General features: G+C 63.5%; 411 protein-coding genes, 1 other RNA gene and 3 pseudogenes (2 of these 415 cut by a window edge). 239 read left to right on the top strand and 176 right to left on the bottom strand.

What is annotated here, in order from left to right; translation table 11 throughout:
- Positions 1-818, bottom strand: partial view of an oligopeptidase A gene (gene prlC, locus CAG44_RS02900; RefSeq protein WP_085691549.1) — the 5' end (the start) only. It extends 1270 nt beyond the left edge of the window; the window shows 818 of its 2088 coding nt (coding positions 1-818); the start codon lies at positions 816-818; its stop codon lies off the left edge, out of view.
- 66 nt (positions 819-884) lie between these two features.
- Here prlC and CAG44_RS02895 point away from each other — a divergent pair, with 66 nt between their 5' ends.
- Complete coding sequence (locus CAG44_RS02895) at positions 885-1433, top strand: gamma carbonic anhydrase family protein (protein WP_003261048.1); 549 nt, start codon at positions 885-887, stop codon at positions 1431-1433.
- A gap of 119 nt (positions 1434-1552) precedes the next feature.
- On the top strand, positions 1553-2203 hold the full coding sequence (locus CAG44_RS02890) for an HAD family hydrolase (protein WP_085691548.1): 651 nt from the start codon (positions 1553-1555) through the stop codon (positions 2201-2203).
- Positions 2204-2320: 117 nt separating this feature from the next.
- On the opposite strand, the gene CAG44_RS02885 is transcribed toward CAG44_RS02890, so the two are convergent.
- On the bottom strand, positions 2321-3394 hold the full coding sequence (locus CAG44_RS02885) for an aminopeptidase (protein WP_085691547.1): 1074 nt from the start codon (positions 3392-3394) through the stop codon (positions 2321-2323).
- A gap of 85 nt (positions 3395-3479) precedes the next feature.
- Between CAG44_RS02885 and CAG44_RS02880 the strand changes: the two genes are divergently transcribed.
- Both CAG44_RS02880 and CAG44_RS02875 read left to right on the top strand, forming a co-directional pair.
- The gene (locus CAG44_RS02880) at positions 3480-3893 is read left to right on the top strand and encodes a hypothetical protein (RefSeq protein ID WP_015268455.1); all 414 of its coding nucleotides are present in this window, start codon (positions 3480-3482) and stop codon (positions 3891-3893) included.
- Between the two features lie 55 nt (positions 3894-3948).
- Positions 3949-4362 (top strand): hypothetical protein, encoded by a 414-nt coding sequence (locus CAG44_RS02875; RefSeq protein WP_013970286.1) that lies wholly within the window; start codon positions 3949-3951, stop codon positions 4360-4362.
- 95 nt (positions 4363-4457) lie between these two features.
- Here CAG44_RS02875 and CAG44_RS02870 read toward each other — a convergent pair whose 3' ends face one another.
- Together CAG44_RS02870 and CAG44_RS02865 are read right to left on the bottom strand one after the other, a co-directional pair.
- Positions 4458-4691, bottom strand: a complete 234-nt coding sequence (locus CAG44_RS02870; RefSeq protein WP_003261043.1) for a DUF1161 domain-containing protein — start codon at positions 4689-4691, stop codon at positions 4458-4460.
- 73 nt (positions 4692-4764) lie between these two features.
- The gene (locus tag CAG44_RS02865) at positions 4765-5190 is read right to left on the bottom strand and encodes an OsmC family protein (protein WP_013970285.1); all 426 of its coding nucleotides are present in this window, start codon (positions 5188-5190) and stop codon (positions 4765-4767) included.
- A 152-nt stretch (positions 5191-5342) separates the two neighbouring features.
- Here CAG44_RS02865 and CAG44_RS02860 point away from each other — a divergent pair, with 152 nt between their 5' ends.
- The gene (locus CAG44_RS02860; RefSeq protein WP_085588901.1) at positions 5343-6347 is read left to right on the top strand and encodes an LLM class flavin-dependent oxidoreductase; all 1005 of its coding nucleotides are present in this window, start codon (positions 5343-5345) and stop codon (positions 6345-6347) included.
- A gap of 99 nt (positions 6348-6446) precedes the next feature.
- Here the strand turns inward: CAG44_RS02860 and CAG44_RS02855 are convergent, their stop codons facing one another.
- Together CAG44_RS02855 and CAG44_RS02850 are read right to left on the bottom strand one after the other, a co-directional pair.
- The gene (locus CAG44_RS02855; RefSeq protein WP_003261041.1) at positions 6447-6668 is read right to left on the bottom strand and encodes a DUF1161 domain-containing protein; all 222 of its coding nucleotides are present in this window, start codon (positions 6666-6668) and stop codon (positions 6447-6449) included.
- Between the two features lie 101 nt (positions 6669-6769).
- Positions 6770-6985: a dodecin gene (locus CAG44_RS02850; RefSeq protein ID WP_013970282.1), complete on the bottom strand. Its 216-nt coding sequence runs from the start codon at positions 6983-6985 to the stop codon at positions 6770-6772.
- Between the two features lie 150 nt (positions 6986-7135).
- On the opposite strand from CAG44_RS02850, the gene CAG44_RS02845 reads away from it, so the two are divergent.
- A complete protein-coding gene (locus CAG44_RS02845; RefSeq protein WP_003261039.1) occupies positions 7136-7459 on the top strand; it encodes a YqjD family protein in 324 nt (107 codons plus the stop codon).
- On the opposite strand, the gene CAG44_RS02840 is transcribed toward CAG44_RS02845, so the two are convergent.
- Positions 7456-8352, bottom strand: coding sequence for a LysR family transcriptional regulator (locus CAG44_RS02840; RefSeq protein WP_085691546.1), 897 nt, complete (start codon positions 8350-8352; stop codon positions 7456-7458). The genes CAG44_RS02845 and CAG44_RS02840 overlap by 4 nt on opposite strands.
- 107 nt (positions 8353-8459) lie before the next feature.
- Between CAG44_RS02840 and trpB the strand changes: the two genes are divergently transcribed.
- Positions 8460-9677 carry a tryptophan synthase subunit beta gene (gene trpB, locus CAG44_RS02835; protein WP_015268451.1) on the top strand — a complete coding sequence of 406 codons (1218 nt, stop codon included), beginning with the start codon at positions 8460-8462 and terminating at the stop codon, positions 9675-9677.
- On the top strand, positions 9674-10483 hold the full coding sequence (gene trpA / locus CAG44_RS02830) for a tryptophan synthase subunit alpha (RefSeq protein WP_015268450.1): 810 nt from the start codon (positions 9674-9676) through the stop codon (positions 10481-10483). The genes trpB and trpA overlap by 4 nt, the downstream gene beginning before the upstream one ends.
- A gap of 120 nt (positions 10484-10603) precedes the next feature.
- On the opposite strand, the gene CAG44_RS02825 is transcribed toward trpA, so the two are convergent.
- Entirely contained in the window at positions 10604-10936 is a 333-nt protein-coding gene (locus CAG44_RS02825; protein ID WP_013970278.1) for a DOPA 4,5-dioxygenase family protein, read from the bottom strand.
- A gap of 52 nt (positions 10937-10988) precedes the next feature.
- On the opposite strand from CAG44_RS02825, the gene CAG44_RS02820 reads away from it, so the two are divergent.
- Positions 10989-11606, top strand: a complete 618-nt coding sequence (locus tag CAG44_RS02820) for an NAD(P)-dependent oxidoreductase (RefSeq protein WP_085588897.1) — start codon at positions 10989-10991, stop codon at positions 11604-11606.
- Between the two features lie 131 nt (positions 11607-11737).
- Here the strand turns inward: CAG44_RS02820 and CAG44_RS02815 are convergent, their stop codons facing one another.
- Positions 11738-12637, bottom strand: coding sequence for a LysR family transcriptional regulator (locus CAG44_RS02815; RefSeq protein WP_085664219.1), 900 nt, complete (start codon positions 12635-12637; stop codon positions 11738-11740).
- A gap of 108 nt (positions 12638-12745) precedes the next feature.
- Here CAG44_RS02815 and betC point away from each other — a divergent pair, with 108 nt between their 5' ends.
- The 3 genes from betC (at position 12746) to CAG44_RS02795 (ending at position 16916) form a co-directional block, all read left to right on the top strand.
- The gene (gene betC / locus CAG44_RS02810; RefSeq protein ID WP_085691545.1) at positions 12746-14263 is read left to right on the top strand and encodes a choline-sulfatase; all 1518 of its coding nucleotides are present in this window, start codon (positions 12746-12748) and stop codon (positions 14261-14263) included.
- Between the two features lie 14 nt (positions 14264-14277).
- Complete coding sequence (gene choX / locus CAG44_RS02805) at positions 14278-15207, top strand: choline ABC transporter substrate-binding protein (protein ID WP_013970274.1); 930 nt, start codon at positions 14278-14280, stop codon at positions 15205-15207.
- A 143-nt stretch (positions 15208-15350) separates the two neighbouring features.
- Positions 15351-16916, top strand: coding sequence for a SulP family inorganic anion transporter (locus tag CAG44_RS02795; RefSeq protein WP_085691544.1), 1566 nt, complete (start codon positions 15351-15353; stop codon positions 16914-16916).
- Between the two features lie 138 nt (positions 16917-17054).
- On the opposite strand, the gene aroE is transcribed toward CAG44_RS02795, so the two are convergent.
- Together aroE and hemF are read right to left on the bottom strand one after the other, a co-directional pair.
- Entirely contained in the window at positions 17055-17879 is an 825-nt protein-coding gene (aroE, locus tag CAG44_RS02790) for a shikimate dehydrogenase (RefSeq protein ID WP_025337190.1), read from the bottom strand.
- Positions 17880-17904: 25 nt separating this feature from the next.
- Entirely contained in the window at positions 17905-18816 is a 912-nt protein-coding gene (gene hemF / locus CAG44_RS02785) for an oxygen-dependent coproporphyrinogen oxidase (protein ID WP_019098072.1), read from the bottom strand.
- 134 nt (positions 18817-18950) lie between these two features.
- Here hemF and CAG44_RS02780 point away from each other — a divergent pair, with 134 nt between their 5' ends.
- Positions 18951-19928, top strand: a complete 978-nt coding sequence (locus CAG44_RS02780; RefSeq protein ID WP_025337189.1) for an NADPH:quinone reductase — start codon at positions 18951-18953, stop codon at positions 19926-19928.
- Positions 19929-20087: 159 nt separating this feature from the next.
- Here the strand turns inward: CAG44_RS02780 and CAG44_RS02770 are convergent, their stop codons facing one another.
- From CAG44_RS02770 to dprA, 3 genes are all read right to left on the bottom strand, one after another.
- Complete coding sequence (locus tag CAG44_RS02770; RefSeq protein WP_178076904.1) at positions 20088-20396, bottom strand: hypothetical protein; 309 nt, start codon at positions 20394-20396, stop codon at positions 20088-20090.
- Between the two features lie 445 nt (positions 20397-20841).
- Complete coding sequence (locus CAG44_RS02765; RefSeq protein ID WP_085588893.1) at positions 20842-21399, bottom strand: L-threonylcarbamoyladenylate synthase; 558 nt, start codon at positions 21397-21399, stop codon at positions 20842-20844.
- A gap of 42 nt (positions 21400-21441) precedes the next feature.
- Entirely contained in the window at positions 21442-22539 is a 1098-nt protein-coding gene (gene dprA / locus CAG44_RS02760) for a DNA-processing protein DprA (protein WP_075046836.1), read from the bottom strand.
- Between the two features lie 207 nt (positions 22540-22746).
- On the opposite strand from dprA, the gene def reads away from it, so the two are divergent.
- From def to CAG44_RS02735, 5 genes are read left to right on the top strand one after another with little or no spacing between them, the layout of a single operon-like run.
- Positions 22747-23253, top strand: a complete 507-nt coding sequence (gene def / locus CAG44_RS02755) for a peptide deformylase (protein ID WP_003260000.1) — start codon at positions 22747-22749, stop codon at positions 23251-23253.
- Positions 23254-23313: 60 nt separating this feature from the next.
- The gene (fmt, locus tag CAG44_RS02750; RefSeq protein WP_085691543.1) at positions 23314-24246 is read left to right on the top strand and encodes a methionyl-tRNA formyltransferase; all 933 of its coding nucleotides are present in this window, start codon (positions 23314-23316) and stop codon (positions 24244-24246) included.
- Positions 24243-25553, top strand: a complete 1311-nt coding sequence (rsmB, locus tag CAG44_RS02745) for a 16S rRNA (cytosine(967)-C(5))-methyltransferase RsmB (RefSeq protein WP_013970265.1) — start codon at positions 24243-24245, stop codon at positions 25551-25553. Before fmt ends, rsmB begins: the two co-directional genes overlap by 4 nt.
- A gap of 23 nt (positions 25554-25576) precedes the next feature.
- Positions 25577-26950, top strand: a complete 1374-nt coding sequence (gene trkA, locus CAG44_RS02740) for a Trk system potassium transporter TrkA (protein WP_013970264.1) — start codon at positions 25577-25579, stop codon at positions 26948-26950.
- 11 nt (positions 26951-26961) lie between these two features.
- Positions 26962-27276 carry a tetratricopeptide repeat protein gene (locus CAG44_RS02735; RefSeq protein ID WP_085691542.1) on the top strand — a complete coding sequence of 105 codons (315 nt, stop codon included), beginning with the start codon at positions 26962-26964 and terminating at the stop codon, positions 27274-27276.
- 152 nt (positions 27277-27428) lie between these two features.
- Here CAG44_RS02735 and CAG44_RS02725 read toward each other — a convergent pair whose 3' ends face one another.
- Positions 27429-28316, bottom strand: coding sequence for a lysophospholipid acyltransferase (locus tag CAG44_RS02725; RefSeq protein WP_015268436.1), 888 nt, complete (start codon positions 28314-28316; stop codon positions 27429-27431).
- A gap of 41 nt (positions 28317-28357) precedes the next feature.
- A complete protein-coding gene (locus CAG44_RS02720) occupies positions 28358-28909 on the bottom strand; it encodes a DNA-3-methyladenine glycosylase I (RefSeq protein ID WP_003260004.1) in 552 nt (183 codons plus the stop codon).
- 83 nt (positions 28910-28992) lie between these two features.
- On the opposite strand from CAG44_RS02720, the gene glyQ reads away from it, so the two are divergent.
- The 4 genes from glyQ to CAG44_RS02700 are packed head-to-tail and all read left to right on the top strand — an operon-like array spanning position 28993 to position 33351.
- Positions 28993-29940, top strand: coding sequence for a glycine--tRNA ligase subunit alpha (glyQ, locus tag CAG44_RS02715; protein WP_025337182.1), 948 nt, complete (start codon positions 28993-28995; stop codon positions 29938-29940).
- On the top strand, positions 29937-31988 hold the full coding sequence (glyS, locus tag CAG44_RS02710; protein ID WP_085588885.1) for a glycine--tRNA ligase subunit beta: 2052 nt from the start codon (positions 29937-29939) through the stop codon (positions 31986-31988). Before glyQ ends, glyS begins: the two co-directional genes overlap by 4 nt.
- 3 nt (positions 31989-31991) lie before the next feature.
- Positions 31992-32519, top strand: a complete 528-nt coding sequence (gene gmhB / locus CAG44_RS02705; protein ID WP_025337180.1) for a D-glycero-beta-D-manno-heptose 1,7-bisphosphate 7-phosphatase — start codon at positions 31992-31994, stop codon at positions 32517-32519.
- A 46-nt stretch (positions 32520-32565) separates the two neighbouring features.
- Entirely contained in the window at positions 32566-33351 is a 786-nt protein-coding gene (locus CAG44_RS02700) for a 1-acyl-sn-glycerol-3-phosphate acyltransferase (RefSeq protein WP_025337179.1), read from the top strand.
- Positions 33352-33715: 364 nt separating this feature from the next.
- Here CAG44_RS02700 and CAG44_RS02695 read toward each other — a convergent pair whose 3' ends face one another.
- Positions 33716-35335 (bottom strand): MFS transporter, encoded by a 1620-nt coding sequence (locus CAG44_RS02695; RefSeq protein ID WP_025337178.1) that lies wholly within the window; start codon positions 35333-35335, stop codon positions 33716-33718.
- 98 nt (positions 35336-35433) lie between these two features.
- Positions 35434-37080 carry a GMC family oxidoreductase gene (locus CAG44_RS02690; protein WP_085691540.1) on the bottom strand — a complete coding sequence of 549 codons (1647 nt, stop codon included), beginning with the start codon at positions 37078-37080 and terminating at the stop codon, positions 35434-35436.
- A 221-nt stretch (positions 37081-37301) separates the two neighbouring features.
- Here CAG44_RS02690 and CAG44_RS02685 point away from each other — a divergent pair, with 221 nt between their 5' ends.
- Positions 37302-38189: a LysR family transcriptional regulator gene (locus CAG44_RS02685; RefSeq protein WP_013970255.1), complete on the top strand. Its 888-nt coding sequence runs from the start codon at positions 37302-37304 to the stop codon at positions 38187-38189.
- Here CAG44_RS02685 and CAG44_RS02680 read toward each other — a convergent pair.
- The 3 genes from CAG44_RS02680 to CAG44_RS02670 are packed head-to-tail and all read right to left on the bottom strand — an operon-like array spanning position 38178 to position 41188.
- Complete coding sequence (locus tag CAG44_RS02680; RefSeq protein ID WP_085691539.1) at positions 38178-38996, bottom strand: sulfite exporter TauE/SafE family protein; 819 nt, start codon at positions 38994-38996, stop codon at positions 38178-38180. The genes CAG44_RS02685 and CAG44_RS02680 overlap by 12 nt on opposite strands.
- Entirely contained in the window at positions 38993-40264 is a 1272-nt protein-coding gene (locus CAG44_RS02675; RefSeq protein WP_085691538.1) for an FAD/NAD(P)-binding oxidoreductase, read from the bottom strand. The genes CAG44_RS02680 and CAG44_RS02675 overlap by 4 nt, the downstream gene beginning before the upstream one ends.
- Before the next feature lie 39 nt (positions 40265-40303).
- Entirely contained in the window at positions 40304-41188 is an 885-nt protein-coding gene (locus CAG44_RS02670) for an MBL fold metallo-hydrolase (protein WP_085691537.1), read from the bottom strand.
- A gap of 222 nt (positions 41189-41410) precedes the next feature.
- Here CAG44_RS02670 and CAG44_RS02665 point away from each other — a divergent pair, with 222 nt between their 5' ends.
- Both CAG44_RS02665 and CAG44_RS02660 read left to right on the top strand, forming a co-directional pair.
- Positions 41411-42703: a sigma-54-dependent Fis family transcriptional regulator gene (locus CAG44_RS02665; RefSeq protein WP_085691536.1), complete on the top strand. Its 1293-nt coding sequence runs from the start codon at positions 41411-41413 to the stop codon at positions 42701-42703.
- 227 nt (positions 42704-42930) lie between these two features.
- A complete protein-coding gene (locus tag CAG44_RS02660) occupies positions 42931-43338 on the top strand; it encodes an RcnB family protein (RefSeq protein WP_015268427.1) in 408 nt (135 codons plus the stop codon).
- A gap of 63 nt (positions 43339-43401) precedes the next feature.
- On the opposite strand, the gene gyrB is transcribed toward CAG44_RS02660, so the two are convergent.
- From gyrB to dnaA, 4 genes are read right to left on the bottom strand one after another with little or no spacing between them, the layout of a single operon-like run.
- Positions 43402-45822, bottom strand: a complete 2421-nt coding sequence (gyrB, locus tag CAG44_RS02655) for a DNA topoisomerase (ATP-hydrolyzing) subunit B (RefSeq protein WP_013970249.1) — start codon at positions 45820-45822, stop codon at positions 43402-43404.
- A gap of 4 nt (positions 45823-45826) precedes the next feature.
- Positions 45827-46930, bottom strand: a complete 1104-nt coding sequence (recF, locus tag CAG44_RS02650) for a DNA replication/repair protein RecF (protein WP_003260018.1) — start codon at positions 46928-46930, stop codon at positions 45827-45829.
- Positions 46931-46943: 13 nt separating this feature from the next.
- Entirely contained in the window at positions 46944-48047 is a 1104-nt protein-coding gene (gene dnaN / locus CAG44_RS02645) for a DNA polymerase III subunit beta (RefSeq protein WP_003260019.1), read from the bottom strand.
- A 40-nt stretch (positions 48048-48087) separates the two neighbouring features.
- Positions 48088-49626: a chromosomal replication initiator protein DnaA gene (gene dnaA / locus CAG44_RS02640; RefSeq protein WP_025337171.1), complete on the bottom strand. Its 1539-nt coding sequence runs from the start codon at positions 49624-49626 to the stop codon at positions 48088-48090.
- Positions 49627-49794: 168 nt separating this feature from the next.
- Here dnaA and CAG44_RS27505 point away from each other — a divergent pair, with 168 nt between their 5' ends.
- From CAG44_RS27505 to glmS, 22 genes are all read left to right on the top strand, one after another.
- Positions 49795-50136 (top strand): hypothetical protein, encoded by a 342-nt coding sequence (locus tag CAG44_RS27505; RefSeq protein WP_143493811.1) that lies wholly within the window; start codon positions 49795-49797, stop codon positions 50134-50136.
- An 85-nt stretch (positions 50137-50221) separates the two neighbouring features.
- Entirely contained in the window at positions 50222-50356 is a 135-nt protein-coding gene (rpmH, locus tag CAG44_RS02635) for a 50S ribosomal protein L34 (RefSeq protein ID WP_003253163.1), read from the top strand.
- 13 nt (positions 50357-50369) lie between these two features.
- Positions 50370-50774 (top strand): ribonuclease P protein component, encoded by a 405-nt coding sequence (rnpA, locus tag CAG44_RS02630; protein WP_003253166.1) that lies wholly within the window; start codon positions 50370-50372, stop codon positions 50772-50774.
- Positions 50767-51012 (top strand): membrane protein insertion efficiency factor YidD, encoded by a 246-nt coding sequence (gene yidD, locus CAG44_RS02625; RefSeq protein WP_015268406.1) that lies wholly within the window; start codon positions 50767-50769, stop codon positions 51010-51012. Before rnpA ends, yidD begins: the two co-directional genes overlap by 8 nt.
- A 2-nt stretch (positions 51013-51014) precedes the next feature.
- Positions 51015-52697 carry a membrane protein insertase YidC gene (yidC, locus tag CAG44_RS02620; RefSeq protein ID WP_025341164.1) on the top strand — a complete coding sequence of 561 codons (1683 nt, stop codon included), beginning with the start codon at positions 51015-51017 and terminating at the stop codon, positions 52695-52697.
- A gap of 88 nt (positions 52698-52785) precedes the next feature.
- A complete protein-coding gene (gene mnmE, locus CAG44_RS02615; protein ID WP_085588876.1) occupies positions 52786-54156 on the top strand; it encodes a tRNA uridine-5-carboxymethylaminomethyl(34) synthesis GTPase MnmE in 1371 nt (456 codons plus the stop codon).
- A 571-nt stretch (positions 54157-54727) separates the two neighbouring features.
- Positions 54728-56620 (top strand): tRNA uridine-5-carboxymethylaminomethyl(34) synthesis enzyme MnmG, encoded by a 1893-nt coding sequence (gene mnmG, locus CAG44_RS02610; protein ID WP_015268403.1) that lies wholly within the window; start codon positions 54728-54730, stop codon positions 56618-56620.
- The gene (gene rsmG / locus CAG44_RS02605; protein ID WP_085691535.1) at positions 56617-57267 is read left to right on the top strand and encodes a 16S rRNA (guanine(527)-N(7))-methyltransferase RsmG; all 651 of its coding nucleotides are present in this window, start codon (positions 56617-56619) and stop codon (positions 57265-57267) included. Before mnmG ends, rsmG begins: the two co-directional genes overlap by 4 nt.
- Positions 57268-57285: 18 nt before the next feature.
- Complete coding sequence (locus CAG44_RS02600; RefSeq protein ID WP_012274913.1) at positions 57286-58077, top strand: ParA family protein; 792 nt, start codon at positions 57286-57288, stop codon at positions 58075-58077.
- Positions 58078-58086: 9 nt separating this feature from the next.
- Positions 58087-58959 carry a ParB/RepB/Spo0J family partition protein gene (locus tag CAG44_RS02595; RefSeq protein ID WP_075046821.1) on the top strand — a complete coding sequence of 291 codons (873 nt, stop codon included), beginning with the start codon at positions 58087-58089 and terminating at the stop codon, positions 58957-58959.
- Positions 58960-59108: 149 nt separating this feature from the next.
- Positions 59109-59516: a F0F1 ATP synthase subunit I gene (locus CAG44_RS02590; RefSeq protein WP_008092225.1), complete on the top strand. Its 408-nt coding sequence runs from the start codon at positions 59109-59111 to the stop codon at positions 59514-59516.
- Positions 59517-59532: 16 nt separating this feature from the next.
- A complete protein-coding gene (atpB, locus tag CAG44_RS02585) occupies positions 59533-60402 on the top strand; it encodes a F0F1 ATP synthase subunit A (protein WP_003260030.1) in 870 nt (289 codons plus the stop codon).
- Positions 60403-60546: 144 nt separating this feature from the next.
- Positions 60547-60804, top strand: coding sequence for a F0F1 ATP synthase subunit C (gene atpE / locus CAG44_RS02580; RefSeq protein WP_003097235.1), 258 nt, complete (start codon positions 60547-60549; stop codon positions 60802-60804).
- A 56-nt stretch (positions 60805-60860) separates the two neighbouring features.
- Positions 60861-61331, top strand: coding sequence for a F0F1 ATP synthase subunit B (locus CAG44_RS02575; RefSeq protein ID WP_003260032.1), 471 nt, complete (start codon positions 60861-60863; stop codon positions 61329-61331).
- 12 nt (positions 61332-61343) lie between these two features.
- Positions 61344-61880: a F0F1 ATP synthase subunit delta gene (locus tag CAG44_RS02570; protein WP_003253191.1), complete on the top strand. Its 537-nt coding sequence runs from the start codon at positions 61344-61346 to the stop codon at positions 61878-61880.
- 21 nt (positions 61881-61901) lie between these two features.
- Positions 61902-63446 (top strand): F0F1 ATP synthase subunit alpha, encoded by a 1545-nt coding sequence (gene atpA, locus CAG44_RS02565; protein WP_013974906.1) that lies wholly within the window; start codon positions 61902-61904, stop codon positions 63444-63446.
- Positions 63447-63494: 48 nt separating this feature from the next.
- Positions 63495-64355, top strand: coding sequence for a F0F1 ATP synthase subunit gamma (atpG, locus tag CAG44_RS02560; RefSeq protein ID WP_013974905.1), 861 nt, complete (start codon positions 63495-63497; stop codon positions 64353-64355).
- A 27-nt stretch (positions 64356-64382) separates the two neighbouring features.
- Complete coding sequence (gene atpD, locus CAG44_RS02555; protein WP_013974904.1) at positions 64383-65759, top strand: F0F1 ATP synthase subunit beta; 1377 nt, start codon at positions 64383-64385, stop codon at positions 65757-65759.
- 43 nt (positions 65760-65802) lie between these two features.
- On the top strand, positions 65803-66222 hold the full coding sequence (locus tag CAG44_RS02550; protein WP_003260039.1) for a F0F1 ATP synthase subunit epsilon: 420 nt from the start codon (positions 65803-65805) through the stop codon (positions 66220-66222).
- Between the two features lie 121 nt (positions 66223-66343).
- Entirely contained in the window at positions 66344-67711 is a 1368-nt protein-coding gene (gene glmU, locus CAG44_RS02545; RefSeq protein ID WP_061550207.1) for a bifunctional UDP-N-acetylglucosamine diphosphorylase/glucosamine-1-phosphate N-acetyltransferase GlmU, read from the top strand.
- Positions 67712-68017: 306 nt separating this feature from the next.
- A complete protein-coding gene (locus tag CAG44_RS02540; protein ID WP_015268400.1) occupies positions 68018-68794 on the top strand; it encodes a DeoR/GlpR family DNA-binding transcription regulator in 777 nt (258 codons plus the stop codon).
- 3 nt (positions 68795-68797) lie between these two features.
- On the top strand, positions 68798-70633 hold the full coding sequence (gene glmS / locus CAG44_RS02535) for a glutamine--fructose-6-phosphate transaminase (isomerizing) (RefSeq protein ID WP_075046819.1): 1836 nt from the start codon (positions 68798-68800) through the stop codon (positions 70631-70633).
- 126 nt (positions 70634-70759) lie between these two features.
- On the opposite strand, the gene lpdA is transcribed toward glmS, so the two are convergent.
- A complete protein-coding gene (gene lpdA, locus CAG44_RS02530) occupies positions 70760-72160 on the bottom strand; it encodes a dihydrolipoyl dehydrogenase (protein WP_085691534.1) in 1401 nt (466 codons plus the stop codon).
- A 207-nt stretch (positions 72161-72367) separates the two neighbouring features.
- Between lpdA and cfaB the strand changes: the two genes are divergently transcribed.
- Positions 72368-73552, top strand: a complete 1185-nt coding sequence (gene cfaB / locus CAG44_RS02525; protein WP_085691533.1) for a C17 cyclopropane fatty acid synthase CfaB — start codon at positions 72368-72370, stop codon at positions 73550-73552.
- Positions 73553-73693: 141 nt separating this feature from the next.
- Here cfaB and cls read toward each other — a convergent pair whose 3' ends face one another.
- Positions 73694-75133, bottom strand: coding sequence for a cardiolipin synthase (gene cls / locus CAG44_RS02520; protein WP_085588871.1), 1440 nt, complete (start codon positions 75131-75133; stop codon positions 73694-73696).
- Positions 75134-75264: 131 nt separating this feature from the next.
- Here cls and CAG44_RS02515 point away from each other — a divergent pair, with 131 nt between their 5' ends.
- Complete coding sequence (locus CAG44_RS02515; protein WP_015272374.1) at positions 75265-75792, top strand: DUF3617 domain-containing protein; 528 nt, start codon at positions 75265-75267, stop codon at positions 75790-75792.
- Here CAG44_RS02515 and folE2 read toward each other — a convergent pair.
- Positions 75776-76681, bottom strand: a complete 906-nt coding sequence (gene folE2 / locus CAG44_RS02510) for a GTP cyclohydrolase FolE2 (RefSeq protein ID WP_085691532.1) — start codon at positions 76679-76681, stop codon at positions 75776-75778. The genes CAG44_RS02515 and folE2 overlap by 17 nt on opposite strands.
- A 200-nt stretch (positions 76682-76881) precedes the next feature.
- Between folE2 and zigA the strand changes: the two genes are divergently transcribed.
- The 3 genes from zigA to CAG44_RS02495 are packed head-to-tail and all read left to right on the top strand — an operon-like array spanning position 76882 to position 79725.
- Entirely contained in the window at positions 76882-78090 is a 1209-nt protein-coding gene (zigA, locus tag CAG44_RS02505) for a zinc metallochaperone GTPase ZigA (RefSeq protein ID WP_085588870.1), read from the top strand.
- Positions 78087-78713, top strand: coding sequence for a DUF1826 domain-containing protein (locus CAG44_RS02500; protein WP_085691531.1), 627 nt, complete (start codon positions 78087-78089; stop codon positions 78711-78713). Before zigA ends, CAG44_RS02500 begins: the two co-directional genes overlap by 4 nt.
- 40 nt (positions 78714-78753) lie before the next feature.
- A complete protein-coding gene (locus CAG44_RS02495; RefSeq protein WP_085691530.1) occupies positions 78754-79725 on the top strand; it encodes a GTP-binding protein in 972 nt (323 codons plus the stop codon).
- Here CAG44_RS02495 and CAG44_RS02490 read toward each other — a convergent pair whose 3' ends face one another.
- On the bottom strand, positions 79726-80118 hold the full coding sequence (locus tag CAG44_RS02490) for a DUF3301 domain-containing protein (protein ID WP_015272369.1): 393 nt from the start codon (positions 80116-80118) through the stop codon (positions 79726-79728). It abuts the gene before it with no gap.
- Between the two features lie 120 nt (positions 80119-80238).
- On the opposite strand from CAG44_RS02490, the gene pdxY reads away from it, so the two are divergent.
- Positions 80239-81111: a pyridoxal kinase PdxY gene (pdxY, locus tag CAG44_RS02485; protein ID WP_085664245.1), complete on the top strand. Its 873-nt coding sequence runs from the start codon at positions 80239-80241 to the stop codon at positions 81109-81111.
- On the opposite strand, the gene CAG44_RS02480 is transcribed toward pdxY, so the two are convergent.
- The gene (locus CAG44_RS02480; protein ID WP_003260046.1) at positions 81108-81593 is read right to left on the bottom strand and encodes an acyl-CoA thioesterase; all 486 of its coding nucleotides are present in this window, start codon (positions 81591-81593) and stop codon (positions 81108-81110) included. The genes pdxY and CAG44_RS02480 overlap by 4 nt on opposite strands.
- A gap of 344 nt (positions 81594-81937) precedes the next feature.
- Between CAG44_RS02480 and CAG44_RS02475 the strand changes: the two genes are divergently transcribed.
- Positions 81938-83698 carry a cation:proton antiporter gene (locus CAG44_RS02475; RefSeq protein ID WP_085691529.1) on the top strand — a complete coding sequence of 587 codons (1761 nt, stop codon included), beginning with the start codon at positions 81938-81940 and terminating at the stop codon, positions 83696-83698.
- 318 nt (positions 83699-84016) lie between these two features.
- Here CAG44_RS02475 and CAG44_RS02470 read toward each other — a convergent pair whose 3' ends face one another.
- The 5 genes from CAG44_RS02470 to zwf all read right to left on the bottom strand — a co-directional run bounded on the left by CAG44_RS02470 (position 84017) and on the right by zwf (position 89843).
- Complete coding sequence (locus tag CAG44_RS02470) at positions 84017-84424, bottom strand: SMI1/KNR4 family protein (protein WP_085691528.1); 408 nt, start codon at positions 84422-84424, stop codon at positions 84017-84019.
- Positions 84425-84538: 114 nt separating this feature from the next.
- Positions 84539-85393, bottom strand: coding sequence for a Tim44 domain-containing protein (locus CAG44_RS02465; protein WP_013974842.1), 855 nt, complete (start codon positions 85391-85393; stop codon positions 84539-84541).
- A gap of 287 nt (positions 85394-85680) precedes the next feature.
- Positions 85681-87867 carry a DNA helicase II gene (gene uvrD, locus CAG44_RS02455; RefSeq protein ID WP_085691527.1) on the bottom strand — a complete coding sequence of 729 codons (2187 nt, stop codon included), beginning with the start codon at positions 87865-87867 and terminating at the stop codon, positions 85681-85683.
- 130 nt (positions 87868-87997) lie between these two features.
- Entirely contained in the window at positions 87998-88312 is a 315-nt protein-coding gene (locus tag CAG44_RS02450) for a hypothetical protein (protein WP_085588863.1), read from the bottom strand.
- A gap of 88 nt (positions 88313-88400) precedes the next feature.
- Positions 88401-89843: a glucose-6-phosphate dehydrogenase gene (zwf, locus tag CAG44_RS02445; protein ID WP_085588862.1), complete on the bottom strand. Its 1443-nt coding sequence runs from the start codon at positions 89841-89843 to the stop codon at positions 88401-88403.
- Positions 89844-89946: 103 nt separating this feature from the next.
- Here zwf and hexR point away from each other — a divergent pair, with 103 nt between their 5' ends.
- The gene (gene hexR / locus CAG44_RS02440) at positions 89947-90813 is read left to right on the top strand and encodes a transcriptional regulator HexR (RefSeq protein WP_011536461.1); all 867 of its coding nucleotides are present in this window, start codon (positions 89947-89949) and stop codon (positions 90811-90813) included.
- A 149-nt stretch (positions 90814-90962) separates the two neighbouring features.
- Complete coding sequence (locus CAG44_RS29060; protein ID WP_080563834.1) at positions 90963-91181, top strand: PA3496 family putative envelope integrity protein; 219 nt, start codon at positions 90963-90965, stop codon at positions 91179-91181.
- Here CAG44_RS29060 and CAG44_RS02430 read toward each other — a convergent pair.
- On the bottom strand, positions 91123-92085 hold the full coding sequence (locus CAG44_RS02430; protein WP_046615347.1) for a LysR family transcriptional regulator: 963 nt from the start codon (positions 92083-92085) through the stop codon (positions 91123-91125). The two genes, CAG44_RS29060 and CAG44_RS02430, sit on opposite strands and share 59 nt — an antisense overlap.
- A gap of 189 nt (positions 92086-92274) precedes the next feature.
- Here CAG44_RS02430 and CAG44_RS02425 point away from each other — a divergent pair, with 189 nt between their 5' ends.
- From CAG44_RS02425 to CAG44_RS02410, 4 genes are all read left to right on the top strand, one after another.
- Positions 92275-93690 (top strand): acetyl-CoA carboxylase biotin carboxylase subunit, encoded by a 1416-nt coding sequence (locus tag CAG44_RS02425; RefSeq protein WP_013974837.1) that lies wholly within the window; start codon positions 92275-92277, stop codon positions 93688-93690.
- A gap of 11 nt (positions 93691-93701) precedes the next feature.
- Positions 93702-95510 carry a sodium-extruding oxaloacetate decarboxylase subunit alpha gene (gene oadA / locus CAG44_RS02420; protein ID WP_085691526.1) on the top strand — a complete coding sequence of 603 codons (1809 nt, stop codon included), beginning with the start codon at positions 93702-93704 and terminating at the stop codon, positions 95508-95510.
- A 217-nt stretch (positions 95511-95727) separates the two neighbouring features.
- On the top strand, positions 95728-97053 hold the full coding sequence (locus CAG44_RS02415; RefSeq protein WP_085691525.1) for a type II toxin-antitoxin system HipA family toxin: 1326 nt from the start codon (positions 95728-95730) through the stop codon (positions 97051-97053).
- Positions 97050-97328: a helix-turn-helix transcriptional regulator gene (locus CAG44_RS02410; RefSeq protein ID WP_085588857.1), complete on the top strand. Its 279-nt coding sequence runs from the start codon at positions 97050-97052 to the stop codon at positions 97326-97328. The genes CAG44_RS02415 and CAG44_RS02410 overlap by 4 nt, the downstream gene beginning before the upstream one ends.
- Positions 97329-97378: 50 nt before the next feature.
- Here the strand turns inward: CAG44_RS02410 and CAG44_RS02405 are convergent, their stop codons facing one another.
- The 3 genes from CAG44_RS02405 to CAG44_RS02395 are packed head-to-tail and all read right to left on the bottom strand — an operon-like array spanning position 97379 to position 99145.
- Complete coding sequence (locus CAG44_RS02405; protein WP_085691524.1) at positions 97379-98050, bottom strand: GNAT family N-acetyltransferase; 672 nt, start codon at positions 98048-98050, stop codon at positions 97379-97381.
- Between the two features lie 7 nt (positions 98051-98057).
- Positions 98058-98504: a GNAT family N-acetyltransferase gene (locus tag CAG44_RS02400; RefSeq protein ID WP_085691523.1), complete on the bottom strand. Its 447-nt coding sequence runs from the start codon at positions 98502-98504 to the stop codon at positions 98058-98060.
- 11 nt (positions 98505-98515) lie between these two features.
- Positions 98516-99145, bottom strand: a complete 630-nt coding sequence (locus CAG44_RS02395) for an FMN-binding negative transcriptional regulator (protein WP_085691522.1) — start codon at positions 99143-99145, stop codon at positions 98516-98518.
- A 90-nt stretch (positions 99146-99235) separates the two neighbouring features.
- Between CAG44_RS02395 and CAG44_RS02390 the strand changes: the two genes are divergently transcribed.
- Entirely contained in the window at positions 99236-100780 is a 1545-nt protein-coding gene (locus CAG44_RS02390) for a PLP-dependent aminotransferase family protein (protein ID WP_085691521.1), read from the top strand.
- Positions 100781-100912: 132 nt separating this feature from the next.
- Here the strand turns inward: CAG44_RS02390 and CAG44_RS02385 are convergent, their stop codons facing one another.
- The 4 genes from CAG44_RS02385 to aspA form a co-directional block, all read right to left on the bottom strand.
- Positions 100913-102016, bottom strand: a complete 1104-nt coding sequence (locus CAG44_RS02385) for a polyamine ABC transporter substrate-binding protein (protein ID WP_085691520.1) — start codon at positions 102014-102016, stop codon at positions 100913-100915.
- Entirely contained in the window at positions 102016-103059 is a 1044-nt protein-coding gene (locus tag CAG44_RS02380; protein ID WP_085691519.1) for a histone deacetylase family protein, read from the bottom strand. The genes CAG44_RS02385 and CAG44_RS02380 overlap by 1 nt, the downstream gene beginning before the upstream one ends.
- A 225-nt stretch (positions 103060-103284) precedes the next feature.
- The gene (locus tag CAG44_RS02370) at positions 103285-104277 is read right to left on the bottom strand and encodes an AraC family transcriptional regulator (protein WP_085691518.1); all 993 of its coding nucleotides are present in this window, start codon (positions 104275-104277) and stop codon (positions 103285-103287) included.
- A 245-nt stretch (positions 104278-104522) separates the two neighbouring features.
- Positions 104523-105947, bottom strand: coding sequence for an aspartate ammonia-lyase (gene aspA, locus CAG44_RS02365; RefSeq protein ID WP_003260072.1), 1425 nt, complete (start codon positions 105945-105947; stop codon positions 104523-104525).
- Between the two features lie 182 nt (positions 105948-106129).
- On the opposite strand from aspA, the gene CAG44_RS02360 reads away from it, so the two are divergent.
- The 5 genes from CAG44_RS02360 to CAG44_RS02340 all read left to right on the top strand — a co-directional run bounded on the left by CAG44_RS02360 (position 106130) and on the right by CAG44_RS02340 (position 109742).
- Entirely contained in the window at positions 106130-107062 is a 933-nt protein-coding gene (locus CAG44_RS02360; RefSeq protein WP_161797629.1) for a LysR substrate-binding domain-containing protein, read from the top strand.
- Between the two features lie 171 nt (positions 107063-107233).
- Positions 107234-107725 carry a 5-(carboxyamino)imidazole ribonucleotide mutase gene (purE, locus tag CAG44_RS02355; protein WP_003253304.1) on the top strand — a complete coding sequence of 164 codons (492 nt, stop codon included), beginning with the start codon at positions 107234-107236 and terminating at the stop codon, positions 107723-107725.
- A gap of 10 nt (positions 107726-107735) precedes the next feature.
- Positions 107736-108818 carry a 5-(carboxyamino)imidazole ribonucleotide synthase gene (locus tag CAG44_RS02350; protein ID WP_025341133.1) on the top strand — a complete coding sequence of 361 codons (1083 nt, stop codon included), beginning with the start codon at positions 107736-107738 and terminating at the stop codon, positions 108816-108818.
- A 96-nt stretch (positions 108819-108914) separates the two neighbouring features.
- Positions 108915-109160 (top strand): GlsB/YeaQ/YmgE family stress response membrane protein, encoded by a 246-nt coding sequence (locus tag CAG44_RS02345; protein ID WP_012274863.1) that lies wholly within the window; start codon positions 108915-108917, stop codon positions 109158-109160.
- A 48-nt stretch (positions 109161-109208) separates the two neighbouring features.
- The gene (locus tag CAG44_RS02340; RefSeq protein ID WP_178076905.1) at positions 109209-109742 is read left to right on the top strand and encodes a DUF3299 domain-containing protein; all 534 of its coding nucleotides are present in this window, start codon (positions 109209-109211) and stop codon (positions 109740-109742) included.
- A 62-nt stretch (positions 109743-109804) separates the two neighbouring features.
- Here CAG44_RS02340 and CAG44_RS02335 read toward each other — a convergent pair whose 3' ends face one another.
- Entirely contained in the window at positions 109805-110701 is an 897-nt protein-coding gene (locus CAG44_RS02335; RefSeq protein WP_085691516.1) for a D-hexose-6-phosphate mutarotase, read from the bottom strand.
- A gap of 71 nt (positions 110702-110772) precedes the next feature.
- Positions 110773-111171 (bottom strand): acyl-CoA thioesterase, encoded by a 399-nt coding sequence (locus CAG44_RS02330; protein ID WP_003253317.1) that lies wholly within the window; start codon positions 111169-111171, stop codon positions 110773-110775.
- Positions 111172-111531: 360 nt separating this feature from the next.
- On the opposite strand from CAG44_RS02330, the gene CAG44_RS02325 reads away from it, so the two are divergent.
- The 8 genes from CAG44_RS02325 (at position 111532) to CAG44_RS02285 (ending at position 122154) form a co-directional block, all read left to right on the top strand.
- Positions 111532-112821, top strand: coding sequence for an MFS transporter (locus tag CAG44_RS02325; protein WP_015272351.1), 1290 nt, complete (start codon positions 111532-111534; stop codon positions 112819-112821).
- A 217-nt stretch (positions 112822-113038) separates the two neighbouring features.
- Positions 113039-114037 (top strand): phosphate ABC transporter substrate-binding protein PstS, encoded by a 999-nt coding sequence (locus CAG44_RS02320; protein WP_056793940.1) that lies wholly within the window; start codon positions 113039-113041, stop codon positions 114035-114037.
- Positions 114038-114176: 139 nt separating this feature from the next.
- A complete protein-coding gene (locus tag CAG44_RS02315) occupies positions 114177-116465 on the top strand; it encodes an ABC transporter permease subunit (protein WP_085691515.1) in 2289 nt (762 codons plus the stop codon).
- A 71-nt stretch (positions 116466-116536) separates the two neighbouring features.
- Entirely contained in the window at positions 116537-118153 is a 1617-nt protein-coding gene (pstA, locus tag CAG44_RS02310; protein WP_176240879.1) for a phosphate ABC transporter permease PstA, read from the top strand.
- A 72-nt stretch (positions 118154-118225) separates the two neighbouring features.
- Positions 118226-119059, top strand: coding sequence for a phosphate ABC transporter ATP-binding protein PstB (gene pstB / locus CAG44_RS02305; protein WP_003258171.1), 834 nt, complete (start codon positions 118226-118228; stop codon positions 119057-119059).
- 168 nt (positions 119060-119227) lie between these two features.
- Positions 119228-119998 (top strand): phosphate signaling complex protein PhoU, encoded by a 771-nt coding sequence (phoU, locus tag CAG44_RS02295; RefSeq protein WP_013974818.1) that lies wholly within the window; start codon positions 119228-119230, stop codon positions 119996-119998.
- A gap of 164 nt (positions 119999-120162) precedes the next feature.
- The gene (locus CAG44_RS02290) at positions 120163-121059 is read left to right on the top strand and encodes a response regulator (RefSeq protein WP_025341128.1); all 897 of its coding nucleotides are present in this window, start codon (positions 120163-120165) and stop codon (positions 121057-121059) included.
- Between the two features lie 198 nt (positions 121060-121257).
- A complete protein-coding gene (locus CAG44_RS02285) occupies positions 121258-122154 on the top strand; it encodes a M23 family metallopeptidase (RefSeq protein ID WP_013974816.1) in 897 nt (298 codons plus the stop codon).
- A gap of 117 nt (positions 122155-122271) precedes the next feature.
- Here CAG44_RS02285 and CAG44_RS02280 read toward each other — a convergent pair whose 3' ends face one another.
- From CAG44_RS02280 to phoB, 3 genes are all read right to left on the bottom strand, one after another.
- The gene (locus CAG44_RS02280; protein WP_013974815.1) at positions 122272-123612 is read right to left on the bottom strand and encodes a hemolysin family protein; all 1341 of its coding nucleotides are present in this window, start codon (positions 123610-123612) and stop codon (positions 122272-122274) included.
- Between the two features lie 173 nt (positions 123613-123785).
- Positions 123786-125093 (bottom strand): phosphate regulon sensor histidine kinase PhoR, encoded by a 1308-nt coding sequence (gene phoR, locus CAG44_RS02275; protein ID WP_025341127.1) that lies wholly within the window; start codon positions 125091-125093, stop codon positions 123786-123788.
- Positions 125094-125141: 48 nt separating this feature from the next.
- Positions 125142-125831 carry a phosphate regulon transcriptional regulator PhoB gene (gene phoB, locus CAG44_RS02270; protein WP_003253341.1) on the bottom strand — a complete coding sequence of 230 codons (690 nt, stop codon included), beginning with the start codon at positions 125829-125831 and terminating at the stop codon, positions 125142-125144.
- A 172-nt stretch (positions 125832-126003) separates the two neighbouring features.
- On the opposite strand from phoB, the gene CAG44_RS02265 reads away from it, so the two are divergent.
- A complete protein-coding gene (locus tag CAG44_RS02265) occupies positions 126004-126375 on the top strand; it encodes a hypothetical protein (RefSeq protein WP_075046770.1) in 372 nt (123 codons plus the stop codon).
- Positions 126376-126495: 120 nt separating this feature from the next.
- Here the strand turns inward: CAG44_RS02265 and ubiA are convergent, their stop codons facing one another.
- Positions 126496-127386: a 4-hydroxybenzoate octaprenyltransferase gene (gene ubiA / locus CAG44_RS02260; RefSeq protein ID WP_015272345.1), complete on the bottom strand. Its 891-nt coding sequence runs from the start codon at positions 127384-127386 to the stop codon at positions 126496-126498.
- Entirely contained in the window at positions 127386-127943 is a 558-nt protein-coding gene (locus CAG44_RS02255; RefSeq protein WP_085691514.1) for a chorismate lyase, read from the bottom strand. The genes ubiA and CAG44_RS02255 overlap by 1 nt, the downstream gene beginning before the upstream one ends.
- A 231-nt stretch (positions 127944-128174) precedes the next feature.
- Between CAG44_RS02255 and CAG44_RS02250 the strand changes: the two genes are divergently transcribed.
- The 4 genes from CAG44_RS02250 to CAG44_RS02235 all read left to right on the top strand — a co-directional run bounded on the left by CAG44_RS02250 (position 128175) and on the right by CAG44_RS02235 (position 130516).
- Complete coding sequence (locus tag CAG44_RS02250) at positions 128175-128342, top strand: rubredoxin (protein ID WP_003253349.1); 168 nt, start codon at positions 128175-128177, stop codon at positions 128340-128342.
- Positions 128343-128358: 16 nt separating this feature from the next.
- Positions 128359-129507 (top strand): NAD(P)/FAD-dependent oxidoreductase, encoded by a 1149-nt coding sequence (locus CAG44_RS02245; RefSeq protein ID WP_085588827.1) that lies wholly within the window; start codon positions 128359-128361, stop codon positions 129505-129507.
- 186 nt (positions 129508-129693) lie between these two features.
- On the top strand, positions 129694-129993 hold the full coding sequence (locus CAG44_RS02240; protein WP_013974808.1) for an HU family DNA-binding protein: 300 nt from the start codon (positions 129694-129696) through the stop codon (positions 129991-129993).
- A gap of 148 nt (positions 129994-130141) precedes the next feature.
- Entirely contained in the window at positions 130142-130516 is a 375-nt protein-coding gene (locus CAG44_RS02235) for an SCP2 sterol-binding domain-containing protein (RefSeq protein WP_025341122.1), read from the top strand.
- A 129-nt stretch (positions 130517-130645) separates the two neighbouring features.
- Here CAG44_RS02235 and CAG44_RS02225 read toward each other — a convergent pair whose 3' ends face one another.
- From CAG44_RS02225 to exbB, 6 genes are all read right to left on the bottom strand, one after another.
- Entirely contained in the window at positions 130646-132049 is a 1404-nt protein-coding gene (locus tag CAG44_RS02225) for an aminoacyl-tRNA deacylase and HDOD domain-containing protein (RefSeq protein ID WP_085691513.1), read from the bottom strand.
- 78 nt (positions 132050-132127) lie between these two features.
- Complete coding sequence (gene recG, locus CAG44_RS02220) at positions 132128-134206, bottom strand: ATP-dependent DNA helicase RecG (protein WP_025341120.1); 2079 nt, start codon at positions 134204-134206, stop codon at positions 132128-132130.
- Between the two features lie 3 nt (positions 134207-134209).
- The gene (locus CAG44_RS02215; protein ID WP_013974805.1) at positions 134210-135136 is read right to left on the bottom strand and encodes a hydrogen peroxide-inducible genes activator; all 927 of its coding nucleotides are present in this window, start codon (positions 135134-135136) and stop codon (positions 134210-134212) included.
- Positions 135137-135230: 94 nt separating this feature from the next.
- Complete coding sequence (locus CAG44_RS02210; protein WP_085588821.1) at positions 135231-135962, bottom strand: energy transducer TonB; 732 nt, start codon at positions 135960-135962, stop codon at positions 135231-135233.
- Positions 135959-136387, bottom strand: a complete 429-nt coding sequence (gene exbD, locus CAG44_RS02205) for a TonB system transport protein ExbD (protein ID WP_013974803.1) — start codon at positions 136385-136387, stop codon at positions 135959-135961. The genes CAG44_RS02210 and exbD overlap by 4 nt, the downstream gene beginning before the upstream one ends.
- A 3-nt stretch (positions 136388-136390) precedes the next feature.
- On the bottom strand, positions 136391-137365 hold the full coding sequence (gene exbB / locus CAG44_RS02200; protein ID WP_085691512.1) for a tonB-system energizer ExbB: 975 nt from the start codon (positions 137363-137365) through the stop codon (positions 136391-136393).
- Between the two features lie 190 nt (positions 137366-137555).
- Here exbB and CAG44_RS02195 point away from each other — a divergent pair, with 190 nt between their 5' ends.
- On the top strand, positions 137556-138413 hold the full coding sequence (locus tag CAG44_RS02195; RefSeq protein WP_085691511.1) for an SDR family oxidoreductase: 858 nt from the start codon (positions 137556-137558) through the stop codon (positions 138411-138413).
- Between the two features lie 130 nt (positions 138414-138543).
- Here the strand turns inward: CAG44_RS02195 and CAG44_RS02190 are convergent, their stop codons facing one another.
- From CAG44_RS02190 to CAG44_RS02170, 5 genes are all read right to left on the bottom strand, one after another.
- Positions 138544-139275 (bottom strand): hypothetical protein, encoded by a 732-nt coding sequence (locus CAG44_RS02190; protein ID WP_085691510.1) that lies wholly within the window; start codon positions 139273-139275, stop codon positions 138544-138546.
- 59 nt (positions 139276-139334) lie between these two features.
- Positions 139335-139715, bottom strand: coding sequence for a RidA family protein (locus CAG44_RS02185; protein WP_009684531.1), 381 nt, complete (start codon positions 139713-139715; stop codon positions 139335-139337).
- Positions 139716-139738: 23 nt separating this feature from the next.
- Positions 139739-141847, bottom strand: a complete 2109-nt coding sequence (gene spoT, locus CAG44_RS02180) for a bifunctional GTP diphosphokinase/guanosine-3',5'-bis pyrophosphate 3'-pyrophosphohydrolase (protein ID WP_013974799.1) — start codon at positions 141845-141847, stop codon at positions 139739-139741.
- A 59-nt stretch (positions 141848-141906) separates the two neighbouring features.
- Positions 141907-142170 (bottom strand): DNA-directed RNA polymerase subunit omega, encoded by a 264-nt coding sequence (gene rpoZ, locus CAG44_RS02175; RefSeq protein ID WP_003253383.1) that lies wholly within the window; start codon positions 142168-142170, stop codon positions 141907-141909.
- A gap of 249 nt (positions 142171-142419) precedes the next feature.
- A complete protein-coding gene (locus CAG44_RS02170; protein ID WP_013974798.1) occupies positions 142420-143292 on the bottom strand; it encodes a LysR family transcriptional regulator in 873 nt (290 codons plus the stop codon).
- Between the two features lie 207 nt (positions 143293-143499).
- Here CAG44_RS02170 and CAG44_RS02165 point away from each other — a divergent pair, with 207 nt between their 5' ends.
- The 3 genes from CAG44_RS02165 (at position 143500) to CAG44_RS02155 (ending at position 147315) form a co-directional block, all read left to right on the top strand.
- A complete protein-coding gene (locus CAG44_RS02165) occupies positions 143500-144882 on the top strand; it encodes a glutamine synthetase family protein (RefSeq protein WP_015272334.1) in 1383 nt (460 codons plus the stop codon).
- Positions 144883-144886: 4 nt separating this feature from the next.
- The gene (locus CAG44_RS02160; RefSeq protein WP_046613698.1) at positions 144887-145660 is read left to right on the top strand and encodes a gamma-glutamyl-gamma-aminobutyrate hydrolase family protein; all 774 of its coding nucleotides are present in this window, start codon (positions 144887-144889) and stop codon (positions 145658-145660) included.
- A gap of 113 nt (positions 145661-145773) precedes the next feature.
- Positions 145774-147315 carry an APC family permease gene (locus CAG44_RS02155; protein ID WP_013974795.1) on the top strand — a complete coding sequence of 514 codons (1542 nt, stop codon included), beginning with the start codon at positions 145774-145776 and terminating at the stop codon, positions 147313-147315.
- 164 nt (positions 147316-147479) lie between these two features.
- Here CAG44_RS02155 and gmk read toward each other — a convergent pair whose 3' ends face one another.
- Together gmk and CAG44_RS02145 are read right to left on the bottom strand one after the other, a co-directional pair.
- Positions 147480-148100, bottom strand: coding sequence for a guanylate kinase (gmk, locus tag CAG44_RS02150; protein ID WP_085588808.1), 621 nt, complete (start codon positions 148098-148100; stop codon positions 147480-147482).
- Positions 148101-148113: 13 nt separating this feature from the next.
- On the bottom strand, positions 148114-148977 hold the full coding sequence (locus CAG44_RS02145) for a YicC/YloC family endoribonuclease (RefSeq protein ID WP_025341114.1): 864 nt from the start codon (positions 148975-148977) through the stop codon (positions 148114-148116).
- A gap of 228 nt (positions 148978-149205) precedes the next feature.
- Between CAG44_RS02145 and rph the strand changes: the two genes are divergently transcribed.
- On the top strand, positions 149206-149928 hold the full coding sequence (gene rph / locus CAG44_RS02140; RefSeq protein WP_013974792.1) for a ribonuclease PH: 723 nt from the start codon (positions 149206-149208) through the stop codon (positions 149926-149928).
- A 23-nt stretch (positions 149929-149951) separates the two neighbouring features.
- Positions 149952-150320: a DUF4870 domain-containing protein gene (locus CAG44_RS02135; protein ID WP_003258195.1), complete on the top strand. Its 369-nt coding sequence runs from the start codon at positions 149952-149954 to the stop codon at positions 150318-150320.
- Positions 150321-150450: 130 nt separating this feature from the next.
- On the opposite strand, the gene CAG44_RS02130 is transcribed toward CAG44_RS02135, so the two are convergent.
- Complete coding sequence (locus CAG44_RS02130) at positions 150451-151230, bottom strand: exodeoxyribonuclease III (RefSeq protein ID WP_003253401.1); 780 nt, start codon at positions 151228-151230, stop codon at positions 150451-150453.
- Positions 151231-151310: 80 nt separating this feature from the next.
- Between CAG44_RS02130 and pyrE the strand changes: the two genes are divergently transcribed.
- Complete coding sequence (gene pyrE / locus CAG44_RS02125; RefSeq protein ID WP_003253405.1) at positions 151311-151952, top strand: orotate phosphoribosyltransferase; 642 nt, start codon at positions 151311-151313, stop codon at positions 151950-151952.
- Positions 151953-152132: 180 nt separating this feature from the next.
- Here the strand turns inward: pyrE and argB are convergent, their stop codons facing one another.
- From argB to coaBC, 4 genes and pseudogenes are all read right to left on the bottom strand, one after another.
- Complete coding sequence (argB, locus tag CAG44_RS02120) at positions 152133-153038, bottom strand: acetylglutamate kinase (RefSeq protein WP_003258198.1); 906 nt, start codon at positions 153036-153038, stop codon at positions 152133-152135.
- A 30-nt stretch (positions 153039-153068) separates the two neighbouring features.
- Positions 153069-154436 (bottom strand): annotated as a pseudogene (locus CAG44_RS02115) (phosphomannomutase/phosphoglucomutase); the annotation flags it as partial.
- Positions 154437-154580: 144 nt separating this feature from the next.
- A complete protein-coding gene (gene dut, locus CAG44_RS02110; protein ID WP_015272329.1) occupies positions 154581-155036 on the bottom strand; it encodes a dUTP diphosphatase in 456 nt (151 codons plus the stop codon).
- A 5-nt stretch (positions 155037-155041) separates the two neighbouring features.
- On the bottom strand, positions 155042-156253 hold the full coding sequence (gene coaBC / locus CAG44_RS02105) for a bifunctional phosphopantothenoylcysteine decarboxylase/phosphopantothenate--cysteine ligase CoaBC (RefSeq protein ID WP_003253409.1): 1212 nt from the start codon (positions 156251-156253) through the stop codon (positions 155042-155044).
- Between the two features lie 128 nt (positions 156254-156381).
- Between coaBC and radC the strand changes: the two genes are divergently transcribed.
- Positions 156382-157062, top strand: coding sequence for a DNA repair protein RadC (radC, locus tag CAG44_RS02100; RefSeq protein WP_025341108.1), 681 nt, complete (start codon positions 156382-156384; stop codon positions 157060-157062).
- Between the two features lie 123 nt (positions 157063-157185).
- Here radC and CAG44_RS02095 read toward each other — a convergent pair whose 3' ends face one another.
- Positions 157186-158793, bottom strand: coding sequence for an ABC transporter substrate-binding protein (locus CAG44_RS02095; RefSeq protein WP_085691509.1), 1608 nt, complete (start codon positions 158791-158793; stop codon positions 157186-157188).
- Between the two features lie 361 nt (positions 158794-159154).
- Here CAG44_RS02095 and rpmB point away from each other — a divergent pair, with 361 nt between their 5' ends.
- Positions 159155-159391 (top strand): 50S ribosomal protein L28, encoded by a 237-nt coding sequence (gene rpmB, locus CAG44_RS02090; protein ID WP_003258972.1) that lies wholly within the window; start codon positions 159155-159157, stop codon positions 159389-159391.
- A 10-nt stretch (positions 159392-159401) separates the two neighbouring features.
- Positions 159402-159557: a 50S ribosomal protein L33 gene (gene rpmG / locus CAG44_RS02085; protein ID WP_003253507.1), complete on the top strand. Its 156-nt coding sequence runs from the start codon at positions 159402-159404 to the stop codon at positions 159555-159557.
- A gap of 169 nt (positions 159558-159726) precedes the next feature.
- Here rpmG and CAG44_RS02080 read toward each other — a convergent pair whose 3' ends face one another.
- Entirely contained in the window at positions 159727-160086 is a 360-nt protein-coding gene (locus CAG44_RS02080) for a cupin domain-containing protein (protein WP_003258971.1), read from the bottom strand.
- A 196-nt stretch (positions 160087-160282) separates the two neighbouring features.
- Here CAG44_RS02080 and CAG44_RS02075 point away from each other — a divergent pair, with 196 nt between their 5' ends.
- Positions 160283-161776 (top strand): aldehyde dehydrogenase, encoded by a 1494-nt coding sequence (locus tag CAG44_RS02075; protein ID WP_013974786.1) that lies wholly within the window; start codon positions 160283-160285, stop codon positions 161774-161776.
- Between the two features lie 200 nt (positions 161777-161976).
- Positions 161977-163116, top strand: a complete 1140-nt coding sequence (locus CAG44_RS02070; protein WP_085691508.1) for an MFS transporter — start codon at positions 161977-161979, stop codon at positions 163114-163116.
- A 117-nt stretch (positions 163117-163233) separates the two neighbouring features.
- Here CAG44_RS02070 and CAG44_RS02065 read toward each other — a convergent pair whose 3' ends face one another.
- Both CAG44_RS02065 and CAG44_RS02060 read right to left on the bottom strand, forming a co-directional pair.
- Complete coding sequence (locus CAG44_RS02065) at positions 163234-164790, bottom strand: phospholipase D family protein (protein ID WP_085691507.1); 1557 nt, start codon at positions 164788-164790, stop codon at positions 163234-163236.
- 60 nt (positions 164791-164850) lie between these two features.
- Positions 164851-166281 carry a PLP-dependent aminotransferase family protein gene (locus CAG44_RS02060; RefSeq protein ID WP_170929250.1) on the bottom strand — a complete coding sequence of 477 codons (1431 nt, stop codon included), beginning with the start codon at positions 166279-166281 and terminating at the stop codon, positions 164851-164853.
- A 178-nt stretch (positions 166282-166459) separates the two neighbouring features.
- On the opposite strand from CAG44_RS02060, the gene CAG44_RS02055 reads away from it, so the two are divergent.
- Entirely contained in the window at positions 166460-166690 is a 231-nt protein-coding gene (locus tag CAG44_RS02055) for a DUF1127 domain-containing protein (RefSeq protein WP_085615949.1), read from the top strand.
- A 144-nt stretch (positions 166691-166834) separates the two neighbouring features.
- On the opposite strand, the gene CAG44_RS02050 is transcribed toward CAG44_RS02055, so the two are convergent.
- Positions 166835-168127, bottom strand: a complete 1293-nt coding sequence (locus CAG44_RS02050; protein WP_085691506.1) for an FAD-binding oxidoreductase — start codon at positions 168125-168127, stop codon at positions 166835-166837.
- A gap of 199 nt (positions 168128-168326) precedes the next feature.
- Here CAG44_RS02050 and CAG44_RS02045 point away from each other — a divergent pair, with 199 nt between their 5' ends.
- Positions 168327-168680 carry a YkgJ family cysteine cluster protein gene (locus CAG44_RS02045; protein ID WP_013974780.1) on the top strand — a complete coding sequence of 118 codons (354 nt, stop codon included), beginning with the start codon at positions 168327-168329 and terminating at the stop codon, positions 168678-168680.
- A 2-nt stretch (positions 168681-168682) separates the two neighbouring features.
- On the opposite strand, the gene dadR is transcribed toward CAG44_RS02045, so the two are convergent.
- Positions 168683-169171, bottom strand: coding sequence for a transcriptional regulator DadR (gene dadR / locus CAG44_RS02040; RefSeq protein ID WP_003258963.1), 489 nt, complete (start codon positions 169169-169171; stop codon positions 168683-168685).
- Positions 169172-169327: 156 nt separating this feature from the next.
- Here dadR and dadA point away from each other — a divergent pair, with 156 nt between their 5' ends.
- The 5 genes from dadA to CAG44_RS02015 all read left to right on the top strand — a co-directional run bounded on the left by dadA (position 169328) and on the right by CAG44_RS02015 (position 175160).
- Positions 169328-170632 carry a D-amino acid dehydrogenase gene (dadA, locus tag CAG44_RS02035; protein WP_013974779.1) on the top strand — a complete coding sequence of 435 codons (1305 nt, stop codon included), beginning with the start codon at positions 169328-169330 and terminating at the stop codon, positions 170630-170632.
- A gap of 148 nt (positions 170633-170780) precedes the next feature.
- Positions 170781-171854 carry an alanine racemase gene (gene alr, locus CAG44_RS02030; RefSeq protein WP_085691505.1) on the top strand — a complete coding sequence of 358 codons (1074 nt, stop codon included), beginning with the start codon at positions 170781-170783 and terminating at the stop codon, positions 171852-171854.
- 109 nt (positions 171855-171963) lie between these two features.
- Positions 171964-172512, top strand: a complete 549-nt coding sequence (locus CAG44_RS02025) for a cupin domain-containing protein (protein ID WP_013974777.1) — start codon at positions 171964-171966, stop codon at positions 172510-172512.
- A gap of 154 nt (positions 172513-172666) precedes the next feature.
- Positions 172667-173071, top strand: a complete 405-nt coding sequence (locus CAG44_RS02020) for a cytochrome c5 family protein (protein WP_038408395.1) — start codon at positions 172667-172669, stop codon at positions 173069-173071.
- A 226-nt stretch (positions 173072-173297) separates the two neighbouring features.
- A complete protein-coding gene (locus CAG44_RS02015) occupies positions 173298-175160 on the top strand; it encodes an acetyl-CoA hydrolase/transferase C-terminal domain-containing protein (RefSeq protein ID WP_085691504.1) in 1863 nt (620 codons plus the stop codon).
- Between the two features lie 121 nt (positions 175161-175281).
- Here CAG44_RS02015 and CAG44_RS02010 read toward each other — a convergent pair whose 3' ends face one another.
- Together CAG44_RS02010 and rep are read right to left on the bottom strand one after the other, a co-directional pair.
- Positions 175282-175854: a xanthine phosphoribosyltransferase gene (locus CAG44_RS02010; protein WP_003253535.1), complete on the bottom strand. Its 573-nt coding sequence runs from the start codon at positions 175852-175854 to the stop codon at positions 175282-175284.
- A 64-nt stretch (positions 175855-175918) separates the two neighbouring features.
- On the bottom strand, positions 175919-177928 hold the full coding sequence (gene rep, locus CAG44_RS02005) for a DNA helicase Rep (RefSeq protein ID WP_025341098.1): 2010 nt from the start codon (positions 177926-177928) through the stop codon (positions 175919-175921).
- 254 nt (positions 177929-178182) lie between these two features.
- Between rep and CAG44_RS02000 the strand changes: the two genes are divergently transcribed.
- The gene (locus CAG44_RS02000) at positions 178183-179850 is read left to right on the top strand and encodes a bifunctional diguanylate cyclase/phosphodiesterase (protein ID WP_085691503.1); all 1668 of its coding nucleotides are present in this window, start codon (positions 178183-178185) and stop codon (positions 179848-179850) included.
- 83 nt (positions 179851-179933) lie between these two features.
- Here the strand turns inward: CAG44_RS02000 and CAG44_RS01995 are convergent, their stop codons facing one another.
- Positions 179934-181322: a NorM family multidrug efflux MATE transporter gene (locus tag CAG44_RS01995; protein WP_085691502.1), complete on the bottom strand. Its 1389-nt coding sequence runs from the start codon at positions 181320-181322 to the stop codon at positions 179934-179936.
- Between the two features lie 155 nt (positions 181323-181477).
- Here CAG44_RS01995 and CAG44_RS01990 point away from each other — a divergent pair, with 155 nt between their 5' ends.
- Positions 181478-182404, top strand: a complete 927-nt coding sequence (locus CAG44_RS01990) for a LysR substrate-binding domain-containing protein (RefSeq protein WP_085691501.1) — start codon at positions 181478-181480, stop codon at positions 182402-182404.
- Positions 182405-182517: 113 nt separating this feature from the next.
- Here CAG44_RS01990 and CAG44_RS01985 read toward each other — a convergent pair whose 3' ends face one another.
- Positions 182518-183912 (bottom strand): VOC family protein, encoded by a 1395-nt coding sequence (locus CAG44_RS01985; RefSeq protein ID WP_085691500.1) that lies wholly within the window; start codon positions 183910-183912, stop codon positions 182518-182520.
- A 221-nt stretch (positions 183913-184133) separates the two neighbouring features.
- A complete protein-coding gene (locus tag CAG44_RS01980) occupies positions 184134-185024 on the bottom strand; it encodes a LysR family transcriptional regulator (protein WP_085691499.1) in 891 nt (296 codons plus the stop codon).
- Between the two features lie 136 nt (positions 185025-185160).
- Here CAG44_RS01980 and CAG44_RS01975 point away from each other — a divergent pair, with 136 nt between their 5' ends.
- Both CAG44_RS01975 and CAG44_RS01970 read left to right on the top strand, forming a co-directional pair.
- Positions 185161-186651, top strand: coding sequence for an aldehyde dehydrogenase family protein (locus tag CAG44_RS01975; RefSeq protein WP_003253547.1), 1491 nt, complete (start codon positions 185161-185163; stop codon positions 186649-186651).
- Between the two features lie 134 nt (positions 186652-186785).
- Positions 186786-188072: an FAD-binding oxidoreductase gene (locus CAG44_RS01970; protein WP_013974769.1), complete on the top strand. Its 1287-nt coding sequence runs from the start codon at positions 186786-186788 to the stop codon at positions 188070-188072.
- Positions 188073-188180: 108 nt separating this feature from the next.
- Here the strand turns inward: CAG44_RS01970 and CAG44_RS01965 are convergent, their stop codons facing one another.
- On the bottom strand, positions 188181-189608 hold the full coding sequence (locus CAG44_RS01965) for a mechanosensitive ion channel family protein (protein WP_085588777.1): 1428 nt from the start codon (positions 189606-189608) through the stop codon (positions 188181-188183).
- Positions 189609-189927: 319 nt separating this feature from the next.
- Here CAG44_RS01965 and ycaC (CAG44_RS01960) point away from each other — a divergent pair, with 319 nt between their 5' ends.
- From ycaC (CAG44_RS01960) to CAG44_RS01945, 4 genes are all read left to right on the top strand, one after another.
- The gene (ycaC, locus tag CAG44_RS01960) at positions 189928-190557 is read left to right on the top strand and encodes an isochorismate family cysteine hydrolase YcaC (RefSeq protein WP_085691498.1); all 630 of its coding nucleotides are present in this window, start codon (positions 189928-189930) and stop codon (positions 190555-190557) included.
- A gap of 114 nt (positions 190558-190671) precedes the next feature.
- Entirely contained in the window at positions 190672-191238 is a 567-nt protein-coding gene (locus CAG44_RS01955) for an antibiotic biosynthesis monooxygenase (protein ID WP_085691497.1), read from the top strand.
- A 39-nt stretch (positions 191239-191277) separates the two neighbouring features.
- The gene (locus CAG44_RS01950; RefSeq protein ID WP_075046744.1) at positions 191278-192096 is read left to right on the top strand and encodes an alpha/beta fold hydrolase; all 819 of its coding nucleotides are present in this window, start codon (positions 191278-191280) and stop codon (positions 192094-192096) included.
- Positions 192097-192474: 378 nt separating this feature from the next.
- Positions 192475-194316, top strand: coding sequence for an amidohydrolase (locus CAG44_RS01945; RefSeq protein ID WP_178076908.1), 1842 nt, complete (start codon positions 192475-192477; stop codon positions 194314-194316).
- A gap of 168 nt (positions 194317-194484) precedes the next feature.
- On the opposite strand, the gene CAG44_RS01935 is transcribed toward CAG44_RS01945, so the two are convergent.
- From CAG44_RS01935 to CAG44_RS01920, 3 genes are all read right to left on the bottom strand, one after another.
- Positions 194485-196083, bottom strand: coding sequence for an MFS transporter (locus tag CAG44_RS01935; RefSeq protein ID WP_085691495.1), 1599 nt, complete (start codon positions 196081-196083; stop codon positions 194485-194487).
- A 1-nt stretch (position 196084) separates the two neighbouring features.
- Positions 196085-197347, bottom strand: a complete 1263-nt coding sequence (locus CAG44_RS01930) for an OprD family porin (protein WP_085691494.1) — start codon at positions 197345-197347, stop codon at positions 196085-196087.
- Between the two features lie 203 nt (positions 197348-197550).
- Positions 197551-198462 carry a LysR substrate-binding domain-containing protein gene (locus CAG44_RS01920; protein ID WP_025341085.1) on the bottom strand — a complete coding sequence of 304 codons (912 nt, stop codon included), beginning with the start codon at positions 198460-198462 and terminating at the stop codon, positions 197551-197553.
- Positions 198463-198742: 280 nt separating this feature from the next.
- On the opposite strand from CAG44_RS01920, the gene ycaC (CAG44_RS01915) reads away from it, so the two are divergent.
- The gene (gene ycaC / locus CAG44_RS01915; RefSeq protein ID WP_085691493.1) at positions 198743-199372 is read left to right on the top strand and encodes an isochorismate family cysteine hydrolase YcaC; all 630 of its coding nucleotides are present in this window, start codon (positions 198743-198745) and stop codon (positions 199370-199372) included.
- 196 nt (positions 199373-199568) lie between these two features.
- Here ycaC (CAG44_RS01915) and CAG44_RS28815 read toward each other — a convergent pair whose 3' ends face one another.
- The 4 genes from CAG44_RS28815 to CAG44_RS01890 all read right to left on the bottom strand — a co-directional run bounded on the left by CAG44_RS28815 (position 199569) and on the right by CAG44_RS01890 (position 204112).
- Entirely contained in the window at positions 199569-200147 is a 579-nt protein-coding gene (locus CAG44_RS28815; protein ID WP_158091093.1) for a PBECR2 nuclease fold domain-containing protein, read from the bottom strand.
- Between the two features lie 157 nt (positions 200148-200304).
- The gene (locus CAG44_RS01905) at positions 200305-200598 is read right to left on the bottom strand and encodes a hypothetical protein (protein WP_085588769.1); all 294 of its coding nucleotides are present in this window, start codon (positions 200596-200598) and stop codon (positions 200305-200307) included.
- Positions 200599-201109: 511 nt separating this feature from the next.
- Positions 201110-202897 (bottom strand): monovalent cation:proton antiporter-2 (CPA2) family protein, encoded by a 1788-nt coding sequence (locus tag CAG44_RS01895; protein WP_025341083.1) that lies wholly within the window; start codon positions 202895-202897, stop codon positions 201110-201112.
- Between the two features lie 237 nt (positions 202898-203134).
- Complete coding sequence (locus CAG44_RS01890; RefSeq protein ID WP_085691491.1) at positions 203135-204112, bottom strand: GlxA family transcriptional regulator; 978 nt, start codon at positions 204110-204112, stop codon at positions 203135-203137.
- A 180-nt stretch (positions 204113-204292) separates the two neighbouring features.
- On the opposite strand from CAG44_RS01890, the gene CAG44_RS01885 reads away from it, so the two are divergent.
- The gene (locus CAG44_RS01885) at positions 204293-204655 is read left to right on the top strand and encodes a helix-turn-helix domain-containing protein (RefSeq protein WP_084785302.1); all 363 of its coding nucleotides are present in this window, start codon (positions 204293-204295) and stop codon (positions 204653-204655) included.
- A gap of 73 nt (positions 204656-204728) precedes the next feature.
- A complete protein-coding gene (gene ycaC / locus CAG44_RS01880; protein ID WP_085691490.1) occupies positions 204729-205355 on the top strand; it encodes an isochorismate family cysteine hydrolase YcaC in 627 nt (208 codons plus the stop codon).
- Between the two features lie 116 nt (positions 205356-205471).
- Here ycaC (CAG44_RS01880) and CAG44_RS01875 read toward each other — a convergent pair.
- Positions 205472-210519, bottom strand: a pseudogene (locus tag CAG44_RS01875) (AAA family ATPase).
- 238 nt (positions 210520-210757) lie between these two features.
- On the opposite strand from CAG44_RS01875, the gene CAG44_RS01870 reads away from it, so the two are divergent.
- Entirely contained in the window at positions 210758-211750 is a 993-nt protein-coding gene (locus CAG44_RS01870) for a response regulator (RefSeq protein ID WP_085691489.1), read from the top strand.
- Entirely contained in the window at positions 211747-212115 is a 369-nt protein-coding gene (locus CAG44_RS01865) for a response regulator transcription factor (RefSeq protein WP_075046733.1), read from the top strand. The genes CAG44_RS01870 and CAG44_RS01865 overlap by 4 nt, the downstream gene beginning before the upstream one ends.
- A gap of 609 nt (positions 212116-212724) precedes the next feature.
- Here CAG44_RS01865 and CAG44_RS01860 read toward each other — a convergent pair.
- Both CAG44_RS01860 and CAG44_RS01855 read right to left on the bottom strand, forming a co-directional pair.
- A complete protein-coding gene (locus CAG44_RS01860; RefSeq protein WP_085615912.1) occupies positions 212725-214215 on the bottom strand; it encodes a YifB family Mg chelatase-like AAA ATPase in 1491 nt (496 codons plus the stop codon).
- 139 nt (positions 214216-214354) lie between these two features.
- Positions 214355-214621 (bottom strand): accessory factor UbiK family protein, encoded by a 267-nt coding sequence (locus CAG44_RS01855; RefSeq protein ID WP_085691488.1) that lies wholly within the window; start codon positions 214619-214621, stop codon positions 214355-214357.
- Positions 214622-215136: 515 nt separating this feature from the next.
- Between CAG44_RS01855 and glnK the strand changes: the two genes are divergently transcribed.
- The 3 genes from glnK to sutA all read left to right on the top strand — a co-directional run bounded on the left by glnK (position 215137) and on the right by sutA (position 217612).
- Positions 215137-215475: a P-II family nitrogen regulator gene (glnK, locus tag CAG44_RS01850; protein ID WP_002555808.1), complete on the top strand. Its 339-nt coding sequence runs from the start codon at positions 215137-215139 to the stop codon at positions 215473-215475.
- A 46-nt stretch (positions 215476-215521) separates the two neighbouring features.
- Positions 215522-216853, top strand: coding sequence for an ammonium transporter (locus tag CAG44_RS01845; protein ID WP_025341075.1), 1332 nt, complete (start codon positions 215522-215524; stop codon positions 216851-216853).
- A gap of 429 nt (positions 216854-217282) precedes the next feature.
- Positions 217283-217612 (top strand): transcriptional regulator SutA, encoded by a 330-nt coding sequence (gene sutA / locus CAG44_RS01840; RefSeq protein WP_013974748.1) that lies wholly within the window; start codon positions 217283-217285, stop codon positions 217610-217612.
- Between the two features lie 171 nt (positions 217613-217783).
- Here sutA and CAG44_RS01835 read toward each other — a convergent pair whose 3' ends face one another.
- The 6 genes from CAG44_RS01835 to CAG44_RS01810 are packed head-to-tail and all read right to left on the bottom strand — an operon-like array spanning position 217784 to position 222403.
- A complete protein-coding gene (locus tag CAG44_RS01835; protein ID WP_025341074.1) occupies positions 217784-218479 on the bottom strand; it encodes an HAD family hydrolase in 696 nt (231 codons plus the stop codon).
- Entirely contained in the window at positions 218476-219375 is a 900-nt protein-coding gene (gene xerC / locus CAG44_RS01830; protein ID WP_013974746.1) for a tyrosine recombinase XerC, read from the bottom strand. Before xerC ends, CAG44_RS01835 begins: the two co-directional genes overlap by 4 nt.
- The gene (locus CAG44_RS01825) at positions 219375-220085 is read right to left on the bottom strand and encodes a DUF484 family protein (RefSeq protein ID WP_015272252.1); all 711 of its coding nucleotides are present in this window, start codon (positions 220083-220085) and stop codon (positions 219375-219377) included. Before CAG44_RS01825 ends, xerC begins: the two co-directional genes overlap by 1 nt.
- Before the next feature lie 13 nt (positions 220086-220098).
- Positions 220099-220929: a diaminopimelate epimerase gene (gene dapF / locus CAG44_RS01820; protein WP_075046727.1), complete on the bottom strand. Its 831-nt coding sequence runs from the start codon at positions 220927-220929 to the stop codon at positions 220099-220101.
- Positions 220930-220933: 4 nt separating this feature from the next.
- Positions 220934-222181 carry a diaminopimelate decarboxylase gene (lysA, locus tag CAG44_RS01815; RefSeq protein WP_013974743.1) on the bottom strand — a complete coding sequence of 416 codons (1248 nt, stop codon included), beginning with the start codon at positions 222179-222181 and terminating at the stop codon, positions 220934-220936.
- A 9-nt stretch (positions 222182-222190) separates the two neighbouring features.
- Positions 222191-222403, bottom strand: coding sequence for a lipoprotein (locus tag CAG44_RS01810; RefSeq protein WP_052970498.1), 213 nt, complete (start codon positions 222401-222403; stop codon positions 222191-222193).
- A 297-nt stretch (positions 222404-222700) separates the two neighbouring features.
- Between CAG44_RS01810 and cyaY the strand changes: the two genes are divergently transcribed.
- The 3 genes from cyaY (at position 222701) to rnk (ending at position 223816) form a co-directional block, all read left to right on the top strand.
- On the top strand, positions 222701-223033 hold the full coding sequence (cyaY, locus tag CAG44_RS01805) for an iron donor protein CyaY (RefSeq protein ID WP_004575827.1): 333 nt from the start codon (positions 222701-222703) through the stop codon (positions 223031-223033).
- A 1-nt stretch (position 223034) separates the two neighbouring features.
- Positions 223035-223259 (top strand): DUF1289 domain-containing protein, encoded by a 225-nt coding sequence (locus CAG44_RS01800; protein ID WP_013974742.1) that lies wholly within the window; start codon positions 223035-223037, stop codon positions 223257-223259.
- A gap of 146 nt (positions 223260-223405) precedes the next feature.
- On the top strand, positions 223406-223816 hold the full coding sequence (gene rnk / locus CAG44_RS01795) for a nucleoside diphosphate kinase regulator (protein ID WP_025341069.1): 411 nt from the start codon (positions 223406-223408) through the stop codon (positions 223814-223816).
- 116 nt (positions 223817-223932) lie between these two features.
- Here the strand turns inward: rnk and CAG44_RS01785 are convergent, their stop codons facing one another.
- Positions 223933-226788 (bottom strand): class I adenylate cyclase, encoded by a 2856-nt coding sequence (locus CAG44_RS01785; RefSeq protein ID WP_085691487.1) that lies wholly within the window; start codon positions 226786-226788, stop codon positions 223933-223935.
- 172 nt (positions 226789-226960) lie between these two features.
- Here CAG44_RS01785 and CAG44_RS01780 point away from each other — a divergent pair, with 172 nt between their 5' ends.
- On the top strand, positions 226961-227413 hold the full coding sequence (locus CAG44_RS01780; protein WP_085592371.1) for a YaiI/YqxD family protein: 453 nt from the start codon (positions 226961-226963) through the stop codon (positions 227411-227413).
- A gap of 128 nt (positions 227414-227541) precedes the next feature.
- Here the strand turns inward: CAG44_RS01780 and elbB are convergent, their stop codons facing one another.
- Positions 227542-228210, bottom strand: a complete 669-nt coding sequence (gene elbB, locus CAG44_RS01775) for an isoprenoid biosynthesis glyoxalase ElbB (protein ID WP_085691486.1) — start codon at positions 228208-228210, stop codon at positions 227542-227544.
- A 112-nt stretch (positions 228211-228322) separates the two neighbouring features.
- Between elbB and CAG44_RS29055 the strand changes: the two are divergent.
- A pseudogene (locus CAG44_RS29055) lies at positions 228323-228949 on the top strand (sterol desaturase family protein); the annotation flags it as partial.
- 501 nt (positions 228950-229450) lie between these two features.
- On the opposite strand, the gene CAG44_RS01765 reads toward CAG44_RS29055, so the two are convergent.
- Positions 229451-230095 carry a DedA family protein gene (locus CAG44_RS01765; RefSeq protein WP_085704029.1) on the bottom strand — a complete coding sequence of 215 codons (645 nt, stop codon included), beginning with the start codon at positions 230093-230095 and terminating at the stop codon, positions 229451-229453.
- Positions 230096-230308: 213 nt separating this feature from the next.
- Between CAG44_RS01765 and ppk1 the strand changes: the two genes are divergently transcribed.
- Positions 230309-232552: a polyphosphate kinase 1 gene (ppk1, locus tag CAG44_RS01760; RefSeq protein ID WP_085592377.1), complete on the top strand. Its 2244-nt coding sequence runs from the start codon at positions 230309-230311 to the stop codon at positions 232550-232552.
- Here the strand turns inward: ppk1 and ppx are convergent.
- Positions 232539-234041: an exopolyphosphatase gene (gene ppx / locus CAG44_RS01755; RefSeq protein WP_085592489.1), complete on the bottom strand. Its 1503-nt coding sequence runs from the start codon at positions 234039-234041 to the stop codon at positions 232539-232541. The genes ppk1 and ppx overlap by 14 nt on opposite strands.
- A 256-nt stretch (positions 234042-234297) precedes the next feature.
- Here ppx and trxA point away from each other — a divergent pair, with 256 nt between their 5' ends.
- The 5 genes from trxA to CAG44_RS01730 all read left to right on the top strand — a co-directional run bounded on the left by trxA (position 234298) and on the right by CAG44_RS01730 (position 239792).
- Positions 234298-234624 (top strand): thioredoxin TrxA, encoded by a 327-nt coding sequence (trxA, locus tag CAG44_RS01750; protein WP_012274768.1) that lies wholly within the window; start codon positions 234298-234300, stop codon positions 234622-234624.
- A 373-nt stretch (positions 234625-234997) separates the two neighbouring features.
- Entirely contained in the window at positions 234998-236257 is a 1260-nt protein-coding gene (gene rho, locus CAG44_RS01745) for a transcription termination factor Rho (protein ID WP_003253661.1), read from the top strand.
- A gap of 205 nt (positions 236258-236462) precedes the next feature.
- A complete protein-coding gene (gene ubiD, locus CAG44_RS01740; protein ID WP_085691484.1) occupies positions 236463-237929 on the top strand; it encodes a 4-hydroxy-3-polyprenylbenzoate decarboxylase in 1467 nt (488 codons plus the stop codon).
- Entirely contained in the window at positions 237929-238897 is a 969-nt protein-coding gene (locus CAG44_RS01735) for a CDP-6-deoxy-delta-3,4-glucoseen reductase (protein WP_085691483.1), read from the top strand. The genes ubiD and CAG44_RS01735 overlap by 1 nt, the downstream gene beginning before the upstream one ends.
- Positions 238898-239141: 244 nt before the next feature.
- Complete coding sequence (locus CAG44_RS01730; protein ID WP_025341060.1) at positions 239142-239792, top strand: gamma-glutamylcyclotransferase; 651 nt, start codon at positions 239142-239144, stop codon at positions 239790-239792.
- A gap of 132 nt (positions 239793-239924) precedes the next feature.
- Here the strand turns inward: CAG44_RS01730 and CAG44_RS01725 are convergent, their stop codons facing one another.
- A complete protein-coding gene (locus CAG44_RS01725) occupies positions 239925-240902 on the bottom strand; it encodes an NADPH:quinone oxidoreductase family protein (protein ID WP_085691482.1) in 978 nt (325 codons plus the stop codon).
- A 169-nt stretch (positions 240903-241071) separates the two neighbouring features.
- On the opposite strand from CAG44_RS01725, the gene CAG44_RS01720 reads away from it, so the two are divergent.
- A complete protein-coding gene (locus CAG44_RS01720) occupies positions 241072-241476 on the top strand; it encodes a flagellar basal body-associated protein FliL (protein ID WP_025341058.1) in 405 nt (134 codons plus the stop codon).
- A 283-nt stretch (positions 241477-241759) separates the two neighbouring features.
- On the opposite strand, the gene CAG44_RS01715 is transcribed toward CAG44_RS01720, so the two are convergent.
- From CAG44_RS01715 to CAG44_RS01700, 4 genes are all read right to left on the bottom strand, one after another.
- A complete protein-coding gene (locus CAG44_RS01715) occupies positions 241760-242872 on the bottom strand; it encodes an ABC transporter permease (RefSeq protein WP_085691481.1) in 1113 nt (370 codons plus the stop codon).
- A gap of 1 nt (position 242873) precedes the next feature.
- A complete protein-coding gene (gene rbbA / locus CAG44_RS01710) occupies positions 242874-245594 on the bottom strand; it encodes a ribosome-associated ATPase/putative transporter RbbA (protein ID WP_085691480.1) in 2721 nt (906 codons plus the stop codon).
- Positions 245591-246550 (bottom strand): HlyD family secretion protein, encoded by a 960-nt coding sequence (locus tag CAG44_RS01705; RefSeq protein WP_085691479.1) that lies wholly within the window; start codon positions 246548-246550, stop codon positions 245591-245593. The genes rbbA and CAG44_RS01705 overlap by 4 nt, the downstream gene beginning before the upstream one ends.
- Before the next feature lie 227 nt (positions 246551-246777).
- Positions 246778-247227 carry an EVE domain-containing protein gene (locus tag CAG44_RS01700; RefSeq protein ID WP_025341054.1) on the bottom strand — a complete coding sequence of 150 codons (450 nt, stop codon included), beginning with the start codon at positions 247225-247227 and terminating at the stop codon, positions 246778-246780.
- A 178-nt stretch (positions 247228-247405) separates the two neighbouring features.
- Between CAG44_RS01700 and CAG44_RS28895 the strand changes: the two genes are divergently transcribed.
- Positions 247406-247558 carry a hypothetical protein gene (locus CAG44_RS28895; protein ID WP_013974724.1) on the top strand — a complete coding sequence of 51 codons (153 nt, stop codon included), beginning with the start codon at positions 247406-247408 and terminating at the stop codon, positions 247556-247558.
- A gap of 18 nt (positions 247559-247576) precedes the next feature.
- Here the strand turns inward: CAG44_RS28895 and CAG44_RS01695 are convergent, their stop codons facing one another.
- The 4 genes from CAG44_RS01695 to CAG44_RS01680 form a co-directional block, all read right to left on the bottom strand.
- Positions 247577-248185: a 5-formyltetrahydrofolate cyclo-ligase gene (locus tag CAG44_RS01695; RefSeq protein WP_085691478.1), complete on the bottom strand. Its 609-nt coding sequence runs from the start codon at positions 248183-248185 to the stop codon at positions 247577-247579.
- Between the two features lie 79 nt (positions 248186-248264).
- A non-coding RNA gene (gene ssrS / locus CAG44_RS01690) (6S RNA) lies at positions 248265-248444 on the bottom strand.
- Positions 248445-248461: 17 nt separating this feature from the next.
- Positions 248462-248782: a cell division protein ZapA gene (locus CAG44_RS01685; protein ID WP_003259368.1), complete on the bottom strand. Its 321-nt coding sequence runs from the start codon at positions 248780-248782 to the stop codon at positions 248462-248464.
- Positions 248779-248961, bottom strand: a complete 183-nt coding sequence (locus CAG44_RS01680) for a TIGR02449 family protein (RefSeq protein ID WP_029886233.1) — start codon at positions 248959-248961, stop codon at positions 248779-248781. Before CAG44_RS01680 ends, CAG44_RS01685 begins: the two co-directional genes overlap by 4 nt.
- 181 nt (positions 248962-249142) lie before the next feature.
- Between CAG44_RS01680 and CAG44_RS01675 the strand changes: the two genes are divergently transcribed.
- The 10 genes from CAG44_RS01675 (at position 249143) to gcvP (ending at position 261648) form a co-directional block, all read left to right on the top strand.
- On the top strand, positions 249143-249697 hold the full coding sequence (locus tag CAG44_RS01675) for a YecA family protein (protein WP_003259367.1): 555 nt from the start codon (positions 249143-249145) through the stop codon (positions 249695-249697).
- A gap of 21 nt (positions 249698-249718) precedes the next feature.
- A complete protein-coding gene (gene pepP, locus CAG44_RS01670; RefSeq protein ID WP_085691477.1) occupies positions 249719-251053 on the top strand; it encodes a Xaa-Pro aminopeptidase in 1335 nt (444 codons plus the stop codon).
- A complete protein-coding gene (gene ubiH, locus CAG44_RS01665) occupies positions 251050-252249 on the top strand; it encodes a 2-octaprenyl-6-methoxyphenyl hydroxylase (protein WP_085691476.1) in 1200 nt (399 codons plus the stop codon). The genes pepP and ubiH overlap by 4 nt, the downstream gene beginning before the upstream one ends.
- Complete coding sequence (locus CAG44_RS01660) at positions 252246-252731, top strand: DUF4442 domain-containing protein (RefSeq protein WP_025341050.1); 486 nt, start codon at positions 252246-252248, stop codon at positions 252729-252731. Before ubiH ends, CAG44_RS01660 begins: the two co-directional genes overlap by 4 nt.
- A 9-nt stretch (positions 252732-252740) precedes the next feature.
- Complete coding sequence (locus tag CAG44_RS01655) at positions 252741-253958, top strand: 2-octaprenyl-3-methyl-6-methoxy-1,4-benzoquinol hydroxylase (protein ID WP_178076906.1); 1218 nt, start codon at positions 252741-252743, stop codon at positions 253956-253958.
- 212 nt (positions 253959-254170) lie between these two features.
- On the top strand, positions 254171-255172 hold the full coding sequence (locus CAG44_RS01650) for an extracellular solute-binding protein (RefSeq protein WP_085691474.1): 1002 nt from the start codon (positions 254171-254173) through the stop codon (positions 255170-255172).
- A 185-nt stretch (positions 255173-255357) separates the two neighbouring features.
- Positions 255358-256938, top strand: coding sequence for an iron ABC transporter permease (locus CAG44_RS01645; RefSeq protein WP_178076909.1), 1581 nt, complete (start codon positions 255358-255360; stop codon positions 256936-256938).
- Positions 256939-257063: 125 nt separating this feature from the next.
- A complete protein-coding gene (gcvT, locus tag CAG44_RS01640) occupies positions 257064-258146 on the top strand; it encodes a glycine cleavage system aminomethyltransferase GcvT (RefSeq protein ID WP_085691472.1) in 1083 nt (360 codons plus the stop codon).
- 51 nt (positions 258147-258197) lie between these two features.
- Complete coding sequence (gcvH, locus tag CAG44_RS01635; RefSeq protein WP_046613622.1) at positions 258198-258581, top strand: glycine cleavage system protein GcvH; 384 nt, start codon at positions 258198-258200, stop codon at positions 258579-258581.
- A gap of 193 nt (positions 258582-258774) precedes the next feature.
- Positions 258775-261648 (top strand): aminomethyl-transferring glycine dehydrogenase, encoded by a 2874-nt coding sequence (gene gcvP / locus CAG44_RS01630; protein WP_085691471.1) that lies wholly within the window; start codon positions 258775-258777, stop codon positions 261646-261648.
- A 111-nt stretch (positions 261649-261759) separates the two neighbouring features.
- Here the strand turns inward: gcvP and CAG44_RS01625 are convergent, their stop codons facing one another.
- From CAG44_RS01625 to CAG44_RS01615, 3 genes are all read right to left on the bottom strand, one after another.
- Positions 261760-262074, bottom strand: coding sequence for a DUF2388 domain-containing protein (locus tag CAG44_RS01625; RefSeq protein WP_003259356.1), 315 nt, complete (start codon positions 262072-262074; stop codon positions 261760-261762).
- Between the two features lie 89 nt (positions 262075-262163).
- On the bottom strand, positions 262164-263849 hold the full coding sequence (locus CAG44_RS01620) for a GspE/PulE family protein (RefSeq protein WP_085691470.1): 1686 nt from the start codon (positions 263847-263849) through the stop codon (positions 262164-262166).
- 206 nt (positions 263850-264055) lie between these two features.
- The gene (locus CAG44_RS01615) at positions 264056-264361 is read right to left on the bottom strand and encodes a hypothetical protein (protein ID WP_003259353.1); all 306 of its coding nucleotides are present in this window, start codon (positions 264359-264361) and stop codon (positions 264056-264058) included.
- 126 nt (positions 264362-264487) lie between these two features.
- On the opposite strand from CAG44_RS01615, the gene CAG44_RS01610 reads away from it, so the two are divergent.
- Positions 264488-264958, top strand: coding sequence for an Lrp/AsnC family transcriptional regulator (locus tag CAG44_RS01610; RefSeq protein WP_085691469.1), 471 nt, complete (start codon positions 264488-264490; stop codon positions 264956-264958).
- Between the two features lie 117 nt (positions 264959-265075).
- Here CAG44_RS01610 and CAG44_RS01605 read toward each other — a convergent pair whose 3' ends face one another.
- On the bottom strand, positions 265076-266443 hold the full coding sequence (locus CAG44_RS01605; protein WP_003259352.1) for a CYTH domain-containing protein: 1368 nt from the start codon (positions 266441-266443) through the stop codon (positions 265076-265078).
- 220 nt (positions 266444-266663) lie between these two features.
- Between CAG44_RS01605 and argE the strand changes: the two genes are divergently transcribed.
- Positions 266664-267806 carry an acetylornithine deacetylase gene (argE, locus tag CAG44_RS01600; protein ID WP_085592402.1) on the top strand — a complete coding sequence of 381 codons (1143 nt, stop codon included), beginning with the start codon at positions 266664-266666 and terminating at the stop codon, positions 267804-267806.
- Positions 267807-267930: 124 nt separating this feature from the next.
- A complete protein-coding gene (gene argA / locus CAG44_RS01595; protein ID WP_013974710.1) occupies positions 267931-269229 on the top strand; it encodes an amino-acid N-acetyltransferase in 1299 nt (432 codons plus the stop codon).
- Between the two features lie 151 nt (positions 269230-269380).
- On the opposite strand, the gene CAG44_RS01590 is transcribed toward argA, so the two are convergent.
- Positions 269381-270757 carry a glutamine synthetase family protein gene (locus CAG44_RS01590; RefSeq protein ID WP_015272222.1) on the bottom strand — a complete coding sequence of 459 codons (1377 nt, stop codon included), beginning with the start codon at positions 270755-270757 and terminating at the stop codon, positions 269381-269383.
- Between the two features lie 574 nt (positions 270758-271331).
- Here CAG44_RS01590 and CAG44_RS01580 point away from each other — a divergent pair.
- The 7 genes from CAG44_RS01580 (at position 271332) to CAG44_RS01550 (ending at position 279801) form a co-directional block, all read left to right on the top strand.
- Complete coding sequence (locus tag CAG44_RS01580; RefSeq protein ID WP_013974708.1) at positions 271332-272690, top strand: glutamine synthetase family protein; 1359 nt, start codon at positions 271332-271334, stop codon at positions 272688-272690.
- 46 nt (positions 272691-272736) lie between these two features.
- Positions 272737-274098 carry an aspartate aminotransferase family protein gene (locus tag CAG44_RS01575; RefSeq protein WP_085691468.1) on the top strand — a complete coding sequence of 454 codons (1362 nt, stop codon included), beginning with the start codon at positions 272737-272739 and terminating at the stop codon, positions 274096-274098.
- Between the two features lie 331 nt (positions 274099-274429).
- Entirely contained in the window at positions 274430-275527 is a 1098-nt protein-coding gene (locus CAG44_RS01570; RefSeq protein ID WP_023660780.1) for a polyamine ABC transporter substrate-binding protein, read from the top strand.
- A gap of 158 nt (positions 275528-275685) precedes the next feature.
- On the top strand, positions 275686-276780 hold the full coding sequence (locus CAG44_RS01565) for a polyamine ABC transporter substrate-binding protein (protein WP_084785299.1): 1095 nt from the start codon (positions 275686-275688) through the stop codon (positions 276778-276780).
- A gap of 71 nt (positions 276781-276851) precedes the next feature.
- Complete coding sequence (potA, locus tag CAG44_RS01560) at positions 276852-277994, top strand: polyamine ABC transporter ATP-binding protein (RefSeq protein ID WP_013974704.1); 1143 nt, start codon at positions 276852-276854, stop codon at positions 277992-277994.
- Positions 277991-278911 (top strand): ABC transporter permease subunit, encoded by a 921-nt coding sequence (locus CAG44_RS01555; RefSeq protein ID WP_013974703.1) that lies wholly within the window; start codon positions 277991-277993, stop codon positions 278909-278911. Before potA ends, CAG44_RS01555 begins: the two co-directional genes overlap by 4 nt.
- The gene (locus tag CAG44_RS01550) at positions 278908-279801 is read left to right on the top strand and encodes an ABC transporter permease subunit (RefSeq protein WP_003258560.1); all 894 of its coding nucleotides are present in this window, start codon (positions 278908-278910) and stop codon (positions 279799-279801) included. Before CAG44_RS01555 ends, CAG44_RS01550 begins: the two co-directional genes overlap by 4 nt.
- Positions 279802-279950: 149 nt before the next feature.
- Here CAG44_RS01550 and CAG44_RS01545 read toward each other — a convergent pair whose 3' ends face one another.
- Positions 279951-280406: a transposase gene (locus CAG44_RS01545; RefSeq protein ID WP_085691467.1), complete on the bottom strand. Its 456-nt coding sequence runs from the start codon at positions 280404-280406 to the stop codon at positions 279951-279953.
- 505 nt (positions 280407-280911) lie between these two features.
- Here CAG44_RS01545 and CAG44_RS01540 point away from each other — a divergent pair.
- From CAG44_RS01540 to CAG44_RS01445, 19 genes are all read left to right on the top strand, one after another.
- Complete coding sequence (locus CAG44_RS01540; RefSeq protein ID WP_256575194.1) at positions 280912-281190, top strand: DUF3077 domain-containing protein; 279 nt, start codon at positions 280912-280914, stop codon at positions 281188-281190.
- A gap of 213 nt (positions 281191-281403) precedes the next feature.
- A complete protein-coding gene (locus CAG44_RS01535) occupies positions 281404-282492 on the top strand; it encodes an efflux RND transporter periplasmic adaptor subunit (RefSeq protein WP_085691465.1) in 1089 nt (362 codons plus the stop codon).
- Positions 282489-283556: an efflux RND transporter periplasmic adaptor subunit gene (locus CAG44_RS01530; protein WP_085691464.1), complete on the top strand. Its 1068-nt coding sequence runs from the start codon at positions 282489-282491 to the stop codon at positions 283554-283556. The genes CAG44_RS01535 and CAG44_RS01530 overlap by 4 nt, the downstream gene beginning before the upstream one ends.
- A complete protein-coding gene (locus CAG44_RS01525) occupies positions 283553-286606 on the top strand; it encodes an efflux RND transporter permease subunit (RefSeq protein WP_085691463.1) in 3054 nt (1017 codons plus the stop codon). Before CAG44_RS01530 ends, CAG44_RS01525 begins: the two co-directional genes overlap by 4 nt.
- A 248-nt stretch (positions 286607-286854) precedes the next feature.
- Entirely contained in the window at positions 286855-287037 is a 183-nt protein-coding gene (gene oscA, locus CAG44_RS01520) for a sulfur starvation response protein OscA (protein WP_003258557.1), read from the top strand.
- Between the two features lie 48 nt (positions 287038-287085).
- Positions 287086-288093, top strand: coding sequence for a sulfate ABC transporter substrate-binding protein (locus CAG44_RS01515; RefSeq protein ID WP_085592416.1), 1008 nt, complete (start codon positions 287086-287088; stop codon positions 288091-288093).
- A 185-nt stretch (positions 288094-288278) separates the two neighbouring features.
- Positions 288279-289097 (top strand): sulfate ABC transporter permease subunit CysT, encoded by an 819-nt coding sequence (gene cysT / locus CAG44_RS01505; protein WP_046613605.1) that lies wholly within the window; start codon positions 288279-288281, stop codon positions 289095-289097.
- Positions 289098-289108: 11 nt separating this feature from the next.
- On the top strand, positions 289109-289981 hold the full coding sequence (gene cysW / locus CAG44_RS01500; RefSeq protein ID WP_025341027.1) for a sulfate ABC transporter permease subunit CysW: 873 nt from the start codon (positions 289109-289111) through the stop codon (positions 289979-289981).
- Between the two features lie 3 nt (positions 289982-289984).
- A complete protein-coding gene (locus CAG44_RS01495; protein ID WP_013974693.1) occupies positions 289985-290974 on the top strand; it encodes a sulfate/molybdate ABC transporter ATP-binding protein in 990 nt (329 codons plus the stop codon).
- Between the two features lie 367 nt (positions 290975-291341).
- Positions 291342-292133 carry an energy transducer TonB gene (locus CAG44_RS01490; protein ID WP_025341026.1) on the top strand — a complete coding sequence of 264 codons (792 nt, stop codon included), beginning with the start codon at positions 291342-291344 and terminating at the stop codon, positions 292131-292133.
- Positions 292134-292163: 30 nt separating this feature from the next.
- Positions 292164-292883, top strand: coding sequence for a MotA/TolQ/ExbB proton channel family protein (locus CAG44_RS01485; protein ID WP_085615853.1), 720 nt, complete (start codon positions 292164-292166; stop codon positions 292881-292883).
- Position 292884: 1 nt separating this feature from the next.
- Positions 292885-293286 carry a biopolymer transporter ExbD gene (locus tag CAG44_RS01480; protein ID WP_025341024.1) on the top strand — a complete coding sequence of 134 codons (402 nt, stop codon included), beginning with the start codon at positions 292885-292887 and terminating at the stop codon, positions 293284-293286.
- A gap of 272 nt (positions 293287-293558) precedes the next feature.
- Positions 293559-294140 (top strand): alpha/beta hydrolase, encoded by a 582-nt coding sequence (locus CAG44_RS01475; protein WP_013974692.1) that lies wholly within the window; start codon positions 293559-293561, stop codon positions 294138-294140.
- A gap of 64 nt (positions 294141-294204) precedes the next feature.
- On the top strand, positions 294205-295035 hold the full coding sequence (locus CAG44_RS01470; RefSeq protein WP_085691462.1) for a sigma 54-interacting transcriptional regulator: 831 nt from the start codon (positions 294205-294207) through the stop codon (positions 295033-295035).
- A gap of 175 nt (positions 295036-295210) precedes the next feature.
- Positions 295211-295996, top strand: coding sequence for a MetQ/NlpA family ABC transporter substrate-binding protein (locus tag CAG44_RS01465; RefSeq protein ID WP_025341021.1), 786 nt, complete (start codon positions 295211-295213; stop codon positions 295994-295996).
- Between the two features lie 303 nt (positions 295997-296299).
- Positions 296300-296965: an amino acid ABC transporter permease gene (locus CAG44_RS01460; protein ID WP_085616074.1), complete on the top strand. Its 666-nt coding sequence runs from the start codon at positions 296300-296302 to the stop codon at positions 296963-296965.
- A complete protein-coding gene (locus CAG44_RS01455) occupies positions 296946-297605 on the top strand; it encodes an amino acid ABC transporter permease (protein ID WP_085691461.1) in 660 nt (219 codons plus the stop codon). The genes CAG44_RS01460 and CAG44_RS01455 overlap by 20 nt, the downstream gene beginning before the upstream one ends.
- On the top strand, positions 297602-298375 hold the full coding sequence (locus CAG44_RS01450; protein ID WP_085691460.1) for an amino acid ABC transporter ATP-binding protein: 774 nt from the start codon (positions 297602-297604) through the stop codon (positions 298373-298375). The genes CAG44_RS01455 and CAG44_RS01450 overlap by 4 nt, the downstream gene beginning before the upstream one ends.
- A complete protein-coding gene (locus CAG44_RS01445; protein WP_015272203.1) occupies positions 298372-299244 on the top strand; it encodes a transporter substrate-binding domain-containing protein in 873 nt (290 codons plus the stop codon). Before CAG44_RS01450 ends, CAG44_RS01445 begins: the two co-directional genes overlap by 4 nt.
- Positions 299245-299373: 129 nt before the next feature.
- Here the strand turns inward: CAG44_RS01445 and CAG44_RS01435 are convergent, their stop codons facing one another.
- Entirely contained in the window at positions 299374-300192 is an 819-nt protein-coding gene (locus CAG44_RS01435; protein ID WP_085691459.1) for an alpha/beta fold hydrolase, read from the bottom strand.
- Positions 300193-300256: 64 nt separating this feature from the next.
- Complete coding sequence (locus tag CAG44_RS01430; protein ID WP_085691458.1) at positions 300257-302620, bottom strand: penicillin acylase family protein; 2364 nt, start codon at positions 302618-302620, stop codon at positions 300257-300259.
- A gap of 86 nt (positions 302621-302706) precedes the next feature.
- Here CAG44_RS01430 and CAG44_RS01425 point away from each other — a divergent pair, with 86 nt between their 5' ends.
- Complete coding sequence (locus CAG44_RS01425; protein WP_085691457.1) at positions 302707-303273, top strand: sugar O-acetyltransferase; 567 nt, start codon at positions 302707-302709, stop codon at positions 303271-303273.
- On the opposite strand, the gene CAG44_RS01420 is transcribed toward CAG44_RS01425, so the two are convergent.
- Entirely contained in the window at positions 303252-303821 is a 570-nt protein-coding gene (locus CAG44_RS01420) for a DUF6436 domain-containing protein (protein WP_085691456.1), read from the bottom strand. The two genes, CAG44_RS01425 and CAG44_RS01420, sit on opposite strands and share 22 nt — an antisense overlap.
- A gap of 215 nt (positions 303822-304036) precedes the next feature.
- On the opposite strand from CAG44_RS01420, the gene CAG44_RS01415 reads away from it, so the two are divergent.
- The gene (locus CAG44_RS01415) at positions 304037-304963 is read left to right on the top strand and encodes an alpha/beta hydrolase (RefSeq protein WP_085691455.1); all 927 of its coding nucleotides are present in this window, start codon (positions 304037-304039) and stop codon (positions 304961-304963) included.
- On the opposite strand, the gene CAG44_RS01410 is transcribed toward CAG44_RS01415, so the two are convergent.
- Complete coding sequence (locus CAG44_RS01410; protein ID WP_003258544.1) at positions 304964-305716, bottom strand: DUF2059 domain-containing protein; 753 nt, start codon at positions 305714-305716, stop codon at positions 304964-304966.
- A 113-nt stretch (positions 305717-305829) separates the two neighbouring features.
- On the opposite strand from CAG44_RS01410, the gene CAG44_RS01405 reads away from it, so the two are divergent.
- Positions 305830-306462 (top strand): 2OG-Fe(II) oxygenase, encoded by a 633-nt coding sequence (locus CAG44_RS01405; protein ID WP_084785356.1) that lies wholly within the window; start codon positions 305830-305832, stop codon positions 306460-306462.
- Positions 306449-306952: a DUF523 domain-containing protein gene (locus tag CAG44_RS01400; RefSeq protein WP_085691454.1), complete on the top strand. Its 504-nt coding sequence runs from the start codon at positions 306449-306451 to the stop codon at positions 306950-306952. The genes CAG44_RS01405 and CAG44_RS01400 overlap by 14 nt, the downstream gene beginning before the upstream one ends.
- A gap of 122 nt (positions 306953-307074) precedes the next feature.
- Here CAG44_RS01400 and CAG44_RS01395 read toward each other — a convergent pair whose 3' ends face one another.
- Positions 307075-307563 (bottom strand): ABC transporter substrate-binding protein, encoded by a 489-nt coding sequence (locus CAG44_RS01395; protein ID WP_085592439.1) that lies wholly within the window; start codon positions 307561-307563, stop codon positions 307075-307077.
- Between the two features lie 223 nt (positions 307564-307786).
- On the opposite strand from CAG44_RS01395, the gene CAG44_RS01390 reads away from it, so the two are divergent.
- A complete protein-coding gene (locus CAG44_RS01390) occupies positions 307787-308263 on the top strand; it encodes a DUF4399 domain-containing protein (protein ID WP_025341008.1) in 477 nt (158 codons plus the stop codon).
- A 167-nt stretch (positions 308264-308430) separates the two neighbouring features.
- On the opposite strand, the gene serA is transcribed toward CAG44_RS01390, so the two are convergent.
- Complete coding sequence (serA, locus tag CAG44_RS01385) at positions 308431-309660, bottom strand: phosphoglycerate dehydrogenase (protein WP_003258542.1); 1230 nt, start codon at positions 309658-309660, stop codon at positions 308431-308433.
- Positions 309661-309830: 170 nt separating this feature from the next.
- Here serA and CAG44_RS01380 point away from each other — a divergent pair, with 170 nt between their 5' ends.
- The 4 genes from CAG44_RS01380 (at position 309831) to CAG44_RS01365 (ending at position 314017) form a co-directional block, all read left to right on the top strand.
- The gene (locus tag CAG44_RS01380; protein ID WP_085592443.1) at positions 309831-311228 is read left to right on the top strand and encodes an FAD-binding oxidoreductase; all 1398 of its coding nucleotides are present in this window, start codon (positions 309831-309833) and stop codon (positions 311226-311228) included.
- A 25-nt stretch (positions 311229-311253) separates the two neighbouring features.
- Positions 311254-311919, top strand: a complete 666-nt coding sequence (locus tag CAG44_RS01375; RefSeq protein ID WP_019472496.1) for a fumarylacetoacetate hydrolase family protein — start codon at positions 311254-311256, stop codon at positions 311917-311919.
- Between the two features lie 184 nt (positions 311920-312103).
- The gene (locus tag CAG44_RS01370; protein WP_085691453.1) at positions 312104-313024 is read left to right on the top strand and encodes an SdiA-regulated domain-containing protein; all 921 of its coding nucleotides are present in this window, start codon (positions 312104-312106) and stop codon (positions 313022-313024) included.
- Between the two features lie 90 nt (positions 313025-313114).
- Positions 313115-314017 (top strand): SdiA-regulated domain-containing protein, encoded by a 903-nt coding sequence (locus tag CAG44_RS01365; RefSeq protein ID WP_085664327.1) that lies wholly within the window; start codon positions 313115-313117, stop codon positions 314015-314017.
- A 104-nt stretch (positions 314018-314121) separates the two neighbouring features.
- Here CAG44_RS01365 and rpiA read toward each other — a convergent pair whose 3' ends face one another.
- A complete protein-coding gene (gene rpiA / locus CAG44_RS01360) occupies positions 314122-314796 on the bottom strand; it encodes a ribose-5-phosphate isomerase RpiA (RefSeq protein WP_085691452.1) in 675 nt (224 codons plus the stop codon).
- Between the two features lie 134 nt (positions 314797-314930).
- Between rpiA and ilvA the strand changes: the two genes are divergently transcribed.
- Complete coding sequence (gene ilvA, locus CAG44_RS01355; RefSeq protein WP_013974671.1) at positions 314931-316445, top strand: threonine ammonia-lyase, biosynthetic; 1515 nt, start codon at positions 314931-314933, stop codon at positions 316443-316445.
- 148 nt (positions 316446-316593) lie between these two features.
- The gene (locus CAG44_RS01350; RefSeq protein WP_015272187.1) at positions 316594-317019 is read left to right on the top strand and encodes a DUF2269 domain-containing protein; all 426 of its coding nucleotides are present in this window, start codon (positions 316594-316596) and stop codon (positions 317017-317019) included.
- 130 nt (positions 317020-317149) lie between these two features.
- Here the strand turns inward: CAG44_RS01350 and CAG44_RS01345 are convergent, their stop codons facing one another.
- A complete protein-coding gene (locus CAG44_RS01345) occupies positions 317150-317806 on the bottom strand; it encodes an HAD family phosphatase (RefSeq protein ID WP_085691451.1) in 657 nt (218 codons plus the stop codon).
- A gap of 141 nt (positions 317807-317947) precedes the next feature.
- Between CAG44_RS01345 and CAG44_RS01340 the strand changes: the two genes are divergently transcribed.
- The gene (locus CAG44_RS01340) at positions 317948-318427 is read left to right on the top strand and encodes an RNA pyrophosphohydrolase (RefSeq protein ID WP_003249017.1); all 480 of its coding nucleotides are present in this window, start codon (positions 317948-317950) and stop codon (positions 318425-318427) included.
- Between the two features lie 22 nt (positions 318428-318449).
- Positions 318450-320729: a phosphoenolpyruvate--protein phosphotransferase gene (ptsP, locus tag CAG44_RS01335; RefSeq protein ID WP_085691450.1), complete on the top strand. Its 2280-nt coding sequence runs from the start codon at positions 318450-318452 to the stop codon at positions 320727-320729.
- Positions 320730-320862: 133 nt separating this feature from the next.
- On the opposite strand, the gene CAG44_RS01330 is transcribed toward ptsP, so the two are convergent.
- Entirely contained in the window at positions 320863-321609 is a 747-nt protein-coding gene (locus CAG44_RS01330) for an NRDE family protein (RefSeq protein WP_085691449.1), read from the bottom strand.
- Between the two features lie 129 nt (positions 321610-321738).
- On the opposite strand from CAG44_RS01330, the gene CAG44_RS01325 reads away from it, so the two are divergent.
- From CAG44_RS01325 to CAG44_RS01315, 3 genes are read left to right on the top strand one after another with little or no spacing between them, the layout of a single operon-like run.
- Positions 321739-322521 carry a sulfite exporter TauE/SafE family protein gene (locus tag CAG44_RS01325; RefSeq protein ID WP_024087873.1) on the top strand — a complete coding sequence of 261 codons (783 nt, stop codon included), beginning with the start codon at positions 321739-321741 and terminating at the stop codon, positions 322519-322521.
- 16 nt (positions 322522-322537) lie between these two features.
- Positions 322538-323344: a prolipoprotein diacylglyceryl transferase gene (gene lgt, locus CAG44_RS01320; RefSeq protein ID WP_013974665.1), complete on the top strand. Its 807-nt coding sequence runs from the start codon at positions 322538-322540 to the stop codon at positions 323342-323344.
- 51 nt (positions 323345-323395) lie between these two features.
- Positions 323396-324367, top strand: a complete 972-nt coding sequence (locus CAG44_RS01315; RefSeq protein ID WP_061550295.1) for a thymidylate synthase — start codon at positions 323396-323398, stop codon at positions 324365-324367.
- 130 nt (positions 324368-324497) lie between these two features.
- Here CAG44_RS01315 and cadR read toward each other — a convergent pair whose 3' ends face one another.
- Complete coding sequence (gene cadR / locus CAG44_RS01310) at positions 324498-324941, bottom strand: cadmium resistance transcriptional regulator CadR (RefSeq protein ID WP_085691448.1); 444 nt, start codon at positions 324939-324941, stop codon at positions 324498-324500.
- Positions 324942-325025: 84 nt separating this feature from the next.
- Here cadR and CAG44_RS01305 point away from each other — a divergent pair, with 84 nt between their 5' ends.
- From CAG44_RS01305 to CAG44_RS01280, 6 genes are all read left to right on the top strand, one after another.
- On the top strand, positions 325026-327239 hold the full coding sequence (locus tag CAG44_RS01305) for a heavy metal translocating P-type ATPase (protein ID WP_085691447.1): 2214 nt from the start codon (positions 325026-325028) through the stop codon (positions 327237-327239).
- Positions 327240-327248: 9 nt separating this feature from the next.
- A complete protein-coding gene (locus CAG44_RS01300; protein WP_015272181.1) occupies positions 327249-328118 on the top strand; it encodes a LysR family transcriptional regulator in 870 nt (289 codons plus the stop codon).
- Positions 328119-328349: 231 nt separating this feature from the next.
- Positions 328350-329408 (top strand): putative 2-aminoethylphosphonate ABC transporter ATP-binding protein, encoded by a 1059-nt coding sequence (locus CAG44_RS01295; RefSeq protein ID WP_085691446.1) that lies wholly within the window; start codon positions 328350-328352, stop codon positions 329406-329408.
- A gap of 1 nt (position 329409) precedes the next feature.
- Positions 329410-331134: a putative 2-aminoethylphosphonate ABC transporter permease subunit gene (locus CAG44_RS01290; protein WP_085691445.1), complete on the top strand. Its 1725-nt coding sequence runs from the start codon at positions 329410-329412 to the stop codon at positions 331132-331134.
- Between the two features lie 18 nt (positions 331135-331152).
- A complete protein-coding gene (locus CAG44_RS01285) occupies positions 331153-332178 on the top strand; it encodes a putative 2-aminoethylphosphonate ABC transporter substrate-binding protein (RefSeq protein WP_085592463.1) in 1026 nt (341 codons plus the stop codon).
- Positions 332179-332292: 114 nt separating this feature from the next.
- Complete coding sequence (locus CAG44_RS01280) at positions 332293-332841, top strand: phosphonate degradation HD-domain oxygenase (RefSeq protein ID WP_085592465.1); 549 nt, start codon at positions 332293-332295, stop codon at positions 332839-332841.
- A gap of 125 nt (positions 332842-332966) precedes the next feature.
- On the opposite strand, the gene CAG44_RS01275 is transcribed toward CAG44_RS01280, so the two are convergent.
- On the bottom strand, positions 332967-334331 hold the full coding sequence (locus tag CAG44_RS01275) for a GTPase/DUF3482 domain-containing protein (RefSeq protein ID WP_085691444.1): 1365 nt from the start codon (positions 334329-334331) through the stop codon (positions 332967-332969).
- Complete coding sequence (locus CAG44_RS01270) at positions 334324-335715, bottom strand: DUF2868 domain-containing protein (protein WP_085691443.1); 1392 nt, start codon at positions 335713-335715, stop codon at positions 334324-334326. The genes CAG44_RS01275 and CAG44_RS01270 overlap by 8 nt, the downstream gene beginning before the upstream one ends.
- Positions 335716-335769: 54 nt before the next feature.
- On the opposite strand from CAG44_RS01270, the gene CAG44_RS01265 reads away from it, so the two are divergent.
- On the top strand, positions 335770-336285 hold the full coding sequence (locus tag CAG44_RS01265) for a dihydrofolate reductase (RefSeq protein ID WP_013974654.1): 516 nt from the start codon (positions 335770-335772) through the stop codon (positions 336283-336285).
- A 121-nt stretch (positions 336286-336406) separates the two neighbouring features.
- On the opposite strand, the gene CAG44_RS01260 is transcribed toward CAG44_RS01265, so the two are convergent.
- Positions 336407-337798, bottom strand: a complete 1392-nt coding sequence (locus CAG44_RS01260) for an L-cystine transporter (RefSeq protein ID WP_085691442.1) — start codon at positions 337796-337798, stop codon at positions 336407-336409.
- Between the two features lie 244 nt (positions 337799-338042).
- On the opposite strand from CAG44_RS01260, the gene CAG44_RS01255 reads away from it, so the two are divergent.
- Complete coding sequence (locus tag CAG44_RS01255) at positions 338043-339098, top strand: phosphorylcholine phosphatase (RefSeq protein WP_025340989.1); 1056 nt, start codon at positions 338043-338045, stop codon at positions 339096-339098.
- Between the two features lie 192 nt (positions 339099-339290).
- On the opposite strand, the gene ilvD is transcribed toward CAG44_RS01255, so the two are convergent.
- From ilvD to CAG44_RS01240, 3 genes are all read right to left on the bottom strand, one after another.
- Positions 339291-341132, bottom strand: a complete 1842-nt coding sequence (ilvD, locus tag CAG44_RS01250) for a dihydroxy-acid dehydratase (RefSeq protein WP_025340988.1) — start codon at positions 341130-341132, stop codon at positions 339291-339293.
- Positions 341133-341402: 270 nt separating this feature from the next.
- Entirely contained in the window at positions 341403-342599 is a 1197-nt protein-coding gene (locus tag CAG44_RS01245) for a class I SAM-dependent rRNA methyltransferase (RefSeq protein WP_013974648.1), read from the bottom strand.
- 201 nt (positions 342600-342800) lie between these two features.
- A complete protein-coding gene (locus CAG44_RS01240) occupies positions 342801-343340 on the bottom strand; it encodes a type 1 glutamine amidotransferase domain-containing protein (RefSeq protein WP_025340987.1) in 540 nt (179 codons plus the stop codon).
- 191 nt (positions 343341-343531) lie between these two features.
- Here CAG44_RS01240 and CAG44_RS01235 point away from each other — a divergent pair, with 191 nt between their 5' ends.
- Entirely contained in the window at positions 343532-344350 is an 819-nt protein-coding gene (locus tag CAG44_RS01235; RefSeq protein ID WP_170929260.1) for an HDOD domain-containing protein, read from the top strand.
- Positions 344351-344353: 3 nt separating this feature from the next.
- Positions 344354-345166: a bifunctional DNA-formamidopyrimidine glycosylase/DNA-(apurinic or apyrimidinic site) lyase gene (mutM, locus tag CAG44_RS01230; protein ID WP_010955661.1), complete on the top strand. Its 813-nt coding sequence runs from the start codon at positions 344354-344356 to the stop codon at positions 345164-345166.
- Between the two features lie 111 nt (positions 345167-345277).
- Here the strand turns inward: mutM and CAG44_RS01225 are convergent, their stop codons facing one another.
- The 5 genes from CAG44_RS01225 to CAG44_RS01205 form a co-directional block, all read right to left on the bottom strand.
- Positions 345278-345529 (bottom strand): YfhL family 4Fe-4S dicluster ferredoxin, encoded by a 252-nt coding sequence (locus tag CAG44_RS01225; RefSeq protein ID WP_013974644.1) that lies wholly within the window; start codon positions 345527-345529, stop codon positions 345278-345280.
- Positions 345530-345637: 108 nt separating this feature from the next.
- Positions 345638-346117: a pantetheine-phosphate adenylyltransferase gene (gene coaD, locus CAG44_RS01220; RefSeq protein ID WP_014861498.1), complete on the bottom strand. Its 480-nt coding sequence runs from the start codon at positions 346115-346117 to the stop codon at positions 345638-345640.
- Positions 346118-346229: 112 nt separating this feature from the next.
- Complete coding sequence (locus CAG44_RS01215; RefSeq protein WP_085691441.1) at positions 346230-347828, bottom strand: GMC family oxidoreductase; 1599 nt, start codon at positions 347826-347828, stop codon at positions 346230-346232.
- Positions 347829-347848: 20 nt separating this feature from the next.
- On the bottom strand, positions 347849-348334 hold the full coding sequence (locus CAG44_RS01210; RefSeq protein WP_085691440.1) for a twin-arginine translocation pathway signal protein: 486 nt from the start codon (positions 348332-348334) through the stop codon (positions 347849-347851).
- Positions 348335-348344: 10 nt separating this feature from the next.
- Positions 348345-349775: a coniferyl aldehyde dehydrogenase gene (locus tag CAG44_RS01205; RefSeq protein WP_085691439.1), complete on the bottom strand. Its 1431-nt coding sequence runs from the start codon at positions 349773-349775 to the stop codon at positions 348345-348347.
- 151 nt (positions 349776-349926) lie between these two features.
- Here CAG44_RS01205 and CAG44_RS01200 point away from each other — a divergent pair, with 151 nt between their 5' ends.
- Complete coding sequence (locus CAG44_RS01200) at positions 349927-350592, top strand: TetR/AcrR family transcriptional regulator (protein WP_085691438.1); 666 nt, start codon at positions 349927-349929, stop codon at positions 350590-350592.
- 47 nt (positions 350593-350639) lie between these two features.
- The gene (locus CAG44_RS01195) at positions 350640-351494 is read left to right on the top strand and encodes a sulfurtransferase (protein WP_025340980.1); all 855 of its coding nucleotides are present in this window, start codon (positions 350640-350642) and stop codon (positions 351492-351494) included.
- A 128-nt stretch (positions 351495-351622) separates the two neighbouring features.
- Here CAG44_RS01195 and CAG44_RS01190 read toward each other — a convergent pair whose 3' ends face one another.
- The 6 genes from CAG44_RS01190 to CAG44_RS01165 form a co-directional block, all read right to left on the bottom strand.
- Positions 351623-352615 carry a hydrolase gene (locus CAG44_RS01190; RefSeq protein ID WP_085592481.1) on the bottom strand — a complete coding sequence of 331 codons (993 nt, stop codon included), beginning with the start codon at positions 352613-352615 and terminating at the stop codon, positions 351623-351625.
- Positions 352616-352674: 59 nt separating this feature from the next.
- Complete coding sequence (locus CAG44_RS01185; RefSeq protein WP_178076907.1) at positions 352675-354000, bottom strand: pitrilysin family protein; 1326 nt, start codon at positions 353998-354000, stop codon at positions 352675-352677.
- A 71-nt stretch (positions 354001-354071) separates the two neighbouring features.
- On the bottom strand, positions 354072-355415 hold the full coding sequence (locus tag CAG44_RS01180; RefSeq protein WP_085691436.1) for a pitrilysin family protein: 1344 nt from the start codon (positions 355413-355415) through the stop codon (positions 354072-354074).
- A 71-nt stretch (positions 355416-355486) separates the two neighbouring features.
- Entirely contained in the window at positions 355487-356089 is a 603-nt protein-coding gene (gene rsmD / locus CAG44_RS01175; RefSeq protein ID WP_085691435.1) for a 16S rRNA (guanine(966)-N(2))-methyltransferase RsmD, read from the bottom strand.
- A complete protein-coding gene (locus CAG44_RS01170) occupies positions 356089-357579 on the bottom strand; it encodes a pitrilysin family protein (RefSeq protein WP_085691434.1) in 1491 nt (496 codons plus the stop codon). Before CAG44_RS01170 ends, rsmD begins: the two co-directional genes overlap by 1 nt.
- Positions 357572-358927: a pitrilysin family protein gene (locus CAG44_RS01165; protein ID WP_085691433.1), complete on the bottom strand. Its 1356-nt coding sequence runs from the start codon at positions 358925-358927 to the stop codon at positions 357572-357574. The genes CAG44_RS01170 and CAG44_RS01165 overlap by 8 nt, the downstream gene beginning before the upstream one ends.
- Positions 358928-359157: 230 nt before the next feature.
- Between CAG44_RS01165 and ftsY the strand changes: the two genes are divergently transcribed.
- The 4 genes from ftsY to rpoH all read left to right on the top strand — a co-directional run bounded on the left by ftsY (position 359158) and on the right by rpoH (position 363343).
- Positions 359158-360684: a signal recognition particle-docking protein FtsY gene (ftsY, locus tag CAG44_RS01155; protein ID WP_085691432.1), complete on the top strand. Its 1527-nt coding sequence runs from the start codon at positions 359158-359160 to the stop codon at positions 360682-360684.
- Positions 360685-360686: 2 nt separating this feature from the next.
- Entirely contained in the window at positions 360687-361358 is a 672-nt protein-coding gene (ftsE, locus tag CAG44_RS01150; RefSeq protein ID WP_013974630.1) for a cell division ATP-binding protein FtsE, read from the top strand.
- The gene (gene ftsX, locus CAG44_RS01145) at positions 361355-362377 is read left to right on the top strand and encodes a permease-like cell division protein FtsX (protein ID WP_085587707.1); all 1023 of its coding nucleotides are present in this window, start codon (positions 361355-361357) and stop codon (positions 362375-362377) included. The genes ftsE and ftsX overlap by 4 nt, the downstream gene beginning before the upstream one ends.
- 111 nt (positions 362378-362488) lie before the next feature.
- Positions 362489-363343, top strand: coding sequence for an RNA polymerase sigma factor RpoH (gene rpoH, locus CAG44_RS01140; RefSeq protein ID WP_015272155.1), 855 nt, complete (start codon positions 362489-362491; stop codon positions 363341-363343).
- Positions 363344-363448: 105 nt separating this feature from the next.
- Here the strand turns inward: rpoH and mtgA are convergent, their stop codons facing one another.
- Positions 363449-364159: a monofunctional biosynthetic peptidoglycan transglycosylase gene (gene mtgA, locus CAG44_RS01135; protein WP_085691431.1), complete on the bottom strand. Its 711-nt coding sequence runs from the start codon at positions 364157-364159 to the stop codon at positions 363449-363451.
- Positions 364160-364223: 64 nt separating this feature from the next.
- Here mtgA and CAG44_RS01130 point away from each other — a divergent pair, with 64 nt between their 5' ends.
- The 4 genes from CAG44_RS01130 (at position 364224) to trmB (ending at position 366479) form a co-directional block, all read left to right on the top strand.
- Positions 364224-364595 (top strand): DUF423 domain-containing protein, encoded by a 372-nt coding sequence (locus CAG44_RS01130; protein ID WP_015272153.1) that lies wholly within the window; start codon positions 364224-364226, stop codon positions 364593-364595.
- A 103-nt stretch (positions 364596-364698) separates the two neighbouring features.
- Positions 364699-364899 (top strand): sulfur carrier protein ThiS, encoded by a 201-nt coding sequence (gene thiS, locus CAG44_RS01125; protein ID WP_003257817.1) that lies wholly within the window; start codon positions 364699-364701, stop codon positions 364897-364899.
- Between the two features lie 53 nt (positions 364900-364952).
- Positions 364953-365747 (top strand): thiazole synthase, encoded by a 795-nt coding sequence (locus CAG44_RS01120; RefSeq protein ID WP_075046653.1) that lies wholly within the window; start codon positions 364953-364955, stop codon positions 365745-365747.
- 9 nt (positions 365748-365756) lie between these two features.
- Positions 365757-366479 (top strand): tRNA (guanosine(46)-N7)-methyltransferase TrmB, encoded by a 723-nt coding sequence (gene trmB / locus CAG44_RS01115; protein ID WP_013974624.1) that lies wholly within the window; start codon positions 365757-365759, stop codon positions 366477-366479.
- Between the two features lie 265 nt (positions 366480-366744).
- Here trmB and CAG44_RS01110 read toward each other — a convergent pair whose 3' ends face one another.
- The 9 genes from CAG44_RS01110 to CAG44_RS01070 form a co-directional block, all read right to left on the bottom strand.
- Positions 366745-367071 carry a DUF3392 family protein gene (locus tag CAG44_RS01110; RefSeq protein ID WP_085691430.1) on the bottom strand — a complete coding sequence of 109 codons (327 nt, stop codon included), beginning with the start codon at positions 367069-367071 and terminating at the stop codon, positions 366745-366747.
- Between the two features lie 9 nt (positions 367072-367080).
- Positions 367081-368256, bottom strand: a complete 1176-nt coding sequence (gene hemW / locus CAG44_RS01105; RefSeq protein WP_075046652.1) for a radical SAM family heme chaperone HemW — start codon at positions 368254-368256, stop codon at positions 367081-367083.
- Positions 368253-368849, bottom strand: a complete 597-nt coding sequence (rdgB, locus tag CAG44_RS01100; RefSeq protein WP_003257822.1) for an RdgB/HAM1 family non-canonical purine NTP pyrophosphatase — start codon at positions 368847-368849, stop codon at positions 368253-368255. Before rdgB ends, hemW begins: the two co-directional genes overlap by 4 nt.
- A complete protein-coding gene (locus tag CAG44_RS01095; protein ID WP_085691429.1) occupies positions 368846-369280 on the bottom strand; it encodes a DUF4426 domain-containing protein in 435 nt (144 codons plus the stop codon). The genes rdgB and CAG44_RS01095 overlap by 4 nt, the downstream gene beginning before the upstream one ends.
- A 22-nt stretch (positions 369281-369302) precedes the next feature.
- Entirely contained in the window at positions 369303-369923 is a 621-nt protein-coding gene (metW, locus tag CAG44_RS01090) for a methionine biosynthesis protein MetW (RefSeq protein WP_015272149.1), read from the bottom strand.
- 7 nt (positions 369924-369930) lie between these two features.
- Positions 369931-371070 carry a homoserine O-acetyltransferase gene (locus CAG44_RS01085; RefSeq protein WP_025340970.1) on the bottom strand — a complete coding sequence of 380 codons (1140 nt, stop codon included), beginning with the start codon at positions 371068-371070 and terminating at the stop codon, positions 369931-369933.
- A 99-nt stretch (positions 371071-371169) separates the two neighbouring features.
- Entirely contained in the window at positions 371170-371760 is a 591-nt protein-coding gene (locus CAG44_RS01080; protein ID WP_013974619.1) for a YggT family protein, read from the bottom strand.
- A 10-nt stretch (positions 371761-371770) separates the two neighbouring features.
- Positions 371771-372589, bottom strand: coding sequence for a pyrroline-5-carboxylate reductase (gene proC, locus CAG44_RS01075; RefSeq protein ID WP_025340969.1), 819 nt, complete (start codon positions 372587-372589; stop codon positions 371771-371773).
- A gap of 38 nt (positions 372590-372627) precedes the next feature.
- Positions 372628-373314: a YggS family pyridoxal phosphate-dependent enzyme gene (locus tag CAG44_RS01070; RefSeq protein WP_085587719.1), complete on the bottom strand. Its 687-nt coding sequence runs from the start codon at positions 373312-373314 to the stop codon at positions 372628-372630.
- 65 nt (positions 373315-373379) lie between these two features.
- Between CAG44_RS01070 and CAG44_RS01065 the strand changes: the two genes are divergently transcribed.
- Complete coding sequence (locus tag CAG44_RS01065) at positions 373380-374378, top strand: type IV pilus twitching motility protein PilT (protein WP_085691428.1); 999 nt, start codon at positions 373380-373382, stop codon at positions 374376-374378.
- A 127-nt stretch (positions 374379-374505) separates the two neighbouring features.
- Here the strand turns inward: CAG44_RS01065 and CAG44_RS01060 are convergent, their stop codons facing one another.
- The gene (locus CAG44_RS01060) at positions 374506-375141 is read right to left on the bottom strand and encodes a C40 family peptidase (RefSeq protein ID WP_085587723.1); all 636 of its coding nucleotides are present in this window, start codon (positions 375139-375141) and stop codon (positions 374506-374508) included.
- 166 nt (positions 375142-375307) lie between these two features.
- Between CAG44_RS01060 and CAG44_RS01055 the strand changes: the two genes are divergently transcribed.
- The gene (locus CAG44_RS01055) at positions 375308-375727 is read left to right on the top strand and encodes a TM2 domain-containing protein (RefSeq protein WP_013974614.1); all 420 of its coding nucleotides are present in this window, start codon (positions 375308-375310) and stop codon (positions 375725-375727) included.
- A gap of 144 nt (positions 375728-375871) precedes the next feature.
- Here the strand turns inward: CAG44_RS01055 and CAG44_RS01045 are convergent, their stop codons facing one another.
- The 3 genes from CAG44_RS01045 to CAG44_RS01035 form a co-directional block, all read right to left on the bottom strand.
- Entirely contained in the window at positions 375872-376570 is a 699-nt protein-coding gene (locus CAG44_RS01045) for an SPOR domain-containing protein (protein WP_025340965.1), read from the bottom strand.
- Between the two features lies 1 nt (position 376571).
- The gene (gene argS / locus CAG44_RS01040; protein WP_085691427.1) at positions 376572-378308 is read right to left on the bottom strand and encodes an arginine--tRNA ligase; all 1737 of its coding nucleotides are present in this window, start codon (positions 378306-378308) and stop codon (positions 376572-376574) included.
- Between the two features lie 218 nt (positions 378309-378526).
- Positions 378527-380746: a primosomal protein N' gene (locus tag CAG44_RS01035; protein ID WP_085587728.1), complete on the bottom strand. Its 2220-nt coding sequence runs from the start codon at positions 380744-380746 to the stop codon at positions 378527-378529.
- Between the two features lie 167 nt (positions 380747-380913).
- Between CAG44_RS01035 and rpmE the strand changes: the two genes are divergently transcribed.
- The 3 genes from rpmE to CAG44_RS01020 all read left to right on the top strand — a co-directional run bounded on the left by rpmE (position 380914) and on the right by CAG44_RS01020 (position 383399).
- A complete protein-coding gene (gene rpmE, locus CAG44_RS01030) occupies positions 380914-381129 on the top strand; it encodes a 50S ribosomal protein L31 (RefSeq protein WP_003257833.1) in 216 nt (71 codons plus the stop codon).
- Positions 381130-381131: 2 nt separating this feature from the next.
- Complete coding sequence (locus CAG44_RS01025; protein ID WP_025340962.1) at positions 381132-381953, top strand: thermonuclease family protein; 822 nt, start codon at positions 381132-381134, stop codon at positions 381951-381953.
- Between the two features lie 177 nt (positions 381954-382130).
- Positions 382131-383399, top strand: a complete 1269-nt coding sequence (locus CAG44_RS01020) for a malic enzyme-like NAD(P)-binding protein (protein ID WP_024087853.1) — start codon at positions 382131-382133, stop codon at positions 383397-383399.
- 189 nt (positions 383400-383588) lie between these two features.
- On the opposite strand, the gene CAG44_RS01010 is transcribed toward CAG44_RS01020, so the two are convergent.
- Entirely contained in the window at positions 383589-386039 is a 2451-nt protein-coding gene (locus tag CAG44_RS01010; protein WP_371858030.1) for a penicillin-binding protein 1A, read from the bottom strand.
- Positions 386040-386246: 207 nt separating this feature from the next.
- Between CAG44_RS01010 and pilM the strand changes: the two genes are divergently transcribed.
- The 11 genes from pilM (at position 386247) to CAG44_RS00950 (ending at position 401335) form a co-directional block, all read left to right on the top strand.
- Positions 386247-387128: a type IV pilus biogenesis protein PilM gene (gene pilM, locus CAG44_RS01005; RefSeq protein WP_085691426.1), complete on the top strand. Its 882-nt coding sequence runs from the start codon at positions 386247-386249 to the stop codon at positions 387126-387128.
- Positions 387125-387661, top strand: a complete 537-nt coding sequence (locus CAG44_RS01000; RefSeq protein WP_085587737.1) for a PilN domain-containing protein — start codon at positions 387125-387127, stop codon at positions 387659-387661. The genes pilM and CAG44_RS01000 overlap by 4 nt, the downstream gene beginning before the upstream one ends.
- 11 nt (positions 387662-387672) lie before the next feature.
- Entirely contained in the window at positions 387673-388674 is a 1002-nt protein-coding gene (locus CAG44_RS00995) for a pilus assembly protein PilP (RefSeq protein WP_085587983.1), read from the top strand.
- The gene (locus CAG44_RS00990) at positions 388598-389866 is read left to right on the top strand and encodes a type IV pilus secretin PilQ (RefSeq protein WP_085691425.1); all 1269 of its coding nucleotides are present in this window, start codon (positions 388598-388600) and stop codon (positions 389864-389866) included. The genes CAG44_RS00995 and CAG44_RS00990 overlap by 77 nt, the downstream gene beginning before the upstream one ends.
- Positions 389867-389870: 4 nt before the next feature.
- The gene (gene aroK, locus CAG44_RS00985; protein WP_085691424.1) at positions 389871-390389 is read left to right on the top strand and encodes a shikimate kinase AroK; all 519 of its coding nucleotides are present in this window, start codon (positions 389871-389873) and stop codon (positions 390387-390389) included.
- A 96-nt stretch (positions 390390-390485) separates the two neighbouring features.
- Entirely contained in the window at positions 390486-391583 is a 1098-nt protein-coding gene (gene aroB / locus CAG44_RS00980; protein WP_085587742.1) for a 3-dehydroquinate synthase, read from the top strand.
- 15 nt (positions 391584-391598) lie between these two features.
- Positions 391599-393233: an SPOR domain-containing protein gene (locus CAG44_RS00975; protein WP_075046643.1), complete on the top strand. Its 1635-nt coding sequence runs from the start codon at positions 391599-391601 to the stop codon at positions 393231-393233.
- A 372-nt stretch (positions 393234-393605) separates the two neighbouring features.
- On the top strand, positions 393606-398051 hold the full coding sequence (gene gltB, locus CAG44_RS00965; protein WP_085691423.1) for a glutamate synthase large subunit: 4446 nt from the start codon (positions 393606-393608) through the stop codon (positions 398049-398051).
- 106 nt (positions 398052-398157) lie between these two features.
- On the top strand, positions 398158-399576 hold the full coding sequence (locus CAG44_RS00960; protein WP_013974599.1) for an FAD-dependent oxidoreductase: 1419 nt from the start codon (positions 398158-398160) through the stop codon (positions 399574-399576).
- Between the two features lie 230 nt (positions 399577-399806).
- Positions 399807-400871, top strand: a complete 1065-nt coding sequence (gene hemE, locus CAG44_RS00955; RefSeq protein WP_085691422.1) for a uroporphyrinogen decarboxylase — start codon at positions 399807-399809, stop codon at positions 400869-400871.
- Positions 400872-400987: 116 nt separating this feature from the next.
- Positions 400988-401335, top strand: coding sequence for a NirD/YgiW/YdeI family stress tolerance protein (locus CAG44_RS00950; RefSeq protein WP_039612521.1), 348 nt, complete (start codon positions 400988-400990; stop codon positions 401333-401335).
- A 100-nt stretch (positions 401336-401435) separates the two neighbouring features.
- Here CAG44_RS00950 and CAG44_RS00945 read toward each other — a convergent pair whose 3' ends face one another.
- On the bottom strand, positions 401436-402623 hold the full coding sequence (locus tag CAG44_RS00945; protein WP_371858526.1) for an MFS transporter: 1188 nt from the start codon (positions 402621-402623) through the stop codon (positions 401436-401438).
- A 164-nt stretch (positions 402624-402787) separates the two neighbouring features.
- Between CAG44_RS00945 and CAG44_RS00940 the strand changes: the two genes are divergently transcribed.
- Both CAG44_RS00940 and CAG44_RS00935 read left to right on the top strand, forming a co-directional pair.
- Complete coding sequence (locus tag CAG44_RS00940; protein ID WP_085691420.1) at positions 402788-403699, top strand: LysR family transcriptional regulator; 912 nt, start codon at positions 402788-402790, stop codon at positions 403697-403699.
- Positions 403700-403865: 166 nt separating this feature from the next.
- On the top strand, positions 403866-404639 hold the full coding sequence (locus CAG44_RS00935; RefSeq protein WP_025340949.1) for a ParA family protein: 774 nt from the start codon (positions 403866-403868) through the stop codon (positions 404637-404639).
- Here CAG44_RS00935 and trxC read toward each other — a convergent pair.
- The 7 genes from trxC to betI form a co-directional block, all read right to left on the bottom strand.
- Positions 404636-405070 carry a thioredoxin TrxC gene (gene trxC / locus CAG44_RS00930; RefSeq protein WP_025340948.1) on the bottom strand — a complete coding sequence of 145 codons (435 nt, stop codon included), beginning with the start codon at positions 405068-405070 and terminating at the stop codon, positions 404636-404638. The two genes, CAG44_RS00935 and trxC, sit on opposite strands and share 4 nt — an antisense overlap.
- Before the next feature lie 188 nt (positions 405071-405258).
- A complete protein-coding gene (gene selO, locus CAG44_RS00925) occupies positions 405259-406719 on the bottom strand; it encodes a protein adenylyltransferase SelO (RefSeq protein ID WP_085691419.1) in 1461 nt (486 codons plus the stop codon).
- Between the two features lie 180 nt (positions 406720-406899).
- Entirely contained in the window at positions 406900-410235 is a 3336-nt protein-coding gene (mscK, locus tag CAG44_RS00920) for a mechanosensitive channel MscK (RefSeq protein WP_085587750.1), read from the bottom strand.
- 35 nt (positions 410236-410270) lie between these two features.
- Complete coding sequence (locus CAG44_RS00915; protein ID WP_085691418.1) at positions 410271-412013, bottom strand: potassium/proton antiporter; 1743 nt, start codon at positions 412011-412013, stop codon at positions 410271-410273.
- A 267-nt stretch (positions 412014-412280) separates the two neighbouring features.
- A complete protein-coding gene (betA, locus tag CAG44_RS00910; RefSeq protein ID WP_085614616.1) occupies positions 412281-413978 on the bottom strand; it encodes a choline dehydrogenase in 1698 nt (565 codons plus the stop codon).
- Between the two features lie 77 nt (positions 413979-414055).
- On the bottom strand, positions 414056-415528 hold the full coding sequence (gene betB / locus CAG44_RS00905; protein WP_025340943.1) for a betaine-aldehyde dehydrogenase: 1473 nt from the start codon (positions 415526-415528) through the stop codon (positions 414056-414058).
- A 39-nt stretch (positions 415529-415567) separates the two neighbouring features.
- Positions 415568-416224 (bottom strand): transcriptional regulator BetI, encoded by a 657-nt coding sequence (betI, locus tag CAG44_RS00900; protein WP_025340942.1) that lies wholly within the window; start codon positions 416222-416224, stop codon positions 415568-415570.
- Positions 416225-416757: 533 nt separating this feature from the next.
- On the opposite strand from betI, the gene CAG44_RS00895 reads away from it, so the two are divergent.
- Together CAG44_RS00895 and CAG44_RS00890 are read left to right on the top strand one after the other, a co-directional pair.
- A complete protein-coding gene (locus tag CAG44_RS00895) occupies positions 416758-418704 on the top strand; it encodes a BCCT family transporter (protein ID WP_249352862.1) in 1947 nt (648 codons plus the stop codon).
- Between the two features lie 120 nt (positions 418705-418824).
- Positions 418825-423471 carry a dermonecrotic toxin domain-containing protein gene (locus CAG44_RS00890; protein WP_085691417.1) on the top strand — a complete coding sequence of 1549 codons (4647 nt, stop codon included), beginning with the start codon at positions 418825-418827 and terminating at the stop codon, positions 423469-423471.
- Here the strand turns inward: CAG44_RS00890 and CAG44_RS00885 are convergent.
- From CAG44_RS00885 to gpmI, 4 genes are all read right to left on the bottom strand, one after another.
- A complete protein-coding gene (locus CAG44_RS00885; protein ID WP_085691416.1) occupies positions 423455-424243 on the bottom strand; it encodes a divergent polysaccharide deacetylase family protein in 789 nt (262 codons plus the stop codon). The two genes, CAG44_RS00890 and CAG44_RS00885, sit on opposite strands and share 17 nt — an antisense overlap.
- Positions 424244-424251: 8 nt before the next feature.
- The gene (locus CAG44_RS00880; RefSeq protein WP_023660970.1) at positions 424252-425568 is read right to left on the bottom strand and encodes a S41 family peptidase; all 1317 of its coding nucleotides are present in this window, start codon (positions 425566-425568) and stop codon (positions 424252-424254) included.
- 78 nt (positions 425569-425646) lie between these two features.
- The gene (locus CAG44_RS00875) at positions 425647-426951 is read right to left on the bottom strand and encodes a murein hydrolase activator EnvC (RefSeq protein WP_015272119.1); all 1305 of its coding nucleotides are present in this window, start codon (positions 426949-426951) and stop codon (positions 425647-425649) included.
- A 240-nt stretch (positions 426952-427191) separates the two neighbouring features.
- The gene (gene gpmI, locus CAG44_RS00870) at positions 427192-428727 is read right to left on the bottom strand and encodes a 2,3-bisphosphoglycerate-independent phosphoglycerate mutase (RefSeq protein WP_025340940.1); all 1536 of its coding nucleotides are present in this window, start codon (positions 428725-428727) and stop codon (positions 427192-427194) included.
- Between the two features lie 206 nt (positions 428728-428933).
- Here gpmI and CAG44_RS00865 point away from each other — a divergent pair, with 206 nt between their 5' ends.
- From CAG44_RS00865 to secB, 3 genes are read left to right on the top strand one after another with little or no spacing between them, the layout of a single operon-like run.
- Positions 428934-429347, top strand: coding sequence for a rhodanese-like domain-containing protein (locus CAG44_RS00865; RefSeq protein ID WP_003259887.1), 414 nt, complete (start codon positions 428934-428936; stop codon positions 429345-429347).
- A 1-nt stretch (position 429348) separates the two neighbouring features.
- Positions 429349-429603: a glutaredoxin 3 gene (grxC, locus tag CAG44_RS00860; protein WP_003249204.1), complete on the top strand. Its 255-nt coding sequence runs from the start codon at positions 429349-429351 to the stop codon at positions 429601-429603.
- Between the two features lie 39 nt (positions 429604-429642).
- Complete coding sequence (secB, locus tag CAG44_RS00855) at positions 429643-430128, top strand: protein-export chaperone SecB (RefSeq protein WP_013974581.1); 486 nt, start codon at positions 429643-429645, stop codon at positions 430126-430128.
- Between the two features lie 163 nt (positions 430129-430291).
- Here secB and trmL read toward each other — a convergent pair whose 3' ends face one another.
- Positions 430292-430753 (bottom strand): tRNA (uridine(34)/cytosine(34)/5-carboxymethylaminomethyluridine(34)-2'-O)-methyltransferase TrmL, encoded by a 462-nt coding sequence (trmL, locus tag CAG44_RS00850; protein ID WP_013974580.1) that lies wholly within the window; start codon positions 430751-430753, stop codon positions 430292-430294.
- Between trmL and CAG44_RS00845 the strand changes: the two genes are divergently transcribed.
- A complete protein-coding gene (locus CAG44_RS00845; RefSeq protein WP_075046617.1) occupies positions 430752-431189 on the top strand; it encodes a hypothetical protein in 438 nt (145 codons plus the stop codon). The genes trmL and CAG44_RS00845 overlap by 2 nt on opposite strands.
- Positions 431190-431648: 459 nt before the next feature.
- Here the strand turns inward: CAG44_RS00845 and ntrC are convergent, their stop codons facing one another.
- From ntrC to glnA, 4 genes are all read right to left on the bottom strand, one after another.
- Positions 431649-433085, bottom strand: coding sequence for a nitrogen regulation protein NR(I) (gene ntrC, locus CAG44_RS00840; RefSeq protein WP_013974578.1), 1437 nt, complete (start codon positions 433083-433085; stop codon positions 431649-431651).
- Entirely contained in the window at positions 433082-434167 is a 1086-nt protein-coding gene (gene glnL / locus CAG44_RS00835; RefSeq protein WP_025340937.1) for a nitrogen regulation protein NR(II), read from the bottom strand. Before glnL ends, ntrC begins: the two co-directional genes overlap by 4 nt.
- Before the next feature lie 272 nt (positions 434168-434439).
- Positions 434440-434883: a cupin domain-containing protein gene (locus CAG44_RS00830; protein ID WP_085587762.1), complete on the bottom strand. Its 444-nt coding sequence runs from the start codon at positions 434881-434883 to the stop codon at positions 434440-434442.
- Between the two features lie 173 nt (positions 434884-435056).
- A complete protein-coding gene (gene glnA / locus CAG44_RS00825) occupies positions 435057-436463 on the bottom strand; it encodes a type I glutamate--ammonia ligase (RefSeq protein ID WP_025340936.1) in 1407 nt (468 codons plus the stop codon).
- Positions 436464-436933: 470 nt separating this feature from the next.
- Here glnA and thiI point away from each other — a divergent pair, with 470 nt between their 5' ends.
- Both thiI and typA read left to right on the top strand, forming a co-directional pair.
- Entirely contained in the window at positions 436934-438388 is a 1455-nt protein-coding gene (gene thiI, locus CAG44_RS00820) for a tRNA uracil 4-sulfurtransferase ThiI (protein ID WP_025340935.1), read from the top strand.
- A gap of 127 nt (positions 438389-438515) precedes the next feature.
- Entirely contained in the window at positions 438516-440336 is a 1821-nt protein-coding gene (gene typA / locus CAG44_RS00815; protein ID WP_085691415.1) for a translational GTPase TypA, read from the top strand.
- A 184-nt stretch (positions 440337-440520) separates the two neighbouring features.
- Here the strand turns inward: typA and CAG44_RS00810 are convergent, their stop codons facing one another.
- Positions 440521-440925, bottom strand: coding sequence for a YkgJ family cysteine cluster protein (locus tag CAG44_RS00810; protein WP_003259873.1), 405 nt, complete (start codon positions 440923-440925; stop codon positions 440521-440523).
- Positions 440926-441110: 185 nt separating this feature from the next.
- On the opposite strand from CAG44_RS00810, the gene CAG44_RS00805 reads away from it, so the two are divergent.
- The 5 genes from CAG44_RS00805 (at position 441111) to CAG44_RS00785 (ending at position 446469) form a co-directional block, all read left to right on the top strand.
- On the top strand, positions 441111-443561 hold the full coding sequence (locus CAG44_RS00805; protein ID WP_085691414.1) for a glycogen/starch/alpha-glucan phosphorylase: 2451 nt from the start codon (positions 441111-441113) through the stop codon (positions 443559-443561).
- Between the two features lie 249 nt (positions 443562-443810).
- A complete protein-coding gene (locus tag CAG44_RS00800) occupies positions 443811-444821 on the top strand; it encodes a class 1 fructose-bisphosphatase (protein WP_025340932.1) in 1011 nt (336 codons plus the stop codon).
- 3 nt (positions 444822-444824) lie between these two features.
- Positions 444825-445421 carry a DUF924 family protein gene (locus CAG44_RS00795; protein ID WP_085587764.1) on the top strand — a complete coding sequence of 199 codons (597 nt, stop codon included), beginning with the start codon at positions 444825-444827 and terminating at the stop codon, positions 445419-445421.
- Between the two features lie 224 nt (positions 445422-445645).
- A complete protein-coding gene (bamE, locus tag CAG44_RS00790) occupies positions 445646-445900 on the top strand; it encodes an outer membrane protein assembly factor BamE (RefSeq protein ID WP_003249234.1) in 255 nt (84 codons plus the stop codon).
- Positions 445897-446469 carry a lipocalin family protein gene (locus tag CAG44_RS00785; protein WP_085691413.1) on the top strand — a complete coding sequence of 191 codons (573 nt, stop codon included), beginning with the start codon at positions 445897-445899 and terminating at the stop codon, positions 446467-446469. The genes bamE and CAG44_RS00785 overlap by 4 nt, the downstream gene beginning before the upstream one ends.
- 116 nt (positions 446470-446585) lie before the next feature.
- Here CAG44_RS00785 and CAG44_RS00780 read toward each other — a convergent pair whose 3' ends face one another.
- Complete coding sequence (locus CAG44_RS00780; RefSeq protein ID WP_085691412.1) at positions 446586-447950, bottom strand: formimidoylglutamate deiminase; 1365 nt, start codon at positions 447948-447950, stop codon at positions 446586-446588.
- 145 nt (positions 447951-448095) lie between these two features.
- Here CAG44_RS00780 and hutC point away from each other — a divergent pair, with 145 nt between their 5' ends.
- From hutC to hutI, 6 genes are all read left to right on the top strand, one after another.
- Positions 448096-448806: a histidine utilization repressor gene (gene hutC / locus CAG44_RS00775; RefSeq protein ID WP_013974563.1), complete on the top strand. Its 711-nt coding sequence runs from the start codon at positions 448096-448098 to the stop codon at positions 448804-448806.
- Positions 448803-449375, top strand: a complete 573-nt coding sequence (locus CAG44_RS00770; RefSeq protein ID WP_013974562.1) for a HutD family protein — start codon at positions 448803-448805, stop codon at positions 449373-449375. Before hutC ends, CAG44_RS00770 begins: the two co-directional genes overlap by 4 nt.
- A gap of 255 nt (positions 449376-449630) precedes the next feature.
- Positions 449631-451304, top strand: coding sequence for a urocanate hydratase (hutU, locus tag CAG44_RS00765; protein WP_013974561.1), 1674 nt, complete (start codon positions 449631-449633; stop codon positions 451302-451304).
- 107 nt (positions 451305-451411) lie between these two features.
- Positions 451412-452944 (top strand): histidine ammonia-lyase, encoded by a 1533-nt coding sequence (hutH, locus tag CAG44_RS00760; RefSeq protein WP_003259868.1) that lies wholly within the window; start codon positions 451412-451414, stop codon positions 452942-452944.
- Positions 452945-453097: 153 nt separating this feature from the next.
- The gene (locus tag CAG44_RS00755) at positions 453098-454501 is read left to right on the top strand and encodes an amino acid permease (protein WP_023663049.1); all 1404 of its coding nucleotides are present in this window, start codon (positions 453098-453100) and stop codon (positions 454499-454501) included.
- Positions 454502-454517: 16 nt separating this feature from the next.
- Positions 454518-454597, top strand: partial view of an imidazolonepropionase gene (hutI, locus tag CAG44_RS00750; RefSeq protein ID WP_085587773.1) — the 5' portion only. 1126 nt of this gene lie beyond the right edge of the window; 80 of the gene's 1206 nt are visible here — the first part of the coding sequence; it begins with the start codon at positions 454518-454520; its stop codon lies off the right edge, out of view.

Below are 454597 nucleotides of genomic sequence, written 5' to 3'. Positions count from 1 at the left end.
ACCGGGCCGTTGTCGAACTGGCCGGCATTCGGGCCCTGGTCCGAGGCGCGGGTGCAGTAGGCGGCGTACAGCTCTTCGCGCAGGGCGCGGTCGCTGGCGTAGGTCATCACCGCGTAGTAGCTGGGGAATTCCAGGGTGATCAGCCAGCCGTCGAGGCCCTTGGCCTGGGCGGCGGCGGCCATCTGCGCCTTGGCCGAGTCGGTCAGGCCGGCCAGCGCGGCTTCGTCGGTAACGTGCTTGGTCCAGGCCTGGGTGGCGTCGAGCAGCTGGTTGGAGAAACGGCTGCCCAGCTCGCTGAGCTTGCTCTGCACTTCGGCGTAGCGTTGCTGTTTATCCGCCGGCAGGTCGATACCCGACAGGCGGAAGTCACGCAGGGCGTGCTGGAGGATAGTCTTTTGCGCCACGTCGAAACCGGCGGCCTCGGGGCTGTCGATCAGCGCCTGGTAGGCTTCGAACAGCGCACGGTTCTGGCCCAGTTCGGTAGAGTAGGCGCTCAGCGCTGGCAGGCACGACTCGTAGGCTTCGCGCAGCTGCGCGCTGTTGCACACCGCATTGAGGTGGCTGACCGGGCTCCAGGCGGCGCCCAGGCGGTCGTTCAGCTCGTCCATGGCCAGCACCAGGCCAGCCCAGGTAGGGTTCTTGCCCTGCTTTTCGAGGATCTCGGCAATGGCTTTACGGTTGTCGGCCAGGATCGCTTCGATTGCCGGCAATACGTGTTCGGCACGGATTTGCGAGAAGGGCGGCAGATCGTAGGACTGCAGAAGCGGGTTGTTCGCACTCACGGTTTGGATACCTTGGCAGAAGAAACACTGCCCCATCTTAATTACAATCGACGCCGACCGCAGCAGGCAGCCTGCCTATCGGCACAGATGAGAGACGCTATCATGGCTATCCGAAGCTTCCAGCAACACACTCCGAAAGTTGGGCCCAGGGCCTTCGTCGACCGATCGGCGGTAGTGCTGGGCGATGTGGAAATCGGTGAAGACAGCTCCGTCTGGCCGTTGACCGTGATACGCGGCGACATGCACCGCATCCGCATTGGCGCGCGTACCAGCGTGCAGGACGGCAGCGTGCTGCACATCACCCATGCCGGCCCGTTCAACCCGGACGGCTTCCCGCTGATCATCGGTGACGAAGTGACCATCGGCCACAAGGTCATGCTGCATGGCTGCACCCTGGGCAACCGCATCCTGGTCGGCATGGGCAGCACCATCATGGACGGCGCCATCGTCGAGGACGAAGTGATCATCGGCGCCGGCAGCCTGGTACCACCGGGCAAGCGCCTGGTCAGTGGCTACCTGTACATGGGCAGCCCGGTGAAACAGGCCAGACTGCTGAACGACCAGGAACACGCATTTTTTGCCTACAGCGCCAGTAACTACGTGAAGCTCAAGGACCAGCACCTGGCCGAAGGCTACGATCAACCGGAATAACCCCTTCGCGGGCGCGCCCGCTCCCACAGGTCTAGCGAAGCCTTCAAGGCCAGTGCCGTACCTGTGGGAGCGGGCAAGCCCGCGAAGAAGGCCACGCAGCACTCAAGTGGAACCCGCAAATGCACCAGCAAAACATCCTCTTCGACCTCGACGGCACCCTGACCGACCCGCGCCAGGGCATCACCCGCTCGATCCAGTATGCCCTGGCCAAACTGGGCATCGACGAGCCGGACCTCACCCGCCTCGAGCACTTCATCGGCCCACCCCTGCTGCAGGCCTTCATGCAGTTCTACAGCTTCGACGAAGCCAAGGCCTGGGATGCGGTGAACTTCTATCGGGAACGCTTCAGCGTCACCGGCCTGTACGAAAACCTGGTGTTCGAAGGTGTGCCGGAGCTGCTCGAGGCCCTGAACGGCCAGGGCCGCACGCTGTACATCGCCACCTCCAAGCCGTGGAAGTTCGCCCGTGAAATCGCCCGGCACTTCGCCTTCGACCACCACTTCAAGGTGATCTACGGCAGTGAGCTGGATGGCACGCGCACCAACAAGGTCGAGCTGATTCGCCACCTGCTTGATGAAGAAGGGCTGGACCCGGCGCAGACGCTGATGATCGGCGACCGCAAGCATGACTTGATCGGTGCACGCAGCAATGGCTTGCAGGCGGTGGCGGTAGGGTACGGGTTTGGTAGCCAGGAAGAACTGGTGGCGGAAGAGCCGGCCTACCACTTTGCTACCTTGGCCGAGATGCATCAGGCTTTCCTCAAGGCTTGATGGCCCTGGGGGCTACTTTGCAGCCCATCGCGACACAAGGCCGCTCCTACAGGCGATCGCGTATCTTCTGTAGGAGCGGCCTTGCGTCGCGATGGGCCGCAAAGCGGCCCCAAATTCTCACAGGTTCACCATCAACCGCTGCAACGCCACTTTCCTCTCTTCAATCGGCAACCGCCCCAGTTGCTCGACCCGCTGATAAAACCGCGCCCAGTCGCCACCCACCTCACGGAACACCGCCGCAAACGCCGGTACCCACTGGTCATACAGCCCGAACGGCAGCAACTTGGCATTGCTCATCGGCCCATACATCCAGGCGTCATAGCGCTTGTCACCACCCCACTGGGCATCACGCACCTGCCGGTATTCCCGCCTAAGCCGCTCGAACTCCGCCTGCTTGGCCGCCCGCTTCTGCACATCATCCAGAGGCCCGGCATAAATCGCCTGCAACCGCTCGCGGCTGGCCAGCACCAACCGGATGAACTGCTCACGCTGCTGCCCCTGCTCCCCGCCAGAGGCAGCCATGCCCCGCGCCACGCGCCATTGCCGCGTGCCTTCCTGCTCGACGAAGGAAGCAAACGACTCGTTGAACTCGGTGTCGTCCTGCACATAGAAGCGCTGGTGGGCCAGCTCATGGAAGATCAGCGTGGCCAGGCGCTCGTCGCTCCAACCCACCATCGACGACAGGATCGGGTCGTCGAACCAGCCCAGGGTCGAATAGGCCTCCACGCCGCCCACGTATACATCCATGCCGTCCTGGCGCATCAACGCCGCCGCCCCACGCGCCGCGCCTTGCTGGTAATAGCCGCGATAGGCCACACACCCTGCGATCGGGAAGCAGTGCGTCACTGGCTGCAACGACAGCTCGGGGGTGGCGAACACATTCCATACCACGTAAGGCCGGCCAAGGTCGGCGTACACCCGGTAGCTGCGGTTGTCCGGCAGCTTCAGCTGCTGGCTGGCAAATGCCCGTGCCTGCTTGGCGTGTTCCAGGCGCGCGCGCAATTGCGCTGAAGTGGCCGGGTTGGCCACTACCTGATCCACCGGCTGCCGTGCGCGTAGCAGCTGCCACTGGCCCTCGGCCAACTGCCCATAGTAGGCGGCGCTGCTGCAACCGTTCAGCAGGAGCACCGCCAGCAGGGGAACCAAACGGGTGAAAACAAGGTCGAGTGGCCCAGGGCCTGAGCGCTGCATAAGAATAAGTCGAAGCATCCGGGACTGTCTGACTCGCTCAAGGCCGATTCACTCCAAGACTATCTCGCCAAGGGGGAGTTTCGCCATGCGTGCACTGTTGGTCACCGGCTCACTGTTGCTGATATCCGCCTGTTCGACCTTGCCAGACCCGGACCCGAACCAGGCCTGGATCGACCTCACGCCCTACGACAACACCTCGCTGCACGCCGTGCAGGTAGATGAGCGCGACTGGGCCGACAGCCGTTACTTCGAAGTACAGCCCGGCAGCCACGAGCTGACCGTGCGCTACCAGTTTCCGGTTACCCCCAGCAATATCGGCCCGGTCGAGGAGCCGTTGTGGCGGGATTGCCAGGTCAAGCTGACCTTCAAGGATTTCAGTGCCGGCCAGCGCTACCAGCTGCAGGCTGGCAGCATCGGTTTCCGCCCCTGGATCAAACTCTACGACCATCAGCAAAAACTGGTTGGCCAGGGCTTGCCTGCAGGCTGCCAGCGCACCTGAAACGCACAAACGGCGCTATGCTTGTAGCCTATGAATCGCAAGTGGGAGTCTTGCCATGCGCCAGCCCATGATGCTGATCGCCCTCAGTGCACTGGGGGCTTGCGCCAGCCCCTTGCCGCCCGTCGACCCCAAGCAGGCCTGGGTCGACCTGTACACCATGACTCCCGGCAGGGTGATCATGGCCGACCGCCTCGACGGCAAGCGCCTGGAGGATGGCCGCTACTTCCAGGTGACGCCAGGCAAGCACGAACTGGTAGTGCGCTTCGATTACGAGATATATGGGGGCGGCCTCATGACCCAGCCCAGGGACCGTACCTGCTACCTGACCGTGCGCTTTGACAACTTCAAGGCCGGTGAACGCTATCGCCTGGAGGCACGGGCGCCGGTGATGGAACCGCAGGTGCTGCTGTATGACGGCAGCCGCAAGGTGGTGGTGAACGAGCCTAGCGAGGTGTTCTGCATTCCTTGACCTGGGGCTGCATTGCTCCTACGGAGATACGCGATCCCTGTAGGAGCGGCCTTGTGTCGCGATAGGGCCGCAAAGCGGCCCCCAAAATCCTGAACCTACCGATCATTCTTCTGATAAATGATCTTCTTGGTCCCACCATCGCAAGTCCCGACGACCATGTTCTGGTCCTTGACCTCGCTGTTGGGCACGATCTCCAGGGTATAGGACGAAACACCCTGGGCCTGGATCTTGGCCTCGATCTCGGCTTTGAGCTCCTCGCACGGCTTGACCGCCGCCAACGCAGATGTGGCGACCAGGGAAGCCAACACGGTGATTGCTACGCGAATCATGAAACGGCTCCTGAAAGGGCAGCGTGCTGCCGACGCTGTTTAGACTACAACAAACCGCCCTCATTGCACTGCTTCAACCCACCAGCGCCGCATCCAGGCTGATCTTCGCGTTCAGCACCTTGGACACCGGGCACCCGGCCTTGGCCTTGTCGGCGATCTGCAAGAACTGCGCTTCACTCGCCCCAGGCACCTTGGCCCTGAGCACCAGATGCACCGCCGTAATGGCAAAGCCATCAGCTTGCTTGTCGAGTGTCACTTCGGCAGCGGTGTCGATCCTGTCCGGGGTGAACCCCGCTTCGCCCAGCATCATCGACAGTGCCATCGAGAAGCAGCCGGCGTGCGCCGCGCCGATCAGCTCCTCCGGGTTGGTCCCGGGCGAGCCCTCGAAACGGGTATTGAAGCCGTAGGGGTTCTGCTTTAGCGCGCCGCTTTCGGTAGAAAGCAGGCCTTTGCCGTCCTTCAGGCCACCTTGCCAGATCGCCGATGCTGTCTTTTTCATGATGCCTCCTGGTCTCGGGTTACATGCTTATGGCTTCAGAGGTCAGCCGCCTACGGCAAGTTCAGAGCAATCGCACGGCAAGCATTGAATCCGTCGAATGTGCCCATACAGAGTTGAAAAGGCCTGTGGCCAAATACCTTTGCGGAGGCTCCATGACGCAGCTGCGTGACCTGAAGATTTCCACCCTCGACCTGGTGCCAGTACGCGCCGACGCCGGCCCGGCGCAGTCGCTGCGCAACTCGCTGGACCTGGCGCAGCACGTCGAGCGCTTTGGCTACAACCGCTTCTGGGTGGCCGAGCACCACAACATGGACGGCATCGCCAGTTCGGCGACTTCGGTGCTGATCGGCTACCTGGCGGGGGGTACCTCGAGCATTCGCGTGGGCTCTGGCGGGGTCATGCTGCCCAACCATGCGCCGCTGGTGATCGCCGAGCAGTTCGGCACCCTGGCCAGCCTGTACCCGGGGCGCATCGACCTGGGGTTGGGCCGCGCGCCGGGTTCCGACCAGATGACCGCCTACGCCCTGCGCCGCGACCGCGCCGGCGGCCCGGATGACTTCCCGGACGATGTCGAGGAACTGTCACGCTACCTCGGCCCGCGTACCGATGATCAAAAAGTGATCGCCGTACCAGGGCACGACACCGACGTACCGATGTGGCTGCTCGGCTCCAGCCTGTTCAGCGCTCAACTGGCCGGCATGCGCGGCATGCCCTACGCCTTCGCCTCGCACTTTGCGCCGCGCTACATGCACGAGGCGATCCGCGTGTACCGCAACCACTTCAAGCCCTCGACCACATTGGACAAGCCGTATGTGATGCTGGGCATCCCCATGGTGGTGGCGGAAACCGACGAAAAGGCCGAGTACCTGGCCACGTCGGTGTACCAGCGCATCCTCGCGCTGATTCGTGGGCAGAGCCTGATGCAGAAGCCGCCGGTGGAAAGCATGGACGGGTTGTGGCTACCCCATGAACGGGATGCGGTGGGCAGCTTCCTCGGCCTGGCGATGATCGGCAGCCCGCAGAAGGTGCGGGCCAAGGTGGAAGTGCTGCTGGAGCAGACCGGGGCGGATGAGCTGATCTTCACCTGTGATTTGTATGAGCATGCGGACCGTATTCGGTCCTATGAACTGATGGCGCAGGCTCTCAAGACCGCGTGATCTTCTTCGCGGGTAAACCCGCTCCCACAGGTACAGCGTCGCTCTCAGGCCCTGTGATATCCCTGTGGGAGCGGGCGAGCCCGCGAAGAAGCCAGCACATTAGCCGCGCCGGTACACAATCTCCTTGGTACCAGCCTCGCAGCTGCCAATCACCTTGCCGGCCGGGTCGCCCTTGTCGACGATCTCCAGCTTGTAGCCGGTAACACCCTTGGCATCCAGCTTGGCCGCAATCTCTGCCTTGAGCTCCTCGCACGGCTTGCCCGCCGCCAGCGCACCACCGGCCAGGGTCATCAGGCCCAGCGCCAGAATCAGTTTGTTCATCACTCGCTTTCCTTGTGCAGATGAAATCAGAAAGGGCGCCCGCCAAGGCGCCCCCTCCCTAAATACCCCATCATGCCGGGCTCATCCAGCCCGGCAGTGTTTCAGCTATTGGCGATACGGAAGCCGACCTTCAGCGTGACCTGGAAGTGCGCCGCCTTGTTGTCACGGATATGGCCACGGGTATCTATCACTTCGAACCACTCCAGGTGCTTGATGCTCTTGCCGGCTTCGGCCAGGGCATTGTTGATCGCCTCTTCGATGCTGGTGGTCGAAGACCCCACCAGTTCGATCTTCTTGTAGGTGTGATGATCGGTCATGAGCGCTCTCCTCGGATGATGGTGAGATTGAGCCTAGCAGCGCAGGCCTGGTTTACCTGCGAGCGGTCACCATTGGCGAAAGTTCGATCGCACTTTCCTGCGGGCCCAGGGTCGCAATCCTTACAGTCCATACTGCAAAGGAGAGTCAACATGCACCGCAATTCGCTGCGTAGAACGTCCCTGGAAAGCATGGAAGCGGAGATCGAGAGCCTTCTGAAAAGCCTGGAAAACCTCAAGCATGATGCGTCGGAGGAGTCCCAGAAATCGGTGAAGGCAATCCGCAGCAACGCCGAGAGTGCCCTGCGCCATTCGCGCCACCTGTTGAGCGATGCCTACGAGGAAGTGAAGCACCGCACCCGCCAGACCGGCATCGCCACCCGCGACTATGCCCAGGAACACCCGTACACCACCGCCGGCGTCGCCATTGGCGCGCTAGGCCTGCTGGCGGCGTACCTGATGTGCAAACGCAACTAAGCGCCCTGTCGCGCCAGTTCTGCCCTTAGCCACTGCGCCAACTGCTCGGCGCGCCCGTCCGCGGCGCGCCTGGGCACCCACAGCGCCAATGCCGCAGGGGTAGGTGAAAAGCCCCACGGCGCACTCAAACGGCCCGCCCGCAGGTCATCAGCGACCAGCGGCTGCGGCGCAATCGCCACACCCAACCCGGCCACCGCAGCTTCCAGCAGGTAATACAGGTGCTCGAAAGCCTGGCCATAGTGCAGGGTCGCCGGCTCCAACCCCTGTTCCAGCGCCCAGGTCGGCCAAGCCTGCGGGCGCGAGGTGGTGTGCAGCAAGGCTTCGCCCAGCAAGGCCTTGGCCGGCGCGCCCTGCAAGCGCTCGAAACCGGCGAAATGCGGGCTGAGCACCGGCCCGATGCGCTCCTCGGCCAGCACATGCACCTGCATGTCCGCCGGCCATGGCGGCTCGGCATACACCAGCAGCGCATCCAGCCCTGGCCGCCGCGGGTCCAGATCGCCTTCACCGGCCGACAGGTGCAGGCGCAGCTCAGGCAAATCCGCCTGCAACCGCCCCAACCGCGGGATGAACCAGCGCGCCAGCAGGCTGCCCGAGCAGCCCAGCACAAACGGCGCCTCGCTGACATCGTGGCTGAGCTCGGCGCACACGCTGCGCAGGCGGTCGAAGGCTTCGCTACTGGCATCGCGCAGACGTACGCCGGCATCTGTGAGTTTGATGCCACGCCCGTCCTTCATGAACAGCGCTACGCCCAGGTGCTCTTCAAGTACCTTGATCTGCCGGCTGACGGCGCCATGGGTGACGTGCAGCGCTTCGGCCGCCTGGCTGACGCTGTTGAGCCGTGCGGTAGCCTCGAAGGCCCGCAGGGCGTTTAGGGGAGGGAGGTCGTGGGCCATACCTGTGAGTTTTTCTGACAAGTTTGCGCAATCTTATCGGTTTTCAGCCGGGCTTGCCGTGGTTAGAGTAAAGCCCATCACTCATTCATTACGCCCTGGAGCGCCCCATGACCCAGTCCCAATACCGCCCCGGCCCCGACGCCAACGGCCTGTTCGGCTCGTTCGGCGGCCGCTACGTGGCCGAAACCCTGATGCCACTGGTGCTGGACCTGGCCCGCGAATACGAAGCGGCCAAGGCAGACCCCAAGTTCCTCGAAGAGCTGGCCTACTTCCAGCGCGACTACATCGGCCGCCCCAACCCGCTGTACTTCGCCGAGCGCCTGACCGAGCACTGCGGCGGCGCGAAGATCTTCTTCAAGCGTGAAGAACTCAACCACACCGGCGCGCACAAGGTGAACAACTGCATTGGCCAGGTGCTGCTGGCCAAGCGCATGGGCAAGAAGCGCCTGATCGCCGAAACCGGCGCCGGCATGCACGGCGTGGCCACCGCCACCGTCGCTGCCCGCTTCGGCCTGCCTTGCGTGATCTACATGGGCGCCACCGACATCGAGCGCCAGCAGGCCAACGTGTTCCGCATGAAGCTGCTGGGCGCCGAGATCGTCCCGGTCACCGCCGGCACCGGCACCCTGAAGGACGCCATGAACGAGGCTCTGCGCGACTGGGTCACCAACGTCGAAGACACCTTCTACCTGATCGGCACCGTGGCCGGCCCGCACCCGTACCCGGCCATGGTCCGCGACTTCCAGTCGATCATCGGCAAGGAAACCCGCGCCCAGCTGCAAGAGAAGGAAGGCCGCCTGCCAGACAGCCTGGTTGCCTGCGTCGGTGGCGGCTCCAACGCCATGGGCCTGTTCCATGAGTTCCTCGAAGAGCCAAGCGTGCAGATCATCGGCGTCGAAGCCGGTGGCCATGGCGTGCACACCGACAAACACGCCGCCAGCCTGAACGGCGGGGTACCGGGCGTGCTGCACGGCAACCGCACCTACCTGCTGCAGGACGAAGACGGCCAGATCACCGACGCCCACTCGATTTCCGCCGGCCTGGACTACCCGGGCATCGGCCCGGAGCACGCTTACCTTCACGAAGTGAAGCGTGTCGAGTACGTCAGCATCACCGACGACGAAGCGCTGGATGCGTTCCACGCCACCTGCCGCCTGGAAGGCATCATCCCGGCCCTGGAAAGCTCCCACGCCCTGGCCGAAGCGATCAAGCGCGCACCGAAGCTGCCCAAGGACCACCTGATGGTCGTGTGCCTGTCGGGCCGCGGCGACAAAGACATGCAAACCGTCATGAACCACATGGCCGCCCAGGAGAAACAGGCATGAGCCGTCTTGAACAACGCTTCGCCGAGCTGAAGGCCGAAGGCCGCTCGGCACTGGTCACCTTCGTCACCGCGGGCGACCCGGGCTATGACGCCTCGCTGCAGATCCTCAAGGGCCTGCCGGCAGCCGGTGCCGACGTGATCGAGCTGGGCATGCCGTTCACCGACCCGATGGCCGACGGCGTGGCCATCCAGCTGGCCACCCTGCGTGCCCTGGAAGCCGGCCAGACCCTGGCCAAGACCCTGCAGATGGTTCGCGAATTCCGTGTGGATAACCAGGCCACACCGATCGTACTGATGGGTTACTACAACCCGATCCACCGCTTTGGCGTGGAGAAGTTCGTGGCCGAAGCCAAGCAAGCGGGTGTCGATGGCCTGATCATCGTCGACCTGCCGCCAGAGCACGACGCCGAACTGGCGACCCCGGCCCAGGCTGCGGGTATCGACTTCATCCGCCTGACCACCCCGACCACAGACGACGCGCGCCTGCCGCGCGTGCTGGAGCGCAGCTCCGGGTTCGTCTACTACGTGTCGGTGGCCGGTGTGACCGGCGCCGGCTCGGCGACCACCGAGCACGTGACCGAAGCCATTGCCCGCCTGCGTCGGCATACCGATCTGCCGATCAGCGTTGGTTTCGGCATTCGTACGCCGGAGCAGGCTGCGGCCATTGCCCGCCTGTCGGACGGCGTGGTGGTGGGCTCGGCACTGGTCGACAAGATTGCCCAGGCCAAGAGTGCCGAGCAGGCAGTCAACGATGTATTGAGCCTGTGCTCGGCACTGGCTGAAGGGGTGCGCGGCGCCCGGCGCTGAACCGCGTCGCCTTCATCGCCGGCAAGCCAGCTCCCACAGGTACAGCGCCGCCCTCAGGCCCTGTGATATCCCTGTGGGAGCTGGCTTGCCGGCGATGAGGCCAGTACAGACCATGAAGATCTAACCCCCGAAAATCGACAGATCCAGCGGCCGCACCGCCCCCATCCAGATCGCATGGTCACGGTGGTCCGCCAGTTCATCACCGGTCAGCGGGTGCATGAACACCACCAACCCCTTCCGATACAGCGCCAACCACGGCAGCACCACCCCCACAAACTCCGGCTCGAAGGCCAGCTGGCAGCTCCAGTCCGGGTGCGGCCCCACCGGTTTCTGGTGCATGCGCCCCATGGTCACGGGAAACAGCCGCGCCGCCTCCTCGCACAGTTCACGGGCCTGGTCCATGGTCGCTGCGTCGTAGTAAACGTGGGCGTGGTAACCCTTGATCCTCTGCACGATAACTCCTGATTGCGGTCCAACCATCACCACCTGCAAAGGGAGTGATGCAGTGAAAAACGCCGAAACCCCAGTGTTCAAACTGGTCCTGTTCGGGCCTGAAAGCAGCCTGGGCAACGCCCTGATGGTAGAGCTGCTGTCGCGCCAGCACGAAGTCACCGCCGTGGTCGACGACCTCAACCGCCACGCGCCGCGCCCCGGCCTGCATTTCAAGATAGGCGGGCTGGGCGATGCCGACCAGGCGGAGCAGGGCGCGGCAGGCGGGTCGGCAGTAATTGCCCTGTTGTCTACGCTGGCGCCGGGCGATCTGCCCGGGCAAGCCCGCATGAGCGAGGCGCTGGTGGCGGGGCTGAAGCGTACGACTATACGCCGGCTGCTGCTGGTGGGCGATTTCGATGTGCTGGATGAGCCGGGCAAGTACAGCGAGGCGGAGCGGGAGTGTGTGGACCAGGTGGTGGACGGGTTACAGCGCAGTGCGTTGCACTGGACGCTGATCAATGCCCCGCAGGAACTGGCCGGGTTGGGGATGGAGCATTTTCGCAGCACCGAAGGTACGCTGGAGCCGGGGTTGGCCGAGCCGTTGCGGCACCTGGCCAGGGTCGCGGCAGGGATGGTGGATATGCTGGAGCTGGATTTGCACCGGGGCGAGCATCTGAACTTCGTGGTCTAGATTGCCGGGGCTGCTGTGCAGCCCATCGCCGGCAAGCCAGCTCCCACAGGGACGGCGCCATGCCCCAGGCTTGTACAGCACCTGTGGGAGCTGGCTTGCCGGCGATGGGCCGCAAAGCGGCCCCGGGGATGTCACAGGCTGCGCTCGCGCTCCAGCCAATCCACAAACCGCTCGATCAACGCCCCACGCCGCTTGCGTGGTGGCAGCACCGCGTAATACCCACGCGCCGAGCGCAAACTCCCCTCCAACGGCCGGCACAGCAACCCCTGCTCCACCAGCCCATCCACCAGGTGCCCCCAGCCAATCGCCACCCCTTGCCCGGCAATCGCCGCCTGGATCAACAACGTATAGTTATCAAACCGCAACTGCCCGGCCGGCGGCGGGCTGGCCACACCAAACCCGCGAAACACCCCCGCCCAGTCAAACCAACGGCTAGCCTGCTCGCCCTTCAAGTGCAGCAAGGGCAATCGTTGCAAAGCCACGGCTGACAAGGGTTTGCCATGAATCAGCCGGGGGCTGCACACAGGGAAAACCTCCTCATCGAAGAGCCAGCGGCTCTCGCCCTGGTGAAAACGCCCGTCGCCAAACAGCACCGCCACATCGATGTCCGGTCGCAACATGCCCTGACTGCGCTCACCGGTCACCAGGCTCACGTCCACCTGTGGATAAGCCTCGTGAAAACGCTGCAGCCGTGGCATCAGCCAGAACGCCGCAAAGGCGAAGTCGGTAGCCACCTGCAGCACTTCGCGCTGGCCGCGCCCACTGGCCTGGGCGATGCCGTCCTCCATGGCCTGCAGGCCCTGATGCACCTGTTCGAACAGCACCTGGCCAGCCTCGGTCAGCTCGATACCCCGGTAAATGCGGTCGAACAGGCGCGTGCCCAACTGTGCCTCCAGCCGTTTTACTTGCTGGCTCACCGCTGGCTGCGTGGTACCCAGCTCCAGCGCCGCGGCGGTAAAGCCGCGCAACCGTGCGGCGGCCTCGAACACGCGCAAGGTATCCAGCGACAGCTCGGCAAGGTGGTCAAACATAAGCGTGGCTAATCCCAGTCATTGCCCACCGTGGGCTTTACCCATGTTATCCAAAGTCGCATCTTGATAGGCAAGCGGTTCGCATAACCCTCAACGATGGAAGCCACCATGACGCGCCCGAATATCCTGTTCATCATGGCCGACCAGATGGCCGCGCCCTTGCTGCCGATCTACGCCTCTTCGCCGATCCAGATGCCGCACCTGAGCCGCCTTGCCGAACAGGCGGTGGTGTTCGACTCGGCTTACTGCAACAGCCCGTTGTGCGCGCCGTCGCGCTTTACCCTGGTCAGCGGCCAGTTGCCCAGTCGCATCGGCGCCTACGACAACGCCGCCGACTTCCCCGCCGATGTGCCGACCTACGCCCACTATCTGCGCCGCCTTGGCTACCGCACCGCGCTGTCGGGCAAGATGCACTTCTGCGGCCCGGACCAACTGCATGGCTACGAAGAACGCCTGACCAGCGACATCTACCCCGCCGACTACGGCTGGGCGGTGAACTGGGATGAGCCGGACGTGCGCCCGAGCTGGTATCACAACATGTCCTCGGTACTGCAGGCCGGCCCGTGCGTGCGCACCAACCAGCTGGATTTCGACGAGGAGGTGGTGTTCAAGGCGCGCCAGTACCTGTACGACCATGTGCGCGAAAACGATGGTCGACCGTTCTGCCTGACCGTGTCGATGACCCACCCGCACGACCCCTACACCATCCCCCGGCGCTATTGGGATCGCTACGAGGGTGTGGATATCCCCATGCCCCGCGCCGAATTCGACCAGGCAGAACTCGACCCGCACTCACAGCGCCTGCTGAAGGTCTACGACCTGTGGAACAAGCCGCTGCCTGTGGACAAGATCCGTGACGCCCGCCGTGCCTACTTCGGCGCCTGCAGCTACATCGATGACAATATCGGCCTGCTGCTGCAGACCCTGGAGGAATGCAACCTGGCCGACGACACCCTGATCGTGTTCTCCGGCGACCACGGCGACATGCTTGGCGAGCGTGGCCTCTGGTACAAGATGCACTGGTTCGAGATGTCGGCGCGGGTGCCGCTGCTGGTGCACGCGCCGAAGCACTTCGCGCCAGCCAGGGTCAGCGCCTCGGTGTCCACCTGCGACCTGCTGCCGACCCTGGTCGAGCTGGCCGGAGGTGCTGTGGATAACCACCTGCACCTGGATGGCCGCTCGCTGGTCGGCCACCTGCAAGGGCAGGGCGGCCATGACGAAGTGATCGGCGAATACATGGCCGAAGGCACCGTCGGCCCGCTGATGATGATCCGCCGCGGGCCGCACAAGTTCGTGTACAGCGAAGACGACCCATGCCTACTCTATGACCTGAGCCGCGACCCGCACGAGCGGGAGAACCTCACCGGCAGCCCGGAACACCAGGCGCTGCTGCAGGCATTTGTCGATGAAGCACAGCAACGTTGGGATATCCCCAGCCTGCGCCAGCAGGTTCTTGCCAGCCAGCGGCGCCGCCGCCTGGTGGCCGAGGCGCTGGCCATCGGCAAGCTGAAAAGCTGGGACCACCAACCGCTGGTGGACGCCAGCCAACAGTACATGCGCAACCACATCGATCTCGACGACCTCGAGCGCAAGGCACGTTATCCACAGCCCGCCCCCCTGGATTGAGAAGAGAGGCCGCCATGCACAAGTTCTCCGCCGCCGTGTTCGCCCTGGCCCTGAGCCTGGGTACCGCCACGGCCCACGCCGCCGACAGCGACGCGCAATGCACCACCGTGAAGATGGCCGACCCCGGCTGGAGCGACATCGCCACGACCAACGCCTTGGCCCGCCTGCTTCTGGAAAGCCTGGGTTACCAGGTGAAAATCGACAGCCTGGCCGTGCCGATCATCTACGGCGGCCTCAAGGATGGCCGCGTCGATGCCTTCCTCGGCAACTGGATGCCGGCACAGCAGGGCTTTCATGACAAGTTCATCGCCAACGGCGATGTGCAGCAGCTTTCACGCAACCTGGAAGGAACCGAGTTCACCCTGGCAGTGCCCGACTATGTGTGGAATGCCGGGGTGAAGGATTTTGCCGACTTGCAGAAACACGCCGACCAGTTCGACAAGAAGCTGTACGGGATCGGTTCCGGGGCACCGGCCAACCTGTCGTTGAAGGAAATCATCGACAAGAATGAATTCAACCTCGGCCAGTGGAAGCTGGTGGAGTCCAGCGAGCAGGCGATGCTGGCGCAGGTCGACCGGGCGGTGAAGAAACAGCAGTTCATCACCTTCCTCGGCTGGACCCCGCACCCGATGAACGTGAAGCTGAAGATGCATTACCTGAGCGGCGGGGAGAAGTGGTTTGGCAGCAAGGGCGAGGTGTATACCCTGACCCGCAAGGGTTATCCACAAGCCTGCCCGAATGCGGCCAAGCTGCTGGGCAACCTGAAGTTCACGCTGGACATGGAAAACACCATCATGGCCGAAGTTGTGGACAAGAAGATCAGCTTCGATGATGCGGCCAAGGCTTGGCTGAAGGCGCACCCCGAGTTGCTGGAAGGGTGGTTGGCCGGGGTGACGACCAAGGCCGATGGCAATGCGCTGGAGGCCGTCAAAGCCAAACTGTAACCTCACAAGCAAACCTCTATCCCTGTGGGAGCGGGCATGCCCGCGAACACCGGCGAAGCCGGTGCCATCCACCGCGGCGGCTTCTTCGCGGGCGCGCCCGCTCCCACAGGAATTGGCGAAACAGTAAGGAATGTGGATAACCCATGCATCGCCTCACTCACCTGCTGCCCTTCCTCTCCTGGCTCCCCCGCCAATCGGGCCGCAGCCTGCGCCAGGACCTGCTGGTGGGCCTGAGCGGTGCAATCCTCGCCCTGCCGCAATCCATCGCCTATGCCCTGATCGCCGGCCTGCCGGCCGAGTACGGACTGTACGCCGCCATCGTGCCAGTGCTGATCGCCTGCCTGTGGGGCTCGTCCTGGCACCTGATCTGTGGCCCGACGGCTGCCATCTCCATCGTCCTCTACGCCAGCATCAGCCCGCTGGCCGTGACAGGCAGCGCCGACTACGTCACCTTGGTGCTGCTGCTGACCTTCGTCGGCGGCATCTTCCAGTTGCTGCTGGGGCTTTTGCGCTTCGGCGCACTGGTCAATTTCGTCTCCCATTCCGTGGTGCTCGGCTTCACCCTGGGCGCCGCTGTCGTCATTGCCCTGGGCCAGCTGCCCAACCTGCTGGGCATGGACCTGCCAAGCCAGGCCACGGCGCTGAAGACCGTGCAGGACCTGGCCAGCCATGCCGGCGAGGTCGACCTGCCTTCCTTGATTCTGGGCCTGGCCACAGTGGCGATCGGCGTGGCCTTCAAGCTCTGGCGCCCACGCTGGCCCAGCCTGTTGATAAGCCTGATTTTGGTAAGCCTTCTGGCCTGGCTGCTGCCTGGGTTCTTTGGCCATGTGCCGCGTGTGCCGGCATTCACCGGCCAGCTGCCACCCTTCAGCCCACTGCCCTTGCTGGATGTGGAACTGATCCTGCGCCTGCTGCCCAGCGCCGTGGCAGTGGGCATGCTCGGGTTGGTCACCAGTCTGTCGATTGCCCGCTCGTTGTCGGCACGTTCAGAGCAGTTGATCGACGCAGACCAGGAAATACGCGCACAGGGCCTGTCGAACATCGTCGGTGCGTTTTTCTCTGGCTACCTGTCTTCCGGCTCCTTCACCCGCTCCGGGCTGAGCTACGACGCCGGCGCCCGCTCGCCCATGGCCGGGGTATTCTCGGCGCTGTGGGTGGCGGTGTTCGCCGTTGCCGGGGCCGGTCTGATCGCGCACCTGCCGATTCCGGCCATGGCCGGCAGCATCCTGCTGATCTGCTGGGGGTTGGTGGACCACCGGGGGATTCGTGCGCTGTTCCGGGTCAGCCGCTCGGAGTTTCTGGTAATGGCGCTGACGGCGGCAGCGACCTTGTTGCTGGAGCTGCAGACGGCGATTTATGCCGGAGTGCTGGCGTCGCTGTTCTTCTATCTGAAGCGCACTTCACGGCCACGGGTACAGCAGAGCCGCGAAGGGGAGGCGGACGTGCTGCGGGTGGGCGGGTCGATCTTCTTTGGTGCGGCGCATTACCTGCAGGTGCGCTTGCAGCGCTGCCAGGGGCCGCATGTGGTGATCGATGCGCGGCAGGTGAACTTCATCGATTACTCGGGTGTGGATATGTTGCACCGCGAGGCGCGGCGGTTGCGGCGGGCGGGGGGGAGTCTGACCCTGCACCGGGCCAGGCCGCAGGTGATCGAGGAGTTGCAGAAGCTGGAAGGGGTGGAGCTGTGCCCGATCCGGTTTGAGGAGTGAGGCTGAGATATTGGGGCTGCTTTGCAGCCCATCGCAGGCAAGCCAGCTCCTACAGGGACAGCGCCGGCCTCAGGCCTTGTGATATCCCTGTGGGAGCTGGCTTGCCTGCGATGGGCCGCAAAGCGGCCCCCAACAATCTCAGCCCCGAGCCAGCTGCCGGCGCAACTCAGCCAACACTGGCGCCGTATCCGGCCGCACCCCACGCCAGATAAAGAAAGCCTCAGCCGCCTGCTCAGCCAGCATCCCCAGCCCATCCAGCACCTTGGCCGCCCCCAGCTTCTCTGCCCACTGGCAAAACGGCGTAGGCTCCTTGCCATACATCATGTCGTAGCAAACCGTGCGCCCCGCCTCGACCAGGCTGTCGGCAATCGGCGGCAACTCACCGGCCAGGCTCGCCGAGGTGGCATTGATGATCACATCCACCGGTTCCTGCAACCAGGCAAACCCGCTGGCTACCACCGGCCCCAGCTCATCGAACTCACGCGCCAGCTGCTCGGCCTTCTCCACAGTCCGGTTGGCAATCACCAGCGACTGCGGCTTGTGCGCCAGGATCGGCTCCAGCACGCCACGCACCGCACCACCAGCACCCAGGATCAGAATGCGTTTGCCCGCCAGCTCGACCCCCGCATTCACCGTCAGGTCGCGCACCAGGCCAGCGCCATCGGTGTTGTCGCCCTGCAGGCTGCCATCGGCCAGCTTGCTCAGCGTGTTCACCGCGCCAGCGCGCTGGGCACGCGGGGTCAGGCTGTCGCACAGGCGGAAGGCCTCTTCCTTGAACGGCACGGTGACGTTGCCACCGCGGCCTTGCTTGAAGAAGCCGCGCGCGCAGTCGCTGAACTCGTCCAGCGGCGCCAGCAGGGTGGCGTATTCCAGGTCCTGGCCGGTCTGTTCGGCGAACAGGCGATGGATCAGCGGCGACTTGCTGTGGCCGATGGGGTTACCAAAAACGACGTACTGGTCCATGACGGCTCCTTGATTATCCACAGGCTTACTGGCCGAGCCAGTCGCGGTCCTGCAGGAAGTACTCGGTCAGGCGCGCTTCTTCACTGCCGGGCGCGGCCTTCCAGTCGTAGCCCCAGCGCACCTGCGGCGGCAGCGACATGAGGATGGACTCGGTGCGGCCACCGGACTGCAGGCCGAACAGGGTGCCACGGTCGTAGACCAGGTTGAACTCCACGTAGCGGCCACGGCGGTATTCCTGGAACTCACGCTGCTGCGGGGTGTAAGGGGTGTCCTTGCGGCGCTGGATGATCGGCAGGTAGGCGTTGACGTAGGCGTCGCCGATGGCGCGGATGAAGGCGAAGCAGGTGTCGAAGTCCCACTCGTTCAGGTCATCGAAGAACAGGCCACCGATGCCGCGTGGCTCGCCACGGTGCTTGAGGTGGAAGTAGCGGTCGCACCAGGCCTTGTAGCGCGGGTACACGTCGGCGCCGAACGGCGCACAGGCCTGCTCGGCCACACGGTGCCAGTGGATGCAGTCTTCCTCATTGCCATAGTACGGGGTCAGGTCGAAGCCGCCGCCGAACCACCAGACCGCCTCTTCACCTTCCTTTTCGGCGATGAAGAAGCGCACGTTGGCGTGGGAAGTGGGCACATGCGGGTTGTGCGGGTGGATCACCAGCGACACGCCCAGGGCCTCGAAGCCACGGCCCGCCAGCTCGGGGCGGTGGGCACTGGCCGACGGCGGCAGACCAGCGCCGAACACGTGGGAAAAGTTGACCCCGCCTTTCTCGATCACCTTGCCATCGCCGATCACCCGCGTGCGGCCCCCGCCACCGGCTTCGCGCACCCAGGCGTCCTCGACGAAGCGGGCGCCGCCGTCTTCAGCTTCGAGGGCAGAGCAGATGCGGTCTTGCAGGTCGAGCAGGTAGGCTTTCACGGCCTCGGTGCGGCTAGTCATCGGGTCACCAGGAACGGGCAGGGAAGAATTCGCCGCGTAGCATACCACCCCCAGCCCGCGCGCCGCAGTTGACGGCGATCAAGCAAAGGCGTCCGATAGAAGGCCTTTCCCGACCCATACGACAGGAGTGCGAGATGGCCAAGCGTATCCAGTTCAGCCAGCATGGCGGCCCGGAAGTGCTGCAGTTTGTGGAATTCGAACCAGCCCCGCCAGGGCCACAGCAGGTGCGTGTGCGTAACCATGCGATCGGCCTGAACTTCATCGATACCTACTTCCGCAGCGGGCTGTATGCACCGCCATCCCTGCCTTCGGGGCTGGGCACTGAAGCGGCTGGCGTGGTCGAGGCCGTGGGCGAGGGCGTGACCCGGCTGAAAGTGGGTGACCGCGTGGCCCATGCCGGCGGCCCGCTGGGCGCGTACAGCGAGGTGCATACGCTGCCGGAAGCCAACCTGGTGAAGCTGCCCGACAACATCAGCTTCGAGCAGGCGGCGGCGGTGATGCTCAAGGGTTTGACCGTGCAGTACCTGCTGAAGCAGACCTATGAGGTGAAGGCGGGTGACGTGATCCTGTTCCACGCAGCAGCTGGCGGCGTGGGTTCGTTGGCGTGCCAGTGGGCCAAGGCCTTGGGCGCCAAGCTGATCGGGACAGTGAGTTCTGCCGAAAAGGCCGAGCGGGCCAAGGCGCTGGGGGCGTGGGCGACCATCGATTACAGCCGTGAAGACGTGGCCCAGCGGGTGCTGGAGCTGACCGACGGCAAGAAATGCCCGGTGGTGTATGACGGTGTGGGTGCCGACACCTGGCTGACCTCGCTGGACTGCCTGCAGCCGCGCGGATTGATGGTGAGCTTTGGCAATGCCTCGGGGGCAGTGAGCGGGGTGAATCTGGGGATTCTGGCGCAGAAAGGGTCGCTGTATGTGACCCGGCCGACTTTGGCGACCTATGCCAACAATGCCGAGAATACCCAGGCCATGGCCGATGACCTGTTTGCGATGATTGGCAGCGGCAAGCTGGTTGTGGATATCCAACAGCGGTATCCGCTCAGCGAGGCGGCCAAAGCACAGGCGGAGCTGTCGGCTCGGCGGACTGTGGGTTCCACAATTCTGCTTCCTTGAGTTCACTCCCACAGGTACTGCGTCGGCGTTGAATACAGCGCTATCCCTGTGGGAGCGGGCATGCCCGCGAAGCAAGCACCGCGGTGCATGGCACCGGCTGCGCCGGTGTTCGCGGGCGCGCCCGCTCCCACAGGTACTGCGTCGGCCTTGAATATGGCGCTATGCCTGTGGAGGACGGGTGGTTGGCATCGACTCGATACCATCGAGAATCGCCTCCACCAATCCCTCCGCCAATTCAATGGAATGCAGGCTCGACCAATACATGCCACGGCCTTCTTCGCGCAGGTACTCGAGGGCTTTCGAACCCGTTTCGTAGGCGCCTCGCAGATACAGAGCTACATGAACCAAGGCGTCCTCGGCGGAAATGTTCGGGTTTACGGTGAACAGCGGTTCGTGGCCGGCGTCGCAGCGGCCGAAGGGGCGGGTGGATGTGCAGGGTAGGGGTGGATCGGGGACAATCTTCTTCATCACTAGATCTCGCTTCATGGCACCACCCAGTCGTTACCACACGAATAGGTGGCAGCTGTACGCAGGGTGGTAAACCGGGTGGGAGATCTAAAACCCAGCAGGCACGAAGCCTCCTGCGAACAGCCGCCATGGACTGCCAAGATCACCCAGAACCCGGGTTACCACACCCGATCGCCGAGTTATTCGGCGACGGCTGAAGCCTAAGGGCAGAGGTTCCCAGTGAGAAGGTGATGGCAGAGGACGCGGCTCGTAGGATATTTCCCAAGCCGCAAGCTGGACAGCCATTCGAGACAAAATCAGAAAAATCTGCGGGGTTCTGGGGCCGCTTTGCAGCCCAATCGCCGGCAAGCCAGCTCCCACACCGACCGCACCGATTTCAAGTCATGTGCAGTACCTGTGGGAGCTGGCTTGCCGGCGATCGAGGGCGAAGCCCTCGCCAGCGGTATCAGCCCGGGCGAACGACTTCGCCAGTCACCAGGTCACGAATCACACTCGGGTTCTTCCTTCCACCCAACGCCCCACCCAGCACCAGATCCAGCTGGCCATGGAAGTACTGCTCCACCCGCAACCGGGTCTTCGCCGCCGGGCGCCCGCCCGGGTTGCACGAAGTGGAAATCAACGGCCCCACCAACGCACACAGCTCGCGCACCAACGGGTGGTCACTGACCCGCAGTGCCACGGTGTCATGTTGCCCGGTAACCCATTCGGGCAACAGGTCCTGGTGCGGCACCAGCCAGGTGTTCGGCCCCGGCCAGGTGCTGCCCATGCGGTCTATCCAGTCTTCGGGGAAATCCTCAAACAAGAAGTCGAACTGGCGGATGTTGTCGGCTACCAGAATCAGGCCTTTATCCACAGGCCGCGACTTCAGCGCCAGCAGGCGATACACCGCGTCCTCGTTCCACGGGTCGCAGCCCAGGCCCCAGACCGCTTCCGTCGGGTAGGCGATCACTGCACCCGCCCGGATCTCACGTGCGGCTTGTTGCACACGAAAACTGCTCACCATTTCTGTTACTCCGCCTATATACCTTGCTTGTGAGCAGTGTACTTAGCCCGCGCGGGCAAACCAACGCCCGGCTTCATTGCTGACCCGGCCTTCCAGCTCCAGTTCGGTCAGCTGCGCCAGCACGTCGGCCAGCGGCAGCTCGCTGCAGTGGGCCAGGCTTTCGCTGGTTTGTGGCGCAGCATGCAGCAGGGCGAGCAGGGGATGGTCGAATTTATCCACAACCGCAGGCGGCAGGTTCTGCCAGCCCTGCAGGCTTTCCAATATCTGCTCCACGCTCTCCACCAGCAGCGCGCCGTCACGGATCAACTGGTGGCAGCCCTTGGCACCGGGGTGGTGAATGGAGCCCGGTATGGCATACACCTCGCGGCCTTGCTCGGCAGCCAGGCGTGCGGTGATTAGCGAGCCACTGGCCAGGCTGGCCTCGACCACCAGCACGCCCAGCGACAGGCCACTGATGATGCGATTGCGCCGCGGGAAGTTGCCGGGCAGCGGCCCGGCATCCAGCGGGTACTCGGAAACCAGCGCGCTACCGTTGTCGATCATCGCTTGCGCAAGCGACTTGTGGCGCTGTGGATAAAGTTTTTGCAACCCCGTACCGAGCACGCCAACCGTGCCCCCACCAGCCTGCAATGCGGCCCGATGAGCGGCACCGTCGATGCCCACGGCCAAGCCGCTGGTAATGGTGAAACCGGCCTGCGCCAGGTAGCGGGAAAATGCCGCAGCAGTATCGAGCGCCGGGGGTGAAGCACGCCTGCTGCCCACAATTGCCAGCTGTGGGCGCTCGAGCAAGGCCGGGTTGCCAGCGACGAAAAGCAGCGGAGGGGCATCGTCGATTTCCGCCAATAGTGGCGGGTAGCCAGGGCCGTCCCACATCAGTAAATGCTGGCCCGGGCGCTCTAACCAGGCCATTGCGGCCAGTGCGCCCTCACGTACTTCGGCACTGCGCCGGGCATCGATGGTGGCCTGTGGTATGCCCAATGCGCGCCACGCGCCGGCCGGTGCGCACAGTGCCGAAGAGGCACTGCCAAAGGCCTCCAGCAAGGTGTTAAAACGACGCAATCCCGTTTCCGGCAGCCGGTGCAGGCGTAATCGCGCCTCCAGTTCGGCAGGCGGAAGAGGCGACGAATGGTAGGTCTGCATGGGGATCATCCTTGATCGAAATGGGGCCATCGACGTGGCACAAACTGTGGATAACTTTGTTGATAACGCTTTGACAACCTGTCCATCGAATGGGCTATAAGCGGCCCTTGAAAACCCTAGCCGAGCTTTGCCAGGTGCTGAAATCCCCGTTTCCCTTTATTATGTGTGCTCAGTTTTCAACCGAACGCACAGTGACTGCCTGACCTTATGGCCATCTTGAACATTCTCGAATTCCCGGACCCGCGCCTGCGCACCATCGCCAAGCCGGTGACGGTGTTCGACGACGCCCTGCGTCAGCTGATCGACGACATGTTTGAAACCATGTACGAAGCCCCTGGCATCGGCCTGGCGGCCACCCAGGTCAACGTGCACCAGCAGGTCGTGGTCATGGACCTCAGTGAAGACCGCAGCGAGCCGCGCGTCTTCATCAACCCCACGGTCGAAGAGCTGACCCATGACATGGGCCAGTACCAGGAAGGCTGCCTGTCGGTACCTGGCTTCTACGAGAACGTCGACCGCCCGCTGCGTGTGCGGGTCAAGGCCCAGGACCGCGACGGCAAGCCGTACGAACTGGAGTGCGAAGGCCTGCTGGCGGTGTGCGTGCAGCACGAATTCGATCACCTCAACGGCAAGCTGTTCGTCGACTACCTGTCGCAGCTCAAGCGCGACCGGATCAAGAAAAAGCTGGAAAAGCAGCACCGCCAGCAAGCCTGATCCCCACCTTCCAGAAGGCTTGCTCCGGCAAGCCTTTTTCTTTTTTGAAGCGAGAACTCCATGCGCATCGTCTTTGCAGGCACTCCAGAGTTTGCCGCCGAACACCTCAAGGCCTTGCTCGACAGCCCCTACGAGATCGTGGCCGTCTACACCCAGCCCGACCGCCCGGCCGGCCGCGGCCAGAAGCTGATGCCGAGCGCGGTCAAGCAACTGGCTGTGGCCCATGACATCCCGGTGTTCCAGCCGCCGACCCTGCGCAACGCCGAAGCCCAGGCCGAACTGGCCGCGCTGAAGCCGGACCTGATGGTGGTGGTCGCCTATGGCCTGATCCTGCCGCAGGTGGTGCTGGATATCCCGCGCCTGGGCTGCATCAATAGCCATGCCTCCCTGCTGCCACGCTGGCGCGGTGCCGCACCGATCCAGCGCGCCGTGGAAGCCGGCGACGCCGAGAGCGGTGTGACCGTGATGCGTATGGAAGCGGGCCTGGACACCGGCCCGATGCTGCTCAAGGTGGTCACCCCGATCAGCGCCGAAGACACCGGCGGCAGCCTGCACGACCGCTTGGCCGAGATGGGCCCGCCCGCAGTCGTCCAGGCCATTGCCGGCCTGGCCGACGGTTCGCTGCAAGGCGAAGTGCAGGACGATGCCCTGGCCACCTACGCGCACAAGCTGAACAAGGACGAAGCACGCATCGACTGGAGCCGCCCGGCCGTCGAGCTGGAACGCCTGATCCGTGCCTTCAACCCGTGGCCGGTTTGCCACAGCACCCTCGATGGCGAAAGCGTGAAAGTGCTGGCCGCCAACTTGTCCACAGCGACAGGCACCCCCGGCGAGATCCTCTCCGCCAGCAAGGACGGCCTGGTGGTCGCTTGCGGTGACCAGGCGCTGAGCCTGACCCGTCTGCAACTGCCCGGCGGCAAGCCGCTGAACTTCAGCGACCTGTTCAACAGCCGTCGCGAGAAATTCGCCAGCGGCAAGGTGCTGGGCCAATGAACCCACGCCTCGCCGCCGCCCGTGCCCTTGCCGCTGTGCTCAGTGGCAAGGCCTCGCTGAACAGCTCGCTGCCGGCGCAACTGGACAAGGTCGATGAACGCGACCGCGGCCTGACCCAGGACCTGGCGTTCGGCACCGCGCGCTGGCAGCCACGCCTCGACCTGCTGGCCGCGCAACTGCTGCAGAAGCCGTTCAAGGCCGCCGATGCCGATGTGCAGGCGCTGCTGCTGGTCGGCCTGTACCAGCTGTTCTACAGCCGTATCCCGGCCCACGCGGCCATTGGCGAGACTGTCGGATGTGCCGACAAGCTGAAGAAGCCGTGGGCCAAGGGCCTGCTCAATGCCGTGCTGCGCCGTGCCCAACGCGAAGGCGAAGAGTTGCTGGCCGGCATGGAGCGCGACCCGGTGGTACGCACCGCCCACCCGCGCTGGCTGCAGAAGTCGCTCAAGGCCTTCTGGCCGGAGCAGTGGGAGGCCATCTGCGCCGCCAACAACGCCCACCCGCCGATGATCCTGCGGGTCAACCGCCGCCACCACAGCCGCGATGCCTACCTGGCACTGCTGGCCGAGGCAGGTGTTGGCGCCAGCGCCTGCCAGTACAGCCGTGACGGTATCGTGTTGGCCGAAGCCTGCGATGTGCGCGGCCTGCCAGGCTTTGCCGAAGGCTGGGTGAGCGTTCAGGACGAAGCCGCGCAACTGTCCGCCGACCTGCTGGAACTGGCCCCCGGCCAGCGCGTGCTCGACGCCTGCTGTGCACCAGGCGGCAAAACCTGCCACCTGCTGGAAGCCGAAGCCGGCCTGGCCCACGTGGTGGCCATCGACCTCGAAGCCAAGCGTCTGACCCGCGTGCGCGAGAACCTCGACCGCCTGCAACTGGACGCCGAGCTGATCGCCTGCGATGCCCGCGACACCGCCAGCTGGTGGGACGGCAAGCCGTTCCAGCGCATCCTGCTCGACGCACCGTGCTCGGCCACCGGCGTGATCCGCCGTCACCCGGACATCAAGCTGACCCGTCAGGCCGACGACATCCCGGCCCTGGCCACGCTGCAAGGCGAGCTGCTCGATGCCCTGTGGCCGACCCTGGAAGTGGGCGGCATGCTGCTGTACGCCACCTGCTCCAGCCTGCCGACCGAGAACACCGAAGTGATCGATGCCTTCCTCGCCCGCACCCCGGGCGCCCGTGAGCTGGACCTGGCCACCGAAGCCGGCCTGCGCCAGCCTCACGGCCGCCAGTTGCTGGCCCAGGAAGGCGGCCACGACGGTTTCTACTATGCCAAGCTGATCAAGATCGCCGCCTCGCGCGGATAAGAACAAAAGGTAGGGAGTAGCGGATGAAGATCATCATCCTCGGCGCAGGGCAGGTAGGCGGTACGCTGGCGGAGCACCTGGCCAGCGAAGCCAACGACATCACCGTGGTCGACACTGACGGCGACCGCCTGCGCGACCTGGGCGACCGCCTGGACATCCGCACCGTGCAAGGCCGCGGCTCGCTGCCTACGGTGCTGCGCCAGGCCGGTGCCGACGACGCCGACATGCTGGTGGCGGTAACCAACAGTGACGAGACTAACATGGTCGCCTGCCAGGTGGCCTATTCGCTGTTCCACACGCCGACCAAGATCGCCCGGGTGCGCGAGTCGGCCTACCTGACCCGCGAAGAGCTGTTCGACAACGACCATATCCCGGTCGACGTGCTGATCAGCCCCGAGCAGGTAGTGACCAACTACATCAAGCGCCTGATCGAGCACCCGGGCTCGCTGCAGGTAATCGACTTCGCCGAAGGCAAGGCCCAGCTGGTGGCAGTGAAGGCGTACTACGGTGGCCCGCTGGTAGGCCAGCAATTGCGCCAGATCCGCGCGCACATGCCCAACGTCGACACCCGCGTGGCGGCCATCTTCCGCCGCGACCGCCCGATCACCCCGCGGGGCGACACGGTGATCGAAGCAGACGACGAAGTGTTCTTCATCGCCGCGAAGAAGGACATCCGCGCGGTGATGGGTGAGCTGCGCCGTATCGACGAAACCAACAAGCGTGTGGTCATCGCCGGTGGCGGGCAGATCGGCGAACGCCTGGCCGAGGCTATCGAAAGCCGCTACCAGGTGAAGATCATCGAGATGAGCCCGGCCCGTTGCCGACACCTTTCCGACACCCTGGAAAGCACCGTAGTGCTGCAGGGCAGCGCCTCGGACAAGGACCTGATGCTGGAGGAGAACATCGCCGACGCCGACATCTTCCTGGCCCTGACCAACGACGACGAGGCCAACATCATGTCGTCGCTGCTGGCCAAGCGCCTGGGTGCGCGCAAGGTGATGACCATCATCAACAACCCGGCCTATGTCGACCTGGTGCAGGGTGGCGACATCGACATCGCCATCAGCCCGCAGCTGGCCACCATCGGCACCTTGCTGGCGCATGTGCGCCGGGGCGACATCGTCAGCGTGCACTCGCTGCGCCGTGGCGCGGCCGAGGCGATCGAGGCGGTGGCGCACGGGGATTCGAAGTCGAGCAAGGTGGTCGGCAAGGCGATCGAAGACATCGCCCTGCCGCCGGGCACTACCATCGGCGCGATCATTCGTGACGAAGAGGTGATGATTGCCCACGACGACACCATGATCGAATCGGGCGACCATGTGATCCTGTTCGTTGTGGATAAAAAGCATATTCGGGATGTGGAGAAGCTGTTCCACGTCGGCTTGAGTTTCTTCTAGGAGCACAGGGCATGCGCGAATCGCTGGAGAAGATGCTGGCCAAGGGTGTGGATAACCCGTTGTTGAGGTTCGGCCTGGGCAAGGCCTGGCTGGACGAAGGCAATGGTGCTGAAGCGGCGGTGCATCTGGCACGGTGCGTGGAACAGGACCCGAAGTACTCGGCGGCGTGGAAGCTGCTGGGCAAGGCGCATCAGCAGCAGGGTGACCTGGCGGCGGCGCGCAAGGCCTGGGAGGAGGGGATCGTGGCGGCGCAGGCCCATGGGGACAAGCAGGCCGAGAAAGAGATGACCGTGTTCCTGAAGAAGCTCAACAAGACATCAGGTTAACGCGGTCCCTGTGGGAGCGGGCGTGCCCGCGAAGAATTCAACGCGGTGACTGGCACCGGCTGCGCCGGTGTTCGCGGGCACGCCCGCTCCCACAGGGTCCCTGCTAAAACAGGCAGAGTTGTATTCAGCCTGCTACAGGGACAGTTGAAATCTCAATACCAGCGCGCCTCGCCAGCCGGGCGCTTCTTGAAGCGCTTCATGCTCCACATGTACTGGCTCGGGTACTCGCGCACATAGCGCTCGACCACCTTGCTCATCGCCGCTGCCGACACGGTCACGTCGGTGCTGTACATCTCTTCCGGCGCCGCCTCCAGGAACACCTTGAAGCCCGAGCCATCCGGCAGCCGCAGGGCATGCAGGAACACCCCCACCGCCTTGCCCCCGGCCAGCATGTTCGGCACGAACTTGCTGGTCAGCGCCTGGGTACCCAGGAACGGCACGAACACCCCCGCCGACTCTGCCGGCTCCGGGTCGGCAGGAATACCCACCTGGCCACCACGGCGCACCTCCTTGATCACGCTGAGGATGCCTTCCTTGGTCGAAGGCGCCACGCGGTTGCCCATCTGCACCCGCTGCTCGCGCAGCAGGTCATCCACCGCCTTCAGCTTCGGCGGGCGGTAGAAGATGATCGGTTTGCACTGGTTGCAGTAGAAGTGGTTCAGCACTTCCCAGTTGCCCAGGTGGCTGGTGATGCCGACCACGCCCTTGCCTGAGGCCAGGGCCTGCTCCAGCACTTCCAGGCCGTGCACTTCCTTGACCAGCTCCAGCGAGCGCTGCGGCGGCCAGATCCAGGCACAGGCACTTTCGACGAAGGATTTACCGATATCCTTCAACGCGCGGCCAACAAGCTGCTCGCGCTCGGCCGGGTCCATCTCCGGGAAGCACTTGGCCAGGTTGATGCGCACGACATTGCGCGAGCCGTTGGGGATCTTCCACATCAGCCAGCCGATACCGGCGCCGACGCGCTGCACAGCGCCCCAGGGCAGCTTGGCAAACAGACGCAGCACCCCGACCATCAGGGCGCCCTTGAACTTTTCCACAGGCGAATTCCTTATTTCAGCAAGGCGCGCATTGTAACCCCTCAGCGCAACAAGGCGGCGTAGCGATCGCAATCGGTGGTGTGGTCCATGACCATGCCGGTGGCCTGCATGAAGGCATAGCAGATGGTCGGGCCAACGAACGTGAAGCCGGCTTTCTGCAGGGCTTTGCTCATCGCCTTGGCTTCATCGGTAACCGCTGGCACCTCGCTGCGGCCCGTGAAGTGATTGATCTTCGGCGCACCACCAACGAATGACCAGAGCCAGTCGGCGGGGTTGTCCACAGCCAGCCAGGCCTGGGCATTGCGCCTGGCAGCCTTGAGCTTGAGGCGGTTGCGGATGATGCCGGCATCCTGCATCAGCTCCTCGATGCGTTCGTCGCTCATGACGGCGAGTTTCACCGGATCGAAGCCGTGCATCACCTCGCGATAACGCTCGCGCTTACGCAAAACGGTGATCCACGAAAGCCCTGCCTGGAACCCTTCGAGCAAAAGCATCTCGAACAGCAACGCCGGGTCACGCTGGGGCGTTCCCCATTCCTGGTCATGGTAGGCCTGGTACAACGGATCGTCGGTACACCAAAAGCAGCGTGGCATAAGGCTCCAATGAGTAGAGGGCGAGGCGAATCAGGTTATACTCCCGCTCTTTACATCCGCATCCCCAGATACAGGTGAATTTCGTGAGCCAGCCTACGCCAGCCGTGCGTACCTTCCAAGACCTGATCCTCGCCCTGCAGAACTACTGGGCCGAGCAAGGTTGTGTGGTGCTTCAGCCCTACGATATGGAAGTAGGCGCCGGCACTTTCCACACCGCTACATTCCTGCGCGCCGTGGGTCCAGAAACCTGGAACGCCGCCTATGTGCAGCCTAGCCGTCGCCCTGCCGACGGGCGGTATGGCGAAAACCCCAACCGCCTGCAGCACTACTACCAGTTCCAGGTGGTACTGAAGCCCAACCCGGCCAACTTCCAGGAGCTGTACCTCGGCTCGCTGAAAGCCATCGGCCTGGACCCGCTGGTCCACGACATTCGCTTCGTCGAAGACAACTGGGAATCGCCGACCCTCGGCGCCTGGGGCCTGGGCTGGGAAATCTGGCTCAACGGCATGGAAGTCACCCAGTTCACCTACTTCCAGCAGGTAGGCGGTATCGAGTGCTACCCGGTCACCGGTGAAATCACCTACGGCCTGGAGCGCCTGGCCATGTACATCCAGGGCGTCGACTCGGTGTACGACCTGGTGTGGGCCGACGGCCCGTTCGGCAAGGTCACCTACGGCGACGTGTTCCACCAGAACGAGGTGGAGCAGTCGACCTACAACTTCGAGCACGCCAACGTCGAGAAGCTGTTCGAGCTGTTCGACTTCTACGAAAGCGAAGCCAACCGCCTGATCAAGCTGGACCTGCCGCTGCCGACCTATGAAATGGTGCTGAAGGCCTCGCACACCTTCAACCTGCTGGACGCCCGCCGTGCCATCTCGGTAACCGAGCGCCAGCGCTACATCCTGCGTGTACGTACCCTGGCCCGGGACGTGGCGCAAAGCTATCTGCAAGCCCGCGCACGCCTGGGCTTCCCGATGGCCACCCCTGAACTGCGTGACGAAGTGTTGGCTAAGCTGGAGGCTGCACAATGAGTGCTCAAGATTTCCTGGTAGAACTGGGCACCGAAGAGCTGCCACCGAAGGCCCTCGCCAGCCTCGGCGAAGCCTTCCTGGCTGGTATCGAGAAAGGCCTGCAGGCCGCTGGCCTGAACTACACCGGCAAGCAGGTTTACGCCGCGCCGCGTCGCCTGGCCGTGCTGATCCGCCAGCTGGACGTGCAGCAGCCTGACCGCAGCATCAATATCGATGGCCCGCCCCTGCAGGCTGCTTTCAAAGACGGCGAGCCGACCCAGGCTGCCTTGGGCTTTGCCAAGAAATGCGGTGTGGATCTGTCGGAAATCGACCAGACCGGCGCCAAGCTGCGTTTCTCCCAGCACATCCCGGGCAAGGCCACCGCTGGCCTGCTGCCGACCATCGTCGAAGATTCGCTCAACGACCTGCCGATCCCCAAGCGCATGCGCTGGGCGGCCAGCCGTGAAGAGTTCGTGCGCCCGACCCAATGGCTGGTGATGCTGCTGGGCGACCAGGTGGTCGACTGCACCATCCTGTCGCAGAAGGCCGGCCGTGAATCCCGTGGCCACCGCTTCCACCACCCGGAAAACGTGGTCATCACCACCCCGGCCAACTACGTCGAAGACCTGCGCAAAGCCTACGTGCTGGCCGACTTCGCCGAGCGCCGCGAGCTGATCAGCAAGCGTACCGCCGAACTGGCCATGCAGCAGGAAGGCAGCGCCATCGTGCCGCCGGCACTGCTGGACGAAGTGACCGCCCTGGTCGAGTGGCCAGTGCCGCTGGTGTGCTCGTTCGAGGAGCGTTTCCTCGAAGTGCCACAGGAAGCCCTGATCACCACCATGCAGGACAACCAGAAGTACTTCTGCCTGCTGGACAGCGAAGGCAAGCTGCTGCCGCGCTTCATCACCGTGGCCAACGTCGAGAGCCGCGACCCGAAGCAGATCGTGCAAGGCAACGAGAAGGTCGTGCGCCCACGCCTGACCGATGCCGAGTTCTTCTTCAAGCAGGACAAGAAGCAGCCGCTGGAAACCTTCAACGAGCGCCTGAAGAACGTGGTGTTCCAGGCTCAGCTGGGTACCGTGTACGACAAGGCCGAGCGCGTTTCCAGGCTGGCCGCCTTCATCGCCCCGCTGATCGGCGGCGACGCCCAGCGCGCCGGCCGTGCCGGCCTGCTGTCGAAGTGCGACCTGGCCACCGAGATGGTCGGCGAGTTCCCTGAAATGCAGGGTGTGGCCGGTTACTACTACGCGCTCAACGACGGTGAGCCGGAAGATGTGGCCCTGGCCCTGAACGAGCAGTACATGCCGCGCGGTGCTGGCGCCGAGCTGCCGCAGACCCTCACCGGTGCTGCCGTGGCCATCGCCGACAAGCTCGACACCTTGGTCGGCATCTTCGGCATCGGCATGCTGCCTACCGGCAGCAAGGACCCGTACGCCCTGCGCCGTGCCGCCCTGGGCGTGCTGCGTATCCTGATCGAGAAACAGCTGGACCTGGACCTGACCGGTGCGGTCGAGTTCGCGGTCAAGCAGTTCGGCACCAAGGTCAAGGCCGCCGGCCTGGCCGAACAGGTGCTGGAGTTCATCTTCGACCGCCTGCGTGCGCGTTACGAAGACGAAGGCATCGACGTGGCCACCTACCTGTCGGTACGTGCCCTGCAGCCAGGTTCTGCCCTGGACTTCGACCAGCGCGTGCAAGCCGTACAAGCCTTCCGCAAACTGCCGGAAGCCGAGGCCCTGGCCGCGGTGAACAAGCGCGTGTCGAACCTACTGAGCAAGGCCGAAGGCGCCATCGCCGATCACGTCGAGCCGAAGTACTTCGACAACGCCAACGAGTTCTCCCTGTACTCGGCCATCCAGCAGGCCGACCAGGCCGTGCAACCGATGGCTGCTGCACGCCAGTACAGCGAATCGCTGGCCCGCCTGGCGGCCCTGCGTGACCCGGTCGACGCCTTCTTCGAGGCGGTGATGGTCAACGCCGAGGATGCCAAGGTACGCGCCAACCGTTATGCCCTGCTCAGCCGCCTGCGCGGCCTGTTCCTGGGCGTGGCCGACATTTCGCTGCTGGGGTAAGCCTTGAAACTGCTGATTCTCGACCGTGACGGAGTCATCAACTACGACTCCGACGCCTACATCAAGACGCTGGACGAGTGGGTGCCGATCCCTGGCTCGGTCGAAGCGATCGCGCAGTTGAGCAAGGCGGGCTGGACGGTGGCCGTGGCCACCAACCAGTCCGGCATTGCCCGTGGCTACTATGCGCTGGCAACCCTCGAGGCCATGCACGCGCGCCTGCGCGCGCTTGTGGCCGAGCAGGGTGGCGAGGTGGGTCACATCGTGTATTGCCCGCACGGGCCGGACGAAGGCTGCGATTGCCGCAAGCCCAAGCCTGGCATGCTGCGGGCGATCGCCGAGCATTACCAGGTCGGCCTGGAAGGCGTCTGGTTCGTTGGCGACAGCAAAGGTGACCTGGAGGCCGCCCTGGCCGTCGGTGCACAACCCGTGCTGGTGAAAACCGGCAAGGGCGAGCGGACCCTGGAAAAAGGCGTCCCGGAAACTACACTGATTTTCGACGATCTGGCAGCTATCGCCAGAGAACTAATTTAAATAGTGCGCCTTCGGGCGCATTTTTCTCAGGCGGGCATGCCCCGCAATGGTACAAGCCACTATGTCGATCCTGCAGGCGATCAGAATCTTTCTTTTTTACCTGCTGCTGGGCACCAGTTCGCTGCTGTGGTGCTCGCTGAGCTTCTTCGTCGCGCCGTTCCTGTCGTTCCCCAAGCGCTACAAGTTCATCAACGTGTACTGGTGCCGTTGCGCGTTGTTCCTGGTGCGCACCATCCTGGGTATCGACTACAAGATCACTGGCGCCGAGAACGTGCCTGATGAGCCTTGCGTGATCCTGTCCAACCACCAGAGCACCTGGGAAACCTTCTTCCTTTCCCAGTATTTCTCGCCGCTGAGCCAGGTGCTCAAGCGCGAGTTGCTGTACGTGCCGTTCTTCGGTTGGGCCATGGCCATGCTGCGGCCGATCGCGATCAACCGCGATAACCCCAAGGAAGCCCTGCGCCAGGTAGCCAGCAAGGGTGACGAGCTGCTCAAGCAGAAGACCTGGGTGCTGATCTTCCCGGAAGGCACCCGCGTGCCATTCGGCACCATGGGCAAGTTCTCCCGTGGCGGTACCGCGCTGGCAGTGAATGCCGGGCTGCCGGTGCTGCCGATTGCCCATAACGCCGGCAAGTTCTGGCCGAAGACCGGTTGGGGCAAGCGCGCTGGCACCATCGAGGTGGTGATTGGCGAACCGATGTACGCCAACGGCACCGGGCCACGGGCCATCGCCGAGCTCAACGACCGCGCCGCGGCGTGGAACGAAGCGACCCAGCGGGCCATGGGTTCGCTGCCGCCAGCAGAGGAAAAACCCCAGGAACAGATGGCCTGACCATCTGTGGATAACTTGTGAACTGTTTTTGGATTAAAAGCCTGAAGTGATAGCTAAGTGTTTGAATTAGCTGTTTATTTCCGTGTATGACATTTTTCTGAAAATCGTGCATAAGTTTTTTCGGGGCATAAGAAAACCGGCTTTTACAGCCGGTTTTTTTATGGGCTCGGTAGCAGGGTTGCACCATCTGTGGGAGAAGACTGTGGGAGCGGCCTTGCGTCGCGAAAGGGCCGCAAGGCGGCCCCAGCAATTCATGCATCACAGCTGAAATCCTGGGGCCGCTGCGCAGCCCAATCGCGACACAAGGCCGCTCCCACAACAAGCGCTTCAACGCCTGAGCATTTGGTGCAGGCCTTGAGCTGCGTCAGATCTTGTCGATATCCACATCCTTGGTTTCTTTCAGGCAGAAGATCCCCACCACCAGGCTGACCCCGGTCACCAGCACCGGGTACCACAGCCCGTAGAAGATATCCCCGGTATACACCACCAGTGCGAACGACACCGTTGGCAGGAAGCCACCGAACCAGCCGTTGCCAATGTGGTAGGGCAGCGACATGGAGGTGTAGCGGATGCGGGTCGGGAACAGCTCGACCATCACCGCCGCCAGCGGGCCATAGGTCATGGTCGCGATCAGGATCATCGCCACGATCAGTACCACCACCATCACCTGGTTGACCTGCCCAGGGTCGGCCTTGGCCGGGTAGCCGGCCTGTTCCACCGCAGCACGCATGGCTGCTTCGTCAAAGCCGTTGATAGTCTTGTCACCGATGTTGACCACCACATCGCTGCCGGCCACATCCACAGAGCTGTACGGTAGGCCTTGCTTGACCAGGAAGGTCTTGACCTTGTCGCACGGGCTGTCGAATCGCGCCTTGCCCACCGGGTCGAACTGGAAGGTGCAGCCTTGCGGGTCGGCAGTGACAACGATCGGCGCCTGGCGGCTGGCCGCGTCGATCTGTGGGTTGGCGTAATGGCTCAGCGCCTTGAACAGCGGGAAGTACAGCACCGTGGCCAGGAGCAGGCCGAGCATCAGGATCGGCTTGCGGCCAATACGGTCGGACAACCAGCCGAAGAACACGAAGAACGGCGCACCAATGACCACGCTGATGATCAGCAGGGTGTTGGCCTGGGCCGGGTCCATCTTCAGCATCTGGGTCATGAAGAACAGCACGTAGAACTGCGCCGTGTAGAAGGTCACAGCCTGCCCGGCGTTGATGCTGAAAAGGGCGGTGAGCACCACTTTAAGGTTCGGCCAGGAGGTGAACGACTCACGGATCGGCGACTTGCTGACCTTGCCCTGGGCCTTCATTTTCACGAAGGCCGGCGACTCGTGCATGCTCATGCGGATCCAGGTGGAAATCGCCAGCAGCACGATCGACAGCAGGAACGGCAGGCGCCAGCCCCAGGTTTCGAACTGGTCGCCACTGATATAGCGGCTGCCCAGCACCACCACCAGCGACAACAACAGGCCAAGGGTGGCGGTGGACTGGATGAAACCCGTGTGGAAACCGCGCTTGCCGGGCGGTGCATGCTCGGCCACATAGGTGGCCGCGCCGCCGTATTCACCACCCAGCGCCAGCCCCTGCAGCATGCGCAAGACCACCAGGATGATCGGTGCCGCGATGCCGATGCTGGCGTAGGTGGGCAACAACCCCACCGCGAAGGTGGACAGGCCCATCAGCACGATGGTGACCAGGAAGGTGTACTTGCGCCCGATCATGTCGCCCAGGCGGCCGAACACCAGCGCGCCGAATGGCCGCACCAGGAAGCCGGCGGCAAAGGCCATGAGGGCGAAGATGAAGGCGGTGGTGTCGTTCACGCCAGCGAAGAACTGCTTGCTGATGACCGCTGCCAGCGCACCATAGAGAAAAAAGTCATACCACTCGAAAACAGTCCCGAGGGATGACGCGAAAATGATCTTGCGTTCTTCACGACGGCTGGAGCTGCTGGCCGCCGCACCCTGCTCTTGGATGTAATCCGACATCGTTGCTGTCCTCGGCCCGCAGGCCACAGTGATTATTCTTGTTGTTCCACTGTCGGCAGCTTCTGACCGCCAGCTGCCGATACTGCACGCACCCGGGGTCAGGGCGTCGGTATCGCGTCTTCGTTCAGATAGGTCTGGGTGGCAGCTCCTCTGAGGATCAGTTGCGCCGCCTTCTCGGCGATCATCAGGGTGGGTGAACAAGTATTGCCGGAGGTGATCTGCGGCATGATCGAGGCGTCCGCCACGCGCAGGCCAGGGATGCCGTGTACGCGCAACTGGTTATCCACAACGTCCAGTTCGCCATTGCCCATGCGGCAGGTGCCTACCGGGTGGAAGATGGTGGTGCCGATCTTGCCGGCGGCTTCGAACAGCTCTTCTTCGGTTTGCAGGGCTGGGCCCGGCAGGTATTCCTTTGGGTCGAACGCAGCGAGGGCAGGGGCCTGGACGATACGCCGGGTAAGGCGAATGGAATCGGCGGCGACGCGCAGGTCCTGGGGGTCGCTGAGGTAGTTGGGGTCGATCAGCTGTGTGCTGTTCATGTCGCTGCTGCGGATATCGATACGCCCGCGGCTGGCCGGGCGCAGGTTGCACACCGAGGCGGTAAAGGCCGGGAACCTGTGCAGTGGCTCGCCAAAGCGCTCAAGTGACAGCGGCTGCACGTGGTACTGCAGGTTGGCGGTGGCCTGCTCCGGGCTCGAACGCACGAACGCACCCAGTTGGCTCGGCGCCATGGCCAGCGGGCCACTGCGGTCATAGAGGTAGCGCAGGCCCATGCCCATCTTGCCCCACAGGCTGTTGGCCATCTGGTTCAGGGTACGGGTATTGCGGATCTGGTAGATCAGGCGCAGTTGCAGGTGATCCTGCAGGTTGCCGCCAACACCGGGCATGTCGTGACGCACGCCAATGCCCAGGCTTTCCAGTAACTGCCGCGGGCCGATGCCGGAGCGCTGCAGGATACCGGGAGAGCCCACAGCACCCGCACAGAGGATGATCTCGCGACGTGCCGCAAACTCGTGCCAGGCACCCTGCCAGAACGCCTTTACCGCCCGTGCACGGGTGTTGTTGAGCAGCACCTGGTCAACCTGAACGCCGGTCAGCACGGTGAGGTTGGGGCGGTCCTTGATCGGCCGCAGGAAAGCTTTGGAAGCGTTCCAGCGCACACCGCTGCGCTGGTTGACCTGGAAATATCCACAGCCCTGGTTGTCGCCGGTATTGAAGTCATCGACCTTGCCGATGCCGCTTTGCTCGGCGGCATCACGGAAGGCATCGAGGATCGGCCAGCTGTAGCGCTGGCGCTCGACCCGCCATTCGCCATCACCACCGTGGTGCTCGCTGGCGCCGGCAAAATGGCTTTCACTGGCCTTGAACAGCGGCAGTACGTCCTTCCAGGCCCAGCCGTCGTTGCCTTGCTCGGCCCAACGGTCGTAGTCGGCGGCCTGGCCGCGCATGTAGATCATGCCATTGATCGAGGAGCAGCCACCCAGCACCTTGCCGCGTGGATAGCCCAGCGCACGACCGCCCAGGCCGGGCTGCGCCTCGGTCTTGAAGCACCAGTCGGTGCGCGGGTTGCCGATGCAATAGAGGTAACCGACGGGGATATGGATCCAGGGATAGTTGTCGCGCCCACCCGCTTCCAGCAGCAGCACTCGGCAGGAAGGGTCGGCGGACAAACGATTGGCCAACAGGCAACCGGCGGGACCGGCCCCTACGACCACGTAGTCGAAGACAGAATCGGCTGATGGCATGTGCAACCTCGGGCCTGATTATTATTCTTGTCCCGATCCATCTTAGTGAGTAATTTCGTGGAGGAAACACGAGATTTCGCGCAGCCGCTGTGCGTTTTAGCACAGTGGTAAGTCTGTACTGGCCTCTTCGCGGGCACGCCCGCTCCCACAAGGTAACGCGATCCCTGTGGGAGCGGGCGTGCCCGCGAAGAGGCCGGAACGAACTGCCAAAAAGGATCAGCATGTTCGACTGGAACGATCTGCGGTTTTTCCTCGAGTTGCAGCGCAGCGGCCGCCTGCTTACCGCCGCCAAGCGCCTCAACACCACCCACAGCACCGTGGCCCGGCACATCGAGAGCATCGAGCAAAGCCTGGGTACTGCGCTGTTCGTGCAGCATGCCCAGGGCTATGAACTGACCCCCTCGGGCCAGGCCCTGCTCAAGCACGCCGAAGCCATGGAAAACGTCGCCCTGCTGGCGCAGGAAGAAATCACCCAGGCCATCACGCCGCTGGGCAAGATTCGCCTGGGGGTGACCGAAGGCATCGGCATCATGTTCTTCACCCCGCGCATGAATGCGCTGTTCGACCGCTACCCCGGCCTGGAAGTGGAGCTGGTGGCGGTGCCGCGCTTCGTCAGCATCCTCAACCGCGAGGCGGAGATCAGCATCCACCTGGAACGGCCCAACGCCGACCTGCTGATCACCCGCAAGCTCACCGACTATCGCCTGGCCCTGTACGCCAGCCAGGACTACCTGGATCGCGCGCCCCCGCTGCGCAACCGCGAGGACCTGGCCCGGCACAGCTGGATCGGCTACGTCGACGACTTGCTGTTCAGCCAGGAACTGCTGTTTCTCAACAGCTTCTGCCGGGCCCCCAACGTGGTGTTTCGCAGCACCAGCGTGATCGCCCAGCAAACCGCCGCCCGCGCCGGGTTGGGCATCGCCGTACTGCCCAACTACATGGCCCGCCACGACCCGACACTAGTGCGCGTGCTGCCTGGCGAAACCATCCAGCGCAGCTACTGGATCTGTACCCGCCGCGAACTGCACAAGTCGGTGCGCCTGCGGGTAGTTTGGGACTACCTGCTGGCGCTGTGCGCGGCAGAACAGAGCGAGCTGCTAGCCCAGTAGCGCCTTGCCGGCCAGCAGTAGGGCCGCAGCCCAACCGGCCACGGCAAACATCTGCTGCAAGCGCGGCCCGGCCAGCCTGGCCGCCAATGGCCGCGCCAGCAGCAGGCCGAGCACCGCACCGACGGCGAACGGGGCGCCAACCTGCCAGTGCATGACCCCTGCCAGGCTGGCGCTGACCACACTGGCGGTGGACACCAGCGCGATCACCGCCAGCGAGGTGGAGACGATGCTGGCCATGCGCAGGTTGGTGTAGCGGTTGAGGGCCGGGATGATGACAAAGCCACCGCCCACGCCCAGCAGGCCGGACAGCAGCCCGGACAATACGCCGGTGAAGGCCAAGGCGCGCGCGCAGGGCAGGGTCCAGCGCAAACGGCCCTGCAGCGGGTTCAGCACGCAGGGTTCGATGTAGCGATGGGCATCATTGGCTTCGCCGCGCAGCTCCTTGGCCGCCTTGCGCCAGATGCGCAGGCAGGCATACACCAACACCCCGGCGAACACCAACTGCAGTGGCGTGTTCGGCAGGCGGTGCGCCAGCATCAGCCCAAACGGCGCCGCTGCCACACCGATCAATGCGATGAACAACGCCGCCCGATAGCGCACCAGGCCCTGCCGCAAGCCCAGCACAGCACCCACCGCTGCCGCCATGCCTACGGCCAGCAGGCCGACCGGTGCCGCCTCGACCATCGACAGCCCCAGGCCGAACACCAGCAAAGGCACTGCGAGAATGCCACCGCCGGCACCGGTCAACGCCAGCACGGCACCGATGATCGCGCCCAAGCCCGCTCCCAGTATTTGATGTTCGATCACCGCCGGCCCTCGGCTACCAACGGCTGTGGCCGTGCCAGCCACTCGCGGCCCTTGAGCATGCCTTTCCAGTACAAGGGTGGCAGCACCTGCGCCTTGAGCAACCAGGCCAGACGTGTCGGCTTGCGGCCATCCAGCAACCAGTTGGGGAAGCTTGGAGCCAGCTTGCCGCCATAGGTGAACTCGGCCAGGACGATCTTGCCGCGCTCGACGGTGAGCGGGCACGAGCCATAACCATCGTACTGGGCCAGGGTAGGCAACCTGCCCAGGGCCACCAGCACGTTGTTGGCCACGACCGGAGCCTGCTTGCGCGCAGCGGCGGCGGTCTTGGCATTGCTGGTGTTGGTCACGTCACCAAGGGCATGGACATTGGTGAAGTGGCGATGGCGCAGGGTGTGCGGGTCGACATCCACCCAGCCGGCGCTGTCGGCCAACGGGCTTTCACGAATGAAGTCCGGTGCCACCTGTGGCGGTACCACGTGCAGCATGTCGAAGGCCTCGATACGGGTTTCGCTGCTGCCATCGGCCAAGGTGCGCACGAAGGTGGCGCGCTTGTTCGGGCCGTCCACGGCGACCAGGCGGTGGGAAAAATTGAGGTCCACGGCGTACTTGTCGATGTACTTCATAAGTGCAGGCACATAGTCCGCCACTCCGAACAACACTGCGCCGGCATTGAAGAAGCTGGCTTTCACAGCCCCCAGGTGACCGTGCCGCAGCCAGTGGTCGCAAGACAGGTACAGCGCCTTCTGCGGCGCGCCTGCGCACTTGATCGGCATGGGCGGCTGGCAAAACAGGGCTCGGCCTTGCTTGAGCTTCTGCACCAGTTCCCAGGTGTAGGGCGCCAGGTCGTAGCGGTAGTTGGAGGTGACGCCGTTGCGGCCCAAGGTCTCGCTGAGGCCATCAATGGCCGCCCAATCCAGCTTGAGGCCGGGGCAGACCACCAACTGTTCATAACTGATGGCGCGGCCGCCTTCGAGGAGGACCAGTTGGCCCAGCGGGTCGAACCCCTGCACGCGTGCCTTTATCCAGCGCACGCCGCGCGGAATGGTCGAGGCCATGGTGCGGGCAGTGCTTGGCGCCTTGAACACACCGGCACCGACCATGGTCCAGCCGGGCTGGTAGTAATGCACTTCGGCGGGGTCGATCAAGGTCACATCCAGCGACGGGTCACGGCTGATCAGGCTGGAAGCGGTGGCGATTCCGGCAGCGCCGGCACCGACGATGACCACTTTGTGGTGGTCGGTATTGGCAGGGGACAACAAGGCAGGCATGGCGGTAAATCCTGTAAATCTGGTTATGGGGCAGGGCAGTCACAGCTTGTTCAGCGGAATCTTCAGGTAGCTCACACCGTTATCTTCCGGCGCGGGGAACTGGCCGCTGCGCATGTTCACCTGCACCGAAGGCAGGATCAGCACGGGCATGTCGAGGGTCTTGTCGCGGGCTTCACGCATGGCGACGAAGCTGTCCTCATCGATGCCCTGGTGGATATGAATATTGTTGGCGCGCTGCTCGGCCACGGTGGTGACGTACTGCATGTCACGGCCACCTGGCAGGTAGTCGTGGCACATGAACAGCCGGGTCTGGTCGGGGAAGGCCAGCAGGCGACGGATCGAGCGGTACAGGGTGCGGGCATCGGCCCCAGGGAAGTCGCAACGGGCGGTACCGTAGTCGGGCATGAACAAGGTGTCGCCGACGAACACCGCAGTCTCGCCGGCGTCCTCGATCATGAAGCTCATGCACGCAGGCGTGTGCCCCGGGGTGTGCAACGCGCGGGCATGCAGGTTGCCAATGCGGAAACCTTCCTCGTCCTCGAACAACACATCGAACTGGCTGCCATCGCGGGCGAAGCCAGGCTCGGCGTTGAACAGGGCACCGAAGACTTTCTGTACCTGGGTGATGTGTGCGCCGATGGCGGTATGGCCGCCAAGCTTTTCCTTCAAATAGGCCGCCGCCGAAAGGTGGTCGGCATGCACATGGGTTTCCAGCACCCACTGCACGTCAGCTCCCAACTCCTTCACCCGGTCAATCAACTGGTCCGCAGAAGCAGTGCAGGTACACCCCGACTTGGGGTCATAGTCCAGGACACTGTCGATCAACGCACACTTGCGCGTTTCGCCGTCCATGACCAGGTAGCTGATGGTCGAGGTCGCCTTGTCGAAAAAGGCGTCCACGTGCAGGTTGTTGCCGATGATCATCGCGTTCTCCAATTTATCCGCCCAGCCTTGTACAGGCGTAGGCAGTGCCAGGAGGTTTATCAAGATGCATGCCAGGCATTTTCCTGCGCTTGGGCCAATGAAACCGGCCCGTTGCTGACAATCGCCGACGACAGTGGCAGCGCAGATGGCAGTCGACTGTCAGCCAATGGCAGTGTTTGGCAGTCCTTGTTACCCTGCGCCGGTCATCCAATCGGTGCCGTCATGCCTGAAGCCCATCCCCTCATCCTAGCTTTGGTTTCCTATCTTGAGCACGATGCCCTGCCAACCATCGTGCTGGATACCGACTACAACATCCTGGCGGCCAACGCTGCCTATCGCCGCCAGTTCGGTCGCCATGAGCAGGCGCCGCTGGGCGAGAAATGCCACAAGGTCTCGCACCACTACGCCGTGCCTTGCGACCAGGCCGGCGAGCATTGCCCGATGCGCAAGGCGTGGCAAAGCAAGGTTCCGGAGCGGGTGTTGCACATTCATCACACGCCACGCGGCCCCGAGCATGTGGATGTCGAGCTGCGGCCGATCCTGGATGAACAGGGCAGGGTGGTGGCCTTTGTCGAACGCCTGACCAGCATCACCCTCGCGTCGGCGCAGCCTCAGGAACAAGGCCTGGTCGGCCGGGCGCCAGCGTTCAAGGCGGCCCTGGCCAGCCTGCAACGTGCGGCGCCGGCGCAGATCCCGGTATTGCTGCAGGGTGAGTCGGGTACCGGCAAGGAACTGTTCGCCCGTGCGGTGCACATGGGCAGCCCCAGGGCCAACGGCCCATTGGTGGTGGTCGACTGTACCGGCCTGACCGAGTCGTTGTTCGAGAGCGAGTTGTTCGGCTACGAGAAGGGCGCGTTCACTGGCGCCAACCAGCGCAAGATCGGCCTGGCTGAAGCGGCGCATGGCGGCACCCTGTTCCTCGATGAAATTGGCGAAGTACCGCTGGCGATGCAGGTGAAGCTGCTGCGCCTGATCGAGTCCGGCAGTTTCCGCCCGGTGGGTAGCCTGCGCACGGTGCATTCGGATTTTCGCCTGGTGTCGGCAACCCATAAGCCGCTCAGGCAAATGGTCGCGGACGGCAGCTTCCGCGAAGACCTGTACTACCGCATCAGCGGCTTCCCGATCCGTCTGCCGGCGTTGCGCGAACGGGTAGAAGACCTGCCCTTGCTCGCCCAGAGCCTGCTGCAGCGCATGGCTGGCAAACCGACGCCCAGGCTGAGCGACGAAGCTTTGCAGCAGCTTGGGCTGCATCCATTCCCGGGCAACATTCGCGAACTGCGCAACATTCTGGAAAGGGCGCGCTTGTTTGCCGATGACGGGCTGATCCGGCCCGAGCATTTGCCGGAGGATATCGGCCCAGCGGGGGCGATCAAGACAGGTGGCCGGCGCAATCACCTGGGTGAGCTGGCGCAGGCACTGGAACAGTTCAAGGGCTCGCGCAGTGAACTGGCCCGTCACCTTGGCCTGAGCGAGCGCACGCTGTATCGCCGGTTGAAGGAGCTTGGCCTGAATTGACGCGTTGGCTGTGCTGGCCGTATCGCCGGCAAGCCAGCTCCCACAGGTACTGTACAGGCCCCGAATACGGCGCAATACCCGCTCCCATAGTGATGGCGCTTCACGGACCTTTACCGGACCTTTACCTCTGTCCTGACATTAAGCGGGAATGATTGTGGTCTGATCAGTTAACCGAACCTGGCAGCCAGTCAGCTCCCGCCAGGCGTCAACATGCAGAGGACCGCAAAATGAAGAAAACCCTGACCGTGATCTGCGCCGCGCTCATGCTCAGCGCCCCCTTGGCCAGTTTCGCGCAGCCAGGCCCACCTGACCGGCATGATGGCGGCCCATCGCACCAGGGCAACCCACCGCATGGTCAGCCACAGTACCAAGGCCGACATGACAATGGCCGCGGTCCCGCCTACCGCGACCCGAACTTCCGCCCACAACAGGGCATGCCGGTTCCGCATCAGCAGTGGCAGCGTGGCCATGTGGTTGACCCGCATTACCGTGGCGACCGTTACTGGGTGACCGACTGGAAAGCACGCCACCTGTATGCGCCACCGCGTGATCACCGTTGGTTGTATGTGAACGGGGACTATGTGCTGGTGGCTATTGCCAGTGGTGTGATCGTGAACGTCCTCAGCGGTTACTGATTTCTACAGGCACTAAAAAGCCCGCTTCCGCGGGCTTTTTAGTGCCTGGCGATCTACACCGGATCAGAAGTCCAGGTTCGATACCGACAGCGCGTTGCTTTCGATGAAGTCACGACGCGGCTCGACCGCATCACCCATCAGGGTGTTGAAGATCTGGTCGGCTGCGATCGCATCCTCGATGGTGACCTTGAGCATACGGCGGACGGTTGGGTCCATGGTGGTTTCCCACAGCTGCTCAGGGTTCATCTCGCCCAGCCCTTTGTATCGCTGGATGGTGTGGCGCTTGGTGGTTTCGTTCATCAGCCAATCCAGGCCTTCCTTGAACTCGACAATTGCCTTGCGGCGCTCACCGCGCTGCACGTAAGCACCTTCACCCAACAAGCTGGACAGCTTGGCACCAATGTTGACTACGGTACGGTAGTCATTACTGCCAAAGAAGTCACGGTTGAAGGTGACGTAGCTGGCCAGGCCGTGGGAGGTAACTTCCACTTCTGGCAACCATACGTTGCGCTCTTTGTCTTCGCGCAGGCTGGCTTTGTAAACCAGGCCGGACTTCTGGCTGTTGTTCAGACGTTCCTGGAACTGGGCCAGCCAGGCTTGCATCACAGCGTGGTCACCCAGCTGTTCCAGGCTGACCTCCGGCAGGTAGATGAAGTGCTCGGTCAGCTCTTCCGGGTACAAGCGAGACAGACGCTTGAGTGTCTTCATGACACTACGGAATTCATTCACCAGTGCTTCCAACTGCACACCGGAAACCGCTGGTGCCGACTCGTCCAGATGCAGGCTGGCATCTTCCAGGGCCGACTGGGTCATGTACTCTTCCATGGCCTCGTCGTCCTTGATGTACTGCTCCTGCTTGCCTTTCTTCACCTTGTACAGCGGTGGCTGGGCAATGTAGATGTAGCCGCGCTCGACCAGCTCCGGCAGCTGACGGAAGAAGAAGGTCAGCAGCAGGGTACGGATGTGCGAGCCGTCAACGTCAGCATCGGTCATGATGATGATGTTGTGATAACGCAGCTTGTCGATGTTGTACTCTTCGCGGCCAATACCGCAGCCCAGTGCAGTGATCAGCGTGCCCACTTCCTGGGACGAGATCATCTTGTCGAAGCGCGCTTTCTCGACGTTGAGGATTTTACCCTTCAACGGCAGGATCGCCTGGGTACGACGGTTGCGGCCTTGCTTCGCCGAGCCACCCGCGGAGTCACCCTCCACCAGGTACAGTTCGGAAAGGGCAGGGTCCTTTTCCTGGCAGTCCGCCAGTTTGCCTGGCAGGCCGGCAATATCCAGCGCGCCTTTACGGCGAGTCATTTCACGGGCTTTACGTGCCGCTTCACGGGCACGGGCAGCATCGATCATCTTGCCAACGACGGCCTTGGCCTCGTTGGGGTTTTCCAACAGGAAGTCGGCGAAGTACTTGTTCATCTCCTGTTCCACGGCGGTTTTCACCTCCGAGGAGACCAGCTTGTCCTTGGTCTGCGAGCTGAACTTAGGGTCCGGCACCTTCACCGAGATGATCGCGGTCAGGCCTTCACGGGCGTCGTCGCCAGTGGTCGCCACCTTGTTCTTCTTGGCCAGGCCTTCCTGTTCGATGTAGCTGTTCAGGCTACGGGTCAGCGAGGAACGGAAGCCCACCAGGTGAGTACCGCCATCACGCTGCGGAATGTTGTTGGTGAAGCACAACAGGTTTTCGTTGAAGCTGTCGTTCCACTGCAGGGCGACTTCAACACCCACGCCATCGTCACGCTGGACGTTGAAGTGGAATACCTGGGAGTTGACCGGGGTCTTGTTGGTGTTCAGGTATTCAACGAACGCACGCAGGCCGCCTTCGTACTTGAAGAACTCTTCCTTACCGCTACGTTCATCCTTCAGCAGGATGCCAACGCCCGAGTTGAGGAACGACAGCTCGCGGATACGCTTGGCCAGGATGTCCCAGCTGAAGTGAATGTTCTTGAAGGTTTCAGCCGAAGGCTTGAAGTGGATGTGGGTACCGGTGGTTTCGCTGTCACCGACAACCGCCATCGGCGCCTGTGGAACACCGTGAACGTAGGTCTGTTCCCAGATTTTTCCGCTACGGCGAACGGTCAGTACCAGTTTCTCGGACAGGGCGTTCACTACAGAAACACCTACGCCGTGCAGACCGCCGGATACCTTGTAGGAGTTGTCGTCGAACTTACCGCCAGCGTGCAGCACGGTCATGATGACCTCGGCTGCGGAAACGCCTTCTTCTTTATGCACGTCGACCGGAATGCCGCGACCGTTGTCGCGCACACTGATGGATTCGTCCGGGTGGATGATGACGGTGATGTCATCGCAGTGACCGGCGAGGGCTTCGTCGATCGAGTTGTCGACCACCTCGAAGACCATGTGGTGCAGGCCGCTACCATCATCGGTGTCGCCAATGTACATGCCGGGGCGCTTGCGCACGGCATCCAAACCTTTCAGCACCTTGATGCTGGAGGAGTCGTACGTTTGATTTTCGCTCATGCATTCACTCCCGATGGTCGTGGGTCTGGGTGATACGGCCTTGTTCCACGTGGAACAAAGCAACTGGCGTTTCCGTCTGCCAGCCTTCCCTCAGTAATTCGTGATCTACACAGGTGATGAACACCTGGCAGCGTAATTCTTCAAGCAAGCGACACAGCGCGCGGCGATGCTGGTCGTCCAGTTCGGACGGCAAGTCATCCACGAGATAAATACAGTGACCGCGGCGAGCCTGACTAACGAGGTGGCCTTGGGCAATGCGCAATGCGCACACCACCAGCTTTTGCTGACCACGCGACAGGATGTCGGCTGCATTGTTGGCAGCCAGACGAAGACGCAGATCAGCACGCTGCGGACCGGCCTGGGTGTGGCCCATCTGCTGATCGCGAAGGAGAGAGGAAGCGAGTACTTCTTGCAGTTCCCGGTCCTTGTCCCAGCCTCGGTAGTAGCTAAGGGTCAACCCGTCCAGCTCGACCAGTTCGCTCAGGGTTCGCTCGAAGACGGGCTTCAAGGCCTTGATGTAGTTGCGACGGTATTCATCTATTTCCGCACTGGCCAGGCACAATTCCCGGTCCCAGGCGGCTTGCGAAGCTGGGTCAAGTGTACCATGCCGCAACCATGAGTTCCGCTGCCGCAGTGCCTTCTGCAGCCGTTGCCAGGCTGGCAGAAAACGAGGTTCCACGTGGAACACCCCCCAATCCAGGAACTGGCGGCGTATTTTCGGAGCGCCTTCCAACAAGCGGAAACTGTCCGGATTGATGAGCTGAAGCGGTAGCAATTCAGCCAGTTGCGCCGCACTCCGCGCATTCTGCCCATCGATGCGAATAGTGAACTCCCCCTGCCGCTCCCGGGATACACCCAGGTTACTGCTGCCACCCTCGGCCAATTGCACTTCGCCGAACACGGTACAGGCCGGTTGTTCGTACTGGATAACCGGGTTCAGGCGGGTGCTGCGGAACGAGCGCGCCAGCCCGAGCAGGTGCACGGCCTCCAGCACGCTGGTTTTGCCGCTGCCGTTGGCGCCGTAAAGGATGTTGATGCGGGGGGACGGTGAGAGTGTCACCGGGTGCAAGTTGCGCACCGCGGTGACCATGATACGTCGAAGAGACATTTCGCCTGCTACGTTACAGACGCATCGGCATGACAACGTAGGAAGAATCGTCATTGCCAGCTTCCTGCAGCAGGGCACTGCTGTTGGAATCGGACAGGATCAGACGAACTTGCTCGGTAGTCATTACGCCCAGCACGTCCAGCAGGTAGCTGACGTTGAAGCCGATTTCCAGCGAGCTACCTTCGTAGTCCACGCTGATTTCTTCTTCAGCTTCTTCCTGCTCGGGGTTGTTGGCCTGGATCTTCAGTTGGCCAGCAGCCAGTTGCAGGCGGATACCGCGGTACTTTTCGTTGGAAAGAATCGCAGTACGGCTAAAGGCTTCACGCAGCGCCTGACGGTCGCCGACCACCAGCTTGTCACCGCCCTTGGGCAGTACGCGCTCGTAGTCCGGGAACTTGCCGTCCACCAGCTTGGAAGTGAAGGTGAATTCACCAGTGGTGGCGCGAATATGGTGCTGGCCCAGGACGATGCTGACCATGCCTTCCGGGTCGGTCAGCAGGCGTGCCAGTTCGAGGATACCTTTGCGTGGCACGATGACCTGGTGGCGGTCATCCTGCTCGATCGGTGCGCTCATGGAGCACAGCGCCAGGCGGTGACCGTCAGTGGACACAGCTCGCAGGGTGTTGCGGGAAACCTCCAGCAGCATACCGTTGAGGTAGTAGCGCACATCCTGCTGGGCCATGGCGAAACTGGTGCGCTCGATCAGGCGGCGCAGCTTGCTCTGTTCCAGGTTGCAGGTCAGCGAGCCCGGGCCTTCTTCCACGGTCGGGAAGTCATTGGCTGGCAGGGTCGACAGGGTAAAGCGGCTGCGACCGGCCTTGACCAACAGTTTCTGCTCGTCGACCTTGATATCGATCAGGGCGTCGTTCGGCAGGCTTTTGCAAATGTCCATCAGCTTGCGTGCCGGGACAGTGATTTCGCCAGGCTCGGCCGGCTCTTCCAGTTGCACGCGGCCTACCAGTTCGACTTCCAGGTCGGTACCAGTCAACGACAGTTGCTGGCCTTGCACGACCAGCAATACGTTGGACAGGACCGGCAAGGTCTGGCGGCGCTCGACGACACCGGCGACCAGTTGCAGGGGTTTCAACAGGGCTTCGCGTTGAATGGTGAAATGCATGGTCTAGTCCCTTGCCTTCAATTAGCTGCGCAGACGGCCATCAGGTCGTCAGCGTCCGCAGCAGGTTCTTGTAGTCCTCGCGGATGTCCGCGTCGGATTCCTTCAGTTCGTTGATCTTGCGGCAGGCGTGCAGCACGGTCGTATGGTCGCGACCACCGAACATGTCGCCGATTTCCGGCAGACTGTGGTTGGTCAGTTCCTTGGACAGGGCCATGGCCACCTGGCGTGGACGCGCCACGGAACGCGAACGACGCTTGGACAACAGATCGGAGATCTTGATCTTGTAGTACTCGGCGACGGTACGCTGAATGTTATCCACACTGACCAGCTTGTCCTGGAGCGCCAGCAGGTCCTTGAGCGACTCACGAATCAGTTCGATGGTGATGTCGCGGCCCATGAAGTGCGAGTGAGCGATCACCCGCTTCAATGCGCCTTCCAGTTCACGGACGTTGGAACGGATGCGCTGGGCAATGAAGAAGGCCGCGTCATGCGGTAGTTCGACCTTGGCCTGGTCGGCCTTCTTCATCAGGATCGCCACGCGGGTTTCCAGCTCTGGTGGCTCGACGGCAACCGTCAGGCCCCAACCAAAGCGCGACTTCAGACGCTCCTCCAGGCCTTCGATCTCCTTGGGGTAGCGGTCAGAAGTAAGGATTACCTGCTGACCACCCTCGAGCAGGGCGTTGAAGGTGTGGAAAAACTCTTCCTGCGAGCGTTCTTTACGGGCAAAGAACTGGATATCGTCGATCAGCAACGCATCCACCGAGCGGTAGAAACGCTTGAATTCGTTGATGGCGTTGAGCTGCAGCGCCTTGACCATGTCCGCGACGAAGCGCTCCGAATGCAGGTACACGACCTTGGCGTTCGGGTTCTTCTTCAGCAGGTGGTTACCCACAGCATGCATGAGGTGGGTTTTACCCAGGCCCACACCACCATAAAGGAAGAGCGGGTTGTAACCATGCTTGGGGTTGTCTGCCACCTGCCAGGCAGCCGCGCGCGCCAACTGGTTCGACTTACCTTCGACGAAGGTGTCGAACGTGAAGGTGCGGTTCAGGTAACTGGTGTGTTTGAGCGCACCTTCAACCTGCACGGTGCGCTGTTCGGTCCGGGCACTGCCAGCCGACGCAGAAGCCGGCTCGGCCATGGCATCGAAGCTATCACGCGAGGATGGCTCGGCCAGCTCATCGACCAGCACAGGCTCGGCCGCCGCCACGGCGACGGGTTCGACCGCTGCCGGCACTGCCTTCTGTGTCTGGCTCTGAGCCTGGGTCTGGGCCAGCGAGGCGGCCACCGCAGCACTTACTGGCGCGTTGGGTGCGGCACGTGGCGCAGAGCTGCGACGGCTGCCGATCAACAAGGAAAGGGCAGGCGCAATGCCGCTGCCGTTTTCGCCCAACAGCTCGAGCAAACGACCCAGGTACTTTTCATTGACCCAATCGAGAACGAAACGGTTAGGCGCATAGACGCGCAACTCGTCGCCTTCGGCTTCGACCTGTAGCGGACGGATCCAGGTGTTGAATTGCTGGGCAGGCAGTTCATCGCGCAGAAGCTCCACGCACTGCTGCCAAAGTTCCACTGACACGGATATCCCCTGAGTTTGAAAGCCGGATGAGGCAAAAACAAACCGCCATTGTACCGGTCGAGCGTTCAGTTATCCACATGTGGACACGCTAGGAACCATGACAAAACAGCCATTTATCGACCAAAACGGCTTCTTCGCACTGTGAATAAGCCCTGTGGATAAGCAGCCATGAGCGCTATGCACAACCCTGAGGTCAAGCCTGTTGATAACTCTACTGTGGATAAGCGGCTATTTAATCCACAGCTTTTGACCACGAAGAAAACAAGCGCAGCACCGGTTGAGAACACAGTTGTAAAACTCTGTACAGCCCGGATTTTATGGCCTCAAGCAGGTTATCCACAGAAGGTTATCCACTTAAGATTTATAGATTCTTCAGAAAAGCTTTTTATATGTCTCTTCTTTTTTTTCATGTTGTCCCCAATTCGTGTGTCCGATCAAGCACCCTTGGGGGATGGACAAGCACGCACCGTCCATCACGTGCTCTATATGGAAAGACTGGTTGGAAATTGACCTACGGGCTTGCTTTCTCTAGAATCGCCGGTCTCTTAAAAAGGGGGCCATCCCGGCCCGTCGTCGACAAACCAGGTAACACGCCATGAAACGTACTTTCCAACCAAGCACCATCAAGCGCGCGCGCACCCACGGCTTCCGTGCCCGTATGGCTACCAAGAACGGCCGCGCTGTTCTGTCGCGTCGTCGTGCCAAAGGCCGTAAGCGTCTGGCCATTTGATTTTTCGGCACAGGTGGTGAGTCAGGACTTCAGTCGGGAAAAGCGACTGCTTACACCCCGACATTTCAAAGCGGTCTTCGACTCCCCAACCGGCAAGGTTCCAGGGAAAAACCTGCTGATCCTTGCTCGCGAGAACGGCCTCGATCACCCACGCCTTGGCCTGGTGATCGGCAAGAAGAGCGTCAAGCTCGCCGTTCAACGCAACCGCCTCAAGCGCTTGATGCGCGATTCCTTTCGCCTGAACCAGCAATTGCTTGCCGGGTTGGACATTGTGATCGTCGCGCGCAAGGGATTGGGTGAGATAGAAAACCCGGAATTGCACCAACACTTTGGCAAACTCTGGAAACGCCTGGCGCGCAGCCGGCCCACTCCAGCAGTGACCGCCAATTCCGCAGGGGTAGACAGCCAAGATGCGTAAACTGGCGCTCGTTCCGATCCAGTTTTACCGTTACGCCATTAGTCCTCTGATGGCCAACCACTGTCGTTTCTTCCCCAGTTGCTCCTGTTACGCTTATGAAGCCATCGAAAACCACGGCCTCTGGCGTGGTGGGTGGCTAGCCGTTCGTCGCCTGGGGCGTTGTCATCCGTGGAACGACGGCGGTTTCGATCCCGTTCCTCCCGCTCCTTCCTCCCGAACTTCTTCGATAGCCGAGTAATCATGGATATTAAACGCACGATCCTGATCGTCGCCCTGGCAATCGTGTCCTACGTCATGGTCCTCAAGTGGAACCAGGACTACGGCCAGGCTGCCCTGCCGACTCAGAATACTGCTGCCAGCACCGTTGCCCCGGGTTTGCCGGATGGCGTACCGGCCGGTAACGCCGGCGCCAGCGCCGATGTGCCAAGCGCCAACGCCGAAACCAGCGCAGCCGAACTGGCACCGGTTGCGGTCAGCAAGGACCTGATCCGGGTCAAGACCGATGTTCTGGAGCTGGCTATCGATCCGGTCGGTGGTGACATCGTCCAGCTGAACCTGCCGCAGTACCCACGTCGCCAGGACCACCCGGACATTCCGTTCCAGCTGTTCGACAACGGTGGCGAGCGTGTCTACCTGGCACAAAGCGGCCTGACCGGCGTCAACGGTCCGGATGCCCGTCCTGCCGGTCGCCCTCTGTACGCTACCGACAAGAAGGGTTACCAGCTGGCCGATGGCCAGGAACAACTGGTGGTCGACCTGAAGTTCAGCGACAACGGCGTCAACTACATCAAGCGCTTCAGCTTCAAGCGCGGCGAGTACGACCTGACCGTCAGCTACCTGATCGACAACCAAAGCGGTCAGGCCTGGAGCGGCAACATGTTTGCCCAGCTCAAGCGTGACGCCAGCTCCGATCCGTCGTCGAGCACTGCCACCGGCACCGCCACCTACCTGGGCGCTGCCCTGTGGACTGCTTCCGAGCCTTACAAAAAGGTCTCGATGAAGGACATCGACAAAGGTAGTTTGAAAGAAAATGTGTCCGGCGGCTGGGTTGCCTGGCTGCAGCACTACTTCGTGACCGCCTGGATTCCGGCCAAGTCGGACAACAACGTTGTCCAGACCCGCAAGGACAGCCAGGGCAACTACATCATCGGCTACACCGGCCCGGCCATCAGCGTGCCTGCTGGCGGCAAGGTCGAAACCAGCGCCATGCTGTACGCCGGCCCGAAAATCCAGTCCAAGCTGAAAGAGTTGTCCCCAGGCCTGGAACTGACCGTGGACTACGGCTTCCTGTGGTTCATCGCCCAGCCGATCTTCTGGCTGCTGCAACATATCCACAGCCTGCTGGGTAACTGGGGCTGGTCGATCATCGTGCTGACCATGCTGATCAAAGGCCTGTTCTTCCCGCTGTCGGCAGCCAGCTACCGTTCGATGGCGCGCATGCGTGCCGTTGCGCCGAAGCTCGCTGCACTGAAGGAACGCTTCGGTGACGATCGCCAGAAGATGTCCCAGGCGATGATGGAGCTGTACAAGAAAGAGAAGATCAACCCACTGGGCGGCTGCCTGCCGATCCTGGTGCAGATGCCAGTGTTCCTGGCCCTGTACTGGGTACTGCTGGAAAGCGTGGAAATGCGCCAGGCTCCATGGATGCTGTGGATTACCGACCTGTCGATCAAGGATCCGTTCTTCATCCTGCCGATCATCATGGGCGCCACCATGTTCATCCAGCAGCGCCTGAACCCGACGCCGCCGGATCCGATGCAGGCCAAGGTGATGAAAATGATGCCGATCATCTTCACCTTCTTCTTCCTGTGGTTCCCGGCTGGTCTGGTGCTGTACTGGGTTGTGAACAACTGCCTGTCGATCGCACAGCAGTGGTACATCACCCGCAGCATCGAAGCAGCCAGCAAAAAAGCTGCTGCTTGACAGGCTACTGCGCTAGCCTGTGAATAAAAAACGCCCCCTAGTGGGGCGTTTTTGCTATCTGTCGTTTTTGTCGTAGAGGCTTTCGAGCATGAACACTGTGCGTGAAACCATCGCCGCCATCGCCACCGCCCAGGGCCGCGGCGGTGTGGGGATTGTCAGGTTGTCCGGCCCTCTGGCTGCCAAGGCCGGCCAGTTGATCACCGGCCGTACGCTTACCCCGCGCCACGCCCATTACGGCCCGTTCCGCGACGAGGAAGGCCTGGTGCTGGACGAAGGGATCGCGCTGTTCTTCCCTGGGCCGAATTCGTTCACCGGCGAGGACGTACTGGAACTGCAGGGCCACGGTGGCCCGGTGGTGCTGGATATGCTGCTGCAGCGCTGTGTACAGGTTGGTTGCCGGCTGGCTCGCCCGGGTGAGTTCAGCGAGCGTGCATTCCTCAACGACAAGCTTGACCTGGCCCAGGCCGAAGCCATTGCCGACCTGATTGAAGCCAGTTCCAGCCAGGCTGCGCGCAACGCACTGCGTTCGCTGCAGGGCGAGTTCTCCAAGCGCGTGCACTTCCTGACCGAGGCGTTGATTGCGCTGCGCATCTACGTCGAGGCGGCGATCGACTTCCCTGAAGAGGAAATCGACTTCCTCGCCGACGGCCATGTGCTGACGATGCTCGATACGGTGCGGGGAGAGTTGTCCAAAGTACAGCGTGAAGCCGGGCAGGGGGCCTTGCTGCGTGACGGCATGACTGTGGTCATCGCCGGTAGGCCGAATGCCGGCAAGTCGAGCCTGCTGAACCAGCTGGCCGGGCGGGAAGCGGCCATCGTGACTGATATTGCCGGCACCACGCGGGACATCCTGCGCGAACATATCCACATCGACGGCATGCCGCTACACGTGGTCGATACTGCCGGTTTGCGCGACACCGATGACCATGTGGAAAAGATTGGCGTGGAACGTGCGCTGAAGGCCATTGGCGAGGCAGACCGGGTGTTGTTGGTGGTGGACTCCACTGCGCCCGAGGCCAGCGACCCGTTCGCCCTGTGGCCAGAATTTCTCGACCAGCGGCCAGACCCGGCCAAGGTGACGCTGATTCGGAACAAGGCCGATCTTAGTGGTGAGCGGGTAGCGCTGGAACAGTGCGATGACGGCCATGTAACGATCACCCTCAGTGCCAAAGGGGACGATGCAGGGCTGCAGTTGCTGCGTGACCACCTGAAGGCCTGCATGGGTTATGAACAGACGGCCGAGAGTGGTTTCAGCGCTCGCCGGCGCCATCTGGATGCCCTGCGCCAGGCCAGTGAGCACCTGGAACATGGCCGTGCACAACTTACCCTGGCTGGTGCGGGTGAGCTGTTGGCGGAAGACCTGCGGCAGGCGCAGCAGGCCCTGGGGGAGATTACCGGGGCATTCAGCTCTGATGACCTGCTGGGGCGGATTTTCTCCAGCTTCTGCATCGGCAAGTAATTCACAGCCAGGCAAAACCAAGAGCCGCTCCTTCGGGAGCGGCTTTTTTTTTGCCTCAAATTTCGCAGCTTCCACGGAAATCGCGCCGCACCTGAAGGCTGTGCAGAACCCTGTGGGAGCGGGTTCACCCGCGAAGAGGCCGGTGCAGGTTCACATTTTTTTCATTCACCTACCCCAATCTGCTCTCAGGAGCCCTGTGGAAAACTCGCCTTCAGCTCCGTTGATAAGCAGGCTTTTTTTCTGAGGACAAACCCGCTTGTGGGTAAACAGCCATTTAATCCACAGGCTAAATCGTGTTATCCATAGCCCTCATGGTACTCCAGCCACAGGGTTTAATTTTTCTCTACACGGCATGAATAAAGGCCTGCATAACCTTATCCACAGAGAAGCTTGTGCATAAGAATAAACATAAAAACAAAGCTTTTTTAAATTCTTCCTCTTTGATTTCTGTTGGCTGCCACTCATCCACAGACTGGTCAAAATTTGCTCAGACGGTTTCTTTAAAGGGGGTGAAGTCCCTATACTTGTCCGCTTACCTTCTCTATTCGCAAAAACAGGCACGAGGTGCGTGGTGGATTTCCCTTCCCGTTTTGAAGTGATCGTCATCGGCGGCGGCCATGCCGGTACCGAGGCTGCGCTTGCGTCTGCACGCATGGGTGTGAAAACCCTGCTGCTGACCCATAACGTGGAAACCCTCGGTCACATGAGCTGCAACCCCGCCATTGGCGGTATTGGCAAAAGCCATCTGGTCAAAGAGATCGATGCCCTCGGCGGCGCCATGGCGCTGGCCACCGACAAGAGCGGCATCCAGTTCCGCGTTCTGAACAACCGCAAGGGCCCGGCCGTACGCGCCACCCGTGCACAGGCCGACCGCGCCATCTACAAGGCAGTGGTGCGCGAAATCCTGGAAAACCAGCCGAACCTGTGGATATTCCAGCAGTCCTGCGACGACCTGATCGTCGAGCAGGACCAGGTCAAAGGCGTGGTGACCCAGATGGGCCTGCGTTTCTTCGCCGAATCGGTGGTACTGACCACCGGTACCTTCCTCGGCGGTCTTATCCACATTGGTTTGCAAAACCATTCCGGTGGTCGCGCCGGCGATCCACCTTCGATTGCCCTGGCCCACCGCATGCGTGAACTGCCGCTGCGCGTCGGCCGCCTGAAAACCGGTACCCCACCGCGTATCGACGGCCGTTCGGTGGACTTCTCGGTGATGACCGAGCAGCCAGGCGATACGCCGATTCCGGTGATGTCGTTCATGGGCAATGCCCAGATGCACCCGCGCCAGGTGAGCTGCTGGATCACCCACACCAATGCGCGCACCCACGAGATCATCGCCTCGAACCTCGACCGTTCGCCGATGTACTCGGGTGTCATCGAAGGTGTCGGCCCGCGCTACTGCCCGTCGATCGAAGACAAGATCCACCGCTTCGCCGACAAGGAAAGCCACCAGGTGTTCATCGAGCCGGAAGGCCTGACCACCCATGAGCTGTACCCCAACGGTATTTCCACTTCGCTGCCGTTCGACGTGCAGCTGGAGCTGGTGCGGTCGATCCGCGGCATGGAGAACGCCCACATCGTTCGCCCGGGCTATGCCATCGAATACGACTACTTCGACCCTCGCGACCTCAAGTACAGCCTCGAGACCAAAGTCATCGGCGGCCTGTTCTTCGCCGGCCAGATCAACGGCACCACCGGTTACGAAGAAGCCGGCGCCCAGGGTTTGCTGGCCGGGACCAACGCCGCCCTGCGGGCGCAGGGCCGAGACAGCTGGTGCCCGCGCCGCGACGAGGCGTACATCGGCGTACTGGTCGACGACCTGATTACCCTGGGAACCCAGGAGCCGTACCGCATGTTCACTTCGCGTGCCGAGTACCGCCTGATCCTGCGCGAAGACAACGCCGACCTGCGCCTGACCGAAAAGGGCCGAGAACTCGGCCTGATCGACGACCAGCGTTGGGCCGCCTTCTGCGCCAAGCGCGACGGCATCGAACGCGAGGAGCAGCGCCTGAAGTCGACCTGGGTACGCCCGAACACCGAGCAAGGCCAGGCGATTGTGGATAAGTTCGGTACCCCGCTCAGCCACGAGTACAGCCTGCTCAACCTGCTGGCGCGCCCGGAAATCGACTACGCCGGGCTGATCGAGGCAACCGGCGGCGAAGCGATCGATCCACAGGTCGCCGAGCAGGTCGAAATCCGCACCAAGTACGCCGGCTACATCGACCGCCAGCAGGATGAAATCGCACGTCTGCGCGCCAGCGAAGACACCCGCCTGCCTGTGGATATCGATTACTCGACGATTTCCGGCCTGTCCAAGGAAATCCAGGGCAAGCTGGGCCAGACCCGACCGGAAACCCTGGGTCAGGCTTCGCGTATCCCGGGCGTGACCCCTGCGGCGATTTCCCTGTTGCTGATTCACTTGAAAAAACGCGGCGCTGGCCGCGAATTGGAGCAAAGCGCTTGAGTTCCCTGGTCACCCCGCAACACGCTGAAGAGTTGTCCACAGGTGCGCGCCAGCTCGGTGTCGAGCTGAGCGCCGAGCATCACGAAAAGCTGCTCGGCTACCTGGCCCTGTTGATCAAATGGAACAAAGCCTACAACCTCACCGCCGTGCGCGACCCCGACGAGATGGTGTCGCGTCACCTGCTCGACAGCCTCAGTGTCATGCCGTTTATCCACAGCGAGCGTGACAACTGGCTGGATGTCGGCAGTGGCGGTGGCATGCCCGGTATCCCATTGGCTATCCTGCATCCGCACAAGCGCGTGACGGTGCTGGACGCCAATGGCAAGAAGACCCGCTTCCTGACCCAGGTGAAAATGGAGCTCAAGCTGGACAACCTCACGGTTATCCACAGTCGGGTCGAAGCCTTCCAGCCGACACAATCGTTCAGCGGAATCATCTCCCGCGCCTTCAGCAGCATGGAGAACTTCACCAGCTGGACCCGCCACCTGGGCGACACCGGGACGCAATGGCTTGCAATGAAGGGGCTGCATCCTGCCGATGAACTGGTAGCATTGCCCGCAGACTTCACAGTGGAAAGCGAGCAGGCCCTGACCGTTCCAGGTTGCCAGGGCCAGCGCCATCTGCTGATACTGCGCCGCAAGGCATGACTGGGAACACACGCAACAATGGCTAAGGTATTCGCAATCGCGAACCAGAAAGGTGGTGTGGGCAAGACAACCACCTGTATCAATCTCGCCGCCTCGCTGGCCGCGACCAAGCGTCGTGTGCTGCTGATCGACCTCGATCCGCAGGGCAACGCCACCATGGGCAGCGGTGTGGACAAGCACGAGCTCGAGCACTCGGTCTACGACCTGTTGATCGGGGAATGCGACCTGGCCCAGGCCATGCATTACTCCGAGCACGGTGGTTTCCAGTTGCTGCCGGCCAACCGTGACCTGACCGCCGCCGAAGTGGTGCTGCTGGAAATGCAGGTCAAGGAGAGCCGCCTGCGCAACGCCCTGGCGCCGATCCGCGAGAACTACGACTACATCCTCATCGACTGCCCTCCGTCGCTGTCGATGCTCACGCTCAACGCCCTGGTCGCCTCCGATGGCGTGATCATCCCGATGCAGTGCGAGTACTACGCACTGGAAGGTCTCAGCGACCTTGTGGATAACATCAAGCGCATCGCCGCCCGGTTGAACCCGGAGCTGAAGATCGAGGGCCTGCTGCGGACCATGTACGATCCGCGCCTGAGCCTGAACAACGATGTCTCGGCGCAGCTGAAGGAGCACTTTGGCCCGCAGCTGTACGACACGGTCATTCCGCGCAACATTCGCCTGGCCGAGGCCCCGAGCTTCGGCATGCCGGCCCTGGCCTACGACAAGCAATCGCGAGGCGCGCTGGCTTATCTGGCCCTGGCCGGGGAACTCGTACGCCGTCAACGCCGTCAATCACGCACTGCACAAACAACTTAAGGAATCCGTATGGCCGTCAAGAAACGGGGTCTCGGACGTGGGTTGGATGCACTGCTCAGTGGTCCTTCCGTCAGCGCGCTCGAAGAGCAGGCTGTGAAGATCGACCAGAAAGAACTGCAACACCTGCCGGTCGAGCTGATCCAGCGTGGCAAGTACCAGCCGCGCCGGGACATGGACCCGGAGGCGCTGGAAGAGCTCGCGCACTCGATTCGCAACCATGGCGTGATGCAACCGATCGTGGTGCGCCCGATCGATGGCAACCGCTTCGAGATCATCGCCGGTGAGCGCCGCTGGCGCGCCACCCAGCAGGCTGGCCTGGACAAGATCCCGGCGATGGTCCGCGAAGTGCCCGACGAAGCCGCCATCGCCATGGCGCTGATCGAGAACATCCAGCGCGAAGACCTCAACCCGCTGGAAGAGGCCCTGGCCCTGCAGCGCCTGCAGCAGGAGTTCGAGCTCACCCAGCAACAGGTGGCCGATGCCGTGGGCAAGTCGCGGGTGACCGTGGCCAACCTGCTGCGCCTGATCACCCTGCCTGACGCGATCAAGACCATGCTCGCCCATGGCGACCTGGAGATGGGCCACGCCCGTGCATTGCTCGGCCTGGAAGAACACCGCCAGGAAGAGGGGGCGCGTCATGTTGTCGCACGTGGCCTCACCGTGCGCCAAACCGAGGCACTGGTTCGTCAGTGGCTCAGCGACAAACCTGATCCGGTCGAACCGAGCAAACCTGATCCGGATATCGCACGCCTTGAACAGCGGCTCGCAGAGCGCCTGGGCTCGGCCGTGCAGATCCGCCATGGCAACAAGGGCAAAGGCCAATTGGTTATTCGCTACAACTCGCTTGACGAGTTGCAAGGCGTGCTTGCTCACATCCGCTGAAACAATTCCCGTTGTAGCGCGCAGTCGGAAATCACTACCGAATAGTTGAATAGGGGTTAATCCACCCCTATACTCTGCGCGCATTTTGTCGGCACAAATTATGCCAAGTCATAACTGACTTGCTGGTCGACTTCCGAGGAGCAGTTGTGATGGAAATCCGCACGCCAAACCGCCTGCCTTTCCATCGCTGGGCGGTTTTCCCGGTACTGCTGGCTCAATTCGTCGTACTGCTGCTGGCAACGTTGGTGTTGTGGCAGTGGAAAGGGGCGGTCAGTGGATATTCAGGCCTTTGCGGAGGTTTGATTGCCTGGCTACCCAATGTGTATTTCGCCTGGAAGGCTTTTCGCTTCAGCGGGGCCCGGGCGGCACAAGCCATCGTCAAGTCGTTCTACGCTGGCGAGGCAGGCAAGATGATTTTGACGGCAGTGCTTTTTGCACTGACCTTCGCAGGAGTGAAGCCACTGGCGCCGTTAGCAGTATTCGGCGTCTTCGTGTTGACCCTTTTGGTCAGCTGGTTCGCGCCCCTGCTGATGAATAAAAGACTTTCGAGACCTTAGGGCGTTTGAGGCAACCATGGCAGCAGAAACCGCTTCGGGCTATATCCAGCACCACTTGCAGAACCTGACCTACGGTCAACTACCAGACGGCAGCTGGGGCTTCGCCCATTCGGCTGCAGAAGCCAAGGCAATGGGCTTCTGGGCGTTCCACCTGGACACCCTGGGTTGGTCCGTCGCGCTGGGTCTGATCTTCCTGTTCATCTTCCGCATGGCGGCCAAGAAGGCGACTTCCGGCCAACCTGGCGGCCTGCAGAACTTCGTAGAAGTGATGGTGGACTTCGTCAACGGCAGCGTGAAGGACTCCTTCCACGGCCGTAGCCCGGTAATCGCTCCGCTGGCGCTGACCATTTTCGTCTGGGTATTCCTGATGAACGCCGTCGACCTGGTACCGGTCGACTGGATTCCTCAGCTGGCCATCCTGATCTCCGGTGACCCGCACATTCCGTTCCGCGCCGTGTCGACCACCGACCCGAACGCGACCCTGGCCATGGCCTTCTGCGTGTTCGCCCTGATCATCTTCTACAGCATCAAGGTCAAGGGCCTGGGCGGCTTCATCGGTGAGCTGACCCTGCACCCGTTCGGCAGCAAGAACATCTTCGTTCAGATCCTGCTGATTCCGGTCAACTTCCTGCTGGAATTCGTCACCCTGATCGCCAAGCCGATCTCGCTGGCACTGCGTCTGTTCGGCAACATGTATGCCGGCGAACTGGTGTTCATCCTGATCGCTGTAATGTTCGGCTCCGGCCTGCTGTGGCTCAGCGGCCTGGGTGTGGTGCTGCAATGGGCGTGGGCTGTGTTCCACATCCTGATCATCACGCTGCAAGCTTTCATCTTCATGATGCTGACCATCGTCTACCTGTCGATGGCTCACGAAGATAACCATTAAGACCGCCTGGCGTGTCTGATAGCCTTCCCCGCCTGTTCGGGGGGAGGGCTTAAAAAGTCCGCAAGGGCATGCTGTACCAAACGATTTGTTTTACCGCTTCAAACTAAAAACCTAACCAATACGACGTAAAAGTCGGGAGGAAAGATGGAAACTGTAGTTGGTCTGACCGCTATCGCTGTTGCTCTGCTGATCGGCCTGGGTGCTCTGGGTACCGCCATTGGTTTCGGCCTGCTGGGCGGCAAGTTCCTGGAAGGCGCTGCTCGTCAACCAGAAATGGTTCCGATGCTGCAGGTTAAAATGTTCATCGTTGCCGGTCTGCTCGACGCCGTAACCATGATCGGTGTTGGTATCGCTCTGTTCTTCACCTTCGCGAATCCGTTCGTTGGTCAGATCGCCGGCTAATCACTCGTCACCACGAGTTGATGGCTGTATGAATTAAGACCGAGCGAGGTGTTGGCGTGAACATTAATGCAACCCTGATTGGCCAATCCGTTGCTTTTCTGATTTTTGTACTCTTCTGCATGAAGTATGTATGGCCTCCGGTCATCACTGCCCTGCAAGAGCGCCAAAAGAAGATTGCCGACGGCTTGGACGCTGCCAACCGCGCAGCTCGCGACCTGGAGCTGGCCCAAGAGAAAGCGGGTCAGCAACTGCGTGAAGCTAAAGCACAGGCAGCCGAAATCATCGAGCAAAGCAAGAAACGCGCTGCTCAGCTTGTCGAGGAAGCCCGTGATCAGGCCCGCGTCGAAGCTGACCGTGTGAAGGCTCAGGCTCTGGCCGAGATCGAACAGGAACTGAACAGCGCTAAAGACGCCCTGCGCGCCCAAGTGGGTGCCCTGGCCGTTGGTGGTGCTGAAAAGATCCTTGGCGCCACAATCGATCAAAACGCGCATGCGGAGCTGGTTAACAAACTGGCCGCTGAAATTTAAGCGAGGGCGATCATGGCAGAACTGACCACGTTGGCCCGACCTTACGCTAAGGCTGCCTTTGAGCATGCCCAGGCCCATCAGCAACTGGCCAATTGGTCAGCCATGCTCGGCCTGGCTGCTGCGGTGTCGCAAGACGACACCATGCAGCGCCTGCTCAAGGCCCCGCGACTGACGAGCGCAGAAAAGGCCGCCACGTTCATTGACGTGTGCGGTGACAAGTTCAATGCACAGGCACAGAATTTCATTCATGTTGCCGCGGAAAACGACCGTCTCCTGCTTCTGCCGGAGATTGCCGCCCTGTTCGACCTGTACAAGGCCGAGCAAGAGAAATCCGTGGACGTGGAAGTCACCAGTGCCTTCGCGTTGAACCAAGAACAGCAAGACAAACTCGCCAAGGTTCTCAGTGCACGGTTAGGCCAGGAAGTGCGCCTGCACGCGTCGGAGGATGCCAGCCTGATTGGCGGCGTCGTCATCCGCGCTGGTGACCTGGTAATCGATGGCTCTGTTCGCGGCAAAATCGCGAAACTGGCCGAAGCATTGAAATCTTGAGTTTGAAGGGGCAGCAGAGCAATGCAGCAACTCAATCCTTCCGAAATTAGTGAAATCATCAAGGGCCGCATCGACAACCTCGATGTGAGCTCCCAAGCCCGTAACGAAGGTACCGTTGTTTCGGTATCCGACGGTATCGTGCGGATCCACGGTCTGGCCGACGTCATGTACGGCGAAATGATCGAGTTCCCTGGCAGCGTATTCGGCATGGCCCTGAACCTGGAGCAAGACTCCGTAGGTGCAGTGATCCTGGGTGCCTATGACACCCTCGCCGAAGGCATGAGCGCCAAGTGCACCGGTCGCATCCTGGAAGTTCCGGTCGGCAAAGGCCTGCTGGGCCGCGTCGTCGACGCTCTGGGTAACCCGATCGATGGCAAAGGTCCTCTGACCACCACCGAAACCGACGCGGTCGAAAAGGTCGCTCCAGGCGTGATCTGGCGTAAGTCGGTAGACCAGCCTGTACAGACTGGCTACAAGTCCGTCGACGCCATGATCCCTGTCGGCCGTGGCCAGCGCGAGCTGATCATCGGTGACCGTCAGATCGGCAAGACCGCCATGGCCATCGACGCCATCATCAACCAGAAAGACTCCGGTATTTTCTGTGTTTATGTTGCTGTCGGCCAGAAGCGTTCCACCGTTGCCAACATCGTTCGCAAGCTGGAAGAAGCCGGTGCCCTGGCCAACACCATCGTGGTCGTTGCCAGTGCTTCGGAATCCGCCGCACTGCAGTTCCTGGCGCCATACGCCGGCTGCACCATGGGCGAGTTCTTCCGTGACCGCGGTGAAGACGCCCTGATCGTTTACGATGACCTGTCCAAGCAGGCCGTTGCCTACCGTCAGATCTCCCTGCTGCTGCGCCGTCCACCAGGACGTGAAGCGTACCCAGGTGACGTGTTCTATCTCCACTCCCGTCTGCTGGAGCGTGCATCGCGCGTTTCGGAAGAGTACGTCGAGAAGTTCACCAACGGTGCTGTGACTGGCAAAACCGGTTCCCTGACCGCCCTGCCGATCATCGAAACCCAAGCTGGCGACGTTTCCGCGTTCGTTCCGACCAACGTGATTTCCATCACCGACGGTCAGATCTTCCTGGAATCGGCCATGTTCAACTCGGGCATCCGCCCTGCAGTGAACGCCGGTGTTTCGGTATCCCGCGTAGGTGGTGCCGCTCAGACCAAGATCATCAAGAAGCTGTCTGGTGGTATCCGTACCGCTCTGGCTCAGTACCGTGAACTGGCTGCATTCGCCCAGTTCGCTTCCGATCTGGACGAAGCGACCCGCAAGCAGCTGGAGCATGGTCAGCGCGTTACCGAGCTGATGAAGCAGAAGCAGTACGCGCCGATGTCCATCGCGGACATGGCCCTGTCGCTGTACGCCGCTGAGCGTGGCTTCCTGACTGACGTAGAAGTCTCCAAGATCGGTAGCTTCGAGCAAGCACTGATCGCCTTCTTCAACCGTGATCACGCTGAACTGATGGCGAAGATCAACGTGAAGGGTGACTTCAACGACGAAATCGACGCAGGCCTGAAAGCCGGTATCGAGAAGTTCAAGGCCACCCAGACCTGGTAAGCCGCAGCGGGGGCTCAGGCCCCCGCTTGCTAACCTGATAGGTGATACATGGCAGGCGCAAAAGAGATTCGCAGTAAGATTGCGAGCATCAAAAGCACGCAAAAAATTACCAGCGCCATGGAGAAAGTGGCGGTCAGCAAGATGCGCAAGGCACAAATGCGCATGGCTGCTAGCCGTCCTTACGCGGAGCGTATCCGCCAGGTGATCGGTCATCTGGCCAACGCCAACCCGGAATACCGCCACCCGTTCATGATCGAGCGCCCTGTAAAGCGCGCCGGTTATATCGTGGTGAGCAGTGACCGTGGTCTGTGCGGTGGCTTGAACACCAACCTGTTCAAGGCCCTGGTCAAGGACATGAACGAAAACCGCGAACAGGGCGTGGAAATCGACCTGTGCGTGATCGGCAGCAAGGGTGCGACTTTCTTCCGCATCTTTGGCGGTAACGTCGTAGCCGCGATCAGCCACTTGGGCGAAGAGCCATCGATCAACGATCTGATCGGCTCCGTCAAAGTGATGCTGGACGCCTACCTGGACGGCCGTATCGATCGCCTCTCGGTGGTTTCGAACAAGTTCATCAACACCATGACCCAGAAGCCAACGGTCGAGCAATTGGTACCGTTGGTGGCAACCCCGGATCAGGATCTCAAGCATCACTGGGACTACCTGTACGAACCCGACGCAAAAGAGCTGCTGGACGGCTTGATGGTGCGTTACGTGGAGTCGCAGGTGTACCAGGCGGTGGTCGAGAACAACGCTGCTGAACAAGCGGCCCGGATGATCGCCATGAAGAACGCCACAGACAACGCCGGTGATTTGATCAAAGAGCTTCAGTTGATCTACAACAAGGCGCGTCAGGCTGCGATCACCCAGGAGATCTCGGAAATCGTCGGCGGCGCTGCCGCGGTTTAACGGTTCAAATATTCAGAGGATCCAGCTATGAGTAGCGGACGTATCGTTCAAATCATCGGCGCCGTCATCGACGTGGAATTCCCACGTGACGTCGTGCCGAGTGTTTACAACGCGCTGAAAGTACAAGGCGCGGAAACCACCCTGGAAGTTCAGCAGCAGCTGGGCGACGGCGTGGTTCGTACCATTGCGATGGGCTCGACCGAAGGCCTGAAGCGCGGTCTGGAAGTCGTTGACTCCGGCGCTGCCATTTCCGTTCCTGTTGGTAAGGCCACCCTGGGCCGTATCATGGACGTACTGGGCAACCCGATCGACGAGGCCGGCCCGATCGGCGAAGAAGAGCGTCGCGGTATCCACCAGCCAGCGCCTTCGTTCGCTGACCAGGCAGGCGGCAACGACCTGCTGGAAACCGGCATCAAGGTTATCGACCTGGTTTGCCCGTTCGCCAAGGGTGGTAAGGTTGGTCTGTTCGGTGGTGCCGGTGTCGGCAAGACCGTAAACATGATGGAACTGATCCGTAACATCGCCATGGAACACAGCGGTTACTCCGTGTTCGCTGGTGTGGGTGAGCGTACTCGTGAGGGTAACGACTTCTACCACGAGATGAAGGACTCCAACGTTCTCGACAAGGTAGCGCTGGTCTACGGTCAGATGAACGAGCCACCAGGAAACCGTCTGCGCGTAGCGCTGACCGGCCTGACCATGGCCGAGAAGTTCCGTGACGAAGGTAACGACGTTCTGCTGTTCGTCGACAACATCTATCGTTACACCCTGGCCGGTACCGAAGTATCCGCACTGCTGGGCCGTATGCCTTCGGCAGTAGGTTACCAGCCGACCCTGGCTGAAGAGATGGGCGTTCTGCAAGAGCGTATCACCTCCACCAAGGAAGGTTCGATCACCTCCGTTCAGGCCGTATACGTACCTGCGGACGACTTGACCGACCCGTCGCCAGCGACCACCTTCGCCCACTTGGACGCCACCGTCGTTCTGTCCCGTGACATCGCCTCCCTGGGTATCTACCCAGCGGTCGACCCACTGGACTCGACTTCGCGCCAGCTGGACCCGAACGTGATCGGCAACGAGCACTACGAGACCGCTCGTGGCGTTCAGTATGTTCTGCAGCGCTACAAAGAGCTGAAGGACATCATCGCGATCCTGGGTATGGACGAACTGTCCGAAGCCGACAAGCAACTGGTAGCCCGCGCTCGTAAGATCCAGCGCTTCCTGTCGCAGCCGTTCTTCGTGGCCGAAGTCTTCACCGGTTCGCCAGGCAAGTACGTTTCCCTGAAAGACACCATCGCTGGCTTCAGCGGCATCCTCAAAGGTGACTACGACCACCTGCCAGAACAAGCGTTCTACATGGTCGGCAGCATCGACGAAGCGATCGAGAAAGCCAAGAAACTGTAATTCCTGCGCCCCGCAAGGGGCGCTATCAGGTTGAGGCAAGCAGATGGCTATGACAGTCCATTGCGATATCGTCAGCGCGGAAGGAGAGATCTTCTCCGGCCTGGTCGAGATGGTAGTTGCGCACGGTAACCTAGGTGATCTTGGTATCGCTCCGGGCCACGCGCCGCTGATCACCAATCTCAAGCCTGGTCCGATCACGCTGACCAAGCAGGGTGGCGCCCAAGAGGTGTTCTACATCTCTGGTGGTTTCCTCGAGGTTCAGCCGAACATGGTCAAGGTGCTTGCCGATACCGTGCAACGTGCTGCAGACCTGGATGAAGCTCAGGCTCAGGAAGCCCTCAAGGCTGCCGAGAACGCCCTGAATCTGAAAGGCGCGGACTTCGACTACGGCGCCGCCGCCGCACGTCTGGCCGAGGCAGCAGCTCAGCTGCGTACCGTCCAGCAAATGCGCAGAGGCAAGTAATCGGCCCTCGGCTGATAACTTCTGTTGCGATTGAGTAAAAGGGTAGCCTCGGCTACCCTTTTTCTTTTTCTGATTTCTCCCCCCGGTCATTTCACTGACCACCCAGGATTGGTAGCCAGTAATGTCACTCGATATCGTTATTCTCGCCGCCGGCCAAGGCACCCGCATGCGCTCGGCGCTGCCCAAGGTGCTGCACCCGGTAGCCGGCAACTCCATGCTTGGCCATGTTATCCACAGCGCGCGCCAGCTGCAGCCGCAAGGTATTCATGTGGTCATTGGCCATGGTGCCGAGTTGGTTCGCGAGCGCCTGGCCGCCGACGACCTGAACTTTGTCATGCAGGACAAGCAGCTGGGTACCGGCCATGCGGTTGCCCAGGCACTACCGGCCTTGACCGCCGAAACCGTGCTGGTGCTGTACGGTGATGTGCCGTTGATCGAAGTGGAAACCCTGCAGCGTCTGCTGGCCAAGGCCAACGAGCAGCAGCTGGGCCTGCTCACGGTGACGCTGGACGACCCGACCGGCTATGGCCGCATCGTGCGTGACGAGCAGGGCAAGGTGACCGCCATCGTTGAGCACAAGGACGCCAACGATGCGCAGAAAGCGATCAAGGAAGGCAACACCGGTATTCTGGCCCTGCCAGCCGCGCGCCTGGCCGACTGGATGGGCCGTCTGTCGAACAACAACGCTCAGGGCGAGTATTACCTGACCGACGTCATCGCCATGGCTGTGGCCGATGGCCTGGTGGTGGCTACCGAACAGCCGCACGACCCGATGGAAGTGCAGGGCGCCAACGACCGTCGCCAGCTGTCCGAGCTGGAGCGCCACTACCAGTTGCGCGAAGGCCGTCGCCTGATGGCCCAGGGTGTGACCCTGCGCGACCCGGCGCGCTTCGATGTCCGCGGTGAAGTGACCGTTGGCCGTGATGTGCTGATCGACATCAACGTGATTCTCGAAGGCAAGGTGGTCATCGAGGACGATGTGCAGATCGGCCCTAACTGCGTGATCAAGAACACCACCCTGCGCAAAGGCGCAGTGGTCAAGGCCAACAGCCACCTCGAAGGCGCCGTGATGGGCGAGGGCAGCGATGCCGGCCCGTTCGCCCGCCTGCGCCCGGGCAGTGTGCTGGATGCCAAGGCCCATGTGGGTAACTTCGTCGAACTGAAAAACGCCCACCTCGGGGAAGGCGCCAAGGCCGGTCACCTGACTTACCTGGGCGATGCCGAAATCGGTGCACGCACCAACATCGGCGCCGGCACCATCACCTGCAACTACGATGGCGCCAACAAGTTCAAGACCGTGATGGGCGAGGACGTGTTCATCGGCTCGAACAACTCGTTGGTAGCGCCTGTGGAAATCAAGGCTGGTGCGACCACTGCTGCCGGATCGACCATCACCCAGACCGTGGAGGCAGGCGACCTGGCGGTGGCTCGTGCCCGTCAGCGCAACATCTCGGGTTGGAAGCGGCCGGAGAAGATCAAGAAGAGCTGAGTTATACACAGCTGTTTCGATCGAAAGCCGACTTATGTGAATAAGTCGGCTTTTTTCTTGGTCGTTTGGTGTTACTTGTGGGAGCGGCCTTGTGTCGCGAAAGGGCTGCGAAGCAGCCCCGGCAATATTCGCGTTACCTGTGAAATCATTGGGGCCGCTTTGCGGCCCTTTCGCGACACAAGGCCGCTCCCACAAGGGCATGGCGATTGCCGGAAGAAACTATCCACAGGCAGTGACACCTTGACGAATCGCTCATCTTAGGTTTTGATTGCCACCATTATCTTTCGAATCGAAACTTAAGCGCTCATGTCGAAACGAAACACCCCGCAGCGGCGGCACAACATCCTGGCTTTGCTCAGCGAGCAGGGCGAGGTGAGTGTGGACGCGTTGGCCAAGCGTTTCGCTACCTCGGAAGTCACCATCCGCAAGGACCTCGCTGCCCTCGAAACCAACGGCCTGTTGCTACGGCGCTACGGTGGCGCGGTCCCGGTGCCACAAGAGCTGCTTGGTGAACCTGCCCAGCCGGTGTCTTCCTATAAAAAGGCCATCGCCCGCGCCGCCGTGGCACGTATCCGCGAACATGCGCGCATCATCATCGACAGCGGCAGCACCACGGCAGCCATGATCCCCGAACTGGGGCGCCATCCTGGCCTGGTGGTGATGACCAATTCGATGAACGTGGCCCGCGCCATCTGCGACCTCGAACACGAGCCGGTGCTGCTGATGACCGGTGGCACCTGGGACCCGCATTCGGAGTCGTTCCAGGGCCAGGTGGCCGAGCAGGTGTTGCGCTCCTACGATTTCGACCAGCTGTTCATTGGCGCCGACGGCATCGACCTCGGTCGTGGTACCACCACCTTCAACGAACTTCTCGGGCTGAGCCGGGTCATGGCCGAAGTCGCCCGTGAAGTGATCGTGATGGTCGAATCGGACAAGGTAGGGCGCAAGATCCCCAACCTCGAGCTGCCCTGGGGCAGCGTGCACACCCTTATTACCGACGAACGCCTGCCCGCAGCGGCACGCGAACAAATTCAAGCCCGCGGCATCAACCTGATCTGCGCCGCGATCAGCCAGGAGCAATAAACCATGTGTGGAATCGTTGGTGCCGTCGCCGAGCGCAACATCACAGCCATCCTGATCGAAGGCCTCAAGCGTCTTGAGTACCGCGGGTACGACAGCGCCGGCCTGGCCGTCCTCACCCAGAACGGTGAACTGCAGCGCCGTCGCCGTATCGGCAAGGTCAGTGAACTGGAAGCCGCTGTTGCCGCCGAGCCACTGGCCGGCCAGCTGGGCATCGCCCACACTCGCTGGGCCACCCACGGTGCGCCGACCGAGGGCAACGCCCACCCGCACTTCTCGGGCAATGAAGTGGCCGTGGTGCACAACGGCATCATCGAGAACCACGAAGAACTGCGCGAAGAGCTGAAGGGCCTTGGCTATGTCTTCACTTCGCAGACCGATACCGAAGTCATCGTCCACCTGATCCACCACACCCTGAAGAGCGTTCCGGACTTGACCGATGCCCTGAAGGCTGCGGTGAAGCGCCTGCATGGTGCTTACGGCCTGGCGCTGATCAGTGCCAAGCAGCCTGACCGCCTGGTAGCCGCACGCAGTGGCAGCCCGCTGGTCATCGGCCTGGGCCTGGGCGAGAACTTCCTGGCGTCCGACCAGCTGGCCCTGCGCCAGGTCACCGACCGCTTCATGTACCTGGAAGAAGGCGACATTGCTGAAATCCGCCGTGACCAGGTCTCCATCTGGGACCAGGATGGCCACAAGGTCCAGCGCGAAACCGTGCAGTACCACGAAGGTGCCGAAGCTGCCGACAAAGGCACCTACCGCCACTTCATGCTCAAGGAAATCCACGAGCAGCCAAGCGTGGTGCAGCGCACCCTGGAAGGTCGCCTGGGCAAGGACAACGTGATGGTCCAGGCCTTCGGCCCGCAGGCTGCCGAACTGTTCGCCAAGGTGCGCAACGTGCAGATCGTTGCCTGCGGTACCAGCTACCACGCCGGCATGGTCGCCCGTTACTGGCTGGAAAGCCTGGCCGGGATCCCGTGCCAGGTCGAAGTGGCCAGCGAGTTCCGTTACCGCAAGGTGGTAGTGCAGCCGGACACCCTGTTCGTCTCCATCTCGCAGTCTGGCGAAACCGCCGACACCCTTGCCGCACTGCGCAACGCCAAGGAGCTGGGCTTCCTCGGCAGCCTGGCGATCTGCAACGTCGGTATCAGCTCGCTGGTGCGTGAGTCGGACCTGACCCTGTTGACCCTGGCCGGCCCGGAAATCGGCGTGGCTTCGACCAAGGCTTTCACCACCCAGCTGGTTTCGCTGATGCTGCTGACTCTGGCTCTGGGCCAGGTGCGCGGTACCTTGGAAGCCGGCGTCGAAGCCGAGCTGGTTGAAGAGCTGCGCCGCCTGCCGGCCCGCCTGGGCGAAGCCCTGGCCATGGACGCCACCGTCGAGAAAATCGCCGAGCTGTTCGCCGACAAGCACCACACCCTGTTCCTCGGCCGTGGTGCGCAGTACCCGGTGGCGATGGAAGGTGCGCTCAAGCTCAAGGAAATCTCCTACATCCACGCCGAAGCCTACCCGGCAGGCGAGCTGAAGCACGGCCCGCTGGCGCTGGTGGATAGCGACATGCCGGTGGTAACCGTTGCGCCGAACAACGAACTGCTGGAGAAGCTGAAGTCCAACCTGCAGGAAGTACGCGCCCGTGGTGGCGAGCTGGTAGTGTTTGCCGACGAGCAGGCCGGCATGACCAATGGTGAAGGTACCCACGTGATCAAGGTGCCGCACATCGCCGACGCCCTGGCGCCGATCCTGTACACCATCCCGCTGCAGCTGCTGTCTTACTACGTGGCCGTGCTCAAGGGCACCGACGTGGACCAGCCGCGTAACCTGGCCAAGTCGGTTACGGTCGAGTAAGCCAGAAGCCAGGGGCGCTTTGCGCCCCATCGCGACACAAGGCCGCTCCTACAGGAGAACGCAATTTCCTGTAGGAGCGGCCTTGTGTCGCGATGGGCTGCAAAGCAGCTCCCCGGCTATCTCACATCAAATCTGCATCGCCATCCCGTCCACATTCATCGCTGCCTGGCGCAAGGCCTCGGAGCGGGTCGGGTGGGGGTGGCAGGTCAGGGCGATGTCTTCCGCCGAGGCCGAGAACTCCATGGCCACGCAGAACTCACCGATCATCTCGCTGACACTTGGGCCTACCAGGTGTACACCCAGCACTTCGTCGGTCTCGGCATCGGCGATGACCTTGGCGAAGCCTTCGGTCTCGTGGTTGATCTTGGCCCGGCTGTTGGCCGTGAACGGGAACTTGCCGACTTTATAGGCACGCCCTTCGGCCTTGAGCTGCTCTTCGGTCTTGCCCACGGTGGCCAGCTCCGGGCGGGTGTAGATCACGCCAGGGATAAGGTTGTAGTTGACCTCGTGGGGCTTGCCGGCGATGCGTTCGATGCAGGCCACCGCTTCGTCTTCGGCTTTGTGCGCCAGCATCGGGCCGGAGGTGACGTCGCCAATCACCCAGATACCCGGCACGGAAGTGCGGTGGTGGTCGTTGCCGAGCATGCCGCGCTTGTCGGTTTCCAAGCCCACGCTTTCCAGGTTGAGCCCTTTGGTATAGGGGCGTCGGCCGATGGCGACCAGTACATAGTCAGCTTGCAGCGTTTCTGCGGTGCCACCGGCGGCCGGCTCCAGGGTCAGGTTCACGCCTTCGGCGCTGGCGCTGGCCTGGGTCACCTTGCTGCCCAGCTTGAACGCCATGCCTTGCTTGGCCAGGGCCTTCTGCAGGGTCTTGGCGGTTTCTTCGTCGGTGCCCGGGCAGATGCGGTCGAGGTATTCGATGACCGTGACCTGGCTGCCCAGGCGGCGCCATACCGAACCCAGCTCAAGGCCGATCACGCCGGCGCCGATGACGACCAGGTGCTTGGGCACCTGTGGCAGCGACAGCGCGCCAGTCGAGTCGATGATGCGCTGGTTGTCGATGGTCACGCCCGGCAGGGGCGTAGGTTCGGAGCCGGTGGCAATGACAATGTCCTTGGCCTGCAGTGCGGTTTCGCTACCGTCCTCAGCCTTGACCACGACCTTGCCGACGCCATCCAGGCGGCCCCAGCCCTTGATCCAGTCGACCTTGTTCTTGCGGAACAGGTACTCGATGCCCTTGGTCAGGCCGGTCACGCTCTCGTCCTTCTGTTTCATCATCTGAGCGAGGTTGAGGGTAGGTTTGACTTCGATACCGAGGTGGGCGAACTCGTCACCACTGGCGGCTTCGTACAGCTCGGAAGCATGCAGCAACGCCTTGGAGGGCATGCAGCCCACGTTCAGGCAGGTGCCGCCCAAGGTCGAGCGGCCTTCCACGCAGGCTACGCTCAGGCCCAGCTGGCCGGCGCGGATGGCTGCGTTGTAGCCGCCAGGGCCACCGCCGATGATCACCACGTCATAGGATTTCATGGGTTCAACTCCAGGATGAAGAAGCGCAAGAGGGGCACAAGGTTAAGCTGAGATGCAAAAATTGTATACAATCTGCTGCGTGGATAAGATCAGTTGGTTCTAGACCATGGTCTCGTTTAGAGGAAACATCCCACGAATGAACTACTCTGATCCGGCGACGTTCGAAATATCAGGCGTCGTGGCCAAATACGGACAGGAGGGTCGTTCATGCTTGCGCAACTTCCACCGGCACTGCAGAGCCTGCATCTGCCGCTGCGGCTGAAACTGTGGGACGGTAACCAGTTCGATCTGGGGCCTAGCCCGCAGGTCACTATCCTGGTCAAGGAGCCACAGCTGATCAGCCAGTTGAGCCACCCGAGCATGGACCAGCTGGGCACAGCTTTCGTCGAAGGCAAGCTGGAGCTGGAGGGCGATATTGGTGAAGCCATCCGCGTATGCGATGAGCTGAGCGAAGCGCTACTGACCGATGAGGACGACGCTCCACCGGAGCGTCGGGCCCATGACAAGAGCACCGACGCCGAAGCCATTTCCTACCATTACGATGTTTCCAACGCGTTCTACCAGCTATGGCTGGATCAGGACATGGCCTACTCGTGCGCCTACTTCCGCGAGCCGGACAACACCCTGGATCAGGCACAGCAGGACAAATTCGATCATCTGTGCCGCAAGCTGCGCCTGGATGCAGGAGAGTACCTGCTCGACGTCGGCTGCGGATGGGGCGGGCTGGCGCGTTTCGCTGCTCGTGAATATGGCGCCAAGGTGTTTGGTATCACCTTGAGCAAGGAGCAACTCAAGCTCGGTCGCGAGCGGGTGAAGGCAGAGGGGTTGGCCGACAAGGTCGACCTGCAGATTCTCGACTACCGCGACCTGCCTCAGGATGGCCGCTTCGACAAGGTTGTCAGCGTTGGCATGTTCGAGCATGTGGGGCATGCCAACCTGGCGCTGTATAGCCAGAAGCTGTTCGGTGCCGTGAGGGAAGGGGGGCTGGTGATGAATCACGGTATCACCGCCAAGCATGTCGATGGCCGCCCGGTCGGGCGTGGCGCTGGCGAGTTCATCGATCGCTACGTCTTCCCCCATGGCGAGCTGCCGCACCTGTCGATGATCAGTGCCAGCATCTGTGAAGCGGGCCTGGAGGTGGTAGACGTGGAAAGCCTGCGTTTGCACTACGCCAAGACCTTGCACCACTGGAGCGAGAACCTGGAGAACCAGCTGCACAAGGCGGCGGCGCTGGTGCCCGAGAAGACCTTGCGCATCTGGCGTCTGTACCTGGCCGGGTGTGCCTATGCCTTCGAGAAGGGCTGGATCAACCTGCATCAGATTCTGGCCGTGAAGCCGTACGCCGATGGGCACCATGACCTGCCTTGGACGCGTGAAGACCTGTATCGCTGAATTGCTCCAAAGCACGCAAGCGCGACACCATGCCCTGTGGGAGCGGGTTTACCCGCGAATGCGTCGGTACAGCCACTGACGTCTTCGCGGGTAAACCCGCTCCCACAAGGTCCGCGATACCCTGCAACGGGCGCAGGCGCATCAGAGAATCGGCGAAATCAGCCGCGCAATCCGCATCCCCAGTTGCTGCAGCCGATGAGTATCCCGGCTGTCCTCCGCAGTAATTTCCCGTGCCTGTTCAAAGTCATTGTTCAGCATGTTCTCGACCTGGTCAGCGAAGCCGCGGTCGACCGTCAGCAGGGTGATTTCGAAGTTCAGGCGGAACGAGCGGTTGTCCAGGTTGGCACTGCCGATCGCGCTGACATCGTCATCCACCAGCACCACCTTCTGATGCAGGAAGCCCGGTTGGTAGCGGAACATGCGCACACCCGCACGTACCGCTTCGAAGGCAAAAAGGCTGGAGGCTGCATAGACGATGCGATGGTCTGGGCGTGACGGAATCAGCACTCGCACATCGACCCCACGCAGTACCGCCAAACGCAACGCGGCGAACACCGCCTCGTCGGGGATGAAGTACGGGCTGGTGATCCACACCCGCCGGGTGGCTGAATGGATCGCCTCAAGGAAGAACAGCGAGCAGGTTTCCTGTGGGTCGGCCGGGCCGCTGGCCAAGGCTTGGCACAGCACGCCGTTGTCCGGGTAGGTATCCGGCAGAATCAACGGCGGTAGCTGGCGCGTGGCCCAGTACCAGTCCTCGGCGAACGATTCCTGCAGGCAGGCCAGCACTGGCCCGCTGATCTGCACATGGGTGTCGCGCCAGGGTGAGAGCTGCGGGTGGCCACCGAGGTACTCATCGCCCACGTTGTGCCCGCCGATGAAACCGAGCAAGCCATCCACCACCACGATCTTGCGGTGGTTACGGAAGTTCACCTGGAAGCGGTTGAACCAGCCACGACGGGTTGCGAAGGCATGAATCTGTACACCACCGTCGCGCAGCAACTGGCTGTAGCTTGCCGGCAAGGCATGGCTGCCGACACGGTCATACAGCACGAACACCCGCACCCCCTCGGCGGCCTTGCGCAGCAGCAGTTGCTGCAGCGCTTTGCCAAGGTTGTCGTCATGGATGATGAAGAACTGCACCAACACCACGTCGCGGGCTTTTTCGATGGCGGCGAATATTGCATCGAATGTTGCCTTGCCATCGATCAGCAGCTTCACCTCGTTATTGGCAAGGCAGGGCATGCGCCCGAGCTTGGGCATGGCGCGCAACGCCGCATAGCTTTCCGACTCACGGGCGGTAAGGGCTTCTTCTACCCAAGGCCGCCAGTTGAGGTTGGCCATGGCCACATGCATTTCCTGGTTGGCCTGGCGCCGGGCCTTGATGTAGGCATAGAACGAGCGCGCACCGAAGATCAGGTAAGGGATCAGGGTGAGGTAGGGGATGAAGAACAACGGCATGGCCCAGGCGATTGCGCCCTGGGCAGTGCGCACGGTGAATAGTGCGTGCAGTGCGGCGACGATACCCAGCAGGTGAACCAGGCCGAGTAGGTAACCGAAGAAGTAGGGGCTGTGGTAGTCCATATGCATCCTGCTTGCCGAGTACACTTGAGTAACAGAACACGTTCCCGGTCCGCCTTGCAACCTGCAGGTGGATTTGGCGTCTAAGGCTCAGCCCGGCCCGCTTGGCCGGCTTTTTCCAGGAGCGTTCGTCCATGAAGATTCGTCTGCCACTGTTGGCGTTGGCCCTAGGTGTGAGCAGCCCGCTGGTGCATGCTCAGATGCTACAGCCAGGTTTGTGGGAGCTGACCACCAGCAACATGCAGGTCGATGGCAAGCCGTTACCCGACATGGAGTTCATGCTCGGCCAGTTGAAGAACCTGCCGCCAGAGCAGCGCGCGATGATGGAAGGGGTGCTGGCCAAGCAGGGAGTGACTGTTGGGGGTAAGGGGGTGCGCTCTTGCCTGACGCCAGAACAGGTGGCAACCAACGATATCCCACTGCAGGACCCGAAGTCAGGGTGTACCCAGAAGATCACCGACCGCACCGGCAATGTGTGGAAATTTCAGTTCAGCTGCCCCAAAGCGCAGGGCAGCGGCCAGGCGACTTTCCTCAGTGACCGGGAATTCACCACCCAGGTCAACGGTACGTTCAACGCCTCGGGTGTACAGCAGCAAGGCAGCATGAACACCCGTGCCGTGTGGTTGGGCAATGACTGCGGCTCGGTCAAGCCGCGCAGCTGACATCCCATTGCCACTGGCTGGTCGCGACAGCATCGTGGGCATGCAGGCTTTCTGCATGTTCCACGCGCAGCTTGAAGGCCGTGCTCCATTCCATTTGCCGTAGCGCCTTGTGCAGGCGTCGTGCGGCGTCTTCGCAGAACATCAGGTTCTGGCCGTTGGCCAAGGCAAAGGCTTGTTCGTCTGCGCGCTTCACTGCGGTCTGCACCGCTGTCCCCAGGCTTGCTTCTATGCGGTCGATCAACTCGGTGATTGGCAGAACCTGCTGATTGCTGCGCAGTCTTACCTGGATTTGCGCGCTACTACGTTGGCTATGGGGCGTCGCTACGATGCCTTCGGCGCTGCCAAGCCACTGTAAGACTGCAGATTTGTCGACCTGCTCGGCGCTGAAATGCGCCTGGAACTGCTGCTGAATCAGCTGCCGTGCAAGTGCAGCCGAGCATGGGCAGGTCGAGGAGTAAGGGACGGAAACGGATAGTTCCACGTGGAACATTTCATTTTCGATCCTTGCATCGACTGTGACGGCATAGCTTTTCCAACCCTCCAGCGGGCTGATTAATGCAGGCCTTTTTAGCAGATGCTCGAAGCGCAAACGCAGATAGGCTGCGGAGGAAAGGCCTTCGTGGCTGCTGAGGAAGTCAGCCAGCAGCTGGTGGATGGTGAGCGGCGTCAGGGGCTGGTGCTCCAACGATTCCAGGGCGAGATAAAGCCGTGACATATGGATACCGCGTGCGCTGCCGTCTACCAGGCTAACGCCGGCATCGACAGTGGCTGCTGCTGTGCGCCCCTCGAACTGCACAGGTTGGGCGATCCCGCACATACCCACCCAGTTCAAAGGCAAGGCGTATTCATGGGTTTGTGCGGCAATGTCGGGGAGCTTGAGCTGAGTCATCTGGTATTCCAAACAAAAGGAAGATCAGCGGCCACCACCGATCAAGCTGCAATGCCGGGAAGGGCACCTGGCACTTGGCGGGTTCATTTATCCTCCCGGGGGCACTCGTTCGTCACGAACGGCTTGGCGAAATTGTATTGTTACTTTATAACATTGTGCAATGCATCGTTTCGAATGCGCTCGCCTGAAGAGGTTTCGCCATGTCCAACCGTCTCCCTGTCACCGTGCTGTCCGGCTTCCTTGGCGCCGGCAAGAGCACCTTGCTCAACCATGTGCTGCGTAACCGCGACAACCTGCGGGTTGCGGTCATCGTCAATGACATGAGCGAAATCAACATCGATGCCAGCGAGGTGCAGCGCAACGTAAGCCTCAACCGTGCCGAGGAGAAGCTGGTGGAGATGAGCAATGGCTGCATCTGCTGCACGCTGCGTGAAGACCTGCTCGAGGAGGTGGCGCGGCTGGCCGAAGAAGGGCGTTTCGATTATTTGCTGATCGAGTCCACGGGGATCTCGGAGCCACTGCCGGTGGCCGAGACCTTCACCTTCCGCGACGAACAGGGCCGTAGCCTGTCCGACATGGCGCGCCTGGACACCATGGTCACTGTGGTCGATGGCCTGAACTTCCTGCGTGATTACCAGGCAGCAGACAGCCTGGCCAGCCGTGGCGAAACCGTGGGTGAGGAGGACGAGCGCTCGATCAGTGACTTGCTGATCGAGCAGGTCGAGTTCGCCGATGTACTGTTGCTGAGCAAGATCGACCTGATCAGCCAGCACGAACGCGAAGAGCTTATAGCCATTCTGCGCAGCCTCAATGCCCGGGCGCAGATCGTGCCCATCGTCATGGGCCAGGTACCGCTGGAACGTATCCTCGACACCGGCCTGTTCGACTTCGACCAGGCTGCCCAGGCACCGGGCTGGCTGCAAGAGTTGCGCGGGGAGCATGTGCCGGAAACCGAAGAGTACGGCATTGCCGCCACCACCTGGCAGGCCCGGCGCCCCCTTCATCCACAGCGCTTTTTCGACTTTATCCACACGCCCTGGAGCAATGGCCGACTGCTGCGTTCGAAAGGCTTTTTCTGGTTGGCCAGCAAATACCAGGAGGCCGGCAGTTGGTCGCAGGCAGGCGGCATGATTCGCCATGGCCTGGCGGGCCGCTGGTGGCGTTTCGTGCCGCGCGAGCAGTGGCCACAGGATGTGGATAACACCGCCGCGATCTTGAAGAACTGGGTTGCCGAGAGCGGTGACTGCCGCCAGGAACTGGTGTTCATCGGGCAGAATATTGACTTCGAAAAATTATCCACAGCACTCGATGCATGCCTTTTGACCGATCAGGAAATGGAATTGGGGCACATGGGCTGGTTGCGCCTGCCCGATCCGTTCGGTCCATGGCATGAGGAGACCGCAGCATGAACCCTGCACGCAAGCCTGTGGATATTTTCCAGGTATTTGGCGAGACACCGCAGGTGCTGACCGATGTGCTGCAGGATGGCGTGAACCTGGCGGTATGGCGCCGACGCTTGCCGCCACAACTGGAGGACTTTGCCGCGCTGGTGGTCAGCCTCGGCCAGCCCTTGGCAGACCAGCGCGTCATCGATGTGGACGAGCAGCACCTGCCGGTATTCACCGAACTCTTGCGCGAAGCGGCCGACTTGCACGGCTATGAGGCATTCGTGGCGGATGTGGCCTGGCTGATGGCGGCCTATACCTGCCTGGTGGGTGCGCAGCGGGTAGGTTTGCGCCTGCGGGTACTGACAGGCCCCATGTGCCCGCGCTTCCATGTGGATAACGTTCCGCTGCGTCTGCTCACTACCTACGCAGGCCCAGGTAGCGAGTGGTTGAAAGAGGACGCGAGCCCTCGTGGCAACTTACACACAGCAATACTGCCTGTGGATAACGTTCAGCACCTGCAAGCTGGCGATGTGGCTGTGCTCAAAGGTGAGAAGTGGCAGGGCAACGAAGGCGCGGGTCTGGTGCACCGCTCGCCCTCGGGGCAGCTGGGGCGCCTGCTGCTCAGCCTTGACTGGCTGGCCTGACAGCGCATAGTGAGGCATCACCATCGCCCGAAGCCGCCCCATGCTGCAGAACATTCCCGCCCACGTGATTGCCGGCCCGCTGGGTGCCGGCAAGACCACCCTGATCCGTCACCTGCTGGCCCAGCGCCCAGCCAACGAGCGCTGGGCGGTATTGATCAACGAATTCGGCCTGGTAGGCCTGGATGCGGCCTTGCTCAGCCGTGACGAAGACGGCATCGCCATCGGCGAGGTCGCAGGTGGCTGCCTGTGCTGCGTCAATGGCATGCCGTTCCAGGTGGGCCTGGGCCGACTGCTGCGCAAATCCCGCCCTGACCGGCTGTTCATCGAGCCGTCCGGGCTGGGTCATCCCTTGCAGTTGCTCGCTCAGTTGCAAAAAGCCCCTTGGGCTGAAGTGCTGACAATACAGCCATTGCTGATAGTCGTGGACGCGCAGTCGATGGTCCGGAACGAGCAGCTTCCGGAGGCTCAACAGCAGGCGTTCGATGCTGCTGAGAGCGTTGTCTTGAACAAATCAGAGGCTGTGGATGAAAGAACTAAGTTGTTGATAATTAATAAATTTTATGGAAAGAAAATCTTCTGGACCGTCCAAGGTAGGCTGCCCTTGTCGGACCTTCCAGCTGTAACCAATGGCATTGTCGACAGCTCGGTTGTGGATAACAGGATTGTCGACAATCTTGTAAATCCACCGGCAGCGCTATGGGCAGATCCCGGGCAGCCTATCTGTCTTGCCCAGCAGGGGAAGGGAGGTTGGAGCATCGGCTGGCGCTGGCACCCTGGCCAGCAGTTTTATCCACAGCGGCTGCAGGCGTTCTTGCGGGCTTGGCCGTGGCGGCGCGCGAAGGGGGTTATCCACAGCGTGGAGGGCTGGCAATCATTCAATGGCCTGAATGGGGACATGCCCGCCTGGCAGCCCAGCGACTGGCGCAGGGATACGCGTATCGAGCTGATTTTCGACCAGCCGCAATCGCAATCCGCGCTGCAGGCCGGGTTGAGCGAATGTCGTGTCAGCTGATCAGTTGCGCCAGCGGTTGTGCTCCTGGCGCCACTGCTGCATCTCGATGACATTGTCGGTGCGCGGTGGGGTCTTGATCTCGAACGGGTAGGGCGCCAGTTCAATCTGCACGCTGTGGGCGCCGAACTGGGTCACGGTACCGGGGTGGCGCTGTTCGCCCGTGACGGTGAACTCGAATGCGTAGACGCGCGCCAGGCGCTTGCGGCCGTTGGCGTCACGGACAAAGGCGATACGCTTGAGAGCGACCGCGTCGTCGAGCAGTTCGAGGTCGAGCTTGGCGCAATGCTGTTTGACCCGTTCCAGGGCTTTCTCGCGCAACCCGTGGTTATGCCACAACCAGGCGCCTGCCGTGGCGACCAGCATCAGGACGAAGAGGTTTTCCAGGGTCAACATTTGCGTATGCTCCAAACAGGTCGATCCAGCTTAACTGCGTCCCTGGCCTGTCGTACAGGTGGCAATCGAGTTCATACTGCGTTGCGCACAATCCCTGAAACAGCTTTGGAAACCTCCCGCATGAAACGTACCCCGCACCTGCTCGCCATCCAGTCCCACGTGGTGTTCGGCCACGCCGGCAACAGCGCTGCGGTGTTTCCCATGCAGCGTATCGGGGTCAATGTGTGGCCGCTCAATACCGTGCAGTTCTCCAATCACACACAGTATGGCCAGTGGGCGGGTGAAGTGCTTGCCCCCGCGCAAATTCCTGCGTTGGTGGAAGGCATTTCCAACATCGGCGAGTTGGGCCATTGCGACGCGGTGCTGTCCGGTTACCTGGGCAGCGCCGAACAAGGTCGGGCGATTCTGGCCGGCGTCGAGCGGATCAAGGCAGTCAACCCAAAGGCTTTGTACCTTTGCGACCCGGTCATGGGGCACCCTGAGAAGGGCTGCATCGTGCCAGCGGAAGTCAGCGAGTTCCTGCTCGACGAGGCGGCTGCCAGGGCTGACATCCTGTGCCCCAACCAGCTGGAACTGGACAGCTTCTGTGGCCGCCGAGCGCAGTCGCTGGAGGACTGCGTGAACATGGCGCGCAGCCTGTTGCAGCGCGGGCCGCAGGTGGTGCTGGTCAAGCACCTGGCCTACCCCGGGCGCGCCGAGGACCAGTTCGAGATGCTGCTGGTGACCGCCGAGCAAAGCTGGCACCTGCGCCGCCCGCTGCTGGCGTTCCCGCGGCAGCCGGTAGGGGTGGGGGACCTGACTTCAGGCCTGTTCCTGGCCCGCGTTCTGCTCGGCGACAGCTGGGTGCAGGCGTTCGAATTCACCGCTGCGGCCGTACACGAAGTGCTGCTCGAAACCCAGGCCTGCTCCAGCTATGAACTGCAGCTGGTGCGGGCCCAGGACCGCATTGCGCACCCGAGGGTGCGCTTCGAGGCACAGCTGCTGGCGCTTTAAATCGCGTCGGTTTTCAGGTCCTGGTAGCGCTTTTCCAGCTCCTGGCGGATCTGTCGGCGCTGCTGGCCCTGCAGGAAGCGGCGCTTTTCTTCACTGCTTTGCGGCTGGCGCGGCGGTACCTGCACCGGGCGACGGTTGTCGTCGACCGCGACCATGGTGAAGAAGCAGCTGTTGGAATGGCGCACCGAGCGCTCGCGGATGTTCTCGGTCACCACCTTGATGCCCACCTCCATCGAGGTGTTGCCGGTGTAGTTGACCGACGCCAGGAAGGTCACAAGTTCACCCACGTGCACCGGCTCACGGAAGATCACCTGGTCGACCGACAGGGTGACTACATAGCTGCCGGCATAGCGGCTGGCGCACGCATAGGCCACTTCGTCGAGGTACTTGAGCAGGGTGCCGCCATGTACGTTGCCAGAAAAGTTGGCCATGTCCGGGGTCATCAGGACGGTCATGCTCAGCTGGGCGTTTCCAGGTTCCATAGTGTGCTCACGGTGAGGTTGCGCTGAATCGGGCGAATGGGGGGCATTATCTGCAGACACTTCTGTTCCCCTCTTTTGAATTTGCCTTCCTGGTACGGGACGTTGGCTGACGCTCCATCGTCACGCCGATCATGCCATCAGCGGCGCTTTTCCAGCCGATCTGTTTCTGCATATTGCACCGCCTTTTTGCGGCGGGGTGCGATGTTAACCTGACTACACCCCATGCAACATGGGCTTTTCCTGCATTCAAAACAGTATGTACTTGCTGCTCGCTCGGGGTTGCCTTGGCAGAGGAGCGGTTTGCCCAGGCATCCAGCAACGGACGAGAAAAGGAGTATCACGCCATGCATGCCATCAGCTTCATCCAGGACCTGGCAGTCATCATGCTGGTGGCTGGCGTGGTCACCATTCTCTTTCACCGCCTCAAGCAGCCTGTGGTGCTGGGCTACATCGTCGCCGGCTTCATCATCGGCCCGCACACCCCACCGTTCGGCCTGATCCACGACGAAGACACCATCAAGACCCTCGCCGAGCTGGGGGTGATCTTCCTGATGTTCTGCCTGGGGCTCGAATTCAGCCTGCGCAAGCTGTTCAAGGTAGGCGCCACGGCGTTCATCGCGGCGTTCCTGGAAATCGTGCTGATGATCTGGATCGGCTTCGAGATCGGCCGCTGGTTCGGCTGGAACACCATGGATTCGCTGTTCCTCGGCGCCATCCTGGCGATTTCCTCGACCACCATCATCGTCAAGGCGCTCAACGACCTGAAGATGAAGAACGAGCGTTTCGCCCAGCTGATATTCGGCGTGCTGATCGTCGAGGACATCCTCGGTATCGGCATCATCGCCCTGCTGTCGGGCATCGCCGTCAGCGGCACGGTCAGCTCGGGCGAGGTGTTCTCCACTGTCGGCAAGCTGTCGCTGTTCATGATCGTTGCGCTGGTCATCGGCATCCTGCTGGTGCCGCGCCTGCTGGCCTACGTGGCCAGGTTCGAAAGCAACGAGATGCTGCTGATAACCGTATTGGGCCTGTGCTTCGGCTTCTGCCTGCTGGTGGTGAAGCTCGAGTACAGCATGGTGCTTGGCGCCTTCCTGATTGGCGCGATCATGGCCGAATCGCGCCAGTTGCTGAAAATCGAGAGCCTGATCGAACCGGTACGCGACCTGTTCAGCGCCATCTTCTTCGTCGCCATCGGCCTGATGATCGACCCCCAGGTGCTGATCGACTACGCCTGGCCGATCGTGGTCATTACCCTTGCGGTGGTGTTGGGCAAGATGTTGTCGTGTGGCATGGGCGCGTTCATTGCCGGAAATGACGGGCGCACATCGCTGCGGGTGGGCATGGGGCTTTCGCAGATTGGCGAGTTTTCCTTCATCATCGCCGCGCTGGGCATGACCCTGCAGGTGACCAGCGACTTCCTCTACCCGGTGGCTGTGGCGGTATCGGCAATCACCACGCTGCTGACACCCTACCTGATCCGTGCCGCCGACCCGCTGTCGCTCAAGCTGGGCAAGGTGGTGCCCAGCCGCCTGGCGCGGGTGCTGTCGTTGTATGGCGAATGGTTGCGCAGTATCCAGCCGCAGGGCGAGGGCGCCATGCTCGCGGCGATGATCCGGCGCATCCTGTTGCAGGTTGGGGTGAACCTGGCGCTGGTGATCGCCATCTTCTTCAGTGGTGGCTATTTCGCCGGGCGGATCGGCAACTGGCTCAGCGAGTGGGTCAGCGATGCCAGCCAACAGAAAGCGCTGATCTGGGGGGCAGCGTTGTTGCTGTCGCTGCCGTTCCTGATTGCTGCCTATCGCAAGCTCAAGGCACTGTCGATGCTGCTGGCGGAGATGGGGGTGAAACCGGAAATGGCCGGGCGGCATACCCAGCGCGTACGCCGTGTGATTGCCGAGGTGATCCCGCTGTTGTCGCTGCTGGTGATTTTTCTGCTGCTGTCGGCGCTGTCGGCGAGCATTCTGCCCACCAGCGAGCTGCTGCTGGTGATTGCCGTGGTGGCTGCGGTGGTGGTGGCCTTGCTGTGGCGCTGGTTTATCCGCGTGCATACGCGCATGCAGATTGCCTTGCTGGAGACGCTGGAGAACAGCCGCGAGAATACGCACTGAAGGGGGCAATGCTCCCTGCGCAAGATTTCACCGTCGTCCGAGGGGATGGAGCGGTAGCGATGTCGCCAGGCGCAGAAAGCCTGGCGATTTTAACTACATTGATGGCACTGGGCCATATCTTTCCTGTCTCAGACCCCAGAGCTCAATTCGTAAGCGCGACGCGGCCCCTGTGGGAGCGGGCGTGCCCGCGAAGAATTCAGCGCGGGGTTGGCACCGGCTGCGCCGGTGTTCGCGGGCGCGCCCGCTCCCACAGAGACCCTGCTAAATCAATCAGTCATGTGCAGTTCTATGAGAACGGCCTGGGCAATGGAATAGAGATCAGCTCTCCAGCCAGACATCCCGCGCCCAGTGCCACACCGATTCCCAGCTGTCTTCACCGACGATTTCCTCTTCGGCATCCCACAGCACCACGGTGCCATCCTCTTCGACGCAGTAGTAGTTGTCGCCGTCCTGGCACAGTGGAATCAGGTCACGTGGTACGCCGGCATCCCAGGCGTTGGCGGCGACTTCTGGCAGGTAGGTATGCGACTGTGGGTCGGTAACGGTCACTGGCTCCAGTGAGCCATACACCACGTCACTGACGGTCAGCAGGAACTCTTTGAACACGAAAGGAATGTTGATGAACAGCTCTTCCTCGATTTCGACCAACTGGTCCTCGTCGGGAAGCTCAAGAGGCACCGGTACCGGCTGATTGGCTTCACGGAGTTGTTCGATCACTTCTTCCACGGTTCACTTCCTCTGACCTAGATGACAACGCTGCGCGTTATACCCTAGTAGGCCACTCTGGCAAAAGCAAAAACCCCGGGACAGGCCCGGGGTTTTTTGTGCAGCACGCAGCGGTTAGCCGTTTTGACGGATACCGGCCACCAGCCAAGGCTGGTTTTCGCCCTGGGCGCGGACCATGTGCCAGCTTTCGCTGAACACTTCACCCTGGTCGAAGCGCGAGTTCTTCGACACGCCACGGAAGGTCAGGGTGGCGTCGGTACGGTCGGCGCGGTCGTCGACACCGTCCAGCTGTACCTCGAGGTTGTCGATGTAGGTGGACTGGAAGCCATCACCCAGTTCGGCGCGCTCGCGCTTGAGGAACTCGAGCATCTGCGGGGTGACGAACTCGGCGATCTTGTCCATCTCGTTGGCGTCCCAGTGCTGCTGCAGCGCCTGGAAGTGGTTACGGGCAGCAGCCAGGAAGTTCTGCTCGTTGAACCAGGCCGGGGCGTTGATCACCGGGGCGGCTGCGGCAGCAGGTGCGGCCGAACCACCGAAGATCGACGGCTGGGCAGGCTGCGCGTGAGCTTCACGCTGCATCGGCGCATGGCCCGGCATGGCCATTTGCGGCTGCTGCTGGCGGCGGCGCGCGGCGATGAAGCGGAACACCAGGAAGGCGATGAGCGCCACGATCAGGAAGTCCATGATCTGGAAGCCTTCGAAACCGTCGCCCATGAACATGGAAGCCAGCAGGCCACCGGCGGCGAGGCCGGCCAGAGGGCCCAACCAGCGCGAAGCACCGCTGGCGGCCGGAGCGGCACGGCCAGGTGCGGTCGGCGCGGCGGCAGGCGTGGTTGGCGTGGCCTGGCGGGTCTGGTGAATAGGCGCGGAGCCCGAGCTCTTGCCGCCGCCAAAACGCTTGGCGTTGGCGTCCAGGCTCAGCGTCAGGCCGACGCAGAGCGCCAGAGCGATGCTAAGAAAACGTTGCATAAGTGGGATATCCCCTGTTGTGGATTGCACGCGCGTCATGGTGCACAGGTTCCCGGGCACATGACCAGCGACATAATGTTTCGAGCTTTTGCCTGAATGTTACAAACCCGGCACGACCTGCCCTCGGAATGCTGGCGCAATACCTGTAGGAGCGGGCATGCCCGCGAACACCGGCGAAGCCGGTGCCATACACTGAGTTGCCGGCTTCGCGGGCATGCCCGCTCCCACAGGTATTGCGCAGGCTTTGAAAACTTTGAGCAAGCCTCCACCAGCGCCGGTGCAGGCTTTTAGATGGCCTCGAGCTTGGCATACCCCAGCATCAGCCACTTGCTGCCTTCGGCAAAATTCACCTGCACCCGCGCCTGGGCGCCGGAGCCTTCGAAGTTGAGGATCACACCCTCGCCAAACACCGCATGTTGCACACGCTGGCCCAGGTTGAACGCGGTCTGCGGAATGCTGGCATTGGCGAACAGGTTGCTGTTCGTGGCCGTCTTGGCCCCGCCGAACGGGCGGCTGACGCTGTTGGACAGGCGCACTTCCTGAACCAGGCCTGCCGGAATTTCGCGTACGAAACGTGACACCTTGTTGTAGGTCTCGCTGCCATACAGGCGACGCGTTTCGGCGTAGGTCATGACCAGCTGGCGCATGGCGCGGGTGATGCCCACATAAGCCAGGCGGCGTTCCTCTTCCAGGCGGCCGGGCTCTTCCAGGCTCATCTTGTGCGGGAACAGGCCTTCTTCCATGCCCACCAGGAACACATACGGGAACTCCAGGCCCTTGGCGCTGTGCAAGGTCATCAGCTGGACGCTGTCTTCATGCTCGTCGGCCTGGGCATCGCCTGCCTCGAGCGAGGCGTGGCCGAGGAATGCCGAGAGTGGCGAGAGGTCGGCGTCTTCTTCGGTGGACTCGAAGTTGCGCGCTGCGCTGACCAGTTCCTCAAGGTTTTCCACCCGTGCCTGGCCCTTCTCACCCTTTTCTTCCTGGTGATAGATGATCAGCCCGGACTGCTCGATGGTGGTCTGGGTCATGGTATGCAGTGGCATGTCCACGACCTTGGCCGCCAAGCCCTCGATCAGCTCGATGAACGCACCCAGGGCACTGGCGGCGCGGCCTTTCAGGGCTTTGGCGGCGAGCAGCTGGCACATGGCCTCCCACATCGACAGCTGACTGTGGCGGGCGTGCTCGCGGATGGCTTCGACGGTTTTTTCGCCAATGCCACGTGGCGGCACGTTGATCACCCGCTCCAGGGCTGCATCGTTGCCACGGCCTTCGATCAGCCGCAGGTAAGCCATGGCGTTCTTGATTTCGGCGCGCTCGAAGAAGCGCTGGCCACCGTAGATGCGGTAGGGGATGCGTTCGCGCAGCAGGGCTTCTTCCAGCACCCGCGACTGGGCGTTGGAGCGGTACAGAATGGCGATCTCGTTGCGCGCATTGCCCTGCTTGACCAGGCTCTGGATGGTTTCCACCACGTAGCGCGCTTCGTCGTGCTCGTTGTAGGCCGCGTACAGGGTCAGCGGTTCGCCTTCGCCCATGTCGGTCCACAGTTCCTTGCCCAGGCGCCCGCTGTTGTTGGCGATCAGCGCGTTCGCTGCCTTGAGGATGCCGCCAGTGGAGCGGTAGTTCTGCTCCAGGCGGATCATCTCGGCGTCGGGGAAGTCGGCAGTGTACTGGTGAATGTTCTCGATCTTGGCACCGCGCCAGCCGTAGATCGACTGGTCGTCATCGCCCACCGCCATCAGGCTGTCACCGCCGCGCGCCAGCAGGCGCAGCCAGGCGTACTGCACGGCGTTGGTATCCTGGAACTCGTCCACCAGCACGTGGCGGAAGCGCCGCTGGTAGTGCTCCAGCAGGCCCGGGTGGTCGCGCCACAGGTCCAGGGCGCGCAGCAGCAGCTCGGAGAAGTCGATGACCCCGGCGCGCTCGCAGGCCTGCTCATAGGCGGTATAGACGTCGCGCATGGTCGACAGGAACAGGTCGCCCCCGGCCTGGATATGCTGTGGTCGCAGGCCTTCGTCCTTCTGCCCGTTGATGAACCACTGGGCCTGGCGTGCCGGCCATTTCTGCTCGTCCAGGCCAAGCTCGCGCATCACCCGCTTGATCAGGCGCTGCTGGTCGTCGCTGTCGAGGATCTGGAAGTTCTGCACCAGCCGTGCTTCCTGCCAGTGGGCCCGCAGCAAGCGGTGGGCCAGGCCGTGGAAGGTGCCGACCCACATGCCCGCCGGGTTGATGCCCAGCAGTTGCTCGATCCGCTGGCGCATTTCTGCCGCGGCCTTGTTGGTGAAGGTCACCGACAGGATCGAGTGCGGCGATGCCTGCTCCACCTGGATCAGCCAGGCAATGCGGTGCACCAGCACGCGGGTTTTACCGGAACCGGCGCCAGCAAGCACCAGTTGACGCCCGAGCGTGGCCGCTACGGCCTGGCGTTGGGCATCGTTGAGGGAATTCAGCAGGAGGGAGAGGTCGTCTGTGCGCATCGGGCCATTCTAGGGCGCGGCAGGAAATGGGGCAAACCTCCACTGTATAAATATTCACCTGCCGCATGCCCGTTCATCGAGCCGATGGCAGGTGCCAGGCCACCGCTCGGGCGGCCTGGCAGGCAGCGGTTCAGTCAATCGCCTCGATGGTGCGAATTTCGCAGCGCTGCGAACCGTCGGCATGGATGATCTCCACGGTTTTCCAGCCAGTGCCGCCTGCACGTTCGAAAACCACGGTTTTTTCGGTCAGCACCTGCGGGGTGATTGCGCCGCTATCCAGCAGTTGAAGCTCCAGCACTTCCCAGCCACCCCGGTGGCGCAGCTTGGGTTCGACCAGCACCGGTTCGATGGCCGGAGAGGCGACCGTAACGGTGCCATGAACCCTGAAAACCTGCTTGCCGTGGGCGATGTCGTTGATTGCAACGAGGTTGGTGATAGTAGCCATTGTCTGCTCCTGTCTCGGGTTGAAAGTAGCGCCAGCGCGCTGGGGCTACTTTCTGCCCTTTTGCCTGCCACGGGAGCAGGGCAGTGCTTCAGCTATGCCAGTGCCTGCCGTGCCTGGCCAGCAGGCTGTTGGCTTGCTCCGGCCCGTTACTGCCTGCCGGGTACGGTCGCGGTGCCTGGAAGTGCTCTTCACAGCCCTTGATGATCGGGTCGATCCAGGCCCAGGCCGCTTCCACTTCATCGCGGCGCATGAACAGCGTCGAGTCGCCCTCCAGCACATCCAGCAGCAGGCGCTCGTAGGCGTCCCAGCGGCGGGTCTGGCTGAACACCTGGGCCAGGTTCAGGTCCAGGTCCACAGGTTCCAGGCGCATGCCCTTGCCCGGGCTCTTGGTCATCATGCGCAGGCTGATGCGTTCGTCCGGTTGCAGCTGGATCAGCAGCTGGTTGACCTGGCCGCCATTGAAAAGCTCGTGGGGCACCGGCTTGAACTGGATGACGATCTGCGATGAGCGCCGTGCCATGCGCTTGCCGGTCCGCAGGTAGAAGGGCACGCCCGCCCAGCGCCAATTGTCGATGTGCGCCTCGATGGCGATGAAGGTTTCGGTGTCGCTGTCGTTGTCGACGTCCTTTTCGAAGTAATAGGCCGGCACTTCCTGGCCGCCGATGCGCCCGGCGCCGTACTGGCCGCGTACGGTCTTGTCCTGCACGTCCTGGCCAGTGATGGGCTTGAGGGCCCGCAAGATCTTCACCTTCTCGTCACGCACCGCTTCGGCCTCGAACTGCGCGGGGGGCTCCATGGCCACCAGGCATAGCAGCTGTAGCAGGTGGTTCTGCAACATGTCGCGGGTCGCCCCGGCGCGGTCGTAGTAGGCGCCGCGATTCTCTACACCCAGGGTCTCGCAAACGCTGATCTGCACGTGGTCGACCTGGTTGTTGCGCCACACCGGCTCCAGCAGGGCGTTGGCAAAACGCAGGGCCATCAGGTTCTGCACGGTTTCCTTGCCCAGGTAGTGGTCGATGCGAAATACCTGGTTTTCCTCCAGCACTGCGCCAATCGCTTCGTTGATGGCGGTAGCCGATTCCAGCGAGTGGCCGATCGGCTTTTCCAGCACGATGCGCGCTTCGGCGTCGGCCAGGCCGGCGTTATGCAGGTGCTTGGCAATTGGCACGAACAGGTTGGGGGCGGTGGCCAGGTAGAAGATGCGCGTCAAGCCGCCGGGTTCGCCCAGGTAGCGCGCCAGGCGGCCGAAGTCGGCGCTTTGCGAAGCATCCATGGCGAAATAGTCGACCCGCGCGGAAAACCGCTGCCAGACCTCTTCGTCGAAGTCGTTGCGGGCAATTTGTGCCCGGCAATGGCGCTCGGCGAGCTTGAGATAATCGTTACGTGGCAAGTTGCGTCGTGCCAGCGCGATGATGCGCACGGCGTTGTTAAGACGGGCCTCGCGAAACAGGTGGTAGAGCGCCGGAAGCAGTTTGTGCAGGGCCAGATCGCCGGTGCCGCCGAAGACCAGAATGTCGCAAGGAATAGTCAAACCACCACTCTCCACGTTCGTTTAACTGGGCGGGTTGGCGTCCATGTAGTATAACTACAAGATAGCTACAACCCGGCCAGCCGATCATAACCGAGTCCAGCCTGTGAATCTGTTGCAACATATCGCCCAATCGCGCCACCTGCTGCGCAAATCGGAACTCAAAGTAGCCGACCACGTGCTACTCGACCCGGCTGCCGTCATGCACAGCTCCATGGCCGACCTGGCGCACAGCGTGGGTATCAGTGAACCGACCATCGTGCGTTTCTGCCGCGCGATCGGTTGCTCGGGCTTCCAGGACCTGAAGCTGAAGCTGGCGCAGAGCCTGGCTGCGGGGGCCAGTTTCGGCCAGTTCGCCATCCATGAAGACGACTCGGTCGCCGACTACAGCCTGAAGATCTTCGACACCACGCTGCACACCCTGATGGAAGTGCGCGAGCATCTCGACCCGCAGGCGCTGCAGCAGGCGGTGACCGCCATGGCCCAGGCGCAGCGTGTGGAGTTCTATGGCTTTGGCGCCTCCGGTGCGGTAGCGGCCGATGCCCAGCACAAGTTCTTCCGCCTGCTGCTCAGCGCGGCAGCCTATTCCGACCCGCACATGCAGGCGATGTCGGCGGTGACCCTGAAGCCGGGTGATGTGGCGGTATGCATTTCCCAGTCGGGCCGTTCCAAGGACCTGCTGATCACCGCCAACCTGGTCCGTGAGAGCGGCGCCAACCTGATTACCCTGTGCCCCAGCCAGACACCACTGGCGGAGCTGTCGACGGTAAACCTGGCGATCGACGTGCATGAAGACACCGAAATCTACACCCCGCTGACCTCGCGTATCGCCCACCTGGTGGTGATCGACGTGCTGGCCATGGGCGTGGCCATGGCGCGCGGGCCGAGCCTGGTCAACCACCTGAAGAGCGTGAAGCGCAGCTTGCGCAGCCTGCGCTTGTCACCCAAGTCGATCAAGGCTACCGACGACTGAATTCTTCCTGCACCGGCCTCTTCGCGGGCGAGCCCGCGAATGGGCCGGTACAGGCAGTGAAAATTCACGATTCTGTCACCATTCCACAGCCAAACCGTAAACCACTCAAGCCAGTCTGAAACTCCCGCATCCTATCTGGGAGACAGGCAATGGCTCGTGACTTCGACGGTACGTACCAACCCAGCGCCAAGGCTCGCAAGCAGCAGGAAAAGGATCAGCGCCGCATGGAATACCGCCGCGCGATCGAAAGCTATTGCGACCAACGTCAACTGCTCCGCGAACTAGTGGACTACCCCGAGCTGCAAGAGCTCACGGTCTGGCAGGCGTCGGCAGCAGCTTCCCCGAAAAACGCTCAACCAGCGCGCTGATCAGCGCACGTTCGCTGCGGATGAACGCCAGGAAAGCCAAGGCCACCGGCGACTGCCGTTTGGCCTTGGACTGCACCACGCACCAGCTGCGGTACAGCGGCAGTTCCTCCACGGGCAGTTCCCTCAGCACACCGGTGGCCAGCTCCAGGTTGACCGCATGGCGGGTAAGCATGGCAATGCCCAGGCCGGCAATCACGCACTCGCGCTGGGCGTCGGCCGAGGCCACCTCCAGGGTCTGGGTGAAATGCACGCGCTTGTCCTTGAAGTATTCCTCGCAAGCCTTGCGCGTGCCCGAACCCTGTTCGCGGACCAGCAGGGTATGAGGCTCCAGGTCCTGCAGGCGCAGTTGCTCCAGCTTGCACAGCGGGTGCTCGGGCGGTGCCACCGCGACGATCGGGTTGTTGAGGAACGGCAGAAACTCCAGGCCCATGTCCTGCGGCACCATGGACATGATGATCAGGTCGTCGCGGTTGTCCGACAGGCGGCGGATGGCCTGGGCGCGATTGACCACCGTCAGGGTCAGGTTCACCTCCGGGTGACGCTGCTTGAAGGCCGCGAACAGGTGTGGCACGAAGTACTTGGCACTGGATTCGATCGCCAGTTTCAACTGCCCCTGCAATGAACCCTGCATGTCCGAAAGCTGCATGTCCAGGCTCTCCAGGCGCCCGAAGATATCGCGGCTGGCGCGTTGCAAGGCCTCGGCAGCTTCGGTCAGGTAGAGCTTCTTGCCCACGTACTCGAACAGCGGCTGGCCGATCAGCTCTTCGAGCTGGCGGATCTGTAGACTAACGGCGGGTTGCGTCAGCGCCATCTCTTCCGCCGCACGGCTGTACGAACGCAAATCGCATACCTCGTTGAAGATCTGCAATTGACGCAAAGTCATACGCATCAAGGACTTACGCATTTTTATCCGCCCTTCGGCAACACCTTGTTACCGCACTATAAGCTTTTGCTAATACAGCCCCTAACAAATATTGATTTTTGTTTATCAACCTACAGCGCTAGGGTGAATGTGCGACTGGCCAGCAACGTCTGGTCACGCGCCGACCGGGAGAACCGGCTCGACTGTTCCTACGGCTTTGGGAAGACTCCAGTGATAAAAAAAATCCTGATCGCCAACCGAGGTGAAATTGCAGTTCGGATCGTGCGTGCCTGCGCCGAGATGGGCATTCGCTCGGTGGCGATCTATTCCGACGCCGACCGCCACGCGTTGCACGTCAAGCGCGCCGACGAAGCCCACAGCATTGGTGCCGAGCCGCTGGCCGGTTACCTGAACCCGCGCAAGCTGGTGAACCTGGCTGTGGAAACCGGCTGTGATGCCCTGCACCCGGGCTATGGTTTCCTGTCGGAAAACGCTGAACTGGCAGAGATCTGCGCCGAGCGCGGGATCAAGTTCATCGGCCCGGCCGCCGAGGTCATTCGCCGGATGGGCGACAAGACCGAAGCACGCCGCACCATGATCGCCGCCGGTGTACCGGTAACCCCGGGTACCGAAGGCAACGTTGCCGATATTCACGAAGCCCTGAGTGAAGGTGACCGCATCGGTTACCCGGTCATGCTCAAGGCCACTTCTGGTGGTGGTGGCCGTGGTATTCGCCGTTGCAACAGCCGTGAAGAACTGGAACAGAACTTCCCCCGCGTCATCTCCGAGGCTACCAAGGCCTTTGGTTCTGCGGAAGTGTTCCTGGAAAAGTGCATCGTCAACCCCAAGCACATCGAGGCGCAGATCCTCGGTGACAGCTTTGGCAACGTCGTGCACCTGTTCGAGCGCGACTGCTCGATCCAGCGCCGCAACCAGAAGCTCATCGAAATCGCCCCGAGCCCACAGCTCACCCCCGAACAGCGCGCCTACATCGGCGACCTGGCGGTGCGTGCGGCCAAGGCAGTGAACTACGAGAACGCCGGTACCGTGGAGTTCCTGCTCGCCGATGGCGAGGTGTACTTCATGGAAATGAACACCCGAGTGCAGGTGGAACACACCATCACCGAGGAAATCACCGGTATCGACATCGTCCGTGAGCAGATCCGCATTGCCTCGGGCTTGCCGCTGTCGGTCAAGCAGGAAGACATCCAGCATCGCGGTTACGCGCTGCAGTTCCGCATCAACGCCGAAGACCCGAAGAACAACTTCCTGCCCAGCTTCGGCAAGATCACCCGTTACTACGCCCCCGGCGGCCCGGGCGTGCGTACCGACACGGCGATCTACACCGGCTACACCATTCCGCCGTTCTACGACTCCATGTGCCTGAAACTGGTGGTGTGGGCGTTGACCTGGGAAGAAGCCATGGACCGCGGCCTGCGGGCCCTGGACGACATGCGCGTGCAAGGGGTGAAGACCACCGCCGCGTACTACCAGGAAATCCTGCGCAATCCCGAATTCCGTAGCGGCCAGTTCAACACCAGCTTCGTCGAAAGCCACCCGGAACTGACCAACTACTCGATCAAGCGCAAACCCGAAGAGCTGGCCCTGGCCATCGCCGCTGCCATCGCCGCCCACGCAGGCCTGTGAGGAACCCCATAATGTCCAAGAAAATTCACGTAACCGACACGATCCTGCGCGACGCCCACCAGTCCCTGCTGGCCACCCGCATGCGTACCGAAGACATGCTGCCGATCTGCGACAAGCTCGACAAGGTCGGCTACTGGTCGCTGGAAGTCTGGGGTGGCGCCACCTTCGACGCCTGCGTACGCTTCCTCAAGGAAGACCCGTGGGAGCGCCTGCGCAAGCTGCGCGCGGCACTGCCCAACACCCGCCTGCAAATGCTGCTGCGCGGCCAGAACCTGCTGGGCTACCGCCACTACAGCGACGATGTGGTCAAGGCGTTCGTCGCCAAGGCAGCGGTCAACGGTATCGACGTGTTCCGCATCTTCGATGCCATGAACGACGTGCGTAACCTGCGCGTGGCCATTGAAGCGGTCAAGGCTGCCGGCAAGCAGGCCCAGGGCACCATCGCCTACACCACCAGCCCGGTACACACCATCGAAGCCTTCGTGAAGCAGGCCAAGCAGATGGAAGCCATGGGTTGCGACTCGGTGGCGATCAAGGACATGGCCGGCCTGCTGACCCCGTTCGCCACCGGCGAACTGGTCAAGGCGTTGAAGGCCGAGCAGTCGCTGCCGGTGTTCATCCACTCCCATGACACTGCCGGCCTGGCCGCAATGTGCCAGCTGAAGGCTGTGGAAAACGGCGCCGATCACATCGACACCGCCATCTCCAGCTTCGCCTGGGGCACCAGCCACCCGGGTACCGAGTCGATGGTTGCCGCGCTCAAGGGCAGCGAATTCGATACCGGCCTGGACCTGGAGCTGCTGCAGGAAATCGGCCTGTACTTCTATGCCGTGCGCAAGAAGTACCACCAGTTCGAAAGCGAGTTCACTGCCGTGGACACTCGCGTGCAGGTCAACCAGGTACCGGGCGGCATGATTTCCAACCTGGCCAACCAGCTCAAGGAGCAGGGCGCCCTCAACCGCATGAACGAAGTGCTGGCTGAGATCCCGCGCGTGCGTGAAGACCTCGGCTTCCCACCGCTGGTAACCCCGACCTCGCAGATCGTCGGTACCCAGGCGTTCTTCAACGTGCTGGCCGGCGAGCGCTACAAGACCATCACCAACGAGGTGAAGCTGTACCTGCAAGGCGGTTACGGCAAGGCTCCGGGCGTGGTCAACGAGCAGCTGCGCCGTCAGGCGATCGGCAGTGAAGAAGTGATTGACGTGCGCCCGGCCGACCTGCTGAAGCCGGAAATGGCCAAGCTGCGTGCCGATATCGGCGCCCTGGCCCGTTGCGAAGAAGACGTGCTGACTTTTGCCATGTTCCCGGACATTGGCCGCAAGTTCCTCGAAGAACGCGAAGCCGGCACCCTGACCCCTGAAGTCCTGCTGCCGATTCCTGAAGCGGGCGCAGTGGCGTCCCACAGCGGTGAAGGCGTACCGACCGAGTTCGTCATCGACGTGCACGGCGAAACCTACCGCGTCGACATCACCGGTGTGGGCGTGAAGGCCGAAGGCAAGCGCCACTTCTACCTGTCGATCGACGGCATGCCGGAAGAAGTGGTGTTCGAGCCGCTCAACGAATTCGTCGGCGGCGGCAGCAGCAAGCGCAAGCAGGCCAGTGCCCCGGGCCACGTCAGCACCACCATGCCAGGCAACATCGTCGATGTGCTGGTCAAGGAAGGCGACATGGTCAAGACCGGCCAGGCCGTGCTGATCACCGAAGCCATGAAGATGGAGACCGAAGTGCAGGCGGGTATCGCTGGCAAGGTCGTGGCCATCCACGTGGCTAAGGGCGACCGCGTGACACCGGGCGAGATCCTGATCGAGATCGAAGGCTGAGATAAGCCTTCATCTACAAGCGGTTAACCTCTGGGGAGCGGAATGCTCCCCTTTTTTTATGGAACAATATGCAATTTAGTGCAGATTACAGGCGCCAAAGCCTCCATAATCTGCACTAAAATGCATAAATTGGGTGTGGTTCAGAAAAACATCTGCACTATACTGCAGGCTGACGGCTGAGGCTGATCGAAAACATGCAGTAAATTGCAGGTGGCCAATGTACCGACTCACGCTCCAATTACATGACCAAGGTAAATGGCATGATGCTATTGCCATCGCCTTCGCCGAACCGGAAAGAAGCCTCTCCAGCCCTTGCGAGTTCGGATACACATCCAACTACGTCAAGACCAATCTGCATGCGTACGACAGCCTGTTCAGCCAGGCGGCCAGTGCCAAGCTCCCGGTGGACTTTGGCTCTCATCGTCTACCGCATGCTCCTGCATTCCTTTACGACATCGCGCCTGCAGGGGCTGCGAAGCGTTTTCTGCTGACGCATATCGGTCGTGAAAAACCGGCAGGCATGGGGGAAGACTTGTTTCTGCTAGGGCGCTCCACCCCAGCTCCGATTGGCAATATGCGCATCAGGGAGTCGGCTGAGTTACTGGACCTTGCGGACCCCATCGGTTTTACCCGCCAGGACGTCATCGTTCGCGATCAACGTTTTCTGGAGTACGCCTACGAGCAGGGCGCGGCCATAGGTGGCGCGACAGGCGCCGGTGGAGAGGCGCCAAAGCTGCTGATGACCGAAGATGAAAGCGGCCAGCTGTACCCGGACGCGGTGCTTGCGGATGAGAGGGCCTGTCGCCATTGGTTCATCAAGTTCGCCAGGCACCAGGCCTTGGCCGATGATCAGGAGATCCTGCGGGCCGAGTACCTCTATTACAGGGCGTTGCAGCAGCTTGGCATCGAGACGGTGGCCAGTGAACACATGGCGCTGGAAGAGGGAGCCAAGCCCAGCCTGTGGATGGAACGCTTCGACCGTCAGGTTACCGATCAGGGAGTACAGCGGTTTGCCGTGGAATCGATGTATTCCTTGTGTGGTGTAACCGAACCCGGTAGCCGGATGGGGCATTTGGAGGTGATCGAGACGCTCGTTGGCTTGTGGAAGATGGCCGGGCAGGGTAAAGAGGTGCCTGATCTGATCGCGGATTACCTGCGGCGCGACCTGATCAACAAGATCCTGGGTAACGCCGATAACCATGGACGTAATACAGCGATCATTCGTACCCGCGACACGGTGCGTCTTGCACCCATTTACGACTTGGCACCGATGGTGATGGATCAGGAAGGAGTAACCAGAACGACGAAGTGGCCCGCTTTGATCGAAAGAGCAGGCGAAATCGACTGGCAGGCAGCCTGTGTTGCGCTGGCCGAATTCATCGATCCGGATGAGGCTTACCAGCGTCTGCGTCAGGAGGCCCGGCACCTATTGGCATTGCCCGATATCTTGTCCGGCCTTGGGCTCCCGGAGGTAGTGATGAATCACCCGGCGATTGCGCTGGGCAAGCTCGAGCGCCGGATGGCGGAGTGGGGGTTGGCATGACGGTTTCCATCGATGCCCGAGGTCTGATGATCGATGGCGTGCGCGAAGGTATTGCCGACGGTACAATCGAGCTGGGTACTGCCGTTCGCCGCCTGCGCGTAGAAGTTGCAAAGATGCAGCAGACCCAGTTTGCGCTGATGTGCAAGATTTCCGTGCGAACGCTCATTCAGATCGAGCAGGGGGATGGTAACCCCACGCTCAAATCGTTGAACGCGGTATTCAAACCGTTCGGTTTGCAGATGGGCGTCGTCAGGCGTGCGAGCCCGATCAGATAACCGGGCTTGCACCGATCGCGGGCCTGCCGGCCCGTGATCGGTTATGCCGTTCACCCCCTACGGCAGTCCTCAAGTGTCCGCACCTGGCCTTGCGGCCGCTGGTTCTCTTCACTCAACCAGCGCTCGAACGCGGTCGCCAACGCCGGCCACTCATCATCGGTAATCGAATACCACGCCGTATCCCGGTTGTGATCCTTCACCACCAGGTGCTTGCGGAAAACCCCCTCGAACACAAAGCCAAACCGCTCCGCTGCACGCTTGGAGCGTGCGTTGGCGTTGTTGCACTTCCACTCCAGCCGGCGGTTGCCCAGCTCGAAGCCCAGCCTACCCAGCAGGTACACCGCCTCGGTGCCCCTGGGCGTACGCTGCATGGCGGCGCTGAAGGCAATGTGGCCGATTTCGATGCGGCCGTGGTCGGGCACGATCGACATCAGGCTGAGGATGCCCTGGGCCTGGCCGCTGGCGCGGTCGATGACGGTGTAGAACAGCGGGTCGCGGCCAGCGGCGTTGCCTTCCAGCCAACGGTCGAAGGCGGCACGTTCGGTGAACGGGCCATAGGGCAGGTAGTCCCACAGCACCGGGTCGGCCGCCGGGCCTTGCAGCACCTCCCAGAGGTCGTCGCCATGGCGCGCCGGGTCGAGCTTTTCCAGGCGGATGAAGCGGCCGTCGATGGGCTCGGCCTGGGGGGCTGCGGCGGGTTTCCAGTTCAATGCGTCGGTCATGTTCGGCTTAGAACTCTTTGCGGAATTGGATGAAGCCCGAGCGCTCGGCAACCTGTTGGTACAGGCTGATGGCGGTGGCGTTGGTCTCATGGGTCAGCCAGTGCACCTTGGCGCAGTTGTCGGCCTTGGCTTTGGCGTAGACATGCTCGATCAGCTGGCGGCCGATGCCCAGGCCGCGCTGCGCGTTGTCCACGTACAGGTCCTGCAGGTAGCAGGCATTTCCGATGCTCCAGTTGGAACGATGGTAGATGAAGTTGACCATGCCCACTGCCTTGCCATCGACCCAGGCCAGGGCCGAATGGGTTGGTTCGTTCGAGTCGAGCAGGCGTTGCCAGGTGCTGAGGTTGACCTCTTCGGTCAATTCGGACTCATAGAAGTGCAAGTAGGCCTGCCACAGGGCGAGCCAAGCAGCATGGTCTTGGGTGGTGACAGGACGCAGGGTGACACTGGACATGGGCTATTCCTTCAGAGTTGGCGCATGTGCGCCGCGAGTTGGTTATCCAGGTAATCGGGGCTGGCGCTCAGGCCTTCACGCACGCCGGCAATGTCTTGCTCAGAGCGGTTCTGGCTGAGCTTGCGCGCGCCCTGCAGGCGGGCGATGGGCAGGCGGATGCCGACGATGGCGCGGAGCATGCCATCGAGGTAGTAACGCGGGGCATCGGTGACGTTCCACGGTTCGCTGCGGCCTTGTTCGTGGTGCTCGGTCAGGCGGCTGACAATGGCCAGCAATGGCTCGGCTTCCTGAATCACTTGGGCCGGGCCATAGGCGTGCACGGCCAGGTAGTTCCAGGTTGGCACCACCTTGGGGTTGTCGGCCTTGCTCGGGTAGTAACCGGGGCTGACATAGGCATCGGCGCCGGGGAACACCAGCAGGGCTTCGCCGCCTTGCTTCAGGTCGTGCCACTGGGGGTTGGCCCTCGCCAGGTGGGCATAGACGGTGCCGAATTCGCCTTCGGCGATATCGACCAGCACGGGCAGGTGCGTGGCCAGCAGGCCTTGTTCGCCCTTGCTGACCAGGATGGCCAGGCGGGTGTCGAGCATGTGCTGGTGCAGGCGCCCGAGGTCGTGTTCCTGATGGGGTTTGCTGTTGTACATGCTCGGTTTCCTTGTGCGATGGCTCCATCCTAGGCAGGCTATTGGTTCATAGTAAGAGCCATTAACAGCTGTTTTTATAGGTCCAATACCGTGAGCGAGCGCCCCCTAGTGTTGCCTTTCGACCCTGCCGGAATCGCCCTCGATCGCCGCCGCGGGCTCAGCCAGCAGCTGTACCAGGCGCTACGTGCGCGGGTGCTGGACGGGCGCCTGAGCAGTGGCACGCGGCTACCGGCCACTCGTGATCTGGCCGCCATGCTGGCGCTGTCACGCAACAGCGTGGTGCGGGCCTATGACCAGCTATATGCCGAGGGCTACATCGAAAGCCGGGTAGGCGACGGCACCTATGTTAGCCAGTTACCGAAACTCTCCGCTGCAAAACTATCCACACAAGTATCCACAGGGTTATCCCGGGGGTTATCAACAGACTTATCCACATTTCCCTCAGAAAATACTGAGGATTTATCCAGCAAACGCTGTTCCAGCGAGCCTTTGCAGCGCCTGAAAAGTAACCATCTGCCGCCCCCAAGAAGCGGTGCACCGCGTGCTTTTCGCGTCGGTATTCCGGCGTTCGACCTGTTCCCGTTCGACGTCTGGGCCAAGCTGCAGGCGGGTTTCTGGCGCAACCCGGCTCCGGCGCAGTTGGGTTATGGCGACCCGGCAGGCGAGCCGCTGCTGCGCGAACTGATCGCGGCCTACCTGCGTCGCTCGCGTGGGCTGAGTTGTACTGCTGAACAAATTGTGATCACCAGTGGTGCGCAGCAGGCCATCAGCCTTTGTGCACAGTTGCTGTTGCAGCCGGGCGACGGTGTGGCTGTGGAAAACCCGGGTTACCGCGCAGCCGGGCATGCCTTTGCGCTGGCCGGTGGCAGGTTGTGTGGCGTGCCGGTGGACGAGGATGGCATGGACTGTCGCCGGCTCGGGCAACTGACGGATTGCCGGCTGGCCTATGTCACGCCAGCCCACCAGTACCCGACCGGGGTGACCATGAGCCTGGCGCGCCGCCTGGAACTGCTGGCCTGGGCCGAGCGCAGCGAAGGCTGGATCATCGAAGACGACTACGACGGCGAGTATCGCTACAGCGGTGCGCCCCTGGCCCCGCTAGCGGCGCTCGACCGGCACGGGCGGGTACTGTACGTCGGTACCTTCGGCAAGATCGCCTTTCCGGCGTTGCGCCTGGGCTACCTGGTACTGCCGCCGCAACTGGCGCAGGCGTTCAGCCAGGGCAGGGCGCTGGCGGTGCGGCATTCGGAGGTCAGTAGCCAGTGCGTGATGGCCGAGTTCATGGCCCGGGGGCACTTTCAGCGGCATATCCGGCGCATGCGCAAGGCAGCGTTGAGCCGGCGCAATGTGCTGAAGGCTGGCTGGCCTGTGGATATTCCGGGTTTGGGCGGCATGCCGGAGGTGGCGGCCGGGCTGCATGTGAAGGTCGATGTGGATAACTTTGCGCGGGAGCAGGAGCTGGTGGCCAAGGCTGAAGCGGTGGGGGTGGAGGTGACGCCGCTGAGCAATTTCTGGCTGGCGGACAGCGAGCAGCCTGTGGATAAGCGCGCGGGACTGGTGCTGGGGTTTGCAGCGGTGCCGGAGGGGGAGATTGCCGAGGCTTTGATGCGCTTGCGCAAGGCTTGGAGGAAGTGAGTAGGGCCGCTGGGCGGCCCAATCGCCGGCAAGCCAGCTCCCACAGGATCTCCACTGCTTTCGAGGCAGATGCAGTAACTGTGGGAGCTGGCTTGCCGGCGATTGGGCTGCAAAGCAGCCCCCGGCTCTAAATCAGGTACCGGACTTGATCCGTGTCCAGGCCCTGGTCCGAGCCCGCTCGGCATCCCGCGCCAGGGGCTTGAGGGTATACAGCTTGGCCATCGCCTCCGCCGTCGGATACAGGTTGGGGTTGTTGCGAATCGCCGGGCTCACCTTGTCGGTCGCGTCCTTGTTCGGGTTCGGGTACCCGACAAAGTCGCTGATCGGCGCAATCACCTCGGGCCGCAGCAGGTAGTTGATGAACGCGTGGGCATCTTCCGGGTTGGCCGCGTTCTTCGGAATCGCCAGCATGTCGAACCAGATCGGTGCACCTTCCTTGGGCAGGCGCATGTCCACCACCACGCCATTCTTCGCCTCGCGGGCGCGGTTGGCGGCCTGCGAGAAGCTGCCGCTGTAGCCCACTGCCACGCAGATATCGCCGTTGGCGATGTCGGCCATGTATTTCGAGGAATGGAAGTAGGTGATGTGCGGGCGGATCTTCAGCATCAGCGCTTCAGCTTTCTTGTAATCAGCCGGTTTGTCGCTGTTCGGTGGCAAGCCCAGGTACTGCAACGCCAGCGGCATGATCTCCGACGGCGAGTCGAGCAGGGCCACGCCGCACTGCTTGAGCTTGGCGATGTTCTCTTCCTTGAAGATAAGGTCCCAGCTGTCCACCGGGGCGTTGTCGCCGAGCGCAGCCTTGACCTTGGCCGGGTTGAAGCCGATCAGCACGGTGCCGTACATGTAAGGCACGGCAAATTTGTTGCCGGGGTCGTTGGCCTCGATCAGCTTCATCAGCGCCGGGTCCAGGTGCTGCCAGTTCGGCAGCTTGCTGCGGTCCAGTGGCTGGAACACCCCCGCTTCGATCTGCTTGGCGAGGAACACGTTGGACGGCACTACCACGTCATACCCGGAGTTGCCGGTCAGCAGCTTGGCTTCCAGCGCCTCGTTGGTGTCGAAGATGTCGTAGACCAGCTTTACCCCGCTGTCTTTCTGAAATTCGGTGAGGGTTTGCGGAGTGATGTAGTCGAACCAGTTGTACACCCGCAGGGTGCGCTGTTCGGCCTGGGCGTGCAGGGCACCGGTGAACAGGGTAGCGGCGATGAACGGGGCGAGCAGACGCTTGAGTCGGACCATTACCGGGCTCCTGGCTGGGCGTGCTGGAAGCCTTCCAGCACATTGACCGCGTTGATACCGATTTCTTCCACAGCGTAGCCGCCTTCCATCACGAACAGGGTCGGCTTGCCGAGCTGGGCGATGCGCTTGCCCATTTCCAGGTAGTCCGGGCTGTCCAGCTTGAACTGCGAGATCGGGTCGTCCTTGAAGGTATCCACGCCCAGCGAGATCACCAGCACATCGGCGTCATAGGCGGCGATGCGCTGGCAGGCGTCCTCCAGCGCAGCGCTCCAGGCGGCCCAGTCGCTGCCGGCTGGCAGAGGGTAGTTGATGTTGCAGCCTTCACCGGCACCCTCGCCGGTTTCATCGGCATAGCCGAGGAAGAACGGGAACTCGTCGCGCGGGTCGCCATGGATCGAGGCGAAGAACACATCGTTGCGGTTGTAGAAGATGTCCTGGGTGCCGTTGCCGTGGTGGTAGTCGACGTCGAGGATGGCGACCTTGCGCCGGCCCTGGTCGAGGAAGGCCTGGGCGGCGATGGCGGCGTTGTTCAGGTAGCAATAGCCGCCCATGACTTCGCCGGCGGCATGGTGCCCTGGCGGGCGGCACAGGGCGAAGGCGGAATGGGCGCCTTGCTGGATCGCCGCCTGCGCGGTGAGGGCAACCTGGGCGGCGCTGTAGGCGGCCTGCCAGGTGCCGGCGGTGATCGGTGCGCCGGCATCGAAGCTGTAGTAGCCCAGCTCACCGTGCAGGCCGGTGGGCTTTACCTGGCGCAGGGTGCGTGCGGGCCAGGTGAACGGCAGCAGGTCGCCTTCCTGGCCCAGTGCGGCCCAGCGCGCCCAGGCGCCTTCGAAGAAGTCCAGGTAGCCGGCACTGTGGATACGCAGCAACGGTGCGCGCCCGAAGTCGGTGGGGCCCTGGATGTCGCCGAGGTTGCGCTTTTTGACCTGGCCGAGCACATGGTCGGCGCGTGACGGCATTTCGAAACAGGGCATCAGCTTGCCGTCGATCAGCTCGCAGCGGCCGTGGTGCAGGCGGTGGTCATCGGAATAGATCGTCAGCATTGTTGTTCTCCGGTGGGTACTGGCGTGGGCCCATTCTCATGGGCCGGCCAGTGGGGGAGAACGACGCAAGTGGCCAAAAGGGGATCGATGTGGCCAAGCTCTTTGGCCCGCTTTTCCTGTACCGGCCTCTTCGCGGGCGCGCCCGCTCCCACAGGTATCCCACAACACTGGGGAGTTGTGCAGAACCTGTGGGAGCGGGCAAGCCCGCGAAGAGGCCGGTACAGGTCAACCGCGAAAATGGCTGGGCGCGACGCCACTCCAACGCTGGAAGGCATGCCGAAAACTGGCGGTCTCGCTGAACCCCAGGCACTCGGCAATCCGATAGATCGGCATCTGCTCATCAGCCAGCATCTGCTTGGCCCGCTCGAACCTCAGTTCATCCAGCAGCTGTTGATAACTGCTACCCAACGCCTGCAAATGCCGGCGCAGGGTGCGCGATGAGCAGTTCATCTGCCGCGCCAGCCCTTCCAGCCCGGGCGCTGCATCCAGTTGCTGCGCCAGCAGTTGGCGAATCCGCCCCAGCCAGGCCTGGCGGCCGGTGAATTCCAGGTTCAGGCGCCGGCAGCGTTCGCTCATTGCCTTGTGGGTAATCGGGTCGGCCAGCGGCAGTGGTGTGTCCAGCCAGCGCCGTTCGAAGGCAAAGGCATTGTCCTCGGCCTCGAAACCGACCGGGCACTGGAATGCCCCGGCATAGAGTGCGTGGTAACCGGGCCGTGGGTGTTCGAAACGGGCTGCCAGCAGGGGCAGGGGGCGGCCGAGCAGGTCGTCGCAGATGACCTTGAGCGACACCAGGCAGAACTCGGCGTTGAAGGCGGTCAGCGTCGGGCTGTCGTGGTAGTCGCTGGCGCTGAACCAGACGCGCTGACCGTCGTCGAGCAAACGCAGCTTGAAGACTGTTCCCAGCAGTGCCGGATACTGCAGCGCCAGGCGCAAGGCGTCACCCAAAGTGGCACTGGAGAGCAGGGCGTAACCGAGCATGCCGTAGCACGACACATGCATGCGCCGGCCCAGTTCCAGGCCGATATCCTCGCGTCGGGCAACGGCGTTGGCGCACACCTGCAGTTCCTGCTGGGTGGTGATGCGCGCATCGGCATGGCCCAGGTCTGCCGGGCCGATGCCGCTGCCGGCCAGCAGCGCCGACGCCTCGCAACCGTCTGCCTGGAAGACGTTGAGGATCAGCGAAACCGCGTTGAGGGTGGTCAGGTGGCTGTGCAGCATGCTGGGTAATCCCGTTGGGCTGGGACGCATTATGGAGCAAGTTGTGTGCCGATGTTCGGGGGCCGCTCCCACATTGGCCGGTGTACGCAGGGCTATTATAGGAGCGGCCTTGCGTCGCGATGGGCTGCAAAGCAACCCCACAGATCCTTCAGGCAAAAAAAAGGCCCGAAGCATAGGCTCGGGCCTTGGAAAGGTTGAGAGGTGTCTAGTCCCTCGACCTGGTGAGACTGTTTACAGCGGCCTGGTTACGCCTTCAGCGGAACCAGACGGGGAGCGATCATGTTTTCCGGACGCAGGATGTCGTCGAGCATCGCGTCGTCCAGCAGCTTCTCTTCGCGCACCAGTTCCAGTACGCCGCGGCCGGTTTCCAGGGCAACGCGGGCGATACGGGTGGCGTTTTCGTAGCCGATGTACGGGTTCAGGGCGGTGACCAGGCCGATCGAGTGCTCGACCAGTTCACGGCAGCGCTGTTCGTTGGCGGTGATGCCGACGATGCAGTGCTCGCGCAGCATGTCCATGGCGCGTTGCAGCAGGCGGATCGAGTCGAAGATCTTGTAGGCGATCAGCGGCTCCATAACGTTCAGCTGCAGCTGGCCACCTTCGGCGGCGACGGTCAGGGCCAGGTCGTTGCCCATGATGGCGAAGGCCACCTGGTTGACGGCTTCCGGGATAACCGGGTTGACCTTGCCTGGCATGATCGAACTGCCTGGCTGACGCGCTGGCAGGTTGATCTCGTTGATGCCGGTGCGCGGGCCGCTGGACAGCAGGCGCAGGTCGTTGCAGATCTTCGACAGCTTGACGGCGGTACGCTTGAGCATGCCGGAGAACAGCACGAAGGCGCCCATGTCCGAGGTGGCTTCGATCAGGTCGGCAGCCGGTACCAGTGGCTGGCCGCTGATGGCAGCCAGGCGCTGTACGGCCAGGGCCTGGTAGCCAGGGTCGGCGTTGATGCCGGTGCCGATGGCGGTACCGCCCAGGTTGATTTCGGTCAGCAGTTCCGGGGCCAGCGAGCGCAGGCGCTGCAGGTCTTCGGTCATGGTGGTGGCGAAGGCGCGGAATTCCTGGCCCAGGGTCATCGGTACGGCGTCCTGCAGCTGGGTACGGCCCATCTTCAGTACGTGGTCGAATTCCTTACCTTTGGCAGCGAAGGCCTGGATCAGGCTGTCGAGGCTGGCCAGCAGGGCGTCGTGGCCCAGCAGCAGGCCCAGACGGATGGCGGTCGGGTAGGCGTCGTTGGTCGACTGCGCCATGTTCACGTCGTTGTTCGGGTGCAGGTACTGGTACTCACCCTTCTGGTGGCCCATGGCCTCCAGCGCGACGTTGGCGATGACTTCGTTGGCGTTCATGTTGGTAGAAGTACCAGCACCGCCCTGGATCATGTCCACCACGAACTGGTCGTGGTAATCGCCTTTGATCAGGCGGGCGCAGGCTGCGGTGATGGCAGCGTGCTTGGCATCGCTCAGGTGACCCAGCTCACGGTTGGCGTCGGCAGCAGCCTGCTTGACCATGGCCAGGGCCACGACCAGCTTCGGGTAGTGCGACAGCGGAACACCGGAGAGGTGGAAGTTGTTGGCAGCGCGCAGGGTCTGGATGCCGTAGTAGGCATCTGCAGGAACTTCAAGGGTACCCAACAAATCTTTTTCGACGCGGAACGATGCAGCGGAGGACATGATGTATATCATCTCGATTTTGACCCGGCACATGCCGGAATGGCGCCAATCCTAGGCCTGAAGGTGATTTTGCGGCCAATGCTGTTGCACGCTAACCTATGCACAAACGGCATAGTGTTTCATGTGACGCCAATTGACATTCGAGCGTGTTCCATTTTGGTGCACGCCAGGAGATGTGCTTCGTGAACCTTGAAAGCAAATGGCTGGAAGACTTCAGCGCACTGGCCGCCACCCGCAGTTTTTCCCAGGCGGCAGAGCGGCGTTTCGTTACCCAACCTGCCTTCAGCCGGCGCATTCGCAGCCTGGAAGCAGCCTTGGGCCTGCAATTGGTGAATCGTTCCCGCACGCCGATCGAGCTGACAGAGGCCGGCCAGCTGTTTCTCGTCACGGCGCGTACTGTTGTCGACCAGTTGAGCGAAATTCTCCGCCACTTGCATCATCTGGAAGGCGGGCAGGGTGAAGTGGTGCAAGTGGCCGCGGCACACTCGCTGGCATCGGGCTTTTTCCCGCGTTGGGTGGCCCAGTTGCGCAATGACGGGTTGAACATCGCCACCCGCCTGGTTGCGACCAACGTCGGAGATGCCGTGCATGCATTACGCGAAGGTGGCTGCGACCTGATGCTGGCCTTCTATGACCCGGATGCCGCCCTGCAGATGGATGCCGAGATATTCCCGTCGCTGCACATGGGCACCACTGAAATGTTGCCGGTATGCGCCGTGGATGCCGACGGCAAGCCGTTGTTCGACCTGGAAGGCGAGGGCAGCGTGCCGCTGCTGGCCTATACCGCCGGCGCCTTCCTCGGTCGCTCGGTCAATTTGCTGCTGCGTCAGCGCAACCTGCGCTATACCACCGTCTATGAAACCGCCATGGCCGACAGTCTGAAGAGCATGGCGCTGGAAGGCATGGGCATCGCCTGGGTGCCGCGCCTGTCGATGCGTGGCGAACTGGAACGGGGCGAACTGGCGATCTGCGGCGGCAGCCAGTGGCACGTGCCGCTGGAAATCCGCCTGTACCGCTGCGCCCTGGTGCGCAAGGCCAATGTGAGGCTGTTGTGGCGCAAGCTCGAGGGGGCGGCGATGGTTGACCCAAAAGTCAGTCAAAGCCCCGAAAAATAAGGGGCGACAGTTGGTCGCCGGGGTGCCTTAAACGCACCACCTTACGGTATACTGCGCGGCCTTTCGACCGGATGCGTCCGGTCCTGATCAGCAAACAAGCCACGCCGGTCGTCCCGCGTGGCTTGTTGTTTTTTGACGCGCCCAAGGGCGCACAAGCGAAGAGGCTCGACGATGAGTGCACTGGTTGGCGTGATCATGGGCTCCAAGTCCGATTGGTCCACCCTTAGCCACACCGCCGATATGCTGGAAAAACTCGGCATTCCCTACGAGGTGAAGGTGGTTTCCGCCCACCGTACCCCGGATCTGCTGTTCCAGTATGCCGAGGAGGCTGAGGGGCGTGGCATCGAGGTGATCATCGCCGGTGCCGGTGGCGCAGCCCACCTGCCAGGCATGTGTGCCGCCAAGACCCACCTGCCGGTGCTGGGCGTGCCCGTGCAATCGTCGATGCTGTCGGGTGTCGATTCGCTGCTGTCGATCGTGCAGATGCCTGCCGGCGTGCCGGTTGCCACCCTGGCCATCGGTCGTGCCGGTGCGGTCAACGCCGCGCTGCTGTCGGCCAGCATCCTCGGCGCCAAGTACCCGCAGTACCACGCGGCGCTCAAGCAGTTCCGCACGGAACAGACCGACACCGTGCTGGACAACCCAGACCCGCGCCAGGCTTGAGGCTCAACCCATGAAGATCGGTGTAATCGGTGGCGGCCAGCTGGGCCGCATGCTGGCCCTGGCGGGTACCCCGCTGGGCATGAACTTCGCCTTCCTCGACCCGGCGCCGGACGCCTGCGCTGCGCCGCTGGGCGAGCACCTGCGTGCCGACTACGGCGACCAGGACCACCTTCGCCAGCTGGCCGACGAAGTCGACCTGGTCACCTTCGAGTTCGAAAGCGTCCCGGCCGAGACCGTGGCCTTCCTCTCGCAGTTCGTGCCGGTGTACCCCAGCGCCGAAGCGCTGCGCATCGCCCGTGACCGCCTGTTCGAGAAGAGCATGTTCCGCGACCTGGGTATCCCTACCCCGGCCTTCGCCGACATCCTCTCGCAGGCCGACCTGGACGCAGCGGTGGCCAGCATCGGCCTGCCGGCCGTGCTGAAAACCCGCACCCTGGGTTACGACGGCAAGGGCCAGAAGGTGCTGCGCACGCCTGAGGACGTGGTCGGTACCTTTGCCGAGCTGGGCAGCGTACCTTGCCTGCTGGAAGGCTTCGTGCCGTTCACCGGCGAGGTGTCGCTGGTGGCCGTGCGCGCCCGTGATGGCGAAACCCGCTTCTACCCGCTGGTGCACAACACCCACGAAAGCGGCATCCTGCGCCTGTCGGTCGCCAGCCAGGCGCACCCGCTGCAGGCCCTGGCCGAAGACTACGTGGGCCGCGTGCTCAAGCAACTGGACTATGTGGGCGTGATGGCCTTCGAGTTCTTCGAAGTCGACGGCGGCCTGAAGGCCAACGAAATCGCCCCGCGCGTGCACAACTCCGGGCACTGGACCATCGAAGGCGCCGAGTGCAGCCAGTTCGAGAACCACCTGCGCGCCGTCGCCGGCTTGCCGCTGGGCTCGACTGCCAAGGTCGGCGAGAGCGCGATGCTCAACTTCATCGGTGAAGTGCCGGCGGTGGACAAGGTGGTTGCCATCGGTGACTGCCACCTGCACCACTACGGCAAGGCCTTCAAGGTTGGTCGCAAGGTTGGCCACGCCACCCTGCGCTGCCACGACATGGCCACCCTCGAGCGCAAGATTGCCGAAGTAGAAGCCCTGATCGGCAACTGATCGAACTTCTACCAGCGGCTTGCCCTCTGAAATGGCAACAAGCCAAAGCGCTGTCTAGGCTTTGGCTTGTTCCATCTTCACTGCAGAGGGATTGCCATGGGTATCATTGGAACCATCTTCATCGGCCTTATCGTCGGCCTGCTGGCCCGCTTCATCAAGCCGGGCGACGACAGCATGGGCTGGATCATGACTATTCTGCTGGGGATTGCCGGCTCGCTGCTGGCCACCTACGGCGGCCAGGCGCTGGGTATCTACCAGGCCGGGCAGGCTGCCGGTTTCCTTGGCGCGCTGATCGGTGCGGTGATCCTTCTGGTGATCTACGGATTCATCAAGAAACGCTGAATACTGGTTAGAATGCCCGGCAATTCATTCGAGTTGCCGAGCATTTTCATGCGTGCCTTTTTTCTCGCCCCACTGCTGTTGGCCAGCGCCCTGGCCCATGCCGAACTGCCTGAAACCGACTGGCTGGAGCTGATGCCCAAGTCGGACCAGCAGGCGCTCGAGCAAATGCCCGATATCGACCACAACTCGCCGGAAGCCATGGGCACCTTTACCGACAAGGGCGGCCTGAAGCAGAGCAAGGGCCTGCCGGCGGTGATGTACTCGACCAAGACCGTGGCGGCCATGAACGGCAAGGAAATTCGCCTGGGCGGCTACCCGGTGCCGCTGGAGAGCGATGCCAAGGGCAACAGCACGTTGTTCTTCCTGGTGCCGTACCCGGGCGCGTGCATCCATGTGCCGCCACCGCCACCGAACCAGCTGGTACTGGTGCGCTATCCGAAAGGCCTGAAGATCGATGATATCTACACACCGCTGTGGGTCAGCGGCAAGTTGAAGGTCGAGAAGGTCAGCAATGACCTGGCCGATGCGGCCTATGCGCTGGATGCGGGGAAGGTGAGGGTGGTGGAGGATGCAGACCTCTGATTGCCTGCACTGGCCCTTTCGCGGGTAAACCCGCGAAGGGGCCCGAACAGGCACTGCAAAACTCAGATCATTTCACAGCCAATCCTGACCCCCAGCGAGCTGCTGCCCCCAGGCTTCAATTCCACCAAGTCATCCCACACATTCGCCGTCTCGATGCACAGCATCCGCTGCCACCCGTCATCGGCCATGTCCGGCAGTTCCCTGGCCCGTTCAGTCCAAGGGTTCCAGATCACCGCCGAGCGCGACCCGCTGCTGGTCAAGGTAATGCGCCGCTCCCAGTGCGGGTCGACGATGCTCAGGGTTTGCGGGGTCACCAGGTAGATCCGGTCAGTCTCCCCGGCAAACCCCAGCGGCCCCTTCTGCTGGCGCTGCTCCCAGTCAGCCAGGGTCTCGATATAGCTCAGCCCCTCCACCCCTTCGACCCGCGCCTGGCGCACATCACTGACCGCGAAGTAGCTGTGCAGGGCCTGGCTGATGGTGACGGGGGTATTGCCCATGTTGCGGCTGGTCAGGTTCAGCTGCAGGTCCTCGCCCAGCTCCACTACCAGCTTCAGCTCGACGTCATGAGGCCAGCCAGGCAGGTCACCCTGCGCTTCCGGCAGTTCGAATTCGATGCGCAGGCCTTTGCCCGCTTCCTCGATACCCAGCAATTGCCAGTCGCGCGCGCGCGCCAGGCCGTGGGCGGGTGCCTGTTTGCCGTGGTACATGGCCTGCACGGCCTGGGGGTTGCGCTGCAGGTTGCCGAACCACGGCCAGCACACCGGCACACCGGCGCGTACCGACTTGCCCTGACGGAAGATGGCCTGGTCGCTCAGCCACAGCAGCGGTGGCTGGCCAACGCGCTGGTAGCTGAGGATCTGCGCGCCCTGCTGGGCGATCAGTAGTTCGGCGTGGTCGCTGCTGATACGCCAGCAGTTGAGTTCGCCATGTTGCTCGGTTACGACCTGGAAGGTAGCCATTGCATTCATCTCATTGATTGCCAGTGGGCCTTGGACCCGGGCACATGCAATGAGTTTACCGCCGGCGTGGCTCAGCGACGAGGTACGGAGCGGGTGCGGCCACTGCCGTCGATGGCGACGAAGACGAAGACTGCTTCGGTGACCTTGCGCCATTCGCTGGACAGCGGGTCGTCGCTCCATACTTCGACCATCATCTGGATCGAGCTGCGGCCGATTTCCAGGGTCTGGGTATAGAACGACAACTGCGCGCCGACGGCGACCGGGACCAGAAAGGCCATGCGGTCGATGGCCACGGTGGCCACGCGGCCGCCGGCGACACGGCTGGCCATGGCGGTACCGGCCAGGTCCATCTGGGCGACCAGCCAGCCGCCGAAGATGTCGCCAAACCCGTTGGTTTCGCGCGGCAGTGCGGTGATCTGCAAGGCCAGGTCGCCTTGCGGGATTGGATCTTCTTGTTCGAGCTCAATCATGCGATGGGGCCTCTGACCCGTGACGCTTTTCGTTGGTGTGGCGCAAAGGCCGGGTAAACGATTCAGCTTGAAACATACTACGCCGATTTCGTTTCACTGAGCGGCCGTAGGGAAACTCTGCGAAACCGCCTGACATAAAGACCGGCGTTTTCGCACAACATCCCACGCTAGCAGCAACCTTTTCCTACGAACTGCCAGTATATAGAGCATAACGGCCAGCGACGACCGTGCATTCATGAATATGTGTAGGGATTTTGTATCGCTTCCGGCGCAGCTCAGCAATTTGCTATCTTCGCCTGTCTCCCACTCCAGAAGCCGCGTGCCAAGCGGCCTGCATGCCTACAAAGAGAACAATCAGCGATGACTTCCGTGCCGAGCAGTATCGAGCAGCCCTCGCGGCCGCTGACCCGCAGTGACTACAAGACTCTCTCACTGTCCGCCCTGGGCGGCGCGCTGGAGTTCTACGACTTCATCATCTTCGTGTTCTTCGCCACGGTGGTCGGCAAGCTGTTCTTCCCCGCCGACATGCCCGAATGGCTGCGCCTGATGCAAACCTTCGGCATTTTTGCCGCCGGCTACCTGGCGCGGCCGCTGGGCGGCATCATCATGGCCCACTTCGGTGACCTGCTCGGGCGCAAGAAGATGTTCACCCTGAGCATCTTCATGATGGCCCTGCCAACGCTGATCATGGGCCTGCTGCCCACCTATGCACAGATCGGCATGTGGGCGCCGATCCTGTTGCTGCTGATGCGCGTGATCCAGGGCGCGGCCATCGGCGGCGAGGTACCCGGCGCCTGGGTATTCGTGTCCGAGCACGTGCCAGAGCGCAACACCGGCTACGCCTGCGGCACCCTCACCGCAGGCCTGACCGCGGGAATCCTGCTTGGTTCGCTGGTGGCGACCCTGATCAACACTGTGTACAGCGCACAGGAAGTGGCCGATTACGCCTGGCGTATCCCGTTCCTGCTCGGCGGTGTATTCGGCCTGTTCTCGGTGTACCTGCGCCGTTGGTTGCACGAAACCCCGGTGTTCGCCGAGATGCAGCAGCGCAAGGCGCTGGCCGAGGAGCTGCCGTTGCGCGCGGTGCTGCGTGACCATCGTGGTGCGATCATTTTGTCGATGCTGCTGACCTGGATGCTGTCAGCCGCCATCGTGGTGCTCATCCTGATGACTCCGGCGCTGCTGCAGAGCATCTACCACATCAGCCCCACCGACTCGCTCAAGGCCAATAGCCTGGCCATCGTGCTGCTCAGCTTCGGCTGCATCGGTGCTGGCAGCCTGGCCGATCGCTTTGGCGCGGGCCGGGTGTTCGTGATCGGCAGCCTGTTGCTGCTGGCGACCTCCTGGACCTTCTACCACAGCCTGCCTACGCGCCCCGAGCTGCTGTTCCCGCTGTATGCAGTGACCGGCCTGTGCGTGGGTGTGATCGGTGCGGTGCCTTATGTGATGGTCAAGGCATTCCCGGCAGTGGTGCGCTTCAGCGGGCTGTCGTTCTCGTACAACGTGGCCTACGCGATCTTTGGCGGACTGACGCCGATGGTGGTGACTGCGCTGCTGAAAGTGAGCCCGATGGCGCCGGCCTACTATGTGGCGGGGCTGTGTGCCGTTGGTCTGGTTGTGGGCCTGTACCTGCTCGCCAACAAGCGCTGATCTACGCCAGGGCTTCTGGCCTCTTCGCGGGCACGCCCGCTCCCACAAGGGTCACACAGTCCCTGTGGGAGCGGGCGTGCCCGCGAAGAGGCCAGACCTGCTTTTGATGATGGCCTTTCATCCAATTGTCATATTCAAGTCATATCGTATTCATGCGGCCTGCAGATACTTGGGCCCGTTCCATCCAACACCCCAATATTCCTGCTAGGAGCAAGGCATGAAACTGAAGCGTTTGATGGCGGCCCTCACCTTTGCCGCCGCTGGCGTTGCAACCGCCAACGCGGTAGCCGCTGTCGATCCTGCGATCCCGACCTACACCAAGACCACCGGTGTTTCGGGCAACCTCTCCAGCGTCGGTTCGGACACCCTCGCCAACCTGATGACTCTGTGGGCCGAGGCCTACAAGAAGGAATATCCGAACGTAAACATCCAGATCCAGGCTGCCGGCTCCTCCACCGCGCCACCCGCGCTGACCGAAGGCACCGCCAACCTCGGCCCGATGAGCCGCAAGATGAAGGACGTCGAGCTGCAGGCCTTCGAGCAGAAGTACGGCTACAAACCGACCGCCATCCCGGTCGCCGTAGACGCCCTGGCTGTGTTCGTGCACAAGGACAACCCGATCAAAGGCCTGACCATGGCCCAGGTCGACGCCATCTTCTCTTCCACCCGCCTGTGCGGTGGCAAAGCCGACGTCAAGACCTGGGGTGACCTGGGCGTGACCGGCGACCTGGCCAACAAGCCAGTACAGCTGTTCGGCCGTAACTCGGTATCGGGCACCTACGGCTACTTCAAGGAAGAAGCCCTGTGCAAAGGCGACTTCAAGCCTAACGTCAACGAACAGCCTGGCTCGGCTTCGGTCGTGCAGTCGATCAGCTCCTCGCTGAACGGCATCGGCTACTCGGGCATCGGCTACAAGACCGCCAGCGTCAAGACTGTGGCCCTGGCCAAGAAGGAAGGCGGCGAGTTCGTTGAAGACAACGAAACCAACGCCCTGAACGGCACCTACCCGCTGTCGCGCTTCCTGTACGTCTACGTCAACAAGGCCCCGAACAAGCCTCTGGCCCCGCTGGAAGCCGAGTTCGTCAAGCTGGTGCTGTCGCAAGCTGGCCAGCAGGTCGTGGTGAAGGATGGCTACATCCCGCTGCCCGCCAAAGTCGTCGACAAGACCTTGGCTGACCTGGGCCTGTCCCACGCAGGTAACGTCGCAAAAAAGTAAGTAACTGAAGGGGAGGCCGGCGCTGATGCCCGGCCTCTTCCACGAAGTTCCAGTCCGAAGCCAGGTTTCCTGTGCGGCGGGCTTTCGTGCGTCACCACTTTGTAATGTTTTTGTCACACGGGACCGCTAGGGTGTGCGCATGAATGATCTGGCCAACTCCAACATGACCCAAAACTCCCAGCCCGTGCGGATTGATTTCAATACGCCGGAGTTGCAACGCAAGCGCCGCATGCGCGCGCTCAAGGACCGCCTGACCCGCTGGTATGTACTGGTGGGCGGGCTTGCCGTATTGGCGGCGATCACCCTGATCTTCTTCTATCTGGCCTATGTGGTGCTGCCGCTGTTCCAGGGCGCCGAGCTGACCAGCAAGAAAGCCCTGGAGCCGACCTGGCTGCAACAGGATGCCGGCAAGCCGCTGATGATCGCGCTTGAAGAGCAGAACCTGGTGGGCATGCGCGTTTCGGACAAGGGCCAGGCACTGTTCTTCGATACCAAGACCGGTAACGAGCTCAAGCGTGTCGACCTGCCGGTGCCGGCAGGCACCCAGGTCACTTCGATCAGTGCCGACCAGCCGGGCAGCCCGCTGGTGGTGCTGGGCTTGTCCAATGGCCAGGCGCTGGTGTTCCACCACACCTACAAGATCACCTACCCGGACAACAAGAAAACCATCGCCCCCGGCATCGACTACCCGTACGGCGAGCAGCCGTTCGTGCTCGACGAGCAGGGCCGTGCGCTGGAGCATGTCAGCGTCAACGTCAATGGCGACACCCTGCTGATGGCCGGTTCCACCGGCGCGCACCTGCAGGTGGTCGAGCTGACCCGCACCGAAAACATGATGACCGAAGAGGTCACCACCGAGCAGAACCGCATCGAACTGCCGCAGATGACCGAAACGGTGAAGAACATCTTCATCGACCCGCGTCAGCAGTGGCTGTACGTGATCAACGGCCGCGCCACCGCAGACGTGTTCAACCTGCGCGACAAGAGCCTCAACGGCCGCTACAAGCTGTCTGAAAGCGCCGACACCGAAATTACCGCCACCGCCCAGCTGGTCGGCGGCATCTCGCTGATCATCGGCGACTCCAAGGGCGGCCTGGCCCAGTGGTTCATGGCCCGTGACCCGGATGGCGAATCCCGCTTCAAGCTGATCCGCACCTTCCAGATGGGCAAGGCCGCGGTCGTGCAGATCGACGCCGAAGAGCGCCGCAAGGGCTTCGTCGCCCTCGACGCCGCAGGCGAGCTGGGCGTGTTCCACAGCACCGCGCACCGTACCCTGCTGGTCGAGCCGGCCGCCGAAGGCCCTGGCATCCTGGCCCTTTCGCCACGTGCCAACCGCATCATCATCGAAGAAGGCGGCAAGCTGCTGCCACTGAGCCTGCGCAACCCGCACCCGGAAATTTCCTTCAGCGCGCTGTGGGGCAAGGTGTGGTACGAGAACTACGACGAGCCGAAATACGTCTGGCAATCGACCGCATCGAACACCGACTTCGAGCCCAAGCTGAGCCTGTCGCCGCTGACCTTCGGTACCCTGAAGGCCGCGTTCTACGCCATGATCCTGGCGGCCCCGCTGGCGATTGCCGCGGCCATCTACACCGCCTACTTCATGGCCCCTGGCATGCGCCGCAAGGTCAAGCCGGTGATCGAACTGATGGAAGCGATGCCGACGGTGATCCTCGGCTTCTTCGCCGGCCTGTTCCTCGCCCCGTACCTGGAAGGCCACCTGCCGGGCGTGTTCAGCCTGTTCCTGCTGATGCCGCTCGGTATCCTGCTGGCCGGCTTCGCCTGGACCCGCCTGCCCGAGTCGATCCGCCTGCGTATCCCGGATGGCTGGGAAGCGGCGATCCTGATCCCGGTCATCCTGTTCACCGGCTGGTTCGCCCTGACCATGAGCCCGCACCTCGAGAACTGGTTCTTTGGCGGTGACATGCGCCTGTGGATCACCAACGACCTGGGGATAACCTACGACCAGCGCAACGCCCTGGTCGTGGGTATCGCCATGGGCTTCGCGGTCATCCCGAACATCTACTCCATCGCCGAAGACGCCGTGTTCAGCGTGCCGCGCAGCCTGACCCTGGGCTCCCTGGCCCTGGGAGCGACGCCATGGCAGACCCTGACTCGCGTGGTCATCCTCACCGCCAGCCCGGGTATATTCTCGGCGCTGATGATCGGCATGGGCCGTGCGGTGGGCGAGACCATGATCGTGCTGATGGCCACCGGCAACACCCCGGTGATGGAGCTGAACCTGTTCGAGGGCATGCGCACCCTGGCCGCCAACGTGGCCGTGGAAATGCCGGAGTCGGAAGTCGGCGGCAGCCACTATCGCGTGCTGTTCCTGGCCGCGCTGGTGCTGCTGATGTTCACCTTCATCATGAACACCTTGGCCGAGCTGATTCGCCAGCGTCTGCGCAAGAAATACTCGTCGCTTTGATAGAAAGGTAGCGATCCGTGAAAAAGGATTCCCTCAAAGGCTGGTTCAAGAGCGGCGCCCCAGGCGTCTGGATGAGCGGCGGCGCGGTGGCCATGGCAGTGATCATGACCGTTGGCCTGCTGGCGGTGATTGCCGTGCGCGGCCTGGGCCACTTCTGGCCGGCCGATCTTGTCCAGGCTACCTACAAGGTGCCGGGCCAGGCCGACCATGTCGTCATTGGCGAAGTGGTGCAAAAGGAAGAAGTACCCCGTGCCCGCCTGAAGGGCGCCGGCCTGCCAGTGCCTGACCAAGGCCCGGAGTTCATGACCCGTGAGCTGATCAAGGTGGGCAACCGCGACCTCAACGGCAGCGACTTCACCTGGGTGGTCGGCGACTGGCTGGTCGACGAAAAGCACCCGGCCGACCTGATCGCCCTGGAGCGTCGCGAGTGGGGCAACTTCTACGGCTACCTGGTCAGCGTCAAGGAAGAAGGCCGCGTGGTCGCCGAAGGTGCTGCCGCCTGGGCCGAGCTGCAGGCCCGCCTCAAGCGCGCCAACCAGCTCAACAGCGAACTGCAAAGCCTCGAGAAGAAAGACATCGGCGCCATCAACCATGGCCTCGAGCGCCTGCGTCTGCAGGCGCGCAAGCTGGAGCTGGACGGCAAGCTGGACGCCGCCGCCCAGGCTGACATGGACGCCGAGCGCGCCGAGCTGAACAGCCGCTACAAGGCCATCGAAGACCGCCTGACCGGCCTGCACCAGGCCTTCGCTCGCGACAGCCTGGTGGCCCGCGATGGCAACGGCCGTGAAGTGGAAATCAACCTCAGCAAGGTGGTGCACGCCATCCAGCCGAACGCCATGTCGGGGTTCACCAAGCTGGGTGCCTACTTCACCAAGGTCTGGGAGTTCCTCAGTGACGACCCGCGTGAAGCCAACACCGAGGGCGGTATCTTCCCGGCCATCTTCGGTACCGTGATGATGACCCTGATCATGGCCGTGATCGTCACCCCGTTCGGTGTGCTGGCTGCCGTGTACCTGCGCGAATACGCCAGACAGGGCCCGGTGACCCGCCTGATCCGCATCGCGGTGAACAACCTGGCCGGTGTACCGGCGATCGTCTACGGCGTGTTCGGCCTGGGCTTCTTCGTCTATGTGCTGGGTGGCTCGATCGACCGCCTGTTCTTCCCCGAAGCACTGCCGGCGCCAACCCTGGGTACCCCGGGCCTGCTGTGGGCATCGCTGACCCTGGCGCTGCTGGCCGTGCCGGTGGTGATCGTGGCCACCGAGGAAGGCCTGGCGCGTATTCCGCGTACCGTGCGTGAGGGCTCGCTGGCGCTGGGCGCGACCAAGGCCGAAACCCTGTGGAAGATCGTCCTGCCGATGGCCAGCCCGGCGATGATGACCGGCATGATCCTCGCCGTGGCCCGCGCCGCCGGTGAAGTGGCACCGCTGATGCTGGTAGGTGTGGTGAAGCTGGCCCCGTCGCTGCCGGTGGACGGGAACTACCCGTACCTGCACCTGGACCAGAAGATCATGCACCTGGGCTTCCACATCTATGACGTCGGCTTCCAGAGCCCCAATGTCGAGGCCGCGCGGCCGCTGGTATACGCCACGGCGTTGCTGCTGGTGCTGGTGATCGCGGCCCTCAACCTCTCGGCCGTGTGGATCCGTAACCACCTGCGCGAGAAGTACAAGGCCCTCGACAGCTGATCCTGATTGCAAGCGTGCCGCCCGTGAGCCGGGCGGCCCTTTGAAACGAATTGTTAGCGTATGGAGTTGACCATGCAGCAAGAATCCCATACCCACGGCATCGACATGTCTGCCCTGGGCCGCGACAAGCAGAGCCTGCGCCTGGCCGAAGAGACCGTAGCCATCGAAGTGCCGGGCTTGAGCCTGTTCTACGGCGACAAACAAGCGCTGTTCGATGTGCAGATGAACATCCCCAAGCAGCGCGTGACCGCCTTCATCGGCCCGTCCGGCTGCGGCAAGTCGACCCTGCTGCGCACCTTCAACCGCATGAACGACCTGGTTGACGGCTGCCGCGTGGAAGGCGCCATCAACCTGTACGGCAACAACATCTACCGCAAGGGCGAAGACGTGGCCGAGCTGCGCCGCCGTGTGGGCATGGTGTTCCAGAAGCCCAACCCGTTCCCCAAGACCATCTACGAAAACGTGGTCTACGGCCTGCGCATCCAGGGCATCAACAAGAAGCGCGTGCTCGACGAAGCGGTCGAGTGGGCGCTGAAGGGCGCGGCCCTGTGGGACGAGGTCAAGGACCGCCTGCACGACTCGGCACTGGGCCTGTCCGGTGGCCAGCAGCAGCGTCTGGTCATCGCCCGAACCATCGCCGTGGAGCCGGAAGTGCTGCTGCTCGACGAACCGTGCTCGGCACTGGACCCGATCTCGACGCTGAAAGTCGAGGAACTGATCTACGAATTGAAATCCAAGTACACCATCGTCATCGTGACCCACAACATGCAGCAGGCGGCCCGTGTTTCGGACTACACCGCGTTCATGTACATGGGCAAACTGGTCGAATTCGGGGATACCGACACCCTGTTCACCAACCCGGCGAAGAAGCAGACCGAAGACTACATCACCGGTCGCTACGGCTGATCGCCGCTCCGGATAGGTACCTGGCCCCTGTGGGAGCGGGTTTACCCGCGAAGCAGGCGCCGCGGTGTCTGGCACCGGCTTCGCCGGTGTTCGCGGGTAAACCCGCTCCCACAAACCAGGGAACGAGACGAACAAATTGAAGCTTGCAGCTTCTTCGCGGAGCGAACGATGATCAACAAAGAAAGCCTTACGCATCACATTTCCCAGCAGTTCAACGCCGAGCTCGAAGAGGTGCGTAGCCACCTGCTGGCCATGGGCGGGCTGGTCGAAAAGCAGGTCAACGACGCAGTCACTGCGCTGATCGAAGCCGACTCGGGCCTGGCCCAGCAAGTGCGCGAAGTCGACGAGCAGATCAACCAGATGGAGCGCAACATCGACGAGGAGTGCCTGCGCATCCTCGCCCGTCGTCAGCCGGCGGCCTCCGACCTGCGCCTGATCATCAGCATCTCCAAATCGGTGATCGACCTGGAGCGCATCGGTGACGAGTCGACCAAGATCGCCCGTCGCGCTATCCAGCTGTGCGAGGAAGGCGAGTCGCCACGCGGCTATGTCGAAGTGCGCCACATCGGTGACCAGGTGCGCAACATGGTCCGCGACGCGCTGGACGCCTTTGCCCGCTTCGACGCCGACCTGGCACTGTCGGTGGCCCAGTACGACAAGACCATCGACCGTGAATACAAGACCGCCCTGCGTGAGCTGGTGACCTACATGATGGAAGACCCGCGCTCGATCTCGCGGGTACTGAGCGTGATCTGGGTCCTGCGTTCGCTGGAGCGTATCGGCGACCATGCGCGCAACATCTCCGAGCTGGTGATCTACCTGGTGCGCGGCACCGACGTGCGTCATATGGGCCTCAAGCGCATGACGGCAGAAGTGCAGGGCACTGCTGTTTCCGACGGCGAAAACGCTAATGTTCCGGCCGAACCTGACGATAAGTAAGGTTGCTCCCGAGCATCGACGCCCGGCCTTGGCCGGGCGTTTTCGTTTGCGGTCGAGGAGCCGGCAGGCACCCGCGAACGATGTGAAGAAGTCCCGGCGTGACCAGGTTGTAGCAAGTGGCCATTATTCGGCGGTAGGCTAGTCGGGATTCAGAAGGAGTATCGATGAGTAAAGTGAATGTGCTGGTCGTGGATGACGCCCCGTTTATCCGTGACCTGGTCCGCAAATGCCTGCGCAATGCCTTCCCGGGCATGACCATCGACGACGCCGTCAACGGTCGCAAGGCCATGGCCATGCTGGGCAAGGAAGCGTTCGACCTGGTTCTGTGCGACTGGGAGATGCCGGAAATGTCCGGTCTGGAACTGCTCACCTGGTGCCGCCAGCAGCCTGAGTTGAAGAACCTGCAGTTCATCATGGTGACCAGCCGTGGCGACAAGGAAAACGTCATCCAGGCGATTCAGGCGGGCGTTTCCGATTTTGTCGGCAAGCCGTTCACCAACGAGCAATTGCTGACCAAGGTGAAAAAGGCCCTGACCAAGATCGGCAAGCTCGACAGCCTGATGGCCAGCGGCCCGGCACGGGTCAACTCGGCGTTCGCCAATGACTCGCTGAATGCGCTGACAGCCGGCAAGCCTGAAGCGGTGAAGGTCACGGCGCCAGCGCCGGCACCTGCACTCGCCAGGCCAGTGGCCAATGCCCCCCGGCCCGCCGCTCCTGCGCCGACCGGCCGTGGCCAGGGCCAGTTGCGCCTGGCCGGCGGCATGCAGCCATGCGTGATCAAGGCGCTGAGCCTGAAAGAGGCCCTGCTGGTGGTGCGCCGTGGTGAAGCGCTGCCTCAAGTGCTGGAAGGCGCAGTGCTGGACCTGGAGCAGGGCGAGAACGCCGAAGTCGCGCGCCTTAACGGCTACCTGCATGCCGTCGCGGCACTGGAACCCAAGCCTGACAGTGACTGGTTGCAACTGACCTTCAAGTTCGTCGACCAGGATGCCCAGAAGCTCGACTACCTGTCGCGGCTGATTGCCCGCGGGACGGCGCAGAAGCATTTCACCCCGGGCGCCTGAGTAATGACTACTGGCCCCATCGCCGGCAAGCCAGCTCCCACAGGTACAGCGTCAACCTCTGGCCCTGTGCATTTCCTGTGGGAACTGGCTTGCCGGCGATGGGGCCAGTCCTGTTGACGCCATCCGACCAACTGTCATACCCACCGCAAAACCCCCTGCTAGGCTTCGACAAATCATAACTGTCAAAAAGCCACTATCATGCCCGCCCGCCTGCTGCTGTTCTGTGCATTGCTCATGGCCTCGGCGTCGAGCCTGGGCATGACTATCTACGAGATCACCGATGATGGCCGTGTGACCTCCTATTCCGATCGGCCCGGCCCCGGTGCCAAAACCTTTGTGCGGCGCGTACCCATGGTCGAAGTGCCCGAAGGCCAGGTGCTGCTGAACGCGATAACCTTCAACGGCGGCGTGAGCTTTTCGGCCCGCAACCAGCTGCATGTGCCGGTGGAGGTAGAGCTGCGCCTGGACAACCTGGTGAACGCACAAGGTGGCAATGCCCCGCGTACCGTGCGCCGGGTACTGCCGCCGCGCACCACGCAAATGCTCAGCGTGCTCAGGGGGCGGCCCGGGATGTTGCTGAACTACCGCTCGACCCTGCTGCAGGCCATGGGCGACCCGGGCAAGCGGCCCCAGGGCTTCCGCTATGCATTCCCCTGGATTGGCGGGCCGTTCCGCGTGACCCAGGGCCCCAATGGCCGGGTCAGTCATTTTGGGCCCAAGGGGCGTTATGCCATGGATATCGCCATGCCCGAAGGCACCACCATCATCGCGGCGCGGGAAGGGGTGGTGGTGAAGACGGAGAACAGCCAGAGCGGGCGCGGCCCCAACCCGTCGGGCAATTTCGTCAGGATCCTGCACCCGGACGGCACTATGGGCGTGTACCTGCACCTGATGCGCGGTTCGGTGGTGGTGGCAGAGGGGCAACGGGTGCGGCAGGGGCAGATGCTGGCCAAGTCGGGCAATACCGGCAACAGCACCGGGCCCCACCTGCATTTCGTGGTGCAGCGCAATGTGGGGTTGGCGCTGGAGTCGATACCTTATCGGTTCGACAGGCCGATCGGAGGGTTGCCTGACTTCACTGCGGGTAACCCTTGAGATTTTTGGGGCCGCTTTGCGGCCCTATCGCGACACAAGGCCGCTCCTACAGGGATACGCGAACCCCTGTAGGAGCGGCCTTGCGTCGCGATGGGCTGCAAAGCAGCCCCCTGGCCCTCAATCCAGCTTGAGCACCTTGGCCAGCACGATCTTCGGCCCTTTCATCTTCTTGATGATGATGCGCAGCCCTTCGACCTCCAGCACTTCCTCTTCTTCAGGCACGCGCTTGAGCGTCTCGTAGACCAGCCCGGCGAGGGTTTCCGCCTCGATATGGTCAAGGTCGACGCCCAGCAGGCGCTCGACCTTGAACAGCGGCGTGTCGCCACGCACCAGCAGCTTGCCCGGCTGGTAGGCGAGGATGCCGCGCTCGGTCTTGCGGTGCTCGTCCTGGATGTCGCCCACCAGCACTTCCAGCACGTCTTCCATGGTCAGGTAGCCAATCACCTTGCCATCGGCTTCCTCCACCAGCACGAAGTGCGCGCCGCCCTTGCGGAACTGCTCCAGCAACTGCGCCAGCGGCATGTGCCGCGACACGCGCTCCAGTGGCCGTGCCAGGTCGTCGAGGTCGATGGTTTCGGGCAGGTGCTCGAGTTCGGCCAGCTCCAGCAGCAGGTCCTTGATGTGCAGCAGGCCGGTGAATTCTTCACGCTCGGCGTCGTACACCGGGTAGCGGCTGAACTTGTGGCGGCGCACCAGGGCCAGGATCTGCTTCAACGGCGCATGGGCGTCGATGCTGACCATGTCCTCGCGCGAGTTGGCCCAGTCGACCACCTCCAGCTCGCCCATTTCCACAGCCGAGGCCAGCACGCGCATGCCTTGGTCGCTCGGGTCCTGGCCACGGCTGGAGTGCAGGATCAGCTTGAGCTCTTCACGGCTGTAGTGGTGCTCGTGGTGTGGGCCGGGCTCGCCCTGGCCGGCAATGCGCAGGATGGTGTTGGCGCTGGCATTGAGCAGGTAGATGGCCGGGTACATCACCCAGTAGAACAGGTACAGCGGCACGGCGGTCCACAGCGACAGCAGCTCGGGCTTGCGGATGGCCCAGGACTTGGGCGCCAGCTCGCCGACCACGATGTGCAGGTACGAGATGACGAAGAAGGCGACGAAGAACGAGATGGCCTTGATCAGCTCGGGCGTGTCCACGCCCAGGTAGGCCAGCAGCGGCTCGAGCAGGTGGGCGAATGCCGGTTCACCGACCCAGCCCAGTCCCAGCGAGGCGAGGGTGATGCCCAGCTGGCAGGCCGACAGGTAGGCGTCGAGCTGGTTGTGTACCTTGCGCAGGATGCTGCCACGCCAGCCGTGCAGCTCGGCGATGGACTCGACGCGGGTGGCGCGCAGCTTGACCATGGCGAACTCGGCGGCAACGAAGAAGCCGTTGAGCAGCACCAGGAGCAAGGCAAAGATGATCATGCCGAAGTCGGCGAATAACGAGGTGAGGCTGATACCAGGGGAAGGGTCCATGATGGAGTTTTTACGGGGTCCGTCTTCGAGATAGAGAGAAAAAAAGTGCCAGCTCTTGCTGGCACAGGGGGTCCAATGTAGCGGCTGGGGCCGTAAAAGCAAAGGGTGTCGGACTTATTGCGGTCCCTGTGGGAGCGGGCGTGCCCGCGAAGGGCTGCGCAGCAGCCCCGATCTCAAGCCTTGCCGTTGGCCAATTGTGCCGGCGCGAAGTGACAGGTAAAGGTACTGCCATGCCCCGGCACGCTGCTGATCTCCAGCTTGCCGCGGTGGCGCATAAGCACATGCTTGACGATCGCCAGCCCCAGCCCGGTGCCGCCGGTATTCGACGCACGGCTGGAATCGACCCGGTAGAAGCGCTCGGTCAGGCGTGGCAGGTGCTTGGCATCGATGCCCACCCCCGAGTCCTGCACCGACAGGTGCGCGCCCTGGGCATCGGCCCACCAGCGAATACGGATGCTGCCTTCGTCCTGGGTGTACTTGACCGCATTGAACACCAGGTTGGAAAAGGCACTGCGCAGCTCCGACTCGCTGCCTTTCAGCTGCACGCCGGGCGCGGCTTCCAGGGTGATGCGCTGGTTGCGGGGCCCGGACAGGGCCTGGGCGTCGTTCTTGATCGCGGCGAGCAAGGCATCGACCGCCACTGGCTGGTTGTCCGATGGGTAGTCGGTGGCCTCCAGCTTGGCCAGCAGCAGCAGGTCGTTGAGCAGTGTCTGCATGCGCGAGCCTTGCTGGCTCATCTGCTGCAGGGCTCGGCCCCAGCGCGGGTTCACGTCTTCGACGTTGTCCAGCAGGGTTTCCAGGTAGCCGGTGATCACCGTCAGCGGCGTGCGCAGCTCGTGGGACACGTTGGCGACGAAGTCCTTGCGCATCTGCTCCAGCTGGTGGATGCGGGTAACATCGCGCACCAGCATCAGGTGCTCGTTGTTGCCGTAGCGGGTGATGTGCAGCTGCACGCGCATGCGGTCGTTGATCGGCGAGGGGATTTCCAGCGGCTCGAGGTAGTTCTCCGCCTCGAAGTATTCCTTGAAGCGCGGGTGGCGCACCAGGTTGGTCACCTGCTGGCCGCCGTCCTGTGGGGTCTTGAAGCCCAGCAGGGTCTCGGCGGCGCGGTTCCACCATTCCAGGTTGCCGTCACTGTCCAGCATGATTACCGCGTCACGCAGCGCGGCGGTAGACTCCTGCACCCGGTCGATCACCGCCTGCAGGCGGCCGCGCACGCGCTGGTCGCGGCGTTGCAGGTGATAGATGCTGTCGAACACTTCGCCCCACAGGCCGTAGCCATCGGGCGGTGCTTCGTCGGGTTGGTGGTTGCGCAGCCAGTCATGCAGGCGCAGCAGTTGCTTGAGGGTCCAGCCCAGGTAGAGCGCCAGGCCGATGGCCAGGCTCCAGCCATAGTAGCCGCTGACCAGCCCGCCGATCAGGCAGACGGTTATCAGCAGCAGCAGGTGGCGAATCAGGGTCGCGTGCCAGTTCTGGTTCAATTGACGGTCCTTGTACAACGACGTGCAGCTTGGCGCTTTTCAGCTCGATCAGCTCTTGGTCGAGAAGCGGTAGCCGGTGCCCCGGACGGTTTGTACCAGATTTTCGTAGGCTTCACCCAGCGCCTTGCGCAGGCGGCGGATGTGTACGTCGACGGTGCGCTCTTCGACATAGACGTTACCGCCCCACACCTGGTCCAGCAGCTGGCCACGGGTGTAGGCGCGCTCCTGGTGGGTCATGAAGAACTGCAGCAGGCGGTATTCGGTAGGGCCCATCTCGGCCGGCTTGCCGTCGATGGTCACGCGGTGGCTGATCGGGTCGAGCAGCAGACCGCCGACTTCGATCGGTGCCTCGCTGTCGCTCGGGCCGGTGCGGCGCAGCACGGCTTTCAGGCGGGCGACCAGTTCACGCGGCGAGAACGGCTTGGTGATGTAGTCGTCGGCGCCCACTTCCAGGCCCTGAATCTTGTTGTCCTCTTCACCCTTGGCGGTGAGCATGATGATCGGGATGTCGCCGGTCAGCTCGTCGCGCTTGAGGCGGCGGGCCAGCTCGATGCCGGAGGTGCCCGGCAGCATCCAGTCGAGCAGGATCAGGTCCGGTTTGCGGTCGACGATGATCGCGTGGGCCTGTTGGGAGTTTTCCGCTTCCAGGCAGTCATAGCCGGCCATTTCCAGGGCAACGGCGATCATCTCGCGAATTGGTGCTTCGTCGTCGACGATCAGAATGTTCCTGCCAACCATGCTCAAAACCTCTCCTGGATACGGTGTCTTGGCCCGCATTAGATAACGGAATTATTGCAGCTGTGTGACAGGGTGTTGGCCGTTCTGGCGACATTCCATGACTGAACTAGGCTTGAAAGGGCCGTAGTTGTGGCAACCAGAACTCAATCCCCCCGAAACAATGGTGAATCCAATGACACGACAAACGCTGAGCTGGATGGCCCTTTTCACTGCGCTGGCGCTCCCGGGGGTGGCCTTGGCCGACCATGCGATGGAGAAGGGCGGGATGTTGGTCGATCATGCCGGCATGACCCTGTACACCTTCGACAAGGATGCGGGCGGCAAGTCGATGTGCAATGGCGAGTGCGCCACCAACTGGCCGCCGCTGATGGTCAAGGCCAATGACGAACCGGCCAAGGACAAGTGGACAGTGGTGATGCGCGATGATGGCAGCAAGCAGTGGGCCTATGACGGCAAGCCGCTGTACACCTTCGTCAAGGACAAGAAGGCCGGCGATATGACCGGTGACGGCATGAAGGACGTCTGGCACGTTGCCAAGCCTTGAGATTGCCGGGGCCGCTTTGCGGCCCATCGCCGGCAAGCCAGCTCCCACAGGTTATGCGCAAGCTGTAAAGGCAGCGCTGCACCTGTGGGAGCTGGCTTGCCGGCGATAGGGCCCTCAGCTTCAACGCAGTGCGTAATCCAATACTACCCCGATAAACACCAGCATCCCCGCCCAGTGATTGTGCAGAAACGCCTTGAAGCACGACTCCCGGTCCAGCTTGCGCGTCGACCAGTACTCCCAGGCAAAGCACGCCGCCGCGCCCAGCAGCCCCAGGTGGAACCAGCCACCCAGCTCGAAGCGGCTGCCGGCCAGCAACAGGCAGCCCAGCGACAGCAGCTGCAAGGTCAGGATGATGGTGCGGTCTGCGTCGCCGAACAGGATAGCGGTCGACTTCACGCCTATCTTCAGGTCGTCATCACGGTCGACCATGGCGTAGTAGGTGTCGTAGCCCACCGTCCACAGCAGGTTGGCGATATACAGCAGCCAGGCGCTGGCCGGCAACTCGCCACCCGCTGCGGTGAAGGCCATGGGAATGCCCCAGGAATACGCCGCCCCCAGCACCACCTGCGGGTAATAGGTGTAGCGCTTCATGAACGGGTAGCAGAACGCCAGTGCCACCGCACCGAACGACAGCCAAACCGTGCGGCTGTTGGTACACAGCACCAGCAGGAAGCTCACTCCGACCAGGATGGCGAACAGCGCCAGTGCTTCGCGCGGGCGGACCCGGCCGCTGGCCAGGGGGCGGTCGGCGGTACGTTTGACGTGGCCGTCCACCTTGCGGTCGGCAAAGTCGTTGATGCAGCAACCTGCAGCGCGCATCAGCACCACACCGAGGCCGAAGATCAACACGTTGGCCAGGGTAGGAGAACCGTTGCCGGCAATCCACACCGCCGACAAGGTCGGCCACAGCAGCAGGTAGATACCAATCGGCCGGTCCATGCGGCTGAGCTGGACGAAGTCCCAGGCCCGCGGGTGCAGGCGGTTGAGCGACTTGAGCAGTTGCAGGTACATCAGCGGTTTTCCTCCTTGGCCGCTTGCCACAATGCTGGCAGAAACACCTCTGCCACCAGCAGGTCCAGGCCGCCACGTTCGAAGCGCGAACGGCGGCCCCACAGCGCCGCGTGGGCGGCTTCGCCCGGCAGCCAGGCCTGTGGATAACTGCACACCTCGATGGGGTGGCGGATGAACGCCTGGTCACAGAACAGCAACTCGCCCAGCGAACGGCTGCCCAGGGTTTCCAGGTCCAGCCCGCCGCGCTCCAGGGCGCTGCGGCTGGCGACGCTGCGGGCGAACACCCAGGGTTGGCCATGGCCGCGCAGGTACACCTCACGCACCCAGCCTTCGGCGCCAGCGGCGATGCCCAGTGCTTGGCATTCGTCATCGCGCAGCGGCTGCCAGCCCTCGAACAGCGGGGTGACGGAGAAATGATCGTTGGACAGGCGGGTCAGGCGGCGGGTCAGCGAGCCCTCGTCGAACAGCCAGTCAAGGGTGGGCTGGTCGATGTCGGTCGCCAGCTGTGAATACGGCAGCCACGCGACAGCGGCTGCTTGCGGGGATTCGTACGACACGTCGGTCTGCTTGTTACAACCAGAGAGGCGGCGAGCTTAGCATGATTGCCCCGACTGCTTGCATACTGCTGGCAGGGCCGCTACAAAGCCCCACGAATTGCGCGCTGGCCTCTTCGCGGGCGCGCCCGCTCCTATCAGGTTATGCACAACTCCTGTGGGAGCGGGCATGCCCGCGAAGAGGTCATCAGCAGCAACACAAAGCTCCAGCCTGAACCGAGGAAACCCACCCCCATGAAAAAGTGGCAATGTATTGTCTGTGGCCTGATCTACGACGAAGCCGAAGGCTGGCCAGACGACGGCATCGCCCCCGGCACCCGCTGGGAAGACGTGCCTGAAGACTGGTTGTGCCCCGACTGCGGCGTGGGCAAGAGCGACTTTGAAATGATCTCCATCGGCTAATCGAGGAAAGCACGACATGACGTCCCCTGTGGTAATCATCGGTACCGGCCTTGCGGGCTACAACCTGGCCCGTGAATTTCGCAAGCTCGATGCGCAGACGCCGCTGCTGCTGATCACCGCCGATGACGGTCGTTCCTACTCCAAGCCCATGCTGTCCACCGGCTTTGCCAAGCAGAAGGACGCCGACGGCCTGTGCATGGCCGAGCCGGGCGCCATGGCCGAGCAACTGAATGCCGAGATTCGCACCCATACCCGCATCAGCGGCATCGACCCGGGCCACAAGCGTTTGTGGATAGGTGAAGAGGCGGTGGAATACCGCGACCTGGTGCTGGCCTGGGGCGCGCAGACGGTGCAGGTGCCGATCGAAGGTGATGGTGGCGATCGGGTGTTCCCGATCAACGACCTGGAAGACTACGCGCGCTTCCGTGCCGCCGCCGTCGGCAAACAGCGCGTGCTGATCCTCGGTGCCGGCCTGATCGGCTGCGAATTCGCCAACGACATGAGCCTGGGCGGCTTCCAGGTCGATGTGGTAGCGCCGTGCGAGCAAGTCATGCCGACCCTGCTGCACCCGGCCGCTGCCACTGCCGTGCAGGCCGGGCTGGAAGGCCTGGGCGTGCGCTTTCACCTCGGCCCGGTACTGACCCGCCTGCAGCAGGTGGCCCAAGGCCTGGAGGCGCACCTGTCCGACGGCAGCGTGATCGCCTGCGACCTGGTGGTTTCGGCCATCGGCCTGCGCCCGCGCACCGACCTGGCCGCAGCCGCTGGCCTGCAGACCAACCGCGGCGTTTGCGTGGACCGCCAGTTGCGCACGTCCCACGCCAACATATTCGCCCTTGGCGACTGTGCCGAAGTCGATGGCATCAACCTGCTCTATGTGATGCCGCTGATGAGCTGTGCCCGGGCCCTGGCGCAAACCCTGGCCGGCAAGCCGACAACGGTCGCCTACGGGCCGATGCCGATCACCGTGAAAACCCCGGCCTGCCCGCTGGTGGTCTCGCCGCCGCCCCAGGGCCACGAAGGCACCTGGCAGGTAGAGGGGCAGGGCAGTGACCTCAAGGTGCTCTGCCTTGATGCAGAGGGCAAGCTGCTGGGCTACGCCCTCACCGGGGCGGCCGTGATGGAAAAGCTGGCCCTGAATCGCCAGCTGCCGGCCGTGATGGCGTAAATAGCTGGCGTTCTGTCGGATTTATCCTGTTGTTGCTTGCACAATGGCCGCCCAGATACTGGCGCGGCCCCTGTGCACGTGCCATCCTCACTTCCGTCTGCCGCAGATTAGAGCCTGCGGTGCCTTGAGCGCTGCTCCCAGGGCAGCACGGCATAACAACAAGAATTCCGTCAAAGAGGCTTCACTATGCGCAAACCAGAACTCGCCGCCGTCATCGCCGAAAAGGCCGATCTGACCAAGGAAAAGGCCAATCAGGTTTTGAACGCGATTCTCGACAGCATCACGGGTGCCCTGGACAAGGACACCGTGACCCTGGTCGGTTTCGGCACCTTCGAAAAACGTCATCGCGGTGCGCGTACCGGCAAGAACCCGCAAACCGGTGAACCGGTCAAGATCAAGGCCAGCAATACCGTGGCTTTCAAGCCAGGCAAGAACCTGCGCGACAGCGTCAACGCCCCCGTCAAGCCGGCCAAGAAAGGCAAGTGATCGCTCCCTGACAACCCCAGTGTCAGCCAAGCGGGCGCCCCAGGGCGCCCGTTGTGCTTTCTGCAGGCAAAATGTTTCGAACTTGCATAAACAGTTCCGGAAAAGGATAGACTGCGCGCCTTAGTCACTTTTAATTCGAGGCGCGTTGATGAAGTTCCGCTTTCTTCTCTGGGCCATGGGGCTGTTGATGGCCAGGGCCAGCCGCAACAACCCGGCGTTCCAGCAGCAGCTCAAGGGCAAGGACCTGGTGTTCCAGATGCAGACCCTGGACGGCAAGGTCGCCCGGCACTTCATCGTCAACAACGAACGCGTCAGCAGCAAGGGCGGCGCGCACCCGCAGCCGGCGTTCGCCATTGCCTTCAAGGACGCCGCCTATGGCTTCGCCACCATGCAGGCAGGTAACAAGCAGTTGGCGTTCATGCAGGGGATTCAGGACAAGCACATCCAGATCAAGGGCAACCCGGCGCTGGTGATGTGGTTCCAGGGGTTGATGAAGTACCTGAAGCCGAAGAAGAAGGGCTGAAACCCAACGGGGATGTCGACGCTTTACCTGTGGGAGCGGGCATGCCCGCGAAACAAACGACGCGGTGCATGGCACCGGCTTCGCCGGTGTTCGCGGGCACGCCCGCTCCCACAGGTTACGCGTTAATGCTTAATGCGGTGCGTGGAACTGCGAAGCCAGCTCACGCAGCAGGCTCTCTGCCTCGAGCACCTTGTTCACCACATCCTCGGCCTTGTCCCGGGTAATCCCCAGCCGCTCCAGCAACTCGTCTGGAATCTCCTGCTGCGGCCCCGAGCCAATCCCCCGCGAGCGCAGCAGGCGGGTGGCCAGGCACACCAGGTTGGGGAACGCCGAAAACTCGCCGTCATAGGCCGGGTCGTGCTGGAAGCGCAGCGCGGTGGACAGTTCTTCCGGCATGTCCCACAGCTTCATCAACCAGGCACCGATCTGCTCGCGGCTGATGCCCAGCAGGTGTTGTTCCACGTAGGTGTGGCACAGGTGCGGGTTGACCTCCAGGTGGCGGCAGATCAGCGAGAAGTGTGGCGGGAAAACGTGCGCCAACAGCAGGTAGCCAAAGTTGTGCAGCAGCCCGGCCAGGTAGGTCAGGCCGGCCTCGGGGCGCTCGGCCCGTGGCATGGCGCGGGTCAGGCCTTCGATGATCGCGGCGGTGTAGATCGACTGCTGCCAGTACGGCGTGGCCTGTTGAGGGTGGTCTTTCGGCAGGCTCAGGGTCTTGCCCAGCGCCAGGCCCAGGGCCAGGTTGATCACCAGGTCGAAGCCCAGCACACGCACGATGGCATCTTCCACCGAGCGGATCTTGCCAGGTGAGGCGTAGTAGGGCGATGCCGCCCAGCTCACCACCTGTGCTGCCAGCGCCGGGTCGGTTTCGACCACGCCGGTGATATCGTCGATGCTGGCGTTGGGGTCTACCCGCAGCTTGATGATCTTTTGCGCGGTGTCGGCCAGCGGCGGGATTTCGATGGTTTCTTCCAGGCGCTTCTGGATGCGCCGGGCAGTGAAGGCCTGGACAGCGTTGGTGATTTCCCGGGTGTCATCATCGGGGCGGTCGAGGTTGGGGCTGATGGCCTCGACTTCCTGGCCGAAACTGCTGGCGCTGGCCTTGACCAGCATGCGCTTGAAGTGCGCGCGTTCGATTTCCAGCAGCAGGCCGGCTTCGCCAGACTGGATCAACACTTTATCGGCGTCGAGCAGGCTCTTTTCGTACTGGCACGGCGAGCTGGTCAGCGCCGGGATGCCCGGCAGGGCCTTGAGCTGGTGCTTGTCCAGCATCTGCTTCAGGCGCGGCACCGACACCGCGGTGAGCTTGCGCCCGGTCAGTTCGGCCAGGCGGTTGAGGTCCAGCAGCTGGCTCTGCGGGAACAGCACCATCAGGGCGCCGACCTCGTCGTCGAGCAGCACGGCCTGTACCCGCGACGCTGCCAGCAGGTGCGGATGTTCGACCACCTCGCGGTAGGCCACGCCGAGTTTGTCGAGCAGCAGCCGGATGACCGAGGGAGCGTGTGGGGTTGCGGTGTCCAGGGCAACTTCAGTCATGGTCCGTATCCACTGATTCTTTTAAACGCGAAGTATAACCAGCCTGGGGGCAAAACTGGATCCATTATGGGACCAGCGTCACACTTGGCCATATTGCTGGCCATGACGCAGCCAGCGATCGAGCAGTGGGCTGACGTGCTCCGGCCAGCGTGCGATCAGGGCCTGGGCAGCGTCGCGCACGGCCGGCAGCAGGTCGGCGTCGCGCATCAGGTCGGCGACCTTGAACTGCAACAGGCCGGTCTGGCGCGTGCCGAGCATCTCGCCTGGGCCCCGCAGTTCCAGGTCTTTCTCGGCGATGATGAAGCCGTCGTTGGTTTCTCGCATGATCCCTAGGCGCTCGCGGCCGATCTGCGACAGTGGCGGGTGGTACAGCAGCACGCAATGGCTGACGGCGCTGCCCCGGCCAACCCGGCCGCGCAACTGGTGCAACTGGGCCAGGCCCAGGCGCTCGGGGTTCTCGATGATCATCAGGCTGGCATTGGGCACGTCCACGCCCACCTCGATGACCGTGGTGGCGACCAGCAACTGCAGGTTGCCGGCCTTGAACTCGGCCATGATCTCGGCCTTTTCCGCCGGCTTCATGCGCCCGTGGATCAGCCCCACCCGCAGCTCGCCCAGGGCACTGCCCAGCTCCTCATAGGTGCTTTCGGCGGCTTGGCAGGTCAGCTCTTCGGATTCTTCGATCAGGGTGCACACCCAATAGGCCTGGCGCCCTTCGGCGCAGGCGGCGCGCACCCGCTCGACCACTTCGAAGCGGCGGCTGTCGGCCACCAGCACGGTGTTCACCGGGGTACGCCCGGGTGGCAGTTCGTCGAGCACCGAGGTGTCCAGATCGGCATAGGCGCTCATGGCCAAGGTGCGCGGAATGGGCGTGGCGGTCATGATCAGCTGGTGCGGGCACAATTCCCCGGCCACGCCCTTCTTGCGCAGGGCCAGGCGTTGCTGCACGCCAAAACGGTGTTGTTCATCGATGATCGCCAGGGCCAGGTGCTTGAACTTCACCTCTTCCTGGAACAGCGCATGGGTGCCGACCACCATTGGCGCACCGTTGGCGATCTGCTCCAGGGCGCCTGCCCGAGCCTTGCCCTTGAGCTTGCCGGCCAGCCAGGCCACTTCGATGCCCAGCGGTTCGAGCCAGCGCTTGAAGGTGATGTAGTGCTGTTCGGCGAGGATCTCGGTGGGCGCCATCAAGGCCACCTGGTAGCCGGCCTCCAGGGCCTGCAGCGCGGCCAGGGCGGCGACCACGGTCTTGCCGGCACCCACATCGCCCTGCACCAGGCGCATCATCGGCTCGTGCTGGCTGAGGTCGTAGGCAATTTCGTTGGCCACCCGCTGCTGCGCGCCGGTCGGCTGGAAGCCCAGGTTGGCCAGGTACTGCGCCTGCAGGCGCTGGGCCTTGGGCAGCACCGGCGCGCGCAGGCTGCGCAGGCTTTCGCGCAGGCGTTGCTGCGACAGCTGGTGAGTCAGCAGTTCTTCGAAGGCCAGGCGGTGCTGGGCCCAGTGCTGGCCTTCGGCAAGCTCGTCGAGGTCGGCGTCGGCCGGCGGGTTGTGCAGGTAGCGGATGGCATCGTCCAGCGGCGCCAACTGGTAGTCCCGGGCGAGTTCGTCGGGCAGCCAGTCCGGCAGGCTGCGCGGGCCGAGCAGGCCCAGGCTCTGCTGGCACAGCAGGCGCAGGCGTTGCTGGGTAAGGCCTTCGGTGGACGGGTAGATCGGCGTCAGGGTCTGCTCGACCGGTGGCGGCGGCTCGTCGCCGTTCAGTGCGCGGTACTCCGGGTGGTAGATTTCCAGGCCCGAGGCGCCGGGGCGGGCCTCGCCGTAGCAGCGCAGGTGGGTGCCACGCTTGAGGCCTTCCTTCTGCGCGTTGCTGAAGTGGTAGAAGCGCAGGCTCAGCACGCCGCTGCCGTCACCCAGGCGCACCACCAGGCTGCGGCGCTTGCCCATGGTCACGTCGGCGCCGCTGACCACGCCCTCGATCACCGCGTCCTGGCCAGGGCGCAGTTGGCCGATCGGCACCACGCGGGTGCGGTCCTGGTAGCGCAGGGGCAGGTGGAACAGCACATCCTGCAGGTTCTCCAGGCCGACCTTGGCGAGTTTCTCCGCCATGGCCTCGCCAACCCCCTTGAGTACCGTGACCGGGACCTTCGACAGCTCACTCATGACTCAGGCCGGTTGTTCCGCAGGGGCTTTGGCGACCGAGCACAGGCGGATCGAGTCGGCGAGGATCTCGATGGCCTTCGGCCGTGGGAAGCTGGCGCGCCAGGCGATGGCCACGGTGCGGAATGGTGCCGGTGCGGTCAGTGGGCGAACCTCGATGACGCCGGGGGCGTAGTGGTGGCTGTGCACCGCCGACAGCGGCAGGATCGACACGCCAAGGCCCGAGGCCACCATGTGGCGGATGGTTTCCAGCGAGCTGGACTCGACCGTGGTGTGCTTGGAGCCTTCACCGCCCTTGTTCAGCGTTGGGCAGGCTTCCAGCACCTGGTCGCGGAAGCAGTGGCCTTCACCGAGCAGCAACAGGCTCTTGTCGTTGAGCATGGCGGTGTCGATGGTCTTTTTCGCCGTCCACGGGTGGTCGGCCGGCATCAGGGCGCAGAACGGTTCATCGTACAGCGGCAGGGTCAGCACGTCGGCTTCGTTGAACGGCAGGGCGATGATCACCGCATCCAGTTCGCCGTTGCGCAGCTTTTCGCGCAGTACATGGGTGAAGTTCTCTTCGATGTACAGCGGCATCTGCGGCGCCACGCGGTGCAGCTGAGGGATCAGGTGCGGGAACAGGTACGGGCCGACGGTGTAGATGGCACCGACCTTGAGCGGGGCGGTCAGCTGGTTCTTGCCGGCCTGGGCCAGCTCGCGAATGCCCTGGGCCTGCTCCAGTACCTTTTGCGCCTGGGCGACGATGCTTTCGCCGACAGGGGTCAGGCGGACCGCGCTCTTGCTGCGCTCGAAGATCAGCACGCCAAGCTCATCCTCGAGCTTCTTCACACCGACCGACAGGGTCGGCTGGCTCACGTGGCAGCGTTCGGCGGCATGGCCGAAGTGCTGTTCCTGGGCGAGTGTGACGATGTAGCGTAATTCTGTGAGGGTCATAACGTGCGTCCATGAAGTTGCGAGCCCAGCATAGCGGCTGCAATCGATAGACGCACGTTATCAGACTTGCCGATTTGTGACAGAAACAAAAGTCTCAGCGGCGGTCCAGCGAGTAGACGAACGGTGCCACGACTTCGATCGTGCCATTGTTCAGCAACTCGGGTGGCGGCTTGGGTACCGTGCCGGCCCGACGGATCATTTCCAGCGTCGCCCGGTCCAGGGCGGCACTACCCGAGCCACCGGCCATGGAGTACGACACCACCTTGCCTTCGGCGTCGACCACGAAGCGCAGGCGGTTGATGCCCTGCAGGCCGCGACGGCGCGCGTCTTCCGGGTAACGCTTGTACTTGGCCAGGTGACGCAGCAGGTCGCTCTGCCAGGTCGGCAGGGCGTTGCTGTTGGACGCAATGCTTGGCGCCGGTGCCGCGGACTTCTGCGGCGGCGTGTTGCTGGGCGGTGCGTCTACCGTTTGTTCGGTCGGCGGTGCTTCCTTCGGCGGCTCAGGCTTTTTCTCGGGCTTGGGCGGCTGTGGCTTGGCCTTCGGCTTGGGCGGCTTGGGAATGGCGATTTTGGGCTTGGGTGCCTCGGCCAGCTTCGGCAGCGGCGGTTCCTCGACCGGCGCCGGTGGCTGCGGCGCCGCTTTCGGGGGCGGTGGTGGCGCAGGCTCCGGCAATGGCGCCAGCTCGACCATCATGGCTGCCGGTGGCAGTTCGATGGCCTGGGGCACCGACCAGTTGAGCGTCAGCAGCACGGCGACCACGTGCACGCCCAGCACGATCGCCAGGCTGCCACCGTAGCGCGCCATGTTAGAGCGCGTTCTTGTCATTTCTTGGCTGCCGTCTCGAGACCTACCAGACCGACTTTCAGGTAGCCGGCCGCGCGCATGTTGTTCATCACTTCCATCAGGTCACCGTAATCCACGCCTTTGTCAGCCTGGAAGAAGATGGTGGTTTCCTTGTCACCCTTGGTCTTGGCATCGAGCATCGGGCCAAGCTGGTCAGGGGCAGGGACCTGATCGTCGCCGACGTACAGCTTCTGGTCGGCCTTGACGCTGACGAACACCGGTTTCTCGGGCCTCGGCGCCGGCTTGGCGGTCGAGGCCGGCAGGTCGACCTTGATGTCGACCGTGGCCAAGGGGGCTGCGACCATGAAGATGATCAGCAGCACCAGCATCACGTCGATGAACGGCGTAACGTTGATTTCGTGGTTTTCGGCGAGGTCGTCGCCACCTTCGTTGAGATGCAGGCCCATGGCTTACCCCACTTTCACCATGTGCGGGGCGGCGCGCTCGCTGCCCTGGTGGTCCAGGTCACGGCTGACCAGCAGCAGCACCTGGGCGGAGGCGTCGGACACCTGGGCCTTGTAGCCGGCGATGGAGCGGGCGAAGACGTTGTAGATGACCACGGCCGGGATTGCGGCGACCAGGCCCAGGGCGGTGGCCAGCAGGGCCTCGGCGATACCCGGGGCAACCACGGCCAGGTTGGTGGTCTGGGTCTTGGCGATGCCGATGAAGCTGTTCATGATGCCCCATACGGTACCGAACAGGCCGACGAACGGCGCAGTGGAGCCGATGGTGGCGAGTACGCCGGTGCCGCTGCTCATGTTGCGGCCGCTGGCGTGTACCAGGCGCTCCAGGCGGAAGCTGACGCGCTCCTTGATGCCTTCTTTTTCGCGGGCATTGGCCGACAGGCGCATCTCTTCGAGGGCGTCGTGGACCAGGGTGTGGGCCAGGGTGCCTTCCTTGTTGGAAACGTCGCTGGCTTCCTTGAGGCTGGCGGACTTCTTCAGCAGGGCGATTTCACCACGCAGGCGACGCTTGGCGCCCATCAGCTCGAAGCCTTTGGCGATCCAGATGGTCCAGGTGATGATGGAGGCGATGGCCAGGCCGATCATCACCGCCTTGACCACCACGTCGGCGTTCTTGTACATGCCCCATGGGGACAGGTCGTGGGCCATGCCCAGCGAGGTGTCTTCAACCAGGGCTTCGACGCTCGGGTCTGCAGCGACCGGGGCATCAACCGGGGTGGCGGCAACTGCGTCGGCAGCCGGTGCTGCGGCTGGGGCAGCGGCCGGCGCAGCTGGTGCGGTAGCGGCAGCAGGCGCGGCAGCATTGGCGGTTGGCTCATCGGCCATGGCCACCGGGGCCAGCACCAGGCCGAGCGTCAGCGCGGCGATGGCGCGCCAGGCGCGCGACGGGGTTGGCGAAGCGGAAGGTTGAGTACGTGTCATGCTGGCCGGACCTGATGAAGAATAAAGTGAACGTTCTCCAAGGCCTCGAGGTAGGCCGAGAACAATTTGGCGGCCATTATTGCAAGTAATTCTTGTTAACAAAAGTAATCTTGTTGCTTTTTTCGCCTATGGTCTAGCCATCCATCGTGTAGCGTGGTCGGGCTGATCAATTGGTCTAGGGAGTTTAGAGATGTCAGACCTTTCCGTGATGGTGGTGGGATGTGGTGATGTAGGCGGGCGTCTTGCCCGGCAGATGCTTGCGCGCGGCTGGCAGGTGAGCGGCCTGCGTCGCTCGGTCGGGCAGTTGCCTGCGGGGGTCGTGCCGGTGGCGGCGGACTTGTCCGAGCCATCGATCCCCGACGCCTGGCCGCAGCGCGCGCCGGACTACCTGGTGTATTGCGTGGCGGCTAGCCAGCACGACGAGGCGGGTTACCAGGCAGCCTATGTCGACGGTTTACGCCATGTGCTGGGTTGGCTGGCCGAGCGCGGCCAACGCCCACGGCGCCTGCTGTTCGTGTCCAGCAGCAGCGTGTATGCACAGAAGGACGGCGAGTGGATCGAAGAAGGCGCGGCCACCGAGCCTGAAGGTTATTCCGGGCGGTTGATGCTGGAGGCTGAGCGGCTGGCGCTGGCCAGCGGTATCCCGGCCAGCGTGGTGCGCCTGACCGGCATCTATGGCCCCGGCCGCGAGTGGCTGCTCAGTCAGGTGCGCCAGGGCTACCGCGTGGCCGAGGAACCACCGCTGTATGGCAACCGCATCCATGCCGAGGATGCCGCCAGCCTGTTGGCGTTCCTGTTGCAGGCCGATGCCGACGGCAAGGTGCTCGACGACTGCTACATCGGCGTCGACGACGACCCGGCGCCGCTGGCCGATGTGGTGGCCTGGCTGCGGGCGTACATGGGGGTAACCGAGTGGTCGGATGAGCAGCGAGTGCGGCGTACCGGCAGCAAGCGCTGCAGTAATGCCCGGGCGCGGGCATTGGGCTGGGCGCCGGTGTATCCGAGTTACAGGGAAGGCTATGCCGCAATCCTGAAAGGCGTGCGCTGAGTCTACCGGCCTCTTCGCGGGTAAACCCGCTCCCACAGGTGCGCCGCTGGTTTCAAGCCTGGCGGTGTGCCTGTGGGAGCGGGTTTACCCGCGAAGAGGCCGGTGAGTTCGACCACGATTTCAGCAGGCTTCAGTCCAGTTCCAACATCCACTGGCGCTTGCCGGCCGCCAATACTGGCATTTCATCCGGCTGTGCGCGGTTCACCGCCTGGAAGATCTCCAGCTTGTCGCCATCGCGCTTGAGGATGAACGGCGCGCCACGCTGGTTGCGCTCCAGCCACAGGCTGTCATTGCTGCCACCCATGGTCGCGCAATCACCCGCCAGGCACAGGGCGAAACGGTCTGGCCCAGGCAGGCCGGTGACGTTGCCGGTGTCGCCGAAGCGCACGCTGGCACCTTTGCCCTGGCCTTCGATGATCTTCCAGTTGCCGCCCAGATAGGCCTGGTACAGGGCTTTCTCGAAGCTGCTGCCCAGTGGCGCATTGGTCGCCGCCGGTGCTTTGGCGCGCACGAAGGTCTGCTTGCCGCCGCGTTGATCGACCGCCTGCAGTTCGTCGCCATCGAGCGACAGCTGTTCGGTCTGGCCGCCCTGGAAGCTGGCCTGCCATTGCTTGTCGGTGGAGCTCAGCTGGCCGTCGGCCGCTTCGAAACCATTGCTGTAGCTGGCCTGTTGGCTGGCGACGTCGAGCTTCCACTCGAACACCGGCCCGTGCTCATTGAGCGCCTGACGCAGGCTGCCGCCCTTGACGGCCGCATTGATGGCATCCTGGTTGATCCAGGTACCGTTGAAATCTTCGGGTTTGTGGCTGGCGCAGCCGCCCAGAAGCAGGGCTGCCAGCGCGAGGGGCAGTGCGTGACGCATGACGGGGTAACCTTGCAGAGAAGGGAAGGTGACGGGCAGGGCGCCCGTCACCGGGGGCATCATTCGATGACCAGGATGGCGTCCATTTCGACCTGGGCGCCTTTCGGCAGCGCGGCAACGCCGATGGCGGCGCGGGCCGGGTAAGGCTGCTCGAAGTAGCGGCCCATCACCTCGTTGACCTTGGCGAAGTGGCTCAGGTCGGTGAGGAAGATGTTCAGCTTGACGATGTCCTTGAACGAACCGCCAGCGGCTTCAGCCACGGCCTTGAGGTTCTCGAACACCTGTACGGTCTGGGCTTCGAAGCCTTCGACCAGTTCCATGGTCTTTGGGTCCAGCGGGATCTGGCCCGACATGTACACGGTGTTGCCGGCCTTGATCGCCTGCGAGTAGGTGCCGATGGCGGCAGGGGCCTTGTCGCTGTTGATGACGGTCTTGCTCATGATGACTCCTTGCGGTTGGCGGACTACGTACGCATGCGGGTGATGCGGACCACACCGGTCAGGGTACGCAGCTTCTTGATCACACGCGCCAGGTGCACGCGGTCGTGCACGCTGACCACCAGTTGGACCACGCTGATACGGCCGTCGCGTTCGTCCATGCTGATCTTCTCGATGTTGCCGTCGGCGGCGTTGACACTGCTGGCCAGCAGGGCAATCAGGCCGCGCTGGTGCTCCAGTTCGACACGTAACTCGACATTGAATTCACCGGTGATGTCCTTGGCCCAGGAGAGCTGTACGCACTTCTCCGGGTTGTGGCGGATTTCACTGATGTTGCGGCAGTTTTCCAGGTGCACGACCATGCCCTTGCCGGCTGACAGGTGGCCGACGATCGGGTCGCCCGGGATCGGCGTGCAGCACTTGGCGTAGCTCAGCACCAGGCCTTCGGTACCGCGGATCGCCAGCGGGCCTTCCGGTGCCGGCAACTGCTCGCCTTCGGCCGACAGCAGGCGGCGCGCGACCACGTATGCCATGCGGTTGCCCAGGCCGATGTCTTCGAGCAGGTCTTCGATCAGCTCCAGGCGGTACTCGGCGAGAATCGCCTGGATACGCTCCTGGGGGATCATTTCCAGGCTGCTGTCGAAGCCGGTGAGCACCTTGTTCAGCAGGCGTTCGCCCAGGCTGATGGACTCGGAGCGGCGCTGTTGCTTGAGCGCGTGGCGGATGTGCGTGCGCGCCTTGCCGGTAACCACGAAGTTGAGCCAGGCCGGGTTCGGCCGTGCGCCCGGGGCGCTGACGATTTCCACCGTCGAGCCGCTTTGCAGCGGTTCGGACAGCGGCGCCAGGCGGCGGTTGATGCGGCAGGCGATGCAGCTGTTGCCGACGTCGGTGTGCACCGCGTAGGCGAAGTCGACCGCTGTGGAGCCTTTGGGCAGCTCCATGATGCGGCCTTTGGGCGTGAACACGTAGACCTCGTCCGGGAACAGGTCGATCTTCACGCTTTCGATGAATTCCAGCGAGTTGCCGGCACGTTGCTGCAGCTCGAGGATGCCCTTGACCCACTGGCGGGCGCGGGCGTGGCTGCCCTTGGGCTGCTCGTCGTCGTTGGACTTGTACAGCCAGTGCGCGGCGATGCCGTTGTTGGCCATCTCTTCCATCTCGCGGGTGCGGATCTGGATTTCGATGGGCACGCCGTGCATGCCGAACAGCGTGGTGTGCAACGACTGGTAGCCGTTGGCCTTGGGGATCGCGATGTAATCCTTGAAGCGACCGGGCAGCGGCTTGTACAGGTTGTGCACCGCACCGAGTACGCGGTAGCAGGTGTCGACCTTGTCGACGACGATGCGGAAGGCGTACACGTCCATGATCTCGTTGAAGGCGCGGCGCTTGCCGCGCATCTTCTTGTAGATGCCATAGAGGTGTTTCTGTCGGCCGCTGACCTCGCCCTCGATGCCGTCGGCGGCCAGGCAGTTGGCCAGCGAATGCTCGATCTTGGCGACGATCTCCTTGCGGTTGCCGCGAGCGCTTTTCACCGCACGGTGGATCAGCGACGAACGCATCGGGTGCATGGCCTTGAAGCCGAGGTCCTCGAACTCCACGCGCACGGTGTGCATGCCCAGGCGGTTGGCGATGGGGGCGTAGATCTCGAGGGTTTCCTTGGCGATGCGTCGGCGTTTTTCGCCGGACAGCACTTCCAGGGTGCGCATGTTGTGCAGGCGGTCGGCCAGCTTGACCAGGATCACGCGGATGTCGCGGGCCATGGCCATGGCCATTTTCTGGAAGTTTTCGGCCTGCGCCTCGGCCTTGGTCTCGAAGTTCATCTGGGTCAGCTTGCTGACCCCATCGACCAGTTCGGCCACGGTCTCGCCAAACTGCTGGCTGAGGGCTTCCTTGGCGATGCCGGTATCTTCGATCACGTCGTGCAGCATGGCCGCCATCAGGCTCTGATGGTCCATGTGCATGTCGGCGAGGATGCTGGCCACGGCCAGCGGGTGGGTCACGTAGGGCTCGCCGCTGCGGCGGCGCTGCCCATCGTGGGCCTGTTCGGCGTAGAAATAGGCGCGCCGGACCAGGTTGACCTGTTCGGGGCCAAGATAGGTCGACAGCCGTTCGGCCAAGGCTTCTATACCCGGCATGGGTTCACCTCCTGCCGAGGAAGGGGGCCTTGCGCCGTGCGACGTCGACCTGGCATCAATCAGACAGCCTCGTTGTTCTCGTCCTCGAACGCGGCGAACACCGGATCCTCGGTGACGATCTCTTCAGCGGCGATGAACTCGTTGGTGACGATGCCTTCGGCGATTTCACGCAGGGCAACAACGGTCGGCTTGTCGTTTTCCCACGCAACGCGTGGCTCTTTGCCGCCGGTCGCCAGCTGGCGAGCGCGCTTGGTCGAGAGCATGACCAGCTCAAAGCGGTTATCCACGTGTTCCAGGCAGTCTTCAACAGTTACGCGGGCCATGGTCTTCCTCAGTAGCAATTGCGGTGGGCGTGCAGCCCAATAATGGGCAGGCGGACTCGATAGTTTAAAAAATCACCAGCCAATAGGGAAGCGCTGTTTTGTCGGGTAGATCGGTGTGGAGTTCTTCGCGGGCACGCCCGCTCCCACAAGTCCTGCACAGTTCTCACCGCCGCCGCTTTACCTGTGGGAGCGGGCGTGCCGCGAAAAGGCCGGAGCAGACGCTATCAATACTTGAACCTGACGATAACCTCAGAGCATCGCGTCACGCAACCGCGGGGTCAGCTCCTCGAACAGGGTCTGCACCGAGCGCAACGCCCGGCAGTCCGGCCGGGTCAGCAGCCACAGCTGGGTGTCGCAACCCGGCAGCGGTCCGCTCAGCGCATCCACCCCGGGCAGCGCGTGCACCATGTAGTCCGGCAACGCTGCCACGCCGAGCCCGGCCGTGACCAGCTGGGCGATGGTCGACATGCCGCTGCACTGGTAGCGCGGGCTCAAACCCGGGTGCTGCTGGTTGCGCCAGACCACCGTGGGGTGGTCCTGCATCGAGTCGTCGGGGGCGATCCACGGCACGCTGGCAGGTGACTCGGCCAGGCGCTCGCGCCACTGCGGCTGGCCGCAGACCACGTAGGAGGTGGACCCCAGGTTGCGGCCCACCAGGTGCTCCGGCGGCGTGTTGGTCAGGCGCAGGGCAATGTCGGCATCGCGCCGGCTGAGGTTGGCGAAGGTGTTGGAGGTACCCATCTCCAGCGACAAGGCCGGGTAGTTGGGCATGAACTCGGCCAGCGCCGGCAGCAGCAGGCTGTGCATCACCGCCTCGGTACAGGTCAGGCGCACGGTTCCGCTGACCACCTGTTCGCCACTGGTCATGGCGATGCGCGCCGCCTCCAGCGCCTGCTCGGCGCGTTCGGCCTGCTCGGCCAGGGCCTGGGCGGTGTCGGTCGGCAGGTAGCCTTTGCGGCTCTTGACGAACAAGGCTGTGCCCAGCGCCGACTCCAGCCGGCGGATCGAGCGGAACACCGTCGAAACATCGACCTTGAGCAACTCGGCAGCCTTGGCCAGCGAGCGGCCACGTTCCAGGGCCAGGACCAGAGAGAGGTCGGCATGGGTAATCTGATATTGCATTGGTGCACGCTCTGCTTGCCGAATTGCCAATGTCTGTTGCGTTTTGGCCATTTTATAGTGAAACGGCCCCCGGGAATCAATGCGCCCGGTCGGGTAACCAATCCCCACGATGGGAAAGTGAAAAGAACAACAGCTGCAACCATCGTCGCCCGTGAGGCGCCAGCCGTATCCCCCACATCGCCGCAGCAAATCAAAGGATGTACAGCCATGACGTCGGTAACCCCGTGCGCCAGTTCTTCCAGCGAGATGAATGACTTCCTCCAGGCCCATCCGGACACGCAGTACGTCGACCTGCTGATCTCCGACATGAACGGCGTGGTACGTGGCAAGCGCATCGAGCGGGCCAGCCTGCACAAGGTGTACGAGAAGGGCATCAACCTGCCGGCATCGCTGTTCGCCCTGGACATCAACGGGTCCACCGTCGAGAGCACCGGCCTTGGCCTGGACATCGGCGATGCCGACCGCATCTGCTTCCCGATCCCCGGCACGCTGTCGGACGAGCCGTGGCAGAAGCGCCCCACCGCCCAGCTGCTGATGACCATGCACGAACTGGATGGCCAGCCGTTCTTCGCCGACCCGCGCGAAGTACTGCGCCAGGTGGTGAGCAAGTTCGATGACCTGGGCCTGGATATCTGCGCCGCGTTCGAGCTGGAGTTCTACCTGATCGACCAGGACAACCTCAACGGTCGCCCGCAGCCGCCGCGCTCGCCGATTTCCGGCAAGCGCCCGCAGTCGACCCAGGTGTACCTGATCGACGACCTCGATGAATATGCCGACTGCCTGCAGGACATGCTCGAAGCGGCCAAGGAGCAAGGCCTGCCCGCCGACGCCATCGTCAAGGAAAGCGCCCCGGCACAGTTCGAGGTCAACCTGCATCATGTTGCCGACCCGCTGAAGGCCTGCGACTACGCGATCCTGCTCAAGCGCCTGATCAAGAACGTTGCCTACGACCATGAAATGGACACCACCTTCATGGCCAAGCCCTACCCGGGCCAGGCAGGCAATGGCCTGCACGTGCACATTTCGTTGCTGGACAAGAAAACCGGCAAGAACATCTTCGCCAGCGACGACCCGCTGCAAAGCGACGCGCTGCGCCATGCCATCGGTGGTGTGCTGGAGACCATGCCGGCGTCGATGGCCTTCCTCTGCCCGAACATCAACTCCTACCGCCGCTTCGGCGCGCAGTTCTACGTGCCCAATGCGCCAAGCTGGGGCCTGGACAACCGTACCGTGGCGGTGCGCGTGCCAACCGACAGCAGCGACAACGTGCGCCTCGAGCACCGCGTGGCCGGTGCCGACGCCAACCCCTACCTGATGCTCGCGGCGATCCTCGCCGGTGTTCACCACGGCCTGACCAACCAGGTCGAGCCGCAGGCACCGATCGAAGGCAACTCCTACGAACAGCTGGAGCAGAGCCTGCCGAACAACCTGCGCGATGCCCTGCGCGCGCTGGACGACAGCGAAGTCCTCAACCAATACATCAGCCCGGACTACATCGATATCTTCGTGGCCTGCAAGGAAAGCGAACTGGCCGAGTTCGAAGTGTCGATTTCCGACCTCGAGTACAACTGGTACCTGCACACGGTGTAAGCCCATGAGCGCAAATGCGGTCCCCTTGATCGGTGTCAGCGCCTGCCGCCAGCAGGTGGGGAAGAACTCGTCGCATACGGTAGGCGACAAGTATGTCGAGGCGGCCGGCTTTGCCGGCTTGCCATTGATCTTGCCGGCCCGTGACGGGGGCAGCGACACGCAGGCGCTGCTGGCCCGTCTGCACGGCATTGTTTTTACCGGCTCACCTTCAAATATCGAACCGCATCATTACAATGGCGCCCCCAGCGCGGCGGGTACCCGGCACGATCTGGCACGCGATCGCCTGACCCTGCCGTTGTTGCAGGCGGCCATTGCCGCCGGTGTGCCGGTGTTCTGTATCTGCCGTGGCTACCAGGAATTGAACGTGGCCCTGGGCGGCAGCCTGCACCAGCGCGTGCAGGAACTGCCCGGCTACCTTGACCACCGTGAACCTGAGGACGCACCCCTGGAGGTGCAATACGGCCCTCGTCACCTTGTCGGCATCGAGCCTGGCGGGTTGTTCGAGCGCCTGGGCCTGGCGGCGCAGTTCGAGGTCAACTCGCTGCACAGCCAGGGGATTGACCGACTGGCCCCGGGCCTGCGCGTCGAGGCACGGGCCCCGGATGGCCTGATCGAAGCAGTGTCCATGCCTGCGGCGCCGGGTTTTGTGCTCGGCGTGCAGTGGCACCCGGAGTGGCGATTTACCGAAAACCCGGTCTCGCTGCGCCTGTTCCAGGCGTTTCGCGAGGCCTGCATTGCTTACGCTACACGGGAGGGCGCACGGCAGGAGGCATTCTGACGTCACCCGAAGGTCTCGGATGACTTGTTCCCGGCAGCAAGCTTTCAATGAGTGAAAGCGGGCCTTGTACGCAAGGCCTGTGAAAACAATTCCAAAATTTACGGCAAATACTCATGAGCAATTACACAGAAGCCGGCCGCCCACCCGACGTGGCGGCCGACGCGGGCAACACCCAGCGCAGCAAGGGCCTGGCCACCGGCCGGCTGGGCTTGCTGGCCAGCGTGGTGCTGGGCATTTCCACCATCGCCCCGGTCTACACCCTTACCGGTGCCCTTGGCCCGACCGTGCGTGAAGTGGGCGCGCACCTGCCGGCGGTGTTCATCGTCGGCTTCCTGCCGATGCTGCTGGTAGCCTTGGGCTACCGCGAACTGAACTCGGCGGAGCCGGACAGCGGTACTTCGTTTACCTGGTCGGCGCGTGCCTTCGGCCCGATGATCGGCTGGATCGGTGGCTGGGGCCTGGTGGTCGCCACCACCATCGTGTTGTCGAACCTGGCAGGGGTGGCGGTCGACTTCTTCTACCTGTTCCTTGGCCAGATCACCGGCAAGCATGAATTGGCGGCCTTGGCCGACAACCTGCTCATCAACATAACCACCTGTTGCGTTTTCATCGCCCTTGCGGTGTGGATCTGCTGCCGCGGAATGACCACCACCATGACCGTGCAATATGGCTTGGTGGCCCTGCAGTTGCTGGTGCTGATCGGCTTTGCCTTTGCCGCTTTCGGCGAAACCACTGCGCCGCCACCGCTGGAATTCGATTTCGCCTGGTTCAACCCGTTCGGCGTCGAATCGTTCTCGGCCTTTGCCGCCGGGCTGTCGCTGTCGATCTTTATCTTCTGGGGCTGGGACGTGTGCCTGACTGTCAGCGAGGAATCGGTCGGCAGTGACGAGGTGCCGGGCAAGGCGGCCACCTGGACCGTGCTGCTGATCCTCGGCCTGTACCTGTTCACCGCGATTGCCACCCTGCAGTTTGCCGGTATCAGCGAACAAGGCCTGGGCCTCAACAACCCGCGCATCCAGGAAAACGTCTTCGCCCACCTGGCCGGTCCGGTCATGGGGCCGCTGGCGATCCTGATGTCCATCGCCGTGCTGGCCAGTACCGCGGCGTCGCTGCAGTCGACCTTCGTGTCGCCGGCGCGCACCCTGTTGGCCATGGGTTACTACGGTGCGGTGCCGCAGAAGTTCGCCAGCGTCTGCCCTCGTTCGCAGACCCCGCGTTACGCCACTATCTGCGCCGGCGTGGCCGCGGGCCTGTTCTACGTGACCATGCGCACCCTGAGCGAGAACGTGTTGGCAGATACCATCACTGCACTGGGCATGATGATCTGCTTCTACTATTCGCTGACGGCCTTCGCCTGTGTCTGGTACTTCCGCCACAGCCTGTTCGACAGCCTGCGCCACTTCCTGATGCGCGGCCTGTGCCCGCTGGTGGGTGGGGTGATCTTGTCGGTTATCTTCGTGCGTACCGCCATCGACAGCGCCTCGCCGGACTTCGGCAGCGGCTCGCATGTGGGTGGGCTGGGGCTGGTGTTCGTGATCGCCGCGATCATCTCGGTGCTGGGGATAGTGCTGATGATGCTGTCGCGCCTGCGCGCGCCGGCGTACTTCCTGGGGGCTACCCTGCGTCAGCAGGCTACCTTGCCACTGCAGGAATAAATGATTGGGGCCGCTTTGCGGCCCTTCGCGGCGGTTCGGCGCCCCGACACGCCCGCTCCCACAGGTACAGCACAGGCCTCAAAGGCAGTGAGTAACCTGTGGGAGCGGGCGTGTCGGGGCGCCGAACCGCCGCGAAGGGCTGCAAAGCAGCCCCATGGGGTCTATCAGGAGAGCAGTTCTTTCAGCAGCCCGCTGTTGCGCTGTTGCTGCTTCTTCAGCACCAGGCGGTTCGAGCGGAACACTGCCTTCAAGTCTTCCAGCGCCACGTCGAAGTCATCGTTGATGATCACGTAGTCATACTCGTCGTAATGCACCATCTCGCTGACCGCTTCCTTCATGCGCCCGGCGATGATCTCTTCGCTGTCCTGCCCGCGGCCATCCAGGCGCTCGCGCAGGGCCTGCTGGCTCGGCGGCAGGATGAACACCGACAAAGCCTCGGGCATCAGCTTGCGTACCTGCTGGGCGCCTTGCCAGTCGATTTCCAGGATCAGGTCATTGCCCTGGTCGAGTACCTCTTGCAGCGCGCTGCGCGAAGTCCCGTAGAAATTGCCGAACACTTCGGCGTGCTCGAGGAAGTCACCCTTGGCGATCAGCCCCTTGAAGTCGTCATGGCTGACGAAGTGGTAGTTCACGCCGTGCTGCTCGCCCGGGCGCATGGCGCGGGTGGTGTGCGAGACCGAGACGCTTACGCGCTTGTCGGCCTTGATCAGGGCGGTGACCAGGCTGGTCTTGCCGGCGCCCGAAGGGGCCGAAACGATGTAGAGGGTGCCGCTGCTGTGGTTCATGGTCGGGGTGGCCTTACTCGATGTTCTGTACTTGTTCACGCATCTGTTCGATCAATACCTTCAGGTTGACCGCCGCTTGCGTGCTGCGTGGGTCGAAGGCCTTGGAGCCGAGGGTGTTGGCCTCGCGGTTGAGTTCCTGCATCAGGAAGTCCAGGCGCCGGCCGGCGGCGCCGCCACCCTTGAGCACTCGGCGCACTTCGGTGACGTGGGTGCTGAGGCGGTCGAGTTCCTCGGCCACGTCGCTCTTCTGGGCCAGCAGCACCATCTCCTGCTCCAGGCGCTGCGGGTCGAGTTCGGCCTGCATGTCGCCGAAGCGGTCGAGGATCTTCTGCCGCTGAGCTGCCAGCATCTGCGGCACCAGGGCGCGCAGGGTGGTGACTTCGCTGGCCATGTTGTCCAGGCGTTCGTTGATCAGCCGGGCCAGTTCCTGGCCTTCGCGCTGGCGCCCGGCCTTGAGCTCGGCCAGTGCTTCATCGAACAGCGCCATGGCTTCGGTATTCAGTGCCTGCGGGTCGCTGGCGTCGGCCACCAGCACGCCTGGCCACGACAGCACCTCCAGCGGGTTCAGTGGTGCCGGCTGCTTGATCAGGCCGGCCACTTCCTCGGCGGCGGCAACCAGCTGCGCGGCGCGCTCGCGGTCCACCTTCAGCGGTTTGCCGTTGCTGTCTTCGTTGAGGCGCAAGGTGCATTCCACCTTGCCCCGCGACAGGCCCTGGCGCAGGCCTTCGCGCACGGCGCCTTCGAGGTCGCGCAGGGCCTCGGGCAGGCGCAGGTGCGGCTCCAGGTAACGGTGGTTGACCGAACGCAGCTCCCAGACCAGGGTGCCTTGGCTGCCGGCGCGCTCGACACGAGCAAAAGCGGTCATGCTGTGCACCATGGGGAGTACCTCGCGTATATGAATGAACGGTGGGAGCCTCTCGGCTGCAAGGCGCAGGATTGTAGCGCAGTGGGGCCTTGGCGCCCAATCCACCCATGTTACCGACGGGTGGCCTGGCCGGCAGGAAAAGGCGACGGGCTGTGTCGGGCGCGACAATAGGCATGTCTTCCCCGGGCCGTGGGCTCTATAATGCTCGGCAGATTCAAAGTCCCAGTACAGGTATCCCAGATGAAACGTCCAAGTGGTCGCGCCGCCGATCAGCTCCGCTCGATCCGCATCACCCGCAACTACACCAAGCACGCCGAAGGGTCGGTACTGGTCGAGTTCGGTGACACCAAGGTCATCTGCACGGTCAGCGTGGAAAACGGTGTGCCGCGCTTCCTCAAAGGCCAGGGCCAAGGTTGGCTGACCGCCGAATACGGCATGCTGCCGCGTTCCACCGGCGAGCGTAACCAGCGCGAAGCCAGCCGTGGCAAGCAGGGTGGCCGCACCCTGGAAATCCAGCGCCTGATCGGCCGTTCGCTGCGCGCCGCGCTGGACATGAGCAAGCTCGGTGACATCACCTTGTACGTCGACTGCGACGTGATCCAGGCCGATGGTGGCACCCGTACCGCATCCATCACCGGTGCCATGGTCGCCCTGTGCGACGCCCTGGCGGTGATCAAGAAGCGCGGTGGCCTGAAGGCCGGCAACCCGCTCAAGCACATGATCGCCGCAGTGTCGGTGGGCATGTACCAGGGCGAAGCGGTGCTCGACCTGGACTACCTGGAAGACTCCGCCGCCGAAACCGACCTGAACGTGGTCATGACCAGCGCCGGTGGTTTCATCGAAGTGCAGGGTACTGCCGAAGGCGCGCCGTTCCAGCCTGAAGACTTCAACGCCATGCTCGCCCTGGCACAGAAGGGCATGAGCGAGATCTTCGAACTGCAGCAGGCGGCACTGGCCGACTGAACCCAGCCAGGGAGGTGCGGGGCATGAGCGAATCGAACCTGTCGATCACCCCGCCCAATGCCGAAATCCGGCAGTGGGCGATGTTCTGCCACCTCTCCGCGCTGCTGGGCCTGGTGGTGCCGCTCGGGCACTTGCTGGGCCCGCTGGTGCTGTGGCACCTCAAGCGCGAGCAAGACCCTTTCATCGACGCCCAGGGCAAAGAGGCGCTGAATTTTCAGATCAGCGTGACCATTGCCGGGTTCATCTGCTTCCTGCTGATGTTCGTGTTCATCGGGCTGGTGCTGTTCGCCATGCTGATGGTCGCGGTGATGATCCTGATCATCATTGCGGCTGTGCGGGCGAATGAGGGCAAGCCGTATCGCTACCCGATGATCTGGCGGCCGATCAAATAGCAGTTGGGGCCGCTCTGCGGCCCTTCGCGGGCGCGCCCGCTCCCACAAGTACAACACAAACCTCAAGGCAGTGATTAACCTGTGGGAGCGGGCGTGCCCGCGAAGGGCTGCAAAGCAGCCCCAATCGCATTCAAATGGTCAACGTCCAGTCATAGTCGACAATCAGCGGCGCATGCTGGGAGAAGCGCGGCTGACGCGGCAGGCGGGCGTTGCGCACGAAGCGGCGCAGGCCCGGGGTGAGGATCTGGTAGTCGAACCGGTAGCCCAGGTTGAGCATCTCGGCCTGCTCGTTGTCCGGCCACCAGCTGTACTGGTCGCCCTCACGGCTGACTTCGCGCAGGGCATCGACGTAACCCATCTCGCCGGTGATCGCGTCCATCCAGGCACGCTCCGGCGCCAGGAAGCCCGGCGACTGCTGGCTGTCACGCCAGTTCTTGATGTCGAGCTTCTGCTGCGCCACGTAGAACGAGCCGCAGTAGATGTATTCGCGACGCTTGCGACGCTGTTTGTCCAGGTACTTGGCGAAGTCGTCCATCAACTTGAACTTCTGGTTCAAGTCTTCGTCGCCGTTCATCCCCGAAGGCAGCAGCAGGCTGGCAATACTGACTTTGTCGAAATCTGCTTGCAGGTAACGCCCGTAGCGGTCGGCTGTCTCGAAGCCCAGGCCGGTGATGACTGCCTTGGGCTGCATGCGCGAATACAGGGCCACACCACCTTGGGCAGGCACCTCCGCGTCGCAGGCATAAAGGAAATAGCCATCGAGCTGGAAAGCTGGGTCATCGAGTTCAAAGGCCGAGGCGCGGGTATCCTGAAGGCAGATGACGTCGGCATTCTGGGCTTGCAGCCAGCTGAGCAAACCACGCTCGGCCGCAGCCTGAATGCCATTTACGTTCACACTGATGATCCGCATAAATGGCCCCAAAAATCTCGTGCGTGTATGATACCCGAGCTCAACCCATTTAGCTAAATCCGTGGTGTCCGGGACTATCCATGCAGCCGTATCAGCGCGACTTCATCCGTTTTGCCATCGATCGCGGGGTACTGCGTTTCGGTGAATTCACCCTGAAATCGGGGCGTACCAGCCCGTATTTCTTCAATGCCGGCCTGTTCAACACCGGTTCCGCCCTGGCCGAACTGGGCCGTTGCTATGCCGCAGCCATCGTCGACAGCAAGATCCCGTTCGATGTGCTGTTCGGCCCGGCCTACAAAGGTATCCCGCTGGCAGCGACTACCGCCGTGGCCCTTGCCGATCAGCATCAGCTCGACGTGCCATGGTGCTTCAACCGCAAGGAAGCCAAGGACCACGGTGAAGGTGGCAGCCTGGTCGGTGCACCGCTGGCCGGTGACGTGCTGATCATCGACGATGTGATCACCGCCGGTACCGCCATTCGTGAGGTCATGCAGATCATCAATGCCCAGCAGGCCAAGGCCGCTGGCGTGCTGATCGCGCTGAACCGCGAAGAGCGCGGCAATGGCGAGCTGTCGGCGATCCAGGAAGTGGAGCGTGACTTCGGTATCCCTGTGGTCAGCATCGTTTCGCTGACCCAGGTGCTGGAGTTCCTGGCCGATGACCCACAGCTGAAGCAGCATCTGCCGGCTGTCGAGGCTTACCGGGCGCAGTACGGGATCTGATCCGGGCCTGGGAATGAAAAAGGCGACCTTCTTGTGAAGGTCGCCTTTTTTGTTTCTGTCTGCACCGGCCTCATCGCCGGCAAGCCAGCTCCCACAAATACCCCACAGGTTTCGAATCTTGTGGGATCTCTGTGGGAGCTGGCTTGCCGGCGATAGGGCCAGTGCAGGCTAACCAACCAATCAGCGCTGCTTGCGGTTGGTGATCAGGGTACCCACGCCGCTGTCGGTGAAGATCTCCAGCAGCACCGCATTCGGCACGCGGCCATCGATGATGTGCGAGCTGTTGACGCCGCCCTGCACCGCATCCAGCGCGCACTTGATCTTCGGCAGCATGCCGCCGTAGATGGTGCCGTCGGCGATCAGCTCGTTGACCTGCTCGGTGGTCAGGCCGGTCAGTACCTCGCCCTGCTTGTCCATCAGGCCGGCGATGTTGGTCAGCAGCATCAGCTTCTCGGCCTTCAGCGCTTCGGCTACCTTGCCTGCCACCAGGTCGGCGTTGATGTTGTACGACTCACCGTTGGCACCCACGCCGATCGGCGCGATCACCGGGATGAAGTCGCCCTTCACCAGCATGTTCAGCAGGTCGGTGTTCACGCTTACCACTTCGCCCACGTGGCCGATGTCGATGATTTCCGGGGTGGTCATCTCGGGCGTCTGGCGGCTGACGGTCAGCTTGCGGGCGCGGATCAGCTCCGCGTCCTTGCCGGTCAGGCCGATGGCGCTGCCGCCGTGGCGGTTGATCAGGTTGACGATATCCTTGTTGACCTGGCCACCCAGCACCATCTCCACCACGTCCATGGTCGCCGAGTCGGTGACGCGCATGCCGTCGATGAAGTGGCTTTCGATCGACAGGCGCTTGAGCAGGTCGCCGATCTGCGGGCCACCACCGTGGACCACCACCGGGTTGATGCCCACAGCCTTCATCAGCACGATGTCACGGGCGAAGCCGGTCTTGAGCTCCTCGCTCTCCATCGCGTTGCCGCCGTACTTGATCACCAGGGTCTTGCCGACAAAGCGGCGGATGTAAGGCAGTGCTTCGGACAAAACCTCGGCTACATGGGAAGCGGCATCGCGATCGAGGGTCATGCAGGGCTCCTGTAAGGAACAGATAGTCGGTCAGAACGGCAGTTGCAGCTCAGGCTCAACCCGCAGCAACTGAGTACGGAAAACATCCTTGATACGTTGCAATTCGGCGTCGCTGTCGGCCTCGAAGCGCAGCACCAGCACCGGGGTGGTGTTGGAGGCGCGAACCAGGCCCCAGCCGTGGGCGTAATCCACCCGCACACCGTCGATGGTGGTCAGGTTGGCTTCGCCCCAGTCGGCGTCGCGTTGCAGTGCATCAATGATGCTGAATTTACCCTCGTCGGTCACATCAATATTGATTTCCGGCGTGGAAATATCGTTCGGGAACGCGGCGAACAGGTTTTCGGCGCTCTGCCCGGCCTTGCTGAGGATCTCCAGCAGGCGTGCAGCGCTGTAGATGCCGTCGTCGAAACCGTACCAGCGTTCCTTGATGAAGATGTGACCGCTCATCTCGCCGGCCAGCAGCGAGCCGGTCTGCTTCATCTTCTTCTTGATCAGCGAGTGACCGGTCTTCCACATCAGAGCGCGGCCGCCGTGCTGCTCGATCAGCGGGGTAAGGCGACGGGTGCATTTGACGTCGAAGATGATCTCGGCGCCCGGGTTGCGCGATAGCACGTCCTGGGCAAACAGCATCAGCAGGCGGTCTGGGTAGACGATGCTGCCGGTGTTGGTCACCACGCCGACGCGGTCGCCGTCACCGTCGAAGGCCAGGCCGATGTCGGCGCCGGTTTCCTTGACCTTGGCGATCAGGTCTTCGAGGTTTTCCGGCTTGCCCGGGTCCGGGTGGTGGTTGGGGAAGTTGCCGTCGACCTCGCAGAACAGCGGGATCACTTCGCAGCCAAGGGCTTCGATCAGTTGCGGCGCGACCACGCCGGCGGCACCGTTGCCGCAGTCCACTACCACCTTGAGCTTCCTGGCCAGCTTCACGTCTTCGACGATCTGCTGGAAGTAGCGGTCAAGGATCTCGACCTTTTCCACGCGGCCTTCGGCGCGGGTCAGGTCGTTGGTTTTCAGGCGCGTCAGCAGGGCCTGGATCTGTTCGTTGGCCAGGGTATCGCCGGCGATGACGATCTTGAAGCCGTTGTAGTCCGACGGGTTGTGGCTGCCGGTCAGCATCACACCGGACTTGCCGGCCAGCACGTTGGCTGCGTAGTACAGCGCCGGGGTGGGCACCAGGCCGACGTCGCTGACCTGGCAGCCGGCATCGACCAGGCCCTTGATCAGCTGTTCGACCAGCATCGGGCCGGACAGGCGGCCATCGCGGCCGACCGAAACCTTCGGTTCGCCCTGGGCCAGGCTCTGCGCGCCGATGGCGCGGCCGATCCAGTAGGCGGTTTCGGCGTGAAGGGTTTTGCCGACCACGCCGCGAATGTCATACGCGCGGAAAATGCTGTCTGGCAGTGCGGCGGGTACCAGGTGGGCCATGTCGTTCATCTCTGGAAGCTCCATTAGTCAAAGGCTTTCTGGGCAGGCGCAAACTGAACGCTTGGACGGTGGTTTCGCCAGAGAGTTCGCCATCCTTGGCCTGAACGGTCATTTCTCGGCTCAGTGGCTGCCGGAATGGCCGAAGCCGCCAGCACCGCGCTGGCTTTCATCGAACGCTTCGACGATGTCGAAATGGGCCTGTACCACCGGTACCAGCACCAGCTGGGCAATGCGCTCGCCAACGGCGATGGTGAACGGGGTGTTGCCGCGGTTCCAGCACGACACCATCAACTCGCCCTGGTAGTCCGAGTCGATCAGCCCGACCAGGTTGCCCAGCACGATGCCGTGCTTATGGCCCAGGCCCGAGCGCGGCAGGATCACCGCCGCCAGGCCCGGGTCGCCGATGTAGATCGACAGGCCGGTGGGGATCAGCAGGGTCTGGCCTGGCTCGAGGACGGTGTCTTCCTTGAGCAGGGCGCGCAGGTCCAGGCCGGCGGAGCCGGGGGTGGCGTACTGCGGCAGGGGGAATTCGGTGCCCAGGCGTGGGTCGAGGATCTTGGCTTGAAGAGCGTGCATGTAACTTATTGAACCTGATTGAGCCGTTCGGCGATGAAGGCGACCAGTTGCCGGGCAATCTTGCCCTTGCTGGTCTGCGCGAAGAGGGTCTGGTGCTGCTGGCGGTCGATCACGGTCAAGGCGTTTTCCTCGCTGTTGAAGCCGATGCTGGGGTTGGCCACATCATTGGCGACGATCAGGTCGAGGTTCTTGTCCTTGAGCTTGCGCGTGGCGTAATCGAGCAAGTGTTCGGTCTCGGCGGCGAAACCGACGCTGAACGGGCGGTCGGCGCGGCCAGCGATGGTGGCAAGGATATCGGGATTGCGCACCATCTGCAGCAGCATGCCGTCGCCGGTCGTAGGATCTTTCTTCAATTTTTGCGTGGCAACGACTTCCGGGCGGTAGTCCGCAACCGCCGCAGAGGCGATGAACAGGTCGCACGGCATGGCCGCTTCACAGGCCGCGAGCATGTCCCGCGCGCTGACCACGTCGATACGGCTGACCCGGTCGGGGGTTGGCAGGTGCACCGGGCCAGTGACGAGGGTCACCCGAGCCCCGGCTTCGGCGGCCGCTTCAGCCAGGGCGAAGCCCATCTTGCCGGAGCTATGATTGGTGATGTAGCGCACCGGGTCGATGTTTTCCTGGGTCGGGCCGGCGGTGATCAGCACGTGCTTGCCGGTCAGTGCCTGGCGCTTGAAGCTTTCCGCGGCACACCAGGCCAGGTCGGTGGCTTCGAGCATGCGGCCCAGGCCGACATCGCCACAGGCTTGGCTGCCGGACGCCGGGCCGAACACCTGGATGCCACGGCTCTTGAGCAGTTCGAGGTTGGCCTGGGTGGCCGGGTCGCGCCACATGGCCTGGTTCATGGCCGGGGCCACGGCAACGGTGGCATCGGTAGCCAGCACCAGGGTGGTCAGCAGGTCGTCGGCCATGCCTTGGGCCATGCGCGCCATGAGGTCGGCGGTGGCCGGGGCGATCAGCACCAGGTCGGCCCATTTGGCCAGTTCGATGTGGCCCATGGCCGCTTCGGCGGCAGGGTCGAGCAGGTCCATGTGCACCGGGTGGCCCGACAGCGCCTGCAGGGTCAGCGGGGTGATGAACTCTGCACCACCACGGGTCATGACGACGCGCACCTGCGCGCCGTGCTCCAGGAGTCGGCGAATCAGTTCGGCGCTTTTGTAGGCGGCAATGCCGCCACCCACGCCGAGAACGATGCGCTTGCGATACAGCCGCTGCATAGGCTTGCCTTTTTCCAGTGAGAGCGGGCGGCGACGTTTGAAAATGCCTGCGGCAGAACGTCGCATGTACGAGGCGAAATAGATTAACACAGGGCCGAAATGGGCCGCAGCAAGGGCAGAGGGACGGGATGAATATCAGGGAGTGGCCGGCTGAAGAGCGGCCGAGGGAGAAGTTGCTGCAGCGTGGGGCCGGAAGCCTGACGGACGCGGAATTGCTGGCTGTATTTCTCGGCTCAGGTGTGCGTGGGCGCAATGTCGTGGAGCTGGCGCGAGGTCTGCTCGTGAAGTTCGGGGGGTTGCGCCAGTTGCTGGAGGCCGACCGTGAGGCTTTCGTCGGCGAGCTTGGGTTGGGCCCGGTGAGGTTCAGCCAGCTGCAGGCGCTGCTGGAGATCGGGCGCAGGCACCTTGCAACTTCGATTGAGCGTGAATCCGCGATGGACAGCCCGGCAACGGTGAGGCGCTATTTGAAAGCGATGCTGCGACATGAAGTCAGCGAGGTGTTCGGATGCCTCTTTCTCGATACCAAGCACAGGCCGTTGGCGTTTGAGATCCTCTTCCGAGGCACGATAGATCGGGCCAGCGTCTACCCGCGGGAAGTGGTGCGGCGGGCATTGCTGCATAACGCAGCGGCCTTGATCCTGTGCCACAACCACCCCTCGGGTAACAGTGAGCCCAGCCAGGACGATGTGCACTTGACCCTGTCGTTGAAGCGGGGGCTGGCGTTGATCGATGTGCGGGTGCTGGATCACATCATCATCGGTGACGGGGAGCCGCTGTCGATGGTCGAGCATGGGTGGATTGTGGCTTAGGTAATTGTGCTGCCTGTCCCGGCCTCTTCGCGGGCTCGCCCGCTCCCACAGGTATCGCGCCAACCTTGAGTGTTGTGCTGTCCCTGTGGGAGCGGGCAAGCCCGCGAAGAGGCCGGTGCAGGCTTACTTGTTCACAGACACCTTGCTGAAATCCAACCGCCCGAACGGGCTCACCTGGTACCCCTCGACCCCTTGGCGCAGCAAGGTCGCCGCTGTCGGGTGCGCCAGCGGCACCCACAGCGCCTGCTGCTGGATCAGCGTCTGTGCCTGCTGGTAAAGCCGGCTGCGCACGCTCTGGTCGTTGGTGGTGCGTCCGGCGCTGATCAGCTGGTCCAGGCGGCTGTCGCAGAAGCGTGCGAAGTTGGTCCCCGACTGCACCGCCGCGCAGGAAAACTGCGGGCTGAGGAAGTTGTCCGGGTCGCCGTTGTCACCCGCCCAACCCATGAACAGCAGGTCATGCTCGCCCGCCTTGGCGCGGCGGATCAGCTCGCCCCACTCGATCACGCGGATCTCGGCCTTGATGCCAATCTTGGCCAGGTCGGCCTGCAGCATCTGCGCACCGAGGCTGGGGTTGGGGTTGAGCAGGCTGCCCGACGGGCGTGTCCAGATCGTGGTGCTGAAGCCCTCGGCCAGGCCGGCCTTGGTCAGCAGGGCCTTGGCTTTCTTAAGGTCCAGCGGGTAGCCGGGCAGGTCCTTGGCGTAGCTCCAGGTGTTGGGCGGGTAGGGGCCGTTGGCGGCCACCGCGGAGTCTTCGAACACGGCCTTGAGGTAGGCCTGCTTGTCGAAGGCCAGGTTGATGGCCTGGCGCACTTCCGGCTTGTCCAGCGGTGGGTGCTGGCTGTTGATGGCGACGAAGGCGGTCATGAACGCCGGGGTGGTGGCCACCTTGAGGTTGCCGTCCTTGCCGGCTTCGGCGATGTCCAGCGGCTTGGGCGACAACGCGACCTGGCACTCGCCGCGCTTGAGCTTCTGCAGGCGCACGTTGGCATCGGTGGTGATGGCGAAGATCAGCGGGTCGACCGCCGGCTTGCCGGCGAAGTAGTCGGGGTTGGCGCGATAGCGCACCACGGCGTCCTTCTGGAAGCGCTGGAAGATGAACGGCCCGGTGCCGACCGGCTGACTGTTGAGCTTCTCCGGCGTGCCGGCCTTGAGCAGTTTGTCGGCGTACTCGGCGGAGTAGATCGAGGCGAAGCCCATGCTCAGGGTGGCCAGGAAGGTGGCGTCCGGGTGGCTGAGGGTGAAGCGCACGGTGTTCGGTGCCGGCGCCTCGATTGCCTTGATCAGGCTGCCCAGTTGCAGCGACTGGGCATGCGGGTAGCCGCCTGGCGCAGTCTTGTGCCAGGCATGGGCGGGGTAGAGCATGCGCTGGAAGCTGAACAGCACATCGTCGGCGTTCAGTGCGCGGCTTGGCTTGAAGTAGGCGGTGGTGTGGAATTTCACGTCATCGCGCAAGGTGAAGTCGTAGATCAGGCCGTCGGCCGATACCGTCCAACTGGTCGCCAGGCTCGGCACCACCTTGCCTTGCGCCGCGTCGAACTCCACCAGGCGGTTCATCAGCACATCGGCCGTGGCGTTGGTGGTGGTCAGCGAGTTGTACTGCACCACGTCGAAGCCTTCGGGGCTGGCCTCGCTGCAGACGCTCAGCGGGGCGGCCTGGGCAACGCCGGCGGCGAACAGGGCGCCGGCGGCGAACAAGGAGTTGAACAATAAGGAAAGGGCGGCAGCACGCATAGTGGCTCCTTGGCTGTCAGTGGCCCATCTGCCAGTGCAGTCTGGAAAAGGCCTACCCTAGTGTGCCCGTCGGAAAATGACCACACCCTTTTTTACAAAATTGGCGACGGGCGGTCGACGGCTGGCGGGGCCTGCCGCTATGCTGGCCCGGCGCGTTCCGGCTCGTGACAATGTGCATCTAATGTTGTTGCGGCCAAGTCTTTCTGGTATAAAGCAGCGCTCTTTTCTAGGGGCTCGGCCTGTCGCATAAGCGGATCCGGTCGATAAGACCTCCAGAATCACGGCGCCTAGGCGCCAAAGACTGAGAGATTAAGCGGCCAACCCATGCCGGGTTGGGCATGTGGTTTTAGAGGGCTGAGTCATGTCGAGAGTCTGTCAAGTTACTGGTAAGGGTCCAGTAACCGGGAACAACATTTCCCACGCAAACAACAAAACCCGTCGTCGTTTCCTGCCGAACCTGCAGCACCACCGTTTCTGGGTTGAATCCGAGAAGCGTTTCGTGCGTCTGCGCGTATCTGCCAAAGGCATGCGCGTTATTGACAAGCGTGGTATCGACGTAGTGCTGGCCGAGCTGCGCGCTCGCGGCGAAAAGTTCTAAGGAGAACGTCATGCGTGAATTGATCCGTCTGGTTTCGAGTGCTGGCACTGGCCACTTCTACACCACCGACAAGAACAAGCGCACCACTCCGGACAAAATCGAGATCAAGAAATACGATCCGGTTGTTCGCAAGCACGTGGTGTACAAGGAAGCCAAGATCAAGTAATTGATCGGCGACCTGAAAAAACCCGCATCCGAAAGGAGGCGGGTTTTTTTATGCCTGTGCTGGCCTCTTCGCGGGTAAACCCGCTCCCACAGGTACATCACAAGCCTTTAGGGCGGTGAAATCCTTGTGGGAGCGGGTTCACCCGCGAAGAGGCCGGCACAGCCTCAAATCATTTCTGCTCGAACATCACATAGATCTTGCGGCAAGGCTCCAGCACCTCCCAGGTGCCCTTGAATCCGGCCGGGATGACAAACCGATCACCGGCACGCAGGGTCTTGGCTCCGCCATCCTGGTCACGCAGCACCGAAACGCCCTGGACGATCTCGCAGTACTCATGCTCGGTGTAGTTCACCGTCCACTGCCCCACCTCGCCTTCCCACACGCCCGCGGCAAACTGCCCGCAGGGGCTGGAATAATGGTTGTAGACAGCCTGGTCGGGCTCGCCCTTGAGGATTTTTTCCGCCGCCGGGCGGTAGCGTTCGGCCTCGGTAATGACCTGCGCGAAGTCGATGATGCTGTCGATGCTCATGGTTCGGCTCCTGTTGTTGTTTAATAAAATGCACATGAGTAGGCTTTTGAGCCATTCGTGTCAAATATATTGATAGTTTACACGGGCTGGTTTAGGGTGTCGGTAGCTAAAATGCCCTCGACGCTTGGGCAGAATTCTGACAACGCCTGTGAGTCCTCAGTGCGGCGTTGCACCTATACAAGAGGAGGAGTTTCGTATGACCACCCTGACTCGTGCGGACTGGGAACAACGTGCCCAGCAACTGAAGATCGAAGGCCGTGCCTTCATCAACGGCGAATACACCGATGCCGCATCCGGTGAAACCTTCGAGTGCCTGAGCCCGGTCGACGGACGCTTCCTGGCCAAGGTTGCCAGCTGCGACCTGGCCGATGCCAACCGCGCTGTGGAAAACGCCCGTGCCACCTTCAACTCCGGCGTGTGGTCGCAGCTGGCCCCGGCCAAGCGCAAGGCCAAGCTGATCCGCTTCGCCGACCTGCTGCGCAAGAACGTCGAAGAGCTGGCGCTGCTGGAAACCCTGGACATGGGCAAGCCGATCGGCGACTCCTCCAGCATCGACGTACCTGGCGCGGCCAATGCCATTCACTGGACTGCCGAAGCCATCGACAAGGTCTACGACGAAGTCGCCCCGACCCCGCATGACCAGCTCGGCCTGGTCACCCGCGAAGCGGTGGGTGTGGTCGGTGCCATCGTACCGTGGAACTTCCCGCTGCTGATGGCCTGCTGGAAGCTCGGCCCGGCCCTGGCCACCGGTAACTCGGTAGTGCTCAAGCCGTCCGAAAAATCGCCGTTGACGGCCATTCGCATCGCCCAGCTGGCCATCGAAGCCGGTATCCCGGCTGGCGTGCTGAACGTGCTGCCAGGCTACGGCCACACCGTGGGCAAGGCCCTGGCCCTGCACATGGACGTCGACACCCTGGTATTCACCGGTTCGACCAAGATCGCCAAGCAGCTGATGGTTTACGCGGGCGAATCGAACATGAAGCGCATCTGGCTGGAAGCCGGCGGCAAGAGCCCGAACATTGTCTTCGCTGACGCTCCGGACCTGCAAGCTGCCGCCGAAGCTGCCGCCAGCGCCATCGCCTTCAACCAGGGCGAAGTGTGCACCGCCGGCTCGCGCCTGCTGGTCGAGCGTTCGATCAAGGACAAGTTCCTGCCGATGGTGGTCGAGGCCCTGAAAGGCTGGAAGCCAGGCAACCCGCTGGACCCACAGACCACTGTCGGTGCTCTGGTCGACACCCAGCAGATGAACACCGTGCTGTCGTACATCGAGGCTGGCCACAAGGACGGCGCCAAGCTGCTGGCCGGCGGCAAGCGCACCCTGGAAGAAACCGGTGGCACCTATGTCGAGCCGACCATCTTCGACGGCGTGACCAACGCCATGAAGATCGCCCAGGAAGAAATCTTCGGCCCGGTGCTGTCGGTGATTGCCTTCGATACCGCCGAAGAAGCCGTCGCCATTGCCAACGACACGCCGTATGGCCTGGCCGCTGGCATCTGGACCTCGGACATCTCCAAGGCCCACAAGACCGCCCGTGCCGTGCGCGCTGGCAGCGTCTGGGTCAACCAGTACGACGGCGGCGACATGACCGCGCCGTTCGGTGGCTTCAAGCAGTCGGGCAACGGCCGTGACAAGTCGCTGCATGCGCTGGAGAAGTACACCGAGCTGAAGGCGACCTGGATCAAGTTGTAATCGTAAGGGGCCGCTTTGCGGCCCAATCGCCGGCAAGCCAGCTCCCACAAGTTATTCGCAGCCCTTGAGGCCAGTGCTGTACCTGTGGGAGCTGGCTTGCCGGCGATGGGCTGCACAGCAGCCCAACAATAGCCGGGTCGGCTCACGCTGCCCCGGCTTCGTCGTTTTTGCTGTTCAAGAATTCTGCCTGGGAGGCTGTAATGCGTTGGGGTACCTACTTCGCCGTACTGGCATCGGTGCTCAGTGTCGGGCTGGCACTCGGCGTGAGCATGCCGCTGGTATCCCTGCGCCTGGAGGCCTGGGGCTACGGCAGCTTCGCCATCGGCGTGATGGCTGCAATGCCGGCGCTGGGCGTGCTGGTAGGTGCCAGCATGGCCAGCCGCCTGGCCGGCTGGGTCGGCGTGCCCTCGGCCATGCGCCTGTGCCTGTGGGGCGGGGCGCTGTCGATCGGCCTGGTCGCACTGCTGCCCAGCTACCCGCTGTGGCTGCTGTTGCGGCTGCTGATCGGTATGTCACTGACCGTGGTGTTCATCCTCGGCGAAAGCTGGATCAACCAGCTGGTGGTCGAGCAATGGCGTGGCCGCCTGGTGGCGCTGTATGGCAGCAGCTATGCGCTCAGCCAGCTGGCCGGGCCACTCGTGCTGGGCTTTCTCGGCTCGGATGACGACTTCGGCTTCTGGGCCGCTACCGGCCTGCTGCTGGTGGCGCCGCTGATTCTCCTGGGCCGTGGCGGGGCACCCAGCACAGAGGCCTGCAGCGTCACCTTCGGCGACCTGTTCGCCTTCTGCCGGCGCTTGCCGGTGATCGCCTGGGCCATTGCCCTGTTTGCCTCGTTCGAAGCAATGATCCTGACCTTGTTGCCGGTGTATTGCCTGCAACAGGGCTTCAGCACCGAAATCGCCCTGTTCATGGTCAGTACCGTGGTGGTGGGCGATGCGGTGCTGCAACTGCCCATCGGTGCGCTGGCCGACCATATGTCGCGGCGCGCTCTGTTCACTGGCTGTGCGGTGACCCTGCTGGTATCCAGCCTGGCGATTCCGTTGCTGCTGCATACACCGGCGATCTGGCCGCTGTGGGTGCTGTTCGGGGCCAGTGCGGGGGGCTTGTTCACCTTGTCGCTGGTGCTGATTGGTGAGCGCTACCGGGATGATGCGCTGGTGCGGGCCAACGCCCATGTGGCGCAGCTGTGGGGTATTGGCTGCCTGCTCGGGCCGCTGCTGGCCGGGGCAGGCAGCCAGTGGATCAGCGGGCATGCGTTGCCGTTGCTGATGGCGGCGGGGGCCGCGGGGTTGGTGGTGTTGACCCGGCGGCGCGGGGCCTTCGAGCCTGCCTCTGCCTGATGGTTTTTTGGGCCGCTTTGCGCCCCATCGCCGGCAAGCCAGCTCCCACAGGTTCTCCATAGGCCTTGAATGCTGCAGTCCCTGTGGGAGCTGGCTTGCCGGCGATGAGGCCATCAGCTACAGCATCTTCTCCAAGCCTACCGCCTTGCTGATCCAGGCATTGAACCGCCGCCACATCCCGCCCGGTTCGGATGTGAGCATGCGCCGCCTGCCATTTTCCTCGGTCACCCACACCATCTGGTTACCCACCAGCGTCGGCTGATAGCTCAAGGCCGGGGCCATGCCCTGTACCGCCAGCGCGCGGGTGTACTCGGCCAGCTCCGGGCTGTCCACCAGCACCCCGACCTCGGTATTCCACAACACCGAACGCGGGTCGAAGTTGAACGAGCCGATGAAGGTCTTGCGCCGGTCGAACACGATCGCCTTGCTGTGCAGGCTCGAGTCCGAACTGCCATGGAAGCTCAAGCTGTGCCGCGCGCTGGGGTCGCCGGGTTGGCGGCGCAGCTCGTACAGCTGCACGCCATGCTCCAGCAGCGCCCGCCGATACGGCGCATAGCCGCCATGCACCGCCGGCACGTCGGTAGCCTCCAGCGAGTTGGTCAGCAGCTTGATCGAGATACCCGCATCGGCGCTGTGGGTCAGGTACAGCAGGCCGGACTCGCCGGGTACGAAGTACGCCGATACCAGGATCAGCTCGTGTTGCACCTTGCTCAAGTCCGGGGCCAGTTGCTGGGTCAGCAGCAGTTGCGGGTCCGGTTCGTCATCGGCCAGCACCTTGCTCGGCGCATCCCACAGCGCCTGGGCATGGGCCCAGATAAGCTCGTTGCGCCACACATCCAGGCGTGGCTGCGACTGGTAGGCCATCAAGCGGTCATACAGGGCTTTGCGCTGGGTCCTGGCTTCGGCGAGTGAAATTTCCAGGCGGTGGCGGCTGGCGCGCAGGTCGCTGGCATCCGGGTCGCGCCAGAGAAAGTCGGTAATCGGCCGGCTCAGGGCGCTGTTCCAGTACTGGTCGAAACTATGGCCGAGCTGTTCGGCCACCGGGCCGACGCCCAGCAAGTCGATGTCGGTGAAGTTGAGGTTGGGTTCGGCATCGAAATATTCATCGCCCAGGTTGCGCCCGCCGACGATGGCCATGCTGTTGTCCACCAGGAACAGCTTGTTGTGCATGCGCCGGTGCTGGCGCGACAGGTTGAACAGGCGGCCCACCGCGCGTGTCGCGCCGGTGCTGCGGCCCAGGTGCAGCGGGTTGAACACGCGGATCTGGATGTTCGGATGGGCATCGAGGGTACCCATGATGACGTCCAGGCCGTCGCTGGTGGTGTCGTCGAGCAGGATGCGCACGCGCACGCCACGGTCGGCGGCGCGAAGCAGTTCATGCACCAGGGCGCGGGTGCTGAGGCCATCGTGGACGATGTAGTACTGCAGGTCGATGCTCGCCTGGGCGTTGCGGATCAGTTCGGCACGGGCGCGGAACGCCTCGTTGCTGTTGGGCAGCAGGCGAAAGCCCGAGCGGCCGCCGTAGGGGGCGGCCTGGCGCAGTACCGAGCGGCCGAAGGCCGAGTCGTTGGCAGGTAGCGCCTGGCTGGTTTCGCGGGGCGTGCCGACGCTGGCGCAGCCGGCAAGGCCGAGCAGTAGCACCAACAGCAGAGGCAGGGCTCGCTGGAGTCTCAAGGGTGGATCGTCCTGTGCAGCAAAGGCTTGATAGGTTGGACCGTGGCGGGCGGCGCAAAGTTACGCGCCGGCGCTTTCTTCATCCAGTAGACGAAGGGCGGTTTCACCAACCTTGCGCACGGCGGCTTCGATCTGCGGCGTCGGCCGCGCGGCGAAGTTCATGCGCAGGCAGTGGCGGAACTTGCCCGAGGCCGAGAAGATGCTGCCCACGGCAACCTGTACGTCCTGCTCCAGTAAAGCCCGGTTCAGGCGCAGCGTATCGAAATGTTCGGGTAATTCCACCCACAACATGAAGCCACCTTGCGGCCGGCTGACCCGGGTGCCCGCCGGGAAGTAGCGGGTTACCCAGTCGCTCATCAGGTCGCGGCCACGCTGGTACTGGCTGCGCATGCGCCGCACGTGGGGTTGGTAGTGCCCGCCGGCGATGAAGTCGGCAATGGCCAACTGCGGCTGGCTGGCCGTGCTGCCGGTGCTGATGTACTTCATGTGCAGCACCCGCTCCAGGTAACGACCGGGCGCCACCCAGCCTATCCGCAGGCCGGGGGCGAGGGTCTTGGAGAACGAACTGCAAAGCAGCACGCGGCCGTCGTCGTCAAACGACTTGAGGGTGCGTGGGCGCGGGTAGGTGTAGGCCAGGTCGCCGTACACATCATCTTCGAGGATCGCCACATCGTAGCGCTGGGCCAGGCTCAGCAGGGCCTTCTTGCGGGCCTCGGGCATGATGTAGCCGAGCGGGTTGTTGCAGCTGGGGGTGATCTGGATGAGCTTGATCGGCCACTGCTCCAGGGCCAGTTCCAGCGCTTCCAGACTGATACCGGTGACCGGGTCGGTGGGGATTTCCAGGGCTTTCATGCCCAGGCCCTTGAGGGTTTGCATGGCGCCGTGGAAGCTGGGGGAGTCGACCGCGACGATATCGCCCGGCTCGCACACTGCGCGAATGCTGCATGACAGCGCCTCATGGCAGCCGGTGGTTATCACCAGGTCGCCCGGGCCCAGGCGGCAGCCGGAGTCGAGCGTCAGCCGGGCCACCTGTTCGCGCAGGGCCAGGTTGCCGTGGATGTTGTCGTAGTACAGGCCGGGCATATCCTGCCGCCGGCTCAGCTGGGCGAGGCTGCGCAGCAGTGGCTTGAGGGTGGGGCTGTCGATGTCGGGCATGCCGCGGCCGAGCTGGATCACGCCCTGGCGTGGGGTGCTGCGCACCAGTTCCAGCACCTGCTCCCATTGCGAGATGTCTACCGGGCGCTGGGCCGGGCGGCTGACGGCGGGCAGGGCTGGCAGGTGGCGGTGGTCGTTGACGAAGTAGCCGGACTTGGGCCGGGGCGAGACCATGCCGCTGTCTTCCAGCATGCGGTAGGCCTGCTGCACGGTGCTCAGGCTGACCCCGTGCTCCACACTCAGGGCGCGCACTGACGGCAGGCGCTGGCCGGGGCGGTAGAGGCCCTGTTCAATGCGCGCACCGAGCAGCTCGGCGAGGTTCAGGTAAAGGGTCACGGCATACTCCTTCGCTGCAATAGCGTGGCGACCGGTACAGTTGCGCTGAAAATACAGCATTCAGTCGGCCTGCGGCCAATTCTGTATGGGAATAATAGGGCTGTATTGGGTCTGTATTGCCGGTGCTGTCGACGCGCATGCTTTCTCCACGGTATCAACTGAACGAGAGGGTGCGGTGATGGGTGGCATGAGCGATGTGCGCTTGCAACTGTTGGCCAAGGAACTGGAAGCCGGGCAGCAAGCCAAGGTGTTCAACGCGCCGGAAGGGTTGGGGCGTTGGGGGCTGATGCTGCATCGCTGGCACACCCGCAGGGCGCTGCTGCAGTTGACCGATGACGAGTTGCGCGATGTCGGGCTGAGCTGGGAGCAGGCCCGGACCGAGGGGCGTAAGCCCTTCTGGAAAGACTGATGCGATCGTTGTGGGAGCGGCCTTGTGTCGCGAAAGGGCCGCACAGCGGCCCCAGGATATTTGCATCACTGCATGAATTGCCGGGGCTGCTTCGCAGCCCTTTCGCGACGCAAGGCCGCTCCCACAAGGGGCAGTGCGCAGCTTTCAGATCAGCTCTTTCAGGCGATGCCACAGCATCCCCAACGCCAGCAGCGGCGAGCGCAGGTGCTGGCCGCCGGGGAAGGTGATGTGCGGCACCTTGGCAAACAGGTCGAACCGCCCGCTTTCCTGGCCGCTGATGGCTTCGCCGAGCAGGCGCGCAGCCAGGTGGGTGGCGTTGAGCCCATGGCCGGAGTAGGCCTGGGCGTAATACACGTTCGGCTGGCTGGCCAGGCGGCCAACCTGTGGCAGGCGGTTGGCGCCGATGCCGATCATGCCGCCCCACTGGTAGTCGATGCGCACGTCGGCCAGTTGCGGGAAAACCTTGAGCATCTTTGGCCGCATGTAGGCGGCGATGTCCTTCGGGTCGCGGCCTGAATAGTGGCAGGCACCGCCGAACAACAGGCGCTGGTCGGCGGACAGGCGGTAATAGTCCAGTGCCACGCGCTGGTCACACACCGCCATGTTCTGCGGCAGCAGCGAACGGGCACGTTCCTCGCCCAGCGGCTCGGTGGCGATGATGTAGCTGCCGGCTGGCAGCACCTTGCCGCCCAGTTCGCGGTTGAGGTCGTTGTGGTAGGCGTTGCAGCACAGCACCAGAGTCTTGGCGCGTACCCGGCCCTGGGCGGTGTGTACCTGTACTTCCGGGCCGTAGTCGATGCGTGTGACCTCGGACTGCTCGAACAGCTTCACGCCCAGGCGGCTGGCCACGGCAGCCTCACCCAGTGCCAGGTTTAGCGGGTGCAGGTGCCCGGAGCCCATGTCGACCAGCCCGCCGACATAGCAGTCAGCGCCGACCACGCTGTGGATATCGTCCTTGCCGACCAGGCGCAGTTCATGTGCGTAGCCGAGGCTGCGCAGTTCTTCAGCATCCTCCGCAAAGCCCAGCAGTTCGGCGGGTTTGTTGGCCAGGTCGCAATAACCCCAGGTCAGGTCGCAAGCGATGGCATGCCTTTCGATCCGCTCGCGGACGATCTGCACCGCTTCCAGGCCCATCAGTTTCAGGCTGCGCACGCCTTCCTCACCGATGACCGGGAGGAATTGTTCCAGGCCGTGGCCGACGCCACGGATCAGTTGCCCACCATTGCGCCCGCTGGCGCCCCAACCGAGCTTGCGCGCTTCCAGCAGGATGACCGAGAAGCCGCGTTCGGCCAGTTCGATGGCGGTGTTCAGGCCCGAGTAGCCGCCGCCGACGATGCACACGTCGGCGCTGTGCTCGCCTTGCAGGAAGGAGTGGTCGGGGTGTGGCGCGCTGCTGGCGGCGTAGTAGGAGGCGGCGTGCTGCGCGCTGTGGATCATTGGGCAGGTCCTGAGGCTGGTGGGCTGAGGGGGAGGAGGATAAGCCGGGGCTTTGGGGAGGGGCAACCGGCCTCATCGCCGGCAAGCCAGCTCCCACAGGGTCCGCGTGGCACTTGAGACCGGCGGTGTACCTGTGGGAGCCGGCTTGCCGGCGATTGGCCCTATAATCCAACCTCAGCTCTCAAACTTGTACCTTGCCATGTCCTGCAACCGCCACAAGATCCACTTCCTGCGCGAACTCATCCCTTCCTTCGAGTGCGAGCCCGGCTGCCACGACTGCTGCGGCCCGGTCACCACTTCGGCGGAAGAAATGGCCCGCCTGCCGCGCAAGTCCCAAGCCGAGCAGGACGCCGCCCTGGAGCGCCTGGACTGTGTGCACCTGGGCCCCAACGGCTGCACGGTGTATGAAGAGCGCCCGATGATCTGCCGCCTGTTCGGCACCACCCCGCGCCTGGCCTGCCCGCGTGGCCGTGGCCCTGAACAGATGATCGAGCCCGCTGCCGAGCAGTTGGTCCACCAGTTCATTGCCACCACCCGCCAGGTGCTGGTCTGACTTCAGTCCGGGATCGGCAGGCAAAGGCTCTCCTTCACCTCTTCCATCACGATGTAGCTCTTCGATTCGCGCACGTGCGGCAGCTTTAGCAGGATGTCGCCGAGCAGCTTGCGGTACGAGGCCATCTCGGAAATACGCGCCTTCACCAGGTAGTCGAAGTCGCCTGAAACCAGGTGGCATTCCAGTACGTGGGGCAGTTTCAGCACCGCGCGGCGGAACTCCTCGAAGGTGTCGCCCGATTTGTAGTCCAGGCTGATTTCCACGAACACCAGCAGGCTGCCCTTGAGGTGCTGCGGGTTCAGGCGGGCGTTGTAGCCCATGATGATGCCCTCGCGCTCCAGGCGGCGGACCCGCTCGGTGCAAGGGGTGGTGGAAAGCCCAACTTTCTCGCCCAGTTCGGTGAAGGAAATACGCCCGTCATTCTGCAGGATACGCAGGATGTTACGGTCGATCTTGTCCAGTTCACGCTTGCTCTGGTGCTGGGTTCTCATAGGGGATGCCCCTCCGTGAAAGGCGATTTTGCCGAGAATTCTCGCCAATAATAGGCTTTTATATAGTGAATTGCACTGCCTTCAAATTCCTATACTGCGCGCATTCATGCCATTTCAATAAAAGTCTGCGGCGCGCCGCGTGCGAGGGATAAAACGATGCGAGTTCTGGTACTTGGTAGCGGTGTGATCGGAACCGCCAGTGCCTACTATCTGGCCCGGCAAGGTTTCGAAGTAACGGTGGTCGATCGCCAGCCAGCGGTGGCCATGGAAACCAGCTTTGCCAACGCAGGCCAGATCTCGCCCGGCTATGCCTCGCCCTGGGCCGCCCCAGGCGTGCCGCTGAAGGCCATCAAATGGCTGCTGGAGCGCCACGCGCCCCTGGCCATCAAGCTCACCGGCGACGTCGACCAGTACCTGTGGATGGCACAGATGCTGCGCAACTGCACCGCCAGCCGTTACGCGGTGAACAAGGAGCGCATGGTGCGCCTGTCCGAGTACAGCCGTGACTGCCTCGACGAGCTGCGCGCCGAAACCGGCATCGCATACGAAAACCGCAGCTTGGGCACCACCCAGCTGTTCCGTACCCAGGCCCAGGTGGATGCCGCGGCCAAGGACATTGCCGTGTTGGAGCAGTCCGGCGTGCCTTACGAGCTGCTCGACCGCGACGGCATTGCCCGCGTCGAACCGGCCCTGGCTGGCGTCAAGGACATCCTGGCCGGCGCTCTGCGCCTGCCAAACGACCAGACTGGCGACTGCCAGCTGTTCACCACCAAGCTTGCCGAAATGGCCGTGAAGCTGGGCGTGGAGTTCCGCTTCGGCCAGGACATCCAGCGCCTGGACTTCGCGGGTGACCGCATCAATGGCGTGTGGATCGACGGCAAGCTGGAAACCGCCGACCGTTACGTGCTGGCGCTGGGCAGCTACTCGCCGCAGATGCTCAAGCCGCTGGGCATCAAGGCCCCGGTGTACCCGCTGAAGGGCTACTCGCTGACCGTGCCGATCACCAACGCCGACATGGCCCCGACCTCGACCATTCTCGACGAGACCTACAAGGTCGCCATTACCCGTTTCGACAACCGTATCCGCGTCGGCGGCATGGCTGAAATTGCCGGTTTTGACCTGTCGCTGAACCCGCGTCGGCGCGAAACGCTGGAGATGATCGTCAACGACCTTTATCCTCGCGGCGGTGATCTGAGCCAGGCCAGCTTCTGGACCGGCCTGCGCCCGGCGACCCCGGACGGCACGCCGATCGTCGGCGCCACGGCGTTCCGCAACCTGTTCCTGAACACCGGTCACGGCACCTTGGGCTGGACCATGGCGTGCGGCTCCGGTCGCCTGCTGGCCGACCTGATTGCGCGCAAGAAGCCGCAGATCAGTGCCGAAGGCCTGGACATTTCCCGTTATGGCAACAGCCCGGAAGTGGCCAAGCACGGGCAGACTGCGCCGGCTCACCAGCAGTAAGTTCGCCTGTACCGGCCTCTTCGCGGGCTCGCCCGCTCCCACAGGAACACCACAGATATTGAAAACTGTGCAGTACCTGTGGGAGCGGGCGAGCCCGCGAAGAACCCAACACCGTTTTCAACCTGTGAACCACCATAAGGCAGCCGCCATGCGTCCCGCCCGCGCCCTGATCGACCTCCAGGCCCTGCGCCACAACTACCGTCTGGCCCGTGAACTGACCGGTGCCAAAGCCCTCGCCGTGATCAAGGCCGACGCCTACGGCCACGGCGCCGTGCGCTGTGCCCTGGCCCTGGAGGCCGAAGCCGACGGCTTTGCCGTGGCCTGCATCGAAGAAGCGCTGGAGCTGCGCGCCGCCGGTATCAAGGGCCCGGTGCTGCTGCTGGAAGGCTTCTTCGAAGCCAGCGAACTGGCACTGATCGCCGAACACGACCTGTGGTGCGTGGTGCACTCGCTGTGGCAACTGGAAGCGATCGAAAAGACCCAGCTGCACAAGCCGCTCACCGTCTGGCTCAAGCTCGACAGCGGCATGCACCGCGTCGGCCTGCACCCCAAGGACTACCACGAGGCCTACCAGCGCCTGCTGGCCAGCGGCAAGGTCGCACGGATCGTGCTGATGAGCCACTTCGCTCGCGCCGACGAACTGGATGCCGACGCTACCGCCCAGCAGATCGCCGTGTTCGAGGCCGCCCGCCAGGGCCTGGCCGCCGAGTGCAGCCTGCGCAACTCCCCCGGTGTGCTGGGCTGGCCGCAGGCCCCCAGCGACTGGGTGCGCCCGGGCCTGATGCTGTACGGTGCCACACCGTTCGAAGTGGCCCAGGCCGAGGCCGAGCGCCTGCAACCGGTGATGACCCTGCAATCGCGGGTGATCAGCGTGCGCGAACTGCCTGCCGGCGAGCCGGTGGGCTATGGCGCCAAGTTCGTCAGCCCACGGCCAACCCGCGTTGGTGTGGTTGCCATGGGCTATGCCGATGGCTACCCGCGCCAGGCGCCCAACGGTACCCCGGTGCTGGTCGCCGGCAAGCGCACCCAACTGATCGGCCGGGTGTCGATGGACATGCTCAGCATCGACCTGACCGACGTGCCGGAAGCCACCGTCGGCAGCCCCGTCGAACTTTGGGGCAAGCATGTGCTGGCCAGTGAAGTGGCTGCGCACGCGGGTACCATTCCGTACCAGATTTTCTGCAACCTGAAGCGGGTACCTCGGGACTACGTCGGCGAATGACACGCTGAAGCGGACAGGTTGAAGGGCGGTGTGTTGTAAATACTGAACGGCATTGCCATGATATCGTTCACATCCACCCCCCTTTCCACCGTTTCAGGAGGCTCCAGCTTTGGACGTCGGCGAACGACTGCAAGCCATCCGCAAGCTCAAGGGCCTGTCCCAGCGTGAACTCGCCAAGCGTGCCGGCGTGACCAACAGCACCATCTCGATGATCGAGAAGAACAGCGTGAGCCCGTCGATCAGCTCGCTGCGCAAGGTGCTGAGCGGCATTCCCATGTCCATGGTCGAGTTCTTCTCGGTCGAACTGGAACCTGAAAGCCCCACGCAGATCGTCTACAAGGCCCATGAGCTGATCGATATCTCCGACGGGGCGGTGACCATGAAGCTGGTCGGCAAGTCGCACCCCAACCGTGCCATCGCCTTTCTCACCGAGGTGTATCCACCGGGTGCCGATACGGGGGCCGAAATGCTTACCCATGACGGCGAAGAAACCGGCATCCTGCTCGAAGGCCGCCTGGAGCTGGTGGTCGGCAACGAGATCTTCATCCTTGAAGAGGGCGACAGCTACTACTTCGAAAGCACCCGTCCGCACCGCTTTCGCAACCCGTTCGACCGGCCGGCGCGGCTGATCAGTGCGGCGACGCCTTCAAACTTTTGATCCAGCGCAGTGCATTGATTCGGCAATACCCCTTTCCTGTGTGGGGTCGTTTCACGGCCTCTGGGTTCCCGCTATACTTTTCAACGCTCGCCGATCCGTGGCCGCGAGCGTGATTAGCCACCATGAGGGTGTTCGCGTGAACCAAATCAAGAAGATGCTGGCCGTACCAGCAGCCGTATTCGCCCTCTGGGCAATGAGCGCAACCGCTGCGACCAATGATGACATCGCCAAGCGCCTGGAGCCGGTTGGCCAGGTGTGCGTCCAGGGCCAAGAGTGCAAAGGCATGGAAGTGGCCGCCGCCGCAGGTGGCGGTGGTGCCAAGACGCCGGACGAGATCATCGCCAAGCACTGCAATGCCTGCCATGGCTCCGGCCTGCTCGGCGCACCGAAGATTGGCGATACCGCGGCGTGGAAGGAACGCGCCGACCACCAGGGCGGCCTGGACGGCATCCTGGCCAAGGCCATTACCGGCATCAACGCCATGCCACCGAAAGGCACCTGCGCAGACTGCTCGGATGACGACTTGAAAGGGGCGATCAAGAAGATGTCCGGGCTGTGAGAAACAGCTGAATTGCATGAGGCCCGCCGTTGATGGCGGGCTTTGTTTTTGCGGCGCCTTTACCGGCCCTTTCGCGGGCTTGCCCGCTCCCACAGGTTGTCACGGGACCTGTCGGCAGCGGTGTTCCTGTGGGAGCGGGCAAGCCCGCGAAGAGGCCGGCACAGGCAACCAAATACTTCAGGCCCATGTCCAACCCCTGAACCCATGGATGTCTCAGGAGGCCCCGATGCACCTCTGCTCCATCGACCAGGCCGTCGAGCAAGTCCTGTCGCGCCTGCCAGCCCATATCCAAATGGGCCTGCCGCTGGGCCTGGGCAAGCCCAACGCCTTCGTCAATGCGCTTTACGCCCGCATCCGCGAGCTGCCCGAACGGCGCCTTACTATCTACACCGCCCTGTCCCTCGGCCGCCCGCCACTGGGCGATGGCCTGCAGCGGCGCTTTCTCGAGCCCTTCGTCGAGCGCGTCTTCGCCGACTATGAAGACCTTACCTACCTCGCCGACCTTCGCAACGACAGCCTGCCGCCGAACATCCAGGTGGAACAATTCTTCATGCAACCCGGCAGCCTGCTGCACAGCGCGTCGGCCCAGCAGAGCTACATCAGCAGCAACTACAGCCACGCCGCACGCGACATCAACGCCAAGGGCCTGAACCTGATCGCGCAGCTGGTGGCCGCCACCCCCGAGAGGCCGGTGCACCTGAGCCTGGCCTGCAACCCCGACATCACCCTCGACCTGCTGCCGATGATCGCCAAGCGCCGCGCCGCCGGCGAGACCATCCTCATGCTCGGCCAAGTGCATGCCGAGCTGCCTTACATGCCGGGTGACGCCGAGCTACCCATCGATACGTTCGACCTGCTGATCGATACAGCCGAGCAACGCCGCCTGTTCTCCACGCCGAACATGCCGGTCAACACCCAGGACCACTGCATCGGCCTGCACGCCAGCAGCCTGGTTCGCGACGGCGGCACGCTACAGATCGGCATTGGTGCCATGGGCGATGCGGTAGCTGCCGCATTGCTGGCGCGCCAGGGTGACAACGCCGGTTATCGTGCCGTGCTCGACGCGCTGGGTGCTGGCTCGTGGCAAGCGCTGATCGAACGGGAAGGGGGCCTGGATACCTTCGCCCAAGGCCTGTACGGCTGCAGCGAGATGTTCGTCAACGGCTTGCTGGCGCTGGCCGAAGCGGGCCTGTTGCGGCGCCCGGCGGACGAGCAGGGGGCGGCAGTGCTGCATGGCGGTTTCTTCCTCGGCCCCCAGGCGTTCTATCAGCGCTTGCGCGACATGCCGCTGGAACAGCGCGCACGGTTTGCCATGACGCGTATCAGCTTCATCAACGAGCTGTACGGGCAGGAGGAACTCAAGCGCCGCCAACGCCGTGATGCGCGTTTCATCAACACCGTATTCGGCATGACCCTGCTCGGCGCCGGGGTGGCCGACCAGCTGGAGGATGGCCGGGTACTCAGTGGCGTGGGCGGGCAGTACAACTTCGTCGCCCAGGGCCATGCGCTGGAGGGCGGGCGTTCGATCCTGCTGCTGCGCAGCTGGCGTGAGGCGGGCGGGGAGGTAACCTCGAACCTGTTCTGGAACTATGGCCATTGCACCATCCCCCGGCACCTGCGCGATATCGTGGTGACCGAGTACGGCATCGCCGACCTGCGTGGGCAGACCGACAGCGAGGTGATTGCGCGGTTGCTGGCGGTATGTGATTCGCGGTTCCAGCAGGGGTTGATCGAGCAGGCAAGGGATGCCGGCAAGTTGGCCAGGGATTTTCAACTGGAGGCGTGCTTTACCGACAATACGCCGCAGCGGCTGGAGGCGATCAGGGCGCGGCACTCGCGGTTGTTCCCGGAGTATCCGCTGGGCACGGACTTTACGGCTGAAGAGCGGGATTTGCTGCGGGCACTGAACTGGTTGAAAAGCAAGTTCAAGCTGAGCGAGGTGCTGGAGCTGGGCAAGGCAGCGCTGGATGCGCCGGGGCCAGAGGGGTATGCGAGGCATCTTGCGCGGATGCAACTGGATCAGCCGCAGGGGCTGAAGGAAGAGCTTTACCAGCGGTTGTTGCTGGCGGGGTTGGCGGCAACCGGATGAATTGCCGGGGCTGCTTTGCAGCCCATCGCCGGCAAGCCAGCTCCCACAGGTACTGCGCTAGGCTTGGGTCCTGTGAGCTCCCTGTGGGAGCTGGCTTGCCGGCGATAGGGCCGCTACAGGCTTACTCGATGAAGCTGACCACACCACCTTCCAGCGACTTCACCCGGGCCAGCGACTCAACGCGATAGCCCTGGCTGTCCAGCTCGGCACGGCCACCCTGGAACGACTTTTCGATCACGATACCCAGGCCGGCCACGGTGGCGCCGGCCTGCTTGATGATCGAGATCAGGGCCTGCGACGCCTTGCCGTTGGCCAGGAAGTCGTCGATCACCAGCACGCGGTCGCTGCTGTTGAGGTGACGCGGCGAGATGGCCACGGTGTTCTCGGTCTGCTTGGTGAAGGAATACACCGAGGCGGTCAGCAGGTTCTCGGTCAGGGTCAGCGACTGGTGCTTGCGGGCGAAGATCACCGGCACGCCCAGCTTCAGGCCAGTCATCACCGCCGGGGCAATGCCCGAGGCTTCGATGGTGACGATCTTGGTCACGCCCGCGTCGGCGAACAGGCGGGCGAACTCGTCACCGATCAGCTGCATCAGCGCCGGGTCGATCTGGTGGTTGAGAAACGCGTCGACTTTGAGAACCTGATCGGAAAGCACGATGCCTTCTTCGCGAATCTTCTGATGCAGTGCTTCCACTTTGTTTTCCTCGATGTAGCAAAGGTGGCCGCAAATAGCGGCAAAGTTAAAGAGTAATGGTTGATCAGCGTTTGAGCATTGCCCGGATATCGGCCAGGGCATTGTTGCCCCGTGCGGCCTTTACCTCGACCGGCGCATCGTCCAGACCTTCCCAGGCCAGGTCGTCCGGTGGCAGTTCGTCGAGGAACCGGCTGGGCGTGCAGTCGATGATTTCACCGTACTGCTTGCGCTTGGCGGCGAAGGTGAAGGCTAGGGTCTGGCGCGCGCGGGTGATGCCCACGTAGGCCAGGCGGCGTTCCTCTTCGATGGTGTCGGCCTCGATGCTGGAGCGGTGCGGGAGGATTTCCTCTTCCATGCCCATGATGAACACGTAGGGGAATTCCAGGCCCTTGGACGCATGCAGGGTCATCATCTGCACACCTTCGGCGTTCTCTTCCTCTTCCTGCTGGCGCTCGAGCATGTCGCGCAGCACAAGCTTGCCGATGGCGTCCTCGATGGTCATGTCACCCTCTTCGTCCTTCTCGAGGGTGTTCTTCAGCGCTTCGACCAGGAACCAGACGTTGCTGATGCGGAACTCGGCAGCCTTGTCGCTGGCGGTCTGCTGGCGGATCCAGTTCTCGTAGTCGATATCGCGGATCATCTCGTGCAGCGCGGCAATCGGGTCTTCCAGGGCAACCTTGTGGCGCACCCCGTCCAGCCAATGCTTGAAGCGCTGCAAACGCTCGGTATAGCGGGCGTCCAGATGCTCGCCCAGGCCAAGCTCCTCGCTGGCGGCGTACATCGAAATACCGCGCTCGGTGGCGTAATTGCCGAGCTTTTCCAGGGTGGTGGAGCCGATTTCGCGGCGCGGTACGTTGATCACCCGCAGGTAGGCGTTGTCATCGTCCGGGTTCACCAGCAGGCGAAGGTAGGCCATAAGGTCCTTGACCTCCTGGCGGCCGAAGAAGCTGTTGCCGCCCGACAGGCGATACGGCACCTGGTGGTGCTGCAGCTTCAGTTCGATCAGCTTGGCCTGGTAGTTACCGCGGTAGAGGATGGCAAAGTCGCTGTACGGGCGGTTGGTGCGCAGGTGCAGGGTGAGGATTTCCATGGCCACGCGTTCGGCCTCGGCTTCCTCGTTCTTGCAGCGGATGACGCGTATCTCGTCGCCCACGCCCATCTCGCTCCACAGCTGCTTCTCGAACGCGTGCGGGTTGTTGGCGATCAGCACGTTGGCGCAGCGCAGGATGCGGCTGGTGGAGCGGTAGTTCTGCTCCAGCATCACCACTTTCAGGGAGGGGTAGTCCTCCTTGAGCAGCATCAGGTTTTCTGGCCGGGCGCCACGCCAGGCGTAGATCGACTGGTCGTCGTCGCCTACCACGGTGAACTGGTTGCGCATGCCGATCAGCATCTTCACCAGCAGGTACTGGCTGGCGTTGGTGTCCTGGTATTCGTCCACCAGCAGGTAACGCACGCGGTTCTGCCAGCGCTCCAGCACATCGGGGTGTTCCTGGAACAGCTTGACCGGCAGCAGGATCAGGTCGTCGAAGTCCACCGCGTTGAACGCCTTGAGCGTGCGCTGGTAGTGCGTGTAGACGATTGCTGCGGTCTGCTCGCGCGGGTTGCGCGCCTTCTCCAGGGCTTCGGCGGGCAGGATCAGGTCGTTCTTCCAGGCACCGATCATGTTCTTGATCTCGTCGATGCCGTCGTCGCCGGAGTATTCCTTCTGCATGATGTCCGACAGCAACGCCTTGATGTCGGACTCGTCGAAGATCGAGAAACCCGGCTTGTAGCCCAGGCGCTCGTGCTCCCTGCGGATGATGTTCAAGCCCAGGTTGTGGAACGTGCACACCGTCAGGCCACGGCCTTCCCCCGGGCGCAGCAGGGTGCCGACCCGCTCCTTCATCTCGCGCGCGGCCTTGTTGGTGAAGGTCATCGCCACGATGTACTGGGCACGGATGCCGCAGTTCTGGATGAGGTGGGCAATCTTGCGCGTGATCACGCTGGTCTTGCCCGAGCCTGCACCGGCGAGCACCAAAAGAGGGCCGCCGACATAGTCACGGGCTTCCTGCTGCCGGGGATTGAGTCGGGACATGCTAGAAACCGGGGGTCGCCAGAAAATAGCCGCGCATTCTAACAGGCATGGGGCGTTTGTGGCGCGACCGTCTGACGTCTGAGTCAAATATGTAAACGGGATTTGCCGGCTGGCGCAGTTTCGCGCAGGATGCACGACAAAATACGTCGGGATGCTACACCCGTAAAAACATGTATTAAATTGAAAATCATTTTCATTAATGCAGTAGCATACCTGGCAGTTTCCGTTGCACCGTGAAGCCCTAAGGAGCCCGCTTGTCCACGCCTGTCGAACCATTGCGTTTGCTGCTGTTGGCCGATGAGCCGGAATGGGGTGCGCTGCTACGCGAGTGCACGCCTGCACTGGGTGGCAGCGCCGTGCTGCTGACGGCGCCGAACTGGGAGTCGGTCGACAGCCTGTTCAACCAGGACCGCCAGGCTGTCGTGCTGGCAACCCCGGCCCTGCAGCCCGCGCCCGGGCGCTGCGAGTTGCCGACCATCCTGCTGCTCGACCACGAGCCCCAGGTAGCGCCCACCGCTGTCAGCGACTGGCTGGTGCGCGACCAGCTCAATGCCGACACATTGCGCCGCTCGCTGCGCCATGTGCGCGAGCGCGGCGTGCTGGTGGCCACCCTGCAGCGCCTGGCCGAGCAGGACCCGCTGACCGGCATCGCCAACCGCCAGGGCTTCCAGGCCTTGCTGACCGCGCGCCTGGCCGAGAACGACGGCCGTGGCCTTGCCCTCGGCCACCTGGACCTGGACAACTTCCGCCACGTCAACGACGCCCTCGGCCACCAGAGTGGCGACCGCCTGATCCTGCAGGTGGTGGCGCGCCTGAAACAGCAACTGGAGGCGGGTGACCAGCTGGCGCGCCTGGGCAGCGACGAGTTCGCCTTGCTGATCGACACCCGACGCGACCCCAATCGTGCCGAATCGATTGCCGAGCGAATTGTCGAGGCGTTGGCCGAACCCTACTGGATCGACGGCGAAAGTCTGCTGCTGGGCTGCAGCCTGGGCCTGGCCCATGCCCGCGCCCAGGGTGGTGCCGACCCGCTGATGTGGCACGCGCACATCGCCATGCGCCAGGCCAAGGGCAGCCAGGGTTGCACTTTCCATGTGTTCAACGAACGCATCAACCGCAACGCCCGTAGCCTTGCCGACCTGGAAAGCGAACTGCGCCGCGCCCTGCGCCGGGACGAACTGGAGCTGCATTACCAGCCGCGGTTGAACCTGGCCGACGGGCGCATCGTCGGCCTCGAGGCGCTGGTGCGCTGGCGGCATGCCGAGCGCGGCCTGTTGCCGCCCAGCGAGTTCGTGCCGCTGGCCGAGCAGAGCGGCCTGATCGTGCCGCTGGGCTACTGGGTGATTTCCCGTGCCCTGCGTGACATGCAGGCGCTGTGCGAGCGCGGCCTGGAGCCGCTGCACATGGCGGTCAACCTGAGCTTCCGCCAGTTCCAGGACAGCCAGTTGCTGGCGACCTTGAGCCGCCTGATTCTCGAACATGGCGTGGATGCCCGCTGGCTGGAGTTCGAACTGACCGAAACGGCGGTGATGCGCCGCAACGAACTGGTGCGCCAGACCATGGACGCCCTGGGGCGTCTGGGCGTGCGCTTTTCGCTCGATGATTTCGGTACCGGGTTCTCTTCGTTCGTGCACCTCAACAGCCTGCCGATCACCTTGCTCAAGGTGGACCGCAGCTTTGTCGCGGAAATGGAAATGCGCGAGGAGAACCGCAAGCTGGTGCACGCCATGATCAACCTGGCGCACAACCTCAACCTGGAGGTGGTGGCCGAAGGGGTGGAGAGCGAAGAGCAGATGGCGTTGCTGCGCGGGTTTGGCTGTGACCAGGTTCAAGGCTTCCTGGTCAGCAAGCCGCTGCCGGTGGGGGAGTTGATGGAGTTCTTGCTGCAGGCGACCGGCTGCCAGTTGAAGGCTGCCCGTTAGGGCCCTTTCGCGGGCACGCCCGCTCCCACAGTGTCCGTGTCTGTACCTGTGGGAGCGGGCGTGCCCGCGAATAGGCCCTTGAGTCAGGCCGAGGCGGTAGCCTCTCGACTACCCCCTGCCTTACCCAAAAGCCGCTTCATGCGCCACTCAAAGCCAAAGGTCAGTGCCACCGCCGCACACGCCAGCCCCAACGCCAGCCCCCACCACACCCCGACCGCGCCACCACCCAGGGTAAAGGTGAACAGCCAGGCGCTCGGCGCCCCCACCAGCCAGTAGCACACCAGGCCGATCAGGAAGGTGGTCTTGGCATCCTTCAGCCCACGGATCGAGCCCATCGCGATCGTCTGCATGCCATCGAACAGCTCGAACCACGCAGCCACCATCAGCAACTGCACCGCCAGCTGGAAGATCGCCGCAAATGCCGGGTCGTCACGGTCGATGAACAGCCCCACCAGCGCATCGGGCAGCAGCCAGAACAGCGCGGCGAAGGCAAACATGATCATCGCCCCGAAGCCGATGCCCACCCGCCCGGCACTGCGCGCCGCCAGCAGGTTGCCGGCGCCGTAGTACAGCCCCACGCGCATGGTCACCGCATACGACAACCCGGTCGGCACCATGAACGCCGTGGAGACGATCTGCAGGGCGATCTGGTGCGCCGCCAGCTCGGTACTGCCCAGCACGCCCATGCACAGCGCGGCAAAGGCGAACAGGCCGACTTCCACCATGTAGGTGCCGCCAATCGGCAGGCCCAGCCGCCACAGCTCGCGCAGGGCCGGCAGCGAAGGGCGCGACAGGCCCTTGCGCAGTGGGTAGGCGGTATAGGCCGGGTGCCAGCGGATATACAGCGCCAAGGCAATGGCCATGCCCATCGACACCACCGCGGTGACCAGGCCGATGCCCATCAGGCCCAGCTTGGGCAGGCCGAACATGCCTTCGATCAGCGCCACGTTGAACAGGTAGTTGAGCACCGTGCCGACCAGGCTGATGACCATCACCGGGGTCGAGCGGCCCAGCGCGCTGGTGAAGCCGCGCAAGGCCATGAAGGTCAGGTAGCCGGGCAGGGCCAGGGGCAGCAGGGTGAGGAATTCGGCGGCCGAGGCAACGTTCTCGGGCTTTTGCCCGAACAGCAGCAGTACCGGCTCAAGGTTCCACAGCACCAGCGCAGCGAACAGCGCCAGGCCCCAGGCCAGCCACAGGCCACCTTGCGCCAGGCGGGTGGCGCCCTCGATGTCGTTGGCGCCCTTGCGAATGGCCACCAGGGTGCCGACCGCAGCGATCACGCCAAGGCAGAAGATCGACACGAACGAGTAGCTCGCCGCGCCCAGGCCGCCGCCAGCCAGGGCTTGCGGGCTGATGCGGGCCATCATCAGGGTATCGGTCAGCACCATCAGCATGTGCGCCAACTGCGAGGCGATCAGCGGCCCGGCCAGGCGCAGCAAAGCCTTGAGTTCTGTGGTGGGCGCGACATGCATGGGGCAGTCCTTTTCCTGGGGTGATCAACGAAGGGCGATTCTGAGGCTTCGGTCAACTTTGCACAAAAGGATAAAAGCGATCATTGGCATGAGTCTGACTCATGTATATATGCTTCCCGGTGATTCATTTCACAGCCCCGTATGGCAGGTGCCTCATGTCCCGTCAGCTCCCCCCGCTGTATGCCCTGCGCGCATTCGAAGCCGCCGCGCGGCTAAGCTCCTTCACCCGTGCCGGCGAAGAGCTGTCGATTACCCAGAGCGCGGTCAGCCGGCATATCCGCACGCTGGAGGAGCATTTTGCCTGCCGCCTGTTCGTGCGCAGCGGCCGCAGCCTGCAACTGACCGAAGCGGCGCGTGTGCTGCTGCCCGGTGTGCGTGAAGGCTTTGCCGCGCTGGAACGGGCTTGCGATACCTTGCGCGGTGAGGATGACATCCTGCGCATGAAGGCCCCCTCGACCCTGACCATGCGCTGGTTGCTGGCGCGCCTTAGCCGCTTTCGCCACTTGCAGCCTGGCAACGAAGTGCAGCTGACCAGCGCCTGGATGGACGTCGACCATGTGGACTTCAACCAGGAGCCGTTCGATTGCGCGGTGTTGCTCAGCGACGGGGTGTTCCCGCCGGAATGGGAAGTGCGCAGGTTGTTCCCGGAGCTGCTGATCCCCGTGGGTGCGCCAGACCTGCTCGACGAGGACCCCTGGGACGAGCGTCGGCTGGCCTGCATCGAGCTGCTGCACCCCACGGTGGACAAGCGCGACTGGCGGGAATGGTTGGAGCGCATGGGGCTGAGTGACAAGGTTTCGCTCAAGGGCGGGCAGGTCTTCGACACCTTGGAGCTGGGCATGATTGCCGCGGCGCGTGGCTATGGCATTTCCATGGGTGATTTGCTGATGGTGGCCGAGGATGTGGCGCAGGGGCGCTTGAGCCTGCCTTGGCCGACGGCGGTGCCCAGCGGGATGGATTATTACCTGGTCTGGCCGCGCACTCGGCCAGGGGGCGAGCGGTTGCGGCGTTTGAGCGCGTTTCTGGAAGAGGAGGTGGCGGCGATGGATTTGCCGGATGTGCAGATCCTGCCGGCCCTTTGATCGCCTGTACCGGCCTCTTCGCGGGCTTGCCCGCTCCCACAGGGTTATCGCATGCCTTGAAACCTGCGCTGTACTTGTGGGGGCGGGCGAGCCCGCGAAGAGGCCGCAATGCCTTACATCGAGCCCAGGTTCAACGCCTGTGCACACGCCTGCAGCGACCGACGCTCGCTCTGCGCATACAGCGCCAGCTCATCCTGCACCTGCAGCCCCAGCGCCGCTTCGAACGCATCGCGGTTGGCGTTGCTGCCGTACTCGGCCTGCGCATCGTCACCCAGGTTGGACTGGAAGATCCCCGCCGCGCTCACCGGCAGGAAGTCCTCGTACACCAACGCCTCGAAGTGCACATGGCCCGCCTCGATCAGCCCTTCCAGTGTGGTTGGGCGGCCGTCCTGGTCGCGCGCAGCCAGGCCTTTCTCGGTGGCGAAGTAGCGGAAGTAGGCCAGCCCTTGTTCACGCATCTGTGCCAGGTCATCCGGGAATTCGGCAAAGGTGTCCTTCAGCAACGCCATGTAGCGTTCGGCATTGGCCTCGGCCGGGGCGCCACCCAGGGCGGCGCGGGTGGCATCGAGCAACTTGTCGTACAGCTGGCGACCTTTCGGCGTCAGCGCCGCACCGCGTTGCTCGATCTCGCCGAAGCGCGCGGTATGGCTGCCTTCGCTGCCCTGCTGGTCGCTGAACGCGACCTTTTCCTGCAGGGCCTTGAAGCTGGTCTGGCGCAACAGGATCGGGTGGCGGCGGGTGGGCGGGCCTTCGACCACGGCCTTTGGCGGGATGCCCTTGGCCGGCATGCCAAGCTGGATTGCATCGATGTCCAGGGTGCGCGGGGTCAGGTGGTTGATGTGCGGGCCCTTGAAGGCCACCACATCGGCGATCAGGCGGTGCTGGTCGTGCAACTGCTGGTACTGCTCGGCAGTGACGGTGGCGTCATGGTGCCAGCGGAAGGTGTGCAGCGCTTCCTGTACGAACGCCTCGGCATCGGCGGCGTTCAGGCCACCATCGCGCTCGCATTGGGCGATCAGTTCGAGGGCGCGGGTGGTGAAGATCTGGCGCTTGGACAGGATGCTCTCTGCCAGCTCGCGCAGTTGCGGGTTGTCGATCAGCTCCAGGCGCAGCAGCGAGGTGAACACGCGGAACGGGCTGACGTGCAGCGACTGCTCATGCACCGCGCGGAAGGCGGTGGAATGCACCGGCACGCCAGCGGAACTGAGGTCGTAGTAGCCGACCGGCTGCATGCCCATGACCGCGAACAACCGGGCGATGGTGGCCAGCTCTGCGGCGGTGCCCACACGGATGGCGCCGTGGCGCTCCTGATCAAGGCGCTCGATTTCGCCGGTCCAGCGCAGGGCCTCGGCAACCTCGGGTTGCTGGGCCATGACCTGCTGGTTGATTTCGCTCACCAGCTCCAGCAGCGTGCCGTACAGGGGCACTTCCTGTTTGTACATGAGCGACATGGCGGCAGAGAACTGCGCGCGGATGCTGTCGGGGCTGACGAAATCGTGGGCGGGCATCGCTAGCTTCCTGGTTGGGTTCGGACGCTTACATGAAAGCTGGGAATGCACTTTGCTCACAAGCGAAAAAAAGTGAGTGTGTCATTCCTTTTTTGATCGACCTCAAGGGCCCTATCGCCGGCAAGCCAGCTCCCACAGGTTGGACACAGGATTCAGCAATTGTGGAGCTCCCTGTGGGAGCTGGCTTGCCGGCGATGGGCCGCAAAGCGGCCCCGGCATTCTCAAGCCTGAAGCTGCTCAAGAATCCATTCCACCAACGCCCTTACCTTGGGCACCTCCGCCGCATGCTCGGCATACGCCAGGTAATGCGCCCCGGCACTGCGCATCGCATGGTTCCATGGCACCACCAAACTCCCCTCGGCCAGCTCCTTCGCCGCCAGGTAGCGCGGCACCAACGCCACGCCGCACCCGGCCTGCGCCGCGCTCAAGGCCATGTAGAAGGTATCGAAGCGCGGCCCGTGGTAGGCGCTGACGCTCTGCAAGCCCAGCTCCAGGAACCACTCGTGCCAGGCTTCTGGCCGCGAGGTGCTCTGCAGCAGCACCAGTTCGGCCAGCTCCCCGGCATCGTTCAGTTCACGCCCGGCCAGCAACTCCGGCGCGCACACTGGCACCACCTCCTCACCGAACAGCTCCACGCAGGTGGCCCCCGGCCAGGTGCCCTGGCCATAGAAGAACACCACGTCCGCCGAGCCCTGCAGCAGGGCGAACGGCTCCATCTCGTTGCGGATGTCCAGGTGGATGTTGCTGTGGCGCTTGCCAAAGCCCTTGAGGTGCGGGATCAACCAGCGCACGCCAAAACTCGGCTGAGTGGCTACCTTCAATATCTCGGTCTGCTCGCCGTAGGTGAGCACGTAGCGGCTGGACATATCCACCTGGGTGAGGATCTTGTTGACCTCGGCCAGGTACAGGCTACCCGCCGGCGTCAGTTGCAGGCGGCGACGGATACGCAGGAACAGGTGGTGGCGCAGCATGTCTTCAAGCTGCGCCACCTGCTTGCTGACCGCGCTCTGGGTCAGGTGCAGCTCTTCGGCGGCACGGGTAAAGCTCAAATGGCGGGCTGCAGCTTCGAAGCACTGCAGGGCGGTCATGGAGGGCACCAGGCGTTTGGACATAGCGGTCTCTGCGGCTCAAATCATTACCTGACGGAATGATATGCGGAATAAAGGTCGTTTGTTGCACCGGTGTGATCGGATTAATACTGATCCACATCATTTTTCCACCCCATCACCCGATGTAGGAGATGCACAAATGGTTGCTGGACTGCTCGAGCGCCTTGGCGTTGCTGCCGAGGCTTACACCCAGGGCGACTACCCTGTTCACACGCCGATCGACGGCAGCCAGATCGCCTCGGTGAAACTGCTCGGCAAGGCCGAGACCATCGCCCGCATCGATCAGGCCCAGAGCGCCTTCGAAGCCTGGCGCAGCGTGCCGGCCCCGCGCCGCGGCGAGCTGGTGCGCCTGTTCGGTGAAGTGCTGCGTGAGCACAAGGCCGACCTCGGCGAGCTGGTTTCGATCGAAGCCGGCAAGATCACCCAGGAAGGCCTGGGCGAAGTGCAGGAAATGATCGACATCTGCGACTTCGCGGTTGGCCTTTCGCGCCAGCTGTACGGCCTGACCATCGCTTCCGAGCGCCCTGGCCACCACATGCGTGAAACCTGGCACCCGCTGGGCGTGGTCGGCGTGATCAGCGCCTTCAACTTCCCGGTCGCAGTCTGGGCCTGGAACACCGCCCTGGCCCTGGTCGCCGGTAACTCGGTGGTATGGAAACCGTCCGAGAAGACCCCGCTGACCGCCCTGGCCTGCCAGGCGCTGTTCGAAAAAGCCCTGAAAGCCTTTGGTGATGCCCCGGCTGGCCTGGCACAACTGGTGATCGGCGGCCGTGAAGCCGGCGAAGCCATGGTCGACGACCCGCGCGTACCGCTGGTCAGCGCCACCGGCAGCACCCGCATGGGTCGCGAAGTCGGCCCACGTGTGGCTGCCCGCTTCGGCCGCAGCATCCTCGAGCTGGGTGGCAACAACGCCATGATCCTGGCCCCGAGCGCCGACCTCGACCTGGCCGTGCGTGGCATCCTGTTCTCCGCCGTCGGCACCGCCGGCCAGCGTTGCACCACCCTGCGCCGCCTGATCGTGCACCGTTCGATCAAGGACGAAGTGGTTGCCCGCGTCAAAGCCGCCTACGGCAAGGTGCGCATCGGTGACCCACGCAAGGACAACCTGGTGGGCCCGCTGATCGACAAGCAGTCGTTCGATGCCATGCAGGGCGCGCTGGCCAAGGCCCGCGACGAAGGCGGCCAGGTATTTGGTGGCGAGCGTCAGCTGGCCGACCAGTACCCGAACGCCTACTACGTATCGCCTGCCATCGCCGAAATGCCGGCGCAGAGCGACGTGGTGCGCCACGAAACCTTCGCCCCGATCCTGTACGTGCTGGCCTACGACGACTTCGAAGAGGCCCTGCGCCTGAACAACGAAGTGCCACAAGGCCTGTCGTCGTGCATCTTCACCACCGACATCCGTGAGGCCGAACGCTTCCAGAGCGCCTCGGGCAGCGACTGCGGCATCGCCAACGTCAACATCGGCACCAGCGGCGCCGAGATCGGCGGTGCGTTCGGTGGCGAGAAGGAGACTGGCGGTGGCCGTGAGTCCGGTTCGGATGCCTGGAAAGGCTACATGCGTCGCCAGACCAACACCGTGAACTACTCGCGCGAACTGCCGCTGGCGCAGGGTATCGTGTTCGACTGATGTCCGCAGGCGGGGGCTTTGCCCCCGTTTCGCCGGCAAGCCAGCTCCCACAGGGATCGTAATCTGTGGGAGCTGGCTTGCCGGCGATGGGCTGCAATGCAGCCCCAACAAGAACAAATTGCTGGAGCCGGGCCATGTCCGAACTGCGTCAAGAATGCTTGTGGGAATTCGTCAGCAAACCGACCGTCGCCGCCCAGGCCCTGGCCGGTGAGCACAAGGCCGATGTCTGTGTGATCGGTGGCGGCATTACCGGCCTGTCGGCGGCCATCCACCTGCTCGAACAGGGCAAGTCGGTGATCCTTTTGGAGGCCTGGAAGATCGGTCACGGTGGCTCCGGGCGCAACGTCGGCCTGGTCAACGCCGGCACCTGGATCCGCCCCGACGATGTCGAGGCCACCCTCGGCCTGCAGCAGGGCAGCCGCCTGAACAAGGTGCTCGGCGAAGCCCCGGCCGAAGTGTTCGCCATGATCGAACGCCTTGGCATCGACTGCCAGGCCCAGCACAAAGGCACGCTGCACATGGCGCACAACGCCACCGGTATCGCCGACCTCGAGGCCCGCCACGAACAATGGCGCCGCCGTGGTGCCGATGTGGAGCTGCTGACCGGCGCCCAATGCCAGGAATACTGCGGCACCGACAAGATTTCCGCCGCGCTGCTCGACCGCCGCGCCGGCACCATCAACCCCATGGGTTACACCCAGGGCCTGGCCGCAGCGGTGGCACGCCTGGGTGGCAAGCTGTTCCAGCAGTCTTCGGTCGAAGGCCTGGAGCGTGACGGCGATGCCTGGCGGGTGAAGACCGCACGGGGTTCGGTGCGCGCCGACAAGGTGGTGATTTCCACCGGCGCCTACACCGAAGGCGACTGGAGCAACCTGCAGAAGCAGTTCTTCCGTGGCTACTACTACCAGGTGGCATCCAAGCCATTGCAGGGCGCTGCAGCCGACAAGGTGCTGCCACATGGCCAAGGCTCGTGGGACACCCGCACCGTTCTCAGCAGCATCCGTCGCGACGACCAGGGCCGCCTGCTGCTCGGCAGCCTGGGCCGGGTCGACAACAAGCCGGCGTGGTTCGTGCGCAGTTGGGCCGACCGCATCCAGAGCCACTATTACCCGGAGCTGGGCAAGGTCGAGTGGGAAATGCACTGGACCGGCTGCATCGACTTCACCCCAGACCACCTGATGCGCCTGTTCGAACCGGCGCCGGGGCTGGTAGCGGTGACCGGCTACAACGGGCGGGGCAATACTACCGGGACCGTGATTGGCCGGGCGTTTGCCGAGTTCCTGCTGAAGGGGGAGGCGGGCAGCCTGCCGATTCCGTTTTCGCCGATGAAGGGCGTGAGTGCGCCCTCGCTGCGGACTGCGTTCTACGAGTCCGGGTTCTCGCTGTACCACGCGGGGCAATGCCTAAGGGTTGTGTTGTAAGCACCGGCCCTATCGCCGGCAAGCCAGCTCCCACATTGACCGCATTGCCCTTAAAGCCTGTGCAGTACCTGTGGGAGCCGGCTCGCCGGCGATAGGGCCGGCACAGGTTTACTTGTGCAACCAGCTGAGGAAGCCGCCCTTCTTGATCGAAACCGGCTTCTGCAGCAACAACGACTCCCGGCTCTGCCGCCGAAACCGTTGCAACTTGCTCAAGGCCGTCTGCACATCGCCGCGTTGCACCAGGCAGCTCTTCACCTGTTCCTTGTCGATCCGATACAGCACGCAACCGGTCAGCGTGCGGAACTCGGCCAGCGATTCCTCTTCGTCGATGATTCCTTCGATCCCCAGCACCTCGCCCGGCCCCATGCGCCCGGCCTCGACCAGCTTGTCGCCATCGCGGATCGACGCCGAAACCACCCCGCTGCCAATCACCAGCAAATGATCGGAATGCTCGCCCACGCCCAGGATTACCTGGTCGGCCAGGTATTCCACCGCCGTCATGCGCTGGCTAAGCGCATCGCGCTCTTCCGCGCTCAGCGAGCGGAACACCCGCACCTCGTCCAGCACCTCGCGCTGGCGGCTGCGTGGTGGCATGGCCAGGTCGGTGTTCCACATCACCCCGCTGGCCTCCAGGTGCCGGTGGGCCAGGTCGAACAGTTGGTTGCGCGCGTCGCCCTTGGCGCCCGCGTCGGCCACGAAACCACTGGCTTCGTACTCCACTGATTCCAGCGTGGAGGTTTTGACCGTCACCTTTGGTCTCGGTGTAGCAAGGATGGCACTGACGCCTTGCAAGGCTTTTTCCAGGGCATCGAACACCCGTTTGGGCCGCACCTTGGCCGGTACCACCACGCTGATCGAAACCCCGTGCACATCGGCCGGGCGGCTGTGGTTGAGCAGCCGTGCCTTGGCCGCCACCGAGTTGGGGATTACCGCCAGGCTTCCGGTGCTGGTGAGCAGGCGGGTGGCACGCCAGTCGATTTCCAGCACCTTGCCTTCGGTGCTGTCGATGGAGATCGAGTCGCCAATCTGATACGGCCGCGTGGTGTTCAGGATGATGCCACTGAACACGTCGGCCAATGTGCTCTGCAGCGCCAGGCCGATGACGATGGCCATTACCCCCGACGTGGCCAGCAGGCCCTTGACCGGCAACTGCAACACATAGCCCGCGGCAGCGACCACGGCAGCCAGGAAGATCAGCGCCCCCAGCACATCCTGCAGCAAACGCCCGCCATGGCTGCCACGGGCACCCAGCAACAGGCCGAACACCACCGTCACCGTGCGTGCGCCGAACAGCCACCAGCCGATCGCCAGGACCGTGGCGATCAGGTTGCGCGAGACATCATCGGGCCAGGGTGGTGGTTGCATCGGGCTCATGCCGGCAGCCACCAGTACCGAGCTGAACAGCAGGAACAGCACCAACCGCGTGCCGATACGCCAGGCCCGGTGCTGGAGAGGGATCAGTTGCCAAAGCACGAGGTCGAGCAGGATCAGGGCGGTGCCGAGCAACAACGGGTATGACTGGATGAAAGCCAGCATGGTGGTCTCGGGTGAGGGGAGGGCTGTGGGTAGTAATAGAGCAGGTTGGCCGGGCAGGCAATGGGCCTGTGCCGGCCTCTTCGCGGCTAAAGCCGCTCCCACAGGTACTGCGCACGATTCAAATCCAGCGCAATCCCTGTGGGAGCGGCTTTAGCCGCGAAAGGGCCGGCCGAGCTCATACAAAACCATCGTTCATAAAACAGAACGCTAGAGCCAAAAATCGCTATCTACCGCTCAAAAGGTCATGGTTTTAATCTTCTCCCATCAACGCGAAACACCCAACTTACTGAAAAGATCAAAACCCTTAGGAGCAACGACCATGACCAACTTCAAATACAACCGCCTGAACAAAGACGACGCCGCTGTCCTGCTGGTCGACCACCAGGCTGGCCTGCTGTCCCTGGTCCGCGACATCGAGCCGGACGCGTTCAAGAACAACGTATTGGCCCTGGCCGACCTGGCCAAGTTCTTCAACCTGCCGACCATCCTCACCACCAGCTTCGAACAAGGCCCGAACGGCCCGCTGGTACCAGAGCTGAAAGCCCTGTTCCCGGACGCCCCCTACATCGCCCGCCCAGGCCAGATCAACGCCTGGGACAACGAGGACTTCGTCAAGGCGGTGAAGGCCACCGGCAAGAAGCAGCTGATCATCGCCGGCGTGGTGACCGAAGTGTGCGTAGCCTTCCCGGCGCTGTCGGCCCTGGAAGAAGAGTTCGAAGTGTTCGTGGTCACCGATGCCTCCGGCACCTTCAACGCCATGACCCGCGACGCCGCCCACGACCGCATGAGCCAGGCCGGCGCACAACTGATGACCTGGTTCGGTGTGGCCTGTGAGCTGCACCGCGACTGGCGCAACGACATCGAAGGCCTGGCCGCGCTGTGCTCCAACCACATCCCGGACTACCGCAACCTGATCACCAGCTACAACGCTTTCAACGCCAACAAGTAAGCCAGATGCGCGGGCACCGCCAGCCGGTGCCCGCCAAGGCAGCACACCTGTCCAATCCAGCGCCCGTCCGCCGTTGCACAGTGGATGCGGGCAAGCTCATCCCAAGGAACGCCGATGAACACCGCACCCCAAGACAACCGCAATGTCGTGACCCTGGTCATCCAGCACAAGGTTCGCGCCGCTTCGCTGGCGGCCTACGAAGCATGGCTCAAGCGCACGGTCAGCACTGCGCGCCGCCAGCCGGGGCACCTGGACGTCAACGTCATCCGCCCTGACGACGGCGGGCTGCATTTCACCACCGTGGTGCGCTTCGCCGATGCCAGCCTGCTGCAAGCCTGGGTCAACTCGACCGAGCGCCAGACACTGGTCAGCGAAGTACTGCCGCTGCTCGAAGGCGGTGACCACACCCAGGTGCACGACGACCCGGAATTCTGGTTCACCCCGCCGAGCACCACCGCAGCGCAACCGCCGCGCTGGAAGCAGGCGCTGCTGACCTACCTGGTGATCTGCCCGATGACCATGATCATTCCGCAACTGCTGGCACCGCTGTTCGCACGCTTCCCGCAGCTGGGCGGTGTGATTGCCGGCAACCTGATCGTCAATGTGTTCGTAATCCTGCCCGTGGTGTTCTACATCATGCCTTGGGTAACCCGCCGCTGCGCCAACTGGCTGCGTGGCTGAGCCAGGCCTTCACCTCGACATTTTCAAGGAGATACCGACATGAGCACGTTCGTTACCCGCGATGGCACTTCGATCTACTTCAAGGACTGGGGCAGCGGCAAACCTGTGCTGTTCAGCCACGGCTGGCCACTGGATGCCGACATGTGGGATTCGCAGATGGAATTCCTGGCCAGCCGCGGCTACCGCGCCATCGCCTTCGACCGCCGTGGTTTCGGCCGTTCGAGCCAGCCATGGAACGGCTACGACTACGACACCTTCGCCGATGACATCGCCCAGCTGATCGAACACCTCGACCTGCGCGACGTGACCTTGGTGGGCTTCTCGATGGGTGGCGGCGACGTCAGCCGCTACATCGCCCGCCACGGCAGCGAGCGGGTGGCCGGGCTGGTGCTGCTGGGCGCGGTGACGCCGGTGTTCGGCAAGCGTGACGACAACCCTGAAGGTGTCGACCTGTCGGTGTTCGAGGGTATCCGCGCCGGCCTGCGTGCCGACCGGGCGCAGTTCATCGCCGATTTCGCCGCGCCGTTCTATGGCATCAACCATGGGCAGCAGGTGTCCCAGGGTGTGCAGACCCAGACCCTGAACATTGCGCTGATGGCATCGATCAAGGGCACCCTGGATTGCGTGACCGCGTTCTCCGAAACCGACTTCCGCCCGGATATGGCCAAGATCGATGTGCCAACCCTGGTGATCCACGGTGACGACGACCAGATCGTGCCGTTCGAGAGCACCGGCAAGCAGGCGGCGGAGCTGATTCGCGGGGCTGAGCTGAAGGTGTATGCGGGGGCGCCGCACGGGTTTGCGGTGACTCATGCACAGCAACTCAACCAAGACTTGCTGGCGTTCCTTCAGAAGTAACTGTGCCGGGGCATTCGCGGGTAAACCCGCTCCCACAGGGGATACCACAGTCTTCAAGGCCGGTGGTGTCACTGTGGGAGCGGGTTCACCCGCGAAGAGGCCAGCCCAGGCAGCACAAATGCTGAACAGGGCTAACCTTCAACCACCCACCGCACATCCATCCAAGCCTTGCCCCTACACCAACCGGCATGCTCCGCAGTTGCGCCTGCCCGCTGCCGCACCCAGACGGAGAACACCATGTCCCAGGACCGCAACGACAAGACCCGTCGCCAGTTCCTCGCCACCAGTACCGTGCTCGGTGCCGCCGGCGCGCTCTGGTCCGCATTGCCTTTTACCGGTTCCGCCGGTTCCGCTCACGCATCCACCCAAGGAGGTTCCATGACCGCCGACCTGATTCTGTTCAACGGCAAACTGCACACCGTTGATCGTGAAAAGCCCACCGCGACCGCCGTCGCCATCAAGGATGGCCGTTTCATCGCCGTGGGCAACGACGCCGAAGCCATGGCCCACAAGGGCGCCACCACGCAGATCATCGACCTCAAGCAGCGTACGGTCATCCCTGGCCTGAACGACTCGCACCTGCACCTGATCCGTGGTGGCCTGAACTACAACCTGGAGCTGCGCTGGGAAGGCGTGCCTTCGGTGGCCGATGCCCTGCGCATGCTCAAGGACCAGGCTGCGCGTACGCCGACCCCGCAGTGGGTGCGCGTTGTCGGTGGCTGGAACGAGTTCCAGTTCGCCGAAAAACGCATGCCCACCCTGGAAGAAATCAACCAGGCCGCACCTGACACCCCGGTATTTCTGCTGCACCTGTATGACCGCGCACTGCTCAACCGCGCCGCGCTCAAGGCCGTCGGCTACACCAAGGACACGCCCAACCCACCGGGCGGCGAGATCCAGCGTGACAAGTTCGGCAACCCGACCGGCATGCTCATCGCCCGCCCCAACGCGATGATCCTCTACGCCACCCTGGCCAAGGGGCCGAAGCTGCCGCTGGAATACCAGGTCAACTCCACCCGCCAGTTCATGCGCGAGCTCAACCGCCTGGGCCTGACCAGCGCCATCGATGCCGGTGGTGGCTACCAGAACTACCCGGACGACTATCAGGTGATCCAGGAGCTGGCCGACAACAACCAGCTGACCGTGCGCATTGCCTACAACCTGTTCACCCAGAAGCCCAAGGAAGAGCTGGACGACTTCCGCAAGTGGACCTCCAGCGTGAAGCTGCACAGCGGTACCGACTTCCTGCGCCACAATGGCGCCGGCGAAATGCTGGTGTTCTCCGCCGCCGATTTCGAGGACTTCCTCGAACCGCGCCCGGACCTGCCGCAAACCATGGAACAAGAGCTGGAGCCGGTGGTGCGCCACCTGGTCGAGCAGCGCTGGCCGTTCCGCCTGCATGCCACCTACAACGAATCGATCACGCGCATGCTCGACGTGTTCGAGAAGGTCAACCGCGACATCCCGTTCAATGGCCTGCCGTGGTTCTTCGACCACGCCGAAACCATCACCCCGCAGAACATCGAGCGTGTGCGTGCGCTGGGCGGCGGTATCGCCATCCAGGACCGCATGGCCTTCCAGGGTGAGTATTTCGTCGACCGCTACGGTGCCAAGGCCGCCGAGCAGACCCCGCCGATCAAGCGCATGCTCGACATGGGCGTGCCGGTGGGCGCCGGTACCGACGCCACCCGCGTGTCCAGCTACAACCCGTGGACCTCGCTGTACTGGCTGGTCAGCGGCAAGACCGTTGGTGGCATGGAGCTGTACCCGGAAGGCCTCAGCCGTGACACCGCGCTGCAGCTGTTCACCCAGGGCAGCGCCTGGTTCTCCAGCGAGCAGGGCAAGAAAGGCCAGATCAAGGTGGGCCAGCTGGCCGACCTGGCGGCGCTGTCGCTGGACTTCTTCAGTGTCGATGAAGAGGCGATCAAGGGCATCGAGTCGGTGCTGACGGTGGTCGACGGCAAGGTGGTGTATGGCGCGGCGGAATTCGACAAGCTTGGCCCGCCCCAGGTGCCAGTGCTGCCGGAGTGGTCGCCGGTGACCAAGGTGCCCGGCCACTGGCGCGTGGGCACGCCGTCGCTGGCAGCGGTGGCGCACCAGTGTGTCGGGCCTTGCGGGGTGCATGCGCACAGCCATGAGAAGGCACGGCATTCGAATGTGCCGGTGAATGACTTCCAGGGCTTCTGGGGGACGTTGGGTTGTTCGTGCTTTGCTTTCTAAGCTGAGCTGATGTGAAAAAGGGGGGCCAGTTATTGGCCCCCTTTTTTGTTCCTTCTGTGCTGGCCTCTTCGCGGGCTCGCCCGCTCCCACAGGTACATCACAGCCCTCAGGCTCTGTGCGATCCCTGTGGGAGCGGGCGAGCCCGCGAAGAGGCCGGAAAGGCCAGCATCAATGGTGAGCCTTGTGCTCAGCTCCAGCCAACAGATGCCGAATCTTCACTTCCACCCCATCGGTCTGCAGCATCCGCACCCTGGCCTCGATCTTCAGCTCACCCCGGGTTACCCGGTGGTGATGCCGCAAATGCTCCAGCCACGATTCCTCGAAGAAGAACTCCAGCCACAACGCCGGGTCCGCACTGTCGCGCATCAACCCCCACGACAACGCGCCATTGCGCTTGCGCATCGCCTCCAGCTCCCGCGCTGCCTGCTGGAACGCCTCGGCCTTGGCCGGGTCGATGTGGTATTCCACGGTGACCATCACCGGCCCGCTTTCCTTGTCCATGTCGTCGCTCAGCAGCGGCACCGGCCAATGCAGTGACGGCGTCAGCTCCTCGGCTGCGGTTTCCGGCAGCGTCACCTTGCAAGTCAGCAGCGTGCCCAGTGCCAGGCCTCCTGCGGCCAGCAGCAGGCTCAAGGTGATGGTTGCATGGCTGGCCAGCGTGCCCCACAGCAACCCGCCACCGGCCATGGCACCAAAGAAGATCAGGATGTACACCGACAGCGCCCGCGCCCGTACCCAGGCCGGCACCGAGGTCTGCGCCGCCACCTGCAGGTTGGACAGCACGGCAATCCACGCCGCGCCGCTGAGCAGCATTGCCGGCAGCAGCACATAGAAGTTGCGCACCAGCGCCAGGGCCAGCAGGAACAGGGCATACAGCAGGCTGGCCAGCAGCACCAGGCGGTCGCGGCTGATGCGTTCGCGCAGGCGTGGCAGCAAGGTGGCGCCGGCCACCGCGCCGATGCCGATGGCCGCCAGCAGCAGGCCGAAATCGGCGGCGGTGCCCTGCATCTCGCCACGCACGATCAACGGCAGCAGCGAGGTGCCGGCGCTGGCGCAGAAAAAGAATGCCAAGGCGCGCAATATCACCGCCTGCAAGGGTTTGGCGCTGCGCGCGAAACGCAGCCCGGTGCGCATGGCGCCGACGAAGCGCTCGGCCGGCAGCAGCGGCTCCTTCACCTCGCGCTTCCACAGGAACAGCACCAAAATCACCCCGGCGAACGAGATGGCATTCAGGGCGAAGGTCAGCCACGGGCCGACCATGCTCACCACCACGCCCGCCAAAGCCGGGCCGATGGCGCGCGACACATTGATACCGACACTGGAAAGCGCCACCGCGTTGGCCAGGTCGTCCTTGCCCACCAGCTCCGGTGTCAGCGCACTCCAGGCCGGCATCATCAGTGCCGTGCCGATGCCCAGCGCCAGGGTAAGCACCAGCAGCAGGGTGACGTTCATCAGCCCGAGCAGGGTCAGGGCCGCCAGCACCACGGCCACCGAAGACATCCACAGTTGCACCAGCAACAGGTAGCGGCGCTTGTCGACAATATCCGCCGCCGCGCCGGCCGGCAGGGCGAGGAAGAACATCGGTAGCGAGCCGGCTACCTGGATCAGGGCCACATGCAACGGGCTGGCCGACAGCGTGGTCATCAGCCAGCCGGCGCCCACCTCGTGCATCCAGGTGCCGATGTTGGAAGCGATGGTGGCGATCCACAGCATGCGGAAGGTGGCGTTGCGCAATGGGCTCCAGGCGCCTGAAGGGGTCGTGCTCATGTCAGAAGCTGCCTTTGAGTGGGTATTCGATGATCAGGTAGATCCGGTCGATGTCATCGCCGGCCTGGGCCTGGTTGGCGCGGTGGCTGACGTGGGAAAACGACAGGCTCAGGTCCTTGGCGGCGCCCGACTGCACCACGTATTTCAGGTCGATGTCGCGCTCCCAGTGCTTGCCGCCGTCGCCGTACTGGCCCACATAGGCGCCGCCTGCCGGGGCATGGCTGCCGTCGATGCCACGGCCGCTGACGTAGCGGCCCATCAGGCTCAGGCCGGGGGCGCCGAGGGTGGCGAAGTCGAGGTCGTAGCGCAGTTGCCACGAGCGCTCGCCGGGGCCGTTGAAGTCGGCGTACTTGATCGAGTTGGCCAGGTAGATGGAGTCGCCGCCGACGAAGTCGAACGGGGTATCGCCCTCGACCTTCTGGTAGGCCAGGCTCAGCGCCTGGGCGCCGAAGCTGTGCCTGGCCAGCAGGCTGTAGGCGAGGGTGTCGATTGCCCCGGCACTGGCATTGCCGGTGTCGCGGGTCTTGTACAGGTTGCCGTCCAGGCGCCAGTTGCCCTCGGCCAGGTTCAGGTTGAGGTAGGCCTGGCGCCAGGTGTCCTCCAGCTGGCCTGCGTACAGTGCGCCGCCGAATGGCCCGTCGGGTGCGAACGTGGCACCGGCCAGGCTGATTGCACGGTTGTCGGTGGTAGCGCCGTAGCCGCTGAAGTCATCATGGCTGGAGCTGTTGTCCTGGTTGTTGAAAGCGGTGAAGTGCCCGGCCTGCAGGCGCCAGTCGGGCAGATCGGTGTTGTCCAGGAACCAGCCGGTGGCGTACTCCGGGTGCAGGCGTTTGTCGCTGGTGTCGAATACCGGGGTTTCCACGGTCATTTCGCCGTAGCGCAGTTGGGTGTTGCCCAGGCGCAGCTTGAGTGCGGCGCCGGCGCTGGAGTAGTCGGACTCGGCGCGGCCATCGCTGTCGCGCGGCAGCAGGCCAGTGCCGGCATGGCCGCGGCCGCCGTCCAGCTTGAGGCCGAGAAAACCATGGGCATCGATGCCGACGCCGAGCGTGCCCTCGGTGAAGCCGGAGCGGATTTCGCCAATGAAGCCCTGGGCCCATTCCTGGCGGTAGTTCTGGCCACTGCCGGAGGGCGAGCGGAAGTCGCTGTGCAAGAAGTAGTTGCGGCTGAGCAGCGACCAACCGGGCTCTTCGGCCTGGCTGAGCGCCGGGCACAGGGCGAGGGTGGCGAGCAGGGCGCGGCCTGGTCCGTGAGTGGCGCGGATCATGAGGGCTCCGGGAGGGATGATCCGGGAATGTGGATGAAGGATAGGCCAGGGGTCTTGTATGTGTGTGCTCTGGCTGGTCTTGCCTGTGCCGGCCTCTTCGCGGGCTCGCCCGCTCCCACAGGTTCACCGCAGGCTCTGAACCCTGTGCAATACCTGTGGGAGCGGGCGAGCCCGCGAAGAGGCCGGTACAGCCAACCCAGAACTCAAGCCATGTCGCTGATCGCAAACTCCTCGGCCAGATGATCGATCAGCGCCCGCACCGACGGCAGCAACCCCCGCCGCGACGGGAAGATCGCATGCACGATGCCGCAACGCGGGTGCCATTCCGGCAACAACTCCACCAGCCGCCCCGCCGCCAGGTCTTCACGCACCGCCACCCGCGGCAGGTGCGCAATACCCACCCCGGCCACCACGAAATGGCGCAGGGCGAACAGGTCGTCCGTCACCATGCGCGGTGTGTGCGGGATGACGATGCTGTGGCTGCTGTCCTCACCCTGGAACAGCTCCCATTGGTACTCACGCTGGGCGCTGCCCCAATGCAGGCTCGGCAGCGTGCCGAGCAGCTGCGGGTCGAAGCCCTTGGGCAACTGCTCCAGGTACTGCGGCTGGCCGACCAGGCACTGGGTACTGTTGCTCAGTACCTTCATCACCATGTCGGTGTTTTCCAGCGGCGGAAAGCGCACCCGCAGGGCGATGTCAAAACCCTCGTGCAGCAGGTCGACGCGGCGGTTGGTGCTCTCGATGAACAGCTCCACCTGCGGGTACTTGAGCATGTAGCGGGTCAGCATCGGCCCGACCCAGGAATTGAGCAGGGTGGTCGGGCAACTGATACGCACCAGACCGCGCGGTTCGCTGCGGTTGCGCTCGATGATCTCCGCCGCGCCCTCGGCCTCCACGCGCATGGCCAGGCAGCGGTTGTAGTAGGCCTGGCCGATCTCGGTGAGCGAACAATGGCGGCTGGTGCGGTGCAGCAGACGCACGCCCAGGCGGTCCTCGAGATCGGCGATGCGCCGGCTTAGCTTCGACTTGGGCATGTCCAGCGCCCGGCCAGCCGGGGCGAAGCCGCCGTGCTCGACTACCTGGGTGAAGTAGTAGAGGGAGTTGAGGTCTTCCAATGATCGGTCTCCGGATTGTTGGCTGCCTGTACTGGCCTCTTCGCGGGCACGCCCGCTCCCACAGGGATCGCACAAGATTCAAAGCCAGTGCAGTAGCTGTGGGAGCGGGCGTGCCCGCGAAGAGGCCAGTAAATCCAGCGCCAATCTATCGTTCATAAAACGGAACGCTAAAGCCAAATTCTGCTATCTACCGCCACAAAGGTGGTGATTTTAATCTGTGCCCATCAACGCGAAACACCCCCGAATGCTGAAAAATTCATAACCCTTAGGAGCACGGACCATGAGCAAATTCACCTACAACCGCCTGAACAAAGACGACGCCGCTGTCCTGCTGGTCGACCACCAGGCTGGCCTGCTGTCCCTGGTCCATGACATCGAGCCGGACAAGTTCAAGAACAACGTACTGGCCCTGGCCGACCTGGCCAAGTTCTTCAACCTGCCGACCATCCTCACCACCAGCTTCGAGCAAGGCCCCAACGGCCCGCTGGTACCAGAGCTGAAAGCCCTGTTCCCGGACGCCCCGTACATCGCCCGCCCAGGCCAGATCAACGCCTGGGACAATGAAGACTTCGTCAAGGCGGTGAAGGCCACTGGCAAGAAACAGCTGATCATTGCTGGCGTGGTGACTGAGGTCTGTGTAGCGTTCCCGGCGCTGTCGGCCCTGGAAGAAGAGTTCGAAGTGTTCGTGGTGACCGATGCTTCTGGCACCTTCAACGAAATGACCCGCGATGCTGCCCATGACCGCATGAGCCGCGCCGGCGCGCAAATGATGACCTGGTTCGGCGTGGCCTGTGAGCTGCACCGCGACTGGCGCAACGACATCGAAGGGCTGGCGGCGCTGTGCTCCAACCACATTCCGGATTATCGCAACCTGATTACCAGCTACAACGCGCTGACTGCGGGTAAGTAACACCAAGTAATCTGATGGATGGCTTCCGCAAGGGGGCCATCGTTGACTTGGTCCAGGAGTGTTGTTAGCGTTTCACCTGAGCGCGAAACCAGCTGCCATTCAGCGGCAATAGCTGGTGTAGGAACCCCGTCGATGGCTGAATCATCAGCGTCGGGTGAGACCTCCACACCCCGGCTTGAGGGTGTGTATATGAATATCAAGCACGAGCACAGGGCCACTGGTGACAGTGGCCCTTTTCTTTGCTCGGCAGATAAGCGTACCGCTTGTAGAGCAGTTTGCCGTGGCGATGCTTATTCAGTGCCTTTGCATCGCACTGCATGAAATTCCACAGCATTTTGCCGTTATCGAGTGTCACGACCACCAGCATCTGCCGCTTGGTCTCGTACACGCCAATGAACGCCAGCCTGTAGGTGTCATTGGTGTAGGCGACCTGCCATACCTCAAATGGTCCGATCAGCGTATCCAGAGCTACTTTTACATAGCGTTCCCGGGCGTCTTGTCGCTTCTCGACGATGTGATGGATGCAACTGCGTTGAATCTGGATGTCGCCCATTGGAGTTATGACGGTTACTACGCTGGCTTCTTCACTGTTCAAACCCAGATGCTGCGCAGCAAGTTCGATTGCTGCTTCATGCGAATCGGCAGCAGCCAATTCTTCGATAGCCTGTGTACGCCATTCACGCGCGAGCGTTCTGAGGTCGGGTAGTTGTTCGTCCAGCCAAGTGTTCTGGCCTTTTTTCTCGGCGACTTTCGCGGTGGGGTTGTTGGGGCTCAATGCGATACCTGGCTGCGATCAGTGCGGCCAAGTGAGCCTAGGGAGAAGGGTTTCCTCGAACAATCAGACGGGGATTGACCCGTTTTGTAGGGCGTTTCCTATATTGAGGCGGAGCAGGCCGGTTACCGCAGCCTGCTCTGTGCAAATGCAATGCACTTCAACTTACAGGCTGCGACTCAATCCCATCCAGCAATGCCTCAACCAATCCTTCTGCCATTTCGAGCGCATTCAGGTTGCTCCAGAACAGGCTCTTGCCGGTTTCATCCAGGTGTTCCAGGGCTTTGTAGCCACAGTCGTAGGCACCGCGCAGGTACTGGGCGACATGAACCAGGGCGTCGTGGGCAGAGACGCCTGGGTTTACTGTGAACAAAGGTGGATGGCCGGCATCGCAGCGGCTGAAAGCGCGTTGTGTGGTGCTGGGGAGGGGTGGATTGGGGACGATTCTTTTCATGGCAATTCCTTCTCTCGGGTTGAACTGCAACCACCCGTTTCCACGCAGAAGGCGGCAGTTGTGCGCGGGGTGGAAAACCGGTGAGAAGGCAAGCCGGTAGGCCAAAAGGCCTCACGCGCACAACTGCCATAACGGCAGCCCTTCATCAGATCCGGGTTTCCACACCCGATCGCTGAACCGACAGCGACCCGGCAAGCCTAGAGAGCAGGCTTTCCCCGGACAATCAGACGGGCTTCGACACGGTGCGTAGGATAATTCGTCAGATGGTATGGCTGAGTAGGAAATGGCTCGCAACGAAGTAGGATGCTGCTGATATTTTTGTGCACTGGGTCCGCTGCGCGGCCCTTCGCGGGCACGCCCGCTCCCACAGGAATAGCGCAAGCCTGGCAAGCGGTGCAGTACCTGTGGGAGCGGGCGTGCCCGCGAAGGGCCGCGCAGCGGACCCAGACAATCTCACGCCAAAAATACAAAAGAGGGCCTGAGCCCTCTTCCTGAATCGATGCGCCAACCCTCAATCCGCATCCGAATCAAACAACCGCTCCAACTCCGCCCGGGCCTCTTTGGCCGTCTGCATCACCTTGGCCCGGTCATCACGCACCTGTCCCTGGGCCACCAGCACCTCTTCGTCATGCTGGGTAAAGCGCGCAATCCGGTCCGCTGCCTGCGCCTCGCTCAACCCCAAACCCACCAATGCCCGGCGGGTCATCTCCAGGCTGGAGTAGAACGTCTCGCGAATCGGCTCGGCGCCGACATCCGCCAACTTGTGCACATGCTGGCGGTTACGCGCGCGGGCCAGCACTTTCAGGTGCGGGTACAGGCGTTTCACCCTTTCCGCCGTGTGAATGGCAGCTTCCGGGTCATCGATGGTGATGATGAAGTATTCCGCCTCGCCCACCTTGGCGGCATGCAGCACCTCGGGGCGCAGCGGGTCGCCGTAGAACACGGGTACCTGTTCGAACATACGGGTCATCTCGATGGTGTCCACCGAGGTTTCCAGGGCAATGAACGGAATCTTCTGTGCCCGCAGGATGCGCGCGACGATCTGGCCCATGCGGCCCATGCCGACGATCACCACCCGTGGCGTGTCAGCCTGGATCTGCTTGTAATGCTCCGGCACTTCACGCGCCGGTTGCGGGCGCTTGAGGGCGTGGGCGCAGCCAATCATCAGCAGCGGGGTAATGGCCATCGACAGGGTGATGGTCATCAGCAGCAGGTCGTAGGTCTGGGTGTCGAACAAGCCTTGGTCCTTGCCCAGCTTGAACACCACGAAGGCAAATTCGCCACCGGCAGCCAGCACCATGCCCAGGCGCAGGGCGCTGGCGCTGTTCAGGCCACCGGCCAGGCGCCCGACGCCGATCAGCAGTACCAGCTTCACGGCCACCAGCAGCAGGGTCAGGCCCAGCACCACCAAAGGCATTTCCAGCAGCAGGCGCAGGTTGGCGCCCATGCCGACGCTGATGAAGAACAGCCCCAGCAGCAGGCCCTTGAACGGTTCGATCTGCGATTCCAGCTCGTGGCGGTATTCCGAGTCGGCCAGCAGCAGGCCGGCGAGGAAGGCACCCAGGGCCATGGAAATGCCGGCTTCTTCCATCAGCCAGGCAGTGCCGATCACAACCAGCAGCGCGGTGGCGGTGGACACTTCCGGCAGGCCGGTGCGGGCCACGGTGCGGAACACCGGGCGCAGCAGGTAGCGGCCACCGACGATGACCACGGCGATGCTGGCGAACACCTTCAGGCCATGCTCCAGGCTGTCGCCGTGGCTGGTGTCCGGGCCACTGGCGGCCAGCAGCGGAACCAATGCGATCAGTGGGATGGCGGCGATGTCCTGGAACAGCAGGATGGCGAATGCCAGGCGGCCGTGCGGGGCGTTGAGCTGCTTGCTTTCGGCCAGGCTCTGCAGGCCAAGGGCGGTGGACGACAGCGCCAGGCCCAGACCGAGCACGATGGCCGCCGGTAGCGTCTGGCTGAAGCCGAACAGGGCGATGGCGCCGATCAGCGCACCGGTCAGCAGCACCTGGGCGGTACCGACGCCGAATACGGACTTGCGCATCAGCCACAGGCGCTTGGGCGACAGTTCGAGGCCGATGATGAACAGCAGCAGGACCACGCCCAGCTCGGAAATGTGCGCCACGCTTTCGGTGTCGCGGATCAGGCCCAGTGCCTGCGGGCCAATGATCACGCCGGCGAGCAGGTAACCGAGCACGGCCCCCAGGTGCAGGCGCTTGGCCAGGGGGACGGCGAGGACAGCGGCGAGCAGGAAGATCACCGCAGTTTGCAGAAGGCTGCCTTCGTGTGGCATTGGCTCGTACTCCATGAGCTGCCGGGGCAGCGTTAGATCAGTTTGGCGGACAATTCTGGGGGTTGAGATGGAGTCAGACAATCTGCTATCGGGGAGAAACATTGTCCCGGTACAGGTGACAACCTGTGGTGGCCTCTTCGCGGGCATGCCCGCTCCCACAGGCACAACACTGCCCCTGAGGCCGGTGTTATCGCTGTGGGAGCGGGCGTGCCCGCGAAGAAGGCAGCGCAGATCTGGCTATTCACCGCCACCAAACTGCGCCCGGTACTGCGCCGGCGTCATGCCAATCCGCTCGCAGAACACCTTGCGCAAATGCCGGTCACTGCCAAACCCGCACTGCGCAGCCACTACCTTCAACGGCAGGTCGGTGCCTTCCAGCAGTTTGCGCGCGCGGTCGATGCGTGCGTTCTGCAGGTATTGCAGCGGCGTGATGCCCACCTCGCGCAGAAAGGTGCGGGCGAAGTTGCGCCCGCTCATGGCCACCAGGTCGGCCATCTTCTGCACGGTGAAGGCTTGCTCGATATGGTCGACGATATACGCCTGCACCCGGGCAATCGGCGAATCATCCCGCGGTACAGCCGCCAGCAGTGGCCCGTAGGGTGTCTGCCCGCCCTGGCGATGGCGGGCGACCAGCAGCACCTTGGCCACTTCCAGGGCCAGCGCCTTGCCGTGGTCTTCGGCCACCACCGCCAGTGCCAGGTCGATGCCAGCGGTGATGCCGCCCGAGGTAATCAGGCAGCGGTCGATCACGTAGATCTGTTCGGTCTCGACCTTCGCCTCGGGGAACGCCTGTGCCAGGCGCTCCACGTAGTTCCAGTGGGTGGTGCAGCGATAGCCGTCCAGCAGCCCGGCCCGGCCCAGCAGGAATACCCCGGTGCAGATGGCACCAAAGCGTTTGGCCTGGCGCACGGCCTGGGGCAGCCAGCGCTCGATGCCTGGCAGGGCGATGTCATAGGCCCCCGGGCCGCCTGGCACCAGCAACAGGTCGACGGCTTCCGGCAAGTCCTCCAGACGCAGGTCGGCTACCACTTTCAACCCGCAGGAGCCGCGCACCGCTGCCTGCCCTTCGGCCAGGGTCAGCAGCCGGTACTTCCGCTCGGCAGGAAGGAAGCGGTTGGCAATGGCAAACGCGTCCATGGGCCCGGTCACGTCCAGCAACAGCACATCATTGAACAGCACCATGGCCACGGTGCGGTGGGCGGGTTTTTCCTGCATGGCTCTTTTGCCTTGAATGCCGGCCGCCACTGGCGGCCTGAAGCTGAATACGAAGCGCATCTTAAGGTATCGGTAAAACCGCCAGGGCCAGCAGCGCGCAATTAACAACAATTCAGGTTTGGCTCAGGACTTTGTCATGTGCCGGGGGCGAGACTTTCTGCATTGAACAGGAGAGTCGCCATGCACCCCGGGACGCCCCAAGCACCGCTGCAACCCCCCGGCGCCCTGACGCCAGCACGGTTGCGCCGGGCCAAGGAACTGATGTTGCACAGCCCGTTGTCGATCATCGAAATCGCCGGGGTATGCAACCTCACCCGCAGCCACTTCTCCCGTGCATTCAAGGTCAACACCGGTCTCTCGCCCCAGGCCTGGCGCCTGCTGGCACGCATGGAAAAGGCCAAGCGCCTGCTCGCCACCGAGGCGCCGATCACCCACGTGAGCCTGGAATGCGGCTTCTGCGACCAGGCCCATTTCACCCGTGCCTTCAGCCGCCTGGTCGGCCAGCCGCCCAAGGCCTGGCGCCAGGCGCAGGCCCATCCTTAAGCCGAACCTATCCGCCGGTATAGCCCCTTGTGGACAGTGCCGGCCCGTTTTCCCAACCCAAGGAGTCACCCCGATGAGCCAACCCGATTACAAGCGCCTGAACAAAGACGACGCCGTGGTGCTGCTGGTCGACCACCAGACCGGCCTGATTTCGCTGGTGCAGGACTTCTCGCCCAACGAGTTCAAGAACAACGTGCTGGCCCTGGGCGACCTGGCCAAGTTCTTCGGCCTGCCGACCATCCTCACCACCAGCTTCGAGCAAGGCCCGAACGGCCCGCTGGTGCCCGAGCTGAAAGAGATGTTCCCGGATGCGCCGTACATTGCCCGCCTTGGCCAGATCAACGCCTGGGACAACGAAGACTTCGTCAAGGCGATCAAGGCCACTGGCCGCAAGCAGCTGATCATCGCTGGTGTGGTGACCGATGTGTGCGTGGCGTTCCCGACCTTGTCGGCGCTGGCGGAAGGTTTTGAAGTGTTCGTGGTGACCGATGCTTCGGGCACCTTCAACGAAACCGTGCAGCAGGCGGCCTGGGTGCGCATGACCCAGGCGGGTGCACAGATGATGAACTGGTTCTCGGTGGCCTGTGAGCTGCACCGCGACTGGCGCAATGACATCGAAGGGCTGGGTAACCTGCTGTCGCAGCGCATTCCCAACTACCGCAACCTGATGAACAGCTATGCGGCCCTGAGCGCCCGTTGATGTAAACCTGTACCGGCCCCTTCGCGGGCACGCCCGCTCCCACAGGGATAGCGCACAGCTTGAGAGCTGCACGGTTCCTGTGGGAGCGGGCGTGCCCGCGAAGAGGCCGGAACAGGCTAAGAATGATTCACAGGCAGAGTGAGGCGAACCCGACACCCCCCAACTCTGACACCAGCGCCTGCAACTGCCCACCATGGGCCTGCACCACCGAGTTGCAGATCGCCAAGCCCATCCCCATGCCGCCGATCTTGGTGGTATGAAACGCATCGAACACTCGCTCGCGCTCATCCGCTGCAATCCCCGGCCCGTTGTCGTCCACGCAGATTTCCACCCCATCCCCGACCACCGCCGACGCAATCCGCAGCACCCCATCGCTGCGATACCCCGCCAGTGCCTCCAGGCCATTGGTAATCAGGTTGAACACCAACTGCTGCAACTGCACCGGGTCGGCCATCACGCTCACCCCCGCCTGCAAGCGCATCTGCACGTCCACCGTGCCCTTGGCGGCATCGGCCGAGGTCAGGCGCACCACTTCGCGGATCAGTTCGTCCAGCTTCACTACCTTGAACTGCATCGGCGACTGCTTTGCCAGCGAGCGCAGCGCACGCACGATGTTGGCGGCCCGTTCGCTGTCGTTGCGGATGTCTTCCAGGCCGGCAATCGCCTCTTCCAGGTCGGGCTTGGCGCGCTTCAGCCAGCGCAGGCTGGCAGCGGCGTTGGAGGCGATGCCCAGCAGCGGCTGGCTGATCTCATGGGCGATGGACGCGGACAGCTCGTTCATCACCTGCAGGTGCGCCGTGCGCGCCAACTCCGCGCGGGAGCGGCGCAACTCGGCCTCCATCTGGGCGCGGGTCTGGTTGTCTTCGGCCAGGCGTGTGTAGAACTTGGCGGTTTGCAGCGACACTGCCGCCTGCGAGGCGAGGATTTCCAGCATGGCCAGGCGCTGGCTGCCGAACAGGTTCGGTACCAGGCGGTTTTCCAGGTACACCAGGGCGATAAGCACGCCCTGGATCACCAGCGGCAGGCACAGCACCGAACGGGCCTTGCGTGCCTGCAACTGCTGGCGGAAGGCCTCGGGGCAGTCGCTCTGGGCATCGTTGAGCACCAGGGGCTTCTTGGTGCGCATGGTGGCGTTGATGATCGACAGCGGCGCCTGGGTCATGAACTTCTGGCAGTCGTCCATGCTCACGTGCAGCCCGGCGTCGTCGATGTAGGCGAGGGCCGCCATCTGGAATTCGGCACCGCTGACGATCAGCAGCGCACCGTGGTCGGCGCCGGAATGCTGGGTCAGCTGGCCCATCAGGGTTTCGATCAGGCCCTCGAGCAGCACTTCCTCGGACAGCGCCCGTGCTGCCTCGATGCCGGCTTCCAGGTCGAGCTTGGCCTAGTGGGTGGCGCGGTGGCTTTCCTGGATCGGCTGGGTGCGCAGGAACGGGTGCAAAGCCTCCAACTGGTGCACCTTGCCGGTCGCGCCCCAGATATGGAAACAGTCGCGGGCGATGCGCAGGTGCAGGTTGGCGCCAGAGATCAGGCCGCTGGGGATGCATACCTCGGCCAGCTGTTCGTGGGCCAGCGCCTGCTCGTGGATGAAACCGGCGGCGGTGGCGGCGATCTGTGCCTGGTCGAAGCAGCGGATGGCGGCCAGGCCGTCGCCTTCGAGCTTGGCGATCACGCCTTCGATCAGCAACAGCTTGTTGCGGAAGGTGGCCGGGTTGAAGCCGGCCCAGCGGCGGAAGCGCTCGCGCAGGGCGTGTAGCTCGCGCAGCTTGTCGGCAAGGCTGCCAATGGCCTCGGGGCTGCCCAGGGCCAGGCCGCGGAACAGGTGATAGTCGGCCAGGTTGATGTGCGCCGGTACCGCCCAGGTGTTGTCGCCGGCCAGTGCCAGGTTGCGCATGGCCTGCGGGATATTGCCCAGGTAGAAGTCGCACATGCCGGCCATCAGGTACTGGAAGAACCGCGTGGTGGGCGATTTCGAGGCTGCGGCCGAGGCCGGGCAGGGCGTGCCGCTCAATTTGGCGACGAACGCTTGCTGGGCCTGCAGGATCTGCTCGATGTCGCGGTAACCGTAGTGACGCACGGTGGCCAGGCCTTGCGCCAGTTCCTCCACCACGTCCGGCAGGTAGCGGCCCATGAACAGCGAATCGGAAACCAGGTGGTTGCAGGCATAGCAGCTCATCGCCAGGTCACCGCTCACGCGCCCTGAGTCGACCGCATCCAGCGCGGTACGGCGGGCGAACTCCATTGGCGAGGTCCAGGCGCTGACCTGGTCCAGGGCCAGCAGCGCGCTGGTCAAGTCAGCGTCGAAACCGTGCCGTTCTATCAGCTTGAGCGCAGCCAGGCAGCAAGCATGGCCATCATGGTAGGCGCCGAAGCGTTCGGCAATCATCACCCCATACCAGGCCATGCCGTAGGTGCTGCCCGGGGCGACGCCGTGCAGCAGCGACAGCTCCATGAGCTTGGCCAGGTGCAGGAAGCAGATGTCGTCCTTTACAAAAAACGATGACGACAGGGTGGCCAGCAGGCTGATGGCAACCGTCACTTCCTCAGAATCGGTGCGCTGCAGCGACTCCAGGCAGTGGCGGCCTTTCTGTTCGACCAAGGCCTGTACATGGGCATGACTGGCCTCGACCTGTTGCCAGTCGACACCCCGCACCGGGCTTATACCCAGCAAGTCCAGGCCGGATATGGCGCTGTCGATGGCCGCCTGATAGTCGCCGCGCAAGGTGTACAGCAGCGCCTGCAGGCGGCACACCCGCGCCTGGTCCAACGCCGAGCGAGCGCGCTGGCGGCATTCTGTGATGCGGGCCTCGGCCGCGATCATTCGCGACAGTTGCATGTCGCACTCGGTGGCCATGCAGGCGATGGCAAAGCCATGCGTGGCGCGGCTTTCCAGCGTTGCGCCGTGGTGCAGCAACTGCTCGGCCGTGTGCAGGTAGCCAGCTGTCTGTTCGAAAGCGCCGCCGTCGCGTGCGCGTGCTGCGGCTTCGCGTAAAAGCTGCAGGAACGCTTCGCAGTCATCTGCTGCAAACCCGCATGGGTTGGCGCGTTGCAGCTGGTTGGCAAGCTCGAACAGTGCCTCGTGCAGGCGCCCCGGCCAGGCCTGGCGCATGGCCAGGGCGATATGTGCATGCAGCTGGGCACGCTCGCGCGCGGGCGTGAGAGCGTACGCGGCTTCCATCACCCGCTCATGGGCGAAGCCCAGGCCGTTCTGGCCAGATTGCAGGAAACCCGCGCCAATCAAGGCTTTCAACGCTTCGCCCGGCGCCTGGACGAGAACCAGGTGAAGCAGGCGTTCATCGCAGCGGCTGCCTGCCGCGCTGGCCACCCGCAGCAGGTCGCGCTGCGGCTCTGGCAGGCGCGCCAGGCGGTGGATCATCAGGTCGGCGACATTGTCGGAATAGCGGTGGCGGGCCACGGCCTTCAGGCACCATGACCAGCGCATGGCCTGGGTGTCGAAGGTGAACAGCTGGTCCTCGACCAGGGCCCGGAGAATCTGATTGATGAAGAACGGGTTGCCCGCCGTCTTGTCGTGCACCAGCTCGGCCACCTGCAATGCGTCCTCGGGGCCGACGTGGTAGCGCTCGCCGATCAGCTCGGTCACCGCGCCCACCGCCAGGGGCCGCAGGTTCAGCGTGGTGCTGCGCACCGCTGCAGGCAGGGCAAGGGGTGTACTGCTGGCTGGCGCATCATTGCGCCGGGCGAAGATCAGCAACAGGTTGCCGGGCGCGTGAGCCAGCAGTTGCGCCAGCAGTTGCTGGCTGGCGTCGTCGACCCACTGCAAGTCATCGAAGAACAGCACCAGCGGCTGGCCGGGGCGGCTGAACACCTGCAGGAATTCTACGATCGCCCGCAGCTCCTTCTGCAGCGCCAGGCGCGTGGGCTTGGCCGGCAATTCGGGCAGGGGGCCGAGGACCAGTTGCAGGTCTGGCGCCAGCTTGCCGAGCAGCCGGCCGTGGCCTTTGATGCGGCGCAGGATCTCGCGGCGCAGGGTATCGAGGTCCTGGCTGTTCTTGGCCAGCAACTGGGTGGTCAGCGCGCCGAGAATTTCGACCCAGGGCGCGTAGGGCACGGCCTGGGCAACGCCGTTGCACTTGCCGGTGGCCCAGTAACCCTGGGCGTTGGCCTTGAGTGCTGCCTCGACCAGGCTCGACTTGCCCATGCCGGTAGCCCCATTGATGAACAGGGCCTGTGGCTTGCTGTCACGGCGCAGGGCCTTGAGCAGCAGGGCGATGGCCTTCTGCTCGGCGCAGCGGCCATACAGGCGTGCGCGGTCGGGCGTGACCGGGTCGGCACAGCCTGGTTCGAAGGCCTCCATGGACTTGCTGGCTGCCCATTGCCGCTGGCAATGGGCCAGGTCCACCGCTAGGGCGCGGGCACTCTGGTAGCGGGCGTCCGGCTCTTTGGCCAAGGCCTTGGCCAGGATCCGGCTGAGAGGTTGCGGCACATTGCTGTCCACTTCGCAGGCCGCTCGTGGCTGCACGCCGGCATGCAGCTGGCGCCAGTGCTGGGTGTCGCGTCCGGCTAGCGGCAATTCGCCCAGCAGTAGCTGGTAGAGGATCGCGCCAAGGGCATAGATGTCGGTGCGTCGGTCGCTGCTGCTGCCGTGCGGGCAGACCTGTTCCGGCGCCAGGTACGCCCAGTTGCCGAGCGCGGTGCCCTGTTCACTTATCAGCTCCGCCGGGTCGGCGCGAAAGCAGCTCAGCCGCACTCGCTGGTTGGTGTGCAGGCACACATGTTCGGGCTGCAGCGCGCCGTGCAGCACATTGCGTTCGTGGGCCTGGGCCAAGGCAGTGGCCGCGTTTACCGCAATCTCGAGAAACGGCGTTAGGGCTGCTGGGCCTTCTACGATAAGGTCGGCGATGGAGCGGCCGGCCGGGTACACCAGTAGCGGGCCTTCGGCCGAACGCACGAACGCCGAGGGGACCACCGCCCACTGCGGGTCGAGTTGCAGGCGGTAGTCACGTTCCAGGCGCTGGCAGGCGGCGGGGGCCTCGCGCGGGGCGCGCACGGCGATCCAGGCCTGGTGGGTGGCAGGGTCGCGCAGGCGGAAGTAGCTGAGCTCACCTTCCTGGCCCAGCGCGCTGATGTCGCACCGGTTCAGCCAGCCCTCGTCGACGGACTGGTCGTAATCGATGGGCCTGTGGGCAAGGCGTTCATCGAGCATAAGGCACCCCTGCTAGCGACATCCTGACGCGCGAGTATACGCAGCGGGCCCAGCACGGATGCGGCCTGCAGCCTGCTTGGCAGGAACGGGCACGCTGTTGTCCGTTATCGTCCCCTGGGGGCTGGCGGGCTTTTGTATAGTCCTCAGGCCAACCTATCCCTCGGGATAATTGTCTGAAGGCGTACGCTGGCCTAGGCTGCCCAGGGCTGGGAAACGCCCATGCCCGCGCGAGGAAGCCATGATCCGAATAGGTAATGCCCAGGTGTCGCTGGAGCGGCGCGAAGCCTTTGTTGATGGCAAGCCGATCCTGTTGGGCGGGCGTGCCTTCGAGGTGCTGGCGACGCTGATCAAGGCCAAGGGCCGGGTGGTCGGCAAGGACGAGCTGTTCAGCCAGGTGTGGGCCGGCACGGTGGTCGAGGACAACAACCTGCAGGTGCAGGTGTCCTTGCTGCGCAAGGCCTTTGGCGACCGTGGCCTGATCCAGACCGTGCCGCGCCGGGGCTATCGCCTGGCCGCCGAGGTCAGCCTCGAGGTGCCTGGCGAGGCGTTGGGCAAATCGCCGCTGTGCGCCGTGGCCGACACTGTCGAGTTGTTCGATGAGCACTTGAACGTGCCGGTGCTGGTGGTGGATGACGACCCGTCGGTGCGTACGGCGTTGGGCCGCCTGCTGCGCTCGCAGGACATTCCGCATCATTTGTTCGCCAGTGCCGAGGCGTTGTTCGAGGCCCGCCTGGAAACCCCCTATGCCTGCCTGTTGCTGGACATGCACCTGCCCGATACCAGCGGCCTGGAGGTACAAGACGCGCTGCGCCGGCTGGCGCTGCCCTGGCCGATCGTGTTCATGACCGGCTTCGGCACCATCCCGATGACCGTCCAGGCCATGCGTGCCGGGGCCGTGGAGTTCCTGACCAAACCGTTCGACGAAGACCAGCTGCTGACACTGCTGCAGGCGGTGCGCACGCGTGCCGTGGCCGAAGGGCGCAGGTGGCACCATGCGCGGCAGGTCGAGGAAAAGTACCAGCGCCTGACCCAGCGCGAGCGCCAGGTGTTCTCGCTGGTGGTTGGCGGCCTGTCGCACAAGCAGATCGCCAAGCAGATCGGCACCAGCGAGGTGACGACCAAGGTGCACAAGAAGAACATCATGAACAAGATGCAGTCCCGCTCGCTGCTGGAGCTGGTGGCCATGCACAACGTCATCGGGGCGCAGCCTGAGGGCCTGGGCGGCGCATGAGCAGAGCGGTGTGCATCGTCGACGACGATGCGTCGGTGCGCAAAAGCCTTGCCAACCTGCTGCGTTCGGCAGGTTTCGAGACCTTGTCTTTTGCTGCAGGGGACCTGTTCCTGGCCTCGGCACTGGCGCGGCAAGCGGGGTGTGTGCTGCTCGACCTGAGGATGCCTGGAATGAGCGGGCTGGCGGTGCAGCGCGAACTGGCCCGGCTGGAGTGGCGTTTGCCGGTGATCTGCATGTCGGCGCATTGGGATGAAGGGGCGGTGCGGGCAGCGATGGCGCTTGGGGCGCTGGTCTGCCTGGGCAAGCCATTTTCTGAAGAGGTGCTGCTGAAGGTGGTTGAGGATGCTTTGCTGGGCAGCCAGTGAGGTATTCCTGTCCCGGCCCCTTCGCGGGCTTGCCCGCTCCTACAGGGACTGCACAGGCTTTGGGCCGCTTTATTCGGTGTTGGAGCAACTGTCTTGCACTGCCTGTACTGGCCTCATCGCTGGCAAGCCAGGCTCCCACAGGTACTGCACTAGGCTTTGGGCCGATGTATTCGGTGTGGGAGAAACTGTCTTGTACTGCCTGTACTGGCCTCATCGCTGGCAAGCCAGGCTCCCACAGGTACTGCACTAGGCTTTGGGCCGATGTATTCGGTGTGGGAGAAACTGTCTTGTACTGCCTGTACTGGCCTCATCGCTGGCAAGCCAGGCTCCCACAGGTACTGCACTAGGCTTTGGGCCGATGTATTCGGTGTGGGAGAAACTGTCTTGTACTGCCTGTACTGGCCTCATCGCTGGAAGCCAGGCTCCCACAGGTACTGCACTAGGCTTTGGGCCGATGTATTCGGTGTGGGAGAAACTGTCTTGCACTGCCTGTACTGGCCTCATCGCTGGCAAGCCAGGCTCCTACAGGGACTGCGCATGGCTTGAGGCCGATGCGGTCGGGGTGGGAGCTGGCTTGCCGGCGATGGGCTGCAAGGCAGCCCCGGCAATCTAACTGCTCCCCGGCCGGTACTGCAGGGCCTCGGCCAGATGCGCCCGGCCAATTGCCTGGCTACCTTCCAGATCCGCCAGCGTCCGCGCCACCTTCAGCAACCGGTGTGCCGCGCGCAACGACAGGGTCAGCCGTTCACAGGCGCCCTCCAGCCAGGCCTGGTCCGCCGCAGCCAACCCACAATGGCGGCGCAACCCCTCAAGATCGAGAAACGCATTCGCACACCCTTGCCGCCGCTGTTGCAGTTCACGTGCCTCGGCTACTTTGGCCGCCACATCGGCACTGGTCTCGCCGCAGGGCTGGTTGTTCAGCGTGGTGCTCTCCCGGGCCACGGTCAGGTGCAGGTCGATACGGTCCAGCAACGGCCCGGACAGCTTGTTGCGATACCGCGCGATCTGCTCGGTACTGCAGCGGCAGCGGCCAGTGGGGTCGCCCAGGTAGCCGCAAGGGCAGGGGTTCATTGCCGCCACCAGCTGGAAACGTGCGGGGAAACGCACCTTGTCGCGGGCCCGGGCAATCACGATCTCGCCCGACTCCAGCGGCTCGCGCAACACTTCCAGCACACGCCGCTCGAATTCCGGCAGCTCGTCCAGAAACAGCACGCCATGGTGGGCGAGGGTGATTTCGCCCGGTTGCGGCCGGCTGCTGCCGCCGACCAGCGCCGGGCCGGAGGCGGAGTGGTGTGGATGGCGAAAAGGCCGCTGCGGCCAGCTGCTCAGAGGCGCATGGCCGCTGACCGACTGGATCGCCGCCACTTCCAGTGCCTCGTGCTCGTCCAGCGGTGGCAGCAGCCCCGGCAGGCGGCTGGCGAGCAAGGTCTTGCCGGTACCGGGAGGCCCGGTGAACAGCAGGTTGTGCGCCCCGGCCGCCGCTAGCAGCAGTGCACGCTTGGCAGCCAGTTGGCCCTGCACCTCGCTCAGGTCCGGGTACGGGCGTTGCTGCAGGATCAGGCCGTTGGCCGCATACGGCGGCAACGGCACCTGGCCGTTCAGGTGGGCGACCAGCTCCAGCAGGTGCCCCACCGCATACACCACCAGCCCGCCTGCCAGGCTGGCTTCCTCGGCGTTTTCCCGTGGCACCACCAGCGCCCGGCCTGCTTCGCGTGCCGCCAGTGCCGCGGGCAGCACGCCCTGCACCGGGCGCAACTTGCCAGATAGCGCCAGTTCGCCCAGGCATTCGACCTCGGCAAGGGTGGCCGTTGGTACCTGGCCATCGGCGGCGAGGATACCCAGGGCAATGGCTAGGTCATAGCGCCCGCCATCCTTGGGTAGGTCGGCGGGGGCGAGGTTCTGGGTGATGCGCCGCTGCGGGTAGTTCAAACCGGAGTTGACGATGGCGCTGCGTACCCGGTCCTTGCTCTCTTTGACCGTGGTTTCCGGCAGACCGACCAGAGTGAGATGGGGCAAGCCGTTGGCCAGGTGGGTTTCGACGCTGACCGCCGGTGCCTGCACGCCCACCTGGGCGCGGCTGTGGACGAGGGCTAGGGACATGGACGCTCCGTTGTCGCTGAAAAGGGCCGCTTCCTGCGGCTTGGCAAGCATAGCCAGCGCGGCCCGGGCCGGAGCTACAAGTGTGCGTCGTGGTTTTTCAGGCTAGGGCGTTACCCTGTATTTTCATGCCCTTGCGCATTCATTCATCCTGCGGGGCTGGATTCAGCCGTGATTCCAGTTCGGCTACCTGTTTTTCCAGGGCTTCGAGGCGTGCGCGGGTGCGCGCCAGGACGACCATCTGGCTGTCGAATTCTTCGCGGCTGACCAGGTCCAGCTTGCTGAAGGCACCTTGCATCAGCACCTTGAACTGACTTTCCAGTTCGGCGCGGGGCTGGGCGGTATCGCTGCTGAACAGGCGCGAGGCCTGGTCGCTCAGGGCATCGAGAAGGGCTTTGGGCGCGAGCATGGGGCTGTCCACTGATACTGGGAAATGGCCGGCAGTGTAGCACGCACACATGCGCATCTGATCCGGTCGCGGGCTTGTGTAGGAGCGGCCTTGTGTCGCGAAAGGGCCGCACAGCGGCCCCAGCGATATCAGTATCCAGGCACAAATCGTGGGGGCGCTTCGCACCCCTATCGCGACACAAGGCCGCTCCTACAGAAAGCAGCGCTCTTCTGAAACTGCACATTTTTCGAGCAATGCGCCAGGTCGGGATGCACCGAAATTGTGCATGTTACGCATGCTGGCGACTGGCCAATCCCGACTGATTCACATAACTCACTGTTTTCCCGTGCTTTGACGGAACTGGCAAGGTTTCTGCAAAGACCTCTGCGAGCCATGCACTGATGCAGTTCCTTGTGACCAGGCAGTGCGCACGCGGAGCCGGATGCCGACGACGCGTTACAAAGCCAAGCGCTGCGCTTAGACTTGAGACGGGTTTGTTTTCCTGGGGCAAGTCCACCAAATCGGGAGAGAGTTTCATGAAGCTAGTCACAGCCATCATCAAGCCGTTCAAGCTGGACGACGTGCGCGAGTCGCTGTCGGAAATCGGCGTGCAGGGCATCACCGTCACCGAAGTCAAAGGCTTCGGTCGGCAGAAGGGCCATACCGAGCTGTATCGCGGTGCTGAATACGTGGTCGATTTCCTGCCCAAGGTGAAGATCGATGTCGCCATCGATGACAAGGACCTTGATCGGGTAATCGAAGCCATCACCAAGGCAGCCAACACCGGCAAGATCGGTGACGGCAAGATTTTCGTGGTGAATCTGGAGCAGGCGATCCGTATCCGTACCGGCGAAACCGATACCGACGCGATCTAAGCAGCAACAAAGCCTCACCAAACCCAACGCCCCAGGAGAAAACAACATGACTCTGCGTAAGATCGCAGGGCTAGGAGCCCTATTGTCCCTCGTAATGCCCGGGCTTGCCCTGGCCGAGGAAGCTGCCCCAGCGCTGAACTCCGGCGACACCGCCTGGATGCTGACCGCAACGGCGCTGGTGCTGTTCATGACCATTCCGGGCCTGGCCCTGTTCTATGGCGGCATGGTGCGTTCCAAGAACGTGCTGTCGGTGATGATGCAGTGCTTTGCAATCACTGGCCTGATGAGCATTCTCTGGGTCGTCTACGGCTACAGCATGGCCTTCGATACCACTGGTATGGAAAAGGGCGTGCTCAACTTCAATTCCTTCGTCGGCGGCTTCTCCAAGGCGTTCCTCAGCGGCGTCACGCCCTCGAACCTGACCTCGGCTGCCGCGCTGTTCCCTGAGGCGGTATTCATCACCTTCCAGATGACCTTCGCCATCATCACCCCGGCGCTGATCGTCGGTGCCTTCGCCGAGCGCATGAAGTTCTCCGCGATGCTGGTGTTCATGGGCATCTGGTTCACCCTGGTCTACGCGCCGATCGCGCACATGGTCTGGAGCGGTGACGGTGCTCTGATGTGGGACTGGGGCGTGCTGGACTTCGCCGGCGGCACCGTGGTGCACATCAACGCCGGTATCGCTGGCCTGGTCTGCTGCCTGGTGCTGGGCAAGCGCAAGGGCTACCCGACCACCCCGATGGCCCCGCACAACCTGGGCTACACCCTGATGGGCGCGGCCATGCTGTGGATCGGCTGGTTCGGCTTCAACGCAGGCTCTGCCGCTGCCGCCAACGGCACCGCCGGCATGGCCATGCTGGTGACCCAGATCGCCACCGCCGCCGCGGCCCTGGGCTGGATGTTCGCCGAATGGATCGGCCACGGTAAGCCAAGCGCCCTGGGCATCGCTTCGGGTGTGGTCGCTGGCCTGGTCGCCATCACCCCGGCTGCCGGTACCGTAGGCCCGATGGGCGCCCTGGTGATCGGCCTGGTCTCGGGTGTGGTCTGCTACTTCTGCGCCACCAGCCTCAAGCGCAAGCTGGGCTATGACGACTCGCTGGATGCCTTCGGCGTGCACGGCATCGGCGGTATCATCGGCGCCATCCTCACCGGCGTGTTCGCAGCCCCGGCGCTGGGCGGCTTCGGTGCCGTCACCGACATCGGCATGCAGGTCTGGATCCAGGCCAAGGGCGTGATTTTCACCGTGGTCTACACCGCCATCGTCACCTACGTGATCCTCAAGGTGCTGGATGTGGTGATGGGCCTGCGGGTCAGCGAAGAAGAAGAGTCGGTCGGCCTCGACCTGGCTCAGCACAACGAGCGCGGCTACAACCTGTAACTGCGACGCGGTAAAAACTTGCCCGGCTTGCCGGGCATTTTTTTGCCAGATTTTTAGCATTTCCCGCACGGCAAACGGTTTATCCGACACGTTCGCGACGTAGGCGGAAATCTTACAAAACGCAGAGCATTCATGGTGCTTTGCTTTTTCTGCTGGCGCGCTAGAATGCGCGCCGAAGGGTGTTTGACGAGTAGTCCACACGCTTCGCCAGCCTTTGCTAGGCTTGCCAATAGCGTGTGGCCAGCAGGGGCTAAAGGATTTGTCAGGTCCTGCCAGGAGCAGGGCCTGCTGGGTGCCGCCTCCCATCAGGAGCGCCGACCCTAGGGCAGTGGCCTAACCCACGGCCAGTTGAATTTTCACTGGTGGCTGCCGGTCTACGGCTGCACTGGTCTATAACTAACCTGCTTTTCGCAAGTCATGAGGTAGAACATGAGCGACGACGATCTGGAAAATGATGACCTCGAAGTAGGCGACGAAGACGAGGGCGATGAAGGCCTCGAAGCGGCAGCTGATGACGGCGCCGAAGACGCTGGCGATGACGACAGCAGCCCGGCACCCGCTGCCAAGGGCAAATCCAAGGCCGCGGTCTCGGTAGACGAGATGCCGAGCATGGAAGCCAAGCAGAAGGAGCGTGACGCCCTGGCCAAGGCCATGGAAGAGTTCCTCGCTCGCGGCGGCAAGGTTCAGGAAGTCGAGGCCAATGTGGTCGCCGACCCGCCCAAGAAGCCGGACAACAAGTACGGCAGCCGCCCTATCTGAGTGGCTGATCGAAAAAAAGCCCGCCGTCGCTGCGGGCTTTTTTGTGCCTGCGGGTTATGGGTTGCCTGTGCCGGCCTCTTCGCGGGCACGCCCGCTCCCACAGGGACCTGAGGGCGGTGGTGAACCTGTGGGAGCGGGCGTGCCCGCGAATGGGCCGCGAAGCGGCCCCTGTCAGCGCCAGCGCGCGAGGATGTCGGGTAACTGCGACAGGCGCTGGATCTCGGCATCCGGCGCCTGTTCGCCTACCCACGCCTTGCCCTGCGGGTTGAACCACACCGCGCGCAGCCCGGCACGCTGGGCGCCGGCGATGTCATCGCCCGGGTGGTCACCGATGTGCACCGCCGCGCTGGCCTCCACGGCACCGCGGCGCAGGGCTTCGAGGAATGGCGCCGGGTCCGGCTTGCCGATGCCGAGGTCCTCGGCACACAGGGCAAAGCGGAAATAGTCCGCCAGCCCCAGCCGGCTCACGTCGGCATTGCCGTTGGTGACCACGCCCAAGGTGTAGTGATGGCGCAGGATCTCCAGCACCGGCTGCACCTCCGGGAAAATCTCCACCTGGTGGCGGGCATGCAGGAATACTTCGAAACCTTCGTTGGCCAGCTCCTGCGCATGCTTTTCGCTGTAGCCGACTTCTTCCAGGGCATGGAACAGCACCCGTCGGCGCAGGGCGCTGATGCGGTGCTTCAGACCGGGTTCGGCCTGCACCAGGCGCTCGCGAATGGCGAACAGGTGCTCCACCGGCACGCCGCCAAGGATTGGGGCGTTGGCTTCGAGCCAGTCGCGCAGCACGACTTCCGCGCTGGCAATCACCGGCGCGGTATCCCACAGGGTGTCGTCGAGGTCGAAGGTGATCAGCTTGATGCTCATGAGTCTGTGCCTTTGCTGCGTTTGGCCCGAGGGTGGGCGCTGTCGTACACCGCGGCCAGGTGCTGGAAGTCCAGGTGGGTATAGATCTGCGTGGTGCCGATGTCGGCATGGCCGAGCATCTCTTGCACTGCGCGCAGGTCCTGGGACGATTCCAGCACGTGGCTGGCGAAGGAGTGGCGAAGCATGTGTGGGTGCAGGTGCTGGCCCAGCTCGCGCTCACCGGCTGCCTTCACCCGTTGCTGAACGGCCCGTGGGCTGATGCGGTTGCCCTGGCGGGTGATGAACACCGCGCGGTCGCGCGGGTTGCCGATGCCGCGCAGGCGGTACCAGGCCTGCAACGCTTCGCGGGCCTTGCGGCCGACCGGCAGCACGCGGGCCTTGCCGCCCTTGCCCAGCACCTGCACCAGGCCGGCGGCGAGGTCGAGGTGATCGAGGTCGAGGTTGGTCAGCTCGGACAGGCGCAGGCCCGACGAATAGAACAGTTCGAGGATGGCCTGGTCGCGCCGGGCGATGAAGTCATCGTCGACACCGCCATCGAGCAGTTGCAGAGCGCGGTCGGTGTCCAGCACCTTGGGCAGCCGGCGTTCGCCCTTGGGCGCGCTCAGGCCGCTGGCCGGGTCGTGCTGGCACAGGCCTTCGCGGTTGAGATAGCGGTACAGGCCACGCACCGCCGACAGTAGCCGGGCCAGGCTGCGCGAGGACTGGCCGTGGTGGTGCTGGCGGGCGATCAGCTGGCGCAGCTGCTGGATCTGCAGCGCCTGCCAATCGGCAATGCCGTGCTCCTTGCAGTAGGCGACCACCTTGTCCAGGTCGCGACGGTAGCCCAGCAGGGTGTGCTCGGACACCTGGCGCTCGTTGCGCAGGTGTGCGCAATAAGCCTCCAGCTGGCGTTCCATCAGCGTACCGGGCGCAGGGTCTGGGTAACGCGTGGCACAACGCGGCCAAGCACCTCGGCAATGTAGCCAAGGAACAAGGTGCCGACGCTGCTCTTGTAGTGTTGCGGGTCGCGGCTGCCGATCGCCAGCACCCCGTGCAGGCCCTGGTATTCCAGGGCAGCCACGGCGCTGGAGCCCACTTCCCGGCGCTGTTCTTCACCGAACAGGAAGGCCAGCTCGTGTTCGCGCAGGTTGCCGCTGACCGTCTTGCCGCCGCCCAGCAGGGCACCGATGGCCTGCTGCGCTTCGGCGTTGCTGACCCAGCGCCCGACCGGCGCGACGTTTTCGCCGAACAGGATCAGGCTGACGAAGGGCACCTGGAATTCCTGGCGCAGGCTGTCTTCGACCGCCATCACCACTTCTTCCAGGCTGCCGGCGTCGAGCAGGTCGAGGATCAGCCGGCGGGTCTTGTCGAACAGCCGATCGTTGTCGCGGGCCACGTCCATCAGTTGCGACAGGCGGTGGCGCATCTCGATGTTGCGGTCGCGCAGCAGCTTGAGCTGGCGCTCTACCAGCGACACGCTGTCGCCACGCTGGTGCGGGATGCGCTGTTCGATCAGCAGTTCGTCGTGCTCGGCGAAGAAGGTGGGGTGGGCGCGCAGGTAGGCGACCACTGCTTCGGCATCGAGCTCGGCGGACTGCTGGGGTACAACCTGGGGCTGATCGGTCATGGCGGTTACTCGCTTAGAGACGAACCTGTCCTTCGTAGACGCGTACGGCCGGGCCGGTCATCAGTACGGGCTTGCCGGGGCCGGCCCATTCGATGTGCAGGCGGCCACCAGGCAGGTCGAGGGACACCGGGGAGTCCATCCAGCCCTGGCTGATCGCCGCCACGGCGGCGGCGCAGGCGCCGGTGCCGCAGGCCTGGGTTTCGCCCGCACCACGTTCCCACACACGCAGGTTGGCGCGGTGGCGGTCGATGACCTGGAGGAAGCCGGCATTCACCCGCTGCGGGAAGCGTGGGTGGTTTTCGATCTTCGGGCCCAGCTGGTGCACAGGGGCGGTACGCACATCGTCGACACGCAGCACGGCATGCGGGTTACCCATGGACACGGCGGCAATCGAATGCACCTGGCCGTCGACTTCCAATGGGTAGTTCAGCGCCTGCTCGTCGGCGACGAAGGGGATTTCGGCAGGGATGAAGCGCGGTGGGCCCATGTCGACACTGATCTGGCCGTCGTTCTGCACGTCCAGCTCGATGATGCCGCTCTTGGTTTCCACGCGGATGCGCTTTTTCGCGGTCAGGCGCTTGTCCAGCACGAAGCGGGCGAAGCAGCGCGCACCGTTGCCGCACTGCTCGACCTCGGAGCCGTCGGCATTGAAGATGCGGTAGCGGAAGTCCACTTCCGGGTTGTTCGGCGCTTCGACGATCAGCAACTGGTCGAAGCCGATGCCGGTGTGGCGGTCACCCCATTGCTTGGCGTGCTTGGGCTGGATGTGCGCGTGCTGGCTGACCAGGTCGAGGACCATGAAGTCGTTGCCCAGCCCATGCATCTTGGTAAAACGCAGCAGCATGGGCTTACTCCGGCAGCAGGCTTTCGCCAGCGTACAATTCGGCGATGGTCTCGCGGCGGCGTACTTCGAAGGCCTGGTCGCCGTCGACCAGGATTTCAGCGCAACGGCCACGGGTGTTGTAGTTGGAGCTCATGACAAAACCATAGGCGCCCGCGGACTGTACGGCCAGCAGGTCACCTTCGGCCAGGTTCAGCACGCGGTCCTTGCCGAGGAAGTCGCCAGTCTCGCAGATCGGGCCGACCAGGTCGTAGGCACGGCCTTCGCCTGCGCGTGGCTTGACCGCGCTGACACCCATCCAGGCCTGGTACAGGGCCGGGCGGATCAGGTCGTTCATCGCCGCATCGATGATGGCGAAGTCCTTGTGCTCGGTGTGCTTGAGGTATTCCACGCGGGTCAGCAGGACGCCGGCGTTGGCCACGATGTAGCGGCCCGGCTCGAACACCAGGGCCAGGTCGCGGTCGCCGACGCGCTCGCGGATCGCCTTGATGTAGTCGGCCACCAGCGGCGGCTCCTCATCGCGGTAACGCACGCCGACACCGCCACCCAGGTCCAGGTGGCGCAGGTGGATGCCGCACTCGGCCAGGCGGTCGACCAGCACCAGCAGGCGGTCGAGGGCATCGAGGAAAGGCTCGACGGTGGTCAGTTGCGAACCGATGTGGCAGTCGACACCGACCACTTCCAGGTTCGGCAGCTGCGCGGCGCGCACGTAGATGGCCTCGGCGTCGGCGATGGCGATGCCGAACTTGTTCTCTTTCAGGCCGGTGGAGATGTACGGGTGGGTGCCGGCGTCGACGTCCGGGTTGACCCGCAGCGAGACCGGGGCAACCTTGCCCATCTCGGCGGCCACCACTTGCAGGCGCTCCAGTTCGTCGGTGGATTCGACGTTGAAGCAGTGCACGCCGACTTCCAGGGCGCGGCGCATGTCGTCGCGGGTCTTGCCGACACCGGAGAACACCACGCGGTCGGCACGGCCGCCAGCGGCCAGCACGCGCTCCAGCTCACCGCCGGAGACGATGTCGAAGCCTGCGCCCAGGCGCGCCAGCACGTTGAGCACGCCGAGGTTGGAGTTGGCCTTGACCGCGAAACACACCAGGTGCTCGGTGCCTTGCAGGGCGTCGGCGTAGCTACGGTACTGGGCCTCGATGTGGGCGCGCGAGTACACGTAGGTCGGGGTGCCGTAGCGTTCGGCGATGGCCGACAGGCCCACGCCTTCCGCGAACAGCTCGCCGTCGCGGTAGTTGAAAGCGTTCATCTGGTTTCCTTACTGCGCTGGCGACTGCTCGGGCTCGAGCTCCGGCTCTGGCTGCTGCTCTTGTACCGGGGCCGGCTTGGCTTTTGGCTGGTGCTGGTGCGACTTGTGCGCTTTGCCGTTATCGCCGTCTTCTGGCAGATACAGCGGGCCTTTCTGGCCGCAGGCCGAAACGAGGCAGGCAACAGCGACCAGCGCCGCGAGGGAGGAAATCAGGCGCTTCATGGGTGAAATCCTTAGAAATATGCAGTATTGCGCCCGAGTATACCGAGCGACCGACGGCTTGCCTATGCAAGGGCCGGCCCGCCTGGCGGGCTATTCTTACCGCCTGCAAGGGCCCTTTCGCGGCTGAAGCCGCTCCCACCTCGACCGCATCGGCCTCACACCATGTGCAGTACCTGTGGGAGCGGCTTTAGCCGCGAAGGGGCAAGTGAAGGTAGCGGCTAAACCTTTGCATTCGGCGGCAAGCGCCCGTATCTTGCCGGGCTTGCCTGTAACGCAGCCAATTTCGAGGTTCCTGCAATGAGTTTGAGTGAAGCGCGTTTCCATGATCTGGTCGACGCGACCCAACAGGCCCTGGAAGACCTGTTCGACGAGAGCGGCCTGGACCTGGACATGGAGAACTCCGCTGGCGTCCTCACCGTCAAGTTCGAAGGCGGCGCCCAGCTGATCTTCAGCCGCCAGGAGCCGCTGCGCCAGCTGTGGCTGGCCGACCGTTCCGGCGGTTTCCACTTCGACTACGACGAAGACAGCGGCAAGTGGGTGTGCGAGAAGAGCGAGGAGCTGCTGGGCGAAATGCTCGAGCGCATCGTCTGGGAGCGGGCCGGCGAGAAGCTGGACTTCGACGAGATCTGACATGAGCAGCACCCAGGCCCGGCCGCCCAAGCCGCTCTACAGCAACGTCAGCCCCGCAGTACCGTCGCCCTGCATCAGCGTTTGCCGGCTGGACGAACAGCGGGTCTGCACGGGTTGCCACCGGCATGTCGAGCACATCCGCGAATGGCGTTCGGCCGATGACGAACGGCGCCGGCAGATCTGCCGCGAGGCCCAGGCCCTGCGCGACCAGGCTAAGGCACACTGATCGCAGGGGCTTGAGTATTTACCCGGCTGTGGTAACGTCGGGTTCTGCGTCGGTGACGCCAAAGCCTTCACAAACCCCGCCCTTGGGCGGGGTTTTGCTTTATCTGCACGATGAAAACCGCCTGTTCAAAGGAGTCTGACTGGATCATGAGCACCAAGCCTTCCCTCATCCTCACCCGATTGGACGTACAACGTCTGGAGCGTCTGATCGACAGCCTCGACGAGAGTACGCCGGGTGTGCTCGCCCTGCAGGACGAGCTGGACCGCGCCGAGCAGGTGGTCGGTCACGAGGAAGTCCCGGCTGGCGTGGTGACCATGAACTCGCGCGTGCACTGCCGTGAGGAAGCCAGCGGCAAGGACTACCACCTGACCCTGGTGTACCCGAAGGATGCCGGGCCGGAAGGCAAGGTCTCGATCCTGGCGCCGATCGGTTGCGCCTTGCTGGGGTTGTCGGTGGGCGCGCAGATCGACTGGCCGGCACCGGGGGGCAAGACCCTCAAGCTGAAGCTGCTGGAAGTGGAATACCAGCCGGAAGCGGCGGGCGATTTCGACCTGTAAGGGCCTGGTGGCCGCTGTGGGAGCGGGTTTACCCGCGAAGAAGGCGACGCGGTGTATGGCACCGGCTTCGCCGGTGTTCGCGGGTGAACCCGCTCCCACATGTGTCCCCCGGCAACTCAGGATCCTTCTGCCAAAACCTGCTCCAACCCCTCGTTCAAAGCCAGCTCCAGCTCCCGCTTGTAGCGCAGGTACAGCTGCGTCGACCCCAGCTGGTCATCCAGCAACTCGGACAAATCCAGGTCAGTGATGTAGCAGCGGTACTGCCCTGCGCCACGTCGCTGCCCGATGATCTGCCGGGCCGCTACCGCATACAGCTGTTCACCATGCTCCAGTTCGGAAAACTCCTGCTGGTCGCAATACAGCGTCACGTGCGCCGCACCCGCCACCCCGGCCTGGATGATCGCCTGCACCTCATAGTAAGGCTGGTCGCTACCCTCGAGCGGGGCCTGGCGCGGCTCGACGCTGCGCGCCTTGCCTGGCCCGGAAGGCAACAGTTGCGCGTAGTGGATGTCCAGTGAGGCCGCGCGCTGGGTGTCCAGCGGCAGCCGGGCATCACGGCGCATCACCACCGAGCGCAGAAAGCGCTGCAGCGGCAACAGCAGGTGGGCTTCGTCATGCAGGGGCAGGCGTTGCTGCCACAGGGCATTGTATTCATCCAGCACGTACAGCTCGGCCCAGCCACCCTGCAGGCGGTAGAACACCTGGATGCAGGCCGGCCGGCCCTGCTCCAGCACCAGGTGCAGGTCGTGGTCCTGCAGGGCGTTGGCATCCAGGTACAGCGGGCTGTAGGCGCTACGCTCTTCGCCCAGGTGGTCCAGCAGTGCCTCGTGCTCGGCCAGGGTGGTGAGGCCGACATGCCCGGCCAGCAGCTCCAGCACATGGGTGTGCTGGGCCACCTGCAGCAGGTAGCGGTGGCTCAGGCCCTGGTCCAGCAGCAACTGCACGGTGTCGAAGATTTCCTCCACGCGTTGGCTGATGGCCTGGGCGCGGCTGTGGCAGAAGCAGCGCACCCGCACCCTCGGCCGGTGGCCGCGCAGCACGGGGCTGTTGAGGAAGTCGCGCAGGCAGCGCACCAGCGCGTGCTCGCCGTCATAGCGCTGGACCAGTACCTCGTTCCAGCTGTTGAGGGTGACCTGGTCCAGGGTCAGGACCAGGTTTTCGCGCACGCCTGCATAGCTCAGCGAGTCGGTACGCTCGGTGGTCATCAGGATGTTCAGGTCGCGGTGGTGGCGCAGCGGGTCGATGGCGACGTTGACCAGCAGCAGCACCTCGTCGGCAACGCTGGGTTGCAGCAGGCGCACTTCGCTGACGGTCGGCAAGGGCAGGGGGATGCTCTGCTGCAGGCAGCCGACCAGGTTGAACAGCTCGAATTCGCTGAGGTCGCTGACACCCGGGTGCAGCGCCAGGCGCGTGCTGCTGTCGATCACCCCGTTGCGATGGGCCCAGGTCAGCAGCTCGAGCAGTTCGCGGCAACGCTTGAGCGGGCTGAAGTGGTCCACCTCATGAGGGCTCAGGTTGCCGGTGTACAGCTCCCAGTGGTGGCTGCCGGGCTCCTTGCGATTAGGCGCCTGGACCAGGGTCAGGGTGCCTTCGGCCAGGTCCGGGGCGATACCGGGGTTGATCACTTCGACCTTGCCGGCGCGGCGCTCGAAGGCCGCGTAAAGGCGCCGGCCCAGCACATTGAGATCGCGCTGGTCGGCGCGGCTGCTGGCGTTCTGGGTGCGGGCGAACTGGCTGAGAAAGCGGTAGCTGTGGTTCAGTTCGGCCACCAGCTCGCGGCGCTCGATGGCAACCTGCTGCACTTTCCATTGGTTGCGACTGTCCAGCAGGGCCAACTGGCGCTCGTCCCAGCCCCACTCGTCGGCCAGACGCTGCAACAGCCGGCGTTGCCAGCCATTGGCCCGGGCCGGGTCGCTGAGCTTCTTGTTCACCTTCAGGTACAGGCTGCGCCGCACCAACTCCAGGCGCGCGTGTTCACCACGCTGCAGCAGGTAGCGCTCGATGCGCCGGTACACCATCACGTACGGGTCCAGCTCGTCGAGGTCGAGCTGGTTGGCAAACACCGCCTGCTTGTAGTCCAGGCTCAGGCAGCGTACTGCGGGGTGTTCGCTGGCATAGGCCTCGGTCAGCAGCAGCTTGAGCAGCGACTTGTAGGGCGAGTCGATGCCTTTGAACAGTTGCCACAAGCCGGCGCCGACGAACTCGCCGGGCGGAATGTGCGCCAGGTTGCCGAGGTCGAGGGCGTCCTGGCTGCGGATGAAACGCTTGGAAAGCAGGGTCTGGGTATAGGCGTGGTAATCGTGTTCCTGGTAGACCGGCACCAGCCACCACAGTGGTGTGCGCCCGGCCAGCCAGATAGTGGTGCGGTAGAACTCGTCCAGCAGCAGGTAGTGCTGGGTGGTGCCGCAATCGTCGGAACCGAGCTGGCCCTCGCGTTGGCCCTGGGCGAAACCTTGCGTGTCGATCAGGAAGAAGTGTGCCTCGGCACCCAGGCTTTCCGCCCATGCCTCCAGCAGTTGGCATTTGCGGCGCAACTCGCCCAGCAGCTCGTCGGCCAGACCGGGTGCATGGCACACCCACATGTCCATGTCGCTGTGCTCGGCCTGGGCCAGCGAGCCCAGGCTGCCCATCAGGAACAGTCCGTGGATCGGCCGCGGCGGGTTGCCATGGCGGGCCTTGTAGGTGAACGAGCGGGCCAGGCGCTGGGCCTCGACTACCAGGTCGGCGCTTGGCTCGTAGCCCGATACGCCGGCGGGGGTGCTGCCGGAGACATAGCCCGGCAGCAACGGGTGGTTCACATGAAACAGCAGCGGCAGCAGCGTCAGCACCTGTTGCTGGCGCGTCGACAGGCCTTCCAGGGCCCGCTGCAGCCGGCCCTGGTTGAGCCGCAGGAAGCGTGCACGCAATGTCGCCAGGACCTTGCGGTCGATGCCTTCGTCCAGGTCGGGGCGGATTTCGTGGGGGTGGTTCATTGCGCACTCGGGCAGGCCAGCGGAGCTGTGGCGAGTGTAGCCTGAGTGGCGGGGTCGGATAAGCGGCAATTGAAATATTGGCGCCATTTTCCCAGCGCGCGTGGGCGGCGGCTGCAGCTTTCGTTGCGCTTGAGGCATGATGGGGGCCTCAAGCTGATTGCGAGGTTTTCCGATGCGTGTGTGGATCGATGCCGACGCCTGCCCCAAGGCGGCCAAGGATCTGATCGTCAAGTTCGCCCTCAAGCGCAAGTTCGAGGTAGTGATGGTGGCGGGCCAGGCTGTGGCCAAGCCGGCGTTCGCGATCGTGCGCCTGATCGTGGTGCCCAGCGGCATGGACGCGGCCGATGATTACCTGGTGGAGCACGCCGTGCCTGGCGAGCTGGTGATCTGCAGTGACGTGCCGTTGGCCGACCGCCTGGTGAAAAAGGGCGTGGCGGCACTGGACCCGCGCGGGCGCGAGTTCGACGAGCGCAACATGGGTGATCGGCTGGCGGCGCGCAACCTGTTCACCGAGCTGCGCGAGCAGGGCCAGGTGGGGGGAGGGCAGGCGCCTTATGGCGAGCGCGAGAAGCAGGCGTTTGCCAATGCGCTGGACCGGATCATTGCCCGACTGAGTAAAACCTGATGCGGGGGCTGCTTTGCAGCCCATCGCCGGCAAGCCAGCTCCCACCTCGATCGCGTTGGCCTCAAGCCATGCGCTATTCCTGTGGGAGCTGGCTTGCCGGCGATGGCCTGCGCAGCGGGCCCAAGGATTTACTGGTTACCCTCGTGCGTCAGCTCCAGCACCCGGTCCACCAGCTTGTAGATCCCGCCAGCCGCTTCACTGATCGACTTGGCCTCCATGTACGCCGGGGTGGTCACCAGCTTGCGCTGGGTGTCCTCGACAATATCGTGCACATCGCACTCTTCATGGGTGCCACCCATCTTCGTCACGGCCGCCGCAGTGCCGGCGTCGGTACCGATGGTGCAGACCACGCCTGGCCCGTAGATCTTCGCCGCCAGCGCCGGCGAGATGCAGATCAGGCCGACCGGCTTGCAGGCATCGGCAAAGGCTTCGGCCAGGGCCAGCACATCCGGGTGGACGCTGCAGTTGGCGCCTTCCACGGCAAAGTTGGACAGGTTCTTCGCCGCCCCGAAACCGCCCGGCACGATCAGCGCATCGAAGTCTTCGGCCTTGGCCTCGCGGATGTCCTTGACCTCGCCGCGGGCAATGCGCGCCGACTCCACCAGCACATTGCGCGATTCGGGCATTTCCTCGCCGGTCAGGTGGTTGATCACATGCATCTGCGCAATGTTCGGCGCGAAGCACTGCACCTGCGCACCACGCTGGTCGAGGCGCAGCAGGGTGATCACGCTTTCGTGGATTTCGGCGCCGTCATAAACGCCACAGCCGGAAAGAATCACCGCTACTTTTTTTGACATGCTTTTTACTCCAGTGTCGAGGCGCTAAATGTCCTCTAGTTTGGCAGATGTAGCCATAGGGATTCCTGCAAGCGCGGCCTAATCTTGGCGGATAACACCTGAGGTCGTACCCATGGACCTGATCCTGCTGGCCGTGCCGTTCTTCTTCGTGCTGATCGCCGTCGAGCTGCTGGCCGACCGTGTGCGCGGCCAGCGCAACTTCACCCTGGCCGACTCGATCAACAGCCTCAGCACCGGTGCGCTGTCGACCAGTACCGGGTTGCTGACCAAAGGGGTGGGGCTGGTGACCTATGCCCTGGCGTTCGAGCACATGGCGTTGCTGCGCCTGCCGCCGCAGGCCTGGTGGGTGTGGCTGCTGGCCTTTGTCCTGTACGACTTCTGCTACTACTGGCTGCATCGTCTTGGCCACGAGCGCAACGTGCTGTGGGCTGCGCACTCGGTGCATCACCAGAGCGAGGAATACAACCTCACCACGGCGCTGCGCCAGACCAGCAGCGGGTTCATCTTCTCGTGGCTGTTCTACCTGCCGCTGGCGTTGCTCGGTGTGCCGCCGCTGGTGTTCATCACGGTGGCGTCGCTCAACCTGCTGTACCAGTTCTGGGTGCATACCCGGCACATTCCCAAGCTGGGCTGGCTTGAGTGGGTGTTGATCACGCCATCCAACCATCGCGTCCACCATGCGCAAAATCCTGCTTACTTGGATCGCAATTACGGCGGCGTGTTCATTCTCTGGGATCGTCTGTTCGGCACCTTCAAAGAGGAAGACCCGGCCGAGCCGGTGGTGTTCGGGGTGACCACGCCGCTGGCCAGCTGGAACCCGCTGTGGGCCAACCTGCAGTTCTATGCCCAGCTCTGGCACGACGCCCGTCGCGCCGACAGCCTGTGGGACAAACTGCGCATCTGGTTCATGCCCACCGGCTGGCGCCCGGCCGATGTGGCCGCACGCTACCCGCAGGCCAGGCAGGACCTGGCGTTGTTTCGCAAGTTCGAGGTTGCCCTGGGCCGTGCGCAGCAGGCCTATGTGGCGGTGCAATTCGTGGGTTACGTGGCGCTGGGCAGCTATCTGATGGAGGTGGCCGAGCGCGTGCCAACCGCCGCCCTGGCACTCGGCTGGGCGCTGATGGCGTTTGGCTTGTTCGTGCTTGGCGCGCTGCTGGAGAACCGGCCATGGGCCGTGCGCCTGGAGCTGGTACGGCTGCTGGCGAATGCGCCGGCGCTTTACCTGGCCGGCGCACTGGGCCTAGCGGTGGTCGTGCCGCTGGCCTGGTTGCTGCTCGTGGCTTACAGCCTGCTCAGCCTCTGGGGCCTGGGCCTTGCCCGCCGCCTTGCGCTCCGCGCGCAACGTGCGGAAGCGCCGGCGCAGCCACAGCAGGCCGCCCAGCGCCAACAGGCCACCGAGCACCCATAGCTCGTAGCGCTTCACGTTGCCCAGCAGGCCTTCGAGGATGGCGCCGAAGTGATACGCGGCCGCGCCCAGGGCCACTGCCCAGATGGCAGCGCCAAGACCATTCAGCAGCAGATAGCGGCGTGGCGGGTAGCCGGACAGGCCAATGGCCACCGGCATGACCGTGCGCAGGCCATAGACGAAGCGGAAACTCAGTACCCAGATGTCGGGGTGGCGACGGATGTGGTCCAGCGCCCGGTCCCCCATCGCCTGCCAGCGCGGTTTGCGTGCCAGGATCCTGCGCCCGTGGCGACGGCCCATGAAGTACCACAGCTGGTCGCCGGCATAGCTGCCGAAAAACGCCACCAGGCACACCAGGTTGATGTCCATGTAACCGCGGAACGCAAGGAATCCCGCAAGCACCAGAATGGTCTCGCCTTCGAAGAAGGTGCCTAGAAAAAGGGCGAAGTAGCCGAAATCCTGCAGGAATTGTTGAAGCATTTTCTGAGGTGCTGGCGAAATGAACGCGAAGCCTACCCCTTCGCGCGCGTTCGTGAAAGTGTCCAAATGTGTCTCGACATGAACAATTCCTGCTCGGAGAATGCCAGAAGCCACGCGCCATGGCTTGCCCTGGCATGTAACACAGGCGTCATAATGGGCGCTTATCTTGCCGCTCAATAGATGATAGGGCGTTAACGTCCTCAGGAACGCCAGATGAATAATGAAGTGCTAACCCCTGTCGCGATCAAGGATGCCCAGGAGCTCCCCGAAGAGATGGTGCAGACCCCGCCAGACCTGCCGCCGGCGCCTCTGCCAGCCGCGGAACCGGTGGCAGAGCCTGCGGCTCCGGCACCCGCGCCGGCCCCGGCAATCATCATCCCAGGCCTGGACGACAGCAGCCTGTACATTCATCGCGAACTCTCGCAGCTGCAGTTCAATATCCGTGTGCTGGAACAGGCGCTGGACGAGAGCTACCCGCTGCTCGAACGCCTCAAGTTCCTGTTGATCTTCTCCAGCAACCTCGACGAGTTCTTCGAGATCCGCGTCGCCGGCCTGAAGAAGCAGATCAACTTCGCCCGTGAGCAGGCCGGTGCCGACGGCCTGCAGCCGCACCAGGCGCTGGCACGCATCAGCGACCTGGTGCACAGCGAAGTGGAGCGCCAGTACGCGATCCTCAACGACGTGCTGCTGCCAGAGCTGGAAAAGCACCATATCCGCTTCATCCGCCGGCGTTACTGGACACCCAAGCTCAAGACCTGGGTGCGCCGCTACTTCCGCGACGAAATCGCCCCGATCATCACCCCGATCGGCCTCGACCCGACCCACCCGTTCCCGCTGCTGGTGAACAAGAGCCTCAACTTCATCGTCGAACTCGAGGGTGTCGACGCCTTCGGCCGCGATTCGGGCCTGGCGATCATCCCGGCCCCGCGCCTGCTGCCGCGGGTCATCCGGGTGCCGGAAGAGGTGGGTGGCCCGGGCGCCAACTATGTGTTCCTGTCGTCGATGATTCATGCGCACGCCGACGACCTGTTCCAGGGCATGAAGGTGAAGGGCTGCTATCAGTTCCGCCTGACCCGTAACGCCGACCTGGCGCTGGACTCCGAAGAGGTCGACGACCTGGCCCGCGCCCTGCGCGGCGAGCTGTTCTCGCGCCGCTACGGTGACGCTGTGCGCCTGGAGGTGGCCGACACCTGCCCGAAACACCTGTCGGACTACCTGCTCAAGCAGTTCAGCCTCAGCGAAAGCGAGCTGTACCAGGTCAACGGCCCGGTCAACCTTACCCGCCTGTTCAGCATCACCGGCCTGGACAGCCACCCCGAGCTGCAGTACACGCCGTTCACCCCGGCGATCCCCAAGTTGCTGCAGAACGCCGACAACATCTTCAGCGTGATCGGCAAGCAGGACATCCTGCTGATGCACCCGTTCGAGTCCTTCACCCCGGTGATCGACCTGCTGCGTCAGGCCGCCAAGGACCCGCATGTGCTTGCCGTGCGCCAGACTCTGTACCGTTCCGGGGCCAACTCGGAAATCGTCGACGCGCTGGTGGACGCGGCGCGTAACGGCAAGGAGGTCACTGCGGTGATCGAGTTGCGGGCGCGCTTCGACGAAGAGTCCAACCTGCAGATGGCCAGCCGCCTGCAAGCGGCCGGTGCGGTGGTGATCTACGGCGTGGTCGGCTTCAAGACCCACGCCAAGATGATGCTGATCCTGCGCCGCGAGCAGGGCGAGATCGTGCGTTATGCGCACCTGGGCACTGGTAACTACCACGCCGGCAACGCCCGCCTGTACACCGACTACAGCCTGCTGACCTCCGACGACGCCCTCACCGAGGACGTCGGCAAGCTGTTCAGCCAGCTGATCGGCATGGGCAAGACCCTGCGCATGAAGAAACTGCTGCACGCGCCGTTCACCCTGAAGAAGGGCATGCTCGACATGATCGCGCGGGAAACCCAGTTCGCCCTCGAAGGCAAGCCGGCGCATATCATCGCCAAGTTCAACTCGCTGACCGACGCCAAGGTCATCAAGGCGCTGTACAAGGCCAGCCAGTCGGGCGTGAAGATCGACCTGGTGGTGCGTGGCATGTGCTGCCTGCGCCCAGGCATTCCGGGGGTTTCGCACAACATCCAGGTGCGCTCGATCATCGGCCGCTTCCTCGAGCACACGCGGGTGTTCTACTTCCTCAATGGCGGCGAAGAGCAGATCTACCTGTCCAGTGCCGACTGGATGGAGCGCAACCTCGACAAGCGCGTCGAGACCTGCTTCCCGGTGGAAGGCAAGAAGCTGTTGCTGCGGGTGAAGAAGGAGCTGGAAGGCTACCTGACCGACAACACCCATGCCTGGACCCTGCAGCCGGACGGGCGCTACGTGCGCAGCACGCCAACCGGCAACCAGAACCCGCGCAGTGCCCAGGCGACCCTGCTGGAGCGCCTGAGCAACCCGGTCCTCAACGTACGCTGAGGACGAAGCCGACCCGGGCCAGCCACTCCGCCTCGTTGGCGAAGTCGGCCTGGGTCAGCTGGTTCTGTTCCAGCCAGCCCTCGGGGAAGGCCACATCGAGGCTGCTGTCGGCAGCCTTGAGTTCGACCTTCGGCATCTGCTGGTTGCCACGGATGTGGTGGAACAGGATGGCGAAGCGCAGCAGCACGCAAAGGCGCAGCAGCTTGACCCCTTCCTCACCCAGCTCGGCGATCTTGTCCTTGGGGATGTTGCGGCGGTGGCCGCGCACCAGCAAGGCCATCATCTGCTGGTCCTCGCGGGAAAAACCCGACAGGTCGGAGTGTTCGATCAGGTAGGCGCCGTGCTTGTGGTAGTGGTAGTGGGCGATATCCAGGCCGATTTCGTGCACTTTCGCCGCCCAGCCCAGCAGATCGCGCCAATTCCCGTCTTTGAGGTCCCACGCTTCGGCCACTTGGTCGAAGGCGTGCAATGCCTTGCGCTCGACGCGCGCAGCCTGGCCCTGGTCCACGTGGTAGCGTTCCATCAGCGAGTTCAGAGTGCGTTCGCGCACGTCTTCGTGGTGGTGGCGGCCCAGCAGGTCGAACAGCACGCCTTCGCGCAGGGCGCCGTCGCAGTGGTCCATGCGCTGCAGTTCCAGGGCATCGAAGATCGCTTCGAGAATCGCCAGGCCCGCCGGGAAGATAGTGCGGCGGTCCGGCTTGACGCCTTCGAAGTCGATCTTGTCGACCTCACCCAGCTTGAACAGCTTGCGCTTGACCCAGGCCAGCCCCTCGGCGTTGACCTCGCCATTGCCCAGGCCACCTGCCTTGATGGCGGCGCCGATGGCACGAATGGTACCGGACGAGCCGATGGCCTCGTCCCAGGTCAGGCGGTGCAGGGCATTCTCGATGCTCATCAGCTCGAGGCGCGCGGCGGTGTAGGCCTGGGCGTAGCGGGCCGGGGTGATCTTGCCGTCGCGGAAGTAGCGCTGGGTGAAGCTGACGCAGCCCATCTGCAGGCTTTCGCGCAGCAGCGGCTCGAAGCGCTGGCCGATGATGAACTCGGTACTGCCGCCGCCGATATCGGCCACCAGGCGCTTGCCGGGGGTATCGGCCAGGGTGTGCGACACGCCCAGGTAGATCAGGCGCGCTTCTTCACGGCCGGAAATCACCTCGACCGGGTGGCCAAGGATGGCTTCGGCGCGCTGGATGAATTCGTTGCGGTTGCGCGCTTCGCGCAAGGCGTTGGTACCGACGATGCGCACCGAGCCTGCCGGCATGCCGTTGATCAGTTGGGAAAAGCGCTTGAGGCAATCCAGGCCTCGTTCCATTGCCTCTTCACTGAGCTTGCGTTCTTCGTCGATGCCAGCGGCCAGCTGAACCTTCTCGCCGAGCCGCTCGAGAATGCGGATTTCGGTATGGTGGGCCTTGGCCACGACCATGTGAAAGCTGTTGGAGCCAAGGTCGATGGCGGCGATCAGGGACAGGTTCTTCGCGATGGTTTGCGGCATGATCTGGTTGTTCTCGGTCGTTAACCCGGCAATCGTGCCACGATAGCAGGCTGTCGCCAACGCGTGGTACATAGCCGTTGAGCTGGCCTTGATGCAAGGCAATGTGCCATTCGATGCTATGACGTTTGTATGACAGTTTCGATTCGTGGCGTCTTGCACAACTATAGTTACACTCAATCGTCCGCGGCTTCCTGTAGGAGACGGGTGCGGCTATGATGGGCAACGTTTTTTATTGCTTACGACCTTGGAGATTTCCATGAGCGACAAAATCAAACACGTCACCGACGCCAGCTTCGAAGCCGACGTACTGCAGGCTCAAGGCCCGGTGCTGGTCGACTACTGGGCTGAATGGTGCGGCCCATGCAAGATGATCGCTCCGGTTCTGGACGACATCGCTGCTACCTACGAGGGCAAACTGACCGTCGCCAAGCTGAACATCGACGAGAACCAGGAAACCCCGGCCAAGCACGGCGTGCGTGGTATCCCGACGCTGATGCTGTTCAAGAACGGCAACGTCGAAGCCACCAAGGTCGGCGCCCTGTCCAAATCGCAGCTGGCCGCGTTCCTCGACGCCCACCTGTGATATGAAAAAGCCCCGCAGATGCGGGGTTTTTTTTGCCTCTGCAAAGGCAGTCTTGCCCATGTAGGAGCAGCCTTGTGCTGCGAAAGGGCCGGTAAGGCTGACGTTGTCGCTGCGGCTGATGGCCTCTTCGCAGCACAAGGCTGCTCCTACTGACAGGTGTGTTGCAGCAGAAAATGGCAGGGCAAAACCACTAGACGTCGAAAAAAGCAAGTGTTACATTCGGCCTCGCACTGCTTCTCCAGTGCCCTCTACACGCCGTCGCCGAAGCATCCCTAATTCGAATCAGTACGCGATCCTGTCGCCATCTAGCGGCGCGGCCTCATTAAGCCAGAAGCTTAATTCTCCCTTCTTACATGATTACGTCACTCCCCTTATGAACCTGACTGAACTCAAGCAAAAGCCGATTACCGATCTTTTGGAAATGGCCGAACAGATGGGCATCGAAAACATGGCCCGTTCGCGCAAACAGGACGTGATTTTCGCCCTGCTGAAGAAGCACGCGAAAAGCGGCGAAGAGATCTCGGGTGACGGCGTGCTGGAGATTCTCCAGGATGGTTTCGGTTTCCTGCGTTCGGCTGATGCGTCCTACCTGGCCGGCCCTGACGATATCTACGTCTCGCCCAGCCAGATCCGCCGCTTCAACCTGCGTACCGGTGACACCATCGTCGGCAAGATCCGCCCGCCGAAGGAAGGGGAGCGTTACTTCGCCCTGCTGAAGGTCGACACCATCAACTTCGACCGCCCGGAAAACGCGAAGAACAAGATCCTGTTCGAAAACCTGACGCCGCTGTTCCCGAACAAGCGCCTGAAGATGGAAGCCGGTAACGGCTCCACCGAAGACCTGACCGGCCGCGTCATCGACCTGTGCGCCCCGATCGGCAAAGGCCAGCGTGGCCTGATCGTTGCTCCGCCGAAAGCGGGCAAGACGATCATGTTGCAGAACATCGCGGCCAACATCACCCGTAACAACCCCGAGTGCCACCTGATCGTTCTGCTGATCGACGAGCGCCCGGAAGAAGTGACCGAAATGCAGCGCACCGTGCGCGGCGAAGTGGTTGCTTCCACCTTCGACGAGCCGCCAACCCGCCACGTGCAGGTTGCCGAAATGGTGATCGAGAAGGCCAAGCGCCTGGTCGAGCACAAGAAGGATGTGGTCATCCTGCTGGACTCCATTACCCGTCTGGCGCGTGCCTACAACACCGTGATCCCGAGCTCCGGCAAGGTACTGACCGGTGGTGTCGACGCCCACGCCCTGGAGAAGCCGAAGCGCTTCTTCGGTGCCGCGCGTAACATCGAGGAAGGCGGTTCGCTGACCATCATCGCCACCGCGCTGGTCGAAACCGGCTCGAAGATGGACGAAGTGATCTACGAAGAGTTCAAGGGCACCGGCAACATGGAGCTGCCGCTGGACCGCCGCATCGCCGAGAAGCGCGTGTTCCCGGCCATCAACATCAACCGTTCCGGTACCCGCCGCGAAGAGCTGCTGACCGCCGATGACGAACTGCAGCGCATGTGGATCCTGCGCAAGCTGCTGCACCCGATGGACGAAATCGCCGCCATCGAGTTCCTGGTCGACAAGCTCAAGCAGACCAAGACCAACGACGAGTTCTTCCTGTCGATGAAGCGCAAGTAAGCGTTTCAGGCCAGGCAGTAATTGGGGCCGCTTCGCGGCCCTTCGCGGGCACGCCCGCTCCCACAGGTTCAGTGTGATCCTTGTGGGAGCGGGCGTGCCCGCGAAGGGTCGCGAAGCGGCCCCAATGCATTTTTGCCCCCAAACAAAGCCCGAACGGCGCTACACTCTGCACCCCCGACCGATACGGCCAACACGAGGCTCCTGCATGCAGTATCGCGACTTGCGCGACTTCATCCGTGGCCTGGAACAGCGCGGCGAGCTCAAGCGCATCCAGGTTCCGATCTCCCCCGTCCTGGAAATGACCGAGGTCTGCGACCGCACCCTGCGTGCCAAGGGCCCTGCATTGCTGTTCGAAAAGCCCACCGGCTTCGACATCCCGGTGCTGGGCAACCTGTTCGGCACCCCGGAGCGCGTGGCCATGGGCATGGGCGCCGAGTCGGTCGAAGAACTGCGGGAAATCGGCAAGCTGCTGGCCTTCCTCAAGGAGCCTGAGCCGCCGAAGGGCCTGAAGGATGCCTGGTCCAAGCTGCCGATCTTCAAGAAAGTCGTGTCGATGGCACCGAAAGTGGTCAAGGACGCGGTGTGTCAGGAAGTGGTGGTCGAGGGGGACGATGTCGACCTCGGCGCTCTGCCGATACAGCACTGCTGGCCGGGCGACGTGGCGCCGCTGATCACCTGGGGCCTCACCGTCACCCGCGGCCCGAACAAGGACCGCCAGAACCTGGGCATCTACCGCCAGCAGGTGATCGGCCGCAACAAGGTCATCATGCGCTGGCTCAGCCACCGTGGCGGGGCCCTGGACTACCGCGAATGGTGCGAGAAGAACCCTGGCCAGCCGTTCCCGGTCGCCGTGGCCCTGGGCGCTGACCCGGCCACCATCCTCGGCGCCGTGACCCCGGTGCCGGACACCCTCTCCGAGTACGCCTTCGCCGGCCTGCTGCGCGGCAACCGCACCGAACTGGTCAAGTGCCGGGGTAGCAACCTGCAGGTACCGGCCACCGCCGAAATCATCCTGGAAGGCGTGATCCACCCGGGCGAAATGGCCCCGGAAGGCCCGTACGGCGACCACACCGGCTACTACAACGAAGTGGACAGCTTCCCGGTGTTCACCGTCGAGCGCATCACTCACCGGCAGAAACCGATCTACCACAGCACCTACACCGGCCGCCCGCCAGATGAGCCGGCGATCCTCGGCGTGGCGCTGAACGAAGTGTTCGTGCCGATCCTGCAGAAGCAGTTCCCGGAAATCGTCGATTTCTACCTGCCGCCGGAAGGCTGCTCGTACCGCATGGCGGTGGTGACCATGAAGAAGCAGTACCCGGGCCACGCCAAGCGCGTGATGCTGGGTGTGTGGTCGTTCCTGCGACAGTTCATGTACACCAAGTTCGTTATTGTTACCGATGACGATATCAATGCCCGTGACTGGAACGATGTGATCTGGGCCATCACCACACGCATGGACCCCAAGCGTGATACGGTGATGATCGACAACACCCCGATCGACTACCTGGACTTCGCGTCGCCGGTATCCGGGTTGGGGTCGAAGATGGGCCTGGACGCCACGCACAAGTGGCCGGGCGAGACTACACGCGAATGGGGACGGGTCATCGTCAAGGACGAAGCCGTCACCCGCCGTATCGATGAGCTGTGGGATCAGTTGGGAATAGATTGATGCAGGTAACGTTGCAGCCGTCCGGGGCGGTGCTGGCGCTCGAACCCGGGGAACGGATCCTGGATGGAGCGCGGCGGCTGGGCTATGACTGCCCGAACAGCTGCCGCAATGGCAATTGCCATGTCTGCGCCGCGTTGTTGGTCGAAGGCCGTGTACGCCAGGACGGTGAAGTCCGCGACCATGGCGAGCTGTTCACCTGCATTGCCGAACCGCTGGAGGACTGCGTGTTGCTCTGGGATGGTGTGCTCGCCCTGGGCGAGTTGCCGGTGCGCAAACTGGCGTGCAGTGTCAGTGAGTGCGTCGAGGTCGGTGGCGACGTCTGGCGCGTGCGGTTGCGCGCGCCGGCTGGCAGGCCGCCGCGCTACCACGCGGGGCAGTACCTGATGATCGAGCGCGAAGGCGGCAAGCAGGCGGCGTTTTCGCTGGCTTCCGCACCCCATGCCGGGCGCGAGCTGGAGCTGCATGTGCTGGCGCGCGAGCCCAGTGCGCTGCAACTTATCGAGCAGCTCAAGCGCGACGGCCTGGCGCGCATCGAAATGCCGTTCGGTGACACCCACCTGGCCGAGTTGCCCGACGGGCCGCTGGTGCTGATCGCTGCTGGTACCGGCATGGGCCAGATGCACAGCCTGGTCGAGCATTGCCGGGCTCAGGGTTTCAAGCACCCGGTGCACCTGTACTGGGGCGTGCGCCGGCCCGAGGACTTCTACCAGATCGAGCACTGGGACGAATGGCAGCGCCTGCCCAACCTGTTCCTGCACAAGGTGGTCAGCGACCTGTGCGGTTGGGAAGGCCGTTGCGGCATGCTGCATGAGGCGGTCTGCGAGGACATCGCCGACCTCAACAGCGTGCATGTATATGCCAGCGGCTCGCCGAACATGATCTATGCCACTCTCGACGCCCTGGTCGAAGCCGGCATGGATGCGCACCGCATGCGCGCCGATGTGTTTGCCTACGCACCACGCGGCTAATAACCGAAGTTTGAAAGTATGGGTATAAGGCGGTAATTGTTACCGCCTTGGCTAATAACTTTCACAGTTGCCGAAACAGTACTTTCCAGTCGTCGGGAGCGCGGATGAAACTCTGGCGCGAGGGCTTGAGTATTCCTGTACTTCTGTCCTATGGTTACTGCAAGCGCCCTTGGTACAGAGGCTGGGGGCGCATCGTAATCGAATCTCGCTATATCGTAGTTCACAGGGATAATGGCGGCAGCTTATGTCGGCACTTGAAAGTATGTCCTGGGAAGTTTCATATCCACCGACACTCGACTTCGGTCAGCAACATACTCGCGAACAGTTGTTCAATTCCATGAAGACAACCATGTCTCGCCATCAGGGTGGGCCGGTGTGGCTGTTCGCCTATGGTTCGTTGATCTGGCGACCGGAGTGCAATTCGGTGGAACGCCAACGCGCGCGGGTACATGGTTACCACCGTGGCTTGTACCTGTGGTCGCACGAACACCGCGGCACCCCGGAAACCCCCGGGCTGGTGTTCGGCCTGGACCGTGGTGGCTCCTGCAGTGGTTTTGCCTACCGGCTGGATGAAAGCAGCCTGGACGAGTCGCTGATGGCCCTGTGGCAGCGCGAGATGCCGTACCCGGCGTACCGGCCGCACTGGCTCAGTTGCCGGTTGGGTGATGGCAGCAAGGTGCAGGCCCTGGGCTTCGTGCTGGAGCGGCATTTGCCGTGCTATGCCGGGAACCTGCCGGACACCCTGCTCAGCCAGATCCTGGCCAGTGCCAAGGGGCGCTATGGCACCACGCGTGATTATGTCGAACAGACCTTGAATGCCCTGCGCAGCCACCAGATGCCCGATCGCAACCTGGAGGCGCGGTTCAGGCGCTGCCATAACCTGCGCGAAGTTTGATTAGTCTGTCAGGGCCCTATCGCCGGCAAGCCGGCTCCCACAGGTACTCCACTGGCCTTGGAAACTGTGGAGATCCTGTGGGAGCTGGCTTGCCGGCGATAGGGCCCTGACAGGCAACAGATTTCTCAATCCTTACCTGACCAGCACCACCAACTTACCCACAGCCTGACGCTGCCCCAACTTTTCAATGGCAGCCCCTGCCTCAGCCAGTGGATAAGTCTGCGACACCAGCGGCTTCAACTTGCCTTCGGCATGCCATGCAAACAGCTGCCGGAAGTTGGCCGCATTGTCCTCCGGCTGACGCTGGGCAAACGCCCCCCAGAACACCCCGAGCACCGCCGCGCCCTTGAGGAGCACCAGGTTGGCCGCCAGCTGCGGGATGGTCCCGCTGGCAAAACCCACCACCAGCAACCGGCCATTCCAGGCCAGCCCGCGCACTGCCTGCTCGAACAACTCGCCACCCACCGGGTCGTAGATCACGTCCACGCCCTGGCCGCCGGTCAGGCGCTTGATCTCGTCACGCAGGCTGGCCTGGCTGTAGTCGATTAGTTCATCCGAGCCGGCTGCCTTGGCCACGGCCAGTTTTTCCGCACTGCTGGCGGCCGCGATCACCCGCGCGCCCATGGCCTTGCCGATCTCCACCGCCGCCAGGCCGACCCCGCCGGACGCGCCTAGCACCAGCAGGGTTTCGCCCGCTTGCAACTGGCCGCGCTGGCGCAGGGCGTGCATGGAGGTGCCGTAGGTCATGCCGAATGCCGCTGCGGTGGTGAAGTCCATGCTCGGCGGGATCGGCAGCACATTGTAGAACGGCACCGCCACCTGCTCGGCGAATGCACCCCAGCCGGTCAGCGCCATGACCCGGTCGCCGACCTTGAACGCGCCGGCCTTTTCCCCGACGGCGGCCACCACGCCCGCTGCCTCGCCGCCGGGGGAGAACGGCAACGGTGGCTGGAACTGGTATTTGCCTTCGATGATCAGGGTGTCGGGGAAGTTGACCCCGGCGGCCTGCACATCCAGCAGGATCTCGTTTTTCTTCGGCACCGGGCTGGCCACCTCTTCCAGCACCAGGTCGCGCGCCGGGCCCAGGGTTTTGCACAACACAGCTTTCATCGGGGCTATTCCTTTGCGGGTCGTGGCCGATAAGTGTAGGAGGGCCGCCTGCCCGGTCAACGAGCATGGGGCGCCCTGATGTGCAGGCATAAGTGGCGGCACAAGCCCGGGCTTGGGTTTGAGCGGCATGCTGGGTAAGCTGGCGCCAACTGTATTGAGGAGCAAATTCGTGAAAGCGTGGATCTTGATGGTGCTGGCGCTGCTGCTGCCGGCTGCGGCCATGGCCGAGGAAGCCAAGGAAGGGGCGCCGAAAGTCGCCTACATCAGCCTGAGCCCGCCCTTTGTCGGCAACTACGCCCTCGACGGCAGCCCGCGGCTGCGCGTGTACAAGGCCGACGTGGCACTGCGCGTGACCGGCGACGAAGCCGCCAAGGCGGTGAAGCACCACGAGCCGCTGATCCGCAACCAGCTAGTGGCGCTGTTCACCCAACAGTCGGTGGACAGCATGAGCAACGTCGAAGCCAAGGAGCACCTTCGCCAGGAAGCGCTGAAACAGGTGCAGCAGGTGATGGAAGCCGAAGAGGGCAAGCCGATCGTTGAAGACCTGCTGTTCAACAACCTGATCGTGCAGTGACCTGAAGCACTGTGAGGTCGATTGCTGGTGAGCTGGATTGAAGTCAGGCTTACCACGGTTGTAGGACCTTTCCGTCTTTCCTGTAAGCCCGCCAGTTTTCGGTTTCTGAAGCCAAGGCGAAGCTAAAATGAGCCTGTTCCCGTAAGGGGCTTGCAAGACTCTGCGGATCCTGGTTCAACCAGCAATTACAGAGCCGGGCAGGTGTATGGCGATGACAAGCCGACCTGTCTGTGAGTAGGGCGCCGAAAGGCGCCCTTTGTCTTTGTGCTAGATCCCAATTGGATCAGGACGCCAGGCTTCGGCGAAACCGCGCCAGCGCCACGCCGAAGAACACCAGCCCGATCACGGCCAGCGCCAGGATGTCCGGCCACACCACCGTCCATCCGGCATCACGGAACAGGATTGCGGCGCCAAGGCTGACAAAGTGCGTCGACGGCGACCCCTGCATCACCCACTGCAGCCACTGCGGCATGCTGTCCAGCGGTGTGCTGCCGCCGGAAAGCAACAGCATCGGGATGATTACCGGGATTGCCAGCAGGCCGAATTGTGGCGTCGAGCGCGCCAGGGTGGCGAGGAAGATGCCCAGTGCGGTACTGGCGAACAGGTACAGCGCGGTCACGGCCAGGAACAGGCCCATCGAACCGGAGAGCGGCACGCCAAGCGCACCCTTGACCACCACCACCAACGAAATCCAGGTGCAGATCACCACCACCAGCGCGTTGCTGGCGATTTTCGCCAGCATGATTTCCAGCGCGGTCAGCGGCAGCACCAGCAGGTGGTCGAGGGTGCCGTGCTCGCGCTCGCGCAGCAACGCGGTGCCGGTGAGGATGATCGCCAGGATGGTGATGTTGTTGACGATCTGGATCACCGCCAGGAACCAGCCACCCTCCAGGTTTGGGTTGAACAGGGCCTTGGCGTTGATTGCAACCGGGCTCTGCGTGTTGTTGCGCTGGCTGTAGTCGAGCAACTCGCGTTCGAAGATGCGGCCGATATAGCCGGCCCCCATGAACGCCTGGCTCATGGCCGTGGCGTCGACATTGATCTGCAGTTCCGGCGAGCGCCCGGCCAGCAGGTCACTCTGGAAATTCACCGGCACGTTGATCACGAAGGTGTACTGGCCGCTGTCCATGGCCTGGTCCAGGCGCCCCGGGGCCAGCGGTACGGCGGGCTGGAATTCGGGTGGTTGCAGGGCTTCGCCGAGCTTGCGCGACAGCAGGCTGTGGTCTTCGTCCACCACCGCGACGCTGGCGTTGTGCACGCCGATCACCGAGCCGGCTGCGGGCATGTAGATGGCCACGCTGAAGGCATACAGCAGGAACAACAGCAGCACGCTGTCATGGCGCAGGCTGGTCAGCTCTTTCAGGCCCAGGCGCAGGGTGTGGTTCAGGCGCGACATCTCAGGCCTCCTGCTTCTTCAGCATGGCCAGGCTCAGGCCGGTGAACACGGCAAAGAAGCTGAGCAGGATCAGGCACTGCGGCCACAGTTCGCGCAGGCCCAGCGCCTTGGTGAAGGTGCCGACCGCGATGTCGAGGAAGTAGCCCGCCGGGAACAGCTGGCCCATTACCGCCGCCGCGCCGTCCAGCGACGAGCGTGGCACGATCAGCCCGGAAAACTGGATGGTCGGCAGGCTGGTGATGATCATGGTGCCCAGGATGGCGGCGATCTGGGTGCGGGTGAAGGTCGAGATCAGCAGGCCCAGGCTGGTGGTCGCCAGCAGGTAGGCGACGCCGCCACAGGCCAGGGCCAGCACGCTGCCCTTGAGCGGCACGGCGAACAGCCAGCGGTTCATCGCCACCAGCAACGCCAGGTTGACCAGGCTCACGGCCAGATAGGGCATCTGCTTGCCGAGCAGAAACTCCAGGCGGGTGAGGGGTGTGGCGTAGAAGTTGGTGATGGAGCCGAGCTCTTTCTCGCGGACGATACCCAGCGCGGTGAGCATGGCCGGGATGAAGGCCAGGATCAGCGCCATTACCCCCGGGCCGATGGCGTTCACGCTGACCACATCCTGGTTGTACCGAAAACGGGTTTCCAGGCGCACCAGGTCCTGGCGCGGCTGCGGCTGTGGGCTGGCCTTGGCCAGTTGCTCGAGGTTGGCCTGATGCACGGCTTCCACGTAGTTGCGGCTGGTTTCCGCGCGGAACGGCATGCCGCCATCGAGCCAGGCAGCCACTACCGGTTGACGCCCGGCGTACAGGTCGCGGCCAAAGCCGGGGGGGATTTCCAGCGCCAGTTTGATTTCCGAGCGCTGCAGGCGCTGGTGCATTTCGCGGGTATCGCGGATGGGCGCCTGTTCGGCGAAATAGCGTGAACCACGGAAAGCTTCCAGATAGGCCCGGCTTTGTGGGCTCTGGTCCTGGTCGTGTACGGCGAAGGCGAGGTTTTCCACATCCAGCGAAATGCCATAGCCGAAGATCACCATCATGAACACTGCCCCCAGCAGGGCGAAGGCCAGGCGTACCTTGTCGCGCAGCAGCTCCTTGCCCTCACGGCTGGCCACCGCCAGCAGGCGACGCAGGCTGAAACCCTGGCGCAGCGCCGGCGCAGGCGTGGCGGCCTGTTCCAGCACGGCGTTGTCGGTGGCTTGCGGCGCCAGTTCCTGGGCCTGTTCCAGGCAGCGTACGAACGCGTCTTCCAGGGTGTTGCCTTGGTACTGGCGTTGCAGGGCACCCGGCGTGTCGCAGGCCAGTACCCGGCCTGCATGCATCAGCGAGATGCGGTCGCAGCGTTGGGCTTCGTTCATGAAGTGGGTGGAAAGGAAAATGGTCACGCCCTGCTCGCGTGACAGCTCCACCAGCAGGCGCCAGAAGTCGTCACGGGCAGCCGGGTCGACGCCGGAGGTGGGTTCGTCGAGGATCAGCACTTCCGGGCGGTGCAGCACCGCCACCGCCAGTGACAGGCGCTGGCGCAGGCCGAGGGGCAGGGCGCCGGATGGCTGGTCGGCGATGGCACCCAGGTCGAAGCGCTCGATCAGTTCGTCGATACGCTGGGCGCTCTCGGCCTTGGGCAGGTCGAACAGGCGGGCATGCAGGGTCAGGTTCTGCCGGGTGCTGAGCTCGCCATACAGCGAAAAACTCTGCGACATGAAACCGACTCGCTTGCGCGTGGCCAGGTCGCTGGCATCCACCGGGCGGCCGAGCAGGCTGGCGCTGCCTTCGCTGGCCGGCATCAGGCCGGTGAGCACTTTCATGGTGGTGGTCTTGCCGCAGCCGTTGGAGCCCAGGAAGCCGAAGATCTCCCCGCGGCCAATGGCGAAGCTGACCTTGTTCACTGCCGTGAAATCGCCAAAGCGCAGGGTCAGGTCGTGGGCCTCGATGGCGACCGAGGTGTCAGTGGCCGAGCGCGGTGGAATGATGAGCGGAGGGTGTTGTGCCTTGCCCGCACCTTGGTAATGGGTGAAGGCGTCGTCCAGCTTGCCACTGGGGGTGACTGCGGCAAGCTCATGGCTGGGGCCGGCGGCCAGCAGGCGGCCGCCATCGAGCATCAGGCAATGCTCGAATTGTTCGGCCTCCTCCATGTAGGCGGTGGCCACCAGCAAGGTCAGTTGCGGGCGTTGCGCGCGCACCTGTTCGACCAGCTCCCAGAAACGCCGCCGTGACAGTGGGTCGACGCCGGTGGTGGGCTCGTCGAGGATCAGCAGGTCCGGCTCGTGGATCAGCGCGCAGCACAGGCCCAGCTTCTGTTTCATGCCGCCCGACAGCTTGCCCGCTGGGCGCTCGGCAAAGCGCAGCAGGTCGGTGGCCTGCAGCAGGTTGGCCATGCGCTGTTCGCATTCGCGGCGGCCGAGACCGAACAGGGTGGCGAAAAAGCGGATGTTCTCGCTGATCGACAGCTCCGGATACAGGTTGTTGCCCAGCCCCTGCGGCATGAACGCCACTTTCGGGTACAGCGCCGCGCGATGGCGCCGCTGGCGGATCGAGCCACCCAGCACCTGCAGTTCGCCCTGTTGCAGGCGCTTGACGCCGGCGATCAGCCCCAGCAGGGTCGATTTGCCAGCCCCGTCAGGGCCGATCAGCGCGCAACGGGTGCCCGCCGGCAGGCTGAACCCGAGGGGATTCAGGGCCACCAGATCGCCGTAGCGATGGCTGATACCTTCGGCCAGCAGTGCCGGGGCGTTCATTGCAGGTTGGCCGGCCAGTCCACCTCAGCCGTGCGGACATAGCCGGCGCCTGGCATGCCCGGCTTGGCCTGCGGTACGGCGCCCGGGTCGGTCAGGCGCAACTTGACCCGGAACACCAGCTTCTGCCGCTCGTCGCGGGTTTCCACCTGCTTGGGGGTGAACTGGGCCTTGGCCGCGACAAAGGCCACCTTCGCTGGCAGCGCCCGCTCGGGCAGGGCGTCGAGCACGATCCGCGCCTGGTCGCCGACGGTCAGCCGGCCGCTGGTGGAGGCGGGCAGGTAGAGGTTCATGTACTGGTCGCTGGGGTCGATCAGCATCAGTACGCGGCCGCCGGCACCCAGCACTTCACCGGGCTCGGCCAGGCGCAGCTGGATGATGCCGTCGATCGGTGCGCGCAGGCTGCTGTCGTCGATCTCGCTGGTGAGCTGCGCCACCTGGGCCTCGGCGGCGCCGATGGCGGCCTTGATCGCCGCCAGTTGGGCGCGGGCGGCGACCACGGCGGCGTTGGCCGTGTCGAAGCGCGCCTGCTGTTGGTCGAGCAACTGCTGGCTGGCGTATTTGCGCTGGAAGATCTCGCGCACGCGCTTGAGCTCCTGGCTGGCCAGCAGCAGTTCGCTTTGGCGCAGCTGCACGCTGGCCTGGGCGGCGGCGTAGTTTTCCCGAGCGCGCAGCACTTCGGCTTCGGCCTGGCTGCGCTGGGCTTCCATGGTACGGGTGTCGATGCGCGCCAGCAGCTGGCCGCGAGCTACCTTGTCACCTTCGTCGACCAGCACTTCGGCCAGGCGGCCGGGGATTTTGCTGGCGATCTGCACTTCGGTGGCTTCCAGGCGGCCGTTGCCCATGCTCAGGCCTTCGGGCAGCTGGTCGTGGAGCGACTTCCAGTACCCCAGCCCACCGGCTGTTGCGAGTAGGGCGATCAGCGCGGTGGCGAAGATCCTGGGGGCGTATCGGTTCATCGTTCTGCATCCTTGCGGTCATGCACACTGCATCATGGCTTGCGGCCACGCGCGGCGTGTTGATATCAGTCAAATCCATGACTGGGTCTGCTACGCAGCCCATCGCCGGCAAGCCAGCTCCCACAGGGGCAGCGCATGGCTTGAGGTCAATGCGGTCGGGGTGGGAGCTGGCTTGCCGGCGATGGGCCGCAGGGCGGCCCCATTGGTTTATGACCTTAGCCGCAGTTTCAACGCAAAGCGACAATCACCGCCCATTGCTCTGGCGTCACCGGCATCACCGACAGGCGGCTGCCCTTCTGAACCAGCGGCAGTTCGGCCAGGCCTGCCTGCTGTTTCAGCCAGCCCAGCTCCAGCACCCGTGGCAGGGTTTGCACATGGGCCACATCCACCGCGCTCCACGGGTTCTTGTCGGCCGTGGCCTTGGCATCGTAGTAATGGCTTTGCGGGTCCAGCGCGGTCGGGTCGGGGTAGGCAGCGCGGGTGATCCTGGCAATGCCGGCGATGCCCGGCTGCGGGCAGCTGGAGTGATAGAAGAAGAACTCGTCGCCAACGCTCATGGCCCGCAGGAAATTGCGCGCCTGGTAGTTGCGCACGCCGTCCCAGCGCGCTTCGCCGAGGCGGCCGAGGGCTTCGATGGAGAGCTCGTCGGGCTCGGATTTCATCAGCCAGTAGGCCATGGGTGCTGCTCCTGAAAAGGTTTGAAATAACCTGTTGCATGAAACCGACAGTCGGTTGGCGTCAAGGTTTGCGTGCAGACGCAGGTTGTCGGAAAATGCGCCCCGTTTAAAGCGCGATGCTCCGGCGATACCCAGAAAATTGCCGAGCCTGAACAGTTTGCCTGGGGGGCAATCTTCGATGAATCAACGTAACAAGCCGGATCTGCTGTGGATCCTGGTGTTCATTTTCGGCCTGGGTGTGGTCACGACCGGTTATGCGCAAGGGATCTGGGAGCGCAAGCTGGACAACGCCTATCAGATGCCGGTCGACGCCAGCCAGCCGCAACGTTGATGCCCCCGCCGGCGCCGCTCAACGCGGCGCCAGGTACCAGCCACGGTCCGAGACCGTCCCCTGCAGCGGTACATCCCAACTGGCCTGAGCCAGCCGCTCGACCTTCTGGCATTCATGTGCCAGCCCCAACAGCAATGGTTTTTTCCAGGTCTGGCGACGTGCCTGGTAGGCCAGGCTGCGATCATAGAAACCACCGCCCATTCCCAGGCGACCGCCCACTTCGTCGAAACCGACCAACGGTAGCAGGATCAGGTCCAGCGACCAGATCGGGCGCTGGCGCTTGCGCTCGGTGACCGGCTCGGGAATGCGAAAGCGGTTGGGCTTGAGCTTCTCGCCCTGCTCGAAGCGCTGGAACACCATGCGCGTACGCGGCCAGGCGTGCAGCACCGGCAGGTAGGTGCGCTTGCCGCGGCGCTGGGCTTCGCGCAGCAGCAGGTAAGGGTCGATCTCGCCGTCGTTGGGCAGGTACAGGGCAATATGCCGGGCGCGTCGGAACAGCGTGTGCTGCGCCAGCTGGCGGTACAGGCCAAGGGCGGCCTGGCGTTGCTGGGCAGGGGTAAGGGCGCGGCGGGCATTGCGGAGCAGGCGACGGAGCTGGGGGCGGGTGAGCTGCGCGGTGTCGGTCATGGCACGGGCGATCCCAGGTGCTGGCCGACGTGGTCGGCCAAAACGAATTGCCCGCCGGAAGGGGCGGGCAAGAGAATTCAGGCTCCCCGATAAGACCGCTATCGGTGTAGCCCTTGAACCCGAAAGTTCAAGGTGGAGATTGCAGGGGGCGTTAAGGCTTTCCGTCGGGCGGACATGCACACCGGCCCCAGCGTGCAACCCCCGTGGTTGTGCGTATCGGCTCAGGGACATAACCGACTGGCGCATCCCCCAGGGAGTGGCGCCAGTATACCAATCTCAGCCGATTTTGGTATCCGCGTCGTCGGACAATGCCTGGTCGACCCGTTCCAGCAGGTCGCGCACCTGTTCGCGGGTGGTGCCGCCTGCCGGGGCATCGTTGCGGTCTTCCTGGCGGTGCAGCATTTCGTGGGTGATGTTCAACGCTGCCATGACCGCGATGCGGTCGGCGCCGATCACCTTGCCGCTGCTGCGGATCTCGCGCATCTTGCCGTCCAGGTAGCGCGCGGCGCTGACCAGGTTGTTGCGCTCTTCCGGCGGGCAGATGATCGAATATTCCTTGTCGAGGATCTGCACGGTGACGCTATTGCTTGAACTCATGAGTCTTGCTCCAGAGCCTTGAGGCGTAAAATCATCGACTCGACCTTGCGCTTGGCGATCTCGTTCTTTTCGATGAGGTGGGCGCGCTCTTCGCGCCAGGATTTTTCCTGAGCTACTAGGAGTGCATTTTGCCGTTTTAGTTGCTCGACACGTTCGATCAGCAACTCGAATCGGCTCATCAGTGCCTGCAGGTCGTTCTCTTGCGTGGGTTGCACTCGATTCGCTCCGTCGTTGAGTCACCTGGCGATGATGCCTCTCCCTGGGCGGCGACGGCCAGTGCCGATGGTCTTGGCGCGCCTGCCGGTGCTAGGATACAAGGTCTCCATTCTAGTCATTGCGCCGTCTGGCGCCTAGCTGCCCATGCCCAATACCCAATCGCCCTACATCGCCTTCGCCATGCTGCTGTCCAGCAATGGTCATCCTGTCACCCCGGCCGAACTGCACGGCCTGCTGATCGGCCGCAGCTGCGCCGGTGCCGGCTTCGACGCCGACGGCTGGCTGGCCGATGCCGCCCAGCTGCTGGAAACCGAGCCCGGTGACACCGTGCGCAACGCCCTGGTCGGCCTGCAGGAAATGGTCAAGGGCGAGCTGACCAGCGACGACATGGCCATCGTCCTGCTGCTGCCTTCCGACGACGCCGCCCTGAGCGACCGCGCCACCGCGCTGGGCCAGTGGTGCCAAGGCTTCATCACCGGTTTCGGCCTGAATGCCGGTGGCAAGGACCTGTCCGACGAGGCCAAGGAAGTGCTGCAGGACCTGGTGGCCATTTCCCAGGTCCAGGAAGCCCTCGAGGAGTCCGAGGACGGCGAGAGCGACTACATGGAAGTCATGGAATACCTGCGCGTGGCGCCGTTGCTGCTGTTCTCCGAGCTGGCCAAGCCGGCCGCCCCCGCACCCAAGCCATCGCTGCACTGATCAACCGGGGGTAGTCTGCCCATGAGCCACATTCCCAAGGCCGAGTATGCCCGTCGGCGCAAGGCGCTGATGGCGCAGATGGTCCCCAACAGCATCGCCATCCTGCCCGCCGCCGCGGTTGCCATCCGCAACCGCGACGTCGAGCACGTTTACCGCCAGGACAGCGACTTCCAGTACCTCAGCGGTTTCCCCGAGCCGGAAGCGGTGATTGCGCTGATCCCGGGGCGCGAGCATGGCGAATACGTGCTGTTCTGCCGTGAACGCAACCCCGAGCGCGAGCTGTGGGATGGTCTGCGGGCCGGCCAGGAAGGTGCGGTGCGCGATTTTGGCGCAGACGATGCCTTCCCCATCACCGACATCGACGAGATCCTGCCGGGCCTGATCGAAGGCCGTGAGCGGGTGTACAGCGCCATGGGCAGCAACCCCGAGTTCGACCGCCGGCTGATGGACTGGATCAACGTGATCCGCTCCAAGGCCCGCCTGGGCGCCCAGCCGCCGAACGAGTTCGTTGCGCTGGATCATCTGCTGCACGACATGCGCCTGTATAAATCGGCAGCGGAAGTGAAGGTGATGCGCGCTGCCGCAGACATCTCGGCGCGGGCCCACGTGCGGGCCATGCAGGCCTGCCGGGCCGGGTTGCACGAATACAGCCTGGAAGCCGAGCTGGACTACGAGTTCCGCAAGGGCGGGGCGAAGATGCCGGCTTACGGCTCGATCGTCGCGGCCGGGCGCAATGGCTGCATCCTGCACTATCAGCAGAACGACGCCCCGCTCAAGGATGGCGACCTGGTGCTGATCGACGCCGGCTGCGAGATCGACTGCTACGCCAGCGACATCACCCGTACCTTCCCGGTCAGCGGGCGCTTTTCGCCCGAGCAGAAGGCCATCTACGAGCTGGTGCTCAAGGCCCAGGCCGCGGCGTTTGCCGAAATCGCTCCCGGCAAGCACTGGAACCACGCCCATGAGGCGACCGTGCGGGTCATCACCGAGGGCCTGGTGGAACTGGGCCTGCTGACGGGCGAGGTGCAGGCGCTGATCGACAGCGAGGCCTATCGTGCCTTCTACATGCACCGCGCCGGGCACTGGCTGGGCATGGATGTGCACGATGTGGGCGAGTACAAGGTGGGCGGTGAGTGGCGGGTGCTTGAACCCGGCATGGCGCTGACCGTCGAGCCGGGCATCTACATAGGCGCCGACAATCAGGCCGTGGCCAAGAAATGGCGCGGCATTGGTGTAAGGATCGAGGACGACGTGGTAGTGACCAGGCAAGGCTGTGAAATCCTGACTTCGGGCGTGCCGCGCACGGTCGCCGAGATCGAGGGGCTGATGCAGGCCGCCCGCAAGGACGCGGCATGAATCGGGTAAACCTGGCGATCATCGGTGGCGGCCTTGTGGGCGCGAGCCTGGCCCTGGCCCTGCAGGCGGGGGCCAAGGCGCGAGGCTGGAAGATCCTGCTGATCGAACCGTTCGCCCCCGGTGACAGCTTCCAGCCCAGCTACGACGCGCGTTCGTCAGCACTTTCGTTCGGTACCCAGCAGATCTACCAGCAGCTGGGCCTGTGGCAGTCCATCGGCCATCGCGCCGAGCCGATCCGGCAAATTCACGTATCTGACCGCGGCCGCTTCGGCGCCACTCGCCTGGATGCCCTGGAAGAGGGCGTGCCGGCGCTTGGCTATGTGGTGGAAAACGCCTGGCTGGGCCAGTGCCTGTGGCAAGGGCTGGACAGCGAGGTGGTGAGCTGGCGCTGCCCGGCGGAGGTGACCGCGATGCAGGCCATCGAAGGTGGCTACCGCCTGCTGCTGAACGACGACACCCAGCTGGAGTGCGACCTGGCGGTACTGGCCGATGGTGGCCGCTCCGGCCTGCGCGAACAGCTGGGCATCCATGTGCGCCACACGCCCTACCAACAGAGCGCGTTGATCGCCAATATCACCCCGGGCGAGGCCCACGGTGGCCAGGCCTTCGAGCGCTTCACCGAAGAAGGCCCCATGGCCCTGCTGCCGCTGCCGGATAACCGCTGCGCGCTGGTCTGGACCCGCCAGGGCATGGACGCGCGACGCCTGGCCGACATCGACGAGCGCAGTTTCCTGCGCGAGCTGCAGGGCGTGTTCGGCTATCGCCTGGGCGCCTTGCGCCAGGTCGGCGCGCGGCACCTCTACCCACTGTCGCTGATCGAGGCCCAGGAGCAGGTGCGGCCGCATCTGGTGGTGCTGGGCAACGCCGCGCACAGTCTGCACCCCATTGCCGGCCAGGGCTTCAACCTGTCGCTGCGTGACGTGCAGGCGCTGGCCGAGGCGCTGCTGGCCGGGCCGCAGCAGCCTGGCGACCTGACCACGTTGCAGGGCTACCACCAGCGCCAGCGCCTGGACCAGGCCATGACCATCGGTTTTTCCGACCAGGTCACCCGCCTGTTCGGCAGCAGCCAGCCATTGCTGGCTGCCGGGCGCAACCTTGGCCTGCTCGGGCTCGACCTGCTGCCACCGGCCAAAAGCTGGTTCGCCCGCCAGGCCATGGGCCTGGGCACCCGCCCCGATCCGCGAGGTCAGGCATGAGTGACGACACGCGCAGGCTGGCGCGCCGGGCGTGCCTGTTGCGCTGGCGGCTGAACCTGTTCCCGCCGCACCTCGGGGCTGGCATCCGCGTGCAGCACATCAGCCCGGACCTGCGCAGCGTCAAGGTGGCGATGAAACTGACCCGCTGGAACCGCAACTACGTCGGCACCCAATGCGGCGGCAGCCTGTACGGCATGGTCGACCCGTTCTACATGCTGCTGTTGATCGAGCAGCTGGGGCGTGACTACATCGTCTGGGACAAGGCTGCCAGCATCGATTTCATTTCGCCGGGCAAAGGCCCGGTGTATGCCGAACTCCACGTCGATGACGCGCTGCTGGACGAAATCCGCCAGCAGACCGCCACCGGCAAGAAATGCCTGCCGCGTTTGCAGGTCGATATCCGCGACGGCGCCGGCGAGCTGGTGGCGCGGGTCGATAAAACCCTATATGTGCGGCTCAAGCCGCAAGCGAGGCTGGCGTAAGGCATGGAAATGCGCGCAGATCTGTTGATTGTCGGTGCCGGTATGGTCGGCAGCGCCCTGGCCCTGGCGTTGCGCCACAGTGGCTTGCAAATCCTCTTGCTCGACGGCGGCCCGCTGACGGTCAAGCCCTTCGATGCCCAGGCCCCGTTCGAGCCGCGTGTCAGCGCGCTGTCGGCAGCCAGCCAGCGCATCCTCGAGCGCCTTGGCGCCTGGGATGGCATTGCCAAGCGGCGTGCCACGCCATACTCGGACATGCATGTGTGGGATGGCAGCGGCACCGGGCAGATTCACTTCTCGGCTGCCAGCGTGCATGCCCAGGTGCTCGGCCACATCGTCGAAAACCGGGTGGTGCAGGATGGCCTGCTGGAGCGCCTGCATGACAGCGATATCGGCCTGCTGCCCAATGCGCGGCTCGAACAGCTGCGCCGCTCCGGCGACGAGTGGCTGCTGACCCTCGCCGATGGCCGCCAGCTGCGTGCGCCGCTGGTGATCGCGGCCGACGGTGCCAACTCGGCAGTGCGGTGCCTGGCCGGCTGCGAAACCCGCGAGTGGGATTACCTGCACCACGCCATCGTCACCAGCGTGCGTTGCAGCGCCGGGCACCAGGCCACGGCCTGGCAGCGCTTCACCGATGAAGGGCCACTGGCGTTCCTGCCGCTGACCCGCGATGGCCAACAGGACTGGTGCTCGATCGTGTGGTCGACCACCCCGGAGCATGCCGAGCAATTGATGGCGCTGGATGAAGCGGCCTTCCTGAAAGCCCTTGAGCGGGCTTTCGAGGGGCGCCTGGGTGATGTGCTGCAGGCCGACCCGCGGCTGTGCGTGCCGCTGCGCCAGCGCCACGCCAAGCGCTATGTGGATGAAGGCCTGGCATTGATCGGTGATGCCGCGCACACCATTCACCCGCTGGCCGGGCAGGGCGTCAACCTGGGCTTCCTCGATGCTGCGGTGCTGGCCGAGGTGCTGGTCAACGCCTGCGAGCGTGGCGAGCGGCTGGCGGATGTGAAGGTACTGAGCCGTTACGAGCGACGGCGCATGCCGCATAACCTTGCGCTGATGGCGGCGATGGAAGGGTTCGAGCGGTTGTTCCAGGCCAACCCGTTGCCGTTGCGCTGGTTGCGTAACAGCGGGTTGAAGCTGGTGGAGCAGATGCCGGAGGCCAAGGCGCTGTTCGTGCGGCAGGCGCTGGGTTTGAGCGGTGATCTGCCGGATCTGGCCAAGGCCTGAGCTTGCTGGAGTCCTGTGGGAGCGGGCATGCCCGCGAAACAGGCAACGCGGTGTATGGCACCGGCTTTGCCGGTGTTCGCGGGCATGCCCGCTCCCACAGGAACCTTGCAACTGTTATCCCTCTGCAACATCCGGTAACGCCTATGTAGATGAGTCGGAAAATGGGATTCACTACCATTTGCGCCTCTCATACGATCCGAGGAGTGCTTTCCATGTTGCCACGCAAGCCCCTACTGGCCGCCCTGGCCCTGACCCTGTTTGGCGGCACCGCCCACGCAGCGGACGAAGTGGTGGTGTACTCCTCGCGCATCGACGAGCTGATCAAGCCGGTGTTCGATGCCTATACCGCCAAGACCGGGGTCAAGATCAAGTTCATCACCGACAAGGAAGCCCCGCTGATGCAGCGCATCAAGGCCGAGGGCAACAACGGCGTGGCCGACCTGCTGCTGACCGTCGATGCCGGCAACCTGTGGCAGGCCGAGCAGATGGGCATCCTGCAGCCGATCAAGTCCGACATCATCGACCAGAACATCCCGCCGCAGTACCGTGCCTCGTCCCACGACTGGACCGGCCTGAGCCTGCGCGCCCGCACCATCATCTACTCCACCGAGCGGGTCAAGCCGCAGGAGCTGAGCACCTACGAAGCCCTGGCCGACAAGCAGTGGGAAGGCCGCCTGTGCCTGCGCACGGCGAAGAAGGTGTACAACCAGTCGCTGACCGCCACCCTGATCGAGACCCACGGCGAGGCGAAGACCGAGCAGATCGTCAAAGGCTGGGTCAACAACCTGTCCACCGATGTGTTCTCCGACGACAACGCAGTGATCCAGGCCATCGAGGCCGGCCAGTGCGACGTGGGCGTGGTCAACACCTATTACTACGGCCGCCTGCACAACCAGAACCCGAAACTGCCGGTGAAGATCTTCTGGCCCAACCAGGGTGACCGTGGCGTGCACGTGAACCTGTCGGGCATCGGCCTGACCAAGCATGCGCCACACCCGGAAGCGGCGAAGAAGCTGGTGGAATGGATGACCGGTGAAGAGGCGCAGAAGCTGTTCGCCGACATCAACCAGGAGTTCCCGGCCAACCCGAAGGTCAAACCATCGGAAGAAGTGGCAGCGTGGGGCAGCTTCAAGGCTGACAGCATTCCGGTGGAAATCGCTGGCAAGCGCCAGGCTGAAGCGATTCGCTTGATGGATCGGGCTGGCTGGAACTAAGCGCCAGGCTTTATCCTTCCGGGGCCTTTCAGGGCCTCTTCGCGGGCATGCCCGCTCCCACAGGACTACTCGATCCCTGTGGGAGCGGGCGTGCCCGCGAACGACCGCATAGCGGTCGCAAACCAGCCACAGAGACATTCAACTTGCCCCACGCCCCCCAACGCCGCTGGTACCTCCCGGTCACCATGGTCGCCGCCCTGGTGCTCCTGCCCCTGAGCGTCCTGCTGCTGTCCTGGCAGTCGATCGACCTGCAGATCTGGTCGCACCTGCTCGACACCCAGATGACTCGCCTGCTGGGCAATACCCTGACGCTGGTGGTGGGTGTGGGCATCGGCGTCACCGTGCTCGGCGTCAGCCTGGCCTGGCTGACCAGCCTCTGCGAGTTCCCTGGCCGGCGCTGGCTGGACTGGGCGCTGATGCTACCGTTCGCCATCCCGGCCTATGTGCTGGCGTTCGTCTTCGTCGGCCTGCTGGACTTCGCTGGCCCGGTGCAGAGTGCCCTGCGCGAGGTATTCGGGCCGATGCGCCTGCCGCGGGTGCGCTCCACCGGCGGGGTGATCGTCGTCCTGGTGCTGGTGTTCTACCCCTATGTCTACCTGCTGGCGCGCAGCGCATTCCTGGCCCAGGGCAAGGGCCTGATGGAAGCGGCGCGGGTGCTGGGGTTGTCCCCGCTGCAAGCGTTCTGGCGTGTGGCCCTGCCCATGGCACGGCCCGCGATCGGCGCCGGTATTGCCCTGGCCCTGATGGAAACCCTGGCCGACTTCGGCGCGGTGGCGGTGTTCAACTTCGACACCTTCACCACGGCCATCTACAAGACCTGGTACGGCTTCTTCAGCCTGTCCAGCGCGGCCCAGCTGGCCAGCCTGTTGCTGCTGGCGGTGATGCTGGTGCTGTATGGCGAGCGCCGTGCCAGGGGGGCCAGCCGCAGCGGCAACGAGCGGCCGCGCGGGCAGGCGCTGTATCACCTGCGCGGGTTCAAGGCGTTGCTGGCCAGTGGCTGGTGCCTGCTGGTGTTCGCCTGCGCCTTCGTCATCCCGCTGCTGCAACTGCTGGCGTGGTTCTGGCAGCGCGGCCGGCATGACCTGGACGAGCGCTATGTCGGCCTGGTGCTGCACACCCTGTACCTGGGCGGCATGGCGGCGCTGGTCACGGTGTGTGTGGCGTTGCTGCTGGCCTTTGCCCGGCGCCAGGCGCCGACGGGCGGTATCCGCGCCGGGGTAGGCCTGGCCAACCTGGGCTATGCCTTGCCCGGCTCGGTGCTGGCGGTGTCGATCATGCTGGCCTTCAGTTACCTCGACAACCACCTGGTCATCCCGCTGTCCAGCTGGCTGGGCGGTGCCGGCAAGCCGCTGCTGCTGGGCAGCCTGGCCGCATTGCTGCTGGCCTACCTGGTGCGCTTCATCGCGGTGGCCTACGGGCCGCTGGAGAGCAGCCTGGAGCGGATCCGCCCGTCACTGCCCGAGGCGTCCCGCAGCCTGGGCGTCGGTGGCGCGGGATTGTTTTTCAAGGTGTATCTGCCGCTGCTGGTGCCTGGCGCGCTCAGCGCCGCCCTGCTGGTGTTCGTCGACGTGCTCAAGGAAATGCCGGCCACCTTGCTGATGCGCCCGTTCGGCTGGGACACCTTGGCGGTAAGGGTGTTCGAGATGACCAGCGAGGGTGAGTGGGCGCGTGCATCGTTGCCGGCACTGACCCTGGTGCTGGTGGGCCTGCTGCCGGTCATCGGCCTGATCCGCCGTTCGGCACGTCGACCCGGTCACAGTCACTGAGGGTGCCAGCCCGCGCCCTTGCGGCTACAATGCGCGGCATTCGCGCGGCGGGTCCTACACAAGAAGAGCTGACGACCCGACGTCATCGACCGCCGCCGCTTCGCCACGCCCGGAAGGAGAAACCCATGGGACAGCGCACGCTTTTGTATGACCTGCACCTGGCGCTTGGCGCCAAGACGGTCGATTTCGGTGGCTGGGACATGCCCCTGCACTATGGCTCGCAGGTCGAGGAGCACCATCAGGTGCGCAGCGATTGTGGGGTGTTCGATGTTTCCCACATGACCGTGATCGATGTCGATGGTAGCGACGCCACTGCCTGGTTGCAGCGTCTGCTGGCCAATGATGTGGCCCGCCTCGACGACACCGGCAAGGCGCTTTACAGCCCGCTGCTGCAGGCGCAGGGCGGGGTGATCGATGACTTGATCGTCTACCGCACGGAAGATGGCTATCGCCTGGTCACCAACGCCGCCACCCGCGCCAAGGTGCTCGACTGGCTGCAGCTGCAGCGTGACGGTTTTGCCGTGGACTTCGAGGTCCGCCCAGACCTTGCCATCCTTGCCATCCAGGGCCCGCATGCCCGAGATAAGGTTGCAGCGCTGCTCAGCCCCGCGCGTGCCGCGCTGATCCGCGAGTTGCGCCCGTTCGAAGGCGTTGCCGAAGGCGACTGGTTCATTGCCCGCACCGGTTATACCGGTGAAGACGGCCTGGAGATCATCCTCCCGGGCGACCAGGCCGTGGCCTTCTTCAACGACCTGGTCGGTGCCGGTATCGCCCCCAGCGGCCTTGGTGCCCGCGATACCCTGCGCCTGGAAGCCGGCATGAACCTGTACGGCCAGGACATCGACGAAACCCACACCCCGCTTACCTCCAACCTGGGCTGGAGCATCGCCTGGGAGCCGGCCGAGCGCGACTTCATCGGCCGCGCCGGGCTGCTGGCGGAAATCGAGCACGGCGTGCAGGAAAAACTGGTAGGCCTGGTGCTGGAAGAGCGCGGCGTGCTGCGTGCCCACCAGGTGGTGCGTGTAGCCGGGATTGGCGAAGGGGAGATCACCAGTGGTAGTTTCTCGCCTACGCTGAGCAAGTCCATTGCCCTTGCACGCGTGCCCATGGCCACCGGCGACCGGGCCGAGGTGGAAATCCGCGGCAAGTGGTACCCGGTGCGGGTGGTCAAACCGACCTTTGTGCGCCACGGCAAGATCCTGATCTGAACAATTTTTAACCGGCGGGCGTACCGCTGAGCCAATCGAGGAATTCAAGACATGAGCAATATCCCCGCCGACCTGCGTTTTGCCGAAAGCCACGAGTGGGCTCGCCTGGAAGCCGACGGCACCGTGACCGTGGGTATCAGCGACCACGCCCAGCAAGCCCTGGGTGACGTGGTGTTCGTCGAGCTGGCTGAAGTCGGCAAGGTATTCGCCGCTGGCGACGCGGCCGGTGTGGTCGAGTCGGTCAAGGCCGCTTCGGACATCTACGCCCCGGTCGGTGGCGAAGTGATCGCGGTCAACGAAGAGCTGGCTGACAGCCCTGAGCTGCTCAACGAAGAACCTTACGAGTCGTGGATCTTCAAGCTGAAGCCAAGCAACCCGGCCGAGCTGGACAAGCTGCTGGATGCTGCTGGTTACGCAGCCGCTATCGGCGAATAAGGCTTCAGGCCTCATCGCCGGCAAGCCAGCTCCCACAGAGATAGCGCGCGCCTCAGGGCCTGTGGTTACCTGTGGGAGCTGGCTTGCCGGCGATAGGGCCGGTACTGGCAAAACAACTTTCCCCGCAGAATCGGCAATCCCTTCCTAGACTTGTAAGTCTCCATGAGAGCTGTTCCAGGAAGAGAGCGTCGTCATGTCCCAGTCGCCATCCCTGCATCAACTGCAAGAGCTCAACCCATTCCTGCGTCGCCACCTGGGCCCGGATGCCACGGAGCAGCAGGCCATGCTCAACGCGCTGGGTGTCGCCAGCCGCAGTGAGCTGATCGAGCAGACCGTACCGCCAGACATCCGCCTCAATCGCCCCCTCGATCTGCCGCCGGCACTGGACGAACAGGCCGCCCTGGCCAAGCTCGCCGGTTACGCCGGGCAGAACCAGGTCTGGACCAGCCTGATCGGCATGGGCTACCACGGCACCATCACCCCCACGGTCATCCTGCGCAACGTGCTGGAAAACCCGGGCTGGTACACCGCCTACACGCCTTATCAGCCCGAGATTGCCCAAGGCCGGCTGGAGGCGTTGCTGAACTTCCAGCAGATGGTCATCGACCTCACCGGGCTGGCCCTGGCCAACGCCTCGCTGCTCGACGAAGCCACCGCCGCCGCCGAGGCAATGGCCCTGGCCAAGCGGGTGGCGCGCAACAAGAGCAATGCCTTCTTCGCCGATGAGCACTGTCACCCGCAAACCCTGTCGGTACTCAAGACCCGTGCCGAGGGCTTCGGCTTCGAGCTGATCGTCGACTCTGTGGATAACCTTGGCAAACACGCGGTTTTCGGGGCCTTGCTGCAGTACCCGGATACCCACGGCGAGGTGCGCGACCTGCGCCCGCAAATCGACCATTTGCACAGCCAGCATGCCCTGGCCTGCGTGGCCGCCGACCTGCTCAGCCTGGTGGTGCTGGCACCGCCCGGGGAGCTGGGAGCCGATGTGGTGCTGGGCTCGACCCAGCGCTTTGGCGTACCGATGGGCTATGGCGGCCCCCACGCGGCGTATTTCGCCTGCCGCGATGACTACAAGCGAGCCATGCCGGGGCGCATCATCGGCGTGTCGCGCGATGCCCGTGGCAACACCGCGTTGCGCATGGCCCTGCAGACCCGCGAGCAGCATATCCGCCGCGAGAAGGCCAACTCCAACATCTGCACGGCCCAGGTGCTGCTAGCCAACATTGCCGGCTTCTACGCGGTGTACCACGGCCCGGAAGGCCTGCAGCGCATTGCCCAGCGCGTGCACCGGCTGACCTTCATCCTGGCCGCCGGCCTCGAGGCCAAGGGCATCAAGCGCCTCAACCAGCACTTCTTCGACACCCTTACCCTGGACGTCGGCGGTGCCCAGGTGGCCATCATCGAAAGCGCCGAAGCCGCGCAGATCAACTTGCGCATCCTTGGCCGCGGGCATCTGGGCGTGAGCCTGGACGAGACCTGCTCGGAGCAGACGGTGCTGCGCCTGTTCGACATCTTCCTGGGGGTGGACCACGGCCTGGATATAGCCGCACTCGACCAGCTGGCCCTGCCCGAAGGCATCCCCGCCAGCCTGGTGCGGCGCACGCCCTTCCTCGCCCACCCGGTGTTCAACCTGCACCACAGCGAAACCGAGATGCTGCGCTACCTCAAGCAGCTCGAGAACAAGGACCTGGCGCTGAACCAGTCGATGATCCCGCTGGGTTCGTGCACCATGAAGCTCAACGCCACCAGCGAGATGATCCCCATCACCTGGCCTGGCTTTGCCCAGCTGCACCCGTTTGCCCCGGCGGCCCAGGCCACCGGCTACAAGGCGATGATCGACGAACTGGAAAGCTGGCTGTGCGCCATTACCGGCTTCGATGCCATCTGCATGCAGCCCAACTCCGGTGCCCAGGGCGAGTACGCTGGCCTGATGGCCATTACCCGCTACCACCGCAGCCGCCACCAGCCGCAACGCACGCTGTGCCTGATTCCGTCGTCGGCCCACGGCACCAACCCGGCGTCGGCGCAAATGGCCGGCATGGAGGTGGTGATCGTAGATTGCGACGACGATGGCAACGTCGACCTGGCCGACCTCAAGGCCAAGGCCCACTCGGCCGGGGATCGGTTGTCGTGCCTGATGATCACTTACCCGTCGACCCACGGCGTGTATGAAGAGGGGATTCGCGAAATCTGCGAAGTGGTCCACCAGCACGGTGGCCAGGTGTACATGGATGGCGCCAACCTCAATGCCCAGGTGGGCCTGGCGCGGCCGGCGGATATCGGCGCCGACGTTTCACACATGAACCTGCACAAGACCTTCTGCATCCCCCACGGTGGCGGCGGCCCGGGCATGGGCCCGATCGGCATCCGCGCGCACCTCAAGCCGTTCGTCGCCAGCCACCCGGTGGTGCCGGTACCCGGCCTGGACCCGAACAACAGCGCGGTCAGTGCCGCGCCCTGGGGCAGTGCGAGCATCCTGCCGATCAGCTGGATGTACATAGCCATGATGGGGCCGCAGCTGGCCGATGCCAGCGAGGTGGCGATCCTCTCGGCCAATTACCTGGCCAGCCAGCTGGGTGGGGCTTTCCCGGTGCTCTACCGCGGGCGCAACCAGCGGGTGGCGCATGAGTGCATCCTCGACCTGCGGCCGCTGAAGGCGCTGACCGGCATCAGCGAAGAGGACGTGGCCAAGCGCCTGATGGATTATGGCTTCCACGCGCCGACCATGTCGTTCCCGGTGCCGGGCACGCTGATGGTCGAGCCGACCGAGAGTGAGTCGAAGGCCGAGCTGGACCGCTTCGTCGAGGCGCTGCTGGCGATTCGGGCGGAAATTGGCGAAGTGCAGGAGGGCAACTGGCCGGCGGAGAACAACCCGCTCAAGCATGCGCCGCATACCCTGGCCGATGTGCTGGCGGTGTGGGACAGGCCCTACAGCCTGGAACAGGCGGTGGCGCCCAGTGCTCACGTGCGCCAGCACAAGTACTGGCCAGCGGTGAACCGGGTCGACAACGTGTATGGGGACAGGAATCTGTTCTGTGCTTGTGTGCCGGTGGAGGCGTATCGCTGAGATCGGTGCTGGATTCTTCGCGGGCTTGCCCGCTCCCACAGCACTTGCACAAGATTCAAGCCTTGTGCGGTCCCTGTGGGAGCGGGCATGCCCGCGAAGCAGGCGACGCGGTTACTCGGCTACCGCATTCTTGGCCAGGATGGCATTGGCCAGTTCCATGTCAGAAGCCTGCATCCCCGGGTTTTCCGCGCGGGCCTGGCGAATCGCCGCTTCAAGGAACGGCCCGCGGATCGCGCCTTCGCTGGCCACGAAGCTGCCGGCGTCATCCTGCGCCGCCATCACCAGCTTGTGATCCCCGGAAGTCAGGTAGCTCGATGCCGTGGTAGCACCGGTAGTCATCACGTTACGCCAGAAGGTATCGGCCATGGCCGAGCCGATAGGCAGCGAAAGCAAGGCAGCGGCAGCGATGGCGGTTTTGAAACGCATGTTGAAACACCTCGAAGGGTGAGGGTTGAAGATGCGCGATTTGATCCTGCCACAGGGGTGCAAGTTCCTTGAATACAAGGGATTTTTGCTCAGGAACAGGCCCGTAGCACTTCCTCTTGGCGGGTCTGCCCGCAGGCTACCTTGGCTTCGCCGCAGCGGCGCAGATCGAGCAAGCCATCGGCCACGGCCTGGCGCCGCAAACTGGCCAGATCGCTGCCCGGGCCTATCAGGGCGCGCAGGCTGTCGCTGGGTATCAGCAGCTCGAACAACCCTGTGCGGCCATGGAACCCCGTGCCACGACAGGTACGGCATGGCTGGCCTTCGGGCAGCGCTGCACCACCCCGGCAATCCGCGCACAGTGTGCGCACCAGCCGCTGAGCCATGACCCCCACCAGCGTCGCCTTGATCAGGTAGTCGGCCACACCCAGTTCCTGCAGGCGGGTGATCGCGCCACAGGCGTCGTTGGTATGCAGGGTCGACAGCACCAGGTGCCCGGTCAGGGCTGCCTGCACCGCCACCAGGGCGGTCTCGCGGTCACGGATTTCGCCGATCATGATGATGTCCGGGTCCTGGCGCAGCATGGCCCGCACACCGTTGGCGAAACCCAGGTCCAGGGCGGGCTGCACCTGCAACTGGTTGAAGGTGGGATCCAGGCGCTCGATCGGGTCTTCGATGGTGCACAGGTTGACCTGCGGCGTGGCCAGCAGCTTGAGGCTGGCGTACAGCGTGCTGGTCTTGCCGGACCCGGTGGGGCCAGTGACCAGGATGATGCCCTGGCGCTGGCGCAGCAGGCCTTGCCACTGGTCCAGTTGTGGCCCATCCAGGCCCAGCCGGTCGAAGCCTTCTTGCAGCTGTTGCGGGTCGAACAGGCGCAGCACCAGTTTTTCGCCGAACGGGGTCGGCAATGTCGACAGCCGCAGTTCCACCTCGCCGCCGCCAGGCAGGCGGCTTTGCAGCCGGCCATCCTGCGGCCGGCGCTTTTCCGCGACGTCCATGCGCCCCAGGTGTTTCAGGCGGCTGACCAGCGCCAGGGTCACCCCGGCGGGGAAGGCATAGACGTTGTGCAGCAGGCCGTCGATGCGGTAGCGCAGTTGGCCCTGCTCGCGGCGTGGTTCCAGGTGGATATCGCTGGCGCGTTGCTCGATGGCGTACTGCAGCAGCCAGTCGACGATATGCACGATGTGCGCGTCGTCCGCACTGGCCTCGGCCTGGCGCTTGCCCAGCTCCAGCAGCTGTTCGAGTTCACCCAGGCTGGCTGACTGCTGGTGTTGCGCGCCCTTTACCGATTGGGCCAGGCGGTGGAACGACTGCCCTGCCTGGCGGACCTGCTGCGGGCTGGCCAGCACGCGCCGGATCGGCCGGCCCAGGCTGCGGGTGAGGTCGGCCAGCCAGTCGTCCTGGTAGGGCTGGGCGCTGGCGACGGTGACGCTGGAGGCGTCGGCGGCGACGATAAGAATGCCGTGGCGCTGGGCGAAGGCCGGGGATATCAGGCCGGTGACCTGGGGCAGGTCCAGTTGCAGCGGGTCGATGCGCAGGTAGGGCTGGCCGACCTTGTTGGCCAGCCATTGGCAGAGGCGGTCCAGGTCCAGGGGCTGGCCAGGGTGTCGACGGTCTTCCAGGGCGCAAGCGGCGATCTGTTCCAGCGGGTGGGCGGTGGGGTGAGTGGCGGTGTGCTCGAGTACCTGGAGGGTGTCGTTGGCGTGCAGGTGCTGGTCGGCGAGCAGGGCCTGGAGCAGGTGCTTGAGGTCGAGTGCCGGGTTGTCGGGTGTGTGCATGGTGGGCGTCCGTGCCTGATAGGGGAGTGCTGATCAAGGCTAGCCGGGCGAGGGAGGGTTACCGAGGGTGAAAGGTTTCGGAATCTTGCAGTGCCTGTACTGGCCTCTTCGCGGGCTCGCCCGCTCCCACAGGTACACCACAGGGCTGAGGTCGGTGGTATTCCTGTGGGAGCGGGCGAGCCCGCGAAAGGGCCAAAGCGGATGGTTCAGACCACCGCCAGCTCCACCCGCTGCAGGTTGCTCAGGCTCACCTCACCCACACACACCAGGTTGCGCAGTTTTTGCGCAATCACCTCGGCCCGGTGCCAGCTCAGGCCGCCGATGCCGACCTCGATATCCAGCCAGTCATCCTGCTGGCTGACCTGCACGCTGTGCGGGGTCAGGAACTGCAGGGCAAACAGGTTGAGCACCCGGCAGAGGCTGTCAGGCTCGGCCTCGGCCTGCAGGCGATAGTGCACGGTGCTGTGGGCGCTGCTGGCGGCCCAGGCGTCGGTACGGGGCTGTGCGTTCATGCTGGTCTCCGCAAATGTGGGAGAGATTCTTGCACGTTGGCGGCGGTATTTTTTCGCTATGATTTGATCATTTCGCTGTATTGGCGAATTGTTCTATTCATCAAGTACTGTTAAGGAGAATTATTGATGCGCAGCGAGCTGGACGCCTACGACCGCCGTATCCTCGAACTGCTGCAGGAGGACGCTTCGCTGTCCAGTGCGCAGATCGCCGAACGCGTGGGGCTGTCGCAATCGCCGTGCTGGCGGCGTATCCAGCGGTTGAAGGAGGAGGGGGTGATTCGCGGGCAGGTGACCTTGCTGGACCGCAAGAAGGTCGGCCTGAACACGCAGATATTCGCCGAGGTGAAACTGAACGCCCACGGGCGCTCCAACTTCACCGAGTTCACCGACGCAATCCGCGGGTTTCCGGAGGTGCTGGAGTGTTATGTGCTGATGGGGTCGGTGGACTTTCTGTTGCGCATCGTCACCCCGGATATCGAGGCTTATGAACGGTTCTTCTTCGAAAAACTGTCGAACGTGCCGGGGATACAGGAGGTGAACTCGATCGTGGCGCTGTCGGAGATCAAGTCCACCACCAGCCTGCCACTTTCGCGTTGAGGCCATTCGCGGCGGTTCGGCGCCCCGACTCGCCCGCTCCCACAGGTGCTGTGCAGGCCCAGGCCTTGTGCAGTTCCCTGTGGGAGCGGGCAAGCCCGCGAAGCAGGCGACTCGGTATCAGGCCTTGAGCAGGTGCTTCCAGCCGCGGCTCTGGTCCACCGCCCGAGCCTGTTCGATACGCGCTTCCAGCACTTCATCGCTGATCGGCTGTTCAGCCAGCTCATGCAGCTTCTTCAGGTCGCCATACAGGCGGTCCATCTGCGGCGCTTCCAGCACCTGACGGGCATGGTGCAGCCAGGCCAGCAGCTGTTCGATACGCGGCAGTTGCTCGGCCAGGTCTTCCGGACGCTGGGTGTACAGCGGCAGCTTCAACGCTCGGCCTTCTTCACCCAGCAGGTGCGCCAGCCAGCTTGCCAGCTGCGCCTTGCCCTGGCGCTCGCCACGGCCTTTGCGCTCCACGGTCCAGGCACGGGCCAGCAACCAGCGCGAGGTTTCCAGCGAGAACTGGCCCCAGCGCACGTCCTCCAGCTCTTCGGCGAACTGCTCGGGGGCGGCGCGGCGGATATCTTCGTCTTCGTTGCCGGCCTGCACCAGCGGGCGCCAGTCTTCGAGCAGGGCGTCGAGGCTGCTGCGCAGGTCGCGGGTGGTGGCGCGCGGCGCGGCCTGGCCCAGGCTAGCGGTAATGGCACGCAGCTCGCTCAGGCACTCGACCCAGTCCTGCAGCAGGCGCCAGTGGCCGTTGTGGCGGTATTGCTCGGCCAGGCGCTGGCTGCTGCCCAGCAGTTGCCAGGCCAGTGCGGCGTAGGCGTCGTCCACGGCCATTTCGGCTTCCAGCTCGGTGTGCGGCAGGCCCAGCTCGTAGCTGTCCGGCTCCAGCAGGCGGTAACCACGCTCGGCCTTGCTGATGTCGCATGGCATCAACGGCAGGCTGGCGGCCAGCTCGGCGGCCAGTTCCAGCAGTGCCTGCGGCTCGCCTTCACGCAATTCCAGTTCCAGCTCGCAGATTTCTTCCTTGCGCTTGCCGGCGATCACGAACCCCTGGTCCAGCGCGGCCTCGATCACCACCTTGCTCTTGCCACGGCCCCAGGCGATTTCGGCGTATTCACGGCTGAAGTCGGTGGTGAACAGCGGCTTGATGGTCTTTTTGTCCAGGTTGGCCAGTTGCGCGGGCCAGCAGCTGTCGTCGAGCTTCTTCAGGTCGAGCTTGACCTTGTCCAGCTGCCATTCGTGCTCGTTGCGCTCGGACAGGCCGGCCACGCTGGTGCCGCGGCACTTGAGGGTCTGGATGATGGCCTCGCCATCGCGGCGCAGGCGCAGGGCGACACGGGCGGCGGAGAGCTCGCGCTCGGGGGTGTCGAAGTACTGGTTGAGCAGTTCGCGGGTCTGCCAGCCGGACTTGTTGCGCTTTTTCAGCAGAGGGTGCTCGCGCAGGGCGGCAAGGGTCTCGCGGCTGGCGCGGAGCTTGAGTTCGGTTTCTTTGTGCATCACAGGCTCGAAGGAGGGGGCGTGGTTGCCCAGCAGTCTACAGGAGTCGGCTCTCGTCTGTTGGATCGTGGTTGGCTTCTTCGCGGGCTTGCCCGCTCCCACAGGTACAGCATCGCTTTCAAGGGCGGTGCAGTCCCTGTGGGAGCGGGCAAGCCCGCGAAGAAGCCCACACGGTTGGACGGCATTGCTATGATGGGCAACGCTTCCGAGGAGTACGCGCATGCCGTTGCCGACGCTGAAAGACCAGTTCGCCGCCCTGATCGCCGCGCCCTCGGTCAGTTGCACCCAGCCTGCGCTGGACCAGTCCAACCGCCAGGTCATCGACCTGCTGGCCGGCTGGCTGGGCGACCTGGGTTTCAAGTGCGACATCCAGCAGGTCAGCCCCGGCAAGTTCAACCTGCTGGCCAGCCGTGGCACCGGCCCGGGGGGCCTGGTGCTGGCGGGGCACAGCGATACCGTACCCTATGACGAACAGCTGTGGGCCAGCGACCCGCTGAAGCTGACCGAAACCGATGGCCGCTGGGTCGGCCTGGGCAGCTGTGACATGAAGGGCTTCTTCGCCCTGGTCATCGAGGCGGTCATCCCGCTGTTGGAGCACGATTTCAAGCAGCCGCTGCTGATCCTCGCCACCTGTGACGAAGAAAGCTCCATGTCCGGCGCCCGCGCCCTGGCCGAGGCCGGCCAGCCGCTCGGCCGTGCGGCAGTGATCGGCGAGCCCACCGGGCTGCGGCCGATCCGCATGCACAAGGGCATTCTCATGGACCGCATCGACATCCTCGGGCGCAGCGGCCACTCCTCGGACCCAAGCCTGGGCCGCAGCGCCATGGAGGCCATGCACGCAGTGATGGGCGAGCTGATGGGCCTGCGCCAGCAATGGCAGCAAACCTACCGCAACCCGCAATTCACCGTACCGACCCCGACCATGAACTTCGGCTGCATCCACGGCGGTGACAACCCCAACCGTATCTGCGGCCAGTGCGCCCTGGAATTCGACCTGCGCCCGCTGCCAGGCATGGACGTGGAGCAACTGCGCGCAGCCATCCGCGCCAAGCTGGTGCCGGTGGCAGAGCGCTTTGAGGTGCGCATTGACTATGCGCCGCTGTTCCCGGAGGTGCCGCCATTCGAGCAGGCAGCCGACGCCGAGCTGGTGCAAGTGGCGGAGCGCCTGACCGGCCATCGCGCCGAAGCGGTGGCGTTCGGCACCGAAGCGCCTTATCTTCAGCAACTGGGTTGCCAGACCATCGTGCTGGGGCCCGGCGACATCGCCTGTGCCCACCAGCCCGGCGAATATCTGGAAATGTCACGAATCGAGCCTACCGTGCGTCTATTGCGTGACCTGATCCGGCACTATTGCCTGGACTAAACGTCAACCGAACTGTTTCGTTCCTGCCTAGAGGAGACCGCGCGTGACCGCAAGCCTGTTCCGACGATGATCCTGAACGCCCCCTGTATCGCCGTTCTCCGTCCACTTATTCACAGGCCCTGTCATGCCCGACTACGTCAACTGGCTGCGTCATGCCTCCCCGTATATCAATGCCCATCGCGACTGCACCTTCGTGGTCATGCTCCCGGGCGATGGGGTGGAACACCCTAATTTCGGCAACATCGTCCACGACCTGGTGCTGCTGCACAGCCTGGGCGTGCGCCTGGTGCTGGTGCATGGCTCGCGCCCGCAGATCGAAAGCCGCCTGGCTGATCGCGGCCTGACCCCGCACTACCACCGTGGCCTGCGCATCACCGATGCCGCCACCCTGGATTGCGTGATCGATGCTGTCGGCGCCTTGCGCCTGGCCATCGAGGCACGCCTGTCGATGGACATCGCCGCTTCGCCGATGCAGGGCTCGCGCCTGCGCGTGGCGTCCGGCAACCTGGTCACGGCACGGCCGATCGGCGTGCTCGAAGGCGTGGACTACCACCACACCGGCGAAGTGCGCCGGGTCGACCGCAAGGGCATCAGCCGCCTGCTCGATGAGCGCTCCATCGTGCTGTTGTCGCCGCTGGGCTACTCGCCCACGGGTGAAATCTTCAACCTGGCCTGCGAAGACGTGGCCACCCGCGCCGCCATCGAACTGGGTGCCGACAAGCTGCTGCTGTTCGGTGCCGAGCCGGGCCTGCTGGATGCCGATGGCAAGCTGGTGCGTGAGCTGCGCCCGCAGCAGGTTGCCCCGCATCTGCAGCGCCTGGGCAGCGACTACCAGGGCGAATTGCTGGATGCCGCGGCCGAAGCCTGCAAAGGCGGCGTGGCGCGCAGCCATATCGTGAGCTATGCCGAGGACGGCGCCTTGCTGACCGAGCTGTTCACCCGTGGCGGTGGCGGCACGCTGGTGTCGCAGGAGCAGTTCGAAGTGGTGCGCGAGGCGACCATCGAGGACGTGGGCGGTTTGCTGGAACTGATCAGCCCGCTGGAAGAGCAGGGCATCCTGGTGCGCCGTTCGCGTGAGGTGCTGGAGCGGGAGATCGAGCAGTTCAGCGTGGTCGAGCGCGAGGGCATGATCATCGCCTGTGCGGCGTTGTACCCGATTGCCGACTCCGACGCCGGCGAACTGGCGTGCCTGGCGGTGAACCCGGAGTACCGCCATGGCGGGCGTGGCGACGAGCTGCTGGAGCGCATCGAAAGCCGGGCGCGGCAGTTGGGGCTGAACACCCTGTTCGTGCTGACGACGCGTACTGCGCACTGGTTCCGCGAACGCGGGTTTGCGCCGAGCGGGGTCGAGCGGCTGCCAGCGGCGCGGGCTTCGCTGTACAACTACCAGCGCAATTCGAAAATCTTCGAGAAGCCTCTGTAAGCCTGTACCGGCCTCTTCGCGGGCTCGCCCGCTCCCACAGGTACACCGCAGGCTTTAGACCTTGTGATGACCCTGTGGGAGCGGGCAAGCCCGCGAAGCAGGCGACACCAATCTCGAACAAAAACGCCGCCCTTGTGGGCGGCGTTTTTGTTTACACGGTATGCAGGTACCAGTTGTACTCGAGGTCGGAGATCGAGTGCTCGAACTCCTCCAGCTCGCTCTCCTTGCACGCGACGAAGATGTCGATGTACTTCGGATCGATGTACTTGTTCAGGATCTCGCTGTCGTCCAGCTCGCGCAGGGCATCGCGCAGGTTGTTCGGCAGGCTCTGCTCCAGCTGCTCGTACGAGTTGCCTTCGATCGGCTCACCCGGCTCGACCTTGTTGGTCAGGCCATGGTGCACGCCGGCCAGTACGGCGGCCATCATCAGGTACGGGTTGGCGTCGGCACCGGCCACGCGGTGCTCGATGCGCACGGCGTCCGGCGAGCCGGTCGGCACGCGCAGGGCCACGGTGCGATTGTCCAGGCCCCAGCTTGGCGCGTTCGGCACATAGAACTGCGCGCCGAAGCGGCGGTACGAGTTGACGTTCGGGCAAAGGAACGCCATGGACGCGGGCAGGGTCTCGAGCACACCGCCGACAGCGTGACGTAGCGCGGCGTTCTGCTCGGGATCCTCGCTGGTGAAGATGTTGTTGCCATCTTTGTCCAGCACGGAAATGTGTACATGCAGGCCGTTGCCTGCCTGGCCCGGGTAGGGCTTGGCCATGAAGGTGGTGTCCATTTCATGGTCGTAGGCGATGTTCTTGATCAACCGCTTGAGCAGTACCGCGTAGTCGCAGGCCTTGAGCGGGTCGGCCACGTGGTGCAGGTTGACTTCGAACTGCGCCGGGGCGCTTTCCTTGACGATGGCGTCGGCCGGGATGCCTTGCTCCTTCGCGCCTTCCAGGATGTCCTGCAGGCAGTCGGCATATTCGTCGAGGTCGTCGATCAGGTACACCTGGGTCGACTGCGGGCGCTTGCCCGAAATTGGCGAGCGTGGCGGCTGCGGGCGGCCGTTCACGTTCTCCTGGTCGATCAGGTAGAACTCCAGCTCGAACGCGGCGCAGATGGTCAGGCCCATCTCGGTGAACTTGTCGACCACCTGGCGCAGCACTTCACGCGGGTCGGCAAAAAACGGCTCACCTTCGAGCTCGTGCATGGTCATCAGCAGCTGGGCGGTCGGGCGCTTCTGCCAGGGTTCGTTGGAGAGGGTGCCGGGGATCGGGTAGCAGATGCGGTCAGCATCGCCGATGTCCAGGCCCAGCCCGGTGCTTTCAACGGTGGAACCGTTGATGTCCAGGGCGAAGAGGGAGGCAGGCAGGTTGATGCCTTTCTCGTAAACCTTGTGGAGGCTGGTGCGCTCTATGCGCTTGCCACGCACCACACCATTCATATCTGCAATCAGAAGGTCAACGTAGAGAACCTCAGGATGTTCCTTAAGGAACGCGTTCGCTTCGTTAAGCTGAACGGCACGCGGGGGTACCGACATGATGCAACACCTTTGTTGTTAAAAATATCAATCAAGGGGGGCTTGCAAGACCAGTCAATCGAAAAGACAAACTGATGTCAAGCCAACCCCATGATGCCCTGAAATGGCACATCGACGGCAGATTTGCTGCATCTCGGGGCAAACCATTATCCGCTATTTCCCGCGCAAAGGGCTATCTCCGACCAACCGTGTTTTATTTTTTACGGAGGTGTTGTGTAAAAAAATGAACAAGGCTAAGCTCGGTCTCAACCCAGAACACAATAATACGAGGGTCACATGGTCCGCTTGCCGAGACCTGAAAGCACTGCCTGCGCAGTGCCATCGGGTACATCCGTCTTTTTTGCAAGCTTCGTCAATGGCGTGGCCGCCCTGGCCGCAATAATTGACGTTTGGCGCTCCCGGACCTGCCCTCGTAGCGGCTTGCCGCCCTTCGTTTCGTCTTCCTGCCTTTCGAACTCATTACGGACGCACCTGTTTTCAGTGTATCCACTGTGGCTCTGCGCGGGGGTTTTTGCTTTAGCAATGTACTCCATCCAGAATCAGTGCGCGGACCACCTTACCTCCTGAGGTATTTATGAGTAACAACCTCGACCAGCTCACCGATTGGTTGAAAGAGCACAAGATCACCGAAGTCGAATGCATGATCAGTGACCTGACCGGCATCACGCGCGGCAAGATTTCGCCTACCAACAAATTCATCGCCGAAAAAGGCATGCGCCTGCCCGAGAGCGTGCTGCTGCAGACCGTGACCGGCGACTACGTCGACGACGACATCTATTACGAACTGCTGGACCCGGCGGACATCGACATGATCTGCCGCCCCGACGAGAACGCCGTGTTCCTGGTGCCATGGGCCATCGAGCCGACCGCCCAGGTGATCCACGACACCTACGACAAGAAGGGCAACCCGGTCGAACTGTCGCCGCGCAACGTGCTGAAGAAAGTCCTCAAGCTCTACGCCGACAAGGGCTGGCAGCCGATCGTCGCGCCGGAGATGGAGTTCTACCTGACCAAGCGCAGCGAAGACCCGGACTTCCCGCTGCAGCCCCCGGTAGGCCGTTCGGGCCGCCCGGAAACCGGCCGCCAGTCGTTCTCGATCGAAGCCGCCAACGAATTCGACCCGCTGTTCGAAGACGTCTACGACTGGTGCGAACTGCAGCAGCTGGACCTCGACACGCTGATCCATGAAGACGGCACGGCGCAGATGGAGATCAACTTCCGTCATGGCAACGCCCTGCACCTGGCCGACCAGATCCTGGTGTTCAAGCGCACCATGCGCGAGGCCGCGCTCAAGCACAATGTGGCCGCCACCTTCATGGCCAAGCCCATGACCGGCGAGCCAGGCAGTGCCATGCACCTGCACCAGAGCGTGGTCGACGTGGCCACCGGCAAGAACATCTTCAGCAACGACGACGGCAGCATGAGCGAACTGTTCCTGCACCACATCGGTGGCCTGCAGAAGTTCATCCCCGAGGCATTGCCGCTGTTCGCCCCCAACGTCAACTCGTTCCGCCGCTTCCTGCCCGACACCTCGGCGCCGGTGAACGTGGAATGGGGCGAGGAAAACCGTACCGTCGGCCTGCGCGTGCCGGACGCCGGCCCGCAAAGCCGCCGGGTCGAGAACCGCCTGCCAGGCGCCGACGCCAACCCTTACCTGGCCATCGCCGCCAGCCTGCTGTGTGGCTACATCGGCATGGTCGAAGGCATCGACGCCAGCGCGCCGGTGCAGGGCCGTGGCTACGAACGCCGCAACCTGCGCCTGCCACTGACCATCGAAGATGCCCTGGAACGCATGGAAAACAGCCGCGCACTGGTGCAGTACCTGGGCAAGAAGTTCATCACCGGCTACGTCGCCACCAAGCGCGCCGAGCACGAGAACTTCAAGCGAGTCATCAGTTCCTGGGAGCGTGAGTTCCTGCTGTTTGCTGTCTGATCAACTTGGTGCCGCAGGACGCGGCTGTCGAACAACGGAGAAGCACATGAGCGTCAACAACCCGCAAACCCGTGAATGGCAAACCCTGAGTGGGGAGCATCACCTCGCGCCCTTCAGCGACTACAAGCAGCTGAAGGAGAAGGGGCCGCGCATCATCACCAAGGCCCAGGGTGTGCATTTGTGGGATAGCGAGGGGCACAAGATCCTCGACGGCATGGCTGGCCTGTGGTGCGTGGCAGTGGGTTATGGCCGTGAAGAACTGGTGCAGGCGGCAGAAAAGCAGATGCGCGAGCTGCCGTACTACAACCTGTTCTTCCAGACTGCCCACCCGCCTGCGCTGGAACTGGCCAAGGCAATCTCCGACGTGGCGCCGCAAGGCATGACCCATGTGTTCTTCACCGGCTCCGGCTCCGAAGGCAACGACACCGTGCTGCGCATGGTCCGCCATTACTGGGCGTTGAAAGGCAAGCCACAGAAGCAGACCATCATCGGCCGCATCAACGGCTACCACGGCTCCACCGTGGCTGGTGCCAGCCTGGGCGGCATGAGCGGCATGCACGAGCAGGGCGGCCTGCCGATCCCGGGCATCGTGCATATCCCGCAGCCTTACTGGTTCGGCGAAGGCGGCGACATGACCCCGGATGAGTTCGGGGTGTGGGCGGCCGAGCAGCTGGAGAAGAAAATCCTCGAAGTCGGCGAAGACAATGTCGCCGCCTTCATCGCCGAGCCGATCCAGGGCGCCGGGGGCGTGATCATCCCGCCGGAAACCTACTGGCCGAAGGTGAAGGAGATCCTCGCCAAGTACGACATCCTGTTCGTCGCCGACGAAGTGATCTGCGGTTTCGGCCGTACCGGCGAGTGGTTCGGTTCCGACTACTACGACCTCAAGCCTGACCTGATGACCATCGCCAAGGGCCTGACTTCCGGTTACATCCCAATGGGCGGTGTGATCGTGCGTGACACCGTGGCCCAGGTACTCAGCGAAGGCGGCGACTTCAACCACGGCTTCACCTACTCCGGCCACCCGGTAGCGGCCGCCGTGGGCCTGGAAAACCTGCGCATCCTGCGTGACGAGAAAATCGTCGAGAAGGCGCGCAGCGAAGCGGCACCGTATTTGCAAAAGCGTTTGCGTGAACTGCAGGACCACCCTCTGGTGGGCGAGGTACGCGGCCTGGGCCTGCTCGGCGCGATCGAGCTGGTCAAGGACAAGGCCACCCGCAGCCGTTACGAAGGCAAGGGCGTGGGCATGATCTGCCGCACCTTCTGCTTCGAAAACGGCCTGATCATGCGCGCGGTGGGTGACACCATGATCATTGCGCCGCCGCTGGTGATCAGCCATGCAGAGATCGACGAACTGGTGGAAAAGGCACGCAAATGCCTGGACCTGACGCTCGAAGCGATTCGTTGACAGTTTGCTAGGCTGGAGAGGCCTGAATGGCTGTTTTGAATACTCAATTTCGGCACAAGGCTTTACTGGGCGGCGTTGGCACTCCTCGCCGTAGCTGGCTACGACTCGTCGTGCCGCCTTGCCCAATAAACCCTTGCACTCGAACTTGAATATTCAAAACAGCCACTCAGGCCTCCGCGATGTGACATTAAGTCGTTACAAGGCCCTGCTTTCCTTGATACAGGGCCTTGTAACTTGCCAGACTAGCGACTGTTTCAGTCGCCGCGCGCTCTGCACCGTAGGTCCTGGCTGCTGAACAGATGGCTAAATAAAAAATTCTGGAGCATTACGCATGAATAAATTGGGCAAGACGTTGCTGGCCACCGCCCTGATGGGTGCCATGGCTACCGCTGTTCAGGCTGAAGACAAGGTGTTGAACGTCTACAACTGGTCGGACTACATCGCTCCGGACACCATCGCCAAGTTCGAGAAGCAGTCGGGCATCAAGGTCAAGTACGACGTCTTCGACAGCAACGAAACCCTCGAAGCCAAGCTGCTGGCAGGCAAGTCGGGCTATGACATCGTGGTGCCTTCGAACAACTTCCTGGCCAAGCAGATCAAGGCTGGCGTGTACGAGGAACTGGACCGCTCCAAGCTGCCGAACTGGAAGAACCTCGACCCTGACCTGCTCAAGGCCGTTGGCGATGCCAGCGACAAGGACAACAAGCACGCCTTCCCGTACATGTGGGGCTCGATCGGCATCGGCTACAACCCGGAGAAGGTCAAGGCCGCGCTGGGCGTGGACAAGATCGACTCGTGGGACGTGGTGTTCAAGCCTGAAAACATCGCCAAGCTCAAGAGCTGCGGCGTGAGCTTCCTCGATGCCCCGACCGAAATGCTGCCGGCTGCGCTGCACTACCTGGGCCTGCCGAGCAACAGCACCAAGAAGGAAGACCTGAAGGCCGCCGAGGACCTGTTCCTCAAGATCCGTCCTTCGATCACCTACTTCCACTCGTCCAAGTACATCGGCGACATGGCCAACGGCAACATCTGCGTAGCCGTCGGTTACTCGGGTGACCTGGAGCAGTCCAAGGCCCGTGCCCACGAAGCCGGCGACAAGGTCAAGGTGGACTACGTCATTCCGAAGGAAGGTGCCGGTACCTTCTACGACATGGTCGCCATCCCCAAGGATGCCGAGCATAAAGACGCTGCCTACCAGTTCATGAACTTCCTGATGCAGCCGGAAATCATGGCCGAGATCACCAACGCCGTGCGCTTCCCGAACGGCAACGCTGCCGCCACCCAGTTCGTGGACAAGGAAATCACCAGCGATCCGAGCATCTATCCGCCAGCTGAAGTGAAGAAGCAGCTGTACGCGATCGCTGCGCCTGAAGCGTCTGCCCAGCGTGTGATCACCCGCAGCTGGACCAAGATCAAGTCGGGCAAATAAGCCCGATGCGGTACCTCTGGGCCGGGGAATCCCGGCCCAGAGCCAGTGAAAGGCAATTGATGATTGCGGCATCGAAGCTGCGAAGGTAAGTTGCGCGCCGGTTTTGCGTGTGCGGCAGCATTGTCGCTACCCAGGCACTGATTGTGAGGACCACCCACTTGTCCATTTCTGTATTCCGCAAGGCCTTGATGGCTGGAGCGGGCCTGACGCTGGCATGCAGCGTCCAAGCGGCGCCTACGGTGCACTTCTACAACTGGTCCGACTACGTCGGCCCGACCACACTCGCGGACTTCGAGAAAGCCACGGGCATCAAGCCCGTGCAAGACGTGTTCGACTCCAACGAAACCCTGGAAGGCAAGCTGCTGGCCGGCAACACCGGCTATGACGTGGTAGTGCCATCCAACCATTTCCTCGGCAAGCAGATCAAGGCGGGCGCGTTCCAGAAGCTCGACAAGAACCTGCTGCCCAACTATTCCAACCTGGACCCGGCGCTGATGAAGCGCCTGGAAAGGAACGACCCGGGCAACCAGTACGCCGTGCCTTACCTGTGGGGCACCAACGGCATCGGTTACAACGTCGACAAGGTGAAGGCCGCGCTGGGCGTGGACACCATCGACTCCTGGGCAGTGCTGTTCGAGCCCGAGAACATGAAGAAGCTCGCCAAGTGCGGCGTGGCCTTCCTCGACTCGGCGGACGAAATGCTGCCGGCGGTGCTCAACTACATGGGGCTGGACCCCAACAGCACCAATGCCAAGGACTACCAGGCCGCCGAGAAGAAACTGCTGGCGGTACGCCCGTACGTGACCTACTTCCACTCGTCCAAGTACATCACCGACCTGGCCAACGGCGACATCTGCGTCGCGGCAGGTTTCTCGGGTGATGTGTTCCAGGCCAAGGCCCGCGCCGAAGAAGCGAAGAAGGGCGTGAACCTGGCCTACGCCATTCCCAAGGAAGGCGGCAACCTCTGGTTCGACGTGCTGGCGATCCCCAAGGACGCCAAGAACGTCAAAGAGGCGCATGCCTTCATCAACTATTTGCTGAAGCCTGAGGTTATCGCCCAGGTCAGTGATTACGTCGGTTACGCCAACCCGAACCCCAAGGCTGGCGACCTGATGGACCAGGCCGTGAGGACTGACGCCGCGGTTTACCCACCGCAGGAAGTGCTGGACAAGATGTTCGTGAACTCAGAGTTGCCACCCAAGGTGCAACGGCTGATGACCCGTAGCTGGACCAAGGTCAAGTCGGGCAAGTAAAAATCCAGGCCCGTGGCGGCACCTGTAGAACAGGGCTCGCGGGCACAAAAATCTTGTTGGGAGTTTCACTCATGGCAGTTGCCTCCGGTGCCTATAAAAAAGCCCTCGAGGGTGGCCAGCAACCCAAGCAGGTGCTGGTCAAGATCGACCGGGTCACGAAAAAGTTCGACGAAACGGTAGCCGTGGACGATGTGTCCCTGGAAATCCGCAAGGGCGAGATCTTCGCCCTGCTGGGTGGCTCCGGTTCCGGCAAGTCCACCTTGCTGCGCATGCTGGCCGGCTTCGAACGTCCGACCGAAGGGCGGATATTCCTCGATGGCGTCGACATCACCGACATGCCGCCCTACGAGCGGCCGATCAACATGATGTTCCAGTCCTACGCGCTGTTCCCGCACATGACCGTGGCGCAGAACATCGCCTTCGGCCTGCAGCAGGACAAGATGCCCAAGGCCGAGATCGACGCCCGCGTGGCCGAGATGCTCAAGCTGGTGCACATGACCCAGTACGCCAAGCGCAAGCCGCACCAGCTGTCCGGCGGCCAGCGCCAGCGCGTGGCCCTGGCCCGCTCGCTGGCCAAGCGCCCCAAGCTGCTGCTGCTCGACGAGCCGATGGGTGCACTGGACAAGAAACTGCGTTCGCAGATGCAGCTGGAACTGGTGGAGATCATCGAGCGCGTGGGCGTGACCTGCGTGATGGTGACCCACGACCAGGAAGAGGCCATGACCATGGCCCAGCGCATCGCCATCATGCACCTGGGCTGGATCGCCCAGATCGGATCGCCGGTGGACATCTACGAGACGCCTACCAGCCGCCTGGTGTGCGAGTTCATCGGCAACGTCAACCTGTTCGAAGGTGAAGTGGTCGACGACGCCGAAGGCCACGCGATCATTGCCAGCCCGGAGCTGGAGCGCAAGATCTATGTCGGCCACGGCATCACCACGTCGGTGGAAGACAAGCACATCACCTACGCCCTGCGCCCGGAAAAGATGCTGGTCACCACCCAGCAACCGACCTGCGAGCACAACTGGTCGCGCGGCAAGGTTCACGACATTGCCTACCTGGGTGGCCACTCGGTGTTCTACGTCGAGTTGCCGAGCGGCAAGGTCGTCCAGTCGTTCGTCGCCAACGCCGAGCGCCAGGGCACCCGCCCGACCTGGGGCGATGAAGTGTACGTGTGGTGGGAAGACGACAGCGGCGTGGTACTGCGGTCATGAAGCTGCGCAAGCTCAAGCGAGCCTTCCAGCGTATTACCCCGGAGGGGCGGCACCTGGTGATCGGCGTGCCGTTCATCTGGCTGTTCCTGTTCTTCATGCTGCCGTTCTTCATCGTGCTGAAGATCAGCTTCGCCGAAGCCGACGTGGCGATCCCGCCGTATACCGAGATCTACAGCTACGTCGAAGACAAGCTGCAGCTGGTGCTCAACCTGGCCAACTATGGCCTGTTGACCGAGGATGAGCTGTATATCTCGGCCTACCTGGGCTCGCTGAAGATGGCCTTCTTCAGCACCCTGCTGTGCCTGCTGATCGGCTACCCGATGGCCTATGCCATTGCCAATGCCAAGAAGGAGACCCAGACGGTCCTGCTGTTGCTGATCATGATGCCGACCTGGACCGCGATCCTGATCCGCGTCTATGCCTGGATGGGCATTCTCAGCAACAACGGCCTGCTCAACGGCTTCCTGCTGTGGACCGGGTTGATCGACCAGCCGCTGCAGATCCTCAACACCAACCTGGCGGTGTACATCGGCGTGGTCTATTCGTATCTGCCGTTCATGATCCTGCCGCTGTTCGCCAACCTGGTGAAGCACGACCCGAGCCTGCTCGAGGCCGCTTCGGACCTGGGTTCGAGCACCTTCAACAGCTTCTGGAAGATCACCGTACCGCTGTCGAAGAACGGCATCATCGCCGGCTGCATGCTGGTGTTCATCCCGGTGGTGGGCGAGTTCGTGATTCCTGAACTGCTTGGCGGCCCGGAAACCCTGATGATCGGCAAGGTGCTGTGGCAAGAGTTCTTCAACAACCGTGACTGGCCGGTGGCCTCTGCGCTGGCGGTGGTCATGCTGGCGATCCTGATCGTGCCGATCCTGCTGTTCAACCGCAGCCAGGCCAAAGAAATGGAGGGCAGGGCATGAAGCGCTTCAGTTTCTCCAAGCTGATGCTGGTGCTCGGCTTGCTGTTCATCTACCTGCCGATGCTGATCCTGGTGATCTACTCGTTCAACGCCTCCAAGCTGGTGACGGTATGGGGTGGCTGGTCGGTGAAGTGGTACGTCGGCCTGCTCGACAACACCCAGTTGATGGGGTCGGTGATGCGTTCGCTGGAAATCGCCTGCTATACGGCGGTGGCGGCGGTGGCGCTGGGTACCTTGGCGGCGTTCGTGCTGACCCGGGTTACCCGCTTCAAGGGCCGCACGCTGTTCGGTGGCCTGGTCACCGCGCCGCTGGTAATGCCCGAGGTGATCACCGGCCTGTCGCTGTTGCTGCTGTTCGTGGCCATGGCGCAGATGATTGGTTGGCCGCAGGAGCGCGGCATCGTCACCATCTGGATCGCCCATACCACGTTCTGTGCCGCGTATGTGGCGGTGGTGGTGTCGGCACGCCTGCGTGAGCTGGACCTTTCGATCGAGGAAGCGGCGATGGACCTGGGTGCCAAGCCGTGGAAGGTGTTCTTCCTGATCACCATCCCGATGATCGCGCCGTCGCTGGCGGCGGGCGGCATGATGTCGTTTGCCCTGTCGCTGGATGACCTGGTACTGGCCAGCTTCGTGTCAGGCCCTGGTTCGACCACCTTGCCGATGGAAGTGTTCTCGGCGGTGCGCCTGGGCGTGAAGCCGGAGATCAACGCCGTGGCCAGCCTGATCCTGCTGTCGGTGTCGCTGGTGACCTTCTTCGTCTGGTACTTCAGCCGCCAGGCCGAAGAGCGCCGTCGCAAGGCGATACAGCAGGCGATCGAAGAGGGCGCTGCAGCGAATGCTTCGCAGCCACAGGTCAAGCGCCCGGCGCAGGTTGCGGCGTCGGCCTGATCCGGCCCTTTCGCGGGCACGCCCGCTCCCACAGGGACATCACAGCCTTCAGGCTTGTGGTGATCCCTGTGGGACAGGGGCACCAAAACCTTCAGGCATGTGGAAATCCCTGTGGGAGCGGGCAAGCCCGCGAAGGCCCCAACACCGACTCAAAGCCATACCGCATCCCAGTGTGGATAGTCCCTGACACTCCTGACCAATCCTGCCCTCAAGGGATTGGCAACAATGTACCGGGCTACATGCACCACACACTCTTCCCGCCGCAGCGCATGGTCATGGTAACCGGGTTGCCAGATCGGTTTGTGCCTGACACCTGCCTTGCGCAACGCAATGGCTGTGCGTGATTTGAACTTGCGCATCAACGTTCCCAATGCCACTTCCTTCAGCTCGACCAGCCAATGCAGGTGATCCGGCATCACTACCCAGGCCAGGGAATGGCAATCCTGGATGTCATTTGAAACCCGCAGATGTTTGACCACCAGGCGAGCATTGTCGAAGTCATGGAACAGTGGTTTTCGTTGGTGCGTGATGGTGGTCAGCAGGTAGAGCCTGCCTGGCTCGGAGTAGCGCCCACAACGCAGTCGGTGGGATTCGGCTAATGGCATTGTGATCTTCCTTGAAATTGAACCTCCTTTTGAAAGGTAGTGGCTGAAGCGGGGGTCACCGGGTAGCTGATGGTTTCTGAATATGGCAGAAGCTCATGCATTGCTGTGCCGGCCTCTTCACGGGCGCGCCCGCTCCCACAGGTACAGCACTGGCTTGGGGCTGGCGACTTTCCTGTGGGAGCGGGCATGCCCGCGAAGAGGCCCTGAAGGCGTACGACTTTTCATCAACTCAAACCAAAGGCTTCAGCTGGATCGGCTTGGGAATTATCCTACGAGCCGTGTGGAAGCTGCTCTGTTGTAGGGGAAATGCCCTAGGGATAACGTCGTCGGGACTGGGTGTGAGAACCCAACGATATAGTGCTTTCGTCATGGCAACCGTGCGCGGGCAGACTTACGTCTGGCTGCGTTCCTATATCCGCGGTTTCTCACCTCGCGTACGGTTGCCGCCCTGATCCGTGAGAAAGATGAAGGTGGCAACTCCTTGTCCAGATATAGGAGATCCACCATGACCAATTCTGCTCCAGGCACTTCCTATCCATCACACAGCAGCACCGTCGGCCGCGAAACCTGCATGGACCTGTTCCGCGTCCAGGCCAACATCCCCTTCAACCATGCCTTCTCCGAACTCTCCGTAATACTCGGGTGCATCAATCACCTGACGACCGAAGCCGAGATGGAAAATGACCGGCTGGCCGGTAGTGCCGCGAGAATTCTCAGTGGCTTTGCCAAAGCATTGATTGATGACATAGAGCTGGGGTTGAACAGGGCCTCAGTTCAGGTCTGACCTGTACCGGCCTCTTCGCGGGCGCGCCCGCTCCCACAGGTACAGCGCAGGCTTGAGGCTGGCGACCATCCTGTGGGAGCGGGCGTGCCCGCGAAGAGGCCCGCGCAGGCGCCGAAAATGCCAGCTTGATCGCGGTCAGTGCCGTTTATCGAACCCTGATCTACGCTAACAGTCGCATCCCACGAATCATTTGCGCGCAAGCAAGGAGCCTGCATGACGTTGATACGTCCGCTGTTGGTCGTCTGCCTGGGGCTTGTGTCCCTGCTGTCGGGCTGTAGTAAGGAAGAAACCACCGAAACACTGCCACGCGTAGGCGTGCAACAGGTATCACCCACCGATTTCGCTGCCAGGGTCACCCTGACTGGCGATGTGCAGGCGCGGGTACAGACCGACCTGTCGTTCCGTGTGGGCGGCAAGATCATTTCGCGCAGTGTCGATGTCGGCGACCACGTAAAGGCCAACCAGGTGTTGGCGCGGCTGGACCCGAAAGACCTGCAGAACAATGTCGACTCGGCCAAGGCCGAGGTGTTCGCCGCGCAGGCGCGGGTCACCCAGACCAGTGCCGCGTTCGTGCGCCAGCAAAAGCTGTTGCCCAAGGGCTACACCAGCCAGAGCGAATACGATTCCGCCGAAGCCGCGCTGCGCAGCAACCAGAGCGCGCTCAAGGCCGCGCAGGCGCAATTGGCCAATGCCAACGAACAACTGAGCTATACCGCGCTGGTCTCCGAGGCCGATGGGGTCATCACCGAGCGCCAGGCCGAGGTCGGCCAGGTGGTTCAAGCGACCATGCCAATCTTCAGCCTGGCCACCGATGGTGATCGTGATGCCGTGTTCAATGTCTACGAATCGCTGCTGGTGGCCCCGCCCAGCGATGCCGGCGTGATCGTCAGCCTACTGGACGACCCCAAGGTTCAGGCCCGTGGCTTCGTGCGCGAAATCACCCCCACGGTGTCCGCGCAAAGCGGCACGGTGCAGGTCAAGGTCGGGCTGAGGGATGTGCCGCCAGGGATGCAACTGGGTGCACCGGTGACGGCCACCACCAATGCCCAGGGCCGACCAAGTATCGAGCTGCCATGGTCGGCACTGACCAAGGCCCTGCATGAGCCCGCCGTCTGGGTAGTGGGCGAGGGTGACAAGGTAGAGCTGCGCAAGGTCGAGGTCAGCCGTTACCTCACCGGCAGGATCGTGGTCGCCAGTGGCCTGAAAGGCGGCGAGACCGTGGTGGTCAATGGCGGGCAGTTGCTGCACCCCGGCATGCAGGTGCTGAAGATCGATGCCAAGGCCAACGGGGGTGAGCTATGAAGCGCCTGCTGCTGATGCTGTCGGCCGGCGTGCTGCTGGCCGGTTGCAGTAGCGAGGATGAAGTGCCGGAGCCGATTCGGCCAGTACTGTCGGTCAAGGTCGAACCCCAGGTGCAGTCGCAGCTGGGCCGTTTCGCCGGCAGTATCCAGGCACGTTTCGAAAGTACCTTGGGCTTCCGGGTATCCGGGCGTATCGCCCGGCGCTGGCTGGATGTGGGCGCCCAGGTGAAACCGGGCGACACCCTGGCCACCCTCGACCCGACCGACCAGCAGAACCAGCTTCGTGCCGCCGAGGGCGACCTGGCCAAGGTGCAGGCGCAGTGGATCAACGCCCAGGCCGATGCCCGCCGCCAGCAACAGCTGTACGACCGTGGCGTAGGCGCCCAGGCCCAGCTGGATATCGCCCAGACCAACCTGAAAACCACCAGCGCGGCGTTGGAGCAGGCGTGCTCTGCGCTCAGCCAGGCGCGTGACCAGCTCGACTACAGCACCCTGCGCACCGACCACGCCGCGGTGATCACTGCCTGGCAGGCCGAAGCCGGGCAAACCGTCACCGCCGGCCAGGCCGTGGTAACCCTGGCCAGGCCGGATGTGAAGGAAGCGGTGATCGACCTGCCGATCGGCCTGGCCGAGCAGTTGAGCAAAGGCCTGACCTTCACCGTTGCTTCGCAGCTGGACCCGACCATCAACACCACCGCCAGCCTGCGGGAACTGGAACCCCAGGCCGACGCCACCACTCGCACCCGCCGCGCGCGCCTGACCCTGGCCAGCACCCCGGCGGCCTTCCACCTGGGCACCGCCATCAGCGTGACCCTGAGTTCGGAGGTGTCGCCGCGCAGCGAACTGCCCTTGAGTGCCTTGCTCGAGCGCGACGGCAAGACCCAGGTATGGGTGATCGATACGCAGCAGAAGACCGTGGCCACTCGTGACGTGGCCCTGATCGGCCGCACCGCCGACAGCGTCGTCCTGAGTTCGGGCGTACAGCCCGGCGAGCGGGTGGTGACTGCGGGCGTGAACAGCCTCAAGCCCGGCCAGAAGGTCACCTTCGACGAGGATGCGCAATGAAAGGAAGCTTCAACCTGTCCGACTGGGCACTCAAGCATCAATCGTTCGTCTGGTACCTGATGTTCGTTGGCCTGCTGATGGGGATCTTCTCCTACTTCAACCTGGGCCGTGAGGAAGACCCGTCGTTCACCATCAAGACCATGGTCATCCAGACCCGCTGGCCCGGCGCGACCCAGGACGAAACCCTGTACCAGGTCACCGACCGTATCGAGAAGAAGCTCGAGGAACTCGACTCCCTCGACTACACCAAAAGCTACACCCGCCCCGGCGAATCCACGGTCTACGTGTACCTGCGCGATACCACCAAGGCCAAGGACATCCCGGAAATCTGGTACCAGGTGCGCAAGAAGATCCAGGACATCCGCGGTGAATTCCCTGCGGGCATCCAGGGGCCCGGGTTCAACGATGAATTCGGCGATGTGTTCGGTTCGATCTATGCCTTCACCGCCGACGGCCTGACCCTGCGCCAGTTGCGCGACTATGTGGAACAGGCGCGGGCCGAAGTGCGCGATGTGCCCAACATCGGCAAGATCGAGCTGATCGGCACTCAGGACGAAGTGCTTTACCTGAACTTCTCCACCCGCAAGCTGGCAGCCCTGGGCATCGATCAGCGCCAGGTCATGCAGGCCCTGCAATCGCAAAACGCCGTGACCCCTGCCGGTGTGATCGAGGCCGGGCCGGAACGTATCTCGGTGCGTACCTCCGGGCAGTTCACCTCGGAAAAGGACCTGCAAACCGTCAACCTGAAGATCAACGACCGCTTCTTCCGCCTGGCCGACATCGCCGATATCGAGCGCGGCTACGTCGACCCCCCTTCGCCGATGTTCCGCTACAACGGCCAGACGGCGTTGGGCCTGGCCATCGGCATGAAGGCCGGCGGCAATATCCAGGTGTTCGGCGCGGCGCTGAAAAAGCGCATGGACCAGGTGGTCGAAGACCTGCCGGTGGGCGTCGGGGTACACACTGTTTCCGACCAGGCCGTGGTGGTCAAGCAAGCGGTCGGCGGCTTCACCAGTGCGCTGTTCGAGGCGGTGGTGATCGTGCTGGCGGTGAGCTTCGTCAGCCTCGGCGTGCGTGCCGGGCTGGTGGTGGCCTGCTCGATCCCGCTGGTGCTGGCCATGGTGTTCGTGTTCATGGAATACAGCGGCATCACCATGCAGCGGATTTCGCTGGGGGCGCTGATCATCGCCCTGGGCCTGCTGGTGGACGATGCGATGATCACCGTGGAGGTGATGGTCACACGGCTGGAGATGGGCGAAAGCAAGGAGCAGGCGGCGACTTTTGCCTATACCTCCACAGCCTTCCCCATGCTTACCGGCACCCTGGTGACGGTGGCCGGCTTCGTGCCGATCGGCCTCAACGCCAGTTCGGCGGGCGAGTACACCTACACGCTGTTTGCGGTAATTGCCGTGGCGCTGATGGTGTCGTGGGTGGTAGCGGTGTTCTTCGCCCCGGTGCTCGGCGTGCACATTCTCAGCAGCGCCAAGCTCAAGCCCCACGAAGCCGAGCCTGGCCGTGTCGGCCGGGTCTTCGAGCATGGTTTGTTGTGGTGCATGCGCAACCGCTGGCTGACCATCATCGGCACCGTGGTGCTGTTCGCCCTGGCGATCTTCTGCGAGCGCTTCGTGCAGAACCAGTTCTTCCCGTCCTCGGACCGCCCGGAAATTCTCGTCGACCTCAACCTGCCGCAAAACGCCTCGATCGAAGAGACGCGCAAGGTGGTCGACCGCTTCGAGGCGCGGATCAAGGACGACCCGGACCTGGTGCACTGGAGTACCTACATCGGCCAAGGGGCGATCCGCTTCTACCTGCCCCTCGACCAGCAGTTGCAGAACCCGTACTACGCGCAGTTGGTGATCGTCAGCAAGGGCTTCGAGGAACGCCAGGCCATGATGGACCGCCTGCAGAAGATCCTGCATGAAGAGTTCGTTGGCGTCGGCACCAACGTGCAATCGCTGGAAATGGGCCCGCCAGTGGGCCGGCCGATCCAGTATCGGGTCAGCGGCGCCAATATCGACCAGGTACGCAAGCACGCCATCGAGCTGGCCACCTTGCTCGACCAGAACGAGCACATCGGCGAGATGATCTACGACTGGAACGAGCCGGGTAAGGTGCTGCGCGTGGAAATCGCCCAGGACAAGGCGCGCCAGCTGGGCCTGTCGTCGGAGGACGTGGCCAATGTGATGAACAGCATCGTCAGCGGTGTGCAGATCACCCAGGTCAACGACAACATCTACCTGGTCGACGTGGTCGCCCGTGCCGAGGACAGCGAGCGTGGCTCGCCCGATACCCTGCAGAACCTGCAGATACTGACGCCCAACGGCACCTCGATCCCGCTGCTTGCGTTCGCCACCGTGCGCTACGAGCTGGAGCAGCCGCTGGTGTGGCGCCGTGACCGCAAGCCGACCATCACCATCAAGGCCTCGGTCAACGGCGACATCCAGCCCACCGACCTGGTGGCCCAGCTGAAGCCGAAGATCGACGAGTTCGCCAGCAAGTTGCCGGTCGGCTTCGAAGTGGCCACCGGCGGTACGGTGGAGGAGAGCGCCAAGGCGCAGGGGCCGATCCGCAAGGTCATCCCGCTGATGCTGTTCCTGATGGCGACGTTCCTGATGATCCAGCTGCACAGCGTGCAGAAGCTGTTCCTGGTGGTCAGCGTGGCGCCGCTGGGGCTGATTGGCGTGATCATTGCGCTGGTGCCCACAGGTACGCCCATGGGCTTCGTGGCGATTCTTGGCATTCTCGCGCTGGCGGGCATCATCATTCGTAACTCGGTGATCCTGGTGACCCAGATCGACGAGTTCGAAGCCCAGGGCTTGTCGCCGTGGGATGCGGTGGTGGAGGCCACCAACCACCGGCGCCGGCCGATTCTGCTGACCGCGGCGGCGGCGAGCCTGGGCATGATCCCGATTGCCCGCGAAGTGTTCTGGGGGCCGATGGCCTACGCCATGATTGGCGGGATCATCGTGGCGACCCTGCTGACGCTGCTGTTCCTGCCGGCCTTGTATGTGGCCTGGTACAAGATCCGCGAGCCGCAGAAAAACTCTTGAAATCTTCAGGGTCCTATCGCCGGCAAGCCAGCTCCCACAGGAATCTCACTGCTCTCGAGTATTGTGAGGCTCCTGTGGGAGCTGGCTTGCCGGCGATAGGGCCCTCAAATCATAAAGACAATTCAGTTATATAAACATTCTTAAACAGTATTTTTAAGAATAACCCCGCCTCACTACTATTGCCCTCAAGCCAGGCGCAAATCCCCTTCAAACCTCAGCCCGGCACCCTCACTCCAAGGAGAACGAGCATGAGTGCATCTCTGCGTAGCATCGACGGTCAGGACGAAGCCACCATTCTGCGTGAAATCCAGAGCGCTCTGCGCGACCTGCGATTCGGTGCGGTGGAGATTACCGTGCACAACGCTCAGGTCGTGCAGATCGAGCGCAAGGAGAAGTTCCGCCTGCAGCAGCCCGGCAACAAGACCGGCTGATCGCACCACACATTCAAAACTAGAAAAATGCCAATCGGGAGCTTCACCATGTCCATCCGCCGTTATGCGCTCGCCGCCCTGGCCAGTGCTGTTTTTGCCGGTTCCGCCATCGCCAAGGACTACGAACTGCTGAACGTGTCCTACGACCCGACCCGCGAGCTGTACCAGCAGTACAACGCCGAGTTCATCAAGCACTGGCAGCAGGCCCACCCGGGCGACAAGGTGAAGATCCAGCAATCCCACGGCGGTTCGGGCAAGCAGGCCCGTGCGGTGATCGATGGCCTGCGTGCCGACGTGGTGACCCTGGCCCTGGCCGGCGACATCGATGAAGTCGCCAAGCTCGGCAAGACCCTGCCAGACAACTGGCAGACCCGCCTGCCGGATGCCAGCACCCCGTACACCTCGACCATCGTGTTCCTGGTGCGCAAGGGCAACCCGAAAGGCATCAAGGACTGGGGCGACCTGATCAAGAAGGACGTGTCGGTCATCACCCCCAACCCGAAAACCTCCGGCGGCGCCCGTTGGAACTTCCTGGCTGCCTGGGCCTATGGCCTGAAGGCCGGCGGTAGCGAAGCAAAGGCCAAGGAGTACGTGCAGGAGCTGTTCAAGCACGTACCGGTGCTGGATACCGGCGCCCGTGGCTCGACCATCACCTTCGTCAATAACGGCCAGGGCGATGTGTTGCTGGCTTGGGAAAACGAAGCCTTCCTGGCACTGAAGGAAGACGGTGGCGCCGACAAGTTCGACATCGTCGTGCCGTCGTTGTCGATCCTCGCCGAGCCGCCGGTGGCGGTGGTGGACAAGAACGCCGAGAAGAAGGGCAATACCGAGATTGCCAGCGAATACCTCAAGCACCTGTACAGCCCGGCCGGGCAGAAGATCGCCGCCGAGAACTTCTACCGCCCGCGTGACGAGAAGGTCGCTGCCGAGTTCGGCAAGCAGTTCCCGAAACTGGACCTGGTGACCATCGACAAGGACTTTGGTGGCTGGAAGACTGCACAACCGAAATTCTTCAATGATGGCGGTGTGTTCGACCAGATCTATCAGGCACAGTAAGGGCCAAGGAAAAGCGGGGCCGCCATGCGGCCCATTCGCGACGCAAGGCCGCTCCCACAAGGAACCGCAATCTCCTGTGGGAGCGGCCTTGCGTCGCGATTGGGCTGCAAAGCAGCCCCAGGATTCAGAAGCTTGCACCGGCCCGGGATCTGTCCCGGGTTTCGTGCGTTCAACCAGGGATATTTATGTCACGCCGCATTTCCCCCGTCATACCCGGCTTCGGGCTGACGCTGGGCTACACCTTGGTGTACCTCAGCCTGATCGTGCTGATACCGCTGGCCGCCATGTTCGTGCATGCCGCGCAGCTTACCTGGGAGCAGTTCTGGAACGTCATCAGTGCGCCGCGGGTGATCGCCGCGCTCAAGCTGAGTTTCGGCACTGCCCTGTTCGCCGCCATCATCAACGGTGTGATCGGCACCCTGCTGGCCTGGGTGCTGGTGCGCTACACCTTCCCCGGGCGCAAGATCATCGATGCGATGATCGACCTGCCGTTCGCCCTGCCCACGGCCGTAGCCGGTATCGCCCTGACTGCCCTGTACGCGCCCTCGGGCTGGGTCGGCCAGTTCGCCACCGACCTGGGCTTCAAGATCGCCTACACCCCGCTGGGCATCACCCTGGCGCTGACCTTCGTCACCCTGCCGTTCGTGGTGCGGACGGTGCAGCCGGTACTGGCCGATATTCCGCGTGAAGTGGAGGAGGCCGCCGCCTGCCTGGGCGCCAAGCCGCTGCAGGTGTTCCGCCACGTGCTGGCGCCAGCGCTGCTGCCTGCCTGGCTGACAGGCTTTGCCCTGGCCTTCGCCCGCGGCGTGGGTGAGTATGGTTCGGTGATCTTCATTGCCGGCAACATGCCGATGAAGACCGAGATCCTGCCGCTGCTGATCATGGTCAAGCTCGACCAGTACGACTACACCGGCGCGACCGCCATCGGCGTGCTGATGCTGGTGGTTTCCTTCATCCTGCTGCTGCTGATCAACCTGCTGCAGCGCCGCATCGAAACCCCTTGAAGGAGGCCGGCATGTCCAGTTCATCCCTGAATGCAACCGCCGCCGCCAACGCCGCCCGCCGGGGCAGCGCCACTTCGCGGCGTATCCTGATCGGCCTTGGCTGGCTGGTGTTCGCGCTGTTCCTGCTGCTGCCACTGGTGATCGTGGTATCGCAGGCGCTGAAGAACGGCTTTGGCACCTTCTTCGAAGCGATCTTCGAGCCTGACGCGTTGTCGGCGCTGAAGCTGACCCTGCTCGCCGTGGTCATTTCGGTGCCGCTGAACCTGGTGTTCGGCGTCAGCGCCGCCTGGTGCGTGAGCAAGTACACCTTCCGTGGCAAGAGTATCCTGGTCACCCTGATCGACCTGCCGTTCTCGGTATCGCCGGTGATCGCCGGCCTGGTCTACGTGCTGATGTTCGGTGCGCAAGGCCTGTTCGGGCCGTGGCTGCAGGACCACGATATCCAGATCGTGTTCGCCCTGCCGGGCATCGTTCTGGCCACCATCTTCGTCACCGTACCGTTCGTGGCCCGTGAGCTGATCCCGCTGATGCAGGAGCAGGGCACGCAGGAAGAGGAGGCCGCGCGCCTGCTCGGCGCCAATGGCTGGCAGATGTTCTGGCACGTGACCCTGCCGAACATCAAATGGGGCCTGATCTACGGCGTGGTGCTGTGCACCGCGCGGGCCATGGGCGAGTTTGGCGCGGTGTCGGTGGTGTCCGGCCACATTCGCGGCGTGACCAACACCTTGCCGCTGCACGTGGAGATCCTCTACAACGAGTACAACCACGTCGCGGCCTTCAGCGTGGCAAGCCTGTTGCTGATCCTGGCGCTCTTCATCCTGCTGCTCAAGCAGTGGAGCGAGAACCGTATTAACCGCCTGCGCCACAGCGCCGCGGAGGAATGATTCATGTCGATCGAAGTTCGTAACGTCAGCAAGCGCTTCAACAGCTTCCAGGCCCTGGACAACATCAACCTGGACATCAACAGCGGCGAATTGGTGGCCCTGCTCGGCCCGTCCGGCTGCGGCAAGACCACGTTGCTGCGCATCATCGCCGGCCTGGAAACCCCCGACCAGGGCAATATCGTGTTCCATGGCGAGGACGTGTCCGGCCATGACGTGCGCGACCGCAACGTCGGTTTCGTGTTCCAGCACTACGCGTTGTTCCGCCACATGAGTGTGTTCGACAACGTTGCCTTCGGCCTGCGCATGAAGCCCAAGGGCGAGCGCCCGAGCGAGAGCAAGATTGCCGAGAAGGTGCATGAGCTGCTGAACATGGTGCAGCTGGACTGGCTGTCCGACCGCTACCCCGAGCAGTTGTCCGGTGGCCAGCGCCAGCGTATCGCCCTGGCCCGTGCGCTGGCGGTGGAGCCCAAGGTGCTGCTGCTGGACGAGCCATTCGGTGCGCTGGATGCCAAGGTGCGCAAGGAGCTGCGCCGCTGGCTGGCGCGCCTGCACGAGGACATCAACCTGACGTCGGTGTTCGTCACCCACGACCAGGAAGAAGCCATGGAGGTGGCTGACCGCATCGTGGTGATGAACAAGGGCGTGATCGAGCAGATCGGCTCGCCGGGCGAGGTGTACGAGCACCCGGCCAACGATTTCGTCTACCACTTCCTCGGTGATTCCAACCGCCTGGCCCTGAGCGAAGGGCATCATGTGCTGTTCCGCCCGCACGAAGTGTCGCTGTCGCGGCACGAGACCGAAGGGCACCATGCGGCCGAGGTGCGGGATATCCGGCCGCTGGGCGCGACCACGCGGGTGACCTTGAAGGTGGAAGGGCAGAGCGAGCTGATCGAGGCCGAAGTGGTCAAGGACCATGACAGCCTGACCGGGTTGGCGCGGGGGGAGACATTGTTCTTCCGGCCGAAGGTTTGGCAGAAGGTGGCGGATATCTGAGTCGCCTTTGATGATGAAAAGCCCGGGGTTGGTCTCGGGCTTTTTTATGCCTGAGAGATTGTCGGGGCTGCTTTGCAGCCCATCGCCGGCAAGCCAGCTCCCACATCTGTGGGAGCTGGCTTGCCGGCGATCGAGGGCGCAGCCCTCGCGGCAATCTCATGCCTTACGCGAATATTTCGCATGCCGGCAATGCATGATTGAAAACCCGCCCGGCCACAGCCCACGAATTCCGCGGCTTTGCCACCATCCCTGAAAAACTATATTCAGTAAAGTTCTAATCATAATTTTAAACATTACTTTAAGAGATAAGCCTCTGGCCGCGATGATTCAGCCACACACCTGAATCGAGACCCCAGGAGTTTGATCAATGGGTAATGTCCAGTCGGCCGTCAGGGCCTACGACCAGCCATGGCGCCCGGCACCGGGCGACCTGGTCGACCTTGGACGCACGCTTCGCCTCCCGCTTGGCCAGCTGCGCCTGCAACGCACGCCTGTCAGCGGGCTCAAGCGCCGCGACAAGCTGGTGTTGGGCCTGCTGGTGCTGGCCCTGCATGGCGCTGCAGCGTACTGGGTCAGCCAGGCACCAACGCCCGAGCTGCCGGTGGTGCCACCGCAAGTACCGCCGATGACCATCGAGTTCGCCGCGCCAGCACCGCCTGTAGTCGAGCCACCGCCACCAGCCCCGGCACCGCCGGTGGTCCAGCCGCCACCGCCGCCGGTGGTCGACGAGCTGGCCGCCAAGCCCAAGCCCAAACCAAAGCCCGTGCCCAAGCCGGTGGTCAAGCAACAGCCCAAACCGCAGCCCAAGCCGGTCGAAGCGCCGCCGCCAGCCCCTGTGGCTGCCCCGGCACCGCCAGCGCCACCTGCACCGGCCCCGGTCACCCCGGCATCGGCCAACGCGGCGTACCTGAAGAACCCGGCGCCGGAGTACCCGCAGATGGCCCAGCGCCGCGGTTGGGAAGGCACCGTGCTGCTGCGCGTCGAGGTGCTGCCCAGCGGCAAGCCCGGGCAGATCCAGATCCAGAAGAGCAGCGGCCGTGATGCCCTCGACGCTGCCGCACTGGCAGCGGTCAAGCGCTGGAGCTTCGTGCCTGCCAAGCAGGGCGACGTGGCTCAGACCGGCTGGGTCAGCGTGCCGATCGATTTCAAGCTTCGCTAACTTTTTCGCAGAACACAGGAAGACATCATCATGAGCCTGCTGGCATCCCCCCTCGAATCCGTTGAAAGCGCAGTCATCTGGCTGCTGGTCGGTTTTTCTGTCGCCACCTGGGCCCTGGCCCTGGTCAAGGTCGTGCAGTTCGTGCGGCTGAAGAACCAGGACAAACGCTTCCACCAGCAATTCTGGGCCGCCTCGAGCCTGGACTCGGCTGCCGAGCCCAGCCACGACCTGCCTGGCCCTGCCGCCCGTGTTGCCCAGGCCGGTTATGCCGCCATCGCCGTCGGTGACAGCCAGGCCAATGACCTGAGCCACGCCATCAACCACCAGGACCGCCTGGAGCGCGCCCTGCGCCAGCAGATCGTGCGTGAGCGCCGGTCGCTGGAAACCGGCCTGGCGGTGGTCGCCAGTATTGGCAGTACCTCGCCCTTCATCGGCCTGTTCGGCACCGTCTGGGGCATCATGGAAGCACTCAAGGGCATCAGCGCGGCCGGTTCCGCCAGCCTGGAAACCGTGGCCGGGCCGATCGGCGCGGCACTGGTGGCCACCGGCGTGGGTATCGCCGTCGCGGTGCCAGCGGTGCTGGTCTACAACTACTTCCTGCGCCGCCTCAAGCTCACCGCGGCCGACCTCGATGACTTCGCCCACGACTTCTACAGCCTGGCGCAGAAGAGTGCCTTCCGCGTGCTGGTGCACCCGGCCGTGCACAGGCCCCAGGCCGGTTTCACCCAACCGGTGAAGGAGGCGTCCTGACATGGCCTTTTCGACCCAGGACAGCGACGAAGTCCTCAGTGAAATCAACGTCACGCCGTTGGTGGACGTCATGCTGGTGCTGCTGGTGGTGTTCATCGTCACCGCGCCGCTGCTGACCAATGCCATCCCCATCAACCTGCCCAAGACCGAGGCCGTGGCCCCGGTGGAGCAGAAGGACCCGCTGGTGGTCAGCATCGATGGCGACGGCAAGTTGTTCATCAACAAGGACGAGATCCAGCCCGACCTGCTGGAAACCAGCCTCAAGGCCGCCAAGGACAAGGACGTGGACGTGCGCGTACAGCTGCAGGCCGATGACGGCGTGAACTACGGCGAAGTGGCGCGGGCCATGGCGGCTATCGAACGTGCGGGGATCAGCAAGCTGGCGGTGATTACCGCGCGCTGAACCCGTCAACTTTCTTCAGGCAAGTGCTTAGGGGCCATATCTCTTGGCAGGGGATGGCCCTTTTTTTTGCCGGATTTCATGGCTATCAATGCCCCCTGTGGGAGCGGGTTCACCCGCGAATGCGATGTAGGCATCACCGACGCATTCGCGGGTAAACCCGCTCCCACAAGGATTGCATTTTGGTTATTAACAAATAGCTTCTTATTCCTTTACTGATATAGCTCCCTCCCTATACTTGTCTCCAAGCACGCAAACTCACTGGAGGCGTCCCCATGCGCAATGAGTCGATTCGTTACCTGATTGTGCCGGGCTGGCAAGGATCGCCAGACAACCATTGGCAAAGTCACTGGCAGCGCACCCTGCCCAACAGTGCCCGGGTCGAGCAGCACGACTGGCTGACCCCGCAACGTCAGGACTGGGTGCAGGCACTGGAGCAGGCGATTGCCGCCGAGCGCTCGCCGGTGATTCTGATTGCCCATAGCCTGGGCTGCATAACCGTCGCTCATTGGGCCGCGCAAGCCAGCCCGGCCCTGCTGCGGCGGGTACGTGGCGCGCTGCTGGTGGCGCCCGCTGACGTGGAGCGGCCAACCTGTGCGCCGGCTCTGCGCAACTTCGCGCCGATCCCGACCGAAGCACTGCCATTCCCCAGCCAGGTGGTCAGCTCGGACAACGACCCGGCCGTGAGCGTGCCAAGGGCGTTGTACCTGGCCCAGGTCTGGGGCGCCGAAGCAGGGCTGCTGACCAACGCCGGGCACATCAACGTCAAGTCCGGCCATGAGCGCTGGGAGCAAGGTTTCGCCTACCTGTATCGCTTGCAGAGCCGGGTCGAGCAGCGCGCACTGCGCCGCGCCTGATCGCCCTTACTGTTTACCGTTTGCCTGACGCCCGGCCATTGCAGGCCTGGGGCGGGAGTTTGTCATGACTTTTCAAAACCCTTTTGGCCAGCCGTTGCTGACCTTCCCTGAGCTGGACAAGAGCCCGCTGAGCATCCGCGCCAAGGCGCTGGTGTTCATCGACCCACGTTCGCAGCAGCTGCGCGAGGAGCTCGAGCACCTGGCGCCACAATCCTTGCCAGTGCTGATCCGTGGCGAAACCGGTACCGGCAAGGAGCTGCTGGCCCGGCAGATCCACCGTGCCAGTGACCGCAGCGGGTTGTTCGTGTCGGTCAACTGCGCGGCCATCAGCCCCACCTACGCCGATGCCGAGCTGTTCGGCTACAGTGCCGGCAGCCAGGGCGGCACAGCCAGCAGCCGTGCCGGCTGGTTCGGCTCGGCCAACGGCGGCACGTTGTACCTGGACGAGATCGCCGACTTGCCGCTGGCCATCCAGGGCAAGCTGCTGGCCGCCCTGGAAAACCGCGAGGTTACCCGGGTGGGCGCGCAGCAGCCGCAGCCGGTGGATGTGCGCCTGGTGGCCGCTACCAGTATCGACCTGGCGCGGGTGGTGCGCGCGGGGCGCTTCAACGAGCGCCTGTACCAATACCTGCGCGAGGGGGCGCTGGAGCTGCCGCCACTGCGCGAGCGGCCGGGCGATATCCTGCCGTTGGCCGAGTACTTCGTGGGCATCTACAGCGTGCGCCTGCAACGGCCTGTGCCGCTGGTGAGCGAGGCGGCGCAGCAGGTGCTGGAGGCACACCCCTGGCCCGGCAACACCCGTGAACTGGAGAACGTCATCCACTTCGCCTTGCTGGTGAATGACGGCGGAGAGATCCTGGCTGAGGACCTAGACCTGCCAAACTCCGCGCGCTAGACACCGCTCATAAGCAAAGTGGCTGATGGCAGTTTGTTTTTGGAATAAGAAGCTAAATAAAAGATATTGTTACGGAATAAAAAATCTGGGTATTGTCCGCCTCACGCCCGCTGGTGAACCGGTTGGGCACCCGATTCGCCATCGTCGATGGCCCAGAACCAGAACAAGGACCACCATGAAGAAGACCCTGCTGACCACTGCCCTGGCTGCTGCCCTGTCGTTTGCCGGCCTGGCTGCCGCCGCCGAGAAACTGGTGGTTGCCGCCACCCCGGTACCGCACGCCGAAATCCTCGAGCTGATCAAGCCGACCCTGGCCAAGGAAGGTGTGGACCTGCAGATCAAGGTCTTCACCGATTACGTGCAGCCGAACGTGCAGGTTGACCAGAAGCGCCTGGACGCCAACTACTTCCAGACCCTGCCGTACCTGCAGAACTTCAACGAAGGCAAGGGCACCCACCTAGATACCGTGATCGGCGTGCACGTCGAACCCTTCGGTGGTTACTCGAAGAAGGTCAAGAGCCTGAGCGAACTGAAAGAAGGCGCTACCGTTGCCATCCCTAACGAGGGCAGCAACAGCGGCCGCGCCCTGCTGCTGTTGCAGAAGGCTGGCCTGATCACCCTGAAGGACCCGAAGAACGCCCTGGCCACCCCCAAGGATATTGCCGAGAACCCGAAGAAGCTGAAGTTCCGCGAGCTTGAGTCGGCCATGCTGCCGCGTGTGCTGGACCAGGTCGACCTGGACATGATCAACACCAACTACGCCCTGGAAGCCGGCCTGAACCCGGCCAAGGACGCGCTGGTGATCGAAGGCAGCGACTCGCCATACGTGAACTTCCTGGTCGCCCGCCCGGACAACAAGGACAGCGAAGCCATCCAGAAACTGGCCAAGGCCCTGACCAGCCCGGAAGTGAAGGAATTCATCGCCAAGAAGTACCAGGGTGCGGTGCTGCCGGCGTTCTGATGCGCTTGCATTACCTTGCATGACCCAACGCCGACACCCTTGTGTCGGCGTTTTTATTTGTGGGCATAGTTACCTGTGGGAGCGGGTTTACCCGCGAACACGGGCGAAGCCCGTGCCATCCACCGCGTTGTCTGCTTCGCGGGTAAACCCGCTCCCACAAGGTCCTGCGTACGCCGTCAGTACATGCATCCAGCGCGGAACTCTCAGTGATATGCATATGCTACAAAGGTATTTATCAAAAAGTTTTTAGATCATTAGAGTCTAGCTATCGTGCCCACGCGCACCCTGCAGACCTGCTTCACCATGACCCTCGACACCGCATTCATCCTCGGCACGCTGCCCGCCTTCCTCAAGGCCGTGGGCGTGACCCTGCAGGTCGGCCTGATCGCCATCGCCACCTCGCTGCTGGTCGCCCTGGTCAACGCCACACTGCTGGTATTACGCACCCCGTACCTGTGGCGCCTGGTAAAAGCCTACGTGGAGCTGGCCCGCAACACGCCGCTGCTGATCCAGCTGTTCTTCGTCTACTTCGCCTTGCCCAGCCTGGGCCTGAAGATTTCCGGCTTTGCCGCAGCGATCATCACCATGACCTTCATGGGCGGTGCCTACCTCACCGAGGTGCTGCGTGCCGGCATCGAGGCCGTGCCCCGTGCCCAGCTGGAGTCCGGGCGCTCCATCGGCCTGTCCGAAGGCCAGCTGCTGCGCCATGTGGTGTTGCCCCAGGCCGGCATCCTCAGCCTGCCGGCACTGTTCGCCAACTTCATCTTCCTGCTCAAGGAAACCACCGTGGTGTCGGCGGTGGCCGTGCCGGAAATTCTCTACACCACCAAGAACTACATCGCGCTGTACTACAAGACCTATGAAATGCTCACCGTGCTGACCCTGCTCTGTGTGCTGCTGTTCCTGCCGCTGTCGTTGCTGCTGCGCTATGTCGAAAGGAGGCTGCAACATGGCCAGTTCGGCGTCTGAACTGCTGCTGCAGGCATTGCCGCAGCTGGCTGGCGGCGCGGCGCAGACCCTGGCCATCTCTGCGCTGGGCATCCTCTTCGCGACGCTGGGCGGTGTGCTTTATGGCGTGCTGGCAACCTTGGGCAACCGCGCCCTGAACATTGCCTTGCAGGTGTACCTGGAGCTGTTCCGTGCCATACCGGTGCTGGTCTGGCTGTACCTGGTGTTCTTCGGCCTGCCGATCTTCCTGGCCTTGAGCATCCCCAGCTTCTGGTGCGCGGTGCTGGTGCTGGGCCTGTGGGGCGCCAGCGAGGTGGGCGAGGTGGTGCGTGGCGCGCTGCGCTCGCTGCCGCGCGGCCAGCGCGAGGCGGGGTTGTCGATCGGCCTGGCCGGCTGGCAGCTGTATGGCTACGTGCTGTTGCCACAGGCGCTCAGGCGCATGACCCCACCGACCATCAACATCTACACGCGGATCATCAAGACCAGCTCGCTGGCGGTGCTGATCGGCGTGGTCGAGGTAATCAAGGCCGGCCAGCAGATCATCGAGCGCACCTACGAGTCGGTGCTGATCTACGGCGCCTTGTTCCTGTTCTTCTTCATCGTCTGCTATCCGCTGTCCGCCGCTTCACGCGTGCTGGAACGCCGCTGGGCCCACTCATGAGCGCATTGATCGAATTCCAGGGTTTCAACAAGTTCTTTGGCGAGCAACAGGTGCTCAAGGACGTCGACCTCCAGGTGGCGGCCGGCGAGGTGGTGGTCATCCTCGGCCCCAGCGGCTGTGGCAAAAGCACGCTGCTGCGCTGCCTCAACGGCCTGGAGCAGGCCCACGGCGGCCACCTGCGCCTGGCCGGGCAGGAGCTGCTCGACCCGCGCACCGATTGGCGCGAAATCCGCCAGCGGGTCGGCATGGTGTTCCAGAGCTATCACCTGTTCGGTCACATGAGCGTGATCGACAACCTGCTGCTTGGCCCGCTCAAGGTGCAAAGGCGCGAGCGCGCCGAAGCCGAGGCCCAGGCCGAGGCGTTGCTGGCGCGGGTCGGCCTGCTGGACAAGCGCGACGCCTTTCCCCGGCAATTGTCCGGGGGCCAGCAACAGCGCATTGCCATCGTGCGTTCGCTGTGCATGAACCCCGAGGTGATGCTGTTCGACGAGGTTACCGCGGCCCTCGACCCAGAAATGGTCAAGGAGGTGCTGCAGGTGATCCAGGGCCTGGCCCGCGACGGCATGACCTTGCTCATCGTTACCCACGAAATGGCCTTCGCTCGCGCGGTGGCCGACCGCATCGTGTTCATGGAGGCCGGCAGGATCCTTGAACAGGGCGACCCCGAGAGCTTCTTCACACGACCGCGGACCGCACGCGCGCAGCAGTTCCTGGAGAAATTCTCCTTCGTAGAAAGCCTGCCGAAGACACTGCACAAGGAACTGTCATGAAAACTGCCAACCTCACCAAACTGCTGGCGCCGTTGTTCGGCCTGGCCTTGCTGGCCGGCTGCAACAAGGCTGAAGAACCACCCAAGCCCGCGGCGGCCTCGCCGGCCACCAGCTACCTGGAAACCATCAAGGCCCGCGACAAGCTGATTGTCGGGGTGTTCACCGACAAGCCGCCGTTCGGTTTCGTCGATGAGCAGGGCCGCTACGTGGGCTTTGATACCGATATCGGCCGGCGCCTGGCCAAGGACCTGCTGGGTGATGAAAATAAGGTCGAGTTCGTTGCCGTGGAGCCGGCCAGCCGTATCCCGTTCCTGCAGAGCGACAAGGTCGACCTGATCCTCGCCAACATGACCGTGACCCCGGAGCGCAAGGAAGCGGTGGACTTCACCAACCCCAACCTGCGCGTTGCCGTGCAGGCCATCGTCGCGGATGGCAGCCCGGTGCAGAAGCTCGACGACCTGGCCGACAAGACCATCATTGTCACCACCGGCACTACCGCTGATATCTGGCTGACCAAGAACCACCCGGACTGGAAACTGCTCAAGTTCGAGAAGAACAGCGAGTCGCTGCAGGCGCTGGCCACCGGGCGTGGCGATGCCTATGCGCAGGACAACCTGATTCTGTTCAGCTGGGCCAAGCAGAACCCGGGGTACCGCGTGCTGCCTGAGCTGCTGGGTGACGAGGCACCGATTGCACCGGCGGTGAAAAAGGGCAACACCGAGCTGCGTGACTGGGTGAATGCCGAGCTGGCCAAGCTGGGGGAGGAGAAGTTTCTGCTGAAGCTGTATGACCAGTATGTGCGCAAGGAACTGAGCGATGACACCAAGCCGGAAAGCGTGATTGTGGAAGGGGGCAAGTGGCAGGGTTAGTCAGGTAAATGAGGCCATTGTGGGAGCGGGTTCACCCGCGAACACCGGCGAAGCCGGTGCCATGCACCGCGTTGCCTGCTTCGCGGGTGAACCCGCTCCCACAAGGGCTGCAAAGCAGCCCCGGTAATCTCAGTGGTTACGCGGCAGCCAATTCAGCAAGAACTCATTCACCACCCGCGGGTTCTCCAGGCTGGAGATATGCCCCGCAAACGGAATCTGCGCCGCCAGGCAACCAATGATCCGCGCCATTTCATTGGACTCTTCCGGCGGCCGCGGAATGTCCTGGTCGCCGCACATCAGGATGGTTCTCTCGCTCGGCAGCTGCTCGAGTTGCTCCAGCAGGTCGTGTCGTCCAAAGATTATCCGCCCCATGGGATCGAGGCTCTCGCGAATGGTTTGTGCACTGCTTGCCTTCAGCTGAGCACGAAACCGCTCACGGATTTCAGGCACGGTCTGGCCGCCTGCGTGGAAAAAAATAGGCACGATGATGTCGAGCAGCAGGTCGCTGAATTCGCCGGCTTCGCTGGCGGCATCCAGCAAGGCGAAGTACTTGAGCCGAGTCTCCTCCGGCTCGGCGCCCAGGTAAGTGTCCATGAGCACCAGGCGATCAATTCGTTCAGGATGGGTAGCGGCCAGCGGTGCCCCCCACATACCGCCTACCGACAGCCCGACCAGGTGGCACTTGGTAATTTCCAGTTTGTCCAGCAACGTCAGGTGCTGGCGGACCAGGCTGTTCATGTCGATGGTCGTGGCAGGCGGAGCATCGGAGCCGCCGTGGCCCCACAGCTCGGGGACGATGACGCGGAAGTGTGCTGACAAGGCTTCGATTTGTGGCTGCCACATCTCGGCGGACCACAGGTAGCTGTGGCCGAGCAGGACCGGAAAACCCTGGCCCTGGTCGATGTAGCTCATGCGGGCGCCGTCGATTTCGATGAAGTGTCTTTGCATGCAATGGGTCTCGGCTGGAAGTGTTGTAGGGAATTCGAAAATGTCGGGGGCCGCTTTGCGGCCCCTACGGTGCTGGCATCAGACGCAAGGTACTCTGCGCCGGAATCACCCCCATCTGCGCCTTCTGGTACTGCCCCTGCACATACCCTTCGGCCTGATCCGCAAAATGCCTGTCGAACGGCACGCCACTCTGCCCGACCGGGTTGGTGGTCAGCGCCTGCCCGGCATCGGCAAAGTCGACCAGCCGCCGTGTCGACGGCCCATAGGTCACCGGCCATGGCGCCGGGCCGATCTTCGCCGAGAGGTTGTTCGGCACTTCATGGGTGCCCGGTGCGGCGAACGGGCCGACGTTGAACAGCAGGTTCAGCGGCTTTTTAACCCCCAGCGGGTGGTTGTGGGTCAGAGTATGGGCCTTGCCCCACTGCCAGCTGGCCGGGTCACTGCCCAGGGTCTCCCGCAGGTGCTTCAAGCTGTTCTGCCACGCCGTGCGCACCACGGCGGTACGGTCGGTGCGCTGGTTGGCTCCGCGGGTGTTCCACCACGGCGAATCGGCATCCGCCGCCAGGCGCGGCAGGGCTGCGTCGATGGCGCGGGTGCTGATAAGTACCGGAAACCAGGTGTCGCCCAGCTCGTCATGCAAGGCCGCGAATGCCAGCTCGTAGAGAAACTGGTTGAACAGCGTGGCACTGGTCGAGTCGAGCGGGTAGTCGCCGCTCCAGGCTGCCAGTTGCTCGACCAGTTCCTTCTCTTCGTCACCTTCGGCCACTGCGCGCAGCGTTGCCAGCAGTGGTGCAAGGGTGCGCGGGCCATGGTCGCTGGCAGTGTCCAGCTGCAGCGCCTGGCTGTTTTGGGTATCCCACTTCACCTCGGGGTTGGCCAGGTGGCGGTCGAGCTGGCGGCCTCGGTCCGGCAGGTTGTAGTAACCGGGTATCGGCACCGCCGCCGGAGGCTGGTAGTTGGCCGAGACAATGTAGCCGCGCGCCGGGTTCTCCTGCTGCGGGTTGACACTGAAGGGATAGAAGCCGAGCTTGTCGGCCTGCACACTGGCACCGTCAAGGATGAACGCGGGGTCGACGCCGTCGGGGCGGATCGGCAACTGCGCCGCCGCCCACCAGCCGATATCGCCACGGGCATTGGCCCACACCAGGTTCAGCCCCGGCGCATGCACCTTGGCCGCGGCCTCGCGCATCTTGCCCAGGGTATCGGCGCGGTTGAGCTGGTAGAACCCGTCGAGGATCGGGTTTTCGGTCTCCAGGAACGCCCACCACATGGCGATTGGCGTGGGCCCGGCAGTAGCGCCCAGCACGTCGTTGACGATCGGGCCATGGGGCGAGCGGCGCAGTCTGAGGGTAACCGGTGCTTCGCCTTTGACGGCAATCTGTTGCTCGGTCTTTTCCAGCGCCTGCCATTTGCCATCGACCATCACCTGGTTGGCGTCGGCCGGGTTGGTGCGCTCGGCGATCAGGTCGACGTCGTCGTTCTGGAACATGGTCAGGCTCCAGCCGAAGTCGCGGTTGTGGCCGAGCAGGGCGAATGGGTTGAGCGCCTGGAAGTAGCCATACAGGTTGAAGCCCGGCGCCGACAGCTCGGCCTCGTACCACACCGCCGGCACCGCAAAACCGATGTGCGGGTCGCCGGCCAGCAGCGGCCTGCCGCTGCGGGTGCGGCTGCCGGCCACGGCCCAGGCGTTGCTGCCCTCGAATTGCGGGATGCCCGCATCGCCCAGCGCGTCATGGCTGAGGCGGGCGAGGGCCTCCAGGCTTTGCCAGTCGGCAGCGGCCAGCGGTGTACCCAAGGCGCCCTCGGGCTGCCAGGCGAGATCGAAGATGTTCAGGTACTCAGGGCCCAGCTGGTCGCGGATGTAGGTCAGCGCGGGCTCGGTGCGAAACGCGGCGGCAAAGCTGTAGGCCAGGTAGCCGGCGATGCTCAGGGTGTCTTCGGCGCTGAATGGGCGCGGGGTAATGCCGAGCAGGTCGAATTCCATGGGCTTGGGGTGGCTGGCCTGCCAGCTGTTCACCCCGTCGAGGTAGGCTTGCAGGGCTTGCCAGGCGGGCGATTGCCGGTCCTGACGCTTGGCCATCAGTGCTGCCTGTTCGCGAATGCGCAGGCTGCGGAACAGGGTGTCGGTGGGCAGCAGCTTGTCGCCCAGCACCTCGGCCAGCTCACCCCGGGCCAGGCGGCGCAGGATCTCCATCTGGAACAGCCGGTCCTGGGCATGCACGTAACCGAGGGCACGGTACAGGTCCGGCTCGCTCTGCGCCTGCAGGTGCGGCACGCCGCGGGCATCGTAGCGCACGCTGACCGGCGCCTGCAGGCCGGCGATGGCCACCTCGCCCTCGCGTTGCGGCAGCTTGCCCTGCACGTACCAGTATCCGGCGCCGGCGGCCACGGCAACCACCACGGCCAACAGGGTCAGGCTGCGCTTCATGCAGGCTCCTTGTGCGTTCAAGCGAAAAATGTGGTCCGATGATCGGCGGATTCGCGAACAGAGCATAGCCCCAGGAAGGAGTTTCCATGTCCCTCAGCGAAAAACAGAAAATGCTTACAGGCCAGCTCTATCACGCTGGCTGCCCCGAGCTGCAGGCCGAGCAGATCGCCAACAAGCACTGGATGCACCGCTACAACAGCAGTGTCGAATTGCTCAACGACGCACGTCATGGGCTCCTGGTAGAGCACTTTGGCCAGGTCGGCGAAGGCGCGGTGATCCGCCCGCCGTTCTATTGCGACTATGGCTACAACATCAGCGTCGGCCGCAATACCTTCATGAATTTCAACTGCGTGATCCTCGATGTGCTGCCGGTGCGTATCGGTGATGACTGCCAGATCGGCCCCAACGTGCAGATCTATACCGCCGACCACCCGCTCGACCCCGAGGTGCGTCGCACTGGGCTGGAGAGTGGCCGGCCGGTGAGCATCGGCAACAACGTGTGGATCGGCGGCGCGGCGATCATTCTGCCGGGGGTGACCATTGGCGATAACGCCGTGGTAGGTGCCGGTAGTGTGGTCACCCGTGATGTGCCGGCAGGCGCGGTAGTGGTGGGCAACCCTGCGCGGGTGCGTCAGCCGGCCCAGGGGCAGTAGCAGCCCACCGCCAGGGTATTGGAGGCACTCACCTGGCGGCCGTCGAGTAGCGCCTTGAGGATCGGCTCGATGAAGCTGTTGCTGGCATTGCACACGGCGCCTTCGCTGTAGGGGCCGAAGTAGGCCAGGTGGCCTTGCCGGTCCCAGATGGCCACGGCCGGGGAGGCGGGCAGGTGTTCGCTGCCGGGCACGCTGGCGAGTGGCTTGAGGGCGGTGAGGTTGGCGGGCAGCTGGCCGTGGCTGTCGGGCTTTTGCAGCACATGGAAGGTCACGCCCTGGCTGGCGAACTGGTTGACCAGGTCGCCCAAGTGCTGCTGGTTGCCGACGTTGCACGGGCAGGCCGGGTCCCAGAAATGCACTACCCGGATCGGGCCGGGGCCGGCCAGCTCGGGGGGCAACTGCAGCTGGCTGCCGTCGAACAGCGTGGCCTGGTTGTCGAACGGGCGCAGGTAGCGTGCCTGGAAGGTGGTGTAGGCCTGCCAGACCAAAGTGGTGCAGAGCAGCAAGGCGAGGGCGATCAGGACTGGTTTGGCAAGGCGGGTCGGCATGGATGTCTGTGGGTTTCTTGTGTGGGTTCACTGGCCCTATCGCCGGCAAGCCAGCTCCCACAGGATATCACCAGGCCTGAGGCCGGTAGGCAACCTGTGGGAGCTGGCTTGCCGGCGATAGGGCCGGTACAGGTGACACATAGTCCAAGCTTGCCACGACGCCAGCCAGAGCTGAATATCCCAGATCAATACTTGCTTCACTGTGGATGTACCCGATGCCCGCTGCCTTTGACCCCGACCTCCTGCGCACCAGCCTGGCGCCGTTGACCGCTCGCCAGCCGTTGTCGGCGCAGGCGCAGGACTACCAGCGCTTCTATGGCCTGAACCTGTCGGCCCGCAGCTGGCTGGGCGGCTTCCAGGCCGCAGGCTTCGAGCTGGTCGGGCAGGCCTGGCTACCCGAGCAGCCGAGCGCGACGCTGTTCCTGCTGCATGGCTATTACGACCATATGGGCCTCTACCGGCATGTGATCGATTGGGCGCTCAAACAGAATTTCGCCGTGATCAGTTGCGACCTGCCCGGCCATGGCCTGTCCAGCGGCGAGCGGGCCAGCATCAGTGATTTCGCGGTTTACCAGCAAGTGCTGGAGGCTTTGTTCGAACAGGCGCGCACGCTGCAACTGCCGCGCCCCTGGCACCTGTGCGGGCAAAGCACCGGTGGCGCCATCGCCGTGGACCACCTGTTGTACCAGGGCGCGCGCAGCCCCATCGATGGCCAGGTCATCCTGTTGGCACCGCTGGTGCGGCCCTGTGCCTGGCGCTGGTCGAAGCTGAGCTATCGCGTGTTGCGTCACTTCGTGAATGGCATCGAGCGGCGCTTCAGCGAGAACACCAATGACCCGACCTTCCTGCCGTTCCTCGAAGCCGACCCGCTGCAACCGCGCCGTCTGCCAACGGCCTGGGTGGGCGCCTTGATTGCCTGGGTCAAACGCATCGAGGCCGCGCCGTGCAGCACGCGGCGGCCGTTGATCGTGCAAGGAGAGGCGGATGGCACAGTGGACTGGCCATACAACCTCGAAGTGCTCAAGGCCAAGTTCGCCGAACCGCAGATTCTGATGCTGCCCGAGGCCCGTCACCACCTGGCCAACGAGCTGCCGGGCATTCGCCAGCGCTACTTCGACTTCATCGATCAGCGCCTGGGCTGATCACTTCAGGTCGCTGCTGCTCTGGCCAACCGCCAGGCCTGCGCGAACTGCGGCCAGGGCGGCCTGGTAGTAAGCCTTGCCGTCTGGCGACTCGGCAAAGGTGGCGAACTCTTCCAGCTCGGCATCGGACAGGTCGCGATAGACATACAGCAGGGTGTTGTTGAGGTCTTCGCCGATCTGGCCCATCAGGCGCTGGCGCTGGCCGTCGAGCAGGTTCTGGGCCTGACCGCCGCCGAACAGGCCGGGGATCATCGAGCTGAGGCTGTCGGCCGCCACGCCGGCGATGGCCAGGCTCACTTCGGCGCCGGCTTCGCGCGCCGGCAGGGCCTGGGCCAGGTGGCCGATTATCAGCAGGCGGTCATCGCTGGCCTGGATCTTCGGCAAGCCCTTGGCATTCCTGGCCAGTTCGTCCTTGCGGGTGGCCTTGAGCTCCGCAGCCACCACCTTGCGCCCCAGCGGCGACCGGAAGAAGGCCAGCGCCGGTGCCGGGTTGGCCAGGGTTGCGCGCAGCTGCGCCTGGGCGCGACGGTCCACCGCCTGGGCCTGGAAGCGCTGGTTGCTGTTGTTTACCAGCGCCTGGTACACGGCGGGTGGCAAACTGTTGCGGTAGCGTTCCTGGGCGGCGGTCAGGGCATCATTGAAATGGGCGCGCTGGTCGGGCCAGCCGGCAGCCTTGTACAGTTGATCCAGGTTGTCTGCCCAGACAGGCACGGTGCAGATCATCAGCAGAATCAGGGAAAACAGACGGCGCATTCAGGACTCCTGTCGGCAGGTGGCTATTGTCCGTGGCCGGGCGCCGGTTTGTCGAGATATCCGCGTGCTTCTCGGCCAAGTGGCGCTGTGCGCCGGCATGGCTAATGGATATGATGCGCGCCATGCACATCTCCCCTGAACACCCGATGCTTGCGGCCGTCGTCGACGATCTGGTCACCCATGGCTGGTCCCAGCAGGCGCTTTTTCTGCCTGCCGACCTGGTGCGCGCGCTCGCGGCCGAGTGCCGGCGCCGTGATGCCGAAGGCGAACTCAACCCTGCAGGGGTTGGGCGCGGTGCTGCCCAGGAGGTGCGCGAGGCCATTCGCGGCGACCAGATCCAGTGGATCGACCCTGGCCAGGCCGAGGCCTGCGACCAGTACCTGAGCGCCATGGACCAGCTGCGCCAGGCCATCAACCAGGGCCTGTTCCTCGGCCTGGAAGACTTCGAGTGCCATTTTGCCCTGTACCCGCCGGGGGCGTTCTATCGCCGGCACCTGGACCGCTTCCGCGACGATGACCGGCGCATGGTGTCGGCAGTCCTGTACCTGAATGAAGGCTGGCAGCCGCAGGACGGTGGCCAGTTGCGCATGTTCCTGGCGGACGGTGTCGAGCATGATGTCGAGCCGGTGGCGGGCTGCCTGGTGGTGTTCCTGTCGGGCGAGGTGCCCCATGAGGTGCTGCCGGCAGGGCGTGAGCGGCTTTCGTTGACCGGCTGGTTCCGGCGCCGTGGCAATGACCCCTTCTGACCTGCCCAAGGTGCTGGTCAGCGCTTGCCTGCTGGGGCAGCCGGTGCGCTATGACGGCCGCGCCAGTGGCCACCCCGACCTGTTGCAGCGCTGGCAGGCCGAAGGGCGCGTGGTGCCGTTGTGCCCGGAAGTGGCGGGTGGCTTGCCGACCCCACGGCCGCCTGCAGAGATACCGGGCGGGCAGGGTGGGGAGGTGCTCGACGGTGGCGCGCAGGTGCTGACGGTGACGGGCGAGGATGTCAGCGCCGAGTTCCTGGCCGGGGCGCAGCGGGCGCTGGAGCTGGTGCACCGGTATGGCATTCGTGTGGCCGTGCTGAAGGCTGGAAGCCCTTCGTGTGGCAACCGGTTGACCTATGACGGCACGTTCAGTGGTGTGAAGGTGGCCGGAGAAGGGGTGACCACGGCATTGCTGCGGCGGGCGGGGGTGCTGGTGTTCAGCGAGCTGGAGCTGGCCGAGGCACAGCAGGCTCTGATTGAGTTTTCTGCTTGAACCTGTACTGGCCTCTTCGCGGGCTCGCCCGCTCCCACAGGGATAGCACCCGCTCCCGGGCCTGTGATTAACCTGTGGGAGCGGGCGTGCCCGCGAAGAGGCCAGTACAGGCAATAAAGCGCTTACTGCCCGGACGCAGTCTCAGGCACACCCTTGAACCACTTCTGCTCAAGCTCGGCAGTCCGCCCGCTGTCCTTGAGCCGCTGCAGTGCATTGTTCACCGCGCTCTCGAACGCCGGGTTGTCCTTCTGGAACGGGATCACCAGCTGCTTCTCGCCAAACGGCAGGCTCACATCGAGCTGGCCGTCACCTTTGGGCGATTCGCTCGACGGGGTCAGTGCGATGTCGTACTTGCCACTCTCGACACCGGGCAGTACCTCTGCCGCAGGGGCTTCGATGAACTCGGCGCGCAGGTCCAGTTCCTTGGCCAGGTCCTGGCCAAACTCGATCTCGAAACCGGTCAGGTGGTCATTTTCCTTGAATGCGTACGGCGAGTTGTCGGCCTGTACGGCAATGCGCAGTTCGCCCCGGTCGGCAATTTCGTCTATCAGCTCGGCCTGAGCCAATGGCGTGATCAGTACCGCCAGCATTACTCCGATGATCGAACGCATTAAAGCCCCTTTCTCTTTGGCAGATGAATAACCTTCGCCACGGCTTTCTTCCTCGCCGTGGTCGAGCGCAGCCTATGACCTTGAAGCCTCGGCATTGTTTAACCCGGATTGAAATATTTCTGCCTGACGATGTGAACATCTGGGCAAACATATCAACTAAGGTGAACCACCGCCGCCACTGGAATACTGGCGGCGGTCAATAAGTGAATCACAGGAGAAGTGAATGAACAGCCTATTTTCGCGTGCTGCCGTTGCTGGTCTGTTGATGGGAGCGTCAATGTTCGCCAGTGCCGCAGATGCCCTGAAGAGCCAGGAGCCGCCCAAGGATGCCAAGGTCTTCATCGTTTCCCCCGCCGATGGCGCCACGGTCGACAAGACCTTCACCGTCAAGTTCGGCATCGAGGGCATGGCGCTCAAGCCTGCGGGCGACAGCACCCCGCACACAGGGCACCACCACCTGCTGGTGGACGTGGATAAAGAGCCGGTGGCCGACATGGCGCTGCCATCCAGCCTGATGCCACAGGCCGGCACCGCATTGCCGGATGGCCCGCAAGTGCTGCACTTCGGCAAGGCGCAGACCGAAACCAGCATTACCCTGACCCCGGGCAAGCACACCCTGCAGCTGGTGCTGGGTGACCAGTATCACGTGCCGTTCAAGCCGAGCGTCGTGTCGCAGAAGATTACTGTCGACGTGAAATAGGTGTCGGGTTCTTCGCGGGCTCGCCCGCTCCCACATGATCACCACTGGCTTCAAGGCTGGTGTGGACCCTGTGGGAGCGGGCAAGCCCGCGAAGCAAGCGACACCAATGTCACAGGCAAAAAAAAGGGAGGCCACCGGGGCCTCCCTTTTTCATGCCGCCAGCGAACTTAGAACAGGACGCGGGAACGGATGGTGCCCTTGACCTGTTGCAGCTTCTCTTGCGCCAGGTCGGAGTACTCGGCGTCAACGTCGATCACCACGTAACCGACTTTCTCGTTGGTCTGCAGGAACTGACCGGAGATGTTGATGCCGTTCTCGGCGAAGACCTTGTTGATCTCGCTGAGCACGCCAGGGATGTTTTCGTGGATGTGCAGCAGGCGGTGCTTGCCTGGGTGCGCCGGCAGGGCAACTTCCGGGAAGTTGACCGAGGATACCGAGGTACCGTTGTCGCTGTACTTGACCAGTTTCTCGGCCACTTCCAGGCCGATGTTGGCCTGGGCTTCGGCAGTGGAACCACCGATGTGCGGGGTCAGGATCACGTTGTCCAGGCCACGCAGCGGGCTTTCGAACTGCTCGTCGTTGGAGCGCGGCTCCACCGGGAACACGTCGATGGCGGCGCCGATCAGGTGCTGGTCCTTGATGGCGGCGGCCAGGTGGTCCAGCTCGACCACGGTGCCGCGTGCGGCGTTGATCAGGATCGCGCCCTTCTTCATCGCGCGGATTTCCTTCTCGCCGATCATCCACTGGGTGGATGGCAGCTCAGGCACGTGCAGCGAAACGATGTCGGCCAGGCCCAGCAGCTCGTGCAGGCTGGTGACCTGCACGGCGTTGCCCAGTGGCAGCTTGGTCAGCGGGTCGTAGAAATACACCTGCATGCCCATGTTCTCGGCCAGGACCGACAGCTGGGTGCCGATCGAGCCGTAACCGACGATACCCAGCTTCTTGCCGCGGATTTCGAAGGAGTTGGCCGCGCTCTTGATCCAGCCGCCACGGTGGCAGGAAGCGTTCTTCTCGGGGATGCCGCGCAGCAGCAGGATGGCTTCGGCCAGTACCAGTTCGGCTACCGAACGGGTGTTGGAGTATGGCGCGTTGAACACGGCGATACCGCGCTCGCGGGCAGCTTCCAGGTCGACCTGGTTGGTGCCGATGCAGAAGCAGCCAACGGCGACCAGTTTCTTGGCGCAGTCGAAGATCTCTTCGGTCAGCTGGGTGCGCGAACGGATGCCGATGAAGTGGGCGTCGGCGATCTTTTCCTTCAGCTCGGCTTCCGGCAGCGAACCAGTGAGGTATTCGATGTTGGTGTAGCCGGCGGCCTTGAGGGTATCGACCGCGTTCTGGTGCACACCTTCAAGAAGAAGGAACCGGATCTTGCTCTTGTCGAGAGAAGTCTTGCTCATCTGCGTAAACCTGTATCCCGGAGAAAAAATGGCGAGGGTGATGCCAGGCGCAAAGGCAGCCTTAGCATGAACAGCGGGAGGGCTATGCTAGCATACGCGACACAATCTGAGCTTATCCCGACAGGTGAAGAGTGCTCAGGGTGACTATGAATAAGTCGAGAGTTCCAGCGATGACCCACCCCGCTGTTATTGATGAACTGATGACCCTTGTCGACCCTGGCAAGGTCCTGACCGACGCAGCTTCCCTGGAAGCCTATGGCAAGGACTGGACCAAGCATTACCCACCGGCGCCCAGCGCCATCGTCTTCCCCAAGACGGTGGAGCAGGTGCAGGCGATCGTGCGCTGGGCCAATACGCACAAGGTGGCGCTGGTGCCGTCGGGCGGGCGTACCGGGCTTTCCGCAGGCGCCGTGGCGGCCAATGGCGAAGTGGTGGTCGCCTTCGATTACATGAACCAGATTCTCGGCTTCAATGCCTTCGACCGCACCGTAGTCTGCCAGCCAGGGGTGATTACCCGCCAGCTGCAGGCCTACGCCGAAGAACAGGGCCTGTATTACCCGGTGGACTTCGCCTCCAGCGGCTCCAGCCAGATTGGCGGCAATATCGGCACCAATGCCGGCGGGATCAAGGTGATTCGCTACGGCATGACCCGCAACTGGGTGGCCGGGCTGAAAGTGGTCACCGGCAAGGGTGAGCTGCTGGAGCTGAACAAGGACCTGATCAAGAACGCCACCGGCTACGACTTGCGCCAGCTGTTCATCGGTGCCGAAGGTACCCTGGGCTTCGTGGTCGAGGCCACCATGCGTCTGGACCGTGCGCCGCGCAACCTCACCGCGATGGTGCTGGGGACCCCGGATTTCGACTCGATCATGCCGGTGCTGCATGCCTTCCAGGGCAAGCTGGACCTGACCGCCTTCGAGTTCTTTTCCGACAAGGGCCTGGCCAAGATCCTGGCGCGTGGCGATGTGCCGGCGCCGTTCGAGACCGACTGCCCGTTCTATGCGCTGCTGGAATTCGAGGCCAGCACCGAGGAGGTGGCCAACGAAGCCCTGGCCACCTTCGAGCACTGCGTCGAGCAAGGCTGGGTGCTGGACGGGGTGATGAGCCAGAGCGAGACCCAGCTGAAAAACCTGTGGAAACTGCGCGAGTACCTGTCGGAAACCATCTCGCACTGGACCCCGTACAAGAACGACATTTCTGTCACGGTATCGAAAGTGCCAGCGTTCCTGCGCGATATCGACGCCATCGTGGCGGAACATTACCCTGATTACGAAGTGGTGTGGTACGGCCACATCGGCGACGGCAACCTGCACCTGAACATCCTCAAGCCCGAGCACATGAGCAAGGATGACTTCTTCGCTTCGTGCACCAAGGTCAACAAGTGGGTGTTCGATATCGTCAAGCGCTACAACGGCTCGATCTCGGCCGAGCACGGCGTGGGCATGACCAAGCGAGACTACCTGGGCTACAGCCGCTCGCCCGAAGAAATCGCCTGCATGAAGGCAATAAAGGCCGTGTTCGACCCTAACGGCATCATGAATCCGGGTAAGATCTTCGCACCTGAATAGAAAGCAGTATCCAGAGGAGTCGGCCATGAGTTACCAGCACCAGTACGTAGACGGCACACGCATTCACTTCCCGCTGGGCAAGGTGGTGTGCATCGGCCGTAACTATGCCGAGCATGCCAAGGAGCTGGACAACCCGATCCCCACCGAACCGCTGCTGTTCATCAAGCCGGGCAGCTGCGTGGTGCCGGCCGAGGGCGGCTTCAAGATCCCGGTCGAGCGTGGCTCGGTGCACTATGAGGCGGAAATTGCCGTGCTGCTGGGCAAGCCGCTGTCGACTCATCCGAGCGAGGAAGAGGTGCTGGACGCCATTTCCGGTTACGCCCCGGCGCTGGACCTCACCCTGCGCGATGTGCAGGCCAAGCTGAAAGAGAAGGGCCTGCCATGGGAGTTGGCCAAGTGCTTCGACGGCGCCTGCGTACTGCCGCCGTTCGTGTCGGCTGCCAGCTTCGAGGATGTGACCGACATCCCGGTGCGCCTGACCGTCAACGGCGAAGTTCGCCAGGACGGTAACAGCGCGATGATGCTGAACCCGATCGTGCCGATGATTCAGTACATGGCGGCACATTTTTCGCTGCAGGCGGGGGATGTGATCCTTACCGGCACCCCGGCGGGTGTGGGGCCGTTCAATGTCGGTGATGAGCTGGTGCTTGAGCTGCCGGGTGTGAGTCGCTTCGAAAGCCGGGTGCTCTGACTCGAAACCGCGTCGCCTTCTTCGCGGGCACGCCCGCTCCCACAGGGTTCTCCATAGGCCTGAAGCTTGTGATATATCCCTGTGGGAGCGGGCATGCCCGCGAAGAGGCCGGTCCTGTTTACCGATTTTTCACACCTGATCCGGATAATGCGCGAACCTACGCCCATTTCCCCAGGACCCCTGCATGCCATCTCCCTCCAGCGCCCCGACAACCCCCAAGCGTCGTTTCTTCCTGCGCTGGCCCTTCGGCCTGGCCGCGGCGGCGGTAATCGGCTATGGCGTGGCTGTGGCCATGCACTGGGATGACCGCGGCGCGCTGTGGGTCAAGGAAAGCTTCGAAAGCACCGCCGAGCGCAGCGAAAGCGTATGGCTGCCGGACTACCAGGTCGACATCGATGCCAAGCCGCTGCCGGGCATGGACGACGATGAAGCTTCGGATGTGGCCTTCAACCCGCGTACCCGCACCCTGTTCGCAGTCATGGGCAAGAACCCGATCCTGGTCGAACTGAGCCTGGATGGCGATGTACTGCGCAAGATCCCCCTCAACGGCTGGAACAACCCGGAAGGCGTCGCCGTGTTGGAAGACGGCTTCCTGGCAATCACCGATGAGCGCCTGCACGACCTGACCGTGGTCAAGGTGGATGCGCAGACCACCTCGTTGAACCATGATGATTTCCAGAGCCACGACCTGGGCCAGTCGGTGAAGAGCAACAAGGGCTTCGAGGCGGTGGCCTGGGACCCGCTGCGCCAGCGCCTGGTCATCGGCGAGGAGCGCCCGCCAAGGCTGTACACCTGGAACACCGATGGCCGCAGCCCGCTCACGGGCGAAAAGCAGCCGTTGCCCAACGATGAACTGGACCTGCGCAACCTCTCGGCACTGGGCGTCGACCCGCGTACCGGCCACCTGCTGGCGCTGTCGGCCGATTCCAACATGCTGCTGGAACTGGACGAGCAGGGTCAGCAAGTCAGCTTCATGACCTTGCTCGGCGGTTTCAACGGCCTGCAGGACACCATCCCGCGTGCCGAAGGGGTGGCCATGGACGACAAGGGCAACCTGTACATGGTCAGCGAGCCGGCCCTGTTCTATCGCTTCAGAAAGAACTGAGCCCAACATCCGACTTTTCGGATGCTGGCATTAAGCTTTACTTCAGTTGTTCATGGTTAGATTCGCCACCCCTATGTCGAGTCTGCCCTCATGCGCCGTTTTGTTCGCCTGTTCCTTGTATTGGCCGCCATCGGCCTGCTCCTGCTCGGCTTGGCCGGGCAGGAGTTCCGCCTGTTCGAGCGTGGCTGGTTCAACCTCAAGGCCTGGTGGCAGCCCGCCGAGCAGAGCATCGGCCTGGACCGCTACCGGGTGGTGGTGGAGGCGCAGCCGGTCGAAGGGCTGGATGACGACATATCGGCGCTGACCTACGACCCCGACCGCAAGACCCTGTTTACCGTCACCAATGCCCGCTCGGAGCTGATCGAGCTGTCGCTGGACGGCCGCATCCTGCGCCGGGTGCCGCTGACCGGCTTCGGCGACCCGGAAGCCGTGGAGTACGTCGGGCCCAACAGCTATGTGATCACCGACGAGCGCCAGCAGCGGCTGATTCGCGTGCGCCTGGAGGACGACACGATGTTCCTCGATGCCGGCGATGCCGAGCAGCTGACCCTGGGCATTGGCCTGAACGGCAACAAGGGTTTCGAGGGGCTGGCTTACGATTCGGCGGGCAAGCGCCTGTTCGTGGCCAAGGAGCGTGACCCAATGCTGATCTACGAAGTGCATGGCTTCCCGCACGACAATCCTGAGCAGCCCTATGCGGTGCATGTGGTGCAGGACCGCAAGCGCGATTCGCGGCTGTTCGTGCGGGACCTGTCGAGCTTGCAGTTCGATGAGCGCAGCGGGCACCTGCTGGCGCTGTCGGACGAGTCGCGGCTGGTGCTGGAGCTGGATGTGGAGGGCCGGCCGCTGAGTACCTTGTCGTTGCGCAAGGGGTTCCAGGGGTTGCAGGCGACGGTGCCACAGGCGGAGGGGATTGCGATGGATGAGGCAGGGACCATCTATCTGGTCAGTGAGCCGAACCTGTTCTATGTGTTCAAACAGCCAGCGGAGTGAGTGCCTGTGAGGGCCTATTCGCGGGCATGCCCGCTCCCACAGGTACGCCACAGGTTTCGGACCCTGTGCAATACCTGTGGGAGCGGGCGCGCCCGCGAAGAAGGTTACTCAGCCTTCAGGCTTTTCACGCCCTCAGAGGTACCCAGCAGCAGCAAATCCGCCGGACGCGCCGCGAACAGGCCGTTGGTCACCACGCCAACGATGGCGTTGATCTGTCCTTCCAGCTCCACCGGGTTGGTGATCTGCAGGTTGTGCACATCGAGGATCACGTTGCCGTTGTCGGTAATCACGCCCTCACGGTACACCGGGTCACCACCCAGCTTGACCAGCTGGCGCGCCACGTGGCTGCGGGCCATCGGGATCACTTCGACCGGTAGCGGGAAGGCGCCCAGCACCGGTACCAACTTGCTGGCGTCGGCGATGCAGATGAAGGTCTTGGCCACGGCGGCGACGATCTTCTCGCGGGTCAGGGCTGCGCCGCCGCCCTTGATCAGGTTCAGGTGCGCGTCGCTCTCGTCGGCGCCGTCCACGTAGAACTCCAGTTCGCTGACGCTGTTCAGCTCGTAGACCGGGATGCCATGGCCCTTCAGACGCTGGGCAGTGGCTTCGGAGCTGGCGACCGCGCCGTCGAAGGCGGTCTTGTGCTGAGCCAGGGCGTCGATGAAGAAGTTGGCGGTCGAACCGGTGCCGACGCCGACGACGCTCTTTTCATCCAGCTTGGGCAGAATGAAGTCGACAGCGGCCTGGGCGACGGCCTGTTTGAGTTGGTCCTGGGTCATGCGGGCTCCGAGAGGGGCAGGGCGGTTTTGAAAAGAGCCTAGTATAACGGCTCGGGCGGCTTTGCTGTGGTCGCCCGACGTAGCGCTGGGGTAGACTCCCAGCCCTTGTCCCGCGGCCCAGTGATGCATTCCCGATGCTCGAACAGTACGTCAAGAAGATCCTCACCTCGCGCGTCTACGACGTTGCGGTCGAAACCCCGCTGCAGAGCGCCGGGCAGCTGAGCAAGCGCCTGGGCAACCAGATTCTGCTCAAGCGCGAAGACCTGCAGCCGGTGTTCTCGTTCAAGATCCGCGGGGCCTACAACAAGCTGGCCCAACTGACCCCGGAAGAACTGGCCCGTGGCGTGGTCACCGCCTCGGCCGGCAACCACGCCCAGGGCCTGGCCCTGGCTGCGCGCGAGATGGGCATCAAGGCCACTATCGTGATGCCCAAGACCACCCCGGAAATCAAGGTCGAAGGCGTGCGTTCGCGGGGCGGCAAGGTGGTGCTGCATGGCGACTCGTTCCCCGAGGCGCTGGCCTATTCGCTGAAACTGGTCGATGAAAAGGGCTTCGTCTACGTGCACCCCTACGACGACCCGCACACCATCGCCGGGCAGGGCACCGTGGCCATGGAGATCCTGCGCCAGCACCCGGGCCAGCTGGACGCGATCTTCGTGCCGGTGGGTGGCGGTGGCCTGATCGCCGGCATTGCTGCCTACGTGAAGTACCTGCGCCCGGAAATCAAGGTGATTGGCGTCGAGCCGGACGACTCCAACTGCCTGCAGGCGGCCATGGCGGCCGGCGAGCGCGTGGTGCTGCCGCAGGTCGGGCTGTTCGCCGACGGCGTGGCGGTGGCTCAGATCGGCCAGCACACCTTCGATATCTGCCGTCATCATGTGGATGAAGTGGTCACCGTCAGTACCGACGAGATCTGCGCGGCTATCAAGGATATCTACGATGATACCCGCTCGATCACCGAACCTGCCGGCGCCTTGGGCGTGGCGGGCATCAAGAAGTACGTCGAGCTGTACGGCGTGACCGGGCAGACCCTGGTGGCCATCGACTCCGGTGCCAACGTCAACTTCGACCGCCTGCGCCATGTAGCCGAGCGTGCCGAACTGGGTGAAAAGCGCGAAGCGATCATCGCAGTGACCATCCCCGAACGCCCGGGCAGCTTCAAGGCCTTCTGCGAGGCTATCGGCAAGCGCCAGATCACCGAATTCAACTACCGCAAGCACACCTCCGACGAGGCGCATATCTTCGTCGGCGTGCAGACCCACCCGGAAAACGACCCGCGTGCGGCGCTGGTACAGCAACTGACCGAGCAGGGCTTCCCGGTTACCGACCTGACCGACAACGAGCTGGCCAAGCTGCATATTCGCCACATGGTCGGTGGCCATTCGGCCGGTGCCAGTGACGAGATGGTGCTGCGCTTCGAGTTCCCCGAGCGGCCGGGGGCGCTGTTCAACTTCCTCAACAAGCTGGGCGGGCGCTGGAACATCTCGATGTTCCATTACCGCAACCATGGCGCCGCTGACGGGCGCGTGGTGGCGGGGTTGCAGGTGCCGGAGGACGAGCGCCACCTGGTGCCGGCGGCGCTGGCGAAGATCGGCTACCCGTACTGGGACGAGACTGACAACCCGGCTTACAAGCTGTTCCTGGGCTGAGCGGCTAAGCTGGGGCTGATGGCCCTTTCGCGGGCTTGCCCGCTCCCACAGGTACTGCACAGGCTTCAGGGCCTGTGATATCCCTGTGGGAGCGGGCAAGCCCGCGAAGAAGCCTGCACAAAATGGCCTGCTTAAGGACAACCGAGACATGGAACACCTGACCACCCTCAAGACCCTGCACATCATCGCCACCGCGCTCCTGCTGCTGGGTGCTCTGGGCCTGGCGCTCTGGACCGTGCGCGCCCGCCGCCAGGGCGATGCCGAGGCCTACGCCAAGCTGCTGCGTCGGCCGCTGGTGTTCGTCTGGCTGGTGATGGGCCTGTGCCTGGTGAGCATGCCGTTCACCGGCTGGTGGCTGGTGCACCTGGTGGGCTGGCCGCTGGGGCAGACCTGGGTGCTGGCGTCCAGCGTCATCTATACGCTGGGCGCGTTTGCCGTGTGGTGGCTGCTGGTGCGGTTGAACCGGCTGCGCAAGGCCGAGGTGGTGGGGTTGCGCTTTACCTTGGCACTGGCGGTGTTCAGTGGGGTTTGCTTCCTGTCCATCGCCGGGCTGATGGGGGCCAAGCCAGTCTGACAGGCTTGTGCTGTATGTGCCGGCCTCTTCGCGGGCGCGCCCGCTCCCACAGGTACTGCGCAGCCCTCCAGGCTTGTGGTGATCCCTGTGGGAGCGGGCATGCCCGCGAAGAGGCCGGCACAGGAAAACCTCAATCCCGCAGCGAAACCACCGGCCACCCACGCATCTCGGCCTCCGCCCGCAGCTTCGGGTCGGGGTCCACCGCCACCGCATGCGCCACTCGCTGCAACAACGGCAAATCGTTCATCGAGTCGCTATAGAAATAGCTGTCCTCAAGATCGAAGCCGTTTTCCAGCATCCAGCGCTCCAGCCGCGTCACCTTGCCTTCACGGAAACACGGTATATCGGTACTACGCCCGGTATAGCGGCCATCACGCATCTCGCATTCGGTCGCCAGCAACACGCGAACCCCCAGGCGCCGGGCAATCGGTGCGGTGACGAAGCGGTTGGTGGCGGTGATGATCACCAGCTGGTCGCCGACCTCGCGGTGCTGCTGCAGCAAGCTCAGCGCCTTGGGCAGGATGATCGGCTCGATGCAGTCGCGCATGAAGTCGCGGTGCCATTCGTCGAGCTGGGCTAACGGTGTTGCCGCAAGGATTTCCATGGAAAAGGCCAGGTAGGCCTGCAGGTCCAGGGTGCCGTTCAGGTAGTCCTGGTAGAAGCCATCGTTGCGTTGCTTGTAGGCAACCGGGTCAAGGATGCCGCGCTGGCAAAGGTAGTCACCCCAGGCATGGTCGCTGTCGCCACCGAGGAGGGTATTGTCCAGGTCGAATAAAGCCAGGCGCATCGCGGTCACTCGCATAAGCCACAGGGTAGGCCCGCAGAATACGGAGTTTTCACGCTGCTGCACATAAGCTTGGCGGGCGCGTTGCTGCGCTCGCAAGCTTTGTGGAACAATGCGGTGACATGCGTTTGCGAGGTTGCTGCCGTGATCGACCCGGATGGTTTTCGCCCCAATGTCGGGATCATTCTCACGAATGATGCCGGGCAGGTGCTATGGGCTCGACGGATCAACCAGGATGCCTGGCAGTTTCCCCAGGGTGGCATCAACCCTGACGAGACGCCGGAAGATGCCCTGTACCGCGAGCTGAACGAAGAAGTTGGCCTTGAACGCGATGATGTGGAAATTCTTGCCTGCACCCGTGGCTGGTTGCGTTATCGTTTACCCCAGCGACTGGTGCGTACGCATAGCCAGCCGCTGTGCATCGGCCAGAAGCAGAAATGGTTCCTGCTGCGTCTGGTCAGCAACGAACAACGGGTGCGGATGGACCTGACCGGCAAGCCGGAATTCGACGGCTGGCGCTGGGTCAGCTATTGGTACCCGCTGGGCCAGGTTGTGACATTCAAGCGCGAGGTCTACCGACGCGCCCTGAAAGAGCTAGCACCGCGTCTGCTGACGCGCGACTGACGACGGAGTTCGACCCCGAGCCATGCTCAATACGCTGCGCAAGATCGTCCAGGAAGTAAACTCCGCCAAAGATCTCAAGTCGGCGTTGGGGATCATTGTCTTGCGTGTCAAGGAGGCCATGGGCAGCCAGGTCTGCTCGGTCTACCTGCTCGACCCGGAAACCAACCGCTTCGTGCTGATGGCCACCGAAGGCCTGAACAAGCGCTCCATCGGCAAGGTCAGCATGGCCCCCAACGAAGGCCTGGTCGGCCTGGTCGGTACCCGGGAAGAGCCGCTGAACCTGGAAAACGCTGCCGACCACCCGCGTTACCGCTACTTTGCCGAAACCGGCGAGGAAAAATTCGCCTCCTTCCTCGGTGCGCCGATCATCCACCACCGCCGGGTGGTCGGGGTATTGGTCATCCAGCAAAAGGAGCGCCGCCAGTTCGACGAGGGCGAAGAAGCCTTCCTTGTCACCATGAGCGCCCAGCTCGCAGGGGTTATCGCCCACGCCGAGGCTACTGGCTCGATCCGTGGCCTGGGCCGCCAGGGCAAGGGTATCCAGGAAGCGCGCTTCGTCGGCGTACCGGGCTCGCCTGGCGCCGCCGTGGGGCGCGCAGTGGTGATGCTGCCGCCAGCCGATCTGGAAGTGGTACCGGACAAGACCGTCGATGACATCGACGCCGAGCTGAAGCTGTTCCAGAACGCCCTCGAAGGTGTGCGCGACGATATGCGCAAGCTGTCGGCCAAGCTGGCCACCCAGCTGCGCCCGGAGGAGCGTGCACTGTTCGATGTGTACCTGATGATGCTCGAAGACGCGGCTCTGGGCGGTGAGGTGACCGAAGTCATCAAGACCGGCCAGTGGGCCCAGGGCGCACTGCGCCAGGTGGTGGGCGAGCACGTCAACCGCTTCGAGCTGATGGACGATGACTACCTGCGCGAGCGCGCCTCCGACGTCAAGGACCTGGGCCGGCGCCTGCTGGCCTACCTGCAGGAAGCCCGCGCGCAGTCGCTGGTGTATGCCGACAACACCATCCTGGTCAGTGAAGAGCTGACCCCGGCGATGCTCGGTGAAGTGCCGGAAGGCAAGCTGGTCGGCCTGGTCTCGGTACTGGGCTCGGGCAACTCCCACGTCGCCATCCTGGCTCGCGCCATGGGTATCCCCACGGTGATGGGCCTGGTCGACTTGCCTTATTCCAAGGTCGACGGCATCGAGATGATCGTCGACGGCTACAAGGGCGAGGTGTTCACCAACCCCAGCGAAGTGCTGCGCAAGCAGTACAGCGACGTGGTCGAGGAGGAGCGCCAGCTGGCCCAGGGCCTGGATGCCCTGCGCGAGCTGCCGTGCATTACCCCGGACGGCCACCGCATGCCGCTGTGGGTCAACACCGGCCTGCTCGCCGACGTGGCCCGTGCCCAGCAGCGTGGCGCCGAAGGGGTGGGGCTGTATCGCACCGAAGTGCCGTTCATGATCAACCAGCGCTTCCCCAGCGAGAAAGAGCAGTTGGCCATCTACCGCGAGCAGCTGGCGGCCTTCCACCCGCTGCCGGTGACCATGCGTACCCTCGACATCGGTGGCGACAAGTCGCTGTCGTACTTCCCGATCAAGGAAGAAAACCCGTTCCTCGGCTGGCGCGGCATTCGCGTCACCCTCGACCACCCGGAAATCTTCCTGGTGCAGACCCGCGCCATGCTCAAGGCCAGCGAGGGGCTGAACAACCTGCGCATTCTGCTGCCGATGATTTCCGGCATCCACGAGCTGGAAGAGGCGCTGCACCTGATCCACCGCGCCTGGGGCGAGGTGCGTGACGAAGGCACCGATGTGCCGATGCCACCGGTTGGCGTGATGGTGGAAATTCCTGCGGCGGTGTACCAGACCAAGGAGCTGGCGCGGCAGGTGGACTTCCTGTCGGTCGGTTCCAACGACCTGACCCAGTACCTGCTGGCGGTGGACCGCAACAACCCGCGGGTCGCCGACCTGTACGACTACCTGCACCCGGCGGTGTTGCAGGCGCTGAACACGGTGGTGCGCGACGCCCATGGCGAAGGCAAGCCGGTGAGTATCTGCGGTGAGATGGCCGGTGACCCGGCAGCGGCGATCCTGTTGATGGCCATGGGCTTCGACAGCCTGTCGATGAACGCCACCAACCTGCCGAAGGTGAAGTGGATGCTGCGCCAGGTGAATATGAGCAAGGCCAAGGAGCTGCTGGTGGAGGCCTTGAGCCATGACAACCCGCAGGTTATCCACAGCTCGCTGCAACTGGCCCTGAAAAACCTTGGGTTGGCGCGGATGATCGGGCCTGGGGCCAATAAAACCCTCTGAATGTGGGGTGCCTGTTCCGGCCTCTTCGCGGGTAAACCCGCTCCCACAGGTACAGCGCAGCCTTCAGATGCGGCGCAGTACCTGTGGGAGCGGGTTTACCCGCGAAGAGGCCGGAGCAAGCAACATCAAATTATCAGACCAGCAACTCAACTTCCCCCAAGTGCCCACCAAAGGGCCCGAAACTGCGCTCAATAAGCCGCCTTTTCCCCTGATCATCCACAATCAGCACCGTACTCGCCCGAGTCCCATAGTTCTGGCTGGCAATGAACACACTCGACAGCAGCTTCTCGGTCGCCAACCCCACGCCCGTCTCCGGCAACTCGCCCTCCGGCGCCGGTTCGGCATCGGCCAGCAACGCCAGCAAGCGCTGTGGTTCTGGCGTCTCCAGTAACCCTTCCAGCCCACTGCGCGCCTTCACCAGCTTCGGCCAAGGTGTATCCAACCCGGCATTGGAAAGCCCGTAAACCCCGGCCTCCAGCAAGCGCGGCGCCGCGTCCCGGGCATGCAGATAGCCCAGCTGCCGCCCATCGCCCACCAGCAGGTTGAACCCTGAATATTGCCTGCTGCGGCTGGCCACCTGGTCCAGATAGGCCTCGACTCCCAACTCCCCCTGCAGATACGCCGCCACCAGCTCGCCCCGCGAGCGCGGCCCCAAAGCCTGCGCCGGGTCGCGAATATTGGTCAGCGCCGCGAACCGCCCCTGCGGGCCGACGCCCAGCCAAGTGCCGCCGGCCTCCAGGTCGCGCCCGGCATATACCCCGGGTGCATCCTCCCAGGCCGCCAGGGCCTGGGTGGGGCGGGCATAGAACTCATCGCGGTTGGCCGCCACGATCAGCGGCAGGGCATGCCCCGGCCGCCAGGCGAATACGATCAGGCACATCGGTCGGGCCTCTGGTTTTTTTGCCACTGTACCCACAGCGGCGGGGAGGATCCATCCTGACACACTGTTCACTAGAGCCCCGAGCCCGGCTTCCGTTACCATGCCGCATTGTTTTTTCGGGGAAGACGAATGGAATTCGTGCTCTATCTGCTGTTGGGCGCCTGCGCCGGTGTGCTGGCCGGGCTGTTCGGCGTGGGCGGCGGTATCATCATCGTGCCGGTGCTGGTGTTCAGCTTCACCTTGCAAGGTTTCGATGCCTCGGTGCTGACCCACCTGGCTGTCGGTACGTCGCTGGCAACCATCGTCTTCACCTCGATCAACGCCGTGCTCGAGCACCATCGCAAGGGCGCGGTGCAATGGCCGATCTTCGCCTGGATGACCCTCGGCATCCTCCTCGGGGCCGGTGTCGGCGCCAAGACCGCCTCGCTGATCCAGGGGCCACTGCTGCAAAAGATCATCGGTGTGTTCGCCCTGGTCATCGCCGCGCAGATGGCCCTGGACCTCAAGCCCAAGGCCAGTCGCGGCATCCCCGGCAAGCCCGCGCTGATCGGTGCAGGTGGCGTGATCGGCTGGGCTTCGGCCATTTTCGGCATCGGCGGCGGTTCGCTGACCGTGCCGTTCCTGACCTGGCGCAGCCTGCCCATGCAGCAGGCAGTGGCCACGTCTTCGGCCTGTGGCCTGCCGATTGCCTTGGCCAGTGCCCTGAGTTTCATGCTGCTGGGTTGGCACGAGGAGCACCTGCCAGCCCACAGCCTGGGTTACGTGTACCTGCCGGCGCTGCTCGGCATTGCCGTGACCAGCATGTTTTTCGCCCGCTTCGGCGCGCGCCTGGCGCACAAGCTGTCGCCACGTTTGTTGAAACGCCTGTTCGCAGCCCTGCTGTTCTGTGTCGGCCTCAGCTTTTTGATTTGAATCGAGAGGAAGTTCCATGCTGCCTTACCCGCAGATAGACCCCGTGGCCGTGGCCATCGGGCCGCTGAAAATCCATTGGTACGGCCTGATGTACCTGGTCGGCATCGGCGGTGCCTGGCTGCTCGCCTCGCGCCGGCTGAACCGCTTCGACCCCACCTGGACGCGCGAAAAGCTCTCCGACCTGGTGTTCTGGCTGTCGATGGGTGTGATCGTCGGTGGTCGCCTGGGCTACGTGCTGTTCTACGACCTGCACGCCTACCTGGCCAATCCGACGCTGATCTTCGAGGTGTGGAAGGGTGGCATGTCGTTCCACGGCGGTTTCATCGGCGTGATGCTGGCGGCCCTGTGGTTCGGCAAGCGCAACAACAAGTCGTTCTTCGAGCTGATGGACTTCGTCGCGCCGCTGGTGCCGATCGGCCTCGGGGCCGGGCGCATCGGCAACTTCATCAACGCCGAGCTGTGGGGCAAGGCCACCGACGTGCCATGGGCGATGGTCTTCCCGCCGTTCAGCGACCCGGCGCAGCTGCCGCGTCACCCATCGCAGCTGTACCAGTTCGCACTCGAAGGTGTGGCGCTGTTCCTGATTCTCTGGGCGTTCTCGCGCAAGCCGCGGCCGACCATGGCGGTATCCGGCATGTTCGCGCTGTTCTACGGCATCTTCCGCTTCATCGTCGAATTCGTCCGCGTACCGGATGCCCAGCTTGGCTACCTGGCCTGGGGCTGGCTGACCATGGGTCAGATTCTGTGCGTACCGATGATCCTGGCTGGCCTTGGCCTGATCTGGTGGGCTTATAATCGCAAGCCTACGGCGAAACCCGCCTGATTAATCCCACGGCAGGGGCGATCCCCCTGCCGTTTTTGCTACAGGTAAGCCATGAAACAGTATCTGGACCTGGTCCGCGACGTCATCGACAACGGCACGCTGCAGGGCAACCGCACCGGCATCCGCACCATCAGCCTGCCGGGCGCCATGCTGCGTTTCGACTTGCAGAAGGGCTTCCCGGCCATTACCACGCGCAAACTGGCGTTCAAGTCGGCGATCGGCGAAATGGTCGGTTTCCTGCGTGGCGTGAAGAACGCCGGTGAATTCCGCGAACTGGGCTGCAAGGTCTGGGACCAGAACGCCAACGAGAACGCACAGTGGCTGGCCAACCCGTTCCGCCAGGGCCATGACGACCTGGGCGAGATCTACGGCGTGCAATGGCGCCAGTGGCCGGGCTACAAGCGCATCCCGCTGAGCAACCCGGCGGCCATCGAAATGGCCGAGAAGGCGGGCTTCCGCCGCATCGCCCAGGACGAGGAGGACGGCGTCGCCTTCGTCATCCTGTACAAGGCCATCGACCAGGTGCGCCAGTGCCTGGACACCATCGCCAATGACCCGGGCAGCCGCCGTATCCTGTTCCACGGCTGGAACTGCGCGCAGCTGGACGAAATGGCCCTGCCGCCGTGCCACCTGCTGTACCAGTTCCACCCGAATGTGGAGACCAGGGAGATTTCCCTGACCCTCTACATCCGTTCCAACGACCTGGGCCTGGGCACGCCGTTCAACCTCACCGAAGGCGCGGCGCTGCTGTCGCTGTTCGGCCGCCTGACCGGCTACACCCCGCGCTGGTTCACCTACTTCATCGGCGATGCCCATGTGTATGAGAACCACCTGGACATGCTCAACGAGCAGCTCAAGCGTGAGCCGCTGGAAGCGCCGAAGCTGGTGATCAGCGACCGCGTGCCAGCGTTTGCCGACACGGGGAAGTACGAGCCGGAGTGGCTGGAGAAGATCGAGCCGAGCGATTTCTGGCTGGAAGGGTATGAGCACCATGCGCCGATGACGGCGCCGATGGCGGTGTGATCTTTTAGATTGCCGGGGCTGCGCTGCAGCCCTTTCGCCGGCAAGCCAGCTCCCACAGGACGGCGCTGCCAGTTGGGGCTGTGCAAAACCTGTGGGAGCCGGCTTGCCGGCGATTGGGCCCTTGGATCTTTCAATGCCCGTGGCTTCGCCCCACATGCGAATGCTCGGTTTCCGGCACCGACACCGCCCCGTTCGTCTCCAGTTGCTGCAAGATCGCACACTCCGCCCCCTGTGCATTGCAGCGCCGCCGCAGCTCCACCAGCTGTTCCTGCAACGCCACCAGACCATCGATCCGTGCCTGCACATGCTCGATATGATCGTCGATCAGCGCATTGACACTGCCGCACGAATCATCGGGGCTGTCGCGCAGGCGTAGCAGGCTGCGGATTTCATCCAGGGTCATGTCCAGGGTGCGGCAGTTGCGGATGAACGTCAGCCGCTCGACGTGGGCCTGGGTGTACAGCCGGTAGTTGCCGTCGCTGCGCGCCGGCTCCGGCAGCAGCTGTTCACGCTCGTAGTAGCGGATGGTTTCCACGGCGCAGTCGGTGGCTTTGGCCAGTTCTCCGATCTTCATCACGAAATTCTCCAGCAAGTGGCTTGACCCTATAGTGGCTACAGGGTGTTCACTTGGCAACAGGCTCAAATTAAGGATGACCCCATGAACCAGCCTGTCAGCCACGAACACAAGCACGATCACCACGCCCACAGCTGCTGTGGCAGCGCTGCTGCGCCAGCCTTGGTCCAGCTGAGCGAAAAGGCCAGCAGCCACGCCCAGTTCAGCCGTTTCCGCATCGAGGCCATGGACTGCCCTACCGAGCAGACCCTGATCCAGGACAAGCTGGGCAAGCTGGCCGGTATCGAGCAGCTGGAATTCAACCTGATCAATCGTGTGCTTGGCGTGCGCCACACCCTGGGTGGCACTGCTGAAATCGAGCAGGCCATCGACAGCCTGGGCATGAAAGCCGAGCCGCTTGGTGCCGAAGACGATGGCACCGCCAGCGCACCACAGGTGGCCAAGACCCGCTGGTGGCCGCTGGCGCTGTCCGGTATTGCTGCGATCGCCGCCGAAATCGTGCACTTTGCCGCACTAGCGCCTGAGTGGGTGGTGGCGACGCTGGCGCTGGCAGCGATCCTCGGCTGTGGCCTGGGTACCTACAAGAAGGGCTGGATCGCCCTGAAAAACCGCAACCTCAACATCAACGCGCTGATGAGCATTGCCGTGACTGGCGCGGTGCTGATCGGCCAGTGGCCGGAAGCGGCCATGGTGATGGTGCTGTTCACCGTCGCCGAGCTGATCGAAGCCCGCTCGCTGGACCGCGCGCGCAACGCCATTGGCGGCCTGATGCAGCTCACCCCGGACATGGCCACCGTGCGCGAGGCCGATGGCCAGTGGCGGGAAGTGGAGGTGCGGGAAGTGGCCATCGGGGCCCTGGTGCGGGTACGCCCCGGCGAACGCATTGGCCTGGACGGTGAAGTGACCAGCGGGCAATCCACCGTCGATCAGGCGCCGATCACCGGCGAAAGCCTGCCTGTGGAGAAGGCCGTGGGCGACAAGTTGTTCGCCGGTACCATCAACCAGGCAGGGGCGCTGGAGTTCCGCGTTACCGCTGCTGCCGGGCAATCGACCCTGGCGCGGATCATCAAGGCCGTCGAGGAAGCGCAAGGCGCGCGGGCGCCTACCCAGCGTTTCGTCGACCGCTTCTCGCGCATCTACACCCCGGTGGTGTTTGCCATTGCCCTGGCCGTTGCGGTGATACCGCCGCTGTTCATGGCCGGTGCCTGGTTCGACTGGGTCTATCGCGCCCTGGTGCTGCTGGTGGTGGCCTGCCCATGCGCCCTGGTGATCTCGACCCCGGTGACCATCGTCAGCGGCCTGGCTGCCGCCGCGCGCAAGGGCATCCTGATCAAGGGTGGCGTGTACCTGGAAGGCGGGCGCCAGCTGGACTTTCTGGCCCTGGACAAGACCGGCACCATCACCCACGGCAAGCCGGTGCAGACCGATACCAAGGTACTGGAGCCGCTGTTCGAAGGCCGCGCGCAAGCCCTGGCCGCCAGCCTGGGCGAGCGTTCGGACCACCCGGTTTCCCGCGCCATTGCCCAGTTCGGCAAGGAGCAAGGCCTGGCCTTGAGCGAGGTCGATGACTTCGCCGCCCTGGCCGGGCGCGGCGTGCGCGGTACCGTCGCGGGTGAGGTTTACCACCTGGGTAACCACCGTCTGGTCGAGGAGCTGGGGCTGTGCTCGCCCGAGCTCGAGGCCCAGCTGGATGCGCTGGAGCGCCAGGGCAAGACCGTGGTGCTGCTGCTCGACCGCTCCGGCCCGTTGGCGCTGTTCGCGGTGGCCGACACGGTCAAGGAAAGCAGCCGCCAGGCCATCGCCGAACTGCATGAGCTGGGCATCAAGACTGTCATGCTGACCGGTGACAATCCGCATACCGCCCAGGCCATCGCCACCGTGGTGGGTATCGACCGTGCCGAAGGCAACCTGCTGCCTGCCGACAAGCTCAAGAGCATCGAAACCCTGTACGCCCAGGGCCATCGGGTGGGCATGGTCGGTGACGGTATCAACGACGCCCCGGCGCTGGCTCGTGCCGAGATCGGTTTTGCCATGGCGGCGGCCGGTACCGACACCGCCATCGAGACCGCCGATGTGGCGCTGATGGACGACGACTTGCGGAAAATCCCGGCCTTCGTCAGGCTGTCGCGCCAAAGTGCGGCGATCCTCATGCAGAACATCGTTCTGGCGTTGGGCATCAAGGCGATATTCCTGGCGATCACCTTTGCCGGCATGGCCACCATGTGGATGGCGGTGTTTGCCGACATGGGCGTGAGCCTGCTGGTGGTGTTCAACGGCTTGCGCCTGTTGCGCAAATAGAGGACGTGCATGCTGAGTTCGGAGCTTAAAGCCTTCTACATGGTGGCCCGCCTGGGCAGCATCACCCTGGCGGCGAAGAAGCTCGGCCTCAGCCAGCCCACGGTGACCACGCAGATTCGCAACCTGGAGAGCCAGTACGCGGTGGAGCTGTTCTACCGCGGCGGGCGGCGCCTGGTGCTGAGCGAGGAGGGCGTGCGCCTGCTGCCGATGGTCAAGGCACTGCTGCAGCAGGAGGCCGACATCGAGTTCGAGCTGCGCAACAGCGGCCAGGCCCAGGGCAGCCTGCGCATCGCGGCCACGGCGCCTTACTACATTCTTGACCTGGTGAAGATCTACCGCGAACGCCTGCCGCAGGTGGAAGTGGCGGTGGAAATCGGCAACTCGCAGCAGGTGCTGGAGATGCTCGAGGACTACCGGGTGGATATCGCCGCTTCGTCGCAACTGCTGGAAGACGCGCGGCTGGTGCGGCGGGTGCTGGGGACTGACCCGTTGGTGGTGGCGGTGCATCGCAACCACCCGCTGGCACACCGCCAGGCAGTGTCCATTGACGTGGTGGCCGGGCATTGCCTGCTGATGCGCGAGAAGGGCTCGACCACACGCAAGCTGACCGAGCAGATGATGCAGGAGGCCGGGGTGAAGGCCGGCGCCTTGCTGGAGATTGGCAGCCGCGAATCGATCCGTGAGGCGGTACTGCGCAATATCGGCATCAGCGTGATTGCCCGGCACGAGGTGCCACACAACCCTGAGTTGCGAGTGCTGGCGCTGGAGAACGCGCCGGTGATGCATGAGTACCTGTATTGCCTGAAGGAGCGGCGCCAGGCCCGGTTGCCGGCGGCCTTCCTTGGGGTGGCGCAGGAAGTGGCCGGTTCGCACTTCTGATAGCCATGTAGCGGCTGTACCGGCCCTATCGCCGGCAAGCCAGCTCCCACAGGTACCCCACAGTCCTTGAAACCTGTGCAGTACCTGTGGGAGCTGGCTTGCCGGCGATAGGGCCCTTGAAGGCCACTACAAAATCTGCCTATACCACTATCACCCGCTTTTGCCCTAAAGCCACAGAACCTTCGCACAGCCTTCCTAGCATGGCCCCCATCTCTTCGATGAGGCCCTGCCATGAACCACACCACCCCCGGCGCACAGATGAAAGTGCGCAACATCCACAAGCGCTTCGGCGCCTTCACGGCGCTGAACGATGTCTCGCTGGACATCGCCGCCGGCGAACTGGTGTGCCTGCTCGGGCCGTCCGGCTGCGGCAAGACCACGCTGCTGCGCTGCATCGCCGGCCTGGAGCGCCAGGACCGCGGTACGTTGTACATCGGCGAGCGCGATATCTCCGAGCTGCCACCCCAGGCCCGTGATTACGGCATCCTGTTCCAGTCCTACGCGCTGTTCCCCAACCTCACCGTCGAAGCCAACATCGCCTATGGCCTGACTGGCAGCGGCCGCGAGCAGGCTCGCCAGCGAGTGGCCGAAATGCTCGAACTGGTGGGCCTGGCCGGCAGCGAGAAGAAATACCCCGGTCAGCTTTCCGGTGGCCAGCAGCAGCGTGTGGCCCTGGCCCGTGCGCTGGCACCGTCGCCGTCGCTGCTGCTGCTGGACGAGCCGATGTCGGCGCTGGATGCCCGGGTGCGCGAGCACCTGTGCACCGAACTGCGCCAGCTGCAGCGCCAGCTGGGTATCACCACGCTGATGGTCACCCATAACCAGGACGAGGCCATGTTGATGGCCGACCGCATTGCGGTGATGAACAACGGCCAGGTCGAGCAGTACGCCACCCCGCAGGAAATCTACGACCAGCCGGCCACGCCGTTCGTTGCCGAGTTCGTCGGCCAGGGCAACTGGTTGCCGTTCCAGCGCAGCAGTGACAGCCATGCCCAGGTCGGTAGCATGAACATGCGTCTGGCACCAGGTTCGGCCCGGGCTAGCAGCGGCCGGCTGTTCTGCCGCCCGGAGGCGATCACGGTCAACCCTGCGGTGCACGAAGAAAACCTGTTCCCGGCCATGGTCCGTGAAATCACCTTCCTCGGTAACCGCTGTCGCATGAGCTTCGAGCTCAAGGCGCTGCCTGGCCATGCACTGCTGGCGGAGCTGGCCCCCGAGGCCATGCCGCGGTTGGGCTCGCAGGACATCTGGGTGGCGCTGCCGCCGCAGAGCCTGCAGGTGTTTGCCTGAGATGGCCGCGCCAATGTCCCTGCCGCTGAGCCAGGCCAAGGCCACGCCGCGTGCTGGCGTCGCCCTGGGCGACCGGTTGTTTGTCGTCGGCGGCAAGAGCCTGCTGCTGATCCTTCTGGTGCTGTCGGTGCTGATGCCGCTGCTGGCGATCTTCTGGCGCGGCTTCAGCGCAGAAGCGGGCCAGGGTGGCGGCCTGCTGGCGGCCCGCGAACTGTTCGCCAGTGAAAACTTCCACTGGCTGCTGGGCAACAGCCTGTCGGTGGCCTTCACGGTGGCAGCCATCGTGGTGCCGCTGGCCTACCTGTTCGCCTATGCCCTGCAACGCACGCTGATTCCGGGCAAAGGCCTGTGGCGGGGGATTTCGTTGCTGCCGCTGCTGGCGCCGTCAATGCTGCCGGCCATCGCCCTGGTCTACCTGTTCGGTAACCAGGGGCTGCTGCGCGGGTTGCTCAGCGACAACATCTATGGCTTCTGGGGCATTGTGCTGGGCGAGGCCATCTACACCTTTCCGCATGCCCTGATGATCCTGCTGTCGGCGCTATCGCTGGCCGATGCACGCCTGTTTGACGCTGCGTCCAGCATGGGTGCCGGCCCTTGGCGAGCGTTCACCAGCATCACCTGGCCGGCCACGCGCCAGGCAGTATTCGCAGCGTTCTGCCTGGTGTTCACCCTGACCATCACCGACTTCGGTGTACCGGTCGTGGTCGGCGGCGACTATCAGGTGCTGGCCCTGGAAGCCTACAAGGCTGTGGTCGGCCAGCAGCAGTTCGGCCGCGGCGCGCTGATCGGCATGGTGCTGCTGTTGCCGGCGCTGTTCAGCTTTACCGTCGATGCCTGGCTGCGCCGGCGCCAGGGCGAGGCCATGAGCGGCCGTGCCCAGGTGTTCGAGCCCAAGCCGTCGCGGGGCCGTGATGCCTGCTTCCTGGCGATCGTGCTGCTGGTGTGCGCGGCATTGCTGCTGGTGATCGGCATGGCGGTGTATTCGTCGCTGGTCACTTTCTGGCCCTACAACCTGTCGTTGTCGCTGCGTCACTACATGTTCGAGGACAGCGCCGGTGGTGGCTGGCTGGCCTACCGCAACAGCGTGACCATGGCCATCGGCACCGCGCTGATCGGCAGCATCGTGATCTTCACCGGCGCCTACCTGATGGAGAAGACCCAGGGCCAACGCCTGCTCAACCAGGCGCTGCGCCTGCTCAGCTTCATCCCCATGGCCGTGCCGGGCCTGGTGCTGGGCCTGGGCTACGTATTCTTCTTCAACCTGAACGGCAACCCGCTGCATGTGTTCTACGGCGGCATGGGGCTGCTGGTGGTGTGCACCATCGCCCACTACCTGACCACCGCGCAGATGACCGCGACCACCGCCCTGCGCCAGCTAGACGGCGAGTTCGAGGCCGCCGCGCTGTCGCTGAAGGCGCCGCTGTACAGGCACTTTCTGCGGGTGACCGTGCCGATCTGCCTGCCGGTGCTGCTGGACATCATCCGCTACCTGTTCGTTTCGGCGATGACCACCGTGTCGGCGGCGATCTTCCTGTACAGCCCCGACACCATCCTGGCTGCCGTCGCCGTGCTGAACATGGATGACGCCGGCAACGTCGGTGGTGCCGCCGCCATGTCCACCCTGATCCTGCTGACCAGTGCCGGCGCTTCACTGCTGCTGGCCGCAGCCTCACGCGGCCTGCTGCGCCGCTCCCAAGCCTGGCGCCAACGCGCCGCGACCGTCTGACCTGTAAGGAACCTACCCATGTACAAGCACCTTGCACTTGCCGCTGCCGTTTCCGCCGTGTTCAGCCTGCAGGCTTCGGCCGCTGGTACCCAGCTGACGGTCTACACCGCCCTGGAAGCCGAACAGCTCAAGAGCTACAAGCAGGCCTTCGAGAAGGCCAACCCGGACATCGAGATCAAGTGGGTTCGTGACTCTACCGGCATCATCACCGCCAAGCTGCTGGCCGAGAAAGACCGCCCGCAAGCCGACGCAGTGTGGGGCCTGGCTGCTTCCAGCCTGGCCATCCTCGACCAGAACGGCATGCTCGAAGCCTACGCACCGAAGGACCTGGGCAAGATTGCCGCCAATTACCGCGATGCTGCCAACCCACCAGCCTGGGTCGGTATGGACGTGTGGGCCGCGACCATCTGCTTCAATACCATCGAGGCCGAGAAGCAGGGCCTGAGCAAGCCGGTGAGCTGGCAGGACCTGACCAAGCCCGAGTACAAGGGCAAGATCGTCATGCCGAACCCGGCCTCGTCCGGCACCGGCTTCCTGGATGTCAGTGCCTGGCTGCAGACCTTTGGCGAGCCACAGGGTTGGGCGTACATGGATGCACTGCACCAGAACATCGGCCAGTACGTTCATTCCGGTTCCAAGCCGTGCAAGCTTGCCGCAGCGGGTGAATTCCCGATCGGTATCTCGTTCGAGTACCCGGCCGTGCAGCTCAAGCGCCAGGGCGCGCCGCTGGACATCGTGCTGCCGAAGGAAGGCCTGGGCTGGGAGATCGAGGCGACTGCGGTGATCAAAGGTTCGCCAAAAGCGGATGCGGCCAAGCGCCTGGCTGATTTCTCGGCAAGCCCGGCGGCCATGGAGCTGTACAAGGAGAACTTCGCCGTGCTGGCTGCCCCGGGTATTGCCAAGCCGCAGACCGAACTGCCGGCGGACTATGAACAGCGCCTGATCAAGAACGACTTTGCCTGGGCCTCGAAGAACCGTGACCAGATCCTGGCCGAGTGGCGCAAGCGCTATGACGGCAAGTCGGAGAAGGTGGCTCAGCAGTAACCTGCACCGGCCTCTTCGCAGCACAAGGCTGCTCCTACAGGTCGGCGACAACCTGTAGGAGCAGCCTTGTGCTGCGAAGAAGCCACCACCCAATCAAGCCAGGAGAAGACGGTGATGCCCACCCCAGCCCAGATCATCGACAGCACCTTCGCGCTGTACGAACGCCACGGCAGTGACGACTACATCGGCGAAGCCATCACCCAGCTCGAACACATGTCCCAGGCCGCGCAACTGGCCATGGCCGAAGGCTTCGACGACGAAGTGGTGCTGGCGGCGTTCTTCCACGACATCGGCCACCTGTGCGGCGGTGACGCCAGCATGGGCGGCTATGGCGTGGTCAGCCATGAGCGCATCGGCGCCGAGTATTTACGCCGCTGTGGTTTCGGCGAACGCATGGCGCGGCTGGTGCAGTATCACGTTGAGGCCAAGCGCTACCTGACTTTGCGCCAGCCTGGGTATTACCAGCGGTTGAGTGAAGCGAGCCGGCGGACCTTGGAGTATCAGGGGGGCGTGATGAGCGAGGACGAGGCGGATGTGTTCGAGCGGGATCCGCTGTTCGAGGTGAGCTTGCGGATGAGGGAGTGGGATGAGCGGGCCAAAGTGGTCGGGGTGGCGGTGATTGATTTGAATGGGTTGAAGCAGAAGGCTTTGGCTCTACTCTGATATTCCGGTTGCCAGCACTGGCCCTATCGCCGGCAAGCCAGCTCCCACAGGTACTGCGCAGTATTCGAAGGCAGTGGAGCTCCTGTGGGAGCTGGCTTGCCGGCGATAGGGCCAGACCTGCTTGATCAAAACTGTGAAACCAGCGCCTCCAGCTGTTCCTGCCGCTCAGCCTGGTTCAGCTTCGCCCCAGGGTTGAGGGTGGACCACTGCGGATGCGCCCGCGCCTTGCTCAGCGCCTCCGGCAACTTGCCCTCCCGCCAGGCCTTCTCATCCAGTTCCCCCAGCCGAATGCTGTCCTGCGCCGCATGCCCGCGGTTTTCCAGCGCCACCATCAACTGCTGCTGACGCAAGGCCAGCAGGCGCAACACCGTGTCGTCCACCGTCAGCTCGCGCTTGCCCTTGAGCTTGCCCATCAACCGCGACCCATAGTTGCGCGCCGTCTGCAGCGCGCCGCCGGCAATCGCTCCGGCCAGGGCGGCAGCCCCCAGTGTCAGGCCGCCGACCAGCAGGTCCACCCCGGCACCCGCCGCAGCACCGGCGGCCACACCACTGCCCAAGCGCACGCCCAGCAGCTTCAAGGTTTCGGGATTGAACAGGTCATCGCCCCAACGGCCATCCAGCAACGGCAGGTCGCTGGCATGGGCGTCCTCGCGGCGGAAGGCATACAGCTTGAGCAGTGCCTCGACACAGCGCTGCTCGCGCTGGCGCACCTCTTGCCGCAATGCCTCGATGGCCCGGGCTTCGGCAGCCGGTTCGGCCTCGACGCTGCGCCGGCAGGCGGCGCAGTCCAGCAGCAGCTCGGCAATCAGGCGCTTGCCGCTGTGCCGACGCGCCAGGCGCTGTGCCTGCTGGTCGTCGATCAGCCGCTGCAGGGCCGGGCGGGCGTCTTCCAGCAGCAGGGCCAGGCTTTCGTACAACCGGCGCTCGCCATCCTCTGGCGGGGCCACGCTGTCGAACCGCACCAACGCGTGAAGCCCAAGCCTGGCAAGGGCTTCACGCCATTGCGGCTCGCGGTGCTGGTGGCTGGCGACGAAGTTGAGCACCGGTAGCAGGGGCTTGCCGCAGCTGGCCAGCACTTCCAGTTCGTCGCGGTATTTGGCCAGCACCGGTTCACGGGCGTCGATCACATACAAACCGGCATTGCTGCCCAGCAGCTGGCGCAGCACCTTGGCCTCCTGCTCGAAACGCTGGCGTGCCTCGCTGCCTTGCAGAAAGCGCTCGAGGCGGGCCGGGCCGTCCAGGCGCTCGCCCGGGCGCTCCAGGCGTTCGAGGTAGTCGAGCAGGGCGATGGCGTCTTCCAGGCCCGGGGTGTCGTACAGCTCGAGCAAGGGTTCGCCGTCCACCGACAGCCGCGCACCTTCCACATGGCGGGTGGTGCTGGGGCGGTGGGAAACTTCGCCAAAGCCGACGTCACGGGTCAGGGTGCGCAGCAGCGAGGTCTTGCCGACGTTGGTGTGGCCGACCACGGCCAGTTTCAGCGGCTCAGTCATGGCCATGCTCCAGCCAGGTCAGCGGCGAGGTATCGGCATGCGCCAGGCCAAGGCGGTCCAGGGCTTCGTGCCAGTCGCCCAGGCGCTGGGCGTCCAGGGCCTCGCCCGGTGCGGCCTGCAGTAGCCAGATGCGGGTGGCGCCGGCATTGCGTGCCAGCTCGGCGAGCAGCGCCAGGCTGCCGCGGTCGGGCGAACGGCGCGGGTCGCAAGCGATGGCCAGGCGTGCCGGCGGAAAACGGCTGAGCTGTTCGAGCAGGCGGTTGCGCGATTCGCGGCTGTCGAGCACGCCGGCACTGGTCACGCTTTTCGGCAGCGCGGGCGGCCAGGGGTGCTGGTCGTCCAGCTCCAGGCCGACCAGCAGGGCGCCGCTGCTGCCACTTTCCAGCTGGCCAGCGGCAAACTGCGGCAAGGCTTCGGGCGCGGCATCCTGGACGCCGATGCGTTCGCTGCGCGGCATCAGCGCTTCACGCAGCTGCGCGTAGCCGGGCAGGCTGAGGTCCAGCGCCAGGCATTGGCGGCCTTGGCGCCAGCGCCACAGACACAGCCCGGCCAGCAGCAGACGCGGCAGCAGGCCGTACACCAGCACCACGCCAAGCAGCCAGCTGGCCCAGGCCTGGCGCGCCAGGTCCAGGGCCGGCTGGCTGTCGCCGCTGGCGCGGATCATGGCTTCGTCGGGTACCGTGAAGCCCAGCAACGAGGGCAGCGCGCCCAAGGCTTGGGTCAGGTGGATGAACGGGTCGGCGGCTAGCAGGGTGGTCTCCCAGACAAAGCCATAGCGCCGGGTTGCCAGCAAGGCCAGCAGCATGCCCAGTGCGGTGATCATCGCCAGCAGCCACAGGCCATGCACCAGCAGGCCGAGCAGCCAGCGGTTCAGGCGCTGGCGTTGCAGCAGTACCAGCAGCGCCGGTGCCAGGTGCGCGGCCTTGGCGTCACGGGCAAAGCGTTCGCTCAGCCACAGCCACAGGCGGCCCAGCCCCGCGCCATGCTCGCCGCTCAGGGCAAAGCCGATGGCCCAGCCCAGCAGCATCAGCAGGTTCAGCCCGAGCAGGCTGCCCAGGGCCCAGAACACATTCACCGGGCGCTGCCCGTCGCCCAGGGCGGCCAGTGCCAACCCTGCGCCGCTGAGCACGGCCAGCACCAGCAAGGCCAGCAGTGCCAGGCGGGCGCCCTGTTTCCAGTGGCGCAGGGCGGTGCTGATGCCGTCGCGTTCGGCCAGGAACAGGGCGCGGGTTTCGATGCGGGCCGCCAGGTCACCGCCTGCCTGGCGGGCGCGGCGGTTGGCTTCCTGGTCCTCCAGTGGGCCGGCATGTTCCTCGCGCAGGCGTACCGCTTCGGTGAGCCAGCGCTTGTCCAGTGAAGTCGGTGCGGTCACAAGGTCTTCCATTGCACAGGTCAGGGCAGAAGCATAACCCACACGCCCGGTGCTATCCTCGCTGGCATGAATACATCACTCCCCCTCAGCCTGATCGCGGCTCACGCCGAGAACCGCGTGATCGGCATCGACAACTCCATGCCCTGGCATCTGCCGGGGGACTTCAAGTACTTCAAGGCCACTACCCTGGGCAAGCCGATCATCATGGGGCGCAAGACCTGGGACTCGCTGGGCAGGCCATTGCCCGGGCGGTTGAATATCGTCGTCAGCCGGCAGGCAGGGCTGGAACTGGCGGGGGCCGAGGTGTTCGGCTCGCTGGAAGAGGCGCTGGTGCGGGCCGAGCAGTGGGCGCGGGAGGCCGGTGTCGATGAGCTGATGCTGATTGGCGGGGCGCAGCTTTATGGGCAGGCGCTGGAGAAAGGGCTGGTCAGCCGCATGTACCTGACGCGGGTCGAGTTGTCGCCGGAAGGGGATGCGTGGTTCCCGGAGTTTGATCGGGGGCAGTGGACCTTGGTGTCGAGCGAGGCGCAGGCTGAGGAAGGCAAGCCTGGGTATCATTTCGAGGTCTGGGACAAGGTTTGAGATTGCCGGGGCTGCCTTGCAGCCCTATCGCGACACAAGGCCGCTCCTACAGGGGGCCGCGGTCCGTTGTAGGAGCGGCCTTGTGTCGCGACAGGGGCGCAGCGCGCCCCCCGGCAATCTGTCAGGAATGACTCAGCTCGGCATGTTCATCGCCAGCCAGCACATCCTTGTCGGTCTCTTTCAGCAGTTGGCTGGTCACCACCCCTGCGGTCATCGAACCGTTCACGTTCAACGCCGTGCGGCCCATGTCGATCAGCGGCTCCACCGAAATCAGCAACGCCACCAGCTCCACCGGCAAGCCCATGGCCGGCAGCACGATCAGCGCGGCGAAAGTCGCACCGCCACCTACGCCGGCAACACCTGCCGAACTCAAGGTGACGATGGCCACGAGGGTGGCGATCCACAGCGGGTCGAAGGTATCGATGCCCACCGCCGGCGCCACCATCACCGCCAACATGGCGGGATAGAGGCCGGCGCAGCCGTTCTGGCCAATGGTGGTACCGAACGATGCGCTGAAGCTGGCAATCGACTGCGGTACGCCCAGGCGGCGGGTTTGCGCTTCGATGTTCAGCGGAATGCTGGCGGCGCTGGAGCGGCTGGTGAAGGCGAAGGTCAGCACCGGCCACACCTTGCGGAAGAAGCGCAGCGGGCTCACGCCTGTGGCGGCGAGGATAACGCCGTGCACCACGAACATCAGCGCCAGGCCCAGGTACGACACCACCACGAAGCTGCCCAGCTTGAGGATGTCTTCCATGTTCGAGCTGGCCACCACCTTGGTCATCAGCGCCAGTACGCCATACGGGGTCAGCTTCATCACCACCCGCACCAGGCGCATCACCCAGGCCTGCAGGGTGTCGATGGCCGACAGCGCGCGTTCACCTTTCTCGGCATCGTCCTTGATCAGCTGCAGCGCGGCCAGGCCGAGGAACACGGCAAAGATCACCACGCTGATGATCGAGGTCGGCTTGGCCCGTGCCAGGTCACCCACCGGGTTGCTGGGGATGAACGACAGCAGCAGTTGCGGGATGTTGAGGTCGGCGACCTTGCCGGCGTAGTCGCTGTGGATAACCTGCATGCGCGCGCTTTCCTGCGCGCCGGCCACCAGGCCTTCGGCGCTCAGGCCGAACAGGTTGGTCAGGACGATGCCGATCAACGCAGCGATGGCGGTGGTCAGCAGCAGGGTGCCAATGCTCAGCACGCTGATGCGGCCCAGCGAGGAGGCATTGTGCAGGCGCGCCACGGCACTGAGGATCGAGGCGAAGATCAGCGGCATGACGATCATCTGCAACAGGCCAACGTAGCCGTTGCCGACCAAGTCGAGCCAGGCGATGGTGGCCTTGAGCACGGGGTGGCCAGCGCCGTAGACGGTATGCAGGATCAGGCCGAACACCACGCCCAGCACCAGGCCCAGCAATACTTTCCTGGCCAGGCTCCAGTCGGTGCGGCGGGTTTGTGCCAGGCCCAGCAACAGGGCCAGGAACGCCAGCAGGTTAAGGGACAGCGGCAGGTTCATTGAAGCTCCAGCAGAAAAAAGCAGAAGAGGCATCGCCTCTGTGAGCGATTGCGAACGGAAATGCTAACAGGCTGAAAACAAACGAATTTATACCCAAATGGAATGTGCATAGTCGTTTATGGAATAACGGCGTGTCGCGGATTGCAATGAACACGGCGTTTGCAGCTGCATGGAGGTCGTTATCAAGGGCTGCCGGCGGGGATTGTTGCACTAGCGTTTCGGGGTCATTTCAGGAGATTCGTACATGAAGTTCGCTCCGAAAGCCGTCGCCATCGGCCTGTCCCTGCTGTTCAGTATCGAAACCTTCGCCACCGAGCTCAAGCACTGGCCCGCCGAGGCAGCCAGGCAGCTCGACGGCATGATTGCAGCCAATGCCAACAAGGGTAACTACGCTGTCTTCGACATGGACAACACCAGTTACCGCTACGACCTTGAAGAGGCCTTGCTGCCGTTCATGGAAAACAAGGGCCTGCTGAGCCGCGACAAGCTCGACCCCTCGTTGAAGCTGATGCCGTTCAAGGACACCGCCGAGCACAAGGAAAGCCTGTTCAGTTACTACTACCGGCTGTGCGAAGTGGACGACATGGTCTGCTACCCGTGGGTGGCCCAGGTGTTCTCCGGCTTTACCCTGCAGGAGCTGAAAGTGCAGGTGGATGAGCTGATGGCCTCCGGCAAACCTATCCCGGCCACCTATTACGAAGGGGACCAGGTCAAGGCCATCGAGGTACAGCCACCCAAGGTCTTCAAGGGCCAGGCCGAGCTGTACAACAAGCTGATGGAGAATGGTATCGAGGTCTATGTGATTTCCGCTGCTTCCGAGGAACTGGTGCGCATGGTCGCGTCGGACCCCAAGTACGGTTACAACGTGAAGCCGCAGAATGTGATTGGCGTGAGCCTGTTGCTGAAGGACCGCGCCAGCGGCCAGTTGACCACCGCGCGCAAGCAGATCAGCGCCGGGCACTATGATGCCAAGGCCAACGTGGGGCTGGAACTGACCCCGTACCTGTGGACCCCGGCCACCTGGATGGCAGGCAAGCAGGCGGCGATCCTGACCTATATCGATGAGTGGAAGAAACCGGTGCTGGTGGGGGGCGATACGCCGACCAGTGATGGCTACATGCAGTTTCATGGGGTGGATGTGGGCAAAGGTGGCATCCACTTGTGGATAAACCGCAAGGCCAAGTACATGGACCAGATGAATGGGATGATTGCCAGGAATGCCGCGGCGCAGGCCAAGGAAGGGCTGCCGGTGACGGCGGACAAGAACTGGGTGATCGTGACGCCGGAGCAGATTCAGTAGTTGGTGTTTCGCCTGTACTGGCCCTATCGCCGGCAAGCCAGCTCCCACAGGGAACACACAGGCCTTCAGAACTGTGTGGTCTCTGTGGGAGCTGGCTTGCCGGCGATAGGGCCAGTACGAGCAGCACACAAATCACAGGTATAAAAAAACCGGCGCCCAGGGCGCCGGTTCTTCATTCATACCGTCAGAGCCTCACAGCCCTTCCAGCATCGCCTTGTTACGCACAGCGCCCTTGTCGGCACTGGTCGCCAGCAGGGCATAGGCCTTCAGCGCGGTGGTCACCTTGCGTGGGCGTACTTCAGCCGGTTTCCAGCCCTTCTTGTCCTGCTCGACACGGCGCTCGGCCAGCTCTTCGTCGCTGACCTGCAGGTTGATCGAACGATTCGGGATGTCGATCAGCACCTTGTCGCCGTCGCGCACCAGGCCGATGGCGCCGCCGGCTGCGGCTTCCGGCGAGGCGTGGCCGATCGACAGGCCCGAGGTGCCGCCCGAGAAGCGGCCGTCGGTGAGCAGGGCGCAAGCCTTGCCCAGGCCCTTGGACTTCAGGTACGAGGTCGGGTACAGCATTTCCTGCATGCCCGGGCCACCTTTCGGGCCTTCGTAGCGGATGATCACGATGTCGCCGGCCTTCACTTCGTCGGCGAGGATGCCGCGTACGGCGCTGTCCTGGCTCTCGAAAATCTTCGCGGTGCCTTCGAACACCAGGATCGACTCGTCGACACCGGCGGTTTTCACCACGCAGCCGTCCAGCGCGATGTTGCCGTACAGCACGGCCAGGCCGCCTTCCTGCGAATAGGCGTGCTCGACACTGCGGATGCAGCCGTTCTCACGGTCGTCATCCAGGGATTCCCAACGGGTCGACTGGCTGAATGCCGTCTGGGTCGGGATGCCGGCAGGGCCGGCCTTGAAGAAGGTGTGCACGGCTTCGTCATCGGTCTGGGTGATGTCCCACTTGGCGATGGCTTCTTCCATGCTGCGGCTGTGCACGGTCGGCAGGTCGGTGTGCAGCAGGCCGCCACGGGCCAGCGAGCCGAGGATGCTGAAGATGCCGCCAGCACGGTGCACGTCTTCCATGTGATATTTCTGGATGTTCGGCGCAACCTTGCACAGCTGCGGCACCTTGCGCGACAGGCGGTCGATGTCGCGCAGGTCGAACGCCACTTCGGCTTCCTGGGCGGCGGCCAGCAGGTGCAGGATGGTGTTGGTCGAGCCGCCCATGGCGATGTCGAGCATCATGGCGTTCTCGAACGCCTTGAAGTTGGCGATGTTGCGCGGCAGTACCGACTCATCGTTCTCGCCGTAGTAGCGCTTGCACAGCTCGACGATGGTGCGGCCGGCAGTGAGGAACAACTGCTCGCGGTCGGCGTGGGTGGCCAGGGTCGAGCCGTTGCCCGGCAGGGCCAGGCCCAGGGCTTCGGTCAGGCAGTTCATCGAGTTGGCGGTGAACATGCCGGAGCACGAACCGCAGGTCGGGCAGGCGCTGCGCTCGTATTCGGCGACTTTTTCGTCGGAAGCCGAGGAGTCGGCGGCAATGACCATGGCGTCGACCAGGTCCAGGCCGTGGCTGGCCAGCTTGGTCTTGCCGGCTTCCATCGGGCCGCCGGAGACGAAGATTACCGGGATGTTCAGGCGCAGGGCGGCCATCAGCATGCCGGGGGTGATCTTGTCGCAGTTGGAGATGCACACGATGGCGTCGGCGCAGTGGGCGTTGACCATGTACTCCACGGCGTCGGCGATGATCTCGCGGCTTGGCAGCGAGTAGAGCATGCCGTCGTGGCCCATGGCGATGCCGTCATCGACCGCGATGGTGTTGAATTCCTTGGCCACGCCACCGGCGCGTTCGATTTCGCGGGCGACCAGCTGGCCCAGGTCCTTCAGGTGCACGTGGCCCGGGACGAACTGGGTGAACGAGTTGGCGATGGCGATGATCGGTTTCTTGAAGTCTTCGTCCTTCATCCCGGTGGCGCGCCACAGGGCACGGGCGCCGGCCATGTTGCGGCCTTGGGTGGAAGTCTTGGAACGATAATCAGGCATGAAACACTCCTGGCGGCTTAATCAGGTCAAAAAAGGGGAGTGAGCTTCTCTTGTCCTTTGTACCGCAGGCCGGTTGCCACTGGCACGGATGGGGCCGAAGACCTCGCGGGATCGCCGCGTGCTTGGGCAGAGCTCATAAACCCGCCGGGGATGACTGGCGATGAATAGGCCGATTCTACACCGCTGGCGCGGCGAGGGAATGCAGATGTGGATAGCTGGCGGGGAGATTGCAGCAGGAAAGGGCCGCTTGGCGGCCCTTTTTAGCGGATATCAGCTGTTTGGCAGCAACCGGCAGGTGATGCTCTTGATGTAGCGGGTTTCGGCGATGGCCGGGTGCACCGGGTGGTCCGGGCCTTGGCCGCCGCGTTCGAGCAACTGCAGGTTGCGGTCCAGGTGACGGGCGCTGGTCAGCAGGATGTTGTGCAGGTCATCCTCGGGCAGGTGCATCGAGCACGAGGCACTGACCAGAATGCCGTCCTTGGTCAGCATGCGCATGGCCTGTTCGTTCAGGCGGCGGTAGGCCGCTTCGCCGTTTTTCAGGTCTTTCTTGCGCTTGATGAAGGCGGGTGGGTCGGCAATGATCACGTCGAAGCGCTCTTCGGCGGCCTTCAGTTCGCGCAGGGCCTCGAACACATCGCCTTCGATGCAGGTCAGTTTCTCGCTGATGCCGTTCAGCGCGGCGTTACGCTCCACGCCGTCCAGGGCAAAGCCCGAGGCGTCGACGCAGAACACTTCGCTGGCGCCGAAGGCACCGGCTTGCACGCCCCAGCCACCGATGTAGCTGAACAGGTCGAGCACGCGCTTGCCTTTCACGTACGGCGCCAGGCGTGCACGGTTCATGCGGTGGTCGTAGAACCAGCCGGTCTTCTGGCCTTCGCGTACCGGGGCTTCGAACTTGACGCCGTTTTCTTCCAGCGGCACCCAGTCCGGCACTTCGCCATAGACGGTCTCGACATAGCGCTGCAGGCCTTCGGCGTCACGCGCGGAGGAGTCGTTCTTGAACAGGATGCCGCTTGGCTTGAGCACCTGTACCAGGGCTGCAATCACGTCATCCTTGTGCGCTTCCATGGTGGCCGAGGCCAATTGCACCACGAGGATGTCGAAGAAGCGGTCGACAACCAGGCCTGGCAACAGGTCGGAATCGCCATAGACCAGGCGGTAGCACGGTTGGTCGAACAGGCGCTGGCGCAGCGACAGGGCGACGTTCAGGCGGTGCACCAGCAGCGACTTGTCCAGCGGCAGCTTGGCGTCGCGCGACAGCAGGCGGGCGCAGATCAGGTTGTTCGGGCTCAGTGCGACGATACCCAGCGGCTTGCCGTTGGCCGCCTCGAGAACAGCCTGCTGGCCGGCCTGGAAGCCTTGCAGCGGGGTCGCGCTGACGTCGACTTCGTTGCTGTAGACCCACAGGTGGCCGGCGCGCAGGCGGCGGTCGGCATTGGCTTTGAGGCGTAGGCTGGGCAGGGACATGACGTCGCTCCGGGAAAAAAGAGCGGGATTATAGCCTGTTGCCGGGCCGCATGCCCGTTGTGGGAGCGGCCTTGTGTCGCGAAAGGGCTGCGCAGCAGCCCCAGGGTTTCAGCAGCGCTGCACGGATTGCCGGGGCCGCTTTGCGGCCCTTTCGCGCCACAAGGCCGCTCCTACAGGCCTCGTGTATGCCATTAGATGGCGTCAGGCTGCCAATGCCTTGATCAGTTGCTGGTTGAACGCCGGAATGTCATCGGGTTGGCGGCTGGTGATCAGGTTGCCATCGACGACCACTTCTTCATCCACCCAGTCTCCGCCGGCATTGCGGATGTCGTCCTGCAGGGTCTTGTAGCTGGTCAGCCGCTTGCCCTTGGCTAACCCGCACGACACCAGCAACCAGCCACCGTGGCAGATCACCGCCAGTGGCTTGCCAGCCGAATCGTGGCTTTTCACCAGTTTCTGCGCGGCGGGGATCAATCGAATCGTGTCAGAGTTTTGCACGCCGCCGGGCAGCACCAGGGCATCGTAGAGGTCCAGGTGGGCGCTTTCGAAGGTTGCGTCCACGGCGAATGCGTCGGCCGGCTGGTCGTGGTTCCAGCCGCGTACCGTGCCCTCCTTGTCGCTGAGGATATCCACCACCGCGCCGCTCTGCTCCAGGGCTTCGCGAGGGCCTGTCAGTTCCACTTGCTCGAAGCCGTCGGTGACCAGGAAAGCCACTCGCTTGCCGTTCAGTTCTGCACTCATGGGCCTTGCTCCTTTCCTTGATGAATATGAGAAAGAGGCACGGATGGATAAAGTAAAGTTCCGGCGCAACGATTCAGTGGTTGGTCCATTTCCGGTCTGGAGGGTTAGAATCGCCGGTCCCAAACGAGTGTGCACGTATGTCCCAAGAACTCAGCGCCGAACAGATCCAGCAAGCCTTGCAAGGCATCACCATTCCGCCGCAACCGCAGATCATGGTCGATCTGCAGTTCGAGCAGTACATGCCTGACCCGGACCTGGAAACCATCGCCAAGCTGATTTCCCAGGACCCGGGCCTCTCGGGCGCCTTGCTCAAACTGGTCAACTCCCCGCATTTCGGCCTTTCCAACAAGATCGGTTCGATCCAGCGCGCGGTGAACCTGCTGGGCAGCCGTTCGATCATCAACCTGATCAACGCCCAGTCGATCAAGGGCGAGATGAGCGACGAGACCATCGTTACCCTCAACCGCTTCTGGGACACCGCCCAGGACGTGGCGATGACCTGCCTGACCCTGGCCAAGCGCACCGGCATCCAGGCGGCGGACGAGGCCTACACCCTGGGCCTGTTCCATGACTGTGGCGTGCCGCTGATGCTCAAGCGCTTCCCCGACTACATGGATGTGCTGGAAGAGGCCTATGCCAAGGCCGACGAGGAAACCCGCGTGGTCGACACCGAAAACCGCGCGTTCAATACCAATCATTCGGTGGTCGGCTATTTCACTGCCAAGTCCTGGCGCCTGCCCGAGCACCTCAGCGCGGCCATTGCCAACCACCACAACGCCCTGGCGGTGTTCCGCGACGAGAGTTCGCGCAATACCCAGAGCCAGCTTAAAAACCTGCTGGCGGTGCTGAAGATGGCCGAGCACATCTGCGCGTCGTACCGGGTGCTGGGCAACCAGGCCGTGGACCACGAATGGAATGTGGTCGGCCCGCTGGTGCTCGATTACATTGGCTTGTCGGAATACGATTTCGAAAACCTCAAGCAGAACATTCGCGAGTTGGGCGGGCACTGACACATGCCGGAATTGCCAGAAGTAGAAACCACCCGGCGCGGTATTGCGCCCCACCTGGAAGGCCAGCGCGTCAGCCGGGTGGTGGTACGTGACCGGCGCCTGCGCTGGCCGATTCCGGAAGACCTGGATGTGCGCCTGTCGGGGCAGCGCATCGTCAGTGTCGAGCGGCGCGCCAAGTACCTGTTGATCAATGCCGAGGTCGGCACCCTGATCAGTCACCTGGGCATGTCGGGCAACCTTCGCCTGGTCGAGCTGGGCTTGCCGGCGGCCAAGCATGAGCACGTGGATATCGAGCTGGAGTCGGGGTTGATGCTGCGCTACACCGACCCGCGCCGCTTTGGCGCGATGCTGTGGAGCCTGGACCCGCTCAATCACGAACTGCTGTTGCGCCTGGGGCCGGAGCCGCTGACCGACCTGTTCGATGGCGAGCGGCTGTTCCAGCTGTCCCGTGGGCGGTCGATGGCGGTCAAGCCGTTCATCATGGACAACGCGGTGGTGGTGGGGGTGGGCAACATCTACGCCACCGAGGCGCTGTTTGCCGCCGGCATCGACCCTCGTCGGGAAGCGGGCGGGATTTCCCGGGCGCGTTACCTGAAGCTGGCGATCGAGATCAAGCGCGTGCTGGCGGCGGCGATCGAGCAGGGCGGCACCACGCTACGCGACTTCATCGGTGGCGACGGGCAGCCGGGGTACTTCCAGCAGGAATTGTTCGTGTACGGGCGGGGCGGGCAGCCGTGCAAGGTGTGTGGCACGGAGTTGCGCGAGGTGAAGCTGGGGCAGAGGGCGAGTGTGTATTGCCCGCGTTGCCAGCGCTGAGGCTTGAGGCCCTATCGCCGGCAAGCCAGCTCCCACAGGTACTGCATAGCTCTCGAGAGCGATGATATCTCTGTGGGAGCTGGCTTGCCGGCGATGAGGGCTGACCTGATATCAGGCCTTGCCAGTAATCCGGCGGTACTTGGCCATCAGCTCTTCTTCGGTTTCCGGGTGCGCTTCATCCAGCGGGATGCAGTCGACCGGGCAGACCTGCTGGCATTGCGGCTCGTCGTAATGGCCCACGCACTGGGTGCACAGGTTAGGGTCGATCACGTAGATCTCTTCGCCTTGGGAGATGGCCTCGTTCGGGCACTCGGGTTCGCAGACGTCGCAGTTGATGCAATCGTCGGTGATGATCAGGGACATGGGGACTCCGGCCGGGGCTCTGCGCCCGGGCATGTTCAACGCAGTGGGCACAATTGTGCCGCATTCGCGCCCGCAGTGCACGCGGGCGCGATGATCAGCCGCTAAAGGTCACTTCTTGAAGCGTTCGGTCAGCGCCTCGGCCACCACCGGGTGGACGAACTTGCTGATATCACCGCCCAGCGCGGCAATTTCCCGGACCAGGGTCGAGGAAATGAACGAATAGCGCTCCGAAGGCGTGAGGAACAGGCTCTCGACGTCGGGAGCCAGTTGCCGGTTCATGTTCGCCAGCTGGAACTCGTACTCGAAGTCGGATACCGCACGCAGGCCACGCAAGAAGACGTTGGCGCCCTGTTCCTTGGCGAAATGCGCCAGCAGCGAGGAGAAGCCGATGACTTCGACATTGGGCAGGTGCTTGGTGACCTCACGGGCGAGCTCCACCCGTTGTTCCAGCGGGAACAGCGGATTTTTCTTCGGGCTGGCCGCCACCGCGATGATCACGTGGTCGAACAACCGCGAGGCGCGCTCGACCAGGTCGCCATGGCCTTTGGTAATGGGGTCGAAAGTACCCGGGTACAACACTCGGTTCATCGCGTCATCCTGGCTGGAGTGCGTTGGGGAGTCGGATGGTAGCGCAGCGACGGCGCCCCGGCCAAGTCATGCGGCCGGCTGATGGCACTATAGACAGGGGGCCTGTTCCTTGTCATGCGCTGTGTGCCAGGCGGGCGACCAGCGCTTCGGTGAGCCTGGCGCTGATGGCATACACCGACAGTTGCGGGTTGGCGCCGATACTGGTGGGGAACAGCGAGCCGTCGTGAACCGACAGGTTTTCCAGCTGGTGATGGCGGCCAAGGCTGTCGCATACCGCCTGGCGCGGGTCGTCGCCGAGGGCGCAGCCACCCATCACGTGAGCGCTGCCCAAGCGCGTGCGGAACGGCTCCAGGCGCAACTGGTCGATCATGGCCAAGGCTTGCTCCAGGTTGGACGCGGCGCTGGCATCGCTGTGCACGGGGGTGACCTGGGTGGCGCCGGCGGCGAACTGGATCTGCGCCATGCTGCGGTAGGCGCGGCGCAGGCCGTCGCGCAGGTAGTCGGTGACCGGGTAATCGAGCACCGGTGAGCCATCGCCGCGCAGCTCCACGGCCCCTCCCTGGCTTTGCGGGTGGAAGCCGTCACGCAGCAGCGCCAGCATCACGTGGGTATGTGGCAGCTCGGCCATGCGCCGGGCATTCTCGTGACCATGCCCGCCCAGCAGCGTGCTGGCCAAGGCCGGGTGCAGCGGTGGTACTTCCAGCTTGTAGCCAACCGGGCCGTCGCTGCCGCCTTGCCATTGGAAATGGTCGCTGTAGATGGATTGCGGGGCGCCGTAGTAGGGGTCGATACGGTCGTTGAAGCGTGCTGCGCTGAAGTTGACCAGGTGCAGGAAGGTACGTTTGCCCAGGCGGCCATGCGGGTCGGGCGCGTCGGAACGCAGCAGCAGGGCCGGACTGTTGATGCCGCCACCGGCAAGGATGTAGTGACGCGCGCGAACGCGGATCTGACGGCCCGTAGTATGCACGCCCTGGCTATCCAGCGCCTGGCATGACAGGCCCTGGATGCGCTCGCCGTTGTGTTCGAAGCGCTCGGCCCGAGCCAGGTACAGCAGCTCGCCGCCTTGTTCGAGGGTGGCGGGAATACGCGTGACCAGCATCGACTGCTTGGCATTCACCGGGCAACCCATGCCGCAGTAGCCCAGGTTCCAGCAGCCGCGCACATTGCGCGGGATCACCGCCCAGCGGTAGCCCAGCTGTTCGCAGCCACGGCGCAGCACGTCATTGTTGGCGTTCGGTGGCAGGGCCCAGGGGGTGATGCCCAGTTCCTGCTCGATGCGCTCGAACCAGGGGCGCATTTGCTCCTCGCCCAGGCCGCTCACGTTGTGGGCTGCGGCCCAGTGCGCCAGGGTCTGTGGCGGCGTGCGAAAGCTCGAGGTCCAGTTGACCAGCGTGGTGCCGCCCACGGCGCGGCCCTGGAGGATGGTGATGGCGCCGTCCTTGCTCATGCGGCCCAGGCCTTCCTGGTACAGGCTGGCATAGGCTTCGTTTTCCAGCAGGTGGAAATCGCTGCTGGTCTTCAGCGGGCCTTCTTCGATCAGCAGCACCTTGAAGCCGGCAGTGCTGAGCATTTGCGCGCTGGTAGCGCCACCGGCACCGCTGCCGATCACGGCAACGTCGGCTTCCAGCGTGAGGTCGTGCTCCAGGCGCGAGGCGTCGTGGGTGATCCAGCCGCTTTCCAGGCCTTGGCGAAACGGGTCGGGTACAGGCATTGGCGCTGCTCTTGTTGTTTTCAGATTTTCGGTGGCCCGGGGTAGCCGCAGGCGGCCCAGGATTCGGGGCGTTCGTACCAGGCCATCTGCAGCAACTGCAGCAGCGAGGCGTGGCCCATGCGCAGCAGGTTCAGCGAGCTGTCCTGCCAACGTTGCAGGAAGGCCGTGACCTGCGCGGCGCTGGCTGGCTCCCAGGCGCCCCAGACACCGGTCAGGGGGCCGCGGGTGAGCGGCAGGTTGAGCACGTCGAACAACTGCCGGGTGAGTTTGAGCATTTCCGGCGACAGCGCCGCCAGCTTGTGGTCGAGGCTATGCAGCACCAGTGTCTCGGCGGCCTGGGTGCCGGCCAGTACCACCGGGATCAGCGCGCGCAGCAGCGGCAGGTCGTCGTCGCGCAGTAGCTGGTAACCCGTTGCGGCTGTCTGTGCGCTGCAGCCGACCAGGCTGGTACCCGCCAGAAAGACGCTGGCGCCAAGGCTGAAGCGCAGCAGTTCGCGGCGGTGCATGGGCTGGCCCTCAGCGGATGAAAAGCTTGAAGACTAGGCGCTGCAAGGCTTTGCCATAAGGCGGGTAGATCAGCCGGGCAGCATTGAAGCGTTGCTTGGCCAGCACCGCCTTGGCCTTGCTGAAGGTCAGGAAGCCGTCGTGGCCATGGTAATGGCCCATGCCGGAAGGGCCGATGCCGCCGAACGGCAAGTCATCCTGGGCCACGTGCAGCAGGGTGTCGTTCAGGCACACTCCGCCGGAGTGGGTGTGGCGCAGCACCTGCTCCTGGGCTGCGCGGTCATAGCCGAAGTAGTAAAGCGCCAGCGGGCGCGGGCGCTGGTTGATGTAGGCCAGTGCCTGCTCGAGGCTGTCGTAGGGCACCAGCGGCAGCAATGGGCCGAAGATTTCGTCCTGCATCACCTGCATGCCGTCGTTCACCCCCAGCAGCAGGTGGGGTGGCAGGCGCCGGCCCTGGCGGGCTTCACCGGGGTACAGGTCGAGTACCTGCGCACCTTTGGCGTGGGCATCGTCCAGTAGATGTTGCAAGCGCTGCAGCTGGCGCTGGTTGATGATGGCGGTGAAGTCGGGGTTGCCGGCGATGCGCGGATACAGCCGGCGCACGGCACGCTGGTAGGCGTCGCTGAAGGCCTCCAGGCGCTCGCTTGGCACCAGCACGTAATCAGGGGCGACGCAGGTCTGGCCAGCGTTGAGGGTCTTGCCGAAGGCGATGCGCTCGGCGGCGCTGTCCAGCGGTACGTCGGCCGAGACTATGGCTGGCGACTTGCCGCCCAGTTCCAGGGTGACGGGGGTCAGGTTGTGCGCGGCAGCCAGCATTACCTGGCGCCCCACACTTGTGGCGCCGGTGAACAGCAGATGATCGAACGGCAGGCGGGCAAAGGCCTGGCCTACCTCGACCTCGCCTAGCACCACGCTGACCAGGTCGGTGGGGAACACCTGCTCCAGCAGTTGCTTGAGCACCTGGCCAGTGGCAGGCGTGGCTTCGCTGAGCTTGAGCATGACCCGGTTGCCGGCGGCAAGGGCGCAGGTCAGCGGGCCGATGGCAAGGAACAGCGGGTAGTTCCACGGCACGATGATGCCGACCACGCCCAGGGGTTGGTAGCGCACCTGCGCGCTGGCCGGCTGGAAGGCCAGGCCGACCTTGCGCCGGCTGGCGCGCATCCAGCGCTGCAGGTGCTTTTCGGCGTGGCGCAGGCCTTGCACCGAGGGCAGCAGCTCGGCCAGCAGGGTCTCGTCGGCGCTGCGCCCCTCAAAGTCCTGGCCGATTGCCTCGATCAGTTCGGCCTGGCCGGCCAGCAAGGCTTCCCGCAGGCTTTTCAGCCATTGGCGCCGCTGCGCCGCCGCTGGCAAGGGGTTGTCGGCAAAGGCCTGGCGCTGGGTGGCGAACGTCGCCGCAAGGTCGAGGTCGGATTGCACAGGGGGCAAGGCACTGGGCGAGTTCATGGCGGCGTCGAGTCCGGGCAGGGAATCCCTAGAGCCTATACTCTAATTTGTACGATGGTGCGAATTTTTCCGCGTTGTCGAGCGGTGCATTCCATTGCCAATACGCCGTAAGATGACCCTTTGATGAAGGCCCGCAGACTGGGAGCTGAGCATGGCCCCGCGCATGAAGACCCGAGAGCGCATCGTGCAGAACAGCCTCGAGCTGTTCAACCAGCAGGGCGAACGCAGCGTCAGTACCAACCACATTGCCGCGCACATGGAAATTTCGCCCGGCAACCTGTATTACCACTTCCCCAACAAGCAGGCGATCATCGCTTTGCTGTTCAGCCAGTACGAAGAACTGGTGGACAGCTTCCTGCGCCCGCCGCAAGGCCGCGCGGCGACCGTGGAGGACAAGCGCTTCTACCTCAAGGCCCTGCTGGCGGCGATGTGGAACTACCGTTTTCTGCACCGCGACCTGGAGCACCTGCTGGACAGCGACCCGGAGCTGGCCGCCCGTTATCGGCGCTTTTCCGAGCGCTGCCTGCGCCAGGGCCAGGCGATCTACCGCGGCTTTGTCGAGGCGGGCATCCTGGCCATGGCACCAGCGCAGATCGAATCGCTGACCATCAACGCCTGGATCGTGTTGACGTCCTGGGTACGTTTTCTCAGCACCACGCGGGAGCATTCCGCGCACCTGGGTGAAGAAGCCTTCAAACGCGGCATCTACCAGGTACTGGTGCTGGAGCTCGGCTTCGTCACCGACAACGCCCGCAATGCCGTGGACGCCCTGTGCCAGGAATTCCATGTACCGTTCAACCAGGCCCTGGAGCACTAGCCCAGGGCCTCAGTGCTATCGATAGTGCCATCGATCAGGAGATTGTCATGCCCCTTGCGCAATTGATCACCCCGCAGCAGTTGGCCGAGCGTCTGGGCTCGCCCAAGTTGGTGATCCTCGACTGCCGCTTTGCCCTCGAGGATGTGGACTATGGCCAACGCAGCTATGCCCAGGGGCATATTGCCGGGGCGCATTTTGCCGACCTGGAGCGTGACCTCAGCGGGCCGGTGAGCAAGGGGCGCACCGGGCGCCACCCGTTGCCGGATGCGCGCCGGCTGGTCGAGCGCCTGCGTGAGTGGGGCCTGGACGATGACAGCGAGGTGGTGCTGTACGACGACGGCCCTGGCGCTTTTGCCGCCCGTGCCTGGTGGCTGCTGGCCTGGCTGGGCAAGCGCAGCGGCGTGGCGATCCTCGACGGTGGCCTGAAGGCCTGGCATGCGGCGCACCTGCCGCTCAGCCTGGACCCGCCGCTCAAGCGGGAAGGCACCTTCAACGGTGAGCCGGACGGCAAGCTGCTGATCGATGCCGAGCACCTGGCCAAGCGCTTGGGTAACGCAGACCTGACCTTGATCGATGCGCGTGCCTTGCCGCGTTTCCGTGGCGAAGTGGAACCGATCGACCCGGTGGCGGGGCATATTCCGGGGGCGCAGTGTGCGGCGTTTACCGACAACCTGGGGGCTGATGGGCGTTTTCTGCAGCCGGACCAGCTAAAACAGCGCTTTGCCGAAAAGCTGGCCGGGCGGGCGCCGGAGCAGTTGGTGGCGTATTGCGGGTCAGGGGTGACGGCGTGTCATAACCTGTTTGCCCTGGCGTTGGCCGGGTACCCGCTGGGCAAGCTGTATGCCGGGTCGTGGAGTGAGTGGATCAACGATCCGCAGCATGGCGTAGCCACTGGCGAGTAAGCAGGCCCGGCCTCATCGCCGGCAAGCCAGCTCCCACAGGTACACCACTGCCCATAAGGCCTATACCACACCTGTGGGAGCTGGCTTGCCGGCGATGAGGCCGGTACTGCCAATTAAAACCGCAGCTCCTATTGACCCTCCACCAGCCACTGTGGAATCCGCCGCTCCAGGTAATAGCCCGGGTTGCGCAGGCTGCCATCGACAAAGCCCACATGGCCGCCGCGGCTGTGCAGTTCGAAGCGGGTTTGCGGCGCCAGTTCGCGGGCTGTTGGCAGGCTGTGGCCGGAGACGAAAGGGTCATCGCTGGAGTGGATGATCAGCGTCGGCGTTCGGTTCTGGCCGAGGAAAAAATGACTCGATGAGCGGCGGTAATAGTCGTGCGCATCGCGAAAACCGTTTAGTGGTGCGGTGACCTTGCCGTCGAAATCCCAGAACGTGCGCAGGTTGGCCAACGGCCCCAGCCGTTGCAGCGTCGCCAGCCCTTCATGCTGGCCCTTGTCGTGGAAGTGCCGCTGCTTGAGCTGCACATAAGCCAGCATCTCGCGCATGAAATGCGCCTGGTACACCTTTGAAAAGCCCTGGCCGATGCGGTCGGCGCAGTGGTCCAGGCGAAACGGCACCGACACCGCTACCGCAGCCTGCAACTGGCTGGCGACACCGCTTTCGCCCAGGTATTTCAGCAGCACATTGCCCCCCAGCGAATAACCCACCGCATACAACGGCGCCAACGGGCGCTGGGCACGCAGGTGGCTGACGATTTCGGCCAGGTCTTCGCTGGCGCCGGAATGGTAGCTGCGTGGCAGCAGGTTGGGCTCGCCCGAGCAACCGCGCCAGTTCACCGCCACGCTGGCCCAGCCGCGGCCTTGCAGCGCTTGCTGCAAGCCTTTGACGTAGGGCGAGTGGGAGGAGCCGGTCAAACCGTGCAGCACCAGCACCAACGGCGCGTGGGGCTGGTGCGGGCCGTGCCAGTCCAGGTCGATGAAGTCGCCATCGGCCAGCCATAGCCGCTCGCGGTTGCGCTGCAGCTCTGGCAGTTTTCGCCACAATGGCCCCCACAAGGTTTGCAAGTGGGGATTGGCAAGGCCGAGGGCTGGACGGAACGTTGCGCTGGGGCTGGGCATGTGGGCGACTCATGTTGTGCGTGCCTAGAATGCCATGGAAAAACCCCGATGTACCTGCGCTATTGGTCGTCCTTCATTGTTTCCGGCAGTGGCAGCTGCACTGACTCGGGGCCTACGGTCACCAGCACTTGCGTCGCGTTGCCCAACCACACCTGCCCGGCTTCACGCAGGTTCGCAGGCGTGAGCGACTGTAGCCTGTCAAGAAAAGTGGCAAGGTGATCGCCTGGCAGCCCTTGGTGGCTGTAAGTCGCAAGTGCTCTGGCCAGTTTGGCGCTGTCTGCAAGGTCGTGATGCAGCTTGGCCGCAATTTCGTTCACAGCGATGTCGCACTCTGCCTGGCTAGGGCCTCGTTCGCGCAGGCACGCGACAATCCCCGACACCAGGGCCGCTGCCGCATCCCGGTACTGCGGGGCGATGTCCCAGTGAATTTGCAGCAGGCATGCCGCATCCAGCGGGTTGAGGTCGGAGTAGATGGCGTAGGTCAGGCTGCGCAGGGTTCGCAACTCTTGCGTCAGGCGTGATTCATAGCTGGTGCCAAGTATCACGTTGAGCAGCGTCAAGGCCGGAAATAGCGGGCTGCTTGGCGAAGCTTTCGAGGACAACGTCAACAGTGCCCGGGTGGCGCTGCCGGCGGCGGCCAGGTGCTGCACGAGTGGCAGGTGTTCGGGGAGTGGCGGCGGGGCGGCGGCGGCCCACTCCTGCGGCAGGGCACGGGTGAGTTCGTCGATCAGTTGCTCCGCATCATTGCGGCTCAGGTCCCCCACCAGGCCAATATCCAGATTGTTCGCCGAGTAAGCCTTCTGGTGGAAGTCCCTGATCTGCTCGACATTGACGGTGCCACTGGCCGTCGTGGTGGCGCTGGCAGCGTACGGATGATCACGGAAAACATGAGCCATCGTGGTGTTGGTAAGCCGTACCAGGGGGTGGCTGCCCTGTCGGACCCGGTTGAAAGCCAGCCGCTCCCGGATTTTCGCCACGTCAGGCTCCCTGAAAGCAGGATATGCCAGCATCTGGGTGAACAGTTGCATCACGCTGGCGCGTATCGCGGGCAAGCTCAGGCAGCGGAGTGTGATGACCGCACTGTCATCGGTGATCCTTCTGCCGAGGATGGCCCCGTCCCCGGCCAGCTGCTCGGCAAACTGTGCTGCATCGAGCGCTCCGGTCCCTTGGTCGAGGCTGTACAGGGTAACTGCAGCCAGGCCTGGGTTGGCACCGTCAAGCACGTTGCCGGCTCGAAAGCGCAAGGCCAGGTCGAACATCGGGCGGTCATGGTCTGCGATGAAGCTGACCTTTGCGCCGCCGGCGGTTTGCCAACGCTCGGCGGCGGCTTGCAGGGGCGGTATCTGGCCAAGCTCGATTTCCTTGGCCGATTCCAGGTTGGCCATGGCCTCCAAGGCGGTGTCGGTAGTTGGGCCGTCGCACAGCGTTGGTCGGGTGGTCGTCAAGTTGTCAGGGCTCATGCTGGCACTCCTGGCCGAAGGTAGGTTGTGGTCAGCCGTTCGCGCCCCAGATAGGCAACCGCCACCTGTTGCACTGTCGCGCTGTCGAGGTCCCGGATGAGAGGGCAGTCCTCGTCAATCACCGATGCTGGCAAACCGGCGGCGGCAGCGGCGCCCAGCTCGTCTGCCTGGGAGGTGAGCGCGTCGAGGTCGAATAGCCGTCGGGCGAGCATGCGCAACTTGGCGCGCTGCAGCTCTGCTTCCGGCAAGGCAACGCTGCGCAGCGCCTGCACATGCTCGTAAACGGCTTGGGCGGCGTCTTCCGGTGTGGCGTGGGTGGTGTTCACGTAGGCTGAAATCGTCAACAGTGTGTCGCCACGTACCAAGGGCTCGTAGGACACTCGCACACCTGTAAGCAGGCGCCTGTCCCGTACCAGATCGCTGTACAGCCGGGAGCTGAAACCTACGCCAAGCAAGTCGCAAAGCAGGGTCAGGGCAAGCGATGTCCCGGCGTCGGGAGCTGTTGCTCGGCCTGGAACGTTGAATGACATGAACAGCCCCTCGCGTAACCCTGGCAGGCTTACGGTGTGGCTGCGGGCCTGCAGTTGAGTGTCATGGCGTGGAACAGGCCGGTCGGCGACAGGCGCTTTCGGCACGCCTGCGAAGTAACGCGCCACATGCTGCCGGAGCGTTGGCAGGTCAACGCTGCCGACTACCACAAGCGTTGCGTTGTTGGGCTGATACCAGGACCTGTACCAGGTTCGCAGCGCCGCCAGGTCGATGCTGTCCAGGTCTGCCGGATAACCGAAGCTCGGGCCTGCATAAGGGCTGGTGCCATGGGCCAGAGCGTTATGCTGATCGTATGCCTGTCGGTCGGGCTGGACGTCCAGCTTGAGCCGGCGCTCGTCCTCCACCGCCTTTATCTCCCTTCCCATCTCCGCTTGACCGAAGGTAGCGGTGCTCATGGCATCGGCCATGATTTCCAACGCTATGGGCAGGCGGCTGGCCGGTAGCGAGATTTCATAGGAGGTGGCGTCCAGGTGGGTGGTGGCATTGGCATTGCCCCCTATACGTGCGATCACCCGGCTGTATTGGCCGGCGGGCAGTTTGCTGCTGCCTGCGAAAATCAGGTGCTCCAGTACATGAGACAGGTTCGTGTGGCCGGCAGGCTCATGGCTTGAGCCTATGTGGTACCAGAGTTGGACTGCGGCCAGAGATGTCTTGTGATTTTCTCGCAAGTAAACGGACAGGCCGTTTTCCAGCGTGAAGTGCTGCAATGGCGAGGTAGTGGTGCAGGACAAGGCGTCAAGCCCTGCAGAGACCTGGCCCAGGTCGGGCGGCGAAGTAGGTGGTGAGGTCATCGCTGAAGTGCTCTGGTTGATATGAACCCGAACAGCTTCAGCGACAAGGGTGCTGCACCTGCTTTAAATAATTAGCCCCGCTGCCAGAGCGCGTAATGTACCTGGCCGGTCTTTTTCTCTCGATGCAGGCGCCAGTTACCTGGCAATTGCAAGGTCGATGGGGCAGCCTCGCTTTCTGTGTAGACCCACGCCTGCTCGCGCAGCCACTGGTTCTGTTCCAGCAGGTTGCAGGTGTCGGCCAGCAGGTCCTGGTGGAACGGCGGGTCGAGGAACACCACGTCGAACTGCTGCTTGGCCGGGCCTTGCAGATAGCGCAGGGCGTCGGTCTGCAGGATTTGCCCGCGCGGGCAGCGCAGGATCTCGAGGTTGTTCTTCAGGTTGGCGATGGCCGCCGGGTTGCTGTCCAGCGCGACGGCGTCCTCGGCCCCGCGGGACAGGGCTTCGAGCACCAGGGCGCCGCTGCCGGTGAAGGCGTCCAGCACGCGGGCACCCTCGATATAGGGTGCCAGCCAGTTGAATACGGTTTCGCGCACGCGGTCGGGCGTTGGCCGCAGGCCTTCGCCTTCCGGCACCGCCAGACGGCGGCTGCGCCATTCGCCGGCGATGATGCGCAGGTGGCCCTGGCCCTTGCTTTGGCCCGGTTGCGGGCGGGCGGGAGGGGTGGATCTTGGCATTAGTGCTCCGGTACCCCGAGCGGCTGCTCGGAGGGCTTGTCAGTGGGTGCTGGCAGCGGTTTTTGCGGCACTTTCGGGCCAGCGGTGACGATCACCAGTTTATCGGCTGACAGGTGTTTGTTCATGGCCGTTCTTACCTGCTCTACGGTGAGGGCCTGGGACTGCTGCATGAAGTCCTCCAGCCAGGTCAGCGGCAGGTTGTAGAAGCCAATGGCACCCAGTTGGCCGACGATGCTGGCGTTGCTGGCATTGGACAGCGGGAAGCTGCCGGCCAGTTCGCGCTTGGCATCGTCCAGCTCCTGCTGGGTGGGGCCGGCCTTGAGGTAGTCGGCAAGAATATCCTGCACCAGCTTGAGCGTGCCCTCGCTGAGTTCGGCACGGGTCTGCAGGTTGATCATGAACGGGCCGCGCACCTGCATCGGGCTGAACACCGAGTACACGCCGTAGGTCAGGCCGCGCTTTTCACGCACCTCGCTCATCAGCCGGGTGCCGAACGCACCGCCGCCGAGGATCTGGTTGCCCAGTGACAGGGCCGGCCAGTCCGGGTCCTGGCGGTCGATGCCGAGTTCGGCCAGCATCAGGTGGGTCTGCTTGGACGGGAAGTCGATGTGGGTCAGGCCTGCCTTGGCTTCGCCGGGTTGGGCCGGTGCGGCCAGCGCGGGGCCCTTGGGCAGGCCAGCTGATACCTGGGCGGCGATGGCTTCGGCCTCGGCGCGGCTGAGGTCGCCGACCAGGGCGATGACCGCGTTGCCGCTGGTGTAGGCCTTGGCGTGGAAGGCGCGCAGCTGTGCCAGGGTGATGCCGCTGATGCTTTCGGCGGTGCCGTCGCTCGAGTGGGCGTAGGGGTGGTCGCCGTAGAGCTTGGCGAACAGGGCCTTGCCAGCGACCTTGCCGGGGTTCTGCTTTTCATACTCGAAGCCGGCCAGCATCTGGTTCTTGATGCGCTTGAGGGCGTCTTCGGGGAAGGTTGGCTTGCCAGTCACCTCGGCGAACAGCTTGAGCGCCGGTTCGCGCTTGTCCTTGGCGCTGAGGCTGCGCAGCGAGGCCACGGCCATATCGCGGTAGGAGCCGTTGCCAAAGTCGGCGCCCAGGCCCTCGAAGCCTTCGGCGATGGCAGTCACGTCCTTGCCGGCCACGCCTTCGTTGAGCATGGCGTTGGTCAGGGCAGCCAGGCCTGGCGTGCCGCCATCCTGGCTGCTGCCGGCGGCGAAGGTGATGCGCAGGTCGAACATCGGCAGTTCGCGGGCCTCGACGAACAGTACCCGGGCACCTTCGGCGGTGTTCCAGTGCTGGATGTTCAGCTGGCGCCGGCTGGGCGCCTTGCCATCCAGCTCGGCCAGCGACTGCAAGGTGTTGGCCGGGCGTGCCGCGTTGCTGTCGGCCTTGGCGGCGTTGTCGGCCATGGCCGGGGCGGCCAGCACCGCCGCCAGCGCCAGGGCGCGGATGCCCGTGGCCAGCAGGGTTGGGCGTGGTGCGCGGCGATCACTCATGAGCGGACTCCTCGGGTAATACATGGGCAACGCTCAGGCGTTCGCGGGTGAAGAAGGTGCGCGCGGCGTTCTGGATGTCCTGCGGGGTAACGCGCTTGAGCTCGTCCAGCTCGCTGTCGATCAGCTTCCAGGACAGGCCGACGGTTTCCAGTTGGCCGATGGTGGTGGCCTGGCTGCTGATGGAGTCGCGGTCGTAGACCAGGCCAGCTATGACCTGGGCGCGTACGCGCTCCAGCTCTTCGGCGCTGGGTGGGGTGGTCTTGAGCTCATCCAGCAGCTGCCAGACGCCTTTTTCGACATCGGCGAGGGTTTTCTGCTTCTGCACGTTCGGCGTGGCCGAGATCAGGAACAGGCTGTCGCCGCGGGTGAAGGCGTTGTAGCTGGAAGAAGCACCGGCCACCAGCTCCTGGCCACGTTCCAGGCGTGCCGGCATGCGGGCGCTGTAGCCGCCGTCGAGCAGCGCCGAGATCAGGCGCAGGGCATGTACCGTACGCGGGTCCTTGGCGGTGGACAGGCCAGGTACGTTGAAACCGTAGATCAGGCTCGGCAACTGGGTGCGCACGTGCAGGGTCAGCTGGCGCTGGCCTGGTTTGGCCAGTTCGAGCGGCAACTTGGCCGGCGGCACGGCACGCTTGGGGATGCTGCCGAAGTACTTCTGCGCCAGGCCCTTGACCTCATCGGCGGTGACATCGCCGACCACCACCAGGGTGGCGTTGTTGGGGGCGTACCAGGATTCGTACCAATGGCGCAGTTCCTCGACCTTCATGCGCTCCAGGTCGGCCATCCAGCCGATGGTCGGGGTGTGGTAGCCGCTGGCCGGGTAGGCCATGGCGCGGAACAGCTCGAACGCCTTGGAGTTGGGCTGGTCGTCGGTGCGCAGGCGGCGTTCTTCCTTGATCACCTCGATTTCACGGCTGAATTCGTCAGCGGGCAGGCGCAGGCTGGCCAGGCGGTCGGCCTCGAGTTCCAGGGCCACCGGCAGGCGGTCGCGCGCCAGCACCTGGTAATAGGCGGTGTAGTCGTCGCTGGTGAAGGCGTTTTCTTCGGCGCCAATGTCACGCAGGATGCGCGAAGCCTCGCCGGGGCCGACCTTGGCGCTGCCCTTGAACATCATGTGTTCCAGCGCGTGGGACAGGCCGGTCTGGCCCGGGGTTTCGTAGCTGGAGCCAACCTTGTACCAGATCTGCGAGACCACCACCGGGGCGCGGTGGTCCTCGCGCACGACCACTTTCAGGCCGTTGTCGAGGATGAATTCGTGGGTGGGTTGCACATCGGCGGCGAAGGCCGCGAGCGGCAGGCAGAGCGTGCCGAGCAACAGGCCAGCGGCGCGGCGGGCTAGAGCATTCATACGGTGTTTAACCTGTTCGGCGGCCCGCTGGTTTAGCGTCGGCGGGCCAGGAGGTGCTAGGATACTGATCCGGTTGCCTGGCGACCATGCCTGTCGCCGTTCTGGCCCGCAGGACACTAAGACAAAACGTTGCGCATGAACCAGCCGGCTTCAAGATAGTCTGTTCTGCGTAGAGAGAATTCCCGATGCGCCATAGCTGGCCCATCGCTACCCTGAGATAGCCGTCTTCCATGTTTGGTTCCAACGACGACAAAAAAGCGCCGGCCGAGGCTGGTGAGAAGAAAGGCCTGTTCAGCTGGTTTCGCAAGAAACCGCAGCAACCTGTGGAAGCGGGCGTGCCCGCGAATGAACTCCCAGCCGTCGAGCAGCCTACAGCCGCTCCGGTCGAGGGGGCTACCGCCGAAGCGCCACAGGCCCCTGAACCCGTTCAGGCCCCTGCGGCCCCACAGCTGACAGAACCGCAGCAGGTCGCCGCACCCGTCCAATCCCCGGTGGTCGAGGCCCCTGCCCCCGAACCGGTTGCTTCTCAGCCGTTGCAGGCCCCTGAACCCGAGCCGGTCGCGTCCCAGCCACTGGTGGCACCTGCACCGCAGCCGGTCGCGTCCATGCCCTTGCAGGCGGCCCCGGTCGAGCCAGCCCCTGTCGAGGCGGCCCCGGTCGTCGAGCCGGTCGCGCCGGTCAGCAACCTGGTGCTGCCGGTTGCCGAAGAGCCCGTGGCCCTGGTGCCGGATCTGGAGCCGAAAGCGCCGCCCGCCATCCCGGAACGCCCTGCACCAGAGCCTGCTGCCCCTGTGGCTGCAGCCCCGGTCGCCGCGCAGGCCGAGCAGGCCAAGCCCGGCTTCTTCGCCCGCCTCAAGCAGGGCCTGTCGAAGACCAGCGCCAGCATCGGTGAGGGCATGGCCAGCCTGTTCCTGGGCAAGAAAGTCATCGATGACGACCTGCTCGACGAAATCGAAACCCGACTGCTGACCGCCGACGTTGGCGTGGAAGCCACTTCCACCATCGTCCAGAACCTGACCCAGAAGGTTGCCCGCAAGCAGCTGGCCGACGCCGATGCCCTGTACAAGTCGCTGCAGGAAGAACTGGCTGCGCTGCTGCGCCCGGTCGAGCAGCCGCTGGTGGTACAGGCGCAGAACAAGCCCTATGTGATCCTGGTGGTCGGTGTGAACGGCGCCGGCAAGACCACCACCATCGGCAAACTGGCCAAGAAGCTGCAGCTCGAAGGCAAGAAAGTGATGCTGGCTGCTGGCGACACCTTCCGTGCCGCTGCGGTCGAGCAACTGCAGGTGTGGGGCGAGCGTAACCAGATCCCGGTGATCGCCCAGCACACCGGCGCCGACTCCGCTTCGGTGATCTTCGATGCCGTACAGGCCGCAAAGGCTCGTGGCGTCGACGTGCTGATCGCCGACACCGCTGGCCGCCTGCACACCAAAGACAACCTGATGGAAGAGCTGAAGAAGGTTCGCCGGGTCATCGGCAAGCTCGACGCCGAGGCGCCGCACGAGGTGCTGCTGGTACTCGATGCGGGCACCGGCCAGAACGCCATCAGCCAGGCCAAGTACTTCAACCAGAGCGTCGAACTGACCGGCCTGGCCCTGACCAAGCTGGACGGCACTGCCAAGGGCGGGGTGATCTTCGCCCTGGCCAAGCAGTTCAAGCTGCCGATCCGCTTCATCGGTGTCGGTGAAGGCATCGACGACCTGCGTACCTTCGAAGCCGAGCCGTTCGTCAAGGCTCTGTTCGCCGAGCGAGACTGAACATGATCCGATTCGAACAGGTTGCCAAGCGCTATCCCAATGGTCATGTGGGTTTGCATGAGCTGAGTTTCCGGGCGCGCCGGGGCGAATTCCTGTTCGTCACCGGCCACTCGGGCGCGGGCAAGAGCACCTTGCTGCGCCTGCTGCTGGCCATGGAGCGCCCGACCAGCGGCAAGCTGATGCTGGCCGGGCAGGACCTGGGCCAGATCAGCAATTCGCAGATCCCGTTCCTGCGCCGGCAGATCGGCGTGGTGTTCCAGAACCACCAGCTGTTGTTCGACCGCACGGTGTTCAACAACATCGCCTTGCCGCTGCAGATTCTCGGCCTGTCCAAGGCCGAGGTCGCCAAGCGCGTGGACTCGGCGCTGGAGCGAGTGTCGCTGGCCGACAAGGGCGAGCTGTTCCCGGCCGACCTGTCCACCGGGCAGCAGCAACGGGTGGGCATCGCCCGCGCCATCGTTCACCAGCCAGCCCTGCTGCTGGCCGACGAACCCACCGGTAACCTCGACCCGCGCCTGGCCGCGGAGATCATGGGGGTGTTCGAGGACATCAACCGCTTGGGTACCACGGTATTGATCGCCAGCCACGACCTGGCACTGATTGCGCGCATGCGCCACCGCATGCTGACCTTGCAGCGCGGCCGCTTGATCGGCGATGGGGAGGCCGGGCAATGAGCACTACACGTACGCCGAAGGTTTCCGAGCGGGTTGCGCCGAAACCGGCCGACCCGCAACCGGCGAAGAAAAAGCACGACGACGATGACGGCCCGGATTTCCGCACGCTGCTGCATGCCTGGCTGGAAAGCCACCGTTCCAGCATGGCCGACAGCCTGCGTCGGCTGGGCAAGCAGCCGATCGGCAGCTTCTTCACCTGCCTGGTGATGGCGGTGGCGCTGAGCATGCCCATGGGCCTGTCGCTGCTGCTGAAGAACGTCGAAAAGCTTGGCGGCTCGTGGCAGCGCGCCGCGCAGATTTCGCTGTACCTCAAGCTCGATGCCGGCAGCCGCGAAGGCGAGGCGCTGCGCGACGAGATCAAGGGCATGCCTGGCGTGGCCGACGCGCAGTATGTCAGCCGCGAGCAGGCGCTGGAGGAGTTCCAGCAACAGTCCGGCCTGGGCGAAGCCCTGCGTGAACTGCCTGACAACCCGCTGCCTGGCGTGGTGGTGGTGACCCCTACCGAAGTCGACAAGCCGGCCCTGGAAGCCCTGCGCCAGCGCCTGTCGGAGCTGCCGCGGGTGGAAGTGGCGCAACTTGACCTGGTTTGGGTCGAGCGCCTGGCGGCCATCCTCAAGCTGGGTGACCGCTTTGTCTTTGGCCTGGCCGTGATGCTGATTTCCGCCCTGCTGTTAGTAATCGGTAACACAATTCGTCTACACATTGAAAACCGCCGTACCGAGATCGAAGTGATCAAGCTGGTCGGTGGCACGGATGCCTACGTACGCCGGCCTTTCCTGTACATGGGCGCGCTGTATGGCCTGGGTGCAGGGGTGATCGCATGGGGCATCCTGGCGTTTGGCCTGAACTGGCTGAACGAGGCGGTGGTAGGGCTTTCCGGGCTGTACGGCAGCGACTTCGCCCTGGGCGGGGTGCCGGCGTCCGATGGTCTGTCGCTCTTGATCGGAGCGGTGCTGTTGGGGTATATCGGTGCATGGATCGCAGTGGCCCGCCATCTGAACGAGCTGGCGCCGCGATAGTTTTTACGTGCCAGCATTGACAAATTCTTCACTATGGAACTTGTACCGTCGTTCCAGGTCAATGTTGGCAGCGCCCACAAGGCGCGAGTTCTGTAAGTCGGAGGTTCTTGAATGACCACATCGTTGCAACCTGCCTATGCCCTGGTACCCGGTGCAAACCTGGAAGCCTACGTGCACACGGTCAACAGCATCCCGCTGCTGACTGTCGAGCAGGAGCGTGATCTGGGCGAGCGTCTCTATTATGAGCAGGATGTCGAGGCCGCTCGTCAAATGGTGATGGCCCACCTGCGTTTCGTCGTACATATCGCCCGTAGCTATGCCGGCTACGGGCTGGCCCAGGCCGACCTGATCCAGGAAGGCAACGTCGGCCTGATGAAAGCCGTCAAGCGCTTCAACCCGGAAATGGGCGTGCGCCTGGTGTCGTTCGCCGTGCACTGGATCAAGGCAGAGATCCACGAGTTCATCCTGCGCAACTGGCGCATCGTCAAGGTGGCCACCACCAAGGCCCAGCGCAAGCTGTTCTTCAACCTGCGCAGCCAGAAGAAGCGTCTGGCCTGGCTGAACAACGACGAAGTGCACCGCGTGGCGGAAAGCCTGGGCGTGGAGCCGCGTGAAGTGCGCGAGATGGAAAGCCGCCTCAGCGGCCAGGACATGGCTTTCGACCCGGCAGCGGAAGCTGACGACGACAGTGCCTTCCAGTCGCCTGCGCATTACCTGGAAGACCACCGTTACGACCCGGCAGTGCAGCTGGAGGATGCCGACTGGAGCGACAACTCCACCAGCAACCTGCACGAAGCACTGCAAGGGCTGGACGAGCGTAGCCGCGACATTCTCTACCAGCGCTGGTTGGCGGAAGAGAAGGCCACGTTGCATGAGCTGGCGGACAAGTACAGCGTTTCGGCTGAGCGGATTCGCCAGCTGGAGAAGAATGCGATGAACAAGGTCAAGGCGCTGATCGCGGTCTGATCGAGCCCTGGCTGTAAGGAAAAGCCGCTGGCCCGCATAGGGTGAGCGGCTTTTTTTTGCGCAAGATTTACCGGTCTCTTCGCGGGCGCGCCCGCGAAGAGGCCCTCAAGGCTTGCGCGAAGTGTCGAGCTGCATCAGGTAGCTGGGCCCACCCAACTGGCTCATCTGCCGGCGAATCCAGCCGGCCCGGCTGGCCACGTAGGCGCTCGGCCGGCTGGCGCTCCACTTGATCGGGCTCGGCAGCACCGCCGCGAGCTGCGCCGCCTGCTGGCGGCTAAGCCTGCTCGCATCGACGCCAAAGTGGTAGCGCGCTGCCGCCTGGGCGCCAAACACACCTTTGCCCCATTCGGCACTGTTCAGGTAGACCTCGAGAATCCGCTCTTTCGACCAGAACAGCTCGATCAACGCGGTGAACCAGGCCTCCAGCCCTTTGCGGAACCAGCTGCGCCCGGACCACAGGAACAGGTTCTTGGCCACCTGCTGGGTCAGGGTGCTGGCACCGCGAATGCTGCCGCCGCGCTCGTTGTAGGCCAGCGCCGCCTGGATAGCCGGGATGTCGAAGCCCCAGTGGTTGGCGAACTTCTGGTCCTCGCCAGCAATGACCGCGACCTTGAGGTCGTCGGAGATGTTCTCCCACGGCTCCCAGTCGCGCTGCAGGTCGATCGGCTCGCCATTCACCCAGGATTGCACCTTGCGCTCGACCATCAGCGCCGTACCGGGTGGTGGCACCCAGCGGAACACCAGCACCAGCACGATGCTGCCGGCAGCGAACCAGAGCAGGGCGCGGGAGAGGCGGCGGAGAAGGGTTGGCAGCATGACGATGGCTTGGCCGTACGGGTGGAAGGGGCCATTATACAGACCCGATCCAAGGAGTCGTCCCATGCTTCGCAGCTTCCTGATGCTTGCCGCCTTTTTCGGCTTCACCGGTGTCGCTCTGGGCGCTTTCGCTGCCCATGGCCTGAAAAGCCGGCTGACGGCCGACTATCTGGCGATCTTTCAGACTGGTGTGACCTACCAGTTGGTGCATGCCCTGGCGATCTTCGCTGTCGCCGTGCTCTCGGTGCACCTGCCAGGGCGCCTGGTCGGCTGGGCTGGCGGCCTGTTTGCCGTGGGGATAGTGCTGTTCTCCGGTAGCCTGTACCTGCTGACCCTCAGCGGCCTGGGCAAGCTCGGCATCATCACCCCGATTGGTGGCCTGTGCTTCCTCGCCGGCTGGCTGTGCCTGGGCCTGGCAGCCTGGCGGCTCGGTTGACCGGGTGGTCCACAATCGCGACTAATGGCGTGCAGCGCCCTTGGGTTGCAGGGCGGTTCAGCGCTAGAATGCGGGCCCCCAAAGAACAATGGTGGCCGTGCGCATGCGCATTCAACTGAACGGTGAACCTTACGAATTGCCCGCTGGCGAAAGCGTCGCGGCCCTGCTGGCCCGCCTGGAGCTGACCGGGCGCCGCGTCGCGGTGGAACTTAACCTGGATATCGTGCCGCGTAGCCAGCACGACAGCACGCTGTTGAACGACGGCGACCAGGTCGAAGTGGTCCACGCCATCGGTGGCGGCTGATTCCGGCCGGCGATTCACCTGCAAGCCCAGCAACCTTTTCCCGAGGAACAACCATGAGCAACGTTCGTAGCGACAAGCCCTTCACCCTGGCCGGGCGTAATTTCCAGTCGCGCCTGCTGGTCGGTACCGGCAAGTACCGTGACATGGAAGAAACCCGCCTGGCCATCGAAGCCTCGGGTGCCGAGATCGTCACCGTTGCCGTGCGCCGCACCAACATCGGCCAGAACCCGGGCGAGCCGAACCTGCTCGATGTGCTGCCACCGGACCGCTACACCATCCTGCCGAACACCGCTGGCTGCTACGACGCGGTCGAAGCCGTGCGCACCTGCCGCCTGGCCCGCGAACTGCTGGATGGCCACAACCTGGTCAAGCTGGAAGTACTGGCTGACCAGAAAACCCTGTTCCCCAATGTGATCGAAACCCTCAAGGCCGCCGAAGTGTTGGTCAAGGATGGTTTCGACGTGATGGTCTACACCAGCGACGATCCGATCATTGCCCGCCAGCTGGCCGAAGCCGGCTGCATCGCGGTCATGCCGCTGGCTGGCCTGATCGGTACCGGCCTGGGTATCTGCAACCCTTACAACCTGCAGATCATCCTGGAAGAGTCCAAGGTGCCGGTGCTGGTCGATGCTGGCGTGGGTACCGCGTCCGACGCCACCATCGCCATGGAAATGGGCTGTGAAGCGGTGCTGATGAACTCGGCCATCGCCCACGCCCAGCAGCCGGTGCTGATGGCCGAGGCCATGAAGCACGCCATCGTCGCCGGTCGCATGGCCTACCTGGCCGGCCGTATGCCGAAGAAACTCTATGCCAGCGCCTCTTCGCCGCTGGATGGTCTGATCAAGTAAGAGCCCCTGATGACTGAATCGCACGATACGCCGATCACCCCCGACGGCGAAGCCCGCCCGCACCGCCGCATCAAGAGTTTCGTGATGCGCGCCGGGCGCATGACCGAAGGCCAGCAACGTGGCCTGGAGCAGGGCGGCCCGCTGTACATCCTGCCGCTGGCCGACAGCCCGGTGGACTACGACCAGGTATTCGGCCGCTCGGCGCCGCGCACCCTGGAGATCGGCTTCGGCATGGGCCATTCCCTGCTGGAAATGGCTGCTGCCGCGCCTGAACAGGACTTCATCGGTGTGGAAGTACACCGCCCGGGTGTTGGCGCGCTGCTCAACGGCGTGCTGACCCAGGGCCTGAAGAACCTGCGGGTATATGACTGCGATGCCATCGAAGTGCTGAACCGCTGCGTGGCGGACAACAGCCTCGACCGCCTGATGCTGTTCTTCCCCGACCCATGGCACAAGGCGCGCCACCACAAGCGCCGCATCGTCCAGCTGGAGTTCGCCGAGCTGGTACGACGCAAGCTCAAGCCCGGTGGCGTGTTCCACATGGCTACCGACTGGGAGCCGTATGCCGAGTACATGCTGGAAGTGATGAGCGCAGCCCCGGGCTATCGCAACCGTGCGGCTGACGGTACCTACGTGCCGCGCCCGGAAGAGCGCCCGATCACCAAGTTCGAGCGCCGCGGCGAGCGGCTGGGGCATGGGGTTTGGGATTTGAAGTTCGAGAAGGTGGATTGACCGGCTGATAAAGCCTTTCGATATGCCGATGTCTGCAGAAATGCAGGCGAAAAAAAACCGCCTTGAGAAGGGCGGTTTTTTTATGACTGTGCTCAAGCCCGTTCGGGACTGTGTGGGAGCGGGCGTGCCCGCGAAACAGGCGACGCGGTGGATGGCACCGGCTTCGCCGGTGTTCGCGGGCATGCCCGCTCCCACAGTGACCGCATGCGCATTTAAATTTTTAGCAAGACAGTTGCTCCTGCAAGGTTCAGTGCAAGGCCGTGGCTCAGCCCCGTCGATCCGCCACCACCCCGATCAGCACCAGTACTACCAGCAACACTGGCGCCAGCGCGTAGTTGTTGAACTGGCTCAGCCCTTTCAGCACCCAAGGCGTGGCATAGATCAGCGCCGCACCGCTGCCGATCATCACCAGCAAGGCCATGAACGGTACGCGCAGGGCGCCCGCCAGGCCGCCCAGGCGCTGTTCCATCCAGCCCTTGATATCGGTGCCGAACAGCACCAGCAGGCAGCCTACCAAGGCCAGTGAAATCTCCGACAGGTTGCTGCGGCTCCAGCGAGAAACCGTCGCGAGCAGATCAAGTACCAGATCCATGGGTCATCCTTAGGTCAAGAAATACTGCAGCAGGTCATTGAGGAACAACTGGCCCCTTGGCGTGGCCACCAGTCGATCCGGTTCGACCTGCAAAAGGCCCTTTTGTTCGGCCGCGCGGCGTGCCTCGCGCAGTTGTGCCAGCGGCAAACCAGTGCGTTGGGTGAACAGTTCGGCTTCCACCCCATCGGTCAGGCGCAGAGCGTTCATCAGGAACTCGAACGGCAGCTCGTCGACTGGCAGCAGCTTTTCGCCGGCCTTGAACGGCTTGGCCAGGTTCAGGTAGTCCTTGGGCAGGCGGGTTTTCCAGGTGCGCAGGATGCGCCCGTCGGCGAAGGTCAGCTTGCCGTGGGCCCCAGCGCCGATGCCGATGAAGTCGCCAAAGCGCCAGTAGTTGAGGTTGTGCCGGGCAGCGCGCCCCGCCTGGGCATAGGCCGAGACCTCGTACTGGCGGAAGCCGTGTTCGGCCATCAGTGCCTGGCCGGCCTCCTGGATATCCCAGAGGATGTCGTCCTCGGGCAGCTCGGGCGGCTGGTTCCAGAACACCGTGTTCGGCTCCACGGTCAGCTGGTACCACGACAGGTGCGTCGGCCCCAGGTCGATGGCCTGGCGCAGGTCGCCCAGCGCGTCGTCGAGCGACTGGTCGGGAAGGCCGTGCATCAGGTCCATGTTGAAGTTGTCGAAGCCGGCGGCGCGTGCCATGCCGGCGGCGCGAACTGCTTCATCGCCGTTGTGGATACGCCCCAGCGCCTGCAGTTTGGCTGGCTGGAAGCTCTGCACACCGATGGACAGACGATTGATACCGGTTTGCCGGTAGGCCTTGAACTTGTCCTGCTCGAACGTGCCCGGGTTGGCCTCCAGGGTGATTTCGATGTCCGGTGCAAACGGGATGCGTTGCTCTACGCCACGCAGCAGTCGGCCAAGGGCGTCGGCACTGAACAGGCTAGGGGTACCGCCGCCGAAGAAGATCGAGCTGATCGGCCGGCCTTGCACGGCGGCCAGTTCCTGGTCGAGGTCGGTCAGCAGGGCGGCGACGTAGGCATCTTCCGGCAGTTCAGGCCCGGCAGCGTGGGAGTTGAAGTCGCAGTAAGGGCATTTGCGTACGCACCACGGGATGTGGATGTACAGCGCCAGCGGCGGCAGGCTGGTGAAGCCCGCCGCGCCGGGGGTGGACAGCGTTTCGATCATGCCAGGCCCAGACGTTGGCGCAGCAAGGCCATGGCGCGGGCGCGGTGGCTGAGCTGGTTCTTGTCCACAGGGGCCAGGTCGGCGCTGGAGCAGCTGCGCTCCGGTACCCAGAACAGCGGGTCGTAGCCAAAGCCGTGCTCGCCACTGGCCTCGAACATGATGCGCCCATGCCACAGGCCTTCGCACAGAATCGGCAGCGGGTCGTCGGCATGGCGCACCAGTGCCAGGACGCAGACGAACTGTGCGCCACGCTCGGCTTCAGGCACGTCCTTCAGCGCTTCGAGCAGCTTGGCGTTGTTCGCCGCGTCACCCTTGCCGTCGGCATAGCGCGCCGAGTAGATGCCCGGCGCGCCGCCGAGGAAGTCCACCGCCAGGCCCGAATCGTCGGCCAGGGCCGGCAGGCCGGAAATGCGTGCGGCGTTGCGCGCCTTGAGGATGGCATTCTCGACGAACGACAGGCCGGTTTCTTCCGGCTCGACCTGGCTGAACTCGCCGATCGAGCGCAGTTGCACGGACGCGCCGAGCATGGCCTGGAGTTCCTTGAGTTTGCCGGCGTTGTGGCTGGCCAATACGAGTTGCTGGAAATTCATCATTCGCCTGGGAACACTTCCTGGTTGAAGCTGAGGGAGTTGCTGATGCCGCCGGTTTCGATATTCAGGTCGAAGGTGACGGTCTCTGCCTGGTCGATCTTGAACTGGGCGATGTAGTACACCGCGCCCTGTTCGGTGATCTGCTTGAACGACAGCGGGCTGCTGCGCCCGGTCAGGTCCTTGACCGTGCCGCTGACCACAGCCGTGGCGGGCTTGCTGGCCTTGAGCACGGCGATGTTGAGTACGCCCTGGTTCTTGCTGCGTACCAGGCCGGTGGCTGCGGCCACCTCCGGTGTCAGCATGCTCGAGGTGAACGCGCTGTAGTGCACCGTCACGTCGCCAAACACTTCCTTGCGCTCGGGACGGGCAGCATCGGCAGCCAGTACCGGCAGGGCCAGGCACAGGCTGATCAGGAACAGGGCTAGGCGACGCATGGGGTGATTCCTCCGGTGGGCGTCAGACCGCGAGCTGATGTTCTTGCAGGCCCGGGCTGCTGACGCGGTAGATGCCGATCTCACCTAGAAGATTAGGCCAAAGCCGGCCACCCCACCCGTTGCGGTGCAAGTGGTCGACCGCCAGGCGGTCTAGCACCTTGGCGCGGCGCTCGTGGCACAGCTCTTCGAAGTCGGCGAAGGTGCAGAAGTGGATGTTCGGTGTGTTGTACCAGGTGTACGGCATGAAGTCCGAAACCGGCATGCGGCCTTTGGTCGCCAGGTACCAGCGGCAACGCCAGTGGCCGAAGTTGGGGAAGGTGATGATGCACTGGCGGCCCACGCGCAGCATCTCGTCCAGGATGCGGTCGGGGTACTCCACGGCCTGCAGGGCCTGGGTCATGATCACCACGTCGAAACTGTTGCTGGCGAAGTTGCCCAGGCCCTTGTCCAGGTCCTGCTCGATGACGTTGACGCCCTTGGCCACGCAGGCCGCGATGTTGTCGGCGTCGATCTCCAGGCCATAACCGGTGACCTGCTTGCGGTCGCGCAGCGAGGCCAGCAGTTCGCCGCTGCCGCAGCCCAGGTCGAGTACCCGGCTGCCGGCGGGGATCCAGTCGTGGATGATTTCCAGATCGGCTCTCATGCTGTCCTCAGATGGCAATGCGGTTCATGTAGTTCGAGAAACCCTGCATGTAGCGAGGCGTGGGGATCAGGAAGGCGTCGTGCCCGTAAGGCGAGTCGATCTCCAGGTAGCAGACGTTCTTGCGCGCGGCCATCAGGGCGTCGACGATCTCGCGCGAACGGGCCGGGGAGAAGCGCCAGTCGGTGGTGAACGACATGATGCAATAATCCGCCTTGACGTGGGCCAGGGTGGCCGCCAGGTCGCCGCCCTGGGCGGCGGCGGGGTCGAAGTAGTCCAGCGCCTTGGTCATCAGCAGGTAGGTGTTGGCGTCGAAGCGCCCGGAGAACTCCTCGCCCTGGTAGCGCAGGTAGCTCTCGACCTGGAATTCGACGCTGTGGAAGTCGTAGTTGAGCTTGTCGCTCTTCAGCTCGCGGCCGAATTTTTCACCCATCGAGTCGTCCGACAGGTAGGTGATGTGGCCGACCATGCGCGCCAGCATCAGGCCGCGCTTGGGGATCACGCCCTGGTCCTGGAACGAACCACCGTGGAATTCGGGGTCGGTGAGGATGGCCTGGCGTGCCACTTCGTTGAAGGCGATGTTCTGTGCCGACAGCTTGGGCGCCGAGGCAATGTCGACGCAATGGCGCACGCGCTCGGGGTAGCTGATGGTCCACTGCAGCGCCTGCATGCCACCCAGGCTGCCACCGACCACGGCGGCCCACTGCTGGATGCCCAGGCGCTCGGCGAGGCGCACCTGGCTGTGCACCCAGTCTTCCACGGTCAGCACCGGGAAGTCGGCGCCATAGGGCTTGCCGGTGGCCGGGTTGACGCTGCTGGGGCCGGTGCTGCCGTTGCAGCCACCCAGGTTGTTCAGGCTGACCACGAAGAAGCGGTTGGTGTCGATCGGCTTGCCAGGGCCAATGCAGCTGTCCCACCAGCCCGGCTTGCGGTCGGTGGTGGCATGGTAGCCAGCGGCATGGTGGTGGCCGGAAAGGGCATGGCAGATCAGCACGGCGTTGCTCGCGCTGGCGTTCAGGGTGCCATAGGTCTCGTAGACCAGTTCGTAACTGGCCAGGGAGCGGCCACAAGCCAGTGCCAGCGGTTCATCGAACCGGGCGGTTTGCGGTACTACCAGACCGACGGAATCTTCGGGAAAGACAGTGGACATCGACCCTGCTCACGCTTGACGGAGGCGTAAGTCTAAAGAGCGCTACCCCCAGCGGCAAGCAGAGGCTTGTCGCTGGAAGCAACCCGGGTCAGGTGAGGCTCAGATCATCCGCCACAGCTCTTGTGGCATGCCGGCATAGGCGGCCAGCGGCGGCATGACGAACGACTGGATCACCTGGATCGCGAGGAAGGCGAAGATCGGCGAGATGTCCATGCCGCCCAGGTTGGGCACGATGCGGCGGAACGGTGCCAGCACCGGTTCGCTGATCTGGTAGGCCAGTTCGGCCGCCGGGTTGTGGCTGTTGGGAGCAACCCAGGACACGATCACCATGACGATCATCGCCACCCAGAAAATCTTCAGGAACAGCGAGGTGATACCGATGATGGCCCACATCAGCAGGTGCAGGATGTCACCGAAGGTGCCGTAGGTGACCATCAGCACGAAAGCCATCAGCAACGCCTGGATGACCACCGACAACAGCAGCGACGAGGTATCCAGCCCACCAACGCTGGGGATGACCCGGCGGATCGGCTTGAGCAGCGGTTGTGTGGCGCGCACGGCGAACTGGCACAGCGGGTTGTAGAAGTTGGCCTTGACCAGCTGCAGGACGAAGCGCAGCAGGACGATCACCAGGTACAGGCTGACCAGGGTTTGCACCACGAAGATCGCGGCGCCGGACAGTGCATTCATCTGAGGCTCCTTATTTGCCCAGTTGTTCGGCCAGCTCGGCGGAACGTGTAGCCGCAGCCTGCAGCGCCTGTTCGACGATGGCTTCGAAGCCGCTGGCCTGGAACGACTTGATCGCCGCTTCGGTAGTGCCGGCAGGCGAGGTGACACGGCGGCGCAGTTCGGCAGCATCGACATCGCTGGCAACCGCCATGCGTGCGGCGCCCAAGGCTGTCTGCAGGGTCAGCTGCGAGGCGGTTTCACGTGGCAGGCCAAGTTTTTCGCCGGCCGCGGTCATGGCTTCGATCAGCAGGAAGAAATACGCCGGGCCGCTGCCGGAGACAGCCGTCACGGCGTCCAGTTGCTGCTCCTGCTCCAGCCACAGGGCGGTGCCCACGGCCGACAGCAGTTGCTCGGCCTGCTGGCGTTGTTCGCTGGATACTTCCGCTGTGGCGTACAGGCCGCTGACGCCTTGGCGCAGCAGTGCCGGGGTGTTGGGCATGCAGCGTACCACCGGGCGAGCCCCGACCCAGCTTTGCAGGCTGGCGCAGGTGATGCCGGCGGCGATGGAAACGATCAGCTGGCCATCCTGCAGGTTCGGTTGCAGGGCTTGGCACACGGCTTTCATGACCTGGGGCTTGACCGCCAGGACGATGACGTCGGCACCATCGATGGCCTGTGCGTTGTTCTCGAAGGTTTCGATGCCGTGCTCGGCCTGGATGCGGCTGCGGGTCTCGGCGCCCGGGTCGCTGGCGCGGATCTGCGAGGCGTCCAGGCCCTGGGCACGCAGACCACCGATCAGGCTGGCGGCCATGTTGCCGGCGCCGATAAAGGCAATACGAGTCTTGCTCATGTCAGGTCCTTGTGGGAAAGAGTGAGTAAAGCATGGAATCAGGGCTGCCCGTAGTCGCGGGCACCGAACAGGGCGGTACCGATACGCACCCAGGTCGCACCCTGTGCAATGGCCGCTTCCAGGTCGTGGCTCATGCCCATGGAAAGGGTGTCCAGGCCAAGGTCAAGGCCTTCCTGCAATTGGCGCAGGGTGGCAAAGGCGGCTTCCTGGGCGGCGCGGTCATCAGTGGGTTCTGGGATGGCCATCAGCCCGCGCAGGCGCAGGTTGGGCAGCGCGGCTACCGCCTTGGCCAGGGCCGGCAGGTCGGCGGGGGCGCAGCCGGATTTGCTGTCTTCGCCGCTGACGTTCACCTGCAGGCAGATGTTCAGTGGCGCCAGCCCGGCCGGGCGCTGCTCCGAGAGGCGTTGGGCGATTTTCAGGCGGTCCACGGAATGTACCCAGTCGAAATGCTCGGCGATGGCTTTGGTCTTGTTCGACTGAATGGGGCCGATGAAGTGCCAGATCAAGGGCAGGTCGCCGAGCGCCTGCTGCTTTGTCAGCGCTTCCTGTAGGTAGTTTTCCCCGAAATCGCACACGCCGGCGGCGTGGATCTCGCGGATGGCGCTGGCTGGCTTGGTCTTGCTCACGGCCAACAACTGGACGCTGGCCGGTTCACGCCCGGCAGCCTGGGCAGCGCTGGCGATACGGGCGGAAATAGCGGAAAGGTTGTCTGCTAGGGTGGACATGGACTGATGCCGGCGGCTGTGGGGTTTGCGGCATTCTACCTACTTGAAGGCCTTTGGGGAGTCTCATGGATGTGACCGACCTGTTGGCCCGGGCCGTGGATGCGGGGGCTTCCGACCTGCACCTGGCGGCGGGCCAGATACCGATGTTGCGCCTGGATGGCGAGCTGCAGCGCATGGCCCTGCCGACCTTGGGCCCTGCCGCCTTGACCGAGGGCATGGCACCCATGCTGGATGAAGACCAGCGCCGACAGTGGGCCCAGGGTGATGAGCTGGATATGGCGCTGGAATTGCCGGTGCTGGGGCGCTTTCGGCTGAACCTGTTTCGCCAGTTGCATGGCCCTGCGGCCACCTTTCGCCTGATCCCGGGGCATATCGCCACACTCGATGAACTCGACCTGGGGGATGTGTTTCAAGCTGTTGCGCAGTGCAGCGATGGCTTGATCCTCGTGGGTGGGCCGACCGGCAGCGGCAAGTCCAGCACCTTGGCGACACTGCTTGACCAACTGAACCGCGATCGGGCTCTGCATATCATCACCCTCGAAGACCCTGTCGAAGTTATCCACAGTAGCCAGCGCAGCCTGGTCAACCAGCGTGAGGTCGGCCGCCATTGCGGTGGGTTCGCCCAGGGGCTGCGCAGTGCCCTGCGTCAGGACCCGGATGTGATCATGATCGGTGAGCTGCGCGACCTGGAAACCATTCGCCTGGCTTTGCGAGCGGCCGAGACTGGGCACCTGGTGCTGGCGACCGTGCATACGCGTTCGGCGGTGAGCAGTATTGACCGGTTGGTGGAGGTGTTCGCTGCCGAAGAGAAGCCGCTGGTGCGGGCGATGCTGGCCGAGTCGTTGCGCTTGGTGGTGGCGCAGGTGCTGGTCAGGCGTGCGGGCGGTGGGCGGGTTGCTGCGCGGGAAGTGCTGGTGGTGACGCCAGCGGTGCGTAACCTGGTTCGGGAGGGGCGGATGGCGCAGTTGTGTTCGGTGATGCAGGCAGGTGGTGCGGACGGGATGCGGACGATGGAAGGGGCGATGCGAGGGTTGAAGGAGAGGGGGCTGATCAGCGATCTATAGTGCCTGTGCTGGCCCTTTCGCGGGTAAACCCGCTCCCACATGGATAACACAGCCTTCGAATGCTGTGGTGTACCTGTGGGAGCGGGCGTGCCCGCGAAGAGGCCGATACAGGAGAGCGCCGATCAGATCAGCGCTTGGCCAGGTTCAGCTGCTGCTGTTCTTTCGGCAGCACTCGCTTGGCCACCACGTAATGCTTCTGCCAGTAAGGCTTGCTCAGGGTGTCGATGCTTACCCGCTTGCCACGGCGTGGAGCATGGATGAAGCGGTCGTTGCCCAGGTAGATGGCAACGTGGTTCACCCGGCGGCTCTTGATGTTGAAGAAAATCAGGTCACCTGGCTTCAGGTCACCCTTGGCTACCTTGACGCCGTGGCCCTGGGCCATGGCATTGGAGGTGCGCGGCAGGTCGACGTCGGCGACGTCGTTGAAGGCGTATTTGACCAGCCCGCTGCAGTCGAAGCCTTTCTTCGGGCTGCTGCCGCCCCAGACATAAGGGGTGCCGAGCACATTCACCGCACGGCTGAGCACATCGCTGCTCTGCTTCGGCGACATGGCGGCGACCGGCGCACCGGGCACGCTGCGGCTGCTGGCGGCATAGCTTGGGCGGGTGCGCAGCGCGGTCTGCTTGACCGGTGCGTGTCTTACCGAGGCATTGGTGGTGTAGCCGGTAAAACCATTGGGAAGACGTTGCTCACGATTGGTGGCGTGGGCGGCCAGGGGCAATAATAGGCAGAGGGTCAGCCATGTCTTGAGTAAAGGCGGCATAGATGAAGCTCTTATGAATAGTTATGTGTTGGGCGCGCAACTTTATAACAGCTTTTTGATCAATCTTTGATCCGTTGGTCGATTGTCCAGGTGCCGTACGTCGGCCTGCGACAAGAAAGTCACATTTTTTTTTAGAAAATTTTCGGATAACCCACGGGGGCTATGAATGAACAGTTATCAACAGGGGGCGCCGTTTCACGACACCCACAGCAAGACCATTGGCTACCTGCTATGGATTTTCGGCTTTACCGGGTCGCATCGTTTCTATTACGGCAAGCCAGTAACCGGCACCATCTGGTTCTTCACCCTGGGCCTGCTGGGCATCGGCTGGTTGATCGACCTGTTCCTGATCCCGTCCATGGACCGTGAAGCCGACCTCAGGTTCCAGTCCGGGCGCATTGACTACAACATCGCCTGGATCCTGCTGACCTTCCTCGGGGTGTTTGGGCTGCACCGGCTGTATCAGGGCAAGTGGATCACCGCGATCATCTACTTCTTTACCGGCGGGCTGTTCCTGGTGGGGGTGCTGTATGACTTCTGGACGCTGAACAGCCAGGTTTCCGAGCGGAATGCGGGGCGGGGTTGACGCACAGCCCTTGTGGGAGCGGCCTTGTGTCGCGAAAGGGCTGCAAAGCAGCCCCAGCATGCTCAGCAGCACCGCTGAAATCCTGGGGCCGCTTTGCGGCCCTTTCGCGACACAAGGCCGCTCCCACAGGGCCGCAAACGCAGGTTACTGACGGGTCTGCCGCTGTTGCAGCAGCAGGTTGCTGAAACCTGCCCCGGCCAGCTGCTTCTGCGCCCCGGTCAGCTGCTCGCGGTTGCTGAACGGCCCCACCAGCACGCGGTACCAGGTTTCGTCCTTGACCGTGCCCGACTCCACCTTCACCGACTGGCCCAGCAGGATGATCTGCGCGCGCACCTTGTCGGCATCGGCCTGCTTGCGGAACGAACCGGCTTGCAGGAAGAACTGGGTGGTTGCCGCCGGCTTGATCACCGGTGGTGCCGGTGGCGGGGTCTGGCCCATCAGCGCCGCCTGGGCTCGCGCCGTGTCGATCTTCGCCGCTTCGGCCGGCGTCACCGGGGTCACCGGCTGGGCCGGGACGGGTGGCGTCTTCTCTGGCACGGCCTCCGGCGGCACGATCACCTCGGACTCCGGCAGCAGCGTGTAGAAGTCGTACTTCGGCTTCACCGGCTGCTGCGGGGTGGCCTGCGCCGGCTTGCCGGCTTCGGCCACTTTCTCCGCCTTCTGCTGCTCGGGCTTGGTGCGCTTGATGTCTTCGCCACCGGGCTCGAGCTTCATCAGGAACACGATGAACGCGCCTACGGTCAGGCCGACCGCCAGCCATACCCAACCGGGAATCGGCTGCTTGGCCGGCGCCGTCTGGCGGCTGGCGCCGCGTTTGGGTGCGGGTTTTTTCTTGGCAGCCAACTTACATGCGCTCCAGGGTTTCCAGGCCGAGCAGTTCCAGACCTTGCTTGAGGGTGCGGCCGGTCAGCGCCGCCAGGCGCAGGCGGCTCTGCTGCTGCTGCGGGGTTTCGGCGGCAAGAATCGGGCAATTCTCGTAGAAGCTGGAGAACAGGCCGGCCAGGTCGTACAGGTAGCTGCACAGCACGTGCGGCGTGCCCTTGTCGGCGACGTTGTTGAGGATTTCGCCAAACTGCGCCAGGCGCGCGGCCAGGTCTTGCTCGTGGGCAGCCTGCAGCACGATGTTGCCGTCGACTTCATCGAAGCCCTTGCCCAGTTTGCGGAATACGCCGGCCACGCGGGTGTAGGCGTACAGCAGGTAAGGCGCGGTGTTGCCTTCGAAGTTGAGCATCAGCTCGAAGTTGAAGCTGTAGTCGCTGGTGCGGTGCTTGGACAGGTCGGCGTACTTCACTGCGCCAATGCCAACCACTTCGCCGATGTGGCGCAGCTCTTCGTCGGCCAGGCTCGGGTTCTTTTCCTTGACCAGCGCGTAGGCGCGCTCCTTGGCCTCGGTGAGCAGGTCGATCAGCTTCACGATGCCGCCGTCACGGGTCTTGAACGGGCGGCCATCGGCGCCGTTCATGGTGCCGAAGCCCATGTGCTCCATCTGCATCGGGTGGCCGACGAAGCCTGCGCGGCGTGCAACTTCGAACACCTGGTTGAAGTGCAGGGCCTGGCGCTGGTCGACGAAGTACAGGGCGCGGTCTGCCTTGAGCACGTTGCTGCGGTAGCGCACGGCAGCCAGGTCGGTGGTGGCGTACAGATAGCCGCCGTCGGCCTTCTGCACGATAACCGGCAGAGGTTCGCCTTCGCTGTTCTTGAACTCGTCGAGGAACACGCACTGTGCGCCCTGGTCTTCGACCAGCAGGCCCTTGGCCTTGAGGTCGGCGACCACGTTGGCCAGGTCGTCGTTGTAGGCGCTTTCACCCATCACGTCGGCCATGGTCAGTTTGACGTTGAGCAGCTCGTAGGTCTTCTGGCAGTGCGACAGCGAAATGTCCTTGAAGCGCGTCCAAAGGGCCATGCAGTCCGGGTCGCCGGCCTGCAGCTTGACCACCAGGCCGCGGGCGCGGGTGGCGAATTCTTCGGATTCGTCGAAGCGTTTCTTGGCGGCGCGGTAGAAGTTTTCCAGGTCCGACAGCTCGTCGCTGGTGATCGGGTTTTCTTCCAGGTAGGCCAGCAGCATGCCGAACTGGGTGCCCCAGTCGCCCACGTGGTTCTGGCGGATCACGTCATCGCCGAGGAACTCCAGCACGCGCGCCACGCTGTCACCGATGATGGTCGAACGCAGGTGGCCGACGTGCATCTCCTTGGCCAGGTTGGGTGCCGACATGTCGATCACAACCTTTTGCGCAGGGCCGGCCTTGCGCGCGCCCAGGTGGGCGTCGGCCAGTGCGGCATCCAGGCGGTTGGCCAGGGCGTCGGTGTTCTGGAAAAAGTTGAGGAAGCCGGGGCCGGCGATCTCGACCTTGCTGATGTCGGCGCTGGCCGGCAGGGCATTGATCAGTTTCTCGGCCAGGTCGCGCGGCTTCATGCCGGCCGGCTTGGCCAGCATCATGGCGATGTTGCTGGCGAAGTCGCCGTGGGTCTTGTCCCGGGCGTTTTCCACCTGGATCGCCGGCGACAGCCCTTCAGGCAGCACACCGTCGGTGACGAGTTGGGTGAGGGCTTGCTGGATCAGCTGGCGAATGGTGTCTTTCATGGGGATCTCTTTTCGACCGCAAGCGCGGTGGAGCGCTTGGATGCGCAGGTGGAAAAACTGGGCATTATCCGTGGCTGGGGGCGGGTTGCCAACCTTTGGGGTGCAACCATCAAGGGTTCCATGTTGTGTTCGAGGGCCTCATCGCCGGCAAGCCAGCTCCCACAGAAGAGCGCGCGCAACCTGTGGGTGCTGGCTTGCCGGCGATGAGGCCGGTCGATTCAGTACAGGTCTACCGGGTCGACATCCAGCGACCACCGCACCTGGCGCCCGCTCGGCATCTGCTCCAACACTAGCAACCAGGCGCTGATCAGTCGATGCAAAGGCGCCCGCGTATTGGCCTGTATCAACAGTTGCGCGCGGAAGCGCCCTGCGCGGCGCTCCATCGGTGCTGGCACCGGCCCCAGCAACTCGATGCCGGGCAGGCGCTGTTCGGCCACCAGGCGCTCGGCGGCGGCGCAGGCCTCGTCGAGGAAACCTTCGGCCTGCCCGGGCTTGTGCGCTTCGGCGCGCAGCAGCGCCAGGTGCGAGTAAGGCGGCAGCCCGGCGGCGCGGCGTTCGTCCAGGGCCTGCTCGGCGAAGGCGAAGTAGCCCTGCTCGGTAAGCTGCACCAGCAGCGGATGGTCGGCCAGGTGGGTCTGGATGATGACCTTGCCGGGTTCCTCGGCCCGCCCGGCCCGCCCGGCAACCTGCACGATCAGCTGCGCCATGCGTTCGCTGGCGCGGAAATCGCCGGAGAACAGCCCGCCATCGGCATCGAGGATGGCCACCAGGGTCACCCGCGGGAAGTGATGGCCCTTGGCGAGCATCTGGGTGCCGACGAGGATGCTCGGCTGGCCGCGCTGGATGGTGCTGAACAGGTTGTGCATGGCGTCCTTGCGCGCCGTGCTGTCGCGGTCCACACGCAGGATCGGGTAATCCGGGAACAGCACTTTCAGGCGTTCCTCGGCACGCTCGGTGCCGGCGCCGACCGGGCGCAGGTCAACGTGGTTGCACTGCGGGCACTGCTGCGGCAGGCGCTCGTCATAGCCGCAATGGTGGCAACGCAGCACGCCGGAGCGCTGGTGCACGGTCATGCGCGCATCGCAGCGCGGGCATTCGGACAGCCAGCCACAATCGTGGCACAGCAAGGTCGGGGCGAAACCGCGGCGGTTGAGGAACACCAGTACTTGCTGGCCCGCTTCCAGGGTTTGGCGGATGGCCTGCTGCAGTGGGCCGCTGATGCCGCTGTCCAGCGGCAGGCTCTTCACATCCAGGCGCAGCATGCGTGGCGGGCGGGCACCGCCGGCGCGCTGGTTCATGCGCAGCAGGCGGTAGCGGCCGGTCAGGGCGTTGTGCAGGGTTTCCAGCGATGGCGTGGCAGAACCGAGCAGGATCGGGACGTTTTCCTGGTGGGCGCGCACCAGCGCCAGGTCGCGGGCGTGGTAGCGCAGGCCTTCCTGCTGTTTATAGGAACCGTCGTGCTCCTCGTCGATGATGATCAGGCCGGGATTCTTCATCGGCGTGAACAGCGCCGAGCGGGTGCCGATGATGATGTCGGCCTCGCCGTCCCGGGCTGCCAGCCAGGCATCCAGGCGTTCGCGGTCGTTCACCGCCGAATGCAGCAGGGCGATGCGGGCGTTGAAGCGTTGCTCGAAGCGGGCCAGGGTCTGCGGGCCGAGGTTGATCTCCGGGATCAGCACCAGGGCCTGCTTGCCGGCTTCCAGTGTTTCGCGGATCAGCTGCAGGTACACCTCGGTCTTGCCGCTGCCGGTGACACCGGCCAGCAGGAAGGCGCCGAAGCCGCCAAAGCCTTCGCGCACGGCGTCGAAGGCGTCGCGTTGCTCTTCGTTGAGCGGCAGTTCCGGCTGTGCCAGCCAGTGTTCGTGGCGCAGCGACGGCAAGTGGCGGCGGACCTCGATCTGCACCAGGTCCTTGGCCAGCAGCAGGTCGAGGCTGTCCTTGTTCAGGTTGAGCTTGGCCAACAGGCTGTGGGCCACGCCGTGCGGGTGCTGGGCCAGGGTCTTGAGGGCATCGCGCTGGCGTGGTGCGCGGGCGATGCGCGGGTCTTCCAGGCGGGCGCCGGGGGCGACGTGCCAGAAGCGCTCCTGGCGCATCTCGGCGGGTTCGCCCTGGCGCAGCAGGGTCGGCAAGGCCCAGCTCAGGGTGTCACCCAGGCTGTGCTGGTAGTACTGGGCGGTCCACAGGCACAACTTGAACAGCGACGGCGGGATCGGCGACACCGGGTCGAGCAGGGCGCTGGCCGGCTTGAGCTTGTCGGCGGGTACTTCGCTCTGCTCGCACACCTCCACCAGCACGCCGATCATTTCGCGGCGGCCGAATGGCACGCGAATGCGCATGCCCGGGGTCAAGGCCTGGCGCGCCATGCTTGCCGGCGCCTTGTAGTCGAACAGGCGACGCAGCGGGGAGGGCAGGGCAAGGCGCAGGATGACGTCGGACACGCGGAAAGTCTCGGAGGGCGTTTCAAAGACTGGCGAGCCTAGCAGACGACGGTCGGTGCAAGCGACAACTTGCGTTGGCGTGATGCTCTGGTATTATTCGCCGCCTAATTACGTGCGGTATTCAACAATTGGTGTTGGGTGGCGGCACGCAGCTCGAGGAAGTGACCATGAAAGCAGATATTCATCCGAACTACGAAGTAGTTGCAGTCACCTGCAGCTGCGGCAACAAGTTTGAAACCCGTTCGACCCTGGGCAGCACCCTGGCGATCGACGTTTGCAACCTGTGCCACCCGTTCTACACCGGTAAGCAGAAAGTCCTGGACACCGGTGGTCGCGTACAGAAGTTCGCCGATCGCTTCGGTATGTTCGGTACCAAGAAGTAATCATGCGCATGGCGAACCCCTCGGGTTTCGCATTGCTGCAAAAAAAGGCGCCCCTTGTGGGCGCCTTTTTTATGGGCGTCATCTGGCATTTCCCGGCCCTGGCGTTCTGCCCGCTACCAGGCAGCCCTCAGCAGGTGGCGGTGCGCCAGGTGGTCGATGGCGATACCTTGCGTCTGGTCGATGGCCGCAGCGTGCGACTGATCGGCATCAATGCCCCGGAAATCGGCCGTAACGGGCGCACCAGCGAGCCCTATGCCGAGGCCGCCAGGCAGCGTTTGCAGGCCTTGGTCAAGGCCAGCGACGGGCGTGTCGGGCTGGAGCCGGGCGTCGAGTCCAAGGACAAATACGGCCGCACGCTGGCGCATATCTATGGCCGCAATGGCGACAATATCGAAGCACAGCTGCTCAGTGAGGGCTTGGGCTATCGCGTCGCGGTTGCCCCCAATGTACGCCTCAGCGCTTGCCAGCAGCTTGCCGAGCAGGCTGCGCGCAAGGCTGGCTCCGGGCTGTGGCGTCGTTCGCCGGTGGTGCGTGCCGGGGATGTCCGGCAGTCGGGTTTCGCGGTCATTGCGGGCCGCATCGAAGGCGTGGAGCGCAACCGTGGCGGGGTCTGGCTGAACCTGGACGGTGCGGTGGTGCTGCAGGTTCCCGCTCGTCTGCAGCGCAACTTCCCCGCCAGCTTCTTCGATAACCTCAAGGGACGCCAAGTCGAGGCGCGTGGCTGGGTGCTGGATCGTTCCCGCAAGGGCGGCCTCAAGCCCGGGCAGCGACGCTGGCTGTTGCCGTTGACCGATCCGAGCATGTTGGAGCGCATTTCAGGCTAAAAGATGTAGACATTTCGCTATTGGATTGTACACACTGTTAGCCGTATGCCCCGTGGGTTATAGCGTAAAGTCGTAGGCTAAAGGCCTTGACACAAGTGACCGACCAGTCTTGTGGCTCCCCGGCTCTTTGCGTATCCTCGGCGGTCCGTCAGAACAGTAAATAGCGGAATGCCCACCATGTCAGACCTGAAAACCGCCGCTCTCGAATATCACGCTCAACCTCGTCCGGGGAAACTGAGCGTCGAACTCTCCAAGCCCACCGCCACCGCCCGTGACCTCGCCCTGGCCTACAGCCCAGGTGTTGCTGAGCCCGTGCGTGAAATCGGCCGTGATCCAGAGCTGGCTTACAAATACACCGGCAAAGGCAACCTGGTTGCGGTGATTTCCGATGGCACCGCCATCCTCGGTCTGGGTGACCTCGGCCCACTGGCTTCCAAGCCGGTCATGGAAGGCAAGGGTGTTCTGTTCAAGCGTTTCGCCGGTATCGACGTGTTCGACATCGAAGTGGAATCGGAAAGCCCGCAGGCGTTCATCGACACCGTTCGCCGCATCTCGATCACCTTCGGTGGCATCAACCTCGAAGACATCAAGGCGCCTGAGTGCTTCGAAATCGAGCGCACCCTGATCGAACAGTGCGACATCCCGGTATTCCACGATGACCAGCACGGTACCGCCATCGTCACCGCGGCCGGCATGATCAACGCCCTGGAAATCGCCGGCAAGAAGCTGGAAGACGCCAAGATCGTCTGCCTGGGTGCCGGCGCTGCCGCCATCTCCTGCATGAAGCTGCTGGTGAGCATGGGTGCCAAGGTCGAGAACATCTACATGATCGACCGCAGCGGCGTGATCCACGCTGGCCGTGACGACCTGAACCAGTACAAGGCGCAGTTCGCCCACGCCACCGACAAGCGCACCCTGGCTGACGCCCTCGACGGTGCCGACGTGTTCGTAGGCCTGTCCGGCCCGAACCTGCTGAGCGCCGAAGGCCTGAAGTCGATGGCTGCCAACCCGATCGTGTTCGCCTGCTCGAACCCGGACCCGGAAATCTCGCCAGAGCTGGCGCACGCCACTCGCAGCGACGTGATCATGGCTACCGGTCGTTCCGACTACCCGAACCAGGTCAACAACGTACTGGGCTTCCCGTTCATCTTCCGTGGTGCCCTGGACGTTCGCGCCAAGCGCATCAACGAAGAAATGAAGATCGCCGCCGCCATCGCCCTGAAAGACCTGGCCAAGCTGCCAGTGCCGAAGGAAGTGTGCGACGCCTACGGCGTACAGGCTCTGGAATTTGGCCGTGAGTACATCATTCCGAAGCCGCTGGACGCTCGCCTGATCACCGTCGTTTCCGACGCTGTGGCCAAGGCCGCCATCGAATCCGGCGTGGCTACCCTGCCGTATCCGAAGCACTACCCGCTGACCAGCGTGGATGACGTGTTCAAAGGCTGATTGCTGCCTGGCGACACAAAAAAGCCCCGGCTCGTATGAGCCGGGGCTTTTTGTTTGCCGGTGGGGTTGGCGCGGCCTTTGTGGGAGCGGGCGTGCCCGCGAAGAATCCAACGCGGAGGCTGGCACCGGCTACGCCGGTGTTCGCGGGCATGCCCGCTCCCACAGGGTCGGTGTTGCCTTCGAGGGCTCTTAGAACAGATCCATCGGCGCCGCTTCATCCGCCGGCAACGGGCTGCCCGGTGCTGCGCCAGTGCCCAGTTCGTCCACCGACGGCGGCGAGTCTTCGGCCTTGAACAGCTCGAAGTAGGCATTCGGTGTGCTCGGCGAAGCGGCACGGCCGCTGACCGGGTCGACGCGCAGGCTGAGGATGCCTTCCGGCTCTGCCGGCGCATGCGCAGGCTTGTCCTTGAGCGCCGCGCCCATGAAGCTCATCCAGATCGGCAGTGCCGCGGTGCCGCCGTACTCGCGGCGACCAAGGGTTTCGGGCTGGTCGAAACCGACCCACACGGTGGTCACGTAGTCGGCGTTGTAGCCGGAGAACCAGGCGTCCTTGGACTCGTTGGTGGTACCGGTCTTGCCTGCCAGGTCGGTGCGGCCCAGGGCCAGCGCCCGGCGGCCGGTACCGCGCTTGATCACGTCCTGCAGCATGCTGGTGAGGATGTAGGTGGTGCGCCCGTCGATGATCTGCTCGGCCACGGCCGGCGCCTGCGGTGCAGGCGCCACCTGGCTGAAGGCTGCGGGTGCCTCGCCCGGCATGGCGGCGGTGCTGATCGGCTGTTCGGGCGCGGCCACACCTGCCTGGTCCTCGGCACCTTGCGGTACCCGGGCCGGGTTGGCGGTGAACAACGTCTCGCCGCTGCGGCTTTCGATGCGATCGATCAGGTACGGGGTGATCTTGTAGCCGCCGTTGGCGAAAGTACTCCAGCCTGTGGCGATTTCCATCGGGGTCAGGGTGGCGGTGCCCAGTGCCAGCGACAGGTTGCGCGGCAGGTCCTGCTTGTTGAAGCCGAACTTGGCGATGTAGTCGATGGTGCGGTCCACGCCCATGGCCTGCAGCAGGCGGATCGACACCAGGTTGCGCGACTTGTACAGCGCTTCGCGCATGCGGATCGGGCCAAGGAAGGTGTTGGTGTCGTTCTTCGGTCGCCAGACCTTGTCCAGATACTCGTCGACGAACACGATCGGTGCGTCGTTGACCAGGCTGGATGCGGTGTAGCCACTGTCCAGGGCGGCGCTGTAGATGAACGGTTTGAAGCTCGAGCCCGGCTGCCGCTTGGCCTGCATGGCACGGTTGTAGTTGCTCTGCTCGAACGAGAAACCGCCGACCAGGGCGCGGATGGCGCCGTTGTAAGGGTCGAGGGTGACCAGCGCACTCTGCGCGCCAGGTACCTGGCTGAACTTGAACTTGCCATCTTCCAGGCGCTGCAGGCGCACCAGGTCGCCGACCTGGGCCACGTCTGCCGGCGACTGCGGCGCACGGCCCTGGGAGTTGCTATTGATGAACGGGCGGGCCCATTTCATGGTGTCCCAGGCCACCAGCTCTTCCTGGCCGCTGCGGGTCAGCACCTTGAGGCCGGTTTTTTCGACCTGGGTGACGATGGCCGGCTCCAGGCCGCCAAGGCTGCGCTGCTTGCCCAGTTCCTGCAGCCAGGCCGCCTGGGTGCGGCCCGGGAAGCGTGCTTCGGGGCCGCGGTAGCCGTGGCGCTCGTCGTAGTCGGAGAGGCCGTTGAGGATGGCCTTGTTGGCCATTTCCTGCATGTCGCTGGGCACCGTGGTGGTGACGCGGAAGCCTTCGGTGTAGGCGTCGCTGCCGTAGCGGCCGACCATTTCGGCGCGGGCCATTTCGGCGATGTAAGGTGCATTCACTTCAGGCGTGGGCACGTGGTAGCTGGCGTTGAGCGGCTCGGCCAGGGCTGCCTGGTAGCTGGCTTCGTCGATCTTGCCCAGCTTGTACATGCGGCCGAGGATCCAGTCGCGGCGCTCCTTGGCGCGCACCGGGTTGGCCAGCGGGTTGAAGCGCGAGGGTGCCTTGGGCAGGCCGGCGATCATCGCCATCTGCGCCAGGCTCACGTCGCGGATCGACTTGCCGTAGTACACCTGCGCGGCGGCATCGATACCGTAGGCGCGGTTGCCCAGGTAGATCTTGTTCACGTACAGCTCGAGGATCTCGTCCTTGGTCAGCTCGCGCTCGATCTGCAGGGCCAGCAGAATCTCGTTGGTCTTGCGCGAGAAGCTGCGCTCGCTGGTGAGGAAGAAGTTCTTCGCCACCTGCATGGTGATGGTACTGCCGCCGGTCTGGATATGGCCGGTTTTCACCAGCTGGGTCGCGGCGCGCATCAGGCTGCTGGGGTCGACACCATAGTGGTTGAGGAAATTGTCGTCCTCGGCCGACAGAAGCGCCTGGATGAATTGTGGGGGAATTTCCGCGAAGCGGATCGGCGAGCGGCGCATTTCGCCGAACTCGGCAATCAGCTTGCCGTCGCTGCTGTACACCCTGAGGGGGATCTGCAACTGGATGCTTCTGAGCGACTCGACCGAGGGCAGGCTGGGGCTAAGATACAGAAACGCACCGCTCACACCGAGTACGAGCGCGCAAATGACTGCGACGGAAGACCACCAGAAGAACTTCAGCAGACGTATCAAGGCTTTTCGGTGTCCAGGTTGGGAGTGGATTGCACGCAGGTCCGGCGGACCAAAAAACGCTGGGCATTATAAGCATTTTTTCGCCTCTCCGGGTTACCGGCCAGGCTGCCCGTCGCCTCGATGGGCCGGCGCGGCCTAGTGTTGACGCGGGGTTGGGGCAGGTAGCCGCGACAGATGGCGGCGACAGACAACAAGGATGCCACGATGCTAGGACGCTTCGGCAAGGATGCCGGTTCACTCGTGGGGGTGGAAATTGCCCCCGACTCCGTTCGGATTGTGCAACTGCAGCGGCGTAACCGGCGCTGCCGGGTGCTTGCCTCGGTACAAGAGCCGTTCGAATCACCGGCTGGCAGTGACTGGGCGGCAGAGCCTGGTGCCGTGGCGGCTGCCTTGAGGCGCGCCTACCGACGCAGCGGCCTCAGGCAGCGCCGGGTCGCGCTGGCACTGCCGGGCAACCAGGTGATCTGCAAGCTGTGCCACCTGCCAGTGGAACAGGGCGGGGCAGAAATGGAGGCGCAGCTGCTGGCTGACGCCGAACGGCTGTTTCCATTTCCGCTGGAAGACCTGGCCCTGGATTTTCAGGTCCTGGGAGGCTCTAGCGTTCAGCCAGGCTGCGCCGAGGTGATGGTGGCTGCGTGTCGACAGAGTGCACTGGCGCCACTTGAGGGCATCGTCGAGGAGGCCGGGTTGCAACTGGAGGCCGTGGAGGTCGACAGCATTGCCTTGGGGCGCATGCTGCCGCTGGGCAGGCACCAAAGCTCGGCGCTGCTGCGCATCGAGGCCCAAAGCACCACCCTTCATGGCTGGCAGTCGGGTCGGCCTCAGCAACGGCGTGAGCTGAACCTGGGGCTGTCGACGATAGCGGGGGCGTTGCCGGAGCGCCTGCTGGCCTTGCTCGCCGGTGGGCCTTTGCCCGATTGCCTGTTGATCGCCAGCCGTTCTCCGATCGAACCGGGCCAGTTGCAGAGCCTCGGCTCCCGGTTGAACCTGCCGTGTCGCCTGGTATCCGAGCTGGCGCGCGTGGAACACGTCGATGGCGCGATGATCCTGGCGTGCGCCCTGGCTCTCGGAGGGTTGCGCCGATGATGCGGCTGAACCTTCTGCCCTGGCGCGAACGGCAACGCCAGGCTGCGTTGCGGTCTTTCCGCAGGCGACTGGTCGCCGGCGCGCTGCTGGCCCTGTGTGGCGTGACGCTGGTCGACCAGCTGGCCCGCCAGCGCGGGCAGCAGCAGGCGCTGGCCAATATCCGCCACCAGGCGGCCCTTGAGGTGTTGGGCGAACAATTGCAGCCGCTGGCCGATGTGCGTGCGCAGCATGAGGCGCTACTGGCACGTGCGGTGGCGCTGGAAGGCCTGCGTGCCAACCAGGATGTGCTGGCCGGGGTGTTCGCTGACCTCGAGCGGGCGCTGCCAGTGGGTGTGCAACTGCTCGACCTCAGCCTGGAAGACGGCAGCCTGCAGATGACCGGGCTGGCCACGTCCGGTGCCGTGGTCGCGCAGTTCATGCGGGACCTGAGCCGCTCGAGTGCGCTGGTTGGTCTGGAGCTCAAGCGCATCAGGAGCCTGCCGGGCGGCGATGAATTCCTGCTGGGTGCGCGCGTTTCGGCGTTCTGGTCGTGAATGCTGCACAGGTGCTCGGCTGGCTGGCCATGGCCGAGCGCTCCAGCCGCTTCAGGCAGCTGGCGCCAGTGCTGGTGGCCTTGGCGTTGTTCGGCCTGGGCTGCGCCATACGTCTCCCGGCAGCGCTGCAGCAGCATGCGCAGGAGGAGGCCCGGCACGCCGAGTTGCACGAACAGCATTCAGCCGGCGCGGTGCAGCTGGCCGAACTGGAGCAGCTCCAGGCGTCTGTGGCCATTGCCGAGCGACGCTTGCGGGAGGCGTACTGGCACCTGGCGGCCGGGGAGGGCATGAGCGACCTGCTCGAGCGCCTGGCAGCGTCGGGGCATGCGCATGGCTTGCTCATCGAGCGCTTCGATGTACATGAAGACGAACAACAGGCTGGCTTTCGCAAGGTACCGCTGGAGCTACAGGTGGTGGGGCAATACGCGGCCTTGCGCCAGTGGCTGGGCGACTGGTTGGGCCAGGCGCGTGTGCTGCGCAGCGGTGACCTGCAGCTGGCTGCAGCCGATGGCAAGCCTGGCCTGCTGCGCCTGCAGTTGCGGGTTGATGCCTATCAGGCGCTGGCGCCAGTGCCGGAGCCTGCGATGCTTGCGCGCATGCCGGCCAGGGGCGTGACGGCAGCGCCCCCGGTCGACCCGTTTGCGCCTGGGGCGACGCGATTGACGGGCAGCGGGTTGGCCGACGTGCCTTTGGCGCAACTGGAGATGGTCGGCAGCCTGTCGCGTGGGGCGGAACACGAAGCACTGCTGATGGCGGCCGGCAGGCTCTATCGCGTGCGCCCTGGGGACCGGGTCGGGCGTGACCAGGGGGTGGTGGCGAGGGTTGATCAAACCCAGGTCGAAGTGCGCGAACGGCTGTTCATGGCAGGGGTGTGGCATGAACGCACGGCGTTCATCACACTCGCAAAGCACCTGGGCAAGGAGGCCCCGGACGACGATGAAAACATTGATGAGATGGATGCTGGCAGCCCTGCTACCGGTCCCGCTGGCGTCGGCGACGCCTTATCAGGGTGAACCACTGTCGCTGAACTTCCAGGATGTGGAAGTGCGCTCGGTGCTGCAGGTGCTGGCTGACTATGCTGGCGTCAACCTGGTCGCCAGCGATGCCGTGCAGGGTAGCGTCACCTTGCGCTTGCAGGATGTGCCATGGGATCAGGCGCTGGACCTGGTGCTACGCAGCAAGGGCCTGGCCCGACGCCAGGAGGGCAATGTGCTGCTGGTGGCGCCTGCGGCCGAGTTTGCCGCGCAGTCTGTCGATGCCCGTGTGGGCCAGGCGCTGGATGCGCAGTTGCAGCCGTTGCGCCGGGAGCTGTTGCCCATCCATCACGCCAAGGCTGGCGAACTGGCGGAGCTGCTGCTGGCGAGCCTGGCGGATGACGGCATCCTCACCGGTCGGGGCAGCCTTAGTGTCGACGAGCGCACCAATACGCTGGTGGTACACCTGCCGGCCGACCGCCTTGCCGAGCTGAGGCAACTGGTGGCGCAGTTGGACGTACCGGTGCGCCAGGTGGCGATCGAGGCGCGTATCGTCGAGGCCAACGTCGATTACGAAAAAAGCCTGGGGGTGCGCTGGGGTGGGCCGCTTTACGTTGAAGACCCGCTGCCGGGCAAGGACCTGTTCGTCGACCTCGGGGTGGAGCGGGTGGGCGGCAGTATCGGCCTGGGCCTGCTGCGTGGCGACGTGCTGCTCGACCTGGAGCTCAGTGCCATGGAAAAGAGCGGCAACGGCGAAATCATCTCGCAGCCCAAGGTGGTCACGGCCGACAAGGAAACGGCCAGGATCCTCAAGGGTACCGAGGTGCCGTACCAGGAAACCAGCAAGAGCGGCGCTACCTCGGTAGCGTTCCGCGAAGCCTCGCTGTCGCTGGAGGTGACCCCGCAGATCACCCCGGACAACAAGGTGATCATGACCGTCAGGGTGACCAAGGACGAGCCGGATTACGTCAATGCCTTGAACAACGTACCGCCGATCCGCAAGAACGAGGTCAATGCCAAGGTTCGCGTGGTGGACGGTGAAACGATCGTGATTGGTGGCGTGTACTCGACTTCGCAAAACAATGTGGTCGACAAGGTGCCATTTTTCGGCGATCTGCCGTATGTTGGGCGGCTGTTTCGACGCGATGCATTACAAGAGAAAAAATCCGAGCTGCTGGTCTTCCTGACTCCGCGTATCATGAGTGACCAGGCGATTGCTGTGAGTCGTTGATTCTGTGCGAAATTTGATACTTGTGGGGCCCATGGGCGCTGGTAAAAGCACCATCGGACGCCTATTGGCCAAAGAGCTGCGCCTGCTGTTCAAGGATTCCGACAAGGAAATCGAACTGCGATGCGGCGCCAACATCCCGTGGATTTTCGACAAGGAAGGCGAGCCGGGTTTCCGTGACCGCGAGCAGGCGATGATCGCCGAGCTGTGCGCACTCGACGGCGTGGTCCTGGCGACCGGCGGTGGCGCGGTAATGCGCGAAGCCAACCGCCAGGCCCTGCACCAGGGTGGCCGGGTGATCTACCTGCATGCTTCGGTGGAACAGCAGGTTGGCCGCACCGCGCGTGATCGCAATCGCCCCCTGCTGCGCACCGGCAATCCCGAGGCGACCTTGCGCGCCCTGCTGGAAACCCGCGACCCGCTCTACCGCGAGATCGCCGACCTGGTGGTGGAAACCGACGAGCGGCCGCCACGCATGGTGGTGATCGATATTCTCGAGCGCTTGCAGCAGTTGCCGCCCCGTTAGCCCGGGACTATTCTCGGCCACCAGCGCCGAGGCGAGGTTCAACGTTACCGCGCGGGTGCCTGAACGGCGCCGCGCCCAAGTACATTGTGGGGATACATGCAGACACTAAAGGTCGACCTGGGCGAGCGTAGCTACCCGATCTACATTGGCGAAGGCCTGCTGGACCAGCCCGAGCTGCTGGCGCCGCACATCGCCGGGCGGCAGGTTGCCATCGTTTCCAACGAGACCGTCGCGCCCCTGTATCTCGAACGCCTGAGCAAGACCCTGGGTGCCTATTCGGTGCTGCCGGTGGTATTGCCCGATGGCGAAGCCCACAAGAACTGGGAAACCCTGCAACTGATCTTCGATGGCCTGCTGACTGCACGGCACGACCGCCGCACCACCGTGGTCGCCCTGGGGGGCGGCGTGATCGGTGACATGGCCGGCTTCGCTGCCGCCTGCTATCAGCGCGGCGTCGACTTCATCCAGGTGCCGACCACCTTGCTGTCCCAGGTCGACTCTTCGGTTGGCGGCAAGACCGGCATCAACCACCCGCTGGGCAAGAACATGGTCGGTGCGTTCTACCAGCCCAATGCGGTGCTGATCGATACCACCAGCCTCAAGACCCTGCCAGCGCGCGAGCTGTCCGCAGGCCTGGCCGAAGTGATCAAGTACGGCCTGATCTGCGACAAGCCGTTCCTCGCCTGGCTCGAGGACAATATGCAGGCGCTGCGTGCCCTCGACCCGGTGGCGTTGACCGAAGCCATCCGCCGCTCCTGTGCGGCAAAGGCCGCGGTGGTGGGTGCCGACGAGCGCGAATCTGGCGTACGCGCCACGCTGAACCTGGGGCATACCTTCGGGCATGCCATCGAGACCCACATGGGTTACGGCGTGTGGCTGCACGGCGAAGCCGTGGCGGCGGGCACGGTGATGGCCCTGGAGATGTCCATGCGCCTTGGCTGGATCGACCAGACCGAGCGCGATCGCGGAATCCGCCTGTTGCAGGACGCAGGTTTGCCGGTGGTGCCACCACAGGAAATGACCCCGGCGCATTTCATGGAGCACATGGCGGTCGACAAGAAGGTGCTCGACGGCCGTCTGCGTCTGGTGCTGCTGCGCCAGATGGGCGAGGCCGTGGTGACCGACGACTATCCGAAAGAGATTCTACAGGCCACGTTGTCGGCGGATTACCGCGCGATCGTGGCCCAGCTTTGAGGTTGTGACAGCGCAATGACCAGTTTGCATGCCGATGAGGCCTTTCTCGACCATTACCAGTTGAGCCACGATCCGTTCGCGCCCCGCGTGCCCGGCTTCAAGTTCTTCCCGGCCCAGCGCAAGCCCGTGCTCGGCCAACTGCACCACCTGGCGCGCTACAGCCAGCTGATGCTGGTTGTCACCGGCCCGCTGGGCAGCGGCAAGACCCTGCTGCGCCAGGCCCTGGTGGCCAGTACCAACAAGCAGGCGGTGCAGAGCGTGGTGGTGTCCGCCCGTGGCGCCAGCGATGCCGCCAGCGTACTCGGCCAGGTCGCGCAGAGCCTGGATGTGGCCGAAGCCGAAATGCAGGCGATCCTGGCCAAGGTGGTGCAACTGGCACTGACCGGCCAGGAAGTGTACTTGCTGGTGGACGATGCGGAACAACTCGACGAGTCGGCACTCCAAGCGTTGCTGGAATTGGCGGCGGGTGTGCCGGAAGGGCGCCCGCATGTGTTCCTGTTCGGTGAGCCGTCGCTGATTGCCGGGCTGGACGAGATCAATATCGAGGAAGAACGCTTCCACATCATCGAACTCGCCCCCTACAGTGAAGAAGAAACCCGCGAGTACCTGGAGCAGCGCCTGGAAGGTGCTGGCCGGGGCATCGAGGTGTTCAGCCGTGAACAGATCGTCGATATCCATGAAAACTCTGACGGCTGGCCTGGCAACATCAACCAGGTCGCCCGTGACACTTTGATCGAAGCCATGATCGCCAGCCGTTCGACGGCCAAGCGACCATCCATGGGGTTCAAGATGCCTAAAAAACATGTGCTCGCGCTGTCCGCTGTGGTTGTGGTCGCCGTTGCGGCCGCGGTGTTGATGCCGAAGAAAGGTGACAAGGCGCCTGCCGAAGCGCCGGCCGCCCAGGCCCAGTTGCCGCTTGGCGAGGGCCAGGCCAATGGTGGCAACCCAGCCATCGAGTTCTCGGGTTCGTCCCAGCCGATGCCGCTGCCGCTGGTTGGCCAGTCGCAACCGGTGATGCGCGAGCCGTTGGCCCAGGCCGCGGGCATGGGTGAGGGTGAAGAGGGCAGCCCGGCCGGTGATACCGCCCTGCAGCCAGGCAACCCGCCCCCAACCGTGACCACCATCGCACCGCCGCAAGGTGTGCCGGCGGGCCCGGCACCGGTACCTGCCCAGCCTGTAGCCACGGCGCCGGCCCAGCCGGTACAGCCGCAACCGCAGCCGGTTGCACCTGCACCAAAACCTGTCGCAACCCAGCCTGCCAAGCCGGTTGCGCCAGCCAAACCTGCACCAGCGCCGACCCAGGTCGCCGTGGCCAAGCCGGCCGCCAAACCTGTCGAGAAGCCGGCAGCCGGTGGCAGCGGCAACAGCGGCTGGTACGCCGGGCAGAAACCGGGCAATTACGTGGTGCAGATCCTGGGTACCAGCTCCGAGGCTTCGGCCCAGGCGTTCGTCAAGGCCCAGGGTGGCGACTATCGCTACTTCAAGAAAAACCTGCAGGGCAAGCCGCTGTACGTAGTCACTTATGGCAACTTCGCCAACCGCGACGCAGCGGTTGCGGCAATCAAGAACTTGCCAGCGAAGGTCCAGGCTGGTAAACCTTGGCCACGTACCGTCGCCAGCGTCCAACAAGAGCTGGCCTCGGCCCGCTGATACCTTCCGGGCGGCACCACCCCGCCGCCCAGTTGCTGAGCGATTACTGACTTTCGAATAGCCTGCTGCGTTGTCACGCGGCAGGCTTTTCTGTCCCAGACTGCCGGCCACAAGCCTTACTTGCAGTCATGGCTGAAACGCTTCAGACTCGAGCCAAGCCGCTATCACGGCGCATGGCGCAAAAACATTCAAAATTGCGACATAAATTTTCAATGGTGAGACATGAAAATTTGTGGGCATCGCTGTCGCTGTGCAACAATGGTTTTCCATGGCCACCGCAAAAAAGCTGGCGTTTGATCGGCGTGGATGGTAAGTGGTTGTTAAAAAAGAGATTTACCTCCGTTGAGAGGTGAACCTGGTGAGAATGTGTCTATGAAAACAGGTCTGTACCATCCCGAAGAATTCAAGGACAACTGTGGTTTTGGCCTGATCGCCCATATGACGGGCGAACCGAGCCACCACCTTCTGCAAACCGCCATGCAGGCACTGACCTGCATGACCCACCGCGGCGGTATCAACGCCGACGGCAAGACCGGTGACGGTTGCGGTCTGCTCATGCAGAAGCCCGATCAATTCCTGCGTGCCGTGGCCCAGGAGCACTTCGCTGCCGAGCTGCCCAAGCAGTACGCCGTCGGCATGGTGTTCTTCAACCAGGACCCGGTCAAAGCCGAAGCCGCCCGCGCCAACATGGACCGCGAAATCCTCGCTGCTGGCCTGAAGCTGGTCGGCTGGCGCAAGGTGCCGATCGATACCAGCGTGCTCGGCCGCCTGGCCCTTGAGCGCCTGCCGCAGATCGAGCAGGTGTTCATCGGCGGTGAAGGCCTGAGCGACCAGGAATTCGCCATCAAGCTGTTCAGTGCCCGTCGCCGTTCGTCCGTGGCCAACGCCCACGACGCCGACCACTACATCTGCAGCTTCTCGCACAAGACCATCATCTACAAAGGCCTGATGATGCCGCGCGATCTCGCGGCCTTCTACCCAGACCTGGGTGACGAGCGCCTGCAAACCGCGATCTGCGTGTTCCACCAGCGCTTCTCCACCAACACCCTGCCGAAATGGCCGCTGGCGCAGCCGTTCCGCTTCCTCGCCCACAACGGCGAGATCAACACCATCACCGGCAACCGCAACTGGGCCATGGCCCGTCGCACCAAGTTCGCCAACGACCTGATCCCCGACCTCGACGAGCTCGGCCCGCTGGTCAACCGCGTCGGTTCCGACTCCTCGAGCATGGACAACATGCTGGAGCTGATGGTCACTGGCGGCATCGACCTGTTCCGTGGCGTGCGCATGCTGGTACCGCCAGCCTGGCAGAACGTCGAGACCATGGACGCCGACCTGCGCGCCTTCTACGAATACAACTCCATGCACATGGAGCCGTGGGATGGCCCGGCCGGTATCGTAATGACCGAAGGCCGCCATGCGGTGTGCCTGCTCGACCGTAACGGCCTGCGCCCGGCGCGCTGGGTGACCACCAAGAACGGCTACATCACCCTGGCGTCGGAAATCGGCGTATGGGACTACAAGCCCGAGGACGTCATCGCCAAGGGCCGCGTCGGCCCGGGCCAGATCTTCGCCGTGGACACCGAAACCGGCCAGATCCTCGACACCGACGCCATCGACAACCGTCTGAAGTCGCGCCACCCGTACAAACGCTGGCTGCGTCAGCACGCCACGCGCATCCAGGCGACGCTGACCGATGACCAGGGCGTGGCCAGCTACGACGCTGACCAGCTCAAGCAGTACATGAAAATGTTCCAGGTCACCTTCGAAGAGCGTGACCAGGTGCTGCGCCCGCTCGGCGAGCAGGGCCAGGAAGCGGTCGGTTCGATGGGTGACGACACGCCAATGGCCGTGCTGTCGCAGCGCGTGCGTTCGCCGTACGACTTCTTCCGCCAGCAGTTCGCCCAGGTGACCAACCCGCCGATCGACCCGCTGCGCGAAGCGATCGTCATGTCCCTGGAAATCTGCCTGGGTGCCGAGCGCAACATCTTCCAGGAATCCCCGGAGCACGCTTCGCGGGTAATCCTCAGCTCGCCGGTCATCTCGCCCGCCAAGTGGCGTTCGCTGATGAACCTGGAGCGCGAAGGCTTCGACCGCCAGCTGATCGACCTCAACTATGAAGAGAGCGTCGGCCTGGAAGCGGCCATCCGCAACATCGCCGACCAGGCTGAAGAAGCCGTGCGCGCTGGCAAGACCCAGCTGGTGCTGAGCGACCGCTACATCGCCCCGGGCAAGCTGCCGGTGCACGCCTCGCTGGCCGTTGGTGCGGTGCACCACCGCCTGACCGAGCAGGGCCTGCGTTGCGACAGCAACATCCTGGTGGAAACTGCCACCGCCCGCGACCCGCACCACTTTGCCGTGCTGCTGGGCTTCGGTGCCTCGGCCATTTACCCGTACCTGGCCTATGAAGTGCTGGCTGACCTGATCCGTACTGGCGAAGTGCTGGGCGACCTGGACGAAGTCTTCAAGTACTACCGCAAGGGCATCTCCAAGGGCCTGCTGAAGATCCTGTCGAAGATGGGTATCTCCACCATCGCCTCGTACCGTGGCGCGCAGCTGTTCGAAGCCATCGGCCTCGCCGAGGAAGTGGTGGGCCTGAGCTTCAAGGGCGTTTCCAGCCGCATCAAGGGTGCGCGTTTCGCAGACCTGGAAAGCGACCAGAAGCTGCTGGCAGCCGAAGCCTGGAGCGCGCGCAAGCCGATCCAGCAAGGCGGCCTGCTGAAGTTCGTCCACGGTGGCGAATACCACGCCTACAACCCGGACGTGGTCAACACCCTGCAGGCCGCCGTGCAGCAGGGCGACTACGCCAAGTTCAAGGAATACACCACGCTGGTCGACCAGCGCCCGGTGTCGATGATCCGCGACCTGCTGAAGGTGAAAGTGGCCGACCAGCCACTGCCGCTGGAGCAGATCGAGCCGCTGGAGGCGATCCTCAAGCGCTTCGACTCCGCCGGTATCTCGCTGGGTGCTCTGTCGCCAGAGGCCCACGAAGCGCTGGCCGAGGCGATGAACCGCCTGGGCGCGCGTTCCAACTCTGGCGAGGGCGGTGAAGACCCGTCGCGCTACGGCACCATCAAGAGCTCGAAGATCAAGCAGGTGGCCACCGGCCGCTTTGGCGTGACCCCGGAGTACCTGGTCAACGCCGAAGTGCTGCAGATCAAGGTTGCCCAGGGCGCCAAGCCCGGTGAAGGCGGCCAGCTGCCAGGCGGCAAGGTCAACGGCCTGATCGCCAAGCTGCGTTACGCGGTACCGGGCGTGACCCTGATCTCGCCGCCGCCGCACCACGACATCTACTCGATCGAAGACCTGGCCCAGCTGATCTACGACCTCAAGCAGGTCAACCCGCAGGCCCTGGTTTCGGTCAAGCTGGTGGCAGAAGCTGGCGTCGGCACCATCGCCGCCGGTGTGGCCAAGGCCTATGCCGACCTGATCACCATCTCCGGCTACGACGGTGGTACCGGTGCTTCGCCGCTGACCTCGATCAAGTACGCCGGCGCCCCGTGGGAGCTGGGCCTGGCCGAGACCCACCAGACCCTGCGCGGCAACGACCTGCGCGGCAAGGTACGGGTACAGACCGACGGTGGCCTGAAGACCGGCCTGGACGTGATCAAGGCAGCCATCCTTGGCGCCGAAAGCTTCGGCTTCGGTACCGCGCCGATGATCGCCCTGGGCTGCAAGTACCTGCGCATCTGCCACCTGAACAACTGCGCCACCGGCGTGGCCACCCAGAACGACAAGCTGCGCAAGGACCACTACATCGGCACCGTCGACATGGTGATCAACTTCTTCACCTTCGTCGCCGAAGAAACCCGTGAGTGGCTGGCCAAGCTGGGCGTGCGCAGCCTCGGCGAGCTGATCGGCCGTACCGACCTGCTCGACGTGCTGCCAGGCGACACCGAACGCCAGCAGTACCTGGACCTGTCGCCGCTGCTGGGCAGCTCGCACATCCCGGCTGACAAGCCGCAGTTCTGCGAAGTCGACAAGAACCCGCCGTTCGACCAGGGCGAGCTGGCCGAGAAGATGGTGGAAATGGCCATGCCGGCCATCCGCGACCAGGCCGGTGGCGAGTTCAGCCTCGACATCTGCAACTGCGACCGCTCCATCGGTGCGCGCGTGTCGGGCGAAATCGCCCGCCTGCACGGCAACCAGGGCATGGCTGCGGCGCCGATCACCTTCCGCTTCAAGGGTACTGCGGGCCAGAGCTTCGGCGTGTGGAACGCCGGTGGCCTGAACCTGCACCTGGAAGGCGACGCCAACGACTACGTCGGCAAGGGCATGACCGGTGGCAAGGTCACCATCGTGCCGCCAGCCGGCAGCCCGTTCGAAACCCAGCACAGCGCCATCGTCGGCAACACCTGCCTGTACGGCGCCACCGGCGGCAAGCTGTTCGCCGCCGGTACTGCTGGCGAGCGCTTCGCTGTACGTAACTCCGGCGCCCACGCTGTTGTCGAGGGCACTGGCGATCACTGCTGTGAATACATGACCGGCGGCTTTGTCTGTGTGCTGGGCAAGACCGGTTACAACTTCGGTTCTGGCATGACTGGCGGCTTCGCCTACGTGCTCGACATGGACAATACCTTCGTCGACAAGCTCAACCATGAGCTGGTGGAAATCCAGCGTATCAGTGGTGAAGCGATGGAGGCCTACCGCAGCCACCTGGCGCGGGTCCTTGCCGAGTACGTGGAAGAGACCGGCAGCGAGTGGGGGCGTGAGCTCTCGGAGAACCTGGACGACTACGTGCGGCGCTTCTGGCTGGTCAAGCCGAAGGCAGCCAACCTGAAGCAACTGCTGTCCAGCACCCGTGCCAACCCGCAGTAACAACAGCTGCAAGTGACGGCCCCGTGCGCGGGGCCTGTCGTGCTCAAGTGATCGTCTTGCAGCTTGCAGCCTGAGGCTGGCAACTGCGGTAAAGAGGTTTTGAAAAATGGCTGAACGTCTGAACAACGACTTCCAGTTCATCGAAGTGGGCCGCAAGGACCCGAAGAAAAAGCTGCTGCGCCAGCGCAAGAAGGAGTTCGTGGAAATCTACGAGCCGTTCAAGCCGCAGCAGTCCGTGGAGCAGGCGCACCGCTGCCTGGGCTGCGGTAACCCCTATTGCGAATGGAAGTGCCCGGTACACAACTTCATCCCCAACTGGTTGAAGCTGGTTTCCGAAGGCAACATCCTGGCCGCGGCGGAACTGTCGCACCAGACCAACACCCTGCCGGAAGTGTGCGGCCGCGTATGCCCGCAGGACCGCCTGTGCGAGGGTGCCTGCACCCTGAACGACGGCTTCGGTGCGGTGACCATCGGCTCGGTGGAGAAGTACATCACCGACACCGCCTTCGCCATGGGCTGGCGCCCGGACATGTCCAAGGTCAAGCCAACCGGCAAGCGCGTCGCCATCATCGGTGCCGGCCCGGCCGGCCTGGGCTGTGCCGACGTGCTGGTACGTGCCGGCGTGACCCCGGTGGTATTCGACCGCAACCCGGAAATCGGCGGCCTGCTGACCTTCGGTATTCCCGAGTTCAAGCTGGAAAAGACCGTGCTCAGCAACCGCCGTGAAGTGTTCACCGGCATGGGCATCGAGTTCCGCCTGAACACCGAGGTGGGCAAGGACGTGACCATGGAGCAACTGCTCGCCGAATACGACGCAGTGTTCATGGGCATGGGTACCTACACCTACATGAAAGGCGGCTTCCCGGGCGAGGACCTGCCGGGCGTGCATGACGCGCTGGACTTCCTGATCGCCAACGTCAACCGCAACCTGGGCTTCGAGAAGTCGCCGGAAGACTTCGTCGACATGCAGGGCAAGAAGGTGGTGGTACTGGGCGGTGGTGACACCGCGATGGACTGCAACCGCACCTCGATCCGCCAGGGCGCCAAGTCGGTGACCTGCGCCTATCGCCGTGACGAGGCCAACATGCCGGGTTCGCGTCGTGAGGTGAAAAACGCCAAGGAAGAGGGCGTGAAGTTCCTCTACAACCGCCAGCCTATCGCCATTGTCGGCGAGGACAAGGTCGAAGGCGTGAAGGTGGTCGAGACTCGTCTCGGCGAGCCGGATGCCCGTGGCCGCCGCAGCCCGGAGCCGATCCCGGGGTCTGAAGAGATCCTGCCGGCCGATGCCGTGGTCATCGCCTTCGGCTTCCGCCCAAGCCCGGCGCCGTGGTTCGAGCAGCATGGCATCCAGCTGGATAGCCAGGGCCGCGTGGTGGCACCGGAGAAGGGCAAATTCAAGCACCAGACCAGCAACCCGAAAGTGTTTGCCGGTGGCGACATGGTGCGTGGGTCGGACCTGGTGGTGACGGCTATCTTCGAAGGGCGTACTGCTGCTGAAGGTATCCTGGACTACCTGGAAGTCTGAGGCTGCCTGTGCTGGCCTCATCGCCGGCAAGCCAGCTCCCACAAGGGCTGCGGCTCACCCTGTGGGAGCTGGCTTGCCGGCGATAGGGCCATCGGCAGCCCCATCATTAGGATTTTGTATACAAAATCTATTGATCCAGGACATACCTATAGAGAAAAGGCACGGCAAACGGCCGTGCCTTTTCTTTGTGCGTCTGAGAAAATGCCCGCACTATTTTTCCGGATGCCGACATGACTGCCCTGAAGAACGATCGTTTCCTGCGTGCACTGCTCAAGCAACCCGTAGACGTCACCCCGGTGTGGATGATGCGCCAGGCCGGCCGCTACCTGCCGGAGTACCGCGCCAGCCGCGCCAAGGCCGGTGACTTCATGAGCCTGTGCATGAACCCGCAGTTCGCCTGCGAGGTCACCCTGCAGCCGCTGGACCGCTACCCGCTGGACGCGGCGATCCTGTTCTCGGACATCCTCACCATCCCCGATGCCATGGGCCTGGGCCTGTACTTCGAAAGCGGCGAAGGCCCGCGTTTCAAGAAGGTCATCAGCACCCCGGCCGACATCGAAGCGCTGCCGATCCCCGACCCGCAGAAAGACCTTGGCTACGTGATGGACGCGGTCAGCACCATCCGCCGCGAGCTCAACGGCCGCGTGCCGCTGATCGGGTTCTCCGGCAGCCCGTGGACCCTGGCCACCTACATGGTCGAAGGCGGCTCGTCGAAGGACTTCCGCAAGACCAAGGCCATGGCCTACGACAACCCGCAGGCCCTGCACCTGCTGCTGGACAAGCTGGCCCAGTCGATCACCAGCTACCTCAACGGCCAGATCCTCGCTGGTGCCCAGGCCGTGCAGATTTTCGACACCTGGGGCGGCAACCTGTCGGCGGCGGCTTACCAGGAGTTCTCCCTGGCCTACATGCGCAAGATCGTCAGCGGCCTGATCCGCGAGCACGAAGGGCGCAAGGTGCCGGTGATCCTGTTCACCAAGAACGGCGGCCTGTGGCTGGAAAGCATCGCCGAAGCCGGCGCCGACGCGCTGGGCCTGGACTGGACCTGCGAGATCGGCGATGCCCGCCGCCGCGTGGGTGACAAGGTGGCGCTGCAGGGCAACATGGACCCGACCGTGCTGTACGCCAAGCCCGAGGCCATCCGCAAGGAAGTGGCGCGTATCCTGGCCAGCTATGGCCACGGCACAGGCCATGTGTTCAACCTGGGCCACGGCATCACACCGGAAGTCGACCCAGAGCACGCCGGCGTGTTCATCAACGCCGTGCATGAGCTGTCGGCGCAATACCATCAGTGAGTTGATCTCTGAACACGAAAGCCCGGCCATGTGCCGGGCTTTTTGTTGCATTAAGTTTTAATTCAGCGATCGTCGTTAATCTGGTCCCATCGAAACCGAAACAGGACCTGTTCCTCATGAAAGCACGTTATCTTGCGTTGATCCTCGCCCCCTTGTTCAGCACTGCTGCCCTGGCTGCCGGCTACACCGGCCCCGGCGCCCAGTCGGTCACCACCGTAGCTGCGGCCAACGATGCTGCCGACGACACCCCAGTGGTGCTGCAAGGCTTCGTGACCAAGAAGATCAACAACGACGACAAGTACGAGTTCAAGGACAACACCGGCACCATCACCGTGGAAATCGATGATGAAGACCTGCCGCCGACGCCGTTCAACGACAAGACCAAGGTCAAGCTGACCGGTGAGGTGGAGAAGCACCTGATGAGCCGGGAAGTGGATGTGGATATGGTCGAGATCATCAACTGATCCGAGATTTTGGGGCTGCTTTGCAGCCCATCGCGACACAAGGCCGCTCCTACAGGGAATTGCGTTCTGCTGTAGGAGCGGCCTTGTGTCGCGATGGGGTTCAGCCCGATTTCGGTGCCAGCCTGCTCAGGTGCAGCGCCACCAGCAACGCCACCGCCAGCAGGCTGCCAATGAACAGCCCGATGCCATTCCAGCCCCACTGGTGCCAGAACACCCCGCCCGCCGTACCGGCCACACTCGACCCGGCGTAATAGCTGAACAGGTACAGCGACGACGCCTGTCCCTTGGCCTTCAATGCCCTGCGGCCGATCCAGCTGCTGGCCACCGAGTGCGCGCCAAAAAAGCCGAAGGTGAACACCAGCATACCGACGATAACCATCACCAGCGGGTTGGCCAGGGTCATCAGCAAGCCACCCGCCATCACCACGATACTGGCCCAGAACACCTTGCGCCGGCCCAGTTTGTCAGCCAGTGCGCCGACCTGCGCCGAGCTGTAGATGCCAGACAGGTACACCACTGACAGCAAGCCGACCAGCGCCTGGTTCATGTGATAGGGCTCGGCCAGCAGGCGGTAGCCGATGTAGTTGAACAGGGTGACGAAGGCGCCCATCAGCAGGAAGGCTTCGAGGAACAGCCAGGGCAGGCCGGCATCCCTGAAGTGCATGACGAAGCCATCCAGCAGGCTGCGTGGGTTCATCGCCTGCGAGCGGAAATTGCGCGACTCGGGCAGCACCTTCCAGAACACCAGCGCCGCCACCAAGGCCAGGCCGCCGATGGTCAGCATCGCCGTGTGCCAGCTGACGAAGTCGATCAGCACGCCGGTGATCAGGCGCCCGCTCATGCCGCCAATGGCGTTGCCTCCGATGTACAGGCCCATGGCCAGGCCAATGTGCTGCGGGTGGATCTCTTCGCTCAGGTAGGTCATCGCCACCGCTGCCAGGCCGCTCAGCGACAGGCCGACCAGGGCACGGGTGGCCAGTACCAGCTCCCAGCTCGGCATCACCGCGCTGGCCAGGGTGGAAAGGGCGGCGCAGGCCAGGGCAAACACCATCACCGGCTTGCGCCCGATGCGGTCGGAGATAGGGCCGGTGATCAGCAGGCCGAACGCCAGCATGGCTGTGGAGACCGACAGCACCAGGCTGCTCTGCGCCGCATTGATGGCAAATTCCTTCGACAGCAACGGCATCATCGGCTGCACGCAGTACAGCAGGGCGAAGGTGGCGAAGCCGCCGCTGAATAGCGCCAGCACGGTCTTCATGAAGGCGGGGGTGCCTTTTTCGATCCACATTTCGTTCAGCGGGGCAGGTTCTGGCTCGGCGGGAAGGGGAGCTACAGCAGTTTTCACGGAGGGTACCTCTGGCGCAATGAAAAAAGCATATAGCTGGCTAATGATTAGATCCAATATATTGTTCGACCTATTTGAGATGTTTTACGACCTGTTTGGAGCTGATCATGGAACTGCGCCATCTGCGTTACTTCATCGCCGTGGCCGAAGAGCTGCATTTTGGCCGCGCCGCCCAGCAGCTGGGCATTTCGCAGCCACCCTTGAGTCAGCAGATCCAGGCGCTGGAGCAGGAACTGGGGGCCCGTCTGTTCGAGCGTACCAACCGTCGGGTCGAGCTGAGCGAGGCGGGGCGGTTGTTCCTCGAGGAAGCCCGCCAGGTGCTGGCGCAGGTGGAAAAGGCCGCCGATGTCGCCCGGCGTGCGCAGTTGGGGGAGCTGGGGGAGATGAAGATCGGCTTTACCTCCTCGGCACCGTTCACCTCGAAGATCCCCAAGGCCATCCACGCGTTTCGCCAGCGCTTCCCGGCGGTGCACCTGAACCTCAAGGAAATGAGCAGTCGCGACGTGGCAGAAGGGGTGTTCGACGAGTCCATCGAGGTCGGGCTGATGCGGCCGATGCCGCTGCCGGAAGGGCTGGTGGCCACCGAGTTGTTTCGCGAGCCGCTGGTGGCAGTGATAAATGCCTCGCATCCATTGGCCGAAGGCACGGAGCATGGCCTGCACATGGCCGCCCTGGCCAATGAGCCGTTCGTGTTCTTCCCGCGCAGCTATGGCAGCGGGTTGCACGCACAGTTGCTGAGCCTGGCGCGCCAGGCGGGTTTCAGCCCGCATTTTGCCCAGGAGGCGGGGGAGGCGATGACCATCATCGGGCTGGTATCGGCAGGGCTTGGGGTATCGGTGCTGCCGGCGTCGTTCCAGCGCATGCGCATCGAGGGGGTGGTCTATCGCACGCTGCTGGATGAAGGGGCGATGTCGGCGGTGTGGCTGGTGCAGCGCGAGCATGGTGGGTCGGCGATGGCACGGGCATTTGCCGAGTTGCTCACAGGGCAGGTGGCTGGCGGGGGCAGTGTAGTTGCCTGATCGGGCCCCGATCGCCGGCAAGCCAGCTCCCACAGGGGACGCGCTTGGCTTGCCGGCGATAGGGCCAGGGCAGGCAGCACAAGGCTGTTGTTCCGGGCAAATGGCACTGGTCATTGCCGCAGCGGCGCCACATACTCGGGCATTCGTTGATACACGGAGGTCAATCATGCGGCGCGTGGTGTTCAATCAGAAAGGTGGTGTGGGCAAGTCGAGCATCGCTTGCAACCTGGCGGCGGTGAGCGCCAGCGAAGGTTATCGGACCCTGCTGATCGACCTGGATGCCCAGGCCAACTCGACCCAGTACCTGACTGGCCTGACCGGCGACGATATCCCCATGGGCATCGCCGACTTCTTCAAGCAAAGCCTGTCCAGCGGGCCGTTCAGCAAGAAGAACCAGGTCGATATCTACGAAACCCCGTTCGACAACCTGCACGTGGTCACCGCCACGGCCGAGCTGGCCGATCTGCAACCGAAGCTTGAGGCGAAGCACAAGATCAACAAGCTGCGTAAGTTGCTCGACGAACTGGACGAGGACTACGAGCGCATTTACATCGATACCCCGCCAGCGCTGAACTTCTATGCGGTTTCCGCACTGATCGCCGCCGATCGCGTGCTGATTCCTTTCGACTGCGACAGCTTCTCACGCCAGGCCCTGTATGGCCTGCTGGCCGAGATCGAAGAACTCAAGGAAGACCACAACGAAGACCTGGTGGTCGAAGGCATCGTGGTCAACCAGTTCCAGTCCCGCGCCAGCCTGCCACAGCAGATGCTCGACGAGCTGCTGGCCGAAGGGCTCCCGGTGCTACCGGTGTACCTGGGCAGCTCGGTGAAGATGCGTGAGTCGCACCATGCCAGCCTTCCGCTGATTCACCTGGAGCCCAGGCACAAGCTGACCCAGCAGTTTGTCGAGTTGCATTCGCTGCTCGAAGAGAACGCTTAGACCCCCTGGCTACGCAACCACTCCAGCAACGACTGGAGTGGAAACGCCCCGGCCTGACGGCTTACTTCACGGCCATTCTTGAACAGCAGCAGGCTGGGGATCGAGCGGATGCCCAGTTGCCCGGCCAGGTTGCGGTTGGCTTCGCTGTCGAGCTTGGCCAGGCGGCAGCGGCCGGCCAGTTGGCGGGCGGCCTGTTCGAAGGTGGGGGCGAAGGATTTGCACGGACCGCACCAATCCGCCCAGATGTCGACCAGCAGTGGCAGGTCGCCTTTGATCTGGCTGGCGTAGCTGGCTTCGGTGAGTTCGAAGGGGGTGCTCAGCAGCACGTCCTGTTTGCAGCGGCCGCATTTCGGCGCGTCGCCCAGGCGCTCGGCGGGCAGGCGGTTGAGGCCGTTGCAGTGGGGGCAGGGGATTACCAGTGGGTCGGACATGTCGATTCCTTGTGTTGTTTGTTCGGGCCCTATCGCCGGCAAGCCAGCTCCCACAGGTACGGCGCAAGCCTTGGGTTGAGCGCCGTGCCTGTGGGAGCGGGTTTACCCGCGAACACCGGCGTAGCCGGTGCCATCTAGCGCGTCGCATTCTTCGCGGGTGAACCCGCTCCCACAGGGTTCGGAGTTGGTCAGGAGGAGCAGCTGATTTCCAGGTGCTTGCCCCATTCCGGCGGTCGCTCGGCATAGCCCTGCATTCCGGCCTGCTCCTCGAACGGGCGGCTCAGCACCTCATGCAGCTGTCGCACTTCACTGTAATCCCCCGCTTCGGCTGCTTCGATGGCTTTCTGTGCCAGGTAGTTGCGCAGCACGTACAGCGGGTTCACCGCATGCATGCGCTCACGCCGCCCTTCGGCATTATCCGCTTCGCGCTCGCAGCGGGCCAGGTAGTCCGCCCCCCAGGCATCGAAACCGGCCAGGTCGATGAAGTCGTCACGCACCACCTTCAGCGCCTCGGCCACGGGCTGATCGCCCAGCTTGCGGAAGAACAGGTTGTAGTCCACACCACCGCTCTGCATGCGCTGCAGCAGGCGCTCGACCAACGCCATGTCGTCGTCTTCCGCAGTGGTCAGGCCCAGGCGCCGGCGCATCAGGTCCAGGTAGTGTGCCTGGTACAGCGGCAGGAACAGGCCCAACGCCTCCTTGAGCGGTTCGACTTCGATCACCGTGGTCAGCGCCTGGGCCAGTGCAATGAGGTTCCAGTGGGCGATCGGTACCTGGTTGGCGTAGCTGTAGCGGCCACGGTCGTCGGAGTGGTTGCAGATGAAGTTGGCGTCGAAGTCGTCGAGGAAGGCGTACGGGCCGAAGTCGAAGGTGATGCCGAGGATCGACATGTTGTCGGTGTTCATCACCCCGTGGCAAAAACCATAGGCCTGCCAGCGTGCGATCAGCTCGGCATTGCGCTCGACGATGGTGCGGAACATGGCCAGATAAGGCTGCTCGGCATCGCGGCATTCGGGGTAGTGCTGCTCCAGCACGTGGTCGATGAGCACGCGCTGCTGTTCTGGCTGCCTGGTGTAGTAGAAGTATTCGAAATGCCCGAAACGCACATGGCTCTGCGCCAGGCGGGTGAGCATGGCCGCGCTTTCGCGGGTTTCGCGCCACACCGGGGTGCTCGAGCCGATCACGCACAGTGCCCGGCTGCTGGGAATGCCCAGGGCGTGCAGGGCCTCGGAGGCGAGGAACTCGCGGATCGAGGAACGCAGCACGGCGCGGCCGTCGCCCATGCGCGAGTAGGGCGTCTGCCCGGCACCCTTGAGGTGCAGGTCCCAGTGCTCGCCCTGGTCATTCAGCACTTCGGCCAGCAGCAGGCCGCGGCCATCACCCAGGCGCGGGTTGTAGGAGCCGAACTGATGGCCGGAATAGACCATCGCCCGCGGGTCGGCCTCTTCCCATAGCTTGTGGCCGCTGAACAGCTCGGCGAAAACCGGCAGCTCTGCCTGGGCCGGGTCGAGGTCGAGCAGCGCCATGGCCGACTCGCTCGCTACCACCAGGCGTGGGTCTGCGATGGGTTCGGGCAGGACCTGGGTGGAGAACGCGTCGCCCAGGCGGGCGAAGCGATTGTCGAAGGTGAGTTGGTCGAGGGCTTTCACGGGCTGCTCCTGGAAGTCGGTACCTAGGGGGCCGCTTTGCGGCCCATCGCCGGCAAGCCAGCTCCCACAGGGGATGTGCAGGACCTGGGTGCGGCAAGGCCCCTGTGGGAGCTGGCTTGCCGGCGATCGAGGGCGAAGCCCTCGCAGGCATTCTGGGCGTTCATGCTCTATGGAGTCCACTCACACAGGTTGAGTGCCATCCGGTTTCGGCTGCTCCACCGGAATCAGCTGCTGTTTGCCGCCCTTCGGATCCATCAGAAACACCTCGACCTGGCGCACCGAGATCTTGATGTTATGCGCCTTGAACTCGCGGTTGATGTAGCGGTTGATCTCGTCCAGCGTCGGGTTGCGGTCACCCAGGTCGCGTACATGCATGCGCAGCTCGTGGTCCAGCGAGCTCTCGCCGAAGTTGAGGAAGTACACGATCGGCTCCGGGTCCTTGAGCACGCGTGGGTTTTCGTGGGCGCCCTTGAGCAGCAGGTCGCGCACCAGGTCCAGGTCCGAGCCATAGTCGATGCCCAGCTTCAGCGTTACCCGGGTGACCGTGTCGGTCAGCGACCAGTTGATCAGCTGACCGGTGATGAAGGTCTTGTTGGGGACGATGATGTCCTTGCGGTCGAAGTCGGTGATGGTGGTGGCGCGGATGCGGATCTTGCTCACCGTGCCCGACAGGTTGCCGATGGTAATGGTGTCGCCAATCCGCACCGGGCGCTCGAACAGGATCATGATGCCGGAGATGAAGTTGGCGAAGATCTCCTGCATGCCGAAGCCCAGGCCCACCGACAGCGCGGCCACCAGCCATTGCAGCTTGTCCCAGCTGACCCCGAGGGTCGACAGGGTACTGACGATACCGACGCCGACGATGACATAGGACAGCAAGGTAGTAGTGGCATACGCACTGCCCTGGGCCAGGTTGAGCCGCGACAGCACCAGGACTTCGAGCAGGCCGGGCAAGTTCCGTCCTAGCGCGAAGGTGATGCCGATGATGACCAGCGCACCGAGGAAGTCGCCCAGGCTGATCGGCACCATGCTGGCGGTGGCACCGGTGCCGCTGGAGTACTCGTACAGGGTGAAATTGTTGAGGTAGGCGAACACCGAAATCAGGTCCGACCACACCCAGTACAGGCCGGCGATGAAGCCGCCGAGCAGGGCCAGGCGGATCAGGCGCAGCGACTGCTGGTTGACCTGCTCGATGTCCAGGGTCGGCTCTTCGGTGATGACTTCGCCATCCAGCCCTTCCTTGGCCGCCGCCCGCTTGCTCAGCGCGCGCTGGTAGGCCAGGCGCCGTGCCGCCACCGACAGACCACGCACGAACGCGGCTTCGATCACCAGCCAGAACAGCAGCAGGTACAGGGTGTAGATCAGCCGGTCGGTAAGTTTCAGTGCGGTGTAGTAGTAGCCGAAGCACACGGCCACGAACAGGGCGATGGGCAGGGCGGTGAAGGCCACGCCCACGGCCTTGCGGAACAGCGAGGTGTCGCGGTGCGCCGGGCTGCTGAGCAGCAGGCGGCTGAGCAGCCAGGCCATCAGTGCGTAGCAGGTCAGTACCACGCCGATACCCAGCACATCATCGGCCAGCGCCGAAGGCTGATGTTCGGCCACTGCCACCACGCCGACCAGTGCCAGTACCACGGTGCCCAGGCGACGCACCCAGCCACGCAGGAACTCGACCTGCGGCTTGTGCCAGCGGAAGTGGATTTCCGCCACGCCGCCCGGGGCGAGGATGCGGTAGGCGGTGTAGAACACCAGCCAGGCCTGGGCCAGTTGCCAGAGGGCGGCGCCGAGGTTGGCATTCTGCCCGCGGGCGTCGATCTGCAGGGCGTAGCTGCACAGGGCCAGGCCCAGGCTGACCGGCATCGCCAGCAGGATGTTGATGAGGATCGCCTGTGGCGTGTGCCACTGGCTGTCACGGCGGAAGTGGCCGATGTCCTGGTGCACCTTGCCCAGCCGTTGGTACAGGTATTTGCGCCGCCACAGCAGGGCGCCGATCACCAGCAGCAAGGGCAGGAACAGCAGGGGGCGCTGGCCCAGCCCATCGGCCAGTTCCTTGAGGCCCGAACCCCAGGGCAGGCTGGCTACCTGGTCGGCGAAGCGTGCCGGCACCAGGCTCAGCCATTCCCAGTCCAGTGGCTTGTTGCTGGGAATCCAGAACATCTGCTCTTCGAGCGTGGTGCGCAAGCCCTGGGCGGTGCCGAGCAGCTGCTTCTGGTTGAGCTGCAAGGTGATCGATTCGTTGAGCAGTGCCGACAGCTCCCGGCTGAGGCGTTCGAGCAGGTCGACGCGGGTAATCATCACCTCCAGCAGCGCCTTGCGCAGCTGAGGGGTAACCTGCTCCTGCGGCTGGCCGAGCAGCAGGTTGTCGACGTACGCGGCGGGGCTGCTCATCTGCTCGCGTTGCTGGTTCACTTCGAACTGGTAAAGACGGATATCGGCGATCTGGTCAGCCAGGTCGCGGTCGACTTTCAGGTGCGGCAGGGCCTGCTTCTGCTTGTAGAGGATCTTGGACAGCAGCAGGCTGCCCTTGAGCACGCTGATCTGTTCGTCCAGGGCCTGGTCGGCCTGGGTCAGGCTGTCTAGCTGCTGCTTGCTGCGCAGGTTCTGCTGGGTCAGCTCGTTGAGACGGTCGGTGCTCTTGAGCAGGTAGTCGGACAGTTTCAGGTTGGCAGCGCTTTCGTTGGCCAGCAGGGTGCTGCCGCCGGCTTTCTGCGCTTCGATCGACTGCTGGGTGACCGCCTGTTGCGACTGGGCCAGGCGTTTTTCGTTGATCAGCGATTGCAGGTCCTGGATTTCCTGCTCCATTCGTGTGGCGCGCTCGATCAGCAGGTCGTGACGGGCATTGCCCAGGTCCTGCAGCAGGCCGTTGCCAGCCAGTTCCTGGCGGCGCAACGAGGTCAGGGCATTTAGCGACGCCAGCTCGGCATTGAGCCTGTTGCGTTGGTCGCTGTTGAGCGGCTTGCCGTTCTCCTTGCCGCTCTTGAGGCTGAGGTTGATCTGCTGGGTACGTGTCTGGTTGTTGCTGATTTCTGCCTGAGCCCGCTCTGGGCGGGTCTGCGAGTTGATGATCAGGCTGTTGGCATCCGACAGTGCCTTTTGCAGTTCGCCTTGTTGCGTACTGCGCTCGCTGAGCATCTGCTCCAGCTGTGGCACGTTCAGGGTGGCGTAGCGTTGGGCCACCGGCAGTGGCTTGCTGGCCTTGAGCTTGATCAGCTCGCGCTGGCTGTCGGCGGTTTCCTTGGGCGCGCCAGCCAATTGCTGCTTGAGTGCCTCAAGCTTCTTTTCGCTGTCTTCCTTGCTGAGCAGCAGTGCCAAGGTCTGTTCCAGCACCTGTTGCTGGGCCTTCTGCTCCGGTGTCTGTTGCGCAGCCTTGGGGTCGGCCTCGGCACCCTTGGGCTGGGAAATCTTGTTCAGGCTGCTCTGGATGCTGGTCGTGGTGGGAAGCTCGGCCGCACCAGCGGCGAACGAGAGAGACAGGCACAGCCCGAGCAGGGCTGTGCGGAGGTACACGCGCAGGGACATAGGCAGACTACTTGTGGATCCGGCAGAAACGAAGTTTAGAGGAACAATCCTGGTCCGGGTCGCGTTCCTTCGGGGAATCTGACGCCTACTTTCTGGATCTTGTTCCCGTCCATGGTGGCCACGGTCCAGACCGTGCCATGCCATTCGACCTGGTCACCTACTACTGGAGCGCCTCCGACCTTCTGTCGGATGAACTGGGCCAGCGGCATTTTCGCGTCCAGGCCGTCGAGTTTCAGGCCGTACAACGCTGCCACCGCACCCAGTTCGGCATCGCCTTCGAGCACGAAGTCGCCGAAGAAACGCAGGTCGAGGCCACGTTGTGGCGCCTGGCTGAACAGTTTGCCCAGGGCCGGCAGGTTATGTTCGTGGCCGATCACGCAGAGCATGTCGCCTACTTCCAGTACCGTACTGCCGGACGGGTGCAGCAGCTGCTCGCCCCGGAACAGCGCGGCGATCCGCGTGCCTTCGGGCATTTTCAACTCGCGCAGGGCGGCGCCGATGCACCATTTTTCGGCGCCCAGGCGGTAGACGAACATTTCCCACTCGCTGGTAATGTGCACTTCCAGGGCGGAGCGGGAGATTGGTGCCGGGTCTGGCGGTACTGTCACTTTCAACAGCTTGGCCATCCACGGCAGGCTGGTGCCTTGCACAAGCAGCGACACCAGCACGATGAAGAAGGCCAGGTTGAAGAACAGCTGGGCGTCCGGCAGGCCGGCCATCAGCGGGAACACCGCGAGGATGATCGGTACCGCACCGCGCAGGCCGACCCAGGAGATGAAGCCCTTTTCGCGGCCATGGAAAGCCTTGAACGGCAGCAGGGCGGCGACCACCGACAGCGGCCGCGCCACCAGGATCATCCACAGCGCCAGGCCCAGCGCCGGCAGGGCGATGGGTAGCAGGTCGTGGGGCGTGACCAGCAGCCCCAGCACCAGGAACATGCCGATCTGCGCCAGCCAGGCCATGCCGTCGAGCATATGCAGGATGCCGTGGCGGCTGCGGATCGGCTTGTTGCCCAGCACCAGGCCGCACAGGTACACGGCAAGGAAGCCGCTGCCGTGCAGGGCATTGGTCAGCGAGAACACCACCAGGCCGCCGGCGATCACCAGGATGGGGTACAGACCGCCAGCCAGCTTGATGCGGTTGACCAGTTGCAGCATCAGCCAGCCGCCGCCCAGGCCCAGCAGCCCGCCGATGCCGAACTCGCGCAGCAGGTGGGTGAGCAGGCTCCAGTGCAGGCCGGTCTGGCCGCTGGCGATCATGTCGATCAGGGTGACGGTGAGGAACACTGCCATCGGGTCGTTGCTGCCCGACTCGATCTCCAGGGTGGCGGTGACCCGCTCGTTCAGGCCTTTGCCGCCGAGCAGCGAGAACACCGCCGCGGCGTCGGTAGAGCCGACGATGGCGCCGATCAGCAGGCCCTGGATCAGGCTCAGGTCGAACAGCCAGGCGGCGACCAGGCCGGTGAGGGCGGTGGTGATCATCACGCCGATGGTGGCCAGCGACAGCGCCGGCCACAGCGCCACGCGGAAGCTTGCCACCCGCGTGCGCAGGCCGCCGTCAAGCAGGATCACGGCCAGCGCCAGGTTGCCCACCAGGTAGGCGGTCGGGTAGTTGTTGAAGATGATGCCGCCACCATCGACCCCGGCGACCATGCCGACGGCGAGGATGATGACCAGGATAGGGATGCCCAGGCGCGACGACAGCGAACTGACCAGGATACTTGCGCCCACCAGCAATGCGCCGATCAGGAACAGGCTGTTGATGGTGCTTGCATCCAAAGGCAGGTACTCCGGGGACCGCAGGGGGGAGGGGACTTGATAGCATGACGCTAGCAGGTCGCGTGCCAAATGATTCTAACCTGATGAATTGGCAGGCTGTAAAGCGTTTCTGCAGATGAAAAAAAGGCACCGCGGTGGGTGCCTTTTCTGGTGTTGCCTGGGTGGGCCTCTTCGCGGGCGCGCCCGCTCCCACAGGTGAATCACAAATCTCAAGTTCTGTGAGAATCCTGTGGGAGCGGGCATGCCCGCGAAAGGGCCGGTGCAGGTTTACGCCTGCTTGACCTCACGCATCGGCTTGCCCTTCACCGGTGCATCGCCAGCCACGTAGTACTTGGCGGTGCTGCGCGGCAGCGGCTTGCGGCCACGGATCTTGTCCGAGATTTTCTCGGCGATCATGATCGTGGTGGCGTTGAGGTTGCCGGTGATGATCAGCGGCATGATCGACGCATCGACCACGCGCAGGCCCTTCATGCCATGCACGCGGCCTTCGCCGTCGACCACCGCCATGTCGTCGGTGCCCATCTTGCACGAGCAGGACGGGTGGAAGGCGGTTTCGGCGTGCTCGCGGATGAACTTGTCCAGCTCTTCATCGGTTTGCACGTGCGCGCCCGGGCTGATCTCACGGCCACGATACGGGTCCAGTGCCGGCTGGGCCATGATTTCGCGGGTCAGGCGGATGCCGTCACGGAATTCCTGCCAGTCCTGCTCGGTGGACATGTAGTTGAACAGGATGCTCGGGTGTTGGCGCGGGTCCTTCGACTTGGCCTGGATGCGGCCGCGAGCAGGCGAGCGCATGGAACCCATATGCGCCTGGAAGCCGTGTTCTTTCACGCCGTTGGAGCCGTTGTAGTTAATGGCCACCGGCAGGAAGTGGTACTGGATGTTCGGCCACTTGAATTCAGGGCGGGTACGAATGAAACCACCGGCCTCGAACTGGTTGCTGGCGCCGATGCCGGTGCCGTTGAACATCCACTCGGCACCAATGGCCGGCTGGTTCCACCACAGCAGCGACGGGTACAGCGACACCGGCTGGGTGCAAGCGTACTGCAGGTACAGTTCCAGGTGGTCCTGCAGGTTTTCGCCAACGCCCGGCAGGTCGTGCACCACCGGGATGTCGAGGCTTTCCAGCAGGGCGCGCGGGCCGACGCCGGAGCGCTGCAGCAGTTGCGGCGAAGCGATGGCGCCGGAGCTGACGATCACTTCCTTGCGGGCGCGGGCTTCAACGCGCTCTTCGCTGTCACCGACCAGGTAGGTCACGCCGATGGCGCGCTTGCCGTCGAACAGCACGCGGTCAGTCAGGGCGTGGGTGACGATGGTCAGGTTCGGGCGCTTCTTGGCCTGGTCCAGGTAGCCACGGGCGGTGCTGGAACGGCGGCCGTTCTTGGTCACCGAACGGTCCATCGGGCCGAAGCCTTCCTGCTGGTAGCCGTTAAGGTCTTCGGTGCGCGGGTAACCGGCCTGCACGCCGGCCTCGACCATGGCGTGGAACAGCGGGTTATTGCCAGCCTTTGGCGTGGCAACGCTGACCGGGCCTTCGCCACCGTGGTAGTCGTTCGGGCCGATGTCGCGGGTTTCGGCTTTACGGAAGTACGGCAGGCAGTCCAGGTAGGTCCAGTCTTCCAGGCCTGGCAGTTCTGCCCAGCCGTCGAAGTCCATGGCGTTACCGCGGATGTAGCACATGCCGTTGATCAGCGACGAGCCGCCCAGGCCCTTGCCGCGGCCACATTCCATGCGGCGGCCGTCCATGTACGGCTCCGGGTCGGTCTCGTAGGCCCAGTTGTAGCGGCGGCCCTGCAGCGGGAAGGCCAGGGCGGCCGGCATCTGGGTGCGGAAGTCGAAGCGGTAGTCGGGGCCACCGGCCTCCAGCAGCAGTACGGTGACGCCGGCGTCTTCGGTCAGGCGGGTCGCCAGGGTGTTACCGGCCGAGCCGGCACCGACGATGATGTAATCGAATTCTTGGGACATGAAAGTACCCTCGTGTTGGCGGTGATCAGGGAGCGGGAACGCCCGTGCGCAGCGGCACGGGCGGGGCTATACAGGGTTTAGAAAACCGAGTTGTAGCCGCCCAGCTCGACCTGGACCGACTTGATGCGAGTGTATTGAGCCAGCGAGCTGACGCCGTTCTCACGGCCGACGCCCGACTGCTTGTAGCCACCGACTGGCATTTCGGCCGGCGATTCGCCCCAGGCGTTGATCCAGCAGATACCGGCTTCCAGCTTGTGGATGATGCGGTGGGCGCGGGTGATGTCGTTGGTGCAGACACCGGCGGCCAGGCCGTACTCGGTGTCGTTGGCACGACGGATGACTTCTTCTTCGGTTTCGTAGGTGAGGATGCTCATCACCGGGCCGAAGATCTCTTCCTTGACGATGGTCATGTCGTCGGTGCAGTCGGTGAACACGGTCGGGGCCACGAAGGCGCCCTTGGCGAAATCACCAGCGGTCAGACGCTCGCCACCGCACAGCACGCGGGCACCCTCTTCCTTGCCCTTGGCGATGTAGCCAAGCACGCTTTCCATGTGCTGGAAGCTGACCAGCGGGCCGAAGTTGGTGTTTTCGTCTTCCGGGTTGCCAGCGCGGATGCGGGCAACGCGCTCGACGATCTTGGCCTCGAAGGCAGCTTTCATTTCAGCCGGGATGAACACGCGGGTGCCGTTGGTGCAAACCTGGCCCGAGCTGTAGAAGTTGGCCATCATGGCGATGTCGGCGGCCTTGTCCAGGTCGGCGTCGGCGCAGATGATCAGTGGCGACTTGCCGCCCAGTTCCATGGTGACTTCCTTGAGCGACGAGCTCGAGGCGCTGGCCATGACCTTCTTGCCGGTGGTGGTGCCGCCGGTGAAGGAGACTTTTTCGATGCGTGGGTGCTCGGTCAGCCAGGTGCCGACTTCGCGGCCGCTGCCGGTCAGGACGTTGAACACGCCGTTCGGCAGGCCGGCTTCGGTGTAGATCTCGGCCAGTTTCAGGGTGGTCAGCGAGGTGACTTCCGACGGCTTGAAGATCATCGCGTTGCCGGCGGCCAGGGCCGGGGCGGATTTCCACAGGGCGATCTGGATCGGGTAGTTCCAGGCGCCGATACCGGCGGTCACGCCCAGCGGCTCGCGGCGGGTGTAGACGAAGGACGATTCACGCAGCGGGATCTGCTCGCCTTCGATGGCCGGAACCAGGCCAGCGTAGTACTCCAGCACGTCGGCGCCGGTGACGATGTCGACGTAGCGGGTTTCCGAGTACGACTTGCCGGTGTCCAGGGTTTCCAGCATGGCCAGCTCGTCGTTGCGCTCGCGCAGGATCTCGACGGCGCGGCGCAGGATGCGCGAACGTTGCATGGCGGTCATCGCGGCCCAGACTTTCTGGCCACGCTCGGCGCTTTCGACGGCCTTCTCGACGTCAGCCTCGGTGGCACGTTGCACGTGGGCGAGGACTTCGCCGGTAGCCGGGTTGATGGCTTCGAAGGTGGCATCGCTGCCAGCGTCGACGTAAGCGCCATCAATGTAGAGTTTTTGCGTTCCGAAACGGGCCATAGTGTCCTCGCAAGTGCAGTGTGTGGTTTGGCTTGCGCGTCACGCTCCTGCCGGGTTGGCAAGGGCCGTGCGCGTTGGTTCAGCGGCCTGGTCGTTTGTACCCAGGGTGTGCTGTTTAGCCAGTTGTAGATCCATGTATTCGTAAGCAATCCGTATCGCCTGGTCGGTGTCGAATGCATCCCCCGACAGGGCGCCACGCAGCCACAAGCCGTCGATCAAAGCTGCCAGGCCGCGGGCTGCCTTGCGCGCATGGTAGAGCGGCAGGGCGCGGCGGAACTGGCAGCACAGGTTGGAATACAAGCGGTGGTCGTTGATCCGCTGCAACCTGTGCAAATCGGGCTGGTGCATGCTGGAAGCCCAGAAGGCCAACCAGGTTTTCATCGCCGGGCCGTTCACCTGGCTGGCATCGAAGTTGCCCTCGATGATCACTTTCAGGTGGGCGCGCGGGCTGTCGTCCGTCAGGGCCTGGCGACGTGCTCTGACACCTTCGTTGAGCATGTTCATGATGTAACCCATCGTCGCTGCGATCAGGCCGTTCTTGTCCCGAAAGTAGTGACTGATGATGCCGTTCGACACACCGGCCAAACGGGCAATCAGCGCAATGCTGGCGTCGCCCAGTCCGACCTGATCGACCGCCTGCAACGTGGCTTCGATCAACTGCTGGCGGCGGATGGGTTGCATACCGACCTTGGGCATCTTGCTATCTCCTCAGGCCTGCGAGCAGACGACGGGCGGCTGACTCGGCGAAGGCCAGTCTATTTTGTTTTGATTGAACGTTCAATCAATAAAGAATAAGCTCTGCGACAATTTGTGCCATTGACAGTTTTTCAGGCGGTCGAGAAGGCACGGATTGACACCCCAGGAAATCGCGTAACCCCCGGAATACAAGGCGTTGACGGGCATGAGCGATGCGAAATGCAGATTCTGCCGTGCGGTCATGGACCCTGCGGCGGGCCCTTGGAGCGGGCGGGGTGATCTGTGACGAATGCGCGCACCTCGGCTGAGGCGTGGCATTTGCAGCAGGCCACCTGTCTGTTTTTTTGCAACGTATCGATTCGGGATCACGGTTTCCAGGGTGCTTTTATAACACCTGATGCAGTGGGGATATTCCACCAATTGCTCGGGAAAGACTGATTAGCCTCCACAGCCGTACTGCCCGGAGCATTCGTGCAATGAGTTCTGCCTCACTTACCAACCCTCCGGCCGAGAGGGTACGGGTCAACCGCGTGGTGTTCTTCACCTCCGCGCTGATGATCCTCGTTCTGACTGCCTTGCTTATCGCTGTACCCGAAACCGCCGGCCAGGTGCTGGGCGTGGCCCAGAAATGGCTTACGCGCACCTTCGGCTGGTACTACATGCTGGTAATCGGCGGTTACCTGCTGTTCGTCATCTACCTGGCCTTCTCCGACTACGGCAAGCTCAAGCTTGGCGGCAAGGATGACCAGCCCGACTTCAGCTATGGCGCCTGGGCCGGCATGCTGTTCTCCTCCGGTATCGGCATTTCGCTGCTGTACTTCGGCGCTTCCGAGCCGCTGGACCACTACTTCAACCCACCGGAAGGCACCTCTGCCAGCCTCGACGCAGCGCGCCAGGGCCTGCAGCTGACCTTTCTGCACTGGGGCCTGCATGGCTGGGCGATCTACGCGCTGGTCGGCCTGGCCGTGGGTTACTTCGCCTACCGCCACAACCAGCCGCTGGCCCTGCGCTCGGCGCTGTACCCGCTGGTGGGTGAGCGTTGGGTCAAGGGTGCGGCCGGCAATGCCGTGGACATCTTCGGCATGTTCGTCACCCTGCTGGGCCTGGTGACCAACCTGGGCATCGGTTCGATGCAGGTGGCCTCCGGCCTGGAATACCTGTTCGGCATGGACCACAGCAAGACCAACCTGCTGGTGGTGATCCTGGTCATGGCCGGCGTTGCCACCGTGGCGGCGGTCTCTGGTGTGGAAAACGGCATTCGCCGCCTGTCCAACCTGAACATCATGCTGTTCAGTGGCCTGTTGATCTTCGTCCTGCTGGGCGGCGAAACCCTGCACCTGCTCAACGGCTTCGTGCAGAACATCGGCGACTACCTCAACGGCATCGTGCTGAAAACCTTCGACCTCTATGTGTATGAAGGCGAAGCCGGCAAGTCCGAGCGCTGGCTGGGCCTGTGGACCGTGTTCTACTGGGCCTGGTGGATCTCCTGGGGCCCGTTCGTCGGCATGTTCATTGCCCGTATCTCCAAGGGCCGCACCGTGCGCCAACTGGTCAGCGGCGTGTTGCTGATCCCGCTGGGCTTCACCCTGGCCTGGCTGTCGATCTTCGGCAACACCGCGCTGGACCTGGTGATCAACCAGGGCGCCGTGGAGCTGGGCAAGACCGCCCTGGAGCAGCCGTCGATGTCGATCTACCAGCTGCTGGAATACTTCCCGGCGGCCAAGATCGTGATCGGTGTAGCGGTGTTCGTCGGCTTCGTGCTGTTCCTCACCCCGGCCGACTCCGGCGCGGTGATGATGGCCAACCTGTCGTGCAAAGGCGGCAAGGTCGACGAAGACGCCCCGCACTGGATGGTGGTGTTCTGGTCGGTGGTCATCACCTTGGTCACCATCGGCCTGCTGTTCGCCGGTAACTTCGAAGCCATGCAGACCATGGTAGTGCTGGCGGGCCTGCCATTCTCGGTGGTGCTGGTGCTGTTCATGTTCGGCCTGTACAAGGCCATGAAACAGGACGTGGCGGTCGAGCAGGAACGTGCCGAGCTGGCCGCCCGTGGCCGTCGTGGCTTCAGCGAGCGCCTGACCCAGCTGGAACTGCAGCCGACCCAGGCCGTGGTGCAGCGTTTCATGGACAAGCAGGTCAGCCCGGCGCTGAAAGAAGCCGCCGCGCAGTTGCAGACCCTGGGCTTCGAGGTGGAAACCCGGGTTGGCCAGTCGCGCAACATGATGGGCCTGCGGGTGATGATGGAAGAGGGCAACCCGTTCGTCTATGAAGTGAGCCTGGATGGCTACCTGGCCGCGCCGAGCGAAGCACCGGTGGAAGGTGAGCCGGAAGTGCGTCAGCGCTTCTACCGCGCCGAGGTGTACCTGCACGATGGCAGCCAGGAGTACGACCTGATGGGCTTTGCGCCGGAGCAGATCGTGCGTGATGTGCTGGATCAGTTCGAAAGCCACCGCCAGTTGCTGGGGCGTGTTTACAGCTGATTCTTGAGCGACGAGGAGGCCCTGCAAGACGCAGGGCCTTTTTCATGGGCAAGCAATAATTAGCCCGGGCGTCGTACAAGTTTGCTTCAGCCTGCCGGTTTTCTTCCGGAGGCATGCTTCATGAAACGTTCCGCTATTTCCACATTCGATTTTCAGTACGCAGCAGCCAGTCAGTTCAGTGATCGGCCGACATTGCGGCAGGTGACCAGCGAGAAGCTGTGGACCGTGCTGCTGGGGAAGCTGCCCTGGCTTGCCTTTGTAAAGCCTGCTCTGTCCAACGCGGACCCTATCATGCTGGATAGTCCCGATCCCAGCACGCCTTACTGGGGCACGCAACCGCTGGTCGACCGTGTGCTCCAGGCATTGCTCGAAGCACAGCCGCTGGACATCGAGCCTGTCAGTGAGCGGCATCACAATCTTGCACTAACCTCCTCATATCGTTTTCCTGGCTCGGACAGCGCGTTCGACACCCGCCAACTGAGCGGCATGTCCGATGCGCTCGACGAACTGGTAAAGCAGTTGCCACGGCTTTTCTGCGAGGCACAGCTCGAATACTGGAATGCCAAGGGCAGTGCAGGGGTGAGCCGTGACCAGTGGTTGCAACTGCTGCTCAGGACTGCACTCTTGCGTGGCCTGCCTCTGCAAGGGCTGGATGTTCAGGAGCAGGCCTGCATTCGCGGATTGATCCGCGGTGGTGCTGCCCAGCCATCGGTCTGTTTCGTGAAAGCCAGCCTGACTTGTGGGTCGATTCAATACGACCAGATGCTCAGTCACCTGCTGGTCACTGGCGATTACGATGAGCGGCAGGTAGTGCTCTGGTGCGCGCCGTCCGGTATCACGCGCAGCTTCGCTTCCCTGGCTGATTTCGGCGAAGCGTTGCGCAACGAACTGGCGCAGCACTACAGTTTTCAGAGCATGTCGTGGACGCGTCAGCCGGTTGAGGGCAACGTCTTTGCCCAGCAGGTTTCGCTGTTGCTTGAGTCCATGTTCCAGTCTTTCGACCTGATGCGCTTCAGTGGCTTGTCCGATGTGGCGGCAATGGAGAGGCGTTTCGCCGACCTGAGCGACCCGGCGGCCTGGTTCGTACGCTACGAAGACGACACGCCAGCCACCATGGCCCCGCCAGGGCTCAGGGCCAGTGCTCCCCAGGACAGCTTTGCCTGTCGCGCCGCGTTGTTGCAGCTCGCCCTTGACCAGTTGGATGCCGAGGGTGTTTCGGTGCTGGACGGCATCCAGTCATTGACGGCGTACACCGCGCAGCAACTGAGCGAGCAGATGAAAAAGGAGCACGGGGACGAAACCTCTCCAGATCACCTGCTTCTCGACCTGTATATCGCTCGGGGTGTGCCTGGCGGCGCTGCGACAGGTGCCGGCGGCGGCGAGCCACTGGCGTTCGTGGGTACCAAGTCGCTTACCGAATTTGCTATCGGTAACCTTGCTTCGCTCAAGGGCGCGGAGATCAAAAAGGTCAGCCATCGAAAGGGCATCACGCCCCCGAAGTGGCTGGATGCCAATGCTGCGAAGCGACTGGTGACCCAGGTAGACATTGGTGGCCGTTACCCAGCCTATGTTGCCGAACAGTTCGATGATCAGGCCATGCGCGCCGAGCGCATCGTGCGTTTGGCCAGGGAATGGCGAAGCGCGTTTCTTTCCAGCGCCCTTTCGGCCAGGCTCGATGCGAAAGTCTCCGAGGTGGGCCTACAGTGCGTGGTCGATTTTTGCGCAGGTCATCAGGACTCCTTGGTTCCGCGCATGTCCTTGATCCCCCTGGCCTTCAGGCGCAGCCGTCATTCGCGCAAGATAGACGATGTGCGTGGCATGTACTTGCTGTTCTGCGCCGAGCCGGCAAAAGTTCTGGTGTACCGCCCGCTATATCGACAGGACACGGTTCGCGAGTACGCAAGCCTTGAGGCCTTGCTTGCACATATTCGTGAGTCGGCTCTCTTCCAAGGGAGCATTCTTGACTGGATCGATCCGACCGCGCGCGACGTATATGCAGAGGGTGGTTTCAGCGAGCCGCACATTGTGAGTATTGGTCTCGACCCTTATACGCTCCCGGCCAAGCCGGAGCCGGCGATGCTCGATCTGAAGCTGTGGCGCAACAAGGTTGACGAGAAAATCTACCAGGCCAACCGAGATCTGCTGGTCGAGCTGGCAGGGCTGGAATCGGTATCTGACGCCGAGAGCCGCTGGCAGCTCCTGTGCGAAGGCGCCTGGCTGTTGTTCGATGTGGTGACTCAGGCGATACGCGGTCCGGTCGCGTCTGTGGCCTGGTTGGTACAGTTTCTGGCTTCGCTGCAAAACGACTTGACCGCGTTGGAGAAGGGTGGTGAGTTCGATCGGTCCGCGGCAGTGGCCGACTTGCTGCTCAACCTTGGGATGACGCTGCTGCATGCCCATCAACCGAAGCAGGGGACAGTGCCCACAAGGCGCCTGCCTGATGTATCACTGTTCGAAGGGCCTGACCTGCAAAACGGCGCGTTTGCCGAACTTGCTATCGAGGCGCGTGAAGAGCCGGAAGGCAAACTAGGCGAACTGGGCAGCCAGGTGCTTGATTTTTCCTGGCGCGGCCAACATGGGTTCAACTGGCTACCCGCGCAACAGCGGCAAAGGTTGCAAGCCATGCGCTCCAGCGTCTCTGTCAATGGGTTGAAGCCTTTGACTGCGGGCGATGGTGAAGGCCTGTACCAGATCGATAAGAACTACTATGCGGCCATGGCTGGTGACCTCTATAGCGTGGAGTTGCTGGCTGAGGGAGTTCGGGTAGTCGATGCGACTGGCGGTTACGGACCCTGGCTGGCATTTGTCGATGGGGCTTGGCGGGTGGATACGAAACTGCGCCTTGCGGGAGGGGCTCCCGGCCCCAGGACTTTGGTATCGGCCCGATTCAAGAAACTCTACGAACGCGTCGTCCAGTTGGATGCGGAAATCCCGGAGTTGAAGTCGACGGTTCAGGTAGTCACCCAGCAGATGACGGCTTTGCACCAGAGCCTTACCAAAATAGACGAGTTGAAGGTAAAGGCGCAGGAGGATGTGAATTCGGCCCCGGCAGGTACCGATACGACAGCACTCCGCTCATTGATCGCGCAGTTTGAACAACGAGCAATGAAAGCGCGGGAGAGCATAGCCCAGCAACGTGAGCAAATCGTTTCGCAGCTTGAAGAGGCCATCAGCAAGGAAGACGAACAGCTAAAGCTGTTGATCACGATGGCAGAACCCAAATATGCCACGCAACGCCAGAAGGATGGGTTGGATGAGCCGGTTGCCGAGCATGAAAAGAATGCCCGCACAGAGCTGATTCGCGATTGTGTGTTCGTTTACAACGAGCTGTGGAGCCTTACGGACTATCCGCAACTTGCCGCGCTGCAACGGGCTATCGATGGGAAGCCATTGGCAGAAGTCGGCGAACAATATGCTGCGTTTCGTATCAAGCTGGAGAATGTGGTGGACTACCAGGACCGCATGCTCGCCATACGAGTGCACCTGGACAATTTGCTGGCCGAGTCGCCGGTTGACCTCGTCATACCTTCCAACCCCCCTGGCGACCATCGCACAGTGGGGCATCTGATCGACGAAAGACCGTTCTCGACCGTGCAGATGCGCTTCCATCAGGTGCAGAACCTGGCAGACCTGGCCTTGCACCTCAATGCTCCCGGCGGCCTTCAGACAGTCGCCCGCTACCGGGACGAACTGGTCAGCATGGCCTTGCGCAATGCCGCAGAGACTCACGGGGAGCTTGACTTCGCCAATCTGTCGGCAGATGACCGCATCGTGATCTTGCAAGAGGCATGGGATGAGTACTCTGCTGCATTACTCAATAGTGCCCGCATTCTTCGCGAAGGTGGCGACCTTATCGAACCCGCAATGCTCGAGCGGTATCGCAACCATGTAGAGCAACTGAAGGAAGATGCGGGAAAGCGGTTGGTTGCCGCGATCTCGGAGCAGGAGGGTGGAACGGTCGCGCAAAAGCGCACGCCCTACAAGGTGTCTACCGAAGAGCAGCGAGTGGTGCGCAACCTTGCTGGACAATTGATGATCGGTGTGGAAAGGACGGTAGACGAAAGCCAGATCGTGGAAGTGCGCGAGACGTTCAGTGAAGAAGTACTGGCAACCTTCGACCTGGTGGATGGGGAATGGCGACAGCGGGAAAACAAGCGCCCTTCATTGGCGGACGAAGCTACTCCAACAGATCTGCCCAAGTGGGTACAGGCGCTTCAGGACGAGAGCGGTTCCGTGCGAACGCGGGCCGAGGACTTTATCAAGTCCCACATCAAAGGGGCGTTGCTCGAGGAGTTGTTCGATCAGCAGCTGGGAAAGCTGAATCAGGCGCTCATTGTGGTGCGTGATGCTGGTGGAAACGACGAGCTGGTCAGGACGCTGGAACTGGAATTGAAAGAACTGGGAGGGGATAAGAAACAGCAAATGACCAATCTCTATACCCGCACCATTTATCCGTCGGCCGAAGGTTTACAGTATCTTCACAAAGAGAACCTGATACAGGTTGAATATGTGAATCGGCGCACTATGCAGGATGGCAGTGCATTTGACGAATACCGGATCCTGAGTCTACCGAGTAAGAAAAGCCTTTGGGTTGCGCACTTCCATTTGCGCTCGCTAGACGCTAACGCTGATGATTTCACGGTGGGTCACCTCAAGACTTGGAAGCAGCGCAGTTTGAGTAGCCAGGCCGCTGCAGCCGCGGGCCAGCGGGTGCACAGGGGAAGACTTACGCTGGCCGAGGCCCGAGGAATCATTCCTTTCCGTTGAGCCTGCCAACGGGGGCAGTGGGGTGGTGCCTGACATGTGCAGGCATCGTCTGATTGCCCCGCTCGGCAATCATCTGTTCCAGGCCGATCAGCTCTACGCCCTGGCGCTTCAGCCGGGGCAGTTCGCGTTCGAGCACTTCGAGGGTTTGCGGATAAGGGTGGCCGATCAGCACGGCTGAGCCTTGTTTGCGAGCCAGTTCGACCCCGTGCTGCAATTCGCTGCCGATGGCCTCGACCGTACGTACGTTGTCCAGAAAGACATCGCGGGATACCTGTGCCAGGCCCTGGGCCTGAGCTTGGAATGCGGCTACCGTGGCAGCGCTGGTGCGGCTGTCGACAAAGAACAGGTGCCTGCGTTGCAGGTCAGCCATCAGCATCGCCATTGCTTCGGGTTCGGCGGTCATGCGGCTGCCCATGTGGTTATTGATGCCGACTGCGCACGGCACCTGCGCCAAGGCGGCGTCCAGGCGCCGGGCCAGCTCCGGCAGAGGCGTGCCGGGGTGCCACGCGTAAGGGCCGGTGGCCGGGTCCATGGGCATGTGCAGGATCACCGTCTTGCCGGCCTTGTGCGCCTGACGGGCGAACGTTGTGGCATGCGGGGTGTCGGGCATGATCGCCATGGTCACCGGGCCGGGCAGGGCCAAGGTACGGCTGTCGCGCTCGCTGCTCTGGCCCAGGTCGTCGATGATGATGCTCATGTAGGCCTTGCCGGCCGGCGCCGCTTGCGCGACCCCGGCCATCAGGCAGAACAGCAGACACAGCAGATAACGCATGGGGTGGATCAGTCGCCCTTGGTGATGTTCAGGCCTTTGAGCAGGCTCAGGGCCTGGCTCAGCTGGAAGTCGTCATCCTGTGGGCGCTCCTTGCGCTTGCCGCTGCCGGTCGGTCGGTCGGCGCCGCCGTTGCCGTTGCCCAGGTGGCCCTGCAGGTCGGCTTCCTTGAAGTTGTCGGTGTCGGCTTCGGCGGTGAGCTTGGCCGGGCGCACTTCGATGTCGGGGACGATGCCCTGGGCCTGGATCGAGCGGCCGTTGGGGGTGAAGTACAGCGCGGTGGTGAGCTTCAGCGCACGGTCGTTGGCCAGTGGCAGCACGGTCTGCACCGAGCCTTTGCCGAAGCTGTCGGTACCCATCAGCACGGCGCGTTTCTGGTCTTGCAGGGCGCCGGCAACAATTTCCGAGGCCGAGGCACTGCCGCCGTTGATCAGCACCACCAGTGGCACGCCGTCGCTGGCGTCGGCCGGGTCGGCCGAGAAGCGCAGCTCGGAGTTGGCGATGCGGCCCTTGGTGTAGACGATCAGGCCCTTGGTCAGGAAGTGGTCGGCCACTTCCACCGCCGACTGCAGCACGCCGCCCGGGTTGTTGCGCAGGTCCAGCACCACGCCGCGCAGCTTCTTGCCGTTGTCCTTGCGCAGCTTGGCCAGGGCCTTGCCTACTTCGTCGCCGGTCTTGACCTGGAACTGGGTGATGCGGATGTAGCCGTAGTCGTTCTCCAGCAGCTGGCTCTTCACGCTCTTGACCTGGATGACCGCGCGGGCCAGGGTCACGTCGAAGGGGTTGCCGCCGTCACGCACCAGGGTCAGGGTGATTTTCTCGCCGACCTTGCCGCGCATCTTGTCGACCGCTTCGGTCATGGTCTGGCCACGAGTCGGGGCGCCATTGATCTTGACTATCAGGTCGCCGGCCTGCACGCCGGCACGCGAGGCCGGGGTGTCATCGATCGGCGAGACAACCTTGATGAAGCCGTCTTCCTGGCCTACTTCGATGCCCAGCCCGCCGAACTCGCCGCTGGTGCTTTCCTGCAGCTCCTGGAAGTCCTCGGGGCCGAGGTAGGCCGAGTGCGGGTCGAGGTTGCTGAGCATGCCCTTGATGGCATTTTCCAGCAGGGTCTTGTCGTCCACCGGCTCCACATAGGCCGCCTTGATGCGGTCCATGACCTCGGCGAAGGTGCGCAGCTCTTCAAGCGGCAGTGGCGCCTTGGCGGTCACCTCGGTGGCCGGTACTGCGGCCGGCTTGGCCGGCTCCGCGGCAGTGGCCAGGGGCGCGCCGACCGCCAGGGCGATGGACAGGGCCAGCTGGGTGAGACGAGGCGAGTGCAGCATGTCGAACGAACTCCTGATCCTGTAAGCGCTCCCTGGGGAGCATCGGTGCAGCCCGTGGGCTACCCCGTAGAAATTTGACTAGCCCCGGCACCACTGCGAAGGGTCGGTAGGCCGGCCCTGCTGGCGGATGGCGAAGTACAAGCCGGCAGCGTCCTGGCCGCCGCTGTCGCCAACGGTGGAAATGGCCTCGCCAGCCTTGACGATATCACCGGCGCTCTTGAGCAGGCTCTGGTTATGGCCGTACAGGCTCAGGTAACCGTTGCCATGGTCGAGAATGACCAGAAGCCCGGCACCGCGCAACCAGTCGGCGAACACTACGCGCCCGCCGTGCACGGCACGGACCTGGGTGCCCGGGTTGGCGCTGATCATCACCCCGTCCCACTTGGCACGGGCATCGCTGCCGCGGGCATCACCGAAACGTGCCAGCAATCGACCATTGACTGGCCAGGGAAGTTTTCCCCGTGCGGCAGAAAATGCGCCGCCGTAGTTCGCGCCGTCGCTGGAAACCAGCGGGCCCAGGGTGGTGCGGGCCTTTTTCGGTGGCTCCACCGGTTCGCGGGCCTGTTCGCGGGCGGCAGCGGCGGCCAGGGCTTCCTGCTGGCGGCGCTTTTCCGCTTCCTGCTGGGCCAGCAACGCCTTCTTGCGCGCTTCTTCGGCCTCGCGGGCCTGGCGGGCGAGGGTTTCCTCGATGGTCTTGAGTACCTTGGACAGGTCGGCCTGGTCCTGCTCGCGCGATTGCAGCTTCTGGTCGCGATCCTTCATGTCGCTGTTGAGCTTGGCCAGCACCTGCTGGCGCTTGCCACGCTCGGTTTCCAGGGCCTGGCGGCGGCTGTCGAGGTCGGCGCGCTGGGCCAGCAGCTGTTGCTGCTGGGTAGCGATTTCCTGTTCGACGTTGGCCAGTTGGCGCAGGGTCTCGTTGAAGGTGCGCAATTGCTCCAGGCGCGCCTTGCTCAGGTAGTCGTAGTAGGTGAGGGTGCGGGCGAACTTCTCGGGGTTCTGCTGGTTGAGCAGCAGCTTGAGGTATTCCTCGCGGCCGTTCTGGTAGGCCGAACGGGCCTGGATGGCGATCAGTCGCTGTTGTTCAACGCGGGCGCTCTGGAGTTTTTTTTTCTCGGTATCAAGGCGCTCCAGCTCGCCCTCGGTCTTTTTTAGTTCTTGCTGCAGGGCCTCCACCTGCTTTTCGAGGTTGCCGATATCGGTCTCGGTGGCTTTGAGGTCCTTTTGCACACCGGCCTTTTCTTCCTGGAGCTTGCCCAGCGTCTTCTTGAGCTCGGCAATATCCTGACGGGTGGCGTCCAGTTGCTGCTGGGTCTGCGCACGCTCATCGGCAAAGGCCGGGCTGAGCAGGCAAGACAGGGCTAGGAGGATCAGGGCGCGAAGCATGGGGTTTGGCGTACCAAGGATGGAGACTGGCCTAGTATGCCCGCGCGGGCGGGCAAAAAAAACGCCTCGCTGCGGGTGCAGAGGGGCGTTTGTCTGGAATTCATGTGCAAAGGGGCTGCTTTGCAGCCTAATCGCCGGCAAGCCAGCTCCCACAGGATCACCACAGGCCTTGAAACTGTACAGTACTTGTGGGAGCTGGCTTGCCGGCGATTGGGCCGCGATGCGGCCCCATGCTCAGAATCAGGCGTCGACCAGAATCGAGGTACCAGTCATTTCCACCGGCTTTTCCAGCCCCAGCAGCTTCAGCATGGTCGGCGCCACATCGGCCAGCACGCCGCCGTCACGCACCTTGACGTTGCGCTTGCCGACATAGATGAACGGCACCGGCTCGGTGGTGTGCGCGGTGTGCGCCTGGCCGGTGCACTCGTCTTCCATCTGCTCGACGTTGCCGTGGTCGGCGGTGATCAGCGCTTCGCCGCCGACCTTGTCCAGAGCTTCGACGATGCGCCCTACGCAGCCATCCAGGGCTTCGACGGCTTTGACCGCAGCTTCGAACACGCCGGTATGGCCGACCATGTCGCCGTTGGCGTAGTTGACCACGATCACGTCATAACGCTGCTGCTCGATGGCCTCGACGATGCGGTCGGTAACTTCCGGTGCGCTCATTTCCGGCTGCAGGTCGTAGGTGGCGACCTTCGGCGACGGGATCAGGATGCGCTCTTCGCCTTCGAACGGCTCTTCGCGGCCACCGGAGAAGAAGAAGGTGACGTGGGCGTACTTCTCGGTCTCGGCGATGCGCAGCTGGGTCTTGCCGTTCTTCGCCAGATACTCGCCCAGCACGTTGTTCAGGCTGGCCGGGGCGAAGGCGGCGGGGGCCGGGATTTTCGCCGAGTACTGAGTCAGGCCGATGTAGGCGGCCAGTTTTGGCAGGCGGGCACGCGGGAATTCGTTGAAGTCGGCTTCGACGAACACGCGCGACAGTTCGCGGGCGCGGTCGGCGCGGAAGTTCATGAAGATCACCGCGTCGCCGTCTTCGACCTTGACTGCTTCACCGATACGCGTGGCCTTGACGAACTCGTCGCTCTCGTCGCGGGCGTAGGCCGCTTCCAGGCCGGCCAGGGCGGTGTCGGCGGTGTATTCGGCAGCGCTGTCGACGATCAGGTTGTAGGCGGCGCTGACGCGGTCCCAGCGGTTGTCGCGGTCCATGGCGTAGTAGCGGCCGATCAGGCTGGCGATGCGGCCCTTGCCCAGCTTGGCGAAGGCGGCGTCGAGCAGTTCGATGGACGACTGTGCGCTGCGTGGCGGCGTGTCGCGGCCATCGAGGAAGGCGTGCAGGTAGATCTTTTCCGCACCGCGCTGCGCGGCCAGTTCGGCCATGGCTACCAGGTGGTCCTGGTGGCTGTGTACGCCGCCGTCGGACAGCAGGCCGAGGATGTGCACGGCCTTGCCGGCACTGGCTGCCTTGTCCACGGCGCCGGTCAGAACCGGGTTCTCGAAGAACTCGCCGTCGCGGATGGCCTTGGTCACCCGGGTGAAGTCCTGGTACACCACGCGGCCGGCGCCGAGGTTCATGTGACCGACTTCGGAGTTGCCCATCTGCCCGTCCGGCAGGCCGACATCCATGCCCGAGCCGGAAATGAGGCCATGCGGCTGGCTGGCGCGCAGGCGGTCATAGACCGGTGTTTTGGCGGCGTAGATGGCGTTGTATTCGGGGCTTTCGCTGTGGCCGAAGCCATCCAGGATGATCAGGACCAGGGGTTTGGGCGTACTCGTCATCAATCAAACTCACGGTTGTTCAAAGATGATAAAGACACGCATTTTAGGGCAAATGCGCCACCGGCGGCGAATATTCGTCCTGTTCCCTGACCAGCGTGGCCAATGTGGCAACATGAAGGTACCTTTCCGGCCGGCCCGTCGGGCTTTGGTGGCACTGGGGGGCTGTGTATACTGGCCGGCATTTTCAATCGCGTGGAACACCCCAGATGGTTGCTAACCTGATTCAATTTGCGACAAACCACTACATCCTGGTGGCGATCTTCGTTGTTTTGCTGGTCGCGCTGCTCGTCAACGAAATCCGTCGCGGCGGCCAGAGCCTGAGCAACGGCCAGCTGACTGCCCTGGTCAACGCCGAGAAAGCCCTGGTCATCGACATCCGCCCGACCAAGGAATACTCCGCCGGTCACATCGTCGGTGCGGTGAACATCCCGCAGGACAAGCTGGTCAACCGCATGAGCGAGCTGGACAAGCACAAAGAGAAGACCCTGATCGTCGTCGACTCGATGGGCCAGCAGTCCGGCACCATCTGCCGCGAGCTGCTCAAGGCTGGTTACAACGCCGCCAAACTGAGCGGTGGCGTTTCCAGCTGGAAAGCCGATAACCTGCCCCTGGTGAAGTGATATGAAGCCCGTCATCGTCTATTCCAGCGACTACTGCCCCTACTGCATGCGCGCCAAGTACCTGCTCGAGAGCAAGGGCGTGGCCTTCGAGGAAATCAAGGTCGACGGCAAGCCACAGGTTCGTGCCGAGATGAGCCAGAAGGCCGGCCGTACATCTGTGCCGCAGATCTGGATCGGCAGCACCCACGTCGGTGGATGCGATGACCTTTATGCCCTGGAGCGCGCCGGCAAGCTCGACGCGCTGCTGGCGGCCTGATTTGCACTGCATTCAAAAACATTAGGATAAGGATCTGCCATGACTGACCAACAGACCAACGGCGCTGCTGCAGAAGACAACAGCCCTCAGTTCTCCATGCAGCGCATCTATGTGCGCGACCTGTCGTTCGAAGCCCCGAAAAGCCCGCAGATCTTCCGTCAGACCTGGGAGCCGAGCGTTGCCCTGGACCTGAACACCAAGCAGAAAGCCCTGGAAGGTGACTTCCACGAGGTGGTGCTGACCCTGTCGGTTACCGTCAAGAACGGTGACGAAGTGGCCTTCATCGCTGAAGTGCAGCAGGCCGGTATCTTCCTGATCAAGAACCTGGACGCGGCTTCGATGAGCCACACCCTGGGTGCGTTCTGCCCGAACATCCTGTTCCCGTACGCCCGCGAGACCCTGGACAGCCTGGTGACCCGCGGTTCGTTCCCGGCCCTGATGCTGTCGCCGGTCAACTTCGACGCCCTGTACGCGCAGGAAATGCAGCGCATGCAGGAAGCCGGCGAAGCGCCGACTGTGCAGTAATAGCTGCATTTGAAAAAGGGCGACTTCGGTCGCCTTTTTTTGTTGGCCTGTTCCGGCCCTATCGCCGGCAAGCCAGCTCCCACAGGTACTGCACAGGTTTCAAGGGCGGTGCGGTCCCTGTGGGAGCGGGCAAGCCCGCGAAAGGGCCGGCACAGGCTATAGCTCAGCTCCCGGCAAACCCATTCTGCCGCCACGCCTCATACACCGTCACAGCTACGGTATTGGACAGGTTCAGGCTGCGGCACCCCGGCCGCATCGGCAGGCGCAGGCGTTGTTCGGCCGGCAGGCTGTCCAGTACTTCGGCCGGCAAGCCACGGCTTTCTGGCCCGAACAGGAAGGCATCACCCGGCTGGTAGGCCACTTCGTGGAACGGGTGCGAGCCCTTGGTGGTGAAGGCGAACAGCCGTGGGTTGCCCAGGCTTTCCAGGCATCCGGCCAGGCTCTCGTGGCGCTTGAGCGTGGCATACTCGTGGTAATCCAGCCCCGCGCGCCGCAGGCGCTTGTCATCCAGTTCGAAGCTGATGGGCTCGATCAGGTGCAGGTCGCAGCCGCTGTTGGCGCACAGGCGAATGATGTTGCCGGTATTCGGCGGAATTTCTGGTTGAAAAAGGATGACGTGAAACATGCACGGCTCCAAGCGTGAAGATGACGGGCATTCTACCCCCGAACCGGACCTGCGTTCGAAGGCGTTCCCGCGGGTGATGCTGTCGCTGGCGATCGTCGGCTTGATGGTGGGGCTGATGATCGGCCGCCTGACCACACCCGACGAGCGCGAGCTGCAGCAGGTGGAGGTGGTGCAGGATGGCCTGGAGCTGTGGTTCAACGAAGAGCCCCAGCTGCATGGCGAGAATGTGGAAGGTACGGTAGCACTGTTGTTCCAGGCCCAGGGCAAGGCCCGGCAAGGGCAACTGAGCCTGCAGGGCAAGCCTGTGAGCTGGCGGGTGCAGAATAGCAAGGAAGGTCTGTTGCTGACGGTGGTGGCCGCGCGCCCCCTGCACGGCGAGTGGGCCGGTGCAGAGGACGCTGGGCGCTGGCGGTTGCAGGTGAAACTGCACGAATAAAAGAGGGGATATCCCGGCCTGCCTGTACCAGGGTCCCCGAAAGGGGTACTGCGTATAAAGGGGGGATGGCCCGGCCTGCCTGTACCGAGGTCCCCAAAACTGGCGATGTTGCGAATAAAAGAGGGGTTCACCCGGCCTGCCTGTACCAGGGCCCCCGAAACTGGATATGTATGGGTTATTGCAGGGGGCGTGCCAGTTTTGAAAAGCCCGTGAATTATGGGTTTTCAGGGTGATTTGGCCGTTTTTGCGGGGGATTTGTGCCTTCGAGAGGTGCATCGGGCACAGGATCGGTGCATCGAAGGGCTGAAATGTTTGGGGCCGCTTTGCGGCCCATCGCGACACAAGGCCGCTCCCACAGGACGCCGCTCGGTTCAGAGATAGCGCCGTATCTGTGGGAGCGGCCTTGTGTCGCGAAAGGGCTGCGCAGCAGCCCCAATAGCCTTGAAGGTTTACCGGACGTTAGTGCTCGTCCCCTTCCTCATCATCGCCACCCGCCACATTCATTCCCAGCTCCTTGATCTTGCGCGTCAGGGTGTTGCGCCCCCAACCCAGCAACAGTGCCGCATCGCGCCGACGGCCAGCGGTGTGCTTGAGCGCCGTCTCGATCATGATCCGCTCGAAGCTCGGCACTGCGCTGTCCAGCAGGCTGGTCTGTCCGCGCGCCAACGCCTGGTCGGCCCACTGGCGCAGGGCCTGCTCCCAGTTGGTTACCGGCGCGGCGTCCTGTGGCAGGTTCAGCAGCTCGGGCGGCAGGTCGCCGATCAGCACTTCGCGGCTGGAGGCCATCACGGTGATCCAGCGGCAGGTGTTTTCCATCTGCCGTACGTTGCCCGGCCACGGCAGGTTGCGGATGAATTCCTCGGTTTCCGGCTTGAGGATCTTCGGCTCCACCGCCAGCTCCTGGGCGGCGCGGGCGAGGAAGTGGCGGGCGAGGGCGGGGATATCCTCGCGGCGGTCGGCCAGCCGTGGAATGTGGATGCGAATCACGTTCAGGCGGTGGAACAAGTCCTCGCGGAACTTGCCGGCCTGTACCAGCGACTCCAGGTTCTGGTGGGTGGCGGCGATGATGCGCACATCGACCTTGACCGGCACGTGGCCGCCCACGCGATAGAACTCGCCATCGGCCAGCACCCGCAGCAGGCGGGTCTGGGTGTCGGCGGGCATGTCGCCGATCTCGTCGAGGAACAGGGTGCCGCCGTCGGCCTGCTCGAAGCGCCCCCGGCGCAGGTTGGCGGCGCCGGTGAAGGCGCCTTTTTCATGGCCGAACAGCTCGGACTCCATCAGGTCCTTGGGGATGGCGGCCATGTTCAGGGCAATGAACGGCGACGCCGCACGCGGGCTGTGGCGGTGCAGGGCGTGGGCCACCAGCTCCTTGCCGGTACCGGACTCGCCGTTGATCAGCACGGTGATGTTGGAGTGGCTGAGGCGGCCGATGGCGCGGAACACCTCCTGCATCGCTGGCGCTTCACCGATGATTTCCGGGGTGCGCGCCAGGCTCTGCGGCACATCCAGCCCTTGTTGCTCCTGGGCGTGCTGGTTGGCGCGCTTGACCAGCGAGACCGCCTCGTCCACATCGAACGGCTTGGGCAGGTACTCGAAGGCACCGCCTTGGTACGATGCCACGGCGCTGTCCAGGTCGGAGTGGGCGGTCATGATGATGACCGGCAGGCGCGGGTGCTGCTCACGGATCTGTGCCAGCAGGTCGAGGCCGCTGGTGCCCGGCATGCGGATGTCGGAAATGATCACGTCCGGTTGCTGGCGTGCCAGGCGGCCCATCACGCCATCGGCGCTGTCGAAGCTCTGGGTGGTCATGCCTTCCTGTTGCAGGGCTTTTTCCAGGACCCAGCGGATGGAGCGATCATCGTCGACGATCCATACGGTTTCACTTCGGCTCATGAGGCGGTGGCTCCTTGTTCCAGGGGCAGGTAGATCGAGAAGGCGGTGTGGCCTGCATGGCTTTCACACTCGATCAGGCCCTGGTGCTGGCTGATGATGTTCTGGGTAATGGCCAGGCCCAGCCCGGTTCCGTCCGGGCGGCCGCTGACCATGGGGTAGAAGAGGGTGTCCTGCAGTTCCGGCGGGATGCCCGGGCCGTTGTCGATGATCTCCACCCGCGCCACCAGGCGATGGCGCACGTGGCCGATGGTGAACTGGCGCAGGGCACGGCTGCGCAGGGTGATGCGGCCCAGGCGCAGTTCGTTCTGCGAACTGATCGCCTGCATGGCATTGCGCACGATGTTGAGCACGGCCTGGATCATCTGCTCGCGGTCGATCAACACATCCGGCAGGCTGGGGTCATAGTCGCGCACCAAAGTGATGCAGCCCTGGCTTTCGGCCTCCACCAGGCTGCAGACCCGCTCCAGCACTTCGTGAATGTTGGTCATGGCAAGCGACGGCAGCTTGTTCGAGCCGAGCATGCGGTCGACCAGGTTACGCAGGCGGTCGGCTTCCTCGATGATCACGTTGGTATAGTCGCGCAGGCCTTCTTCCGGCAGCTCGCGGGCCAGCAGCTGGGCTGCGCCGCGGATGCCGCCAAGGGGGTTCTTGATTTCGTGGGCCAGGCCGCGCACCAGCATTTTGGTGGTTTCCTGCTTGCTCAGCTGGGCCTCTTCCTTGGTGATGCGCAGCAGCCGGTCGCGCGGGTGCACCTCCAGCAGCAGCAGGGTCTGGCCCTGGTGCAGGATCGGCGTTACCGCGTAGTCGACGGTGATGGTCTGCCCGGTCAGCGAGGTGAGCTGTGCTTCGCGCTTGGTGAACGGGTGCGCCTGCTCGACCGCCTGGCGCAGCGAGCTGAGCGCCTCGGTCGACTCGGTAAACAGTTCGCTGATGAACTGCCCATGGCTGCGCTGGCCACTGACTGCCAACAGCATTTCCGCGGCCGGGTTCATGTACTCCAGGCGCAGCTCGGCGTTGAGCAGCAGCGTGGCGGTGGTCAGGTTGTCCAGAAGCAGACGGTGCTGGGCATCGCTGATGGTCATAGGGCGTCGTCGACCTCTTTTGGCGCGTGTCGGGCATGAGCGCGGCCATGGTCGGGCGCGCGGTGGATCCGCTGATTCCAGTCTTTGGGCAAAAAATGCAAGAACCAAACCAAGGCTCCGAAAAGAAGCGGAATTTGCCGATAAAGCCCTGGAGACGGGACAATTCGCACCAGAATGAACTGATTAAACGGTTCACGTGATCGCTTTTGGGGTGCATTCGGGGGCGTTAGTCCACAGAATGCACCAATATGGAGCATAGGTGGTTTCAGGGTTTATCGCACAGTTGGCGGGCATTCGGCTTCTGGCGTTGAAAACGCCAGGTCTTCATTGCTTGCGTGGAACACCATGACAGTGGCGGGCTGCGCGGTGGTGTGCCCGCGGTGCACTACCCCTTGAAGTTCTGCCAGCGTCTGGCCCGCAACCAGGCTTGTGCGCTTGCCGTCGCGTGTTTCCACCTCAAGTGTGCCCTCTGCCAGATAGCCCAGATTGAGCGCCTGATGGCAGTGCCAGCCGAGGGTTGTGTGGGCGGGGATGCTGACTTTCACCAGCGACAGCACTGGTCGTCCTTCGGGGTAATCGAGATAGGGGGTGCCGTCCCAACTGCCGGTGGCGCGGTGAAGCACCTGTGACGTTGCCTGGCCTGGCGCGGTGCCGTTGCTGGCGCAGCCGGCGAGGAGGGCGGATACGGTAATCATTGCAGGTAGAAGGTTGCGCATGGCGTGATGTCCGTTGACTGAAGGGACGCCTACCCTGCGTGCTGAGGGGGCGGCGAAATGTCAGCGGCATCTGCTGGTTCTGTATGAAATCGATGAGGCAGCCATGGAAACGAAAACGGCCTCCCGAAGGAGGCCGTTCGTGATCATGTCATCGGCGCCAGGCGCCGATCAGATCAGCAGCTGTAGTACAGCTCGTATTCCAGCGGGTGAACGAAGGTGCGGACCTTGATTTCTTCTTCGCTCTTCAGCTCGATGAAGGCATCGATGAAGTCGTCGGAGAACACGCCGCCCTTGGTCAGGAACGCACGGCCCTTGTCCAGCTCTTCCAGAGCTTCCTTCAGGCTGCCGCAAACCTGCGGGATGTCCTTGGCCTCTTCAGGCGGCAGGTCGTACAGGTTCTTGTCGGCCGCATCGCCTGGGTGGATCTTGTTCTGGATACCGTCCAGGCCGGCCATCAGCAGGGCCGCGAAGGCCAGGTATGGGTTGGCCGATGGGTCCGGGAAGCGAGCTTCGATACGGCGGGCTTTCGGGCTGCCGACGTAAGGAATACGGATCGAGGCGGAACGGTTGCGAGCCGAGTAGGCCAGCATTACCGGGGCTTCGAAGCCTGGGACCAGACGCTTGTAGGAGTTGGTCGATGGGTTGGTGAAGCCGTTCAGGGCCTTACCGTGCTTGATGATGCCGCCGATGAAGTACAGGGCGGTGTCGGACAGACCGGCATAGCCTTCACCCGAGAAGGTGTTCTTGCCGTCTTTCCAGATCGACATGTGCACGTGCATGCCCGAGCCGTTGTCGCCGTACAGAGGCTTCGGCATGAAGGTGGCGGTACGGCCGTAGGCGTCGGCAACGTTGTGCACGACGTACTTCAGTGCCTGTACTTCGTCAGCCTTCTTCACCAGGGTGTTGAACTTGACGCCGATTTCGTTCTGGCCGGCAGTCGCCACTTCGTGGTGGTGAACTTCGACGGTCTGACCCATTTCTTCCAGTGCGTTGCACATGGCGGTACGGATTTCGTGGTCGTGGTCGAACGGCGGAACCGGGAAGTAGCCGCCTTTCACGCCTGGACGGTGGCCTTTGTTGCCGCCTTCCACGTCAGCGCCGGTCATCCACGAGCCTTGCTCGGAGAAGATCTTGAACATCGAGCCGGAGATGTCCGACTGGAACTTCACTTCGTCGAAGATGAAGAACTCTGGCTCCGGGCCGGCGAATACGGTGTCACCGATGCCGGTGCTCTTCAGGTACTCTTCGGCGCGCTTGGCGATGGCGCGAGGGTCACGATCGTAGCCCTGCATGCTCGACGGGTCGACGATGTCGCAGGTGATGATCAGGGTTGGCTCTTCGGTGAACGGGTCCAGTACGGCAGTTTCGTCGACCGGCATCAGGATCATGTCGGAAGCTTCGATGCCTTTCCAGCCAGCGATGGAGGAACCGTCGAACATCTTGCCGACTTCGAAGAAGTCGTCTTCCAGCGCATCACGCGACGGCATGGTCACGTGGTGCTGAATGCCTTTGGTGTCCGTGAAACGCAGATCAATCCACTTGACGTCATGATCTTTGATGAGTTGAACCGACTTCGACATGTTGTCCTCCGGATGGTCTAGAGCGCGGTGGGCCGCTGCCCTGGAAAAAGGGTGTTGCCGGGCGCGGATAGTCGGCCAAGCTTACCTGCCTCACAAGGGAGCAAATTGCATGCCAGTGCCCGAAAATGGCGAGGGCGGGATAAAAGGGGGCGTTTGCGGGCATTGGGCGCAGGGTTGGCGGGTAAAAATGCACCCTTAAGATGCGAATTTTGGTAGCGGTGCACCAATAGTGTGCATTGCTTGAGTTGTATGCTTTCTTTGAGGGCCTCTTCGCGGGCTCGCCCGCTCCCACAGTTAGGGCGTACGTCTTGAGAGCTGCGGATAGCTTGTGGGAGCTGGCTTGCCGGCGATGAGGCCGGCGCAGGCAATATAAATCCGACCTTCTGTACAAAAGTTGGTCAAATCCTGAGCAATTTCCGCTATAATTCGCGCCCCTCATTTTCGGCAGGCCCTGCGCGCGCTGTTAACCAATGAAACTTATCGTCAAAGTCTTCCCAGAAATCACCATCAAGAGCCGGCCGGTGCGCAAGCGCTTCATCCGCCAGCTCGGCAAGAACATCCGCAACGTGCTCAAGGACCTCGACCCTGAGCTCGTGGTCGATGGTGTCTGGGACAATCTCGAAGTGGTCACCCGCGTCGAAGACGAAAAAGTCCAGCGCGAGATGATCGAGCGCCTCACCTGCACCCCGGGTATCACCCACTTCCTGCAGGTAGAGGAATACCCGCTCGGCGACTTCGACGACATCGTCGCCAAGTGCAAGCAGCACTTCGGTCACCTGCTGGCCGGCAAGCACTTCGCCGTGCGCTGCAAGCGCGGCGGCCACCACGACTTCACCTCGATGGACGTCGATCGTTACGTTGGCAGCCAGTTGCGTCAGCAGTGCGGCGCAGCCGGCATCGAGCTGAAGAACCCGGAAGTGCTGGTGCGCATCGAAATCCGCGACCAGCGCCTGTACGTGATCCACAACCAGCACCAGGGCATCGGCGGCTACCCGCTGGGCGCCCTGGAGCAGACCCTGGTACTGATGTCCGGCGGCTTCGACTCCACCGTGGCGGCCTACCAGATGATGCGTCGTGGCCTGATGACCCACTTCTGCTTCTTCAACCTCGGCGGCCGTGCCCACGAGCTGGGCGTGATGGAAGTGGCCCACTACCTGTGGAAGAAGTTCGGCAGCAGCCAGCGCGTGCTGTTCATCAGCGTGCCGTTCGAGGAAGTGGTCGGCGAGATCCTCAACAAGGTCGACAACAGCTACATGGGTGTGACCCTGAAGCGCATGATGCTGCGTGGTGCCGCGCACATGGCCGACCGCCTGGAGATCGACGCGCTGGTCACCGGCGAGGCGATTTCCCAGGTGTCCAGCCAGACCCTGCCGAACCTGTCGATCATCGATTCGGCCACCGACAAGCTGGTGCTGCGCCCGCTGCTGGCCAGCCACAAGCAGGACATCATCGACCAGGCCTACGCGATCGGCACTGCCGACTTCGCCAAGCACATGCCAGAATACTGCGGCGTGATCTCGGTAAACCCGACCACCCACGCCAAGCGCCACCGCATGGAGCATGAAGAGAAGCAGTTCGACATGGCCGTGCTGGAGCGTGCCCTGGAACGCGCCCGGTTGATCTCCATCGACCATGTGATCGACGAACTGGGCAAGGACATCGAAATCGAGGAAGTGACCGAGGCGCTGCCCGGCCAGATCGTCATCGACATTCGTCACCCCGATGCCCAAGAGGACGAACCTCTGGTGCTCGACGGTATCGAAGTGCAGGCCATGCCGTTCTATGCCATCAACAGCAAGTTCAAGCACCTGGATGCCAACCGCCAGTACTTGCTGTATTGCGACAAAGGTGTGATGAGCCGTCTGCACGCACACCACCTGCTCAGTGAGGGACATGCCAATGTGCGTGTTTATCGTCCGACATAAGACGCCAGGGCTGTATGGCGGCAGCATCCGCCATCGCCCTCCCGACCATCGGGCCCGCTGAGCCTCAAACCGTACATATTCGCCGCCTACACTGGCGGCAACCGAATCCTCTGATCGAGATACAGTTGTGATCGAAAATCTGCGTAACATCGCCATCATCGCCCACGTTGACCATGGTAAAACCACCCTGGTCGACAAACTCCTGCGCCAGTCCGGCACCCTGGAGCGTAACGAGCTCAACGACGAGCGCGTGATGGACTCCAACGACCAGGAAAAAGAGCGCGGCATTACCATTCTGGCGAAAAACACCGCCATCAACTGGAACGGCTACCACATCAACATCGTCGACACCCCCGGCCACGCCGACTTCGGTGGTGAGGTTGAGCGTGTAATGTCGATGGTCGACTCCGTGCTGCTGCTGGTCGATGCCCAGGACGGCCCGATGCCGCAAACCCGCTTCGTGACCAAGAAGGCTTTCGAAGCTGGCCTGAAGCCGATCGTCGTGATCAACAAGGTTGACCGCCCGGGCGCGCGTCCTGACTGGGTTCTGGACCAGATCTTCGACCTGTTCGACAACCTCGGTGCCACCGACGACCAGCTGGACTTCCAGGTTGTCTACGCCTCGGCCCTGAACGGCATCGCCGGTCTGGACCACACCGACATGGCTGAAGACATGACCCCGCTGTACCAGTCGATCGTCGACAACGTACCGGCGCCGAACGTTGACGTCGATGGCCCGTTCCAGATGCAGATCTCCGCTCTGGACTACAACAGCTTCCTCGGTGTTATCGGCGTTGGCCGTATCGCCCGTGGTCGTATCAAGCCGAACACCCCGGTTGTTGCCATCGACACCGAAGGCAAGAAGCGTAACGGCCGTATCCTCAAGCTGATGGGCCACCACGGCCTGCACCGCGTCGACGTTGAAGAAGCCCAGGCTGGCGACATCGTCTGCATCAGCGGTTTCGACGAGCTGTTCATCTCCGACACCCTGTGCGATATGAACAACGTCGAGGCGATGAAGCCACTGACCGTTGACGAGCCGACCGTTTCGATGACCTTCCAGGTCAACGACTCGCCGTTCTGCGGCAAGGAAGGCAAGTTCGTCACCAGCCGTAACATCAAGGAACGTCTGGACAAAGAGCTGCTGTACAACGTTGCACTGCGCGTTGAAGAAGGCGACTCGGCTGACAAGTTCAAGGTTTCCGGCCGTGGTGAGCTGCACCTGTCGGTTCTGATCGAAACCATGCGTCGTGAAGGCTTCGAGATGGCTGTAGGCCGCCCTGAAGTGATCATCCGCGAAGTCAACGGCGTGAAGCAGGAGCCGTTCGAGAACGTCACCATCGACATCCCTGAAGAATCCCAGGGCAAGGTCATGGAAGAAATGGGCCTGCGTAAGGGCGACCTGACCAACATGGCGCCGGATGGCAAGGGCCGTGTACGTCTGGAGTACAACGTACCTGCTCGTGGTCTGATCGGTTTCCGTAACCAGTTCCTGACCCTGACCAACGGTGCCGGCATCCTGACCTCGATCTTCGATCGCTACGACACCATGAAAGCCGGCCAGATGTCCGGTCGCCTGAACGGTGTACTGGTTTCGATCGAGACCGGCAAGGCGCTGACCTACTCGCTGGAAACCCTGCAGGCTCGCGGCAAGCTGTTCATCGAGCACGGCCAGGACATCTACAACGGTCAGATCATCGGCCTGAACAGCCGTGACAACGACCTGGGCGTGAACCCGACCAAGGGCAAGAAGCTCGACAACATGCGTGCTTCGGGCAAAGACGAAGTCATCGCCCTGGTACCGCCGGTTCGCCACACCCTGGAACAGGCCCTGGAATTCATCCAGGACGACGAGCTGTGCGAAGTGACTCCGAAGTCGATCCGCCTGCGCAAGAAGATCCTGGACGAAGGCGAGCGTACCCGCGCTGCCAAGAAAGCCAAGAACTGAGTTAGCTCAGGCTGAATGAAAACGCCCCCGGTCGAAAGGCCGGGGGCGTTTTTGTTTGCCTGCAGGATTTGTGTTGGCCCCTTCGCGGGCTTGCCCGCTCCCACTGGTACTGCACAGTTCCTGAATGTTGTGGAGATCCTGTGGGAGCGGGCAAGCCCGCGAAGAGGCCCTTTAAGGCTAGCGATCAGCGCCCGACCACCTTGGGCTTGTACGCACAATACCCCGGCCGCGGCCCGACCTTGGGGTGGTTGCGGCAGGTATCCGGCCGCTTGTCATAAATGGTGCACAGCCGGCTTTTACGATCCAGGTACAGGCAGTCATCATTGCTCATCCGGGTCAGGGTGAAGATCCCCGACTTCTGGTTGAAGCGTTCGATGATGCCGTCCTTCTGCAGGCGCTTGGCGATGTTCTTCGGCGGTTCGTCTTTCTCGAACTCGTCGACCACGCCGATACGGATCAGATCCTTGATCTTCACCTCCACCGGCAGGGTGCAGCAGGTCGAATGGCAGCCATGGCACATGTTGCTGGTATAGCGCTGCCAGGTCTCCAGGCGGTCGACTTCGGCCGCGGCGATCAGGGTCGTTTTCATCGTTATGGGGGTGTATCACGGTCTTGGGGCGCGCGATCATACCGGAATTGTTCAATTTATGAACAACCTTTTGCCGGAATCGCAGAGTGGGCATGAAAACTGCGAACGCTAACTGTCACTCCCTGTCGAAGGGTCTAGGCTCAACAGTCTCCCTCCGCTTTCGTCAACTTGCCCGAGGATGCCGCATGTCCCAGGAACCCAAAGCTCGTGACGCCGAGGTGGCCGAATTTCGCGCCGCTGTACTGGACAAGCTGACCTATGCGGTCGGCAAGGACCCGGAGCACGCTTTCGACCACGACTGGTTCGAAGCCATTGCACTGGCCGCGCGCGATCACATGGTCGATCACTGGATGGACCACACCCGCCAGGCTTATCGCCGCAGCCAGAAGCGGGTCTATTACCTTTCCCTCGAATTCCTCATCGGCCGCTTGCTGTACGACAGCCTGAGCAACCTGGGCCTGCTCGACATTGCCCGCGATGCACTGGAAGGGCTGGACGTGGACCTGGAGCGCATCCGCCTGCTCGAGCCCGATGCCGCGCTGGGCAACGGTGGCCTGGGCCGCCTGGCGGCGTGCTTCATGGAGAGCATGTCGACCCTGGGCATCGCTGCTCACGGTTATGGCATCCGCTACGAGCACGGGCTGTTTCGCCAGGCCATGGTTGATGGCTGGCAGCAGGAGCAGACCGAGAACTGGCTGGACTTCGGCAACCCCTGGGAGTTCGAGCGCGCGGAGGTGATCTACCCGATCAGCTTTGGCGGGAGCGTCGAAACGGTGCACGACACCCACGGCCAGCAGCGCCAGGTGTGGTGGCCGGGCGAGACCGTGCGAGCGGTGGCCTATGACACCCCGGTAGTCGGTTGGCGCGGGGCCAGCGTGAATACCCTGCGCCTGTGGCGTGCGCGGGCGCTGGAAGAGCTGCACCTGGAACGCTTCAATGCCGGTGACCACCTGGGTGCGGTAGCCGAGGTGGCGCGGGCCGAAAGCATTTCGCGGGTGCTGTACCCGGCCGATAGCACCGAGGCGGGCCAGGAGCTGCGCCTGCGCCAGGAGTACTTCTTCGTCTCGGCTTCGTTGCAGGACCTGCTGCGCCGCCACCTGAACATGCACGACAACCTGCTCAACCTGCCGGATGCGGCGGCCATCCAGCTCAACGACACCCACCCGTCGATCGCCGTGGCCGAGCTGATGCGCCTGCTGGTCGACCAGCATGAAATCCCTTGGGATACCGCCTGGGAGCTGACCGTCGGCACTCTGGCCTACACCAACCACACCTTGCTGCCCGAAGCCCTGGAAACCTGGCCGGTGGCGCTGATGGAACGCATGCTGCCGCGGCACATGCAGATCATCTACCTGATCAACGCCTACCACATCGACGCGCTACGGGCGAAAGGCCTGCACGACTTCGATGTGCTGCGGGCCGTGTCGCTGATCGAAGAAGACAACGGCCGCCGGGTGCGCATGGGCAACCTGGCGTTCCTCGGTTCGCACAGCGTCAACGGTGTGTCGGCGCTGCACAGCAAGCTGATGAAAAGCACGGTGTTCTCCGAGCTGCACAAGCTCTACCCGCAACGGATCAACAACAAGACCAACGGCATTACCTTCCGCCGCTGGCTGTACCAGTCCAACCCGCAGCTGACCACCATGCTGGTCGAGGCGCTGGGCCCTGAGTTGCTGGACGATCCGGAAGGGCGCCTGGTCAATCTGGTGCCGTTCGCCGACAAGAGCGGCTTCCGCAAGCAGTTCGCCGCGCAGCGCCTGCACAGCAAGCGTGCCCTGGCCAGCATCATCCAGGACCGCCTGGGCGTTACGGTGAACCCCGAGGCGTTGTTCGATGTGCAGGTCAAGCGCATTCACGAATACAAGCGCCAGTTGCTCAACCTGCTGCACACCGTGGCGCTGTACCAGGCCATGCGCAATGACCCCGGTACCGACTGGGTGCCGCGGGTGAAGATTTTCGCCGGCAAGGCCGCGGCCAGCTATCACCAGGCCAAGCTGATCATCAAGCTGGCCAACGACATCGCCCGGGTGGTGAACAACGACCCGACCGTGCGCGGCCTGCTGAAGGTGGTATTCCTGCCCAACTACAACGTCAGCCTGGCTGAAAGCATCATCCCGGCGGCGGACCTTTCCGAGCAGATTTCCACCGCCGGTTACGAAGCCTCCGGTACCAGCAACATGAAGTTCGGCCTGAACGGTGCGCTGACCATCGGCACCCTGGATGGTGCCAACGTCGAGATGAGCGAGCAGGTGGGTACCGAAAACATGTTCATCTTCGGCCTTACCGCGCAGCAGGTGGAGGCCAGACGGCGCGACGGGGACTTTGGCGCCAGTGCGGCGATTGCCGCGTCCAGTCGCCTGAATGACGTGTTGCAGGCCATTCGCAGCGGGGTGTTCTCACCGGACGACCCGTCGCGCTACAGCGCGCTGATCGACGGGCTGGTGGCTCATGACCGCTTCCTGGTGTGTGCCGATTTCGATGCCTACTGGGATGCTCAGCGAAGGGTCGAGGAGCTGTGGCACACGCCGCAGGAATGGTGGCGCATGGCGGTGCTGAATACCGCGCGGATGGGCTGGTTCTCCTCGGACCGGACCATTCGGGAATATGCCAGCGAGATCTGGAAGGCGCTGGATTGAGGAAAAGGGGCCGCTGTGCGGCCCATCGCCGGCAAGCCAGCTCCCACCTCGACCGCGTCGACCTCGAGCCATGTGCAGTCCCTGTGGGAGCTGGCTTGCCGGCGATGGGCTGCACAGCAGCCCCAACCGACCATCGGCTTGGTGCTTGCTGAACTTCAGGGGCCGAAGTCGAGTCTCTTTGCTCGCTAGCCCGCAACTCTCCCTGTAAACTGCGGGGGTTTTTATCCCCCAATCCTTTCGGAGCCATACATGTCCCGCGTTACCCTGAGTCGCTATCTGATTGAGCAGACCCGCAGCAACAATACCCCTGCCGATCTGCGCTTCCTGATCGAAGTGGTGGCGCGTGCGTGCAAGGAAATCAGCCATCACGTGTCCAAAGGCGCCCTTGGTGGCGTGCTGGGCAGCATGGGCACTGAAAACGTGCAGGGCGAAGTCCAGAAGAAACTGGACGTGATTTCCAACGATATCCTGCTTGAAGCCAACGAGTGGGGCGGCCACCTGGCCGGCATGGCTTCCGAAGAAATGGACAACGCCTACCAGATCCCGGGCAAGTACCCGAAAGGCGCCTACCTGCTGGTCTTCGACCCGCTGGACGGCTCGTCCAACATCGACGTCAACGTTTCGGTCGGCACCATCTTCTCGGTACTGCGTTGCCCTAACGAATACCTGAGCCAGAACGAAACCCTGAACGAAAATGCCTTCCTGCAGCCAGGCACCCAGCAGGTCGCCGCCGGTTACGCCATCTACGGCCCGCAGACCATGCTGATCCTGACCCTGGGCAACGGCGTCAAGGGCTTCACCCTGGACCGCGAACTGGGCAGCTTCGTCCTCACCCACGAAAACATCCGCGTGCCGGAAAGCACCGCAGAGTTCGCCATCAACATGTCCAACCAGCGCCACTGGGAAGCCCCGGTTCAGCGCTACGTGGGCGAATTGCTGGCAGGCGAGACCGGCCCGCTGAAGAAGAACTACAACATGCGCTGGATCGCCTCGATGGTGGCCGACGTACACCGCATCCTGACCCGTGGCGGCCTGTTCATGTACCCACGTGACGCCCGCGAGCCGAGCAAGCCGGGCAAACTGCGCCTGATGTACGAAGCCAACCCGATGTCCTTCATCATCGAACAGGCCGGCGGCGCCTCCACCAACGGTTACGATCGCATCCTCGACATTCAGCCAGAAAGCCTGCACCAGCGTGTGTCGGTAATCCTCGGCTCGAAGGAAGAGGTCGAGCGCGTCACCGCCTACCACAAGGAGTAAGTCATGCTCGCACCTTGGCAGCCGTTGCTGGAGTGGTGGTTCGGTTGGGGCACCAGTCCCCAGGCCGTGGCTGACGAGAAGAGCACGCTGTGGTTCGGCAAGCATCATGATGCCGAGGCCCATGCGCTGTTTGGCGAGCTGGTCGAGCATGCCCTGGCGGGTGGGCTCGACGAGTGGCAGCAAAGCCCGCAGGGCTGGCTGGGCCTGCTGATCCTGCTGGACCAGCTGCCGCGCATGATCCATCGCGACACGCCGCGTGCCTTCGAGGGCGACCGGCGTGCCCAGGTGGTGGCGATGCAGGGTTTGCAGAAGAACTGGGATTACCAGCTGCTGCCGATCCAGCGGGTGTTCGTGCTGCTGGTGCTGGAGCATGCCGAGGTGCTGGACTGGCAGAACCTGTGCGTCGAGCGCTACCAGGTGCTGCTGGACGAGCAGCCCGAGGCCAACCGCCGGTTGTTCGAAGGCTTCCTCGACTACGCCGAGCAGCACCAGCGGGTAATTGCCCGTTTCGGGCGCTTCCCGCACCGCAACCTGGTGCTGGAGCGGCCGAGTACCAGCGAAGAGATGGACTTTTTGCTGGAGCCTGGGTCCAGGTTCTGAGGCTTCGTGGCCTGCTGCGCAGGCCGTCGCGACGCAAGGCCGCTCCTTCACGGGGCGGCCTTTTTGTTTGGGCGGGGTAATTCTTTGTGATTAATCGCACAGTAGTGGCCATCCGACCAATGGCGTAGGGGTAGAGGAGGGAGGTCAGGGAACCTGGGAGGGTTTTTACCGTCGAAGGTCACTGCAGGCCACTCGCCTGTATCCCCTCTCCAGGAGTGTCCTTCATGTCGTTGCGTTCCCTCGCCCTGTTGTCGCTGTGCGTCGTCCTGACTGCCTGCAGCAAGATCAACCAGGAAAACTATTCCAAGATCAAGGCCGGTATGAACAAGGCCGAGGTCGAGCAGCTGCTCGGCACGCCGACCGAGTGCTCTGGTGCGCTGGGGATGAGCAGCTGCACCTGGGGGGACGAGAAGAGCTTCATCAGTGTGCAGTACGCGGCTGACAAGGTGCTCATGTATTCAGGGCAGGGTCTCAAATGAGGCGCCTGTATCTGCTGATGGGGGTATGCCTGGCGTTGCTGCTGGGCGGTTGTGCCGGCTCCGTGCACGACCCGCTGGCGCCGAAAACCGCGGGCAACATCGACCTCAAGCGCTACCAGGGCAAGTGGTACGAGCTGGCGCGCCTGCCGATGCGCTACCAGACCGGCTGCGAGCAGTCCGAAGCGCACTACAACCTCCGGCTCGATGGTAGCCTCGGCGTGCTCAACCGCTGCCGCACCATGGGTGACGAATGGCTGCGCGCCGAAGGGCATGCGAACATCCAGGAGCCGGGGCACACCGACAAATTGTGGGTCGAGTTCGACAACTGGTTCACCAAGCTGGTGCCAGGGGTGGCGAGGGGCGAGTACTGGATTCTTTATGTGGATGATCGCTACCGCACGGCGGTGGTCGGCAGCCCGGACCGCAAGCACTTGTGGATCCTGTCGCGTACGCCGACGCTACCGGCTTGGGAGCGCGAGAACCTGATGTCCAAGGCCCGGCAGCAGGGGTATGACACCAATCGGCTGATCTGGCGTGCGTCGGACCAGCAGATCGTCAAGAGGCACTGAATTTCTGGGGGCTGCTTTGCAGCCCATCGCGACACAAGGCCGCTCCTACAGGGGAACGCACATTCCTGTAGGAGCGGCCTTGTGTCGCGATGGGCCGCAAAGCGGCCCCAATAAACTCACCCCAACAGCTGTCGCAACACCTCGGCAAACGCCTGCGCGCTTTGCTCTTCCTGCGCATGCCGCCCCTGGCGCACCACCCACTGCCCATTCACCATCACATCCCGCACCTGGCGATCGCCCCCGGCAAACAGCCAGCGGTTGAGAATCGCATCCCCATCGGCCATGGCGATGTAAGGGTCCTGCCCATCGAGCACCAGCCAGTCGGCGCGCTTGCCCACGGCCAGTTCCCCGACCGCCTGCCCCAGCGCCTGCGCACCGCCCGCCAGCGCAGCGTCATACAACGTGCGCCCGACCATCGGCTGGTCGCCGCGATACAGGCGGTTACGCCGCTGGTCGCGCAGCCGCTGGCCGTATTCCAACCAGCGCAGTTCCTCCACCACGCTCAGCGACACATGGCTGTCCGAACCAATGCCCATGCGTCCGCCCTGCGCCAGGTAGTCCACTGCCGGGAAAATCCCGTCGCCCAGGTTGGCCTCGGTGGTCAGGCACAGCCCGGCTACCGCACCGCTGCGGGCCATGGCGGTGACTTCATCCGGCTCGGCATGGGTGGCATGCACCAGGCACCAGCGTGGGTCCACGTCCACGTGCTCGTACAGCCACTGCAGCGGGCGCAGGCCGCTCCAGGCCAGGCAGTCGTCGACTTCCTTCTGCTGCTCGGCGATATGGATATGCACCGGGCACCGCTTGTCGCTGGCTGCCAGCACTTCGGCGATCTGCCCGGGCGTCACCGCGCGCAGCGAATGGAAGCACAAGCCCAGTTGCTGCGCGGGTTGCGCGGCCAGCAGCGGGGCCAGCTGCGCTTGCAGTTGCAGGTAATGTTCGGTGGAGTTGATGAAGCGCCGTTGCCCGTCATTCGGGGCTTGGCCGCCGAAGCCTGCGTGGCTGTACAGCACCGGCAGCAAGGTCAGGCCAATGCCGCTGTCGGCTGCAGCCGCGCTGATGCGGCGGGACAGTTCGGCCGGGTCGGCGTAGGCCTTGCCGGCCTGGTCATGGTGCACGTAGTGGAACTCGGCGACCGAGGTGTAGCCGGCCTTGAGCATCTCGATGTACAGCTGACGGGCGATGACCTGCAGCTGCTCCGGGCTGATCTGGCCGACCAGGCGATACATCAGGTCGCGCCAGGTCCAGAAACTGTCGTTGGGGTTGCCGGCGACTTCCGCCAGCCCTGCCATGGCGCGCTGGAAGGCATGCGAGTGCAGATTGGGCATGCCGGGCAGCAGCGGGCCGGCTAGCCGCTCGGCGCCTTCGGCCGAGGCACCCGGTTCGATGCGGGCCACATGGCCATCACTGGTGACCTCGATGCGGACATGGCTGGCCCAGCCCGTGGGCAGCAGGGCGCGTTCGGCGAAGTAGGCGGACATCGGTGAAAATCCTGTTATTGTTAACTTGTATATACATATACAGGCGTTTGCCTGCCGGGTAAACTGCGGCAAGCTACCGCTCATTCCATTTGCACAAGGATCCAACGCCGTGCCGACACCACCTGTCTCCGCGCTGGTTGCCCAGATGGGCGAGGGCCCGGCTCCGCTGTACGCCCGGGTCAAACAGATGATCATCCAGCAGATCGACAACGGCAGCTGGCCACCGCATCACCGGGTACCCTCGGAGAGCGAACTGGTCAGCGAGCTGGGCTTCAGCCGCATGACCATCAACCGCGCCCTGCGCGAACTTACCGCCGAAGGCCTGCTGGTGCGCATGCAAGGGGTCGGTACCTTCGTGGCCGAGCCCAAGGGGCGTTCGGCGCTGTTCGAGGTCAACAACATCGCCGACGAAATTGCCGCGCGTGGCCACCAGCATAGCTGCCAGGTGATCACCCTCACCGAGGAAACGGCCGGTTCCGAGCGGGCCCTGGCCCTGGACATGCGCGAAGGCCAGCGGGTGTTCCACTCGCTGATCGTGCATTTCGAGAACGGCGTGCCGGTGCAGATCGAGGACCGCTACGTCAATGCGGCGATTGCCCCCGACTACCTCAAGCAGGACTTCACCCGGCAGACGCCTTACGCCTACCTGTCGCAGGTGGCGCCGCTGACCGAGGGTGAGCACGTGGTCGAGGCAATCCTGGCCGAGCCGGAAGAATGCCGCCTGTTGCAGATCGAGCGGGGCGAGCCCTGCCTGCTGATCCGCCGTCGCACCTGGTCCGGCCGCCAGCCGGTGACCGCCGCGAGGCTGATCCACCCCGGTTCCCGTCATCGCCTGGAAGGACGTTTCAGTAAATGAGTCAGCTGCAGTTGTTGCGTGCGCAGGGCTACCCGCGCATGCCGTGGAAGAACGGTGGCGGTTTCACCGAAGAGATTACCCGCGACAGTGGCGAAGGCCTGGACGGCTTTGGCTGGCGCTTGTCGATTGCCGATATCGAGGAGTCCGGCGGGTTTTCCACCTTCGCCGGCTACCAGCGGATCATCACCGTGTTGCAAGGTGACGGCATGCGCCTGCTGGTCGACGGCCAGGCCAGCAGGCCGTTGCTGCCGTTCGATGCTTTCGCCTTCAGCGGCGAGAGCCAGGTCAGCTGCAAGCTGCTGGGCGGGGCGATCCGCGATTTCAACCTGATCTACGCACCGCAGCGCTACCGGGCGCGGTTGCAGTGGTTCGATGGCACCAGCCGCTTGTACAGCTCGGCGTCGACGGTGTTGCTGTTCGCTGCCAGCAGCCAGGTCGAGGTTGGCATTGCCGGGCGCGAGACGCAGCGGTTGGGGTTGTATGACTGCCTGCGGCTGGAGGGCAATGACCAGTTGCTGGGGTTGGATGTGCAGGGGCGGTTCTGCCTGATCGAACTCGTTTCACGTTGAGATAGCCGGGGGCCGCTGCGCAGCCCTTCGCGGGCTTGCCCGCTCCCACATGTACAGTGCACGCCTTGAAGGCAGTGGAGCTCTCTGTGGGAGCGGGCAAGCCCGCGAAGGGCCGCGCAGCGGCCCCATTTCTTTTGCCGCTCAGCGGAAAAGTCCAATTATTTTGGTTGTCCATGCTTGTACATACAAGTAAAGGTGTGTTTGTATATCTACCACGACATACCCGCCCGCGGACGACCGCAGAGGACCTTTCCCGTGACCGACAACAACAAATACCGTGACGTTGAAATCCGTGCCCCACGTGGCAACAAGCTGACTGCCAAAAGCTGGCTGACCGAAGCGCCACTGCGCATGCTGATGAACAACCTCGATCCACAGGTCGCGGAAAACCCGAAAGAACTGGTGGTGTACGGCGGTATCGGCCGCGCTGCCCGTAACTGGGCGTGCTACGACAAGATCGTCGAGACCCTGACCCGCCTGGAAGACGACGAAACCCTGCTGGTGCAGTCGGGCAAGCCGGTCGGCGTGTTCAAGACCCACAGCAACGCCCCGCGCGTACTGATCGCCAACTCCAACCTGGTGCCGCACTGGGCCAACTGGGAACACTTCAACGAACTGGACGCCAAGGGCCTGGCCATGTACGGCCAGATGACCGCCGGCAGCTGGATCTACATCGGCAGCCAGGGCATCGTCCAGGGCACCTACGAAACCTTCGTCGAAGCCGGTCGCCAGCATTACGGCGGCAGCCTTAAAGGCAAGTGGGTACTGACCGCCGGCCTGGGCGGCATGGGCGGCGCCCAGCCACTGGCCGCCACCCTGGCCGGTGCCTGCTCGCTGAACATCGAATGCCAGCAGAGCCGCATCGACTTCCGTCTGGAAACCCGCTACGTCGACGAGCAGGCCACTGACCTCGACGACGCTCTGGCACGCATTGCCAAGTACACCGCCGAAGGCAAGGCCATCTCCATCGCCCTGCACGGCAACGCTGCTGAAATCCTGCCAGAGCTGGTCAAGCGTGGCGTGCGCCCGGACATGGTCACCGACCAGACCAGCGCCCACGACCCGCTGAACGGTTACCTGCCAGCCGGCTGGACCTGGGAACAGTACCGCGACCGCGCGCAGACCGAGCCGGCTGCAGTGGTCAAGGCCGCCAAGCAGTCGATGGCCGTGCACGTGCAAGCCATGCTCGATTTCCAGAAGCAGGGTGTTCCGACCTTCGACTATGGCAACAACATCCGCCAGATGGCCAAGGAAGAAGGCGTGGCCAATGCCTTCGACTTCCCGGGCTTCGTGCCGGCCTACATCCGCCCGCTGTTCTGCCGTGGCATCGGCCCGTTCCGCTGGGCGGCGCTGTCCGGTGATGCCGAAGACATCTACAAGACCGACGCCAAGGTCAAGGAACTGATCCCCGACGACGCCCACCTGCACCGCTGGCTGGACATGGCTCGCGAGCGCATCAGCTTCCAGGGCCTGCCGGCACGTATCTGCTGGGTTGGCCTGGGCCTGCGCGCCAAGCTGGGCCTGGCGTTCAACGAAATGGTACGCAGCGGCGAGCTGTCGGCACCGATCGTGATCGGCCGTGACCACCTGGACTCCGGTTCGGTGTCCAGCCCCAACCGTGAAACCGAAGCCATGCGCGACGGTTCCGACGCTGTCTCCGACTGGCCGCTGCTCAACGCCTTGCTGAACACCGCCGGCGGTGCTACCTGGGTTTCGCTGCACCACGGTGGTGGTGTGGGCATGGGCTTCTCCCAGCACTCTGGCATGGTCATCGTCTGCGACGGTACCGATGAAGCCGCCGAGCGTATCGCTCGCGTGCTGACCAACGACCCAGGGACCGGTGTGATGCGTCATGCCGATGCCGGTTACGACATCGCCATCGAGTGCGCCAAGGAGCAGGGCCTGGACCTGCCGATGATCACTGGCTGATCGCCACGCTTTGGATCGCACCCCACAAGGGGTGATACTGAACAACAAGAAGGAGCACGCAGGCACTCACAAACGGGCCTGCGGCTCCACGCGATTGGAGTAGTGAAGTGACCGAATTGACCCTCAAGCCCGGCACCTTGACCCTGGCCCAGCTGCGCGCCATCCATGCCGCGCCCGTGCGCCTGCAACTGGACGCCAGCGCCGCGCCAGCCATCGACGCCAGCGTTGCCTGCGTCGAGCAGATCATTGCCGAAGACCGTACCGCCTACGGCATCAACACCGGTTTCGGCCTGCTGGCCTCGACCCGCATCGCCAGCCACGACCTGGAAAACCTGCAGCGCTCGCTGGTGCTGTCCCACGCCGCCGGTGTCGGCGCGCCGCTGGATGACGACCTGGTGCGGCTGATCATGGTGCTGAAGATCAACAGCCTCAGCCGTGGCTTCTCCGGCATCCGTCGCAAAGTCATCGACGCGCTGATCGCCCTGGTCAACGCCGAAGTCTACCCGCACATCCCGCTGAAGGGTTCGGTGGGCGCATCCGGCGACCTCGCCCCGCTGGCGCACATGTCGCTGGTGCTGCTGGGTGAAGGCAAGGCCCGCTACAAGGGCCAGTGGCTGCCAGCCACCGAAGCCCTGGCCGTGGCCGGCCTCGAGCCGCTGACCCTGGCCGCCAAGGAGGGCCTGGCCCTGCTCAACGGCACCCAGGCGTCCACCGCCTATGCCCTGCGTGGCTTGTTCCAGGGCGAAGACCTGTACGCCGCTGCCATCGCCTGCGGCGGCCTGAGCGTCGAAGCCGCACTGGGCTCGCGCTCGCCGTTCGATGCGCGTATCCACGAAGTGCGTGGCCAGCGCGGCCAGATCGACACCGCTGCCTGCTTCCGTGACCTGCTGGGCGACTCCAGCGAAGTGTCGCTGTCGCACAAGAACTGCGACAAGGTCCAGGACCCGTACTCGCTGCGCTGCCAGCCGCAGGTCATGGGCGCCTGCCTGACCCAGCTGCGCCAGGCCGCCGAGGTACTGGGCATCGAAGCCAACGCCGTGTCGGACAACCCGCTGGTGTTCGCTGCCGAAGGTGACGTGATTTCCGGCGGTAACTTCCACGCCGAGCCGGTGGCCATGGCCGCCGACAACATCGCCCTGGCCATCGCTGAAATCGGCTCGCTCAGCGAGCGCCGTATCTCGCTGATGATGGACAAGCACATGTCCCAGCTGCCGCCGTTCCTGGTGGAAAACGGCGGGGTCAACTCGGGCTTCATGATCGCCCAGGTCACCGCTGCTGCCCTGGCCAGCGAGAACAAAGCCCTGTCGCACCCGCACAGCGTCGACAGCCTGCCGACCTCGGCCAACCAGGAAGACCACGTGTCGATGGCCCCGGCTGCCGGCAAGCGTCTGTGGGAAATGGCCGAAAACACCCGTGGCGTGCTGGCCATCGAATGGCTGGGCGCCTGCCAGGGTCTGGACCTGCGCAAGGGCCTGAAGACCTCGGCCAAGCTGGAGCAGGCGCGCCAGGCGCTGCGCAGCGAAGTGCCGCACTACGACCGTGACCGTTTCTTCGCGCCCGACATCGAAAAGGCCGTGGAACTGTTGGCCAAGGGTCGCCTGACCGGCCTGCTGCCGGCTGGTGTGCTGCCAAGCCTGTAATGCCCCCAGGGGCCGCTGTGCGGCCCATTCGCAGCACAAGGCTGCTCCTACAAAGGCGACGCGCTCCCTTGTAGGAGCAGCCTTGTGCTGCGAAAGGGCTGCAAGGCAGCCCCCTTCGATCTCACGACCACAAAAACAATTTAAGGACGTGACATGCAACAAGCTCAAGGTCTAAAGCGCGGGCTAAGTGCCCGCCACATCCGTTTCATGGCCCTCGGTTCCGCCATCGGCACCGGGCTGTTCTACGGTTCCGCCTCGGCCATCCAGATGGCCGGCCCGGCCGTGCTGCTGGCCTACCTGATCGGCGGCGCCGCCGTGTTCATGGTCATGCGCGCCCTCGGCGAAATGGCTGTGCACAACCCGGTCGCCGGCTCGTTCGGCCACTACGCCAGCACCTACCTCGGCCCCATGGCCGGCTTCATCCTCGGCTGGACCTACGCCTTCGAGATGGTCATCGTCGCCATCGCCGACGTCACTGCCTTCGGTATCTACATGGGCTTCTGGTTCCCGGAAGTGGCCCGCTGGATCTGGGTGCTGGGCATCGTCTTCCTGATCGGCGGCCTCAACCTGTGCAACGTCAAGGTCTTTGGCGAAATGGAATTCTGGCTGTCGCTGCTCAAGGTCGGCGCCATCGTGGCGATGATCCTGGCCGGCCTCGGCATCATGGCCTTCGGCTTCAGCCAGGTTGGCACCGGGCAGGCCGTGGGTGTCAGCAACCTGTTCGACCACGGCGGCTTCATGCCCAATGGCGTGGGTGGCCTGATCGCCTCCTTTGCCGTGGTGATGTTCGCGTTCGGCGGCATCGAGATCATCGGTGTCACCGCCGGTGAGGCCAAGGACCCGCAGCGGGTCATCCCCAAGGCGATCAACGCCGTGCCGCTGCGCATCCTGCTGTTCTACGTGCTCACCCTGTTCGTGCTGATGTGCCTGTTCCCATGGCCGCAAATCGGCAGCCAGGGCAGCCCGTTCGTGCAGATCTTCAGTAACCTGGGCATCGGCTCTGCCGCCGCGGTGCTGAACATCGTAGTGATTTCTGCCGCGATCTCGGCCATCAACAGCGACATCTTCGGCGCCGGCCGCATGATGTACGGCCTGGCCCAGCAAGGCCACGCACCGCGCGGCTTCAGCAAGCTGTCGAAGCACGGCGTGCCGTGGATGACCGTGGTGGTGATGGGTGCTGCGCTGCTGATCGGCGTGCTGCTCAACTACCTGATCCCGGAGAACGTGTTCCTGCTGATCGCCTCGATCGCTACCTTCGCCACTGTGTGGGTGTGGCTGATGATCCTGCTCACCCAAGTGGCCATGCGCCGCAGCATGAGCCGTGAACAAGTGGCCCAGCTACAGTTCCCGGTACCGTTCTGGCCTTACGGCCCGGCCATGGCCATTGCGTTCATGGTGTTCATCTTTGGCGTGCTCGGTTACTTCCCGGATACCCAGGCGGCACTGCTCGTCGGCGTGGTCTGGGTGGTGTTCCTGGTGGCGTCCTACCTGCTGTGGTGCAAGCCGCGCGCAGGGCAGGGCAAACCGGTAGCGGAACCGGCCGAGCTGCACCGCTAAGTACAGGAGTCAATGTATGAGAACCGTCTGGCAGCACTGCCATGTGGCAACCATGGCCGAGGGCCGTTACTCGGCCATCGAGGACGCGGCCATCGT

This window comes from Pseudomonas sp. B13(2017) (assembly GCF_002113245.1).
Classification (GTDB): Bacteria; Pseudomonadota; Gammaproteobacteria; order Pseudomonadales; family Pseudomonadaceae; genus Aquipseudomonas; species Aquipseudomonas putida_Z.
Note: the sequence above shows the minus strand (reverse complement) of the source record. Positions and strands in the feature narration are given on the sequence as shown.

Bases quoted from the DNA above. Each gene is read 5' to 3' on its own strand.
- CAG44_RS02895 (WP_003261048.1), top strand. From the start codon at position 885: ATGGCTATCCGAAGCTTCCAGCAACACACTCCGAAAGTTGGGCCCAGG.
- CAG44_RS02890 (WP_085691548.1), top strand. From the start codon at position 1,553: ATGCACCAGCAAAACATCCTCTTCGACCTCGACGGCACCCTGACCGAC.
- CAG44_RS02885 (WP_085691547.1), bottom strand. From the start codon at position 3,394: ATGCAGCGCTCAGGCCCTGGGCCACTCGACCTTGTTTTCACCCGTTTG.
- CAG44_RS02880 (WP_015268455.1), top strand. From the start codon at position 3,480: ATGCGTGCACTGTTGGTCACCGGCTCACTGTTGCTGATATCCGCCTGT.
- CAG44_RS02875 (WP_013970286.1), top strand. From the start codon at position 3,949: ATGCGCCAGCCCATGATGCTGATCGCCCTCAGTGCACTGGGGGCTTGC.
- CAG44_RS02870 (WP_003261043.1), bottom strand. From the start codon at position 4,691: ATGATTCGCGTAGCAATCACCGTGTTGGCTTCCCTGGTCGCCACATCT.
- CAG44_RS02865 (WP_013970285.1), bottom strand. From the start codon at position 5,190: ATGAAAAAGACAGCATCGGCGATCTGGCAAGGTGGCCTGAAGGACGGC.
- CAG44_RS02860 (WP_085588901.1), top strand. From the start codon at position 5,343: ATGACGCAGCTGCGTGACCTGAAGATTTCCACCCTCGACCTGGTGCCA.
- CAG44_RS02855 (WP_003261041.1), bottom strand. From the start codon at position 6,668: ATGAACAAACTGATTCTGGCGCTGGGCCTGATGACCCTGGCCGGTGGT.
- CAG44_RS02850 (WP_013970282.1), bottom strand. From the start codon at position 6,985: ATGACCGATCATCACACCTACAAGAAGATCGAACTGGTGGGGTCTTCG.
- CAG44_RS02845 (WP_003261039.1), top strand. From the start codon at position 7,136: ATGCACCGCAATTCGCTGCGTAGAACGTCCCTGGAAAGCATGGAAGCG.
- CAG44_RS02840 (WP_085691546.1), bottom strand. From the start codon at position 8,352: ATGGCCCACGACCTCCCTCCCCTAAACGCCCTGCGGGCCTTCGAGGCT.
- trpB (WP_015268451.1), top strand. From the start codon at position 8,460: ATGACCCAGTCCCAATACCGCCCCGGCCCCGACGCCAACGGCCTGTTC.
- trpA (WP_015268450.1), top strand. From the start codon at position 9,674: ATGAGCCGTCTTGAACAACGCTTCGCCGAGCTGAAGGCCGAAGGCCGC.
- CAG44_RS02815 (WP_085664219.1), bottom strand. From the start codon at position 12,637: ATGTTTGACCACCTTGCCGAGCTGTCGCTGGATACCTTGCGCGTGTTC.
- betC (WP_085691545.1), top strand. From the start codon at position 12,746: ATGACGCGCCCGAATATCCTGTTCATCATGGCCGACCAGATGGCCGCG.
- choX (WP_013970274.1), top strand. From the start codon at position 14,278: ATGCACAAGTTCTCCGCCGCCGTGTTCGCCCTGGCCCTGAGCCTGGGT.
- CAG44_RS02795 (WP_085691544.1), top strand. From the start codon at position 15,351: ATGCATCGCCTCACTCACCTGCTGCCCTTCCTCTCCTGGCTCCCCCGC.
- aroE (WP_025337190.1), bottom strand. From the start codon at position 17,879: ATGGACCAGTACGTCGTTTTTGGTAACCCCATCGGCCACAGCAAGTCG.
- hemF (WP_019098072.1), bottom strand. From the start codon at position 18,816: ATGACTAGCCGCACCGAGGCCGTGAAAGCCTACCTGCTCGACCTGCAA.
- CAG44_RS02780 (WP_025337189.1), top strand. From the start codon at position 18,951: ATGGCCAAGCGTATCCAGTTCAGCCAGCATGGCGGCCCGGAAGTGCTG.
- CAG44_RS02770 (WP_178076904.1), bottom strand. From the start codon at position 20,396: ATGAAGAAGATTGTCCCCGATCCACCCCTACCCTGCACATCCACCCGC.
- CAG44_RS02765 (WP_085588893.1), bottom strand. From the start codon at position 21,399: ATGGTGAGCAGTTTTCGTGTGCAACAAGCCGCACGTGAGATCCGGGCG.
- dprA (WP_075046836.1), bottom strand. From the start codon at position 22,539: ATGCAGACCTACCATTCGTCGCCTCTTCCGCCTGCCGAACTGGAGGCG.
- def (WP_003260000.1), top strand. From the start codon at position 22,747: ATGGCCATCTTGAACATTCTCGAATTCCCGGACCCGCGCCTGCGCACC.
- fmt (WP_085691543.1), top strand. From the start codon at position 23,314: ATGCGCATCGTCTTTGCAGGCACTCCAGAGTTTGCCGCCGAACACCTC.
- rsmB (WP_013970265.1), top strand. From the start codon at position 24,243: ATGAACCCACGCCTCGCCGCCGCCCGTGCCCTTGCCGCTGTGCTCAGT.
- trkA (WP_013970264.1), top strand. From the start codon at position 25,577: ATGAAGATCATCATCCTCGGCGCAGGGCAGGTAGGCGGTACGCTGGCG.
- CAG44_RS02735 (WP_085691542.1), top strand. From the start codon at position 26,962: ATGCGCGAATCGCTGGAGAAGATGCTGGCCAAGGGTGTGGATAACCCG.
- CAG44_RS02720 (WP_003260004.1), bottom strand. From the start codon at position 28,909: ATGCCACGCTGCTTTTGGTGTACCGACGATCCGTTGTACCAGGCCTAC.
- glyS (WP_085588885.1), top strand. From the start codon at position 29,937: ATGAGTGCTCAAGATTTCCTGGTAGAACTGGGCACCGAAGAGCTGCCA.
- CAG44_RS02700 (WP_025337179.1), top strand. From the start codon at position 32,566: ATGGTACAAGCCACTATGTCGATCCTGCAGGCGATCAGAATCTTTCTT.
- CAG44_RS02695 (WP_025337178.1), bottom strand. From the start codon at position 35,335: ATGTCGGATTACATCCAAGAGCAGGGTGCGGCGGCCAGCAGCTCCAGC.
- CAG44_RS02690 (WP_085691540.1), bottom strand. From the start codon at position 37,080: ATGCCATCAGCCGATTCTGTCTTCGACTACGTGGTCGTAGGGGCCGGT.
- CAG44_RS02685 (WP_013970255.1), top strand. From the start codon at position 37,302: ATGTTCGACTGGAACGATCTGCGGTTTTTCCTCGAGTTGCAGCGCAGC.
- CAG44_RS02675 (WP_085691538.1), bottom strand. From the start codon at position 40,264: ATGCCTGCCTTGTTGTCCCCTGCCAATACCGACCACCACAAAGTGGTC.
- CAG44_RS02670 (WP_085691537.1), bottom strand. From the start codon at position 41,188: ATGATCATCGGCAACAACCTGCACGTGGACGCCTTTTTCGACAAGGCG.
- CAG44_RS02665 (WP_085691536.1), top strand. From the start codon at position 41,411: ATGCCTGAAGCCCATCCCCTCATCCTAGCTTTGGTTTCCTATCTTGAG.
- CAG44_RS02660 (WP_015268427.1), top strand. From the start codon at position 42,931: ATGAAGAAAACCCTGACCGTGATCTGCGCCGCGCTCATGCTCAGCGCC.
- gyrB (WP_013970249.1), bottom strand. From the start codon at position 45,822: ATGAGCGAAAATCAAACGTACGACTCCTCCAGCATCAAGGTGCTGAAA.
- recF (WP_003260018.1), bottom strand. From the start codon at position 46,930: ATGTCTCTTCGACGTATCATGGTCACCGCGGTGCGCAACTTGCACCCG.
- dnaN (WP_003260019.1), bottom strand. From the start codon at position 48,047: ATGCATTTCACCATTCAACGCGAAGCCCTGTTGAAACCCCTGCAACTG.
- CAG44_RS27505 (WP_143493811.1), top strand. From the start codon at position 49,795: ATGAGCGCTATGCACAACCCTGAGGTCAAGCCTGTTGATAACTCTACT.
- rpmH (WP_003253163.1), top strand. From the start codon at position 50,222: ATGAAACGTACTTTCCAACCAAGCACCATCAAGCGCGCGCGCACCCAC.
- yidD (WP_015268406.1), top strand. From the start codon at position 50,767: ATGCGTAAACTGGCGCTCGTTCCGATCCAGTTTTACCGTTACGCCATT.
- yidC (WP_025341164.1), top strand. From the start codon at position 51,015: ATGGATATTAAACGCACGATCCTGATCGTCGCCCTGGCAATCGTGTCC.
- mnmE (WP_085588876.1), top strand. From the start codon at position 52,786: ATGAACACTGTGCGTGAAACCATCGCCGCCATCGCCACCGCCCAGGGC.
- CAG44_RS02600 (WP_012274913.1), top strand. From the start codon at position 57,286: ATGGCTAAGGTATTCGCAATCGCGAACCAGAAAGGTGGTGTGGGCAAG.
- CAG44_RS02595 (WP_075046821.1), top strand. From the start codon at position 58,087: ATGGCCGTCAAGAAACGGGGTCTCGGACGTGGGTTGGATGCACTGCTC.
- CAG44_RS02590 (WP_008092225.1), top strand. From the start codon at position 59,109: ATGGAAATCCGCACGCCAAACCGCCTGCCTTTCCATCGCTGGGCGGTT.
- atpB (WP_003260030.1), top strand. From the start codon at position 59,533: ATGGCAGCAGAAACCGCTTCGGGCTATATCCAGCACCACTTGCAGAAC.
- atpE (WP_003097235.1), top strand. From the start codon at position 60,547: ATGGAAACTGTAGTTGGTCTGACCGCTATCGCTGTTGCTCTGCTGATC.
- CAG44_RS02570 (WP_003253191.1), top strand. From the start codon at position 61,344: ATGGCAGAACTGACCACGTTGGCCCGACCTTACGCTAAGGCTGCCTTT.
- atpA (WP_013974906.1), top strand. From the start codon at position 61,902: ATGCAGCAACTCAATCCTTCCGAAATTAGTGAAATCATCAAGGGCCGC.
- atpG (WP_013974905.1), top strand. From the start codon at position 63,495: ATGGCAGGCGCAAAAGAGATTCGCAGTAAGATTGCGAGCATCAAAAGC.
- atpD (WP_013974904.1), top strand. From the start codon at position 64,383: ATGAGTAGCGGACGTATCGTTCAAATCATCGGCGCCGTCATCGACGTG.
- CAG44_RS02550 (WP_003260039.1), top strand. From the start codon at position 65,803: ATGGCTATGACAGTCCATTGCGATATCGTCAGCGCGGAAGGAGAGATC.
- glmU (WP_061550207.1), top strand. From the start codon at position 66,344: ATGTCACTCGATATCGTTATTCTCGCCGCCGGCCAAGGCACCCGCATG.
- CAG44_RS02540 (WP_015268400.1), top strand. From the start codon at position 68,018: ATGTCGAAACGAAACACCCCGCAGCGGCGGCACAACATCCTGGCTTTG.
- glmS (WP_075046819.1), top strand. From the start codon at position 68,798: ATGTGTGGAATCGTTGGTGCCGTCGCCGAGCGCAACATCACAGCCATC.
- lpdA (WP_085691534.1), bottom strand. From the start codon at position 72,160: ATGAAATCCTATGACGTGGTGATCATCGGCGGTGGCCCTGGCGGCTAC.
- cfaB (WP_085691533.1), top strand. From the start codon at position 72,368: ATGCTTGCGCAACTTCCACCGGCACTGCAGAGCCTGCATCTGCCGCTG.
- cls (WP_085588871.1), bottom strand. From the start codon at position 75,133: ATGGACTACCACAGCCCCTACTTCTTCGGTTACCTACTCGGCCTGGTT.
- CAG44_RS02515 (WP_015272374.1), top strand. From the start codon at position 75,265: ATGAAGATTCGTCTGCCACTGTTGGCGTTGGCCCTAGGTGTGAGCAGC.
- folE2 (WP_085691532.1), bottom strand. From the start codon at position 76,681: ATGACTCAGCTCAAGCTCCCCGACATTGCCGCACAAACCCATGAATAC.
- zigA (WP_085588870.1), top strand. From the start codon at position 76,882: ATGTCCAACCGTCTCCCTGTCACCGTGCTGTCCGGCTTCCTTGGCGCC.
- CAG44_RS02500 (WP_085691531.1), top strand. From the start codon at position 78,087: ATGAACCCTGCACGCAAGCCTGTGGATATTTTCCAGGTATTTGGCGAG.
- CAG44_RS02495 (WP_085691530.1), top strand. From the start codon at position 78,754: ATGCTGCAGAACATTCCCGCCCACGTGATTGCCGGCCCGCTGGGTGCC.
- CAG44_RS02490 (WP_015272369.1), bottom strand. From the start codon at position 80,118: ATGTTGACCCTGGAAAACCTCTTCGTCCTGATGCTGGTCGCCACGGCA.
- pdxY (WP_085664245.1), top strand. From the start codon at position 80,239: ATGAAACGTACCCCGCACCTGCTCGCCATCCAGTCCCACGTGGTGTTC.
- CAG44_RS02480 (WP_003260046.1), bottom strand. From the start codon at position 81,593: ATGGAACCTGGAAACGCCCAGCTGAGCATGACCGTCCTGATGACCCCG.
- CAG44_RS02475 (WP_085691529.1), top strand. From the start codon at position 81,938: ATGCATGCCATCAGCTTCATCCAGGACCTGGCAGTCATCATGCTGGTG.
- CAG44_RS02465 (WP_013974842.1), bottom strand. From the start codon at position 85,393: ATGCAACGTTTTCTTAGCATCGCTCTGGCGCTCTGCGTCGGCCTGACG.
- uvrD (WP_085691527.1), bottom strand. From the start codon at position 87,867: ATGCGCACAGACGACCTCTCCCTCCTGCTGAATTCCCTCAACGATGCC.
- CAG44_RS02450 (WP_085588863.1), bottom strand. From the start codon at position 88,312: ATGGCTACTATCACCAACCTCGTTGCAATCAACGACATCGCCCACGGC.
- CAG44_RS29060 (WP_080563834.1), top strand. From the start codon at position 90,963: ATGGCTCGTGACTTCGACGGTACGTACCAACCCAGCGCCAAGGCTCGC.
- CAG44_RS02430 (WP_046615347.1), bottom strand. From the start codon at position 92,085: ATGCGTAAGTCCTTGATGCGTATGACTTTGCGTCAATTGCAGATCTTC.
- oadA (WP_085691526.1), top strand. From the start codon at position 93,702: ATGTCCAAGAAAATTCACGTAACCGACACGATCCTGCGCGACGCCCAC.
- CAG44_RS02415 (WP_085691525.1), top strand. From the start codon at position 95,728: ATGTACCGACTCACGCTCCAATTACATGACCAAGGTAAATGGCATGAT.
- CAG44_RS02410 (WP_085588857.1), top strand. From the start codon at position 97,050: ATGACGGTTTCCATCGATGCCCGAGGTCTGATGATCGATGGCGTGCGC.
- CAG44_RS02405 (WP_085691524.1), bottom strand. From the start codon at position 98,050: ATGACCGACGCATTGAACTGGAAACCCGCCGCAGCCCCCCAGGCCGAG.
- CAG44_RS02400 (WP_085691523.1), bottom strand. From the start codon at position 98,504: ATGTCCAGTGTCACCCTGCGTCCTGTCACCACCCAAGACCATGCTGCT.
- CAG44_RS02395 (WP_085691522.1), bottom strand. From the start codon at position 99,145: ATGTACAACAGCAAACCCCATCAGGAACACGACCTCGGGCGCCTGCAC.
- CAG44_RS02385 (WP_085691520.1), bottom strand. From the start codon at position 102,016: ATGGTCCGACTCAAGCGTCTGCTCGCCCCGTTCATCGCCGCTACCCTG.
- CAG44_RS02380 (WP_085691519.1), bottom strand. From the start codon at position 103,059: ATGCTGACGATCTATTCCGATGACCACCGCCTGCACCACGGCCGCTGC.
- CAG44_RS02370 (WP_085691518.1), bottom strand. From the start codon at position 104,277: ATGCTGCACAGCCACCTGACCACCCTCAACGCGGTTTCGCTGATCCTC.
- aspA (WP_003260072.1), bottom strand. From the start codon at position 105,947: ATGTCCTCCGCTGCATCGTTCCGCGTCGAAAAAGATTTGTTGGGTACC.
- purE (WP_003253304.1), top strand. From the start codon at position 107,234: ATGAGTGCACTGGTTGGCGTGATCATGGGCTCCAAGTCCGATTGGTCC.
- CAG44_RS02350 (WP_025341133.1), top strand. From the start codon at position 107,736: ATGAAGATCGGTGTAATCGGTGGCGGCCAGCTGGGCCGCATGCTGGCC.
- CAG44_RS02345 (WP_012274863.1), top strand. From the start codon at position 108,915: ATGGGTATCATTGGAACCATCTTCATCGGCCTTATCGTCGGCCTGCTG.
- CAG44_RS02340 (WP_178076905.1), top strand. From the start codon at position 109,209: ATGCGTGCCTTTTTTCTCGCCCCACTGCTGTTGGCCAGCGCCCTGGCC.
- CAG44_RS02335 (WP_085691516.1), bottom strand. From the start codon at position 110,701: ATGGCTACCTTCCAGGTCGTAACCGAGCAACATGGCGAACTCAACTGC.
- CAG44_RS02330 (WP_003253317.1), bottom strand. From the start codon at position 111,171: ATGATTGAGCTCGAACAAGAAGATCCAATCCCGCAAGGCGACCTGGCC.
- CAG44_RS02325 (WP_015272351.1), top strand. From the start codon at position 111,532: ATGACTTCCGTGCCGAGCAGTATCGAGCAGCCCTCGCGGCCGCTGACC.
- CAG44_RS02320 (WP_056793940.1), top strand. From the start codon at position 113,039: ATGAAACTGAAGCGTTTGATGGCGGCCCTCACCTTTGCCGCCGCTGGC.
- CAG44_RS02315 (WP_085691515.1), top strand. From the start codon at position 114,177: ATGAATGATCTGGCCAACTCCAACATGACCCAAAACTCCCAGCCCGTG.
- pstA (WP_176240879.1), top strand. From the start codon at position 116,537: ATGAGCGGCGGCGCGGTGGCCATGGCAGTGATCATGACCGTTGGCCTG.
- pstB (WP_003258171.1), top strand. From the start codon at position 118,226: ATGCAGCAAGAATCCCATACCCACGGCATCGACATGTCTGCCCTGGGC.
- phoU (WP_013974818.1), top strand. From the start codon at position 119,228: ATGATCAACAAAGAAAGCCTTACGCATCACATTTCCCAGCAGTTCAAC.
- CAG44_RS02290 (WP_025341128.1), top strand. From the start codon at position 120,163: ATGAGTAAAGTGAATGTGCTGGTCGTGGATGACGCCCCGTTTATCCGT.
- CAG44_RS02285 (WP_013974816.1), top strand. From the start codon at position 121,258: ATGCCCGCCCGCCTGCTGCTGTTCTGTGCATTGCTCATGGCCTCGGCG.
- CAG44_RS02280 (WP_013974815.1), bottom strand. From the start codon at position 123,612: ATGGACCCTTCCCCTGGTATCAGCCTCACCTCGTTATTCGCCGACTTC.
- phoB (WP_003253341.1), bottom strand. From the start codon at position 125,831: ATGGTTGGCAGGAACATTCTGATCGTCGACGACGAAGCACCAATTCGC.
- CAG44_RS02265 (WP_075046770.1), top strand. From the start codon at position 126,004: ATGACACGACAAACGCTGAGCTGGATGGCCCTTTTCACTGCGCTGGCG.
- ubiA (WP_015272345.1), bottom strand. From the start codon at position 127,386: ATGTACCTGCAACTGCTCAAGTCGCTCAACCGCCTGCACCCGCGGGCC.
- CAG44_RS02250 (WP_003253349.1), top strand. From the start codon at position 128,175: ATGAAAAAGTGGCAATGTATTGTCTGTGGCCTGATCTACGACGAAGCC.
- CAG44_RS02245 (WP_085588827.1), top strand. From the start codon at position 128,359: ATGACGTCCCCTGTGGTAATCATCGGTACCGGCCTTGCGGGCTACAAC.
- CAG44_RS02240 (WP_013974808.1), top strand. From the start codon at position 129,694: ATGCGCAAACCAGAACTCGCCGCCGTCATCGCCGAAAAGGCCGATCTG.
- CAG44_RS02235 (WP_025341122.1), top strand. From the start codon at position 130,142: ATGAAGTTCCGCTTTCTTCTCTGGGCCATGGGGCTGTTGATGGCCAGG.
- CAG44_RS02225 (WP_085691513.1), bottom strand. From the start codon at position 132,049: ATGACTGAAGTTGCCCTGGACACCGCAACCCCACACGCTCCCTCGGTC.
- recG (WP_025341120.1), bottom strand. From the start codon at position 134,206: ATGAGTGAGCTGTCGAAGGTCCCGGTCACGGTACTCAAGGGGGTTGGC.
- CAG44_RS02215 (WP_013974805.1), bottom strand. From the start codon at position 135,136: ATGACCCTCACAGAATTACGCTACATCGTCACACTCGCCCAGGAACAG.
- CAG44_RS02210 (WP_085588821.1), bottom strand. From the start codon at position 135,962: ATGACAAGAACGCGCTCTAACATGGCGCGCTACGGTGGCAGCCTGGCG.
- exbD (WP_013974803.1), bottom strand. From the start codon at position 136,387: ATGGGCCTGCATCTCAACGAAGGTGGCGACGACCTCGCCGAAAACCAC.
- exbB (WP_085691512.1), bottom strand. From the start codon at position 137,365: ATGACACGTACTCAACCTTCCGCTTCGCCAACCCCGTCGCGCGCCTGG.
- CAG44_RS02195 (WP_085691511.1), top strand. From the start codon at position 137,556: ATGTCAGACCTTTCCGTGATGGTGGTGGGATGTGGTGATGTAGGCGGG.
- CAG44_RS02190 (WP_085691510.1), bottom strand. From the start codon at position 139,275: ATGCGTCACGCACTGCCCCTCGCGCTGGCAGCCCTGCTTCTGGGCGGC.
- CAG44_RS02185 (WP_009684531.1), bottom strand. From the start codon at position 139,715: ATGAGCAAGACCGTCATCAACAGCGACAAGGCCCCTGCCGCCATCGGC.
- spoT (WP_013974799.1), bottom strand. From the start codon at position 141,847: ATGCCGGGTATAGAAGCCTTGGCCGAACGGCTGTCGACCTATCTTGGC.
- rpoZ (WP_003253383.1), bottom strand. From the start codon at position 142,170: ATGGCCCGCGTAACTGTTGAAGACTGCCTGGAACACGTGGATAACCGC.
- CAG44_RS02170 (WP_013974798.1), bottom strand. From the start codon at position 143,292: ATGCAATATCAGATTACCCATGCCGACCTCTCTCTGGTCCTGGCCCTG.
- CAG44_RS02165 (WP_015272334.1), top strand. From the start codon at position 143,500: ATGACGTCGGTAACCCCGTGCGCCAGTTCTTCCAGCGAGATGAATGAC.
- CAG44_RS02160 (WP_046613698.1), top strand. From the start codon at position 144,887: ATGAGCGCAAATGCGGTCCCCTTGATCGGTGTCAGCGCCTGCCGCCAG.
- CAG44_RS02155 (WP_013974795.1), top strand. From the start codon at position 145,774: ATGAGCAATTACACAGAAGCCGGCCGCCCACCCGACGTGGCGGCCGAC.
- gmk (WP_085588808.1), bottom strand. From the start codon at position 148,100: ATGAACCACAGCAGCGGCACCCTCTACATCGTTTCGGCCCCTTCGGGC.
- CAG44_RS02145 (WP_025341114.1), bottom strand. From the start codon at position 148,977: ATGGTGCACAGCATGACCGCTTTTGCTCGTGTCGAGCGCGCCGGCAGC.
- rph (WP_013974792.1), top strand. From the start codon at position 149,206: ATGAAACGTCCAAGTGGTCGCGCCGCCGATCAGCTCCGCTCGATCCGC.
- CAG44_RS02135 (WP_003258195.1), top strand. From the start codon at position 149,952: ATGAGCGAATCGAACCTGTCGATCACCCCGCCCAATGCCGAAATCCGG.
- CAG44_RS02130 (WP_003253401.1), bottom strand. From the start codon at position 151,230: ATGCGGATCATCAGTGTGAACGTAAATGGCATTCAGGCTGCGGCCGAG.
- pyrE (WP_003253405.1), top strand. From the start codon at position 151,311: ATGCAGCCGTATCAGCGCGACTTCATCCGTTTTGCCATCGATCGCGGG.
- argB (WP_003258198.1), bottom strand. From the start codon at position 153,038: ATGACCCTCGATCGCGATGCCGCTTCCCATGTAGCCGAGGTTTTGTCC.
- dut (WP_015272329.1), bottom strand. From the start codon at position 155,036: ATGCACGCTCTTCAAGCCAAGATCCTCGACCCACGCCTGGGCACCGAA.
- coaBC (WP_003253409.1), bottom strand. From the start codon at position 156,253: ATGCAGCGGCTGTATCGCAAGCGCATCGTTCTCGGCGTGGGTGGCGGC.
- radC (WP_025341108.1), top strand. From the start codon at position 156,382: ATGAATATCAGGGAGTGGCCGGCTGAAGAGCGGCCGAGGGAGAAGTTG.
- CAG44_RS02095 (WP_085691509.1), bottom strand. From the start codon at position 158,793: ATGCGTGCTGCCGCCCTTTCCTTATTGTTCAACTCCTTGTTCGCCGCC.
- rpmB (WP_003258972.1), top strand. From the start codon at position 159,155: ATGTCGAGAGTCTGTCAAGTTACTGGTAAGGGTCCAGTAACCGGGAAC.
- rpmG (WP_003253507.1), top strand. From the start codon at position 159,402: ATGCGTGAATTGATCCGTCTGGTTTCGAGTGCTGGCACTGGCCACTTC.
- CAG44_RS02080 (WP_003258971.1), bottom strand. From the start codon at position 160,086: ATGAGCATCGACAGCATCATCGACTTCGCGCAGGTCATTACCGAGGCC.
- CAG44_RS02075 (WP_013974786.1), top strand. From the start codon at position 160,283: ATGACCACCCTGACTCGTGCGGACTGGGAACAACGTGCCCAGCAACTG.
- CAG44_RS02070 (WP_085691508.1), top strand. From the start codon at position 161,977: ATGCGTTGGGGTACCTACTTCGCCGTACTGGCATCGGTGCTCAGTGTC.
- CAG44_RS02055 (WP_085615949.1), top strand. From the start codon at position 166,460: ATGGGTGGCATGAGCGATGTGCGCTTGCAACTGTTGGCCAAGGAACTG.
- CAG44_RS02050 (WP_085691506.1), bottom strand. From the start codon at position 168,127: ATGATCCACAGCGCGCAGCACGCCGCCTCCTACTACGCCGCCAGCAGC.
- CAG44_RS02045 (WP_013974780.1), top strand. From the start codon at position 168,327: ATGTCCTGCAACCGCCACAAGATCCACTTCCTGCGCGAACTCATCCCT.
- dadR (WP_003258963.1), bottom strand. From the start codon at position 169,171: ATGAGAACCCAGCACCAGAGCAAGCGTGAACTGGACAAGATCGACCGT.
- dadA (WP_013974779.1), top strand. From the start codon at position 169,328: ATGCGAGTTCTGGTACTTGGTAGCGGTGTGATCGGAACCGCCAGTGCC.
- alr (WP_085691505.1), top strand. From the start codon at position 170,781: ATGCGTCCCGCCCGCGCCCTGATCGACCTCCAGGCCCTGCGCCACAAC.
- CAG44_RS02020 (WP_038408395.1), top strand. From the start codon at position 172,667: ATGCTGGCCGTACCAGCAGCCGTATTCGCCCTCTGGGCAATGAGCGCA.
- CAG44_RS02015 (WP_085691504.1), top strand. From the start codon at position 173,298: ATGCACCTCTGCTCCATCGACCAGGCCGTCGAGCAAGTCCTGTCGCGC.
- rep (WP_025341098.1), bottom strand. From the start codon at position 177,928: ATGTCCCGACTCAATCCCCGGCAGCAGGAAGCCCGTGACTATGTCGGC.
- CAG44_RS01995 (WP_085691502.1), bottom strand. From the start codon at position 181,322: ATGCATGTCGCGCCCACCACAGAACTCAAGGCTTTGCTGCGCCTGGCC.
- CAG44_RS01990 (WP_085691501.1), top strand. From the start codon at position 181,478: ATGTCCCGTCAGCTCCCCCCGCTGTATGCCCTGCGCGCATTCGAAGCC.
- CAG44_RS01985 (WP_085691500.1), bottom strand. From the start codon at position 183,912: ATGCCCGCCCACGATTTCGTCAGCCCCGACAGCATCCGCGCGCAGTTC.
- CAG44_RS01980 (WP_085691499.1), bottom strand. From the start codon at position 185,024: ATGTCCAAACGCCTGGTGCCCTCCATGACCGCCCTGCAGTGCTTCGAA.
- CAG44_RS01975 (WP_003253547.1), top strand. From the start codon at position 185,161: ATGGTTGCTGGACTGCTCGAGCGCCTTGGCGTTGCTGCCGAGGCTTAC.
- CAG44_RS01970 (WP_013974769.1), top strand. From the start codon at position 186,786: ATGTCCGAACTGCGTCAAGAATGCTTGTGGGAATTCGTCAGCAAACCG.
- CAG44_RS01965 (WP_085588777.1), bottom strand. From the start codon at position 189,608: ATGCTGGCTTTCATCCAGTCATACCCGTTGTTGCTCGGCACCGCCCTG.
- ycaC (WP_085691498.1), top strand. From the start codon at position 189,928: ATGACCAACTTCAAATACAACCGCCTGAACAAAGACGACGCCGCTGTC.
- CAG44_RS01955 (WP_085691497.1), top strand. From the start codon at position 190,672: ATGAACACCGCACCCCAAGACAACCGCAATGTCGTGACCCTGGTCATC.
- CAG44_RS01950 (WP_075046744.1), top strand. From the start codon at position 191,278: ATGAGCACGTTCGTTACCCGCGATGGCACTTCGATCTACTTCAAGGAC.
- CAG44_RS01945 (WP_178076908.1), top strand. From the start codon at position 192,475: ATGACCGCCGACCTGATTCTGTTCAACGGCAAACTGCACACCGTTGAT.
- CAG44_RS01935 (WP_085691495.1), bottom strand. From the start codon at position 196,083: ATGAGCACGACCCCTTCAGGCGCCTGGAGCCCATTGCGCAACGCCACC.
- CAG44_RS01930 (WP_085691494.1), bottom strand. From the start codon at position 197,347: ATGATCCGCGCCACTCACGGACCAGGCCGCGCCCTGCTCGCCACCCTC.
- ycaC (WP_085691493.1), top strand. From the start codon at position 198,743: ATGAGCAAATTCACCTACAACCGCCTGAACAAAGACGACGCCGCTGTC.
- CAG44_RS01905 (WP_085588769.1), bottom strand. From the start codon at position 200,598: ATGAAAAGAATCGTCCCCAATCCACCCCTCCCCAGCACCACACAACGC.
- CAG44_RS01895 (WP_025341083.1), bottom strand. From the start codon at position 202,897: ATGCCACACGAAGGCAGCCTTCTGCAAACTGCGGTGATCTTCCTGCTC.
- CAG44_RS01890 (WP_085691491.1), bottom strand. From the start codon at position 204,112: ATGCAGGAAAAACCCGCCCACCGCACCGTGGCCATGGTGCTGTTCAAT.
- CAG44_RS01885 (WP_084785302.1), top strand. From the start codon at position 204,293: ATGCACCCCGGGACGCCCCAAGCACCGCTGCAACCCCCCGGCGCCCTG.
- ycaC (WP_085691490.1), top strand. From the start codon at position 204,729: ATGAGCCAACCCGATTACAAGCGCCTGAACAAAGACGACGCCGTGGTG.
- CAG44_RS01870 (WP_085691489.1), top strand. From the start codon at position 210,758: ATGATCCGAATAGGTAATGCCCAGGTGTCGCTGGAGCGGCGCGAAGCC.
- CAG44_RS01865 (WP_075046733.1), top strand. From the start codon at position 211,747: ATGAGCAGAGCGGTGTGCATCGTCGACGACGATGCGTCGGTGCGCAAA.
- CAG44_RS01860 (WP_085615912.1), bottom strand. From the start codon at position 214,215: ATGTCCCTAGCCCTCGTCCACAGCCGCGCCCAGGTGGGCGTGCAGGCA.
- CAG44_RS01855 (WP_085691488.1), bottom strand. From the start codon at position 214,621: ATGCTCGCGCCCAAAGCCCTTCTCGATGCCCTGAGCGACCAGGCCTCG.
- glnK (WP_002555808.1), top strand. From the start codon at position 215,137: ATGAAGCTAGTCACAGCCATCATCAAGCCGTTCAAGCTGGACGACGTG.
- CAG44_RS01845 (WP_025341075.1), top strand. From the start codon at position 215,522: ATGACTCTGCGTAAGATCGCAGGGCTAGGAGCCCTATTGTCCCTCGTA.
- sutA (WP_013974748.1), top strand. From the start codon at position 217,283: ATGAGCGACGACGATCTGGAAAATGATGACCTCGAAGTAGGCGACGAA.
- CAG44_RS01835 (WP_025341074.1), bottom strand. From the start codon at position 218,479: ATGAGCATCAAGCTGATCACCTTCGACCTCGACGACACCCTGTGGGAT.
- xerC (WP_013974746.1), bottom strand. From the start codon at position 219,375: ATGGAACGCCAGCTGGAGGCTTATTGCGCACACCTGCGCAACGAGCGC.
- CAG44_RS01825 (WP_015272252.1), bottom strand. From the start codon at position 220,085: ATGACCGATCAGCCCCAGGTTGTACCCCAGCAGTCCGCCGAGCTCGAT.
- dapF (WP_075046727.1), bottom strand. From the start codon at position 220,929: ATGCTGCTGCGTTTTACCAAGATGCATGGGCTGGGCAACGACTTCATG.
- lysA (WP_013974743.1), bottom strand. From the start codon at position 222,181: ATGAACGCTTTCAACTACCGCGACGGCGAGCTGTTCGCGGAAGGCGTG.
- CAG44_RS01810 (WP_052970498.1), bottom strand. From the start codon at position 222,403: ATGAAGCGCCTGATTTCCTCCCTCGCGGCGCTGGTCGCTGTTGCCTGC.
- cyaY (WP_004575827.1), top strand. From the start codon at position 222,701: ATGAGTTTGAGTGAAGCGCGTTTCCATGATCTGGTCGACGCGACCCAA.
- CAG44_RS01800 (WP_013974742.1), top strand. From the start codon at position 223,035: ATGAGCAGCACCCAGGCCCGGCCGCCCAAGCCGCTCTACAGCAACGTC.
- rnk (WP_025341069.1), top strand. From the start codon at position 223,406: ATGAGCACCAAGCCTTCCCTCATCCTCACCCGATTGGACGTACAACGT.
- CAG44_RS01785 (WP_085691487.1), bottom strand. From the start codon at position 226,788: ATGAACCACCCCCACGAAATCCGCCCCGACCTGGACGAAGGCATCGAC.
- CAG44_RS01780 (WP_085592371.1), top strand. From the start codon at position 226,961: ATGCGTGTGTGGATCGATGCCGACGCCTGCCCCAAGGCGGCCAAGGAT.
- elbB (WP_085691486.1), bottom strand. From the start codon at position 228,210: ATGTCAAAAAAAGTAGCGGTGATTCTTTCCGGCTGTGGCGTTTATGAC.
- CAG44_RS01765 (WP_085704029.1), bottom strand. From the start codon at position 230,095: ATGCTTCAACAATTCCTGCAGGATTTCGGCTACTTCGCCCTTTTTCTA.
- ppk1 (WP_085592377.1), top strand. From the start codon at position 230,309: ATGAATAATGAAGTGCTAACCCCTGTCGCGATCAAGGATGCCCAGGAG.
- ppx (WP_085592489.1), bottom strand. From the start codon at position 234,041: ATGCCGCAAACCATCGCGAAGAACCTGTCCCTGATCGCCGCCATCGAC.
- trxA (WP_012274768.1), top strand. From the start codon at position 234,298: ATGAGCGACAAAATCAAACACGTCACCGACGCCAGCTTCGAAGCCGAC.
- rho (WP_003253661.1), top strand. From the start codon at position 234,998: ATGAACCTGACTGAACTCAAGCAAAAGCCGATTACCGATCTTTTGGAA.
- ubiD (WP_085691484.1), top strand. From the start codon at position 236,463: ATGCAGTATCGCGACTTGCGCGACTTCATCCGTGGCCTGGAACAGCGC.
- CAG44_RS01735 (WP_085691483.1), top strand. From the start codon at position 237,929: ATGCAGGTAACGTTGCAGCCGTCCGGGGCGGTGCTGGCGCTCGAACCC.
- CAG44_RS01730 (WP_025341060.1), top strand. From the start codon at position 239,142: ATGTCGGCACTTGAAAGTATGTCCTGGGAAGTTTCATATCCACCGACA.
- CAG44_RS01725 (WP_085691482.1), bottom strand. From the start codon at position 240,902: ATGAAAGCTGTGTTGTGCAAAACCCTGGGCCCGGCGCGCGACCTGGTG.
- CAG44_RS01715 (WP_085691481.1), bottom strand. From the start codon at position 242,872: ATGTCGCGCCTGAACCACACCCTGCGCCTGGGCCTGAAAGAGCTGACC.
- rbbA (WP_085691480.1), bottom strand. From the start codon at position 245,594: ATGAACGCCCCGGCACTGCTGGCCGAAGGTATCAGCCATCGCTACGGC.
- CAG44_RS01705 (WP_085691479.1), bottom strand. From the start codon at position 246,550: ATGAACCGATACGCCCCCAGGATCTTCGCCACCGCGCTGATCGCCCTA.
- CAG44_RS01700 (WP_025341054.1), bottom strand. From the start codon at position 247,227: ATGGCCTACTGGCTGATGAAATCCGAGCCCGACGAGCTCTCCATCGAA.
- CAG44_RS28895 (WP_013974724.1), top strand. From the start codon at position 247,406: ATGAATCAACGTAACAAGCCGGATCTGCTGTGGATCCTGGTGTTCATT.
- CAG44_RS01695 (WP_085691478.1), bottom strand. From the start codon at position 248,185: ATGACCGACACCGCGCAGCTCACCCGCCCCCAGCTCCGTCGCCTGCTC.
- CAG44_RS01685 (WP_003259368.1), bottom strand. From the start codon at position 248,782: ATGAGTTCAAGCAATAGCGTCACCGTGCAGATCCTCGACAAGGAATAT.
- CAG44_RS01680 (WP_029886233.1), bottom strand. From the start codon at position 248,961: ATGAGCCGATTCGAGTTGCTGATCGAACGTGTCGAGCAACTAAAACGG.
- CAG44_RS01675 (WP_003259367.1), top strand. From the start codon at position 249,143: ATGCCCAATACCCAATCGCCCTACATCGCCTTCGCCATGCTGCTGTCC.
- pepP (WP_085691477.1), top strand. From the start codon at position 249,719: ATGAGCCACATTCCCAAGGCCGAGTATGCCCGTCGGCGCAAGGCGCTG.
- ubiH (WP_085691476.1), top strand. From the start codon at position 251,050: ATGAATCGGGTAAACCTGGCGATCATCGGTGGCGGCCTTGTGGGCGCG.
- CAG44_RS01660 (WP_025341050.1), top strand. From the start codon at position 252,246: ATGAGTGACGACACGCGCAGGCTGGCGCGCCGGGCGTGCCTGTTGCGC.
- CAG44_RS01655 (WP_178076906.1), top strand. From the start codon at position 252,741: ATGCGCGCAGATCTGTTGATTGTCGGTGCCGGTATGGTCGGCAGCGCC.
- CAG44_RS01650 (WP_085691474.1), top strand. From the start codon at position 254,171: ATGTTGCCACGCAAGCCCCTACTGGCCGCCCTGGCCCTGACCCTGTTT.
- CAG44_RS01645 (WP_178076909.1), top strand. From the start codon at position 255,358: ATGGTCGCCGCCCTGGTGCTCCTGCCCCTGAGCGTCCTGCTGCTGTCC.
- gcvT (WP_085691472.1), top strand. From the start codon at position 257,064: ATGGGACAGCGCACGCTTTTGTATGACCTGCACCTGGCGCTTGGCGCC.
- gcvH (WP_046613622.1), top strand. From the start codon at position 258,198: ATGAGCAATATCCCCGCCGACCTGCGTTTTGCCGAAAGCCACGAGTGG.
- gcvP (WP_085691471.1), top strand. From the start codon at position 258,775: ATGTCCCAGTCGCCATCCCTGCATCAACTGCAAGAGCTCAACCCATTC.
- CAG44_RS01625 (WP_003259356.1), bottom strand. From the start codon at position 262,074: ATGCGTTTCAAAACCGCCATCGCTGCCGCTGCCTTGCTTTCGCTGCCT.
- CAG44_RS01620 (WP_085691470.1), bottom strand. From the start codon at position 263,849: ATGCACACACCCGACAACCCGGCACTCGACCTCAAGCACCTGCTCCAG.
- CAG44_RS01615 (WP_003259353.1), bottom strand. From the start codon at position 264,361: ATGAACGCACAGCCCCGTACCGACGCCTGGGCCGCCAGCAGCGCCCAC.
- CAG44_RS01610 (WP_085691469.1), top strand. From the start codon at position 264,488: ATGCGCAGCGAGCTGGACGCCTACGACCGCCGTATCCTCGAACTGCTG.
- CAG44_RS01605 (WP_003259352.1), bottom strand. From the start codon at position 266,443: ATGCACAAAGAAACCGAACTCAAGCTCCGCGCCAGCCGCGAGACCCTT.
- argE (WP_085592402.1), top strand. From the start codon at position 266,664: ATGCCGTTGCCGACGCTGAAAGACCAGTTCGCCGCCCTGATCGCCGCG.
- argA (WP_013974710.1), top strand. From the start codon at position 267,931: ATGCCCGACTACGTCAACTGGCTGCGTCATGCCTCCCCGTATATCAAT.
- CAG44_RS01590 (WP_015272222.1), bottom strand. From the start codon at position 270,757: ATGTCGGTACCCCCGCGTGCCGTTCAGCTTAACGAAGCGAACGCGTTC.
- CAG44_RS01580 (WP_013974708.1), top strand. From the start codon at position 271,332: ATGAGTAACAACCTCGACCAGCTCACCGATTGGTTGAAAGAGCACAAG.
- CAG44_RS01575 (WP_085691468.1), top strand. From the start codon at position 272,737: ATGAGCGTCAACAACCCGCAAACCCGTGAATGGCAAACCCTGAGTGGG.
- CAG44_RS01570 (WP_023660780.1), top strand. From the start codon at position 274,430: ATGAATAAATTGGGCAAGACGTTGCTGGCCACCGCCCTGATGGGTGCC.
- potA (WP_013974704.1), top strand. From the start codon at position 276,852: ATGGCAGTTGCCTCCGGTGCCTATAAAAAAGCCCTCGAGGGTGGCCAG.
- CAG44_RS01555 (WP_013974703.1), top strand. From the start codon at position 277,991: ATGAAGCTGCGCAAGCTCAAGCGAGCCTTCCAGCGTATTACCCCGGAG.
- CAG44_RS01550 (WP_003258560.1), top strand. From the start codon at position 278,908: ATGAAGCGCTTCAGTTTCTCCAAGCTGATGCTGGTGCTCGGCTTGCTG.
- CAG44_RS01545 (WP_085691467.1), bottom strand. From the start codon at position 280,406: ATGCCATTAGCCGAATCCCACCGACTGCGTTGTGGGCGCTACTCCGAG.
- CAG44_RS01540 (WP_256575194.1), top strand. From the start codon at position 280,912: ATGACCAATTCTGCTCCAGGCACTTCCTATCCATCACACAGCAGCACC.
- CAG44_RS01535 (WP_085691465.1), top strand. From the start codon at position 281,404: ATGACGTTGATACGTCCGCTGTTGGTCGTCTGCCTGGGGCTTGTGTCC.
- CAG44_RS01530 (WP_085691464.1), top strand. From the start codon at position 282,489: ATGAAGCGCCTGCTGCTGATGCTGTCGGCCGGCGTGCTGCTGGCCGGT.
- CAG44_RS01525 (WP_085691463.1), top strand. From the start codon at position 283,553: ATGAAAGGAAGCTTCAACCTGTCCGACTGGGCACTCAAGCATCAATCG.
- oscA (WP_003258557.1), top strand. From the start codon at position 286,855: ATGAGTGCATCTCTGCGTAGCATCGACGGTCAGGACGAAGCCACCATT.
- CAG44_RS01515 (WP_085592416.1), top strand. From the start codon at position 287,086: ATGTCCATCCGCCGTTATGCGCTCGCCGCCCTGGCCAGTGCTGTTTTT.
- cysT (WP_046613605.1), top strand. From the start codon at position 288,279: ATGTCACGCCGCATTTCCCCCGTCATACCCGGCTTCGGGCTGACGCTG.
- cysW (WP_025341027.1), top strand. From the start codon at position 289,109: ATGTCCAGTTCATCCCTGAATGCAACCGCCGCCGCCAACGCCGCCCGC.
- CAG44_RS01495 (WP_013974693.1), top strand. From the start codon at position 289,985: ATGTCGATCGAAGTTCGTAACGTCAGCAAGCGCTTCAACAGCTTCCAG.
- CAG44_RS01490 (WP_025341026.1), top strand. From the start codon at position 291,342: ATGGGTAATGTCCAGTCGGCCGTCAGGGCCTACGACCAGCCATGGCGC.
- CAG44_RS01485 (WP_085615853.1), top strand. From the start codon at position 292,164: ATGAGCCTGCTGGCATCCCCCCTCGAATCCGTTGAAAGCGCAGTCATC.
- CAG44_RS01480 (WP_025341024.1), top strand. From the start codon at position 292,885: ATGGCCTTTTCGACCCAGGACAGCGACGAAGTCCTCAGTGAAATCAAC.
- CAG44_RS01475 (WP_013974692.1), top strand. From the start codon at position 293,559: ATGCGCAATGAGTCGATTCGTTACCTGATTGTGCCGGGCTGGCAAGGA.
- CAG44_RS01470 (WP_085691462.1), top strand. From the start codon at position 294,205: ATGACTTTTCAAAACCCTTTTGGCCAGCCGTTGCTGACCTTCCCTGAG.
- CAG44_RS01465 (WP_025341021.1), top strand. From the start codon at position 295,211: ATGAAGAAGACCCTGCTGACCACTGCCCTGGCTGCTGCCCTGTCGTTT.
- CAG44_RS01460 (WP_085616074.1), top strand. From the start codon at position 296,300: ATGACCCTCGACACCGCATTCATCCTCGGCACGCTGCCCGCCTTCCTC.
- CAG44_RS01455 (WP_085691461.1), top strand. From the start codon at position 296,946: ATGGCCAGTTCGGCGTCTGAACTGCTGCTGCAGGCATTGCCGCAGCTG.
- CAG44_RS01450 (WP_085691460.1), top strand. From the start codon at position 297,602: ATGAGCGCATTGATCGAATTCCAGGGTTTCAACAAGTTCTTTGGCGAG.
- CAG44_RS01445 (WP_015272203.1), top strand. From the start codon at position 298,372: ATGAAAACTGCCAACCTCACCAAACTGCTGGCGCCGTTGTTCGGCCTG.
- CAG44_RS01435 (WP_085691459.1), bottom strand. From the start codon at position 300,192: ATGCAAAGACACTTCATCGAAATCGACGGCGCCCGCATGAGCTACATC.
- CAG44_RS01430 (WP_085691458.1), bottom strand. From the start codon at position 302,620: ATGAAGCGCAGCCTGACCCTGTTGGCCGTGGTGGTTGCCGTGGCCGCC.
- CAG44_RS01425 (WP_085691457.1), top strand. From the start codon at position 302,707: ATGTCCCTCAGCGAAAAACAGAAAATGCTTACAGGCCAGCTCTATCAC.
- CAG44_RS01420 (WP_085691456.1), bottom strand. From the start codon at position 303,821: ATGCCGACCCGCCTTGCCAAACCAGTCCTGATCGCCCTCGCCTTGCTG.
- CAG44_RS01415 (WP_085691455.1), top strand. From the start codon at position 304,037: ATGCCCGCTGCCTTTGACCCCGACCTCCTGCGCACCAGCCTGGCGCCG.
- CAG44_RS01410 (WP_003258544.1), bottom strand. From the start codon at position 305,716: ATGCGCCGTCTGTTTTCCCTGATTCTGCTGATGATCTGCACCGTGCCT.
- CAG44_RS01405 (WP_084785356.1), top strand. From the start codon at position 305,830: ATGCGCGCCATGCACATCTCCCCTGAACACCCGATGCTTGCGGCCGTC.
- CAG44_RS01400 (WP_085691454.1), top strand. From the start codon at position 306,449: ATGACCCCTTCTGACCTGCCCAAGGTGCTGGTCAGCGCTTGCCTGCTG.
- CAG44_RS01395 (WP_085592439.1), bottom strand. From the start codon at position 307,563: ATGCGTTCGATCATCGGAGTAATGCTGGCGGTACTGATCACGCCATTG.
- CAG44_RS01390 (WP_025341008.1), top strand. From the start codon at position 307,787: ATGAACAGCCTATTTTCGCGTGCTGCCGTTGCTGGTCTGTTGATGGGA.
- serA (WP_003258542.1), bottom strand. From the start codon at position 309,660: ATGAGCAAGACTTCTCTCGACAAGAGCAAGATCCGGTTCCTTCTTCTT.
- CAG44_RS01380 (WP_085592443.1), top strand. From the start codon at position 309,831: ATGACCCACCCCGCTGTTATTGATGAACTGATGACCCTTGTCGACCCT.
- CAG44_RS01375 (WP_019472496.1), top strand. From the start codon at position 311,254: ATGAGTTACCAGCACCAGTACGTAGACGGCACACGCATTCACTTCCCG.
- CAG44_RS01370 (WP_085691453.1), top strand. From the start codon at position 312,104: ATGCCATCTCCCTCCAGCGCCCCGACAACCCCCAAGCGTCGTTTCTTC.
- CAG44_RS01365 (WP_085664327.1), top strand. From the start codon at position 313,115: ATGCGCCGTTTTGTTCGCCTGTTCCTTGTATTGGCCGCCATCGGCCTG.
- rpiA (WP_085691452.1), bottom strand. From the start codon at position 314,796: ATGACCCAGGACCAACTCAAACAGGCCGTCGCCCAGGCCGCTGTCGAC.
- ilvA (WP_013974671.1), top strand. From the start codon at position 314,931: ATGCTCGAACAGTACGTCAAGAAGATCCTCACCTCGCGCGTCTACGAC.
- CAG44_RS01350 (WP_015272187.1), top strand. From the start codon at position 316,594: ATGGAACACCTGACCACCCTCAAGACCCTGCACATCATCGCCACCGCG.
- CAG44_RS01345 (WP_085691451.1), bottom strand. From the start codon at position 317,806: ATGCGCCTGGCTTTATTCGACCTGGACAATACCCTCCTCGGTGGCGAC.
- ptsP (WP_085691450.1), top strand. From the start codon at position 318,450: ATGCTCAATACGCTGCGCAAGATCGTCCAGGAAGTAAACTCCGCCAAA.
- CAG44_RS01330 (WP_085691449.1), bottom strand. From the start codon at position 321,609: ATGTGCCTGATCGTATTCGCCTGGCGGCCGGGGCATGCCCTGCCGCTG.
- CAG44_RS01325 (WP_024087873.1), top strand. From the start codon at position 321,739: ATGGAATTCGTGCTCTATCTGCTGTTGGGCGCCTGCGCCGGTGTGCTG.
- lgt (WP_013974665.1), top strand. From the start codon at position 322,538: ATGCTGCCTTACCCGCAGATAGACCCCGTGGCCGTGGCCATCGGGCCG.
- CAG44_RS01315 (WP_061550295.1), top strand. From the start codon at position 323,396: ATGAAACAGTATCTGGACCTGGTCCGCGACGTCATCGACAACGGCACG.
- cadR (WP_085691448.1), bottom strand. From the start codon at position 324,941: ATGAAGATCGGAGAACTGGCCAAAGCCACCGACTGCGCCGTGGAAACC.
- CAG44_RS01305 (WP_085691447.1), top strand. From the start codon at position 325,026: ATGAACCAGCCTGTCAGCCACGAACACAAGCACGATCACCACGCCCAC.
- CAG44_RS01300 (WP_015272181.1), top strand. From the start codon at position 327,249: ATGCTGAGTTCGGAGCTTAAAGCCTTCTACATGGTGGCCCGCCTGGGC.
- CAG44_RS01295 (WP_085691446.1), top strand. From the start codon at position 328,350: ATGAACCACACCACCCCCGGCGCACAGATGAAAGTGCGCAACATCCAC.
- CAG44_RS01290 (WP_085691445.1), top strand. From the start codon at position 329,410: ATGGCCGCGCCAATGTCCCTGCCGCTGAGCCAGGCCAAGGCCACGCCG.
- CAG44_RS01285 (WP_085592463.1), top strand. From the start codon at position 331,153: ATGTACAAGCACCTTGCACTTGCCGCTGCCGTTTCCGCCGTGTTCAGC.
- CAG44_RS01280 (WP_085592465.1), top strand. From the start codon at position 332,293: ATGCCCACCCCAGCCCAGATCATCGACAGCACCTTCGCGCTGTACGAA.
- CAG44_RS01275 (WP_085691444.1), bottom strand. From the start codon at position 334,331: ATGACTGAGCCGCTGAAACTGGCCGTGGTCGGCCACACCAACGTCGGC.
- CAG44_RS01270 (WP_085691443.1), bottom strand. From the start codon at position 335,715: ATGGAAGACCTTGTGACCGCACCGACTTCACTGGACAAGCGCTGGCTC.
- CAG44_RS01265 (WP_013974654.1), top strand. From the start codon at position 335,770: ATGAATACATCACTCCCCCTCAGCCTGATCGCGGCTCACGCCGAGAAC.
- CAG44_RS01260 (WP_085691442.1), bottom strand. From the start codon at position 337,798: ATGAACCTGCCGCTGTCCCTTAACCTGCTGGCGTTCCTGGCCCTGTTG.
- CAG44_RS01255 (WP_025340989.1), top strand. From the start codon at position 338,043: ATGAAGTTCGCTCCGAAAGCCGTCGCCATCGGCCTGTCCCTGCTGTTC.
- ilvD (WP_025340988.1), bottom strand. From the start codon at position 341,132: ATGCCTGATTATCGTTCCAAGACTTCCACCCAAGGCCGCAACATGGCC.
- CAG44_RS01245 (WP_013974648.1), bottom strand. From the start codon at position 342,599: ATGTCCCTGCCCAGCCTACGCCTCAAAGCCAATGCCGACCGCCGCCTG.
- CAG44_RS01240 (WP_025340987.1), bottom strand. From the start codon at position 343,340: ATGAGTGCAGAACTGAACGGCAAGCGAGTGGCTTTCCTGGTCACCGAC.
- mutM (WP_010955661.1), top strand. From the start codon at position 344,354: ATGCCGGAATTGCCAGAAGTAGAAACCACCCGGCGCGGTATTGCGCCC.
- CAG44_RS01225 (WP_013974644.1), bottom strand. From the start codon at position 345,529: ATGTCCCTGATCATCACCGACGATTGCATCAACTGCGACGTCTGCGAA.
- coaD (WP_014861498.1), bottom strand. From the start codon at position 346,117: ATGAACCGAGTGTTGTACCCGGGTACTTTCGACCCCATTACCAAAGGC.
- CAG44_RS01215 (WP_085691441.1), bottom strand. From the start codon at position 347,828: ATGCCTGTACCCGACCCGTTTCGCCAAGGCCTGGAAAGCGGCTGGATC.
- CAG44_RS01210 (WP_085691440.1), bottom strand. From the start codon at position 348,334: ATGCACCGCCGCGAACTGCTGCGCTTCAGCCTTGGCGCCAGCGTCTTT.
- CAG44_RS01205 (WP_085691439.1), bottom strand. From the start codon at position 349,775: ATGAACTCGCCCAGTGCCTTGCCCCCTGTGCAATCCGACCTCGACCTT.
- CAG44_RS01200 (WP_085691438.1), top strand. From the start codon at position 349,927: ATGGCCCCGCGCATGAAGACCCGAGAGCGCATCGTGCAGAACAGCCTC.
- CAG44_RS01195 (WP_025340980.1), top strand. From the start codon at position 350,640: ATGCCCCTTGCGCAATTGATCACCCCGCAGCAGTTGGCCGAGCGTCTG.
- CAG44_RS01190 (WP_085592481.1), bottom strand. From the start codon at position 352,615: ATGCCCAGCCCCAGCGCAACGTTCCGTCCAGCCCTCGGCCTTGCCAAT.
- CAG44_RS01185 (WP_178076907.1), bottom strand. From the start codon at position 354,000: ATGGCCAACCTGGAATCGGCCAAGGAAATCGAGCTTGGCCAGATACCG.
- CAG44_RS01180 (WP_085691436.1), bottom strand. From the start codon at position 355,415: ATGACCTCACCACCTACTTCGCCGCCCGACCTGGGCCAGGTCTCTGCA.
- rsmD (WP_085691435.1), bottom strand. From the start codon at position 356,089: ATGCCAAGATCCACCCCTCCCGCCCGCCCGCAACCGGGCCAAAGCAAG.
- CAG44_RS01170 (WP_085691434.1), bottom strand. From the start codon at position 357,579: ATGAGTGATCGCCGCGCACCACGCCCAACCCTGCTGGCCACGGGCATC.
- CAG44_RS01165 (WP_085691433.1), bottom strand. From the start codon at position 358,927: ATGAATGCTCTAGCCCGCCGCGCCGCTGGCCTGTTGCTCGGCACGCTC.
- ftsY (WP_085691432.1), top strand. From the start codon at position 359,158: ATGTTTGGTTCCAACGACGACAAAAAAGCGCCGGCCGAGGCTGGTGAG.
- ftsE (WP_013974630.1), top strand. From the start codon at position 360,687: ATGATCCGATTCGAACAGGTTGCCAAGCGCTATCCCAATGGTCATGTG.
- ftsX (WP_085587707.1), top strand. From the start codon at position 361,355: ATGAGCACTACACGTACGCCGAAGGTTTCCGAGCGGGTTGCGCCGAAA.
- rpoH (WP_015272155.1), top strand. From the start codon at position 362,489: ATGACCACATCGTTGCAACCTGCCTATGCCCTGGTACCCGGTGCAAAC.
- mtgA (WP_085691431.1), bottom strand. From the start codon at position 364,159: ATGCTGCCAACCCTTCTCCGCCGCCTCTCCCGCGCCCTGCTCTGGTTC.
- CAG44_RS01130 (WP_015272153.1), top strand. From the start codon at position 364,224: ATGCTTCGCAGCTTCCTGATGCTTGCCGCCTTTTTCGGCTTCACCGGT.
- thiS (WP_003257817.1), top strand. From the start codon at position 364,699: ATGCGCATTCAACTGAACGGTGAACCTTACGAATTGCCCGCTGGCGAA.
- CAG44_RS01120 (WP_075046653.1), top strand. From the start codon at position 364,953: ATGAGCAACGTTCGTAGCGACAAGCCCTTCACCCTGGCCGGGCGTAAT.
- trmB (WP_013974624.1), top strand. From the start codon at position 365,757: ATGACTGAATCGCACGATACGCCGATCACCCCCGACGGCGAAGCCCGC.
- CAG44_RS01110 (WP_085691430.1), bottom strand. From the start codon at position 367,071: ATGGATCTGGTACTTGATCTGCTCGCGACGGTTTCTCGCTGGAGCCGC.
- hemW (WP_075046652.1), bottom strand. From the start codon at position 368,256: ATGATCGAAACGCTGTCCACCCCCGGCGCGGCGGGCTTCACCAGCCTG.
- rdgB (WP_003257822.1), bottom strand. From the start codon at position 368,849: ATGATGAATTTCCAGCAACTCGTATTGGCCAGCCACAACGCCGGCAAA.
- CAG44_RS01095 (WP_085691429.1), bottom strand. From the start codon at position 369,280: ATGCGTCGCCTAGCCCTGTTCCTGATCAGCCTGTGCCTGGCCCTGCCG.
- metW (WP_015272149.1), bottom strand. From the start codon at position 369,923: ATGAGAGCCGATCTGGAAATCATCCACGACTGGATCCCCGCCGGCAGC.
- CAG44_RS01085 (WP_025340970.1), bottom strand. From the start codon at position 371,070: ATGTCCACTGTCTTTCCCGAAGATTCCGTCGGTCTGGTAGTACCGCAA.
- CAG44_RS01080 (WP_013974619.1), bottom strand. From the start codon at position 371,760: ATGAATGCACTGTCCGGCGCCGCGATCTTCGTGGTGCAAACCCTGGTC.
- proC (WP_025340969.1), bottom strand. From the start codon at position 372,589: ATGAGCAAGACTCGTATTGCCTTTATCGGCGCCGGCAACATGGCCGCC.
- CAG44_RS01070 (WP_085587719.1), bottom strand. From the start codon at position 373,314: ATGTCCACCCTAGCAGACAACCTTTCCGCTATTTCCGCCCGTATCGCC.
- CAG44_RS01065 (WP_085691428.1), top strand. From the start codon at position 373,380: ATGGATGTGACCGACCTGTTGGCCCGGGCCGTGGATGCGGGGGCTTCC.
- CAG44_RS01060 (WP_085587723.1), bottom strand. From the start codon at position 375,141: ATGCCGCCTTTACTCAAGACATGGCTGACCCTCTGCCTATTATTGCCC.
- CAG44_RS01055 (WP_013974614.1), top strand. From the start codon at position 375,308: ATGAACAGTTATCAACAGGGGGCGCCGTTTCACGACACCCACAGCAAG.
- argS (WP_085691427.1), bottom strand. From the start codon at position 378,308: ATGAAAGACACCATTCGCCAGCTGATCCAGCAAGCCCTCACCCAACTC.
- rpmE (WP_003257833.1), top strand. From the start codon at position 380,914: ATGAAAGCAGATATTCATCCGAACTACGAAGTAGTTGCAGTCACCTGC.
- CAG44_RS01025 (WP_025340962.1), top strand. From the start codon at position 381,132: ATGCGCATGGCGAACCCCTCGGGTTTCGCATTGCTGCAAAAAAAGGCG.
- CAG44_RS01020 (WP_024087853.1), top strand. From the start codon at position 382,131: ATGTCAGACCTGAAAACCGCCGCTCTCGAATATCACGCTCAACCTCGT.
- pilM (WP_085691426.1), top strand. From the start codon at position 386,247: ATGCTAGGACGCTTCGGCAAGGATGCCGGTTCACTCGTGGGGGTGGAA.
- CAG44_RS01000 (WP_085587737.1), top strand. From the start codon at position 387,125: ATGATGCGGCTGAACCTTCTGCCCTGGCGCGAACGGCAACGCCAGGCT.
- CAG44_RS00990 (WP_085691425.1), top strand. From the start codon at position 388,598: ATGAAAACATTGATGAGATGGATGCTGGCAGCCCTGCTACCGGTCCCG.
- aroB (WP_085587742.1), top strand. From the start codon at position 390,486: ATGCAGACACTAAAGGTCGACCTGGGCGAGCGTAGCTACCCGATCTAC.
- CAG44_RS00975 (WP_075046643.1), top strand. From the start codon at position 391,599: ATGACCAGTTTGCATGCCGATGAGGCCTTTCTCGACCATTACCAGTTG.
- gltB (WP_085691423.1), top strand. From the start codon at position 393,606: ATGAAAACAGGTCTGTACCATCCCGAAGAATTCAAGGACAACTGTGGT.
- CAG44_RS00960 (WP_013974599.1), top strand. From the start codon at position 398,158: ATGGCTGAACGTCTGAACAACGACTTCCAGTTCATCGAAGTGGGCCGC.
- hemE (WP_085691422.1), top strand. From the start codon at position 399,807: ATGACTGCCCTGAAGAACGATCGTTTCCTGCGTGCACTGCTCAAGCAA.
- CAG44_RS00950 (WP_039612521.1), top strand. From the start codon at position 400,988: ATGAAAGCACGTTATCTTGCGTTGATCCTCGCCCCCTTGTTCAGCACT.
- CAG44_RS00945 (WP_371858526.1), bottom strand. From the start codon at position 402,623: ATGTGGATCGAAAAAGGCACCCCCGCCTTCATGAAGACCGTGCTGGCG.
- CAG44_RS00940 (WP_085691420.1), top strand. From the start codon at position 402,788: ATGGAACTGCGCCATCTGCGTTACTTCATCGCCGTGGCCGAAGAGCTG.
- CAG44_RS00935 (WP_025340949.1), top strand. From the start codon at position 403,866: ATGCGGCGCGTGGTGTTCAATCAGAAAGGTGGTGTGGGCAAGTCGAGC.
- trxC (WP_025340948.1), bottom strand. From the start codon at position 405,070: ATGTCCGACCCACTGGTAATCCCCTGCCCCCACTGCAACGGCCTCAAC.
- mscK (WP_085587750.1), bottom strand. From the start codon at position 410,235: ATGTCCCTGCGCGTGTACCTCCGCACAGCCCTGCTCGGGCTGTGCCTG.
- betA (WP_085614616.1), bottom strand. From the start codon at position 413,978: ATGTCCCAAGAATTCGATTACATCATCGTCGGTGCCGGCTCGGCCGGT.
- betB (WP_025340943.1), bottom strand. From the start codon at position 415,528: ATGGCCCGTTTCGGAACGCAAAAACTCTACATTGATGGCGCTTACGTC.
- betI (WP_025340942.1), bottom strand. From the start codon at position 416,224: ATGCCCAAGGTCGGTATGCAACCCATCCGCCGCCAGCAGTTGATCGAA.
- CAG44_RS00890 (WP_085691417.1), top strand. From the start codon at position 418,825: ATGAAACGTTCCGCTATTTCCACATTCGATTTTCAGTACGCAGCAGCC.
- CAG44_RS00885 (WP_085691416.1), bottom strand. From the start codon at position 424,243: ATGCGTTATCTGCTGTGTCTGCTGTTCTGCCTGATGGCCGGGGTCGCG.
- CAG44_RS00880 (WP_023660970.1), bottom strand. From the start codon at position 425,568: ATGCTGCACTCGCCTCGTCTCACCCAGCTGGCCCTGTCCATCGCCCTG.
- CAG44_RS00875 (WP_015272119.1), bottom strand. From the start codon at position 426,951: ATGCTTCGCGCCCTGATCCTCCTAGCCCTGTCTTGCCTGCTCAGCCCG.
- gpmI (WP_025340940.1), bottom strand. From the start codon at position 428,727: ATGACGAGTACGCCCAAACCCCTGGTCCTGATCATCCTGGATGGCTTC.
- CAG44_RS00865 (WP_003259887.1), top strand. From the start codon at position 428,934: ATGGTTGCTAACCTGATTCAATTTGCGACAAACCACTACATCCTGGTG.
- grxC (WP_003249204.1), top strand. From the start codon at position 429,349: ATGAAGCCCGTCATCGTCTATTCCAGCGACTACTGCCCCTACTGCATG.
- secB (WP_013974581.1), top strand. From the start codon at position 429,643: ATGACTGACCAACAGACCAACGGCGCTGCTGCAGAAGACAACAGCCCT.
- CAG44_RS00845 (WP_075046617.1), top strand. From the start codon at position 430,752: ATGCACGGCTCCAAGCGTGAAGATGACGGGCATTCTACCCCCGAACCG.
- trmL (WP_013974580.1), bottom strand. From the start codon at position 430,753: ATGTTTCACGTCATCCTTTTTCAACCAGAAATTCCGCCGAATACCGGC.
- ntrC (WP_013974578.1), bottom strand. From the start codon at position 433,085: ATGAGCCGAAGTGAAACCGTATGGATCGTCGACGATGATCGCTCCATC.
- glnL (WP_025340937.1), bottom strand. From the start codon at position 434,167: ATGACCATCAGCGATGCCCAGCACCGTCTGCTTCTGGACAACCTGACC.
- CAG44_RS00830 (WP_085587762.1), bottom strand. From the start codon at position 434,883: ATGCGCAACCTTCTACCTGCAATGATTACCGTATCCGCCCTCCTCGCC.
- glnA (WP_025340936.1), bottom strand. From the start codon at position 436,463: ATGTCGAAGTCGGTTCAACTCATCAAAGATCATGACGTCAAGTGGATT.
- thiI (WP_025340935.1), top strand. From the start codon at position 436,934: ATGAAACTTATCGTCAAAGTCTTCCCAGAAATCACCATCAAGAGCCGG.
- CAG44_RS00810 (WP_003259873.1), bottom strand. From the start codon at position 440,925: ATGAAAACGACCCTGATCGCCGCGGCCGAAGTCGACCGCCTGGAGACC.
- CAG44_RS00805 (WP_085691414.1), top strand. From the start codon at position 441,111: ATGTCCCAGGAACCCAAAGCTCGTGACGCCGAGGTGGCCGAATTTCGC.
- CAG44_RS00800 (WP_025340932.1), top strand. From the start codon at position 443,811: ATGTCCCGCGTTACCCTGAGTCGCTATCTGATTGAGCAGACCCGCAGC.
- CAG44_RS00795 (WP_085587764.1), top strand. From the start codon at position 444,825: ATGCTCGCACCTTGGCAGCCGTTGCTGGAGTGGTGGTTCGGTTGGGGC.
- bamE (WP_003249234.1), top strand. From the start codon at position 445,646: ATGTCGTTGCGTTCCCTCGCCCTGTTGTCGCTGTGCGTCGTCCTGACT.
- CAG44_RS00785 (WP_085691413.1), top strand. From the start codon at position 445,897: ATGAGGCGCCTGTATCTGCTGATGGGGGTATGCCTGGCGTTGCTGCTG.
- CAG44_RS00780 (WP_085691412.1), bottom strand. From the start codon at position 447,950: ATGTCCGCCTACTTCGCCGAACGCGCCCTGCTGCCCACGGGCTGGGCC.
- hutC (WP_013974563.1), top strand. From the start codon at position 448,096: ATGGGCGAGGGCCCGGCTCCGCTGTACGCCCGGGTCAAACAGATGATC.
- CAG44_RS00770 (WP_013974562.1), top strand. From the start codon at position 448,803: ATGAGTCAGCTGCAGTTGTTGCGTGCGCAGGGCTACCCGCGCATGCCG.
- CAG44_RS00755 (WP_023663049.1), top strand. From the start codon at position 453,098: ATGCAACAAGCTCAAGGTCTAAAGCGCGGGCTAAGTGCCCGCCACATC.